The organism is Methyloversatilis universalis EHg5 (assembly GCF_000378945.1).
In the GTDB taxonomy this organism is placed as follows: domain Bacteria; phylum Pseudomonadota; class Gammaproteobacteria; order Burkholderiales; family Rhodocyclaceae; genus Methyloversatilis; species Methyloversatilis universalis_A.
In genome coordinates this window covers 1518581-1966851 of the sequence record NZ_KB900539.1, presented here as the reverse complement: position 1 = coordinate 1966851, position 448271 = coordinate 1518581, and the positions used below count along the sequence as shown (strand labels likewise).

Genomic DNA, 448271 nt, shown 5'->3' with positions numbered 1-448271 from the left:
CGGCATCGGCAAGACCTTCGGCGAACGCCGGGTGCTCAAGGGCATAGACCTCGACATCCGCCCGGGCGAGTTCGTCGCCATCGTCGGCCGCAGCGGCTGCGGCAAGAGCACGCTGCTGCGCCTGCTGGCCGGCCTCGACGCCGCCAGCGAAGGCGAGCTGACGATAGACGGCAGCGCCGACGACGTGCGCATCATGTTCCAGGACGCGCGCCTGCTGCCCTGGAAGCGGGTGATCGACAACGTGTCGCTGGGCCTCACGCCGGCGTACCGGCGCCGCGCCCGCGAAGTGCTGGAGCGGGTCGGCCTGGCCGACCGCGAACGCGACTGGCCGTCGCAGCTGTCCGGTGGCCAGCGCCAGCGCATCGCGCTGTCGCGCGCACTGGTGCACTCGCCGCGCCTGCTGCTGCTCGACGAACCGCTGGGCGCGCTCGATGCGCTCACCCGCATCGAAATGCAGCAGCTGATCGAGTCACTGTGGCAGGAACAGGGCTTCACCGCCATTCTGGTTACGCACGACGTGCAGGAGGCGGTGGCGCTGGCCGACCGCGTGCTGCTGATCGAGGACGGTGCGGTCGCGCTCGATCTCGACATCCGCCTGCTGCGGCCGCGCGAGCGCGCCAGCAACGGCTTTTCGGCCTACGAGGCGCGCATCCTGCAGCGCGTACTCGAAGCCCCTCCCATCGAACCTTCCGTGGCGTCGCACGACGCACGGACACCGGGCATCGCCCACATTTCGTTCGCCATCTGAGAAAGGAAACCATCATGGCCATCACCGCAATCAATGTACGCAACCAGTTCAAGGGCAAGATCAAGGAGATCGTCCGCGGCGACGTGGTCAGCGAGGTCGACGTCGATACGCCGGCCGGCATCGTGACCTCGGTCATCACCACCCGCTCGGTCGACGAACTCGGCCTGAAGCCGGGCGTCGAAGTGGTCGCGCTGGTGAAGTCGACCGAAGTGTCCATCGCCCGCATCGGCGGCTGACGGCCACGACGACGAAGGACGCAGGCGTCTCGCCATGAGCTCCACCGTATTGATCGTTCCCGACCTGCACGGCGCGCCGCCGGAACACTGGCTGTCATGGCTGGAACACGAACTGGCCGGCAGCCAGCGGGTCGAACAGGACGACTGGGACGAACCGGTGCTCGCGCACTGGGCCGGCCGGGTCAAGCGGGCGATCGACAAGGCCGCCGGCCCGGTCTGGATCGTCGCGCACGGTTTCGGCTGCCTGGCCGCCCTGCTCGCCGCCTGCGACCGCACCGACCGGGTGGCCGGCGCGCTGCTGGTGGCGCCGGCCGATCCGGAACGCTACAGCGCCGACGGCCTGCTGAGCGAAGGCGAAGATGGTCGCCCGCGCCATCCGTCGGTATCCGGCCTGCTGCCGCAGGTGCCGCCCGGCTTCACCACGCTGCTGGTGGCGCACGACCGCGATCCCGATCTGCGGCTGATCAGCGCCAGCCAGTGGGCCGAGCGCTGGGGCAGCCGGCTGGTGCTGAGCAGCGCGCTGGGCGACATCGATCCGGCGCTGCACGCCGGGCCCTGGCCGCAATGCCTGCGGCTGTTCAGATTGATGCATCATGCACAGCGTGACCTTCCGCTCGGTTCGCTGGCGGAAGACACCGAGCCGGCGCCCCGCCGGCACGGCTGGCTGGCAAAGCTGCGCCGCCAGTCGCGCGCGACGCTCTGACGGCCCGACGCGCGACGCGTGCGGCAGCAGCCCTGCCCGCGCCCTTACAAACCATCAGGAGGACAGAACCATGACCATCCGACTCGGCGACATCGCCCCCGATTTCGAACAGGACTCCAGCGCCGGCCGCATCCGTTTCCACGAGTGGCTGGGCGCCAGCTGGGGCGTGCTGTTCTCGCACCCGGCCGACTTCACGCCGGTGTGCACCACCGAACTGGGCCTGACCGCCAAGCTGAAGGGTGAATTCGACAAGCGCGGCGTGAAGGCCATCGCGCTGTCGGTGGATCCGGTGGATTCGCACCACAAGTGGATCGCCGACATCAACGAAACCCAGAACACCACGGTGAACTTCCCGATCATCGCCGACGGCGACCGCAAGGTGAGCGAGCTGTACGACATGATCCATCCGAACGCCAACGCCACGCTCACCGTGCGCTCGCTGTTCATCATCGATCCGAACAAGAAGGTGCGCCTCATCATCACCTACCCGGCCAGCACCGGCCGCAACTTCGACGAAGTGCTGCGCGTGATCGATTCGCTGCAGCTGACCGACAAGCACTCGGTCGCCACGCCCGGCAACTGGAAGCACGGCGACGACGTGGTCATCGTGCCGTCGCTGCAGGACCCGGACGAGATCGCCCGCCGCTTCCCGGCCGGCTACAAGGCGGTGCGCCCCTACCTGCGCCTGACGCCGCAGCCGAAGTAAGCGCAGCACAGGCATGACAGGGCCCGGTTCCGACCGGGCCTTTTTTCGTTCACCCGGCCGCTGGGCATATGCGTCAGCCGGCAAAGCTGTGCAGAAGAAGCAGCGCAGAACAATTCAGTTCCCCCGGCTGCGGGCGGCCCGTAAGGTCATGTCATCGCAATCCGGAGTGCATTAGATGGCCATCCTCGTCGTCGGCGGAGACCACCCCAACCAGTTCGCGGATTCGGCGCGTGAAGCCGGCGTCGACCGCCTGCACCACTGGAGCGGCCGCCGTGCCGCCGATCACCACCAGCCGCTGCCGCGTGACCTGCGCGGTATCGTGCTGCTGATCGACCACGTCAATCACGGCATGGCGGCCCGCGTGCGCAAGCTGGCGAGCGCAAACGGGCTGCCGGTCATCTACGCCGCACGCAGCCGCTCGCAGGTGCGCAACGCACTGGCCCAGCTTGCCGCCTGAAAACGGCATCTCCGCCGCAGGCGGAACTGCGTCACGGCGCACGACCCTCGCCACCGGCCGCCGTCACGGAAGCGGCAGCCGACGGACGCTATAGTCGGCCGGTCATCCGGTGCGCGCCCGCGTACCGGCCGTCCAGCCGAAAGGGGTCCGCGTGCGCACGCTCGTCATCATCGGTGCCGGTTTCAGCGGCACCGCCTGCGCCTGTCAGCTGCTTGCCCGCTGCGGCGATCACGCCAGCAATGACTGGCAGATCCACCTGATCAACGCGTCCGGGCCGATCGCCCGCGGGCTGGCCTACGGCACCCGTTCGCCACTGCACCTGCTGAACGTACCGGCCGGCCGTCTCGGCATGGAGCCGGCGCAGGAAGGCGATTTCGTCCGCTACCTCGAAGACAGCGGCCACCGCTACCGCGCGAGCGCCTTCGTGCCGCGCATGCTGTACGGCGAATATCTGGAAAGCCGGCTGCGCTCGGCTGCGGCCGGTCACGCGAACCGGCTGCGCATCGTCACCGCGCGGGTCGATGCCATCGACCGTCGCCCGGAAGGCGGCTTCGCGCTGACGCTGGCCGATGGCAGCACGCTGCCGGCCGATGCGGTCATCCTGGCCATGGGCCACCTCAGTCCGGTCGCACCGCTGCCGGCGCTGGAGGACATGGGCCCGGCCTACATCAACGATCCGTGGTCGCCCGGCGCGCTGGAGCGCATCGACGGCGACGAGCGCGTGCTCATCCTGGGCAGCGGGCTCACCATGCTGGACGTGGTGGTCGACCTGAAGCGCCGCGGCCACCGCGGACCGATCACCGCGCTGTCACGGCGCGGCCTGCTGCCGCGTTCGCACCGCGCGCAGGACGCGCCGCCCGCCACCATCCCGCTTGACCGCGACGCGCTGCTCGCCGCGCGCAGCGCCCGCCGGCTGCTGCGGCAATTGCGCGCGGCGGTCGCCCAGGCCGAAAAAGCCTGCATAGACTGGCGCGACGTGATCGGCTCGCTGCGCGCGATCACACCGGCGCTCTGGCAAAGCCTGGACGACACCGAAAAGCGTCGCTTCATGCGTCACCTGCGCCCGCACTGGGAGGTGCTGCGCCACCGCGCCGCACCCGAACCTTTCAACGCGATGAACGCAATGCTGGAAGACGGCCGCCTCACCGTGCGCGCCGGCCGCCTGCGCGCGGTATCGGCCGGCAACACCGGCCTGACCGCGCGCTGGGACGACGCCCGCCGCGGTCCGCAGGCACTCGAAGTCGACCGCATCGTGAACTGCACCGGCCCCGGCCACCGCATCGACGCCCAGCGCGCGCCACTGCTGCACCGCCTGATCACCGGCGGGCTGCTCACCCAGGACGCGTTGAAACTCGGCCTGATGGTCGATCCGCACTGTCGCGCGCTGGATGCTGGCGGCCAGCCGGTGGAGGGTCTCTACTACGTCGGCCCGCTGCTGCGTGCCCAATTCTGGGAAGCCACCGCGATACCTGAACTGCGGCGGCACGCGGCCACCGCGGTCAACCACCTGCTGGCTGACGCCGGCTGAGGCAGCGCGGCCGGAAGGCCGCGATCAGGCGCTCGCGGCGTCGACCTGGGCGAGCGCGATGCGCGCCGCCTTGCGCACTTCCGGGTCGGCATCGGCCAGCGCCTGCTGCAGCAGCGGGCGTGCGGCGGCGTGCCGCAGTTCGCCCAGTGCCAGCACCACTTCCTTGCGCAGATTGCTGATCGGATGCGTGATCAGCGCGGCCAGACCGGGCAGCGCCCCGACCGCCTTTAGCCGGCCGAGCGCACGCGCAGCCTGCAGGCGCACCTGCCAGTATTCGTCGCGCAAAGCCGCATCCAGCGCATCGACCGCCTCGGCCACGCGCAGCTTGCCCAGCGTGATGGCCGCCTCTTCGCGCACCTGCCAGGCACTGTCGCGCAGCGCCGCCAGCAGCGCGCCGGCCGCCGCGCCTTCGACGCCCAGGGCGCCGACCGCCGCACGGCGCACGCCGGCATCCGGATCCCGCTCGGCCAGTTCGGCCAGCCGGGGCAGCGCATGGTCCAATCGCAACCAGCCCAGCACGCCGACCGCCTCGCGCCGCACGATGGCGTCGGCATCTCGGGTCAACGTCAGTGCGGGCGTGGCCGCCTGTGGCAGACGCAGCTCGCGCAGCGCGCGCAGCACCGCACTGCGCACGAAGGGCGCCGGGTGGGTCAGACGCGCCAGCAGCACCTCAGCCGCCTCGCCCGTCTTCAGGCCGGACAGCGTCTGCGCGGCGGCCGTGCGCACCTCGGTCGCGTCGTCATCCAGCGCGTCGCACAGCGCGGCCACCACCGCATCGTCTTCCCAGCCGCCCAGCCGTTCGGCCGCCTCGCGGCGCACGGTGGGCGAGGCATCGCCGGCCAGCGCACGGGCAATCAGCGGCAGCAGCGCCGGATCTTCCTGTTCGGCCAGATCCAGCACTGCGATGCGGCGCACCGCTTCGTCCGGGTGGTCCAGACGCTGCGCCAGTTCGGCAATGTCGTCGTCGTTCAGTGTGTCCTGCAGCAGTTCGAAGCTCATGAAATTCGGTTCAGATCGCGAATCGGGTATCGGACATGGACAGCGCCGGCAGCGTGGCCGTGGCGTCGCCCAGCGGTGACAGGCGGTCCAGCGTGGGCTGGCCGCTGTCCGGGTGCAGCAGTTCGAGGCAGCGCCGCTTCAGCGTGTTGAAGGAATGCGTGGTGGTGAGCCGGGCATCGCGCGGGCGGTCGAATGGCACCCGGATGTCGTCGATGATGCGGCCCGGCCGCGCACTCATGACCAGGATGCGGTCGGCCAGGAACAGCGCCTCGTCGATGTCGTGGGTGACGAACAGCACCGTGGTGCGGATGCGCGCCCATACGTCGAGCAGCAGTTGCTGCATCTTCAGCCGGGTCTGCGCGTCGAGCGCGCCGAAGGGCTCGTCCATCAGCAGCACCCGCGGCTGGTTGATCAGCACGCGCGCGATTTCGACCCGCTGCTGCATGCCGCCCGACAGTTGCGACGGATAGTGACGCTCGAAGCCCTTCAGGCCGACCAGCTCGATCAGCTCACGCGCGCGCCAGGTGCGCTCCGGGCCCGGCACGCCCTGCATCTTCAGGCCGAAGGCCACGTTGTCGAGCACGCTCTTCCACGGGAACAGCGTGTGCTGCTGGAACACCAGACCGCGGTCCGGATGCGGGCCGTTGATGGCCTCGCCATCGAGCAGCAGGCGCCCGGCGCTCGGCACGATGTGACCGGCCAGCGCGCCCAGCACCGTCGATTTGCCGCAGCCCGAAGGGCCGAGCAGGCAGATGAATTCGCCGGTGCTGGCGGCCAGCGACACGTCGCTGACCGCCTTGAAGCGCGAGGTGCCCTGACCGAACTCGATGTCCAGATGCTGGATGTCGACCCGGCCGCGCAGATGGACGACCGTGGTCATGCCTTCTTCTCCTGCAGCCGGTACCAGGGCGTGGCGAAATGACCCAGCCAGCGCACCAGCGCGCTGCTGGCCATGCCGAAGGCGCCGATGAACAGCATGCCCACGACGATGCCGGCGTAGTTCTGCAAGGTGTAGGACTCCCAGGTGTAGTAGCCGATGCCGAACTGGCCGGAAATCATTTCCGCCGACACCAGGCAGAACCAGCAGGTCCCCATGCCGATGGACAGCCCGGTAAAGATGCCGGGTGCGGCCGACGGCAGGATGACCTCGGCGAACAGCCGCGGACCGCGCGTACCCAGGCTGCGCGCCGACGCCACCAGCCGCGGATCGACCGCCTCGACGCCGTGTATGGTGTTCAGCAGGATGGGAAAGATCGCACCGGTGAAGGTGATGAACATCATCGACACCTCGGTCGACGGAAACATCAGGATGGCAAGCGGAATCCAGGCCACCGCCGGTATCGGGCGCAGCACTTCCAGCGGCGGCAGCAGCGCGCGCGCCGCCCAGCGGAAGCGCCCGATCAGCAGCCCCAGTCCGACACCGGCCAGTGCCGCCGACAGATAGCCGGCGCCGATGCGCGCGAGGCTGTGGCCGACGTGCAGCGACAGCTTGGGCGAGCTCAGCAGTTCGATGCCGGCCTCCAGCACTTCGGACGGCGGTGGCACGTGGGCGAAGGTGATGAAGCCCAGGTGAGCGCGCGAAGTCGCCAGCGCATGCCAGAGCAGCAGGCTGGCCAGCAGCGACAGCGCGCCCAGGGCGAAAGCCGTCAGCCGCCCGGCCGGCCAGCGCGGCAGGCGCCGCGGCTGACCGGACACCGGTGCCGCCGGGCCCGCCAGCCCGGCGGCCAGCGTGTCAGGCAGAGACATGGTCGGCCGCCCTCCGCTTACTGTGCCGAAGCCAGCGTGGCGGTCTGCCCGCGCACCGCCGCGAAATCCAGCACCTTGCCCTTGTTGGCCTGTGCCCACGCGGTCGCGGCGTCCTTCAGCAGGAAGGCATTGATCTGGCCCTTCGCGTCGGTCGCGAACCAGGCCTGATTCGCCAGCAGCTTGATGCCCAGATTGCGGTCATGGGCGAACACCACGCGCACCTTCCTGCCGGCAGCCTCGATCTTCTTCACGTCGGCGAAAGCGTTTTCCGGCGATGCGTAATGACGCACCAGCGGCTCGCCCTGCACCCACACCTGTGCCACGCGCTTCGGATCGTCGATCGCCTTGCCGGTCAGCGCATCCTTCGCCTTCAGCGCCAGCTTGTCGTAATTCTTCAGCTGGGCGTCGTAGTCCAGACCGGCGGCCTTGAACGCGGCACGCACGTACTGGTCGTCGATGAAGGTGTCGGCGGTCAGGTCGGAGTCGTGACGCTTGAGCAGGCGCAGCGTGTCGATCGAAGTGGCCAGCGCCTGGCGGTATTCCGGCTTCCAGGACAGGTCGCGCGTCTGCAGGCCCAGCGGACCGTGGAACAGATAGTTCACCTCGGCTTCGATGCCGGTCACCTTGGCGATCAGTTCGCTGTACTTTTCCGGCTCGGCCGCGATCAGACGGTCCGCCTCGATGCTCGCGCGCAGATAGGCGACCACGATTTCCGGATACTTCTTCGCGTAGTCGGCATTGACCAGCGAACCGTGGAAGGTGGCGGCGTTCGACTGCGCGCCGTCATAGATCTTGCGAGCGAAGCCGCGGTAGGGGAACAGGTCGGCGAAGGGCACGAAGTTGGCGTGCGCCTCGATCTTGTTCGCCTGCAGCGCGCTGCCGGCCACTTCCGGCGCCTGGGTGACGATGGTCACGTCGCGTTCCACGTCCCAGCCCTGCGCGTTCAGCGCGCGCAGCAGCAGGCCATGCGCGGTCGACGCGAAGGGCACCGAAATCTGCTTGCCTTTCAGTTCGGCGACCGACTGCACCGCCGAGCTGCTCGGCACGACGATGCCATTGCCGCTGCCTATGGTGCTGCCCGACAGCACCGACAGGAAGATGCTCTTCTTGCCCGCCTTCAGGTGGGCCGCGCCATTCAGCGAACCCGGGAAGTCGGCCATGGCGCCGAAGTCCAGCTTGTCGGCCACCATTTCATTGGTGAGCGGCGCGCCCGACGTGAAGTTGCGCCACTGGATGTCGTACTGCACGTCCTTGTACCGGCCATCGCGCGGCAGGTATTTTTCGAGCAGCTTCAGTTCGCGCACCAGCAGGCCGCCGGTGGCGCAATTGATGGTGGTGTCCTGAGTGCCGATGGCGATGCGTATGGTTTCGGCGGCCGACGCGGCGCCGGCCGTGAATGCCAGCGCAAGGCCGGCGAGAAGCGAAGTGATCTTCATCTGTTTTTTCTCCTGCAATCGTGATGTGAATGAACGCTGACCGGACCGTCCGGCCGGCACCGGCGGACGCGATTCAGCGCAGCAGATAGGGAATCTCGACCCGCACGGCGCCGGTCGGACAGTCCTTCGCGCACGGCATGCAGTACCAGCACTCGTCGAACTTCATGTAGGCCTTGCCGGTGTCCGGGTCGATGGCGAGCAGGTCCAGCGGGCACACGTCGACGCAGACGGTGCAGCCCTTGTCGGCAATACACTTGTCGTGATCGACCGTGACCGGTGCGGCACTGCGCTGGGTGGTTTCGCGGAAGGTGAACGTCATGGTGTGTCCTCTCAGGCGAGCGCCGGCTGCGGCGTGGCGGCGACGCGCAGCCGGTCGTACGCGGTGCGCTCCTGGCTGTCGATCGGCACGATGTAGGGCTCGACCGCGCGCTTGAAACTGCTCATGCGGCCGGCGTCATCCTTTTTCAGATGGGCGTGGCAGAACCAGTCGGCGTCGTTGCGCTGCGGGTGATCGACCCGGTAGTGGTAGAGGCCCCAGCGGCTTTCGGTGCGGAACAGCGAGGCGCGTGCCGCCATTTCGGCGCAGTCGCGGATGACCGACACTTCGGCTGCGCGCATCAGTTCGTGCGGGCTGGTGGCGTGCAGCTGCTCCAGGTCGTCGCGGATGCCGTCGAAGCGGTCCAGAGCGATGTCCATCTTTCGGGTGACCTTGGGCGGCTGCAGATAGTCATTCACGAAGCGGCGCAGCTTGTATTCGACCTGGGCCGGCGCCAGCCCCTGCTCGCGCAGCAGCGGCGCGAGCACGCGCGCCCGTTCGCGCTCGACCTGGGCGCCATCGACTGCAGCAAAGGTGCGGCCGGCGATGTAGTCGGCCGCGTTGTCGCCGGCGAACCAGCCGTAGGTGAAAGCGCCCAGCATGTAGTTGTGCGGCACCGCCGCCATGTCGCCGGCCGCATACAGGCCGGGCACCGATGTTTCGGCGCGCTCGTTCACCCACACGCCGGAGGCGCTGTGGCCGCTGCAGAAACCGATTTCCGATATGTGCATCTCGACCATGTCGCGCCGGTAATCGGTGCCGCGGCCGGCGTGGAACTCGCCGCGGCTGGGCCGCTCGTTCGAGTGCAGGATGGTTTCGATGGTCTGTATGGTTTCCTCGGCCAGATGGTCGAGCTTCAGGAACACCGGGCCGTTGCCGCCCTGCAGCTCCTGCCAGAACTCCCACATCATCTGGCCGCTCCAGTAGTCACACTCGATGAAGCGCTGGCCGCGGCTGTTGGCGGTGAAGCCGCCCAGCGGCCCGGTCACGTAGGCGCAGGCCGGGCCGTTGTAGTCCTTGATCAGCGGATTGATCTGAAAGCACTCGAGATTGGCCAGTTCGGCGCCGGCGTGATACGCCATCGCGTAGCCATCGCCAGCATTGGTGGGGTTCTCGTAAGTGCCCATCAGATAGCCGGAGGCCGGCAGGCCCAGCCGGCCCGCCGCGCCGCAGGCCAGCACCACCGCCTTGGCGCGGATCACGTGGAACTCCGCGGTGCGGCAGTCGAAACCCATCACGCCAGCGATGGCGCCGTCGTCGCCCTGCAGCAGCCGGGTGGCGACGATACGGTTGGTGATGGCAACGCGGGCGCGCTTGAGCTGGCGGTACAGCACCTTCTTCACGTCGTGCCCTTCCGGCATGGGCAGCACGTAGGCGCCCATGTGGTGCACCTTCTTCACCGCGTAGTCGCCGGTCTCGTCGCGCTCGAAGCGCACGCCCCAGCGGTCCAGCTGTTCGATGGTGGCGAAGCTGTGCTTCGCGTAGGCATACACGGTCGCCTGATTGACGATGCCGTCGTTGGCGATGGTGATTTCCTTGGTGTACTGCTCGGGCGTCGCGTGGCCCGGGATGACCGCGTTGTTCAGGCCATCCATGCCCATCGAGATCGCGCCGCTGCGCTTCACGTGCGCCTTGTCCAGCAGCAGCACGCGCAGCGCCGGGTTGCGCTCCTTGGCCTTGATCGCGGCCATCGGGCCGGCGGTGCCACCACCGACCACCACCAGGTCGTATTCGTGGATGCGGGTATCAGCGGTACTCATGCGCGGCCCTCCCTGCGCGGTGCGCGATCGACGCGGAAGCGGTACTGGAAGGCGTCGCCGCGGAAATACAGATGTTCGTAATCAACCGGGCGGCCGTCGGCGGCGTGGGTCAGGCGCTCGATGTGCATCACCGGCGCGCCCTCCTCGATCTGTAGCGCCTGCATCAGGTCCTCGTCGGCCAGCACCGCGTCCATCGCGATGTCGGCATGGCCCAGCGGCACGCCGCAGTCGTTCTCCAGCATCAGGAAAATGTCGCGCGTGACCAGTTCATGCCGGTTCAGGCGCTCGCCCAGCGCGGCTGGGAGCCAGGTCAGTTCCAGCGACACCGGTTCGCGGTTGAGCAGGCGCACGCGGCGGATTTCGGTCACCGGGTCGCCTTCGGCCAGACCCAGCTTCTGCGCCACCCGGGCGTCGGCCGGCAGGTCGTGCAGGCGATCCACCCGGTTGATGATTTCGTAGCCCATGCGCGACATGGCTTCGCCGAAACCTTCGAGCGCGGTCACGTTCTGGAAGGCCTTCGGGCGCGACACGAAGGTGCCCTTGCCGTGTATGCGGAAGATGAGGCCGGCTTTCTGCAGGTCACCCAGCGCCTGACGCACGGTGATGCGGCTCACGCCGAACATCGTGCACAGTTCGCTTTCGGACGGCATGCGGCCGTGCGGCGGATAGGTGCCATCGAGGATGCGCAGCCGCAGCAGCTCGGTCAGCCGTGCATACAGCGGCGACGGCGCGTCCGGCAACAGCATCAGCGCGGGATTGCTTTTCGACATTTCGAATAACTTGTTATGACAAGTCCGCGCAGGCTATGGATGTCGCCCTCCGGAGGGAACCAAGCATTTTTCCGAAGCAAAGCGTTGCAAGTGATTTGCGATGCGCAGCACTCCGGACCGGAATGGATGCATGACCGGCGCGGCCGCGCCCGGCCGGAAAGGCAGCGGATATAGTCACCGCCGAGTGCCCTCGCCGCTGCCCTTGCCTCTGCCCTCGCTTCTGCCCACTTCCATGCCCGACACCCTTCCGCCGCCCTCGTCCGCGCGCGACTTCCACGACCGCATCTACCGCGGCGACATCGTCGAGATCGCCGGCAACGCGGCGATGGCAGACCTGGTGGCGCATGCGCGCGGGCTGGTGGAGGAGGCGCTGCGGCCGCACGACCCGCAGCGGCTGCACGAGCACCTGACGCCGGCGCAGCAGATCGACACGCTGACTGCGCTGCAGCGCGCCTTCACCGCCTCGGCCGACACCCGGCGCATCTGGCGCACGCTGCTGGAATCGCTGGGCGTGGACCCGGCGCGCATCGCCTGTGACCGGCTGCACCTGCGCTTCCAGCCGCACCGCGCGCCGGACAGCGTGTGCGCCCGCCACGCCAGCACCGCCACCGTCGCCTTCCACCGCGACACCTGGGGCTCCAATCTGTACGCGCAGACCAACTGGTGGGCGCCGATCTACCCGGTCAGCGCCGGCCGCACGATGGCGCTCTACCCGGCGCTGTGGTCGCGCCCGCTGAAGAACAGCAGCACCACCTTCGACATGCGTGCGCTGCTCGAGCGCTCGGCCGCCGGCGGACGCACCGCGGTCGGCGCCGACGAGGCGATTCCGCATCTACAGGAAGCGGTCGATGCGGCCGAGGCACAGCCGGTGCTCGTGCCACCGGGCACGCTGATCGCCTTTTCCGGTGCCCACGCCCACACCGGCGTCGGCAACCACACCGGCCTCACCCGCATTTCGTTCGAAACCCGCACCCTGTGGCTGGACGATCTTCTGGCCGGTCGTGGCGCACCGAACATCGACGGCCACGCGCCCTGGGCCGCGCCCGGCCTGTTCCGCATGCTGGGTGACGGGCGACGTCTGAATGAGGTACTGGGCTGCGCCCGCACCGAACGCTGCGACAGCTGGCCTCAGGCGACGCTTCCCTACCGGCCCGGCGGTAAGCCCGTCAAATGCTGATTTCGGTCACGGACGGGAATCGAAGGCGGTGCCGACCACCGGGCCGCATGCTTTGAGCCATTCGCCCGGCGGTTGCCCGACGACCGTCTGGAAAATGCGGGAGAACGCCGCCTGCGAGCTATAGCCGACCTCGGCCGCGACCACCTTGATCGGCACGCCCTCGCACAACAGATCCTGCGCATGCTTCATGCGCCACGCGGTGAGGTACTGGATGGGCGACACGCCCAGCACCCCGCTAAAATGCGCCGCAAAGCGCGAGCGCGACATGCCAGCCTGGGCGGCCAGTGCGTCCACACTCCACTCCTGTTCCGGCGCCTCGTGCATCGCCTGAAGCACCCGACCCAGTTTCGGATCCGTCATCGCATGCAGCAGACCGGTCGAAATCGCCCCGTCGGACACCGCTCTGCGCACCAGCAGCACGAGCAGGTACTCGAACAGCAGTTCCAGCGCACGTGCGCTACCCGGAGACGCGTGCCTGAATTCGCCTGTCAGTGTCTGCACCACCGCTTGCGCCGACGCGAGTTCGGCGATCGGGAAAATGAGCGTTTCAGTCAGCCCGAGATCGAGACGCGGTGCGCTTTCGCGGGCGAACAGGAAGGACGCGCATATCAGCTCGCTGCCGGCCGGCAAGCTCGGGCGTATGTCATAGCGGCAGGAGCTGGGACAGAACAGCACGCTCGGCGCATCGATAGCGATGCGCGGCAGGTCCGGCTGGACCAGTTCGATGCCACCGATTGGCGCAACATGGATGAAGGCCATGCCCGGCGGCTTGTCCAGCTGCAGTGTGCGCTGAACGGTACCGGCGAAAAACAGCCGTCCCCGCAGTCTTATCCGCGCGAAGAATTCGGAAAGCGTGTCCATGGCGGGACGATAGGCCAAAGCTCCGGGACTGTGGGAGAAAAGCGCGTATTCGCCTGCCTCTAGCATGGCTTTCTTCCGGGCCGGCACCCCGTCCGCCCGGTTTCCCAGGAGAACGCCATGAACCCCGTACCCGGCCGGACTGCATCGATCAGCGACCGCTATGCCGACCCGCTCGACCCCGCACTGCCTCGCCCCGCGATGAAGATCCGGCTCGACCGCGTTGCGCTGGTGGTGATCGACCCCCAGATCGACTTTCTCAGCCCGGAAGGCGTGAGTTGGCCGGTGTTCGGCCGGAGCATCACCGAACTGGATACCGTGAAGCACCTCGGCCAGCTGTTCGCCGCGGCAAAGCAGGCCGACATCACGGTGGCGGTATCGCCGCATTACTACTACCCCTGCGATCACGCCTGGCAGTTCGGCGGCCCGCTGGAACAGGTGATGCACAACATCCGGATGTTCGATCGCGCCGGACCACTCACGCTCGAAGGCTTCGAGAACTCGGGCGCGGACTTCCTGCCTGCGTTCAAGCCCTACATCCTGGATGGCCGGACCATCATTGCGTCGCCGCACAAAATCTACGGTCCGGAAAGCAACGATCTCGCGCTGCAACTGCGCAAGCGGGGCGTGTCGCAGATCATTCTGGCCGGCATGGCTGCCAATCTGTGCGTGGAATCGCACCTGCGCGAACTGCTGGAACAGGGCTTCGAGGTGGGCGTGGTGCGCGACGCCACCGCCGGCCCGTCGGTACCCGAGGGCGACGGCTATCTGGCTGCGCTGATCAATTTCCGCTTCATCGCGAACGCGCTGTGGACCACTGAAGAAGTGCTGGCTCAGTTGCAGCAGGCCCGCTGAAGCGAGTGCCGCCGCCCGGCATCGATGCAGGCGGCGGCAGACACCGCCTTACCTGCGCACCTCGCGCGGCAGCGCGTCGCTCACCCGGATCTGTTTCGGCACCAGCTTCAGTTCGAAGAACCTGTCGGCAATCGACTGCTGGGCGGCGATCACCGCCGGCGTGACCGGCTTGATGCCATAGCCCAGGCGGCCAGCGGCGGTTTCGGCGATCGGCAGATCCACGCCGATCAGCGGCGCGATGAATTTCGCCACCTCCTTCGGGTTCTGCGCGCCCCACTGGTCCACCCGGTCGATTTCCTCGATCAGGATGGTCACGATGTCCGGGTGCTTTTCCGCGAAGGCGCGCGACGCCAGGTAGTACTGGTGGTTGGCCACCGCGCCCTTGCCGTCGGCCAGCACGCGGGCGCCGAGCTGCTTTTCGGCGCTGGCGTAGAACGGGTCCCAGATCGACCAGGCGGCCACCCGGCCGCTTTCGAACGCGGCGCGCGCGTCGGCCGGCGCGAGGTAGGACACCTCGACATCGCCGTACTTGAGGCCGGCGTTCTCCAGCAGTTTCACCAGCAGGTAGTTGGCATTCGAACCCTTGGCCACCGCCACCCGTTTGCCCTTCAGTTCGGCCACGCTGCGCAGCGGCGAATCCTTCGGCACCAGCAGCGCCTCGGCCGCAGGCGCGGCCGGTTCATAGCCGATGTAGACCAGATCGGCACCGGCGGCCTGCGCGAAAATGGGCGGCGCTTCGCCCACGGTGCCTACGTCCAGACTGCCCAGATTGATCGCTTCAAGCAGCGGCGGGCCGAAGGGGAATTCGGTCCACTTCACCTCGATGCCCTTCTCCGCCAGCCGCTTTTCCAGCGTGCCGCGCGCCTTCAGGATGACCAGCGTGCCGTATTTCTGAAAGCCGATGCGCACTTCCTTCGGCGCCGACTGCGCGTTCGCCGTGCCGCTGGCCAGTAGGCCTGCGCTCAGTACCGCCAGCGCGGCGTTACGCAGCCAGCCGCGGCGGGCGCCCTTGATCCGATTCATGTGCTGCTCCCTGTCTGATGGCCGGCCGCCGGGGGTGGGGCCGTTCGGGAGCGCATGCTGAATCGGTGCGGTGCCGGTGCGAACCAATCGTTTCAGCGATGCTTATGAAGCGCCGGTTGATAAGGAATCCACTGCCTTCGCCGAAGCGCGCAAAACCCTGTTCAGCGCCCCCTGCGTTCGCCGGTCTGCAGCCGCCACAGCGAGGCGTACAGGCCGTCGAGCGTCAGCAGTTCGTCGTGGGTGCCGGATTCGGCAATGCGGCCGCCGTCGATCACGTGAATGGTGTCGGCGTGACGCACGGTGGACAGCCGGTGCGCCACGATGAGCGTGGTGCGGCCGACCACCAGACGGTCCAGCGAGCGCTGGATGGCGGCTTCGGTTTCGTTGTCCACCGCCGAGGTGGCTTCGTCCAGCACCAGGATCGGCGGGTTCTTAAGTATCGCGCGGGCCAGCGCCAGCCGCTGCCGCTGGCCGCCGGACAGGCGCAGGCCGCGCTCGCCCACCGGCGTGTCGTAGCCCTGGGGAAGTGCAACGATGAAGTCGTGCGCCTCGGCCGACTTCGCCGCCTCGATCACCGCCTCGCGGGTGGCGTCCGGCATGCCGTAGGCGATGTTCTGCGCCACCGAGGCGTCGGCGAGAAAGGTGTCCTGCGCGACATAGCCGATGGCGCGCCGCAGGTCCTGCAGGTTCAGTTCATTCACCGGCAGGCCGTCGAGCGTCACCCTGCCCTGCTGCGGCTCGTAGAAGCGCAGCAGCAGCTTGATCAGCGTGCTCTTGCCACCGCCGGTGCTGCCGACGAAAGCCGCGCTGCAGCCGGCGCCGATGCGCAGGTCCACGCCGTCCAGCGCCGGCCGCGACGTGCCTTCGTAGGCGAAGGTGATGCCTTCGAACGCCAGCTCGCCACGCACCTCGGCCTTCGGCAGCGCACGGCCGTCGTAGCGGATGTTCACCGGCGTCTGCAGCAGGTTCATCACCCGCTCGATCGACGACATCGAGCGCTGGTAGAGGTCGGTCAGGTCGGCCAGCCGGGTCAGCGGCCACAGCAGGCGCTGGGTCAGATACACCAGCACCGAATAGCTGCCGACGCCGATGTCGCCGTTCAGCGCCATGAAGCCGCCGTACAGCAGGGTCACCGTGAAGCCGGCCAGGATGGCCATGCGGATGACCGGCGTGATCGCTGCCGACAGCCGGATCGCCTCGCCGTTGCGCGCGCGGTAGTCGTCCGAGCCCTGTTCGATGTGGCCCGCTTCGTAGTCCTCGGCGGCGTAGGCCTTCACCGTGGCGATGCCCTGAATGTTGTTGTTCAGCCGCGCGGCCAGCGCGCCGGCCGCTTCGCGCACCGCGCCGTAGCGCGGCGCCAGCCGGCGCTGGAACCAGAAGGCGCCGTACAGGATGAGCGGCACCGGCACCAGCGCGAGGAAGGCCAGTTCGTGCGTGAGCACGAAGAACACGCCGCCCACCATCAGCGAACCGACGAACACCTGGATCAGATCGTTGGCGCCGCCGTTCAGGAAGCGCTCCATCTGGTTGATGTCCTCGTTCAGCACCGCCAGCAGATTGCCGCTGCGGTTGCGCTCGAAATAGGCCATGTCCAGCTTCTGCACGTGGCGGTAGGCCTCCATGCGCAGGTCGTGCTGCAGGTTCTGCGCGAGGTCGCGCCAGCGCACGTCGTACAGGTACTGGAACAGCGATTCGCCCACCCACACGAATACCGTGATGAGCGCCAGCAGCATGAGCTGGTCCTTCGGCTCGATGATGCCGAAGCGCGCGAGAAAGCTGGCTTTCTGGTTCACCACCACGTCGACCGCGACACCGATCAGCACTTCGGGCAGCACGTCGAAGAACTTGTTCAGGACCGAATAGAGGGAAGCGATGCGCACCTCGCGCCGGTAGTTGCGCGCGTGCGAGAACAGTCGTGACAGGGGATGCATGGCAGGCTCGGGGAGAAAGGCGTTCGCCGCGCATGACCTCCGGCGGCGTGCCGGCATCATGACAGAGCCGGCCGCTCGGCGTCACTTTCCGCTGTGCAGCACAGTGGCCGGGAGACTTTGTGCAGAACCGCGCAGCGCCCGCCCGGCGCCTGTTCCACCGGCATGCTGCACCGCAATCGCCCGGCCCGCCGTCATGATCGCGGCCAATGCCAGCAGCGGCGCGGGCGACCGCCGGAACGCCCGCATGTCAAGGCTGTCACACTGGTTCGGACCTGCCTAGAATCCTGCCGATTCACGTCAGGGAGGAGCCCAAACATGCAACAGATCGATCTTGTCCCGCTGACCGAAGAGGAAAAAATCGCCTGCCTGCCGGACCAGGAAATTTCCGGCGAGGTACTGGTTGAGAAGTACGCCAAGGGCGGCGAAACCTCGGTGGCCGAAGTGCGCCGCCGGGTGGCCAAGGCACTCGCCCAGGCCGAATCCGAAGACCGCCGCGCACACTGGGAAGCAAAATTCCTGGAGGCGCAGGATCGCGGCTTCGTGCCCGCCGGCCGCATCAGTTCGGCCGCCGGCACCAATCTCACCGCCACGCTGATCAACTGCTTCGTGCAGCCGGTCGGTGACTCGATCACCGAAATCGAGGACGAGCGCCCGGGCATCTACACCGCGCTCGCCCAGGCCGCCGAAACCATGCGCCGCGGTGGCGGCGTCGGTTACGACTTCTCCAGCATCCGTCCGGTCGGCGCCCGCGTGCGCGGCACGCAGTCGCGCGCCTCCGGCCCGGTCAGCTACATGCGCGTGTTCGACCGCTCGTGCGAAACGGTGGAATCCGCCGGCAGCCGCCGCGGCGCCCAGATGGGCGTGCTGCGCTGCGATCATCCGGACATCGAACAGTTCATCCACGCCAAGGACGGCGGCGACCTGACCAACTTCAACGTGTCGGTCGGCGTGACCGACGTGTTCATGAAGGCGGTCGAGGGCGACACCACGGTCGACCTGGTGCACAAGGCCGAACCGGCGTCCGACCTGAAGGCGGCCGGCGCCTACCAGCGCGAGGACGGCCTGTGGGTGTACGCCAAGCCGCGCGCCCGCGATCTGTGGGACCAGATCATGCGCTCGACCTACGACCACGCCGAGCCGGGCATCCTGTTCCTCGACCGCATCAACCGCGACAACAACCTGTATTACTGCGAGCGCATCGAGGCGACCAACCCCTGCGCCGAACAGCCGCTGCCGCCCTACGGCTGCTGCGATCTGGGCTCGATCAATCTGGTGCGCTTCGTGAAGAAGCCCTTCTCGGAAGCGGCCGAATTCGATTTCGACGGTTTCCGCGAAGTGGTGGCGATCGCCATCCGCATGCTGGACAACGTGCTCGACGTGACCCACTGGCCGCTCAAGCAGCAGCATGACGAAGCGATGGCCAAGCGCCGCGTCGGCCTCGGCTTCACCGGCCTGGGCGACACCCTCATCATGCTGCGCCAGCGCTATGACTCGCAGGAAGCGCGGCTCATGGCCTCGCGCATTTCCGAAGTCATGCGCGACGCCGCCTACCTCGCCTCGGTCGATCTGGCCAGAGAGCGCGGCAGCTTCCCGCTGTTCAACGCCGACCTGTATCTGTCGGGCGGCAACTTCGCGTCGCGCCTGCCGGCCGAGGTGAAGGAGCAGATCCGCAAGCACGGCCTGCGCAACTCGCACCTGCTGTCGATCGCGCCCACCGGCACCATTTCGCTGGCCTTCGCCGACAACGCCAGCAACGGCATCGAACCGCCCTTCTCCTGGACCTACACGCGCAAGAAGCGCATGGCCGACGGCACCTTCAAGGAATACGCGGTCGAGGACTACGCCTGGCGCCTGTACAAGCACCTGGGCGGCGACACCGAAAAGCTGCCGTCCTGGTTCGTCACCGCGCTGGAAATTTCCGCCGCCGCCCACAAGGACATGGTGGCCGCGGTCGCGCCCTACATCGACACCTCGATCTCCAAGACGGTGAACGTGCCGGCCGACTACCCCTACGCCGACTTCGAGGATCTCTACCTCGCCGCGTGGAAGGCCGGTCTCAAGGGCCTGGCCACCTACCGCCCGAACAGCGTGCTCGGCAGCGTGCTGTCGGTCGACACGCCGAAGACCGAAGAGAAGAAGCAGCCGCACGACGTTGAACTGTCGGCGGTCGGCGCCAACCAGCGCCTGTCCATCGGCGCGCTACCGGCGCCGGTGCTGGCCAGCCTGCGCTGGCCCGGCCGGCCGGACATGAGCGACGGCAACCCGAGCTGGACCTATATGCTGAAAACGCCGGGCGGCGAATTCGCGCTGTTCGTCGGCCACACCGAAAACGAAGGCCCGGACGGCCGCATCCAGCCGCTGCCGTTCGAAGTGTGGGTCAATGGCGCCAACCAGCCGCGCGGCCTGGGCGCTGTCGCCAAAACGCTGTCGATGGACATGCGCGCCAACGACCCGGGCTGGCTCAAGCTCAAGCTCGACGTGCTCGCCAAGACCGTCGGCGACGCCAGCTTCGATCTGCCGATGCCGCCGACCGGCGAACACCGCCGCATGCCCGGCGTGGTCGCCGCCTTCGCCAACGTCATCCGCTACCGCTGCGACAAGCTGGGCGCGCTCGAGCGCGAAGCGCCGACGCCGGTGCTCGACACCCTGTTCGCGGTGCAGGAGCCCAAGACCGGCACCGACGGCACGCTGAGCTGGACGGTGGACATCAGCAATCCGGCCACCAGCGAAGACTTCGTGCTCGGCCTGAAGGAAATCACCCTGCCCGGCGGCGAAACCCGGCCCTACTCGGTGTGGCTGTCCGGCAACTACCCGCGCGCGCTCGACGGCCTCACCCGCATCCTCGCACTCGACATGCGCGTGATGGACCCGGCCTGGATAGGCATGAAGCTGCGCAAGCTCATCAGCTACCCGGAACCGCTGGGCGACTTCATGGCCTTCGTGCCCGGCACCCGCCGCCAGCAGAACTGGCCCTCGACCGTCGCCTACGTCGCCCGCCTCATCATTCACCGCTACGCCATGCTGGGCATCCTCGACGAGGACGGCTACCCCACCCGCGAAATGGGCATCCTCGAAGCCCCGCGCGGCGACGACGAACCCAAGCTGATGCAGGGCGCGCTGTGCAACGAGTGCGGCAACCAGTCGGTGATACGGAAGGATGGGTGCGATTTCTGCACCGCCTGCGGGGCGGTGGGGAGTTGCGGCTGACGGCTACGCCCGCAAGGGCGCATCGCAGAAACGGAAAGGGCCTGTCAGGAGACAGGCCCTTTTTCTTTTGCGCGGCGGATGGCGCTCGAACCGATCTCACCCGCGTCGCCCGATCGGCCAAAAGGCTGATGCGGGAAAGGACACTCTTCTCGTGAGCTACTCTGCGCGGCTGCTTGCTGGGCGCATCTCCGGTTTTTTGCGTTTTTTAACGTAAAAAACCGTCCAATCGAACGGAGTGCGGTTCAATAAAAAAGCCTAGCATTCGATTTTTTCAAAATGGCAACCGTCTTATCCGAAGAAACTGTTTTCCAAATATTGCCTAGCCACCCATACCGACACACCATTTCAATTAAAACAAAATAGTGAAAGAACATGAGGAAAAATCGCTGTATTTTTATGTTTTTTTCATTCTCACTTCTGGCTGCGCTTCCTTTTCGCCCGAGGAACTGACATCTCTGGACCATGGCCCCTATCCTGACAACCACAGGGAGATAGTCCAACAGTACCTCAATACAAGGCTAAAAGACCCAGCATCAGCAATTATTGAGTACCGCGCAGACCCTAGAAAAGTCTGGCAAAATGGATCGATTGTTTCGTCAAAGGAGTACGGCTGGGGAGTATGCCTCTGGATAAATGCAAAAAATTCTTACGGGGGATACGTCGGTCGCCGACCGTACGCATTTATTATAAGAAATGGCGCAATAATACAAGCTCACGGGACAATGGAAACCAATATGTTTGATACGGCACTTGCTCAGGGATTATGCAAACAGTTGGGTGCCAGCTAGGATATATCGCTGTCGGCAATCAAATCTGTACTGACTTGTGCACAACATCGAAAAGCTCGGGCGCCACGGCTACGCAAATTAGGTAAGCTCGCGGGCAGGCCACGACGACAGCACAGGATCGTTCACTGGCAACGTCTGAAGTCAGGAGACGATGATGAAACGAAGAGCGCAGCGCTGAAATGAAGACGAACGACTTCGGACCGGCCAAGGCTGGTCACAACCATTTGCCCCGGAACAGAGTATTTCTAAAGCTTCTTTTGGCGTCGCGAACATGCTTCTGCTGCCTATCCTGAGTCTTCAAATGGGCGAGCTGGTCGCCACGGAGTGCAAGATCCACCTAGCAACTCATAACGGAGTCGAGGACCCACTGGATGTCTATCTCAGCGGTGCCTTCAACAAATGGCAACGACATCAGACCCGAAGAAACTTCGAACGCAAATTCGTAATCTCTTTGATCGCACTTCGACCATCCAACTCATGGCTATTCGCGGGCGTTCACAGTTCTGGTCCCGTCGTATCTCGCGAGGACGATACGTTTCACTATCCACTTGTTGAAAAAGACGAGTGCAAGGAGCTCAACGGTCGACTGATCGTTCACTTCAAGCGCCCTAGCAGGCAAGCCTACCTAAATGCAGAGCAATGGGCAGACTCACTTCGAGTAACGGAGCTTCGTCCTTCCCGTCTCACAATTGCACAGTTTCCTGGCTTTAAGTTGGTTCACCTCACGAAAAATCAACTCGATCTAATCGTACGAGAGCAACTGCCAGAGTGGCGAAGTGCGCTGTCTTCGGTTGCTGGCGTCTATCTCATTACGGATTCAGAAACCGGAAAGAAATACGTCGGCAGCGCCACGGGCCAAGGTGGCATCTGGAACCGGTGGTGCGCTTACTCATCTACAGGTCATGGCGGCAACGTTGAAATAAAGCAGATGATGGAAGATCTGGGGAGCGATCACGCCCGCAATCTTCGCTACAGCATCCTAGAGATCGCAGACACGCATGCAAGCTCCAGTGAGGTATTGCAGCGTGAATCTCATTGGAAAGATGTCCTGCTCACAAGGAAGCATGGTCTAAATGCAAACTAGCGCGATGCCTAACCCCTCCTATATGGACTGCCACCAAAATCCAGCCCGATCGTTGGCCTGGTTTCTCCGGATAGATCACTTGCAGCCGTACGTCCGGCATCCGTAATTGGTTCTGAGTGACCCGTGCCGACATGGAATCTGCGCGGGGCGCGCCAGTCGATACAAGCGGTACGCGTTCGGTTGCCGGAAGAGTTATCGGCGTTCGTCCCCGAGGGGGTGACCCGGTTGGCCAGAACGGGCGATCTGTCTCGTGGCAAGCGGTGGCGGGAGGTGGTGACTCTGCTCAGGCGGCCGTGGTGAACGAAGCCCGGTTGGCCTTTCTTGCCAGCCGGGGTTGCGGTTCTCCGTAGGCGGTGGCATCGCGCAGCACGCTGTAGCAGATGCGTGCGAGCCTGTTGGCCAGCGCGCACGCGGGTGGGTACGCGCCTGGATATTCACCGCCCACTGGCGTAGCGCGTCCAGGTGGTCGGCCCTGGCGGCGAGCGTGGCGGCTCTGAGGCAGGCGCGCGCGCCGTGCGAGAGCCCGAACCAGCTCGCGAAGTGGCGGGCATCCCTGAAGTGACTGACCGAGCCGCCGGTGGCCGCGACCATCGCGGTGGCAGTTAGCAGCCCGATGCCGGGAATGGTGAGCCGCCGGGTGCAGGCTGCGCTCTGCCGCGCGAGCTGAGACAGTTCCTGTTCCAGTCGCGCGATGCGTGCTTCGAGCAGACGGATCGCGTCGAGCAGCAGTTTCATCGATTCGCGGGTGAGCGCCGCCCGCTTCGCCACCTTAGAGCCGGTGTTCGGCAACCTGCGGCACAACAAGCGGCTCGCCCGCATCACCCTGCGCGGGCGTACAAAAGTGGATGGGCAATGGAAGCTGTACTGCCTGTTGCATAACATCGAAAAGCTCAGGCACCACGGATACGCAAATTAGGTAAGCTCGTGGGCATGCCACGACGGCGGCATCGCGCCGGTCACTGACAAGGGCTGAGGTCAGGAAACGAAGATCGAAAGACTGAAATGACGATGAACGACTTCGAACCGGCCCAGACCGGCAGCAACCGCTTGCCCCGAGATGGGGTATTTCTACAGCGTCGTTAGGTGCCGGGAAAGTTTAGTAGAACGGAGAGCAGAAGATGAGCAGGGATTGGGAATCTGTTTTCAGCACATGGGCGCAGGGGCCAAGCGCTACGGAGCAAGAGCGTTCGGAAAATGCCGAGCGCCAGATACGGGCTGCAATTTCGGCAAGTGAGAAACTCAAGAACAGAGACATTCGCGTATTCACGCAGGGCTCATATAGAAATCGCGTCAATGTCAGGAGAAATAGTGACGTAGATATTGGCGTATTGTGCTTTGACACCTACTTTCCTGAGTATCCAGACGACAATATTAAGGCGAATCTCTCCGAGAGTTTTGTTCCAGCCACATACACATATCAAACCTTTAAGAACGAGCTTGAAGAAGCGCTAGTGTCGAAATTTGGTCGCCCGGCAGTAACGCGAGGGAAAAAGGCTTTTGACATCAAGGCAAATACTTACAGGGTGGAGGCGGATGTTGCAGCATTCTTCGAACATCGTAGATATACATCGGTCTCAAATTATCTATCTGGAGTAGAAATGATTCCAGATGATTTTAATCCAGCACGAATACGAAACTGGCCAGAGCAACACTATGAGAATGGTGTTCAGAAAAACAACGAAACATCCAGAACGTATAAGCGAGTAGTAAGAATCCTCAAGACGCTCTCTAACGAGATGGCTGACGCAGGGGTCACGTCGGCAAAAAATACACCCAGCTTCCTCACTGAATGTTTGGCATTCAATGCGCCAAATTCCGCCTTTGGCTATTCGAGTTACAAGTCTGTCGTTAGAGAAGTCCTGGCAAATCTCTTCAATGACACAATGGATGATAAGAAATGCTCTGAATGGGGAGAGGTCAGTGAGTTGAAATATTTGTTTCGGGGCTCACAGCCATGGACAAGAGCAACGGCGCATCAATTTCTCAATGATGCATGGAACTACATAGGGTATAAATAATGCCAACTAGACTTCATATTTCCTCATTTATTGGGCTAACAATTCTTGTTTGGCTGGTTGCCTTGTGGGTGCAAGGGATGCCTGTTCTGTCGGCGGATTTTCTAAAGCCTTTTGGCTTGGTTGTTGGTGCAATATCTATCATCATTACGGTATTCAATAAATGTCTTTGGGCTCAGCCCTGGCTGCGAGGATGGTATGTAAAGCGTCCAGATTTGAGGGGAACTTGGGAGGTGGAGTTGTTAAGTAGTTGGGTCAATCCAGAGACAGGGCAGCCGATTCTCCCCATTAAGGCCTATGCCGTTATACGGCAGTCGCTCACATCACTTAGTTTTCGGCTAATGACCAAAGAGTCTAGATCTGTCCTGATTGCTCATAGCATCGAGCCACAAGAAGATGACGAGCTCTATAAGTTAGTTGGGGTTTATCGCAACGAGCCAAAAATTGAACTTCAGGGTGTTCGTAGTGAAATGCATCATGGATCATTCGCACTAGAAATTCACGGGACGCCTGTTTACGAACTGCAAGGTCACTACTGGACCGACAGAGGCACGAAGGGAAGCATGCGTCTCTTCAAGAATGATAAGAAATGCTATGACACCTATGAGCAGGCAAGTAATCAGCACGGCACCTAATAATTCGTTGGAGGCTGACGGCCCTAACGGGCCGCAGCCTCAACTCAAACGATCGACCCGCCAGGCTTCGAAGTTCTGCAGCGGTTCGCTGTTCCATTCGTAGCGCAGCACGATGCCGCAGCGCCAAACCGCAGCGCTTGACCGCGCTGACGCGCGGCTCGGCCGGCGGGCCGGCGAACCAAATGGCCATACCCGAACCGACCATCGCGAAGCAGACGTGGTCGAGAAACGCCGGCAACGGCAGCTTCATGCCTGATAATGCGGCACTTTTCACGCTCGCCTGCCGCTTGCAAGCCCACCCGGTTACGTTTTGTCGCGCCGCCTACGCTTATTGCGGCGCTTCGGGCATGCTGGCTCGCCCGGTGTGACCCGACCTGCCGCTTATCACGTGACCCGAGCCCTGCCCGACAAACTGCCCGCACCGCCTGCCTGGTGGGTGCTGCTGCTTCTGCCGCTGCTGCATTTCGCCAGCGTGAAGCTCACCTTTTCGCTCGCCATGTCGCCGGAGAACGAGGTGGTGGTGTGGCTGCCGAACGCGGTGCTGCTGGCTGCGCTGCTGCACTGGCGCGGCCAGCGCGGCGTGGCGATGGCCGCGCTCACCTTTGCGTCGGACGTGTATGCCAACCTGCCGGTGTTCCCGGTGCAGCAGGCGGTGCTGCTCAGTCTGTGCAATCTGGGCGAGGTGACGCTGGCCTGGCTGGTCATGCGCCGGCTGGCGGCGTCGCCCGAGCTTGAGCGGATACAGGATTTCGGCCGCTTCCTGCTGGCCGGTCCGCTGATCGGCGCGCTGAGCGCTTCGCTGCTGGCCGGCCTGGTGCTGTGCACGCTGGATGGCGTGCGCCCGCCCTACGCAACGCTGGTGCTTCTGTGGTGGTTCGGCGACGGCCTTGGGCTGCTGATCTACACACCACTGCTGCTGTCGCTGCTGCGCCCGGCCGAGCGCACGGCTGTCGACTGGCCGCGCGGTGCGGCCATGATGGTCGTCACCCTGGCTGCGGCCACCTTCATCTTCACCCAGGGCGATGGCGGCGATCTGCGCCCGCATGTGGCGATGACGCCGCAGTTGCTGCTGATTCCGCTTCTTTACATTGCAGCGCGCTGTTCGCTGCGCTGCACCGCGCTGGCGATCGCGCTGATTTCGCTGGGCTCGGCCTGGTCGGTCACCACCGGCCACCATCCGTTCGGCGACGCGTCGTCGCACGAAACCATATTGCGCACGCAGGAGTACATCCTGACGCTGAGCACGATAGGCATGGGGCTGGCCATTCTGCTGGGCGAGCAGCGTGCGCTGGCGTGCGAGCTTGAGGACAAGGTGCGCGAGCGCACCCGCGAGCTGGAGGCGTCGAACCGGCTGCTGGCCGAACTGAGCACCACCGACAGCCTGACCGGCATCGCCAACCGCCGCCGCTTCGATGAAGCGCTGGCGCGCGAGTGGGCACGCGCGCAGCGCAACGGCGAGCCGCTGTCACTGGGCCTGCTCGACGTCGATTACTTCAAGGCCTACAACGACCACTACGGTCATCAGGCCGGCGACGAATGCCTGCGCCGGGTGGCCCAGTTGATGAGCGAACATGTGCGCCGCGCCGGCGATCTGGTGGCGCGCTATGGCGGCGAGGAGTTCGCCTTCATCACCTCCGGCACCGACGCTGCGGCGCTTGCCCATGCGGTGTGCGCCGCGCTGCAGGCAGAGGCCCGCCCCCACCGGCGCTCGCCGCTGGGCGTATTGACCGCGAGCATGGGCGTGGCCACTCGGGTGCCAGACAAACATGACACGCCGGACACCCTGTTCCGGCTGGCCGACCAGGCGCTGTACGAAGCCAAGCACAAGGGCCGCAACCGGGTGGAACAGGCGGCCCCGCCGTCAGCCTGAACGTACCGCCGCACCGGGCGAATTCGCAGGGCTGCCGCGCACCGTTATGATGCGCAGCGACGCCCCCGACATCGCCTCGCTCCGTGCCATGAACCGCCCGCTCCCCTCGAATGACGCGCCGCTGCCCGGCTGGCGCGGTGCGCTGTACAAGGTGGTTTATCAGTCGGACACGCCGGCCGGTGTGCTGTTCGACAAGGTGCTGATCGCGCTCATTCTGGCCAGCGTGACGGTGGTGGTGATCGACAGTGTGATCGCGCCGGACAGCGGCTGGGGCACCGTGTTCGAGATCGCCGAGTGGGGTTTCACGCTGCTGTTCACGGTCGAATACGTGCTGCGCCTGCTGTGCGTGCGCCAGCCGCTGCGCTACGCGACCAGTTTTTTCGGCATCGTCGATCTGATCGCCATCCTGCCCACCTATCTGGCGCTGCTGTTCCCGGAACTGCACGCGCTGATCGACGTGCGGGTGCTGCGCCTGCTGCGGGTGTTCCGCATATTCAAGCTCACAGCCTACCTGTCGGAATATCAGGCGCTGGGCGAGGCGCTGGCAGCCAGTTCGCGCAAGATTCTGGTGTTTCTCAGCGTGGTGCTGATGATCGTGGTGGTGATGGGTTCGGTGATGTACGTGGTCGAAGGCCCGGCCAATGGCTTCACCAGCATTCCTGTCGGCATCTACTGGGCGATCACCACGATGACCACGGTGGGCTTCGGCGACATCACGCCCAGGACCGGTCTGGGCCGGCTGATTTCTTCGATGATGATGCTGCTGGGCTGGGGCACGCTGGCGGTGCCGACCGGCATCGTCACGTCTGAAATGACGCTGCGCCGCCACCGTGACGAACACCGCGACGGCAGTCCGCCCGCGTCGCGGCGTTGTGCGCGCTGCGACAGCGACGGTCATCTGCCGCAGGCCGTCTATTGCCACCACTGCGGCGTGCAGCTGGACTGAGCGCCGCCGGCACCAGCTGCCCGGCGGGCATTCTCAGCCGGCGTCGTGCGCCACCACCCGGTTGCGCCCCTGGCGCTTGGCCCGGTACAGACATTCGTCGGCCCGCGCGATGACCGGGTCCAGCGTGTCGTCCTGCAGCCGGCATTCGGCCACGCCGAAACTGGCGGTCACCTTCACCACGCCCGCGTCGCCCGCTTCGAGCACGGTGGATTCGATCTCTGCACGCAGGCGCTCGGCCTGCTGGGTCGCACTGGCGAGGTCGCAGTGCGGCATGAGCAGGATGAATTCCTCGCCGCCGTAGCGCGCGATCACGTCGCCGCGGCGACAGTGGAGCTGGCAGCGTCGCGCCACCTCGCCCAGCACCGCATCGCCCAGCGCATGGCCCCAGGTGTCATTCACCTGCTTGAAGTGATCGATGTCGAACAGCGCGATGGCCGCCGGGTAGCCGTGACGCTGCAGATTGGGCAGCTGGCGCTCGGCCAGCGTGAAGAAGCCGCGGCGATTGGGCAGACAGGTCAGGAAGTCGGTATTGGACTGGTCGCGCAGCTGTTCCACCAGCCGCTGCCGTTCGTCCTCCAGCGCGCGCCGCGCGACGCTGTTCTCGCGCAGTACGCCGATCGCCCTGAGCACGTCGGCCACCTCGTCGCGATGGCGCGGCTCGGGCACCGTGCGGTCGAGGTCGCCGCGCGCGATGGCCACGATCAGTTCGGTCGTTTCCTCCAGCGGACGCACCACCCGGTGGTGCACCACCCACAGCGTCAGCCCGAGCAGGCCCAGTGCGGCCAGCCCGCCACCGGAAATCCAGAACAGTGCGGTACGCGCTTCCACCGCGCCGACGCGGGCTTCGCTCAGCGCCTGGTCGAGCAGCACGTCGCGCAGTTCGACGATGGCATCCATGTCCGGCACGTAACGGGCGGCGAAGCCGGCGGCGTCGATGTCGTAGTTGCCGTCGCTGCGGCCGCGCACGGTCAGCGCCTCGACGAAAGGCATGGCCGAACCGAAGTAGCGGGACAGCATGACGTGGGTCGCGCCATGTATCGCGGTGCGTTCCGGTGCGGCGGCGGTGCGCTGCACCAGCAACTGGCGCAGCTGCTCGACCCGGCCACGCAGCCGTTCGATCTCTATCCGTTCGCTGTCGCGCAAGGGCTGGCGTGCCGTCAGCGCAACGGTGAACTGCGAACCGAGGCGCCCGGCCTGCTCGCGCAGTTCGGCCGCGATGCGCGCACCGCTCAATGCGTCGGATGCACGCGGATAGGCGGCCTGCGCCTCGTTCATCAGCCGCGTCAGCCCGAGCGACAGATCTTCGATCACCAGAAACATGCGACCGATGGCAGCGGTGATGTCGTCCGGCCGGCGTTCGGCCCGCGGCAGCCGGGCTATGCGGCCGATTTCGTCACGGCCGGCGGCCAGATCGCGCGCAGCCTGGCGTACCGCGGCGCTCACGTCGTCGCGACGATGGCCGGACACATCCAGGGCCTGTTCAAGCGTGTGAAATGCGGCATCAGTGCGTGCGCGAGCTTCGTTCAGCCGGGCCACGCGCTCCGGATCGCCGCCGGGCACCCTGTCGCCCATCAGGCCGTTGGAGGGCCCGCGTTCGCGCGAGGCCATTTCCGCCGCCACCAGCATGTGGCGCAGGCGCTCTATCGCCTCCAGCCCGCGGGAGGCGCGGTCGGCACGTTCCCACTCGATGGCGACGATGTGGGCGGACAGCACAAGCACGGTAACCGCGAGCAGCAGGCAGACCAGCCAGAAAAGTCGGTGAAGGCGCATGGGGCGCAGCGTCTAGGGCACGAAACGGTGCCGCACGGCCGCGTGCGAGCAGATCAAAGAGAGGCCCAAGTCTATACGGCGGGCGCCGCGCTGTCGGCCCGGCTGATCGCCGACCTTCGCCAGAAATGCGGCGACTTCACTACAATACCGAGTGCAATCAATGGCATGCCGGCCAAGGCGTACCGCAGTCGCCTGCCCGGGCAAGTGGCGACGGTACAACACCGCTGTCGAAGGCTTTCAGCGGGGCGTGCGTGCGGGGAGACGCCCTCGGCGCGCCCGCCGACCGGCCAGACCGAGCACCAGCAGTACAGCGCTGATCGCCAGGAACAGGAAGAACAGGATCTGCGCGATGCCGGCGGCACCGGCTGCAATGCCGCCATAACCGAACAGGCCGGCCACGACCGAAATCAGCGCGAACACCAGTGCCCACTCGAGCATGCGGTACTCCAGAAAGATCGGGGTACGGCCGCACTGGCCGGCCACCGGAAAGTCATGAATCCATCATGTCCCGACCGGCACGAGCGCGCCATAGGCCACAGGGCATGGATGCGCCCCGTTCTGTAAGCGCATGCTTCGCCGCCCACCCCGCACCGCGGGCTTCCGCGGCGACCGACCGTCGGTGCACACTGACGGCCTGCATCGCCGCACGGAGCATTGCCATGAACATCTACCGCGCCGCAGCACGTGACTGGGCCGCCACCGACGTGCCCGGCGTCGAACGCTGCCTGTTCCGCAATCACGAAGAAGGCGGCCGCACCTCGGTCGTGCGACTGCAGGCCGGCAGCCTGTTTCCGCGCCATCGCCACGAAGCCGGCGAGGACGTACTGGTGATCGCCGGCCGGGTGGCGATAGGCGGCGCCGAACTAGAGCCGGGCGACTACCTGTACACCGCGCCGGGGGAGGAACACGACGTGCGGGCGCTGACCGACGCGGTCATCTACGTGTCTTCATCGCGACCGACGCCACGGCTGGCATGAGGGCGCAGACCGGCGCCGTCCTCAGGAAAACACCCTGAAACAGAGGCGGCGGGCAGCGACTTGCCCGCAGGCGCCCAGGGTGTTACGGTCGCGGTTCTGGTTCATCTCCCACACTGCATCCGTGTCGTCCGCCTTCATCGCGGACGCAGCCCCCTACGCCATCGTGAACATCCGCTCCGCACATCGCCCGCGCTTCGCCCATGCCGCCCTGCGGCAGGCTGCGCCGTGCCTGTCCGGCGGACCGCGCCCGGAGATGACCGCCTGCCAGCCCCGTCACGGCGACCGTCCATCCGCACAGATACACCGGACCGTCGCCGCCTGAGCGGTGCATCGTCATCGCTCCCCGCGCACGGCCGGTATGCCGCGACTGCCCTGAAGGCAGCGCGCCCCGCCCTGCTCCCCACCCCATACATGCCTGCACGCGGCCGGACCGCGCGCAGGCCGCACAGGACATGACCATGAACAAGACGTCGACCATCAAGCCCACCATCACGCTGACCGAACTGGACACCGACCGCCTGGAGGCGCTGCTGTCCACGCTGCCCGCACGCGGCATGCCCGGCCGCGATGCGCTGGCCGCCGAACTGCTGCGCGCGGACATCGTGCCGTCGCGTGAAGTGCCACCGGACGTGGTGACCATGAATTCCACCGTCCGCTTCAGCATCGAGCCTGCGAACGAAACCCAGAGCCTCACGCTGGTGTACCCGAAAGACGTGACCGACGGCGCCGGCACGGTGTCGGTACTGGCACCGGTGGGCAGCGCACTGCTTGGCCTGAAGGAAGGGGACCGCATCGAATGGCCAGGCCCGGCCGGCGGCACGCTGGGGGTGCGGATAGACAAGGTGGTGTACCAGCCTGAGCGCGCCGGCGACTACGCGCGCTGACCCCACTCCGCACACTGAATCGGCCTTTGTGTCAGCGGCGCCCTTGCCGCGATGCCGGCCGTGAAGAAAGAGGCACGCGAGAACCGAAGCCGCATCGCGGCGGGGGCGCCACTCCCACCTCAAGGGTGATGGCTGGGGTTTTCAGGCAGCTGCCCTGTCTCGCAAGCATGAATCGGCGCGATCACCCGGCAAGCCGAGCCGGTCCTGGTGGGAGCGGCGCCCCCGCCGCGATTCCGGCCGTGAAAAAAGAGGCACGCGAAAACCGAAGCCGCATCGCGGCGGGGGNGCCGCTCCCACCGCGGAGGTGATGGCTGGGGTACGCAGGCGGCTGCCCTGCCTCGCAAGCATGAATCGGCGCGATCATCTGGCAAGCCGAGCCGGGTCCTGGTGGGAGCGGCGCCCTCGCCGCGATTTCGGCCGTGAAGAAAGAAACGTGCGAAAACCGAAGCCGCATCGCGGCGGGGGCGCCGCTCCCAACGCAAGGGTGATGGCTGGGGTTTTCAGGCGGCTGCCCTGTCTCGCAAGCATGAATCGGTGCGATCACCCGGCAAGCCGAGCCGGTCCTGGTGGGAGCGGCGCCCNCGCCGCGATNNCGGCCGTGAANAAAGANNCNNGCGAAAACCGAAGCCGCATCGCGGCGGGGGCGCCGCTCCCAACGCAAGGGTGATGGCTGGGGTTTTCAGGCGGCTGCCCTGTCTCGCAAGCATGAATCGGTGCGATCACCCGGCAAGCCGAGCCGGTCCTGGTGGGAGCGGCGCCCCCGCCGCGATGCCGGCCGTGAAAAAAGAGGCACGCGAAAACCGAAGCCGCATCGCGGCGAAACGAGTGACCGGTCAGGCGGCCTCGACCGCCGGGGCGGCTACGGTGGCGAAGAAGCGGGCCCGCAGTACCTCGACCGGCAGATTGCGGCCGATCAGCACGACGCGGCTCTGCCGGCTTTCACCCTGCTCCCACGGGCGGCCGTAATCGAAGCCAGCGATGCGATGCACGCCCTGGAAAATCAGTTTGCGCGGCTCGCCTTCAATGGACAGGATGCCCTTGTAGCGCAGCAGGTCGACCGAGTGTTCGGCGATCAGCGCATCGACGAAGGCGCCGACGCGGTCGAGGTCCAGCGGGGCATCGCATTCGAGCAGCAGCGAACCGACCGCATCGTCCCAGGACTTGCGGGCCATGCCGCCAATGCCGGAAATCGCGCGCGGCGACACCGGATGCCAGCCACGTACCGGCAGGCCGCGCTCGTCCAGCGAAAAGCCCTTGATCGAAAAGAGGTCGCGCCAGTCTTCGTCCGGACTGCCGGCAACGATGAGCGGCGCACGCGCGTTCACGCGCTGCAGCCGGGTGCACAGTTCGTAGAGGGCCTCCGGCGTCACCAGATCGGCATGCGAAATGAGCAGCCGATCGGCGAAGGCCACCTGCGAGGCGGCGACGCGCTCGCGGCGGAACTGGCCGTCGAAATGCACCGCATCGACCACGGTGACGACACCGTCGAGCCGGTAGCGCTCGCGCAGCCGGGCGTCGTTGAAGAAGGTCTGCACCACCGGCGCCGGATCGGCCAGACCGGTGGTTTCGACGATGAGGCGGTCGAAAGCCAGTTCGCCGGCATCGCGCTGCGCCAGCAGGCCGGCCAGGGCATCGCCCAGCTCGCCCTGCACGGTGCAGCAGATGCAGCCATTGGACAGTTCGGTCACCGACACCGCGGCGCGGTCGAGCAGCGCACCGTCGATGCCGGCGGCACCGAACTCGTTCTCGACCACGGCGATGCGCTGACCGTGATTCGCGGCCAGCAGGCGGTTCAGCAGCGTGGTCTTGCCAGCGCCGAGGAAACCGGTCAGCAGCGTGACCGGTACGGATTCAGTATGGGTATTCATCGGTTCTCGCTCCCCGGAAAAAAGATGCCGGGGCGGGCTTGCGCCGGCCCCGGCCAATAGGAGGAGGGTGGTACATCGGTGAAGACCGACGTCATCATGGACGCCGGTCTAGCAACATTTGCCGGAAGCGCCGCCGAAGCGCGCCTCCTGGCGTTCACGGAAAAACTCTTCATACGTCATGGGCGCCTGGTCAGGGTGCTTCATGCGCATGTGCTGAACGTAGGTATCGTAATCGGGCAGCCCCACCATGAGGCGGGCAGCTTGCCCGAGGTATTCGCCCATCCGGGCCAGGTCCTTAAACATGTCGCGCTCCCGGGGACACGCCCGGCCTGCCACAGACCCGCGGGGTCGGCAGATCTGCGGCAGGCACGGCTTGCGGCCCTTGTGGGGCGCGCAGCCAGCCGGAGTGCCCGGACGTGTTCAGATCAGCACTCCACGCGCACCGCGCGGCCCGACGGCCAGCCACAGCCCCTTCCGGGCGTTGCGAACGCAGTGAGCGTGGCGCTTTCATGTCAGGCCTTGACCGCCTCGGCATGCACGCCGTGGTGGGTTTCGCGCACGGTGGGGTGTTCGCTGCGCAGCGCCTGCAGCACCTTGCGGATGCCGAAGAAGGTGATGGACAGCACCACCAGCACGAACAGCGAAGCCAGCGCGGCATCGACGTAGTCGTTGAAGATGACCTGCTGCATCTGTTCGATGCTCTTGGCCGGTGCCAGCACCTCGCCGTTTTCGGCGGCGGCGCTGAATTTGGCAGCGTGCGCGAGGAAGCCGATCTTCGGGTTCTCGCTGAACACCTTCTGCCAGCCGGCGGTCAGCGTGCAGGCGAGCAGCCACACGGTGGGCAGCACGGTCACCCAGATGTAGCGCTGCTTCTTCATCTTCACCAGCACCACGGTGGCCAGCACCAGCGCGACAGCGGCCAGCATCTGGTTCGCGACACCGAACAGCGGCCACAGCGTGTTGATGCCGCCGAGCGGATCGACCACGCCCTGGTACAGGAAGTAGCCCCAGGCGGCGACGCACAGGCCGGTCGCGACCAGGTTGGGGATGAGGGCTTCGGTGCGCTTGAAGGCCGGCACGAAGGTGCCCATCAGATCCTGCAGCATGAAGCGACCGGCACGGGTGCCCGCATCAACCGCGGTCAGGATGAACAGCGCCTCGAACAGGATGGCGAAGTGGTACCAGAAGGCCATCATGCCCTGGCCGCCGATCACCTGATGCAGGATGTGAGCCATGCCCACCGCCAGCGTCGGCGCGCCACCGGCACGCGAAATGATGGTCGATTCGCCGACGTCGGCCGCGGTCTGCGTCAGCAGTTCGGGCGTCACCACGAAGCCCCACTGCGAAATCACGGTGGCCGCTTCCTGCGCGGTCTTGCCGATCAGCGCCGCCGGGCTGTTCATCGCGAAATACACGCCCGGATCGATGACCGAAGCCGCAACCAGCGCCATGATGGCGACGAAGGACTCCATCAGCATGCCGCCGTAGCCGATCAGCGGCGCGTCGGTTTCCTTGTCCAGCAGCTTGGGCGTGGTGCCCGACGAAATCAGCGCATGGAAGCCGGACACCGCACCGCAGGCGATGGTGATGAACAGGAAGGGGAACAGGTTGCCCGACCATACCGGACCGGTGCCGTCGATGAACTTGGTGACCGCCGGCATCTGCAGCTGCGGCGCAACGAACACGATGCCCAGCGCCAGACCGACGATGGTGCCGATCTTCAGGAAGGTCGACAGGTAGTCACGCGGGGCGAGCAGCAGCCACACCGGCAGCACCGAGGCGACGAAGCCGTAGCCGATCAGCATCCAGGTCAGCTCTTTGCCGTCGAAGGTGAACATCGGGCCCCACACCGGATCGGCCGCGACCCAGCCGCCGACCACGATGGCGGCCATCAGCAGCACGAAGCCGACCAGCGAGATTTCACCGATCTTGCCCGGACGGATGTAGCGCATATAGATGCCCATCAGGATGGCGATGGGAATCGTTGCCGCAACGGTGAAGGTGCCCCAGGGCGAGTGCGCGAGCGCCTTCACCACGATGAGCGCCAGCACCGCCAGGATGATGACCATGATCATGAAGGCGCCGAACAGCGCGATCACGCCCGGCACCGCCCCCATTTCCGACTTGATCAGGTCGCCCAGCGAGCGGCCGTCACGACGGCTGGAAATGAACAGCACCAGGAAATCCTGCACCGCACCGGCAAACACCACGCCGGCCAGAATCCACAGCATGCCCGGCAGATAGCCCATCTGCGCGGCAAGCACCGGGCCGACCAGCGGGCCGGCGCCGGCGATGGCGGCGAAGTGGTGACCGAACAGGATGTTGCGGTTGGTCGGCACATAGTCCAGACCGTCGTTCTTCGCCCAGGCGGGCGTGATGCGCGAGCCGTCGACGCCGATCACCTTGTAGGCGATGAAGCGCGCGTAGAAGCGATAGGCGATGAAATAGACCGACACCGCAGCGATGACGATCCACAGTGCGCTGATGGTTTCGCCGCGCGACAGCGCGACCACGCCGAGCGCGAATGCACCGAGCAGCGCAAGCGCGGCCCAGCCAAGTTTGGGTAGCAGTGTGTTCATGTGTCTCCTCTCGATGACGCCCGGTGTACCCGGGCTGCCCGCGACCGCCTCTTTGCGGCCTGCCCGGAGTATGGGCAGCGGGCCCGAGGGGGCGCATCGGTGCGATTACGCAGCACCGTCGAGTGAAAACACGTAGGGGTTTACCCTTGGTCTTTCAAAGGAGCGGGCGCGGTCTTGTACAAGAGCCGCGCCCGGTGGGGGAAAGAGACTGGGCGATTCCGCACTCCGCCCTGCAACCAGATGTCACCTGATCACAGGGAAAAGGCGCGATATCGCCCGTCAGGGCCGCTGGTGCGTCAGCGGTTCAGCCGCTTTTCCCAGTCCTGCACCTGGCGTTCCGCCTCTTCGCGGGCAACGCCGTAGCGCTCCTGGATGCGTCCGGCCAGCTGTTCGCGCCGCCCTTCGATCACGTCCAGTTCGTCGTCAGTGAGCTTGCCCCACTGCTCCTTCACCTTGCCTTTCAGCTGCTTCCAGTTGCCTTCGATACGGTCGCTGTTCATGACACGTCCTTTCTCGGTGGTTGGAAAAAATCGAGCGGGCGGCGATCCGCCCCGCCTGGTTCAATGCCTCGTTCAATGCCTGGTGCGATGTCTGTGGCGCTTCAGCTCAAGGCCTTGATGCCCAGCAGGCCGAGCACCAGAAAAATGAGAAACACCGCGACGCAGATGAAGAACAGGATCTTGGCGATGCCTGCGGCACCGGCCGCGATGCCGGTAAAGCCGAACAGGCCGGCCACCAGCGATATCAGTGCGAAGATGAGTGCCCACTTGAGCATGACGACCTCCTGATCGGGTGGTTGGGAATGTGTCCGCTGGCAGATCGCCGGCGATCGCTGCTGCATGGACTGAATCATGGCCGTCAGCGCCCGGCGGGCGTATCGGCGATGCGGCAGCGCGGTGTAGGCCGAGGGCGACAGCGCCCTTCGTCACCGGACAGCCCCCGCAGCGATCACGGCGCATCGTCGTCACCCCGGAAAGATGCCGGGCGGTGCGACGATTGCGGGAGCGGCGCCCCCGCCGCGATGCGGGCGCTCAATCCGGACAGCCGGTGAGTGCGGCGACCTGTCACCGGCCGGGCCCGTCGCTGCGAACACCCTTCGGGCATTCACCGGTCCGCGGCCTCCACAAGATCATCAGCAAGCCGGTCGCAGCCCTTATCATTCGGGCCCCTGCTCCCGAATCGCGCCATGCAACTGCGCCTGAAATTCGTCCTGCTTGCGGTCGTGCCGCTGCTGCTCGCCATCGCGGCGGTGGCGGCGGTGGTGAAACTGCAGTCACAGGCATTGACCGAGGCGGAACACGCCATCGTCGAGCCGGCCCTGATGGACGCCCGCCGGCACGAGCTGCAGAACTACGTGACGCTGGCGCTGGCCAGCATCGAACATCTGACCGTGCATGACGACGCCGCCTCGCGCGCCGCCGCGCTGGACGTGCTGCGCCAGCTGGAATTCGGCGATGACGGCTATTTCTTCGTCTATGACATGGACGGCCGCGCACTGATGCACCCGCGCCAGCCGGATCTGGTCGGCCGCAATCTGTGGGACGTGCGCGACGCCCAGGGCCGGCCCACGATACAGAACCTGATCACCCGCGCACGCGAGGGCGGCGGTTTCGTCGACTTCGTGTGGCTGCGCCCCTCCACCGGCCGCAGCGAGAACAAGCTGGGTTATGTGGCGGCCGTGCCGGCATGGGGCTGGATGATAGGCACCGGCCTGTACACCGACGACATCGTGGCGGCACGCGAGCGCATGGACCGCCAGGCACAGGTCGCCATACGCAACACCATGGGCGTGATCGCCGGCATCGCGGTGGTGGCCACGCTGCTGGTGGCGCTGGCCGGGCTGGCGCTCAATGTGTCGGACCGGCGCGACGCCGAACAGAAGATGCGCGAACTGGCGCGCCAGGTCGTGCGCTCGCAGGAAAAGGAGCGGGCCCGGGTAGCGCGCGAACTGCACGACGGCGTGAGCCAGAGTCTGGTATCGGTCAAGTTCCTGCTGGAATCGGCACAGGCGCGGCTCGACCAGGCGCAGCCGCTGCCCGATGCGGCAGCCACCGCGCGCGGCACGCTGGCACGCGGTCTCGCCGGCGTCGAAGAGGTGCTGGGCGACGTGCGCCGCATATCGCATGGCCTGCGCCCGACCATGCTGGACACGCTGGGTCTGGTGCCGGCCATGCGTCAGGTGCTGGACGAATTCGCCCAGCGCAGCGGCGTCGCGGTAGAGATCGAGGCGGACGACAGTCTGGTCGCGCCGGGCGATGCCGGCACCGCGCTGTTCCGGCTGCTGCAGGAAGCGCTGAACAATGTCGAACGCCACGCTCGCGCCACGCGGCTGACGCTCAGGCTGGTCGCCGAGGGCGGCGCGCTCAGGCTGGACATCCGCGACGACGGCCGCGGCTTCGATGTCGAAGCGGTGTCCGCCTCGCCGCAGCGCGGTCTGGGCCTGAGCAGCATGCGCGAGCGCATCGAGGCACTCGGCGGCCGCTTCGAGCTTTATTCCGACGGCTCGGGTACGCTGCTGTCCGCCCGCCTGCCCCTCGCGTGACCGATCGCTCCGACGCCATGACCGCCACCCTTCGCCTGCTGCTCGTCGATGACCACCCGCTGGTGCGCGACGGCCTGCGCGCACGGCTGGAAACGGTTGACCGCTACACCGTGGTGGCCGAAGCCGGCAATGCGGCCGAAGCGATGGACGCGGTGCAGCGGCACGCGCCGGACTGCGTGCTGATGGACATTTCGATGCGCGACATCCACGGCATCGAACTGACCCGGCGGCTGCACCAGCTCGCGCCCGATCTGAAGGTGATCATGCTCACCATGCACGACGAGCCGCAATATGTGGTCGAAGCCTTCCGCGCCGGCGCGCGCGGTTATGTGCTGAAGGACAGCCCATCGGCCGAAATCGTCGCCGCCATCGATGCGGTTGGCGCCGGCAGCCGCTACTTCAGCGCCCGCGTGGCCGACGCCCTGGTCAGTGCCAGCCTGCCCGAAGCCGAGCTCACGCCGCGCGAGCGCGACGTGCTCGACCTGATCGCGGACGGCCTGGGCAACAAGGAAATCGCAGCGCGGCTCGATCTGTCGGTGCGCACGGTGGAAAGCCACCGCATCAACATCAAGCGCAAGTTCGATCTCGACAGCGCCGCCGCGCTGCTGAAATTCGCGCTGCAGCGCCGCCGCGACCGCGGCTGAATCCGCTCCGCCTCAGTACGTCGTTCAGCACATCGTTCATCCACGCCGCTCACCCATGCTCCGCCGCATCGCCCGCAACCCGCTGCTGTCGCGCCAGATCCGCAACCATCACGCACTGAGCGGCTTCGGCTGTTCGCTCGGCGTGGCACTGGTCACCCTGCTCGCCTGGGCGGTGGCCGACACCCGGACCGCAATCGCGATGGCCGCCGGCGCCCTCATCGTCAGCCTGACCGACATTCCGGTGCCCCGCCGCAACAAGCTGCCGCTGCAGCTGGCCAACCTGCTGCAGATGCCGGCGGTCGCGCTCATCGTGCTCGCCACCCATCACAGCGCGCCGCTGCTCGGCGCCGCGGTGCTGCTGATCACCTTCGCGTCGGCGATGGCCACCGCCTGGGGCAAGCCAGGCCTGCCGCTGGGCTACGGCATGATGATGGTGATGGCGTTCACGCTGGCCCAGCCCGATCTGCCGCCGCGCGAACAGGCGATGCACCTCGCGCTGCAGTTCACCGGCGGGCTGTGCTATCTCGCCTATGCGGTCGGGATGGCCCGGCTGACCGACACCGCAATGCGCCGGCGGGCGCTGGTCGACGCGCTGTACGCCTTCGCCGACTACGTGCGTGGCAAGGCTGCGCTGTTCGACCCGGCGCGCGATCTGGACGAGGTGTATGCCGAACTGGTGAGACGGCAGGCGGTGTTCGGCGAACGGCTGCAGACCGCGCGCGACTTCGTGCTGGTCGACCACTGCACGCCGGAACAGCAGGCGCTGGCCAACGGCCTGCTCGCGCTGATCGACGCGCACGAGGCGGTGCTCGCCAGCCAGGGCGACTACGCGCCGCTGCGCGAAGCCTTTGGCGATCACCGCGTGCTGCGCCTGCTGGCCGCGATGACCCGCACCGCCGCCGACGATGTGCTGCGTCTGGCGCACGGCGATCTGTCCGGCCGCGACACCGTGCTCGACGACACCCCCTACCGCAACACCCGCCCCGCGCTCGACATCGAGGTGGCCGCGCTGGCCGCCGATACCGCCACCGACCGCAGCGCTGCGCTGGCGGTGCTGGAAGCCGGCCGCCGCAAACTGCTTGGCGCCATCGACGGCCTGCGCCGGGTCGACCGCGCACTGCGCGAACCGGTCGGCGTGGATGGCGCCGACATGGGCCGCTTCCTGTCCCGCTCCAGCTTCGCACCGCGCGCACTCAGCGAGGCGCTGCACGCCGATTCACCGGTGCTGCGCTACGCGCTGCGGCTGACGCTGGCGATGGCCGCCGCCTTCACGCTGTCGCAGTGGCTGCCCTGGGCCAGCCACGGCTACTGGATACTGCTCACCGTGTCGCTGGTGATGCGCGCCAGCTTCAGCCAGACGAAGCAGCGACAGACCGACCGCATGGTAGGCAATGCGCTGGGCTGTCTGTTCGTCGCCGCGGTACTGCACTGGGTGAGCGCGCCCGAAGTGCTGCTGGGCATCGTGTTCGTCTGCATCGGCATCGCGCACGCCTTCATCACGGTGCGCTACCGGGTCACGGTGACCGCCGCCTGCGTCATGTCGCTGCTGCAGCTGCACCTGATCGCGCCCGGCAGCTTCCACATTTCCGAGCGCTTCCTCGACACCGCGGTCGGCGTGGCGATCGCCTGGCTGTTCAGCCGCGTGCTGCCGACCTGGGAGCGCAATACCGTGCCGGCGCTGGCCACCCGCCTGCTCGGCGCGCTGCGCGACTACGTGAGCGTGGCACTGGTGCCGGACACCACCGACCTGAACTACCGGCTGGCCCGTCGGCAGGTGCAGGACGCACTGGCCGCGCTGTCGGACGCCGCTGCCCGCATGCGCGACGAACCGGCATCGGAACAGCTGCCGCTGGCGCCGATCAACGCGCTCACCACCCGCGGCTATCTGCTGCTCGCCCATCTGGCAGCGGCGCGCCGGCTCACCGCCCGGTCCGACCCGACCCACGCCGCCACGCAGATGGAGGGCGCACGTCGTGAGCTGAACGAACTGCTGTCGTCGGAACAGGCGGTGCTCACGCCGGACGCCCTGATCGGCCCGCTCGCCAACCGGCTCAACGCCGCCCGCGTGGATGCCCGCGCGGTGCTCGCCTCGGCGCGCGAACTGGGCATACAGGGCTGATCGCGCGCGGCGGCGCCACAGTCCACGCGCCCCGCCGTCATCTCCGGATCAGTCGCCGGCCGTCCATCCCAGCGGCAGACCGCCGCGTGTTCTGACCATTCCTGTCACGGTGAGCCGGAGCAGGCGCAGCGCGCCCGGATGGGCATCGACCAGCGGGCCATCCCATATGAGTTCGGCGATGGCGGACAGCTGCAGCAGATCGCCACGTTCGAAATCGATGAACAGCAGCCCGGCACGCGGTTCCAGCAGCAGATTGCCCAGCGTGTTGAAGAAGAAGTTGCCGGCGTAATCGGGCAGCAGTAGCCGGCCTTCGTCGTCGCAACGCACGAAGCCCGGCGCGCCGCCGCGGTGCGACACGTCTGCCTGACCGGCGTGCGCGCTGGCGATGAACAGCGTGTCGGCGGCGGCGATCAGCGCGCGTGCTTCATCGTCCAGCGTCGTACCCGCTTCGGGCGCGCCGGGCTGACCGGCGTCCGTCAGCACACGGGCTTCGCGCACGCGGATGTATTTCGGGCAGTTGCCGAAACTGTGTTCCACCGCCACCTCGAAGCCATCGTCGCCCACGGCCACCACGCGGCCGTTCATCCGGTTGCGCCGCCGGGTATGCGGCTGGATGCCGAGCAGACCGAGCGATGCACCCGCTGCCAGATGGGCCGCCAGCGCGCTGCCGGCCGGCGGCCGCGCCGCGATGCGCAGCCGCCGCGGGTCAGGCGACCGCACGAAACCCGGCGCACCGTGCAGCACCGACGCCCAGGGCTGGCCCTGCCCATCGACACTGCCCACCAACAGGAAAGGCAGCAGCGCGAAGAAATCGCGGTGCTGGTCCGGCATGTGGTCGCGGATCACGCGCGCGCCGATGTCGGCCATGCGCGCGCGCAGGCCGGCCCGCGCTTGCAGCGCGTGCTCGCCGGCGTGGAAGGGATCGGCGGTCGGGGCTTCGAGCGGGTCCATGGCGTTCAGGCGCGCAGGCCGACCTTGCTCTGCGGCATGGCGACAAAACCGGGCAGCGCCTCGATCCGCGCCAGCCAGGCGCGGACATGCGGGTAGTCGTCGAGCGACACATTGCCTTCCGGTGCGTGCGCGACGTAGGTGTAGACCGCGACGTCAGCCAGCGTCGGTGCGCTGCCGACCAGCCAGTCGCGCGCGGCCAGTTCGCCCTCCATCACCTTCAGCAGCCGGTGGGCGCGGGCGATCACCTCGGCAGGATTGAAATCGCCGTTGAACAGCGTCACCAGCCGCGCTGCGCAGGGGCCGAAAGCGACCATGCCGGAGGCGGCCGACAGCCAGCGCTGCACCCCGGCCTGCCCGGCCGGATCGGCCGGAATCCAGCGACCGGGGGCGTAGCGCTGGGCGAGATAGACCAGGATGGCGGTGGAATCGGCCACCACGGTATCGCCGTCCTCGATCACCGGCACCTGGCCGAAGGCGTTCTTCGCGAGAAAAGCCGGCGTCTTGTGTTCGCCGCCGGCCAGATCGACCTGACGGAAGGTGTAGGGCAGGCCCAGCAGTTCGAGAAACATTTCGGCACGGTGGCTGTGGCCGGACAGCTTGAAGCCGTGCAGCAGGATGGGCGCGTCCGGGCGGTGGGTGGCGGTGAGGGTCATGCGGATTCCTTTCCGGTTGAGGTCGAACGACATGCGACGGGATGCAGTATCCGCATTCCACTCAAAGCAATAAATGCACGAAACCGGATAACACTGCTCCGCACAGCGAAGTAATATCCCCGCCATGGATACCCTCAAAGCCATGCGTACTTTCGTCGCCATCGCCGAGCACGGCAGCCTGACCGCGGCCGCCCGCCTGCTCGACAGTTCGCTGCCGGCGGTGGTGCGCACGCTGGCGGCGCTGGAGGCGCATCTGGGCGTGCGGCTGATGAACCGCACCACCCGTCGCGTGGCACTGACCGACGAAGGCCGCAGCTATCTGGAAAGCTGCCGCGGCGTGCTGTCGGCGGTGCAGGACGCGGAAGAAGCGCTGAAGGAAGGCGCAACCGAGCCGTCTGGGCCGCTCACGCTCACCGCGCCGGTGCAGTTCGGCCAGATGCATGTGGCCCCGGCAGTCACCCGCTTCGCGCTGCGCTACCCGAAAGTGAAACTGCGGGTGCTGCTGCACGACCGCGTGGTGAATCTGCTGGAAGAAGGCGTGGATGTGGGCGTACGCATCGGCACGCTCGACGACTCCGGCCTGATCGCGCAGCCGCTGGGCCACATCCGCCGGGTGGTGGTGGCCAGCCCTGCGCTGCTGGCCGCACAGGGCGAACCGGCGCATCCGGACGCGCTGCGCGGCGCGCCCTGCGTGCGCTTCACCGGCGCGGCCAGCCTGTCATGGACTTTCCAGGTGAATGGCCGCGCGCTGCCGGTGCCGGTCGGCGGCAACCTCGAGTTCAACCACATCGCGCCGGCGGTCGATGCCTGCGCCGCTGGCGCCGGTTTCGGCCTTTTCCTGTGCTATCAGGTGCGGCCGCATCTGGCGAGCGGCGCGCTGCGCGTCGTGCTGCGCGACTTCGAACCGCCGCCGCGGCCGGTCAGTCTGGTCTATCCGCACGCCCGGCTGCTGCCCGGCCGCACCCGCTTGCTGGTGGAGTGGCTGAAGCGAGAAATCGTCGACGGCGGCACCGCCTTCGCGCCGGAGCCGGACTGAAGCGGACGCCCCGCTCACTCCGGTACATAGACCAGCGAGCCGTCCTCCATCCGGTAGGCGGTGCCCGCCTTCACGCCGCGGCCGGCACTGGCTTCGCCCTCGCCCTGGAAGCGACTGATGCGGTCGCCCTTCTTGACCACGATTTCCATGTCCTGCTGACCGGGGTTGCGGATGAGCGTGGCGTCGCCGGCGGCGAACGGGCTCAGCGGATGGCTGGCCACCGCGATCAGCAGCGCGGCGATGATGATCAGGAACACGTCGATCAGATTGACCACCGACAGGATGGGATCGTCGTCCTCCGTGTCATCGAGCAGGCGGGTTCTCATCGCGCGGCCTCCGGCAGCAGTTCGTACGGCAGCGCTTCATCGACCGCACGCTCGATCTGCAGCAGGTCGGCGGCGTACCAGCGGCGGCGCACCTGGGCCACCGCGTGGGTGATGGCGGATGCGATCAGCGACAGGATGACCGCCGAAAAGGCCACGCCCAGGCCGCGCGACATGTCAGCCACCTTGCCATCGCCGAGCGCGGCCAGCGCCGGGCCCATCGGAATCATGGTGGCCACCAGTCCGAGCAGCGGCGCCACCCGGGTCGCGATGCGCACGCATTCGAGCCGCTGCGCGGCCAGCACTTCGAGCTCGCCCAGGCTGATGCGCGGGTCAGCGCGCAGCGCCTGGCGCAGTTCGAAGCCGGCCGGCTGGCCGGCCCGGCGCTGCAGTGCCTGCACGATGAAGCTGCCGAGCACGTAGAAGGCGTAGAGGAAAAGTGCTGCGATCACGACCAGCACCGGCAGCATGAAGAGCTGGCTCAGGCCGTAAAGCGCGGTTTCGATCTGCGAGGTCATGCGGATTCCAGTCCTTGACGGGTGTTGAGAAGAAGGCGGGCGCTCAGGCGGCGCGGCGCAGCAGTGGCCGGCGCGGGGCATCCACCGGTCGCGCTGCGGCGGCGCGGGGCCACGGCCGCAGGCGGGCGAGCGCGCCGGCCACGAAGGCGGCCAGCATGGGCAGCAGCCACAGCGGGCTGGCCGGCGTTCCGGCAGCCGGCGCCAGAACACGTTCGACCAGATGCCGGCCGGCCGGCAGGGCCGGGCTTCCGGCCGCGTCCGGCGGCGGAACCGGCAGCGGCCGGATGGCCGTTGCATCGCCCCCGAGGCGTCGCGCGGTCATCGTCTGAGCCGACAGCGGCGGTGCAGGCGGTGCGCCGCGTGCGCCGGCGGTTTCCGATTGCAGTTCGAGCGACAGTTCGCCAGCGGCGGCATCCAGCGCCCGGTCAGCCTCGCTGCCCGGGACCGCCGTGCTGCCGGCCCCTTCGCCGGGTGCATCGCCGACGCCACGACCGGTTTCGTCGCGCACCGCGGTATGGCGGCCGGTGCGCAGGAATTCCTGCGCGGTTTCGTCACCTTCGGCCGCCGCCTCTCGGAACCAGCGCATCGCGGCCTGTTCGTCGCGCAGCACGCCGCGTCCCTGCAGCAGTGCGGTGGCGTAGTGCATCTTGCCCAGCGGGCCGTAGTACGGGTCGCCGCTGGTGGCGGCGCGGTACAGCATGTCGGCGGCCCGGGCGGCATCTTTCGGCACGCCCTGCCCGTTCTCGTACATGAGCGCCTTCCAGATCAGCGCACCGGTGTAACCGGCCGCGATGCACTTGTCGAACACCCGGTTGGCGGTTTCGTGGTCGCCGCACTTGGACAGCAGATAGCCGGCGGCGCAGCTGACCGGCCCGGCCGGCTGGCTGGCGATGTACTGCAGAGACAGTTCGCCGACCGCATTGTCGAGGTCGTCCGGCGAGGCCGGCTTCTGCGCGCCGCCGCAGAACTGATTGTCGGCAAGGGCGATCGGGCAGCCCGCCAGCAAGGGCAGGCAAAGGAGAACGGTACGCAGCATCGGAAGGCGTGCGGAATGGCGACTGCCGCAGTGTCCGGCCCCGGCACGCAGCCGTCATGCACCCTGCACCCGGCAGAGCACGGGCAAAGTCCACGACCTGCCCGGGCACCGCGCAGCCGATGGTGCCGACCGGCCCTCACCGAGTGCACGCCGTGCAGGCACAATGGCGGGCTCAAGCGCCGTCCGGGCATGCGCCGGGGCGGCGAGACGCGATCCGCCTGCCTCCGTGACGGCGCAATGAACTTGACGATGCGCGCACGCGTCAGAGCAGCGGTCGCCGCCAGGCACACGGCCGCTGCACCCATCAATGCCGGAGCACAACAACATGAACGCTCACCAGGACACCCTCTTCCCGCGTACGCCACGGCTCGACACGAGCGATGTGCAGCAGTTGCGCGCCACGCTGCGCGACTACTTCCATGCCACTTTCAGCCGTTACGAACAGCTGTTCGAAGTACTCACCTGCGACGAGGCCTGGACCCGCAAGCCGATCACGCTGCGCCATCCGCTCATTTTCTATTTCGGCCACACCGCCACCTTCTTCGTAAACAAGCTGCTGCTGGCCGGGCTGATCGGCGAGCGGCTCGACCCGCGGCTGGAGTCGATGTTCGCGGTCGGCGTCGATGAAATGAGCTGGGACGACCTGAACGATGCGAACTACGCCTGGCCGACGGTGCAGGCGGTACGCGACTACCGCAACCGGGTACGCGAGACGGTGGACCGGGTGATCCGCGAAGCACCGCTGACCGCGCCCATCCACTGGTCGCACCCGTGGTGGAGCATCGTGATGGGCATCGAGCACGAACGCATCCACCTCGAAACCTCGTCGGTGCTGATCCGCCAGAGCCGGCTCGATTTCGTGCGCACCCACCCGGCCTGGGCGCCCTGTCGCGACGCGGGTGAGCCGCCGGCCAACACGCTGGCGCCGGTGCCGGCCGGCCGCACCGTGCTCGGGCGGCGCCGCGACGACCCGGTCTATGGCTGGGACAACGAATACGAAACCCGCGAAGCTACGGTGGCCGGCTTCGAAGCCAGCCGTCTGCTGGTGAGCAACCGTGAGTACCTCGCCTTCGTCGACGACGACGGTTACCGCAACAACGCCTGGTGGGACGACGAAGGCCGCGGCTGGCGCGACTTCCGGCTGCAGACCGGCATCGACCATCCGGAATTCTGGGTGCGCAGGAGCGACGGCTGGCATCTGCGACTGATGCTGGAAGAGGTGCCGATGCCGTGGAACTGGCCGGTGGAAACCAACTGTCACGAGGCGCGTGCATTCTGTCGCTGGAAGTCGGCGCAGACCGGTCGTACGGTGCGGCTGCCGACCGAAGACGAGTGGTACCGGCTTTACGACGCGGCCGGTGTGGCCGAAGTACCCGCCCAGTCACGGGCGGACGCCAATCTGCACCTCGATCACCACGCCTCGTCCTGTCCGGTCGATCGCCACGCCCACGGCGACTTCTTCGACGTCGTCGGCAATGTGTGGCAATGGACCGAAACGCCGATCTACCCCTTCGCCGGTTTCGAGGTGCACCCGATCTACGACGATTTCTCGACGCCCACGTTCGACGCCCGCCACAACCTGATCAAGGGCGGTTCGTGGATTTCCTGCGGCAACGAAGCGACCCGCGCCTCGCGCTACGCCTTCCGCCGCCATTTCTTCCAGCATGCGGGGTTCCGATACGTGATCAGCGATGCACCGGCCACTGCGCCCAATGTCTATTACGAAAGCGACCGCCAGCTGTCCGAGTACGCCGAATTCCATTTCGGCGACGAGTACTTCGGCGTTCCCAACTTCCCGAAGGCGCTGGCCGACATCGCGATCGAAGCCATGGGTGAGCGCCCGGCGCGGCATGCGCTCGATCTGGGCTGCGCCACCGGACGTGCCAGCTTCGAACTGGCCCGCCATTTCGAACGCGTGACCGGCGTCGACTTCTCGGCCCGCTTCATCAACGCCGGCGTACATCTGGCCGAACAGGGCGAGTTCCGCTACACGCTGGTCGATGAAGGCGAACTGGTGTCGTACAAGACGCGCCGGCTGGCCGACCTCGGCCTGAGCGCGGTCCGTGACCGGGTGGCCTTCATGCAGGGCGACGCCTGCAATCTGAAGTCGGTGCTCACCGGCTACGACCTCATCCTCGCGGCCAATCTGATCGACCGGCTGTACGACCCGGCCGCCTTCCTGAAGGCGGTGCATGAAAGGCTGAACGTCGGTGGCCTGCTGATGATCGCCTCGCCCTACACCTGGCTGGAAGAGCACACACCGCGCGCGGACTGGCTGGGCGGCTACAAGAAGGACGGCGAAAGCTGGACCACGCTGGACGGCCTGAAGGCGGTGCTGGGCACGCACTTCCGCATGGTGAGCGCGCCGCGTGACGTGCCCTTCGTCATCCGCGAAACCCGCCGCAAGTTCCAGCACACGCTGTCCGAAGTGACCGTATGGGAGCGGGTGCGCTGACCATGCATTTCGATTTCGATCACCCGATCGCGCGCGCCGGTACCGCCAGCGTCAAGCACGACGGCCGTGCGACGGTGTTCGGCACCGAGGCGGTCACCCCGCTGTGGGTGGCCGACATGGACTTCGCCGCGCCGCCGGCGGTGACCGAGGCGCTGATCGAACGCGCCCGGCATCCGGTCTATGGCTACACGGTCTATCCGGACGGCGCCTTCGAGGCGCTGGAACGCTGGCTGGCCGCGCGCCACGGCTGGAACGTGGCGCGCGAGCACATCCACTTCTGCCCGGGCGTGGTGCCCACGCTGTACGCCGCAGTACAGGCCTTTACCCGGCCGGGCGACAACGTGATCGTGCAGCCGCCGGTGTATCCGCCCTTCTTTTCCGCCATCCGCGACACCGGGCGGCGCGTGGTGGAAAACCCGCTGATCGAGCGCGACGGCCGCTGGACCATGGATTTCGACCAGCTCGAAGGCTGTGCCGCGCGAGCCGGCTCGAAGCTGCTGCTGCTGTGCTCGCCGCACAATCCGGTCGGCCGGGTGTGGACGCACGAAGAGCTGGACCGCCTGCTGGACATCGCCCGCCGCCACGAACTGGTGGTGCTGGCCGACGAAATCCACGCCGATCTCACCTACCCGGGCGTGCGCCACACGCCGCTTGCCACGCTGGCGCGCAGCGGCGACCGGGTGCTCACCACGGTAGCGCCGAGCAAGACCTTCAACATTCCGGGGCTCGGACTGTCGGCGCTGATCGCCGACGAAGCCGAACGCGACGCGGTGGCGCGCGCCTTCGGCCAGCTGCACGTGAGCGCGTCCAACCCGTTCAGTCTGGCGGCGCTGGAAGCGGCCTACCGCGAAGGCGGCCCCTGGCTCGATGCGCTGATGGCCTATCTCGAAACCACGCGCGACGAAGTGATCGATCTGCTCGCGCACCGGCTGCCGCGCATTCACGCCTACGCGCCCGAAGGCACTTACCTGATGTGGCTGGACTGCCGGCCGCTGGGGCTGGACGACGCCGCGCTGCGCGATTTCTTCATCCACGAAGCCGGCCTCGGCCTGAATCCGGGCACCAGTTTCGGCACCGGCGGCAGCGGCCACATGCGGCTCAATCTTGCGTCGCCGCGCGCAGTCATCCGCGACGCGCTCGAACGGCTGGAACAGGCAGTGTCCAGACGCTGAGCGAGCACCGGCGTCGCGTCAGGGCCGGCGCAGCGTAGACAGCAGCGTCAGCCAGGCCGGCGCCTGGATGGCCGGCAGATCGCCGGCCGCAGCGGTGCGGCACAGACGCTGCAGCGTGTCCGCGAAAGGCGTGATCGGCCCGGCAAAATGGAGCGTGCGGCCATCGCCGGAGGCGATCAGCACGGTGGGGAAATTCTCGATCTCGAGATCCAGATCGTCCAGCAGGTCTTCATGGGTTTCCACGTCGGCCCACACGAAGCCGGCGTCGGGCCACTGGCCGGCGACGCCGTCGAACAGGGCGCGGAAATCACGACAGGTTCCGCACCACTCGGCGCAGAGGCAGACGACGGCAAGACTCATGGCGGACGCACGACAGGGGCTGGAACGACACCGCGTAACGATACCGCCTTTCGGCCACCCTGCTCCTCATTCGCCGCTCATGCCCTCATGCCGCCACGCCATCAGACGGGCAGTCCGGCACCCTGCCGGCGCCGGACGGCACCTCACGCCGCAGCCGATGCGCGGCGAGCCGCATCCTGCTCACGACGGGCCACCGCCTCGCGCACCGCAGGAATGATCCAGCGGCCGTAGTCGATGGCGTCGTACAGCGGGTCATAGCCGCGGTTCAGGAAGGTGGTGACACCGAGGTCGTAATAGGCGAGCAGCGATTCGACGATGGTGTCCGGCGTGCCGACCAGCGAGGTCGAGTCGGTGCCGAAACCGATGGCGCTCGACGTACCGTAGTACAGCGCCCTGTCGTGCACCTCGCCGCGTTCGGCCACGTCGACCTGGCGCTGCGCACCGCCGCTGTGACCGCGGTCGATGCGCGCCACGTTGGCGTCGTGGTTGCGTTTCAGCGTGGCCGCGATGTCTTTCGCCTTGGCCCAGGCCAGGTCTTCGGTTTCGCCGATGATGAGGCGCACCGACAGGCTGACCCGCGGCGCCGCGACACCGGCTTCGGCGGCGATCGCCTTCAGCTTGTCGATGCGTGCCTTGATGTCGACCAGCGGCTCGGCCCACAGCGCGTACAGGTCGGTGTGCTTGACCGCGACGCGGTAGGCGGCGTCGCTCGATCCGCCGAGCGAGATCGGCACATGCGGCTTCTGCAGCGGCTTCAGCGCCGAGAAGGCGCCCTTCACGCGGAAGTACTTGCCCTCGTAATCGAAGGGCGCGTCTTCTGTCCAGCTGCGGCGCACGATGTCGAGGTATTCGTCGGCCTGGGCGTAACGATCGTTCTTGTCGGTCAGCGTGTCCCCGTGTTCAGGCTCGGCGGCATGGCCGGTGATGGCGTGCAGCCGGATGCGGCCGCCGGTGACGTGGTCCAGCGTGGCGAAGGCGCGCGCGGCGACGGTGGGCGCCACCAGGCCCGGGCGATGGGCGATCATGAAGCCCAGGCGCTCGGTCTGCGAGGCGGCATAGGCCGCCAGCACCGCCGGGTCCGGCCCGCCATTGGCGATCAGCACCCGGTCGAAGCCGGCGTGTTCGTGCGCGCGCGCCAGATCGCGCAAATAGTTCAGATCCGGCTTCTGCCCGTAGGCGCCGCGCGGCGCCAGCTGGTTGCGGGGGAACAGCCCCCCGACGAATTCGACAGCCATGGTCGTGTCCTTTTCCGTGATGGGTGGTGGCGTATCAGGCGGCGCTGCGGCGCGCCTGTTCGGCTTTCTGCTGCGCGCGCCGGCGCGCTTCTTCGCGCACCGCCGGAATGATCCAGCGGCCGTAGTCCAGCGTGTCGTGCAGCGGGTCGTAGCCGCGATTCAGGAAGGTGGTGACGCCGATGTCGTGGTAATCGAGCAGCGCCTGCACGACGGTGTCCGGCGTGCCGACCAGCGCGGTCGAGTCGTGCGTGCCGCCGACTGCGCTGGCGGTGGGCATCCACAGCGCACGGTCATGACGCTCGCCGCGTTCGGCGGCGGCCAGAAGGCGCTGGGTGCCGGTGCCCTGCACCCGGCCGGGCACCGGCTGGTGGTTCTTCTTCAGCGCGCCGACGATGTCGTGCGCGCGCTGCCAGGCGATCTCTTCGGTCGGGCCGACGATGAGCCGCACCGACAGGCTGATGCGCGGCGAAGCGACGCCGGCGGCCGCGGCCGCTGCATGCAGCTTGGCCACCTGTTCCTTCGCGTCGACCAGCGGCTCGCCCCAGAAGGCGTAGAGGTCGGCGTGGCGCACCGCGATGTGATACGCGGCGTCCGACGACCCGCCGAAGGAGATCGGAATGTGCGGCGCCTGCAGCGGCTTGATCGGCGAGAAGCCGCCCTTGATGGTGAAGTACTTGCCTTCGTAGTCGAAGGGCTGGTCCGAAGTCCAGGTGCGGCGGACGATGTCGAGGTATTCGCCGGTGCGCGCGTAGCGCGCGTCCTTGTCGACCAGATAGTCGCCGTACTGCGGCTCGGCGGTGATGCCGGTGATGGCATGCAGCCGGATGCGGCCACCGGTGACGTGGTCCAGCGTGGCAAAACTGCGGGCGGCGAGTGTGGGCGCCTGCAGCGCCGGGCGGTGGGCGATCATGAAACCCAGACGCTCGGTCTGCGATGCGGCGTAGGCGGCGATCCACTGCGCGTCAATGCCGTTGGCGATGAGCACGCGGTCGAAGCCGGCGTGTTCGTGCGCGCGCGCCAGATCACGCAGGTAAGCCAGGTCGAAGCCGCTCTGCTGGCCGCCGCCGGGGCCGGCCAGCTGATTGCGGGGAAACAGCCCGCCGACGAATTCGACCTCGCCGGCGTCGTGGGCAACGGTGCCCGATTCGGATGTGCTCATGTGCGGCTCCTGTGGTGTTCTGCGCAGCCGCGCGATGCGGCCGGCCGATGGGCAGCAGTTCAGCAACCGCCGTGCCATCGGCATGCGGAAAAATGCCGCCACGCCGCAGACCGGCCACCCGCAAGGGTGGGCGGCCGCGACGCGGATGATGGCCGCGGCGAACCGGCGGCACGCTGCGTTCATCTGCGCAGCGCGCCGCCGAAAACGCAGCAGCGCCTTACCAGCGGTAGCTCAGCGTGGCGGAGTAGAAGCCACCGGCGCCGGTGATCGGCCCGTTGTTCACATAGGCCGCGCTCTGGAAGGGCAGCAGCAGTTCGCGCGGCAATTTGTTCGGCTTCTCGTTGAACAGGTTGCTGGCGCTCAGCGTGAGGTTCAGGTTGTCGTCGAAGTCATAGCCCACGCTCAGATCGGTCACCCAGATCTTGCCGATGTCGTATTCGATCTCGCGCACCGGCGGACTCACCGACGCCGAGGTGAAGGCGATGCGCTTGATTTCGCCGAACCAGGTCTGACGCAGCTGCGCCGACCAGCGCTCCTTCTTCCAGTTCACCGTGAAGATGGCTTTCTGCCGCGGCGCCAGATAGCGCAGCGTGTTCTGCGCCGCCTCGCTGAACACCGGCACGTTCAGCGCGGCGAGCACGCCCGGCGTACTGGCGATGTCGGTCACTTCTGTGCTGTTGTGGTTGTAGGCCGCCGACCAGCGGAACAGACCTGCATCCTTGAGCCGGAAACTGCCATCCAGCGTCACATCGACACCGCGGGTGCGGCTGTCGGCAGCGTTGATGAAGTAGGACACCGAATCGTTCGGATTCAGGCCGGCCGCCGCCACCAGCGCACCGGCGCCCGGGTACAGCGCTTCACGGATGGCGGTCGAGCGGGCGATGCGGTCCTTCACGTCGATCTGGTAGGCGTCGACCGCCAGGTTCACCTTGTCGGTCAGCCGCGCGGTGAAGCCCAGGCTCACGTTCACCGACGTTTCCGGCTTCAGGTCCTTGGCGCCGAGCGCGCGCGCCTCCGGCGAATCGACCTGGAAGGTGTAGCTGGTGAAGTCGTTGGTGACGCTGATGCTGCGGAAGGACTGTGCCGCCAGCGCCGGCGCGTGGAAGCCGGTGCTCAACGTGCCGCGCAGCGCGAAGGCGGGCGTCACGTCCCAGCGCGATGACAGGCGGCCGGTTTCGGTGCCGCCGAAATCCGAATAGTCCTCGACCCGGCCGGCCACATCGACCACCCAGTTCTGCGCCGGCTTCAGCGTCAGGCCGCCGTAGACCGAGCGGCTGTTGCGCGTGGCATCGACCACGTCCTCCGGACGGATGCCGGAATCCGCCTGCGAGCCGGAAAAGCCCCGCCCCAGTGCGGTGCCGGCGCGCGGACCGTCCAGCACCGACTGGCCGCCGTGGCCCCAGGACTGGAAATCGCCCGCCTTGTTCTCGAAGGTTTCGCGGCGGTATTCGGCGCCGACCGACACGTCGGCCGGCACGCCGAGCAGCCCGTCCTTCAGCGTGCGCCGCAGATCGAGGTTGGTGGTCCATGCGCCATAGCGGCGTTCGCCCAGGAAGAAGTCGGTCTGGCTCTGCAGGCCGAAGGTCGGGCTCACCGAGTTGTAGACATAGCTTTCGATCGCGCTGCGTCCGTAACCCGAACTGACATCCCAGCCCCAGCCGAACAGGTCCTCGCCGCGCAGGCCGGCAGTGACCGCGTAGTCGTTCTCCTTGATGCCTGAGAAAGGCGTGAAACCGTCCGGATAGATCGCACGCACGTTCTCGTCGCGCGACGGATGGCGGAAGTACTGCGGCGAGCGGCCGGTGCGGTGGGCGTAGGTGAACACGCCGTACAGCTCGACATCGCCGTTGATCGGCAGGCCGATATCGACCAGGCCGGAATACAGCGTGGATTCCTGTATGCCGCCGATGCCGAACACCGGATTGTTATTGCGCGTCGCTTCGCGCGGGTCGGGTGTGGCACCGGCCGGCAGCCGCGGGTTCGACGCCAGACTGCCGGCCGGCGCCACCGGCACGCCGCCCACGGTCGGGAAGTAATAGAGGAAGGACGACGGCACCGGGAAGTCGCGGAAAGCCGGCTGCTGGTCGTCGATCTGTCCGGCGATGTGCACGTGGCCGCCGTTGCCGATGGCGAAACCGGCGTCGCCGCGCAGCTGCCAGGTCGTGCCGTCGCCCTTGTAATGCTCGCCGCCGCGTATCGACAGGCTGCCGCCCTCCGGCTGCTTCTTGGTGATGATGTTGATGACGCCGGCAATGGCGTCCGAACCGTAGAGCGCGGAGGCGCCGTCGCGCAGTACCTCGATGCGCTCGACCGCACCGCTCGGAATCAGCGCCAGATCGGCACCGGCCGAAGTTGCGAAGCCGCCGGCGCCGAGCAGCGCGGTGCCGTGGCGGCGCTTGCCGTTGATCAGCACCAGCGTGTGATCCGGATTCAGGCCGCGCAGCTGCGGCCCGCGCACCAGCACACCACCGCCGAAGGTGTTCTGCACCGGCAGGTTCAGCGAAGGCAGCAGCGTGGCCAGCGTTTCCAGCAGATTGGGCTTGTTGGCCAGTTCGATGTCGGTGGTGGTGAGCACATCGATCGGCGTCGGACTGCTGTCCACCGTGCGCGTCACCCCGCGCGCACCGGTCACGATCACCGCCCCCAGCCCCGGTTCGCTGTCCTCCGCCGCAAATGCTGAAGCCATCTGTGCCGCCAGCACCCCGACCGCCGACCAGCGCAGCGCGCGCCGCCTTCTTCCTGTTTCTTGCATCTGACTTCCCCGATCCGATTGAGTTATGACGCTGTCCGCACAGCGCTTTGCGCACAAACCGACGGCCTGGCCATCCATTCGTGCGCAAATCGACAGCGCGGAATGCGGCGGCGCCGTGGCGGCATCCGCAGCGGAGCAGGCAGCGAAAGACATGCCAAACCGCTGCGCCGGCAGGCCTCATTTACATTTCAGCGGGGTTATGAAAACTCTTGAATAACAATGCACTGGGCGCGCATTGCGGACATCGGAAACGAAAGAAAAAAGCCCCGCCGGACCCGGCGGGGCTTTCGGTGCATCAGTCATTCCCCCATCTCGACGGAATGGTGATCGCAACCCGTGGTCGTTCCTGCGGAACCGGTGCTCAGCCGTTGGCGCCGCTGTGCCGCTGTTTCGGATCGAGGCCGCTGGCAAAGGCGAGCGGACGTTCGAAGCCGTCGCCGGCCGCCGCATCGTCATTGGCCGGCACGCGGGCGCCCACGCGCTCGCTGCGGAAGTGCGGAAGGATGTGTTCGCCGATGCGGTAGGCCTCTTCCAGATGCGGGTAGCCGGCGATGAAGAACAGCGAAATGCCCAGCGCCTGGAATTCGCGGATGCGCTCGACGATGGCGGCGTAATCGCCGACCAGCGCGAAGCCCGGCGGAATGCCGATGTAGCCGTAACCGGCCCACAGATTGGGCGCGATGAACAGGTCGTCGAAGTCACGCACTTCCTTGTCGTGGTACAGCTTGCGGCGCTTCTGGAAGGTGGGCGACAGCTGTTCGGTGATGGACGCGACCACATCGACCACGCCGGCCGCCACGCCCTCGTCAAAGATGCGCTTCGCCTCGGCACGCGCCTCGGCATCGGTGGCGCGCGCGATCACGTCCACCGACAGGCCGAACTGGATGTTGGTGCGGCCGTACTTCAGCGCGCGTTCGCGCACGTCGCGGATGTGCTCGGCGACGATGGCCGGGTCTTCCGCCAGCAGCAGATAGTAGTCGGCGTGCTGCGCTGCGAATTCCTTGGCCGCGTCCGACGCCCCTGCGGTGCAGATGCGCGGGATCGGCGCCTTGCGCAGCGGACCGCGCAGACCACCGCCGCTGGCGCTGTAGTACTTGCCCTGGTAGGTGAAGGATTCCGAGCCGAAATAGCCGCGCACCGCATGCACGAATTCGCCGGCCCGCTCGTAGCGCTCGTCGTGCGGCAGCTCGTCGCCGATGGCGCGCTGCGCCGCCTCCGAACTGCCCTGGATGATGTTCCACACCAGCCGTCCGCCGGTCGCGCGCTGGTAGGTGGCGGCCGCCTGCGCTGCGTTCCACGGACTGGTCGAACTCGGGTGGAAGGCGGCGACGAACTTCAGGCGCTTCGTTTCGCGCGCCAGCAGCGAAGACACGATCCACGGCTCTTCGCCGAACTGGGTATTCACCATCAGCACGCCGTCGAAACCTGCGATTTCGGCGCCGCGGGCGATCTGCGACAGGTAGTCGATATAGGTGAAGTCGTCGCCGACCGCGAAGTTCGATACTGCGCCGGTGCCCGGGCGCGACGGGTTGTTCCAGTCGCCGCGGTTGCGCGGGTCGCCCGGCAGGTGGAAGGTTTCGCCGTGCAGCGGCAGGCGGGTGAAGAATTCGATGCTCATGTCCGGGTCCGTCCATTCAGTGGATGCTGCGCCGCACTGGCGACGCACCCGGCTTCAGCAGCATCCATGCCATGCGCAAAAGCCTCGACTCGCCCTCACCCGCTCCACCGGCTGCGCAGATCGGCGCAGGCACCCGCCCGGGTGCGGCGCGGGATCGGCAGCGCCACCGGCCACTGCAGCAAAAGCGACAGCGAGCTCCCAGCACAACGGCATTCCGGTGACGAAGATCACGGATGAGCACTGGCACGCAACGTGCTGACGGCCACAGCCGTTGCCTGCGCACTGCACGCGCACCGGAACCCGCCCTCCTTCAACGACTCACAGCCGGCCTACGCCCGTACGACACCGTTCATGAACGCGCCCCAGCACCGCAGCCCTGCCCCCGAAACCCTCTGGTACGCCCGCGGCCCGGTACCGACGCCGCTGGGCATCGCCGCCCAGCAGGGCTGGCTGAACCAGGCCTTTTCCCAGTTCGGCACCGAAGCGCACGCGCTGTCCGAATCCGGCGATCCGGCGGTGCGCCAGTCCTTCTACGACCACACCCAGCCGAATTCGGTACGCCAGAGCGGCAGCATCGCCGCGCTGTGGGCGCACGCCCGTGGCAGCGACACCCGGCTGATCGGCCTGACCTGGACCGACGAATACCAGGCGGTGATCGCGCTGCCCGAATCCGGTATCCGCACGGTGAGCGACCTGCGCGGGCGGCGCATCGGCCTGCCGCGGCATGTCGAGCGCACCGTGGACATCTTCCGCATCTCCGCATTGCGTGGCTGTCTGAACGCGCTCGCCACCGAAGCGATCGCCGAGTCTGAGGTGGAGTGGGCCGACATCGATGTGCGCGCGCCCGACAGCCCGACACTGCACGAGCCCCATCCCTACACCGCCGAAGCGCGTGCGCTGCTGCGCGGCGAAGTCGATGCCATTTTCGTGAAAGGTTCGCAGGGCGCCGAAGTGAGCCACTGGCTGGCGGCGCACACGGTGATCGACATCGGCCGCCACCCGGACCCGGCGCTCCGCTGCAACAACGGCACGCCGCGCACGCTGACGGTAGACGCCGCGCTGCTGGACAACTACCCGCAGCTGGTCGAACGGGTGCTGCGCGAAGTGCAGCGCGCCGCGCAGTGGGCCGAAAACAATCCGCTGCTCACCCGCCAGTTCATCGCGCGCGAAACCCGCAGCAGCGAATACTGGGCCGCCCACGCCTATGGCGAAGACGTGCATCGCCACATGCACACCACGCTGGAGCCAGTGTATGTCGATGCGCTGCAGCGCTACGCCGATTTCCTGTCGGCGCGCGGCTTCATCGCGCGCGCGGTGGACGTGCGTGGCTGGATCAGCGACGCGCCGCTGGCCGCGCTGCGCGCATCCGCCCCGCAGGGCGCCAGCTACGCGCGCTGAGGCCGGCAGCGCGCCGGCCTTTTCAGTCAGGCGAATAATCTCAGCAGGGATTCTTCGTTCGCATCTGCTGCACCGCAAACTAGCATCCGGTGCATGAACGACATTACCCGCCCCCCGCAGTCGCCGGATGCACCGACCCTGATCGCGTTCGAAAATCCGCAGGAACTGAGCCTGTTGATCCGCGCGACCGCGGTCGTGTTCGCCGATCCGAAGTCGAAGGCCCTGCTGTCGCGCATCGAGCGCATCGCGCCCAGCGACGCCACCGTGCTCATCACCGGTGAAACCGGTACCGGCAAGGAACTGGTGGCCCGCCACGTGCATGCGCTGAGCCACCGTCGCAGCGCGCCCTTCGTCGCCATCAACTGCGGCGCCTTCTCGGAAACGCTGATCGAGAGCGAACTGTTCGGCTACGAGCGCGGTGCCTTCACCGGCGCCATGCAGAGCCGCGCCGGCTGGTTCGAGACGGCGCACGGCGGCACCCTCTTCCTGGACGAGATCGGCGACCTGCCGCTGCCGATGCAGGTGAAGCTGCTGCGCGTGCTGCAGGAGCGCGAAGTGGTGCGGGTCGGTTCGCGCAAGCCGATTCCGATCGACGTGCGGCTGATCGCCGCCACCAACGTGAAGCTGCAGCAGGCGGTGGAAGCCGGACATTTCCGCGAGGACCTGTACTACCGGCTGCAGGTGATTTCCCTGCCGCTGGTGCCGCTGCGCGACCGGCCGCTGGACATCCTGCCGCTGACCGAACACTTCATGAAGCTGTACAGCAGGCAGCTCAGGCTGCACAACGTGAAGCTGTCGGACGGCGCGCTGCAGGCGCTGCAGTCCTACCCGTGGCCGGGCAATATCCGCGAACTGGAAAACGTGGTCCATCGCGCGCTGCTGGTGTGCCACAACGGCGAAGTGCTGGAAGCCGACCTGCAGCTGCCTCAGCTGGGCCAGATGGTGCAGCTGCGCCGGAACGAAAGCCGCGTCGACGCACCGCCCGCTCCGGTCGTGGCGGCACAGCCCGCACTGGCACCCGCCGCCGGCGAGGCCACCGACAGCCCGCCCGACCCGGCCGTCGATCCGCTGGAGCGGAATTTCCGCGCGGCACTCGCCACCCTGCTGGACGCCGGCCGCCCTGACCTGCTGTCCACGCTGATGGACTGGATCGTGCGCGACGCCTACACCGTCGGCGCCGGCAACCAGATCCGCACCGCGCAGCTGCTCGGCATCAGCCGCCACGTGCTGCGCACCCACCTGCGCCGCAGCGGCCTGCTTGCCTCGCAGACCGACGGCAGTGACGAGGACGAAGGCGCCGAAGCGGGCGACGCGCTGGCGGAATCGCTCTGACGGCGCGCCTCGGAGGACGCGGCGCTCGCGCCGCGATCGATCCGCTCCCCCGCATGTCTGCTGGCTACTGAAAAGAAAGGGCCCCCCTCGGGGTGCCCTTTTCATTTCAGCCTCACTGCATGCTGTCCAGCCGGCTCACGCCGCCTTGCGTTCTCCGCGCAGCAGTTCGAGCGCGGCTTCCAGCGGGCGGCGATCGATCCACGCGTCGAAGTCGAAGTCGCGGTCGAGGAAGCCGTAGGCCAGCAGGAAGTCGCGCTGGCGGCGGAACAGCTCGACCTTCTCGTCCGACAGGTCCGGATGCAGCGACAGGTGGAAGTCGTTGCGGTAGGCCGCGGCCACGCCGTCGTCACCGGAGCGGGTTTCCGCCTTCAGGATTTCGCGCACTTCCGGCAGATGGGTGGTGGCCCAGTCGGCCGCACGCAGGGTCTGTGCGAGGAAGCGCACCACGATGTCGAAGTGCCTGTCCAGCGTGTCCTGATGCACCGTGATCGGACGCGGCGTACCGTTATTCACGCGGTGGCGGCGGTCCTCGAAGGCATCGAGATCGATGCCGACCACGACACCGGCCGCACGCGCGGCATCCACTGCCGACGCGCCCTTCACATACACCGCATCGACCTTGCCCTCGACCAGGTCGGCGATGCCTTCCCACAGCCGGCTCAGGCCACGCGACGGATCGCCGGTGGCGGTGTCACGCGCCGGCGAGCCGCCGGAACCGACCTCGACCAGCTTCACGTCGTCAAACGTGAGGCCGGCGACCGCCAGTGCGCCCTTGTAGCCGGCCAGCGACATCGCGCGGGCGATGCTGCGGCCGCGGGTGGTCGGCGTGATCGGGAATTCGGTCAGGCGCGGCAGCGCGAGGCGCTTGCCCTTCAGATCGGCCGGCGACGTGATGCCGGCATCCGGACGCACCAGAATGGCCTGGGCTTCGTCTATCCAGGTCAGGCCGATCAGGCGGGTCGGCGCGCCCTGGGCGCGGGCGGCGATGGCCAACAGATTGCCGCCCTCGCGGATCAGGCCCGGCAGTTCATGGTCGTAGTGGTGGCGCGCCAGCTCGCGGCCGGCGTTTTCCTGCAGCGTGGACACCGGCAGGTTGTCGCGCGCGAATTCCTCCTCCAGCCAGCCCAGCTTGTAGGCCAGGCCGGTGGCGGTGGGCACCGGGCAGCGGGTGAACCAGACGCGCTCGAGCGCAGTGCCCGCCTGGGCGGTTTCGGTCTGTACGGTCATCGGTCGTGCTCCTCGATATTGTTGCGTTGGGTGCAGTCAGGCGCCGGCCGGCAGACCGGCGCCCTGCAGTGCGGAATGCGGATCAGAGATCGCTCGGGCGCAGCAGGCCCAGCGAACCCGCCTTTTCGTACAGACCGGCCATCTTCCATTGCTGCTTCAGCACGCCCGGGCCGTAGTCGCGCGAACCACCGATGGCTTCGGCTTCGAGCTGGATGCGCGCGCCTTCTTCCAGCAGCAGGATGAATTCCGCGGTCTTGCGCAGGCCTTCGCGGCCCCACACGGTGGAGCCGCCGTTGGCTTCAAGGATGGCGGTGTGGTGGATGTCCTGCTTCAGCACGTCGAGGATGAAATCCACCTCCTGCTGACGGCGGTCGATATAGACCGGCAGTTCGCGGATCAGGTTGTAGCGCTGCACCGGCACGTAGCGGATGGGCAGCGTGCGGTGGGTCTGCGCCCACGCACCCAGCGCCGGCGAGTGCACGTGCGAAATGGTGGTCACGTCCGGGTGCTGCTCGAACAGCTTCTGGTAGCGCTTGGCGCCGGCGCCGCTCTTGCCCAGATAGACCGTGCCGTCGAAACCCACCACGGTGGCGCGCACCGGCTGGCCGCGGTTGAACGGGCCCGGATAGTTCACCGTCACCAGCTTGTCGCCGTCCGGCGTGCGCTCGACGAAACCCACGGTGCCATTGGCGGTGATGGTGCCGGTTTCACGGAACACCTCGAAGGCCAGCGTCGCCTCCTCCTTCACCTTCTGCACGAATTCTTCCAGTTCGCTGCTCAGGCCCACGCCTGCGTCTGCTTCTGCGACTGCCATGTGAATCTCCTGTCTGTCATCTGCACGGTGGTCGCGCCGGCCGCTGCCGGGCGCGAAGCCGTTCATGCGATGCATGCACGGCGCATCGGCCGTTTGGCAATTTCGGTGCCAGTCGCCGCAACGCGCTCGGCATCGGGCGCGCAAACCCATGAGCGGAAAGGGAAAGCGCGCCGCCGGCGGCTGCCGGAATCATGCCAACGACATAAAACGACCACCCTGAGCCGCTGCGCCGATCCGCACCGCGCGCCCGCCGTCGTGCGCAAACCCGCATGGCCTGCCGCATTCCGCGCAGCAGGCTGCAGCGGGCCGGCACGCTGTTCGCGATTCGGCAGCACTGCGGCCAGTGCCGCGCACGCTGCGCCGATTCGCGCAGCAGGAATCGTCATATCGATTGCACGCCTGCGTGAAAGCAAGGCGGATCAAGGGTTTGCGCGCACATCCACCGACAGGCACGGACATTGCACAGAGGGTGCGTAGCGACTGTGGTCGCAAGGATTTACGCATTGAAATTCACGCATCGAAGGAGAACCGCCATGAACGCATGCCACCGGCACCGGAGCACCGCATGAGCGCCGTGATACAGGCCATCGATCTCGGCCTGCCGGCCCAGGCCCGTCTGCCTGACGCCGCGCGGCGCAGCGGGCCGCCACACGCGTCGGCCCGCACCACGCAGGTCAGGCCGCTGGTGTCGGCCGCGCCCGAGGGCCGTTCGCCGCTGCCGGTGTGGCTGCTGATCAGCCTGGTGGTGGTGGGCGCACACGCGGTGGTGGTGGGCGCAAAGCTCGGTACCTCGCAGCCGGCGCCCGCGCGCAACGAAGTGCTGGTCGAACTGGTGAAGCCGGTGGTGGTGCCGCCGCAGCAGAAGCCGGAGCCGCCCAAACCGAAGCCCGAGCCGCCCAAGGTGGTGAAGAAACAGGCATCGCCGCCACCGCCCCAGCCGGCACCGGCGCTGCGCACGCCGGTGGCGAGCGAGGTGATTCCGGCCGACGCGGTGGTGATCCAGGAGAACACCACCGCCGCGCACACCACCGGTCCGGTGGTCGCCGCGCCGCCGGCACCGCCAGCCCCCGATCCGGTGAAGGAAGAGCCGGTGACCGAGCCGAATGCCTATGCGTCCTACCTGAGCAATCCGCCGCCGGAATACCCGTCGTTCGCGCTGCGCCAGGGCTGGGAAGGCAAGGTGATCCTGCGGGTGCGGGTGCTGGCCAGCGGCAAGCCGTCGGCGGTCGAGGTGAAGACCAGCAGCGGCCGCAAGTCGCTGGACGAAGCCGCGGTCGCCGCGGTGCGCGGCTGGACCTTCGTGCCCTCCAAGCGCGGCAGCACGCCGATCGACGGCTGGGCCACGGTGCCCATCGAATTCAAGCTTTCAAACTGAACACGCTTTCAACACGAGGAATACGGCATGTCACTCTTCAACTCCGATATCGAAATCCCGACCACGCTGCTGGTCGAAGCCACGCTGTGGGTGCTGGTCGCCTTCTCGGTCGCGACCTGGACCCTCATCCTGATCAAGGGCATCCAGAACTGGCGCGTGAGCCGCCAGAACCGCCAGTTCCGTACCGACTTCTGGCATGCGCCCAATCTGCAGGCAGCGTCCGAACTGGATGGCCACGACGGCCCGATCGCCCGCCTTGCCCGCGCCGGCTTCGCCTCGCTGGGCGACGCTGACCGCCACAGCGATCTCGAGCACAGCGGCGACCGTCAGGACCAGCTGGAGCGCGCGCTGCGCCAGCAGTACCAGAAAGAACGCCGCGGTCTGGAAGCCGGCCTGGCGGTGCTCGCCAGCATCGGCAGCACCGCGCCTTTCGTCGGTCTGTTCGGCACCGTGTGGGGCATCATGCAGGCGCTGGTGGACATCGGCAAAAACGGCTCGGCCAGCCTGGAAGTGGTGGCCGGCCCGATCGGCGAAGCGCTGATCGCTACCGGCGTCGGCATCGCGGTCGCGGTGCCGGCGGTGCTCGCCTACAACGTGTTCCTGCGCCGGGTGAAGGCAGTGTCAGCCGACATCGACGATTTCTCGGCCGACCTCATCAATCTGTCGCGCCGTGCCGGCTTCCGTGTCGGCCGCGGCACTTCGGACAGCGCCTCCCCTGCCCGCCCGGCCGATCCGCGTGCCGCCCACGGCGCCGACACGCCGGCCCTGCGCGAGGTGTTCGCATAATGGCCATCTCGTCCGCTGCCGATCAGGACGAGGTCCTGAGCGAAATCAACATCACCCCGCTGGTCGATGTGATGCTGGTGCTGCTGGTCGCCTTCATCGTGACCGCGCCGCTGCTGAACAACGCGGTCAAGGTGAATCTGCCCAAGACCGCCGCCACCCAGCCGCCGGAACAGAAGGCGCCGCCGGTCACGGTCAGCGTCGATGCCGCCGGCAAGGTGTACATCGACCGCGACGAGGTGGCGCAGTCGGCGCTGGAAGGCGCGCTGCGCAGTCGCGTGGCCGCCAATCCGGATCTCACGCTGCACCTCAGTTCGGACGAGGCGGTGGCCTACGGCAATGTCGCGAAGGTGATGGCGTCGATCGAACGCGCCGGCGTCACCAAGCTGGCCGTGCTCACATCGACCGGCGAGTGAACATGCACGACACGCGTCCCCCGGGCGCGGCCCGGGCGGACGCCCCGGCGCCGCAGCCGGGCAGGCCTCCGGTCGGCGACCGGTTCCTGCCCGGCTTTCTGTTTCTGACCGTGCTCGGCGGCATGACCATAGGCCTGGGCAAGGTGGCGACCACGCTGTTCGCGCTGGAACTGGGCGCCACCGGCGGCGAGATCGGCTTCATTTCGGCCGCCGAATCGCTGGGCATGATGCTGGTCACCGTACCCGCCGGCTTCATCATCGCGCGCTACGGCGCGCGCCGCGTCTACTTCACCGCCAGTATGGGGCCGGCGGTGCTGTCGCTGCTGCTGCCGTGCGCACCGCTGTGGTGGCTGCTGGCCGCCGGGCGGGGGCTGATCGGCCTGTGCATTCCGTTCCGCATCGTGTCGATGAACAGCAGCTTTCTCGAAAAGCTGCGCACGCTGGGCCCGTCCAGAACCGGCTGGTACCGCGCCACCAACTCGATCGGCATCGCGATGATCGGTCCGGCCGTGGCGCACGCACTGATCAGCCGCCACGGCCCGGTACTGGCCTTCGCCACCTGCGCACTCGCCTTCCTGCTGCTGGCGCTGCTCGGACGCGTGCTGCTGCCGGCGGCCGAAACGCTGCCGCCGTCAGCAAGCGCCGGCACCGACGCCGGGGTACTGCGGCAGATCCGTGCGCTGCTGGCCGACCGCGTGGTGCTGGAAAGCTGTCTGATCGAATACCTGAGCAGTTCGACCTCTTCGCTGCACGGCACTTTCATTCTGGTGGTGGCCATCGCCGGCCTCGGCCTGCCGCAGGGCGAGGCGGTGCAGCTGGTGATGACCCACGGCGTGGCGTCGGTCAGCGCCCTGTTCCTGCTCGGTGCGCTGCTGCACCGGCTGCCGCGTCCGCTCGCCTATGGCGCGAGCTTCACGCTCGCCTGCTGCGGCCTGCTGCTGCTCGGCACCGGCCGCGACTTCGTCACGCTGGCGGCCGGCGGCATTGCGCTGGCCAGCGGCTCGGCGCTCATCCATCTGGTGAACATGGACCAGATGAGCCGCCACCCGATCTCGAAAAGCAAGATTTCCGGGCTCTACAGCCTGGCCCAGATGAGCGGCAATTTTTCCGGCGCGCTGATCGGCGGGCTGCTCGCCCACATCGTGTCGCCGCAGCAGGTGTTCATCGCCTGGCTGCCGGCGGTGTGCGCCGGCGCACTGCTGCTGTGGCGGCGCGCCCGCCGCCCGGCCCTGCCGGACACGCTGTCCACCTCGCATTCCTGATTTCCACCGGACTCCACCATGCCCCGCATAGACGACACCTCGATCGCCCGGCTGTTCACCGACGCCCGCTCCATCCACCGCTTCGACGGCCGCGCGGTCGATGACGCCACGCTGCAGGCGCTGTACGACCTGCTCAAGCTCGGACCGACCGGCTTCAACGCCCAGCCCGGCCGCTATCTGTTCATCCGCAGCGCCGAAGCGAAGGCGCTGCTGGCCGACGGCATGTCTTCGGCCAACCGCGACAAGACGCTGGCCGCGCCGCTGAACGTGGTGGTCGCTTACGACACCCGCTTCCACGAACACCTGCCGACCCAGTTCCCGGCCTACGACGCCAAGGCCTTCTTCGACCAGTCGCCGGACTGGATAGAACCGACCGCGCGCACCAACGCGACGCTGCAGGCCGCCTATCTCATCTTCGCGGCGCGCGCGCTCGGGCTGGATGTCGGCCCGATGTCCGGCTTCAAGGCGGACAGGGTCGATGCCGCCTTTTTCCCGGACGGCCGCTACCGCTCGCTGCTGCTCGCGAACATCGGTTACGGCGTGCGCGACGGTCTGTCGCCGCGCGGCCCGCGCCTCGCCTTCGACGATGCGGTGAGCGTGCTGTGAGCGGCGACAAGACACCGTTCCGCACGCTGTTCCGGGATTCGCCGATGCTGCGCTGCCTGGCGCTGTACCGACTGATGCCCGGCCGCTTTGCACTGACTGCCGGGCTGTTCGTGCTGGTGAACATCGGCGTCGCCTTCCAGCAGTGGATGGTGGGCCGCGCGGTCAATGACGTCGAGGCCGGGCGCGCGGTCAGCCGCGCCGCCGACGGCAGCCTGGACTGGACCGTGGCGCTGCACTGGCTGCTGGCCATCGCCGGCATCGCGACGCTGCGCTCGGTGCTGCAGTACTTCGGCGGCATCATGTCGCTGGTGATCGGGCAGGACCTGCTCACCGTGCTGCGCGAGCGCATCCTGGCCCAGGTGCAGCGGCTGGATCTGGCCTACCACTGGCAGCACGGCGTGGGCGAACTGGTCACCCGCACCACGCGCGACGCCGACAAGGTGCGCGACGCGCTGATCAATTTCTGGCGCCAGGTGTTCGAAACATCGCTGGTGCTGATCGCCACCGTCGGTCTGCTCAGCTGGTACCACCCGTGGCTGGGTGTGGTGCCGCTCGCGATGACGCTGGCCGGACTGGCGCTGTTCGTGGCGCAGACCGACCGTCTGGTGTGGCTGGACCGCGCGGTCGGCGAAGCCTACGACCAGGTGAACCAGGAACTGAGCGAAGGCGTGAATGGCGTGCGCGTGATCAAGTCCTTCGGGCTGGAAGCGCAGCGCATCGACATTTTCGCCGGCCACGTCGGCCTGTTCATGAGCCAGGCGCGCGCAGCACTCGCCTACGCCGCCTCACGCATCCCGCTGCCGCAGACCGTGGTCGCGCTGAGCCATGTGTGGATACTGGCCTTCGGCGCCCATCTGGTGCAGCAGGGCCGCATCGGCATCGGCGAACTGGTGGCCTCGCTGCTGGTGGCCAACATGCTCGTGTTCCGCATCGAAGGCATCGGCCGGGTGATGCAGGTGTTCGCCGATGCCCGCTCGTCCGCCGCCCGCATCTGGGAACTGCTGGACGCCGAACCCGGCATCACCGGCGGCCCGGACCCGCTGCCGGCCGGGCCGCTGGGCCTGCGTCTGCAGCAGGTCGGCGTGCGCGCCCCCGGTGGCAGCACCCACATCCTGGACGACTGCTCGTTCGACATCGCGCCGGGCGAAATCGTGGCGGTGGTCGGCAGCACCGGCGCCGGCAAGAGCACGCTGGCCAGCCTGCTGCCCCGTCTGCTCGACGCCGAAGAAGGCCAGGTACAGGTCGGCTCGGCCGACACCGGCTGGCAGGACGTGCGCACGCTGCGGCTGGACGAACTGCGGCGCCGGGTGCACGTGGTGCCGCAGGAGAGCTTCCTGTTCTCGGACACGCTGGAAGCGAATCTGCGGGTGTCCCGTCCGCAGGCCAGCCATGTTGAACTGCTGGACGCGCTGGAACAGGCCGGCGCCGGTGAAGTGCTGGAGCGGCTGGAGCACGGCCTGCAGACCCGGCTGGGCGACCGCGGCGTCACGCTGTCCGGCGGCCAGCGCCAGCGCATCAGCCTGGCGCGCGCGCTGGTCGCGCAGCCGGACATTCTGGTGCTGGACGACGCCACCAGCGCGCTCGACGCGCTGACCGAACGGCGCGTGCTCGACAACATCCGCCGGCTCGGTCATTCAGGAAACGGTCGCCACGGCCGGCCCATCACCGTGCTGCTGATCGCCAGCAAGCTGTCGACGCTGCTGCTGGCGGACCGGGTCGCGCTGCTCGCGCGCGGCCGCATCGTCGCCGAAGGCACCCACCGTGCCCTGACCGAAACGAGCGCGGAATACCGCGATCTGCTCGGCCTCAATCCGAACTGAAGCCATGGCCAACAACGCTTTCCGCGGACAGACCGCGCTCAACGACATCGAACTTGAACAGGCGCTGGCGCAAAAGGCGCTGGACCGCAGCATGTTCTGGCGGCTGCTGCCGCTGCTCACGCCGGTACGCGGCCGCATCGCCGCCGTGGTGCTGCTGGAGCTGCTGCTGGTGGGCGCCATCTTCGTGCGCCCCTGGTTCCTGCGCGAAGTGATCGACCACGGCTTCGTGAAGACCGCCACCGGCCTGGTGCTCGATGGCGACGTGATCACCTGGATGTCGATCGGCATCGCCGCGAGCTGGGTGGTGCGCTTCGTGCTGTCCGGCCTGTCGCAGTACCTGGCCGGCTCGGCCGCCATCGCCATCCTGAACGACCTGCGCATACGGGTGTTCCGCCATGTGCAGGCGCTGTCGGTGCGCTATTTCGACCAGACCAAGGCCGGCCGCATCATTTCGCGCGCCGACCGCGACGTCGATGCGCTCGAACCGCTGCTGATCCAGGGGCCGCCGGAACTGCTGTCGGCGCTGCTGCGCTTCGTGGTCGCCGCGGTCGCGCTGTGGTGGCTGTCGCCGCTGCTGCTGGCCGCGCTCGCCAGCGTGGTGCCGGCACTGCTGTTCGGCACCTGGCTGTTCAAGCGGGTGTCGCAGCGCAATTTCGCGAAGGTGGCCGAGGCGCGCGCGCGCTTCACCGCCCATCTGGTCGAAACCGTGTCCGGCGTGCGCATCATCAAGCAGACGGTGAACGAGGACGCGAATGCACGCACCTACCGCGGCCTGCTGGACGACTTCAACGGCACGCTGGTACGCGGCTCGATACGCTCGAACTGGTTCCTGCCGCTGACCCAGGTACTCAGCGCCATCGGCATGGGCGGCCTGCTGCTGGCCGGCGGCATCGGCATCGCCGAAGGTTCGCTCACGGTCGGCCAGATGGCGCAGAGCCTGTTCTACGTTTTCCTCTTCCTCGGCCCGCTGCAGGAACTGAACGACCTGTTCGAGCGCTACGCAACCGGTGCCTCGTCGGCGCAGCGCATTTTCCTGATGCTGGACACCGAGCCGGAAATCGCCGATCCGCGCCACCCGCGCACGCCGCTGGTACGCGCCGGCGAAGTGGAGTTCGACCACGTCACCTTCAGCTATCTGCCCCGGGCCGCGCGACCGGTCATCCGCAACCTCAGCCTACACATTCCGGCCGGCCAGGTGCTGGCCATCGTCGGCCCGACCGGCCACGGCAAGAGCACGCTGGTGCAGCTGCTCACCCGCTTCTACGAGGTGAACGACGGCGCGGTGCGCATCGACGGGCAGGACGTGCGCGACTACGCGCAGCACACGCTGCGCCGCACGGTGGGCGTGGTGCTGCAGGACAATGTGCTGTTCTCCGGCAGCGTGCTCGACAACCTGCGGCTGGCCGCACCCGGTGCCCGTGACGAGACGCTGATCGCCGCCGCGCGCGAACTGGGCGCGGACGAGGTGCTGGAGCGGCTGAAGGACGGCTACCACACTCAGGTCGGCCCGCTCGGCGCCCATCTGAGCCACGGTCAGCGCCAGCTGGTATGCCTGGTGCGCGCCTATCTCGCCAACCCGTCGGTGCTGGTGCTGGACGAGGCGACCTCAGCGGTGGACATCCAGACCGAGCGGCGCATCCAGTCCGCCTTCCGCCGCCTGTGCGAAGGCCGTACCGCCATCGTGATCGCCCACCGGCTGGCCACCATACGCGATGCCGACCGCATCGCGGTGATCTGGAACGGCGAGGTGGCCGAACTGGGCGCCCACGCCGACCTGATGCAGCGCGGCGGTGCCTACTCGCGGCTGTATGCCGCGTACGAGGAAGCGTCGGTCGAGGACGCCGCAGCCAGCGACGAAGCGCCCCCGGTGCCGGCGACGGTGTGACGCGCAGCGCAGGCGGCGCGCATCGCCTGCGCACTGCTGCGTTTTCCACATCCTGCCGACACGGCATGCCGAATTTGCGGCAGGCCGGCACCCCGGGGCGCTGACCGCACGCCGCCATCGCCAGACGAAGCGCCGTCATTTCAATCACTTGCACGCGTCATCGGCCGCTGGCACGAAAGCTGCGAAACCGCAGCCAGACCCGTGCCGGAACAGCGGACACGGTCACGCCGACAACATGGACGAGGACGGGAAGATGAGCGACACGAACACGATAGACAGCCTGTGGTACACCCGCTGCCCGGTGCCGACCCCGCTGGGTCTGGCCGCACGCCAGGGCTGGTTCGATGACGAATTCCGCGCTGACGGGCTGACGCTGCGCACGCTGCAGGACACCGCGGACCCGGCACTGCGCGAATCGCATTACGACCACCGGCTGCCGGCCTCCTTCCGCCAGGGCGGCAACGTGCCGGCCATCTGGGCCCGTGCGCGCGGTGCCGATACCCGGGTGATCGGCCTGAACTGGGTGGACGAGGCCCAGCTCATCCTGGCGCGACCGGACAGCGGCCTGCGCGGCCCGGCCGATCTGGTTGGCAAGCGCATCGGCGTGCCGGTGCATGGCAACAGCATCGATCACCAGCGCGCCAGCGCACTGCGCGGCATCACGGTCGCGCTGGAAGTGGGCGGCCTGCAGGTGAAAGACGTCACGCTGATCGACCTCACCGTGCCGGAACGCCCCGCAACCACCGGCTGGAACGCCGCCGGCGGCAGTTACGCCACCGAGTTCGAGGCGCTGGAAACCGGCAAGGTCGACGTCATTTTCACCAAGGGCGCCCGCGGCCTGCAGGCGGCGGTCGAACGGGGTGCGCACATCCTGTACGACCTGCGCAGCCATCCTGACCCGCGCAAGCGTGCCAACAACGGCGCACCGCGCCCGATCACGGTCGATGCGGCGCTGATCGCCGCGCGCCCCGATCTGGTGGTGCGCTTCCTGCGCCGCATCGTCGACACCGGCGCATGGGCCAAGGCGCACGCGGAGGAAACCGTCGCTTACATCGCGCGCGAATCCGGCTCCACCGACGAATGGGTGCGCCGCGCCTACGGTGCCGACATCCACCTGCAGCAGGGCACCGACCTCGCGCCCGCCTGGGTAGAGGCACTCACCGGCTACAAGGATTTCCTGCTCGAGTGGGGCTTCATCACCGCCGACTTCGACGTCCAGGCCTGGATAGACCCGGCGCCGCTGGCCGAAGTGCGCCGCCAGCTTGAGCACGCGGCCGCCTGAAGCGCGGTTGCCCCGCACCGGCCCGCCGCGCGGGCCGGCTTTCATTCCCCGAATCAAGGTTTACAGCATGAGCCGTCTCAAAGTCGTCGTCGTCAATGGCAGCCCCACCCGCCCGTCGCGCACCCGTGCGCTGGCCGAGGCCGTGCTGGCCGAAATCCAGCGCGAGGTCGCGATCGACAGCGACATCGTCGATCTGGCCGACATCGGTACCGCGCTCGGTGCCCACCTGTTCCGCAACGCGCTGCCCGCCCCGCTTGAAGAGGCGCTGCGCAGCATCGAAGGCGCCGATCTGCTGCTGGTGGCCTCGCCGGTCTACAAGGGCAGCTACCCGGGCCTGTTCAAGCATGTGTTCGATCTGGTGGCGCCGGAAGCGCTGACCGGCAAGCCGGTGCTGCTGGTCGCTACCGGCGGCGGCGACAAGCACGCACTGGTGATCGAGCATCAGCTGCGCCCGCTGTTCGGCTTCTTCCGCGCACAGACGCTGCCAACCGGCGTCTATGGCGCGGAAGCCGACCTGAAGGACTACACGGTGAGCAGCGAGGCGCTGGCCTCACGCGTGGTCGACGCCGCGCTTGAAGCGGCGCGGGCGCTGCGTCAGCTCGGCGCGGAATCGGCCTCTGCGGCCTCTGCGGCCTCCGCGGCCACTGCCACCACCCCTGCCGCACGCGCCAGCGTGGCCGCCTGAGCGCGATGCACAAGCGCGCCGACCGCGACACGCAGTGGTGCTCGGCCGGCCGCCCGGCCCCCGCCCGCACGCCCCTGCCGCGGCGCAGGGACGATGCCGCGGCGGTCAGCGCTCGCGGCAGCACGCTCCCTAAAACGCCTCCGAACGGAATCCCGACATGAACGCACCCGACAGGGCGGCCAGCCGGCAGGACATCGACCTCGTGTCCTTCGTCGACGAAGCCCGGCGCGACGCCCAGCACGCCTTCAACTTCCTGCGCGACACCGGCACGCTGTCAGCCAGTCTCACCTTTCATGTGAGCCACCGCATTCCGGGTCACGACCGGCTGCTGACGATACGCTTTCCGTCGCCCTGGGAAACCGACCGCTCGCCGCGGATCTCGGTGTCCGCCTTCTCCGATCACCCGGAATCGGTGCTGAATGAGACCCGGCTGGATGCCGACACCGTCATCCACGCGCACACGCCGTATCTGGCCGCATGGTCGCTGGCGCACAAGCCCTTCCCCATCCTCTACGTCGCGGCCCAGCGCCATCTGCTGGCGCGGGAAATCCCGAATCATCTGGAGCGCACCCGCAGCGTGCTCGAAGTGGTGCGCGAGCGGCTGGACACGCAGCCGGAACTGGCGCCGCCGCCGGCGCTGCTGGAGTCGAATGGCGGCGCCAACTTCTGGGGCCGCGGCATCGTGAAGACCGCCCAGCTCATTCTGCTGATCGAGGAAGCGGCACGCTTCCAGGCCATCGCCGCACAGATCGGCGGCGCCCAGCCCTACACGCCGGGCGCGATCGAACTGCAGTGGTCACGCACCGGCCTGCTGGACAAGGCCCTCGCCTACAAGGGCTGAACCGCTTACTCCTCCTCGTGCGCATTGCGGGCGTTCGCGCTCCGTATCGCATCAGGTTCGCCGGGCCGCAGGGCCCGGCTTTTTTCTTCCTGCGCGCGTCCCTTTATCCACCTCACGCCACCCGAACCGCCATGACCGACACCGCACGCATCGCCGATCACGACATCGACCCGCTGTTCATCAACCGCTGGTCGCCGCGCGCCTTCACTGGCGAAACCATTCCCGAAAACGAACTGTTCCGGCTGTTCGAGGCGGCGCGCTGGGCACCTTCGGCCAACAACAGCCAGCCCTGGCGCTTCATCTATGCCCGGAGGAACGAAGGCCGCTGGACCTATCTGCTGTCGCTGCTGAACCCGGGCAATCAGGTGTGGGCGGAAAACGCGTCCGCACTGGTGGTACTGGTGAGCCGCACCCATCACCAGCGGCCGGGCGAAAGCGAAACCAGCCCGCTGCGCACCCACGCGCTCGACGCCGGTGCCGCCTGGGCCAGCCTCGCCTTCCAGGCCGAACTGTCCGGCTGGCGTACGCACGCCATCGGCGGCTTCAACCGCACCGCCGCACCGGGCGTGCTGGGCATCCCCGACGGCTACTCGGTGGACATCGTGATCGCCATCGGCCGCCAGACCGACGCGACCACGCTGTCGCCGGAACTGCAGGCACGGGAAAAACCCAATGCCCGCAAACCGCTGGCCGAACTGGTGGCTGAAGGGCGCTTCGCGTTCGACTGAACGCGGGCCGGCCCTGCAGAAAAAACGGCGAAGCGCATGTCTGCGCCTCGCCGTTTTCCTTGCTGCATTACCGCCTGCAAGCCGAACCTACACCTTGCGCTGCCCCGCCAGCCGCCGGATGACGGTGGCGAAGCGATCAACCTCTTCGCAGGTGTTGTAGAAGGCCAGCGACGGACGCACCGTGGTTTCGACGCCGAAGCGGCGCAGGATGGGCTGCGCGCAATGGTGGCCGGTGCGCACCGCGATGCCTTCCTGGTTCAGCGCACGGCCGACTTCATCCGTCGAGTAGCCCTTCAGCACGAAGGACAGCACGCTGGCCTTGTCGGCCGCGGTGCCGATCAGCCGCACGCCCGGAATGTCGCGGATCGCGTGCGTGGCATAGACCAGCAGGTCATGCTCGTAACGCGCGATGTTCTCGATGCCCACGCGGTCGACGTAATCCAGCGCCGCGCCCAGCCCCACCGCGTCGGCGATGTTGCCGGTTCCGGCTTCGAAACGCGCCGGCGGCGGATGGAACACCGTGCGCTCGAAGGTAACGTCCTGGATCATGTTGCCGCCGCCCTGCCAGGGCGGCATGTCCTCCAGCACGTCGCGCTTGCCGAACACCACACCGATGCCGGTCGGGCCGAAGATCTTGTGGCCCGAGAACACGAAGAAATCAGTATCGAGCGCACGCACATTCACCCGCATGTGCGACACCGACTGCGCGCCATCAACCAGCGTTTTCGCGCCGGCGCGATGCGCCAGATCGACGATCTCCTGCACCGGCACCACGGTGCCCAGCGCGTTCGACACCTGGGTGACCGCCACCAGCTTCGTCTTCTCGTTGAGCAGGCGCCTGTACTCCTCCAGCAGCACCTGCCCGCTGTCGTCGACCGGAATCACGCGGATCTTCGCGCCCTTCTCGGCCGCCAGCTGCTGCCAGGGCACGATGTTGGCGTGGTGTTCCAGATTGGACACGATGATTTCGTCGCCGGCGCCTATGTGCTTCGCACCCCAGCTCTTGGCCACCAGATTGATGGCTTCGGTGGCGCCGCGCACGAAAATGATTTCCTCGACCGAACCGGCGCCGATGAAGCGCGCCACCTTCTGCCGCGCCGCCTCGTAGGCATCGGTCGCGCGGGCGGCCAGTTCGTGCGCCGCGCGGTGGATGTTGGAATTTTCGTGCGCGTAGAAGTAGGCCAGCCGGTCGATCACCGCCTGCGGCTTCTGCGTGGTCGCCGCATTGTCGAACCACACCAGCGGCTTGCCATTCACGCGTTCGGCGAGGATGGGGAAATCACGCCGCACCGCGTTGACGTCGAACGGCGGATGACGGCCGGCATCGGCGTTGGGCACCCGGCCGGCGTGGCCGACGGTGGGCGCTGCCTGCGGCTGCACGAAGTAATAGTCCGACGCCGCCGGCGCCGCCGTGACCGGCAGCGCAGGCTCACGCGACGGTGCAGCCAGCAGCGCACGCAGGGCGTCGCCACCGGGCAGACCGAAAGACTGCGCGGTCACGCGATCGTCGTCCGGCACGCTGACCGCGCCCTGCGATGCACCGCCGGGCGCCGACTGCAGCGCACTCGCCTCGCCCAGAAAGTAATAGGGCGAGGACGGTGCCGAGGCGCCCCCCGCCTGCGGCGAAGCGTGCTCCACCGCCGGCAGCGCCGCCGCATAGGCTTCGGGCACGCCGTGCACGCCGCCGGCACGCGGTGCGCCGACCGGTACCGCGTCGACCGCCGCATCCGGCAGTCCGTTGCCCGCGCTCGAATGCGGCACCAGCGCCGGCGACGAGGCGCCGAGCGACAGCGCGTGCTGCGGCGCCACCGGTGCAGCGGCGAAAGCCGGGCTGGACGGCGCATCGGCCGGCAGCGGCAGCGCGGGCGCCTGCGGCGACGGCGTGGGTGCCGCGCTCAGCGGCGCGTCGAACGACGGCGGCGTCTGGCCGGGCAGCGCAGCGAACAGTTCGCTGGCCAGCCGCGACAGCAGCGATTCGTCCGGCGCCCCGGGCGGCAGCGGTGAGCTCAGGCCGCTCACGTTACTGCTTGTAGGTGTCGGGATACTCATGGTACTTGCCGATCTCCACGTCATCGAGCACAGCCAGCGCGTCTTCGGTCAGCACGGCCAGGGAGCAATACAGCGAAATCAGGTAGGACGCGATCGCGTTGCGGTTGATGCCCATGAAGCGCACCGACAGGCCCGGGCTCTGTTCGCCGGCAATGCCCGGCTGGAACAGGCCGACCACGCCCTGACGCTTTTCGCCGGTGCGCAGCAGGATGATCTTGGTCTTGCCGTCCTCGACCGGCACCTTGTCCGACGGGATCAGCGGCAGGCCGCGCCAGGTCAGGAACTGCGAACCGAACAGGCTCACGGTGGGCGGCGGCACGCCGCGGCGGGTGCATTCGCGGCCGAAAGCGGCGATCGCCAGCGGGTGGGTCAGGAAGAAGCCGGGCTCCTTCCACACCTTGCCGATCAGGTCGTCCATGTCGTCCGGGGTCGGCGCGCCGGTCAGCGTGGAGATGCGCTGGTCGTCGTGCACATTGGCCAGCAGGCCGTATTCCGGGTTGTTGATCAGTTCGCTTTCCTGCCGCTCCTTGATCGTTTCGATGGTCAGGCGCAGCTGCTCCTTGATCTGGTCGTGCGGGCTGCTGTAGAGGTCGGACACGCGGGTGTGCACGTCGAGCACCGTGGTGACCGCGTTCAGGAAGTACTCGCGCGGCTGTTCGTCGTAGTCGACGAAAATCTGCGGCAGTTCGGCTTCGTCACGCTGCGAGCACGCAACCCGCACGTCCTGCGGGTTCTTCACCCGGTTCACGCGGTAGATGCCGGCCTCGACCGGCAGCCACTGCAGCAGGTGCACCAGCCAGCGCGGCGTGATGGTGGACAGCTGCGGGACGGTCTTGGTGGCATTGGCAAGCTGGCGGGCGGCGTTGTCGCCAAGTGCCAGCTGTTCGGGGGTATCGGCCATGTGAGGCTCCTTGAGGGGATGGATTCTGGTTATGCGAAAAATTGCTAAGCAAATATCTGTTTCTTCTAAGCGCCGATCAACCGGCTATAGCCATCAATGCCGGCTGCGCGTGCTTCATGCGGACGCCTGCTCCGCCGCCGGCCAGCCGGCAGCGCGGCCGGGTTCGGCCAGCAGCGCACTGCCCGCTTCGCAGCGGGCCAGCAGATGAGAGGTGGGCAGATCGAGCGCAAAAGCGAGCTTGGCCACGGTGGCCAGCGAGGGCATGGCACCGCCACGTTCCACTTCACCGAGATAGGAGCGGTTCAGCTCTGCGCGCTCGGCCAGCGCTTCCTGTGACCAGCCGCGGGCTTCGCGCACCTCGCGCACCGCGCGGCCGAAGCGGCGGGTGAGCGCGTCCGCCACCGCCGGCGGCAGTACGACCGGACGCGGGCTCATGACGCCGCCAGCTCGGCAGGCAGCACGCTGGTGTGCTGGGAACTGGCCTGGGTGATATGGCTGCCGGCCGGTACGCTGCGGGTGAGCCACACATTGCCGCCTATGGTCGAACCGCGCCCTATCGTGACCCGGCCCAGAATGGTGGCGCCGGCGTAGATGACCACGTCGTCCTCGACCAGCGGGTGCCGCGGCAAACCCTTCTGCAGCGTGCCTTCCTCGTCGGCCGGAAAGCGCTTGGCGCCGAGCGTGACCGCCTGGTACAGCCGCACCCGTTCGCCGATCACCGCGGTTTCGCCGATCACCACACCGGTGCCGTGGTCGATGAAGAAGCCGGCGCCGATCTGCGCGCCCGGATGGATGTCGATGCCGGTGTCCGAATGCGCGGCTTCGGCGATGATGCGGGCCACCAGCGGCGCGCCCAGCGCATACAGCCGGTGCGCAATGCGGTGATGGATGACCGCGATCACGCCCGGGTAGCACAGCAGCACTTCGTCCACGCTGCGCGCGGCCGGGTCGCCCTGGTAGGCGGCCAGCACGTCGGTATCGAGCAGCGCGCGCAGTGCCGGCAGCGCCAGCGCGAATTCGGCGACGATGGTGCGCGCCAGCGCATCGACCTCGGTCTGCGGCGTATTCGCGCGGCGGGCGTCGTAGCGCAGTTCCAGCCTGACCTGATGCAGCAGGCCGTTGAGCGCGGCGTCCAGCGTGTAGCCGATGAAAAAATCCTCGCTCTCCTGATGCAGGTCGGACGGACCCAGCCGCATCGGGAACAGCGCGGCGCACAGCGCCTCGGCAATGTCGCGCAGCGCGTCGCGCGATGGGAATTCGCGCGCGCCGCATTCGGTCTGGCGCTGCTGCGCGCCACGCCAGCGCGCACGGATGTCGCGCAGCTCGGTCACGATGCGATCGAGCTGCCAGGAACCTTCGGATTCGACCGCCCTTGTGAGGCCGCCTTTCTTGAGCGTCATGCGGGATCTCCGTTGCCGGGTGATTGAAGGCAGCCGCCCGGCGGCCGCCGCGAGACCTTCAGTCCTGCTGCCAGGGCAGGCTGCGCACTACCCAGCCGCCACTGTTGCGGCGCTGGCCGTCGGCATTCAGTTCGCCCTCGAAACCTTCGAGCACATTGAACACATGGCGGAATCCGGCCTTGGCCGCCGCTTCGGCCGCGGCCGCGGAACGCTTGCCGCTGCGGCACAGCAGCAGGATGACCACGTCCTTGCCGACGCGGGTTTCCAGTTCCTTCACGAAGCGCGGGTTGCGGGTCATCGAGGTGCCGGTGGCCCAGGCCACGTGCACGCTGCCCGGCACATGGCCGACGAACTTGCGTTCTTCCGCGGTGCGCACATCGACCAGCACCGCGTCGCCGGCGCTCACCAGCGCCCAGGCCTGTTCCGGCGTGACGCCACCGGCGTAGAGCAGCGCGTCGTGTTCGGCCCGCTCACGGGCGATGGACAGCGGCGGCGCGTCGAGCACCGCCGGGCGGGTTGCGGACGCCGTTGCGCCCTGGATTGCTGCAGTCATTTTCATTCCTCCTCGACAGGACATCGCGGCCCGGGGCCTGCGGAGGAAGAGCACCTCATCGCGCCACGCCGGACCGGCACCGCGTCGCTGCGTCGGCAGCCGCTGCGGTGACGCCAATCTATCGGCCGCCACCCCGCACTCAAACCAATTGAATTTCAGATCCAATCCATGAAAAGCACTGCAGGATTTCCGCTAAGCGGCGCTGCATAAGCTCAGCAGAATTGATTGGTTGGGCGGGCCTGGCAGGCGCACTACAGTCGGCCCATGAACAGCCCGGATCTTTCACGCCCCGGTCATGCCGAGGGCAAGGACACGCCGCGACGAATCGAATCGCCGCCGGAACCGGCCCTGCCCGCTCAGCCCATTCCGCTGGTCGACAAGGTGCTGGCCGCAATCGTGTTCAGCCTGGGCATCGCACTGCTGTACAGCACCTACATCCTGATCGAATGACGGCGGACGCCGTCAGCACCCTGCGGAGGACACCATGAACACGGTCGCGACCGCCCCGTCTGCACTCGAACGCTATCTGCACGCGCTGCCGCGCACCGCCGACGGTGCGCAGGCGGTATGGATCACACCCGAAAGCCGGGTGGCCGGCCGCTTCCTGCGCAGCAGCCTGTCGTCGGTATTCCAGCCCCTGATCGATCTCGAAACCGGACGCGGCATCGGCCACGAAGCTTTCATCCGCTCCTTCGACGAAACCGGCGGCGACCTGTCGCCCTGGAACCTGTTTGCCAACGCTGCCAGCGATGAAGCGCTGATCGAACTGGACCGGCTGTGCCGCACGCTGCACGTGCTGAACTACTTCGGCAGCGCCGACAACGACGCCAGCCTGTTCCTGAACGTGCACGGCCGGCTCATGCTGGCGGTGGGCGAAGACCACGGCAGCGCCTTCGGCCGGGTGCTGTCGGCGCTGGACATCGAGCGCCGCCGCATCGTGATCGAGTCGCCGGAGGCGATGAGCAGCGATTTCTCGCTGCTCGCCTACGTGCTGCTGAACTACCGCTACAACGGTTACCGGGTGGGCGTGAATCTGGCGCGCGGCGAACAGATCGGCGAACTGGTACGTCACGTGCGGCCGGATTTCGTGAAACTGGACGGCGGCCGCGACGACACGCTGCGCGATATCGGCCGCCATGCCGATCTGTGCGCCCGCCATGGCATTCAGCTCATCGTGAAGCGGGTCGGGCAGGACGGGCTGACGCCACGGCTGCGCGACGCCGGCGTGGCCCTGGCCCAGGGCCACGCGCTGGGTCGGCCGCAGCCGGCCGTGATCACCGCCGACCGGCTTGCTTATTCAGAAGAGTAATAAGTACATCGTTTCTTGTTACTTCACGCGCTCAGCACTCGCGCCTAAGCTGCATCGCTCACCCCTTTCCGGAGTCCTCATGTCCATCCGTCGCAGAACCCTGATATCGGCCGCCCTCCTGTCGCTGCTGACCGCCGCCCTGCCGGCGCACGCCGACACCACGCTGCTCAACGTGAGCTACGACGTCGCGCGCGAGCTGTACAAGGACATCAACCCGGCGTTCATCGCGCAGTGGAAGGGCAAGACCGGCGAGACGCTGACGCTGAACCAGTCGCACGGCGGCTCGAGCAAGCAGGCCGGTGCGGTGATCGGTGGTCTGGAAGCGGACGTGATCACGATGAACCAGTCGCCGGACATCGACATCCTGGTGAAGAACAATCTGGTGTCGCCGGACTGGCGCAAGCGCCTGCCGAACGACGCCGCGCCCTACACCACGACCACGGTGTTCCTGGTGCGCAAGGGCAACCCGAAGGCGATCAAGGACTGGTCCGACCTGGTGCGGCCGGGCCTGCAGGTCATCGTGCCCAACCCGAAAACTTCGGGCAACGGCCGCTACACCTATGTCGCCGCCTGGGGCTACGCCCTGTCGAAGCACAACGACGACGCAGCCGCCGCGAAGGACTTCGTGAGCAAGCTGTTCGCCAACGTGCCGGTGCTGGATGGCGGCGGCCGCGGCGCCACCACCACCTTCACCCAGCGCGGCATCGGCGACGTGCTCATCACCTTCGAGAACGAGGCGGTGCTGCTGGACAAGGAAGTCGGCGGTGACCAGTTCGACATCGTCTATCCGTCGCTGTCGGTCGAAGCAGCCGCACCGGTGTCGCTGGTGGACAAGGTGGTGGACAAGCGCGGTACCCGCAAGCAGGCGGAAGCCTATCTGCAGTACCTGTTCTCGCCGGAAGGCCAGGACATCATCGCGAAGCACCATTTCCGCCCGCGCAACGAAGCCGTGCTGAAGAAGTACGCTGCGCAGTTCCCGGCCATCCGCACCTTCACGGTGGAAGGCAGGCTGGGCGGCTGGGATGCGGTGCAGAAAGCCCATTTCGCCGACGGCGCGCTGTACGACCAGATCGTCACCCGCCGCTGATCCGACCGAGCCGGACGCCCTGCGCGTCCGGCTGCCGCCATGACCCAGAACCTCGCCACCCTGCCCGGCCGCCGGCTCACCTTCCCCCGTCCGGGCGAGCGGTCGCTGTCGATACGCGCCTCGGCACTGGTGTTCGAGGACGCGGCTTCGCTGTCGCTGCTGGGCGACATCGAACGCATCGCCGCGCGCGACGTCACCGCGATGGTGATCGGCGAAACCGGTACCGGCAAGGAGCTGGTTGCCCGCCACATCCACGCGGTGAGCGGCCGCAGCGGCCCCTTCGTCGCGGTGAACTGCGGTGCGCTGAGCGAATCGCTGATCGACGCCGAACTGTTCGGCCATGAGGCCGGCGCCTACACCGGCGCCACCCACGCGCGCGCCGGCTGGTTCGAAGCGGCCGACGGCGGCACGCTGTTCCTCGACGAGATCGGCGACATGCCGCAGGCACTGCAGGTGAAACTGCTGCGGGTGCTGCAGGAGCGCCAGGTGGTGCGGCTCGGCGCCCGGGCACCGCTGCCGGTCGATGTGCGGCTGGTGGCCGCCACCAATGTCGACCTCTGGCGCGCGGTACAGGCCGGGCGTTTCCGCTCCGACCTCTATTACCGGCTCAATGTGGCGCCGATTTCGCTGCCGCCGCTGCGCGAGCGGCGTGGCGACATTCCGCCGCTGATCGATTACTTCATCGAACTGTACGGCCTGCGCCTGGGCATAGAGGGCGTGGGCATCACGCCACAGGCGCGCGATGCGCTGGTGGCCTACGACTGGCCGGGCAATATCCGCGAACTCGAGAACGTGGTGCACTACGCGCTCATCGTGAGCCGCAACGGCCGCATCGACCTCGAAGACCTCAGGCTGGCCGGCGCCAGCTGCGCGCCCTCCGGCCCGGCAGCCGAAGAGGCGCCGGAACAGCTGCTGGCACGCATCGAGCGCGACCTGCGCGGCCTGATGGCACGCGGCGCGCCCGCGCTGTACGACACGCTGGAAAGACTGGTGGTCACCACCGCCTTCGACGCCAGCCAGCGCAATCAGGTGCATGCCGCCGACGCGCTGTCGATCTCGCGCTACGTACTGCGCACGCTGCTCAAGCGCCACGGCCTGATCGACACCGCAGCCGCCGAGCGCTGACGCGCCCGCGCTGTGCAGCCACGCACAGCGCATTCCCTTTCACCTTCTGCCCATTCCTGGCCTGCATGCAGGCGCTGACCGCCATGTCCGCGCACCGCTGCGCGCATCGAGTCGTTGCGCGCAGACGGGCGCCCGACAGCGCGTGCGAGGCAACCCACCCTGCGCGCAGACGCCGCTTGCGCGATCCGGGCTTCGCCTCTTCCACTCATATGGCATTGCTCACGAAACAGCAGGCGGTGTGCCGATTCGCGCAGCGTCGCCCACAGCCCTGTGGCGACGGCCACAGGCATTCCGTGCATCGGTCACACCTCCATCCGGAAAGTGACGACTGCGTCACGAAATCTTCATGTCCTGCGCGTGGCACACCTCTTGCGACACCCCCCGCAATGGCGCGCCTGCCCGATGCGACCGGATCTCCGGGCGGCATTCATCCGGCATCCGTGGCGCACCGACCGATCACGACAGGACACGACACCATGACCGCACCCGACAAGGAAATCCTCTGCACCCTCGGCCCCGCCTCACTGAACGACCGCGTGCTCGCGCGGCTGGAGGAACTGGGCGTCAATCTTTTCCGCATCAACCTGTCGCACACCAAGCTGCAGGATCTGCCGCGCGTGATCGACTACATCCGCAGCCGCAGCGCGGTGCCGATCTGCCTCGACACCGAAGGCGCGCAGATCCGCACCGGCGACATGCTGAATGGCGAAATCGCGGTACGCGAGAACAGCATCGTGCATGCGCACAAGCTGCGCGTGCCGGGCGATGCGTTCAACTTCAATCTCTATCCGGACGACGTGATCGACAAGCTGGAGGTCGGTGACTTCATCAGCATCGATTTCAATTCGGTGCTGGTGCAGGTGATTTCGCGCGACGACACCGAGGTGGCGATGCGGGTGCTGCACGGCGGCGTGATCGGTCAGAACAAGGCGGTCACCGTGGAACGCGACATCGCCCTCGACACGCTGACCGCCAAGGACGTCGCCGCGCTGGAATACGGCCGCTCGGTCGGCATCCGCCACGTGGCGCTGTCCTTCGCCAATCGCGGCAGCGATGTTGATCAGGTGCGGGCGCTGGTCGGCGACGACACCTTCCTCATTTCCAAGATCGAGTGCCGCAACGGCCTGATCAATCTGGACGAGATTTCCGAAAAGTCGGACGCGCTGCTGATCGACCGCGGCGACCTGTCGCGGCAGGAGCCGATCGAGCGCATCCCGGCGCTGCAGAAGCTCATCATCGCGCGCGGCCAGGCGCACCGGCGCAAGGTGTATGTCGCCACCAACCTGCTGGAGTCGATGATCACCGCGCCGCGACCGACCCGGGCCGAAGTGAATGACGTGATCAACACCCTGCTCGACGGCGCCGACGGTCTGGTGCTGGCAGCCGAAACCGCGATCGGCAAGGACCCGGTGGGTTGCGTCGCCATGATCGTGAAGCTCATCCGCGAATTCCGCGTGCTCAATGCGCGCACCCCGGCGCCGCATCACGAAGGTCTGGCCTATGTGCCGACCGACCCGACCTCGCTGCTGATCGAGCCGCACGGCGGCGCGCTGGTGAGCCGGGTGAGTCCGGCTTCGGCCATCGCCGACCTCGACACGCTGCCGCGACTGACCGTGCGCGACACCGACCTGCTGGACGCCCACCAGATCGGCGTCGGCACCTTCTCGCCGCTGACCGGCTTCATGGACCGCGAAACGCTGACCAGCGTGCTGCATCGCAAGCGGCTGCCGGACGGTGCGGCCTGGACCGTGCCGGTGCTGCTGCAGGTGGACGCCGAACGCGCCCGCACGCTGGCCGCCGGGCAGCGCCGGGTGCTGACCGACGACGCCGGCCACGCCCATGCGGTGATCGACGTGAGCGAGGTGTATCGCCACGATCTGGACGAAATCGGCCGCCTGGCTTTCGGCACCGCCTCCACCGAGCACCCGGGGGTGGCCCGCTTGCACCGCAACGGCGATCACTTCGTCGCCGGTGCCATCACGCTGATCGAGGAGCGGCCTTCACCCTGGCGCGAATTCGAACTCACCCCGCGGCAGAGCCGTTTCATCTTCGCGCACAAGGGCTGGAGCAAGGTGGTGGCTTTCCACGGCCGCAACATCAGCCATCGCGGGCATGAACACCTGCAGCTGCAGGCGCTGGAGCGCACCAATGCCGACGGCCTGTTCATCAATCCGGTGATCGGCCCGAAGAAGCCGGGCGACTTCCTGCCGCGCCCCATCCTGCGCAGCTACCAGATGCTGATCGACTTCGGCCTGTACCCGGCCGGCAAGGTGCTGCTGGGCGCACTGGCCACCTACCCGCGCTACGCCGGTCCGCGCGAAGCGGTGTTCAACGCGATCTGCCGCAAGAACATCGGCTGCAGCCATTTCATCGTCGGCCGCAACCACGCCGGCGTCGGCGATTTCTACGACGACCGCAGCTACCGCGCACTGTTCGACGAACTGGGCGACACCGGCATCACGCCGGTGTTCTTCGACGCCATCGGCTACAACCCGACCACCGGCGCCTACGAAAGCGGCCTGCACGACGATGCGCAGGCAATCAGCGGCACCCGGGTACGCGATTCGCTGCTGCGCGGTGAGCCGCTGCCCGACTGGTATGTGCGCGGCATCGTGCAGGACATGATCAGCGCCGAACTGAAGGCGGGCCAGCCGCTGTTCCACGCATGAGCGCCGGAGACACCGCAATGGGACAGAACGCCGTGGCCCAGTTCTGGTTCAAGGTGGACAAGACCGTCCGTCACCACGCGAAGAAAACGCTCACCGACCTGCGCGGCGCCTGGTGGGACCGCACCCGGCTGCGCGCAGAGCGGCCGGTATTCGTGGTGAGCGGCAGCCGCTCGGGCACCCAGATGCTGTACAAGACGCTGACCGAATCGTCGGCCATCGGCTCGCTGAACCGGGAAATCTACGCGGTGTGGGACCGCCTGCACCACCCGGCACACAAGGACTGGGACAGCCATGTGCTGGACGCCACCGACGCCCGCGACAGCGACCGCGACCTGATCACCCGCTACTTCTACGCGCATACCGGCCGTACCCGCTTCGTCGACAAGAACAACCAGCACGGTCTGGCGGTGCCCTATCTGCACGCGCTGTTTCCGGACGCCACCTTCGTCTACATCAAGCGCAATCCGGGCGACACGCTCAATTCGATGATCGAGGGCTGGCACCGGCCTGAGCGCTTCGGCAACTGGGCGCGCGAACTGCCGGCGCAGGTCGAGGTGGACGGCGGCCGCCTGACCCGCTGGTGCCACTACCTGCCACGCGGCTGGCGCGACTATCTGAAAGCGCCGGTCGAAGAGGTATGCGCCTTCCAGTACGAAGCCATCCACCGCGACATCCTGAACGCGAAGGCCGCGATCGCACCGGACCAATGGATAGAGGTGTTCTACGAAGACATCGTTCGCAACCCGACCGACGGGCTGTTCGACATCTTCGACCGACTTGAGCTGCCCTTCGACGCCCGCATCCGCGCCCACGCCGCCTCACTGCTCGACAAGCCCTATGACCCGATGTTCGAGATCAGACTGGAGAAGTGGCGCCAGCACGCGCACGCCGGGAAGATCGAACGGGTGCTGCCTTCGCTGCAGCGGATCGCGGCCGACATGGGCTACGCCCCCGACACGCGCGGAGCGGCCGCATGACGCCGCCGTTCGCGTCCGCGGCGCTGCTGGAGGCGCTGTCCTTCGCCGCGCAGAAGCACCAGGGCCAGACCCGCAAGAGCGCAGACCGGGCGCCCTACATCCATCACCCGATCGCGGTCGCCACCATCCTGGCCAGCGAAGGCGGCGTGCAGGACACCGAAACACTGATGGCCGCACTGCTGCACGACACGCTGGAAGACACCGACACCAGCGAAGCGGAGCTGCAGCGACATTTCGGCCCGCGGGTCGCCGCCATCGTCGTCGAACTGAGCGACGACATGACCTTGCCCAAACCGGAGCGCAAGGCGATGCAGGTGCTGCTGGCGCGCGACTACAGCCCGCCGGCGCGTCTGGTACGGCTGGCCGACAAGATCGCCAACGTGCGCGACGTGATCGACAGCCCGCCGCAGGACTGGCCGCTGGAGCGGCGCGTGCGCTATCTGTCGTGGTCGGGCGAGGTGGTGGCGGCGATGCGCGGCAGCCATGCGGAACTGGAAGCGCGCTTCCACGCCGCGGTGCGCAGGGGCTTCGCGGCACTGACCGAAGCACCCGTGGCGGCAGCGCGCACCGCATATTCACCGGCGGAATAAGCTCTGCAAAGACAATGATCTAAGCAACGCATTTCTTCTTGGTTCGCATCGCCCGGGCGGCTCCCTACAGTGCAATCCATCGCATCGACTGACCCGCACACGGAGCCCCACCATGAAAACCGCCCTGCGTACCCTCGCCGCCAGCCTGCTGCTCGGCACCGCTCTCGCCGGCAGCGCCCTGGCCGCCGACATCACCCTGCTCAACGTGTCCTACGACCCGACCCGCGAGCTCTATCAGGACTTCAACGCCGCCTTCGCCAAGCACTGGAAGGCCAAGTCCGGCGACAACGTCACCATCAAGCAGTCCCACGGCGGCTCCGGCAAACAGGCCCGCTCGGTCATCGACGGCCTCGAAGCCGACGTGGTCACCCTCGCGCTGGCCTACGACGTCGATGCCCTGCACGACAACGGCAAGCTCATCCCCGCCGACTGGCAGAAGCGCCTGCCCCACAACGCCTCTCCCTACACCTCCACCATCGTGTTCCTGGTGCGCAAGGGCAACCCCAAGCACCTGAAGGACTGGAACGATCTGGTCAAGCCGGGCATCGAGGTCATCACCCCCAACCCCAAGACCTCGGGCGGCGCCCGCTGGAACTACCTCGCCGCCTGGGCCTACGCGGCCAAGCAGCCGGGCGGCTCGGACGCCACCGCGAAGGAGTTCGTGAAAAAGCTGTTCGCCAACGTGAAGGTGCTCGATTCCGGCGCCCGCGGTTCGACCACCACCTTCGTCGAGCGCGGCATCGGTGATGTGCTCATCGCCTGGGAGAACGAGGCCTATCTGGCGGTGAAGGAGCTGGGCCCGGACAAGTTCGAAATCGTCACCCCCTCGCTGTCCATCCTGGCCGAACCGCCGGTCAGCGTGGTCGACAAAGTGGTCGACAAGCGCGGCACCCGCGCCGTGGCCACCGCCTACCTGGAATACCTGTACAGCCCGGAAGGCCAGGAAATCGCGGCCCAGAACTACTACCGCCCGATCGACCCCAAGGTCGCCGCCAAGTACGCCAAGACCTTCGCCCCGGTGAAACTCTTCACCATCGACGCCGAGTTCGGCGGATGGCAGAAGGCCCAGAAGGCCCACTTCGCCGACGGCGGCGTGTTCGACCAGATCAGCGTGCGCTGAGCGGGCCGGCGTGGCGGGCAGGGTTCCCGCCACGCACGCCTCGGCAAGCGGACACGTCCGGGCACGCCTAGGGAAACGCTGATCAAAGCCACCCTTCCGGGATTTTTCGTCCGTGAGGCAGCAACTCCGAAATTCGCATCGTCATGACATCGAATTTCGGCTCTTTTTCAGCCCCGAATCATCGACCCGAGGCCCTTTCGGAGCTCATCGCTCCGATTTCTCGCCCTCAGGACGCACCTGTCCTGTAGGGCGCGCACAGACTTCTCTGCGACAGCACCAGATTCGCCATCGCGAACAGCACATGCAACTGCGCCGTGTTCTTCGCCAAACCCTTGTAGCGGCACTTGCGATGCCGGAACAGGTTCTTCACCACATGGAATGCGTGCTCGACCTTCGAGCGGATGCTCGCCTTGGCGTGCTCCGCCTTCTCGATGAGTTGGCGTCTCGGGTCCGTCTTGTCCAGCCTCTTGTAAGTCGAACGCCGGCGTGCGATCACGAATTCGGCCGGGCAGTCCTTCAGTTCGGGACGCTTGCCTGCACCCTGGTAACCAGCGTCGGCATGCACGTGCTTCTCCTCACCATGCAGCAGCTTGTGCGTCTGGCTCACGTCGGACGCGTTCGCCGCCGTGGCGGCAAGCGAATGAACGATGCCGGTGTGCGCATCCGTACCGATATGCGCTTTCATGCCGAAATACCACTGCTTGCCCTTCTTCGTCTGGTGCATGTCGGGGTCGCGCTCGCCCTCCTTGTTCTTCGTCGAGGGGGGCGCAGCGATCAAGGTGGCGTCGACGATCGTGCCTTCGCGCAGGATCAGCCCTTGCTGACCGAGCTGTTCGCGGATCAGCGCGAAGATGCGCACCGGCATCTCGTGACGTTCGAGCAGGCGGCGAAATTTCAGCAGCGTGGTGGCATCGGGTGCCTGACGCTCGATCAGGTCGATGCCCACGAAGCGACGCACCGCGATGCTGTCGACGATGGCATCTTCAATTCCTTCGTCCGACAGGCCCAGGCAGTTCTGGCACAGATACATGCGCAGCATCGTTTCCAGCCCGACCGGCGGACGACCGCGCTCGCCGCGGTAGTAGTGCGGCTCGATCAATGCCACCAGCTGCGACCACGGCACCAGACGATCCAGGTCGGTCAGAAACTTCTCCCGCCGCGTCGGCTTGCGACGCGCCGAGTACTCGAGATCGGCGAAGCTGGTTTGCTGTTTCATCTGGATGGTTGCGCCTATCGGGATGACCGGGGCATTCTACGGGGACGGGGTTAAATCAGTGTTTCCCTAGGGCCGCACGCACCGCCCCGAACAGGATGGACCGTGTCCGATTTGGCATCGGCCGTACTGCACGCATGACTTTGCATTCAAGCCCGGGACGGCCGGGTCGATAGTCACTCCGACCCGACCTGCCCCACTTGATCGGCGCGTGATCGGAACACCCCGATGTACGCGCCCCGGAGTTCTGCCCGATGTACCGAGTTCTCGACTGCATCACCGTTGATCACGACCCCTATCTGGTCGTGCTGGCCGCCATCATCTGTGCCTTCGGCGCTGCTGCGAGTTCGCTGGTGGCAACACGCATCGCCTCCAGCGGGCGGGCCGGCGCCTGGATAGCGCTGCTGGCGATCAACGCAGGATCGACCGTCTGGGCGACGCACTTTCTCGCCATGCTGGCCTTCCGGACCACGCTCCCGATGAGCTACGACCCGGGGCTCACGCTTCTGTCCTATCTCATCGGCGTCTTCATCATCGGCTTCAGCGTACGAGTGGCTCATGGCGGGCAGCGGCGCGCCCGTGGCGCAATCGCCGGTGGAGTGCTGCTCGGCAGCGGCGTCGCCGCCCTGCACTATGCGGGAATGGCCGCACTGCGCTTTCCGGGCCACCTGAGCTACGACGTCGATCTGGTGATCATCTCGGTGCTGCTGAGCATCGCCCTCGGCATCTCATCGATGTGGGTCGGACGGCGTCTGGCGGATGCGCACGCGCGCACGCTCGCCGCCGCGCTGTTCGTGGCCATGACGGTCACCCTTCATTTCACGGGCATGGGTGCGGTACGCCTGGAACTCAGCCCGCTGGCCGCGGACGCTGCCGGCATGTCACGCAGCGCACTGGCAATCGCGGTGACCGTGGCCGCACTGGTGGTTCTGCTGATCGGCATTACCGCAGCCATTGTCGACCAGCGCATCGCCAGCCGGCTGGCCAGCGAAGCCGAACGTTTCCGCACGCTGGCCGACGGAGCGCTTGAAGGTCTGCTGGTGCACCGTGACGGCCTGATCGTCGACGCGAACGCGGCCGCGCGTGCCATGTTCGGGCTGAACGGACCGGTGGCCGCCGCCACACGCCTGGATACGCTCCTGGACGCCGCAGGCATCGCGCGGATGAAGGAACCGATCGACGACGAACGCGCTTTCGAGCTCTCGCTGCTCAATGCCCAGGGCGCGTACTTTCCGGCTGAGGTATCACGGCGCCACATCAAGCTGGCAGACGGACTGCAGGGCGAACTGCTGGCCATCCGGGATCTGACTACACGAAAGAAATCCGAGGCCCGCATCGCGCACCTCGCCCTGCACGACCCCTTGACCGACCTGCCCAATCGCCGGCTGTTTCTTGAACTGGCAAACAAGGCCATGGGCCATGCGCAGCGCACCAACGAGCGTTTCGGCATCCTCGCCATCGATCTCGACGGCTTCAAGACGGTCAACGACATGCATGGCCATGCCGCCGGCGACGAACTGCTGCGCACGGTGGCACGACGCATTCAGAGCGAACTGCGGGACGCCGATGTGGTGGCCCGCTTCGGAGGTGACGAGTTCGCCATCCTGCAGAGCTTCACCACCCAGCCGCGTCAGGCCATGGCGCTGGCGGAACGCCTGCTCGAAACCCTGCAGACGCCGATCCGGCTGGCAGACGCCGAAGTCGCAATCAGCGCCTCGATCGGCGTGGCACTCTACCCGGACGATGGCGCCACCACCGAAGACCTGCTGCGCAACGCCGATACCGCGATGTATCGCGCCAAAGCTGACGGCAAGGCCACCTGCCGGTTCTTCGAGGCACAGATGGATGCCGCACTCGAATCCCGCCGTCGACTCGAGTTCCGGCTGCGTCACGCCATCACCTCGGAAACGCTGGAGATCGCCTTCCAGCCGCTGGTGGGCAGCCGTGACGGACATCCGGTCGCGTTCGAAGCGCTGGTGCGCTGGAACGATGCGGAACTGGGCTACATCTCGCCCGCGGACTTCATCCCCGTCGCGGAGGAAACCGGCCTCATCCTGCCGATCGGCGAGTTCGTGCTGCGTCGCGCCTGCATGGAGGCGGCCAGCTGGTCACAGCCGCTGAGCGTGGCGGTCAATCTGTCGGCGGTGCAGTTCCGTCGCCGCGGGCTGGTCGACATGGTGCAGCGGGCACTGACCGAAAGCGGATTGCCGGGCGAGCGCCTGGAGCTGGAAGTGACCGAATCGCTGCTGATCGACAACCGCGACGAGGTGCTGCGCACCCTCACCGCACTCAAGGAAATGGGCATACGCATCGCGATGGACGATTTCGGCACCGGCTACTCCTCGCTGAGCTATCTGCAGAGCTTCCCGTTCGACAAGATCAAGATCGATCGCTCATTCGTGACCGACCTCGAAGCCGATTCACAGAACGCGTCCATCGTGCGGGCGGTCGCGTCCATGGGGCGCAGCCTGCAGATGCAGGTGGTGGCGGAAGGGGTCGAAACACGCAGCCAGGCCGCATTGCTGAAGGACCTGGATTGCGACGAACTGCAGGGCTATCTGATCGCCCGACCGATGCCCGCGGCAGAAATCGAGGCCTTCCTGCAGGAACACCCGGCAAGGGTGTCGCCTGCAGACGCCGCACCGGCGGAGGCAGCAGCCTGAGCATCCGGTCATCACGGCGCGCGAAAAAAGCAGATATCTTCACGGCTGGCTGCGAACAAACCACCCCGCAAGCGGTCGATTGCGGGCGCAACCGCATATTTTTTGTCCAGCCCGCGCCGGAGTTTTCGCCATGAAACTGAATGCCCTTGTCGTCCTGCTGATCAGCCTTGCGCTGCCCGCCCCGGTGGCGTTGCAGGCTGCAACACCGACCGTGCCGACGCTGAAGCCGGTGGAGGCCCACGCCCTGGCGGCCCAGGCCAGCGCCGAACTGATGTCCCGTTTCCACTATCAGAACGTGCCGCTGGATGACGCGCTGTCGTCGAAAATCCTCGACCGCTATCTGAAGACGCTGGACCCGGACCGGGTGTTCTTCCTGCAGTCCGACATCGACACTTTCAATTCGGTGCGACTGCTTCTGGACGACGCCATCCGGCAGCAGAATCTGGCCGCCCCGTTCGCCATCTACACCCGCTACGCGCAGCGTCAGCAGGAGCGGCTGGGCGAAGCCCGTGCCCTGCTCGCCAAGGGCTTCGATTTCACGCAGGACGAGAACTACCAGTACGTGCGCACCGACGCGCCGTGGGCGAAGACCGGCGCCGAACTGCAGGAGCTGTGGCGCAAGCGGGTGAAGAACGACTGGCTGAGGCTGAAGCTGGCCGGCAAGGACGATGCCGCCATCCGCGACACGCTGACCAAGCGCTACGACCAGGCGCTGAGCAATTCCGCGCGCATCAAGAGCGACGACGTGTTCCAGATCTTCATGAACGCGTACGCCGAATCGATCGAGCCGCACACCAACTATCTCGGCCCGCGCGCGGCCGAAGATTTCGCGATCAACATGAAGCTGTCGCTGGTGGGCATCGGTGCGGTGCTGCAGGAACGCGACGAGTACGTGACCATCCGTGAGCTGGTGGCCGGCGGCCCGGCCGCGCGCTCGGAAAAGATCAAGATCGGTGATCGCATCGTCGGTGTGGCCAAGGACGAACAGACGCCGATGGCCGACGTGCTCGGCTGGCGCGTCGATGACGTGGTGCAGCTCATCCGTGGCACCAAGGACACGGTGGTGGCGCTGGACATCCTGCCGGCCGACGCCGGCCCCGACGTGAAGCCCACCCGGGTGAAGATGGTGCGCGACACCATCAAGCTGGAAAAGCAGGCCGCCGCCAAATCGGTGATCGAATCCGGCGGCCAGAAGGTGGGCGTGATCACGCTGCCCACCTTCTATCAGGACGTGGAGGCGAAATCCCGCGCCGACGCCGACTTCCGCAGCGCCAGCCGCGACGTCGCGAAGCTGATCACCGAACTGAAGGCGGACAAGGTCGATGCGCTGCTGATCGACCTGCGCAACAACGGCGGCGGTTCGCTGGACGAAGCGGTGCGGCTGACCGGCCTGTTCATCGACCGCGGGCCGGTGGTGCAGCAGCGCAACGGCAAGGGCCAGATCCGCATCGAGCAGGACAACGAGGCCGGCGTGGCCTGGGACGGCCCGCTCGGCGTGCTGATCAACCGCGCTTCGGCATCGGCGTCGGAAATTTTCGCGGCCGCCATCCAGGACTACGGCCGCGGTCTGGTGATCGGCGAAACCAGCTTCGGCAAGGGCACGGTGCAGACCCTGCTCGACATGGACGAAATGGCCAAGAGCGACAAGCCGACCTACGGCGAACTGAAGCTCACCATCGCCCAGTTCTTCCGCGTGAATGGTGGCACCACGCAGCTGCGCGGCGTCACGCCCGATCTGCCGCTGGCGCGCACCATGGACCACGATCGCATCGGCGAATCGAGCTACGACAATCCGCTGCCCTGGATACAGATTCCGCCCGCCGACTACCGCGCGGTCGGTCATCCGCAGGAACTGCTGCCCATGCTGACCGCCCGCCACCAGGCACGCACCACGCAGGACCGCGGCTACCGCGACCTGCTGGACGACCTGGCCGAAGCCGAAGCGATGCGCAAGCGCACCGAAATTTCGCTGAATGCCGAAGCCCGGCGCAAGGAGCGCGAAGCGCAGGAAGCGAAGCTGAAGGCGCGCAGCGAAGTGAAGGACGGCACCGAAGACGCGCCGGTGCTGCGCGACGACGGCCTGCAGGCCGGCGAACGTGGCCTGGACAGCGAACTGGCGGCCGAAAAATCGCGCAAGGCTGCCCGCGATGTGCTGCTGGACGAAGCCGCCCGCATCATGGGTGACGCCGCCGACCTGCTGAAGTCGGACACCGCACTGGCCAAGCGCAGTGCCGGCGTGGCCGCAACGAAATAAGCGATCAGAACGGACAGAGGATGGACAGCGTACTGGTGGTGCCCGGCCTGAACGGCAGCGGCCCCGAACACTGGCAGACCTGGATCGAGCCCCTGGTCGGCGCACGCCGCGTCGAACAGGCCGACTGGGCGCAGCCCGACATCGAGCTGTGGTCGACCCGCGTGGCCGAGGCGGTCGAATCGTCGACTGGCCGGGTGTGGCTGATCGCGCACAGCTTCGGCTGCCTGGCGTCGGTCGTCGCGGCGCAGCAGGTCGGTGAGCGCATTGCCGGTGCGCTGCTGGTGGCGCCGGCCAGCCCGGACAAGTTCGGCGTCACCGCGCGCATCCCGTCATCCGCCCTGCCCTTTGCCGCCGTCGTGGCGGCCAGCCGCAACGATCCGTGGATGCGCTTCCTGTCCGCGGCCACCTGGGCCGAACGCTGGGGCGCCCAGCTGGTGGATCTGGGCGAGGCCGGCCATGTAAACGTCGACTCCGGTCACGGTGCCTGGCCGGACGGCCTGGCTCTGTTCCAGCGTCTGCAGCAGAGCGCCGCGCTGATCGGCGGCACGGTCGAAAGCTGACCCGGAGCGCACGTTTCCGGCAGCAAAAAGAAAGGGCGCCCGCGAGGACGCCCTTTCTTTTTGCTGCCCCGGCTCGCCTGATCTAGGCGCTGACGGCGCTCTGCGAGCGCTGCTGCTCCGCCATCTTGACGATTTCATTGGTGGCGTTCGAGGTCTGCAGCGCGAGCTTGGCCACTTCTTCGGCCACCACCGCGAAACCGCGACCGACTTCACCGGCCCGTGCCGCCTCGATGCTGGCATTCAGCGCCAGCAGGTTGGTGCGCTTCGAAATCTCGTTGATGACACCGGAAATGGACAGGATCTGCTGCATGCTGTCTTCCATCTTCTGCTGCTGTTCGTGCTGCAGTGCCGCCGCCTGCTTTTCGTCGCTGATGTCGCGCAGCGCGCCGGCGGAATGGGTGGCACGGCCGCTGTCATCGCGCACCGTAACCGCCCGCTCGCGGAACCAGATGTAACCGCGCACGCGATGGCGCAGCCGGTATTCGCAGACATAGGGCGTGCGGCCGGTGGCATCGGTCAGATGGGCGTTGAAGGCATCGATCACCCGGTTCTTGTCCTCCGGATGCAGCACCGCCAGCCAGCTGTCCCAGCTGTCCGGGAAATCGCTGCGGCTGGCGCCGAGCAGGCCGCGCAGTTCGTCCGACCAGCGCACCACATTGTCCGGGTGGTCCGGATTGCCGTCGGTGATGGAATAGGTCCAGGTGCCTTCGGTCAGCGCGGTCTGCGCCAGATCGCGCCGTTCGAGGTCGGCGCGCAGCACATCGGCCTGTGCGCGCTCACGGGCGGCCTCGTCCTGTGCCGCCGAGCCTTCGCGCGCGACGCGCCCGACTTCGGCCTGGGCCTCATCCGCGCTCCACCGGGCCGCCGCGAGTTCGTCGCGCAGCCGGGCCACCGTGTCCGGCAGTGCGCGCAGGCTGTCCAGCTCGGCCTGCATCCGCGCTTCGCGCTCGGCCAGGCCACGCAATGCAGCCGCCAGCGGCTCGGGCAGACCACCCGGCGGGCGGGCCAGCGGGCCGGCACCGTCACGACAGGCCGCCAGCAGGCCGGACAGGGCTTCGAGGTCTTTGCGGGCACGGGTCAGTCCGAACATTGCTCAAATCCTTGGTCGAGGGGCAGATAGGTGCTTCTCGACCTGCAACGGGGATGGCTTTAGACCTTGTATTAAAAAAAGTTTCCTGACACTCAAACGCCCTCATGCAGTGCTTATGAATGCACCACAACGGTGCATTTTCCTCAGTCAAATTCAGAAATCGGCTAAGTAAATTACTTCTTATTATTTCCAGTAATTTAAGGGAGTCCTTAACCTGTCGGCTCGATCAAGATTCGGGACGACCTCCATGCACTCTCCGACGCGCCCTCGCGCACGGGAGCTCCAGCCATGAGCCGGCGCACCTTCCACGTGCTGCCCGGTTTCAACCTGACGCTGGGCTACACGCTGTTCTATCTGTGCATCATCGTGCTCATCCCGCTGTCCGCGGTGTTCCTGAAGACTTCGCAGCTCGGCCTGAGTCAGTTCTGGGACGTGGTCACCACGCCGCGCGTGATCGCCTCCTACAAGCTGTCCTTCGGCGCCTCGCTGCTGGCCGCCGCGATCAACGCGGTGTTCGGCCTGGGCCTGGCCTGGGCGCTGGTGCGCTACTCCTTCCCGGGCAAGAAGCTGGTCGATGCGCTGATCGATCTGCCGTTCGCGCTGCCGACCGCGGTGGCCGGCATCGCGCTGACCGCGCTGTACGCGCCGAATGGCTGGCTGGGTTCCGCGCTGGAACCGCTGGGCATCAAGGTGGCCTTCACGCCGCTGGGCGTGCTGGTGTCGCTGGTGTTCATCGGCCTGCCCTTCGTGGTGCGCACGGTGCAGCCCATCCTGGAAGACCTGGACACCGAACTGGAAGAGGCCGCAGCCAGTCTGGGCGCGCGCCGCTGGCAGACCTTCCGCCACGTGACACTGCCCATCCTGCTGCCGGCGCTGCTGACCGGCTTCGCGCTGGCCTTCGCCCGCGCGGTGGGTGAATACGGCTCGGTCATCTTCATCGCCGGCAACATTCCGATGGTGTCGGAAATCACGCCGCTGATGATCATCACCAAGCTCGAACAGTACGACTACACCGGCGCCACCGCGATCGCGGTCGTCATGCTGCTGTTCTCCTTCGTGCTGCTGCTGGCCATCAACGGCCTGCAGGCATGGACCGAAAAAGCCACCGGGAGGAACCGCTGATGGCCGGCGCCACGACCCTGCACGCCGGCGGCGATGTTGCCGCCCGCTTCGAGAACCGCGCCGCCACCCGCGAGCCGGCCTGGTTCAAATGGACGCTGATCACGGTGTCCCTGGCCTTCTTTACGCTGTTCCTGCTGATGCCGCTGATCGCGGTATTCGTCGAGGCGCTGCGCAAGGGCTGGGACACCTACCTCGCCGCGCTGATCGAGCCGGACGCGGTGTCGGCGATCAAGCTCACGCTGATCGCCGCGGTGATCGCAGTACCGCTGAACCTCACCTTCGGCGTGGCTGCGGCATGGGCGATCACCAAGTTCAACTTCCGCGGCAAGCACCTGCTGATCACGCTGATCGACCTGCCCTTTTCGGTGTCGCCGGTGGTGGCCGGCCTGATCTACGTGCTGGTATTCGGTGCGCAGGGCTGGTTCGGTCCCTGGCTGCAGGGGCATGACGTGAAGATCATCTTCGCGGTGCCCGGCATCGTGCTGGCCACCATTTTCGTCACCTTCCCCTTCATCGCCCGCGAACTGATTCCGCTGATGCAGGCGCAGGGCAAGGAAGAGGAAGAAGCCGCGGTGGTGCTCGGCGCCAACGGCTGGCAGACCTTCTGGTACGTGACGCTGCCCAATATCAAATGGGGCCTGCTGTACGGCGTCATCCTGTGCAATGCGCGGGCGATGGGCGAGTTCGGCGCGGTATCGGTGGTGTCCGGCCACATCCGCGGCCTCACCAACACCATGCCGCTGCATGTCGAAATTCTCTACAACGAATACCAGTTCGCAGCCGCCTTCGCCGTCGCGTCGCTGCTCGCGCTGCTGGCACTGGTCACCCTGGGCATCAAGACCTGGGTCGAACGGCAAGCTTCGAAAGTGAAGGAAGAAGAATGAGCATCCAGGTCCAGAACATCCACAAGGCCTTCGGCGATTTCGTGGCCCTCGGCGACGTGTCGCTCGACTTCCCGACCGGCGAACTGGTCGCGCTGCTCGGCCCGTCCGGCTGCGGCAAGACCACGCTGCTGCGCATCATCGCCGGCCTGGAATCGGCCGACGGCGGCCGCGTGCTGCTCGACGGCGAGGACGCCTCCGACACCCATGTGCGCGAACGCCACGTCGGCTTCGTGTTCCAGCACTACGCGCTGTTCCGCCACATGAGCGTGTTCGACAACGTGGCCTTCGGCCTGCGCATGAAGCCGCGCAGCCAGCGGCCGTCGGAAAAGGTGATCCGCACCAAGGTGCATGATCTGCTCAAGCTGGTGCAGCTGGACTGGCTGGCCGACCGCTTCCCGGCCCAGCTGTCCGGCGGCCAGCGCCAGCGCATCGCGCTGGCCCGTGCACTGGCGGTCGAACCGCGCGTGCTGCTGCTGGACGAACCGTTCGGCGCGCTCGACGCCAAGGTGCGCAAGGAACTGCGCCGCTGGCTGCGCCGGCTGCACGACGAACTGCACATCACCTCGATCTTCGTCACCCACGACCAGGAGGAAGCGCTCGAGGTGGCCGACCGCGTGGTGCTGATGGACCACGGCAAGGTGGAACAGATCGGCACGCCGGAAGAGGTGTACCGCCACCCGAGCACGCCCTTCGTCTATGGCTTTCTCGGCGCGGTAAACCACTTCAGCGGCCATGTGGATGGCCAGAGCGTGCGCGTCGGCGACGAGGTGCTGCGGCACGCCGCACCCGACCTGAAGCACGGCGACGAGGTGATCGCCTTCGCCCGTCCGCATGAACTGGACATCGTGACCGATGTGGCCGGTACCGACGGCGTACCGGCACGCGTGGCACGCGTGCTGTCCTTCGGCGTCACCGCGCGGGTCGAGCTGGATGGCCTGAATGGCGCCACCGGCCAGCATTTCGAGGTCGAACTGACGCGTGAGCGGGTCGAGGCCCTGGCCCTGCAGGAAGGCCAGACCGTGCGTCTGCACCCGCAGCGTCTGCGCGTGTTCGCGCGTTGAGCCATCGGCAAGGCCTGATGAAAAAGAAAGAAGAACGATGAATTTCCAGCAGCTGCGCATCATCCGCGAAACCGTCAGGCGGCAGTTCAACCTGACCGAAGTCGCCAACGCGCTGTTCACGTCGCAGTCCGGCGTGAGCAAGCACATCAAGGATCTGGAGGACGAACTGGGTGTCGAGCTGTTCGTCCGCAAGGGCAAGCGCCTGCTCGGCCTGACCGAGCCGGGCAGCGAACTGGTCGAGATCGTCGAGCGCATGCTGCTCGACGCCGGCAACATCAAGCGGCTGGCCGAACAGTTCGCCCGCCGCGACGAGGGCCAGCTGCGCATCGCCACCACGCATACCCAGGCGCGCTACGCGCTGCCGCGGGTGGTGACCGAATTCAAGCGGCTGTTTCCGAAAGTGCATCTGGTGCTGCTGCAGGCCAGTCCGGGCGAAATCGTGGACCTGCTGCACGACGGCGAGGCGGATATCGGCATCGCCACCGAAACGCTGGCCGAGGCGCCCGAGCTGGTCACCTTCCCCTTCCACTCCTGGCACCACTCGGTCATCGTGCCGGCCGGCCATCCGCTGGAAGCGGTCAGGCCGCTCACGCTGGAAGCGCTGGTCGAACATCCGGTGGTCACCTACCACGAAGGCTTCACCGGCCGCGCCCGCATCGATGCCACCTTCGCCCGCGCCGGCCTGCTGCCGGACATCGTCATGTCCGCACTCGATGCCGACGTGATCAAGACCTATGTCGAACTGGGCCTGGGCGCCGGCATCATCGCCTCGGTCGCCTTCGATCCGGCGCGCGACAACGCGCTGCGCCTGCTCGACAGCGAACACCTGTTCGCCGCCAACACCACGATGATCGCGCTGCGCCGCAAGCACTATCTGCGCAGCTACGCCTACCGCTTCATCGAACTGTGCGAACCCTCACTGAACGAGGTGACGGTGAAGGCGGCGCTGAAGCCGAGCGCGGAGGACTGAGGGGAAGCCCCCACGCTCACTGCGTTCGCTGCCCCCCAAGGGGGCTCCCCGCCCTTGGGCGGCCCTGCGGGCGGCGCGGCCCCCACACTCACTGCGTTCGCACAGGGCCGGCTTTGCACAGCCGGCCCGTTCGGCAGGCGCGGCGCCACGATGACCGAACTGCCGCCTGCCCTCAACGGCTCGCCGCGACCAGCGCCATCATCAGCGGCGTGGTGAGTGCCGCCAGTGCGGTGGACATGAGCAGGCTGCTGGCCACCGGCCCCTGCATCACGTGGAACTGGCGCGACATCAGATAGACGTTGGCGCCGACCGACAATGACGCCAGCAGCACCACCGCCTGGGTTTCCACCGGCGGCAGGCCGAGCAGCACCGCCAGTCCCCAAACGACCAGCGGGTGGGCAAGCAGCTTCAGCACGCTGATGCTCACGCTCTGCTGCCAGCCTTCGCGCACGCCGAATTCCGCCAGACCCATGCCAAGCGCGATCAGCGACATCGGCAGCGCTGCGTCGCCCAGCATTTTCAGTGGCTGGTCGATCAGCGATGGCAGCTGCAGCCCGGTCAGGCTGAACAGCGTGCCGGTCAGGATCGACGCCACCAGCGGATTGGTCAGCACGCCGCGCGCGGTCTTGCCGAAGCCAGCCAGCGTGGGCGCCCCCGTCTTTGCCCACTCGACCGACACGGTGACCAGGGTCCACAGCGTCAGTGCGTTGAACACCACCACCAGCGCAGCCGCCGGCATGGCGTCGTCGCCCAGCAGGATGCGGGTGAGCGGCAGGCCCAGCAGCACGTTGTTCGAGAACACGCCGCCCAGCGCAAACACCGACTGCGACACGCCATCCAGCCGGAACAGCCGGGCCGACACCAGGCGGCCGAGCACGAACACGATGAGGCAGCCGCCGAAGAAGGCGGCCAGCAGCCGCACATCGACCGGCGGCAGGCTGGCGAAACCACTCATCAGCCGGAACAGCATGGCCGGCAGCGCAATGGTGAACACGAACTTGGCGAGCGCGTCGGCAGCGGTCTTGGGCCAGCCGCCCCAATGCACGATGCCGTAGCCGACGAACACCAGCACGAACAGTGGCGCGGCGAGCAGGATCTGCTGTACGGCGGCGTTCATGCGCCCTCCTCCGGCGCGTCCAGCGCCTTCAGCGCGTCGGCTTCGGCGCGCTCGATGCGGCCGAACTGGTGGCTGATCTTGCGGCTGGACACCGCGACGTCCTGCACATCCTCGTGTGCCTGGCGGATGTGGGTAGCGAGCTTTTCCATGCGTCGGTCGAACAGGGTGAAATCCTTGGCGAGCCGGCCCAGCGCATCGCGTATCAGGTGGATCTGGCGTCGGGTCTCGACGTCCTTCAGCACCGCGCGCGCGGTGTTCAGCACCGCCATCAGCGTGGTGGGCGACACGATCCACACCCGTTTCGCCTGCGCATGGGCGATCACGTCGGCGTGGTGGGCGTGCAGTTCGGCGAACACCGCCTCGGCCGGCAGAAACATGACTGCGCCGTCCGAGGTTTCGTCGGCGATGATGTATTTGGCGGCGATGTCGTCCACGTGCCTGCGCACGTCGGCGCGGAAGGCGGTCTGCGCCTGCCGGCGGTCGGCTTCGGCCGCGTCGGCGGCGAACATGCGGTGGTAGTTCTCCAGCGGGAACTTGGCATCCACCGCCACCCGGCCGGTCGGCTCCGGCAGCCTGAGCAGGCAGTCCACCCGGACGCCGGTCGACAGCGTGGCCTGGAACTCGAAAGCGTCCGGCGGCAGCGCATTGCGCACCAGTGCCTCCAGCTGCACCTCACCGAAGGCGCCGCGCGCCTTCTTGTCGCCCAGCAGTTCGTTCAGGCTCATCACGCTGGACGACAGCCCTTCTATCTTCTTCTGCGCCTCATCGATGGTGGCCAGCCGCGCCATCACGCTGGCGAAGGTTTCATTGGTCTTGCGGAAGCCCTCTTCCAGCCGCTCGTGCACCCGGCCGCTCAGCCCTTCCAGCCGCTCGTTCACGGTACGGGTGAGCGATTCGATCGAACTGGTGAGCTGCACCGAGGCGTTCTGCAGGCCGTTCTGCAGCGCCTGCTGCTGCGCCCGGGTCTGTTCGGCCAGCGTGGCGGCGGTCTGCGCCACCAGTTCGGTGCGCAGCGCACCGATGGCGTCGCGCGCGGCGGCCAGTTCGAGCGAGGTGGTCCGGCGCAGCCGCTCATTCGCCTCGGCCTGCATGCTGACGGTGCGTTCGGTCTGGCGCTGCAGGCCCTCGTGCAGCGCCTCCAGCGTGCGGCGCTGGGTGTCCGCCGCATCGGCATCGCGTGCCGCCAGTCCGCGCAGGCGCAGCGCGAGCACGATCACCAGCACCAGAGTGGCCAGCTGGCCCAGCAGCAACAGGGCAAAAGGAAGGGAAAAGTCGCTCATGCGAAGAAAAGGACAGGAGAAACCGGGGCGGCGGAGCATGCCATGCGCCGGGAACGATGCCCATGCCATGAAAGGGTGCATCGAACGTGGGAAAGTATACCAGTGCCCCACAACTGTCCGCTTTCCCGCACCACCGCTGTGCATAAGGCTTTGCGCGATACAGGCGGGCAAAAATCCGGTTCAAGGACGGCCGAGTGTTGCCGATAGATGACCCAGACTCATTATCCGGGCGCCGCCATGGCTCACGCATCGTTATCCGTCGTCGCGGAAGCCGACACTGCCTCCGCCGACATCGTGCACAGCGCACAGGGCGTGCTGGCCCGCTATCGCGGCCTCACGCTCACCAGCCATTTCCAGCCCATTTTCAGCGTTTCGCACTGCCGCGCCATCGGCCACGAAGGCCTGCTGCGCGCAGCCGACGTCGACGCCAACCCGATCTCGCCCGCGCGCGTGATCGGCAACGCGCGCGACTACGATGACCTGCGCTATCTGGATCAGCTGTGCCGCTATCTGCATGTAAACAATCATGCGGCGCAGGACACGCACGGCGGCTGGCTGTTCCTGAACATTCACCCGGAGGTGTTCCGCCGCGGCCCGGATACCGACCTGAGCGACTTCCTGCCCGAACTGTCCGAACACCCGGACATCGATCCGCGCCACATCGTGATCGAGGTGATGGAACAGGCGGTGTCCGAGCACGCCGGCTTCGCCCGCACAGTCGAATACCTGCGCGGCCTGGGCTGCATGATCGCGCTCGACGACTTCGGCGCCGGCCACTCCAACTTCGACCGCATCTGGTCGATGCAGCCGGAAATCGTCAAGCTCGACCGCTCGTTCGCGATCAAGTCGGTGGAAAACCCGTCGGCCCGCCGGCTGCTGCCGCAGATCGTGAGCCTGATCCACGAAGCCGGCTCGCTGGTGCTGCTCGAAGGCGTCGAAACCGAGGCGCAGGCGCTGGCCGCGCTCGATGCCGACATCGACTTCGTGCAGGGCTACTATTTCGCGATGCCGCAGGCGATGCCGGTGGACACCCGCGAACAGAGCGCCCAGCTCACCACTCTGTGGGAACGTTTCAACACCACGCGCGGCAGCGGCGCCGCCCGCTACCGCGAACTGATCGCGCCCTATATCCACGCCATGGGCGGCTGCGCGGTGCTGCTGGAAGAAGGTCTGCCGATGGAAGAGGCCTGCCGCGGCTTCCTTCAGCTCGAGCGCGCCGACTGCTGCTTCATGCTGGACGAGCAGGGCCGCCAGGTCGGGCGCAATGTGCGCGCCAGCCAGCCCTTCGGCGCAGCGGACAGCCAGTACCGCACGATGTCGCAGAGCCGCCACGCCCGCTGGTCGCGCCGTCCCTACTTCCGCCGCGCGATCGAGAACGTGGGCAAGGTGCAGGTCACCCGGCCCTATCTGTCGATTTCGTCCGGCCTGCTGTGCGTCACCGTGTCCATCGCCTACCGCGGCTGGGACGACCAGCTGCGCGTGCTGTGCGGCGATCTGCACTGGCCGCAGGTGGTCTGATACCGCTCTCCGTCCGCCCGGATGAACCCGGGCGGCGCCGCAGTGTCCTCGGCATGCCCGATTGCAGGTAAGCTGCGCCCGATGAAGTTCGCCCGTCTTTCGCTCCGTCGCCTGATCGCGCTGCTCATGCTGTGCGCGGTGCCGCTGCACGCCTACGCGCTGCACTGCGCCACCCAGCGCACGCTGGCGGTCGCCGCGATGCAGGCGGACGCGGAGTCCGGCCATGGCTGCCACTGTCCGGATGAATGCACGGCTGCCGCACTGTGCGCCGCTGCTCATCTGCTGGCGCTCGAACCTTCCCTGACCCTGGATACGGCCGCTGCGCAGCATGCGACAGCGCGTCCAGCGCCGATCGATCGCGTGCCCGCCCGCGCGCTCGCACCACCCGAACGCCCGCCCCGCACCGCCTGACGCCGAAAGCCGAGGCCACAGCGGCACCCGCCGCCGGTGGTCCCTTCTTCGTCCGTTCAGGGAGCCCTTCATGACACCGCTTCAAGGCCGGTGGCGCCGCTGCGCGCTGGCGCTCGCGGCCGCACTGCCGCTGCCGGCATCGGCCGGCTTCTTCATCCCGCGCGACGTGACCATGTTCATGTTCAGCGCCTCGCCGGACAGCCAGATGGCCGATATCGCCCATGGCGTACGGGCCGACCTCGCGCTGTCCGCCGGCCAGTCGCGCTACCGCTCCGACGACCGGCGCATCGACCGCCACTACACCACGCTGCAGGGCAACTGGCTGGTGCACCGCGACTACGGCGCCGACGGCATCACCAATCTGTATCTGTTCGGCGGGCCGCTGCTGGCGCGCAGCAGCGAGTTCGTCGGAGCTGGCGCCGGCTCCGGCGACGACACGCGCGCCGGCCTGCACGGCGGATTCTGGGCGGACCACGAAACCCGGCGCATCTACGGCCGGCTATCCACCCACATCTACCTCGCCGGCGGGCGCAGCCAGACCGTCACCACCGCACAGGGGCTGTGGGCGCCCTACGCCGCCGACTACGAAGACATCGCCACCTGGCTGGGCCTGCAGCTGGAACGCCGCAGCGGCCTGACCGACGCCACCCAGGTCACCCCGCTGCTGCGCCTGTTCCAGCGCCGCTGGTGGGTGGATGTGGGCGTCAGCGTCAATCGCGAACACCGCGGCGACGCCTTCGTGAATCTCATGCTTCTGTTCTGAACCGAAAGGAATCGAAATGAAAACAGGGACGTATCAATCCATCGCCGCCGCGCTGCTGCTGGCGCTGGCCACCGGCCTGGCACAGGCTGCCACCACGATACGGATGCAGGTGGACGGTCTGGTATGCGCATTCTGCGGCTCGGCCATCGAGAAAAAGCTGCGCAGCCACGCCGCCACCGACGACGTGCTGGTCAGCCTTGAACACAAGGTGGTCGCGCTCAGCCTGAAGGACGGTCAGGACATCGCCGACGACACGCTGCGCAGCCAGATCACCGACGCCGGCTACCAGGTGAAGAAGATCGAGCGGGTATCGCAGTCGCTGGACAGCCTGCGTGCCGAACTGAAGGGCAAGGCCCATGGCGGGCGCTGAGCGCGGGCTGCGGGCCACGCTGGGGGCGAGCGGCCTGTCGCTGCTGGCCAGCAGTTCGACCCTGGTGTGCTGCGCGCTGCCGGCGCTGCTGGTGGCACTGGGCGCCGGCGCCACGCTGGTCACGCTGACCACCCGCTTTCCTCAGCTGATCTGGCTGTCGGAGCACAAGGGCGGCGTGTTCGGAGCCGCCGCACTCATGCTGGCGGCCGCCGGCGCGGCGCAGTGGCGGGCGCGCAGCCTGCCCTGCCCGGCCGACCCGGCCGCCGCGCGTGCCTGCATGCGGGCGCGGCGCCTGTCCATCGCGGTGTATGCGCTGTCGGTGCTGCTTTTCCTGACCGGAGGCTTCTTCGCCTTCGTCGCGCCCTTGCTACTGTAGGCGGGCTCAGCCGGCCCGCAGACTGGCCAGCGCCGGCGAGCGCAGCGCGCCGCGCAGGCCGAGCAGACCGGCGGCCACCACCGCGACCACGCTGAACGCGAGGCCTGCGGCCGGCAGCAGCGCCGACGGCACATAGGGCAGCTGGAAGGCCTGACGCGCCAGCGCGGTGGTGAGCGCCACCGCGCCCACCGCCGCCAGCGTGCCGGCCAGACCGCCCAGCACCGCGAATTCCGCCAGCAGCGCCGCGCGCAGCTGACGGTCGCGCGCGCCCAGCGTACGCAGCACCGCCAGTTCGAAGCGGCGCTCGTCGTGGGTGGCTTCGATCGCGGCCAGCAGCACGACCACGCCGGCCAGCAGCGCAAAGCCGAACACCACGCTGACCGCTGTGGCCAGCTGGTCCATCAGCGCGCGGAACTGCCGCACCATGGCGTCTACGTCGACCGCGGTCAGATTGGGGAAGCGCGCCACCAGCGTGTTGGTGAAGCCGGCCTTGTCCGCCGGCAGGTGGAAGGAGGTGATGTAGCTGGCAGGGAAGTCTTCGAGCACGCCGGGCGTGGCGACCACGAAGAAGTTCACGTTCATCGAATCCCATTCCAGCTCGCGCAGGCTGCCGACCACGGACTCCACCTGCCGGCCGGCGATTTCGAAACGCAGCCGGTCACCGGCGCGTACCCCCAGCGTTTTCGCCAGACCGGCCTCGACGGAAAAGGACGGTAGCGCCGCATCCCACTGTCCGCCGCTCAGCCGGTTGCCGACCTGCAGATGGTCGGACCACGACAGATTGAATTCGCGCTCGACCAGCCGCCGCGCGCGGGCATCGGTGTAATCGTCGGGCGATACCGCGCGGCCGTTGATCGCGCTCAGCCGGGCGCGCGACATCGGCAGCAGTTCGGGCGCCGGCAGGCCGGCTTCGGCGAACAGCGCGCGCACCGCATCGCGCTGATCAGGCTGTATGTTCAGGATGAAGCGGTTGGGTGCATCGACCGGCAGCCGGCCGCGCCAGGCGTCCAGCAGATCACCGCGCGCGATCACCAGCAGCAGCACCGCAGTCAGACCCAGACCAAGCGCTGCGATCTGCACGGTCGACGCCACCCGTCGCCGGGTCAGGCTGGCCAGCCCGTAGCGCCAGCCACCGGCGGTGCCGCCGCGCATGCGGGCCACCAGCGCGAGCGCCCCCCAGGCCACCGCTGCATACAGTGCGCAGGCGACGATGAAACCGCCGACCACCACCGCGCCCAGCACCGCATCGCCGGCCATCAGCACGATGAGCGCCGACAGGCAGGCCAGACCGAAGGCGTAGGCCCCCCAGGACACCACGTCGGCATCGTCCCAGTCGCGGCGCAGCACCCGCAGTGTGGACACCCGGCGCAGCTTCAGCAGTTGCGGCCACACGAAACCGAGAATGAGCACCATGCCGACCGCGAAGCCGTACACCACCGGCAGCGGTCCGGGCGGCGGCAGCGGCGCCGCCCACAGCCCGGCCAGCAGCGCCTCGACGCCGAACTGGGTCAGATAGCCGGCGACGCAGCCGATGGCACAGGCCAGTGCGCCCAGCAGCAGGAATTCGATCAGGAACAGCCGGGTGAGCCGCGCCTGGGTCGCACCCAGACAGCGCATGACCGCGCAGCCGTCGAGGTGGCGCTGCATGTAGCGGCGCGCCGCCAGCCCGACCGCGACTGCGGCGAACACCACCGCCAGCATGGCGGCCAGCCGCAGGAATTTCTGCGCCCGGTCGAGCGCGCCGCGCACCTCGGGCTGCGCCTCTTCCACGCTTTCCACCTTCTGGCCACGGGCCAGCTGCGGCTTCACCCAGGCGGCGTAACTGCGCACCGCGGCGTCGTCGCCGGCCAGATGCAGCCGGTACATGATGCGGCTGCCTTCCTGCATCAGGCCGCTGGCCGGCAGGTCGGCAGCATTCATCATGAGCCGCGGCACGATGGCGAAGAAGTTGGCGCCGCGGTCCGATTCGAAGGTGAGCACCGCCGCTACGGTGAGCCGCAGCGCGCCCAGATTGACGGTGTCGCCACTGCGCACGCCCAGCGCGGCGGTGGCCCGCTCGTCCAGCCACACGGTGCCGGGCGCGGGAATGGCGCGTATGTCGGTATCCGGCGCATTGAGCGCCGGTGCGGTGCGCACCCGGCCGCGCAGCGGATAGCCGTCGGACACCGCCTTCACGCCCACCAGCTGGGCACCATCGGCGGTCGACGCCATGCTGGTGAAGGTCCAGGTATTCACGCTGCGCAGGCCGCGCGTCTGCGCTTCGACGCTGAGCGCGGCAGGCAGCGGGCGGTCGCCGACCACCAGCAGGTCGCCGCCGAGCAGCTGGTTCGCTTCCTTCGTGACCGAGCGCGCGACCCGGTCGGTAAAGAAGGAGACCGAAGTGAGCGCGGCCACGGCCAGCACCAGCGCCAGCCCCAGCACCCGCAGTTCGCCGGCCCGGAAATCGCGCAGCGCCATGCGGGCGGCCAGCAGGAGGTCAGATTTCATCTTTGTGGTGTTCTTTCTTTCAGACGATGCACAATGCGCGCCTTGCGTTTCAGCCCGCACGTTCAGCCGGCGTTCTCAGCCCGCGTTCCCAGACTTTTCAGCTTCCATTGACAGCCGATGTCCGCAAACGATCTCGACCGCTTCGTGTCCGCGGTATCCGCCGGGGACCGCATCCCCGATCCGGCCATCATGTTCAACCCCTGGGGCGATCATGACCCGGTCCATGACCTCGTGCCTGACGCACCGCGCATCCGCGCCGACCACCTGCAGCGCTACCTCGCCGCACGGCTGGGTCGCGCCCGGGTGCTGCTGATCGCCGAGGCGCCCAGCTACAGCGGCGCCAAGTTCTCCGGCATGGCCATGACCAGCGAACGTGACGTGCTGGCCGCGCACGCTGCCGGCCGCGGTGCCGACTACTTCGAGGGCGATTTCGTCCGCACCAGCCGGCCGCTGCCGCAGCTGAAGAATACAGAAGGCATGCTGGAGCGCACCGCCAGCATCGTCTGGTCGGCGATGGCCGGCAATGGCTGGGCGCCACACGAATTCGTACTGTGGAACGCGGTCGCCTACCACCCGCACGAAGCGGGCAATCCGCTCAGCAACCGCGCACCGAACACCGCCGAGCGCCGTGCGCTGCGGCCGCTGCTCGAACAGTTCCTCGCCCTCTTCCCGGGCGTGCCGCGTCTGGCCATCGGCCGGGTGTGCCAGCAGAGCCTGGCCGACATGGGCATAGACGCCCTGCCGGCGCGGCACCCGAGCTACGGCGGCGCGCCGGAATTCCGTGCCGCGGTCGCCGATCTGCGCGCGCGGCTGTAACCGGCGCTACTGCCGGGCCAGCTTGACGAAGGTATCCGGCAGCGCTTCGAAATTGCTGCGCCACGGATTGATGTCCAGCCCGCCACGCCGGGTGTAGCAGGCGAATACCGTCAGCTTTTCCGGCCGGCACCGCTCCATCAGGTCCACCCAGATGCGCTCGACGCAGTGCTCATGGAAATCCGCGTGGTTGCGGAAGGACACGACGTAGCGCAACAGGCCGGCGCGGTCGATGCGCGGGCCGACGTAATGCACGATGAGCGAGGCCCAGTCCGGCTGCAACGTGACCGGACAGTTGGATTTCAGCAGGTCGGAGCGCAGCGTTTCCTCCACCGTGTCGCCAGCGGCGGACAGCAGCGCGGGATCCGGGTGGTAGCGCTCGCAGGCGATGTCCAGCGCGTCGATCGATTCACCCGGCAGTTGCACCGCCGGCCCGGGCAGCGCGTCCGGGCTGTGCAGTTCCACCGTCACACCGGCCTGGCAGGCGGCCGACAGATCGGTTTCGATCAGCGCGCGCACCGCCTCCAGCGAAGCCATGCGTTCGCTGTTGTAGCCGTTCAGATAGAGCTTGAGCGACTTCGATTCGATCATGAAGGGGCTGTCCGCCGGCACATCGATGCGGCCGACAGCCACTTCGGGCTTGCCCTGCGGGTTGAGCCACGACACTTCCCAGGCGTGCCAGCGGTCAGTGCCGGTGAAGGGCAGCGCATCCGCCGCCAGCCCGAGCGGCGCCCGCGACGCTTCGCGCGGCATCGGAAACAGCAGGCCGGCGTCGTAGCTGTCCGGGTAATCGGTGCCGTGGCCGAGGCCGGAGCCGGTGGCGGGATGTTCCATCACTGCCCCATCGCCGCGCGGATCATCGCCGCGGCATCGGTATTGCCGGCCTTGACCGCCCAGTCCAGCGCGCTTTCGTTGTCGCGACCGCGGATGCGGGCATCGGCGCGCGCGGCCAGCAGCACCTTGACCGACTCGGCATTGGCACGGGCGGCCAGCATGAGCGCGGTGGCGCCGTTAGGCGCTGGCGCATCGACCGGCGCGCCACGCGCGATCAGCGCCCTGAGCACCGGCGCGTGGCCCTGCATCGCGGCGTAGTGCAGTGCCGACCAGCCCTGGGTGTTGACCGGATTGGCACCGGCAGCCAGCAGCTGTTCGACCACCGCGGTATGGCCGTTGAAGGCCGCCACTGCCAGCGCGGTTTCACCGACCGCGTTCACGGCCTCCAGCTTTGCACGACGGGCGACCAGCGCTTTCACCAGATCGCCATAGCCGTTGCGGGCGGCGATGATGAGCAGCGTTTCACCGCGGGTATCGACCGAATTCACATCCAGTCCGCGATCGACATAGGACGCCACGGTTGCCGCGTCACCCATGTTGGCGGCGTTGATCAGATCGTCGTAGGCGGCGGCCGATGCGCCGCTGGCGGCGGCCAGACAGGCGCTGAGCAGCACGATGCGCAGGGATTTCATGCGGGGCACTCCTCGCGGCCGGCCAGACGGGCGGCGTCGCGGAACAGGCGGAAGAAATTGTCGCTGGTCACCCGACCGATGTCGTCCGCGCTCAGGCCGCGCACTCTGGCCAGTTCGGCGGCGACGTGCGGCACATAGGACGGCTCGTTCATCTTGCCGCGGTAGGGCACCGGCGCCAGATAGGGCGAATCGGTCTCGATCAGCATCGCGTCCAGCGGAATGGCCTGCGCCACGTCGCGCAGCTGCTGCGCGTTCTTGAAGGTGACGATGCCGGAAAAGGAAATCATGAAACCCATGTCGATGGCGGCTTTCGCCACCTCCAGCGTTTCGGTGAAGCAGTGCATGACGCCGCCGGCTTCGTGCGCACGCTCTTCGCGCATGATGGCCAGCGTGTCCTCGGCCGACGAGCGGGTGTGGATGATGAGCGGCTTGCCGCACTCGCGCGCGGCGCGGATGTGGGTGCGGAAGCGCTTGCGCTGCCACTCGAGGTCGCCAGTCAGGCGGAAGTAGTCCAGCCCGGTTTCGCCGATGGCGACCACGCGCGGATGACGGGCCATATCGACCAGCTGCGCCACGTCCGGCTCGGTCACGTCCTCGTAGTCCGGATGCACGCCGAGCGAGGCGAACACGTTGGCGTGCCGCTCGGCCATGCCGGTCACCCGCGGCCACTGTTCGATATTGACCGACACGCACAGCGCGTGACTGACCTGCTGGGCGGCCATATTGGCGATCACTTCATCCTCGCGCGCGGCGAGGTCGGGAAAATCGATGTGGCAGTGTGAATCGATGAACATTCAGGAACCGTTGCAATGCGGGAAATCTAGAGCGCTAGAGCGTGTGGGTCTGGCGCGACGAACCGAGATAGCTGCCGATCACCTGTTCTATCTTGGCGCGCGCCGATTTGCTGCTTTCGTCGTCGCCGAAACGCAGGCCGATGCCCTGCTGCTTGGCGCCCTGCGCATCGGCCGGCGTCACCCAGGCCACCGTGCCCTGGATGGGCAGCTTGGCCGGATCGTCCATCAGCTGCAGCAGCAGGAACACCTCGTCACCGAGGCGGTAGCTGCGGTTGGTCGGCAGGAAAATGCCACCGCCCTTCAGGAAGGGCATGAAGGCCGCGTACAGCACCGATTTGGAATTGACCGCCAGCGACAGCACGCTGCGGCGATTCTGCATCTGCGCATCCGACATGACAGTCTCCTTTGCAGTCCTGCTCGACCGGCGATCAGCGCGCGGCCCGGAACAGCCGGGCGTAGCGCATCAGCAGGTCTTCAAGGAACAGGCGCGCATTCAGCGGGTGATGCGCCAGCGCCCGCACCTTCAGCAATTCATTGTACCCACGCAGGACAGTGGCCACGTCGCTGCGTTCCGCCAGCTGCAAGAGCTGGGCGCGACGACCGACGAATACCCGCGGCTCGCAGTCCTGCGCCAGCAGCGCCACATCAGCCAGCCAGCGCTGCAGCCAGGTGACCAGCGTGGGCAGATCGGTCAGGCCCGGCTCGCCCTTTTTCTTTCCCTTGAGCCAGCCGTCCCAGCGGGCGGCCACCTCCAGCGGCGCGCTCAGCGCCTGCCTGGCTACATCATCGACAAACTGGCCCTGAATCTGAGCGTCGCGCGAGCCGGCGAGGTCACGCGCGTGCAGCGGCGAACCGGCGCACAGCGCCAGCGCGTCGGCCGCGTTGCGCACGCCCTGCTGCGCCAGCCAGGCCAGCGCCTCGTCGGCCGGCGGCTGCTGGAAGGACAGCACGCGGGTGCGGCTGCGTATCGTGGGCAGCAGCTTTCTCGGCTGATCGGAAATCAGCAGAAACAATGTATTAGGCGGCGGTTCTTCAAGTGATTTGAGAAGTGCATTGGCGGAATCGACATTCATCGCCTCGGCCGGATACAGCAGCACCACGCGGTAACCGCCCTGATGCGAACCGACGCCCAGCCGTTCGACCACCGCGCGGACCTGGGCGATGCGGATCTGGGTGGATTTCGCCTTGCCGTCACCTTCGTCGTCCGCCGATTCGTCGTCCGGCGACTCTTCGAGCGCCTCCGGCCGCACGGTGATCCAGTCCGGGTGGTTGTCGCCGGCAATCAGCCGGCAGGACACGCATTCGCCGCAGGCCTGCTCTTCGCCGCGGGCGCGTTCGCACAGCATGCGCGCGGCCAGCGCCTCAGCGAATTCACGCTTGCCCAGCCCGGACGGACCGGCCAGCAGCAGCGCGTGCGGCAGCCGGCTGCCGAGCGCCATCAGCTGAGACCACTGCGGCTTGCACCAGTCATAAATCATTCAGGAACAGTACCTTGAAAGAATTTCTTCAAGTTGAATAGAAACTTCTTGCGGGCTGCGCGCAGCGTCCAGCACCTGCATGCGGCCCGGGTCGGCCTGAGCGCGCGCGAGGTAGGCGGCGCGCACCCGGTTGAAGAAATCCGACTGTTCGCGCTCGAAGCGGTCCGGGTCGCCGCCGCTGGCGGCCAGACGCTGCGCCGCCACTTCACACGGCAGGTCGAACAGCAGCGTGAGGCCGGGCTGCAGGCCGCGCTGCACCCAGGCTTCAAGCGCCTCAAGCCGCGCGGTGTCGAGGCCGCGGCCGCCGCCCTGATAGGCGAAGCTGGCATCGGTGAAGCGGTCGCACAGCACCCAGTCGCCGCGTGCCAGCGCCGGTTCGATCACCTGCGCCAGATGTTCGCGCCGGGCGGCGAACATGAGCAGCGCCTCGGTATCCGGATGCATGGCTTCGTGCAGCAGCAGGCCGCGCAGCGACTCGCCGAGCGGCGTGCCGCCGGGTTCGCGGGTAAGCAGCACGGTGTGGCCGTGCGCCCGCAGCCAGTCGGCGGTACGCGCGATCTGGGTGCTCTTGCCGGCACCGTCCATGCCTTCGAAGGTGATGAAGCGGATGTTGTGCATCGAGGTCGTCAAAGTCGGTGGGCGCCGTCGATCAGCGCTGCGCGCGCGCGGGTCGGCGCTGGTAGCGGTCGACCGCGCTGTTGTGCTCGGCCAGGGTTTTCGAGAACACGCTGCTGCCGTCGCCGCGCGCGACGAAGTAATAGTACTGGGTCGGCGCCGGATTCAGCGCCGCGTCCAGCGACGCGCGTCCGGGCGCGGCAATCGGCGTGGGCGGCAGGCCGCGTCGCAGATAGGTGTTGTACGGGTTGTCCGCCTGCAGGTGGGCGCGGGTCAGATTGCCGTCAAAGCGCTCGCCCAGACCGTAGATGACCGTGGGGTCGGTCTGCAGCGGCATGTCGGTGCGCAGCCGGTTCACGAACACCGACGCCACCTTGTCGCGGTCGGCCGCGGCACCGGTTTCCTTCTCGACGATGGACGCCATGATGAGCGCGTCGCGCGGGGTGGCATAGGGCAGACCCTGCTGGCGGGCCGCCCAGGCCTGGTCGAGCTGGCGGCGCATCGCGTGATGGGCGCGCGCCAGCACCGACAGGTCACTGTCGCCGACCGCGAACAGATAGGTGTCCGGGAAGAACCAGCCTTCCGGCTGCGTACCCTCCGCACCGATGCGCGCCATCACCTCCGCATCGCTCAGCGCGGCGGCGTCCTGCCTGAGGTCCGGCTGGGCGGCCAGCGCGGCACGCATCTGCCGCCAGGTCCAGCCCTCGATGAAGCGCAGCTCGCGCATGCTCACGTCGCCGCGGGTCATCTTTTCCAGCAGCTGTATCGGGGTCAGCCCGCTGGAAAAGGCATAGCTGCCGGCCTGCAGCCGGGTGCCATCGACCGCGAAACGGCCGATCAGGCCGAGCAGCGCCCCATCCACCGGCACGCCGGCCGCCTCGATCTGGCGGGCCGCCTGGCGCAGCGCGGTACCCGGCTTCAGCGTGTATTCGATGACGCCACCGGCCCAGTTCAGCGGCTGGCGCGCATACCAGAACAGCCCGCCGGCACAGCCGAGCGCGAGCAGCAGGACGATGAGGAACAGACGGGACAGCAGACGGGTCATGCAACCGGGAGAGGAACGCGCGGCAGGCGTGCGCGGCCCCGTATGTTAACCTCTTCCCGTACTTTCCCCGACCACGGAATTCGCAACACCATGCTGCTCACAGACCTCATTCCCGCCTCTGATGCCGCCTCGACTGCCGCCGATGACGGCCAGTTTCCCGCGATGGCCGACGCCGCCGCCGAAATGCGCGCGGCGCAGACCGGCACCGTGCTGGTGCCGCTCACCCACCTGTCTCGCCTGCGCGCGGAGGGCGAGGACGCCGCCAGCTTCCTGCACAACCTGATGACCAACGACGTGCAGGGCATTCCGGCCGACGGCGTGCGCAGCGCCGGTTTCTGCTCGCCCAAGGGCCGGCTGCTGGCCGCCTTCACGCTGTGGCGCGACGGCGACGCGGTCGTGCTGCAGCTGCCGCGCGCGCTGGCCGAACCGATGCGTCGCAAGCTGTCGATGTACATCCTGCGCGCCAAGGCGAAGCTGGGCGATGCAAGCGCCGACCTGCCTGCGCTCGGTCTGGCCGGCAGCGGCGCCGAAGCCGCGCTGGCCGCCGCCGGCCTGCCGCTGCCGCCGGCGGCGATGAAACAGGCCACGGCCGAGGGTGTCAGCGTGCTGCGTCTGGCCGCTGACCGCTTCCAGATCGTCACCACGCCAGAGCGGCTGCAGGCCGTATGGCAGGCACTGGCCGCCCACGCCACGCCCGCCGGCACGCCGGCGTGGCGCTGGTTCGACATCCGCGACGGACTGGTCAGCATCTGGCCGGCCACGCAGGAAGCTTTCGTGCCGCAGATGGTCAATTTCGAACTGACCGGCGGCGTGAGCTTCAAGAAAGGCTGCTACCCGGGCCAGGAAATCGTCGCCCGCACCCAGTACCTGGGCAAGCTGAAGCGGCGCATGTACCGCGCCAGCGCCGACTGCACCCCGCCAGCGGCCGGTACGCCGGTCTATGGCAGCGACACCGGCGATCAGGCCTGCGGCGCAGTGGTCGATGCGGTGGCGCTACCGGACGGTGGCTGCGCGCTGCTGGCGGTGGTGCAGATGTCCAGCACCGAAGCCGGCCCGGTGCGGCTGGGTGCGCCTGACGGCGCCGCGCTCGACTTCGCCGCCCTGCCCTACGCGCTCGGCGAGTAACTGCGCGCATCGGCATGAGCACGCACATCGACTACTACATCTACTACCGCATCGACCCGTCAAAGGAAACCGCGCTGCGCGCCGCGCTGGCCACCATGCAGGCTTCGCTGCAGGCTGCCACCGGTGTGCCCGGCCGGGTGCGCCGGCGGCTGGACGATCCGCTGACCTGGATGGAAATCTACGAAGGCGTGAACAACCAGCGCCTGTTCGAGCTGGAACTGGGCAGTCACGTGCAGCGCCACGGCCTGCATGACTTCCTGGCTGCGGAAACCGGCCGCCATCTGGAGCGTTTCCGCTCCGCCTAGGCTGCGCCCGCCATGTGCCTCATCGTGCTGGACTGGCAGCCGGGTGGAAGCCCGTCGCTGCGGGTCGCTGCCAACCGCGACGAATTCCACCATCGGCCGACCGCGCCGCTGCAGGTGTGGCCGGATGCGCCGCAGGTGATGGCCGGCCGCGACCTCGCATCCGGCGGCACCTGGCTGGGCGTGAGCACCGACGGCCGCTTCGCCGCACTGACCAACTACCGTGACCCGGCCCGCCAGCGGCCGGACGCACGCTCGCGCGGCGCGCTGGTGGCTGATTTCCTGACCGGGCGGATGTCGGCCGCCGAACACGCCGAGGCCTGCGTGCGCGAGGCAGCACATTACAATGGCTTCAACCTGCTGCTGTGCGACGGCCGCGATCTGATCTGGGTGGGGTATGGCGGCGGACATCCGCCGCGCAGCGCCCTGCTGCCGCCCGGGGTGCACGCGCTGTCCAACCACCTGCCTGGCACGCCCTGGCCCAAGCTGGTCCGCGCGCGTGAGGCCTTCGCCCACGTGCTGTACAACCCTGAAGCTTCGTTGGAAACACAGACCGAGGCGCTGTTCGAACTGCTGCTCGATCCCACACCGGCAGCGGATGCCGACCTGCCGGATACCGGTGTCAGCCTCGAATGGGAGCGCAGGCTGTCGCCGGTCTTCATCGCCGGCGAGGACTACGGCACCCGTTCGCGCACCGTGCTCGTGCTCGGCCCGGCCGCACTGCACATCGAGGAAAGACGGCACGGCGCAGGCGGCAGCGACGCCGGACGCACGGTTCTGAATACCCGCCTCTGAGCATCCGCCACCGAATCTTCGGAACTGAGTGCCGCGCGTCGAACACGCCTTGCCCGGGCACACCGCATCAGGCGCACAATAAAGTTCATCGTACCCGTGCCGTCATTCCCGACAGCCCCCAGCAGAGCGACCCGACTTGCCGAACGCACCGCACCTTCAGGATGAGCCCGCGCGCATCGCCGCGCTGGACGCGACGCGCCTGCTCGACACACCGCCTGAACCCGCCTTCGACGACCTGACCCGCATCGCCTCGCTCATCTGCGGCACGCCGATCGCGCTGATCAGTCTGGTCGATCGCGAACGCCAGTGGTTCAAGGCCAGAGTCGGTCTGACGGCCAGTGAAACACCCCGCGACCAGGCCTTCTGCGCGCACGCCATCCTGAACCGCGATCTGATGGAAGTGCCTGACGCGTGCGACGACAGCCGCTTCAGCGACAACCCGCTGGTGACCGGCGAACCGGGCATACGTTTCTACGCCGGTGCGCCGCTCGAAGTGGCTGGCGGCCAGCGCATCGGCACGCTGTGCGTGATCGACACCGTCGCCCGCACGCTGAACGCTGCCCAGCGCGAAGCGCTGTCCGCGCTCGCCCGTCAGGTGGTGGCGCAGATCGAACTGCGCGACCGGGTGGACGCCATGCACGAGGCGCAGGACAGGCAGAACATGTTCGAGCGCCAGCTGCAGCGCTTCAACGACGAACTGTCGGCCCTGGTCGCGCTGCGCACCCGCCAGCTCGAAGCCGAACGCGATCGGGCCCGGCTCTATTTCGACACCGCCGGCAGCATGATGGTGGTGACCGACACCTCCGGTCGCGTGATACGGGCCAACCGCAAGAGCGCCGAAGTACTCGGCCGGCCCATCGACGGCCTGATCGGCCGTGACTGGTTCGACCTCTGCCTGCCTGCAGCCGAACAGGTGGATGCCCGCGTCTATTTCGCCGGGCTGGTCGATGGGTCGCAGCGCGGCGAACGCCGTTTCCGCGGACACGCGCTGAATGCAGCGGGCCAGCTGCGCGTGATCGCCTGGCATACAAGCCGGCTGGAAGATGACCGGGGCTCGGCGACCGGTCTGCTCGGGGTGGGCGAGGACATCACCGATCGCCTGCAGGCGGAAGAACAGCTGCGGCGCACGCTGAACGAACTGGAGCGCAGCAACATCGCGCTGCAGCAGTTCGTGCATGTCGCTTCGCATGATCTTCGCGAACCGATCAATTCCATCCTGAACTTCGCCCGCCTGCTCGCCCGCGAGAACCAGGACGCCCCGGACGGCCGCAGCCGGCGCTACCTCGATTTCGTGGTACGCGGCGGAGAACGGCTGCGCCAGCTGGTCGACGACCTGCTCGCCTACGTGCGGCTGGACGGCGCAGAAGCGCGCAGCGACGCGGTCAGCCTGAGCGATCTGCTGGAGGACACGCGTCAGGCGCTGGCCGACGCCATCGGCCGCAGCGGCGCCACGCTGAGACTGGCGCCGCTGCCGGTCATACGTGGTGACCGCAGCCAGCTCGCCTTGCTGATGCAGAACCTGATCGGCAACGCGATCAAGTTCCATGCACCGGACGTGGCCCCCGAAGTCACGGTCAGCGCGGCGCAGGTGCAGGACGAACTGCATGTGGTGGTCAGCGACAATGGCATCGGCATCGAACCGTCCTTCCACGAACGCATCTTCGCCGCCTTCGAGCGTCTGCACGCGCGCAGCGAATACGAAGGCACCGGACTGGGGCTGGCGCTGTGCCGGCGCATCGCGGACATGCATGGCGGACGGATGTTCGTCGAGTCGGCCGCAGGCTGCGGCGCCCGTTTCGTACTCGCATTGCCTGTCAGCCGCCTGATAGGCCGCACCCCCGAAACTTCTGCAAGGACGACCACGGCATGAGTGCCTCACTGCGCACCGTAATGCTGATCGACGACAGCGACGCCGACAATTTCTTTCACGGCCTGCTGATCGAACAGGCCGGCATCGCCGGCGACGTGATGGTGTTCGAGTGGGCGGAGAAGGCACTGAAATGGCTGACGGAAAACGCCGGCCATGCGGTCGACCTCATCCTGCTCGACATCAACATGCCGCGCATGAACGGTTTCGAATTCCTGGAGGCCTTTCACGCCTTGCCGGACATGCAGCAGGGCGACACCCGCATCTGCATGCTCAGTTCATCGGCGCTGGACAGCGAGCGCGAGCGCGCGCTCGCATTCCCGCGGGTGAGCGGCTTTCTGACCAAGCCGCTGGACGATGACGCGCTGGGTCAGCTCGGCAGTCTGCGCACCATGAGCCGGTGAGGGATGCCGGCCTCGTCGAATTCCACGCCTTCGGCGACGAAACCTGCCTGCGCGTAGAAGCCGAGTGCATGCGTCTGCGCGTGCAGCTGCAGCATGCTCAGGCCGCGCCCTGAGGCCTCGGACACCAGTGCCGCCAGCAACATTCGACCGACACCACGACCGCGGAAGACCTTGCGCACCGCCATGCGGCCGATGTGCCCGTCCGGCAGCAGGCGGCCACAGCCAACCGCCTCGCCATCGATCAGCGCCAGTGCATGGCGGCTGACCGCGTCGTACTCGTCCCACTCCAGTTCTTCCGGCACACCCTGTTCGACGATGAACACCTCGCGCCGCAGCGGCTTCAGCGCCGGCGCCTGTTCGGCCCAAGTGCCGAGCACGATGTCGATCACGGCGCGCGGTTCCGGTCGCCGTCGAGGATATTGACCGGCGTGCCGGCCGGCACCAGATCGAACAGTTCGATGATGTCGCGATTGCGCATGCGCACGCAGCCGATGGAACCGGGCACGCCCATTTCGGCGGTGTCCGGGCTGCCGTGCAGATAGACATAGCGGCGCATGGTATCGACCTCGCCCAGCCGGTTGAAACCGGGTTCGCAGCCGGACAGCCACAGGATGCGGGTCAGTATCCAGTCCCGGCCCGGATGGGCGGCCGCCAGTTCGGGCGACCACTGTTCGCCGGTCGGACGCCGCCGGATGAACACCGTATTGGCCGGAGCGCCCGCGCCGATGCGTGCGCGGATGATGTGGCGACCGCGCGGCGTGCGATAGCTGCCCCGCTGCTCACCCGCGCCGTTCTTCGCGGTCGATACCCGGTAGCGGCGGATCAGTACGCCGCCATCGTCGTACAGGTGCATCCACTGGGTGGGAATGTCGATGTCGATGCGCATCAGGCGCTTTCGGTGCGCCGGCGCCGCGCCGCGAAGAAATCGCTCAGCATGCGACCGCATTCGTCGGCCAGCACGCCGGATTCGACCTCGGCGTGGTGATTCAGCCGCGGCTCCGCGAACAGGTCGGTTACGCTGCCGCAGCAGCCGGTCTTGGGGTCGCGCGCGCCGAACACCACGCGGGCGATGCGCGCGTGCTGGATGGCGCCGCTACACATGGCACAGGGTTCCAGCGTCACGTACAGCGTGCAGCCGGGCATGCGGTAATTCGCCAGCGCCTGGCCGGCGGCACGCAGCGCCATCACCTCGGCGTGGGCGGTCGGGTCGCTGGCCATGATGGGGCGATTGAAGCCGCGGCCGACGATTTCGCCGTCCTTCACCACCACCGCGCCGACCGGCACTTCACCCAGCGCCCCGGCTTCACGCGCCAGCGCGAGCGCCTCCCGCATGAACAGCAGATCGATGTCGGAACTCATTGCGGGCCGCGCCGTTCAGGCCGTGGCGTCGGTCTGGCGCACGCCGAAACGCAGCATCGAATCGACGCCGATGATGAGAATGAGCGCGCTGATGAACAGCACCATGCCGGCAAAGCCATGCAGGAAACCCTGCCCCGCCTCGTCGCCGAAGTGGTAGGTGATCAGCGTCAGCACAATCACCCGGATCACGTTGGCGGTGAAGGAGATCGGCACGATCAGGATGGCCAGCGTCAGATTGCGGGCAAAGGAGTCGTGGCGCACCAGATTCAGGTAGAGCAGGCCCAGCGCCTCAAGCGTAAACAGCGAGTGCAGGCCGGCGCAGGCATCGGCCACCAGCAGCTGGTACTGGCCGATCACCAGGATGACGCCGGTACGCGCGATCGGGTAACCCAGCGCATACAGCAGGTGTTCCGCCGCCCACGACACCGCCATCTTCATCGGCTGGGTCACCGCATCGACCAGCACGCCGGGCAGCGGAATCATGAACAGCATGAAAAACAGCGGAAACCACAGGCCGAGCGCAGTGGCGCGGCCGAAGAACACCAGCATCAGGCCGGCCAGCATCGGAATCAGCGAACCGATCTCGAAAATCAGGATGTCCTGCGAACGCCCGACGATGTACAGCAGCAGCGCCAGCACGACGAGCGGCCAGCCCAGCGCAGGGGCCGGTTCTGGCTTCACGTTGTCGGCAATCGCGTTCCACTTGGTGTAGAGCAGCCACAGCGACACCGACAGCACGATGGGGCCGTGCGCGTTCTCGTCGGTGCTCCAGATGCCGGTAAACAGGTCGTGGAAGCTGGGGCCGTACATGGCGGCCAGACCGGCCACCACGATCCAGAACGGCGCCCACATCGGGGACAGAATCTGGGCACCCAGACGCAGTGAGTGGGGAGTAGACATGCCGGATGCGCCCGAAGAGATCGAAGACACCGCTCAGACCGCCTGCATCACGGCTCGTTCATCACCGAGCCGACGACGGTGGCGCTGGCGGTCACCAGTTCGTCGGCCAGACGACGCAGGCGCGAAGCGCGGCTTACGTTCTTGCGCGCCACCATCAGCGCGCCGCTGGCACGCACCGCAATGGTCTGCGCATCGGCGTATTCGGCACCGGCCGGCGTATCGATCAGGATGACGTCGAAATCCTTGGCCAGCTGAGCCAGCAACTGGCTGAACGCCGGGCGCGACAGCAGTTCCTGCGGATTCGGCGGCACCGCGCCGGCTGGCAGCACACACAGGTCGAGCAGCGCCGGCACCCGTTGCACCGCTTCCGGGCCACCGCGGCCGGCCAGCGTTTCCGACAGGCCGATCCGGTTGCTCACCGAGAACAGTGCGTGCTGGCGGGGATTGCGCATGTCGGCATCGATCAGCAGCGTGCGCTCGCCGAGCTGGGAAAACACCACCGCCAGATTGGCGGCGATGAAGCTGCGACCTTCGCCGCGCTCCGGGCTGACGATGGACAGCGTCTTGCGTTCCGATTCGGCATCGAACCAGCGCAGCATGAGCTGGCTGCGCAGTGCGCGCAGTTCTTCGACCTGACGGGTGAAGGGCCGGTAGGCGGCGATCACTTCGTCGCTTACCGTGCTTTCGCCCGGCTGCAGGAAGGGGTAGTCGAACTGGCGCGACAGCGCGAACTGGATGTCCGATTCCTTCAGCAGGCCAAGAGAAATGGCAGCGTCGCCAAAACGCAGGCCGCCGTCACGCTGGGCGCGCAGGATGCGCTCCGCGCCATCCGGCGTCAGCCGGCCGGCGTCGATGAGGATGGCACCGATGGCGCGACCGGATCCGGAATCGATGGAAGTGGGGGCGTTCATCTGTATGTCCTCAGGCGGTGGCCACACGGGCACGCTTGGCACCCTTGTTGAACTTGACCGACGAAATCAGGCCGAGCACCGGTACGCCGAGCAGCTGCTGCAGGTCATCGTCGCCACGCACGCGCTGGTCGAGCAGTTCGAGCAGCAGCACGGTACCGACTGCCAGCAGGGTGCCGAGGAAAATGGCGACCAGGGTGTTCAGTATCAGGTTAGGGCTGGAATGTTCGACCGGAGCGATTGCCGGCGTCAGCACCACGATATTGGTCTGCGTGGTCTGGCTTTCCAGACTGGTCTGGGTGAAACGCTGAGCCACCGCGTCATAGGCACGCTGGGCGCTTTCCACTTCACGCTGCAGCACGGCCAGATCGTCGCGCTGTTTCTTCAGTTCCAGCACGCGGTTCTTCTGTGCGTTGAGCGCGGCGCGCACTTCGGCTTCGCGCTGCACGTTCACCCGGTTGGAGGTGCCGATGGTGCTGGCCACCTTCTTCATTTCGGCATCCAGCTTGGCGCGCTGGGTATCGACTTCGCCCTGTGCCCGCTGGTATTCCGGATGGTTGCGACCGTAGCGCTGGCTCATTTCGTTCAGACGCGCCTCGCCGCGAGCGAGGTCGGCCTTCAGGCCGATGATGAGCGAGTTCTGCTGCACTTCGGGCAGGGTTTCGATCTGCGACTGGCCGACCTGGGCCTGACGCGACGAACTGTCGCTGCGCTGGGCCTGGATCGCGGTGTACTGGCTGGACAGTTCGGCCAGACGGGCGTTCTCGATGTCCAGACGCTCGTCGGTGGCGACGATGCCGCTCTCCTGCTGGAAGGCGGACAGCTTGCTCTGCGCCTTTTCCAGACCTTCGCGCAGCGCCTTGGACTGACCGGCAAACCAGCTGGCGTACTGCTTGGCCGGTTCGATCTTCAGTTCAAGGTTGGTATCGATGTAGGCCTGCGCGAAAGCATTGGCCACCGCAGCCGAAAAGGCCGGGTCCTGGCCGCTGAAACCGATGGACAGCACATTCGATTCACGCGACGGCTTCACGTCCAGCTTCTTCTTCAGCATGTCGGCGAAATAGGCTTCCATCGAACCCTTGCCTTCGGTCGCCTCGCGCCACTGTTCGACCGCCGCCGCACTTTTCTCGAAACCGAGCATGCGCACGACCCGCTGGGCTACACGGTCGGAGGTCACGATGTCCACCTGGGTCGCCATATAGCCGGGCGTGACCAGAGCAGGCAGCGTGACGCCGAGAATGGGGTCCGGCGACTTCACATCGATCAGCACCGAGGTGGCAGACGAGTACTGCTTGGGCAGCACCAGGCTGACCGCCACCGTGGTGGCCACCACGACCAGAAGCACTGCCAGGCCGACCAGCCAGCGCGCGCGAAGTATGAGCAGGAATTGCTGGAACGTCATGAGGTCGTCATCCGATCAGAAAAGGCTTTCGCGCACGTACACCACGTCGTCCGTCTGCAGCGCCTGGGCCATGTCGGGCTCGATCGCCTCCACGGAGCCGGCGGCATTGCGGCGATGCAGGCGGATGCGCTTCTCGGTACCGCGCAGCGTAACGCCGCCACCCTGGGCCAGCGCCTGCATCACGGTCATGCCGCGCTCCAGACGGTAGGAGCCCGGACGGTTGACCTCGCCATAGATGTAGAACATCGGCGCACGGTGGATGTAGAGGATGTCGCCGCCCTGCACCGGAATGTCGGCCTTGACGCCGTCCGGCTGGAACAGCGACGGAATGTCGATCTCGGTACGGAAGGGCTGACCGTTGCGGGTACCCACCAGCGTCACCAGATCGGCACCGCTGATCGTAGCGCCACCGGCGGTGGCCAGCATGTCGCTGACGCGGGTGTTGGCGATTTCGATCGGGTAGCGGCCGGGACGATTCACCTGGCCCAGCACCGATACCTGATTGCCGCGTATCTGCAGCAGCAGCACATTCACCTGCGGCTTGAGCACGAAGCCGCCGTCGCGCAGCTTGTCGGCAATCAGCTTTTCCGACGCCGGCAGCGTGAGACCGCCGACCGCAACACTGCCGATGAGCGGATAGGTGATGGAACCGCTCTCGGTCACGCGGGTTTCCACCGTGAGGTCCGGATTCTGGAATACGGTGACGCGGACAATATCGCCCGCGCCCAGCACGTATTCACGCGTGTCGGCCGCCTGGGCGCCGGCAAGCATCATCAGTCCGAAGCAGAAGGCGACAAGCTGGCGTACGAACTTCGTCATGTCGTGAAGGTTTCCCGTTGGTCAGTCTGTTCGCACCGCGCACCGGGACGGCGCGCGGTGATCCTCCGGGCATCGTTGCCCGGCAGCGTTCACTTGAGGCCGGAGAGGCCCTTGTCGACCGCGCTGCCCGCGGCATCGGCCGGTGCGGCAGCCGGAGCCGCCGTGGCGGCGGCTGGCGCAGCGGTGGCCGCTGCTGCCGGCGCGCTGAATTCGCCCATGTATTCGACCTTGGCGCTTTCACGCAGCTTCTTCACTTCGCCCTGCGCCAGTTCGCCCTTGCGCTGATTCAGCAGGAACTGCTCGATCACCGGACGAGCCGCATTCTCGTCGACCGGCATGCTGCGCGAGGCAGCCACCTCGAGCACCAGGATGCCGCTGTTGGTCCGCAGCACGCCGATCTGGCCGTCCTTGATCTGGTGCACGTTCTTCACCAGTTCGAGCGGCAGCTGCTCGGCCGGCTTGGTCACCGCGTTGGCGGTGAAGCGCACGTTCTCGCTGCGCAGCCACTCGGCGATCTGCTGCAGGTTGCGCGGCTGCGCCATGAACTGTTCGAGCTTGGGCAGGAATTCCGGGCCGGCGGCGATCGCCAGCTCGCGCAGATTGAAGATGCGGCGCTCGGAGAACAGCTCCGGGTGCTTGCCGTAGTAGTCCTTGATTTCGGTATCGGTCGGCTTGATGGCCGCGCCGGACACCTGTTCGAGATAGGCGCGGGCGAGGATTTCACGGCGCGCGGCTTCGATCGCCTGCAGCGTCTTCGGATCGCGGTCCAGCTTCTTGTCCACCGCCTGCTGCACCAGCAGCTCCTGGTCGATCAGACGTTCCAGCACCTGACGGGAGGCCGCCTTGGCCTGTTCGGGGTCGGCCACATTGGTGCGCTGCATGACCTGGTTGATCTGATGCACCGACACTTCGCCGCTGTTCACCTTCGCAGCGACCTGGGTCGCCGTCTTCTTTTCGCCGCTCTCTCCGCCGCACGCAGTCAGGATGGCTGCGGCAATGACGGTCAGAGCGATGGAGCGGCCTGCAAGTTGTGGCATGTTGTCCCCGAGAGAATGTTGCGGATTTGTGACGTATGGGCAGCTGGGCACGATAGCCCAAGAGGCGAGCCCTGAACAGTATCCGGCGCGTGTTACAGCGCGATTGCGTGAAATGTTTCCGTAACGCGGCAGGCACCGTCCGAGTGGCGCGAGAGTGCCACGGCAACGGCGCAACTGCATGGCAAGGATTGCACGGAAGACCGCCGGAAAGCCCCGCAGGCTAGAATCCTCCGCTGACCACGTTTCCGTCGCCGCCATTCCGGCTCATCGCCCCCTCCTCGCCCGTCACTCACCATGCACTGCCCGCCCGACGCCTTCGCCGAAGCACTCAGGATTTTTTCCCGTCATGAGCGCATGGACCCGCTGATGCTGCTGTGCAAGCTCACCGAGGAGTCGGGCGAACTGGCCGAGGCGGTGCTGGTCGAGCGCGGCTACAAGCCGCACAAGACGCTGCCGGAAGGCGCCACGCTGGATGAAGCGGCCGACGTGCTGCTGTGCCTGCTGCTGCTGCTCACCCGCCTGCACCCCGAGCGCACGCCGGAAACCCTGGCCGCACAGCTGGCGGAGAGCGTCGGCCGCAAGGTTGACCGTTATGTCGCCCGGCAACCCGCGCTGCCGGCGGAGGGCTGACATGCCCACGTTCGAGATCGTGTCACTGCTGCTGATCGCGGCCCTGGTGTGGTTCTGGCTCGACAGCCTGAATGCGCGCGAAGCCGGAATGGAAGCCAGTCGTGCCGCCTGCAGCGCCGAAGGCACCCAGCTGCTGGACGACACGGTGGCCATACGTTCGACCTGGCTGGCGCGCGACGACGACGGTCAGGTCCGCATCAAGCGGACCTACGGATTTGAATACAGCGACACCGGGAACAACCGGCGCAACGGTTCGGTCACGCTGCTCGGACGGCGGGTGATCGCGCTCTACATCGCGCCCCACGTAGTCTGAACACGCCCGACTGCCTGAACGACCGGTAACACGGTCGATGCACACACATGACTTTCATACTGGATTTCTCCACCCCTGAACGCCTGCCTCGGAGACTGGTGTTCGGTGACCCGATCGAAATCGTGCGGGCCGACACGCTTGATCAGGTGCGACCGGCGTTGCGCCGGGTCGCCGAAGCCTCGGCCAGCGGTCTGCATGCGGTCGGCTTCGTCGCCTATGAAGCCGCACCGGCCTTCGACCGCGCCGCGCGCGTACGCGAAGGCTGTGCTGTGCCCCTGGTGTGGTTCGGCCTGCACGAGGCGCCGCTCGATACGCCGCCCGCCGCGCCCGGCCCGCATGCGCTGTCGCCGTGGGCGCTGGACACCACGCCCGAGGACTACGCGCAGGCCATCGACGCGATTCACGCCGCAATACGCCGCGGCGACGCCTACCAGATGAATTACACCGTGCGCGCCCATGCCGGCTTCAGCGGCGACGCGCGCGCCTTCTACGAAAATCTGCGACTGGCGCAGCAGGCGGATTTCTGTGCCTATGCCGACATCGGCAGCCACCGCATCCTGTCCGCGTCGCCCGAACTGTTCTTCTCCTGGGAGAACGGCCTGCTCACGACGCGACCGATGAAAGGCACCGCCCGTCGCGGCCAGCTGCCAGAAGAGGACGCTGAATTGGCGCGCTGGCTGCGCGACTCGGAAAAGAACCGCGCCGAGAACCTGATGATCGTGGACCTGCTGCGCAACGACCTGTCGCGCCTGTCCATGCCGGGCGGCGTACAGGTGCCGCACCTGTTCTCGATCGAGAACTACCCGACCGTGCTGCAGATGACCTCCACCATCACCGCCCGTACCCGGCCGGACGTGACCCTGGACGACGTATTCACCGCCCTCTTCCCCTGCGGTTCGATCACCGGTGCGCCCAAGCTCAAGTCCATGGACATCATCGCCGAGCTCGAAACGTCGGCGCGTTCGGTCTATTGCGGCGCCATCGGCCACGTCGCGCCGGGCGGCGCCGCGCGGTTCAACGTGGCCATCCGCACGGTGACGCTGGACGTGGCGGCCGGCCGCATGGAATGCGGACTGGGTGGCGGCATCACCTGGGATTCGGTGGCCGCGGACGAATACGCCGAAGTGCAGACCAAGAGCCGCTTCCTCGCCCGCGCGGCCGCCGGCTTCGAACTGCTGGAAACACTGCTGCTGGTCGACGGCCGCTACGACCTGCTGGAGCGCCATCTGGCGCGGCTCGCGTCGTCAGTCGCGCACTTCGGCTTCACGCCGCCTCAGGACGCAGCGGGCGAACTGGCCCGCCATGCGCAGACCCACCCGCAAGGCCGCTGGCGGGTACGCCTGCTGTGCGCACCCGACGGCACGCTGCGCGTCGACGCCAGTGCGGCTGACGCACCCGACGCCAGCCCGCGCAAGGTGCGGCTGGCCGAAGTACCGGTGTCGCGCGCCGAACCTTTCCTCTATCACAAGACCACCCGGCGCTCGCTGTATGACGCCCATCTGTCGCGTGTGTCGGGCACCGCCTTCGACGTGCTGCTGTGGAACGATGCCGGCGAACTGACCGAATTCACCCGCGGCAATCTGGTGCTCGACATCGACGGCCAGCGGCTGACGCCGCCGGTGTCGTCCGGCCTGCTCGACGGCACGCTGCGCCGCGAACTGGTCGAGCGTGGCGAACTGATCGAACGGGTGCTCACCCGTGACGATCTTGCGCGCGCGCAGGCGCTGTGGTTCATCAACAGCGTGCGCGGCTGGATTCCGGTGCAGCTGGACACCCGGCCGCTGCAGTCCGCGCCGATGCCGGTACCGGCCTATGCAGATCCGTACGCGGGCGACCGCGAACAGGGCTGAGCCGCGCAGGATGCGGTCACTGCTGCCGGCGCTGCTGTTCGGCGCAACAGCCGGCCTGATGTCCGGCTGCACCGGCAGCTTTTCGCCCGGCTACTACTGGCAGGCGGCGAACGGCCAGTTCGAACTGTGGCGCCGAGCCCGACCGCTGGACGAGGTGGCGGCCGATCCGCAGACCGAGGCGGTGCTGCGCGACCGGCTCACGCTGGCCCGTGAAATCCGCGACTGGGCCTCGCACGAGCTGGCGCTGCCCGACAACGGCAGCTACCGCTACTACGCCGATCTGCAGCGCCGTTTCGTGGTGTGGAACGTGTTCGCCACCGAGCCGCTGTCGGTCAAACCGCGCCAGTCCTGCTTTCCGGTCGCCGGCTGCGTGAGCTACCGCGGCTTTTTCGCCGAAGCCGACGCGCGTGCGCACGCGGACGCACTCGCCAGCGAGGGGCTGGATGTGCACGTGAGCGGCGTGCCCGCCTATTCCACGCTGGGCTGGTTCGACGACCCGCTGCTGAACACCTTCATCCACTATCCGGAAACCGAGCTGGTGCGGCTCATCGTGCACGAACTGGCGCATCAGCTGCTCTACGTGCGGGACGACACCGAGTTCAACGAATCCTTCGCCAGTGCGGTGGAAGAGGAAGGCGTGCGCCGCTGGCTGGCCCGTCCGGGCAAGGCGGCGCTGCGCCCGGCTTTCGATCGCGCGCAGGCGATGCGACAGGATTTCGCCGAACTGGTCACCCGCTACCGCGGAGCACTGGGCGATCTCTATGCGGGCGATCAGGACGACGAAGCGAAGCGCCGTGGCAAGGCCGATCTGCTGGCAGCACTCGGGCGCGAATACATCCTCGTCCGCGACAGCCGGTGGGCCGGTTTCCGCGGCTACGATCGCTGGTTCGCGCAGGACATCAACAACGCCACGCTGGCCTCGGTCGGCCTGTACACCGCCGCCCGGCCCGCCTTCACGCGACTGATCGACAGTTCGCCCGATCTGCCGGCGGCCTGGGCCACCCTGCGCGCGCTGGCTGCGCTGCCGAAGGACGAAAGGCGCGCCCGCCTCAACCTGCCCCCTCACACGGATACGCCATGACATCAGCCACCGACATCGCCCGACTGCAGGCGCTGATCCGCACCATTCCCGACTTTCCGGAACCGGGCATACAGTTCCGCGACATCACGCCGCTGCTGGCCGACGCCGACGGACTGACACGGGCGCTGGACGCGATGGCGGAAGGTCTGGCGCCCGGCGACATCGACGCGGTGGTCGCGGTCGAGGCACGCGGCTTTCTGCTGGCCGGCGGACTGGCCCACCGGCTGCACTGCGGCGTGGTGCCGGTACGCAAGCCGGGCAAGCTGCCGGGCCCGACGCTGGGCGTTTCGTACGCGCTGGAATACGGCGAGGACAGGCTGGAAATTCACCGCGGCGCGCTGCGGCCAGGCGCCCGCATCCTGGTGGTGGATGATCTGATCGCCACCGGCGGCACCGCACTGGCCACCGGCGAACTGGTGACACAGGCCGGCGGCCATATCGTGGGTTTCCGCTTCCTGATCGATCTGCCGGCGCTGGGCGGCGCCGCAAAGCTGGCCGCACGGGGCTGGTCGCCCCGCGCACTGCTCAGCTACTGATCGGGCTGTCGGTCAGAACAGATACTGCAGCGACATCGACACGCTGCGCACCTTGTACTGATAGAACTGCACATTGGATTCGCGCTCGTCCTGGCGCACTTCGGCGTTGGCCGAAAAATTGCGCTGGATGAACCAGGTCGCGCCCAGGCTGTAGGTGGTCAGATCCTCCTGGCGGGCGACCGCGTTATTGATGCCCAGAAGCGCCTGCAGCACCGGCGGCAGCTGGGTGAAGAAGGTTTCGCCGGTGGCGTCGCGCGATATCCACTGCAGTCGCCCATCGACCCGCAGCTTGCCGGTCGGCTGCCAGGTCGGGGCCACGGTGTAGGTGGTAGTGCGGAAATAGCTGGACACCAGATCGTCCAGCGCACTGATCTGACGCTCGGCCTGGAAGTTCACCATCATCTGCCCGGTGGGCTGCCATTCCCAGCCGAGACGGCCATAGACGTCCTGATAGTCGCGCTCGGGCACGTTGGCGTGCCTGCGGTCGGACTGACCGACCGCGGCGGACAGCCTCGAATGGCCGACCGGCTGCCAGCGCACGCGCGCCTCGATGTCCTTCTGCTTGAAGGAGTTGGTCTGATTCAGGCCGGGCAGACGGTTCGGATAGTCGCCTTCGGTATCGCGACCCAGCAGTTCGAAGGCGGTGCCGCCGCGGGTAGTGTAGCGGACACCGGCCTCGAGCCGATCAACGTCCGAATCACTGCCACGCCGTATCAGCAGATTGTTGCGGGTGCTGTCCTGCGAGGCAGCGCCGAACAGCGTCCAGTACGGGTTGATGGCGTAGGCGGCGTCCAGGCGCAGCGTATCGACATCGACCAGATTCTTCGCCGGCGTGATGGTGCGGAAATCGCCGAAACCCTGCATGTAGCGCCGGTTGGTGTAGCGCAGCTGGCCGGTGAGGTCATTGCCGACCAGCCACTTCCAGGCCGCAAACGCGTTATGACCGTCGTTGTCGAGCACGCTGAGCGAGTCGTAGCGGGCGATCATGTGGGTGTAGTTGGCCGACAGCTGCTGGCGGCCGATGCGCTTGTCGAAATTCAGACCCAGGCTGGCGGTGTAGCTGCTGTCGCCACGCGGCGCACCGGGGCCGAAGAAAGTCGGTTTCTGACCGTCAGGCAGATAAAGCACGTTGTCCTGATATTGCCAGGAGGCCGCGGTCACCAGACTGAACGCGTCGTCCTCGTCCGCCCGGGCCGGACCCGCGAACGCCGCGGCCATCACCGCGCACAGCAGGGACAACCGCACTGAAATGTTATTGTTCATTTAAGAGAGTATGAATGCGGGCCGTGACGCTTTTCTTTCCAGCGAGCAATTCGCAAAAATGTGCAAACAACGCTGCGGTATTCTAGCCGCCATGTCGTTTGCAGGTTTCCAGTCCGTTGAATTCACCGGTTCCTTTTTCGATGCTCGCCAAGTTTGAGCGTAACACTTCCGTACTGCGGGCACCGTTGAGTCTTTCCGGCATGGTCGAGATGTTTCTCGACCCGCTGTCGCTCATCCTGTCCCTGATCGGCTGCGCGCTGTATTACGGCGACACCGTAGACGCGCGCTATGTCGTGCTGTCGCTGGTCGTGTTCTCGCTGTCCTTCCCCGGCTCGTCGCTGCTCAGCATGCGGCCGCGCCGGGTGGTCCGGCAGACCGTGATCGGCTGGCTGCTGATCGCCTTCATCCTGCTGTTCTTCGGCTATGCCAGTCAGTACATCGAGAACTTCCCCTATGAGGTGGTGGTGGCCTGGCTGGTCGCGGCACCGCTCACCCAGCTCACTGCGCACTTTCTGGCCCGCGGCTATCTGCAGCGTTCAGCAGCAAAGGAAGAGAACCAGACCAAGGTGATCATCGTCGGCTGCAACGACATCGGCGTGTCGCTGGCCGAGCAGTTCCGGACCCATCCCTATCTGGGCGTGCGCTGCGTCGGCTATTTCGACGACCGCTCGTCGGAGCGCATCACCCAGCTCAACGAGCTGCCATTGCTCGGCCGCCTGCGCGATCTGGCCAGCTACGTGAAGGCGAACGGCATCGACCAGATCTATCTGGCACTGCCCATGGCGAGCCAGCCACGCATCCTGTCGCTGCTGGACGACCTGAAGGACACCACGGTCAGCATCTTCTTCGCGCCGGACATCTTCCTGACCGACCTGATCCAGGGTCGCATGGACTACGTGGCCGGCGTGCCGGTGGTGGCGGTGTGCGACACCCCCTTCACCGGCATCAACGGCATGGTGAAGCGCGTGAGCGACATCGTGCTGTCACTGCTCATCCTGCTGCTCATTTCGCCTCTGCTGCTGGCGCTCGCCATCGGCGTGAAGATGAGTTCGCCCGGCCCGGCCCTGTTCCGCCAGCGTCGCTACGGTCTGGATGGCAAGGAAATCGTGGTCTACAAGTTCCGCTCGATGACCGTGCAGGAAGATGGCGGCGTGGTGAAGCAGGCCACCCGCAACGACCAGCGCATCACCCCTTTCGGCGGCTTCCTGCGCCGCACCTCGCTGGACGAACTGCCGCAATTCATCAATGTGCTGCAGGGCCGGATGAGCATCGTCGGACCGCGGCCGCATGCCGTGTCGCACAACGAAACCTACCGCAAGCTCATCAAGGGCTATATGGTGCGGCACAAGGTGAAGCCGGGCATCACCGGCTGGGCGCAGGTGAATGGCTATCGCGGCGAGACCGAAACAGTCGAGAAGATGCAGAAGCGCATCGAGTACGACCTCGAGTATCTGCGCACCTGGTCGCTCGGTCTGGATCTGTGGATCATCGTGAAGACGGTGGCGGTCGTGGTCAACGACCGCAATGCCTACTGACCAGGGCATGCAGCTCGCTTCAAAGGCGCTGCAGTGGGGCGCGGCCGTCGCCGCGCTGACCATGACGGTCAGCCTGCTCAAACTTGGTGAAACGTCGCTGGCGGTGGGCCTCATCCCCTCGCCCTGGGACAAGCTGGCGCATGCGGGCACCTTCGGCAGCATCGCCTTCCTGCTGTGGCTGGGCTGCGGCCGCCGTGCGCTCGTGGCCTGCGCCACGGCCGCCTTCGCGCTGGCTTGTTACGATGAGTGGCGCCAGCTCATGCTGCCCGGACGGGAAGCCGATATCCAGGATCTGATCGCGAACACGATCGGCATCCTGGCCGCCGCATGGGTGGCGCGTCAGCTCTCGTCCAAGGAAATCTCCTGATGCGTATGCCCGCCCTGCGTGCAGCCCTGCCCCTTGTTGCCGTACTCGCCACCGTGCAGGCTTCGGCCGGAGAAGGGGCCGACTACCGTCTGCGACTGTCCGACCACGCGAACTACCGGCTGTATCAGCCGGAAGCGCCGAAGGTGTCCGACAGCGAGCGGCGACAGGCCAGGCGCGAGGCGCTGGCCGGCCTGCCCTTCTCGGCCCAGATCGAGGCGGCGGCCGAAGCTGGCGGCATCGAACCCGAACTGCTGCACGCGGTGGTGCATGCCGAATCCGCCTACAACCCGCGCGCCGTTTCGCCCAAGGGCGCGCTCGGCCTGGCCCAGCTCATGCCGTCGACCGCGCGCCAGTACGGAGTGAATGACGCACTGAAGCCGGCTGACAATCTGCGCGCGAGCGCCCGCCACCTGCGCGATCTGATGGATCACTTCGGTGATCTGCAGCTCGTGCTGTCTGCCTACAACGCTGGCGCCGGTGCGGTGAAGAAATACGGCGGCGTGCCGCCCTACGCCGAAACCCGGGCTTACGTACCCAAGGTGGCCGGCCGCTACGAAGCCCTGAAAAAGAGCGCCGAAGTGCCGGAACCGCCGACGCCGCCCAGCCCTTACCGCCTGCGCACCGACGACGCCGCGCTGCGGCTGGTGCAGACCCCGGACTGATGCCCGCCGCGCACGCGACCGCGCAGGTCGCCATCGTCGGCGGCGGGCCGGCCGGTCTGATGGCGGCCGAGCGGCTGTCCGGACAGGGCATTGCCGTGGATCTGTATGACAGCAAGGCCTCGGTCGGCCGCAAGTTCCTGCTCGCCGGCAAGGGCGGCCTCAACCTGACCCACAGCGAGGCAAGGGTCGCCTTCGTCGGTCGCTACCGCGAACGCAGCACCGAGATCAGCCGCTGGCTGGACGAGTTCGACGCCACGGCGCTGCGCAACTGGTGCGAAGGGCTGGGTGTGGCCACCTTCGTCGGCAGTTCGGGCCGGGTATTTCCGACCGACATGAAGGCGGCGCCGCTGCTGCGCGCCTGGCTGACGCGGCTGCGCGCCGCCGGCGTACGCTTCCACATGCGCCACCGCTGGACCGGCTGGGACGAAGCCGGCAGGCTGTGTTTCGACACGCCGGAGGGGCCGGACACGGTCGCCGCCACAGCCACCCTGCTCGCGCTCGGCGGCGCCAGCTGGCCGCAGCTCGGTTCGGACGGACGCTGGGTCGATACGCTGGCAGCCCGTGGCGTAACACCGGCACCGCTGCGGGCGACCAACTGCGGTTTCGACCTCGCCTGGAGCCCGCATTTCAGCGAACGCCACGCCGGCCAGCCGCTGAAGAATGTGCGCATCGCCTTCACCGGCATCGACGGCACACGGATAGAGCGCAGCGGTGAATGTCTGGTCAGCGCGCACGGGCTGGAAGGCAGCCTGATCTACGCGCTGTCGGCGGGCCTGCGCGAGTGCATCGAACGCGACGGTCGCGTGAAGATCGACATCGACCTGCTGCCGGCACTGGATGCGCAGAAGGTGCTCGACGAAGTGTCGCGACCGCGCGGCGCGCGCTCGCTCAGTTCGCATCTGAACAGCCGGCTGGGCGTGAGCGGCGTGCGCATCGGCCTGCTGCACGAAGTGCTGGACCGGGCCGCGATGAACGACATGAAACAGCTTGCGCGCACGCTGAAGGCGCTGCCGCTCACCCTGCTGCGCACGCGGCCGGTGGAAGAAGCGATCAGCACCGCCGGCGGCGTGAGGCTGGAAGACCTTGACGCCGGCCTGATGCTGAAGGCGCTGCCCGGCGTGTTCTGCGCCGGCGAGATGCTGGACTGGGAAGCGCCGACCGGCGGCTATCTGCTGACCGCCACGATGGCCAGCGGCCGGGTGGCCGCCGACGGCATCGCGGCCTGGCTGGCCGGGCACGGCGGCTGAAGCTGCCGGCCCGCCTGCGGCCTCAGCCCTGGTGGTAGGCGGTGACCCGCTCCACCTCGTTCTTCGAACCCAGGATGACCGGCACGCGCTGGTGCAGCAGTTCCGGCTGCACATCGAGGATGCGCTGGTAGCCGGTGGTGGCCGCCCCGCCCGCCTGCTCGATGATCATGGCCATCGGATTGGCTTCGTACATCAGGCGCAGCTTGCCCGGCTTGGTCGGGTCCTTGGTGTCCTTCGGGTACATGAAGATGCCGCCGCGGGTCAGGATGCGATGCACGTCCGCCACCATGGAACCGACCCAGCGCATGTTGAAATCCTTCTCGCGCGCACCGCTCTTGCCGGCCACCAGTTCGCCGATATAGCGCTGCACCGGCGCTTCCCACCAGCGGGCGTTCGACGCGTTGATCGCGTATTCCTTGGTGTCTTCCGGCACCCGCATGCTTTCGCTGGTGAGCACGAAGCTGCCGGTTTCGCGGTCCACCGTGAAAGCCTGAACGCCATTGCCCACGGTCAGCACCAGCTGGGTGGCTGCGCCATACACCGCGTAACCGGCCACCAGCTGCTGGCTGCCGGCCTGCAGGAAGGCCTCTTCGCCGATCTCGGCCGTGGCGCTGGCCTGTTCCGGGCAGCGCAGCACCGAAAAGATGGTGCCGACCGAAATGTTCACGTCGATGTTGGACGAGCCGTCGAGCGGATCGAACAGCAGCAGGAATTCGCCCTTCGGATAGCGGTTCGGGATCTGGTGCGGCAGATCCATCTCTTCCGACGCCATCGCGGCCAGATGGCCGCCCCACTCGTTGGCTTCGAGCAGGATGTCGTTGGCGATCACGTCCAGCTTCTTCTGCACTTCGCCCTGCACATTCTCGCCGCCGGCCTCGCCCAGCGAGTTGGTCAGACCGCCCTTGCCCACCGCGTTGCCGATGGCCTTGACCGCACGGGCCACGACCTCGACCAGGAAGCGCAGCTCGGCGCAGATGCGATCCTCGCGCTGCTGCTGGATCAGGTAATGGCTCAGGGTGATGCGAGACATGTGATGCAACTCCGAAGTGACGGGAAATGCATTATCGTGCACAGCACCATCATTCGGGTCACACGATTTCACGCCGGACCGGTTTCCGGCGGCGCAGGCGTGGCGACACGGAACCCGCGGGGCCCTGGCACAGTCCCTTCCCGCGTCGAAGAACAGCAAAACCGCATGCACATCCTTGTCCTCGGTGCCGGCATCGTCGGCATCACCACCGCCTGGCATCTGCGCCAGGCCGGCCACACCGTGTCGGTCATCGACCGGCAGGCCGCTCCCGCACTGGAAACCAGCTTCGCCAACGGCGGCCAGATCTCGGTCAGTCACGCCGGCCCCTGGGCCACGCCGCAGGCGCCGCTGATCGGGCTGCGCGGATGGATGGACAGCCGCGCGCCGGTGCGCTTCTCGCCCACCGTCAATCACCGGCAATGGCGCTGGATGGCCGCTTTCCTGTACGAATGCCTGCCGGGTCGGGTGCGCCGCAACACCGATGCGCTGGCCCGGCTGGCCGCCAGCAGCCAGGCCGAACTGCGGCAGCTGCAGCGCACGCTGCAACTGCCCTACGACCAGTCGGACAGCGGCATCCTGCATGTGTTTTCCGACCGCCGGGAGCTTGAGCGCGCCCGTGCACGGGCGGCGTGGCTGGCGCCACACGGCATACGGCTCGACTATTGCGACACTGCGCGCTGCCTGGAGATCGAACCGGCACTGGCTGGCGGCCGGGCGCTGGTCGGTGGTCTGCACGCGCCGAACGACGAGGTGGGCGACGCCCATCTGTTCACGCAGGCGCTGGCCCAGGCCTGCGCCGACGCCGGCGTCACTTTCCACTTCGAAACCACGGTAGAAGCGCTGGATGTGCACGAAAACACGGTACGCGGCGTAGCGGTGCGCGACGCACGCGGCGTGCGCGGGCTGCTGCGCGGCGAACAGGTGGTGTGCACCCTCGGCACCCACACCCGGCAGCTGGTGGAACAGCACGGTCCGCGGCCGGCGCTGTACCCGATCAAGGGCTATTCGCTCACCTTCGCCGCCGGACCGGGCGCGCCGCACGTGAGCCTGACCGACGAAGAGCACCGCATCGTGCTGTCACGCCTCGGTGACCGCGTGCGGGTGGCCGGCATGGCCGAACTGGGCGGCCACACGGTGACCGTGGAGCCGGAGCGGGTGGAACTGCTGAAAAAGCTCACCCGCGCGCTGTGCCCGGACGCCGGCGACATCGATGGCGCCGAAGCCTGGGCCGGGCTGCGCCCGTGCACGCCGGGCAATGTGCCGCTGATCGGCCGCAGCCGGATCAGCGGCCTCTGGTACAACACCGGTCACGGTTCGCTGGGCTGGACCCTGTCCTGTGGCTCGGCCCGCCTGCTCACCGAACTGATGGCTGGCCGCGAACCGGCCTTCGATTTCCCGGTGCTGACCGGCCGCCGTCACTGAGCCGCAGCCTGCCGCCGACGCGCGGATTCAGTGCGGGCTGCTCTGCCTTTCCAGCACGGTCAGCAGCGCCGAGGTATCGAGCGTGCCGCCGCCCTGCGCCATCAGCGCATTGAGCTGCTGCCACACCGCCGCCGACAGCGGCATCGCCAGACCGAGCTGCACCGCCTCACCCAGCACGATGCCCATGTCCTTGTGATGCAGGCGTGACTGCACGCCGGCGCTGAAATCGCGACTGGCCATCCGGCCGCCGAACAGCTCCAGCGCTTTCGAGCCGGCCGAACCGTGCAGCATGGCTTCGCGCACCTTGCCAAAATCCACGCCGCTGGCTGCGGCCAGCCGCGCCGCTTCGGCCGCGGCTTCGATGAAGGCGCACAGGATGAGCTGGTTGCAGGCCTTGGTGACCTGACCGGCGCCGGTCGGGCCGACATGCACCAGCGTGCGGCCGACCGCCGACAGCAGCGGCTTCATGCGCTCGAATACCGCCGCGTCGCCCCCGGCCATGATGGACAGCGTGGCGTCGATCGCGCCGCGCTCGCCACCGGATACCGGCGCGTCCAGCATGTCGATGCCGCGCGCCGCCAGCGCGGCCGCGATGTCGCGCGCCACCGACGGCGGAATGGTCGAATGGTCGATCAGCACGCAGCCCGGCTGCGCCCCCTCGATCACGCCCTGCGGGCCCAGCACCACCTGGCGCACGTCGTCGCCGGTGGTGACGATGGTGCACACCGCCTCCATGCCGCGCGCGCAGTCGGCCGGGCTCGCGGCGGTGCGTGCGCCCAGGGCCTGCAGCGGCTGCATCGATTCGGCGCGGCGCGCCCACACGGTCACTTCGTGGCCGGCGCGCAGCAGATTGGCCACCATGGCGCGCCCCATCACGCCCAGGCCGATGAAGCCGATCTTCATCGGCTGCCCCTCAGCGCTCGACGCCACCGAGGTCTTCCAGCACCTTGAGTACCGCGATCGAATCTTCCTCGCCCAGACCCTGGCCCACCATCGCGTTCAGCATCTGCGCTGCCGCGGCCGCCGAGGGCAGCGCCAGACCCATGCGGTGGGCCTCGTTCATCACGATGCGCAGATCCTTCTGGTGCATCCAGGACTTGAAGCCCGGCTTGAAATTGCGGTCCAGCATGCGCTGGCCGTGGTTTTCCAGGATGCGGCTGTAGGCGAAGCCGCCGAGCAGCGCCTCGCGCACGCGGGCGGCATCGACGCCACTCTTTTCGGCGAAGGCGAAGGCTTCGGCCAGTGCCAGCACGCCAACGCCGGTCAGGATCTGGTTGCAGGCCTTGGCCACCTGGCCGGCACCGCTGTCGCCGACCCGGGTCACGTTCTTGCCCATCAGCTGGAAAAGCGGCAGCACGCGGTCGAAGGCCTCCTGCGTGCCACCGGCCATGATGGTGAGCGCGGCGTTGATGGCACCCACCTCGCCGCCGGACACCGGCGCGTCGATCATGGACACGCCCTTGGCAGCGAGCTGGCCGGCGATGGTGCGCGCCGCATCGGGCGCGATGGTGCTCATGTCGACGAACACGAGGTCGGTACGACCGGCCGCCCCTTCGGCCACGCCTTGCGGGCCGAGTGCCACATGCTCGACGTCCGGCGCATCGGCCACCATCGAGAACAGCACATCGACCTCGCGCGCCATGCTGGCGATGCTGGCGTGCACGGTGGCGCCGCTGTCCGCGAACGGTGCGAGCGATTCAGGGCGGCGCGCCCACAGATGCAGGCTGTGGCCGCCCTTGGCGACATGACCCGCCATCGGGCGCCCCATCAGTCCCAGTCCGACGAAACCGACTTTCATGTCCATCTCCTTACAGGTATGCGTTGCACGACGCGGATCTGCCCGGACCCCGCGACAGGCGCTAGGTTCCAATCCGGCCGAATCCGACTATAACGCAGCCGGACGCCCGGTCCGGCGGGGGCATAATCCTGTACCCATGGACTACACGAAACAGATCAAGGAAATCGGACGCGGCGCCAAGGGCTCGCGCTCGCTGTCGCGCGAGGACGCGCAGGCGCTGTTCGGCGACATGCTCGACGGGCGCGTGCCGCCGCTGCAACTGGGCGCCATCGTGCTGGCGATGCGGATCAAGAGCGAGTCGCTGGACGAGCTGCTCGGTTTCAAGGCCGCCCTCGACGCCCGGCTGACCCGCATCGAGGCCCCGGCTGGCGCCCGCACGGTCGTGCTGCCCACCTATAACGGCGCCCGCCGCCGCCCGAACCTGATGCCGCTGCTGGCCATGCTGCTGGCGCGCGACGGCGTACCGGTGCTCATCCACGGCCGCTTCGATTTCGACACCCGGGCCGACCCGTTCGCGCTGCTGCGCGCGCTCGACCTGCCGGAAGCGCTGGATGCGGACGCAGCGGCCGCATTGCTGGCCCGGCACCGCATCGCCTTCATCGGCGTGGACCGGCTGCTGCCCGGGCTGGACGCGCTGCTGTCACTGCGGCCGCAGCTGGGCGTGCGCAATTCCGGCCACTCGATGACCAAGATGATCGATCCGCTGCCCGGCCGCAGCGTGCGGGTGGTGCCGGTGACCCACCCCGAGTACATGGAGAAGATGACGCAGTTCCTTCGTCTGGACGGCGGCCGCTCGATGCTGATGCGCGGCACCGAGGGCGAGGCCTATGCCAATCCGGCGCGCCGGCCGCTGATCACCGGTTTCATCGATGGCATGGAGCAGATGCTGTGCGAGGCGGAAGAAGGCAGTGCGCTGACCCAGCCGGAAGACGGCATCGATGCTGAAACCAATGCGCGCCTGATCCGGGACATGCTCGCCGGCCGCCTGCCGGTGCCGCAGCCACTGCTTGACCACGCCGCCGCCTGCCGACGTCTCGCCGAAGGCTGACCCGGCGGCGCCAGCGGCCTCAGCTCGCTCGGCTCAGCTCACTCTGAACTGACCACCAGCCTCGACCAGCGACTGCGCCATCACGTTCAGTTCGGCCGCGGTGCGCTTGTCCTCGACCGCGGTCGCCGCGGTGGTATCCGCCAGCGCCGCCACCTGTTCCACACCCTCGGCGATTTCGGATGCGGCCTGGGTCTGTTCCTTCATCGAATCCGAAATGCCGACGATGATGGCCATCATCGCGCCGATTTCAGCCGATACGCCGGCAATCGATGTGCTGACCGCGGCCACCCGATCCACGCCACGCTGAGCGGTGGTGACCGTGTTGGCCACGCTGCCCAGCGCATGGTCCTTGCTGGACTGCATGCTCTCCACCGTGCGCGCGATGTCTTCGGTCGCCAGCCGCGTGCGCTCCGCCAGCTTGCGCACCTCGTCGGCCACCACCGCGAACCCCCTGCCCTGCTCGCCGGCGCGCGCCGCCTCGATCGCAGCATTGAGCGCCAGCAGATTGGTCTGATCGGCGATGTCCTTGATCAGCGCGACGATGGACTTCACGCTCTCGAACTGCGCACCGATCTGCTGCACGCTGCCTTCCACCTCGTTGATGGCCACGCCGGTCCGACGTATTTCGTCGGCCAGATCGGTCATTTCGGCCACGCCCAGATCGGCGGACTGGCCGCTGCGCCGCACCCGCTCGCTGGCATCGTCGGCATTGCTGGAAATGTGCTGGATGGACGCGGTCAGTTCCTGCACCGCGGCGGCCATGCGCTGCGTGGCTTCGCTCTGGCGGGAGGTCGAATCGGTCACGTGTTCGGCATTGGCCACCAGCTGATCGGCCACCCTCTGCGCGCTGGCCGATTCGGTGACCAGCAGCGTCACCGTCCTGGCCAGACGCACCCGCATCGATTCCATCGTCTGGAGCAGCGGCATGCCCGGCCGTGCACGGATGACCGTGGCCAGATCGCCGGCACCGATGCGCTCGGCCGCTTCGGCCACACCGGCCGCCTGCAGCGCCTCGCGTCTGAGCCCCACCGCCATGTAGGACAGCAGACCGGCTTCGGCCACGACAAAGGCCGCATGCACCGCCACCATCACCACGCTGGCACCGTTGGCGAACACGGTCACGCCCAGTCCTTCGGCCTGCATGTAGCTGAACACCAGGTGATGCACTGCGATCAGACCGGCCGCAGCAATGATGGGGCGCCAGTCGCGGTAGTACAGCAGGAAGGCCAGCGCGACAAAAATGGAGAAGTGCGCCTCGATCAGACCGCCGGTGATCTGTATGAGCAGCGCCGCCAGCACCATCAGCCCGGCGCCTGAACCCAGCCGCGACACCAGCGAGCCCGGCGCCAGCCGGAACAGCGCGAACGGTACGGCGACCGCAGGCACGCCCACCAGCAGTGACGTGGCGGCATGGCCGGCCAGCACGCCATAGAGAACGCACACGACGGCAAAGGCACCGCCGCTGGCCAGCATGACCGTGTCGGCGCGAACGTTGGCTGTGTGAAGGGAATGGTCATTCATATTGAGCGATCCGTAACGTTAAGTACTGATGTTCCCTGCCGTCAGCGCACTGCCGCGCCCCCCCGCCCGGCACAGGCCAGGCGGGTTGTCGGCCATGTGCTGGTAGAGCACGGCCGCGCTCGAAAGCACCCAGGCGGCCAGCAGGCACCACGCGACGTACCCGCGCGAACGGGCCACTGCCGATGCGTGCAAATCCATCTTTTCACCGGTTTCCATCTTCGGAATATCGGCTGACAGCCCTGCGCTCTGAAGGTGTCTGAAAATAAATCCCACAGGCAGACGCACCTCCATCGTGCTTGCACGCACCAGCCCGGATCACGCCCCCGTTCGCCCCGGCATTCGGGTGAGAACGATAAAACTCATATAAATCAGTCACCTGGAATCAATAACACCGAAAACTGAAGGCTGGCCCGATTTCTGCTGAGTGCTCAGTGCTGGTTGCAGCGCCCCGAAGGCGGGCGGCCACGCAACGATCTTTGTCAGACCCGCAGCCCTCGACCGCAACGGCAACGTCCGTCGCTGCAGTCAAATGCCGAGGCACACACGACGCAATGACGCGTCGTGCCGAGGTGGCGGCGACGTTGTGGATGAAGATCAAACAGAACCGTGCGGGCATGCAGCCCGCCGCACAAAGAGCGGATCGATCGTCCTCCGGCCGGTCCGCTGTCACACCCGGAGTCGCGCACATGCGGTGCGCGCTCCGGCCAGGCAGTCATCGGTAACGATGCCCAAAGGCGGGCACGGGCCGACAAGTTGAATCCGCCGGCCGGCGTGATCCGGCCATGTAGAGGTTTTGCCCGGATTTCCGATCTAGTGCGCCAGCGATGCTGCAGGCGCAGGACCGCGCTCGTCCCTGCTCCGTGCCCCCGGGCCGCTGCTGAACGACCGCTGACCGGGAAGAAATACGTCGGCCGCAGCTCCGCCTGCGACCGGTTTTGCAGCAATCGGCAGAAGGAACGGGGACATGGAAAAGAAGCGTCTGGTCATGATCGGCAACGGGATGGCGGGTTGCCGCACGCTGGAAGAGTTGCTCAAGATCGCGCCGGAGATGTATGACATCACGGTGTTCGGGGCGGAGCCGCATCCGAACTACAACCGCATCCTGCTGTCGCCGGTGCTGGCCGGCGAAATGACCATCCAGGACATCATCCTGAATGACTGGGACTGGTACCGCGACAACGGCATCACGCTGCATGCGGGCCGGAAGGTCACGAAGATCGACCGCATCGCACGCAAGGTGATCGCCGACGACGGCAGCGAAGCGGAGTACGACCGCCTGCTGCTGGCCACCGGCTCCAACCCCTTCATCCTGCCGGTGCCGGGCAAGGACCTGCCGGGCGTGATCGCCTATCGCGACATTGCCGACACCGACGCCATGATCGAAGCCGCCGCGACGCGCAAGCACGCGGTCGTGATCGGCGCCGGCCTGCTCGGCCTGGAAGCCGCCAACGGCCTGGCGCTGCGCGGCATGCAGGTGACCGTGGTGCACCTTGCGCCGTGGATCATGGAGCGTCAGCTCGACAAGCCCTCGGCCGACATGCTGCAGGCCTCGCTGGAGAAGAAGGGCCTCACCTTCCTGCTCGAGAAGCAGACGGAATCGCTGATCGCCGGAGCCGACGGCCGCGTGTCCGCGGTGCGCTTCAAGAGCGGCGAATCCATTCCGGCCGATCTGGTGGTGATGGCCGCCGGCATCCGCCCGAACACCACGCTGGCCGAATCGGCCGGCATTCACTGCAACCGCGGCATCGTGGTCAATGACACGCTGCAGACCTACGACCCGAAGATCTACGCGGTCGGCGAGTGCGTGAACCACCGCGGCATCGCCTACGGCCTGGTCGCGCCGCTGTTCGAACAGGCCAAGGTGTGCGCCAACCACCTCGCCCACTACGGCATCGGCACCTACAAGGGTTCGGTCACCTCGACCAAGCTCAAGGTCACCGGCATCGACGTGTTCTCGGCCGGCAACTTCATGGGTGGCCCGGGCTGCGACGACATCGTGCTGCACGACCCGTCGGGCGGGGTGTACAAGCGCCTGGTGCTCGAAGGCGAGCGCCTGGTCGGCGCCTGTCTGTACGGCGACACCGCCGATGGCAGCTGGTACTTCCAGCTGATCAAGGACGGCCAGGACATTCACGCGGTGCGCGACCACCTGATGTTCGGCCAGAACCACCTGGGCGACGTCGGCCACAAGGGCCAGACCCAGGCCGCCTCGATGCCGGACAGCGCCGAGGTGTGCGGCTGCAACGGCGTGTGCAAGGGCACCATCGTCAAGGCGATCAAGGAGAAGGGCCTGTTCTCGCTGGACGACGTGCGCAAGCACACCAAGGCGTCCAGCTCCTGCGGCTCCTGCACCGGTCTGGTCGAACAGATCCTCGCCTCCTGCGTCGGTGGCGCCTACACGCCGGCCGATTCCAGCTCGAAGCCGATGTGCGGCTGCACCGACATGAATCATGGCGACGTGCGTGCCGCCATCCGCGACCGCCACATGATCGACATCCCGACCGTGCAGCGCGAACTGAAGTGGAAGACGCCCAACGGCTGCGCCTCCTGCCGCCCGGCGCTGAACTACTACCTGATCTCGACCTGGCCGCACGAAGCCAAGGACGACGCGCAGAGCCGCTTCATCAACGAGCGCGCGCACGCCAACATTCAGAAGGACGGCACCTACTCGGTGGTGCCGCGCATGTGGGGCGGCCTGACCACGCCGGACGAACTGCGCGCCATCGCAGATGCGGCCGAGAAGTACAAGGTGCCGACGGTGAAGGTGACCGGCGGCCAGCGCATCGACCTGCTGGGCGTGAAGAAGGACGACCTGCCGGCGATGTGGGCCGATTTCGCCAAGGCCGGCATGGTGTCCGGCCACGCCTACGGCAAGAGCCTGCGCACGGTGAAAACCTGCGTCGGCGCCGAGCACTGCCGCTTCGGCACCCAGCTGTCCATGGGCCTGGGCGTGAAGCTGGAAAAGATGCTGTTCGGCATGTACAGCCCGCACAAGGTGAAGCTCGCGGTGTCCGGCTGCCCGCGCAACTGCGCCGAGGCCGGCATCAAGGACGTGGGCGTGATCGGCGTCGAATCGGGCTACGAAATCTATGTCGCCGGCAATGGCGGCATCAAGACCGAAGTGGCGCAGTTCTTCTGCAAGGTGGCCAGCGACGACGAGGTGATGGAGTACTCCGGCGCCTTCCTGCAGCTCTACCGCGAAGAAGGCTGGTACCTCGAACGCACGGTGCACTACATCGAGCGCGTCGGTCTCGACTACGTGAAGGGCAAGGTGGTCGATGACGCCGAGAACCGCAAGGCGCTGTACGAGCGCCTGCTGTTCGCGCTGCAGGACTACAAGGACCCGTGGCTGGAACGCGCCGAAGCCGACGCGAAATCCGAGCTCGGCCGCGAGTTCCGCACCATCGCCATCAAACAGGCGATGAAGGCTTGATTCAGGGATGAGGGACTAGGGGTCAGGGGCTGGCGACAAGCCCACCTCGCGCGGCAAAGCCGCGCCTGTTCCCCAGCCCCTCACCCCTAGCCCCCAGCTCCTTCAGATACCCATACAGGAACCCTCATGAGCACCGAAACCTCCACCTGGGCGCACGTCTGCGCGCTCGAAGACATCCCGCTGCTCGGCTCGCGCGTGGTGAGCGCCGAGTCCGGCGACATCGCCATCTTCCGCACCGACGGCGACCGCGTGTTCGCGGTGCACGACAAGTGCCCGCACAAGGGCGGCCCGCTGTCACAGGGCATCGTGCATGGCGACACCGTCACCTGTCCTTTGCACAGCTGGAAGATCAAGCTGGAATCGGGCGAAGCGGTCGCCCCCGACGTCGGCTGCACCCGTGGCTTCGACGTGAAAGTCGAAAACGGCCAGGTGATGCTGAAGGCCTGACGCAGTTCCCGCATGCGGCCACGGTCGCATGCGATCCGAATCACCCACTAGCCCGAGTACCGGTTGCCTGCATGGATGCGCGCACACCGGATTGATGACGGGGAGGTCATCCGCCGATGGACAGGAAAGCATTTCTCAAGGCCGGCCATACGCCCACGCTGTTTGCCGCCTTTCTCTACTTCGATCTCGCCTTCATGGTGTGGGTGCTGCTCGGCCCGCTGGGCGTGCAGATCGCCCAGGATCTTCATCTGACCCACGCGCAGAAGGGCTTCATGGTGGCGGTACCGGTACTGGCCGGCGCTTTGCTGCGCATGCTGATGGGCGTGCTGGTCGATCACCTGCAGCCGAAGAAGGCCGGCGCCATCGGCCAGGTCATCGTGATCGGCGCGCTGTTCGTCGCCTGGCAGTTCGGCATCCACAGCTACGAACAGGCGCTGCTGCTCGGCTGCTTCCTCGGCTTCGCCGGTGCCGCCTTCGCGGTGGCGCTGCCGCTGGCGTCGCGCTGGTACCCGCCGGAACACCAGGGCACCGCGCTGGGCATTGCCGGCGCCGGCAACTCCGGCACCGCACTGGCCGCGCTGTTCGCGCCCGGTCTGGCGATGGCCTTCGGCTGGACCAATGTATTCGGGCTGGCGCTCATCCCGCTGGTTGCGGTATTCATCGTCTATCTGCTGGTCGCGAAGGACGCCCCCGAATGCCCGCCGCCCAAGACCTTCGCCGAATACCTGAAGGTGCTGAAGGACCGCGACGCCTGGTGGTTCATGTTCTTCTACAGCGTTACCTTCGGCGGCTTCGTCGGCCTGGCCTCCTCGCTCACCATCTACTTCAACACCCAGTACGGGCTGGAACCGAAGATGGCCGGCTATTTCACCGCGGCCTGCGTGTTCGCCGGCTCGCTGGTGCGCCCGATCGGCGGCAATCTGGCCGACCGCATCGGCGGCATCCGCACGCTCAGCATGATGTATGTGGTCGCCGCCGCCTTCCTGTTCGGCGTGAGCTTCGGCCTGCCGCAGGCCTGGATGGCCGTGGTGGTGTTCGTCGGCGCCATGCTGGCGCTGGGCATGGGCAACGGCGCGGTGTTCCAGCTGGTGCCGCAGCGCTTCCGCCGCGAGATCGGCGTCATGACCGGTCTGGTGGGCATGGCGGGCGGTGTCGGCGGCTTCTATCTGGCCTCCTCGCTCGGCTGGTCGCGCGAAGTGACCGGCAGCTATCAGACGGGTTTCGTGGTGTTCGCGCTGCTGGCGGTCGCCGCGCTGGTCGGTCTGAGCAGCGTGAAAACCCGCTGGCGTACCACCTGGGGTGCGGCTCACCTCACGTCGGCGCGCATCTGACCGGAGCCGGGCGATGACGCTCGCGATTTCCATAGGCCAGTGCTCGATCACCGGCCCACGGCCGCGCAACGAGGACTTCGCCGGCGCGGTCACGCCGACCGGCGAGGTACTGGACGGCAAAGGCATGCTGCTGGCGGTGGCCGACGGCGTCGGCGGCCACGCCAAAGGGCGCGAGGCGGCCGAATTCACGGTGCGCGGCTTGCTGAACGACTACTACGCCACACCGGACACCTGGAGCATCGCGCAGGCGATCGACCAGGTGCTGGGCGCACTCAACCGCTGGCTGGTGGCACACGCCGCCCGCACCCGGGAAACCGCCGGCATGGCCACCACGCTGTCGGCACTGGTGCTGCGCGGCACCCGCTGGCATCTGGCGCACGTCGGCGATTCGCGCATCTATCTGTACCGCGACCGCGACCTCACCCGGCTGACCGAAGACCACACCTGGGCCCATCCCGAACTGTCCAACGTACTGCACCGGGCAGTCGGGCTCGACGCCCGGCTGGCGGTGGATCACGCAGACGGCGAGCTGGAAGCCGGCGACCTGTTCGTGCTGATGAGCGACGGCGTCTGGAACACGCTGGGTGACGGCGGCATCGCGGGCGTGCTGGCGCAGGGCGGCGACCCGGAAGCGCTGGCGGCCGCGCTGGTGATGCAGGCGGAAGCGCAGGGCGCCAACGACAACTGCACCGCACTGGTCGCCCGGGTGGACAGCCTGCCCCAGGCCGCGCTGCGCGACCGTCTGGCCGAAGCGGTCAGGCTGTCGCTGCCGCCGCGGCTGAATGTCGGCGATGAAATTGACGGTCTGCGGGTGGACGCGGTGCTGCACGAATCGCGCCTCACCCTGCTCTACCGCGTGACCGACCTCGAAAGCGGCGAAGCACGCGTACTGAAAACGCTGCACGAAGGGACCGACCCCGACGCCATCGCCGCGCTGGTGCATGAGGAATGGCTGGCGCGCCGCGTGGTGTCGCCGCAGTTTCCACAGGTGATCGCGCACCGCGCGCGCAGCCGGCTGTACTACCTGATGACCTGGCACGAGGGTGCCAGCCTGCGCGCCCGGCTCGATGCCGGCCACCACTTCGGCATCGAACAGGTGGTGAAGCTGGGTTGCGGCGTGCTGCGCGCACTCGGCACGCTGCACCGGCTGGGCATCGTCCATCGCGACATCAAGCCGGACAACCTGCATCTCGACAGCCAGGGCGTACTGCGCGTGCTCGATCTCGGCGTCGCCGCATCGGATGGCGAGGACTTCAAGGAAATCAACAATCCGGGCACGCCCAGCTATATGGCACCGGAATTGTTCGAAGGCCGCCCCGCCAGCGAATCGAGCGATCTGTTCGCGCTCGGCGTCACGCTCTACCAGCTGCTCACCCGGCACTACCCCTGGGGCGAGATCGAGCCCTTCCAGCGTCCGCGCTTCGGCGAACCGGTGCCGCCCACGCGCTACCGGCCGGACATTCCGGAATGGCTGGAAGCGGTGCTGCTGAAGGCCATCTCGCGCGAACCAGAAGCACGTTTCGAAACCGCGGAGGAATGCCTGCTCGCGCTCGAACGCGGCGCTCACCGGCCACTGGCACTGCCGCGCCGGCCTCCGCTGGTCGAGCGCATGCCGCTGCGTCTGCTGCGCGCGCTGCTGGCGCTGTCACTGCTCGCCAACGTCCTGCTGCTGTGCCTGCTGCTGCGTTGACACAGGCGCACCAGTCCCATGCATTCAGCCAGTGCAATGCCCCGCGGCGGAGCGCGACCTGGGCCCCTTACTCGCCAACCGGCGCTCATCGGCCGGTAATCGCCCCGCAATCGCCTGCAAACCCGTCGTCATCGGCGTGGCATACCCCTTGCTAAAAGTCTCCCGGAGACAGACATGAGCACGCATACACACGAAACCCGCGCGACCTGCTGCTACTGCGGAGTCGGCTGCGGCGTCATCATCGAACACGACCGCACGCAGATCACCGGCGTGCGCGGCGACCCGGAACATCCGGCCAACTTCGGCCGGCTGTGCACCAAGGGTTCGACGCTGCACCTGAGTGCGCGCCAGGAAACGCGCGCGCTGCACCCGGAACTGCGCACCGCGCGCGAGCTGCCGCGCACCCGCGTCAGCTGGGACGCCGCCCTCGAACACGCGGCCGACCGCTTCGCCGCCATCATCCGCGAGCACGGGCCTGACGCGGTGGCCTTCTACATCTCCGGCCAGCTGCTGACCGAGGACTACTACGTCTTCAACAAGCTGGCCAAGGGACTGATCGGCACCAATAACGTCGATACCAATTCGCGGCTGTGCATGAGTTCGGCGGTCACCGCCTACAAGCAGACGCTGGGCGCCGACGCGCCACCCTGTTCCTACGAGGACATCGACCACACCGACTGCCTGCTGATCGCCGGCGGCAACCCGGCCTACGCCCACCCCATCGTCTATCGCCGCATCGAGGATGCCCGCAAGGCGAATCCGGCGATGAAGATGATCGTGGTCGACCCGCGCCGGACCGACACCGCGGCTGACGCCGATCTGCACCTGCCGCTGCTGCCGGGTACCGACATCTGGCTGTACAGCGCCATGCTGCACGTACTGCTGTGGGAAGGTCTGGTCGACGAAACATTCATTTCCGCGCACACCGAAGGCTTCCCGGAACTGCGCCGCCACGTGCGCGACATCACGCCGGCCATCGCATCGGAAATCTGCGGTCTGCGCAGCGAGGACATCGTGACCGCCGCGCGCTGGTTCGGCGAATCGAAGGCGGCAATGTCGATGTGGTGCCAGGGGCTGAACCAGTCGCACCACGGCACCCACAACGGCACCGCGCTGATCGCGCTGCATCTGGCCGCCGGCCAGATCGGCCGCCCGGGTGCCGGCCCCTTCTCGCTGACCGGCCAGCCGAACGCGATGGGCGGCCGCGAGGTCGGCGGCATGGCCACGCTGCTGTCCGCGCACCGCGATCTCGCCAGCCCGGCCGACCGCGACGAGGTCGCCCGCTTCTGGGGCGTACCCGACGTGCCGGCGAAGCCCGGGCTGACCGCAGTCGAACTGTTCGACGCGGTACGCGATGGCAAGGTGAAGGCGGTGTGGATCGCCTGCACCAATCCCGCCCATTCGATGCCGGACCAGGCGCGCATCGTCGAAGCGCTGCAGGCGGCCGAATTCGTCGTCGTGCAGGACGCCAGCCGCAGCACCGAAAGCGCGGCCTTCGCCGACCTGCTGCTGCCGGCCACCACCTGGGGCGAGAAGGACGGCACGGTCACCAATTCGGAACGCCGCATCACCCATGTGCAGCCGGCGCTGTCCGCGCCGGGCGAGGCGCGCGCCGACTGGCTCATCGCCCGCGACTTCGCACGCGTGCTCGGCCCGCGTCTGGGCAAGGATGCAGCCTCCCTGTTTCCGTATGCCAGCGCGGCCGAAGTATTCGCCGAACACGCCGAAAGCACGCGCGGTCGCGATCTCGACATCAGCGGGCTGTCACATGCGCTGCTCGACCGCATCGGCCCGCAACAGTGGCCCTTCCCGGAAGGCGCACAGGCGGGCACGCCGCGCCTCTACCAGGACCTCCGCTTCGCCACGCCGGCCGGACGCGCACGTTTCGTGGTGCCGACCACCGCCACCACCGCGGAAAAGATTGACGCCCGCTATCCGCTGCATCTGAACACCGGCCGCCTGCGCGATCACTGGCACTGCATGAGCCGCACCGGTCAGGTGGCCCGTCTGTACAGCCATGTCGACGAAGCGCGGGTCGAAATGCATGCCGACGATCTGGCACGGCGCGGCCTGGCCGACGGCGATCTGGTGCAGGTGAAAAGCCGGCGCGGACAGATCGTGCTGCGCGCCCACGCAAGCGAAGCGCAGCGCCCGGGCAGCGCCTTCGTCGCCATGCACTGGGGTCGCAACATGCTGTCGAACAGCGGCGCCAATGCGCTGACCGCAGGCCGCGTCGACCCGCACTCGAAACAGCCGGAACTGAAACACGCCGCGATTCAGGTGAGCCGCGCCAACCTGCCCTATCAGGCCCTGCTGCTGCGCACCGAGGCGAGCGATGAAGCCGCACAGCAGCTCACGCTGCTGCGCATGGAAGCGCTGGCGCCACTGCTCGGCCGCTTCGCCTATGCATCGCTGTCGATGGCCGGACGCGAGCGGCCGGCGCTGGTGCTGCGCATCGCCCACGACCAGCCGCTGCCGGACGAGTGGCTGAGTGAACTGGACCGCGTGTGCGGTCTGGATGACCCGGCCTGTCTCGCCTATCGCGACGCCCGGCGCGACATCACCAAGCGCGCGCTGATCGAGGACGGCCTGCTCACCGGCATGCGCCTGACCGGCGAAACCGTGGCCGCGGCCTGGCTGCGCGAAGTGATGGTCGGCCGCCAGCCCACCGCCGACCTGCGCCGCTGGCTGTTCGCGCCGCTGGCCACGCCACCGGTGGCCGCGAAAAGCCGCGGCCGCATCGTGTGCAACTGCCTGGATGTGGCCGAACCGGACATCGCCAGCGCCATCGCCGGCGGTGCCGACCTCGATGCATTGCAGGCCACGCTGCGCTGCGGCACCTCCTGCGGTTCCTGCGTGCCTGAACTCAAGCGCATGCTGGAGACCGGACGGCAGGCCGCCTGACGCCCGACAACAACAAGGATGGAGCGCCCGATCCGATGCTGAGCCCACAGAGCCTGACCGAAATGCTGTCCGCACTCGGGCGTGGTGCGGACGATGCGCGCGACCTGGCCGAACATGAGGCGCATGGCCTGTTCGCCGACGTGCTGGACGGACGCATCCCGGCGCTTGAACTGGGCGCCCTGCTCACCAGCCTGCGCTGGAAACACGAAACCGCAGACGAACTGTGCGGTTTCGCGCGCGCGCTGAACGAGCGGGTGCCGACGCTGGAACTGCCGCCCCACCTGCCGCGCATGGTGGTCATACCGAGCTATGCACACGCCGGTCAGGCGCCCAATCTGATGCCGCTGCTGGCCATCATGCTGGCGCGGCTGGACGTGCCGGTACTGATACACGGACTGGGCGGCCGCGGCGCACCGCCGGGCAGTCTGGACGTACTGGAAAGGCTGGGTCACCTGCCCTGCGCCACGCTGCACGAAGCGCTGGACACGCTGCACGCCGGCCGCTGCGCGGTGCTGCCGACCGAGGTGCTGAACCCGGCACTGGACAGCCTGATCCGGCTGCGCGACCGCATGGGTCACCGCAACACCGCACACGTGGTGGCCAAGCTGCTCGATCCGGCGCCGCTGCACAGCCTGCGTGTCATCTGCGTGGCCGACCCGCAGCTGTTGTGCCGGCTGCAGGACACCTTCCTGCGTTCGCCCGAACAGGCGCTGCTGATGCGAGCACCCGATGACGACGGTTTCGCCGACCCGCTGCGGCGGCCGCGCATCGACCTGTTCGAACGGATGACGGCACGTACGCTGTTCGAAGCTGAAAACGGCGCACTGCCGCTGACCAACCCGCTGCCGCCGGCCAGCGATGTAGACGCCACTGCACGCTGCATACGCGAAATGCTGGACGGTCAGCGCGCAATTCCGCAGCCGGTACTGAATCAGGTCGCAGCCTGCCTGTACGGCAGCGGTGCCGCGCGCGATCTGACCCACGCCAAGGCGACGGTGTCGCTGGGACTGGCGCACGGCCCGCACTGACCTCCGGCCGTGTGCTGCGCCTGCAGGCTGCTCAGGCGCCGCCGTTGACCTTCATCCACGCCAGACAGCGTCGCCATGCATCGGCCGCGTCCGCGGCGCGATAGCTCGGACGGTAGTCGGCATGGAAGGCATGCGGCGCATCCGGATAGAGCACGATGTGCGATGCACGAGCGACCGGCGACGCAGCCGCGGCCAGCGCGGTGTTCATCGCCTCGACATCGGCATTCGGTATGCCCGCGTCCTGACCGCCGTACAGGCCCAGCACCGGCGCCTGCAGCCTTTCCGGCAGATCGAGCGGATGCGTGGGCGTCAGCGCGCTCGCGTTGCCACGCAGCCGCCCATACCACGCCACGCCCGAACGCAGTGACGGACGGTGGGCCGCGTACAGCCAGGTGATGCGCCCGCCCCAGCAGTAGCCGGTCACGTGCAGCCGTGCCACGTCGCCGCCCTCGCTCTGCGCCCAGTCTGCGCAGCGGTCTAGATCGGCCATCACCTGCGCGTCCGGTACCTTTGCGATCACCCGTTCGAGTATCTGCTGCACGTCGCTCATTGCCGACGGATCGCCCTGACGGAAGAACAGCTCGGGCGCCACCGCCAGATAGCCCGCGTGTGCGAAGCGGCGGCAGATGTCGCGCACGTGTTCGTGCACGCCGAATATTTCCGACACCACCAGCACCACCGGCGGTCGCCCGCTGCGATCCGGTCGCGCGTGGAACAGCGGCAGGGTCTGTCCGTCCATCGCCGCAATCGTCGACACCCCGGTGAGCAATCCGGCATCCGGTGTGCTGATCACCTGCTGTGCCAGCACCGGCTGCACCGCCAGCGCGAAGCCGGCTGCCCCGGCACCTCGCAGGAAGTCACGTCGCAAGGGATTGTCGGGATCGGTCACGGGCGTCTCCTGTCGGGTCGCTCAACGGTGCTCAATGAGTGCGCTGCGTGCAGCGGGATGAACTCAGCGCTTGATGAAACCCGGTTCCGGCGCCGGTGCCGAATCCGAGTAATCGTTCAGCTGGCGAGCCAGTTCGGTGCGGCCAGCCGCGGCGACCTGGGGCACGTAGTTGCGGAAGATTTCGGCCACCGCGGCACGCTCGCCACCCTTGAACTGCCCGGCCACCGGCATCATGCGCTGGATCACGTCTATGCCCTGAGGCCATTTGCCCTGCGCGGCGTAGGTGATCGACAGTTCGGCCAGCCGGCGGGCCAGCGGCAGATCCGGCGTCGCACCGGTGCGTGCCTCTTCGAGTGCCAGCGATTCGAGCAGCAGTTCTTCCGCCGCTTCCCAGTTGCCTATCATGCGCTTGAGCTGCGCGTAGTTGTAGATGCGCAGCGAACGCGCCTCGGCCGGCACGTCCTTGAAATCGGGCGCGGTCAGCGCCTTGTAGCAGAGCTCGTCGGCGGCACCGATATTGTTGTCCGCCCAGGCGGCGCGACAATCGTGGAACAGCTTGTCGGACTGGTTGTCCTGCGCCAGCGCCGGCACACAGACCGCCAGCGTTACGAGCAGCGCGGGCAGCGCACGGGACATGCGGAAGGGTTTCATCGGTGGCTTCTCCTCGGTGATGTCGTTATGTGTCTCAGTCGAGACGTCTTCTGAATATCCATTCGGTCGCGGTCGACACTTCCGGAGCCAGCGCGTAGCCATCGACCGCGAAATCGCGCAGCGCCTCGGGCCGGTCGATACGGTGTTCGGCAGCGTAGCGCGCCATCAGCCCGCGTGCGCGCTTGGCGAAGAAGCTGATCACCTTGTAACCGCTGCCCTTCCAGTCCTGGAACACCGGTTGTATCACTTCGGCCTTGAGCACCTTGCGGCGCACCGACTTGAAGTATTCGTCGCTGGCGAGGTTGACCAGCACCGGCCGCGCTTCGTTCTCGAACAGCGCGTTCAGCGTCTGCGCCGGCAGATCGTCCCAGAAGGCGTACAGATCCTTGCCGCGCGGATTGGCGAGCCGGGTGCCCATTTCCAGCCGGTAGGGCAGCATGAGGTCGAGCGGACGCAACAGGCCGTACAGGCCGGAGAGGATGCGCACATGCGACTGCAGCCAGTCGAGCGCGGCCGGGTCCAGCGTGGCGGCATTCAGCCCCTCATAGACGTCGCCATTGAACGCGAACACCGCCGGCCGGCCACGCGGCGCGTCATAGTCCGGCGTCCATTCGGCGTAGCGCGCGACGTTGAGCGCGGCCAGCGGATCGGAAATCGACATCAGGCTGGCAATGTCGGCCGGACTTCTGTCCTTGAGGACAGTGATCAGTTCGGCGGAATGCGGCAGGAAATCTGGGCGGGTGGCACGGTCGGTAGGCAGCGGAGATTCGTAATCCAGCGACTTGGCCGGAGACAGGACAATGATCATGGACGGCGGAGCGGTGGAACACAGGATGTCGATGGTAACGGAGCACGGCGCACCGTGCAGCGCCGTCGCGCGTATCATCCGCCTCCGCCGGAACAGCCGGCAGGAGGAGCCGTTCGATGGACCGTCCGGACAGAGACGAGACAGATCGGTCAGGGGCACACGCCGCACTCCGCAGCCAGGCAGAGTGGCGCGCGCGACTGACCGTTGAGCAGTACCGCATCACCCGCCGTCAGGGCACCGAACGCCCTTACAGCGGCGGCTATCTGAACTGCAGCACGCCGGGCACCTACTGCTGCGTGTGCTGCGGCGCCGCGCTGTTCCGTTCGGAAAGCAAGTTCGACTCGGGTACCGGCTGGCCGAGTTTCCGCACGCCGCTGCCGGACGCGCCGCTGGGTACCCGCGAGGAAAGACGTCTGCTGACGCGACGCACCGAGGTGCACTGCCTGCGCTGCGCCGCCCATCTCGGCCATGTATTCACCGACGGCCCGCAGCCCGACGGTCTGCGCTACTGCATCAATTCGGCCGCCCTCAGTCTGGATGCCGACCGATCCGAAAACGGTCCTGCCTGATGAGGGGGCTGAGGCACACAGGGAAGCCGGTGGCCGGCCAGAAAAACAGAAGGGCGCACCGGAACCGGTACGCCCTTCGGGCTGAGTCACGACGCATGGATCCTTCCGGGCATCGCGCTCGATCGTCGGCAGCCTCGAAGCAGGTCGCCGACGACATGAATCCTGAATTACTTCTTGTTGATCGCCTTCTTCAGCGCAGCGCCTGCGGTGAACTTGGCAGTCTTGGCTGCCGGGATCTTGATGGTGGCGCCGGTGCGCGGGTTGCGGCCGGTGCGGGCGGCGCGCTTGCCGGTTGCGAAAGTGCCGAAGCCCACGAGCGTGACCTTGCCGCCCTTCTTCAGTTCGGTGGTGACGGATTCCAGAAAGCCGTCGAGCAGTCGGCCAGCGGCGGCCTTGGAAACATCAGCTTTCTTGGCGAGGGCTTCGATCAGTTCTGCTTTGTTCATGTACGTCTCCTACTGACTGGGTTGTACGCAAGGGCGCGCGGGAAAACCTGAGCGGATAATAGTGAGGCCGCGTGCGCTTCACAAGCGGGTTTGCGGACTTTCTTCATGAATTCTCGCGCTCTCCGGAGATATTTTCTGCGGCTAGCCAGTTCCATGCCCGATTTCGCTGCAGCGCAGCGGACCGCAAACGCACAACTTTCCGGATGAGCGGGCATAATCGGCCACCATGAAATTCCTGTTCGACCTGCTGCCGGTCCTGCTTTTTTTCGCAGCCTACAAATTCGCCGGCGGATCGCCGGATGCGTCCTACGCACTGGCCACCCGGCTGCTCGGCGACGGCATCGTCGCCAGCCAGGCACCGATACTGATCGCGACTGCGGTGGCCATCGTCGCCACGCTCGGTCAGGTGCTGTGGCTGATCGCCCGCGGCCGCAAGGTGGACACCATGCTGTGGATCAGCCTGGCCATCATTGTCGTGTTCGGCGGCGCCACACTGTTCTTCCACGACGCCACCTTCATCAAGTGGAAGCCGACGGTGCTGTACTGGCTGTTCGCGCTGACGCTGGCCGGCTCCGCGCTGTTCATGAAACGCAACCTGATCCGCGCGCTGATGCAGGAACAGGTGCAGCTGCCGGAGCCCGTGTGGTCGCGGCTGAACGCATCATGGATCGCCTTCTTCGCATTCATGGGCATCCTGAATCTCTACGTGGCCTACAGTTACAGCGAGGACACCTGGGTGAGCTTCAAGCTTTACGGCGGCATGGGTCTCATGTTCCTGTTCGTGCTTGGCCAGGGCGCGATGCTGTCGCGTCACATCGAAGAAAAGAACTCCTGATCCAATCGAGGTTTGCATGTATTACGCGTTGATGGGCGAAGACATTCCGAACAGTCTTGAAAAGCGCATGGCGGCCCGCCCTGGCCATCTGGCGCGCCTGCAGGCACTGCAGGACGAAGGCCGTCTGCTGATCGCAGGCCCGCTGCCGGCGGTCGATGCGAACGATCCGGGCGCGGCCGGTTTCACCGGCAGCCTCATCGTGGCCGCATTCGAATCGCTGGAAGCTGCACGCAAGTGGGCGGACGAAGATCCGTACACGACCGAGGGCGTGTTCGCCCGGATGACGGTCAAGCCCTTCCGCAAGGTATTTCCGGCGTGAGCGATGCTGCCCGGATCGAAGCCGCGATCCGCGAACGCCTTGCCTCGCTGTCGCCGTCCGCGATCGACCTGATCGACGATTCGCATCTGCACGCCGGCCACGCCGGCGCGCGTTCGGGCGGACGGCACTATCGGCTCACCATCGTGTCCGAGCAGTTCTCCGGACGACGCACGATGGAGCGCCACCGCATCATCTATGCTGCACTGGGCGACCTGATGCAGCATGACATTCACGCCCTGTCCATCGTCGCGCGCGCGCCGGACGACGCGCCGGCCGCCTGAACGGACGGGCATACTTCAGCAGCAAGACCGGACTTCACCCGAAAGGTACATAGATGAAACACATGCTTTCCGCCCTGACCCTTGCCACCCTCACCGCCTTTGCCGCGCCGGCGATGGCGCAGCAGAAGGCCAAGGACAAGCCGGCCACGCCGGCCGCCGCTCCGGCCGAAGGCGGAGTGCTGGTGACGGTCAATGGCAAGGGCATTCCGCAGGGCCGCGCCGACGTCATGATCAAGAACCAGCTGGCCCAGGGCCAGCAGGACGGCGACCAGCTGCGTACCGCAGTGCGTGAGGAGCTGATCCGCCGCGAAGTACTGACCCAGGCGGCGACCGCCAAGGGTCTGGACAAGAACGCTTCGGTGATGAACCAGGCCGAACTGGCCAAGCAGGCGGTGCTGATCCAGGCCTATCTGCAGGACTACATGCGCACCCACTCGGTCAGCGAAGAAGCGATCAAGGCCGAGTACGAGAAGATCAAGGTCGGCCTGGGCAACAAGGAATACAAGGCGCGCCACATCCTGGTGAAGACCGAAGATAAGGCGAAGGAAATCATCGGCAAGCTGCAGGCCGGCGAGAAGTTCGAGGACCTGGCCAAGGATTCGGAAGATCCGGGTTCCAAGGACCGCGGCGGCGATCTCGGCTGGAGCGCGCCGGCGCAGTACGTGAAGCCGTTCTCCGACGCGCTGGTGAAGCTGGAAAAGGGCAAGTTCACGCCGCAGCCGATCCGCAGCGATTTCGGCTACCACGTGATCAAGCTGGAAGACGTGCGTGACCTGAAGATGCCGTCGTACGACGAAGCCAAGCCGCAGATCGCCCAGCGCCTGGAACAGCAGACCATCGCGACGCATGTGAACGACCTGCGCCAGAAGGCCGCAATCAAGTAACCGGCGACCTCGCCGGTTCTGCCCGGCGCATCGCCTCAACCCGGAATTCCATCCGGCCGTAATCAGACCATGGCTGTCGCGGCCCGCACTGCGGGTCCGCAGCCGGGGTTCATGAGCCGGATGGGTGGTGTCGGGAAGGATGCGTCATGGGCATGCAGAACATCGATCGGGAAGACGGACAGCGCGGCAGCGGACCGGCGGCGCAGCCTGAATCCATGCTGCGCCTGTGGTGGCGCTACATCTGGCCCTTCCTGTATTTCCGCGACTGCACCCGCGGCTCGTGGATGGAGCGCGCGCAGAGCTACCGCTACAACCGCGCCATGCGCCGTCACCTGCCCGGTTTCATCCTGAAATGGCTGGCGCTGACCGCGCTGTGGTTCGCCTTCGGCACGCTGTTTGACGAAGTGGCCGGAATGGTGATTCCGGCCGCCTGCTGCTTCGTCACCGGCACCTGGACAGGACTGGTGGTGGTGGTTCTGGCGATTGCCTGGACCTGGCTGGAGCGCTTCCCCGAACTGTACTGAAGCCCGGAGAAGCGTCCGTACGCGCGCTCAGCGCGCGGCCAGTCGTGCCGCCTGCTGCGCCACCCGCTCGCCGAACAGCGCGGCGGTCTTCAGATCACCGTCCACCATTTCATCGACTGACGCGTCGGACGGCGTGGCCGCCATCGCGCCGGCGAAGGACGCCACGTAGTTCACGTCCTGGCGCGTCGCCGCCTTGCTGTTGCTCGGCATCAGGCCGGTACCGGCCCACAGCATGCTGTGCTGCATCGCCAGCGTCATCAGGTAGTGCAGCGTCGAGTGCTTGTCGCCGTTCATCGAAGCCGAATTGGTGAAGCCGGCGGCCAGCTTGTCCTTCCACTGCTGGGTGAACCACGGCTTGGAAGTGGCGTCGGCGAACTTCTTGAACTGCCAGGACACGCTGCCCATATAGGTCGGGCTGCCGAACACGATGGCATCGCTGTCCAGCAACGTCTGCCAGGCAGCCTCCGGCACATTGCCTTCGGCGTCGATCTCGATGCTGTGCACCTGTGCGTGCTTCGCGGCGCCCTCGGCGACCGATTGCGCCATGCGACGGGTGTGGCCGTAGCCGCTGTGATAGACGATGGCAATTTGGGTCATGATGTTTTCCTCAAAGAGTGGCCTGCTACGAGTGACGAGCCCATCGCGCGCAGACCATGACACGATCGGGGCAGACAGCAACGAAAACTGCGGGTGCGCTACGGATGCGCGCCCAGGTCGAACAGCAGCGCATGTGCGGCGCGCCCGCCTTCCAGCACGACTTCATCTTCCGACTCGACGGTGAGCGCGTCGCCGCCCTGCAGCCGCACGCCATTGACCTCAAGTTCGCCGTCGATCAGATGCAGGTAGGCGCGGCGCCCCGCGGCCAGACGGTGGATGAGCGGTGCATCACCCGCCTCCAGCCGGGTCGCGTACAGCGCCACGTCGGAATGGATGGACAGCGCACCGGCCGCCTCGCCCACCAGCGGCAGCAGGCGACCGCGTCTGTCAGCATCGGCGAAGTGGGTCTGCGCATAGCCCGGCGCGATGCCGCGCGAACGCGGCAGCAGCCAGATCTGCAGCATGCGTACCGGCGTGCTGGCCGCGTGGTTGTATTCGCTGTGCAGCACGCCGGTACCGGCGCTCATGCGCTGCACGTCGCCGGCGCGCAGTACGCCGGTATTGCCCATCGAATCGCGATGGGTCAGTTCGCCGGCCAGCACCACGGTGACGATTTCCATGTCGCGGTGCGGGTGCGTGCCGAAACCGCCGGCCGGCTCTATCGTGTCTTCCATCAGCGCGCGCAGCGTGCCGACGCCCATGTGCGCCGGATCGTAGTAATCGGCGAACGAGAAACTGAAATGCGACTGGCCCCAGCCGTGGTCGTCGAAACCGCGTTCTGAAGATTTGCGCAGGGTGATCATGGCCGTCTCCTCTGTCGTGTCAGGCAATGACTGCATTCTGCGCAGCGGCCCGGCGGCCATGGGCGCGGCGGGCTGATATCATCATTCAAACTTTTTGAATGATCGCGCCATGACCGAACGCGAACACCCGCTGACGCCGGACGCCATACGGCTGATCGCCACCATCGCAGAGGCCGGCAGCTTTGCGGCCGCCGCGCGCGCGCTGGGCAAGGTGCCGTCGGCGCTCAGTTACAGCGTGCGCCAGCTGGAGGAGGCACTCGACGTGCTGCTGTTCGATCGCGCCAGCCGCAGTGCGGTGCTCACGCCGGCCGGCCGCGAACTGCTGAACGAAGGCAGCCGCCTGCTGCTGGAAATCGACGCGGTGGCCAGTCGCGTGAAGCGGGTGGCCAGCGGCTGGGAAGGCCAGCTCGCCATCGCCGCCAACGCGCTCATGTGCCCGCACACCCTGCTCGATCTGGTGGACGCCTTCTACGCCCAGCGCGACACCGCCCGCCTGCCGCCGCCCACCCGCATCCGACTGCGGCAGGAGGTGCTGTCCGGCACCTGGGAGGCGCTGCTGTCCGGTGCCGCCGATCTCGCGATCGGCGTCGATGCCGACGACACCCGCAACACCGGCCTGCAGGTGATGCCGCTGGGCGACATCCGCTTCGTGTTCGCAGTCGCTCCGCACCACCCGCTGGCGCGGCTGCCCGAACCGCTGGACCCGGCCATGATCCGCATGCATCGCGCGGTCGCGATCGCCGACAGCGCGCTCCGTCTGTCGCCGGTCACCCGCAACCTGCTGCCCGGGCAGGACGTGCTCACCGTCCCCACGCTGGACATGAAAATCGCCGCCCAGCTGCGCGGGCTCGGCTGCGGCTTCCTGCCGGAGGCGCGGGTGCGCCCGCATGTCGAGCGCGGCGAACTGGTGGTGAAGCGCACCGCCGAAGACAAGGTGGCGCAGTTCGCCATCGCCTGGCGCAGCGGTGCGCAGCGCGGGCGTGCATTGGACTGGTGGCTGCAGCAGCTGGACAGCCCGCGCACCCGGGCCGCGCTGCTCGAAGGCGTGGCGCCATGAGCGCGCCACGCATTCCGGTGGTGCTGCTCACCGGCTTTCTCGGCGCCGGCAAGACCACGCTGCTGAACCGTCTGCTGGCCCGGCAGGACATGGCCGATACGCTGGTCATCATCAACGAGTACGGCGACGCGGCGCTGGACCACAGGCTGGTCACCCACGCACCGGAACAGGTGGTGACCGAACTGGCGGGCGGCTGTGTGTGCTGCGCGCTGCGCGGCGACCTCGCGCAGACGCTGCGCGAAGCGCACTGGCGCTTTGCGCGCGGCGGCCACCGGCAGTTCGAGCGGGTGGTGATCGAAACCACCGGACTGGCCGATCCGGCACCGGTGCTGCGCACGCTGGCCACCGACCCGCGCATTGCCGAACGCTACCGCCTCGCCTGCACGCTCACCGTGGTCGACGCCTGCCAGGGTGAGGCGACGATCGCGGCGCAGCCGGAAGCCCTGCTGCAGATCGCCGCCGCCGACCGGCTGCTGATCGCCAAGACCGACCGGGCGGCGCCGGCGCAGGTGGCCGCGCTGCAGGCGCTGCTCGGCCGCCTGAATCCGTTCGCGCAGCAGACCGATCTGCAGGCCGAGGCACTCACCCCGGCGCTGCTGACGCCGCCGGGCACGCTCAGACTGCGCAGCCTGCCCCCGCCCGCGGCGGAGCAGGTGCATGCGGTGCGCAGCGACAGTTTCACCGTGGACACCCCGCTTGCCCCGGAGCGGGTGCAGGCCTGGCTGGACGCCTGGCCGACCGTGGCGGGCCCGGCGCTGTTGCGCATGAAGGCGGTGCTCGACATCGCCGGAGAGGCGCGTGCCCAGGTCGTGCATGGCGTGCAGCACACGCTGTATCCGCCGGACAGCCTGGATGCGCCAGCGAACGGATCGACCGTGGTGTGCATTACCCGGGGCATGGATGCGACACGGCTGACACAGTGGCTGGGCATCCTGCACACGCAATGAACCCCTGACCCGCCGCTTCGCTCACAATGCTGTCTCCTGAACCTTTACCGCAGCCGATGTCCGCAGCTCACAGACGCCTCGACGAAATCGAGTTCGACAGCCTGTTCGTGCGCAGCCTGCCTGCCGATCCGTCGACCGAAATCCGCTCGCGCCAGGTGCCGGGCGCCGCCTACAGCTTCACGCCGCCGACGCCGGTCGCCGACCCGCAGCTGCTGGGCTGGTCCGACGATCTGGGCGCACAGCTCGGCCTCGCGCGCCCGGCGCGACGCGACGCCGCGGTCGAGGCGCTGGCCGGCAACCGCATCCTGCCCGGCATGCAGCCCTATGCCGCGCGCTACGGCGGTCATCAGTTCGGCAACTGGGCCGGCCAGCTCGGCGATGGCCGCGCGATCACGCTGGGCGAAATGTTCGACACGCACGGTCAGCGGCAGGAACTGCAGCTGAAAGGCGCGGGCCCCACGCCCTACTCCCGCCGGGCCGACGGCCGGGCGGTGCTGCGTTCGTCGGTGCGCGAGTTCCTGTGCAGCGAGGCGATGTTCCACCTCGGCATTCCGACCACCCGCGCGCTCAGCCTGGTGGCCACCGGCGACAGCGTGGTGCGTGACATGTTCTATGACGGCCGGCCGGAGAACGAACCGGGCGCCATCGTGTGCCGGGTCGCGCCCAGCTTCGTGCGCTTCGGCCACTTCGAAATCCTGACTTCGCACGACGAGACCGTGCTGCTGCGTCAGCTCGCCGACTGGGTGATGACCCACCACTACCCGGGCGTCGGCTCTTACGCCGACTGGTTCGCCGAAATCTGCCGGCGCACCGCGACGCTGATGGTCGAGTGGATGCGAGTCGGCTTCGTGCACGGCGTGATGAACACCGACAACATGTCCATCCTCGGCCTCACCATCGACTACGGTCCCTACGGCTGGCTGGAGGGCGTAGACATGATGTGGACGCCAAACACCACCGACGCCCAGGGCCGCCGCTACTGCTACGGGCGTCAGCCGCAGATCGGCTACTGGAACCTCACCCGCCTCGCCGCCGCGCTCGCGCCGCTGATCGACGACCGCGACGCGATCGATGCTGCGCTCGAAGGCTACGAACAGACCTTTTCCGACGGCTGGACCGCCATGCTGGCCAACAAGCTGGGCCTGCCGTTGCCGGCGGCCGGCGACGATGCCGATGTCGACATGCGCAGCCAGCTCTTCCTGCTGCTGCAGGAAGAGGAATGCGATTTCACGATCTTCTTCCGCCAGCTGGCCGCGGTACCGCTCGCGGCCGCGAGCGCCGGCGACGCCGCCGCACTGGCCCCGCTGCACGCCGCCTTCTACAGCGGCGACGGTCCGTCCGCCGACCACGGCCGCGCGCTGCTCGGCTGGCTGCAGCAGTGGGCAGCCCGCATCGCGGCCGGTGGCGAACCGGACGCTGCGCGCATCGCGCGCATGAACGCGACCAATCCGAAATACGTCGTCCGCAACTGGCTGGCCCAGCGCGCGATCGACGATGCCACCGCCGGTGACACCGGCATGATCGAACGCCTGCTGAAAATGATGCGGCGCCCCTACGACGAACAGCCGGAATTCGACGATCTCGCCGGGCGCCGCCCGGAGTGGGCGCGACACAAGCCCGGCTGTTCCGCCCTCTCGTGCAGCTCATGAACCTGACCAGCCTCCGCACCCACGCCTACCACGGCCTCGACACCGGCCCGCGCCTGCTGGTGCTGGGCGCGGTCCATGGCAACGAAACCTGCGGCACCCAGGGCATCGCCCGCATCCTCGGCGAACTCGACCGCGGCGAACTGCGCATCCTGCGCGGCAGTGTCACCTTCGTGCCGGTCACCAATCCGCTCGCCTATCTGCGCGGGCAACGGGCCGGTGACCGCAACCTGAACCGCAACCTCGGCCCGAAGAGCGCGCCGCAGGACTACGAAGACCGCATCGCCAACGCGCTGTGCCCGCTGCTGGCCGCCCACGAAGTGCTGCTCGACCTGCACTCCTTCCACACCGGCGGCGAGCCGTTCGCCATGCTGGGCCCGGAAAACAACGGTGGCGCGCTGGAACCTTTCGCTCACGCGGCGGCGGAAGAGGCAATGGCGCTGCGACTGGGCGCACGCCGGCTGGTCGAAGGCTGGCTGGACACCTATGCCGCAGGCGTGCGGACCCGGCTGGCGCGCACCGCGCCGTCGGAGCGGGCGCACCTGCTCAGCACCGACCCGGATTACGGTGTCGGCACCACCGAATACATGCGCCGCATGGGTGGCTATGCGATCACGCTGGAATGCGGCCAGCACGAAGAGCCGGCTGCACCGGACTTCGCGTGGCGGGCCATCCGCAATACGCTGGCCCACCTCGGCCTGACCGACGAACCGGCACCGCCGGCGCGCCCGGATGTGGAACTGCTCAAGCTGACCGAAGTGATCGACCGCCTGCACGCCGGCGATACCTTCGTGCGCCCCTGGGCCAGTTTCGATCCGGTCACCGCCGGCGATCTCATCGGCACGCGCGAGGACGGCAGTGAAGTGCGTGCACCGCGCGACGGCTTCATCGTATTCCCGAATCCGGCCGCCACGCCGGGCAACGAGTGGTTCTATTTCGCCCGGCGCAGCGAACGCACCCTGCATCGCTGAACGCGTCGTGAACGAAAAAGGCCCGCCATGCGGCGAGCCTTTCGGGCGGACAGCGCTCCGCTCAGACGCGGCGGCGGCGGGCGATCGTTCCCAGTACGCCCAGCCCGGCAGCGAACATCGCGAACGCAGCGGGTTCAGGCACGGCCGTGATCTGAGTGACGAAATAGGCCGGGCCGTTATAGCCGTTCGCCCAGTCGGCGTAATAGGCCCACACCGCTTCGGCATCGCCCGAAATAGCCGGACGCGCACCCCAGATCTGCAGCGATGCGTTGGTGCCGAGGCTGACCGGCGTTTGTCCTGCCGCGCCGAAGCCGCTCTCGTTCACCGTCCAGTCGGTTGTATTGGTGAGCAGGGTCTGACCACCGTTTGAGAACCTGAAGCCGTCTCCGGTGAGGGCGAAATCGCCGACGAACATGGCCGGCCCGCTGAACACGTTGCGCGCCAGCACCAGCAGGTAGTAGTGCTGTCCCGGCGCAAGGGCGACGCCCGAAAAAGTCTGCGTACCGCCCCAGGTGGTCTGCTTGTCGCTGATGATTTCGCTGGCATCCGCCACCAGATCGGTCGACAGATAGACCGTCGCGTAATCGTCGGCGGTAAAGCTGCCAGACAGGCTGGCCGCTTGCGCCATCATCGACGTTCCCGCCAGCACCGCCGTCAGCGCGGTGCGCACTCCTGTACTCATGCGTTTCACGACATTTCTCCGGATTGAAGACCCTTTACCCCGGAAAGCAAACCATGCGCCACCGATCACCCTGACCGTTTCTTCCAGCCAGAACAATCAGTTGGCGCACAACGCAGGCACACAGCCCCGCATGGTTGTAAGAAATGCCGACGCACCCGGCCCTAGCCGTCCAGCTTGCGGCCCTTGGTCGCCCGCACGCCGCGCCACGCCATCAGTGCGTTCTCGTCGATGTTCAGCGTCTTTGCACGCCCGCGTGACCCGGCCACCGGCAGCGCCAGCTTTTCGCGGAACAGCGTGAGCAGCGCGAGCGATTCGCCCTCCGGCAGCGTCATGATCTTCACGCCCTTGCCGCCGGACAGCGTTTTCATCTCCTCCAGCGGGAAGGCCAGCAGGCGGTCGCCGCCCTGTGCCACCACCCAGCGGTCCGTAGGCAGCAGTTTTACCGGCGCCAGCGCCGTGCCGCCGTCGGTGTTCAGGAAGGCCTTGCCCGCGCGCTGGCGGCTCACCATGTCCTCGATCGCGCACACGAAGCCGTAGCCACTGTCGGACGCCACCAGGAAGCGGCTGCCCGGCTCGCCGGTGAGTGCGGCCACCAGCTTCTTGCCGGCCAGATCGGCCAGCGAGGACACCGGCACGCCGTCGCCCTTGCCGCTGGGCAGATCGGTCGGCTTGATGGTGTAGCTGCGGCCATCGCCGTCGATCAGCACCACCGGCCACACGGTGCGGCACTTCAGCACCGCCAGCGGGCCGTCGTCCGCCTTCCAGGTCAGCGCGGCTTCATCGACGTCGTGGCCGGACCGCAGCCGGCCGAAACCGCCGCGCGACACGATGACGGTCACCGCTTCATCGATCTGCGGCACTTCGCGGGTGCGCGTGGCCTGCACGTCGGCATTGATCAGCGTACGACGCTCGTCACCGAAACGTTCGACGTCGGCGCGCACCTCGTCGCGCACGAAGGTGCGCAATGCGCTGTCGCTGCCCAGCAGCTTGAGCAGACCGGTGCGCTCGGCGTCCAGCGCGTCGCGCTCACCCTGCAGCTTGATGGCCTCAAGCCGGGCCAGCTGGCGCAGCCGGATTTCCAGCACGTCCTCGGCCTGTCGCTCGGTGATGCCGAAACCGGCCATCAGGTCGGCCTTCGGGTCGTCGGCGGCGCGGATGATGGCGATCGCGCGGTCGATGTCGAGCAGGATGGCCAGCCGGCCGTCCAGGATGTGCATGCGATCGTCGATGTCGGCGATGCGCTGGGTCAGCCGTCGGGTCACCGCGCCCAGACGGTAGTCGCACCACTGGCGCAGCACCGCGGGCAGGCCGATCTGGCCCGGGCGGCGGTGGGTGTCCAGCAGCGTCAGGTTCAGGCTGGCGTTGCATTCGAGGTCGGTATAGGCGAACAGGAAAGCCAGCAGGTCTTCCTGGCTCACCGCACGCGACTTCGGCTCGATCACCAGACGCACCGGGTGACGCGCGTCGGATTCGTCGCGCACCGAATCGATCAGCGAGGTGGCCAGCGTCTTGGTGCGCGCCTGGTCGTCGCTGATCTTCTTCTTGTCGCCCTTGGGCTTCGGGTTGGCGAGGTCGTCGATGCGGCTCATCACTGCGCCGGTGCTCACGCCCGGCGGCAGCGCGCTGACCACGATCTGCCACTGGCCGCGCGCCAGCGCCTCGACCTCGTAATTGGCCCGCATGCGGAAGGAACCGCGCCCTTCCTTGTAGGCGGCGACGATGGTTTCGCGCGACGAAATGAGCGTGGCGCCGTTCGGAAAATCCGGCCCCTGGATGCAGTCGATGATATCGTCGTCCGGCATGCGCGGATCGACCAGCAGCCTGCAGGTGGCCTCGCCCAGTTCGCGCAGGTTGTGCGGCGGGATTTCACAGGCCATGCCGACCGCGATGCCGGATGCACCGTTGGCCAGCACCACTGGCAGCCGCGCCGGCAGCAGTGAAGGTTCCTGCTGCGTGCCGTCGTAATTGGGCTGGAACTCGATCACGCCGGCATTCAGCTCGGACAGCAGCACGTGGCGCGCGAACGGCGTCAGGCGGCACTCGGTGTAACGCATGGCGGCGGCGTTGTCGCCGTCCATCGACCCGAAATTGCCCTGGCCGTCGATCAGCGGATAGCGCAGCGTAAAGGGCTGGGCCAGACGCACCATCGCCTCATAGACCGACGAATCGCCGTGCGGGTGGTATTTGCCGATCACGTCACCGACCACGCGGGCGGACTTCTTGTGCGCGGCATCCGGACGGGCAAAACCGTCCATCGCGAACAGGATGCGACGCTGCACCGGCTTCATGCCGTCTTCCAGCCCCGGCAGCGCGCGCGAGGTGACCACCGACATCGCATAGGTCAGATAGGCCTGCGCCGCATGCGCATCGACCGGGATGTCAGCGATGTCGGGTTCGAACAGGTTGTCAGTCAACGGAGTGCTCCGGGTATTTCGTTGTGTGTCTGTGAAGGGGCTGGGGATGAGGGGCTAGGGACTAGGGAAGCGGTGTGGCTTCGCCACACGAACTGAACGCGACACCGCGCCGCTCATCAGCCCCTAGCCCCTGGTCCCTAGTCTCTGCCGTCAAGCGTCCGGCACCACCTTGTCGCCTTCCAGCTCCATCCAGCGGCGACGGCGCTCGGCTTCCTTCTTGCCCATCAGCATGGTGAAGGTGTTCAGCACCAGTTCCGGATCTGCGCCGGAAGTGATGCGGATGAGCCGTCGGGTTTCCGGGTTCATCGCGGTTTCCTTCAGCTCGTCCGGATTCATTTCGCCCAGACCCTTGAAGCGGCTCACCGTCAGCGCACTTTCAGCGATGCCGTCGGCGATCAGGTTGGCGAGAATGCTGTCGCGCTCGGCTTCGTCCAGCGCGTAGAGCCGGCGCGCCGGCCGCGTCTTGGTCGGCGCGATCTTCACGCAGTACAGCGGCGGCTGGCCGATGAACACGTGGCCACGCTCGATCAGCTTGGGGAAGTGGCGCAGGAAGAGCGTGAGCTGCAGCGTCTGGATGTGCGCGCCATCGACGTCGGCGTCCGACAGGATGATGATCTTGTGATAGCGCAGGCCGTCGAGTACCGCGTACGGCGCATCCGGCTTGTGCGGATCGATGCCCAGCGCCACCGCGATGTCATGCACCTCGTTGTTGGCGAAGATTTCCGACGAGTCGATCTCGAAGGTGTTCAGCACCTTGCCGCGCAGTGGCAGCACCGCCTGGAACTGGCGGTCGCGCGCCTGCTTGGCGCTGCCGCCGGCCGAGTCGCCCTCGACCAGGAAGATTTCGTTCTGTTCCGGCGAGGTGCCGGTGGCGTCGGTGAGCTTGCCCGGCAGCAGCGTGACGCCAGAGCCGGCGCGCTTTTCCACCACCTTGCCGGCGCGTGCGCGGGTCTGGGCGCTCCTGATCGCCAGGCCGCAGATGCGCTGCGCCTCGGCTGCGTTGTCGTTGAGCCAGCGGTCCAGCGTGTCCTTGATGCACTCATAGACCAGCTTCACCGCCTCGCGGTTGTTCAGCTTGTCCTTGGTCTGGCCCTGGAAGCGCGGTTCCAGCACCTTGGCGCTGAGCACGTAGCTCGCGTGCTGCGACACGTCTTCCGACTGCAGCGCGAGCTTGGCCGGCATCAGACCGTGGTGGGTGGCGTAGTCCTTCACCGATTCGAACAGCGCCTGCCGCATGCCCGATTCGTGCATGCCGCCGCCCGGCGTCGGAATCAGGTTCACGAAGGATTCGCGCACCGACGCGCCTTCCGGGAAGACAATCGCCCACTCCGCGCCCTCGCCTTCGTCATAGCCGGCGATCGCGGTACGTGCGCCGCAGAACAGCGGCACCGGCACCTCGCCCAGCTGTTCGCGCAGGTAGTCGCCCAGGCCATTGGCGTACTGCCACTCCTGTACCGCCCCGCTCTCCTCGTCCTCGAAGCGGATGCGCACACCGGGCAGCATGGCGCTGCGGGCGCGCAGCAGGTGTTCGATGTCGGCCTTGCGCACGCGGTTGCTGGCGAAATACTTCGGATCCGGCCAGGCGCGCACCCGGGTACCGGTGTGCGACTTCGGACAGCTGCCGACCTCGGTCAGCCCCTGCGAAATGCCGTGGTCGAAGGCGATCGAATGTTCGCGGCCACCGCGCTTCACCGTCGCTTCCAGCCGGGTGGACAGCGCATTGGTGACGGTGACGCCGACGCCGTGCAGACCGCCGGCGATCTTGTAGGCCTTGCCCTCGAACTTGCCACCCGAGTGCGGGATGGTAAAGATGACCTCGATCGCCGGCACCTTCTTGGTCGGATGAATATCGACCGGAATGCCGCGACCGTTGTCCTCGACCGACACCGAGCCGTCGCCATGCATCACCACCCGGATGCCGTTGGCGAAGCCGCCCTGGGCCTCGTCGCAGGCGTTGTCGATCATTTCCTGGATGATGTGGTTCGGACTGTCGGTCCGGGTGTACATGTCCGGGCGCTTCTGAATGGGCGCAATGCCCTCGAGCACCTGGATTTCTGAGGCGTTGTAGCTGCTGGGAGTGGCCATCTGGATGACAGGGATGGAAGTGCGGAACGCGACGAAGCCGCGCGGAAGGCCATAAGTGTGCCCGCAGTCCGGGGCGGCCGTCGAGATTGACAGCGAGAGCGGTCCACGGCAGCCGCGGCAGCACCCCGGCGCTCGTGTACACTCCGGGCCTTTTTTCCGGCACCGACATCATGTGGTTCAAGAATCTGCAGATCTACCGCCTCGCCGCACCGTTCGCGCTTGCCCCTGAACAGCTGGACGAAAAGCTGGCCGCCAAGGCCTTTCAGCCGGGCAGCAGCATCGAGATGCAGCGCATGGGCTGGATGTCGCCGCGCGACGACGGCAAGCTGGTCCACGCGGTCGGCGGCCAGATGCTGATCACGCTGCGCACCGAAAAGAAGCTGTTGCCGGCGACCGTGGTCAATCAGGTCACCAAGGCACGCGCACAGGAAATCGAGGAGAACCAGGGCTACAAGCCGGGCCGCCGCGAAATGCGCGAACTGAAGGATGCGGTGACCAACGAACTGCTGCCCCGCGCCTTCGCGGTGTGGCGCGATACCCGGGTGTGGATCGATCCGGTGAAGAACCGCATCGTGGTCGACGCGGCAGCAAGCGCCAAGGGTGACGAGGTGATGCAGCTGCTGAACGAATGCGTCGAGCACCTCGGTGCCCGTCCGCTGCAGACCGCGCTGTCGCCGGTGTCCGCCATGACCTCGTGGCTGGCTGCGGACGAAGCGCCCGCCGGCTTCACCATCGATCAGGACACCGAACTGCGCTCCAGCACCCAGTCCAAGGCCACCGTGCGCTACGTACGCCACGCGCTTGAAGCGGAAGACCTGCGCCGGCACATCGAAGCCGGCAAGCAGTGCACACGGCTCGCGCTGAGCTGGATGGAGCGCGTGTCCATCACGCTGACCGAAACGCTTGCGGTCAAGCGGGTGACGCCGCTGGATGTGCTGACCGAGAACGACGACGGCAGCGGCGACGAGGCCGAACGTTTCGACACCGACTTCGCGCTGATGGCGGGCGAACTGAGCCGCCTGATCGACCATCTTGAAGAGGCGCTGGGCGGCGTCGCCCAGTAAGCACCGCCACGGCCGCCCAGGCCGTTGGCAGCGCCGGCGCAGAGCGTCGCTGCGTCCACCGCACCGGCGCCCTCTGCGCCGGGCGGCGACCTGTCGCCGCCCCTGGCGTATCGGACACCGCGCGCCGCAGCCAGTACAGACGCGGCAGCGACGTCCTCACCCCGCCTTCACCGAGCGAGAGGACAGGCGACAGGCCACGTGCGTGCAGATCGGCGCACGCCGGGCTTCGCGGAGACGCCCGATGTCGCATGGCCCGCGCAGCCTCCGCCCTTTCCTTCGGGAGAACCTGACCGACGGCCTGACGTGCCGGAGAAGCGCTACGGAAAATGCGGCGCGGGATGGGGACATCTCCGGGCCCGTACGCAGGAACGGAGCACAGCGCCTCCACCACCGCTGGCGCAGAGGCATGCGCCGCTTGCCGGTTTGGTGTATTCCCCACGCATCCCCCGACATCAGACGCAGCCGGATCACGCTCGAACAGCCGTGATGCCGCTGCGCCGGAAAGGTGACCGGCCCAGCCTCAGCCGCACACGGTTGTGCCGTACTGAATGACTGTATGACGGACAGGGGCGAGCAGAAAAAACGTCTGGCTTCGGCGCTCGTGCCGAGGACGCTTTTACAACGAGGGGAAGTTGATGGGGTGGCTGATGGGACTCGAACCCACGACAACTGGAATCACAATCCAGGACTCTACCAACTGAGCTACAGCCACCACTGGAACGTCTGTCGAACGACAGATGCTTTGAAACTCTTTCAGGCTCTTGGCCTGCCCGGCAGGAATCGAACCCGCAACCTACGGCTTAGAAGGCCGTTGCTCTATCCAGTTGAGCTACGGGCAGGTACTAAGTACGGTGTTGCGAACCGACTACTGGTCGGGGTGGAGGGATTCGAACCCCCGACATCTTGCTCCCAAAGCAAGCGCGCTACCGGGCTGCGCTACACCCCGAGAGCCATAGATATTACTTTGGCTTTGGCTTGGGGTCAATGGCTGCGGGGCGTTTCCTGCAAAAAATCCCGAAAGATTCTGCCCGAAACGCCCCGCAGGTCATCAGCCCTGCTGGTCGCCGTTAGATTCCGGCGCTGCGAGCAGTGCCTTCATCGACAGACGGATGCGGCCCTTCTCATCGGTTTCCAGCACCTTCACCTTCACCTGCTGACCTTCCTTCAGGTGATCGGCGACATTGGCGATGCGCTCGTTGGCGATCTGCGAAATGTGCAGCAGACCGTCCTTGCCCGGCAGCACGCTGACGATGGCGCCGAAATCCAGCAGACGCAGCACCGTGCCTTCGTACACCTTGCCCACTTCGACTTCAGCGGTGATCGCCTCGATGCGGCGCTTGGCGTTTTCGGCGGCTTCCGAGTTCACCGATGCGATGGTGATGGTGCCGTCGTCGCCGATGTCGATCGTGGCGCCGGTTTCTTCGGTCAGCGCGCGGATGACCGCACCGCCCTTGCCGATCACGTCGCGGATCTTTTCCGGATTGATCTTCATGGTCAGCAGACGCGGAGCGTAGGTCGACACGCCTTCACGTGCGCCGCTCATCGACTGCTGCATGATGCCGAGGATGTGCTTGCGCGCTTCGTGGGCCTGAGCCAGCGCAACCTGCATGATTTCCTTGGTGATGCCCTGGATCTTGATGTCCATCTGCAGCGCGGTGATGCCGCTGTCGGTACCGGCCACCTTGAAGTCCATGTCGCCAAGGTGATCTTCGTCACCGAGGATGTCGGTCAGCACCGCGAAGCGGTTACCGTCCTTGATCAGGCCCATCGCGATGCCGGCGACATGCGCCTTCAGCGGCACCCCGGCGTCCATCAGTGCGAGCGAACCGCCGCACACCGAAGCCATCGACGACGAACCGTTCGATTCGGTGATTTCCGACACCACGCGCATCGAGTAGCTGAACTCTTCCGGCGACGGCAGCACGGCGAGCAGCGCGCGCTTGGCCAGACGGCCGTGGCCGATCTCGCGGCGCTTCGGTGCGCCGAAGCGGCCGGTTTCGCCGGTGGCGAACGGCGGCATGTTGTAGTGAAGCATGAAGCGGTCGCGGTATTCGCCGCCCAGCGCGTCGATGATCTGTTCGTCACGGCCGGTGCCCAGCGTGGCGATGACCAGCGCCTGGGTTTCACCGCGGGTGAACAGCGCCGAACCGTGGGTGCGCGGCATCACGCTGTTGCGGATGGCGATCGGACGCACGGTGCGGGTATCGCGGCCGTCGATGCGCGGCTCGCCGTTCAGGATGCGGCCACGAACGATGCCGGCTTCCAGATCAAAGAAGTAGTTCTTGATCGTGTTCACGTCCGGCGCGGAGGCGGCGTCGGCGGTCAGCGCGGCAATCACTTCGTCGCGCAGTGCATTAACGCTCTGGCTGCGCACCTGCTTCTGGGTGATGCGGTAGGCATCCTGCAGCTTGGCTTCGGCCAGTTCGGAAATGCGGCTCCACAGCGCCTGGTCACGAGCCGGCGCCTGCCAGTCCCACTCCGGCTTGCCGGCGACTTCGACCAGTTCGTTGATCGCGTTGATCGCGGCCTGCATCTGCTCGTGGCCATAGACCACAGCGCCCAGCATGACCTCTTCCGACAGTTCCATCGCTTCCGATTCAACCATCAGCACGGCGGCTTCGGTACCGGCGACGACCAGATTCAGCTTGCTGTCCTTCAGCTGCGAGGCGGTCGGGTTGACGATGTACTGGCCGTCGATGTAACCGACACGGGCAGCGCCGATCGGGCCGCTGAACGGGATGCCGGAAATCGCCAGCGCGGCCGATGCACCGATCATGGCCGGAATGTCGGCATCGACTTCCGGGTTCAGCGACAGCACCTGCACGATGACCTGGACTTCGTTGTAGAAGCCTTCCGGGAACAGCGGGCGGATCGGACGATCGATCAGACGCGAGGTGAGCGTTTCCTTCTCGGTCGGACGGCCTTCGCGCTTGAAGAAACCGCCAGGGATACGGCCGGCGGCGTAAAACTTCTCTGCGTAATCAACGGTGAGCGGGAAAAAGTCCTGGCCAGCCTTGGCCGACTTCTGGGCCACGACGGTGGCCAGCACCACGGTTTCCTCGACGTTCACGATGACGGCGCCGCTCGATTGACGCGCGATCTCGCCGGTTTCCAGCACCACCTTCTGGGTGCCGAACATGAATTCCTTGCGGGTAGCGTTAAGCAAGTCGATTCCTTTCGATTCGGTGATGGACGGGCATCATCCGCCCGCCAGAAAAAACAAACCGGCGGAGTCACGAGGACTCACGCCGGTGTGTGATGTCAAGCCACTGCGGGCCTCGACATTGCCTGCGGATGCAATTACTTGCGGAGGCCGAGGCGACCGATCAGCGCACGATAGCTGTCGGCATTGGTACGCTTCAGGTAGTCAAGCAGCTTGCGACGCTGGCTGACCATCTTGAGCAGACCACGACGCGAGTGGTGGTCCTTGACGTGTTCTTTGAAGTGACCGGTCAGGTCGTTGATGCGCGCGGTCAGCAGGGCAACCTGGACTTCGGGCGAACCGGTGTCGCCGGCCGCACGCTGGTGTTCGGCCACGATGCGGGCTTTATCGGCGGTAACGATAGCCATTGATCTGAACTCTCTCGTTTGGAAAACCAAAAATTATACGCCAAGGATGCGCAATCTCAAGCACTTTCAGGGATTTTCTGCGCTTTCGGTGTGCTGTCCTGCGGCATCAGTCGTTTCACCCGGAGGCGATTTCCCTGCGCCTCGACCAGACCGAGGAAAACCGCCCCGGCATAGGCACGCAGAATCTGGCCGCCAACAAGCGGGGAATCGCTCTCGACATCCCGCAGCGAAACCGGCTGACCGTTGATCAGCCGCTGGGCTTCGGTGTCGTTCATGCGACAGCACGGCATCTGCTGCAGCAGCACGTCGGCTGGCAGCAGCAGCGCCTCGCGCGCGGTCTCGTCGAGGTCGGCGATCTGCTCCAGCGTGAAGGCACGACCCAGATCGAGCGGCCCGGTGCGGGTACGTCGCAGTCCGGTCAGGTGCGCACCACAACCCAGCATTTCGCCGATGTCCTCGGCCAGCGTACGGATGTAAGTACCCTTGCTGCACAGCACCCGCATCGTGAACACGGGCAGCGCGACCTGCTGCAGTTCGATCGCGTGAATGCGCACATGACGCACGGCGCGCTCCACCGTCTGGCCGGCCCGGGCGTATTCGTACAGCGGCTTGCCGTCCTTCTTCAGCGCGGAATGCATGGGCGGCACCTGATCGATGTCGCCGGTATGCGCAACGAGCGCCTGACGCAGCGCCACCTCATCGACCGCCACTTCGCGGGTCTGCAGCACCTCGCCTTCCGCATCGCCGGTGGCAGTGCGGATGCCGAGACGGACTTCGGCGAGATATTCCTTGTCGGCATCCAGCATGAGGCCGGCAAAGCGCGTGGCTTCGCCGAAGCAGACCGGCAGCAGACCGGTCGCAAGCGGATCGAGCGTGCCGGTATGGCCAGCCTTCGCTGCCTGGAACAGGCGCCGCGCCTTCTGCAGTGCGTCGTTTGAACTGAGGCCGAGCGGCTTGTCGAGCAGCAGCACGCCGTGGACCGCTTTCCAGCGGGAACGGGGCTGCAACTCAGTCCTCGCCGGTGCCAGGATCGGAATGGAGCGCCTTGTCGATCAGGCGCGAAAGATGATCGGCACGTTCCATCGTCTGGTCGTGCACGAAATGAAGCTGCGGTGTGGTGTGGATGCGCACGCGGCGGCCGATCTCGCGACGCAGGAAACCTGCGGCGCGGGTCAGCCCCTCGTGGATCTGCTTCTGTGCATCGCCTTCGGCCAGCGTGCTGTAGAACACCTTGGCGTGGGCGTAGTCCGGCGTCAGTTCGACCGCGGTCAGCGAAATCATGCCGACACGCGGGTCCTTCAGCTCAGTGGCGATCAGCTGCGCAAGTTCGCGCCGGATCGCCTCCGAAACACGGTCGCTGCGTGAATAACGTTCAGCCATCGGATCAGCGCAACCGGCTTACGCCAGCTTGCGGGCCACTTCCTGGATTTCGAAGATTTCGAGCTGGTCGCCCTCTTCGATCTCGTTATAGCCGCGCAGCTGAATACCGCACTCGTAGTTTTCCTTGACTTCCTTGACGTCGTCCTTGAAGCGCTTGAGCGATTCCAGGTCGCCGGTCCACACCACCACGTTGTTGCGCAGCAGACGGGCACTGGCGCCCCGCTTGACCAGACCGGAGGTGACCATACAACCGGCGATGGTGCCGATCTTGGTGCCACGGAACACCTGGCGGATTTCCACGGTACCCAGCACCAGCTCCCGCTTTTCCGGGGCCAGCATGCCGGACAGTGCGGCCTTCACCTCGTCCACCGCCTCATAGATGATGGTGTAGTAGCGCAGATCGACGCCGTAGTTCTCGGCCAGCTTGCGCGCACCGACATCGGCCCGCACGTTGAAGCCGACCACCACCGCCTTGGACGCCTGGGCGAGGTTCACGTCGGTTTCCGAAATCGCACCCACCGCGGCGTGGATCACCTGCACCCGCACTTCGTCGGTAGACAGTTTCTGCAGCGACTGCACCAGCGCTTCCTGCGAACCCTGCACGTCAGCCTTGATGATGAGCGGCAGCACGCGGACTTCGCCCTCGCCCATCTGTTCAAACATGGATTCGAGCTTGGCGGCCTGCTGCTTGGCCAGTTTCACGTCACGGAACTTACCCTGACGGAACAGCGCGATTTCACGCGCCTTGCGTTCGTCGGCCAGCACCATCGCCTCGTCACCGGCTGCCGGCACATCCGACAGACCCTGGATTTCGACCGGAATCGACGGACCGGCTTCGGTCACCGGCTTGCCGGATTCGTCCAGCATGGCACGCACACGACCGAACACCTGGCCGCACAGCAGGATGTCGCCGCGCTTCAGCGTGCCCGACTGCACCAGCACCGAAGCGACCGGGCCCTTGCCCTTGTCGAGACGGGCTTCGATCACCAGACCCCGGGCCGGCGCGTCCTTCGGCGACTTCAGTTCCAGCACTTCGGCCTGCAGCAGCACGTTTTCCAGCAGTTCGTCGATGCCGGTACCCTTCTTGGCCGACACCGGGATGAAGGGCGAATCACCGCCGTACTCTTCCGGCACCACGCCTTCGGCCACCAGTTCCTGCTTCACGCGGTCGGGGTTGGCTTCCGGCTTGTCGATCTTGTTGATCGCCACGACCATGGGCACACCGGCCGCCTTCGCGTGGTGGATGGCTTCGCGCGTCTGCGGCATCACGCCGTCATCCGCTGCCACCACCAGGATGACCAGGTCGGTCGCCTTGGCGCCACGGGCACGCATGGCCGTGAAGGCTTCGTGACCCGGGGTGTCGAGGAAGGTGATCATGCCGCGCGGCGTATCGACGTGATAGGCGCCGATGTGCTGCGTGATGCCGCCCGCTTCGCCCGCAGCCACACGGGCGCGGCGGATGTAGTCGAGCAGCGAGGTCTTGCCGTGATCGACGTGACCCATCACGGTGACCACCGGTGCGCGCGGCAGCAGTTCGACATCCTTGTGCGCGTCGTCGGCTTCGCCGAGGAAGGCTTCCGGATCGTCCAGCTTGGCCGGCTTCGCGGTATGGCCCATTTCCTCGACCAGGATCATCGCGGTTTCCTGATCCAGCACCTGGTTGATGGTGACCATCTGGCCCAGCTTCATCAGCGCCTTGATCAGTTCGGTGGCCTTGATCGCCATCTTGTGGGCGAGATCGGCAACCGAAATCGTTTCCGGCACCAGCACCTCGCGCACCACGGCTTCCACCGGTGCGGCCTGTGCATTCTGGTCGTGATCGCGGTGATGACGTCCCTTCGGACCACCACGCCAGCCACCGGTACCGGAGTCACCGCGGGTCTTGATCTGGCGGCGCTTGGATGCGTCGTCCTTCCAGTTCGAAGTACCCGGCTTGCCCTTGCCCGGCGCGGCGGCAGGTGCCGCACCCGGTTTGGCCTTGACGCCCTTGTCATCGGCCTTGGCCGGCTTGTGCAGCGTGCCGGCCGGCGCCTTGGCGGCAGCGGCCTTGGCTTCTTCCTCGGCCTTGGCTTTCGCTTCGGCTTCGGCCTGTGCGCGCACGAGACGGGCTTCCATCTCCTGACGCATGCGTACTTCGCGTTCCTGCTTTTCCTTCAGCTCGCGCGCCTGATGAGCCAGCAGCTCCTGATGGCGTTTGGCTTCGCGCTCACGCGCGGTCATCGGGCGTTCGGCCGGCACAGGTGCGGACTCGACCTGCGGTGCAGGTTCCGGCTCTGCTTCGGGTTCCGGCGCAACAGCCTCGACCACGGGTTCGGGCTCCGGCTCGGGCTCCGGTTCCGGAGCAAGCTCGACCACCGGTTCCGGCACCACCACCGGCTCGGGTTCCGGAGCCGGCGGCGGCTCGATCTCGACCGTCGGCTCGATCTGCAGGATGGCTTGCGGTTCTGCGTCTTCGGCGGCCGCCTGGGCAGCTTCTTCTGCCAGCAGTTCCGCCGGATCGCGCTTGACCAGCACGCGCTTCTTGCGCACCTCGACCTGCACCGTGCGGGCTTGGCCGGACGGCGTGGTCGCCTTGATTTCGGTGGTCTGACGACGGGTCAGCGTGATCTTGGTCTTTCCCGCCGTATCACCGTGCTGACGACGCAAGTAGTCGAGCAGACGGGTCTTGTCCTGCTCGGTCAGCGAATCGCCTTCGCTCTTCTTGTCCACGCCGGCCTGCCGCAACTGGTCGAGCAGGGCCGACGCCGAAATCTTCAGCTCGGTTGCAAACTGGGAAACACTCATCAACGCCATACCGTCCTCAATTATTCAAACCAGTGCGCGCGCGCAGTGGTGATCAGCGATGTCGCGCGCACGGCATCGATGCCGGCTATCTCGACCAGTTCATCGACGGCCAGATCGGCCAGATCGTCGCGGGTGCGCACATTCGCGCGCGCCAGCTGGGCCGCCAGCTGCTTGTCCATGCCATCCAGCGCCAGCAGCGCGTCATCGACCTGTTCAAGCTGTTCCTCGTCCACGATGGCTTCGGTCAGCAGCACGTTGCGCGCTCGGGTGCGCAGCTCGTTCACCGTGTCCTCGTCAAACGCTTCGATCTCGAGCATTTCGGCCAGCGGCACGTAAGCCACTTCTTCCAGCGTCGAGAAACCTTCTTCGATCAGGATGTCGGCCACTTCCTCATCGACGTCCAGCTTGGCCATGAACAGCAGGCGGATGGCCGCATTCTCAGCATCCGACTTGGCGGCCGACTGTTCGACCGTCATCAGATTGATCTTCCAGCCGGTCAGCTCGGACGCCAGACGCACGTTCTGGCCGCTGCGGCCGATGGCGATCGCGAGGTTGTCCTCGTTCACCACGACATCCATGCTGTGAGCGTCCTCGTCCACCACGATGGACGCGACCTCGGCCGGCGCCAGAGCGCCGATCACGAACTGCGCCGGATCCGGCGACCACAGGATGATGTCGACGCGCTCGCCGCCCAGTTCATTGGTCACCGCCTGCACACGCGAACCGCGCATGCCGATGCAGGTGCCCTGCGGATCGACGCGGGCGTCATTGGACTTGACCGCGATCTTCGCGCGAATGCCCGGGTCGCGCGCCGCGCCCTTGATTTCGATCAGGCCGTCTTCGATCTCGGGCACTTCGAGTTCGAACAGCTTGATGATGAATTCCGGCGCAGTGCGCGACAGGATGATCTGCGGGCCACGCGCCTGGCGATCCACACGCAGCAGCACCGCCTTCACGCGGTCACCGACACGCAGATTTTCGCGGGCAATGATGTGTTCGCGCGGCAGCAGCGCTTCCAGGCGTCCCACTTCAACGATGGCGTTGCCGCGTTCGATGCGCTTGATGGTGCCAGTGACCAGATGGTCCTTGCGTTCAAGGAAGTCGTTCAGGATCTGTTCACGCTCGGCATCACGAATGCGCTGCAGGATGACCTGCTTGGCGGCCTGCGCGCCAATGCGGCCGAAATCGACAGGCTCCAGCGCCTCTTCGATGAAGTCATCAACCTGGATATCGGGAATTTGCTCGCGCGCATCGATGATGCCGATTTCGGCTTCGTCGTTCTCGACCTGATCATCCGGCAGCACGTGCCAGCGACGGAAGGCTTCGTATTCACCGGTTTCACGATTGATCGCCACGCGCACATCGGCATCGTCGTGGGTACGCTTCTTGGTGGCCGAAGCCAGCGCGGTTTCCAGCGCGCCGAACACGACCTCCCGGGCCACATTCTTCTCGCGTGCCAGTGCGTCGACCAGCAACAGAATCTCGCGACTCATCGTTTCAACTCCTGCTTGCGTTCAAAGTCCGGCACCAGGCGGGCGCGTTCAATCTGCGACAGCTCGAATTCGTAGCTTTCGCCCTTGACCTCCAGCGTGAGCCGATCGCCGGCGACGCCAGCCAGACGGCCGGTGAAGTTGCGCTGGTTGCCCACCGGCACGCGCAGGCGCAGTTGCGCCTCCTGACCGGTGAAACGGATGAAATCCGCGGTCTTGCGCAGCGGCCGGTCCAGGCCGGGCGACGACACTTCCAGACGGTCGTAATCGACGTTCTCGACCATGAACAGGCGGGTCAGGTGATTGCTCACCGTCACGCAGTCATCGACCGTGATGCCCTTGTCGGTGTCAATGAAAACCCGCAGCAGGCGGCCCCGCGGCGACGTTTCCAGATCGACGAATTCATAGCCGAGCCCGCTGACAGCCTGCTCGATCAGTTCCGCAACACTCATCCCAGCAACACACTTCCGGATGTACAAATAAAAAATGGGCTGACCGCCCATCGAAAGACACCGGCTTCGCCAGTGCAACAAGCCGACGAGTGTAACAGAGCCCGCCCATCCTCTTCAAGCTGAAAGGATGGACGTCCCCCGTTCAACAATGGTATGGCGTCAGGCCTCCCCGCCGCCTGCGGCCGGCTTGGCCCAGCCAGGACGACGACGCCGGCGCGGCGCCCGCTTGCGCGCCGGTGCCTCGCCTTCAGCCGCCTGCGGCCGCGGTGCAGCCTGCGCATTGCCGTTCTCACCGCCCGGCTTGCGCGGGCCGCGACGGCGGCTGCGCTTCGGTGCGGCCGGCGCGTCGCCCTCCGCCACCGGCGGGCGGCCACCCTTCGGCTTGCCGCCCTGCCCCTGTTCCGCCTTGCGTGGCTGCTTGTCCTTGCCGGACATCAGCGTCATCAGCCGGGTCACCTCTTCGGTCTTGAGCTCCTGCACCTTGCCGCGCGGCAGGCTCTTCGGCAGATCGAACGGGCCGTAGCGCACCCGGGTAAGCCGGCTCACGGTCAGGCCGATCGCCTCGAACATGCGGCGCACCTCGCGGTTGCGCCCCTCCGACAGCGTCACGTGGTACCAGTGGTTCACGCCCTCGCCACCGCCATCGGTCAGCGAATTGAACTTGGCCAGACCGTCTTCCAGCTCGATGCCGTCGACCAGCTGCTTCGCCTGTTCCGGCGTCAGTTCGCCCAGCAGGCGCACGGCGTATTCGCGCTCCAGCTCGTAGCTGGGGTGCATCAGCTTGTTGGCCAGTTCGCCGCTGGTGGTGAACACCAGCAGGCCGGTGGTGTTGAAATCCAGCCGGCCGACCGCGATCCAGCGGCCGCCACCCACCTTGGGCAGCTTGTCGAACACCGACGGCCGGCCATCCGGATCGTCGCGCGACACGATTTCGCCTTCCGGCTTGTGATAGATGAGCACCCGCGGCGCACGCTGGGCGAAGTGGATGTGGATGAGCTTGCCATTCACCCGCACCTTGTCTTCCGGGCCGACCCGCTGACCGACGTGGGCCGGCAGCGAATTGACGCTGATGCGGCCGGCGACAATCCAGTCTTCCAGCTCGCGCCGCGAGCCGAGGCCCATGTCGGCCAGCATCTTGTGCAGCTTCTGCGGCTCGCTGAACACCACCGGGCCGCGGCGCTTGGACTTGCTGTCCTGCGAGCGGTAGTTGGCCACATTGCCGTTCACGTCCCCGCCGGGCCTGCGTCTACCTTGCGTCATTGAATTCCATCACCTTCTGTAGTTCGGCCAGCGGCGGCAGCTCGGAGAGCGTGCGCAGGCCCAGATCGTCGAGAAAACGTCGTGTCGTCGCGTACAGCGCCGGACGGCCCGGGACTTCGCGGTAACCCACGCTGTCTATCCAGCCCCGCCCTTCGAGCGCCTTGATGATGCCCGGTGACACCGCGACACCGCGGATGTCCTCGATGTCGCCGCGGGTCACCGGCTGGCGGTACGCGATGATCGCCAGCGTTTCCAGCACTGCCCGCGAGTACTTCGCGGGCTTTTCGTTCTTCAGTCGGTCCAGATAGGGCTGCACGTCCGCCGCGGTGCGGAAGCGCCAGCCCGAAGACACCTGAACCAGTTCCACGCCCCGCCCGGCCCAGTCCTCGCGCAGTTCGTCGAGCAGGCGGCGGATCAGCACGTGGTCGAGCTCCTGCTCGAACAGTTTCTTCAGCTCTCCGGTGCTCATCGCGTCCTGCGACGCCAGCAGCGCCGCTTCGAGGATGCGCTTGACGTCAGCCGGGCTCGGCGACTGCGTCTGTTCGGGCAGTTCGGACATAGATGGTCGCAAAGGCTTCGATCTGAAGCAGTTCAATCAGGCTTTCGCGGGCCAGTTCGAGCACCGCGAGAAAATTCACCACCATGTGCGCCGCGGTAGGTTCGCTTTCGAACAGCTGTTCGAAGCGAAGATCACCTTCCTCATGCAGCCGGCGCAGGATGTTCGACATGAATTCACGCACCGACAGCGCTTCACGCGTCACCTTGTGGTGCCGCGTCATGTCTGCGCGGCGCATCAGGGCCAGCCAGGCCAGCTGCAGGTCGGTCGCACTGACGTTGGGCTGGATCTCGACCAGCCGCTCCGCCACCTGCACGCCCACCCACTCGTGCTCACGCTGTATGCGGGGAATCGCGTCCAGCGCCAGCGCAGCGGCTTTCATCTGTTCGTACTCGATCAGCCGGCGCACCAGCTCCGCCCGCGGATCTTCACCTTCGTCGCCCGCCGCCTTCGGCGGTCGCGGCAGCAGCATGCGCGATTTGATCTCGAGCAGCATGGCCGCCATCAGCAGGTATTCCGCCGCCAGTTCCAAGCGCTGTGTCCGCATCGCCTCGACGTACACGAGGTACTGCGCGGTCAGCGGCGCCATCGGAATGTCGAGAATATCGACGTTGGCCTTGCGTATCAGGTAGAGCAGCAGGTCGAGCGGCCCCTGGAAAGCATCCAGGAACACTTCGAGTGCGTCGGGCGGAATGTACAGGTCGAGCGGAAGTTTTTCCAGCGCCTCGCCGTACAGGCGTGCCGGCGGTGGCGACGCGAGGTCAGCCACCGGAGCCATCGTAGAGGCTTCGCCCGCCATCAGGCGTAGTTCAGCCCCATGGCTTCGCGCACGTCGCGCATCGTTTCCGATGCCAGCTTGCGCGCGCGCTCGCAGCCGTCGGCGACGATATTGCGAAGCAGCATCGGATCTTCCTCGTACTGTTTCGCACGCTCGTGGATCGGTGCCTGCTCCTTCAGCACGGCATCGATCACCGGCTGCTTGCATTCCAGACAGCCGATGCCGGCCGAGCGACAGCCTTCCTGCACCCACTGCTTGACCGAGTCGTCAGAGTAAATGACGTGGAACTGCCACACCGGGCACCGATCCGGGTCGCCCGGGTCAGTGCGGCGCACGCGCTGGGTGTCGGTCTTCATGCCGCGGATCTTCTTGGTGACGACCTCCGGCTCTTCGCGCAGCATGAGCGTGTTGTTGTAGGACTTGGACATCTTCTGTCCGTCCAGACCGGGCATGCGGGCCGCCTCGGTCAGCAGCGCGCCCGGCTCGGCCAGAATCATCTTGCCACTGCCTTCGAGGTAGCCGTACAGGCGCTCGCGGTCGCCCATACTGAGGCTCTGCGCCTCTTCCAGCAGCGCCTTGCCCTGGGCCAGCGCCTCGTCCTTGCCTTCCTGCTGGTACAGCGTGCGCAGTTCCTCGTACAGCTTGCCGCGCTTGCCGCCGAGCTTCTTCACCGCTTCGCGCGCCTTGTCCTCGAAACCGGGTTCGCGGCCATACAAGTGGTTGAAGCGGCGGGCCACTTCGCGGGTCAGTTCGACGTGCGGTACCTGGTCCTCGCCCACCGGCACCAGATTTGCGCGGTAGATCAGGATGTCGGCAGACTGCAGCAGCGGATAGCCGAGAAAGCCGTAGGTGGCCAGATCGCGGTCAGCGAGCTTTTCCTGCTGGTCCTTGTAGGTGGGCACGCGCTCCAGCCAGCCCAGCGGGCACATCATGGACAGCAGCAGATGCAGTTCGGCGTGCTCCGGCACCCGTGACTGGATGAACAGCGTGGCCTGACTCGGGTCGACGCCCGCCGCCAGCCAGTCGATCAGCATGTCCCACACGCTGCGCTCGATCACCTGGGTGTCCTCGTAGCTGGTGGTCAGCGCATGCCAGTCGGCGACGAAGAACAGACAGGGGTATTCGTGTTGCAGCTTCACCCAGTTCTTCAGCACGCCATGGTAGTGGCCAAGGTGCAGGCGACCGGTGGGGCGCATGCCGGAAAGAACGCGTTCTGCGTACATGTGTGGGGTCGTCCGGTTCAGAAAAGCACAGTCATCAGCAGCGCATGGGCCAGCACGAGCAGCGGCGTCAGCAGCTCGTCCAGCACATGCGTCACCAGCAGTCCGATCAGGATGAACATGCCGTAGGGCTCGATCCGCGCAAACGCCATCGACGCCCGGCGCGGCAGCAGGCTCACCATGATGCGGCCGCCATCGAGCGGCGGAATGGGCAGAAGGTTCAGCACCATCAGCACCAGATTGATCGTTATGCCGGCTTTCGCCATCAGCATCAGCGGCTCGGCGAACGTGTGGCCGGGCATGGACAGCGCCAGCTTCATCGCCAGCCCCCAGCCCACCGCCATCACCAGATTGGCCGCCGGTCCGGCGGCCGCCACCCAGAACAGATCCTGCTTGGGTCGGCGCAGCCGTCCGAAATTGACCGGAACCGGCTTGGCCCAGCCGAACAGCAGCCCGTCGTGGCCCGCCATCGAACTGACGAAATACATCAGCAGCGGCACGATCACCGTACCCAGCGGGTCGATGTGACGCAGCGGGTTGGCGGTGATCCGGCCGGCCAGATGCGCGGTCGGGTCTCCCTTCAGCAGTGCGGCGTAACCGTGGGCCGCCTCGTGCAGCGTGATCGCCAGCACGACGGGCAGCACGATGACCGCCAGTCGAGCGATGCTTTCGTCCATGAGCGCCCGGATGCTAGCAGAACACGGCCGGCACGTCAGGCCGGAGCGCCGCCACCCTCACTCCAGCCCGAAACGGGCCAGATCGCCCGCACCCGCGCGCACCAGTTCCGGCGAACCCGACGAAAGGTCGATCACAGTGGTCGGCTGAGTGCCGCAGTGGCCGCCGTCGATCACCAGATCGAGGTCGTGCTGCAGACGCTCGCGGATGTCTTCCGGATCGGCCAGCGGCAGCTCCTCACCCGGCAGCAGCAACGTGGAGCCGAGCAGCGGTTCGCCCAGCGCCTCGATCAGCGCCGACACCACCGGATGGTCCGGCACCCGCAGGCCCAGCGTCTTGCGCTTGGGGTGCAGGATGCGGCGCGGCAGTTCGCGCGTGGCTTCGAGAATGAAGGTATAGGGGCCGGGCGTGACGCTCTTCAGCAAGCGGAACTGGGCGTTGTCCACCCGCGCGAAATTGGCGATTTCCGACAGATCGCGGCACATCAGCGTGAAGTGGTGATGCACATCGACGTCGCGAATGCGACGGATGCGGTCCAGCACCTTCGCGTCGCCCATGTGGCCGACCAGCGACCACGCGCAGTCGGTCGGTATCGCGGCCAACCCGCCGCTGCGGAGGATGTCGGCGGCCTGGCGTATCAGTCGGGGTTGCGGATTGTCGGGATGAACAGTGAAAAGCTGGGCCACGGTATTCGCTAGCGGAAATTGAAGTGGAAAGGATGTCCGGCCTCTGAGGAATCAGCGGGACGGTGCACTCCGGATGGAAGTCGATCGGGGCTCGCAGGCGGTGTCACGCCGGCTGGTGCAGCCGGTGCTGCAGGCGCGGCATGAGCCAGACCGGCTGCAGACCGTCCGGCAGACGCTCGCCAGCCCCCAGGTCGACCGGGCTCTCGCCTGGTGCATGGAAGTCCGAGGCGCGCGATGCATGGAAGCCGAATTCGCGGGCCAGCCGGGCGAAGGTGCGCACCGCAGCCTCGCCATGCGAACCCGATATCACCTCGATCGCCTCGCCGCCGGCCGCGCTGAACTGTTCGAACAGCCGGTGCATCTGCTCGCCGGACATGCGGTAGCGGCCGGGATGCGCCACCACCGCCACGCCACCGGCGCCGCGTATCCAGTCGACCGCACGTTCCAGCGCGGTCCATTCGTGCTCGATATAGCCCGGCCGGCCGCGCACCAGATAGTCGCGGAACACCGCCGACACGTCCGTCGCATAGCCCTGCTCCACCAGCACCCGGGCGAAATGAGAGCGACCGACCAGCGACGGATTGCCGGCATGCCGCATCGCGCTCGCATAAGCTTCGCGCACGCCCAGCGCCTCCAGCGCCTCGGCCATGCGCAGCGCGCGTACGTCGCGCCCGCTGCGCACCGCGGCCAGCCCACGCTCGAGCTGCAGGTGAGCCGGGTCTATGCCCAGACCGACAATGTGGACGGTCGTACCTTCCCAGGTGACAGAGATTTCCACACCATCGAGAAAAGGCAGGCCCAGCGCGTCTGCCTGCGCACGCGCTTCCGCCAGACCGCCGAGATTGTCGTGGTCGGTCAGCGCCCACAGTTCGACACCGTTGGCAGCGGCGCGCGCGGCCAGTGCGGCCGGAGCGAGCACGCCGTCGGAGTGGCTGGAGTGGCAGTGAAGATCGGCATTCATAACTTCGGAATTCTAACAGGCGCTCGCAGCGAGCCTGCGGCGGCTACAATCGCGCCCGGTCAAACCAACCAGGAACAGCAATGAATCATCCAGACAATCTTCGCTACACAGACACACACGAATGGGTCCGGGTCGAACAGGATGGCACCGTGACGGTCGGCATCACCGACCACGCGCAGGATGCCCTCGGAGATGTGGTCTTTCTGCAGCTGCCCGATGTCGGCCGCACCGTCGCCCGTACCGAGGCGATGGCGGTGATCGAGTCGGTCAAGTCCGCGTCCGACATCCACGCGCCGGTTGCCGGCACCGTAACCGCGGTGAACCAGGCACTCGCCGACGCACCGGAACAGGTGAATCAGGATCCGTACGCATCCTGGATGTTCGTCATCAAGCCCGACAGCACATCCGAACTGGATGCCCTGTTGAGCGCCGACGCCTACAGCGCAACGCTGGGCTGATCGTCCGGCCCGTCATTGACGGAGCCTGACACCGGGCCGCCGCCCGGACCACGCAGGCGGCCCTGCCCCATCAGGGTGCGGAATTGGCGGCATCAATGCCGCACTTCGTCTGTTCGACCTTGCACCGCTTGCCACAGGCCAGAGCGGAATAGCCCTCCTTGCTGTCCGGCCGGCTCTCTGCCATGTTGCAGGCCGCAAGACAGTTTTCAGACTGCGCCTTGCAGGCGCCGCTGTACATCATCTGGCTTACCCTGGCGGAATCCGCCTTCGGGCCGCGGTGGGTGGACTTCGCTGGCGCCGGGTCAGCCAAACTCGACGGAGGCAAGGCCGCGCACTCCAGCTGCTGCCGGCCACAGTTGCTCATGCACGGCGCGAACTGCGGACTGTTCCGGGGGCAGGTACGCGCGCAGGCAATATGAGCTTCGTCGCACGACTGCGCGGCGAAAGCCGGCCACAGGTTGAAGGCAAGCAGCAGGAACAGAAGTGCGCGCATGGGATGGACCTTCATCGAAATTGAAGGCCCAGTCTAACGCGCGGACAGCGTCATGAGCGGCCCCGCTCCATGCGCTTTCCATGCTTGCGCAGGCTGGAAGACAGCTGATCGATGATTTCCCCCGCCGCGCCGACGATCTGGTCATTGCCGAAACCGGCCGAGCGCATTTCCCGGTAGAAGGACTTGGCCAGCATGCGTGCCACCTGTGCCGGCTGCGCCATGCCCTGGGCAAATGCGTCCGACGAGGCGGAACGCCCCTCGCCGGCCAGCGCCCGCTGGGCGAATTCCGACTTGAGCAAGAAGCCCAGTTCCGCGCTCTGCACCGACTTGCCGGCGAACAGCGCAAGACATTCAAGCAGCTGCTGTTCGATTTCGCTGAACGCCTGCTGACCACGTGCGCGCCGCACATTGATCACCCCCAGCACGCGGCCGTCCAGCGGCAGCGGCATGCAGATGAAGCTGCCCCCCTCGCCGCGCGCGCGGGTGGCGTGATGTGCCGCATCGGCGTCATCGACACGGTGCGGCTGACCGCTGGCGAACACGCGGCCGGCGATCGAGCCGCCGCTGCGCACCCGCGCGTTGAGCGCCTCTTCCAGCAGTTCGCCGCGCCAGGCGGCCACTGCCAGCACCGCCTGCTCGCCCTCACCGTCGGCCAGCATGATGGTCACCCGCTCGCAGGGCAGGCGCGACCAGCACGCTTCGGCGGCATCTTCCAGCGCCTGTTGCAGCAGACCGCGGTCAGCGCCGCCCGTGTTCCCCTCTGTCATTGTTCGCACTCCTTGTTCCGTCCTGCCGTCCTGTCCAGCCAGTCCGCCAGCCGCCCGGCCAGCGCATCAGTGGCGCGCGCAAAGGCGGAGACGCCACCGGCAGCGTCCGGTCCGGCTGTTTCGGTCAGCGAAAAGCGCATCCGGTCGATCAGGTGACGGCCGCGTGCATCGATCAGCGTGGCCCGCCCAGCCAGCAGCACTTCGGCCTGCGACGGCGAGGAAAAGACCTGGATGAATTCGTCCAGATCGATCACCAGCCGGCAGCCGCGCGGCGCGGGCGGCGTGTCCAGCGCGCCGCGCAGCGCCACCGCCAGCATGTCGGCCGGTGAGGAAGCCCAGCGGCTTTCGGCATAGCTCAGGCGTTCGGTCGCACTGCGGTAGGCCAGCCGGTACTGGATGCCGGTGCCGTCCAGCCAGCCGGCGGCATGCGCCTCGATCGATTCCAGCGGCACGCCGACCGTGCGCGCCGCGCGTGGACCGCCCAGATCGTGCTGTGCCGGGCGGGCACCCTTCTGCAGCATGCCACCGCAGCCCGCCAGCACCAGCGCGGCAACCAGCAGCGCAAGCCACGATCTTCCTGCTCTCATCGTTCCCCTCCTCCGGCTGTGAAGCCGGCTTCGCCCGGCCCGGGTGCCGGCCGCTCGCGCCCGAGCAGCAGCATCTGCGGCGACGATTCCAGTTCGCCCAGCACCCGGCGCAACTGGCGCGAGTCGCGCGCAGCTTCGTCGATCAGTGCATGCAGGCGGGGCAGCGTGTCGGCGTGCAGCCGGTCGCCCGATTGTTCGGTCAGTGCGTCGAGCCGGCCGGACAGCTGGCGCATCGACGTCAGCAGTTCGCGCAGTTCACGCGCCAACGGCGCCCCTTCGCCCGCGGTCGACTCGAGCTGGGTCAGGATGCGGCCGATGCGTTCGGTGTTGTCCGGCGACAGCAGCGCCTGGGTACGACGCAGCGTTTCGCGCAGTTCGCCGGTCACCGCCGGCATCTGCGCCAGCGTGGTGTCGAGGTGCGCGGTGGCCGACTGCAGGCTGGCCAGCGTGCCGGCGATGCGGTCCAGATTGCCCTGGTCCAGCACCGCCTGCAGCCGCAGCATGAGCTGCCGGGCCACATCCATCGTTTCGCTCGCCTTGCCGCTGAGCGAACCGAACTGCGAGCCGCGCAGCGGAATGCGCCCGGCGTCACCGGCCGGCAGCGGCCGCGGGTCGGAGCCGTCATCGGTCAGTTCGACCAGCGCCAGCCCGGTCACGCCCAGATAGCCCAGTTCGGCGCGAGTGGCCACGGTGACCGGATAGCGCGGCGGTATCGCGATGCGCACCAGGATTTCGCGCGGGTTGTCCGGGTTGATCGATATTTCCCTCACCTTGCCCACCCGCATGCCGCGGTAGCGGACCTGGGCCTGAGGGTTCAGCCCGCCGACATCGGCGGTGGTGGCGAGCAGGTATTCGGCATCCAGATCGTCGCCACTGGACAGAAACCAGATCGACAGCCCGATGCCGACGCCGAGCAGCGCGAGAAAGAGGCCTGCAGCCAGTGCATGGGCGCGGCTTTCCATGGTCAGCGTCCGCCCGCTGCCGGACGTGCGGCGCCAAAGAAGCTGCGGATGAAGGGATGATCCTGTTTCATGACATGGTCGAGTGTGCCTTCGGCCAGTATACGTCGCTCGCCCAGCACGGCGACCCGGGTGGCCAATGCCGACAGCGTATCGAGGTCATGCGTCACCAGCACGACCGACAGGCCCAGCTGATCGCGCAGCCGGCGGATCAGCGAAACGAAGGCGGCGGAGCGGTCCGGATCGAGGCCGGCGGTCGGTTCGTCCAGCAGCAGCAGTTCGGGTTCCAGTGCCAGCGCACGCGCCAGCGCCACCCGCTTCACCATGCCGCCGGACAGTTCGGCCGGCATCAGCCAGGCGTGACGGGGTTCCAGCTCGACCATGGCGAGCTTGATCATGACCAGATCGTGGATGGTTTCGCGGTCCAGCCAGCGCAGTTCGCGCAGCGGGAAGGCGATGTTCTCGAGCACGTTGAGCGCGGAAAACAGCGCGCCCTGCTGGAACAGCATGCCGAAGCGCTGGCGCAGCGCCCGGTCGGCCTGCAGGTCGCCGGAAAACAGCGGCTGGCCCAGCACCCGGATGTCTCCGCGCTGCGGCCGCATCAGGCCGATCACCTGGCGCAGCAGCGTGGTCTTGCCGCTGCCGGAACCGCCGACCAGCGCCATCACCTCGCCGGCCGGAATCGACAGATCCAGCCCTTCGTGGACAAGATGGTTGCCGAAGCGGGTGACCAGGCCGCGGATGTCGATCACCGGCGCCGTCATGTCGGCATGCCGATGTGACGGGTGGCGATGGCGAACACGGCGTCGACCAGGATGACGCAGGTGATGGCGCTCACCACCGAGCGGGTGGTGTTGGCCGACAGGCTTTCGGTATTGGGCCGCACCGTGAGCCCGAAATGGCAGGCCACCAGCGCGATCACCAGGCCGAAGGCCAGCCCCTTGCCGAAGCCGATGTAGAGGTTGGCGATCGGCACCACCCGCGGCAGCGTGTCCAGGAAGAAGCCGAAACCGATGTCCAGCTGCACCGCGGCCGCCACCATGCCGCCGAACAGCGCGGACGCCGAGGTCCACAGCACCAGCAGCGGCATCGCCGCCACCAGCGCTGCCACCTTGGGCAACACCAGTCGCAGCGTGGCCGGCACACCCATGGTGACCAGCGCGTCGATTTCCTCGGTCACCCGCATCACGCCCAGCTGCGCGGTCATGGCCGAGCCGGAGCGGCCGGCCACCAGCACCGCCACCAGTACCGGCCCCAGTTCGCGGATGATGCCGATGCCCAGAATGTTGATGATGAACACGTCGGCGCCGAAGGTTTTCAGCTGCAGCGCCGACAGGTAGGACAGCACGACGCCGATCAGGAAACCGACCAGCGCGGTGATCGGCAGCGCGGTGACACCGGTCTTGTAGAGGTTGGCCGACAGTTCGCGCAGCGGTGCGTCCTGCGGGAAACGCAGCATGCGCACCGCGTCGAACAGGATCTGGCCACTGAGCGCGATCATGCCCAGCAGCTGGGCCACCAGCGCCCCACCCAGGCGACCGAGCGCCACCAGACTGTCGCCCCGGCGCGGGCGTGCCCGCGGCGCCGGCCGGCACGGCCCCAGCACGGCCGCCGCGCGCAGCATGTCCAGCGTACGCGGATCGGCGTCCAGCCCGTCCGGCAGACGGTCGCCCCAGGCGCGCCACAGCGTGATGGCGCCGAGCGAGTCGAGCCGGGTGAGCGCGTGCAGGTCCCAGCGCACCGTGCGTGCCGCATCAGCCGACGCCAGCTGTCGCTTCAGTGCATCGAGCCGGCCGCGCAGGCCGGCCAACGTCCACTCGCCGGCCAGCACCGCTGCCGGCTGCGCCCCGGTCATTTCAAAGGAAACGGTCGGGACGCCCATGGTGCGTGTCAGAGCGCGGCTGCGCTCTTGGCGCGCTGGGCACGCACCTTGACCTCGATGCCGATGGCAGCCCACAGACGCTGTTCGTCCTGCAGGCTGGCCGCGGTCAGCGGCGAGGCGGACAGCCAGTCACCACCGGCGGACACGATGAAACCCTGACCCGCACGCTCGACGCGCACCGGCAGTTCGGCGTAGTCATCACGGCTGCGGTGCAGCAGCACCGCCAGTCGCAGACACAGGATGAGCGTCCAGTCGCGCCGGTCGACCACACTGGAATTCACCTTCTCCAGCTTGCCGCGGTGGGCGAGCACCACCCGTGCAAGACGGGCCTGGTCCATGCGCGAAAAACCGGGCATGTCGGCATTGCCGAGGATGTAGGCGCTGTGCTTGTGATAGCCGGCATGCGCCACCGAAATGCCCAGTTCGTGCAGGCGCGCCGCCCAGCTCAGCAGATGCTGGTCCGGGTGATCTTCGGCCGCCTGCGGTTCGAGCTGACGGTACAGTTCCAGCGCAGTGGCATGCACCCGCTCGGCCTGACGCTGGTCCACCTGGTAGCGGCGCACGAACTGCAGCACGGTGGCATCGCGCAGATCCTTGTGGTGGTAGCGGCCGTGCAGGTCGTACAGCACGCCCAGGCGCAGGGCGCCTTCGGAAAAACTCATGCGCTCGAGCCTGAAGGCATCGAAGATGGCGGACATGATGGCAAAACCGCCGGCCAGCACCGGCAACCGGTCCGGCTTCAGGCCGGCCACGCCCAGGCGGTTCACATCGCCCACGCGCAGCAGCAGTGCGCGCAACTTGTCCATGCCTTCGCGGGTCAGCGTACCCTGCGCCCAGCCGTTCAGTTCCATGATGTCGAGCAGCGCGCGTGCGGTGCCGCTGGAACCCACCGCTTCGTCCCAGCCGAGCGCACGGTAGTCGTGCTCGATCGCTTCCAGTTCGCGCCGCGCGGCCAGTTCGGCCTCGCGCAGCGACTTCTTGTCCATGCGGCCATCCGGGAAGTAGCGCAGGCTGAACGCCACACAGCCCATGTACAGCGATTCCAGCGCCAGCGGCTCGAAGCTGCGGCCGATGATGAATTCGGTCGAACCGCCACCGATATCCACCACCAGTTGCTGGTTCGACGGGTTGGGCAGCGTGTGCGCGACACCGACGTAGATCAGCCGCGCTTCTTCGCGCCCGGCGATCACTTCGATCGGAAAACCGAGCGCCGCCTCGGCCTGCGGCAGGAACTGCGGGGCGTTCTTGGCCACGCGCAGCGTATTGGTCGCCACCGCCCGCACCTGATCCGGTGCGAACCCGCGCAGACGTTCGTTGAAGCGAGACAGCGCCTCGATGCCGCGCAGCTGGGAAGCGCCGTCGAGCAGCTTGCCGTGGCCCAGGCCGGCGGCCAGCCGCACGGTTTCCTTCACCCCGTCGAGCGGATAGATCTGGTCATCGACTACCCGCGCCACCTGCAACCGGAAGCTGTTGGAGCCGAGGTCGACGGCGGCGAGAAGTTCGTAGCTCATGCGGCGATGCAAAAAAAGAGGTCAGCCCGGAGTTTATCAGCGCGCAGGCTGCGCACCGTCAAGCCGCTTCTCATCGGACGCTGTAATAATTCCGATGCATTCGTGTCACAAAATCCTGATCCAGATAACAACAGCCGAGACTTGCCCCCACCATGCCCGCCATCCTGCCGGTTCCGCGCTACGCACCTGACCACTTCATCAACCGCGAACTGTCGCTGATCGCCTTCAACCGCCGCGTGCTCGCCCAGGCGGCCGACGAGCGCGTGCCGCTGCTGGAGCGGCTGAAGTTCCTGTGCATCGTATCGAGCAACCTCGACGAATTCTTCGAGGTGCGCATCGGCGGCCTGCGCGAGCACATCCGGCTGGGCGCGCGCGGCGTCACCTCAGACGGCCGCTCGGCGCAGGAGGCCCTGCGCCTGATCGCAGGCGAGGCGCACCAGCTGATCGCGGAACAGTATTCGCTGCTGAACGACGTCATCCTGCCGCTGCTGGAGAAGGAAGGCATCGTATTCCTGCGCCGCGGCAACTGGACCGAAGCGCAGCGCGAATGGGTGCGCGACTATTTCATGCGCGAGCTGATGCCGGTGCTCACACCGATCGGGCTGGACCCCTCCCACCCCTTCCCGCGCGTGCTCAACAAGAGCCTGAACTTCGCGGTCGAGCTGGAGGGCCGCGACGCCTTCGGCCGCAGTTCGCGTTTCGCCATCGTGCAGGCGCCGCGCGCGCTGCCGCGCGTGATCAAGCTGCCGAAGGAACTGACCGGTGTGGACCACGGCTTCATCTTCCTGTCCTCGGCCATGCACCAGAACGTGGGCGATCTGTTCGAAGGCATGAACGTGCTTGGCTGCTACCAGTTCCGGGTCACCCGCAATTCCGACCTCTTCCTCGACGAGGAAGAGGTGAAGAACCTGCGCCAGGCGCTGCAGGGCGAACTGCCGCAGCGCCACTACGGCGACGCGGTGCGGCTTGAAGTCGCCGACAACTGCTCGGAACAGATGGCTGACTTCCTGCTGCAGCAGTTCAGCCTGACCCGCGACGACCTGTACCGCGCGCCCGGCATCGTGAATCTGGTGCGGCTGATGCAGGTGCCGGACTGGGTGGAACGTCCGGATCTGAAATACCCGCCCTTCGTGCCGCAGGTGCCGCGCACGATGGAAAAGCGCTATGACATCTTCGCGATGATCCGCAAGCAGGACCAGCTGCTGCACCACCCCTTCCAGTCCTTCAAGCCGGTGATCGACCTGGTGCAGCAGGCGGTGGACGATCCGGACGTGGTGGCGATCAAGATGACGGTCTATCGCACCGGCACCGACTCGGTGCTGATGGAAGCCCTGGTGCGCGCCGCGCAGAAGGGCAAGGAAGTGACCGTGGTGGTGGAACTGATGGCCCGCTTCGACGAGGAAGCGAACATCAACTGGGCGTCCCGGCTGGAAGATGCCGGTGCACATGTGGTGTATGGCGTGTTCGGCTACAAGACGCACGCCAAGCTGCTGATGGTGGTGCGCCGCGAACAGGTGGACGGCGTGCAGCGCTTCCGCCGCTTCGTGCACCTGGGTACCGGCAACTATCACCCGCGCACCGCGCGCTTCTACACCGACTTCGGCCTGATGACCGCCAACGAGCAGATCGGCGAGGATGTGAACGAGGTGTTCAAGCAGCTGACCGGCCTCGGTCACGCCGGCACCCTCACCCATCTGTGGCAGGCGCCCTTCACGCTGCACAGCAGCGTCATTGCCGCCATTGGCCAGGAAGCCGAGAACGCGCGTGCCGGCCGCAAGGGCCGCATCATCGCCAAGATGAATTCGCTGGTCGAGGACGAAACCATCGAGGCGCTGTATGCCGCCAGCCAGGCCGGCGTGGACATTGATCTCATCGTGCGCGGCGTGTGCGCGCTGCGCCCGGGCGTGCCCGGTCTGTCAGAGAACATCACGGTGCGTTCGGTGGTCGGCCGCTTCCTCGAACACTCGCGCATCTACCATTTCCACGCCGACGGCGAAGAAAAGCTCTATCTCGCGAGTGCGGACTGGATGGAACGCAATTTCTTCCGCCGCATCGAGGTGGCCTTCCCGGTGCTGGACCCGAAGCTGAAGCGACGGGTGATGAAGGAAGGGCTGCGGCCCTATCTGCTGGACAACAGCCAGTCCTGGGAAATGGAGCCGGACGGCCGCTACCGTCGTCGCGTGTCGCGCGCCGCACGCCACTGCGCGCAGGACACGCTGCTGGCCGAGTACTCGCGCAACGGTCTGTAACGGGCAGATGCACTGGCGGCACGCCTGGTCGTCTCAAGCGGCGGCCGGGCGTGCCGTAAACCGGAACAGATCTCCGTTTCCGGAAGTGCCTGCAAGGTGAAAACGCTCCGCCCCCTGCTGCTGATTGCCTGCGCGCTGGCGCTGGGCGCCTGTGACCGGCTGCCCATTCCCGACCCGAACAAGGTCGCCGCGCAGAAGGAACTCGATGCCAAAGCCATAGGCGGCGCCTGCCGCCATGCCGGCCGCGCGCTTGAGGACTGCTACAACCTGAATCCCAAGGCATCGAAAGCCGCCATCTTCGCCGGCTGGCGAGAGATGAACGACTACATGACGCAGAACAAGATAGAGGTGGTGCTGCCCACCGTGCCGACGCCCGCGGTCGCGACCAAGAAAGTGAAAGGGTCGAAGGCGGCCGAACACGACACCTCCGACGAGGAAGCCCCCGCCAAGGATGCCCATGGCAGCGCGCACGAGGGCCGGAATCCGGCCCTGACCGCCGGCTGAAAGAGTGAGTCCGCAAGTCAGCATCTGACTGCGCATCAAAAAGGAAGGCCCGGGATACCGGGCCTTTTTCTTTCTGCTTCCGCCAGCCGGCTGGAAATGCCGTCCGGCGCCCCGCTTCAGCGGGTGCTGATCAGTTCGCTCAGATCGCGACCATCGACGCGTACCCGGGCCAGCGTTACGTCGCCCCCCTCGTTGCCGAGCGGTTCGATGCTGACGCGGCCGGAATCCAGCAGTTGCTGCAAGCGCTGCTTGGCCATGCCGGATGCACCCGGCACGTCCAGCGCTTCCAGGCCGGCCGCACGCACGCGCACGCCATCGGCGTAGAAGGTGGAACCATCCACCGCGTAGTGGCGCTGGGCGGGCGGCTTGGGCGGGCGAAAGGCCGGCACCGCAACCGTAAGCGGCGCGGCGGCAGCCGCGAACTGGGCGCTCGGGGCCACACGCTTCTTGGAAGCGATCTTGGCCGCCGGGCGGATCGCCGACTTCACCTGCTTGCCACTGGCTGCCGTCCGTGCAGCAAGCACGTCGTCAGCCTGGAACATCGAAAATCCGAATACCACCGTCAGGGCGCACAGGCCCCAGCGTCGAAACATCATGCAGGTCTCTCCCACTGTTGGTGCGCCGGACGGTATGGATCAAATCCAGAAAAACCGTTCAACATCCAGCGCCAGTTTGTTGTTTCGGATCAATTTTTGAAATCTTAACCATTGCAGCACCATGACGCCAGCCCCGGGAAGGCCGGTGTCACCCGACGCGGTCTGCTGCGACGCGACGTACAATGCGCCCTCTCCGCTTTCCGACCTCCCGGTTTCATGCTCCGCATCTACGGCATCAAGCGCTGCGACACCATGTCGCGCGCACAGTCCTGGCTGGCCGAACACCAGATCGAATTCGCACTGCACGACTACAAGAAAGACGGCGTGCCGGCCGACCTTCTCGCCGACTGGATGCGCCGCGCCGGCTGGCAGGTACTGGTGAATACGCGCGGCACCACCTTCCGCAAGCTGCCCCCCGAACAGACCGCCGATCTGGATAACGATCGCGCGCTGGCCCTGCTGACGGCCAATCCGTCTGCCATCCGCCGTCCGCTGATCGATCTGGGCAGCGAACTGCTGGTCGGTTTCGACGAAAAACGCTGGTCCGGGGTGCGCTGGTCGGAGGTGTCCCGGTGAGCGACGACTGCATGCAGCGCTTCCTGTTCGAAGGGCTGGACATCCGCGGCGTACGGGTACGTCTGACCGGCGCCTGGCAGTCCATGCTGCGCGGCCGTGGCTACGGGCCGGTGGTGGCACGCCTGCTGGGCGAAGTGACCGTGGTGACGCTGATGGTCGGTGGCCAGCTCAAGCAGCCGGGCCGGCTGACCGCCCAGGTGCGCGGCAATGGTGCGCTCAGCCTGCTGGTGGTGGATTGCGACCAGCAGCTGCGACTGCGCGGCATGGCCGCCCCGGCTGATCTGGCCGAGGCGCCGCTGCCGGACCTGATCGGCGACGGCCATCTGGTGATCACGCTGCTGCCGGACACTGCAGCCACGCCTTATCAGAGCGTGGTGCCGCTGGAAGGCGCCAGCGTGGCCGAAGTGTTCGAGCACTTCCTGGAACAGTCTGAACAGCAGCCCACCGCGCTGTGGCTGGCGGCCGACGGCGATACCGCAAGCGGCCTCTTCCTGCAGAAACTGCCGGGTGCCGACACGCGCGATGCCGACGGCTGGGCCCGGGTCTGTCAGCTGGCCGGCACGGTGACGCCAGACGAGCTGAAGCGGCTGGATACCGAAACCCTGCTCACGCGGCTGTTCCACGAAGAGATGCAGGCCGGCGGCGTGCGTGTGTTCGACCCGGTCGAACCTTGCCACCACTGCCCGCGCGACGAAGACAAGGTGCGCCGGCTGGTCATTTCGCTCGGCCGGGCCGAGGTGGAATCCATCCTCGCCGAGAAAGGCGAGCTGCACATCCATGACGACATGTGCAACCACGACTACCGCTTCGGCCCGGACGACATCGCCCGCCTGTTCGGCGACCCGCCCGGTTCGGTGCATTGAACGACCTGCTCTTGCAGCCCATCGTGTTGCCCGACGCCCGGGCACTGAGTAGACTTTTGCCATTTCCTGCGGACTTCCCATGGCGCGCAAGCCCGATACCTCGGCCATAGAACTCAAAAGCGCCACGCTCGAAGCGATGCGGGCGCTGCTGCGCAGCGCTGACACCGCCGAACTGACCGCGGCGCTGGACGCCCGTCTGGGCAGCATGCCCGGCTTCTTCTCCGGCGAACCGGTGGTGATCGACTGCGGCGAACTGCCAGCCGGCAGCGCGCCCGATCTCGCCGCGCTGCGTGACGCGCTCGGCCGGCACGCGCTGACCGCGGTCGCGGTGCAGACCACCGACGAAGCAACCGCCGACAACGCCCGCCTGCTCGGCCTGGCGGTGCTCGCCGCCGACAGCCCTGCGCCGCGTCCGCTGCCGGCAGAGCCGGCACCGGCGCCCGTCGTCGAGCCCGAACCGGTGGTCGCGGCAGTACCACCAGCTCCCGAGCCGGTACGCGAGGCGACCCCGGCCCCGCAGCCGTCGGTCCGCCGCACCGAAATCATCGACAAACCACTGCGCTCCGGCCAGCGCGTCTATGCCCGCGGCGACCTGGTGGTGCTGGCCATGGTGAGCGCCGGCGCCGAAGTGATTGCCGACGGCCACATCCATATTTACGCGCCGCTGCGCGGCCGCGCACTGGCCGGTGCCACCGGCGATGCCGAAGCACGCATCTTCACCACCTGCTTCGAAGCGGAACTGGTGTCCATCGCCGGCGTGTACAAGACCTTCGAACATTCGGCCAGCAGCGAACTGCTGCGCCGCCCGGCGCAGGTGCGCCTGGAAGAGCATGCGGACAAACAGGTACTGACCGTCGCCGCCCTGGCGACCACCTGAAACACAAGAGGGAGAACAGAGTGACCCGTATCGTAGTCGTCACATCCGGCAAGGGCGGCGTGGGCAAGACCACGACCAGCGCCGCGTTTTCGTCCGGCCTCGCACTGCGCGGCAAGAAGACCGCGGTGATCGATTTCGACGTCGGCCTGCGCAATCTCGACCTCATCATGGGCTGCGAACGCCGCGTGGTGTATGACTTCGTGAACGTGATCCACGGCGAAGCCAACCTGACCCAGGCGCTGATCAAGGACAAGCACTGCGACAACCTGTTCGTGCTGCCGGCCTCGCAGACGCGCGACAAGGACGCGCTGACCGAAGAAGGCGTCGAGAAGGTGCTGAAGGACATGGCCGACATGGGCTTCGACTACATCGTGTGCGATTCGCCGGCCGGCATCGAGCACGGTGCGGTGATGGCGCTCACCTTCGCCGACGAAGCGGTCATCGTGACCAATCCGGAAGTGAGTTCGGTGCGTGACTCCGACCGCATCCTGGGCATCCTGCAGTCGAAATCGCGTCGCGCCCGTGAAGGCCGCGAAGCGGTGAAGGAACATCTGGTGGTCACCCGCTACTCGCCCAAGCGCGCGGCGGACGGCGAAATGCTGAGCCACGGCGACGTACAGGAAATCCTGCGCATTCCGGTGCTGGGCGTGATTCCGGAATCGGAAATCGTGCTGCAGGCCTCGAACCAGGGCACGCCGGCCATCCACATGGAAGGCAGTGACGTGGCCCAGGCCTACGAAGACGTGGTGGCCCGCTTCCTCGGCGAGGAGCGCCCGCTGCGCTTCGTCGATTACGAAAAGCCTGGCCTGCTGAAGCGCCTGTTCGGAGGGAAGTGAGCATGTCGCTGCTTTCCCTGATCTTCGGCCAGAAGCAGAAGACCGCCTCGATCGCGAAGGAACGGCTTCAGCTCATCATCGCGCGCGAACGCGGCTCCAGCTCGGCGCCCGACTTCCTGCCAGCGCTGCAGCAGGAACTGGTCGCGGTCATTTCCAAGTACGTGCGCGTGAACCCGGAAGACATCAAGGTCCAGCTCGAGAAGCAGGACAACTACGAGGTGCTGGAAGTCAACATCGTGCTGCCCGAGCAGCGTCCCTGAGCGCCAGCCTGTGGGACTGGACGCGCTGTTCGGCGGAGGCCGGGTGAAGACGCCGCGCAACTCGATCGACGTTTCCGAAGCGGCCGGCGTGCGCTACCTGCACTTCGGGTCGGAATGGGTGCAGGGCGCGATGCGGGTCGCCCGGCCGTTCGCGCTCGAACTGGAATACACCCGCGAAATGATGCTGCCGCTGCTGCTGGCCCCGGACGAGGGCTGGCCGCGGCGCGTGCTGGCCATCGGCCTCGGTGCAGGTTCGGTGGTGAAGTTCCTGCACCGCTACTGCCCGCAGTCCAGCATTACGGTGGTGGAAATCGATCCGCGCATGCCACCGATGGCAGCACTTCACTTCCGGCTGCCACGCGAAGACGAAAGGCTTGAAATCGTGATCGGTGACGGCGCGCAGTTCATCGCCGACACCGAGCACAAGTGGGATCTCATCCTGGTCGATGGCTATGACCACCGTGCCCGCGCCAACGCGCTCGACACTGCCGAGTTTCACCGCGCCTGCCGTGCGCGGCTGGCCTTCGAAGGCCGGGTCTGCCTGAACCTGTTCGGCCGCAGCCGCGGCTTCCGCGCCAGCGCGCAGCGCATCCTGGACGCCCACGACGGTCATGCACTGGTGCTGCCCTCGCTGGATGAGGGCAACGCCATCTGCGTCACCGGCACCGAACTGGGCACCCGCATCAATCTGGCCGCACTGCGTGGGCGCGCCCAGCTGCTGCGCAGCCAGACCACGCTGAACCTGCTGCCGACGCTGAGCCGGCTGGAACAGGCCGGCTACTGCCCGGGCGGCGTGCTGACGATCTGAGGCAGCCACGGTTCGTGGCCCCGAAAAGAAAAAAGCCGGCGATGCCGGCTTTTTTCATGAGGCGTACAGGACGCTTCAGCGACGGGTGACCAGCGGACCGGCCTGCGACGCGAAGTAGGCGGCCAGATCGGCCATGTCCTGGTCGCTCAGCGCACCGACCTGAGCGCCCATGATGGCGTTCTTGCGGGTGCCCTTCTTGTACTGGTGCAGTGCCTGCAGCAGGTAGTCCTCGTGCTGACCACCGATGCGCGGGAAAGACGGCGCCGGGCTGTTGCCGTCCGCACCGTGACAGGCGGCGCAGGCAGCTGACTTTTCCTTGCCCTTGGCGGCATCGCCGGCGTGGGCGGCGGACATGCCCACCAGAGCGGCGAGCGCAGCGAAAGCGATCTTCTTCATCATGACCTGCGTTCCTTATTTCTGAGCGCCGTAGTAGGCGGCGAGGTCGGCCATGTCCTGCTCGGTCAGGCTGGCGGCGATGCCGGTCATCGTCGGATGCTTGCGATCACCGTTCTTGTAGGCCTGCAGCGCAGCCTTGATGTACTCGGGGTACTGGCCGCCGATGCGGGGCACCTTGTAGGTCTTCGGGAACGCGGTCTGGTAGCCCGGAATGCCGTGACAGCCAACGCACATCGAAATCTTGTCCTTGGCGGCGTCGGCATTGCCATCGGCAGCAAAGGCGAGCGGGCTGAGGCAGACGGCTGCGACAGCAAGAAGGGTCCTGGCGCTCATCGAGTCTCTCTTCTTATGGGTTGATGTGATTTCATGCAAAAACGCGGCGCAGTTTAGCCAAGTCCTTGATGAGCGTCAAAATTAGTGCGCCGCAACAGTGCTTGTCACGGCGCCCTGCCTTCAGACTGCCGACGTATCGACCACCAGGCGGCCACGCACCCGTCCTTCAAGAAAGCGCGGCGCCACCCCGATCACGTCCTTCAGCGCCACCACTTCGGTCATGCCTTCGAGCAGTGCCATCGGCATGTCCTGCACCACCCGGCGCCAGGCTTCCTCACGCGGAGCACGCGGCACGGTCACGCTGTTGACCCCGTACAGCGTGACACCGCGCAGGATGAAGGGCGCGACCGTGGCCGGGAAATCCATGCCCTGTGCCAGTCCGCAGGCGGCCACCGCACCGTTCTCACGGGTGGCGGCACAGGCATTGACCAGCGTATGCGAGCCGACGCTGTCGACCACACCAGCCCAGCGCTCCTTGGCCAGCGGCCGGCCGGGTGCCGACAGCGTGGCGCGGTCGATCACCGATTCGGCGCCCAGAGACTTCAGATAGTCACTTTCTTCAAGGCGGCCGGTGCTGGCCACCACGCGGTAGCCGAGCTTGGCCAGCAGCGCCACCGCCACCGAGCCCACGCCGCCGCTAGCGCCGGTCACCAGCACCTCGCCGTCACCCGGCTGCAGGCCGTGCTTTTCCAGCGCCATCACGCACAGCATGGCGGTGAAACCGGCAGTACCGACCGCCATCGCCCGCTTCGCGTCCAGCTCGGCCGGCAGACCGACCAGCCAGTCGCCCTTCACCCGCGCCTTCTGCGCCAGCCCGCCCCAGTGGCCTTCGCCGACACCGAAGCCGGTCAGCACCACGTCGTCGCCGGCCTTCCAGCGCGGATCGCTGCTCTGTTCTACGGTGCCGGCAAAGTCGATGCCCGGAATCATCGGCCACTTGCGCACGATGGGGCTCTTGCCGGTGATGGCCAGCGCATCCTTGTAGTTGAGGCTGGACCAGCGCACCGCCACCTGCACCTCGCCCTCCGGCAGTGCGGCGTCGTCAATGTCCTTCAGCGTCGCCTGCGTGGCGCCGCCCTCGCCCTGCTCCAGCAAAATGGCCTTGAACATGGCTGCATTCCTCCGTGTGTTGTGATTCCTGCCGTGACAGTCCTGCGGCGGCAAGCATACTGCACCGCCCGGCCGGCTTCAGTCGGTCTGCCGCCCGGCCGCGAGGCGGATGCGCCGGCCGCAGCGGGCAGCCAGCGCCTCGTCGTGAGTGACCAGCACCAGGGTGGTGCCCTGTTCGGCATTCATTTCGAACATGAGGTCGATGATGGACGCGCCGGTCGCCGCGTCCAGATTGCCGGTCGGTTCATCGGCCAGCAGCAGCCGGGGCTGCGGCGCGAACGCGCGCGCCAGCGCCACCCGCTGCTGCTCACCGCCAGAGAGCTGGCGCGGATAGTGGGTGAGCCGGCTGCCCAGCCCCACCCGTTCGAGCAGGGCCACCGAGCGCTCGCGCACGCCGCTCGATTCGGCCAGTTCCAGCGGCAGCATCACGTTTTCCAGCGCGGTCAGCGCCGGCAGCAGCTGGAAGGACTGGAACACGAAGCCCACCTTGTCGCCGCGCAGCTGGGCTCTTTCGTCCTCGTCCAGCGCGAAGATGTCCTGGCCGTCGATGCGAACCGATCCGCTGCCCGGCAGGTCAAGACCCGCAAGCAGCCCGAGCAGCGTCGATTTGCCCGAGCCGCTGGCGCCGACGATGGCCAGCGCCTCACCGGCGGCGACCGTGAAGGCGATATCCTGAAGGATGGTGAGCGGCGCGTTGCCGCTGCTGACCTGTTTGCCCAGTTGCTCGACTTCGAGCAGCGGGCGATTGTCCGGAGTGTCTGTAGGCATGAAGAAACTGCTGTTCTCGCTCTGTATGGTGGTGTTCGCGGTGCTGCCGGTACAGGCGCAGACCGTGCTCGTGATCGGTGACAGCCTGTCCGCCGGCTACGGCCTGCGCCAGCAGGAGGCCTGGCCGGTGCTGCTGGGCGAAAGGCTGAAACAGTCCGGTTACAGCCATGTCGTGGTCAATGCCAGCACCAGCGGCGACACCTCCGCCAACGGATTGTCGCGCATCGACGCCGCACTCGCGGCAAACAGGCCGGCGGTGGTCATCCTCGCGCTGGGCGCCAACGACGGCCTGCGTGGCCTGTCACTGAAAACGCTGCGCGACAATCTGGACGCGATGACCCGCAGGTCGCAGGCGGCCGGCGCACGGGTACTGATCGCCGGCATGCAGCTGCCGCCGAACTACGGCCCGGACTACACGCAAAAGTTCGCCGCCACTTTCACCGATGTGTCGAAATCGACCGGATCGGCGCTGCTGCCCTTCCTGCTCGACGGCTTTGCCAGTGACCCGAAGAGCTTTCTGCCCGACGGCATTCATCCGGTGGCTGCGGCCCAGCCACGCATCGTGGACAATATCTGGGCGCCGCTGAGGCCGCTGCTCGGCAAACCGGTCGCGCGGCGCTGACACGCGGTCTTTCGACCCAGGACATCGCATTCATGAACGCACCCTCCGGCCAACGCAAGCCGGCCGGCCTCGCCAGCGTCGAACACCTGCACGATTTCGACGACATCATCGACACCCGTTCGCCGGCCGAATTCGCGCTCGATCACGTGCCCGGCGCCATCAACTGCCCGGCGCTGGACGACGCACAGCGGGCCGAGATCGGCACCCTGTACAAGCAGGTGTCGCCCTTCGTCGCCAAGCGCCGGGGCGCTGCGCTGGTGGCCATCAACATCGGCCGTCACCTGCTGGAGCGCTTCCAGGACAAGGGGCCGGACTGGCGTCCGCTGATCTACTGCTGGCGCGGCGGCAAGCGCAGCGGCGCCTTTGTCACCGTGTTCCGCCAGATCGGCTGGGACGCCCATCAGCTGGAAGGCGGCTACAAGGCCTACCGGCGCGAGGCGCTGGCCCGGCTGGCCGCGCTGCCCGCCCGGTTCGACTTCCGGGTGCTCAGCGGACCGACCGGCAGTGCCAAGAGCCGGGTGCTGGAGGCGCTGGCCGCGGCCGGCGAACAGGTGCTGGATCTGGAAGCGCTGGCCGCGCACAAGGGTTCTGTGCTGGGCCGCCAGCCCGGCGTGGAACAGCCGTCGCAGAAGCTGTTCGAGTCGCGGCTGCTGCGCGCGCTGGACCGGCTGGACCCGGCACGACCGGTCTATGCCGAGGCGGAAAGCCGGCGCATCGGCATGATCACCGTACCCGAGCCGCTGATCGAGCGGCTGCGTGCCGCCGCCTGCATCCGTATCGAAGCGTCAGCGCAGGCACGCACCGAATTCCTGCTGCGCGACTACGACTACATGACGCGCGATGCCGAGGGGCTGATCGAGCGGCTGGAACGGCTGATCGAGCTGCGCGGTCGCGATACGGTGGGCGCCTGGTGCGCGCTCGCTCGCGACGGCCAGTGGCCGGCGCTGGTGGCCGCATTGCTGGAACAGCATTACGACCCGCTTTACCGCCGCTCGCAGAACGGCAACTACCAGGGCCACCACGACGCACCCGTGGTGGCTGCAGACTCGCTGGACGACGCCGGCATCGTGCGGCTGGCGCAGCGCATTGCCGCCCTGAATCCCGGCTGACGGAGATTTAGGGCAAGGGCGGCAGGCCCTCGCCCCGCGTCGCACAGATGCGCTGGATCATGGCCGGTGCCGGGCGTGCGATCTCGCCCTGTTCGAATGCCAGCACGCTGCCCCAGCCGCGCGCCCAGTCCAGCAGTTCGTACGGACGCAGCAGGAAATCGGGGTTCGAAGGCTTGCCGAAGCGCTCGTTGCCCAGCATGAAGGTTTCGTAGATCAGCACGCCGCCCGGGCGCAGCAGCGCCGCCACCCGGTCCAGCCGCGGGCGGAACAGGTAGCGGGTCACCACCACCGCGTCGAACTGCGCCTCGCCCCAGGGCCAGTCGCCCTCCTCCAGGTCGGTGCACAGCGTTTGCACGCCGGGCACCGCGGCCAGTCCCGCCAGCGCCGCCGCATCGCGGTCTGCTGCCAGCACGTCCAGCCCGCGCCCGGCCAGCCAGCGCGCATGCCGTCCGCCGCCGCAGGCCAGATCGAGTACCGCCGCCCCGGCCGGCAAGCGCGCCGCGAAGCGCACCACCCAGTCCGACGGGTCCTGCATCGAAAAATGAGGATGAGATGCCATCTGCCACCCCTTATTCGGGTTTCCGTGAAGTCGGGGCGCATTATGATCGGTGGCATACCAAGGACAACAATGTTCCGCACTCCGGACCTCACGGCGCTCTCTCAGGGCGCCCGGATCTTCTTCCTGTGGCGGGCGCTGCCGCTCGCCGCGCTGGCAGGCGCGCTCGCCGCCACCGAATCACTGCCGGTCGGCCTGGCGGTGCTGGCGGCCGGGCTGGGCATCGGTGCGCTCGCGCTGCGCGAGCAGAACCGGCTGGCCCGCGAAGCCACCTACGCCCACCTTGACGCCGAACGCCTGCGCGACTTCACCGATCTGGTCACCGACTGGCACTGGGAAACCGATGCCGCGCTGAAGCTGCACTACTCGCGTGCCGAAGGTCATCTGGCCACCGCGCTGAGCCAGCGTGCAGTACAGGGCCGCCGGCTGTGGGAGATCGACGGTCTGGCGCCGGCGCACGGTGACTGGGAAGAAGCCCATCGCCAGTTCCAGAGCGGGCAGTCGCTGCAGCTGCATCTGGTGCTGCGGCGACCGGACGGCACGTCGCGCCACATCGAACTGCTGGGCCGGCCGATACGCCCGGCCGACGGCCGCTTTGCCGGTTACCGCGGCACCGGCCGCGACGAAACCGCCTTCGTGCTGTCCACCCGCGCGCTGCGCGAACTGGAAACCCGGCATCGCGAAATGGTGAACCACCTGCGCGAAGTCATTTTCCGCATCGACGCGCACGGCCGCATCACCTATCTGAACCGCGCCTGGGAAACGCTGACCGGCCAGCCGGTCAACCAGGCCATCGGCCAGCGGGTGCTGCGCTGGCTGAGCAAGGACGAGGCGCGCTACCTGCTCGCGCGCATGGAACCGATGCTGGACGGCCGGCGCAGCGCGATGCAGATCGAAGTGCGTACCGGCACCGGCAGCGCCTCCGCCCGCTGGCTGGAAATCGCCATCGGCGCCCGCTTCGACGCCCAGGGCCGGCTGGAAAGCCTGTCCGGCAGCATCGAGGACATCACCGCCCGCAAACAGGCGGAAGCCACGCTGTACGACATGAATGCCGAACTCGAGCGCCGGGTGAAACGCCGCACCGCCGAGCTGGAGGCGTCCAACCGCGAGCTGGAAGCCTTCTCCTACTCGGTGTCACACGATCTGCGCAATCCGCTGCGCGCGATCGACGGCTTCTCGCAGATCATCATGGAAGACTACGGCGACCGGCTTGACGCCACCGCCCACAGCCACCTGGGCCGCATCCGCGCAGCGTCGCAGAAGCTGTCCACGCTGATCGACGACCTGCTGGAACTGGGCCGCCTTACCCGGGCGCCGATCAGCCGCGCCGAGGTCGATCTGTCGGCGATGGCGCGCGCCATCATGCGCGAACTGCAGGCGGAATCGCCGGAGCGCAACGGCCGGCTTGCCATCGGCACCCACCTCATGGCGCGGGTGGACCCGATGCTGGCGCGGGTACTGCTCGAACACCTGCTGCGCAACGCCTGGACCTTCACTGCCGGCCGCGACATGGCGGAAATCGAATTCGACGCCCGGTTGCGCAACCGCGAGGTGGTGTTCCACCTGCGCGACAACGGCATCGGCTTCAACATGGATCACGCAGCCCAGCTGTTCAAGCCGTTCAACCGGCTGCACGACCAGTCCGACCGCTCCGGCACCGGCATCGGTCTGGCCACCGTCGCCCGCATCGTCGCCCGCCACGGCGGACGCATCTGGGCCGAAGGTTCGCCGGGCAAGGGCGCCTGTTTCTACTTCACGCTGCCTGATCCAAGCCATTGAAACATTTCGCGGGAGCCATTCCCCTTCAAGTCGCCGCCGGTTCAGCCGATATGCATCACGGATTACCCAAAAGCGGGCGCGCAGTCCATACTTCGCGCCCCGCGCCGTCCGATTCAAGGTCTGCCATGCGGGCCCCGAACACACAAACACAACTCGCCCAGGGAAACACCATGTCTTTCTGCCCCGTTCACAAGCCTCTCGCCGCCGCCACGCTGTTCGCCGTCAGCATCCTGTCCGGTGCGCTGCAACCCGTGCATGCGGCCAGCTTCGTCGCGAACGGCATCACCATCTCGTCGGACGAAGCGAGCTTCTCCCAGGCGTCGGCCAACACCTTCCATTTCTCGACTACGGCCAACGGTCTGACCACCTTCACCTTCGCCGACGGTCGGGGTTTCACCCTCACCAACAGCGAAGCCGGCACGGGTGCAAGCTCGACCAGCAACATTGCCGGCATCCAGTCGGCGAGCAGCATCAATGCGATCGCAGGACTGGGGTTCGCTTCGAACATCACGGTGAAAGACGCACGCAACGGCACCATCCTGCTTTCGGGCGCACATCGCACGCTGAACGGCAACCAGTCATGGTTCGCACCCGGATTGAACTTCAGCTACGCCGGCGGCACGCTCACCATCAATGCCATCGGTGACGTACAGCAGATCAATGCGGACGGAACGGTGAGCTACATCGGTGCGGCCGACCCAGCTGTCCTGCTCGGCAGCTTCATGCTGTTCGCCGCCGGCCCGTCGGTGGCCGACACCCAGCTTTCGCTGCGACAGTCGGCGCAGAAGGTGCGCAGCGTGTTCAACGTTGCCGCCATCGCGTCGAACTTCGCCAACATGAACACCTACGACTGCGCCCTGTTCGACGCACGCGGCGTGTGCGTGTCGGTCGGTGGCCGCTACACCTCGGCCAACAGCCCGGACACCGCCACCTCCAACGCGGTGCTGGTGCTGGGCTACAAGGTCAGCCCGCAGCTGCGCGTCGGCGCCTTCGTCGACGAAAGCTTCAACCGCAACACGCCGACCGGCATCGATCTGGACAACCGCGTGCCGCTGATGGGCCTGTTCGGCGTGTGGAACCAGAACGCCGACGGCCTGGGCTGGCAGGTCAAGCTGGCCAATGCCTATCAGTCCAAGGACGTGGACATCACCCGCGCCGTGATCGGCACCTCGGAAGCCGGCCAGGGCTCGACCAAGCTCACCAGCGAAAGCTATGTGACCGAACTGAGCTATGCCTTCAACCAGGGCAGCAACACGCTGCTGCGCCCCTACGTCGCGGCGCGTTACACCCTGATCGAACAGGACGGCTACACCGAACGCGGTGTGAGCACCCCGCTGACCGTGGCCGGGCTGAAGGACCGCTCGACCAGCATTCTGGCCGGCATCAAGGCGAATCACCGGCTCACGCCCAAGCTCACGCTGACCGGCAGCCTGGGCGTGGAACAGGATGTCGAGCACAAGGTGAGCCGTTTTGCGGCAACCGGTCTGGCAGGGCTGACCTCGGAGAGCTTCAACAGCGACATCAAGCGGACCCGCCCGGTGGCATCGGCCGGCGCCTTCTACGATGTGGCCAAGGGCCAGCGCGTGGCGCTGGACGTGTATTACCAGGAGCTGCCGTTCGAACGCACCGGCTCCGCCACCGCCTACGCGCACTACACGATAGGCTTCTGAGTCGCGCGGGCGCCCTGCCCGCACTGGCGGCGCGCCGCCGCATCCGGGATACTTCGCAGCCGGATGCGGTGCTGCGCGCCGCGGTCGTATCGCTGAAAAACGCGGGGCGGCACGCCGCGTGCCCGGCTGCAACATGTGGTTTTCCACAAGCGCAGCCTATGCTGCAATGCAATATACTGTTGTCGAACGTGCGCGGGCCTCCGCCCGCGAAGACGCGGACAGCGCCCCTCCTTCGCCGCTGCCGGTCTTCCTAGCCACGGGAGTTACACGATGCAGTACGAGCACTACCTCAAAGCCATGTTCGAGCCGCAGTCGGTCGCCATCATCGGCGCCAGCGAGCGGCCGGACTCGATCGGTGCGGTACTGGTCCGCAACATGCTGGACGCCCAGTTCAAGGGCGAGCTGCACGCGATCAACCCCAAGCACAAAGCCGTTTTCGGCGTGCCCTGCGTGGCCCGCCTTGAAGACCTGCGCAAGCGGCCGGACCTGGTCGTCATCTGTACGCCGGCCCGCACCGTACCGGGCCTGATCGACGAGTGCGGACGCGCCGGCATCAAGGCCGCCATCGTGATCAGCGCCGGTTTCGCCGAAACCGGCCCGGCCGGCGCCGAACTGCTGCGCCGCACCCGCACCGCCGCCAAGCGCGGCGGCGTGCGCATCATCGGCCCCAACTGTCTGGGCCTGATGCGGCCTTCGCTCGGCCTCAACGTCACCTTCGCGCGCTCCAGCGGCAAGGCCGGCAGCATCGGCCTGATCTCCCAGTCCGGCGCGGTGTGTACCGCGCTGCTGGACTGGGCGCAGTCCAACGGCGTCGGCTTCTCGTCCGTGGTGTCGCTGGGTGCGTCGATCGATCTCGATTTCGGTGAAATCCTCGACTACATGATCGCGGACCCGAAAACCGAAAGCATCTTCATGTACATCGAGGGCATCCGCGACGCGCGCCGCTTCATGAGCGCGGTGCGTGCGGCGGCCCGGGTGAAGCCGGTGCTGGCGATCAAGGTAGGCCGCCACCCGGCCGGCACCAAGGCGGTCGCGTCGCACACCGGCGCCATGGTGGGCGAGGACGACGTGTTCGACGCCGCGCTGCGCCGCGCCGGCGTGGTGCGTCTGGCCACGCTGGGCCAGATGTTCTCGGCCGCCAATGCGCTGTTCACCGGCTTCAAGCCGGCCGGCAAGCGGCTGGCGGTGGTGACCAATGGCGGCGGTCCGGCCGTGATGGCTGCCGACCGCGCGGCTGACCTGGGCATTCCGCTCGCGCAGCTGGCACCGGAAACGCTGGAAGTGCTGAGCCGCACGCTGCCGCCGAACTGGTCGCACGCCAATCCGGTCGATCTGATCGGCGACGCCGACGACGCCCGCTACCGCGCCGCGCTGGAAGCGGTGCTGGCCGACCCGAACGTGGATGGCGTGCTCACGCTGCTCACGCCGCAGGCCATGACCAAACCGACCGCGGTCGCCGAAGCGGTGATCGAAGTCGCGAAAACCGCCGGCAAGCCGCTGATGACCAGCTGGATGGGCTGCGAACAGGTGCGCGCCGCCCGTGCGCTGTTCGAGGCCGCGCACATCCCGACCTTTCGCTCACCGGAACCGGCGGTCGAACTGTTCCATCACATTTCGTCCTACTACCGCAACCAGCAGCTGCTGCGCCACGCGCCGGCCTCGCTGGCGCAGGACCTCGATCCGCCCTCGGTCGAATCGGCCCGGCTGGTGATCGAAACCGCCCTGTCGGAACGGCGTACCGTGCTGACCGAAATGGAATCGAAGGCGCTGCTCGCCGCCTTCCGCATTCCGATCGCGCAGACCGTGGTCGCGCGCAGCGCCACCGAAGCCATGGTGTATGCGGAAGAAATGGGCCTGCCGGTGGCGATGAAGATCGATTCGCCGGACATCACCCACAAGAGCGACGTCGGCGGCGTGCGCCTGCATGTCGACAACCTGCGCTCGGTGCGCGACTGCTGGCAGGAACTGATGGCCGAAGTCGGCCGCCGCAAGCCGGAAGCGCGGCTGCGCGGGGTGTCGATCGAGCCCATGGTGAACAAGCGCAATGCGCGCGAACTGTTCGTCGGCGTGGTGCACGACGACGTATTCGGCCCGGTCATCAGCTTCGGCCACGGCGGCACGCGGGTCGAAGTGCTGCGCGACCGCGCGGTCACGCTGCCGCCGATCAACGTCGAACTGGCACGCGACGCGATCCAGCGCACTCGGGTTTCGCAGATGCTGGGCGAGTACCGCGGCATGCCGGCCATCGACATGGAAGCGCTGGAGCGGGTACTCATCCGCGTGTCGGAAATGGTGTGCGAACTGCCGTGGATACGGGAGATGGACATCAATCCGCTGCTGGTCGACGAAAGCGGCTGCGTGGCGGTGGATGCCCGCATCATCCTGGCCGACGTGCAGCCGACCGCGACGCCGTATTCGCACATGGCCATCCACCCCTATCCGGCGCGGCTGGAACACGTGGTCACGCTGCCCAACGGCACCCGCACCATCATCCGGCCGATCCGGCCGGAAGACTCGGACCGCGAAGCGCGCTTCGTGCGCGAGCTGTCGGCCGAAACCCGCTACCTGCGCTTCATGAGCACGATCAAGGAACTGCCGCCGCAGCTGCTGGCGCGCCTGACCCAGATCGACTATGACCGCGAAATGGCGCTGGTGGCGGTGGGCGAGGAAGACGACGAACAGCTGGGTGTCTGTCGCTACGTGGTGAACCCGGATGGCGAAAGCTGCGAATTCGCCATCGTGATCGCCGACGCCTGGCAGCGCCAGGGTCTGGCCCGCATCATGATGAACCTGCTGGTCGAGGCGGCGCGCGAGCGCGGCCTGCGGGTGATGGAAGGCGTGTTTCTGGCCAACAACGAACGCATGCTGCGCTTCGTGCAGAGCCTGGGCTTCCACATCAACCGCGATCCGGAGGACAGTTCGCTGGTCAATGGCGAACTGCTGCTGCGCGCCTCATGAGCGTCGGGCCCGCACGCTGCGCGTGGTGCGGGCAGGACCCGCTCTATGTCCATTACCACGACAGCGAGTGGGGCGTACCGGTACGCGACGAGCGCGAGCTGTTCGAGCGCCTCATCCTTGAAGGAGCGCAGGCCGGCCTGGCGTGGATCACCATACTGCGCAAGCGCGACGGTTACCGGCGCGCCTTCGACGGCTTCGACGCCGAGCGCATCGCGCGCTACGGCGAGGCCGAACGCAGCCGGCTGATGGCGGACGCCGGCATCGTGCGCAACCGGCTCAAGATCGACGCCACGATAGGCAATGCCCGCGCGCTGCTGGCCATGCACGAGCGCGGCGAATCGCTGGCCGATCTGCTGTGGGACGCGGTTGATGGCCAGCCCATGGTCAATCACTGGCGGCGCATGGCCGAATGCCCGGGCAGCACCCCGCTGTCCGATGCACTGTCGAAGGAACTGGCCCGCAAGGGCTTCCGCTTCGTCGGCAGCACCATCGTCTACGCCTGGATGCAGTCGGTCGGCGTGGTGAACGACCATCTGGTGGACTGTTTCCGCCACCGCGAACTGATCCGTCCGCTGGACTGAACCCTCGCGCGCGGTCGCGCTCTGAGTCGCCAGGCAGCACTGCCCGCCCGATCCGATCGCCCATGACCGCCCCGCCCTCCGACCCGCCGGCTCCGGAAGAACCCACCCGCGAAGACATCCGCCGCGTAGTCGCGTCGTCGTCGCTGGCGCGCCAGCTGCGTGCCGCCCGGGCGCGCGCGAAACCGTCCGGCGCTGCACCCCGGCCGCGCCGGCGCGCCGCCGACGGCGTGCTGCCCGAGCTGGACAAGCTTCTGAGCCGCATCAGTGCGCTGTACGACGCCCGCGGCTGGCAGGCCTTCGCCTTCCAGCGCACCGTGTGGGCCGGTCTGGCGGCCGGCCGCTCCGGCCTGCTGCACGCCGGCACCGGCTCCGGCAAGACGCTGGCGGTGTGGCTGGGCGCACTGCAGCGGGCCGCTGCGCATCCGGCCGACGGGCTGCAGGTACTGTGGATCACGCCGATGCGGGCGCTCGCCGCCGACACCGCGCTCACGCTGCAGCACACGGTGCGTGATCTCGACATCGGCTGGGAGGTGGGCCTGCGCACCAGCGACACCGGCAGCGCCGAACGCGCCCGCCAGTCGCGCCGGCTGCCCCAGGCCCTGGTCACCACGCCGGAAAGCCTGTCGATCATGCTGTCGCACGCGGACGCGCGCGAGCGGCTGGCCGGACTGGCGGCAGTGGTGGTCGACGAATGGCACGAACTGATCGCCAGCAAGCGCGGCGTGCAGGTGCAGCTGGCGCTGGCCCGGCTGCGCGGCTGGAACGCCGGGCTGCCGGTGTGGGGGCTGTCGGCCACGCTCGGCAATCCGGATCACGCGATGCAGGTGCTGTGCGGCGACGGCGGTCTGCGGGTGGCCGGCGAGATCGAGCGGCCGGTGAAGCTGGACAGCCTGATTCCGCCGCGCATCGAGCGCTTTCCGTGGGCCGGCCACCTGGGCGTGCGACTGCTCGACGCGGTGATCGCCGAACTCGAAGCCAGCCGCTCCACGCTGCTGTTTACCAACACGCGCTCGCAGGCCGAGCTGTGGTACCAGGCGCTGCTGGAGGCGCGCCCGGACTGGGCCGGACTCATCGCGCTGCATCACGGTTCGCTGGCGCGCGAGGTGCGCGAATGGGTGGAAGCCGGCCTGAAGGACGGCCGGCTGCGCGCGGTGGTGTGCACCTCCAGTCTGGATCTGGGGGTGGATTTCCTGCCGGTCGAGCGGGTGCTGCAGCTCGGCTCGCCCAAGGGCGTGGCGCGGCTGATGCAGCGTGCCGGCCGCTCCGGTCATGCGCCTGGCCGCACGCCGCACGCCACCTGCGTGCCCGGCCACGGGCTGGAGCTGATCGACGCCGCCGGCGCCCGCCGCGCGGTGGCGGCCGGCCGGATCGAACCGCGCACCGCGCCGGAGGCGCCGGTCGACGTGCTGGCCCAGCATCTGGTGACGCTGGCGCTGGCCGGCGGCTTCGACGCCGACGCGCTGCGGGCCGAAGTGATGGGCTGCTGGAGCTACCGCGCACTCGACGACGCGACCTGGGCGTGGACGCTGGATTTCGTCACCCGCGGCGGTGCCGCGCTGCAGGCCTATCCGGACTATCGCAAGGTGGAACGCGGCGACGACGGGCTGTACCGGGTGGAACGGGCCGACATCGCGCGGCGGCACCGGATGCAGATCGGCACCATCACCGCGGATTCAACGGTGGAGGTGCGCTGGGCGAAGGGGGGCAAAGCGGGCGGCAAAGCAGGCGGAAAAACAGGAGGCGCTGCGGCGCTGGCCGGCGGCCGGCTCGGCCAGGTCGAGGAATCCTTCGTCGGCCGGCTGCGGCCGGGCGACTGCTTCCTGTTCGCCGGCCGGGTGCTCGAACTGGTGGCAGTGCGCGACATGCAGGCGCTGGTGCGCGCCGGCTCGGCGTCACGCGGCACGGTGCCGCGCTGGGCTGGCGGCCGCATGCCGCTGTCGACCGAACTGGCCGACGAAATGCGGCATCTGGTCGCCCTCGCGGCCGGCGGCGAGTATCCCGAACCCGAACTGCAGGCGCTGCGCCCGCTGCTCGAACTGCAGGCGCGCTGGTCCGCGCTGCCCGGGCAGGACGAAAGACTGGTCGAACGCATCGCATCGCGCGAAGGCCACCACCTCTTCATCTACCCCTTCGCTGGGCGGCCGGTGCACGCCGGTCTGGCCGCCCTGCTCGCCTGGCGCATCGCGCGCCGTGCGCCAGCCACCTTTTCGCTGTCCTTCAACGACTACGGTCTGGAACTGCTGTCCGCCCGACCGGTGGACTGGGTGGCCGAAGTGGCGGCCGGTCTGCTGTCGGAAGACGGTCTGAATGCCGACATCGAGCACTGCCTGAACGCCGCCCAGCTGGCCCGCCGGCGCTTCCGCGAAATCGCGCGGGTGGCCGGTCTCACCTTCCAGGGCTATCCGGGTCAGGGCAAGTCGGCCCGCCAGCTGCAGGTGAGCAGCGAACTGCTGTTCGACGTATTCACCCGGCACGATCCGGACAATCTGCTGCTGCAACAGGCGCGGCAGGAAGCGCTGTGCGACGAGCTGGACGTGGCGCGGATCGCCCGCACGCTGGCCGAACTGCGCAGCGCGACGCTGCGGCTGACCGAACCGCCGGCGATGACGCCATTCGCCTTTCCGCTGCTGGTGGCGCGGCTGCGCGAGCGGCTGTCGACCGAACAGCTGTCGGAGCGGGTGGCACGCATGGTGGCCCAGCTCGAACGCGCCTGCGACGGCGTGCGGCCATGACCGAAATCCTGATCGCCGGCGAACGCCTGGTGCTGCTGCCGGAGCGCGCGCTGTGGTGGCCGGCGCGCGCCACGCTGATGGTGGCCGACGCCCACATCGGCAAGGGCACCGCCTTCCGCGCGCTGGGCGTGCCGGTGCCGGCCGGCAGTTCGGACGACACGCTGGCCCGGCTGGCCGGCCTGCTTGAACGCCATGCGCCGCGCCGGCTCGTCTTTCTCGGCGACCTGATCCACGCCCGCAGCGCGCGCGAACCCGGCCTGATGCAGCGCTTCGCCGCGCTGCACAGCGCGGACTGCGACTGGCTGCTGGTGCGCGGCAACCACGACGCCCACGCCGGCGAGCCGCCGGAACTGGCGCTGACCGTGGTGGATGAACCGTGGGCGGACGGCCCGTTCGCGCTTTGCCATCATCCGGCGCCGCAGCCCGGCCGCTACGTGCTGGCGGGCCACGTCCATCCGGCGGTCCGGATCGAGGCCGGCGGCGACCGGCTGCGTCTGCCCTGCTTCGCCTTCGGTGAGGCGGTGGGCCTGCTGCCGGCCTTCGGCCAGTTCACCGGACACGCAGACCAGACGCCCACGCCCGGACTGCACCTCTACGCCTGCGCCGGCGAACGGGTACTGGCAGTGCCGCATTCCTCGGCACGGCGGCGCGGCCGGGCATAGAATCGCGTCTTTCCGGATCGCCCCGTCCCGCCACCGGCCTCAGCCGCGACGCACTTCCGATTTCCGCATGTCCGCCCCGAGAACGCTGAACACCGCCCCGCTCACCGCGCTGTACAACGCCGATGCACTGCGCCGCATCGAGCGCCACTACGCGCCGGACAGCACGCCGCGCCTGATGGAACGCGCCGGTGCCACCGGTGCGGCCAAGGCGATGCAGCTGGTGGGGGGCCGGCATGGCCGCATCCTGGTGCTGTGCGGCCCGGGCAACAATGGCGGCGACGGCTTCGTGCTCGCCCGCCAGCTCAAACAGACCGGCTTCGACGTGACCGTGGTGCATGACTGCGACGAACACCGCGGCGCCGACGACGCGGTAATGGCCTGGGCGTCATGGCGGTCGGTCGGCGGCCTCACGCTGCCACGCATGCCCGATACCGACTACGCGCTGGTGGTGGATGCCCTGTACGGCATCGGGCTGACCCGGCCGGTCGAGGGCGTGCACGCTGCCTGGATCGATGCGGTGAACGAGATGGACTGCCCGGTGCTGGCCATCGACGTGCCCAGCGGGCTCAACGCCGACACCGGCGCGGTGATGGGCCGCGCGATACGCGCCAGCCACACCGCCACCATGATCGCGATGAAGCCCGGCCTGCTCACGCTGGACGGCCCGGACCACTGCGGCGAATTGAGCCTGCACGACCTCGGTCTGGACTGCGCGGCAGTCACGCCGCCTTCCGGCTGGCAGGTCGGCCGCGAACTGTTCGCCCATCTGCTGCGCCCGCGTGCGCGCAACAGCCACAAGGGCACCCACGGCAACGCGATGCTGGTGGGCGGTGCCCGCGGCATGGCGGGTGCAGCACTGCTGGCCGGCCGCGCCGCGCTCAAGGTGGGCGCCGGCCGGGTATTCGTCGGCATGCTGGACCACGCCGCGCTGCCGCTGGACCCGGAACAGCCGGAACTGATGATACGGACCCCGGCCGAGGTACTTGCCGGCGACCTCGCCACCTGCGTGGCAATCGGCCCCGGCCTGGGTCAGAGCCCGGCCGCGCTCGACCTGATGCGCGACGCGGTGCGCTGTCCCGCCACGCTGGTACTGGATGCCGACGCGCTCAATCTGCTGGCCCAGCACGGCGATCTGGAACAGGCGCTGAGCCAGCGCGAAGCCGCCACGCTGCTGACGCCGCACCCGATGGAAGCCGCGCGCCTGCTGCGCAGCACGACCGCGAAGGTCCAGCAGGACCGCATCGCCTCGGCGCGCGAACTGGCGCGGCGCTTCCGCGCCTCGGTGGTGCTCAAGGGCTGTGGCAGCGTGATCGCGCTGCCGGACGGGCGCTGGTTCATCAACACCACCGGCAATCCGGGCATGGCGTCGGCCGGCATGGGCGATGTGCTGACCGGCCTGATCGCCGGTCTGCTGGCCCAGGGCTGGCAGGCCGATCTGGCGCTGCTGGGCGGCGTGCATCTGCACGGCCTGGCCGGCGACCGGCTGGTCGCACAGGGCAAGGGACCGAACGGCCTGACCGCCGGTGAAGTGATCGAATCGGCCCGCGCCGCCTTCAATGCGCTGATCGCTGGCGCCGACCCGCAGGACCCCCGTCATTCCACACGCTGAACGCAGGCATCCGCTGATCGGCGTCGGCCTCATGCTGGCCGCGCTGTTCTGCTTCGCGGTGCTGGACACCACCGGCAAGTTCCTGTCGCAGCGCTACCCGGTCGGCATGCTGGTATGGGCACGCTATCTGGTGCCGGCCATCGTGCTCGGTGCGGTACTGTGGCCGCGCATGCGGCGCAACCTGCTGGTCACGCCGCGCTGGCGGCTGCAGGTGTTCAGGGCTGCACTGCTGGCCGGCGTGTCCTTCCTGATCATGGGCGGGCTGCAGCGCATTCCGATGGCCGAAGGCACGTCGCTGTTCTTCATCACGCCGCTCATCGTGACCTTGCTGGCCGGACCGGTGCTGGGCGAGCGCATCACTGCAGCCAACTGGATGCTGGCCCTGTTCGGCTTTTCCGGCGTACTGCTGATCGCACGGCCTGACGGCAATCTGCCGCTGCTGCCGGTGTGCATGCTGCTGGGCGGATCGCTGCTGTACGCGCTCTACCAGCTGGCCACCCGCATGCTGGCGCCGACCGAACGACCACTCACCACGCTCTACTACACCGCGCTGGTCGGCGCCGCGCTGTCCACGCTGGCGCTGCCGGCCTCGGCACACGGCACGATGCCCGGCTGGCGCGACGGCCTGCTGGTGATTTCGCTGGGCGTGTCCGGCATGGCCGGCCACTTCCTGCTGATCCGCGCGATGGCGTTCGCGCCGGCGTCCGTGCTCAGCCCGCTGATTTATGTGCAGCTGGTGTGGGCGACGCTGATGGGCTGGTGGGTGTTCGGCGATCTGCCGGGCCCGAGCGCGGTGGGCGGCGCCGCGCTCATCGTGAGCTGCGGTCTGGCCAGCGCCTGGCTGGCCCACCGTCGCTGACGCCCGGTCAGCCCGCCACCAGTTCCAGCGCCGGCGCACCGTAGCCGGAATCGGCACGCAGGCGCTCGGCCAGCGCATGCACCCGGGCCGACTGTTCGGTCAGCTGATCGCCCTGCATCAGCGCCTCGATGCCGCTGGCCGGTACCGGCCGCGAGAAGTAGTAGCCCTGGATCAGGTCACAGCCGAGCGAGCGCAGCGTGATCACCTGCTCCGGCCGCTCCACGCCTTCGGCCACCACCTCCATGCGCAGCGAATGCGCCAGCCGTATCACCGCCTCGACCACATGGCGGGCTTCGGCCACGTGGTCCATGTCGATCACGAAGGTGCGGTCGATCTTGAGCTGGCGCGCCGGCAGCCGGCACAGATAGGCCAGACAGGAATAGCCGGTACCGAAATCGTCGATCGACAGCGTGACCCCCATGGTTTTCAGTTCTTCCAGTACGCGACGCACGCTGCCCGAACTTTCCATCACCACCGATTCGGTGATTTCCAGTGCCAGCAGGCCCGGGTCGATATCGAATTCGTCGATGCAGGCGCGCACCCGGTCCACCAGATCCGGCTGGCGGAACTGCTGCGGCGACAGGTTCACCGCCACCGGAATGCGCCAGCCGGCGTGCTGCCAGCTGCGTATCTGGCCGCAAGCCTCACGCAGCGTCCAGAAACCGATGGCGTTGATCAGGCCGAAGCGCTCGGCCACCGGAATGAATTCACCCGGCGACACCATGCCGCGCTCCGGGTCCTGCCAGCGGATCAGTGCCTCGACCCCGCGCAGCGCGCCGTCGAGCGCGGCCACCTTGGGCTGGTAGTGCAGCACGAATTCGTCGTTGTCGAGCGCGCGGCGGATGGCGCGCTGCAGACCGAGGATGTCCGGCCCGCCGCCGTCCATTTCGGTCGCATAGACGCGCCAGGTGTTGCGTCCGGCATGCTTGGCCGCGTACATCGCGGTGTCTGCGCACACCAGCACCCGGTTCTCGTCGCCGTCGTCCGGGAACAGCGCGACGCCGACCGAGGCCGATACCTGGATTTCGTGGGTGCCGATCAGCATGGGCTGGCTGGCCGCATCGACCAGACGCTGCGCCAGCCGCCCGGCACCTTCCTCGTCGATCGCGCCTTCGGACATCATGACGAACTCGTCGCCGCCGATGCGCGCCACCGCGTCGCCATCGCGCAGCCCGGCGCGCAGACGGCGCGCCACGCACTTGAGCACCTCGTCGCCGACGTGATGACCCAGCACGTCGTTCACCGGCTTGAAGCCGTCCAGATCGACGAACAGCACTGCCAGCCGGCCGCCCTGCGCACGCACCCGGGCCGCCGCTTCGGACAGCGCGGCATCGAAATTGACCCGGTTCGGCAGTCCGGTCAGCGGGTCATGCAGCGCGGCGTGCATCAGTTCGCTATTGGCCGCCTTGAGCCGCATCGCCAGCTGACGGGTGCGATGTTCCATGCGGGCATCGAACAGTGCCGCGACACTGCCTATCCAGGTGAAACCGATGGCGCCGACCGCGATGGTCAGGCCCAGCCAGGTCGGATCGATGTCGTGCTTGGCCAGACTGGCCGCTTCCGGCGCGAAAACCGCAGCGCTCATGCACAGGTAATGGACCGCGCACAGCCCCAGACCGACCACCACCGACATGAATGCCTTCACCAGGAAGAGCGTGCGTCCTTCCAGCGAACGCATGCGCCGCAGCGCCACGCTGGTGGCCGCAGCCACCGACGTAGCCAGCATCAGCGCGAGGAACAGCCGGTGCTCTTCGTACAGCACGCCGGGCTCGATGCGCATGGCGGACAGCGCGAGATGAAAGATGGTGACGATGCCACTGCCCACTGCCAGCGAACCGGCCACCAGCAGGGAGAGGGATCGCCGCATGCGGCGCGCGCACATCAGTGACAGCACGGCCACCAGCACCGATACGGCCCATGACTGAATGGTGATGATCAGGTCGAACCCGGTCTGCATCGGCAGCGAATAGGCCAGCATGCCGACGAAGTGCATGGACCAGATGCCGGTGCCCAGCACCAGCGCACCGGAGAAAAGCCAGATGCGGGCGGCGCGACGATCGGTACTGTGGATGCGCTGTGAAAGGTCCAGCGCCGACCAGGACGCGGTGACTGCCACCATCAGTGACAGCATGACCAGAAGCAGGTCGTACTGCCCCATCATGACGCGGACATTCCGACCGGAAAGACCGATGGCCGGCGTGCGCACGCCGGCCGCTGAATGCGGGTATTCATGATCCTCTCCCCCAAGGATTGAGTGCGACTGGGGCCGGTTCTTTTGCGGGGCCCTCGGGTCGCTGCAGCAGAGCTACGGCAGCCGGCGCACCAACTTTAAGCGGACTGGCCGGCATCGGCGGCGCAGCGTGAAGAACTTGCGCATGCGCTCGCCGCAGCGTGCGGCGGCGCGGGCGCGGGCCGCGCCGGTGCTAGAATGCGCCGCGACAAGAAATGGCGGAAAAACAATGCGGGAAAACGATCAGCTGTCCATAGAAATCCAGCGAAATGTGGCCCAGGCGCTTGCCGAAGACGTCGGCACCGGTGACCTGACCGCCCGGCTGATTCCGGCCGGCCGTGCTGCCACCGGCATGGTGACCGCACGCGAAGAGGCGGTGCTGTGCGGCCGCGAGTGGTTCGAAGCCTGCCTGCGCGCGCTCGACCCCAAGGCCAGCGTGGCCTGGCATGTGGCCGAAGGCGACTGGGTGGAACCGGACCAGCGTCTGTGCGAAATCCTGTCGGAAACCCGTGCCCTGCTGACCGCCGAACGCGCCGCACTGAATTTCGTGCAGCTGCTGTCGGCCACCGCCACCCTCACCCGCCGCTTCGTCGATGCCATCGCCGGCACCTCGGCGCGCATCGTCGATACCCGCAAGACCCTGCCCGGCCTGCGCCTGGCACAGAAATACGCGGTCACCGTCGGTGGCGGCCTGAATCACCGCATGGGCCTGTACGACGGCATCCTGATCAAGGAAAACCACATCATGGCCGCCGGCGGCATCCGCCCGGTGCTGGCGCGCGCGCGCGGCATCGCGCCGTCGAATGCCTTCATCCAGATCGAGGTGGAAACGCTGGCCCAGCTGCACGAAGCGCTCGATGCGGGCGCCACCATGGTGCTGCTGGACAATATGAGCATCGACCAGATGCGCGAGGCGGTGGCCATCAACCAGGGCCGCGCCGAGCTGGAAGCGTCCGGTGGCGTCAATCTCGACCGCGTGCGGGCGATCGCCGAAACCGGCGTGGACCGCATTTCGATCGGCGTGCTGACCAAAAACGTGCGCGCCATCGACCTGTCGCTGCGTCACATCGAACGTTGAGCGCCGCCCGCCCACACCCTTCCCTCGGAGATTCCGTCTGATGTGGTTCATCCTGTATTACGTTGTGGCGATCACAGTGCTCATCCTGCACTTCACCGGCTTTCTCGCCCGCAACAACCTGGAGTGGCTGGTGTTCGTGCTCGCGGTCACCGTGTTCCCCGCTGTGCTCTATCTCTGATCACCGGCAACAGCCCTTCGCTTCACCGGCCTCCGGGCCGCATTTCCACATCCGGGCGTCTGAGCTGACGCCCCTTCCCCGTCTTTTCCGACTGTCCTGTTCGCTGGCGTAAGCCGCGATCCGGTGCGCTTTCGCACGCCCTGTCGTGCAGTCGAAGCACTTCAAAACCTCAATTGAGATCGATTCTTGTTTTTGTTGCCATTCGTTTTCAATGTGTTTACATTGCGCGCTAACAAATCGGGGCGTCAGCGCTCATCGCACTCAGACACAGAGGGAAAGGGCAACAAGGGAATGGACATCCGAACGCGTCGTCACCACCAGAGCGTCCGCTCGCACGACGGATCGCTGCGTCCGATCGGCGCAGCCATGATGACGGCGGGGCTGTGCATGCCCGCACTGGCCGAACAGCCGGCGGCGGTCCCTGTCCTGCCCGAGGTGGTCATCCAGGGTGCCGCACCGGCGCCGTACAAGCCGGAGGTGCTGAGCAGCCCGAAAAGGCCTCAGGCGATCCAGGACATTCCGCAGACCATACAGGTCGTGTCCGAAGAGCTGATGGACGACCAGGGCACCCGGACCTTGCGCGATGCGCTGCGCAACGTGACCGGCATCAGCTTCCAGGCGGGCGAAGGCAATCCGCCGTCCGGTGACCAGCTGAAGATCCGCGGCTTTTCAGCGCGCGACGACATCCTGGTCGACGGCGTGCGTGACGCGGGCGTGTTCTTCCGCGATCCGTTCAATACCGAGCGCATCGAAGTCAGCAAAGGCCCCGCATCGGCTTTTGCGGGCCGTGGATCGACCGGTGGCACCATCAACCAGGTATCCAAGCTGCCCACGCTGAAACAGAAGCGCGAAATCGAGGCTGGCCTGGGCACCGACAGCCTGTTCCGCCTGGCCGCCGACATCAACCAGCCGATCGAGGGGCTGAATGGCGCCGCCTTCCGGCTCAACCTGATGTCTCACCAGGCCGATCAGCCCGGTCGCGACCATGTGGAGAACCGGCGCTTCGGCATCGCTCCTTCGCTGTCATTCGGTCTCGGCACACCCACCCGCATCAATCTGAGCTACCTCTATACGCGGCAGGACAACCGGCCGGATTCCGGCCTGCCCAACGCGCGAAACTTCAGCCTGCGCAATTCGGGCTTCGGCGGCGGCGTCGCGCCGGTACGCTATTCGAACTACTACGGTCATTCCACCGACTACCAGGATCTGGAAGCCCATCAGGCAAGTTTCCGCATCGAACACGACTTCAATGACCGGGTGAGCATCCGCAACCAGCTGCGTTACGGCTACACGCACAACGACGCGATCTTCTCCTCGCCCCGCTTTTCGCCCGGCAACATCACGACCATCACGCCCGCCACGCTGGCGGTCGGCAACCAGAAGCCGCGGGATCAGACCACCGACATCCTGATCAATCAGACCGATCTCACGTTCCGCTTCCAGACCGGTTCGATCCGGCACCATCTGGTGACCGGATTTGAACTGTCCCGTGAGGACAACGAGAACAGGCGTCGGCTCGATGCGAACGGCCCGGTCACCAATCTGTTCAACCCGCAACTGCGTGCGGCGGCCCGCATTCCGTACAACGGCACGCGTGCGCAGCTCGACCTGGAAACGACCGCGCTGTACCTGAGTGACATCATCACGCTGACGCCGCAGTGGGACATCAACGCCGGTGTCCGCTGGGACCGCGTGAAAACCACGGTGCGCGCACTCAATGACGGCAGCGTGCCGGCCTACAGTCAGTACCTGTCGCGCACCGACCGGGAAATGTCCGGCAACCTCGGCGTGGTCTATCGCCCGGTGCCGGCGCTGAGCCTGTATGCGGGCTACGGCAGCTCGTTCGACCCGAGTGGCCGCGCGGACATCGTGCAGCTGGCGGGCGGTAACAACAACCTGCCGGTCACCCCCGAAGCCTTCAACCTGAAACCTGAGCGCACCCGCAGCTACGAGGTCGGTGCGAAGTGGACTGCACTGGAAGATGCGCTGCTCATCCAGACCGCACTGTTCCGCACCGAGAAATTCAACGGTCGCACGCCGGGCCTGCCGGGTGAGCCGCCGGTGGTGCTGCAGGGCGTGCAGGAAGTACAGGGCTTCGAACTGTCGGCGAGCGGACGCGTAATGAACCGGCTGAACCTGTTCGCCGGCTACACGCTGCAGGACAGCGAGGTCAGCCAGTCCAACAATCCGCTCGAACGTGGACAGACGCTGGACAACACGCCGCGCCACAGCTTCAGCGGCTGGGCCACCTATCAGCTGACCGAGGCGCTGAGCGTGGGCGGCGGCGCGCAGTACGTCGATACCCGCAAAGCCATCATCCGCAGCAGCGCCACCGGTGATCTGGTCACCACGGTCGACGACTACTGGGTGTTCGACGCGGTTGCGCTGTATCAAGTGAGCAAGGATCTCAAGCTGCGCCTGAACGTGTATAACCTGCTCGACAAGAAATACATCTTCGAACTGTCCAGCGGCCAGAGCATTCCGGGTGCAGCCCGCTCGGCCGTGCTGACCGCGATTTACGCCTTCTGATGCTGATCACGATAGACGACCTGCTTGCCCGCGACGAGATCGCCACCCTCCGCCAGCTGCTCGACCGCACCGGCTGGGCCAGCGGCGGCCTCACCGCAGGCACGCAGGCCGCTGTCGTGAAAAACAACGAACAGGTGCCGGAAGGTGCACCGCTGCTGCCCGAACTGAGGCAGCGCGTGCTGGCGGCACTCAACCGGCAGCCCCTGTTCTTCAGCGCCGCGCTGCCGGCCAAGATCCTGCCGCCCTTCTTCAACCGCTATTCCGGCACCAGTAACCGCTACGGCCAGCACATCGACAACGCGATGCGCGCGATGCCGGACGGCAGCGGCTATGTACGCGCCGACCTGTCGGCCACGCTCTTCCTGTCCGAGCCGGATGAATACGAGGGCGGCGAGCTGGTAATCGAAGACACTTTCGGTCGTCACAGCGTCAAGCTGCCGGCCGGCAGCCTGGTGCTCTATCCGTCGTCGTCGGTGCATGAAGTGACGCCGGTCACCCGTGGTGCGCGCATCGCCTGTTTCATGTTCATCCAGAGCATGGTGCGCGACGCCGAACAGCGGCGCCTGCTGTTCGACCTCGACATGGAACTGCTGGCGCTGCGCCAGCAGCTTGGCGAAACCGCCTCCATGGTCAAGCTGACCGGCATCTATCACAACCTGCTGCGCCGCTGGGGTAACGCCTGAACGCCCCGGCCGCCCTGCAGCCATCGATCGTCGCCTACCGCGAACGGGCGCGCGAACTGCTGCTGCCCGAGGTCTGGCACTACCTCGACGGCGGCCGTGACACGCCGGCTGGCCGCGCAAACCGGGCTGCGCTCGATGCGCATCCGCTGCTGCCTCGGCCGCTGGCCGACGTGCGCGGCGGTCACACCCGGCTCGAACTGTTCGGCGAAACCCTGGGCCACCCGCTGCTGCTGGCCCCGATCGCCTACCACCGCCTGCAGCACCCGGACGGCGAGTCCGCCTGCGCGATGGCCGCCGCAGCGCAGGACGGCCAGATGGTGGTGAGCACGCTGGCCAGCCAGTCACTGGAACAGATCGCGCGCGCAGCCGAGAAGCCGCTGTGGTTCCAGCTTTACTGGCAAGGCAGCCGCGAACGCACTGCCCGTCTGCTGGAACGCGCGCTGGCCGCCGGCTACCGCTGCATCGTGTTTACGGTGGACGCGCCGGTCAAGCTGGCCACGTCGCCGCTGCCGGCCGACGTACGTCCGGTCAATATCGAGCCACCAGCGCAGCGCCGGCTGCAGCCGGATCAGAGCGAGGTGTTCGACGGCTGGATGGCGGAGGCGCCCGGATGGGACGATCTGGCCTGGCTGCGCGAGCGGGTGCCGGTGCCTCTGCTGATCAAAGGGGTGCTGCACGCCGGCGACGCGGCGCGCGCGGTCGATCTGGGCTGCGATGGTGTGGTGGTAAGCAACCACGGCGGCCGGGTGCTGGACAGCGCACCGGCGGCGCTGAGTCGGCTGTCATCGGTGATCGCCGCAGTCGGCGGCCGGGTACCGGTGCTGTTTGACAGTGGCATCGACAGCGGCGCCGACGCCTTCCGTGCGCTGTCGCTGGGTGCCCACGCGGTGCTGGTCGGGCGGCCCTATCTGTGGGGACTGGCGGCGGCCGGTGCGCTCGGCGTCGCCCATGTGATCCGGCTGCTGCGGGACGAACTGGAAATGTGCATGGCGCTGTGCGGCTGCGCCACGCTGGCCGACATCAGCGCAGATAGGTACGGCTGATTTCGCGGAATTCCTCGGAACCGGCTGCCCCCAGCCACTCGAACGCCACCATTTCGCGCGACACCACAATGACACCCTGCTGGCGCAGGCGCTCCAGCGCCAGCCCGCGGTTAGACGGATCGCGCGAGGCGATGCAGTCGGCTACCACGAACACCTGACGGCCCGAGGCCTGAAGATCGAGCGAGGTCTGCATGACGCAGATGTGCGATTCGATGCCGCACACGATGACCTGCGGCCGGTCGGCGTCGAGCAAGGGCTTCAGGCAGCCGTCGGCGACGCAGGAAAAATGCATCTTGGGCACGATGAATTCTGCCGGAATGAGGTCGCGCAAGGTCTGCACCGTCGGCCCCAGCCCTTTCGGATACTGTTCGCTGACCAGCACCGGCACCGACAGCCGCTGAGCGATCTTCACCATCCACACCACGTTGTCGAGCAGGCGGTCGGCGTCGTCCATCGCGGGCAGCAGCCGCTCCTGCATGTCGATCAGCAGCAGCGACGAACGGTGGCGGTCTATCAGCATCGGGCACTCCACGAAAAGGGCAGCGGCGCAGCGTATCAGGCCGGCCCTGCGGTGAAAACCGGTACAGGTCAAAGAACCAGCATGGTGGCGATCGACAGTTCGTCGAGCCGGGCCAGTTCTTCCGCCTCCTGCCAGGCGCGGTATTCCGATACACCCGCCACCACCGCGATCAGCAGCAGCGAAAAAGCCAGTCCGGCTGCCCATGGCATACGACGTACGGCGCCGTCGCGCGCCCGCGGCGCGCCGGCCGCCAGCCGCGCCTGCAGCCGCTCGGCGGACGGTGCCGGCAGGCTGCACAGCGCCCGCCTCAGATCATCGTCGGAAAACCGTTCATTCATCGTCATTCTCCCCGGACAGCAGCATCCTGAGTCGCGCCCGCGCGCGGAACAGCAACTGGTGGGCCGCATTCTCGGCAATGCCGAGCTCGCGCGCGATGGCAGCCACATCGTACTCCTGCCACGCCCACATCATCAGCGCGGCACGCTGCCGCGCCGGCAGCTGCGCCAGCGCGCGGTGCAGCGCGCCCTCGCGCGCAGCCGCCTGCCAGTGCTGTTCCGGCGTCGGCCTGTCGTCCGCCAGCGCGTCCAGCTCAGCCTCGTCCGCCTGCGGACGACTGCGGCGGAAGCGGTCCATGCACAGATTGCGCACGATGCCGAGGAACCAGGTCGACAGCTGCGCCCTGCCCTCGAATCCGTCGCCGTGCTGCCACAGCCGGCAGAACGCTTCCTGCACCACGTCGTCGCTGTCCGCCGCATGGCCGGTGAGCCGCCAGGCCAGCGCATGCGCCTGCGGCAGCAGGCGTTTGATCAGCAGATCGCTGGCGACCTTTTCGCCGGCACGCGCACGGCGCAGCAAAGCGGCATCACTGCGCCAGCTTTCAGGCCACAGGGCCAGACGCTCAGTGCTCCAGTTCACGCTTCAGGCGCCGGCGTTCTTCGGGCGACATGCGCTCCAGCATTTCCCGCCGCTCGCGCAGCAATGCGCGGCGTTCGTCCGCCGACAGCGACTGCACGTAGGCGCGGCGTTCCGCGCGCAGCCGCTCGCGGTCCTGATCATTCATCGACTTCCAGTCCTCGCGCAGACGCTCGCCGATCTCGCGCCGCTGTTCCGGCGGCAGCGAAGACATGCGCTCACGCAGACGCTCGCGGAACTGGCGCCGCTGTTCCGGCGAGGCCGATTTCAGCCGCTCACGCAGCGCACGCGCCTCAGTTTCGCGCTGGGCCGGCGGCAATGCACTCCAGACGGCCGGATCGGGCACCGGCGGCACTTCGGCTCGGGCAAGACCGGCCATCAGCAACAACAGAACGGGCAGCAGACGCAGGGAAGGCATTCGGATCATCCGGCGGGCGATGGCAGATAGACGCAGCAGAAGGCGTTCTCTTACGGAGGCGGCTGCGGTCTTACATCCGCTTACAGCGGCGTGGCGTAAGGGCGCCAGGGCAACTGCGTCTGACGGTCACAGGCGCTGCATCCCGCAGCGTCCCTCTCGTGGAGAACACGTTCATGAACACGCATTCCGCCCGCCTTTCCGCCCTGATGGTCAGCGCCCTGCTGTGCACCGGCAGCGTATGGGCACAGTCCGCCACCACCCCGTCCGAGCGCATGGAACACCGCATCGACGCGCGTCAGGCGCGACAGGAACAGCGTATCGACCGGGGCGTGCAGAGCGGCCAGCTCACCCGGCACGAGACCGCGCGGCTGGAACATCAGCAGGCGCACATCGACCGCGTCGAAGACCGCGCGCTGGCCGACGGCAGTCTGAACCGCCACGAGGCGCGTCACATGGAAAAGATGCAGGACCGGGCGAAGCGCGACATCCGCCGCCAGAAGCACGACCGCCAGCACGCGCAGTGACGGTGGCCGGCGTCAGCCGGCAACGGGTTCGCGCGGCTGGGCCAGCGCCTGGCTCACCGCGCGCTCGAACATGGTCGCATCCTCGACCACGCGGGCGTCGCCGCGCGCCAGCTGCAGCGCCAGCGCGTCCGGCGCGATCGAGGTGGCGCGCGCCGAATTCGGATTGGTGAACAGATAGATGCCGCGCTGCGGGCTGACCCAGTTCAGCCGCATGCGCACGAACTGCCCGTCCGGCTGGCGGAACTCCACCCAGTCGCCGCGCTTCAGATCAGCTACCCGGTCTGATTCAGCCAGATCGAGATGCGCCGGCAGGTTCAGCGAAATGTCCTCGAACTCGAGACCGTCCTGCTCGACGTGCTCGGTCACCACCTCGGGTGCCGGCACCGCATCGTTGGCCGAACCTTCGCCCGGCACCCACTGCGTCACCGGCGGCGGCGCAGCCGGCGCCGTACCCGGCTTGATCCACTGCGCGTGCAGGTCGAACAGACCGTTGAGCATCAACAGCTTGTCGGCGGGATGCGCCTCGGCACTGTCGAAACCCTGGTTCAGCCGGCGCAGCAGACCGGGCAGCGCCTGCACCAGCTTGCGCCGCTCTTCCGGATCGCTCTTGGGCTGCACGCTCCAGATCAGTTCGTCTGCGGTTACCAGCGCCTGCCGGTAATCCACATCGGCGTCATCACCGCGCTCGGCCAGCGCACGCAGCAGCCGGCGCCAGACACCATCGAGCAGATTCTGGACGACTGCCGGCAGCGGCGTGCGCAGACGGTCATCGAGTGCGTCGTCGGCCGCACGTCGGGCGTCGTCGCGGCGCAGGCGTTCCTGCTCCCGCTCTTCGGCCAGGCGGGCCGCACTTTCGGCGCGCAGGGTTTCTTCCGCTTCCAGGCCGGTGATGAAGGCTTCGAGGTCGGCATTGCAGGCCTCGAACAGGCTCATGTCGCGTTCGAAGTCGCGCAGGATGCGATCGACGATTTCCGCCAGTTTCAGGTACAGCGGGTCATCGTGACCGACATCGCGGCCCCAGCGCAGCATGGACTGGGAAATCAGGTCGAGCAGGCGGCGGGCCGGATGCGCCTTGCTGGAGAAGAAACTGCGGTCCAGCATGGCCACCTTGACCAGCGGAATCTGCAGTCGGCCGACCAGCGCCTTGATCGGGTCGGCGATGTTGGCGTCGTCAAAGATGAGGTCGAACAGCATCGCGACGATGTCGACCGTGATCGCATCGAACTGGCCCAGATGACGGCCAAGGTCGGAAGTACGGAAATCGCGCAGTACATTGGCCGGCACGCCGAGCGCAGGCATGACCGGCGTGAGGTCGGCTTCCGACTGCAGCGCAGTCAGCGCTTCGAACACGAAGGGTGAAGCCGGCGTCAGCGCAGCGGCACCGGCGGTCGGCGGCAACCCCTGGGCCGCCAGCTGCCCCTGCACCAGCTGGGCCAGCATCGCGTAGACATCGCCGTCACCGTCGAAACCAGCTTGCGACGCCTCGGCAAAGCCTTGATGTACCGAGCCGGTTCCGAAACCCTGGATCGCCGACACGGTACCGAAATCCGGCTGCGGCAGACCGCGTTGCTCCATGCCAACCGGCGCGACAGACGCATCTCGCGGACGCACGGCAGCCGCCGGTGAACGGCGGAAACCGCGGCGCAGGCCGGGCAGTACGTTCTGCCTGACCAGCCGGCCATTCAGTTCCTGGTACAGCCGCGACAGTTCGCCGGAAATGTGCTGTTCCAGCGATTGCAGCAGCACCAGCCGCATCTGCACGCCCGGATCGACTTCCTCGCAGGCGGCGCGCAAGGCGTTGGCAACCGCTTCGGTGCCGACCGGATTGTCGGCATCGGTGGGATCCTGCTTGCCGAGCAGGCTGCCCAGGCGCTGTTCGACGCCGTACAGGTCCTCGTCGCAATGTTCCTTCAGTTTGCGGGTGATTTCGCTGACCGCGATGTCCTGGGTCAGATCGTCTTCCTCGACCAGACTCAGTTCGTCCAGCGACTTGGGCATCGCGCCACCGGCAGCCTTCAGCGGCTCGCCGCGCACGCGCGCGTCGAAGTAACGGGTGAGATTGTCGATGAAGGCCTGTTCGATGCCCGCCCAGTTCTCGCGGGCCTTGCCGCAGGCGAACATGTAGAGATTGCGCTGGTCGCGATCGAGTTCTGCCTCGGCACGCGCGACCAGATCTTCCTCGATGCGCGACAGCATGCCGTGCAAGGACTCGCGCAGCCGGCGCAACGCGAAATCGCGGCAGTCATTGATCACCCGACCGCGGTCGGGTGACAGATTGGGAGGCGTGGGTGAAGCTGCGCTCATTATTTACCTTTGACGTCGCGCGAAGGCGACCGTTCAAGGCCGACACCGGGGCATGGTGGTCTGAGCGCGACGTGCGGCGCAGTATAGCGGCGGCCCCGCTGTCATGGGGTGTTGTCACCCGTTAGACCGGAAACTTTGCGTCGCCGTCTTTCGACGGGTTTGCCCTGGTTCAGCTGTGATCGGACTTCACCGCCTGTAACGGCCGTCCAAGCAGGAAACTTGAGGCCGGCTGCAGCGGCACTGATACGCTTGATCAGACCTGCAGCGTGGCGATGATGGAATCGATCTCTTCCTGCGACTCCGCCACCACCGCCTGCAGTGTTTCGTTGTCAATTTCCGCAGTCACGGTTTCGGTGATCACCGCCTCGTTCTCCGGAGAAGTGACGCTGAACGGATTCGGGAAGGCCGCCATGCTTTCGGCCAGGAAGATGACGTCAGCCAGCGTGCGTGGCGGCACCACCGGGCCTTCGATCGACGGATCGTCGACTGCGTCGACGATCTGCGCCGGCACCTTCAGCGACTCCAGCACGGCACGCCCGACGCTGCGGCTGAAACTGAACATGAGGCCGCTCAGTTCCTGCTCGCGCTGCAGCAAGGCGGGGAAGGCGGCAGCACGGGCCAGCAGATAGAACTGGCCGATTTCATGCACCACGCCGGCAAACATCGCTGCGTCGGCATTCAGTCGTGACAGCCGGCGCGCGATGACGTAGCTGAGCGCGGACACATGGATGGTGTGCTGCCACAGATCATGGGTCAGCACGCGCAACCGCTCGTCGGCACGCGCATCGACCATCTGGCGCACGATGAGCGACATGGTGAGCATGCGGATCGGCTCGGTGCCGACCCGGTTCACCGCGGTGCGCACATCGGTGATTTCGTTGCCGCTGCGGTTGTAAGCCACCGAATTCGCCAGCCGCAGCGCCTTCGCACTCAGCACCGGCTCGGCACCGACGAGGCGTGACACCTCGTTGATGTTGATGTCCGGATTTTCGAGCGCCTGACGGATGCGCAACGAAACATCGATGCTGGTCGGGAAGACGATATCCCCCGACTCCAGTTCGGCCGACAGCCTTTGCAGAGCTTCTAGCGATGCATTCACCGGCTCACCCATTCTTGATCTCACAGGTCGACAATTCGGATGTCCGGTTAACGGCAGACAGGAGGCCGCCTTGAGCGGCGGCCTCGGCTCAGTCCGCGTGCCGCGCGATGAAGGCCTTCATCGCGGCCACATCGGCATCCATCACTTCGAAACGCTGCGGCAGCGCTTCCAGGCTTTCCATGCCGGCCGGGCGCACCGGTTCACGTCCCAGCGCCTCCACCACGGTTTCCGAGAACTTGGCCGGCAGCGCGGTTTCGAGCACGATCATCGGCACACCGGCTTCGCGCCGCTCCAGCGCCACCTTCAGGCCGTCGGCGGTATGGGTGTCGATCGCCCGGCCCCAACGCTGCTGCGCCAGCCGCATGGTGTCGACACGATGGGCGTGACTGCTGGCCCCGGACTGGAAACCGTAGTCGGACGCCACCTTGCCGAACAGCCCGGTATCCGACAGATCGAACGAACGGCCGCGGTCCACCTCACCCCACAGCGCGCGCACCCGGTCGGCGTCGCGGCCGGTCAGGTCGTAGATGAAGCGCTCAAAGTTGCTCGCCTTCGAAATGTCCATCGACGGGCTGGTGGTGTGCAGCGTTTCAGCGGTCGCGCGCGGGCGGTACACGCCGGTGCGGAAGAACTCGTCCAGCACGTCGTTCTCATTGGTGGCCACCACGAGATGACGGATCGGCAGGCCCATCATGCGGGCGATGTGGCCAGCGCAGACGTTGCCGAAATTGCCGGACGGCACGGTAAAGCTCACCTGCTCGTCATTGCTCTTCGTAGCCGCGAAGTAGCCCTTGAAGTAGTACACGACCTGGGCCGACACGCGCGCCCAGTTGATCGAATTGACCGTGCCGATGCGGTACTTGGCCTTGAAGTCGAGATCATTCGACACCGCCTTCACCATGTCCTGGCAGTCGTCGAACACGCCGCGCACCGCGATGTTGAAAATGTTCGGATCCTGCAGGCTGAACATCTGCGCGGTCTGGAAGCGGCTCATCTTCTGGTGCGGACTCAGCATGAACACGCGGATGCCGCGCTTGCCACGCATCGCGTACTCCGCGCTGGAACCGGTGTCGCCCGAGGTGGCGCCGAAAATGTTCAGCTCGGCGCCGGTCTTGGCCAGCGCGTACTCGAACAGATTGCCGAGCAGCTGCATCGCCATGTCCTTGAACGCCAGCGTCGGGCCGTTGGACAGTTCCAGCAGGTGCAGATCGGATTCCAGCGTGTACAGCGGCGTGATGTCGCGCGCGTCCGAGCCGGATACGGTGTTGCGATACACCTCCGGCGTGTAGGTGCGGTCGATCAGCGCCTTCAGATCGTCAGCCGGAATATCGTCGGCGAAGCGCGACAGGACGGCGAACGCGAGCTGGCGATAGTCCATGCCGCGCATCGCATCGAGGTCGGCGCGCGAGAAGATCGGGTACTGCACCGGCATGGCCAGGCCGCCATCTTCCATCAGGCCGCCCAGCAGGATTTCGGTGAAGCGCTTCTGCGGCGCCTGGCCGCGGGTCGAGAGGTAGTGCATCGCGTCGTGCTTTGGAGCTGTTCGTTCAGGGATGGACGGCGCCCGGCCGTCGTGCAGGGGCAACAATTTAGCACAGCGCCCATCCGGACCCGTCGCCGGCGGTCCGGTGGTTATGTCGGCATGTGCGCACCGCGACGGTGCGTGTGACTAAACTGCGGAGTTTTGCTCTCCCCTGCCCAATGACCGGTCTGCCTGAACTGTTGCGGCGCCACCTGGTGTCCGATGCGCCGCCGCTGTCGCGCGCCGAACGCTGGCGCAGCACGCTGGCGGGCTTTCTCGGCCTGCTGCTGTTCGAAGGCGTGCTGTTCGTGCTGCCGCTGGGGCCGGAGGAAAAGCGCATCCTGGCACCGCTGGGCGCCACCTCGGTCATCCTGTTCGCCCTGCCTCACAGCCCGCTGGCCCAGCCCTGGTCGGTGATCGGCGGTCTGATGCTGGCCGCCCCGCTGGGCTACGCCTGCGGCCTGTGGCTGCCGGCCGGCCCCTGGGTGATGGCGGCAGCGCTCGCAGCGTCGATCTGGCTGACCGCCTGGGCGCGCTGCATCCACCCGCCGGCCGGCGCGATGGCGCTGACGATGGCGATGGCAGCCGCGCAGGGCGCGCCCTTCGGCCCGGCCATGTGGGCGGTGTTCGCCAACACGCTGGCCATCATGGTCGCGGTGATGGTGGTGAACAACATGATTCCCGGCCGTCACTATCCGCAGGGCACGCCGCCCGCGGTACAGAAGCAGCGCGCGCATGTGGTGCCGCCGGCACTGACCCACAAGGACATGTCAGCCGCGCTGCACGAGATCGACGGCTTTCTCGACGTGCGCGAGGACGATCTGGTCGATCTGTACGAACGCACGCTGCGCCATGCTTTCAAGCGCATGCACCGGTTGCGCTGCGCCGACGTGCTGGATACTTCGCAGCCGGCCCCGGCGCTTGAGTTCGCCACGCCGCTCAGCGACGCCTGGCTGCTGATGCGTCGCCTGCGGGTGGACGCGCTGCCGGTCATCGACCGCAGCCGGCGGGTGATCGGCCTGCTGGCGCTGGAGGATTTCCTGCACGCGGTGTCACCCGAAGCCGGACGCAGTCTGGGCGAATCGGTGAAGCAATTGCTGACGCGCTCGCCGGACACGCATTCCGAACGGGCCGAGGTGGTGGGACAGATGATGCGCGAAGCGCGCGCCGGCCTGAAAGTGGCCCGGCTGCACGACAGTCTGGCCGAAGTGGCGGAGGCGTTGAGCGCCGGTCATCAGCCTGCGGTGCCGGTGGTCAATGGCGCACACCGGCTGGTGGGCATGCTGGACCGCGGCGACATGGTCGCCGCGCTCTACCACCGGATGCAGATCGAGGATGCGATGCGGGCCGGCTGACGCCAGCCCGTTGCCGGCCGATCAGCCGTTCAGTTCTTCCAGACGCAGGCGGGTGACCGCACCCACGGTGCTGTCCAGCCCCTCGATGCGGGCGATCGCCGCATCGACCTGCTTTTCGCGGGTGACGTGGGTCAGCATGATGATGTTGGCCTGCTGCTCGCCTTCCGACGGTTCCTTCTGCAGCATGGCGTCGATGCTGATGCCCTGGTCGGCCAGGATGCGCGTGATGTCGGCCAGCACGCCCGGCCTGTCCTGCACGCGCAGGCGCAGGTAGTAGGCGCTCTCGACTTCGCTGATCGGCAGGATGGGCGTGTCCGACAGCTGATCGGCGCGGAACGCGAGATGCGGCACGCGGTGTTCCGGGTCGGCGGTGTGCAGGCGGGTCACGTCGACCAGGTCGGCGATGACCGCGCTGGCGGTCGGTTCTGCACCGGCGCCACGGCCGTAGTACAGCGTGGCACCCACTGCATCGCCCTTCACCACCACCGCGTTCATCACGCCTTCGACGTTGGCGATCAGGCGCTTGGACGGGATCAGCGTCGGGTGCACGCGCAGTTCGAAACCGTCGGCCTTGCGCTTGGTGATACCCAGCAGCTTGATGCGGTAGCCCAGTTCCTCGGCGTAACGGATGTCATCCGCCGTCAGCTTGGTGATGCCTTCGATGTGAGCGCGATCGAACTGCACCGGAATACCGAAGGCCAGCGCCGACAGCAGCGTGATCTTGTGCGCGGCATCCACGCCTTCGATGTCGAAGGTGGGGTCGGCTTCGGCATAGCCCAGGCGCTGGGCGTCGGCCAGGGCGTCGGCAAAGGTGAGGCCCTTGTCGCGCATTTCCGACAGGATGTAATTGGTGGTGCCGTTGATGATGCCGGCGATCCAGTCGATGCGGTTGGCGGTCAGGCCTTCGCGCACCGCCTTGATGATGGGAATGCCACCGGCGACGGCGGCTTCGAACGCCACCATGACGCCCTTGGCCTGCGCCGCGGCGAAGATTTCCTGGCCATGCACCGCGAGCAGCGCCTTGTTGGCGGTCACCACGTGCTTGCCGTTGGCGATCGCTTCCAGCACCAGTTGCTTGGCCACGGTGTAGCCGCCGATCAGTTCGACCACGATGTCGATGCTGGGGTCGCGCACCACTTCGAAGGCGTCACCGGTCACCTTGACCGCACCGCCGGTCAGCGACGTCGCGCGCTCGGTGTCGCGGTCGGCAACGGCGGTGATCTGGATCGGGCGGCCGGCACGGCGGGTAATCTCTTCCTGGTTGCGGGTGAGCACCGTCCAGGTGCCGCCGCCGACGGTGCCGATGCCGAGCAGGCCTACGTTGATGGGTTTCATGCTGTCCCTCGTTCTTTGATGGGTGGGGCCGGCCGCTCAGGCCAGATCCCGCGAAAAATGAAAACAGGCGATGTGCATGCCTTCGCGATGGTAGAAGCGGTGCGCATCGATGCGGTGGGTGCCGGAATCCAGCCGCAGCCGGGTCGCGCCACGCGCCTTCGCTTCGGCGGCCAGCCAGTCCAGCAGCGTCTTGCCGACGCCGAGCGAACGGGCAGCCGGCGCGGTCACCAGGTCATCCACATAGAAGAACACGCCGCAGGCGGTGTTGCGATAGCTGCGGAATACGGTGATGCCCAGCACTTCGTCGCCCGCGGCGGCCACCGCGATTTCGCCGCCGTCCGCCACGATGCCCTGCATGGTGGCCGCGTAGTCGGCGGGCAGGTCCGGACGCAGCGCGCGATGCACCGCCTCGGCCTTCGCCAGCCAGCCTGCTTCGATCACCGCGCGGCCGGTGGCCACGCGATGCACGGTGAGCGCCGGACGATCAGGTGCCATGACGCTTGCGGTAGCCGTCGAGGAAGCGCGCAACACGGCCGATGGCGTCGCGCAGATCGTCCTCGTGCGGCAGGAACACGACGCGGAAGTGGTCCGGGCGCGGCCAGTTGAAGCCGGTGCCCTGTACCAGCAGCACGCGCTGCTCTTCCAGCAGTTCGAGAATGAAGCGCTGGTCGTCCTCGATCGGGTAGATCTTGGGGTCGAGCCTGGGGAACAGGTAGAGCGAGGCGCGCGGCTTGACGCAGCTCACGCCCGGAATGTCGGTCAGCAGTTCCCACGCCACGTCGCGCTGGCGGGCCAGGCGGCCGCCCGGCTTCACCAGGTCGTTGATGGTCTGGTAGCCGCCCAGCGCGGTCTGGATCGCGAACTGGCCCGGCACGTTGGAGCACAGACGCATCGACGCCAGCATGTTCAGGCCGTCGATGTAGTCGCGCGCATGCCGCTTGTCGCCGGACACCACCATCCAGCCGGCACGGTAGCCGCAGGCACGGTAGTTCTTCGACAGGCCGTTGAAGGTGACGAACAGCAGATCGTCGGCCAGCGAGGCGATCGAGGTGTGGGTTGCGCCGTCGTACAGGGTCTTGTCGTAGATTTCGTCGGCGAACACGATGAGCTTGTGCTCGCGGGCGATCTGCACCAGATCGCGCAGCAGGTCGTCCGAATACAGCGCGCCGGTCGGGTTGTTCGGGTTGATGATGACAATGGCGCGGGTGGCCGGCGTGATCTTGGCGCGGATGTCGGCCAGATCCGGCATCCAGTCGGCGCCTTCGTCACAGATGTAGTGGCGCGCCGTACCGCCGGCCAGCGTGACCGCGGCGGTCCACAGCGGGTAATCGGGCGCCGGCACCAGCACTTCGTCGCCGGTGTTGAGCAGGCCCTGCATCGCCATCACGATGAGTTCGGACGCACCGTTGCCGATGAAGATGTCGTCCACGCCCACGCCCTGTATGCGCTTCTCCTGGCAGTACTGCATGATGGCCTTGCGCGGCGCGAACAGGCCGCGCGAATCGGTATAGCCGGCAGCATCGGGCAGATTGCGGATCACGTCCTGCACGATCTCTTCCGGCGCGTCGAAGCCGAAAGGCGCCAGATTGCCGATGTTGAGCTTGATGATGCGGTGGCCGTCCTCTTCCATCTGGCGGGCGCGCGCGAGCACGGGGCCGCGGATGTCGTAACAGACGTTGGCGAGCTTGGAGGACTTGGTGACCGGCGGATGCACGATGGCGGACTCTGAAGACACGTTGGATGCGGTGCGGGACATGAGCGCTTTCTGAAGTCCCGGCGACGGCACCGGATACGCGCCGCCACCCGGGCAGCCTTGCCCGCGGACGAAAAAGGTATGATTGTATGCGACCGCCGGAGGCAGGGCAAAACCGTAGCCGCCGGTGTACCCAACCACCTCCGGACACACCGGCCTGCCGCCGGCGCCCGACACTGCCAACGCCCCCTGTGAAGCTGCATCAGACGCCCCGCCCGACCATTCCCCTGATCACCGGTTTCGGTGATGGCTACCTGCAGATCGGCGAGCGCCGCGTCACCCGCAGCGTGTTCATCGCGCCCGGCATCCTGCGCGAAGACTGGGGGCGCAGCGCGCTGGCCCAGCTCACCGCCGACGATTTCGCCGAGATCGCGGCCCTGCAGGTGCAGATCCTGCTGCTGGGCACCGGCCCGACCCAGCAGTTTCCGCATCCATCACTGCTGCGTCCGCTGATCGATGCCGGCATCGGTGTCGAGGTGATGGACACGCGGGCCGCCGCCCGCACCTACAACATTCTTGTCGCGGAAGGCCGCGCGGTCGCGGCCGCCCTGCTCCTTCCCGACGCGGCGCCCTGACCGACCGTCCGGACGCCGTCCCCCACGCATCGAGCACGGAGACACCCGATGAGCGACACCCGGATCGAAGACTTCACCCTGCCTTCCACCGGCGGCGACTTCACGCTGTCGGCCGCCACCCGGCCGCTGGTGATCTACTTCTACCCGAAGGACAGCACCCCCGGCTGCACCACCGAAAGCGCCGCCTTCCGCGATCTGAACGCCGAGTTCACGGCAGCCGGCGCCACCGTGGTCGGCATTTCGCGCGACAGCCTCAAGTCACACCAGAACTTCAAGGCCAAGCTCGAACTGCCTTTCGAACTGCTGTCGGACCCGGACGAAACCGCGTGCGCGCTGTTCGGCGTCATGAAAATGAAGAATATGTACGGCAAACAGGTGCGCGGTGTGGAACGTAGCACTTTCGTCATAGGTGCCGACAACCGTATCCTGCGCGAATGGCGCGGCGTGAAGGTGCCGGGCCATGCGGAAGAAGTGCTTGCCTTCATCCGCACGCTCTGACTTTCCAACGGCGAATCCAACCCAGATTTCACGACACATGGCCACCCGACGCCCCGCCGCAGCACCCGCCCGCCGCTCCCGCAAGTCCGCCCCGCCCACCAAGCTGTTCGTGCTCGACACCAATGTGCTGATGCACGACCCGACGTCGCTGTTCCGCTTCGAGGAGCACGACATCTTCGTGCCCATCATGACGCTCGAGGAACTGGACAACAACAAGAAGGGCATGACCGAGGTGGCGCGCAACGCGCGCCAGGCCAGCCGCCTGCTGGACGAGATCGTCAGTGGCGACGAGGAGCGCATCGCTGAGGGCATTCCGCTGGCGGCTGCGTCCAGCGATCTGGCCAGCGGCCACCTGCTGCTGCAGACCGAGGCGATCAACGGCACGCTGCCGACCGCGCTGCCCACCGCCAAGGCGGACAACCAGATCATCGCGGTGGTGATGCACCTGAGCCAGCGCCATCCGGGCCGGCAGGTCATCCTGGTGTCGAAGGACATCAATATGCGCATCAAGGCCCGCGCGCTCGGGCTGCACGCGCAGGACTACTTCAACGACAAGGTGCTGGAAGACACCGACATGCTCTACACCGGCACGCGCGAGCTGCCGGACGGCTTCTGGGAAGAGCATGGCGGCAACCTCGAATCGTGGAAGGAGAACGGCCGCACGCTGTACCGGGTCAAGGGCCCGCTGTGCCCCGACCTGCTGATCAACGAATTCGTGTTCAAGGAAGCCGGCCCGAAACAGGACAAGGCCTTCCACGCCTGGGTGCGCGAACGCAACGGCAAGACTGCGGTGCTGGAAACGCTGATCGATTTCAGCCACCACAAGAATTCGGTCTGGGGCATCACCGCGCGCAATCGCGAACAGAATTTCGCGCTGAACCTGCTGATGAATCCGGAGGTGGATTTCGTCACCCTGCTCGGCCAGGCCGGCACCGGCAAGACGCTGCTGACGCTGGCGGCGGGCCTCACCCAGGTGCTGGAAACCAAGCTCTACAGCGAAATCATCATGACCCGGGTGACCGTGCCGGTGGGCGAGGACATCGGCTTCCTGCCGGGCACCGAAGAAGAAAAGATGACACCCTGGATGGGCGCACTGGAAGACAACCTGGACGTGCTGAACAAGACCGATGACCCGAACGGCTCCGGCGAATGGGGCCGCGCCGCGACGCTGGACCTCATCCGCAGCCGGATCAAGGTGAAGTCGCTCAATTTCATGCGCGGCCGTACCTTCCTGAACAAGTTCCTCATCATCGACGAGGCGCAGAACCTGACGCCCAAGCAGATGAAGACGCTGATCACCCGCGCCGGCCCCGGCACCAAGGTGGTCTGTCTCGGTAACATCGCGCAGATCGACACGCCCTACCTGACCGAAGGCAGCTCGGGTCTGACCTACGTGGTCGACCGCTTCAAGGGCTGGCCGCACAGCGGGCATGTCACGCTGCAACGCGGCGAACGTTCGCGTCTGGCCGACCACGCGGCCGAAGTGCTCTGACTATAAACGGGGGATATCCGGATGACCTTCATCGACCCGATGCTGCTGGACCAGCAGCTGTGTTTCGCGCTGTACGCCGCGTCACACGCGATCACGCGCTGTTACGCGCACGGACTGAAGTCGATCGGGCTCACTTATCCGCAGTATCTGGTGATGCTGGTGCTATGGCAGGAAGACAATCTTTCGCTGAAGGCGCTGGCCGAGCGGCTGGATCTGGATTCGCCCACCCTCACCCCGCTGCTCAAGCGCCTGGAAGCCAGCGGCTATCTGACCCGTTCCCGCAACCGCATGGACGAGAGGGCGCTGGAAATACGGCTCACCGATGCCGGCCGGGCACTGCGCGAGCGGGCGGAGGAAGTGCACGCCGAAGTGGCCCGACAGTCGGGGCTGCCGGCAGACGCGGTGGCCCGCATGCGGGCCGAGCTGCAGAAACTCAGTTCCCAGCTGAAAACCGGCCCGCTGGACGTGCTGAAACAGGGCTGAGCCGGATTCCGGATTCGGACGCTCCCTGCTGATTGCCGGACGTTCGCTCAGTCACCGAACAGCCGGCCCACCGCCTCGCCCACACCTTTCACCGCCGATGCGCCGGCACTGCCTACACCGCGCACCAGCCCGCCCAGACTGACACCCAGCGATTCGGCGACACCGCTGGCCATGCGCGTCGCCAAGCCCTCGTTCAGCGAGAACGACGGGTCGTCGAGCCGGCCTTCCAGCGTGAAATCGGCGCTGATGCGGCCATCGCGGTCCTTCATCAGACCGACCACCGCCGCCCGTGGCATGCCCATGAAGGTGTTGCCGGAGGCCAGCTCCAGCCCGGTCAGCGTGAGCCGGCCCGGCGCATGCAGACGCCCGTCCTTCACCACCGGGCTCAGATCGAGATCCATCATGCCGCGCTTCACCCCGGTTTCCGCCGCCTGTATCAGGTAGGGCTGGAACGCGACCAGATCTGCGCCGCGCAGCGCGAACTTCAATTTCATGTCGCGGGTGGACGGTTGCAGCGAGCCCTCCAGTGAAAAGCGGCCGTTCTCGCGTGGCCCTCTCACCGTGCCCTCGACCTGCAGCTGCGCCTCGCTGGCCAGCGCCGGCAGGTCCAGCGGCCCCAGATCCGCGCTCACCGCCTCGAACGCCAGGCGATGCGGCGTGCGGCGCACGCTGGCATCAAAAAAATCGAGCGCCGCGTCACGCAATTCGATCTGCTCGATATGGATGTCGGGCAAGGGGGTGGTGGCCTCGTCGGCCGGCCGGCCGATCAGCGCCGGCAGCACCTGCAGCGCCCCCTGTCGGGTACGCAGCATGGACAGATAGCCGCCTTCGACCGTGATGCGCGCGATGCGCACCCGGGCGGACAGCAGATCGCGCAGCTGCGGCACCACCACCACCCGCTCCGCCCGCAGCTCGTCCTCGGCCGGCCAGGCCGACGGACCTTCACGCTCGGCGCGTATGCGCAGGCCGTGCAGCACCACCGCGTCCAGCCCGACTTCGATCTGCCCGACTTCGCCACGCGGTCCGAGCGCCGCCTGCACCTGATCGCTCAGCAGATGCAGGCCATACTGGAAGGCCCCGGCCAGTACTGCCGCAAGCACGATCAGCATGACGGCCAGACGGGGCAGCCAGCGCTTCACGGTGACCTCAGTAGGAGCCGGGACGGGCGGCGTTCACGAACTTGGTGTGTTCGCCCTGGAAGCCGAGCACCACGGTACCGGTCGGGCCGTTACGGTGCTTGCCGATGATGATTTCGGCCAGCCCCTTGTCCTGGGTGTCCGGGTTGTACACCTCGTCGCGGTAGATGAACATGATGATGTCCGCATCCTGTTCGATGGCGCCGGATTCGCGCAGGTCACTCATGACCGGGCGCTTGTTCGGTCTCTGCTCCAGCGCGCGATTCAGCTGCGACAACGCGATGATGGGCACGTGCAGCTCCTTGGCCAGCGATTTGATGGAGCGGGAAATTTCCGAAATTTCCGAAGTGCGGTTCTCGCCTTCGCGCGTGCCCGACATCAGCTGCAGATAGTCGATCACGATCAGGCCGAGCTTGCCGCACTGTCGGTACAGCCGGCGCGCGCGGGCGCGCAGGTCGGTCGGATTGATGCCACCGGTTTCGTCGATGTGAATGGGCGCCTCGTGCAGCTTGCCCAGCGCCATGGTGAGCCGCCCCCAGTCATCGTCGGTCAGACGGCCGGTACGCAGCCGCCCCTGGTCGATACGCGCCACCGAGGACACGAAACGCATGGCCAGCTGGGTGGCCGGCATTTCCAGCGAAAAGATGGCGACCGGCAGGCCCAGCTCGACCGCGACGTTCTCGGCGATGTTCAGCGCGAAGGTGGTCTTGCCCATGGCTGGACGGCCGGCCACGATGATCATGTCACCGCCCTGCAGGCCAGCGGTCTTTGCGTCGAGATCGGCGTAGCCGGACGGCACGCCGGTCACGTCCGACGGATCATCGCGGTCGTACAGTTCCTGAATACGGTTCACCACCTCGACCAGCACAGGCTGGATGGCGACGAAGCCGCTGGAGCCGGACGAGCCGGCTTCGGCAATCTCGAAAATCTTGGACTCGGCCTCGTCCAGCAGCACCTTGGCGTCGCGGCCACGCGGGCTGAGCGCGCTGGCGGCGATCTCGTCACCGACGCTCACCAGCTTGCGCAGGATGGCCCGCTCACGAATGATTTCCGCGTAACGGCGGATGTTCGCGGCCGACGGCGTGTTGTTGGCGATTTCGCCCAGATAGGCCAGACCGCCGGTGTGCTCGGCTTCGTCCGCCCGTTCTATCGATTCATAGACGGTGACCACGTCGGCCGGCTTGCCGGTTTCGATCAGCCGGGCGATATGGCGAAAGATGCGGCGATGGTCGTCGCGATAGAAATCGGCTTCGTTCACCTGGTCGCCAACGCGGTCCCAGGTGCTGTTGTCCAGCAGCAGGCCGCCGATCAGCGACTGTTCCGCCTCGATCGAATGCGGCGGCAGCTTCAGCGCCGCGATCTGGCGATCGGGTGCGGGCGCGGCATCCTGCCCGCCGGGTGGGTTACGCACGGTACTCATGGTGTCCTGTTCATGCCGGCTGGGCGCCGGAAGCAATCCTGCAATCTAGCCGCCCGTCCGCTGCGGGACAACTGGACAAGCTGTGGAAAAGCTGTGGGATTCCTGTGGGTGGATGACCGGATGGCTCCCGCCCGGGCACATCACCGGCCGTCAACGAAAAAGGCCACCCGAAGGTGGCCTTCCGATCGTTGCCCGAAGGCCGCCGATCAATGCTCGCCGATCACCGAAACGGTGACGTTGGCGATCACGTCCGAGTGCAGCGCGATCTCGAACTGGGCATCGCCCACCGCCTTCAGCGGGCCGTCCGGCATGCGGACCATGGCCTTGTCCACCGCGAAACCCTGAGCAACCAGCGCTTCAGCGATGTCGGCGGTCGACACCGAGCCAAACAGGCGGCCATCAACACCCGACTTGCGGGTGATCTGGGCGGTGAAGCCTTCCAGCTTCTCGGCGACCGTCTTGGCAGCGGCCAGACGTTCGGCGGCAGCCTTTTCCAGTTCGGCGCGGCGGGCTTCGAAAACCGCCAGATTTTCCGGGGTGACGCGCTTGGCGCGGCCGGTCGGGATCAGGAAGTTGCGGGCGTAACCGTCACGCACCTTCACCACATCGCCCAGATCGCCGAGCTTGGCGACCTTGTCCATCAGGATTACTTGCATGGTCGTCTCCCTCGATTACTGGTGCAGGTCGGTGTAAGGCATCAGGGCCAGGAAGCGAGCGCGCTTGATGGCGGTCGACAGCTGACGCTGGTAGCCGGCGCGGGTGCCGGTCAGGCGGGCCGGCATGATCTTGCCGTTTTCGGAGATGAAGTCCTTCAGGATTTCAACGTCCTTGTAATCGATCTCTTCGATCTTCTCGGCGCTGAAGCGGCAGAACTTGCGGCGCTTGAACATGCTGCGCGAGCCGCGATCGTCCTTCTTCTTGCCATTCTTCGGTCTGAAAGCCATGGTGGTTTCCTTCCACTGTTGCGACGCCGGGCTCAGCTGCCCGAGGTCACGAATTCGATACTGTTTATGTGCATGACGCCCTGCCTGCTTTTCGCACTGCGGGCGGCCATGAATCCTTGCGCGATCAACGACGTTCCGAGCGGGGCCTGTGCGAGCAGCCTTGCCAGATCTCCCAGCAGCACGAAATCGGTTTCAAACCTGACTTCGCGTGGCGCACCGTTTTCGATCTGCTGCGAGAAGTGCTCAAGGCATCCACGCAGAATCGGCACGCCGGCCGGGGTCTGTCTCAGTGCATCGCGCTCGATCAGCGTGGCGGCCAGCGTGAAGCTGTTGGTCGCCGGGCTGGTCGCGCCCTGCCCTTCGGTCAAGCTGCCGGCTGTTCCGCGGCCGGGGCAGCGGCTTCAGCAGCCGGTGCCAGCAGCGAACGCGACTTCTCTTCCTTCATCATCGGCGACGGCGTGACGACAGCCTTGCGCATCTTGATGGTGAGGTGGCGGAGAACGGCGTCATTGAACTTGAAGGCGTGCTCGAGTTCGGCCAGCGTTTCGCCGTCGCACTCGATGTTCATCAGCACGTAGTGAGCCTTGTGCACCTTCTGGATCGGGTAGGCCAGCTGACGGCGACCCCAGTCTTCCAGACGGTGGATGCTGCCGTTACGGCCGGTGACCAGCGTACGGTAGCGCTCGACCATGGCGGGCACTTGCTCGCTCTGGTCCGGATGGACGATGAAAACCACTTCGTAATGTCGCATGTAATCTCCTTGCGGTTCAGTGCCGGACAAACACGAGCCTGTCCGGCGGTTACACCTCCCGGCATGCGAATCCGGTGAGGCAAGGTAAGCTCACGAGTATAGCGTGCGGGCCCTGGTTCTTACAAGCCGTGCTCAGCCCGCCCGTGCGGTGCGCTGCCGCCGTGCCTCGAACAGGCAGACGCCGCTGGCCACCGACACGTTCAGGCTTTCGACCGTGCCGTGCATCGGGATGGACGCCAGCACATCGACGGTTTCGCGCGTGAGCCGGCGCATGCCGTCACCTTCGGCGCCCAGCACCCAGGCCACCGCGCCGGACTGATCCAGCGCATACATGGACTGGTCGGCCTCGCCGGCGGCACCGACGGTGAGGATGTCGCGCTCCTTCATCTCGCGCAGGCTGCGCGCCAGATTGGTCACCGTGACATAGGGCACGGTGTCGGCCGCACCGCTGGCCACCTTGATCGCGGTCGCGTTCAGGCCGACCGCACGGTCGCGCGGCGCCACCACCGCGTGCGCACCGGCGGCGTCCGCCACCCGCAGGCAGGCGCCAAGGTTGTGCGGATCCTGAATGCCGTCAAGCACCAGCAGCAGCGGCGGCTCGGACAGCGTATCGAGCACGTCGTCCAGCGACCGGTAGGGAATCTGCGCCAGCACGCGCGCCACGACGCCCTGGTGACGGGCGGCGCCGCCAGCCAGACCGTCGAGCCGGGCCGGCTCCATCTGCACCCACTTGACGCCCGCCGCCTCGACCGCGCGTATCAGGTCGCGCATGCGACCGTCCTGACGCGCGGTGGAAATGAACACTTCCTTCACCGCGTCCGGCGCGTGACGCACCTTGGCGGTCACCGCGTGAAAACCGAAGATGTAGCGGGTATCGCTCATTCGCGGATTCTCCGCTTCGGAGCGGCGGTCTTCGCGCTGCGCGAGGGGGTCGGTTTGGCGGTCGTTTTCTTCGCCGGCGCTTTTTTCACTGCAGTCTTCTTTCCTGTGCTCTTGCCCGGCGCGCTTTTCTTCGCGGCGGTCTTTCCGGCTGCACCCTTCCCGGCCAGGATCTTCGTGGCCGGAGCGGTCTTCGCAGCCCCGTTGTTCGCGACCTCGCTCTTCGCTGCGCCACTCGTGGCCGGACTTTTCTTGCCCGCACCCTTTGCGTTCGCAGCCTTCTTTGAAGACGTCTTTTTCGCGGCCGCCTTCTTTGCCTTCACCGGGGCGGGCGCCGAAGCCTTACCGCCGGTCCGGCCAGCGGAGGCCTTACCTCGGCTGCGGGGCGCCGCATCACCGTCATCCGCCCGGTCCGCCTTGCGGCCTGAGGTCGATGCAGCCTGATCCGGCGCAGCCGCCTTCTTCGCGGGGCGCGCATTGTCTTCGAAAGACGAGGTGCGCGCAGCCTCCGCCGTCACGCGACGGCGGGAGGCAGGCCCGGTCGGCCCTGCCTTGGGCTTGAGCAGCGCAGCCTGCGGGATGCGGCCGAAATCGCGTTCGCCACCGCCAGCGAGACGGAAGTCGATGCGCGTGTTGTCCAGATCGACCCGCACCACCTGGATGCGGATGCGATCGGCCAGACGGTAGATGCGGCCACTGCGCTCGCCGACCAGCCGGTGCTTGCCTTCGTCGTGGTGGAAATAGTCGGCACCCAGATCCGATATGTGCACCAGACCTTCGATGAACACGTCATCGAGCGCAACGAACAGCCCGAACGGCACCACTGCCGACACGCTGCCTTCGAATTCCTCGCCGACGCGGTCCTGCATGAAGTAGCACTTCAGCCAGCTGGTGACGTCACGGCTGGCCTCGTCAGCACGCCGCTCGGTGGTCGAGCAGTGCAGGCCGATGTCCGACCAGTCGCCCGGTTCGTACTTCTTCTTCGCCAGCACCGCCTTGATCGCGCGATGCACCAGCAGGTCGGGGTAGCGGCGGATCGGTGACGTGAAGTGGGTGTAGGCCTCATACGCCAGACCGAAGTGGCCGACGTTGTCCGGACTGTAGATGGCCTGGCGCAGCGAGCGCAGCATGACGGTCTGCAGCAGCTGGCGGTCCGGCCGGTCGCCGATGAGCTCAAGCAGCGCGGCGTAATCCTTGGCGTGCGGTTTGTCGCCACCGCCGAGCTGGAAGCCGAACTCGCCGAGGAAGGCACGCAGCTTCTGCAGGCGGTCCTCGCTCGGGCCTTCATGCACCCGGTACAGCGTGGGCTGGCCGTTCTCCTCCAGGAAGCGCGACGCGCAGACGTTGGCCGCCAGCATGCATTCCTCGATCAGCCGGTGCGCGTCATTGCGCGCATACGGCACGATGCGCTCGATCTTGCCGGCGTCGTTGAACAGCATCTGCGTCTCGACCGTTTCGAAGTCGATCGCACCGCGCTTGGCCCGTGCCTTGGCGAAGGCGCGGAACACCGCGTCCAGCGCCTCCAGACGCGGCAGCAGCGGCTTGAGCCGCTTGCGCGCGTCGGCGTCCTTGTCGTAAATCGCCGCGGCGACTTCGGTGTAGGTCAGACGCGCCTTCGAGTTCATCACCGCGGCGTAGAAGCGGTAGCGCTGGATCACGCCGGCCGCCGACACGTCCATGTCGCACACCATGCACAGGCGATCGACTTCCGGGTTCAGCGAACACAGGCCGTTGGACAGCTTTTCCGGCAGCATCGGGATCACCCGGCGCGGGAAGTACACCGAGTTGCCGCGCTCGAAGGCCTCCTCATCCAGCGCGGTGCCCGGCTTCACGTAGTGACTGACGTCGGCGATCGCCACCACCAGCCGGAAACCCCTGCCCTGCTTCTCGCAATACACCGCGTCGTCGAAATCCTTCGCGGTTTCGCCGTCGATGGTGACCAGCGGCAGTTCGCGCAGATCGACGCGGCCGGCGTGGTCCTTCTCGCGCACTTCGTCCGGCAGCCGCTTGGTGGCGGCCAAGACCCTGGGCGAGAACTCGTGCGGCATGTCGTGCTTGCGCAGCGCGATCTCGATCTCCATGCCGGAGTCGCCGTAGTTGCCCAGCACCTCGACCACGCGGCCGATGGGCGGCGTATAGCGGGTCGGCTGTTCGATCAGTTCCACCTCGACCACCGCACCGGCGGTGGCCTTGGGCGCCCGCTTCCCCTTCTCGGGCGCGGCCAGCACGATCTGCTGGCGGATGCGGCGGTTCTCGGCGATGCAGAACTGCACGCCGTGCTCCTCGACAACGCGCGCGATCAGCCGGGTATTGGCGCGCTCGGTCACCTCCACCACCTTGCCTTCAGGACGGCCGCGGCGATCAGTGCCGCTGATGCGCACCAGCACGCGGTCGCCGTGCAGCACGCTGCGCATTTCCTGCGCGCTCAGAAAGATGTCCTTGCGATCGGCCTTGGCACCTGGCGGCGTCCTGTCGTCACCGACGATGACGAAGCCGAAGCCGTCCGGGTGACCATCGACCCGGCCCGCGATCAGGTCGGCCTTGTCGGGAATGATGTAGGCGTCGCGCCGGTTGCGCATCAGCTGCGCCTCGCGCTCCATCGCGGCCAGACGGCGCACGAAGTAGTCGCGCTCGTGCGGCTCGATGTCGAGCGCATGAACCAGCTCGTCCGCAGTCATCGGAACCGCTGCCTGTTCAAGCACTTGCACGATGTACTCGCGGCTCGGCAGCGGGTTTTCATAGCGTGCGGTTTCACGCTCAAAGAAGGGATCCGCACGGCGAATCTTGCTCGGTTTCACTTTTTTCTCGTTTTCTCTTGACAATCGTAGAGCCTAGTATAAAATGCGCAGCCTCTAGCCCAGGTGGCGAAATTGGTAGACGCGCTAGTTTCAGGTACTAGTGCCGCAAGGTGTGGAGGTTCGAGTCCTCTCCTGGGCACCAAACAAGCCAGCAGAAAAGCCGACAGAAATGTCGGCTTTTTTGTTTTCTGCTGCCGCCAGAACAAATAAAACCGCGCGCCCCTTGCAGGGCGCGCGGCACGTGTGAAGCGCAACGCTCACGCGAACGGATGGCGCAGCACGATGGTTTCTTCACGATCGGGACCGGTGGAAATCATGTCCACCGGCACTTCGCACAGTGCCTCGATGCGTGCGATGTAGGCACGTGCATTCGCCGGCAGATCATCCACCCGCTTCGCACCCACCGTGGTTTCGCTCCAGCCGGGCATCGTTTCGTAGATCGGCTCGCAGGCACCGACGCGCTCGGAACCCAGCGGCAGCAGATCGGATACTTCGCCATTGACGCGGTAGCCGGTGCAGATCTGCAGTTCGTCGATGCCGTCCAGCACGTCGAGCTTGGTCAGGCACAGGCCGGTCACGCCATTGATCTGGATCGAGCGACGCAGCGCGGCGGCATCAAACCAGCCGCAGCGACGGACACGACCGGTCACCGTGCCACGCTCGTGGCCCACGGTAGACAGGTGGTAACCCACCGAACCTTCTTCCTCGATCGGCAGCTCGCTCGGGAACGGGCCTGAACCGACCCGGGTCGTGTAGGCCTTGGTGATGCCCAGCACGTAGTGCAGCATGCCGGGCCCGACACCGGCGCCCGCGCTGGCCGCACCGGCCACGCAGTTGCTCGACGTGACGTACGGATAGGTGCCGTGATCGACGTCCAGCAGCGTGCCCTGCGCACCTTCGAACAGCAGGTTGTCGCCGCGCTTGTGGGCCGCATGCAGCAGCGCCGACACGTCGGCCACCATGGGCTTGAGCTTCGGCGCCAGCGCCAGCGCTTCGTCCAGGGTCTGCTGGTAGTCTACCGGCTTGGCGCCGAGCTGCTTTTCCAGCATGAAGTTGTGGAAATCCATCACCTCGCGCAGCTTGTCGGCAAAGCGCTCCGGCTGGAACAGGTCGAACACGCGCAGCGCACGGCGCGCCACCTTGTCTTCGTAGGCCGGGCCGATGCCCTTGCCGGTGGTGCCGATCTTGGCGCCGCCGCGCGCTTCCTCGCGCGCCAGGTCGACCGCACTGTGGATCGGCAGGATGAGCGGACAGCCTTCGCTCACCTTCAGGCGCGACCGCACTTCGATGCCACCCGCTTCCAGCTTGTCGATTTCCGACAGCAGATGGGACGCCGACAGCACCACGCCATTGCCGATGTAGCAGGCCACGCCGTCGCGCATGATGCCGGACGGGATCAGGTTAAGCGCGTACTTCTGCCCCTTGATCACCAGCGTGTGACCGGCGTTGTGACCGCCCTGGAAACGGACGACGCCTTGCGCGTGATCGGTCAGCCAATCGACGACCTTGCCCTTGCCCTCGTCGCCCCACTGGCTGCCGATGACCACCACGTTCTTTGCCATGCTCAAACCTTTCTTTCGAGCGGCTTCACCTGCCACTCACCTTCAACGAATACCAGCTGGCGACTGCATGCCAGTTCCTGCATATCTTCATCGTGGCCAGGCAGCGCCGTAATCACGATTTCGCCTTCGGCACGCAGTGCAGCAACCCGCGCGCGCAAGACCGCATCACAGTTCGATGGCGCGAGGATGCCGGTGCGCGACTCGAGCGCCGGTGCAAGCTGTGCCAGCTGGCGCAGATCCAGACTGAAACCGGTGGCCGGGCGGGCACGGCCGAAAGCCTGCCCCACTTCGTCATAGCGACCGCCGAAGGCGATGGCCTGTGCCTGACCGGCGCAATAGGCGGCAAAGCTCACGCCGCTGTGATAATGGTAGCCGCGCAGATCGGCCAGATCGAAACCGGCCACCGCCGGATCGACCGCCGCGGCGATGTGCTCCAGCGCATCAAGTGCGGCGCGCACTTCCGGCAGATCCGGCAGCATGGCGCGGGCGCGCGACAGCACATCCGAAGTGCCATACAGCCCGGGCAGCGCCAGGAAGGCATCGCGCACCTCGGCCGGCTCATTCGCAAGCAGCTCACGCAGAGACGGCAGATCCTTGGTCTGCAGCGCGACGAACAGATCCTGCTGACCGTCCTCGCCACGCAGCGCGGGCGACTGGAGGCGCGCCGCAAGTGCGCGGAAAACGCCGACATGGCCGAAGTCGATGCGCGCCGGCTGCACGCCAGCCGCCTCGAGCGCGCGCAACAGGAGCTGCACCATTTCCAGGTCCGCCTCGATGCCGGCGTGCCCGTACAGTTCGGCGCCAAGCTGTATCGGCTCGCGGGTAGCGTTGAAGCCAGCCGGCAGCGCATGCACCACCGAACCGCAGTAGCACAGGCGCACCACGCCGTTGCGGTTGAGCAGGTGCGAATCGATGCGCGCGACCTGCGGCGTAATGTCGGCCCGCAGCCCCATGGTGCGACCCGACAGCTGATCCACCAGCTTGAAGGTGCGCAGGTCCATGTCGCGTCCACTGCCGGTGAGCAGCGACTCGATGTATTCGACCAGCGGCGGCGCCACCAGCTCGTAGCCATGCAGCGCGAACTCGTCCAGCAGTCCGCGGCGCAGATGTTCGACCTGGCGTGCCTCGGCGGGCAGCAGATCTTCGATGGATTCAGGAAGCAGCCAGCGACGCATTACTTGAACAGCGCGATCAGCGCGATACCGATGATCATTGAAGTCAGGCCGACGAAACGCAACTGGCCATCAGCCAGTTCGGTCGCCCGCCGGAAGGTGTCGCGCCACAGTCTGGGCGCGACAAAGGGGAGCACACCCTCGATCACGAGCATGAGCCCCACCGCTACGAGCAGTATTGATTCCATCAACAAAAAAGCACAGCCCGCAGAGCGGGCTGTTGCCTTCAATACGGTTCCCGAAGGAACAACCCGTGGACTATACCGCACGTCCGCGGGCCGTGCCCCGATGACTTACTTGGCTGCCGGCCGCGGCCCGCCCTTCATGTAGCGGAAGAAGTCGGCATTCGGTTCCAGCACCAGCACATCACCCTTGCTGCGGAAGCTCTTCTGGTACGCGTCCATGCTGCGGTAAAAGGCATAGAACTCGGGGTTGGCGCCGAAAGCGTCGCCATAGATGGCAGCCGCACGCCCATCGCCTTCACCCTTGATCTTCTGCGCCTCGCGATAGGCTTCGGCCACGATGACCTCACGCTGGCGGTCGGCGTCGGCACGGATCTTCTCCGCCTCGGCGGCACCCAGCGAGCGCAGTTCGTTGGCCACCCGCTTGCGCTCGGCTTCCATGCGGCGATAGACCGATTCCGACACTTCGCTCGGCAGATCGACCCGCTTCAGTCGCACGTCGACGATCTCGACGCCGATCTTGACCGCATCGACATTGGCCTTGCTGCGCATGTCTTCCATGATCTTGTCGCGCTCGCCGGACACCACTTCATGCACGGTGCGGCGGCCGAATTCCTCGCGCAGGCCGGCATTCACCGTCTGCAGCAGGCGGGTTTCGGCCAGACGTTCGTTGCCGCCCACCGACACGTAGTACTGCTTCACGTCGGTGATGCGCCATTTCACGAACAGATCGACCAGCACGTTCTTCTTTTCCGACGTGATGAAGCGCTCGGGATCGGCACTGTCCAGCGTCAGGATGCGGCGGTCGAACATGCGCACGTTCTGCACCAGCGGCCACTTGAAGTGCAGGCCCGGATCCTCGATCACCTTGCGCACTTCACCGAGCTGGAAAACGATGGCGTACTGGCGCTGATCGACCGTGAACAGCGAGGTCGAGGCGATTATCGCGGCCAGAATGAGGCCGCCCAGAATCAGCGGAAGCTTTTCCTTCATCAACGTTCTCCCCGATCGCGCGAACGCAGACCGTCACGGCCACGCGTATCGGACACCGGTGCTTCGTTCAGCGGCGGCAGGGTGACCGGCTCGGCCGGACGTGCGGCCGCAGCATCTGCCGGCCCGCCTGCGTGCTGCATCAGTTTGTCCAGCGGCAGATAGAGCAGATTGCCACTGCCCTTGGTGTCCACCATCACCTTGCTGGTGTTGGTCAGGATCTGCTGCATGGTGTCGATGTACATGCGCTGGCGCGTCACTTCCGGTGCCTTCACGTATTCGCTCAGCACCTGCTTGAAGCGGCTGGCATCACCTTCCGCGCTGGCGATGATGCGCTGCTTGTAGCCATTCGCCTCTTCGAGCAGTCGGGAAGCCGTACCCTGGGCCTTGGGCAGCACGTCGTTCTTGTACGCCTCACCTTCGTTTTTCTGACGCTCCAGATCCTGACCGGCCTTCACTGCATCGTCGAAGGCGGCCTGCACTTGCTCGGGCGGCTGTGCGTTCTGCAGCACCAGCTTGCTGATCTGTATGCCGGTCTGATAGCGGTCAAGGATCTGCTGCATGATGCGCTGTGCATCAACCGCGATCTGCTCGCGACCTTCGTACAGCACGAAGTCCATCTTGCTCTTGCCGACCACCTCGCGCATCGCGGTTTCCGCCGCGTGCACGACGGTTTCTTCCGGCAGCCGGTTCTGGAACAGATAGGGCACCGGATCGCGCAGGATGTACTGCACCGCGAACTGGATGTTGATGATGTTTTCGTCATCGGTGAGCATCAGCGCTTCGTTCAGCACCTTGTTGCGCTCGCTGCCCCGATAGCCCACCTCGACCGTGCGCACACCGGTCAGATTGACCAGCTCGTGCGAATCGATCGGATACGGCAGGCGCCACTGCAGGCCGGGCTCGGTGGTTTCGTGCAGCTTGCCGAAGCGCAGCACCACGCCGCGCTGGCTGGCATCCACGATGTAGAGGCCGCTGGCCAGCCAGACGATGAGCACCAGACCGAGAATGACGCCGATGCCGCCGCCGAACTGGCGCGCACCGACCGGCGGGCGGTTGTCACCGCCGCCGTCACCGGAGGACTTGCCGCCGAACAGCGCGGACAGTCGACGGTTGAAATCACGCCAGAGATCTTCGAGATCGGGCGGTCCCTGGTTACCGCCTTTGTTGCCATTGCCGCCCTGATTGCCCCAGCGGGGATCGTTCAGCGACATCAAGATCGCATTGAGCACGTTCAGACTGGATAGGTAAGGATGGAAGGATCATGCGGCACCTCGTCGGCGCCGGATGCACCGGCGTCGTCCGCTTCCGGTGTCGCGATGGCTCTGAGTGCGCTATCGGCCGAGGGTTCCAGCTGCAGGCCACGCGGATCGTCATTCGGCGGTCTGCGCAGCGCGGCAGCGGCTTTTTCGTCGACCAGCCGTTGCGCGACCGCCGCACGCAATCCGGCCAGACCCGCGCCGGTACGGGCACTCACGCGAGCGGTCTGGATCGTATCACAGCCCCCCGCATCGGCTCCGGGCGCCAGCGCCGGCATCAGATCTATCTTGTTCAGCACGCGTATCTGCGGCACAGCATCGGCGCCGACTTCCGCCAGCACGCGATCGACTGCCTCGATCTGCGCGTCGCGGTCGGGCGCCGAAGCATCGATCACGTGCAGCAGCAGATCGGCGCCGGCAGTTTCTTCCAGCGTGGCATGGAAGGCGGCCACCAGCGTGTGGGGCAGATCGCGAATGAAACCCACGGTGTCCGACAGCACGACCTGACCGAACTCGCCCAGATAGAGCTGGCGGGACGTCGTGTCCAGCGTGGCGAACAACTGGTCGGCCGCGTAAGTGCCGGCCTTGGTCAGCGCATTGAACAGCGTGGACTTGCCCGCATTGGTATAGCCCACCAGCGCCACCACCGGCGTGGCACGACGCTCACGCGACTTGCGGCGTACGCCGCGCTGCCGCTCGACCTTGGCCAGACGCTCCTTGAGCGCCTTCACGCGCACGCCGAGCAGCCGGCGGTCGGTTTCGAGCTGGGTTTCACCCGGGCCACGCAGACCGATGCCGCCCTTCTGCCGCTCAAGGTGAGTCCAACCACGCACCAGCCGGGTGGACAGATGTTCGAGCTGGGCCAGTTCGACCTGCAGCTTGCCTTCGTGACTGCGTGCCCTCAGCGCAAAGATGTCGAGGATGAGTGCATTGCGGTCGACCACCCGGCGCTGCAGCGCGCGTTCGAGATTGCGCTGCTGAGCCGGCGACAGTTCATGGTTGAACAGCACGATGTCGGCCTCGCCGGCATTCGCCAGATCGAGAATTTCGGCCACCTTGCCCTTGCCGGCAAAAGTGGCTGGATCCGGCGACTGCCTGCGGCCACCGACCCGTGCAACCGGTTCAGCGCCCGCGCTGCGCACCAGCAACGTGAATTCGTCGAGACGATTCTCGTAGTCGCCCGCACCCAGATCGAGCTGGACGATGACCGCGCGTTCCCCGCCCGACGGACGATCAAACATCCGCGGGGGCTTTCATGACGGAAGACCGGCGCAGGCTCAACTGCCCTCGCCCTGCTCGTGCTGGATGTTGACCGGGCGGGCCGGCACGACGGTCGAGATGGCGTGCTTGTACACCATCTGGGTCACGGTGTTCTTCAGCAGCACGACGTACTGGTCGAACGATTCGATCTGGCCCTGGAGCTTGATGCCGTTGACGAGATAGATGGCAACCGGAACGTGTTCGCGGCGCAGGGTGTTGAGGAAGGGGTCTTGTAGCATTTGCCCTTTGTTGCTCATGGGAACACCTCTTGTTTATTTGAAATTTAACTGTACTGGATTTTCTGATGCACCGCAGCTTCGGACACGGCGCGCCATGCTTTCGATCCCGTGCATGCGGACCTATTTGTCGCGCGCCGCGAACGGATTGTGCGCGGTACGGAATTGCACTCTCAGGGGCGTACCCTGAAGTTTGAATGTTTCCAGGAAGTGGCGTTCCAGGAAGCGACGGTAACTGTCTGAAACATGTTCCAGCGCAGTGCCGTGAATCACGATGACCGGCGGGTTCATGCCACCCTGGTGGGCGTAGCGCATCTTGGGCCGGAACAGGCCGTGCTTGGGGGGCGCCTGCTTCTCGACCGCCGCCTGCAGCGCGCGCGTCAGACGCGGCGTTGGCAGCTTGATCATGGCTGCGGCGTAGGCGCCATCAACCGCGCCGAAAATGCCGCTGACGCCCTGCCCTTCCAGCGCCGAAATGTAGAGCTGACGGGCAAAACCGAGGAAGCTCAGCTTGCGCGCCACTTCGCGCTTGAAGATTTCCCGGCGGTAGCTGTCGACCGCGTCCCACTTGTTGATCACCAGCACCAGCGCACGGCCGCTCTCGACGATGAAACCGCCGATGTGTGCGTCCTGATCCGACACCTCCTGGGTGGCATCCAGCACCAGAATGCAGATGTTGGACTGCTCGATCGCCTGCACCGTCTTGATGACCGAAAACTTCTCGATCGATTCGAACACCCTGCCCTTGCGGCGCAGGCCGGCGGTGTCGATCAGCGTGTATTCCTTGCCGCCGCGCTCGAACGGAATGCTGATCGCGTCGCGGGTGGTGCCGGCCTGATCAAAGGCGATCACGCGCTCTTCACCGAGCAGCGCGTTGATGAGCGTGGACTTGCCGACGTTCGGCCGGCCGGCCACCGCGATCTTCGGGCCGCGCAGATCTTCCTCGTCCTCCGGATCGAGCGGGAAGGGTGCCAGGCACTCTTCGACCAGATTGCGCACACCTTCGCCGTGGGCCGACGAAATGACGTGAATGTCACCCAGACCGAGTTCGTGGAACTCGGCGGCAACGATTTCGCGCCGCATGCCTTCGGCCTTATTGACCGCCAGCACCAGCGGCTTGCCGGCACGGCGCAGCCGGGCCGCGATTTCGCGGTCGTGCGCGGTCAGACCGGCGCGACCATCGACGATGAACACCAGCACGTCGGCTTCGGCGATCGCCTGTTCCGCCTGCTGCGCCATTTCCACCATGATGCCGTCGCGTGCGGTCGGCTCGAAGCCACCGGTATCGACCACCAGGAAAGGCCGGTCGCCCAGACGGCCGTTGCCGTAGTGACGGTCGCGCGTGAGGCCGGGGAAATCGGCCACCAGCGCATCACGCGTCTTGGTCAGACGGTTGAACAGGGTGGACTTGCCCACATTGGGGCGTCCGACGAGTACCAGAACAGGCTTCAAGAGTAATCCTCAGCGGGCGGACAGCGCGCGCACGCCGCCGGCCCGGGTCTGGGCGATGAAAGCACGGCCATAGGCCTGCATCGCCGCATCGATGCTGCTGCCGTCGCCATTCAGGCGGGCGGCGAAAGCGCCATTCTCACGCTGCAGAAGGTGCACGATACCTTCCACATCGCTCACTGCAATATAGGCGCCCACGGCCAGCGGGCGCCCGGGGCCGCGACGGCCCAGCTTGTCCTGCTTCCACAGGCTGGCTCCGGTGGCACGATCCAGCGCGTGCACCGCGCCCTTGTCGTCGCTGATGTACAGATTCTGGGTATCGACGTCGATGCCGGCGCCGCTCGAAATGTCACGCGACCACACCACGTTGCCACTGCTCAGTTCAAAGCAGGCCACCCGGCCCTGAAAGGCTGCGGCGCACACTTCGCGCCCGGCCAGCACCGGCGGACTGGTCACGTCGGCAATCCGCTCGAGTTCGGTCGCGCCTTTGGGCAGCGCGACATTCGATTCCCACATGGTCGAGCCGTTGCTGCGGTTGATCGCCACCAGCTTGCCGCCCGGGAAGCCGGCAATCACCAGCGACGGCGTGCTGATCAGGCCGGCGTGGGTGCGCAGCGTGAGCGCCGGGTTCGCGCGCTGGTAATTCCACTTGCGGGCGCCGTCGGCCGCCGCAAAAGCCTGGATGCGGCTGTCGGCGCTGCGCACGAACACCATGTCGTCCGACACTTCCGGCGGCGCCAGCACTTCGGACGTCACCGTGGCCTGCCACAAGGGCTTGCCGTCGGTGCCGAAAGCCAGCACTTCGCCCTTCTCGGTGCCGACCGCCAGCAGCTTGTCGCTGGCGCCCACGCCGCCGGACAGGCTCTTGCCGGCGTTGATCTTCCAGATCAGGCGGCCGTCGTCCAGACGTGCGATCACGCCGTCACGCGAAGCCGCGTACACGGTGCCGCCGACCACCGCCGGCACGAACACGAAGTTCTCCGACTGACCCACCCCGTAGCGCCACACGTCGGCCAGCTGGGCCGTCGGCTTGATGACGCCCAGCGGCGGCACCTTGGCCTTGCTCGAGCCGCTGAACGGATTCAGGCTGTCGAGCGAAAGCGAGGAGCAGCCCGAGCTCAGAGCGGCAACCAGAATCAGGGCCGGAAATCTTTTCACTGCTTGCCTCCGACCGCGTCGAGCTTGATTTCGACCACGCTGCGGATGCCCTGCTGGGCGATGCGAGCGGCGTCGCCGCCGGCCTTGACCGACTCATCGATCCGGGTCAATGCAGCCTGGTAGGCGGCACGCGCCTCGTCGCGCTGGTCGCGCATCAGGTGCAGGTCACCGCGCGCCTCCAGGAAGCGGGCTTCCAGCGACGCTTCGGCCTTGCCGTCGAGCAGCTTGGCGGCGTCATCGAACTTCTGTTCCTCGATCAGCACATAGGCCAGCCGCAGCCGGGCCAGATCGCGCACCACGTCTTCGGCCGCCTTGTCCTTCACCCATTCGAGCTGGGCGCGGGCGGTCTGGGTGTCGTTGTTCTCGGCGTGAATCTTGGCCGACAGCAGCGCGCCGAGCGCCGCGTACTGGGTACCCGGGAAATGTTCGGTCAGTTCGGCCGCCGCTTCGCGGGTCTTTTTCAGATCGCCGCCCAGCGCCGCCTCCTGCAGCACGTCATAGATCGCGCTGGCCTTGACCGACTGATCACGCTGGTACCAGTTCCAGCCCTGCTGGCCGATGATGACCGCAGACACCGCGATCACCAGCCAGGTGATGGCATTGCCCCACTGGTTCCACCAGGACTTGATGGCGGAAAGCTGTTCCTGTTCTTCCAGATCGAGTGCTGCCATGTTCTTGGCTCCTGCCGGTTTGACCGGTTATTGAAAGTCGGTTTGTTGAAGGGTGTCGTCTTCGTCGCTGCCGTAGCCACCGAGCAGCATGGCCGCCAGATGCTCGCCCACGTCGTCGGCACTGATGCGCATCTGCTCACCGCCACGCAGCGGCTTGAAAGTGACCTCACCCGCAGCCACCTCATCCTCACCCAGGATGAGCGCCACCATGGCACCGGAAGCGTCGGCGCGCTTCATCTGCGACTTGAAGCTGCCGCCACCGCAGTGCATCAGCGTCGCGAAGCCGCCGTCGCGCAGACGCTCGGCCAGCGCGAAGGCGGCCGCCTGTGCGCCAGTGCCCGAATGCACGATGTAGGCCTCCACCCGCTCGACCAGCGCATCGGCTTCACCCGCGTCCCACAGCGCCATCAGCCGTTCGATGCCCATTGCGAAACCGGCGGCCGGTGCAGGCTTGCCACCCAGCTGGGCGATCAGGCCGTCGTAGCGACCGCCGGCGCACACCGTGCCCTGTGCGCCAAGCTGGTCGGTCACCCACTCGAACACGGTGAGGTTGTAGTAGTCCAGCCCGCGCACCAGGCGCGGGTTGATGCGGAAGGCGATGTTGGCCGCGCGCAGCGTGTCCTGGATGGCGTTGAAGTGCGCCAGCGATTCCTCGCCCAGATAATCGGACAGCTTCGGCGCCGCTTCGACCAGCGCCTGCATGGCCGGGTTCTTGGTATCGAGAATGCGCAACGGATTGCTGTGCAGACGGCGCTTCGCGTCTTCGTCCAGCTGGTCCTGGTGCGCCTCGAAATAGGCGATCAGTTCGGCGCGGTGCTTGAGCCGCTCTTCCGGCGAACCGAGCGAATTGATTTCGAGCCGGATGCCCATCAGGCCGAGGTCGTCCCACAGGCGCTGGCACATGATGATGAGCTCGGCGTCGATGTCCGGCCCGGCATAGCCCAGCGCTTCCACGCCGACCTGATGGAACTGGCGGTAGCGGCCCTTCTGCGGACGCTCGTGGCGGAACATCGGTCCCATGTACCAGAGCTTGCGCGGGCTGTCGTACAGCAGATTGTGTTCGGTCACCGCGCGCACGCAGGAGGCGGTGCCTTCCGGGCGCAGCGTCAGGTTCTCGCCATTGAGCGCGTCTTCGAAGGAATACATTTCCTTCTCGACGATGTCGGTCACTTCACCGATCGCGCGCTTGAACAGCGGCGTGTGCTCCAGCAGTGGCATGCGGATCGGCCGGTAGCCGTAGCCGCGCAGCCAGTCGCGCACGATGGTTTCGAATGCTTCCCAGCGCTCCGCCTCGTCCGGCAGGATGTCGTTCATGCCGCGAACGGCTTGCAGTTTGCTCATTGTTCTTCGTTCAGACGCCGGTGCTGCCGGCGATTTTCTTGGTGTAGGTGCGGGCCACGTAGGCGTCGACGATGCCGCGGAACTCGGCGGCAATGTTGTCACCCTTCAGCGTGACGGTCTTCTCGCCGTCCTCGAACACCGGTGCCACAGGTGTCTCGCCGGTGCCCGGCAGCGAAATGCCGATGTTGGCGTGCTTGCTTTCGCCCGGGCCATTCACGACACAGCCCATTACGGCCAGCGTCATGCGCTCGACGCCGTCGTAATGCGTCTTCCACTCCGGCATCTTGTCGCGCACATAGGTCTGGATGTCGGCGGCCAGTTCCTGGAAGAAGGTCGAGGTGGTGCGACCGCACCCCGGGCAGGCGGCAACCATGGGCGTGAAAGCGCGCAGACCCATGGTCTGCAGCATTTCCTGGGCAACGATTACTTCTTTCGTGCGGTCGCCGTTCGGCTCCGGCGTCAGCGACACGCGGATGGTGTCGCCGATGCCCTGCTGCAGCAGCACCGACATCGCCGCGGTCGACGCCACGATACCCTTCGAACCCATGCCGGCTTCGGTCAGACCCAGGTGCAGCGGGTAATCACAGCGCTTGGCCAGTTCGGCGTAGATGGCGATCAGATCCTGCACGCCGCTCACCTTGCACGACAGGATGATCTTCTCCGGCGACAGGCCCCATTCAACCGCCTGCGCAGCACTTTCCAGCGCAGAGGTGACCATCGCTTCGCGCATCACCTCGATCGCGTCCTTGGGCTGCGCCCGGCGCGCGTTCTCGTCCATCACGCGGGCGAGCAGCGCCTGATCCAGACTGCCCCAGTTCACGCCGATGCGCACCGGCTTGTCGTAACGGCAGGCGGTTTCGATCAGCGCGGCGTACTGTTCGTCACGCTTGCTGCCCTTGCCCACATTGCCCGGATTGATGCGCAGTTTATCCAGCGCCTCGGCGCAGGCCGGATGCTCGCGCAGCAGCTTGTGACCGTTGAAATGGAAATCGCCGACCAGCGGCACATCCACATTCATTTTCAGCAGCTGCTCGCGCACCCTGGGCACGGCCGCCGCTGCTTCCATCGTATTGACCGTGATGCGCACGATTTCCGAGCCGGCCCGGGCCAGCTGCGCCACCTGGATGGCGGTGGAAATGTGGTCCTCGGTGTCGGTATTGGTCATCGACTGCACCACCACCGGCGCGGCCGAGCCGATCACCACATCGCCCACCCGCACGGTGCGGGTCAGGCGACGGACGATGGCGGAAGACGGTTCGCTCATCATTCAAGCCTCAAGCGGGCCACTTCGACCTTGATCGAAGGGGCAAGATCGTAGGGTGCGCCGTCGATGTCCATGCTCACCGACTTGGCATTGCCGATCACCAGCGACACCGGAAAAGCGGTGCTCAGGCTGCGGGTGCTGCCCGTGCGATTAAGCTCGGACAGCACGATGCGTCCCTGCGCATCGCGCATTTCAATCCATGAATCTCCGGTGAAGCGGAAAGTCAGCTGACGCTGACCGGGCACGGAGGGCGCCGCGGGAGCGGCAGGCGCGGAGACCGGCTGCGCAGCAGCAAGCGCTGCCGCATCCGGAGCCGCAGCCACCGTCTGCGCGTCGGCCGGCACGGCAACGGCCTGCGGATCAACCGGCGGCACAGGCTCGGCAGCCACCGGAGCTTCGGGCGCAGGTTCAACCGGAGGCGCCTCGACAACGACAGCCGTCGACTCGGCAGCAGAAGACTGCCTGTCTTCCGGCCAGAACTCGAACCACACATACAGTGCGACCGCAGCCAGTGCCGGCACGCTGAGCGCAAGCACCGGCAGCATCCACTTGCGGCGGGCCGACTGGCTGGGCATGGCCACACCGACATTGGCCTGTTCCACCAGCTGCGGACGCGCCCGCACTTCATGGCGATCGAGCTGAGTCAGCAGAGACTGGGCATCCAGCCCCATCAGCGATGCGTAGTTGCGGATGAAACCGCGCGCATAGGTGGCGCTGGTGAGGCGGGCATAATCATCCGCCTCGATCGCTTCGACCTGACGGGCTGTCAGCTTGATTGCGGCGCCCACCCCCTCGACCGTCATGCCGCGCGCCTCGCGCGCACGGCGCAGCTGCAGCCCGACCGACTGTTCGGCCGCGAGGTCCGCCTGTTGCGATACCGCGTTATCGCCGCTCATCAGTCGTATTTCCCCTGCATCAGGGCCTGGTGTTCCGGCGTGCCGGCGAAGCGGCGGCGCAGCTGTCCGGCGAAGCCGGCTTCCGACACCTTGTCGCCGAGCTTGCGTTCGATGCGCACCGCCAGCCACAGGCTTTCGGCCACCGGATCGCGCTGCGCATGGAAATCGCTCAGATACTTGCGCGCCTCGTAATAATTGCTCCTGCGATAGAACAGCAGTGCAATGTTGTAGAGCGCCTGCACATTGTTTGCATCGGCATTGATCGCGCGCAGGAAATTGACCTCGGCGGTCTGCAGGTCACCGCTCTGCATCGCGCACAGGCCGGCGTTGGTATACGGGCGGGTGGGTGTGGCGTACAGCGGGTTCTTGATTGCGTTGTTGAACAGCTGCATCGCGCGGGCGCTGTCGCCGTCCTGACACAGGAACCAGCCGTAATTGTTGTTGATGTCCGGATCGCTGGGCGCCAGCCGCAGCGCCTTCTCGAAATTCTCACGCGCCTGCGGACGTTCCTGCAGATAAAGGTGAGCCAGACCCATCAGGTTGTAGGCCGGGCCGTAGCTGCTGTCATCACGCACCGCCATGCGGGCCTCTTCCAGCGCGACCGCCACGTTGCCGGCTTCGAGGTAGGCCAGCCCGAGTTCGGTGTGCGATTTGGCGCGGGTGCGGGACGAACCGGTGGTGATGGTTTCCACCGGCTTGTATTCGGACACCGGCGTACTGGGCTGCTGGTTCTGTACCGCAACGCCCGGCGCGGCGGTCGGGTTGCCTGCGCACCCGCTCAGCAGCCAGGCAGCCGACAGAGCCGCCAGCGCACACGAAAACAGTCTTTTCACCGAGCGGGAACCTCCTGGAGGGGAATGGTCTTGCGGGTGCGCCGGGTCTTGTCCAGCACCTGGCCGGCAAGCTGGCCGCAGGCGGCATCGACGTCGTCGCCGCGCGTCTTGCGCGTGGTGGTGACGATGCCGGCTTCGATCAGGATTTCGGAGAAGCGGCGAATGCGCTCCTTCGACGAACGCCCGAAAGGCGCCTGCGGGAAGGGATTGAACGGAATCAGGTTGTACTTGCACGGCACCTGGCGGGCGATATCGATCAGCTGGCGCGCGTGCTCGTCGCTGTCATTCACGCCGTCGAGCATGACGTACTCGAAGGTGATGAAGTCACGCGGCGCACGGTCGAGATAGCGAACGCAGGCCGCCAGCAGTTCGCGCAACGGATACTTCTTGTTGATCGGCACCAGTTCGTCGCGCAGCGCATCGTTCGGCGCGTGCAGCGACACCGCCAGCGCCACCGGGCAGGCGTCGCGCAGGCGATCCATCGCCGGCACGATGCCCGAGGTCGACACCGTCACACGACGACGCGACAGGCCGTAGGCGTTGTCGTCCAGCATCAGCCTGAGCGCAGCCACCGTGGCGTCGAAATTGGCCAGCGGCTCACCCATGCCCATCATGACGACGTTGGAAATCACCCGTTCGCCGTCGTTCTCGCCGCCGCGTACCGCGCCGAGTGCGCGGTTGGCAAGCCAGAGCTGGCCGATGATTTCCGATACTTCGAGATTGCGGTTGAAACCCTGCTTGCCGGTCGAGCAGAAGGCGCAGTCCAGCGCACAGCCGGCCTGCGTCGAAATGCACAGCGTGCCGCGACGCTCTTCCGGAATGAACACGGTTTCCACCGCATTGCCGGCACCGACGTCGATCAGCCACTTGCGCGTACCGTCGGTGCTGGTGCTGTCACGCACCGGCACCGGGGCCTCGACGCAGGCGATCTCGACCAGCTTGGCACGCAAGGACTTGGCGACGTCGCTCATCGCGTCGAAATCGCCTTCGCCATTGCGGTGTATCCACCGCATCACCTGCCGCGCGCGGAAGGGCTTCTCGCCCAGACCCGTAAAGAAGTCGGCGAAGCCTTCAGCGTCGAACTGCAGCAGGTTGGTGCGGGTCACGCGTGTGCTCTCAGCGCGAGTAGACGTTCAGCGCCGGGAAGTAGTAGGCGATTTCGACCGCCGCAGTTTCCGGTGCGTCGGAGCCGTGCACGGCGTTGGCGTCGATCGAGTCGGCGAAGTCGGCGCGGATGGTGCCCGGAGCGGCCTTCTTCGGATCGGTGGCGCCCATCAGGTCGCGGTTCTTCAGGATGGCGCCTTCGCCTTCCAGCACCTGGATCATGACCGGGCCGGAAATCATGAAGTCGACCAGATCCTTGAAGAAGGGACGCTCGCGGTGCACGGCGTAGAAGCCCTCGGCTTCGGCACGCGACAGCTGGGTCATGCGCGAGGCGACGATCTTCAGGCCGGCGTCTTCGAAACGCTGGTAGATCTTGCCAATCACGTTCTTGGCGACGGCGTCGGGCTTGATGATCGAAAGGGTACGTTCAGCGGCCATGAAACTCTCCGAATTGATGACTGAGTGAGGAAACGGAAGGACAACCTGAGATTGTACCAATAGCGGAGCACCCCGTCAGCCCGGATGCTGCGGCGCGCAAGTACGCCACTGGCCACGCCGTTGCAGAAAATCCTGTGTTTTCCGAATTTTCAGTATTTTCTGAAATTTGATTTATATTAAGCCCTGTTCAAATACTTCTTGAAAAGGACGGGACTTCGATCATGACCCCGCTGGTACACGCCTTCGTGGCGCACTTCGGCGAAATGGGCAGTCGCTGGGGCATCAATCGCACGGTAGGCCAGATCTACGCGCTCATCTTCGTATCCCCGCGCCCGCTGTGTGCCGACGAGATTGCCGAAACCCTCTCCTATTCACGCTCCAACGTGAGCATGGGGCTCAAGGAACTGCAGTCCTGGCGGCTGGTGAAGCTGCGTCACATGCCCGGCGACCGCCGTGAGTATTTCGACGCGCCGACCGACGCCTGGGAGATTTTCCGCACGCTGGCGGAAGAACGCCGCCGGCGCGAGATGGAGCCCACGCTGTCCATGCTGCGCAGCGCGCTGCTTGAAACCCCGAGCAGCGATGAAGACCGCGTGGCGCAGGAACGCATGAAAGGCATGCACGACCTGATCGAACTGATGAGCAACTGGTTCGACGACGTACAGAGACTCGACGCCCAGACATTGGCCAAGCTGATGCGCATGGGCGCAAGAGTCCAGAAACTGCTGGAGCTGACCGGCCAGCTGAAACCCGGCACCAAGGAGTGAGACCGCATCATGGATTTTGATCCCGTCCTGCTGGCGCGCATGCAGTTCGCCGCCAACATCACCTTCCACATCCTGTTTCCGACCATTTCGATCTCGCTCGGCTGGATGCTGCTGTTCATGCGCTGGCGCTGGCTGAAGACGAATCACCGGCCCTGGCTCACCGCCTACCGCTTCTGGACCAAGGTGTTCGCACTGACTTTCGCACTGGGCGTGGTGAGCGGCATCACCATGAGCTTCCAGTTCGGCACCAACTGGCCGGGCTTCATGGAAAAGGTGGGCAATATTGCAGGCCCGCTGCTCGGCTTCGAGGTGCTGACCGCCTTCTTCCTCGAAGCCACCTTCCTCGGCGTCATGCTGTTTGGCCACGGCCGGGTGAGCGAGCGGGTGCACCTGCTGGCCACCTTTCTGGTCGCCTTCGGCACTACGATGAGCGCGTTCTGGATTCTGGTACTCAATTCCTGGATGCAGACGCCGGTGGGCTACGAAATCATCAACGGCGAGTTCCACGTGAAGAGCTGGCTGGAAATCATTTTCAATCCGTCATTCCCCTACCGCTTCACCCACATGCTGCTCGCGTCGCTGCTCACCATGGCTTTCCTGGTCGCTGGCGTGTCCGCCTGGCAGGTGCTGCGCGGCAAGGCGAACGCCTCGACGCCGCTCGCGCTGCGCGCCGGCCTCACGCTGGCGGCGCTGCTGATTCCGGTGCAGATATTCGTGGGCGACATGCACGGCCTGAACACCCTGCACCATCAGCCGCAGAAGATCGCGGCGATCGAAGGCGTGTGGCACACCGAACGCGGCGCCCCGCTGCTGCTGTTCGCGCTGCCCAACGAAGCGGAAAAGCGGAATGATCTCGCCATCGGCATCCCGAAAATGGCATCGCTCATCCTGACCCACGAATGGGACGGCGAGCTGAAGGGGCTCAACGAATTCGAGGCACATCCGCCGGTGAAACCGCTGTTCTTCAGCTTCCGCATCATGGTGGCGATCGGTTCGCTGATGCTGCTGGTGAGCTGGGTGGGCTGGTGGCTGCTGCAGCGCCGGGGCTGGCAGCCGGACCGCGCGCCGCGCTGGCTGATCGGCTCGATCGCCGCAATGACCTTTTCCGGCTGGATCGCCACCGTCGCCGGCTGGTACGTGACCGAAATCGGCCGCCAGCCCTGGATCGTGCAGGGCCTGATCAGGACCGCCGACGTGGCCTCGACCACCCCCGCACCGTACATCGCACTGACGCTGACCGGCTATCTGATCACCTATGTACTGCTGATCATCGCCTACGTGAGCGTGCTGCGCTACATGGCCGAAAAACCGTCGGACAGCTATGACCCGGTTACCAGCGGCGGTGCGCACGCGCCTCTTCCCACACAGTTTGCGAACAAGGAGACCGCAGCATGAGCTGGGCCGAATTCCTGCCTGTCATCTTCATGGGCCTGATGGGGCTCGCCATGTTCCTCTACGTCGTGCTGGACGGTTTCGACCTGGGCGTCGGCATGCTGCTGCATCGCGCGGAAGACAGCCAGAAAGACATGATGATCGCGTCGATCGGTCCATTCTGGGACGCCAACGAAACCTGGCTGGTGCTCGGTGTCGGCATCCTGCTGATCGCCTTCCCGAAAGCGCACGGCGTGGTGATGACCGCGCTCTATCTGCCGATCGCGGTCATGCTGATCGGCCTCATACTGCGCGGCGTCGCCTTCGACTTCCGGGTCAAGGCGCAGGACACGCACAAGCCGCTGTGGAATTTCGTGTTCTTCGCTGGCTCGACCGTCACGTCCATCGCCCAGGGCTGGATGCTCGGCCGCTTCATCACGGGCTTTGCCGACGGTTTCGCCTATTCGCTGTTCGCACTGGCCATCGCCCTCGCCCTGCCCTGCGCCTATGTACTGATGGGCGCCGCCTGGCTGGTGCTGAAAACCGAAGGCGACCTGCAGCAGCGCGCCGCACACTGGGGCCGTGCAGCCCTGGTGCCGGTGGTGGTCGGCATGAGCCTCATTTCCATCGCCACGCCGTGGGTGAGCGAAACCGTGGCCGGACGCTGGTTCAGCCTGCCGCAGTTCATCGGCCTGCTGCCCATCCCGTTCGCCACCTTCGCCTGTTTCGTCGCGCTGCGCTGGACACTGAGCGGCCAGCGCGCACTGGGCACGCTGTGCTGGCTGCCCTTCATACTGACCGTGGGCGTGTTCCTGATGGGCGGTCTGGGTCTGGCCTACAGCCTCTACCCCTATGTCGTGATGGACCGCATCACCATCTGGCAGGCAGCCAGCGCCACCGAGGCGCTGAACCTCATTCTCGCCGGCTGCATCATCACGGTGCCCGCCATCCTGGCCTACACGCTGTTCGCGCATCGCGTGTTCTGGGGCAAGGCAACCGAACTGCGCTACGGCTGAAAGAAAAACGCCCCGCCGTTGCAGGCGGGGCGTTTTCTGTAGGACGTGGGGATGTCACGCTGGCATTCAGTACGCCGGAAACACCCAGACCTCTTCACCGTAGTCGAACATCAGCACCACTTCCGCCTCGGCGCAGCGCTCCGCCACCGTAAGCACCTCCCTCCAGCCGACAAACCTGCGCGCGCCGTCAACCGAAGCGCACCAGAGCCAGCCCTCCGACTTCTGCGCCACATCGCACTCACCCAGAAAGAAATCCCCTCCCGATTTCTGTATGCCGAAGCCCAGATAGATCGCGTGCGCCGGCACGCCCAGTTTCATCTTCAACCAGTCCACCGGACGGATGGACAGCTCCTCTTCCTGCGCCTCCTCTCGTGGAAGCTCTTCTTTTCTGACCACTGTTTCCTCCCTGACAGAAGCCGCGCCGTCATCGTGTAACGACTTTGTCATACTACAGAGATCAAGGGATTCAGCGAAGCACCGCGGCTGCACAGGCCTGGAGGCCGCGCAAAGCGGTGCGCGCCCTGGCGCTTTGCCTCTGCAAGCCGGTGATTCACGCACCATGGTTCAGGCTTGTTGCAACAAAGAGCTGGAAACCTTCTTTCGGAGCGGAAAGCAGGCGGGTATCCGGCCACTCACGCCGAGCACCGGCACCCACCATTGACCCCGCCGAATGCCGCGGCCGGCGCCCGAGAATCCGGCACGCCCCTCGTGACATATGCACCTGCCATCAATCCACCGCACAGGCATCCGGTCCGTCACGATGCAAGCTCGCGGGCGCTCGGGGCTCCGCTTCAGGGACGACGGCATCCACATCCAGCAACACGAGAAGTCGAAGACGACAGGCAAGCGAACGATCTGCGAATGGACGCCAGACCTGTGCACCGTGGAGAAGGAAGCGGTCGAGACGCGGCCAGCGCACACTCCCGACCACGTGTTTGCAGCCAGCTTGGCTGCAGCCCACTTCGACGAGGAATCCGGTGAGGCCCACGAACGGGACTTCATGCGGCAGCGCTTCATGGAACACGCACTCGCCGAACCACGCGTGCGAAGTGCGTATCGCGCGCTGCCAGCCTGGAGCATGCCCATGCGGTGCCCTCGCACGTCGATTCATGCACGACGAACGCGATCTACCGCCGGAAGTCGGGGACGGCAAAAGCGCTGGATGGAGTGGGTTTAGGCGAAGGGGAATAACACAGCGGTGCTTGAATGGCACCGGAAAAGAAAAAGGCCAGTCGGATGACTGGCCTATCTCTTTGTTTCTCTGCGATGATTTGGCGCGCCCGGAGCGATTCGAACGCCCGACCCCTTGGTTCGTAGCCAAGTACTCTATCCAGCTGAGCTACGGGCGCGCTGCAGAGAGGCAAAACTATAGCACACTTTTTCAACACTGCAACCATTTTTTAATACATGGTTGCTTTGGCGGAGAAGGAGGGATTCGAACCCTCGATACAGGTTTTGGCCCGTATGCTCCCTTAGCAGGGGAGTGCCTTCGACCTCTCGGCCACCTCTCCGTTTACCGCGTGCTGCAAAAGCGCGCGAACTATACCGGTAAGCCCCGCTCCGGTCAAATCCGCGTGCAACTTATTCCAGCCGATTACTGCGCCGGCTGGTCCAGTTCGAATGCGCGGTGCAGCACACGCACGGCCAGTTCGAGATACTTCTCGTCCAGCACCACCGACACCTTGATTTCGGAGGTCGAAATCATCTGGATATTGATGCCCTCTTCCGCCAGCGTGCGGAACATCTTGCTGGCCACGCCCGGGTGCGAGCGCATGCCGACACCGACCGCGGACACCTTGCAGATCTTGTTGTCGCCGGTGATCTCGCGGGCGCCGATGTGCTGGCGCACGCTTTCCAGGATACCCATCGCCTTGGCGAACTCGCCGCGATTCACGGTGAAGGAGAAATCGGTCGAACCGTCGTGGCCGACGTTCTGGATGATCATGTCGACATCGATGTTGGCGTCGGCGATCGGGCCCAGGATCTGGTAAGCGATGCCCGGACGGTCGGGCACGCCCAGCACGGTCAGTTTGGCTTCGTCGCGGTTGAAGGCGATGCCGGAGATGATGGGTTGTTCCATATTGACGTCTTCCTCGACAGTAATCAGCGTACCCGGGCCTTCATGACCCTCGTCCTCGAAACTGGACAGCACGCGCAGCTTGACCTTGTACTTGCCTGCAAATTCGACCGAACGGATCTGCAGCACCTTGGAACCGAGGCTGGCCATTTCCAGCATTTCCTCGAAGGTGATGCGGTCCAGACGGCGCGCCTCGGGCACGATGCGCGGGTCGGTGGTGTACACACCATCGACGTCGGTATAGATCTGGCACTCATCGGCGCCCAGCGCGGCGGCGAGTGCGACACCCGTGGTGTCCGAGCCGCCGCGGCCCAGCGTGGTGATGTTGCCGTTCTCGTCCACGCCCTGGAAACCGGCCACCACGATCACGTGGCCTTCATCCAGATCGCGCTTGATGTTCTGTTCGTCGATCGACAGGATGCGCGCCTTGGTGTGCGCGTCATCGGTCAGGATGCGCACCTGGCCGCCGGTGTAGCTGCGCGCCTTCAGGCCGAGATCCTTGAGCGCCATGGCCAGCAGGCCGATGGTGACCTGCTCGCCGGTCGAGGCGATCACGTCGAGTTCGCGCGGATCGGGCGTCGGCGAAATTTCCTTCGCCAGGCCCAGCAGGCGATTGGTTTCGCCGCTCATGGCCGACACGACGATGACCATCTTGTGGCCGCGCGCGACATAGCCGGCGACCCGGCGGGCAACGCTCTTGATGCGGTCAGGCTTGCCGACCGAGGTGCCGCCGTATTTCTGGACGATGAGTGCCATCTGTACTTCCGGGACGTTGTACGAAAACCCGTAATTGTATCCGATCCGTCCGCAGTGAAAATTCCCCTGCGGAAACAGCAACCGGACGAGCCGGGATCAACCGTGGAACCGATGCATTCAACCCCGCCTCTTCACCCTATGATCATGCTTGCAAACATATGCAAACCTGTTTTGAACAGGACGTTGTGATCATTTATACTGGGTTTTGTCTATAACTTAAGTTATAGGCACGGGAGTACGCAGAGATGCGGACTTGACGCAGCCGGCAACCGGATTTCAAAGGCCCGGCGCGGTCGTCCGGTATTCAACTCATCAAGGACAACGAGCATGAAAGCAAGCGACAACATCGATGCACGCGAAATTCGCAAGAAGCTGGGCATGAACCAGTCGCAGTTCTGGTCGCGCCTCGGCGTGACGCAGAGCGGCGGTTCCCGCTACGAAAGCGGCCGCAACATGCCCAAGCCGGTTCAGGCCCTGCTGCGCCTGGTGCACGTCGAACAGATCGACATCAGCAAGATCCGCCGCGAGGACATGGAAGTGATCGAGTACCTGCGTGCGACCGATCCCGACGCGTTCAAGCGCCTGAAAAAGGAAGCTCGCGCGCACCGCAAGGCCGGCTGATTGCCGCTTTCCGGAGCGCCCGCGAAAGAAGGGGGAAGGCATTGCCTTCCCCTTTTGCTTTTCACGCCGAGCGTTTCACACCGGACATTCCAGGCGCTGCAGAACCGGCGACGAGGCCGATACTGCGGCCTGCCCATCGCAACGCCCTGATCAGGGGCCCTTCACCACGATATCGACCGGCGACGGTGCGTTGACCTGCAGCGGATTGCCGTCGGAGGCCACCGCCACCACATTGCCCACCTGTATGCCGGTGGCGCCCGCCGGTGCACTCGGCAGCGCACGGAAGCGCAGTTCCGCCCGCGCCTCCTGCCCAGAACCGGTCAAGGTCAATGCCACCCGTCCGGGCGCGCTCACATTGCCCTGCGGTGTCAGCACATTCGGATCGTAAGCCAGCTCCACCACCGCGCTGCGCACGCCTCCGGCCGCGGAGAGCGACACGATGACGCCCGCTTCACCGCCCGGCGCCACTTCGCCGGAGGACTGCATGCGCAGTTCGGCTGCGCCCTCCTCCTCGACCTGCATCGCGTCCGGCACCGGCACTGCTTCCGGCTGCGGTGCGCGCGACGGCGCAACCGGCATGGCCGCCGCGCCAGATGCTGCGCCGCCCCCGCTGCTCAGGCGCATGCCCTGATCCTTGCCGGTCGGACGCACCGACAGTGATGCGGCGCCCACTGCCGCCTCGGTACCTGCGGGCAGCGCCGGCGCGATATGGGCCGGACGGCTCAGATTGCGCACGATGCGCGGCGTAATCAGCAGCACGATTTCGGTCTTGTTGTTGCTGCCGCGCTCGCTGGAGAAGAGCTTGCCGATCAGCGGCAGATGGCCCAGACCGGGCAGACGCGACGCACTGGTGCGCTCCTCGTCCGAAATCAGGCCGGCGAGAATCTGCGTTTCGCCGTCTTTCAGCCGCAGCGCGGTCGCGGTCGAGCGGGTGCCGACCTGGTAGGCGAGCGAGCTCTGCGGGCCGGTCACTTCCTTGACGATGCTGGACACTTCCATCGACATCTTGATGTCGACGTCGTCCTCCGGATGGATCAGCGGCTCGACGTCAAGCTTCAGGCCCACATCGAGATAGGTGACCGATGCCGACACGCCGACATTGGCGGTGGACGTGGTGGTGAACACCGGCAGCTTCTCGCCGATATGCACCTTGGCCTTCTCCTTGTTCTTGACCCGGATGCGCGGATTGGCCAGCAGGTTGGCCGCACCGTCGGTCGCCTTCAGATTCAGGATGAGGCCCGGATTGCTGACATAGGGCACGACCAGACCATTGGTGTTCTTCAGGTTGATATTGCCTGAAGCCAGCGTCCCCCCCAGCGTTGTCGAATTCGTCGTGCTGGTAGCGGTCGTCACGCTGTTCGTGATGGTCGGCGTCAGAATGCCGTAACCGATCTGGTCCGGGAAATCGATGCCCAGTTCCTTCATCTTGTTGCTGCTGACTTCCAGCACCTCGACTTCCAGCATCACTTCCGGCTCAGCCACGTCGACCGACTCCACCAGCTGCTCGGCCAGTTTCACCGCGTCGGCGGTGTCTTTCATCACGATCAGGTTCAGGCGCTCGTCGATGTAGATGTCCTTGGTCTTCACCACGGTCTTGATCAGGTTCTGCACCTGCTTCGCCTCGGCATTGACCAGGAAGAAGGTGCGGGTGATCAGTTCCTTGTATTCGCGCACCTTGGCCGCGGTGTTCGGGTAGATGAGCACGGTGTTTTCCGACAGCACGCTGCGCTCGAGCTGGTTGGTGATCAGGATGAGTCGCATCACCTCGGCCACTGTGGTGTTGCGTACGAACAGCGTCACCTTGATGTCGGAACGCACGTCCTTGTCGAACACGAAGTTGATGCCGGTCGAGCGCGCAATTGCCTCGAACACGTTGCGCATCGAGGTTTCGCGGAATTCCAGCGTCACCGTCTTCTGGAACATGTCGCCGAGCGCTGCCGGCGCCTGCTGCTTCGGCCGCGCCTCATCGATCTGGCGCAGCAGTTCGCGCGCACCTGCGTGGCTTCCGTCCTGCGCCAGCACATTGCGCACCCGCGCTTCGGCGCCGGACACGTCCTTGCGGGTGAACATCGTGCGCGCGTCCGCCACCATCGCGTCGTGCTTCACGCCGCGTATCAGCTGGTCACGCATGGCCAGTGCCCGCGGGTGACGCGGGTCGATCGACAGCGCGCGCTCGAGTGCCGCGCCGGCCGCCTCACGGTTACCGGCCAGGCGTGCCGCATCCGCCTGGGCCAGCCCGCGCGCCACCGCCAGTTCGCGCTGCCGCATCAGCGTGGCGCGGATTTCCGCGTTGTCCGGCGACTGCTTCGCAGCCTGTTCGAACAGGCCGAGCGCCCTGTCCTGCTCGCCGGCCATCAGGGCCTGCCGGCCATCCTCGAAGGCCTTGTTGGTGGCACAGCCGCCCAGCATCAGCAGCAAAAGAGCAAAGGTCACCGCCTGCAGGCGGCGGAAAGGAGATGCGCTCATAAGGGATGCGCTCATTTTGCGTTTCCGGTGGACAGTGTCTGCCGCTGCTTGAGCGGCTCGAACAGAAAGGTAATGGCAGTCGGGCCGACCGACTCGACCCGGTACTGGTTGTTCAGCAGATCGCCCTGACGCGCCACCAGCACACGCTCGCCGTGGGTCAGGAACACCACGGTGGCGCTGCCTTCGGTCATGCGCCCCTGATAGCGGAAAGGCAGCGGCGGCGCCATCGGCGGAGGCGGCGGTGCCGGTCGGGTACTGGCCGGCGGCGGGGGCGGCTGGAAGCTGTGCGGCGCAAACAGGTCGCGACCGACTTCGGCCGCAGCCCGCGCCGGTGCCACGGCCAGCGCAACATCGGCTGCCGCCGGCGCCGCAGCGCGCGCACCGGCAGCGCCGGGGTTACGAGCCGCGCGCGGTGCCACCGGTGCGTCGTCGCTGGCGGCCTCGTCCTGCTGCGACACGTACGCCACCGCCAACAGCGTGATCGCCAGTGCGGCAAGCAATCCGCGGTTCATGACGCATCCTTCATGACGATGGATACCCGTACCGTGGCTTCGACCGCATCGCGCCCGACGTCCTCGCGACGCAGGTTCACGTCCTCGACCAGCACCGACGGAGACAGTCGCTGGATGTCGGCCAGCCAGGTGCGCAGCGCCGGATAGCTGCCGCGCAACGGGAACAGATACTCCTGCCGTGCATAACCCGAGCCAAGCGGCTGTGACTCACGGCTTTCCACCCGCGCCAGCGACAGCCTGCCGGCGGTCGCCAGCCGGGACAGATTGGCAAGCAGCGACGGCAGCCGGCTGCGCTCGACCAGCGCGGCGTCAAAACGCTCGACCTGTTCGCGCGGCGACTCCACTGTCACGCCCTGCGCCACCTTGTGCGCCAGCGCATCGCGCTCGATTTCCAGCGTGTGGCGTTCGGCCTGCAGCGGAGCGTCCGCACCCAGATGCAGTGCCAGCGCAAACGCCAGCAGTCCGGCGCCCAGTGCGCCGGCCCAGCCGGCGCGTGTCAGCGCATGGATCAGGTGGACCTGCAGCGCCGCCATGCCCGTTCCACCCACGGCCCTCATGCCCGCCTCCAGTTCAGACGCAGCGAAAAGGCCACCACCTGCACCCCTTCGCGCTGCTTGAATTCGAACACCTCGATGCGCGGCGCCGCCAGCACGTCGGCTGCGCCGAAGGATTCGGCGTAGGCGAACAGCGCATCGAGATCCTTGGCCTCGCCGGTCAGCCGCAACTGGCCGCGGGTCGCGTCGGGCTCGATCGACAGCAGCGCGACCTGGGCGTGTTCGGCGGCACGCGCCTCCAGCGCGGCAAACAGCGGCTGCCAGTCGCGCGCCATCTGCTGCGACAGCTTGCGCGCCACCTCGTAGCGGGCGCGCAGGGCCGGGTCTTCCTGTTCGCGCCGGGCCAGCACGCGCGCCTGCTCGGCCGCACGGGCGGCACGGCGGTTGTCCAGTCGCAGCGCCTCGACTTCTTCGGTCAGCGCCTGATGCCGTTCGAATACCCACAGCCCGGCGGCCACGCCGAGCACCAGCACCAGCCAGCCCAGCCAGCCGGGCGCACGGCGGCGGACGACGAAATCCAGTTCGGGCAGCGGCGGACGACGGCTCATCGGGCCGCTCCCGCCACGCATTGCCAGCCTCTGGGCAGGCTCACTGCCGGCATGCCGCGCAGAAACAGCCGGCCACCCTGCAGCTCACCATCGAAAGCCGCGAGCCGGCGTTCGAGTACGGTGGACAGCCCGGCCGGGTCGCTCATCGCCTCGCCACGCACATGCAGCCAGCGGCCACCCGACCACAGGCCGAGGCAGAGCCAGCCGTGGCTCAGTTCGGCATAGCCGCCCAGCACCGCGTCGCCGCGCAGTGCCGCATAACCGCGCAGCCAGGCCGGCTGCACGCTCGCCAGTTTCAGGCCACGCGCGACGGCCCAGGCCTGCAGCCGCTGCAGCAGGCCGGCGTCCAGCGCGCAGGCCAGCACGGTCGATGCCGGCCGGTCGTCCCAGGCCACTGCCCAGCCCTGGGCCGCGCTGCCGAACACCTCAGCCATGCGCGCGCGTACCAGCGCCGCGCGTTCATCACGCCCGGAAACGGCGGGCGGAATGTCGATCACCTGCCAGCGCACCCAGGCGTTGTCGATGCCGACCGACAGCGCGGCACGCCGGGGCGTGACGGCCTCCGGCAGCGCATCGAGGGCGGCGGGCAGCGCGTCCAGCGCGAGCACCTGGGCGGACGCGTGCACCACCTCACCGGCGCGGGCGAGCTGCAGGCCGTGCGGGCCGAGATCGAGCTGCAGCGCCCTAGACGACAAAAGTGACACGGTTCAATTCCGCCAGACTGGTTTCGCCGCTGGCCACCAGGGCCAGACCGGCTTCGCGCAGGGTGCGCGTGCCGCGCGCACGCGCGGCGTCCTTCAACTGTCGCATCGGTGCGCGGGTAACGATGAGTTCGCGCAGTTCGTCGTCCAGCACCAGCAGTTCGGCAATCGCGCGCCGGCCCTTGTAGCCGGTGCCACGGCAGTGGCCGCAACCGGCGCCGGCACGGAAGTCGAACCCGGGCATGCCGACCAGACCGGATTCGGCGAGCAGCGCATCGTCCGGCACCTGCGGCACCGCGCAGTGGCGGCAATTCAGCCGCAGAAGGCGCTGGGCGACGATGCCATTCAGCGCCGACACCAGGTTGTACGGATCGACGCCCATGTGCAGGAAGCGGCCGATCACGTCGAACACGTTGTTGGCGTGCACCGTGGTCAGCACCAGGTGACCGGTCAGCGCGGCCTGCACCGCGATCTCGGCGGTTTCGCCGTCGCGGATCTCGCCCACCATGATCTTGTCCGGATCGTGCCGCAGCACCGAACGCAGGCCGCGCGCGAAGGTGAGGCCCTTCTTCTCGTTCACCGGAATCTGCAGCACGCCCGGCAGCTGGTACTCGACCGGGTCTTCGATGGTGATGATCTTGTCGAGGCCGTGGTTGATTTCACCGATGGTGGCGTACAGCGAGGTGGTCTTGCCGGAACCGGTCGGGCCGGTCACCAGCAGCATGCCGTAGGGCTCGGCCGCCAGCTTGCGCATGGCGGCACGCGCGATGTCGTCAAAGCCCAGACTTTCCAGTGTGAGCGCCTGCAGTTCTTCGGTCAGATGTTCCTTGTCCAGCACCCGCAGCACCGCGTCCTCGCCGTGCACGCTGGGCATGACCGACACCCGCAGATCGATGTCGCGGCCGGCATAAGCCACCTTGAAGCGGCCGTCCTGCGGCACGCGACGCTCGGCGATATCCAGTTCAGCCAGCACCTTGATGCGCGACACCACCTGCTCGGCGGTATCGGCGCCAGCAATCTGCCCCACGCGCACCATCACGCCATCGACCCGGTACTTCACCTGCATGCCGGCCGGCACTGATTCCAGATGGATGTCAGATGCGCCCTGCTTCAGTGCGTCGTACAGCGTTGAATTGACCACCCGCACCACCGGGCTCGCGTCGTCGGCGATGCGCGCCAGCGACAGCACCTCGGCTGCGCTGCTGCCGGCCTGCGCGTTCTCGTCGAGCAGTCCGGCGGAGGCGCGCTGACTGTCCTCGAAGCGTGCAAGCGCCGCGGTGATGTCGTCGCGGGTGGCCAGACACAGTTCGAAGCGGTCGTGCAGCGTAGCGGCCAGCCAGTCCTGCAGCGCCAGATCGTAGGGATCGGCCACCACCGCGATGCGCAGACCGGCAGCGTCCTCGGCCACCACCACCGAGCGCGACAGTGCCTCGGAGAAGCGGATGCCGCCCAGATTCATGGCCAGTGCATTGAGGTCGGCGCTGCGCAGCGCCGACAGACCGAGTCGGGCCGCCACGCGGTCGCGCATGTCTTCCGGCGACGCGGCGGAAAGTTCGATCAGCGCCTGCATGACCGAACCCCGACCGGCGCGGGCACGGGCGCGCGCCAGCAGGTCCGGCGACAGTTCGGCCACCGGGGTTGAAGGCGGAGTGAGGGGCTGCGCGCTCATTGCAGGCTTTCCGCAAGCTGGAAGATGGGCAGGTACATGAGCACCACGACGCCGCCGATGGCCAGACCGATCACCAGCATGAGCAGCGGCCCGAACAGCCGGGTCGCGCGATCCAGCCAGCGGGTCATTTCCTCGTCATGGAAGGCGGCGATGCGTTCCATCATGTCGCCCAGATTGCCGGCCCGCTCGCCCACGCGCAGCATGCGCGAAGCGACCGCGGTGCTCAGGTCGTTGTCGGTGAAGGCGTCGGACGCCGCCCTGCCCTCGCGGATGGCCAGCAGCGCACGGGTGAGGTTCTGCTGCATCGGCAGCGGCAACAGTTCGCGCACCAGTTCGAGCGACTGCACCACCGGAATGCCGCCGCGCAACAGCATGCCGACGGTGCGGAAAAAACGGGCCAGCCGGAACACCCGCATCCGGCTGCCGATGCCCGGCATGCGCTCGAACTGCGCCAGCAGCCCCTGGCGCACCGCCGGCTGGCCGAAGGTCCAGGCCAGTGCGGCGACAACAGCCACCAGACCCAGTCCGAGCGCGGCTGAATGCGCCTTCACGAAATGCCCCCAGGCCAGCAGCCACTGCGAGGCCAGCGGCAGTTCGGTCGAAATGTCTTCATACACCTTGGAAAATTCGGGCACCACGAACACCAGCAGGAACAGCACCACCAGCACGCCCACCACCAGCAGGATGGCCGGATAGGTGGCGGCGGCGACCAGCTTGCCGCGCAGGCTGTCCAGCTGTTCGCTGTAGGCGACGTAGCGCTCAAGCGCCTGGTCGAGATCGCTGGTGCGTTCGGACGCGCGCACCATGGCCACCAGCAGGTCCGGGAAGATGGCGTTCTGCGCCGACATGGCCAGCGACAGCGTCTTGCCCTGGCGCAGCGCATCGATCAGCGCGGTCAGTACGGTGCGCGACAGCGTGCGCCCTTCCTTCTCGGCCATCACCTCCAGGCCTTCGACCAGCGACAGGCCGGAGCGCAGCAGCGCCAGCAGTTCCTGGCAGAACAGCAGCACCGGAAAGCGCTGCCGCCCGGGCGCCCAGCTCAGCGTCCGCGCACGCGCGACCGACAGCACGACCAGGCCGTCGGCCTGCGCCTGGGCGCGCGCCGACATTTCGTCGGCCGCGTCGATCTGCAGCTGGGTGATGCGCTGGGTGACGTCGAGCGCGCGGATGCGGAACAGCATTGTCACCAGTTCGTGATGTCGGCCGCTTCGTCGCTGCCGCCCGGCTGACCATCCTTGCCAAGAGAGCTCAGGTCATACTCGCCGTGTTCGCCCGGTGCCTTGTATACATAGGGGCGGTCCCACGGATCCTGCGGCACCGCCTTCTTCAGATACGGGCCGGACCACTTTGTCGCGGTGGACGGCCGCTCGCTCAATGCCTTCAGACCCTCTTCCGTGGTCGGGTAGCGGCCGTTATCCAGACGGTACTGATCAAGCGCCTTTTCAAGCGCATCGACCTGCGCCCGCGCCGCCTTCACTTCCGACTTGCCGATCTGGCTGAAGAAGCGCGGGCCGACGTATCCGGCCAGCAAACCGATGATGACCATCACCACCAGCAGTTCGAGCAGCGTGAAACCGGAATGACGGGAATTCTTTTGCATGAGTCGGATCCTGTGCGTACGGGAGAAATCGCGTCATGATGGTGCAGCCCGAAGCCTGCACTCTGAACGCCATGTGACAACGCGACTGTAAGCATTCGGACGCAGAATTGAAACGTTGCGGATTCTAGACCTGCTGTATTGCCCCCAGATGAATAAACCTTCAACCGCCAGCCTGATGATCGCCGCACTGCTCCTCTCTGCCATGGCCAGAGCGGATGTCTATGTGCGCGAAGACACCGGCGGCACGCTGCACCTGACCGATGCGCCGCAGGAAACCGGCTTCGAACTGCTGATCGACGTACCGGACGCCGGCCTGCCACCGCTGACCCCGAGCGTCATCTATCCGGATAGCATAGCGCGCGCCGCCCGTGCATCGGGCGTGGACCCGCACCTGCTGCACGCCGTCATTTCAGTCGAATCCGGCCACAACCCCAGGGCCGTATCGCCCAAGGGTGCTGCCGGTCTGATGCAGCTGATGCCCGACACCGCACGCCGCTATGGCGTGGCCGACCGTTTCGATCCGGACCAGAACGTAATGGGCGGCGCGCTCTACCTGCGCGACCTGATGCTGCGCTTCGACAACCGCCTGGAACTGGTGCTGGCCGCTTACAACGCAGGCGAAGGCGCGGTCGAACGCCACGGCCGCGTCATTCCGCCCTATGCAGAAACCCGCCGCTACGTGCCCCGGGTGATCGAACGCTACCGGCGCAGGATGTGACCCGCACGCCGCTCGGCAACCGTCATCGCGGAGCGGCACACTTCGGGGCTTTCTGATATAGTCGCGCGCTTTCGCGGAGAGGTGGATGAGTGGTTTAAGTCGCACGCCTGGAAAGCGTGTTTAGGTGAAAACCTAACGCGGGTTCGAATCCCGCCCTCTCCGCCACCCCACTGTAAAGCCCGTAGCCCTCTCTGATCAGGCGCTCACGGGCTTTTTCATTTGAGGCCCCGCCTCACGGCGCCTCCCCTGACACCCACTGCATGAAGCACAAGGCCCGCTTTTGGCGGGCCTTGTCCGTTGCGTCTGCCGGCTTGGCGCGGGTTGCGGCGCCGGTCTGTCGTATGGCGGGGTGTTGCCTTCAGTGGTGATCGACTCCGCCGCCTCGCGGCAGCGTACGGGGCGATTCGCCCAGATTGGGATAGCGGACGTACTGCACCAGCGCGCGGGTGTCCTCGTCCGGCGCGCGCGTCATCAGGCTCACCACGATGAGCACCGCGAAGCCGAGCGGAATGCCGAAGATGCCGCAGGAAATCGGCTCGATGCCGAACCACGCATTCGCGATGTCGCCGCCGAAGAAGGGGTGAGTCGTGGCCGCGTAGTAAATGCACATGCCCAGGCCGGCCATCATGCCGGCGACCGCACCGGGCTTGTTCGCACGCGCCCAGAACACGCCGCACACGAGCGCCGGGAAGAAGGCGGAGGCGGCGATCGAGAAGGCCAGCCCCACCATCAGCAGGATGTTGTCCGGCTTCAGCGACGCGGTGTAGGCGGCCACCAGCGCCACCACCAGCAGCAGCGCCTTCGATATGACCAGCCGGCGCTGGGTGGAAGCGTCCGGGTCGATCACCTTGTAGTACATGTCGTGCGACATCGCGTTGGCGATCGTGAGCAGCAGGCCGTCCGCGGTCGACAGCGCCGCAGCCAGGCCGCCGGCCGCCACCAGACCGGAGATCACATAGGGCAGACCGGCGATTTCCGGCGTGGCGAGCACGATCACGTCGGTATTCAGCGTCAGTTCGGCCAGCTGCAGGATGCCATCGGCGTTGATGTCGTCGATCTTGACCAGCCCGACCTTGCCCCAGGACGCGACCCAGCCAGGCAGCGTCGATATGGTGGAGCCGACCAGATTGGTATAGACCTCCCACTTCGCGAACACCGCGTAGGCGGGCGCGGTCACGTACAGCAGGAAGATGAAGAACAGCGACCAGAACACCGAGTCGCGCGCTTCCTTGACGCTGGGCGTGGTGTAGTAGCGCATCAGGATGTGCGGCAGCGAAGCGGTGCCCACCATGAGTACGATGACCAGCGCGATGAAGTTCAGCCGCTTGACCGACGCATCCGCCTCGTCGCGCCCGGCGTGGGCGGCGGTGTGCGGCAGCGGCGGCTTGGCCTTGCTTTCCGCCAGCCGGCGCGCCTCGCCCCACTTGCGACGCGCGTCCGCCTCGGTCTTGGGCATGTTGCGCAGGGCCATTTCGGCGGCGGCAATCTGCTTGGCCGGTGCGTTGGCCGCCTTCAGCGCGTCGAGCTTGGCGGTGAGCTGAGCACGCTCGGCGTCGAGCGAAGCCGGCAGTCCGCGGATTTTCTCTTCGTAGTCATGGGCGCGTGCCTTGAACAGCGCATTCGCCTCCAGTTCCTTGGGCGACGCGAACAGTTCGCTTTCCTTGGCCGACAGCTTCTGCAGCACCTGGCCGTACATCGCCTGCGGCACTGGCACGCCGGTCACCTTGGTGGACAGGATGACCACCGGCAGCAGGTAGGCAATGATGAGAATGATGTACTGCGCCACCTGGGTCCAGGTCACCGCCCGCATGCCGCCGAGGAAGGAGCACACCAGGATGCCGGCCAGCCCGACGAACACGCCCACCTCGAATTCGAGGCCGACGAAGCGGCTGGTGATCAGCCCGACACCGTAGATCTGTGCGACGACGTAGGTGAAGGAGGCGAGGATGGCAGCGATCACGCCTATCATCCGCGCGAGGTTGCCGCCATAGCGCGCGCCGAGGAAATCCGGAATCGTGAATTCGCCGAACTTGCGCAGATACGGCGCGAGGAAAAGCGCGACCAGGCAGTAGCCGCCGGTCCAGCCCATGACGAAGGCCAGACCCTGGTAGCCGCTGAAATACAGTGTGCCCGCCATGCCGATGAAGGAGGCGGCGGACATCCAGTCCGCACCGGTGGCCATGCCATTGAACAGCGCAGGTACCCGCCGGCCGGCCACGTAGTACTCGGCCACGTCGGCGGTGCGGCTCATGACGCCGATGGCCGCGTACAGCGCAATCGAGGCGAACAGGAAGGTATAGCCGATCCACTGCGACGACATGCCCAGCTGTTCGCCCACCGCCAGCAATGCGACGAACACGACGAAACCGCCGGTGTACCAGCCATACATCTTCTTCAGCTGCTGGCGGAACGCACCCTGTGAATGCGGCATGGTCAGACGTCCTCGTTCACGCCGTACTCGTGATCGAGGCGGTTCATCGCCCAGGCGTAGTAGCCGATCAGCAGCACATAGACGATGAGCGAACCCTGCGCGCCCATGTAGAAAGCCAGCGGCCAGCCGAAGAACGAAATGTCGTTCAGTTCGCGCGCGAAATAGATGGGCAGGAAAGTGACCGCAAACCAGATGACGAGCAAGGTCGCGGTCATGCGCAGGTTACGGCGCCAGTAGGCCCGGTGCCGTTCGGACAGCTGCATTCAGGTTCTCCTCCTGTGGCGTATGCCGGGCCGGGTCATTGCCCGGCCTTGTTGTTGTCATGCGGCAGCGGGCACAGGGCGCACGATGTCTGCATGACGTGACGCACATCATGCAGTCCAATCTTACGAGCCCCTTACAGCGCGAAAACTTCCGCGCCGCAACATGCCATCAGCCTATCTGCCAGTCGAGGCGTATGCGTGTCTGCAGCTGGCGGGCGCGCTTCAGCGCGTGGCGCAGCAGCACACGGTCGATGTCGGCCAGCGACGACGGATCCATGCGGTTGGCAAGACCAGCAGGCAGCGCGCGCCCCTCACCCGCCTGCTTCTGCAGGCGCAGACGCTGGATGAAGAAGAAGGCGCGCACTGCGCCTGGCAGATCATCGCTGGCAAAGCGGCTGCTGCGGGCCAGCGCGCGCAGCCGGCCGGCGGTCGAGTGCTCGTGCAGGCCCTCGCTCAGCGCATACAGGCGGGCAGCATCGGCGAACACGCGGGCGGCACCGGTTTTCAGATCCAGCGTGTGCGGCGCACCATCGACATGGTCGAGCCGCCAGCGGCCGAAAAGACCCAGAGGCGGCCGCGCCTGCAACGCGCTTTCGGCCAGCAGGCGAAGGAAGGCGCGGTCTGCCCTGGCCTGGGTCAGCACCTGCCGGCGCAGTGCGTCGGCCAGCGCGCCGTCGCCGTGCAGCGGCCTCAGATCGAAGAAAATGGCGGCCGACATCAGCGCCTCGGGGTGCGGCGTGGCAATCCAGCGGCTGAAGGCCTGCGCCCATTCGTCGAAGGACAGACAGCAGCGCGCCTCACCGGCCATGATGCCGCCGTCGCAGGCGGGAAAGCCCAGCCGCACCAGCAGCCGGTTTATCTCGGCGGCAAACCGCATCAGTGCCGGCCGCACCGCCTCAGCGGTCAGGCCCGGTGGCGGCTCGAACAGCAGGCCGTTGTCCTGGTCGGTGGCGAAGGTCTGTTCCATGCGCCCTTCAGAGCCGAAAGCCAGCCAGCACCAGCGCAGGCGATCCAGCACGCCGGCGTCCGGATGCGTCGCCCTCACCAGATCGATGGCCCGTGCCGCCAGCGCATCGTTGAGCGAGGACAGGTGCAGCATCAGTGCCTCGGCCGAGGTGCCGTCCTGCAGCAGTTGACGGGCGAAACGGCGCACTGCGGCCGCCACCTCGACCAGCGCGTCGGCGTCCGCTGCATCGCGGATGCGGGCACCCAGCGTATGCACGTCCTGCCGCAGCCGCGCATAGAGGTCGCTCTGAGAGATGACACCCAGCAGCCGGCCGTCGGCGCCGGTCACGACGACGTGGCGCACCTCGTGCCGGGCCATCAGCCGGGCCGCGTCCTCGCCGCTGTGTTCCGCACCCAGCGTATGCAGGCGGGTCTGCATCAGCGCGCGTACCGGCGTATCGAGCGGCTGACCGGCCAGCAATACCTGACCCGGCAGATCGGGCAGCGTGAGCATGCCGACCGCGCGATCATCGACCGTCACCAGCACCGAACCAACGCGTTCGGCGGTCATGCGCTCCAGCGCTTCGCGCAGCGGCGCATCGGGCGCCACGCACACCGGCGGCCGACGGATGAGGCTTTGCAGTGGGAGATGAAGTCCCGGGCCGGAAAGACCGGACTGAGCAGAGGGGTGGGATGCGGCGTCGGAGGTATTCATCGACGCCGCATCCGGGTCATGCGCCCGCGGCGCTGGCGCGCCGCGGGGTCCGATCAGAGGGTTTGCGCCAGCTGATCGAGGATGGCCGGATTTTCCAGCGTCGAGGTGTCCTGCGTGATCTGCTCGCCCTTGGCGATCGAGCGCAGCAGACGGCGCATGATCTTGCCCGAGCGGGTCTTCGGCAGGTTGTCACCGAAACGCAGGTCCTTCGGCTTGGCGATCGGACCGATCTCCTTGCCCACCCAGTTGCGCAGCTCGTTGGCGATCTGCTTGGCTTCGTCGCCGGTCGGGCGCGAACGCTTCAGCACCACGAAGGCGCAGATGGCTTCGCCGGTCAGGTCATCCGGGCGACCCACCACGGCGGCTTCGGCCACCAGCGGGTGTGCAACCAGCGCCGACTCGATTTCCATCGTGCCCATGCGGTGACCCGACACGTTCAGCACGTCATCGATGCGGCCGGTGATGGTGAAGTAGCCGGTCTTCGCGTCACGAATCGCACCGTCGCCCGCCAAGTAGTAACGACCCTGGAAGTCGGCCGGGTAGTAGCTCTTCACGAAGCGGTCCGGATCACCGTAGATGGTGCGGATCATCGACGGCCACGGTTTCTTGACCACCAGAATGCCGCCCTGGCCCCAGGGCACGTCATTGCCGGTTTCGTCGACGATGGCGGCCTGGATGCCCGGGAAGGGCAGCGTGCACGAACCCGGCACCATCGGCGTGGCGCCCGGCATCGGCGTGATCATGTGGCCGCCGGTTTCGGTCTGCCAGAAGGTATCGACGATCGGGCAGCGGCTGCCGCCGACATTCTTGTAATACCACTCCCAGGCAGCCGGGTTGATCGGCTCGCCGACCGAACCGAGGATGCGCAGCGACGACAGGTCGTAGCTCTTCGGATGCACGGCGTCGTTCGCATCGGCCGCCTTGATCAGCGAGCGGATGGCGGTCGGCGCGGTGTAGAACACGCTCACCTTGTGGTCCTGGATCATCTTCCAGAAGCGGCCGGCGTCCGGGTAGGTCGGCACGCCTTCGAACACGATTTCGGTCGAACCGCAGGCCAGCGGGCCGTAGGTGATGTAGGTGTGGCCGGTGACCCAGCCGATGTCAGCGGTACACCAGAAAACATCGGACGGCTTGATGTCGAAGGTCCACTTCATCGTCAGGATGGCGTGCAGCAGGTAGCCGCCGGACGAATGCTGGACGCCCTTCGGCTTGCCGGTCGAACCCGAGGTATAGAGCAGGAACAGCGGGTGTTCCGCCTCGACCCATTCCGGTTCGCAGGTGTCGGCCTGACCTTCGAGCACGTCGTGCAGCCACACGTCGCGGCCGGCAACCATGTTGCAGGCACCGCCGGTGCGCTTGTAGACGATGACGGTGCTGCAGGACTCGCAGCCACCCATGCCGAAGGCTTCATCGACGATGGGCTTGAGCGGGATGTTCTTGCCACCGCGGCACTGTTCGTCCGAAGTGATCAGCATGACCGCGCCGGCGTCGCTGATGCGGTCGCGCAGCGACTGGGCGGAGAAGCCGCCGAACACCACCGAGTGGGTGGCGCCGATGCGGGCGCAGGCCTGCATTGCGACGATGCCTTCGATCGACATCGGCAGGTAGATGACGACGCGGTCGCCCTTCTTGACGCCCTTCGAACGCAGCGCATTCGCCAGGCGGCTCACGCGAACCAGCAGGTCGCTGTAGGAGACGCGGGTGACGGTGCCGTCATCCGCTTCGAAAATGATGGCGGTCTTGTCGCCGAGACCTGCCTGGATGTTGCGATCCAGACAGTTGTAGGACACGTTCAGCTTGCCGTCCTCGAACCACTTGAAGAACGGGCGATTGTCCTCATTCAGGGTACGCGTGAACGGCGTTTGCCAGGTCACATGCTCGCGAGCCAGACGAGCCCAGTACCCCTCATAGTCGCGCTCCGCCTCGGCGCACAGAGCCTTGTAGGCATCCATGCCGGACACGGCCGCATTGCGCACCAGTTCCGCCGACGGCTCGTAAACGCGAACTTCCGTAGCTTCAGACATACAACCTCCTCCGTCATTTCAAATCTGCTCGCAGGCGGATGGAAACCGCCGTGCACCGTGCAGCCTTGTGGGCTGCCGACAGGCGCGATGTCGATCGCGCTTTTTTCTACCAACGATTACAGCCGCCATGCCTTACAGACCGCTTACGGCCTGCAGCGACCGGGCTGCAACAGGTGGATGGTAATATCGGCGCGGTCTTTTGTCTTATATTTGATCGCGCATGACTAATCTTGGACGTGTTCTAAAAAGCTGCATCTTCGCCAGCCGCTGGTTGCAGGCTCCGCTGTATTTCGGACTGATCGTCGCCCAGGCGGTGTACGTCTATCTGTTCATGGTCGAGCTGTCGCATCTGGTACACCGGATCGGCAATCTGACCGAGACCGACATCATGCTCATCGTGCTGGGCCTGATCGACGTGGTGATGATTGCCAACCTGCTCATCATGGTCATCGTCGGCGGCTACGAAACCTTCGTATCTCGGCTCAATCTCGAGGACCATCCGGACCAGCCGGAATGGCTTTCGCACGTCAACGCCGGCGTGCTGAAGGTGAAGCTGGCCACCGCGCTGATCGGCATTTCCGCCATCCACCTGCTGAAAACCTTCATCAATGCCGGCCAGCTCGAGGACCGCGTGGTGATGTGGCAGGTCGCCATCCACATGGTGTTCGTCGTGTCGGCGATGGCCATGGCCTACACCGACAAGCTGATGACCCAGACACTGGTGCTGAACAAGCAGCATCACTGAACCGCACGAAAGGCCGACACCCGCGGCCTTTCGTGCATGCCGCCACAAGCGGCCTTCATTCCCACCAGAGGACACTTCCATGAGCCAGCCCATCCGCCAGGACGATTTCATCCAGTCCGTCGCCGACGCGTTCCAGTTCATTTCCTGTTATCACCCGCTGGATTTCATCCAGGCGCTGGGTGCGGCCTACGAGCGCGAACAGTCGCCGGCCGCGCGTGACGCGATCGCGCAGATCCTGACCAACTCGCGCATGTGCGCCGAGGGCAAGCGCCCGATCTGTCAGGACACCGGCATCGCGGTGGTCTTCCTGAAAGTGGGCATGAACGTGCGCTGGGACGCCACCATGAGCGTGACCGACATGGTCAATGAAGGCGTGCGCCGTGCCTATCTGCACCCGGACAACACGCTGCGCGCCTCGGTGCTGCTGGACCCGGCCGGTGCCCGCAAGAACTCGAAGGACAACACGCCGGCGGTCATCCACTACGAAATCGTGCCGGGCGACCACGTCGAGGTGATCTGCGCAGCCAAGGGCGGCGGCTCGGAAAACAAGTCCAAGATGGTGATGTTGAATCCGTCCGACTCCATCGTTGACTGGGTGCTTAAGACAGTGCCGACCATGGGTGCCGGCTGGTGCCCGCCGGGCATGCTGGGCATCGGCATCGGCGGCACGCCGGAAAAGGCCATGCTGCTGGCCAAGGAATCGCTGATGGAGCCGGTGAACATCCAGGTCGTGGCCGACAAGGCCGCGCGTGGCGAAAAGCTCACCCGGGTCGAGGAACTGCGGCTGGAGCTGATGGAGAAGGTGAACGCGCTGGGCATCGGCGCACAGGGTTTGGGCGGCCTGTCCACCGTGCTCGACGTGAAGATTCTCGACTACCCGACGCATGCCGCCTCGCTGCCGGTGGCCATGATTCCGAACTGCGCGGCCACCCGCCACGTGCATTTCCACCTCGACGGCTCCGGCCCGGCGAAGCTGGAAGCGCCGCGTCTGGAAGACTGGCCGGCGGTGACCTGGCAGGCTGACACCCAGACCTCGAAGCGGGTGGACCTGAACACCCTGACCCGCGAAGAAGTGGCGTCGTGGAAGCCGGGCCAGACCCTGCTGCTGAACGGCAAGATGCTCACCGGCCGCGACGCCGCACACAAGCGCATCGCCGACATGCTGGCGAAGGGCGAAAAGCTGCCGGTCGATTTCACCAACCGCGTCATCTACTACGTCGGCCCGGTCGATCCGGTACGCGACGAAGTGGTCGGCCCGGCCGGTCCGACCACCGCCACCCGCATGGACAAGTTCACCGAAATGATGCTGGCCCAGACCGGCCTCATTTCGATGGTCGGCAAGTCCGAGCGCGGCCCGACGGCGATCGAGGCCATCCGCAAGCACAAGAGCGCCTACCTGATGGCGGTGGGCGGCGCGGCCTATCTCGTGTCGAAGGCGATCAAGGCGGCGAAGGTGGTCGGCTTCGAGGATCTGGGCATGGAAGCGATCTACGAATTCGACGTGGTCGACATGCCGGTGACGGTGGCGGTCGATGCCGGCGGCACCTCGGTGCACAACACCGGCCCGAAGGAATGGCAGGCAAAGATCGGCAAGATTCCTGTCGCCACCGCGTGATACGCTGCATTCATCTCTGACGCCGGCATTGCCCGGCATCTGCAGTCGGGCCGGCAACGGCCGGCCTGACCACCGCAGACCCGCAGCACCTTGCAACAAGAGGCCGCATCCCCAGCGGCCCATGCATATCCGAAGTCCATCCGCCGTCGTGCCGCGCAGGGCACGGCGCCTGTTTTTCCGCGCGCGCAGTAGCGCACAGAACGGAGGCGACGATGCTCTTTGAAGCAGGACGCATGTTTTCCCTGGTCGGCTGGCCGGCGGTGCTGCTGGCCGCGTGGCTGGCCGGCGAAATCGCTCACCGCGGCCTTCGCGTGCCGCGCGTGTGCGCCTATTCGCTGGCTGGCATCGTCTATGGTCACTGGGGCGGGCTGCCGCATGACGCAGACACCCGGGCCGCGTTCACCTTTCTGGCCAATTTTTCCCTCGGCCTCTTCCTGTTCGAACTGGGCCATCGCATCAATCTGCGCTGGCTGGTGACCAATCCGTGGATCACCCTGAGCGGCATCGCCGAATCCCTGCTCACCTTCGTCGTCGTGCGCGCGATCGCGGTCGCCATGGGTCAGCCGGCGGACATCGCGATGGTGATCGCCGCGCTGTCGGTCGCCACCTCGCCGGCCGCGCTGGTACGCGTGGTCAACGACCTGCGCGGCTCCGGTCAGGTGACCGAACGGGCGCTGCACCTGTGTGCGATCAACTGCCTGATTTCGGTGCTGCTGATGAAGGGGGCCATCGGTTACTGGCAGCTGCTGGCATCCGGCAGTCTGGTCAGCGCGGTATGGAACAGCGCAGCCATCCTCGCGGTATCAGTCGGTTGCGGCATGCTGGTCGGCGTGCCCCTGCCCTGGCTGCTGAGACGGCTGCGGGCGGACGAACGCGGCGTCACCATCGTGTTCGCACTGGCGGTCATGCTGGTGACCGTGCTCACCCAGGGCGTCAATGTATCGCCGCTGCTGGCTGCGCTGACGCTGGGCGTGCTGATGCGGCGCAACCGGCTGGTACTGACCGCGGCACAGCGCAACTTCGGCGTGCTGGGCGATCTGCTCACCGTGTTCCTGTTCGTCTATGTGGCCGGCATGGCGGTGTGGCCCACCAGCGCGGTCGGCCTGGCGCTCGCGGTGCTGCTGTCGCTCGGCCGGGTGGCCGCGAAAATGACCGCCACCGCCGCCTTTGCTCACGTGAGCGGCACCAGCACGCGCAAGGGCGCGCTGAGCGGGCTGGCGCTGGCACCGCTGTCCACCTTCGCGCTGCTGCTGCTGGAGTACAGCCGCGCCGCCGGCTTCGGTCTGGCCGATGGTGCGCTGGCGGCCATCGCAGGCATGGTGATCGTGATGGAATTCATCGGCCCGGTATTCGCCCAGTGGGCGCTGGTGCTGGCCGGAGAGACGCAACAGACGGAGGACGCCTGATGCCGCTGGAAACCTTTCACCCCTCCGCTGCGCTCAGCCTGGGCGTCGAGCTGGAACTGCAGCTGGTGGGCGAACACGACCGCGACCTCGCGTCGGCGGCCGACGACCTGCTCGAACTGGCGCAGCGACGCGAATTTCCGGGCGACATCAAGCCGGAAATGACCGACTGCATGATCGAGGTCGCCACCGGCATCCACACGGCCTATGCGCCCCTGCGCGCGCAACTCGTGCGCATGCGCGACGCGCTGGTGGCCGACGCCACGCGGCTCAATGTGTCGCTGTGCGGTGGCGGCACCCACCCCTTCCAGCAATGGAACGAACGGCGCATCTTCTCGGCGCCGCGCTTCCAGCAGCTGTCCGGCCTGTACGGCTATCTGGCCAAGCAGTTCACAATCTTCGGCCAGCATGTGCACGTCGGCATGCCCGACCCGGACAGCGCACTGCGCGTGCTGCACGCACTCGGTCGCTATGTACCGCATTTCATCGCGCTGTCGGCTTCGTCGCCCTTCTCCCAGGGCAGCGACACGCAGTTCGATTCGGCCCGGCTCAATTCGGTATTCGCCTTTCCGCTCAGCGGCCGCGCCCCTTTCGTGCTGGACTGGTCGCGCTTCGAGCGCGACTACTTCGTGCGCATGGAAGACACCGGCATCGTGCGCAGCATGAAGGACTTCTACTGGGACATCCGGCCCAAGCCGGAGTACGGCACCATCGAACTGCGGGTATGCGACACGCCGCTCACGGTGGATCGCGCAGCGCAGATCGCGGTCTATCTGCAGGCGCTGTGCCGGCTCATCCTGGCAGGCGAAGATCCCGAACCGATCGAGGACGACTATCTCGTGTACACCTACAACCGCTTCCAGGCCTGCCGCTTCGGCCTCGAAGGCCTGATCGTGCATCCGCGCAGCCACGCCACACACCTGCTGCGCGACGACATCCGCGACACGCTGGACCGGCTGGCGCCGCATGCCGATGCGCTCGACTGCGCCGACGCACTGGCGACCCTGCGTGAGCTCGTGTGCGGCGGCGGCAACGATGCCGCCGGGCTGCGCGAGGTACATGGCCGCACCGGCACCCTGCTCGCGGTGGTCGATCACGCAGTCGGCGCCTTTGCCCGATGAGCGGCGTCGATCTGCTGCTGTACGCTCTGGCCGGCCTGCTGGTGCTGGTCGGGCTGGCCGGCGTGGTGCTGCCCGCGCTGCCCGGCGTGCCCTTCATGTTCGGCGGCTTCCTGTTGCTGGCCTGGCTGGACGATTTCACCCGCATCGGCCCGACAACGCTGGTCGTGCTCGGAGCACTGACCGCGCTGACCATTGCGGTGGATTTCGCCGCCAGCGTGGTCGGCGCCCAGCGCGTGGGCGCCAGCACGCTGGCACTGGCGGGCGCGGCAATCGGCACCGTGCTGGGTCTGTTCGGCGGCCTGATCGGCCTGCTGTTCATGCCGCTGGTGGGTGCCGCGGTCGGCGAATTCATCGCCCGGCGCGACGCGGTTCAGGCGGCGCGGGTCGGTGTCGCCACCTGGCTGGGCATGGTGATCGGTGCGGTCGCCAAGGTGGCGATCGCCTTCATGATGCTGGGCGTGGCGCTGGCTGCCTGGCTGGTCTGACCGCGCTCAGTCCGCGCCGCGCGAGATCGGCGGCAGAGTGAGGTCGCCCGCCGGCACGCCGCCTGCGCCAGGCGTCGCCTGCGCAGGCGCAGGCGGTGCTCCGTTGGCGCCTGCATCGCCGGTCGGCGTGGTTGCCACCGGCACGAACAGCCAATCGGCATGACGGATGTCGCCAGGCAGGCTGGCACGCGGAAGCTGGGCCGGGGTCACGGTACGCACGGCAGTCTGCCCGAGGGCAGTCGGAGCCGGCCGCGGCGCCGCGCTATCGCTACGGTTGCCAGCATCGACCCAGGGCGGCAGTACCTGGATGCGCGCCACCTTTTCTGACCGGCTGTGCACCGCCCGGATCTGGCCACCCACCACCACGGTCACCCAGTCTGCCCGGCGGGTGAAGGGGTCGACGTAGAGCTTGCGCAGGTGACGCACCGGCACTGGATGGCGCTTGTCTTCAAGCAGGTCTTCAAGGCGCGACGGATAGGCCCTGGGTTCGGCCGGCGAGGCGTCGTAGTAGCGCTGCAGCGCGCGTGCGAATTCTCCGCCGATGAACAGCAGTTCGCGCTCGCGCTCGGTCTGCGACAGCGTGCTCCACATCACCGAACTGCCGGCCGCAGCGATGCCCAGTGCGGCCACCGCGAACAGCAGCAGCAGATAGGAAAAACCGCCCTGCCCCGCACGCATGCCGCTCATCCGCTCAGAAATCGGCGTAGGACACGCCGTCACGCGACTGTCCTTCGGCGCCGCTCTTCAGGTCGGCGACACCGCTTTCGGTGGCTGCATCCTTGGGCGGCACCAGTATCCATGTTTCGCTGCTGTCGGTGACCGGGTCGAACGGCGCCTTGCGCAGATACTGGCGATCCACCAGCTCCTGCAGGCTCTGCGGCCAGACACCGCGATCGCCACGGAACTTGTCGATGGCGTCACGGGTGACCGACAGTGTCTGCTTCAGCGTGGCTTCCTTCGAACGGTCCAGATGTTCGAAATAGCGCGGCGCGGCAATGGTGAGCAGCACCGCGATGATGGCCATCACGACCAGCAGTTCGATCAGCGTAAAACCACGTGCGCGTGAAAGTCGGGACATCACCAGTTCCGGTAGGGCACGCCATTCAGGCCGGTCCGGCCGGACAGCGAATACACATCGAACACGTCGGCCCCCGGCGCGGGTTCGTCCGGCGGACTGGCGTAGCTGCGCAGCCCCCAGGTCTGTTCCGGCGGCACGCTCATGTCGGTATTGAAAGGATCGCGCGGCACGCGGCGCAGGAAGTAGATTCTGGCCTCGTTCGGCTGCTTGACGTCGCGCACGCCATTGACCAGCACATCCAGACTGGGCGGATAACCGCTGGCACCGGTCTTTTTCTCTATCCTGCCCTCGTCCCAGGCCTTCCTGTAGTCATCGAGCGCAGTGCGTATCTGGCGCAACGCGGTGCGCAGCTCCGCCTCGTTGGCGCGCACGCGCGCCAGTTCCACCATGGGCATGGCCATGGTGGCGAGAATGCCGACGATGGCCACCACCACCATCAGCTCGATCAGCGTGAAACCGCGGGAAAGTCGGTAAAGGCGCGACATGCGGCGCAGGCTAACACAGCCCCGTCACCGCTCCGTGACAGGACGGCAATCAGCCGGCGTGACTGCGCCAGGCGCTCTCAACCGGGTGTTCGCGCAGCCACACATAGCGCTGCGAACGCCATTCGCGCAGTGCGTTCAGCGCCAGATCGAAATCGGCATAGGGCAGCTGGTAGAGCAGCTGAAGGTCGAAGGACGTGTCGTGCTCAAGCGCGTCGAGCAGCTGGCGGAATATCTGCGCGCTGTGTTCGGCGTTCGGCACATGGGCTTTGTCGAACATGACTTGCAGGTGCATGGACATCCTCCCGGGCAAGATCTGAACACGGCGCAGGCGCTGATGTAACACGAAGCGGCCGCCCGCATCTACCGCGGCGCACTGGAGCACTCCACCCGGCCGGACGGAAGCCGCGTCAGGCGTAGCCTTGCGGGTTGCCGCTCTGCCAGGTCCACGCATCGGCGCACATCTGCGCAAGATCGCGCGTCGCTTTCCAGCCCAGCAGCCGGTTTGCGTGCTCCGGGTCGGCATAGCACTGCGCGATGTCGCCGGGCCTGCGGTCGACGATGCGATAAGGCACGGAGCAACCGCTGGCCACTTCAAAGGCGCGCACCACATCGAGCACGCTGTAGCCGCGGCCGGTACCCAGATTCACCGTCAGCAGGCCCGGATGCTCCAAAAGGTAGTCGATGGCCTTCACATGACCTTGAGCCAGATCAAGCACATGGATGTAGTCGCGCACGCCGGTACCGTCCGGCGTCGGCCAGTCGCCACCGAACACGCGCAGTTCCTGCAGCTTGCCGACCGCCACCTGGCTCACGAAGGGCATCAGGTTGTTCGGCAGGCCGTTCGGGTCTTCGCCGATCAGACCGGACTCATGTGCGCCGACCGGATTGAAATAGCGCAGCAGCGCAATGCGCCAGGACGGATCGGCCACGACCAGATCGCGCAGCACGTGTTCGACCATCCACTTCGAGCGACCGTAGGGATTGGTCGGCCCGGTCGGAAAATCCTCCCGGATCGGCACCGTAGCCGGATCGCCGTACACGGTTGCCGACGACGAGAAGGCCAGCGCCTTCACGCCCGCCTCGGCCATCACTTCGCACAGCGCCACCGTGCCGCTGACATTGTTGTCGTAGTACTCGAGCGGCTTGGCGACGGATTCGCCGACCGCCTTCAGGCCGGCAAAATGGATCACCGCATCGATCGCATGCGCGGCGAACACCGCGCGCATCGCCGCCCGGTCACGAATGTCGGCCTGCACGAAAGCGGCCAACGGCCGGCCGGCAATGCGTTCGACCCGCACCAGCGACTCGCGCTTGCTGTTGCACAGGTTGTCGACAACGACCACTTCGTGGCCTGCCGCCATCAGTTCGATGCAGGTGTGCGAGCCGATATAGCCCGCGCCACCGGTGACCAGCACGCGCGACATGGATGCTCCGCAGGTGAATGAGGTACAGGAGTGGGGGTGCGGCAGACGCGGCCCGAAGGGCGCGATGGGTCAGCTGCCGGCTGTCATTTTCCGACAGCCGGGGCAGCGTATCAGTCTCAGTGGTGGTGGCCGTGCTCGCCGTGCACGTGACCGTGAGAAAGTTCTTCCGCGGATGCGGCACGCACCGCAGCCACCGAGCACGAGAACACCAGGGCGGTGCCGGCCAGCGGATGGTTGCCGTCGATCACGACGCGGTCTTCGGCGATGTCGGTCACCGTATACAGGCCCTCTTCCTCGCCATCCTCACTGACGCGCTCGAACTGCATGCCCACTTCGATGTTGTCCGGGAAGTTGGCACGCGACTCGATCTCGACCAGGTCTTCGTCGTATTCGCCGAATGCATCTTCCGGCTGCAGCTTCACGACCACCTCGTCACCCACCTGCTTGCCTTCCAGCGCTTCCTCGATCGGCTGGAAAATACCGCCGTAGCCGCCGTGCAGATAAGCCAGCGGCGCCTCACCCGGATCGACCATGTTGCCGTCCGGATCGGTCACGCTGTACTTGAGGGTGACGACCGAGTTCTTGCTGATGAGCATTCCTGATTCCTTTCGTATGCAGTGCGCGCACGCGCTCCAGTATTTCTCCCGCGTGCCCGCGCGGATTCACGCCATATTCGGCGTGTCGTATGACACCTTTCCGATCGATGATGAACGTCGACCGGGTCATGCAGAAACGCAGCTTTCCGTCGATGTCGCGCTCGCGCCAGACACCGTAGCGCCGGCTGACCTCGCCTTCGAGATCAGACAGCAGGCGGACGGTCAGGCCGTGCTTGTCGCGGAAATCTGCGTGGGTAAAGCATTCGTCCCGGCTCACGCCGAGCACGGAACAGTCGCAGCGCCTGAATTCCTCGTCCAGATCGCTGAATTCGATGGCCTGGGCAGTGCAGCCCGGCGTGTCGTCCTTGGCGTAGAAGTACAGCACCATCAGGTGCCGGCCCAGGGCGTCGAGCAGGTTGAACAGTTCCAGATCGGCATCCGGCAGTTCGAACAGCGGAGCGGGTTGTCCTGCACCGAGCATGAGCACCTCCCATCCCCCGGCAAACAACCGGAATCCGGCGATCCGGAGACGCCCGGATTCTATCAGCGGCGTTCACCGCACTGTAAAAAAAGCCGGCGCCGCATTGCACAAATCTGTGCGCATTGCACCAGATAGTCAGCGGACACTGACAGATGCCACCAAGGACCGAAAGATAAAATTCACTTCGGATTCAAATGTCTGAAGAAATACCTTCAGAACGGATCTGACGCAGACATATCTGGCCTGCATCTTGCATGACAGCATGTCCAGAACCAGAGGCCACCTGCCGGACATCGTCTGACCGCTTACTTGTCGTTTCAAATGAGCGACGGGCTGAAGATTGTAGGTGACTGATGTTCTTGCAAAAATCGAGGCTCCACTTTGTCACTTTTTGTGAAAGGACGGAATATGAAGAAAACCATGCTGGCTGTGGCATTTGGCGGGCTGTTTGCCGTCAGCGGTGCCCAGGCCGCCAGCGTCACCCTGAGTGGCTCGTTTTTCGATGTCACTTACGATGATGCGCTGACCGGCCTGTTCGGCACGCCTGTGCTGATCGGCAACACCCTGAGCTGGGCTCCTTCGGGCAGTCCGGGTTTCTCGGCTTCCAGCTACGGCCAAGGCATCAAGGTCACGAACTCGACCTTCGCTCTGACCGTGACTGCGAAGGACAACTACCTCATCAACGGCGCTTCGCTGCTTGAAGGTGGTGATTACTTCTTCTTCGGCGACAGCTCCGGTGTCAGCGCAACCGGTCAGCTGCGCGGCCGCAGCCTTGACACTGCAGGCGCGCCGACCAGCGTGTCGTCCATCGTCGCAGGTGCATTCACTGCAAATGCCTCCTTTGATTTCTCGACCACGGACTGGAGCGCCACTGCTCTGGTTACTCTGGACGAAGCTTCGAAGTCGGCCACCTTCACGATTCAGAACATTCTCGCGGCCTACAATCCGCCGGGTTCGTTCCCGACCGCTGCCTTCATCGAGAAGAAGAGCGTCGATCTGGCGGTTGCCGTTACGACCGTTCCGGAAGCCGACACCTATATGATGATGCTCGCAGGCCTCGGCATGCTGGGCCTGATGGCCAAGCGTCGCATGAGCTGAGCTTCACCCGCCTCACAACAAAAAAGCACCTTCGGGTGCTTTTTTGTTGTCTGCTCGACCTCTCACACCCCTCTCTGTAAATTCGTCCGACACGCCCCGACTCAGACCAAAGTCGTAGGACATCGATGGTGCGGCGCGACAAAACCCTGCAGTTTCATGAAGCTGGCGATTACTGCACGTAGGCCGTTCGGCTCATGCGGACCATGCCCTGCCCCGGCTGATGTAACAATTCTCGACAATCTGCACGCATGGCACTTGCCGCGCCCTCGATAACTGTATAAAAATACAGTCACCGATACACGCACGCCTTGGCGCCATGCCGATCGAAAACCTGACCCCCCGCCAGCAGGAAATCCTGCAACTGATCCGCGACGCCGTCAGCGAGCGCGGCAGCCCGCCAACCCGCGCTGAAATCGCCCAGGCATTTGGCTTCCGTTCGCCCAATGCTGCGGAAACCCATCTGCGGGCACTGGCACGCAAGGGTGCCATCAGTCTCGATGAAGGGCGGGCGCGCGGCATACGTCTGACCGAAGCGCCAGGCATTCCGCTGGTGGGTCGGGTCGCCGCAGGCAACCCCATACTTGCCGATGCTCATCTTCAGGGTCGCTATCAGGTCGATCCGTCGATGTTCTCGCCCCGCGCCGACTACCTGCTGCGGGTGCGCGGGCTGAGCATGCGGGACGCCGGCATCCTGGATGGCGACCTGCTCGCGGTGCACGCCACGCCGGAAGCACGCAACGGGCAGATCATCGTCGCCCGGCTGCACGATGAGGTAACGGTCAAGCGCTTCAAGCGCACCGGCAGCCAGGTCGAACTGCTGCCGGAAAATCCGGACTTCAGCCCCATCGTGGTCGATACCCGGCGCGAGTCACTGGTGATCGAAGGCGTCATGGTGGGCCTGATCCGCAACGGCGGTACGGCATGAAACACCGCAACGCCGCGCTTGCACCGGTGTTGCAGCAGCGCACCGACATCTGGGCCGCGAACGACCTGCCGGATGCCGCGCAACCGGGCATTCCGAGCGGCCACCCTGCGCTCGACGCCGAACTGCCTGGTGGTGGCTGGCCGGTGGGTGAACTGACCGAGGTGCTGAGCGATTGCCACGGTCATGGCGAAATGTCGCTGCTGCTGCCGTGGATGGCCGCCGCCAGCCGGCGCGAAGGCTGGCTGGTATGGGTCACCCCGCCGGCGCGCCCCCACCTGCCGGCGCTCGCCGCAGCCGGCCTGCACACCTCCCGCCTGCTGGTGATCGATGCCGATCGCCCGGCCGAACGTGTGTGGGCCTTGCGCCAGGCGCTGGAATCCGGGGCCTGCACCGGACTGGCAGGTTGGCTGAACAAGGCAGACACCGCGATGCTGCGCCGGCTGCAGCTGGCGGCACGTGCCACTACCCTGCCGCTGGTGCTGTTCCGGCCCCTCGATGACCGACACCTGCCGTCACCGGCAGGTCTGCGGCTGCTGCTTTCACCCGGCCCGGAACACGCACTGCGCGTGGACATCCTGAAGCGGCGTGGCCGGCCAGCCAGCGAGCCGCTGCACCTGCGTACCCGCGCCATCCATCCGCCGGCAACGCCACTGCCGCCGGTCGCAATCCGGTCGCCCCGCCGGCCGGCATTGACGCTGATCGCCTGACCGGACAACACGATGACGACTGCACGCACGACATGCTCTGGCTGGCTCTGGTCTTTCCCGAATGGCCTCTTCAGGCCCGCTTCCGCACCCGCGACGGCACGCAGGCCCTTGCGGTCTCGCAGGGGCAGCGCGTTATCGCGCTGGATGCGCATGCGCTGGCTCAAGGCGTGCGCGTCGGCCAGCGCCTGGCCGACGCACTGGCACTAGCACCGGACCTGATCATCCGCAGCCGCGCCCCGGCGGCGGAGACGGCTGCACTGAAGGATGCAGCGGGCTGCGCACTTCACTTCACCCCCCGGGTATCGCTGGATCACGATGCCCTGCTGCTGGAACTGTCCGGCAGCCTGAAACTGTTCGGTGGCCTGGACAGACTTCAGCGCACACTGCAGCGCACACTGGCTGCGGCCGGTTTCGAATCGCTCACCGCCTGTGCCCCGACGCCCCGTGCCGCGCGCTGGCTCGCCCTCGGCAAGCCAGGGCAGCGTGTGCGACACCTCGCCGGACTGCCCGACGCGCTCGCACCGCTTCCGCTGGAGGTGACCGGCACGGGTGACGCCGCCCTGCTCCCTTTGCGCGACGCCGGCCTGCGCACACTGGGTGAAGTGATGGCCCTGCCGCGCCGCGCGCTGACACTGCGCGATGCCGGCCCACTGCTCACCCTGCTCGATCAGGCGCTGGGGCGGCAGCCCGATCTGCGGATCGATCACAGCGCGCCGCACCGGCTCGACAGCCGGGTCGAACTGCCAGTGCCTCGGCAGGACAGTGACGTGCTGCTGTTCGCCGCCAGCCGGCTGTTCAATGCCGCCTGCGCCCGGCTGGCCGCCGCCCAGTCCGGCATCGGCGAGTGCGCACTCGAACTGGAACATGAAAGACAGCCGCCCACCGTACTGACCCTGCGTACCGGTCAGCCCACGCGAGACCCACGGATGCTCGCCAGTCTGACCCGCGAACATCTCGCTCGCATCGCGCTGCCAGCGCCAGTAGCCGCACTGCGACTGCAGGCGACGGACTGGCTGCTGATGCCCGGACGCAGCCGCGACCTGTTCGGCGCCCAGGCGCCCTCGCTGCCGGAAACCCGCGCCGCCGCATCACTGCTGGTCGAACGCCTGCGCGCCCGGCTCGGTCATGACGCGGTGCATGCGCTGTCCGGCAGCGCAGATCCGCGCCCCGAAAGCGCGCAGCGGCCGGTCGAGCCGGGCACGGCACGGCCCGGGCAGGCCCGGCCAAGACGGCCGCTGTGGCTGCTGACCGAACCGGAAGCGCTGGCCGAACGCGACGGCCAGCCCTGGCGTCACGGGCCGCTGCGCTGCCTGGAAGACAGCGAGCGCATCGAAGCCGGCTGGTGGGACGGGCTCGACACTCCCAGCGCGGACGAGGCGCTGCGCGATTACCGCATCGCCATCGGTCCGCGGCAGGAAGTGCTGTGGATCTACCGCGATCACCGCCCACCCCATAGGTGGTATCTACACGGGGTGTTCGGCTGAAGTAGCATCCGCACACCGGCAACCACAGAGCTTACGGATGGATACCCTGCAGTCCCTCACCGCCACCTTCGCGCACCCCGGACGGGTGGAATGGATAGGCGTGCGCCCGGTGCGCGTACAGCCGCTGCGCGCGCTCGAACGCGTACAGGCCGTCGAGGAAGTCGGCCTGGAAGGCGACCGCTACGCCAGCCCGGGCGGCAAGCGCCAGGTCACGCTGATACAGGCCGAACACCTGCAGACCGTGGCCGATCTGCTGGGCATGGGCACGCTGGACCCCGGTCTGGTTCGCCGGAACATCGTGGTCAGCGGGCTGAATCTGCTTGCGCTCAAGGGCAAGCGCTTCCGCGTCGGCGATGCACTGCTGGAATACACCGGGCCCTGCGATCCCTGCTCGCGCATGGAAAGCAATCTGGGCAAGGGCGGCTACAACGTGATGCGCGGCCACGGCGGCATCACCGCACGGGTGATTTCCGGCGGCCTGATCCGGCTCGGTGACGCGGTCAGCCCGGACGAAGCCTCCGCCGCGTGACATCCGCAGCGTCCGGCGCACAAAGCGTCTGCAGGCAGCCCTTTGCCGGGCGATAATCCGCCGCATCACAGACGGAGAACGGATGATGGACCGACGACGCATGCTCACCACCCTGCTGGCCGGCGGTGCGGCCACGCCCTTTGCCTTCGAGGCACTGGTGCGCGACGCGCTGGCACGCGACAGCCGCACCGGGCTGCGCGGTTTCCGCGGTGACGTGAGCATCAACGGCGCACCGGCCGGCTTCAATATGGAAATACGGCCGGGCGACACGATACGCACCGGCCCCGGTTCGGAAGCCATCTACGTGCTGGGGCGCGACGCCTTCCTGCAGCGCGGCGAATCGCAGGTGGTGTTCGGCAGTGGTGCAGCGGCCAGCCTGATGCGGGTCATCACCGGCAAGCTGCTGTCGGTGTTCGACAAGGGGCAGCGGCGCATCGCCACCCCGGCCGCCACGATAGGCATACGCGGTACCGGCTGCTATATCGAGGCGGCGGAAGAACGCACCTATTTCTGCCTGTGCTACGGCGAGGCGGAACTGGCCCGCAACAGCGCTCCGGACCAGCGAGAAATCATCCGCACCCAGCACCACGACAAGCCGCTGTGGCTCAGCGACAAGGCCGGTGTCGACATGATGTCGGCCGCCCGGGTGATCAATCACACCGACGCCGAGCTGACCCTGCTGGAAGGTCTGGTCGGCCGTAAGCCGCCCTTCGCCGGTGCGGGCTGGCCGCCGGGCAACGGCTACTGAGCGCGCACGCCGGCTCAGGCCGGCGGCGCCACCTTCATCACTTCCTCCAGCGTGGTGAGGCCCTGGGCAATCTTCAGCGCGCCCGACACCCGCAGCGGATACATGCCTTCGCGGTAAGCCTGATCGCGCAGCGCCGCGATGTCGGCGCTGGCACCGATCAGGTTGCGGATGTCCGGTGACATGAGCAGGATTTCGTAGATGCCGATACGGCCGGAATAGCCGGTCATGCGGCACTCCAGACAGCCGGCGGCCTGCATGAAGCGCTCGGGGCGGCTGGCTTTCCACGGCGCCACCATGTCGTCCCAGGCCTGCGGATCGCTCGTTTGCGGTTCGGCCGGCTTGCGGCAGTGCGGACACAGCGTACGCACGAGGCGCTGCGCCATCACGCCGAGTACGGTGGCGTTCAGCAGATAGCTGGGCACACCGAGGTCGAGCAGACGGGTGATGGCCGACGGCGCGTCATTGGTGTGCAGTGTGGACAGCACGAGGTGACCGGTCAGCGCCGCCTGGATCGCCATTTCCGCGGTTTCCAGATCGCGGATTTCGCCCACCATGATGATGTCCGGATCCTGCCGCATCAGCGAACGGATGCCGGCCGAGAAGGTGACGCCGATGTCCGTCGACACCTGTACCTGGTTGAACGCCGGCTCGATCATTTCGATCGGGTCCTCCAGCGTGCAGACGTTCACCTCGGGTGTGGCCAGGTTCTTCAGCGTCGAATACAGCGTGGTGGTCTTGCCCGAGCCGGTCGGGCCGGTCACCAGCACGATGCCGTTCGGCTGCGTGGTCATCTGCTTCCAGCGCCGCGCATCCTCGTCGGAAAAGCCGAGGTCGCGGAAGTCGCGTACCAGCACTTCAGGGTCGAACACGCGCATCACCAGCTTTTCACCGAAGGCGGTGGGCAGCGTGGACAGCCGCAGTTCGATTTCCTGGCCGTCCGGCGCGCGGGTCTTGATCCGGCCGTCCTGCGGGCGGCGCTTTTCCACCACATCCATGCGACCCAGTATCTTGATGCGCGAGGTCATTGCACCCAGCACCGGCATCGGAATCTGATAGACCTGATGCAGCACGCCGTCGATGCGAAAGCGCACGATGCCGAAATCACGGCGCGGCTCGATGTGGATGTCGCTCGCCCGCTGCTCGAAGGCGTACTGCCACAGCCAGTCGACGATGGTGACGATGTGCTGGTCATTGGCGTCGAGCGGGCGATTGCTGCGACCCAGTTCGACCAGCTGTTCGAAGTTCGACGCACCGGCGCCACTGACGTCACCCCGCTTGGCGGCGCCCCGCACCGACTTGGCCAGGCTGTAGAACTCGACCACATAGCGCGCGATGTCGTCCGGATTGGCGATCACGCGACGGATCGGCCGGCGCAGGATGGGCGCCAGCTCCTTCTCCCACTCGGTCATGAAGGGCTCGGCGGTGGCGATCACCACCTCGCGCGCCGACGCCTGTACCGGCAGGATGCGGAAGCGGTTGGCGTAGGCGCTGGACACCACTTCGGTCACCGCGGCGAAATCCACCTTCAGCGGATCGATGTGAAAATAGTCGTGGCCACTCCAGCCGGCCATCCACTCGGTCAGCGCATCCAGGCTGAGCGCGCGATGCGGCGGGTGCAGCGAACGCCACTTCTGCCCGGCCAGCAGCACCAGCGGATGATCGCCGCCGCGCCAGTAGCGGCGCTCATGCAGGAAATCCCGCGCCACCGTCTCACCGAGCAGGCCGTCGGCCACCATCCCGTCCACCAGTTCCTGCAGGGTGACCTTGTGTTCCCTTGCGTCCTTGCCGGACGGAAGCTGTTTCATCCGATTCTCCATGACGCGGCGCAGCACGCCTCTGCGGGCCACCGCACCCCGTTTTCCAGCCGACTATAGCCGAGCGGACACCAGACTCCCGGGTGCAATCAAATTTTCAAGCAAAACCGTTCCGCCTTGTCGTAACATGCGCTTACAGGGTCAGACTCTGTCCGGATTCGTGCACCGGACAGCAGGAAAAAAAGGCAGAAAACTGCCTCTCCAGTTCGCCTGAAAAGGCGATTGTTTTCAGCATGCTTAAAGTCGGATATGCCGACGGAGGCTGAAATGGATCAGTTGACCCCGTGCCATGGAGCAGAAGGGCGCCCTGCGCCGTCTATCTGCCGGAAGAGTTGCGACATTGCCGCCGCGCCTGCCCGCGATGAAATTCATCAGGAGGCATGCCATGCAGATCATTGATCGCAACCGAGCCCATCTGCATACCGTGCCCTTGCCGGGCATGGCGGCTCATGCCCCCCGATTGCTATCGACCCCGCTGCTGACCTCGCGCTACGAGACCGACACGCGTGCGCTCTGGATGTACGCGCACCCGACCGGCCGGCCCTGCTTCACGCCCGAGCTGCTGGCCGACGTGCTGGCCCAGCAGCAGCAGGTCGAACTGGCACCGGGCACGGTGGACTTCTTCCTGAACTGCTCAGGCGTGTCCGGCGTCTATAACCTCGGCGGCGATCTCGACCTGTTCCAGAAACTGGTCGAAGCCGGTGACGAAGACGGGCTGATGCGCTACGCCGAAGCCTGCATCCGCGCGATCAACAACAACGTCGCCGGCCTGCACGCCGACGCGGTGTCGATGGCGGTGGTCCAGGGCGACGCACTGGGCGGCGGCTTCGAAGCGGCCCTGTCCTGCCATGTGGTGATCGCCGAACGCGGCGCCAAGATGGGCTTCCCGGAAATGCTGTTCAACCTGTTTCCGGGCATGGGGGCCTACAGCCTGGTGGCGCGCAAGGCCGGTCCGCGCGTGGCCGAGGACCTGATCCTGAACGCCCGCGTGCTGCCGGCCGAAAAGATGCACGAACTCGGTCTGGTCGACCATCTGGCCGAACCCGGCCGTGGCGAATGGGTGGCGCGTGACGTGATGCGCCAGATGTCTACCCAGCTCAAGGGCTTCCGCGCTTTCCAGCGCGCCAAGATGCACGCCTATGTGCGTCTGACCTATCAGGAACTGGAAGACGTGACCCGCGAATGGGTACGCGGTGCGATGAAGCTCGATCGCAAGGATCTGCGCACGATGGAACGTCTGGTCAAGGCGCAGAACCGCATGCACGCGGCCAACCACCCCGGAACCGGCAGCGTCAGCGCCTGACCTGCACCACCCCGACGGCCGGCGCCCTGCGCCGGCCGCTTGTGTCCCGTCCGTCAGTTCGCGTCTGTCAGTTCGCGTCTGTCAGTTCGCGTATTTCACCGAACAGCCATAGGGTCGCGTCTGCGCCTTGGCCACCGGCCTGCCGGCCAGCACCGCATCGATGGCCAGCCGCGCCAGCGGTTCGGCTTTCGCAATGTCGCTCACGTCGGCCGAGGCAATGCTGTCGATACCGCCGGCGTAGGCCAGCCGCCCGTCGGGGGCGATCACGTACATGTGCGGCGTAACCTGAGCACCGTAGGCGCGGCCGACCCGTCCTTCCGGATCCAGCAGATAGTGGGTGGGCGCCGCCCCCTGTTCCTTCATCATGCTGTTGGCGGTCGGACCGTCGACATGGCCCTGCGTGCCCGGTGCCGAACTGAGCACAGTGAGCCACACCGCGCCCTTGCCGGTCGACGCCTTCTGCAGCGCCTGCATGCCGCCCTGATACCACTTCTGCACATAGGGGCAGCCGTGGTTGGTCCATTCCAGCACCACGGTGCGGCCGGCGAAGTCCGCGAGCTTCACGCTGCGGCCGTTCGAATCGACCGCCGAAAACGCCGGCGCCGGCTCGCCCACCTTCGGTGCGGCCTGGGCAAGCGCCGCGCCCAGCCCCAGCACAAGCGCCAGCAGCGCGGATCGATGTGTGATCGCTGTCGTCATGTCGGATCTCCTCGGTGATCGTTCGAACGGGTGCCGCTCACGGCTGGGGTTCGAGATGCGCAAGCACCACGCCCGGCGTCAGGATCTGCGGCAGCAGCACCGGCTGTCCGCCCGCCGGGTAAAAGACGTAGAGCGGCACGCCGTCCCGGCCGTGCGACTGCAGGAAGGCGGTGATGTCCGGGTCGGCCCGGGTCCAGTCGCCCTTCAGGTAGACGATGCCGCGCGCGGCAAATGCGGCCTGTACTTCTGCGGTCGACAGCGCCACCTTTTCATTCATCAGGCAGGTGACGCACCAGGCGGCGGTCATGTTCACGAACACCGGCTTGCCGGAGGCGCGCAGGTCGGCCAGCCGCTGCGGCGAGTAGGTGCCGTCGGCCGAGGCCGCAACGACAGGCTGCGGCGCAGGCGTGCGCCCCACCGCCAGCGCCGCGATCACCAGGGTCAGCACCGCCGCGGCCCGCCACAGGCAGGGGCGCGGCGCACCGCGCTGGGCGCTGCCAGCCAGCCATGCGGCCAGCGCCACCAGCAGCAGCGCCACCAGCGCGTGCAGCACGCCATCCGCTCCGCTCTGCTGGCTGAGCACCCACACCAGCCAGGCCGCCGCGCCATACATCGGGAAAGCCAGCGCCTGCTTAAACCGCTCCATCCAGGCGCCGGGCTTGGGCATGCGCCGGGCCAGCGCCGGGAAGAAGGCCAGCAGCAGATAGGGCAGCGCCATGCCCAGACCCAGTGCGACGAAGATGCCCACGGTCACGACGGCCGGCGCGGTCAGCGCGGCGGCGATCGCTCCGCCCATGAAGGGCGCGGTGCACGGCGTGGCCACCACCACCGCCAGCACGCCGGTGAAGAAGCTGCCGGCCAGTCCGCCCCGCTCCGCCAGGCCACTGCCCGCCGACGCCAGACGCCCGCCCACGTCGAACACGCCGGACAGGTTCAGGCCGATGGCGAACAGCAGCGTGGCCATGGCCGCGACGAACACCGGCGACTGGAACTGGAAACCCCAGCCGGCCTGGCTTCCAGCCGCTCGCAGCGCGAGCAGCAGGCCAGCCAGCGCGACGAAACTGAGCACCACGCCGGCGCAGTAGGCCAGCGACAGCTGCCTGACCCGGGCGGATTCACTGCCACCGGCACGGGCGAAGGACAGCGCCTTGATCGCCAGCACCGGGAATACGCAGGGCATCAGGTTAAGCAGCAGGCCGCCGGCAAAGGCGAACAGCAACGGCCACAGCCCCCCGGTTTCGTCGGCGGCCGGTGACTGCGCCGATTGCGCAGGCGCCCCGGGCGGCGGCGGCTCATCACCTGCGGCCAGCGTCACCACCGGCGGGCGCGTCACAGGCTGATCGGCAGTGCTCAGCCACAGCGCCCGTTCCACACCGTCGGCACCGGTGGCGCGCAGCACGCCTTCCAGCGGCCTGGCGGCATCGAATTCGGCGCCGGGCACCAGCGCGATGCGGGCGACATCGCCCTCAACTGTCAGGGTCTGCGCGGCGCCATGTTCGATCCGGCCCCAGTCAGCCGGGAAGAAATCGGCCGATCTGAGTGCGCCGGCGCCAGCGCCGCGCAGCGTGAGCTGGCCGGTGGCATCGACCGACACCTGCCAGTCTGTGCGCACCGGCGCGGCCGCCCGCGCAGCCTCGAACAGCGGCGCGTCGGCGCCGGGCACGGCCGCCCCAGCTGGCAGTTCGAGCCGGAACACGCCTTCGTCCGGAATGCAGATGTCCTTGCACACCAGCCAGCTGGCCTTCACCGACAGCACGGTGGTGGCGGACAGCGACGCCGGCAGCGTCAGCGCAAAAGGCAGCAGCACATCGCCCTGATGGACGAAGGTGGTGATCGGCCCGTCGACATGGCGTTCCGGCGCCGGCCAGCGCAGGTCGCCCACCGTGCTGCCAGCCGGCGCGAACACCTCGATGCGCGGCGCCTGACCGGCGTCGCCCGGATTCATCCAGTAGATGTGCCAGCCGGGCTGGAAGCGGAAATGCAGGCCCAGCTCGACCGTCTGTCCGGGCGCCAGCGCATCGCTGGCCGAAAGCAGCGACACGGTGGCGCGCGGGGTGGTGGACGGCGCGCTCTCGGCGGCTGGCGCCAGAGACGGCAGCAGGCTCAGCAGGGTGACCAGCAGCGGACGGAAGAATGCAGTGATAGGAGGCATGTTCGCAGGGAGTGTGGCGGGCGCGGCAAGTTCCGCCTAGCAGCGGGGTGATTGCGGAATACAGGACTCAGCGGAATGAAGGATTCAGCACCGGCCCGAGCCGGCGGGCGCCGGAGCACCCTGCCGACTCATGCCGTGCCGCCGCATGGTCAGTGCGCCGCCGCGCCGAAGGCGCCGCTGCGCAGCTTGAACAGCCGGTCGCGGGCGTCGGCCGCCTTCTCGAATTCCAGGTTTTTTGCGTGCTCGACCATTTCCTTCTCGAGCTTCTTGATTTCCCTGGCCAGATCCTTCTCGCTCATGGCCTCGAAGCGCGCGTGCTCCTCGGCCACCTTCAGTTCGCGGGCAACCTCTTCCTGATCGTAAACACCATCGATGATGTCCTTGATGCGCTTGACCACGCCCTTGGGCGTGATGCCGTGCTCCGCGTTGTGCGCGATCTGCTTGGCCCGGCGGCGCTCGGTTTCGGCGATGGCGCGCTTCATCGACTCGGTCATGTTGTCGGCGTACAGGATGGCGGTGCCATTCAGGTGACGCGCCGCACGGCCTATGGTCTGGATCAGGCTGCGCTCGGAGCGCAGGAAGCCTTCCTTGTCGGCATCGAGAATGGCGACCAGCGACACTTCGGGAATGTCCAGACCTTCGCGCAGCAGGTTGATGCCCACCAGCACATCGAATTCGCCCAGCCGCAGGTCGCGGATGATTTCCACCCGTTCGACCGTGTCGATGTCCGAGTGCAGATAGCGCACCCGCACGCCGTTCTCGCTGAAGTAGTCGGTCAGGTCCTCGGCCAGCCGCTTGGTGAGCACGGTCACCAGCACCCGTTCGCCGGCCTCGACCCGCTTGCGGATTTCGCCCAGCAGGTCGTCCACCTGGGTCGAGGCGGGGCGGATGTCGACCACCGGGTCGACCAGGCCGGTCGGCCGCACCACCTGTTCCACCACCTGGCCCTGATTGGCCGCCTCGTAGGCGGCCGGCGTGGCCGACACGAATACGGTCTGCGGCATCAGCTTCTCGAATTCGTCGAACTTGAGCGGCCGGTTGTCCAGCGCCGACGGCAGCCGGAAGCCGAAATCGACCAGATTGCTCTTGCGCGCCATGTCGCCCTTGAACATGCCGCCGATCTGCGGAATGGTCACGTGCGATTCGTCGATGAACATCAGCGCGTCCGGCGGCAGGTAATCAATCAGCGTCGGCGGCGCTTCGCCCGGCTGACGGCCGGACATGTGGCGCGAATAGTTCTCGATGCCCTTGCAGAAGCCCAGTTCGTTCAGCATTTCGAGGTCGAAACGGGTGCGCTGCTCGATGCGCTGCGCCTCGACCAGCTTGTGCTGGCTGACGAATTCCTTCGAGCGCAGTTCCAGTTCAACCTTGATCGCGTCAATCGCGCGCAGCACGGTGGCGCGCGGCGTCACATAGTGGCTGGACGGATAGACGGTGAAGCGGCCGATGCGGCTGCGCACCTGACCGGTCAGCGGATCGAACAGCGACAGTTCCTCGATCTGGTCGTCGAACAGCGACACGCGCAGCGCGTTCTCCGCGTGTTCGGCCGGGAAGATGTCGATCACGTCGCCGCGCACCCGGAAGGTGCCGCGCTTGAAGTCGGTGTCGTTGCGCTGGTACTGCATCTGCACCAGCCGGGCGATGATGTCGCGCTGGTGCAGCGTGCCGCCTTCGCGCAGATGCAGGATCATCGCGTGGTAATCGACTGGGTCGCCGATGCCATAGATCGACGACACGCTGGCGACGATGATCACGTCGCGCCGCTCCATCAGGCTCTTGGTGGCCGACAGCCGCATCTGTTCGATGTGCTCGTTGATGGCGCTGTCCTTCTCGATGAACAGGTCCTTCGACGGCACATAGGCTTCCGGCTGGTAGTAGTCGTAGTAGCTCACGAAGTACTCGATCGCGTTCTCCGGAAAGAATTCGCGGAATTCCGAGTACAGCTGGGCGGCCAGCGTCTTGTTCGGCGCCATCACGATGGCCGGGCGCCCGGTGCGGGCGATCACGTTGGCCATGGTGTAGGTCTTGCCGGAACCGGTCACGCCGAGCAGGGTCTGGAACATGAGCCCGTCGTCGATGCCCTCGACCAGTTTGTCGATGGCGCCCGGCTGGTCGCCGGCCGGCGGGAAGGGCTGGTGCAGCCGGTAAGGACTGTTGTCAAAGGTTAACAGGGCGGGTGTGGCGACAGTTTCCGACATGGTAGAATTTTGCGTTGCACAAATCTGAATCACACTGCTTTTGCAGCCTGATGACCGCGAGACTTCGACGGCGTTCGGGCAAAGGCAGACATTAGCGCGATTGTTGTCGTTTTTTCGACCTATCTTTAATAGCACGACGCACCGCCCGACCCGGGCACACCAACCCTGCACACCGGAGCACGCATGAACCCGTCCGTCTTCTCGACCGTCGAGATGGCCCCGCGCGACCCCATCCTGGGCCTGACCGAAGCCTTCAACGCTGATACCCGCACCACTAAGGTGAACCTGGGCGTGGGCGTGTACTACGACGACGCGGGCAAGCTGCCGCTGCTGCGTGCGGTGCGTGCCGCGGAAGAGACGCGCATGAAGAATGCGCCGCCGCGCGGCTACCAGCCGATCGAAGGTGCGCCGGCCTACAACAAGGCGGTGCAGGATCTGCTGTTCGGCCAGGGCGCCGCCCTGACCGCCGACGGCCGCGTGGTCACCGCCCAGGCCCTGGGCGGCACCGGTGCGCTGAAGATCGGCGCCGACTTCCTGAAGCGCCTGCTGCCGCAGGCCAAGGTGTACATCAGCGACCCGAGCTGGGAGAACCACCGTGCGCTGTTCGAAGCCGCCGGCTTCGAAGTCGATGTCTACCCGTATTTCGACGCTGACACCCGCGGTGTGCGCTTCGACGCGATGATCGCCCACCTGCAGGCGCTGCCGGCCAACCAGATCGTGCTGCTGCACGCCTGCTGCCACAACCCGACCGGCGCCGACCTGACCGACGCCCAGTGGGCCGAAGTGGTCGACGTGTGCAAGGCGCGCAACCTGGTGCCCTTCCTCGACATGGCCTACCAGGGCTTCGCCGACGGCATCGACCAGGACGCCGTGGCGGTGCGCCAGTTCGTGCAGTCCGGCCTGAGCTTCGTCATTTCCAGCTCGTTCTCGAAGTCCTTCTCGCTTTACGGCGAGCGCGTCGGCGCGCTGTCCATCGTGACCGCGTCCAAGGACGAATCGGCCCGCGTGCTGAGCCAGTTGAAGCGCACCATCCGCACCAACTACTCCAACCCGCCGACCCACGGCGGCGCTGTGGTGGCATCGGTGCTGGCGACGCCCGAACTGCGTTCGATGTGGGAAGAGGAACTGGGTGAAATGCGCGAGCGCATCCGCGCCATGCGCACCGGCCTGGTTGACAAGCTGTCGTCCCGCGGCGTCGCCCGTGACTTCTCCTTCGTCGTGCGCCAGCGCGGCATGTTCAGCTACACCGGCCTGACCGTCGCCCAGGTCGACCGCCTGCGCGACGAATTCGGCATCTACGCGGTCAGCACCGGCCGCATCTGCCTGGCTGCGCTGAATTCGAAGAACATCGATTACGTGGCTGACTCGCTCGCGACCATCCTGAAGTAATCGAAGCGCCGCTCCAGCAAAAAGCCCGCTCCGAGGAGTGGGCTTTTTGTTTCCGGGTCGTCGCCGGAAAAGCGTTTCCGCCCCGGCCACGCCCGCACGGCTCGGGCAGCCGGGGCTGCACGGCGATCAGATCACGCCCTGCCCCAGCATCGCTTCGGCCACCTTCACGAAGCCGGCCACGTTGGCGCCATCGACATAGCTCAGGCGGCCATCCTTGCGCTTGCCGTACTGCAGGCAGGCGGCGTGGATGCCCTGCATGATGTGCAGCAGGCGGGTATCGACCTCGTCGCGCGTCCAGTTCATGCGGATCGCGTTCTGGCTCATTTCCAGACCCGAGGTCGCCACGCCACCGGCGTTCGATGCCTTGCCCGGCGCGTACAGCACGCCAGCCGCTTCGAAGGCCTTCGCGGCTTCGATGGTCGAGGGCATGTTGGCGCCTTCGGCCACGCATTTCACGCCATTGCCGATCAGCGTGCGCGCGTCCTTCTCGTCCAGCTCGTTCTGGGTGGCGCAGGGCAGCGCCACGTCGACCGGCACATGCCAGGGCCGCACGTTCTCCTCGAAGCGCGCACCGACCTGCTTCGCGTAGTCGCTCGCCCGACCGTACTGGCGGTTCTTCACATCCATCAGGATGGCCAGCTTTTCGGTGGTGAAGCCGTCTTCATCGATCACGGTGCCACCGGAATCGGACACGGTCACCACCTTGGCACCGAGCGCCATCGCCTTTTCCACCGCGTACTGGGCCACGTTGCCGGAACCGGACACCGACACCCGCAGGCCGGCCATCGAATGGCCGGCGTGGCACAGCATTTCCTCGGCGAAATAGACGGTGCCGTAGCCGGTCGCTTCCGGACGGATGAGCGAACCGCCGAAGGACAGGCCCTTGCCGGTGAACACGCAGTCGGCGCGGTTGCTGAGCTTCTTCATCATGCCCGCCATGTAACCGACTTCACGACCGCCGACACCGATGTCACCGGCCGGCACGTCGGTATCCGAACCGACGTGCCTGAACAGCTCGGACACGAAGGCCTGACAGAAGCGCATCACTTCGCCCTGGCTGCGTCCCTTGGGGTCGAAGTCCGAGCCGCCCTTGCCGCCGCCCATGGGCAGCGTAGTGAGCGCGTTCTTGAAAGTCTGTTCGAAGGCCAGGAATTTCAGGATGGACAGATTCACCGACGGATGGAAGCGGATGCCGCCCTTGTACGGCCCGATCGAAGAGCTGTGCTGGATGCGGTAGCCGCGATTCACCTGCACCTCGCCGCGGTCATCGACCCAGCTGACGCGGAACATGATCACCCGCTCCGGCTCGACCAGCCGCTCCAGCAGCGCCTGTTCGGCATAGCGCGGATTCGCCTCGATGAAAGGCCACAGGCTTTCCATCACCTCGGTCACCGCCTGGATGAACTCGGGCTGACCCGGATTGCGTGCCTCGACCCGACCTACGAAATCTCCGAAATTGCCGTACTTCAATATTGTCTCCTCACAGCCTTCAGGCTTTTTTGCACCAAAACCGGGCATTTTGATTGAACTCGTTTCATTGCGCACAATTTTTGTGCGCACGAGGCTTCAGCGCCCCACGAATGTGCGGGCCCGATCGCCTGGACGGTTCACACCAGCGTCATCAAAATCGGGGCCGGCGCCACGTTGCGCCCCATTTCCGTGCCACGCGACGAATGCCTGCCGTCTGCTGGTGCATCTTTTGCTATCTGCACCGTGATCGTGATTACCGGAGTTTTCATGGACAGTTTCAAGACATCGGCCGACGTGTTGTTCATCCTGCTCGGCGCCATCATGGTGCTGGCGATGCACGCCGGCTTCGCCTTCCTCGAAGTGGGCACCGTACGCCGCAAGAACCAGGTCAATGCACTGGTCAAGATTCTGGTCGATTTCGCAGTATCGACCCTGGTGTACTTCTTCATTGGCTACGGCATCGCCTATGGCGTTCATTTCCTCGGCAGCGCAGCCAGCCTGACCCAGGCCGGCGGCTACGATCTGGTGAAGTTCTTCTTCCTGCTCACCTTCGCCGCCGCCATCCCGGCCATCGTGTCGGGCGGCATCGCCGAACGCGCGCGCTTCTGGCCGCAGGTGAGCGCCACCGCACTCATCGTCGGCCTGCTCTATCCGCTGTTCGAAGGCATGATCTGGAACGGCAACTTCGGCTTCCAGGCCTGGCTTGAAAGCACTTTCGGCGCGCCATTCCACGACTTCGCCGGCTCGGTGGTGGTGCATGCCTTCGGCGGCTGGATCGCGCTGGCCGCGGTACTGCTGCTGGGCGCCCGACGCGGCCGCTACTCGCGCGACGGCGGCATCGCCGCGCATCCGCCGTCGAGCATTCCCTTCCTCGCACTCGGCGCCTGGATACTGACCGTGGGCTGGTTCGGCTTCAACGTGATGAGCGCGCAGAAGCTGGAAGCGGTCAACGGTCTGGTGGCGGTCAATTCGCTGATGGCCATGGTCGGTGGCACGCTGGTGGCACTGGTGGCCGGGCGCAATGACCCGGGCTTCGTGCATAACGGCCCGCTGGCCGGTCTGGTCGCGGTCTGCGCTGGCTCCGACCTCATGCACCCGCTCGGTGCGCTGCTCACCGGCGGCCTCGCGGGCGGCCTGTTCGTGCTCATGTTCACGCTGACCCAGAACCGCTGGAAGATCGACGACGTGCTCGGCGTGTGGCCGCTGCACGGCCTGTGCGGCGCCTGGGGCGGCATCGCCGCCGGCATTTTCGGACTCGAGGCTCTGGGCGGCCTGGGCAAGGTGAGCTTCATGACCCAGCTGGTCGGCACCGTGGCCGGTGTCGCACTGGCGCTGGCCGGCGGCGCGGTCATCTACGGCTCCATCAAGGCCTTCACCGGCCTGCGTCTGGACCCGGAGCAGGAATTCGAGGGCGCCGATCTGGCCATCCACCGCATCAGCGCCTCGCCGGAGCGGGAAACGCTCTGGTAGGACACCACCGGCGGGCAGTCGGCTCAGGCTGACAGCCCGCCGCACCACGCAGCAGGCAGAATCGGGGGCATCCTTCAAGGAGCCCTACATGAACCGCCTGCCCCTGCGCCTGCCCGGCACGCTCTTAGCCCTGCTGCTGGCCGCCCCGGCCCATGCTGACCTGCTGCTCGCCAGCCGCCAGACCCTGGTCGAACCGGGTCTGCCGCTCGCACTCACCGTGGTATCGACCGCCGGAGAAACACTTCCGGAAGAACTGAAGGCGCGCGTCATCGTCGGCCCCCGTGCCGCCGATCTGGCGCTGCACGCCGCCACCCCGGCCCGTGACGGGCGGCGCGACTATGCGGCGGTGTTCCCGACCGATCTCGAAGGCACCGGCCGGCTGGAACTGACCTCAGCCGCATCCAGCGTGCTGCTGGTGCAGCTGAAGCCGGCACCGCTGGCCGCCGGCGCGGTTGCGGTGGTGTCGCCCGCCTCGGTGCGGGCGGCCGCCACCGAAACGACCGGGGCCGAACCTGCTGGCGTAGTGAATCTGGGCCGCAACCGCATCGGCCTCGGCACCCACGAACCGGTCTATTTCGTCGCCGGTTCGCGCGGCGACACGACGGCCCGCTTCCAGATCTCGTTCAAGTACCGCATCTTCGATCCGGAAGGCTGGGCCACCGAACTGCCGCTGGGCGATCTGCTCACCGGCCTGCACTTCGGCTACACCCAGACCTCGATCTGGGACTGGAGCGGCGATTCCAAACCTTTCCGCGACACCACCTACAAACCGAGCTTCTTCTACGAATTCGGCCCCTACCGGCAGATCGGTTCACGCCATACCGTCAGCGCCCAGGCCGGCTACGAGCACCAGTCCAACGGCCGCGACGGCGCCGACTCGCGTTCGATCGACACCCTGTTCGTGAAGCCCTCCTGGCGCTGGGACGTGGACCACAACACCCATGTCGGCGCCTCGGTGAAGCTGTTCGACTACACCGACCGCGATCCGACCAACCGCGACATTGCGAAGTACCGCGGCTACGCGCTGCTCGGCCTGGAAGTGGGCAATGACGACGGCTGGCTGCTGAAGGCCGAGGGGTATCCGGGCGATCAGGGCTCTCTGCAGCTCGACCTGTCCTATCGCCTGAAGCGCCGGCTGCTGGCCGACGCCGGCGCCGGTGGCTTCCTGCACTTCCAGTATTTCAACGGCTATGGCGAAAGCCTGCTCGATTACAACCGGGGCGGCCCGGCACAGATACGGGTCGGCTTCTCCATCGTGCGCTGAGGCGGACGCAGGACCTAGGCGTGCGCCGGGCCTTCCGCCGCGCGGAACTGCGGCTCGGCCAGCAGCAGCACACTGAAACAGGTGCCCTCGCCCGGCGTGCTGGCGACCGTGATGGTGCCGCCATAGCGCTCGATCAGGCCGAGCGACACCGACAGGCCCAGACCGGTGCCTTCGGAACGCTTGGTGGTGAAAAAGGGATCGAACACCCGGCCCAGGTGTTCCGGCGCGATGCCGTGGCCGGTATCGCGCACCTCCAGCCGCACGCCGGCCGGGTCGGACACGTCTGCGGTACTCAGGGTGAGCGTGCCGCCGCCGGGCATGGCGTGCAGCGCATTCACGATGAGGTTCACCAGTACCTGCTGCAGCTCTTCGCGGTTGATGCGCACCCGCGTGCGCGCGCCCGGTGCAAGCACGATGTCCACGCCGTTCTTGCGCGCCTGGTGCTGCACCAGCGGCAGCGTGTCCTGCAGCAGCGCGCCAGTGTCCAATTCGGACACGTAGCCGGCGAATTCGCCCGGCCGCGCGTACTGCAGCAGCTTGGTCACGATGACGCGGATGCGGTTGATCTGTTCGTCCAGCAGCCGGATTTCGGTGCTCACGCCATCGGCGGACGGGCCCAGCAGTTCGCGCATCAGGTCCAGATTGCCCTGCATCACCGCCACCGGATTATTGATTTCATGGGCCACACCGGCGGTGAGCTGGCCGATGGCCGCCAGCTTTTCCGAGAGCACCAGCTGGCGCTGCGCCTCGCGCAGTTCGGCGGTGCGCTCGACCACCTTCTGGTCCAGTTCGGCGTTGAGCTGCTTCAGCTCCGCCTCGCGCGCGGCCACGGTATCCAGCAGGGTGTCGAGGTGGCCCGCCAGGCGTGCGATTTCCTCGCCACCTTCGACGCTGCCGGTGCGGGCCGCCGCGTCCCCCTTCTCGACCGCGCCGATGGTGGCGTCCATGCGCTCGATCGGCCGGAAGATGCTGCGCGCGCCGCGCAGCGACAGCACCACGCCGGCCGCCATGATGAGCGCGAACAGGCCGATCAGCGCCGCCAGGATGTTCTGCTTCACTTCGCGGAAAGGCGCTTCGAGAAAACCGACATAGAGCATGCCGATGCGCCGGCCCTCGCCATCAACCACCGGTTCGTAGCCCGACACGTACCAGTCGTTCACGACGAAGGCGCGGTCCAGCCAGCGCTCGCCATTGTCGAGCACGCGGTGGCGCACTGCGGCCGACACCCGGGTGCCGAGTGCGCGGTCGCCGCCGAACATGCGCACATTGGTGGCGATGCGCACGTCGTCGAGGAAGAGCGTGGCGGTGCCGCGCGAACCCAGCGGCAGCGCGCCGTCGTTGTAGACCAGGTCGTTGATGGTGTCGACGAAATCGAGGTTGCGGTTCAGCAGCCGGCCGCCTTCGAGCACCCCGATCTGCTCGCCCTGGGCGTCGAGGATGGGCACCGCAACATGGATCATCATGCCGCGCTCCTCTTCGTGCCGCGGATCGGGCGTCGCATTGGCAGTCGGCACGATGGCCAGCCGTGCGCGCTCGACCAGCGGCGGGCCGATGGCCGCCAGTCGGGCGGCGTCGAACACCGACAGCGCGATACGCGACTCGCCCTCCAGCGCGGCCCGCACCACCGGCCAGTCGGTGCGCGATTCCCTCAGCGCCTCGCCTGACCGCGTGTGGGTGGACGCCGCCCGTACCCTGCCCTCGCCATCGAGCACGTACAGGTAGTCGAACTGCTGCGCCTCGGCCTGTGCCTTCAGCAGGGCGGCCAGCGAGGCCGGCGCGCCCAGCACGCTGCGCAGCTTGCCGGACGCCGCAATCGCCGAGACGGTCTGACGCTGGCTGTCGAGCACCCGGTCGAAATACTGACGGGCGATGGTCAGTTCGGCATTCACCTTGTAGATGAGCAGCTGGTCGTAGGCGGAATTGCCCCAGTGCACCACCAACGCGATCAGCAGCGGCAGCATCAGCAGCGGCGGTGCCAGCACCAGCAACACCAGCCGGGTGCGCACCGAACCGCGTCGCAGGGAATGGATGAATCGCATCCGCCGATGCTACTTCAGGCCCCGGATTTGCGCTGAGCGCCGCTACACTCGCGCCTTTCGTCTTCCTCTCCCCGTCCATGCACGTCGATGTGATCGTGATCGGCGCCGGCGCCGCCGGCCTGATGTGCGCCGCCACCGCAGGCAGCCGCGGCCGCAGCGTGCTGGTGATCGACCACTGTCCCAAGCTGGCCGAGAAGATCCGCATTTCCGGCGGCGGCCGCTGCAATTTCACCAACCGCGACCTGAGGCCCGATTGCTTCCTGTCGCAGAACCCGCATTTCTGCCGCTCGGCGCTGTCGCGCTATACGCCGCGCGATTTCATCGCGCTGGTCGAGCGGCACCGCATCCGCTACCACGAAAAAACGCTGGGCCAGCTGTTCTGCGACGACAGTTCGCAGCAGATCATCGACCTGCTGAAGGCGGAGTGCGATGCCGGTGGCGTGCGCTGGCAGCGGCCGTCGGCGGTGAGCGGCGTGTCGCGCGAAGGCGACCTGTTCCGGGTCGATACCGACCAGGGCGCACGCTTCGCCGCCTCGCTGGTGATCGCCACCGGCGGCCTCACCGTGCCCAAGATCGGGGCGACACCTTTCGGCTACCGGGTGGCGGAGCAGTTCGGCCTGAAAGTGGTGGCGCCGAAACCGGCCCTGGTGCCGCTGGCGCTGGACCCGGACTGGCTGGCGCGCTTCGGCGAACTGTCCGGCGCCTCCTTCGATTCGATCGCCTGGTGCGAAGGCCCGGAGTTCCGCGAACAGACCCTGCTCACCCATCGCGGCCTGTCCGGTCCGGCCATCCTGCAGGCGTCGAGTTACTGGCAGCAGGCCGGCGGCCGCGAAGCGCTGCACATCGATCTGCTGCCGGAGGTGGCCGATGCCGAAAGCTGGCTGCAGGCCGCGCGCGGCGGCCGGCAGACGCTGGCCACGCTGCTCGCCGACCACCTGCCGAAGCGCTTCGCGCAGCAGTGGGTGGATTTCGAGGGCGCAGGCCGCTGGAATGTCGCGCTCGCCGAACTGCCGCGGGCCGCGCTGGCCGACATCGCCGCGAAGCTCAAGGGCTGGCCGCTGCACCCGTCGGGCACGCTGGGCTACAACAAGGCGGAAGTGACGCTGGGCGGCGTGGACACGCGCGACCTCGACCAGAAGACGATGGCGGCCCGCCGCGTGCCCGGCCTGTTCTTCGTCGGCGAGGTGGTGGACGTGACCGGCTGGCTGGGCGGCTACAACTTCCAGTGGGCCTGGTCCTCCGGCTGGAGCGCAGGCCAGACGGCCTGACCCGGCGCCGGGTCAGCGGGTGAACGGGAAGAACACCGGCACCAGCAGCAGCACCGTGGCGCCATAGGCGATCGACACCGGCAGGCCGACGCGGACGAAATCCATCATCCGGTAGCGGCCGGGCGAATACACCATCAGGTGAGTCTGGTAGCCGAAGGGGATCAGGAAGCCGGCGCTGGCGCCATACAGCACCGCCATCATGAAGGGCATCGGATCGGCGTCGAAAGCGCGCGCGGTCGACAGCGCGATCGGGAAGGCCAGTGCGGCAGCTGCGTTGTTGGTGACCAGTTCGGTCAGCAGCACGGTGAGCAGGTAGATGCCGACGAAGGCGCCGAGCACACCGTGGCCGTCATACAGCGCGCGCAGGCCGCCTGCCATCAGCTCAGCCGCCCCGCTGTTCTCGAGCACGCTGGCAATCGCCAGCGACGAGCCTATGGTCAGCACCAGATCGAACGGAAAGCGGCGGCGCATCTCCCCCAGCGTGAGCAGCCCGCTCGCCACCAGCGCGATCATGAGCAGCAGCAGGCCGGTGAACAGCGGCACGATCTCGAAACCGGACAGCGCGATCACCGCGGCGAAGCCACCCAGCGTGAACCGGCTCTGCACCGGCGTCAGCCGCGGCCGCACCGTGCCGCCCACCAGATGGAAATTGCGCTCGATGTTGCGGTGGTGTGCGAAATCGGGCCCCACCGCCAGCAGCAGGCTGTCGCCCACATGCAGCGGCACCCGGCCGAGCTGGCCGGTGAGCCGCTTGTCGCCGCGCCGTATGCCGACCACACCGGCATCGAACATGGTGCGGAAATCGACCTCGCGCAGCGTCCTGTTCGCCAGTTCGGACTGACTGGAAATGACCACTTCGAGCAGATTTGAACGCAGCAGCGCGTTCGCTTCCATGCCGAACACCTGCAGCCCGTCGAAGCGCTGCAGCGCCTGCACCTTGTCGATTTCGCCGGTAAAGATGAGCACGTCACCGGCCTCGATCACTTCGGTCGGAGCCACCGGCGAAATGAGCCGGCCCTCGCGCATGATTTCCAGCAGGAACAGGCCTTCCAGATTGCGCAGCCGGTTCTGTTCGATGCTGCGGCCGATCAGCTTTGACGCCGCCTCGACCCGTGCTTCCAGGAAATAGGCCTGCTGCAGTTCGCGGTCGTTTGCCTCGTGCCGCGGCAGCAGCCGGACGCTCAGCGCCAGCACCGCCACGCACACCAGCGCCACCGGCACGCCGACCCAGCTCGGGTCGAACATGCCCAGCGGCGGCAGCCCCGCGTTCACCATCAGCGAACTGACCACCAGATTGGTCGAGGTGCCGACCAGCGTGGTGATGCCGCCGACAATGGCGGCGAAAGACAGCGGGATGAGCAGCAGCGAAGCCGGGTGATGGCGCTGCCTGGTCACCACGCCGAGCAGCGCGCCGACCACCGCGGTGTTGTTCAGGAAGGCGGAAAACAGCGTGGTGACCGAGGTGAAGCGCACCACCGCCCAGCCGGGCGAGCCGCGCAGCAGGCGGTCCGACACCCGCTCCAGCACCGGCGCCCGTTCGATCACCAGCGACACCAGCAGCAGCAGCACCAGCATGGCCAGCGCCGGATTGGTGTAGCTGGTGAGCCAGGTTTTCTGGTCCAGCAGGCCGGCGAAGTAGTAGCAGGTGGCGAGCCCGGTAAACAGCGGCGCGGGTGCCACCCGGCCGTGCACCAGCAGCGCAAGCAGCACGCCGATCGAAGCAAGTACCAGCCAGGCGGTCATCGCTGCATTCAGGCGCCCAGACCCCAGGCGGCAAAGTGCGGGTTCGCGAAATCCGGCTTGCCATAGGTGAAGGGCGCACCCTCCACCTGCTCGATGCGGCCGCCCGCGGCGGCCAGCACCGCGTGTCCGGCGGCGATGTCCCATTCCATCGTGCGTCCGAGACGCGGATAGACGTCGGCCTCGCCGGCCGCCACCAGACAGATCTTCAGCGACGAACCCGCGTTGCGCAGATCGGCCACCTTGCGGCCGGCCAGATAGGCGTCCAGCGCGACCGCATCGCCGTGCGAGCGGCTGGCCACCACGGTCAGCCCTGCGGCCGGCGGTACCCGGCAGCGGATTTCGCGCCGCCCGCCCTTATCCTCAAGCCAGGCGCCCTCGCCCACGATGCCTGAGAACAACCGCCCCAGCGCAGGGGCCAGCACCACGCCCAGCACCGGCCGGCCGTTCTCGATCAGCGCGATGTTCACCGTGAACTCGCCGTTGCGATTGATGAACTCTTTCGTGCCGTCGAGCGGATCGACCAGCCAGAACGGTGCGCCGTCTGCCGGGCGCTGACCGGCTTCGGTCGACTCTTCCGACACGATGAAAATGTCCGGCGTCAGCGTCTTCAGGCGAGCGACGATGAGCTCGTCCGCCTTGCGATCGGCCAGCGTGACCGGCGACGCGTCCGCCTTGTCCGCCACCTCGAAATCGGTCGCATAGACCGCCATCACGCATTCGCCGGCATCGCGCACGATGTCCAGCAGCGCCGCGTGCAGCGCCTTCAGTTCGGCTCGAGCCGTCATCCACCATCCCCGGCAGCCGTCACCGGCCGCCTCAGTCGTGGCCTGCAGGAACGCCGGCCGGCGCACAGTCTGAACCGGCTGCGGCGCGAAGTCCGTGACGAATGGCGCCGCGCCCGGCGACTATCGACCGCGCGGCGTGACGCCGTCGAACGCGGGCGACCGCGCGCTCCGCCATCATCCGGCCATCCTTGCGAGAGCGACCATGGCACATACGGCTGCGAACATCCCTGAAATCGATCCCGACACCCTGACCCACCTGCAGCGGCTGGAAGCCGAGAGCATCCACATCCTGCGCGAGGTGGTGGCCGAGGCTGAAAACCCGGTCATGCTGTACTCCATCGGCAAGGACAGTGCGGTCATGCTGCACCTGGCGATGAAGGCCTTCTACCCGGCGGTGCCACCCTTCCCGCTGCTGCATGTGGACACCACCTGGAAGTTCAAGGCGATGTACCAGTTCCGCGACGAGATGGCGAAGAAGCTCGGCATGGACCTCATCGTGCACATCAACGAGGACGGCGTCGCCAAGGGTATCAACCCGTTCACGCACGGCTCGGCCATCCACACCGACATCATGAAGACCGAGGGCCTGAAGCAGGCGCTCGACAAGTACGGTTTTGACGTGGCCTTCGGCGGTGCCCGCCGCGACGAGGAAAAGTCGCGCGCCAAGGAGCGCATCTTCTCCTTCCGCACCGCGCAGCACCGCTGGGACCCGAAGAATCAGCGCCCGGAGCTGTGGAACCTGTACAACGCGCGCAAGCACAAGGGCGAGTCGATACGCGTGTTTCCGATCTCGAACTGGACCGAGCTCGACATCTGGCAGTACATCTACCTGCAGAACATTCCCATCGTGCCGCTGTACTTCTCGGCCCCGCGCCCGGTGGTCGAGCGCGACGGCACGCTCATCATGGTCGACGACGACCGGATGCCGCTGCGTGCCGGCGAAGTGCCGCAGATGCGCAACGTGCGCTTCCGCACGCTGGGCTGCTATCCGCTGACCGGCGCGGTCGAGTCGAACGCGTCCTCGCTGACCGAAATCATCCAGGAAATGCTGCTCACGAAGACGTCGGAGCGTCAGGGTCGCGTGATCGACCACGATTCGGCCGGCTCGATGGAAAAGAAAAAGCAGGAGGGGTATTTCTGATGCGCCCCCACACTCACATTCGTTCGCTGCCCCCCGAGGGGGCTCAGGCCGTCTTTGGGGCGGCCCTGCAGGAGGCCTGCTGATGGCACACGTTTCCGACCTCATCGCGCAGGACATCGGCGCCTACCTGAAGCAGCACGAGCACAAGAGCCTGCTGCGCTTCATCACCTGCGGCAGCGTGGACGACGGCAAGAGCACGCTGATCGGCCGCCTGCTGTACGAATCGAAAATGCTGTTCGAGGACCAGCTGGCAGCGCTCGAAGCTGACTCGAAGAAGGTGGGCACACAGGGCGGTGACCTCGACTTCGCGCTGCTGGTCGACGGCCTGGCCGCCGAGCGCGAACAGGGCATCACCATCGACGTGGCCTACCGCTTCTTCTCGACCGACCGGCGCAAGTTCATCGTTGCCGACACGCCGGGCCACGAGCAGTACACCCGCAACATGGTGACCGGCGCTTCGACCGCCGATCTGGCCATCATCCTGGTCGATGCGCGCCACGGCGTGCAGACCCAGACTCGCCGCCACAGCTATCTGGTGTCGCTGATCGGCATCAAGCGCGTCGTGGTCGCCATCAACAAGATGGATCTGGTCGGCCATTCCGAAGCCACCTACCAGCGCATCCTCGACGACTACCGCGCCTTCGCCGCCCAGCTCGGGCTGGAGGACATCGTCGCCATTCCGATGTCGGCGCTCAGGGGCGACAACATCACCGCGCCCAGTGAACAGATGGGCTGGTACCACGGCCCCACGCTGATGGGCTATCTGGAAACGGTCGAGGTCGACCAGAAACGCCGCCTGCAGGGCCCCTTCCGGCTGCCGGTGCAATGGGTTAACCGGCCCAATCTCGATTTCCGCGGCTTCGCCGGCACCATTGCCAGCGGCGTGATCGAGCCGGGCGCACCGGTGCGCGTCCAGCCCTCAGGCCGCACCAGCACGGTGAAGCGCATCGTCACCGCCGACGGCGACCTGCAGCGGGCGATCGCCGGTCAGTCGGTCACGCTGGTGCTGGAGGACGAGGTCGACATTTCGCGCGGCGACGTCATTTCGCACAAGGACGCGCCAGCCGAGGTGGCCGACCAGTTCGAAGCCACACTGGTGTGGATGCAGGACGAGCCGATGATGCCTGGCCGCGCCTATCTGCTGAAGACCGGCACGCGCACGGTGACCGCCACGGTGACCGAAATCCGGCACAAGGTGAATGTGAATACGCTGGAACACCTGGCCGCCAAGCAGCTCGCGCTGAACGAGATCGCGCAGGTGAAGCTGAGCCTGGATCGCCCGATCGCCTTCGACCCCTACGAGTCGGTGCGCGAAACCGGTGGCTTCATCCTGATCGACCGGCTGAGCAACGCCACCATCGGTGCCGGCATGCTGCGCTTCGCGCTGCGCCGCTCGCACAACATCCACATGCAGCACGTCGATGTGGACAAGGTGGCGCGCGGCGCGATGAAGGGCCAGAAGCCCTGCGTGCTGTGGTTCACCGGCCTGTCCGGCGCCGGCAAATCGACGCTGGCCAACCAGATCGAGAAAAGACTGTCCGCGCAGGGCCGCCACACCTATCTGCTGGATGGCGACAACGTGCGGCACGGCCTGAACAAGGATCTCGGCTTCACCGAAGCCGACCGCGTCGAGAACATCCGCCGGGTGGCCGAGGTAGCCAAGCTCATGGTCGATGCCGGCCTCATCGTGCTGACCGCCTTCATTTCTCCGTTCCGGGCCGAACGCCGGATGGCGCGCAGCCTGATGGAAGACGGTGAATTCATCGAAATCTTCGTCGACACGCCGATCGCGGTAACCGAAGAGCGCGATCCGAAGGGCCTGTACAAGAAGGCGCGCCGCGGCGAAATCAAGAACTTCACCGGCATCGATTCGCCGTACGAGGCGCCGGAGAATGCGGAAATCCGCATCGACACCAGCCGAGGCAGCATTGACCAGTGCGTCGATGAACTGATGCAGCAACTGCGCGAACGGGGCGTGCTGCTGGCGGACTGACGCGCCGGCGCTATCGGTCGCTCAGCGCGCGGCGACGGGCCGCGCGCTGCAGTGCCTCGATGCGCACGCCCAGGTCGTCGCGTGCCACACGCAGCTTCACCGCCGCCGCCTGCGCCGCAGCCCGGTCACCGCGCGCACTGCTGTCTGCAATGCGCACCGCCAGTTCGTGCAGCGCGCGGTGCGAACGATCGACCGCGCGGTATTCCTCGAAGTCGCCATAGCGTTGCTGGCCGCCGTCGTGGAACCACTGGCCAAAGCGGCAGCGCGTCGGATCGCGTATTTCCTCATCTGCCAGTCTTGCCGGCCGGCCTTCGGCCAGACCCAGCACCTGTTCAGTCCAGCGGTTGAAGTCGCGCACCGCGGAGAACAGCTGCAGGTCGTCGCTGCCATTGCCCGCATCGCGCCACTCGGCCCAGCGCGGGTCCGGCCGCCAGTCGGCCAGCCAGCGCATCAGCGCGTCCGCCGGCAGCGGGCGGGCGATGCCATAGCCCTGGATCTGGCTGCAGCCCAGACGCTGCAACATGAGGCCATGCTCGGCGGTTTCCACGCCCTCGGCCACCACCTCGCGCCGCAGCGCGTGGGCGAGCGCGATCACCGCCTGCACCACTTCGAAATCATCCTCGTCGTCCAGCATGTCGAGCACGAAGGACTTGTCGATCTTCACCACATCGACCGGCAGCCGGCGCAGATAGCCCAGCGAGGCATAGCCGACGCCGAAATCGTCGATCGCCACCCGCACACCGAGGCGCCGGATGTCGCTCACCACCGCGGCGGCGCGTTCGATGTCGTCCAGCGCGACCGACTCGACCACCTCGATCTCCAGCGCCTGACGCGGCAACTGGGGCTGTTCGGCCAGCAGTTCCGACAGCCGGGTGACGAAGCCCGGCGACAGCAGATGCGGCGCCGAAATATTGACCGACACGCCGAAACGGCCACCTTCGGCGCGCCAGGCAGCCAGCTGGGCCAGTGCGGTACGCACCACCCATTCGCCCAGCCGGTGTATTTCCGGGTCGTGCTCGATCAGCGGCAGGAAGCTGTCGGGGGCGAGCAAGCCTTCGTCCGGGTGCTGCCAGCGCACCAGCGCCTCGACGCCCATCATGCGTCCTTCCCGCATGTCCACCCGCGGCTGGTAGTACAGACGCATTTCTCCCCGGGTGATCGCTTCGCCGATACGCTCGCGGCGGCGCAGGCGCTCGACCGACACCTGGCTGTTCAGGAAATCGAACAGGCGATAGCAGCGGCCGCCGGCCTGCTTGGCCTCGTACATGGCCTGATCGGCATGACGCAGCAGCGCATCGGCGTCGCTGTCGTTCAGCGGATACAGCGTCACGCCTATGCTGGCCGGCGTGACCACGCTCGAACCGGCCACGCGCACCGGTTCGGCCAGCGCATCGAGCATGCGCTGCAGACAGGTTTCCATCTCGGCGACATCGCTGAGCGCGCCCAGCAGCACGACGAATTCGTCACCGCCCAGTCGCGCCACGGTATCGTCCGCACGCACCGAGTGGCCCAGCCTGCGCGCAATCTCCTGCAACAGTGCGTCGCCAGCCTCATGGCCCAGATGGTCGTTGACCGCCTTGAAATCATCGAGATCGAGCACGCATACCGCGAGCAGCCTGTCCTGCCGCCGCGCGCGCGCCATCGCCTGGGTCAGCCGGTCTTCCAGCAGCACGCGGTTGGCCAGACCGGTCAGCGGATCATGGGTGGCCTGCCAGCGCAGACGCTCCTGCATGCGATAGCGGTCGGTGGTGTCGTGCAGCACCACCACCGCACCGCTGACACCGCCGAGGGCGTCGCGGATCGGTGCGGCGGAGTGTTCGACCACCTTTTCGTCACCGCCGCGTGCCAGCACCAGCGATTCATCGGTGACCCGCCCCAGGCCCTCTTCCAGGGCATGCGCCACCGGATCGGGCCGCTCCCGCCTCAGCACAGGGTCGATCAGCCGCAACACCTCGCCCAGCGGGCGCCGGGCAGCCTGGTCGTTGTGCCAGCCGGTCAGCTGTTCGGCCGCCGGATTCAGAAAATCGATATGACCCGACGCATCGGTGGAAATGACCGCATCGGCAATCGCCAGCAGGGTCACCCGCAGACGTTCCTTCTCGGCCGCCAGACTGTGCTCCAGCCGCATGCGTGATGAAATGTCGCGGAAGGTCCACAGCACACCCTGCCTCACCTCTCCGACCCGGATCGGCAGGCAGTCCCGCTCGATCAGACGGCCGTCGGTCAGATCGACGCGTTCGCCGATTACCGGTTCGCCGCGCAGCATGATGTCGTCGATGCGCCGCATCGCCTCGTCACCCCCGGCGAACAGGTCACGCACTTCGGCGAACACCTCGTCACGCCGGCGCCCGACCAGCTCGGACGGATTTTCGACCAGCGGAAACAGCTCGCAGAAAGCGCGATTGCACACCGCGATCCGCCCTTCTGCGTCCTCCATGATGACGCCGGTGTACATCTGGGCCAACAGGCCGTAAAGCCGCGACCGTTCGAGCGCAAGCCCGGCCTCGGCCTGCTTCAGTGCGGTGACGTCGGTATGAGCGCCACTCATCCGACGTGCCCGGCCATCGCGCCCCCTGACCGCCGACCCGCGGGTCAGTATCCAGCGCCAGTCGCCGTCGCGATGGCGTGCCCGGATGATGAGCTCGAACACCGGTATGCGGCCTTCCAGATAGTCGTTGATGCGATCCAGGATGACCGGCAGATCATCCGGATGCACCCGGTCTAGAAAGGCGTCCGGACGGCTCACCAGTTCGTCGTCCTCGTAACCCAGCATCTGCTTCCAGCGCGGCGAGTAATAGACCTCGTTGCTGATCAGATCCCAGTCCCAGATACCGTCGTTGGAGCCCTTGACTGCCAGTTCCAGCCGCTCCTGGGTGCGCTGCAGGATGCCTTCGTTGCGCGCCAGCGCATCCAGCGTGTCATTGATGCCATCCAGCAGGTCACCCAGTTCGTCGGCGCGACGATGGGCCAGACGCGGCGTCAGATCGCCCTCGCGCACCCGCTCGAACAGCTGCTGGGCACGTCGCAGATCGGACGTGAGACCGCGAGCGAGCACGGTTGCCAGCGCGGTGCTGACCAGCAGTGCGGTCAGCGCGTACAGCACGCCGTCGCGTACCGCGGCAGAGATCGCCAGCGCTTCGGCATCGTGATTTCGGGCCACCCTGACCCAGCCTATCAGCCGCTCGCCCTGGCGGATGGGCGCCAGCGCGTCGCTCAGCGCCCGGGTGCGCTGTATCAGGCGGGGGCCGGCCACCGTGTCGTCGGCCAGCGCGCTCAGGCTGAGCGGATCGACCAGGCGCTGGCCCGCACGCCGTGGTTCGGAATGCACCAGCACCTGGCCCGAGGTATCGAGATACATGGCGTACTCGAGACCGGGCGCCCCACGCACCGGCGCCAGCAGTTCCTCCAGCCCAGCGACATCGCTGGAGAGCACCCATTCGCGGCCGCTGCGCGACAACAGTTCGACCTCGGACAGCAGCGATGAGCGCGCCTGTTCCAGCAGCACCTCGTTTTCACGACGCAGCTGATCGACCACGAATCCTGCGATCAGCACCGCGTGCAGCACCGCGATCGCGAACACCAGCCGTCGCGTCAGCGAACCGGCAAACAGTGCGTACAGGCGGCGCATCGGCATCAGCGGACGTCTCCGATGGCATCGCGATAGCGGTCGAGCATGACGCCCACCGGCGCATAGGTGAGCGCGTTTGCCGGCTCGAAACCCGCAATCTCGGCCCGATCGAGCAGGCGGCGTCCGGAGGCGCTGGCCGACAGCGCAAACAGCGCCTGTGCCACCCGTCCGACCAGCGCATCGTCGATGTCGCGACGCGCCATCAGGCTGTTGTTGGGCAGCGTGTCGGTTTGCCACAGCACTTCCAGCTGGGCAGCCAGATCCGGATAGTCTTTCTGGAAGGCGCGCCAGGGCGGCGGCCAGGTGGCCCCCGCGGCCACCCTCCCCTGCACCACGTTCAGGATGCTGGATTCCTGCGACCCCACCTCGCGCACCTCCAGTTCATGAGCCACGTCCAGCCCCTGCTGATGCAGCCAGAGCAGCGGCAGCATGCAGGCCGCCACCGCGGTACGGGCCGGGCAGCTGAAAGCGGCGCCGCGCAGGTCGGCCGGCTGGCTCACCGTGCTGTCGCGACGGCGGATGATGAGGCCGCGAAAATCCTCGTCGCGGGCCACCTTCCCGAACACCCTGTACTGCGCTGCCGCGACCACCACGGTCTGGTAGGGGTTGGGCAGCGCGAAGTCGAAACGCCCCTCGCGCAGCTTGCGCTCGTATTCGGCGTAATCGCGCGAGGCCTCGATGCGCAGCTTCACGCCGGGCACCGCGGCGCTGACCGCCGCCACCAGCGGGCCGTACATGGCATCCAGCCGCCCCGGGTTGTGCAGCGGATGTATGCCGAGCACCAGCACGTGCACCGGCTCGGCCGACGCCGGCGTGGCGTATTCGGGACGCGTCGCGTGCGGCCCGCCGTCCGAACAACCGGTCATCGCAAGCACGGCGAGCAGCAACACACCGCCCAGCACGGTGAATGGATGCCGGTGTGCCCCACGAGTGAACATCGATCGGATCAAGACGTCATTTCCCGAAATCCGCAAGGCCTTTCCGGCGAGCCGGAGGCACGCCACAGCCCGTTTCCGCCGCACGCCCGCAGGCCCGGCGAACGGACAGTTTCTGTAACGTCAGGCCGGCGCCGGAGCTGAAGTCCACCCCGATGCGCAAATACCGTTTGCGTCGCGCGCACTATTCCCGTATAAGCACGGCTGTAGGTGATTTCAAGCATGAACGTGTTGTGCGTCGGTTCTCGATTTTCAAGTCAGTACTCCGCTTGCCATATTCCCCTTGAGGTTTCCCTGCGCTACGGTCATTGCATGATGCGATGACTTGTTCACAACTCAGTTTCAAAGGAAATACACAGATGGCAACTGGTACCGTCAAGTGGTTCAACGACGCCAAGGGCTTCGGCTTCATCTCCCCGGACGACGGCGGTGAAGACCTGTTCGCTCACTTCTCCGCGATCCAGGGCAACGGCTTCCGTTCGCTGCAGGAAAACCAGAAGGTGTCGTTCGAAGTGACTCGCGGCCCGAAGGGTCTGCAGGCTTCGGAAATCAAGCCGCTCTGATTTTCGGGTGGCTTGAGGCTGCCTCCGGGCAGCCCGCCAAATAAAAAGCGCACCGTATGGTGCGCTTTTTTTTCGCCGCTTTTCCCGCGAGGCCCTGCTCCGACCAGCATTCATGCCCGCCGGCGGGCACGCGGCGCACACCCTGCCATCGCAGGGCGCGCGCCGCAGTGCTTCAGCCCTGCTTTTCCTTGCCGTGGGCAGCGAACTTCAGCCAGGTATCCACAACGGTGTCCGGATTCAGCGACACGCTCTGGATGCCTTCGTCCATCAGCCACAGCGCGAAATCAGCGTGGTCCGACGGGCCCTGGCCGCAGATGCCCACGTACTTGCCCAGCCGGTTGGCGGTGCGGATTGCCATCGACAGCAGCTGCTTCACCGCCGGGTCGCGCTCGTCAAATGCACCGGCGACCAGACCGGAATCGCGGTCCAGGCCCAGCGTGAGCTGGGTCAGGTCGTTGGAGCCGATCGAGAAGCCGTCGAAGTGCTCAAGGAACTGTTCGGCCAGCAGCGCGTTGGACGGGATTTCGCACATCATGATGAGCTTGAGCCCGTTCTCGCCGCGCTTCAGGCCGTGCTCGGACAGCAGCTTCACCACTTCCGCCGCTTCGCCGGTGTTGCGCACGAAGGGCACCATCAGTTCGACGTTGGTCAGGCCCAGTTCGTCGCGCACGCGACGCATGGCGCGGCATTCCAGCTCGAAGCAATCACGGAAGCTGTGCGCGATGTAGCGCGACGCACCGCGGAAGCCCAGCATCGGGTTCTCTTCGTCCGGCTCGTAGATGTCGCCGCCGAGCAGCTTCTTGTACTCGTTGGACTTGAAGTCCGACAGGCGCACGATGACCGGCTTGGGCCAGAAGGCGGCGGCGATGGTGGCCACGCCTTCCACCAGCTTGTCCACGAAGAAGGCTTCCGGGTTCGCGTAGCCGCGGGCGCGGCGGCGGATTTCCTCGCGCAGACGGGCCGGTGCCTGGTCGATTTCCAGAATCGCCTTCGGGTGGATGCCGATGGTGTTGTTGATGACGAATTCCAGGCGGGCCAGACCCACGCCGGCATTCGGCAGCTGGGCGAAATCGAAGGCCAGTTCCGGATTGCCGACGTTCATCATCACCTTGAGCGGCAGATCGGGCAGGCTGGACAGGTCAGACGTGACCACTTCGAAATCCAGACGGCCGCGATAGATGTTGCCGGTGTCGCCTTCGGCACAGCTGGCGGTGACTTCTTCGCCTTCGGTCAGGGTTTCGGTCGCGTCACCGCAGCCAACGATGGCCGGAATGCCCAGTTCGCGCGCAATGATGGCCGCGTGGCAGGTACGGCCGCCGCGGTTGGTCACGATGGCGGCCGCTTTCTTCATGACCGGTTCCCAGTTCGGGTCGGTCATGTCGGTGACGAGCACGTCGCCGGCCTGCACCTTGTCCATCTGCGACGCGTCATCGACGATGCGCACCGGGCCGGCGCCGATCTTCTGGCCGATGGCGCGGCCACTGGCCAGCACCTTGCCGTACTGCTTCAGACGGAACTTCTGCTGCGTCATGCCGACTTCGTTCGACTTCACCGTTTCCGGGCGCGCCTGCAGGATGTAGAGCTGGTTGTCGACGCCATCCAGGCCCCACTCAATATCCATCGGGCGGCCGTAGTGAGCTTCGATGGTCATCGCGTAGCGCGACAGTTCCAGCACCTGTTCGTCGCTCAGCGAGAAGCGGTGACGGTCGGCTTCGGCCACGTCCACGGTCTGCACGCTGCGGCCCGCGGCGGCGGTCGCGGCGAACTCCATCTTGATCATCTTGCTGCCGAGATTGCGGCGGATCACCGCCGGGCGGTTCTGGGCCAGCATAGGCTTGTGCACGTAGAACTCGTCCGGATTCACCGCGCCCTGCACCACGGTTTCGCCGAGGCCGTAGCTGGCGGTCACGAACACCACGTCACGGAAGCCGGATTCGGTGTCCAGCGTGAACATGACGCCGGCCGCACCCTTGTCCGAGCGCACCATGCGCTGCACGCCGGCCGACAGCGCAACGCCCGCGTGCATGAAGCCCTTGTGCGCGCGGTAGCTGATCGCACGGTCGTTGTAGAGCGAGGCGAACACTTCGCGGATCGCGTGCAGCACGTTGTCGATGCCGGAAATGTTCAGGAAGGTTTCCTGCTGGCCGGCGAACGAGGCGTCCGGCAGATCTTCGGCGGTGGCCGAGCTGCGCACCGCGAACGAGCCGTTGCCGGCGGCGTCCAGCTGCGCGTAGAAGCTGCGGATTTCGGCTTCGAGCTGGGCCGGGAACGGGGTGTCCATCATCCACTGACGGATCTGCGCGCCGGTACGGACCAGCGCATTGACGTCATCGACATCCAGCGCGTCGAGCGCGGCATGGATGCGACCAGCCAGGCCGTCCTGTGCCAGGAATTCGCGGAAGGCTTCGGCCGTGGTGGCAAAACCTCCGGGAACGCGCACAGACTTGGGGAGCTGGCTGATCATTTCGCCCAGCGACGCATTCTTGCCACCGACGCTTTCGACGTCGGTCATGCGCAGCTGTTCGAACGGGATGACGTAGCGAGACATGGGTATCCTCTCTTGAACATGGGGCGATCGCTTGTTGCGGCGACCGTGTACGTTCCTGTGCACCGGGTGGGTGCGCGGGAAGCCGGCATTCTAGTTAAAGTCGCTGCTGCGCTGCGGAAATTTTTGGGCGCAACGTGATGTTTATGTTCAGATTCCTGATCGGACCCGCATGAGAACCGTCTTCTTCATATCGGACAGCACCGGCATTACCGCCGAAACCCTGGGACGCAGCCTGCTTTCTCAGTTCGAAGGCGTGAAGTTCCGCCAGACCCGGGTGCCCTTCGTCGATTCGGTCGATAACGCACTGGACTGCGTCGAACGCATGACCGAAGCCAAGATGCGCGACGGCGTCCGGCCCATCGTGGTCACCTCCATCGTCAACGCCGAGGTCGCCCGCACCGTGCGTCAGGCCGACGCGCTCTTCCTCGACATGTTCGAGCACTTCGTCGGGCCGATGGAGGAAGAACTGGGCCAGCCGTCCAACCACAGCGTCGGGCGCGCCAAGGGCATGGACGACAGCGACGACTACCAGAGGCGCATCGAGGCGATCAATTTTTCGCTCGCCCACGATGACGGGATGTCGCACAAGGAACTGGAGCTGGCGGATGTGATCCTGGTCGGTGTTTCGCGGTCGGGCAAGACGCCGACAAGCCTGTACATGGCCATGCAGTTCGGCGTGAAGGTGGCCAACTATCCGCTGATCCCCGAGGATTTCGAGCGCGGCAAGCTGCCGACCGAACTGGTGAAGTACCGCCCCAAGCTGTTCGGCCTCACGATCGCGCCGGAGCGGCTGTCACAGATCCGCGAGGAACGCCGCCGCAACAGCCACTACGCCTCGATCGAGAATTGCCGCTTCGAGGTCGATGCTGCGCAGAAGCTGATGCGAATGGAAGGCATACGCTGGCTGGATTCCACCCACAAATCGATCGAGGAAATCGCCGCCATCGTGCTGCAGGCGGTGAAGATCGACGAAAGCTACTGACGCCAGAGGCTGCCAGCCCGACGCTTTCAGGCGTGCAGCGCGATCCACTCGCCGGGCAGCGAGCCGGTGGCCCAGCGCTCCATCCGGCCCGGATCCGCCCGGCCGTTCGAAAGCAGCCGGGCGCAGCGCAGTGCGGCGGCCAGCGGATCGAAGTCGCGCCTCAGGTCGTCCTGCGCCTCGCGCACCAGACGTTCTGTCTGTTCCGGCGAGGTAAACAGTTCGCACAGGCAGGCCGCCCCCGGTTCACCGTCGTGGATCAGCCAGCCGCTGATGCGGTCGCGTACCACCTCGCGCGCCGGCTCGCGATCGGGTGCGACCACCGCACAACCGGCCGCCATCGCGTCAAGCATGGGCTGACTGCGCGCGCCGGCATGCAGTGACACGGTCGCGCGCGAAAGTGCATCGCGGTGAGTGATGGTCAGCAGCGGCGAAAACGGTGCGAGCAGATCGAGCAGCGCCGGCACCGGACGGCCGGATACGATCAAACGGACCGGCGAACAGCCCAGTCCGGCCAGCAGTCGTGCCAGCCCGTCAAGTTCAGCGCTGCCCTGCCATTCGTCGGCCCGCAGCGCCAGGCCGTAAGGATCCCGCCCGCCGGGCACAGCTTCGTCCAGTACCGGCACGCCCGGATGGATGACCTCGGTCCGCGCCCGCAGAGGCTCCGGATAACGGGCGCGCTGCCACCAGTGGGCGCAGACCGCGGCATCGAAACCGGCCGCAGCGGCCGGATCGGTGTTTTCGTCCAGCCAGAGCACCTGACGTGCTTCCGGAAACTGGCGCAGCAGCCGCGCGGCTTCAGCCGAAGCAACATCCGCCAGCACCGCGTCGGGCCGGTAGCCGCTGCGGCCGCAGCAGGCTTCGGGCACACCGCGGACGTGCTCGACCTGCCAGCCGGCCAGATCAGCCCAGTGCGCAGCCAGCGCGCCGAGCGGCCGGCCTTCGCCGCCGTCCACCAGCAGCAGTCGGAAGCAACCCGCCGGCGCCCAGTCAGGTTCCGGATGACTGACCACAGGATTGTCCACCGCAGGATTGTCCATAGGGCGCTCCATATGCCACCTCCGTTTCCGGATGCGCGGCCGGCGTCCTGCCTGCTGCGCACAGAACAGCACCTTAGGGCGACGGTCGCGCAAAAGGAATAATTCATATGTCCTAGTACACGCGGCGCATGGCGGTCAAGGTGGGCATGCGGGGACGGCTGTGTTGCAATACGCGCTCCGCGCACCCTTTCTGCCTTCACATGTACAACCCCACCCGCGACCAGGCGCGCCAGTTCTTCCTCGACACCTGGGCCAAGCGCAACGGTCCGCAGCCGCTGACCCAGATGGAAGTGCTCGCACTCACCATCATCAGCCGCCATCCGGAATACCAGGCCCTGCTGGATCAGGGCGAACGCGCGCTCACCCGCGAATACCCGCCGGAACTGGGCGAAACCAACCCCTTCCTGCACATGTCGCTGCATCTGGCGATAGAGGAGCAGCTGGCGATCGACCAGCCGCCGGGCATACGGGCCGCCTTCGAAGCCCAGCGCGCGAAGCTGGGCGACGAGCACGCAGCGCTGCACCGGGTGCTCGACTGTCTGGGCGAAACCATCTGGCGCGCGCAGCGCGATCGCCAGCCGCCGGATGGCGCCGCCTACGTGGCCTGCGTGCGCCAGGGTCTGGACGCCTGAACGCGGCTAGAATCCGCCGCCTTTCTCCCGATTTCTGCCGCCAATGACCTCCGCCTCCGTCCTGAACACCGACTTCCACGGCCAGCCCGCGCTGGAACTGACCGCGCCCGATGGCGCGCGCTGCCTGATCAGCCTGTTCGGCGGACAGCCGCTGTCCTGGATACCGGCGGGCGGCAGCGAGCGGCTCTATCTGTCACCGGACGCGCGATTCGACGGTCGCAGCGCGCTGCGCGGCGGCATCCCGGTCATTTTTCCGCAGTTCGCCGAACGCGGTGACGGGCCGCGCCACGGCTTCGCCCGGACGCGCACCTGGCAGGTGGATGAAAGCCGGGTATCGAAGGATTTCGCCACCGCAACCCTCAGGCTGGTGGCCGACGACGCGACCCGTGCGCTGTGGCCGCACGACTTCGCGCTGGAACTGACCGTGGTGGTCAGTGGCAACCGGCTGGATCTGGAACTGGATGTCGAAAACACCGGCGACGCCGCCTTCGATTTCGCCGCCGCACTGCACAGCTATCTGCGGGTGAAGGAGGTCGAGAACTGCCGGCTCGAAGGCCTGCGCAATACCCGCTATCTCGACGCGACCGCTGGCGACACGGTGAAGGATGACCGGCTGGACGCCCTCATCGTCGAGGACGAGGTGGACCGCCTGTACCGCAATGTGCCGGACACCGTGGTGCTGCATGACAGCGGTCGCGCGTTCGGTTTCCAGAGCCACGGCTTCCCTGATCTGGTGGTCTGGAATCCGTGGGAACACAAGTGCAAGGCGCTGGGCGACATGCCGAATCTGGACTTCCGGCGCATGCTGTGTGTCGAGCCGGCCATCGCGGAAAAGACGATGACGCTGGCGCCTGGCGAACACTGGTCAGGCCAGCACACGATACTGGCGGCCTGAGCGGCGCAGCGCAGCAATGAAAAAGGCACCCCACGGGGTGCCTTTTTCATGACCGAAGTACGGCGTCAGCCCAGCGCAGCGCGCACCTGGTCCAGCGTGGTCGGGTCGTCCAGCGTGGTCAGGTCGCCCGGATCACGGCCTTCGGCGATCGCCTGTATGGAGCGCCGCAGCATCTTGCCGGAACGGGTCTTGGGCAGGCCGTTGACGAACATGACCCGGCCCGGACGCGCGATCGCACCCAGCAGGCCATCCACGGTCTGCATCACTTCCTTCTCCAGCTTCGCGCGGTCTTCCGCCGTAGCGGTGCGGGCAGGATCCTTCACCACCGCGAACGCCAGCGGCATCTGACCTTTGAGCTGGTCGGCCACGCCGACCACCGCCACTTCGGCGATGGCCGAGTGCGCCTGGATGGCTTCCTCGATCTCGCGCGTGCCCAGACGGTGGCCGGCCACGTTGATCACGTCGTCGGTGCGACCCAGGATCTTGTGATAGCCGGCTTCGTCGCGGATGCCCCAGTCGAAGGACGAGTACACCAGCGGCGACTTGAACAGCGAGAAGTAGGTGCGCACGAAACGGTCGTCGTCGCCCCAAACGGTCGACAGGCAGCCGGGCGGCAGCGGCGGCACGATGCCGACAATGCCCTTCTCGTTCGGCGCGCACTCGCTGCCGTCTTCGCGGAAGATGCGCAGGTCGTAGCCGTAGGCCGGGCGGCCGGGCGAACCCAGCTGCACCGGCGTTTTCTCTACGCCCGGCAGTTCGCACAGGATGGGCCAGCCGGTTTCGGTCTGCCAGTAGTTGTCGATCACCGGCTTGTCGAGCGCGGTCATCAGCCACTCGTGGGTCGGCTCGTCCAGCGGTTCGCCGGCCAGGAAGATCTGGCGCAGTGAAGACAGATCGTATTTCTTCAGATAGGCCGGGTCCTGCTTCTTCAGCACGCGGGCGGCGGTCGGCGCCGAGAACATCACCGACACCCTGTACTTCTCGACCAGGCTCCACCAGATGCCCGGATCCGGACGCAGCGGCGTGCCTTCGTACATCAGCGTGGCCATGCCGGCGATCAGCGGGCCGTAGATGATGTAGGAGTGGCCGACCACCCAGCCGATGTCCGATGTCGTGAACATCGTTTCGCCCGGATTGCCGCAGTAGATGTGCTTCATCGAGGCGGCCAGCGCCACGCAGTAGCCGCCGGTATCACGCTGCACGCCCTTGGGCTTGCCGGTGGTGCCGGAGGTATACAGGATGTAGGACGGCTCACTGGCTTCCAGCCAGACGCAGGGCACTTTCGCGTCCATGTGCTGCGCGCGCAGCGTCGCGTAGTCGACGTCGCGGCCTTCGGTGCGCGGGAAATCCTTCTCCAGCCCGCGATCGACCATGAGCACCTTTTCCGGCGGGAACTGGGCCAGCGCGCAGGCTTCGTCCAGCAGGTGCTTGTAGGGCACCACCTTGCCGCCACGCATGCCGGCTTCGGCCGACACGATGACCTTGGGCTTGGCGTCATCGATGCGGGTGGCCAGCGAACCGGACGCGAAACCGCCGAACACCACCGAGTGGATGGCGCCGATACGGGTGCAGGCGAGCATCGCGAACGCCGCCTCGGCAATCATCGGCATGTAGATGAGCACGCGGTCGCCGCGGCCCACGCCCAGTGACTGCAGGATGGCCGCGGTGCGCTCGACCTCACGCTGCAGCTCGGCGAATGAATAGGTCTTTTCGCTGTCGGTTTCGGTCGATACGAAAATGAGCGCCGGTGCATCCGGGCGCTCGGCGGCATGCCTGTCCACCGCGTTGTGGCACAGGTTCGTGGTGCCGCCGACAAACCATTTGGCAAACGGCGGGCGGGAAAAATCGCAGATCTGCTGCGGCTTCGCCTGCCAGGCGATCAGTTCGGCCTGCTCTGCCCAGAATGCATCACGCTGGGCGATGGAACGGGCGCGAAACTCCTTGCTTGCTGACATTCACTTCCTCCAACCCCCGCACATCCATTGAATTGATGTGGTTGTTCTTGTTATACGGCTATTTGCCGAGCAGCGAAGTATCGGCCTCGGCGGCCAGCGCGCGCAAGCGTTCCAGCGGCAAGTCGCACTCGTGCTTGACGTCGATCAATTCGAGCAGCGGCAGCAATCGGTAGATCAGCGCCGGCAGTTGCGGCTCGATTTCCGCCTGCGCACCGGACTTGATCAGCAGCAGCGCACGCTCGATGCTGACGATGCCGGCGGTCCAGGCGAACTTCTGCGGTTCGCCGCCGGTGCTGCGCACCGTGTTGCCACCCTCGCGGTGCGCGATGTCGGCCCGCGCAACCGCCAGCCCCAGCATCTGCGACACCGATTCAGCACCGTCGGCCACGCTGTTCGCAACGCCGATATTGAGGCTGATGCGCAGCGTCTGGCCGCGGTACTGCATCGCGGTCGCGGCGATCACGCTACGCATGCGGTTGGCGAACTGTTCGGCGCTCTGCAGGCTGATGTCCGGCGTGATGATGGCGAACTGGCCGTCGCCGATCTGCGAGAAGGTGTCTTCCTTGCGCACCTTGGTGGCCAGTACCTTGGCCAGCTTGCGCATGATGAGGTCGGTCACGTGGCGACCGAAATTGCGCACGATGTCGGCAAAATTGTCGATGCCGACGATGAGCACGCTGACCTGACCGTGATAGCGCGCGGCGGCGGACAGCAACTGTTCGCCGTGGATCTGCATGTACTGCGGCGAGGCCATGCCGGAATCGGGATCGATCGGCGACGCGGCCGCCAGAGCTTCCCGACTGTCGGCAAGCTGGCGGCTGGCCTTGCTCAGCATGCAGGCCGATTCGATGCGGGCCAGCAGTTCGACCGTGCCGATGCCCTTGGTGATGAAGTCGTTGGCGCCCAGCCCGCTGGCGCGCTCGCGCGCCGTGTCGTCCTCATCACCGGAAATCATGATGACCGGGATTTCCGCAATGCGCGGAATGGTGGATGCACGGATGCGCTCGAGCAGGCCGTAGCCGTCCAGGTGCGGCATGCTCAGATCGGACAGCACCACCTGGATGCTGTCATCGACCAGCAGCGCCGCCCAGCCGGCTTCGCCATCCGCTTCTTCACGGCACTCGAAACGGTCGCGGATGCGCTTGATGATGGACGCCCGGACCATGCGCGAATCGTCCACGACAAGCACCTTGGCGTGCATCACATCATCGCTGGGCTGCGGATCGCTCATGAAACGCGGACTGGCCGTGAAGTCGTCGGAGTGCGGATTGTAAGGGCGAAGCGGGCCCGATGGCGGGCAACAAATGCTCGGGCAGGCGGCCGGCGCTGCCCGGCGCATGAAGGAGATGTCGAAATCCGGTCAGTGTCGGAAAACTTGGCAGTCCGGGATCGCGTCGGTATAGTCCGCCCCCATGATCCGAATTCCCCTTCTCCGCATGTGGTTGTGCGCGGCAGTGGCCGGTATTGCCCTGGCCGCCGCACCGGCACACGCCGAACCGGTCCCTGCACCGGCCGCGGCCACGGAATCCGGCAAGTTCTCCTTCTCCCAGTATCTGCCCGCCGACCGCATCGCCGAACACGCCGCCGCTGCCGCGGATGCCGTGACTGATCTGGTGGACAGCGGCCTTTCTCTGCTCGGCGTGCGTTACCGCTTCGGCGGCAACACGCCGCAGAGCGGCTTCGACTGCAGCGGCTTCGTGCGCCACGTGTTCTCGGACGCGCTGGGTGTACTGCTGCCGCGCACCGCGGTCGAAATGGCGCGCGTGGGCGAGACCGTACCGAAGGACGAACTGCAGCCGGGCGACCTGGTGTTCTTCAACACGCTGCGCCGCTCCTTTTCCCATGTCGGCATCTATCTGGGTGACAACAAGTTCATGCACGCCAACTCCCGTGGTGGTGGCGTGCGGGTAGATGACATGACCGGCCGCTACTGGGCCAAGCGCTTCAATGGCGCGCGCCGCATCGAGGTGGACGACGCCTCGGGCATGTCGCTGCGCTGATCACCCCTTGCTGCGCGGGCACTCCGCGCAGCGCACCGCTCCGCATCCTTCCAGCGCCGATTTCAGCGCGCACACCGAACGGCGGCAGGCCACCACCGGCACGCCGCTTTCGCGTGCTGCCTCGCGGAACGCCTTCATCACGTTGTGACCGAGAAAATCGGTAAACAGGATCACCACGTCGGTGCCCCCCGGCAGGCGCTGCGCCTGCCGCTGGTGCTTGGGATCGCGGCCGGTGATGTGATGCCGGATCTTCAGGCCGAATTCAGCCAGTACATCGGGAATATTGCCGAGGCGATCGGCCCCGACCAGCACTGCGTCCATGCGAACATCCTTTATGAGAACGATTCGCATTCACAATAATGCAATTGCGAATGGTTTGCAATTACGAAATGCTTCTGATAATTTCCGCCCGCGTCGGCATCGGCCGCCCTCCTGCGCGCCTGCCCGCAATGAACCGCTCATCTCCGGAGTTCTCATGAAAGCCCGCATGATCCGCATCGCCACCGCCGTGGCCGCCGCACTGGCGCTGTCCCCGGCCATCGCCCAGGAAAAGGTGCTCAATCTCTACTCCGCACGTCATTACCAGACCGACGAGGCGCTGTACTCGAACTTCACCCGCCAGACCGGCATCAAGATCAACCGCATCGAAGGCAAGGAAGAAGAGCTGGTCGAGCGCATCCGCAACGAGGGCGCGAACAGCCCGGCCGACGTGTTCATCACGGTGGATGCCGCGCGTCTGGCGCAGGCCGACGCCATGGGCCTGTTCGCGCCGGTCAAGTCCGCGGTGCTGGAAGAACGCATCCCGGCCCACCTGCGCGACCCGGACAACGGCTGGTTCGCGTTCTCGACGCGCGCCCGCGTCATCATCTACAACAAGCTCAAGCTGAAATCTTCGGACGTGGCCAATTACGAAGACCTGGCCAAGCCGGCACTGAAGGGCAAGCTGTGCTCGCGCTCGGGCGCCCACCCGTACAACGTGTCGCTTGGCGCCGCGCTGATCCAGCACTGGGGCGAAGCGAAGACTGAAGAATGGGCACGTGGCGTGGTCGCCAATTTCGCCCGCGCACCCAAGGGCGGCGACACCGATCAGATCAAGGCGGTGGCGGCCGGCGAATGCGATGTCGCGGTGTCCAACACCTACTATCTGGTGCGTGTGCTGCGTTCGACCAAGTCGGAAGACCGCGCGATGATGGAAAAGGTGGGCGTGGTGTGGCCCAACCAGTCCAGCTTCGGCACCCACATCAACATTTCCGGTGGCGGCATGCTGAAGACCGCGCCGAACAAGGAGGCCGCGGTCAAGTTCCTGGAATACCTGGCGTCGGACGAAGCCCAGGCCTATTTCGCCAACGGCAACAATGAATGGCCGGTGGTGAAGTCGGCGATCGTGTCCAATCCGGAACTGAAGTCGCTCGGCAATTTCAAGGCCGACACGCTCAACGTCGGCGATCTGGCCCGCACCACCGCCCAGGCCCAGAAAGTGTTCGACCGCGCCGGCTATCGCTGATCGCCGCACGCGCCGGTTTCGGCCGCAAGCCCCGGTTCCGCAAGGACCGGGGCTTTTTCATGTTGGCGTTCAGCGCTGTACGGATACGCCTGCAATCGATTTGAACGGTATCGTCAGTGCGCCTGTGCTGCAGGCGCCCGCATGCTGATTACACTGAGCCGGTCTATTGCGGCGCGACATGCGCCATACTTACGGCCCTCGCCCGCCCGCACCGATGCGGTGCGGGCCACCGAACGAAAAGCTGTCGATGAGCACCCCAACCAGTGACAAGAAGTACCGCGCCATCGGCCACCTGCCGGATGGCGACACCGCCGGCCGGCATCCGGCCGATGCCCTGCCACAGGCCGGCGCGCCGTCCGAAGTCGTGTGCCGCCTGCCCACCCGCTGGGCCGATTTCACGCTGCACGGCTATCAGGACCCGTCCACCGGCCTCGAACACGTGGCGCTGACGCTGGGCGATTTCAGCGACGGTGTGCCGGTCATGCTGCGCCTGCATTCGGAATGCCTGACCGGTGACACGCTGTTCAGCCTGCGCTGCGACTGCGGACCGCAGCTCGAAGCCTCGCTGCGCGCGATCGCGGCGGAAGGCCGCGGCGCACTGGTCTATCTGCGGCAGGAAGGCCGCGGCATCGGGCTGATCAACAAGATCCGCGCCTATGCGCTGCAGGACACCGGCGCCGACACCGTGGACGCCAACCGCATGCTGGGTTTCGAGGACGACGCGCGCGACTACCGCTACGCCGCCCACATCGTGCGCAGCCTCGGCATCCGTCAGGCCCGCCTGCTCACCAACAACCCGCTCAAGGTGCGTGCGCTGGAGCACGAAGGCGTCGAAGTGGTCGAGCGCATTCCGCTACATGCCGGCGCCAACCCGATGAACCATCGCTATCTGGCCACCAAGGCCCAGCGCATGGGCCACATCCAGGACTGAACCTGGCCGCCGGGGACACACTCGATGAGCTTCGCTGACGCACAGGATTTCTGGTCCGACCGTTACCGCGCGGCCGGTGAGGCCTATCTGTTCGGCACCGCGCCCAACCGCTATCTGGCGGCCCAGGCCGCCCTGCTCGCCCCCGGCATGCGCGCGCTCAGCGTGGCCGACGGCGAAGGCCGCAACGCGGTGTGGCTGGCGGAACAGGGGCTGGACGTGACCGCCACCGAACTGTCGCCGGTGGCCATCGAGAAGGCCGAAGCGCTGGCCGCCTCGCGCGGCGTGAAGGTGGATTTCGCGCTGGCCGATGCGCTGAACTGGATCTATCCGGACGAAACCTTCGATCTGGTGGTGGCGGTATTCATACAGTTCGCCGGCCCGGAGGAGCGCGCGGCGCTGTTCGAGCGGCTGCAGCGTACGCTGCGCCCGGGTGGCCGCATCGTGCTGCAGGGCTATACGCCGAAACAGCTGGAATACCGCACCGGCGGGCCGTCCGCGGTCGAGAACCTGTATACCGCCGCGCTGCTGCGCGAAGCCTTTGCCGGGCTGGAGATCGAACACCTGGACGAGTACGAGGACGTGCTCGATGAAGGCAGCGCCCATTGCGGACGCTCTGCACTGATCGGCATGGTGGCCAGAAAGCCGGCCTGACCTGCGTCTGCGTGACCCAGCCGGATCGTCCGGCTGGTGCCCAGGAGAGGACTCGAACCTCCACACCTTGCGGCGCCAGAACCTAAATCTGGTGCGTCTACCAATTTCGCCACCTGGGCACGCGGCGCGGATTGTACACCCGCCCCCGGTATACTCGGCGCCCCATGTCGGTCGATCACTACGAAAACTTCCCGGTCGCGTCCGTGCTGATGCCGCCCGCGCTGCGCGAGCCGGTGTCGGCCCTCTACTGGTTCGCCCGCAATGCGGACGACATCGCCGACGAAGGTGATGCCGCGCCCGAAGCCCGTCTGGCCGCGCTCGAACTGTGCCGCGCCCAGCTGCGCGTCATCGAAGGTGGCGGCATGCCGGACGACCCGATACACGCCCGCCTCGCCCGCGCGGTGCGCGCCTGGTCGCTGCCGCTGCCGCTGCTGCACGACCTGCTCGACGCCTTCGCGCAGGACGTGGTGAAAACCCGCTACGCCGATGACGCCGAACTGCGCGACTACTGCCGCCGCTCGGCCGACCCGATCGGCCGGCTGCTGCTCTGTCTGTACAAGGTCGATGACGCGCCCAGCCTCGCGCAGTCGGACGCGATCTGCAGCGCGCTGCAGGTGATCAACCACTGGCAGGACGTGGCGATCGATCTGAAGAAGAATCCGGACGGCAACCCGCCCGGCCGCATCTACATTCCACTGGACACGCTGGCGCGCTTCGGCGTGACCGAGTCGCAGCTGCGCGAAGCGCGCTGTGACGACGCCTTCCGCGCCATGATGAAACACCTGATCGATGAGGCCCGCGCGCTGATGCGCTCGGGCCTGCCGCTCACCCGCCGCCTGCCCGGACGGCTGGGCTGGGAACTGCGCCTGATCGTGCAGGGCGGGCTGCGCATTTTGCAGCGCATTGAACAGGTCGATTACGATGTCTTCCGCCATCGCCCGAAACTGGGCCGAACCGACTGGCCGCTGATCCTGTTCAGGGCCCTGACCGACCGATGACCCCCGACGAATACTGTCAGGACAAGGCCGCCAAGAGCGGCTCGTCCTTCTACTACAGCTTCCTGTTCCTGCCGCCGCCGCGCCGCCGCGCAATCACCGCGCTGTACGCCTTCTGCCGCGAGGTGGATGACGTGGTCGACGAAACCGACGACGCCGGCATCGCCCGCACCCAGCTCGCCTGGTGGCGCGCCCAGATCCATGCCTGCTTCGACGGCACGCCGGAGCATCCGGTCTGTCTGGCACTGCTGCCGGCCATCCGCGACTACGGCCTGCCGCGCGAACAGCTGCTCGAAATCATCGACGGCATGGAAATGGATCTCGACCAGTCGCGCTATCTCGACTTCAAGGGCCTGCAGCTCTACTGCTACCGGGTCGCCTCGGTGGTCGGGCTGCTGGCGTCGCAGATCTTCGGCTCCACTCACCGCGACACGCAGAAATACGCGCACGACCTGGGCATCGCCTTCCAGCTCACCAACATCATCCGCGACGTGGGCGAGGACGCGCGGCGCGGCCGCATCTACCTGCCGGTGGAAGAACTGCAGCGCTTCAACGTGCGCGCGGCCGACATCCTGAACGCGCGCTACAGCGACGAATTCCGGCAGCTGATGGAATTCCAGATCGCGCGTGCGCGCCAGTACTACGACCAGGCGATGGCTGCGCTGCCGGCGCAGGACCGCTCGGCCCAGCGCCCGGGGCTGGTGATGGCCGCCATCTACCGCACCCTGCTCGACGAGATCGAGCGCGACGGCTGCCGCGTGCTCGACCGGCGCATCGCGCTCACGCCGCTGCGCAAGCTGTGGCTGGCGTGGAAAACCTGGCTGAAGAACTGAGCGCTCCGGTGCCGGGCACTTCAATCGCCATCATCGGCGCCGGCTGGGCCGGGCTCGCCTGTGCGGTCGACTGCGTGCGCCGCGGGCTGCAGCCCACGCTGTTCGAGGCCGCGCCACAGCCCGGCGGTCGTGCGCGCACCGTGCGCATGGACGGCCTGCCGCTGGACAACGGCCAGCACATCCTGATCGGGGCCTACAGCGAAACGCTGGCACTGATGCGCACCGTCGGTGCCGACCCGGACACGCTGTTCGACCGCCTGCCGCTGGCACTCGAGTTCGACGACGGCTTTGCGCTGCGCGCGCGCGGCTCATCGCGGCTTGCGCTGGCGCTGGCCTTCATCGGCGCGCGCGGCCTGGGCTGGCGTGACCGCCTGGCCGCACTGCGCCTGATGGGCGCGATCCGCCGGCCGCCGCCTGCGGACGAAAGCGTCGCCGCCCTGCTCGCCCGCACCAGCCAGACCGAAAGCTGCATACGCCACCTGTGGGCGCCGCTGTGCGTGGCAGCACTGAATACCGGCATCGACGACGCCAGCGCCCGGGTATTCGCACGCGTGCTGGCCGACAGCCTGATGGGCGGCCCCGGTGCGGCCGACCTGCTGCTGCCGCGTGCCGACCTCGGCACCCTGCTGCCGGAGCCGGCGCTGTTCTGGCTGCGAGCGCGCGGCGTGGCGGTGCATTGCGGCACCCGGGTGCGCAGCGTGCGCGAAACGGCGGACGGCTTCGAACTGGACTGCGGCGAACAGCTTCACAGCGCGGAGCGGGTGGTTTTCGCCACCAGCCCGCATCAGCTGCCGGCGCTGCTCGACGGCCTGCCGGCGCTGGACCCGATCTCGCGCGCGGTGCACGCGCTGGAGTACGAAGCCATCAGCACCGTCTATGTGGCCTGCGATGCCCAAACCCGCCTGCCGTCCGCCATGACTGGCTTCGTCGACGGCGAACCGCACTGGGTGTTCGACCGCGGTGCGCTCGGCGGCCCGCCCGGTCTGCTGGCCTGCGTGGTGTCCGCCGCCCGCGGCAGCCGCGAAGAGGTCGAAAGCCGCGTGCTGGCCGCGCTGAAGCGGCAGTTCCTGGCGCTGCCGGAACCGCTGTGGGTACGCACCATCAGCGAACGCCGCGCCACCTTCCGCTGCACGCCCGGCCGGGCTGCCATCGAGCTGCCAACCGACCCGCGCATCGCGCTGGCCGGCGACTACCTCATTCCCGACTACCCGGCCACGCTGGAGGCGGCGGTGCGCAGCGGCTTCGCCGCCGCACGCAGGCTGTCCCGCTAAGCGTGGCGGCCGCTCAGGCCGCAGCGCGCACCTTGACCCGCACGCCGTCGCACTCCACCACCTGACCGGCGCGTATCTTGGCGGTGCGGCGCGATTCCGGCTGGCCATCCACCCTCACGCCGCCCGCGTCGACGCGGGCCTTGCCCTCGCCACCACTGGTGACCACACCGGCAATCTTCAGCAGATCGCACAGGGCCACATACTCGCCCCGCAGTTCGAAATCGACGTTTTCCATCATCACTTTCAGTAAGCGCACAGGCGCTCGCACGCCTGTTCAATGAGCGCTTCGCTCTTGGCGAAGCAGAAACGGATGAGCTTCGCGTCGAAGCCATCGTGGTGGAAGGCGGACACCGGTATGGTAGCCACGCCGGCTTCGCGCATCAGCCGGCGCACGAATGCGGCGTCCGGCTCGTCGCTGATCGCGTCGTAGCGGGCGAGCTGGAAATAGGTGCCTGCGCAGTCCAGCAGTTCGAAGCGCGCCCCGGCCATGCGGGCACGGAAGTCGTCGCGCTTCTTCTGATAGAAGGCGCCGAGATCGAGATAGCGCGAGGCGTCCGCCATGTAATCCGCCAGCCCGAGCTGGCAGGGCGTGTTCACCGCGAACACGTTGAACTGATGCACGCGGCGGAATTCGGCGGTCAGCGACGGCGGCGCACAGACGAAGCCCACTTTCCAGCCGGTCACGTGAAAGGTCTTGCCGAAGCTGGACACCAGCAGCGTGCGCGCCGCCAGTTCCGGTACGCGGCAGGCGCTGGCGTGCTCGCGGCCGTCGAACATGATGTGTTCGTACACCTCGTCCGAAATGACCAGGATGTCGCGGCCGTCGCACAGCGCGGCCAGCCGGCGCTGGTCATCGAGCGACCAGGTGGCGCCGGTCGGATTGTGCGGCGTGTTGGTGATAATGAGCCGGGTGCGCGGCGTGATGGCACGCGCCACCGCGTCCCAGTCGGGCAGGAAGTGCGGCGCTTCCAGCCGGATGAATACCGGCGTCGCACCCGCCAGCCGGATGCCCGGCAGATAGCTGTCGAAGGCCGGCTCGAAAATGATCACTTCGTCGCCCGCACCGGCCAGCGCGGTGATCGCGGTATAGACGGCCTGGGTGGCGCCGGCGGTAATGGTGATCTCGCTTTCCGGGTCGTACTGCGCGCCATACACCGCTGCCATCTTGGCCGACACCGCGGCGCGCAGCGCCGGCTGGCCGGCCATCGGCGAATACTGGTTGTGGCCGGCGTGCATGTGGCGCGCCACCGCGTCGAACAGTTCCGGCCCGGCAGTGAAGTCGGGAAAACCCTGCGACAGGTTGAGCGCGCCCAGTTCGGCGGCTTCACGCGAAATGACGGTGAAGATCGTGGTGCCCACATCGGGCAGCTTGGACGGCACGCGGCCGCTGTAATCCTGCATGGCAGACATCGTTTTGCTGGGAGCCCGGATTATGCTTCAGGCCCCGACGCAATACGGCTCACCTCACGCGCTCCATGAACGACACGCCCAGTCCGCTGCGCATCGCTGACGATGTGCTCCACATTCTCGACCAGACCCGCCTGCCCTTCGCCGAGCACGAACTGCGCGTCGACACCGCCGCGCAGGCGGCGCACGCGATCGCCACCATGCAGGTGCGCGGCGCGCCGCTGATCGGTGCCATCGGCGCCTTCGGTCTGGCGCTGGCGCTGCGCGAGGCAGCCGACGATGCGGCGCTCGACGCCGCACGACGCATGCTGGCCGCGACCCGGCCGACCGCGGTGAATCTGGCCTGGGCGCTGGACCGGGTCAGTCGCGCGGTGCAGCCGCTGGCCCCGTCGGCCCGCGCCGATGCCGCGTGGCATGAAGCACTGACGATCTGCGACGAGGACCGCGCCGCCAACCGCGCCATCGGCGAACATACGCTGACGCTGATCCGCGCACTGCCGGCGACCGGCCGCATCGACCTGATGACCCACTGCAACGCCGGCTGGCTGGCCACCACCGGCTGGGGCACCGCGCTGTCCGGCATCTATCTCGCACGGCAGGCCGGGCTGGACATCCACGTGTGGGTGTCGGAAACCCGGCCGCGCAACCAGGGTCTGCTCACCTCGTGGGAACTGGCCCGCGCCGGCGTGCCGCACACGGTGATCGCCGACAACGCCGCCGGTCAGCTGATGCGCGAAGGCAAGGTCGACGCGGTGGTGATCGGCGCCGACCGCATCGCCGCCAATGGCGACACCGCGAACAAGGTGGGCAGCTATCTGAAGGCGCTGGCGGCACGCGCGCACGCGCGGCCCTTCTGGGTGGCCGCACCGTGGTCGACCATAGACCTGGCCTGCGCCGACGGCGACGCAATCCCGATCGAGGAACGCAGCGGCGACGAGGTGCGGATCGTGCGCGGCGCCGAAGGCGGCGTCAGCGTGCTCGACGGCAGCCGGCAGGTCGCCAATCCGGCCTTTGACGTGACCCCGGCCGCGCTGGTGAGCGCCATCGTGACCGAGCGCGGCGTAATCGACACGGCCGCCGGACAGGCCCCCTCATCCACAGAACTTAAAGTGTTTTCGAGATAAACCGCTTTGTTGCCGGGCAAGGGTTTGCGCCCGACGATACGCAGCCAAAGCCGAAACTTCGTCAACATTTCATGCTGACACGCTTGTAATCCGCGGCGTTGTAAGGATAATCAGCCGCACTCCACAATACAGGGGCACACCCTGATGTCTGAGGTCAGCGGCGCCGAGGTGCTCAATGCGGCTCGCCGGTTGGAAACGTGCGGGCTCAACCGCGGTGCGGCTGGCAATGTCAGCGCGCGCCGCGGTTCCGCATTTCTGATCACGCCGAGCGGCATGGAACCGGACGACTGCAGCGCCGGCGACATGGTCGAGGTCGACCTCGAAGGCCGCTGGAGCGGCCGGCTGAAGCCGTCGTCTGAATGGCGCATCCATCGCGACATCTATGTCGCCCGGCAGGACGCCGGCGCCATCGTGCATACCCATTCGCCCTTCGCCACCTCGCTGGCCTGTCTGGGCATCGAAATCCCGCCCTTCCACTACATGATCGCCCGCTTCGGCGGCAGCACCGTACGTTGCGCGCGCTACGCCACCTTTGGCGAACAGGCGCTGTCGGATGCGGTGCTGGAGGCGCTGGACAGCCGCAGCGCCTGTCTGATGGCCAATCACGGCATGCTTGTTTTCGGCCGCGACCTGAAGCAGGCGGTGGCACTGGCGGTCGAATTCGAATCGCTGTGCGAACAGTACTGGCGGGCACTCCAGATCGGCACGCCGCGCCTGCTCGACACCGACGAAATGGCCCGGGTGCTGGCCAAGTTCGGGAGCTACGGCCAATGAACGCACCGGTTTGCCGCGGCGCTGCGGCTAAAGAAAGCCACGCGCTCGTCGTGAACCGGACATCACCTTCCAGAGCGGGCCTCACGGTCCGGACGCGATCGACCTGAGCAGCGCCATGCCCACGTCCCTCCTCACACACGGCAGCACGCCGCGCAACGAAGGTACGGAACGCCAGGTCGAGGCGGAACTGGTCGCGCTTGCCTATCGCCTCACGCCGTTCACGCTGCTGATGGCCATCGTGCTGTCCGGCCTGATCTGGGGCGTGCTGCACAAGGTGGTCGACACCCGAGGCCTGTCGCTGTGGGTGGCCGCCATGGTGGTGGTGAACGTTGGGCGCTACGGTCTCATCCTGGCCTGGCGTCATGTGTCGCCAGGCATCAATGAAACGCTGATCTGGAAGTGGCTGTTCATGCTGGGCGTGCTGACCGCCGGCTGCACCTGGGGTGCGCTGGGCGTGACACTGATGCCGCCGCCCGGCCACCCTTACGAAATGGTGGTGCCGCTGTGTCTGGTCGCGGTGTCCGCAGTCGGCCTGTTCTCGCTGACCGGCATGTGGAAGGCCTATGTCTGCATGGCGCTGCCCACGCTGCTGCCGACCGCCTTCTTCTACCTGTCCTCACTCGAACCGGAGCGCGAGGTACTGGGCGGTTTCATCCTGCTCTTCCTGCTGATCGCGGTGGTCAACGCCCGCCGCTTCCAGCGCAATACCGCCGAATTCATCCGCCTGCGCCTGCACCACGCCCAGGTCGCGCAAGAGAACGAAGAAGCCAAGGAAGCCGCCGAACAGGCCAACCAGGCCAAGAGCCAGTTCCTGGCCAATATGAGCCACGAAATCCGCACGCCGATGAATGGCGTGCTCGGCATGGCCCAGCTGCTGCTGCGCAGCGAGCTGAACGGCGAACAGCGGCGCTATCTGGAAACCCTGTACCGCTCGGGCGAAAACCTGCTCGATCTGCTGAACGACATTCTCGATCTGTCCAAGATCGAAGCCGGCCGCTTCGATCTGGTGCGCAGCGAATTCGATCCGCGCCGCACGCTGCGCGAAGTGACTGAACTGCTCAGCGCCCAGGCGCGCGAAAAGGGCCTGACGCTGGCGCTGGACGTCGATGACGCGATCCCGGCCCGCATCGAAGGTGATCCGGGTCGTCTGCGCCAGATCGCGGTGAACCTGATCGGCAACGCGATCAAGTTCACCGAACACGGTGGCGTGTTCATCGCGCTGCGCGCCCACTCCACTGACGACGACCTGCTGCTGAAGGAACGCCCGACCAACGGTTCGATCCGCATGGTGATGGCGGTACGCGACACCGGCATCGGCATCGCCGACGGCGATCACGGACGGGTGTTCGACGCATTTGCACAGGCCGACAACACCGCTTCGCGCCGTTTCGGCGGCACCGGTCTGGGGCTGGCGATCTCCCGCCAGCTGGCCGAAATGCTGGGCGGCTCGATCGCGTTGCGCAGTGCCCAGGGCATCGGTTCGACCTTCACGCTGACCCTGCCGTGCAAGGTGGTGAACACCACGCTGGACGACAGCCACAACGGCCTCTCTCTGCCCAAGCTGCCGCGTCTGGCCGGCAGCGTGCTGCTGGTCGAAGACAGCGCGGTCAATGCCGAAGTCGCCAGCCACATGCTGGAAGCGTTCGGCCTGCGGGTGACCCAGGCCCACGACGGACGCCAGGCCCTGCAGCAGCTGGAGCACGCCCGCTTCGACCTGGTGCTGATGGACTGCCAGATGCCGGGCATGGACGGTTTCGAAGCCAGCAAGCGCATCCGCGACCGCGAACAACTGGTCGGCCTGCCGGCCACGCCACTGATCGCGCTGACCGCCGGCGCCAACGACGGCGACCGCGAGAACTGCATCGCCGCCGGCATGGACGATTACCTCGCCAAGCCCTTCCGCGAGGACGACCTGTACGCCATCGTGCGCAAGTGGCTGCCGGACGGCATGGTATCCGGCACCTCGTCGATCTCGATCGACAGCATCGGCGAATCCGACCGTGCGCGCTTTGCCGCGCTGTACGAAAAGGAATCGCAACGCAACGTGCTGTCGCTGCAGGAAGCGCTGCGCGAACGCGACGAAAGCACGCTGCGCCGCGCCGCTCACACGCTGAAGTCGCTGGCGGTACACGCCCAGGCCTTCGATCTGCACGACACCATGCGCCGGCTCGAAGCCGCCGCAATGGAAAAGGACTGGGCGCTGGCCACCACGCTGGTGCCGATTGCCAGCCGCATGCAGCTGGAATCCGCCCGCCGGGTGGTCGAATGCAGTCTCGATGGCGCCGGCGGCAACGCCGAACTGCCGGATGCGCTGGACATTCTCATCGTCGACGACGACGAGGCCGAACGTTTCCTGATGCGCCGTTCGCTGGAGCGCGCAGGCTGCTCCCGCATCCGCGAAGCCGAAAGCGGCGAGGAAGCCCTGCTGCTGGTCGGCCAGCAGTGTCCGCACGTACTGCTGCTCGACGGCCTGATGCAGGGCATGGATGGCATCGCCACCTGTCGCGCGCTGCGCGAGCACTACACGCCGGACCAGCTGGTGATCGTGCTGCTGTCCGGCATCGAGGATCCGGCCTGGCAGCGCGCTGCCCACGAAGCCGGTGCCAGCTGTTTCGTGTCGAAATCGGTGTCGCGCGAGGCGCTGATGGACACGCTGACCACCCGTCTGAACGAACTCGACCGCCCGCTGCGCAGTCGACTGCGTGGCAAGCCGCGCCTCAGCGTGGCCTGAAATCGCCGGTCGCCCTGCCCGGGCACTCGGCCAGGAAGCGGAGGACGCTCCGATGAAATCCGTTCTGCCCCTGCTGGTGCTGTGCGCCAGCCTCTCCGCTGCCGCGGTCGAACCGGAGGTGGTCGGCCAGAATCGCCGCACCGTACTCGAACGTTATCTGACCGCTGCCGAAGCGCACCGCCTGGTCGACGCCAACCCTTCAGGCACGCTGTTCATCGACGTACGCACGCCGGCCGAAGTGAGCTATGTCGGCGTACCGGCCGGCATGGACGCCAACATTCCCTATCTGCTGATCGATTTCGACCACTTCGACCCGAAGACGCGCAGCTACACGCTGCACAGGAATCCGGACTTCGTGCGGGCGATCGAAGCCCGGCTCAAGGCCAAGGGTCTGGAGCACGGCGCCGACATCGTGCTCATCTGCCGCTCCGGCGACCGCACCACCGCCGCGGTAAACGTGCTGGCGGCCGCCGGCTTCAGCCGGGTATGGAATGTGGTGGATGGTTTCGAGGGCGATCTGGTCGACGGCCGGCGCACTGCCAATGGCTGGAAGAACGCCGGCCTGCCCTGGAGTTACCGGCTGGAACCGGCCCAGGCCTGGGTGCCGCCCGGCGCGCGCTGAACGCGTACCGAGCGCAGACGTTCAGTCGCGCCTGCCCGGCCACATGCGGGCCAGCGTACCGTCGCGATCGATGAAGTGGTGCTTGAGCGCCGCCGCAACATGGCCCGCCACCACGGCCATGAACAGCCAGTTCAGCACGCGATGCACCCACAGCAGCACATCGCCCAGCGCCGCGTCCTTGGCCAGCAGATCGGGCAGCGGCAGCACGCCGAACCATACGGTCTGAAAGCCCTTGGCCGAACTCATGAGCCAGCCGGACAGCGGCACGATCACCATCAGAAGGTAGAGCAGATGATGGCCGGCCTTGGCCGCCTTCACCTGCCAGCCGGGCATGCTGGACGGCAGCTCCGGCGGCCGGTGGGTGATGCGCCACACCAGTCTGAGCAGCACCAGCAGGAACACCGTGACACCGGCCCACTTGTGATACGAGTAGTACTTCAGCTTCTGCGGCGACAGCGGCAGTTCGACCATGTAGAGGCCGAAGGCGAACAGGCCGATGATCATCAGTGCGATGAGCCAGTGCAGCGACATCGCGGTGCGGGTGTAGCGCATTCTTGTTTTCCTGTGCGGGGACGATGGTCTGCGGGCGCCCGTGGGCAGCCCGAAGGTTCGGCATTGTCGATGCGCGGCAGTTCCTGCGGAAGGCATGACGCGACGGACCGGGCAAATTTCCCGGCGCCGCCACCCCGCGTCAGAGGCTGATCTGGGTGCCCAGTTCCACCACCTGGTTGGGCGGCAGGTGGAAGTAGTTCGCCGGGCCTTCGGACTGGCGCATCATCCAGCCGAACAGCGCGCGCCGCCAGGCGCGCAGATCATTGCCCTCGCCTTCGACCACGGTCGCGCGGGCAACGAAATAAGTGGTGCTCATCGGCTCCAGCACCAGCCCGAGATCGGCCAGTGCGGCCAGCGCCTCCGGAATGTTCGGTTCCTCGCGAAAGCCGTAGCGCACCTCGACCGTGTAATTGCCGCCGCCCAGTTCGTGCACCTCGATATGGTCGATGTCCGGCACCCGCGGTACGTCCTCGATCGACACGTGCAGGAAGAACACCCGCTCGTGCAGCACCTTGAAGTGCTTCAGGTTGTGGAACAGCGCGCTCGGCACGGTTTCGGTGTCCGAGGTCAGGTAGATGGCGGTACCCGGCACCCGAGGCACGTCCAGCGGTGGACCGCCGAAGAAATCCTTCATCGGAATGTTGATGCGCCGGCGCTCACGGGTGATCAGGCTGCTGCCGCGCTTCCAGGTGGTGAGCATCGTAAACAGCGCACCGCCCAGCAGCATGGGCAGCCAGCCACCGGCCATGAACTTGGTCAGATTGGATGCGAAGAACAGCACCTCCACCACCAGGAAAGCGCCCAGCACCCCCAGCAGCACGGTCTTGAGCCGGCGCTGCGACATGGTGGTGATGAACAGCATGAGCAGCGTGGTGATGATCATGTCGCCGGACACCGCGATGCCGTAGGCGGCGGCCAGGTCGCTGGAGGTGTCGAATTCCAGCACCAGCACCACCACCGCCACCAGCATCATCCAGTTCACTGCCGGGATATAGACCTGCCCGCGCTCGGTGTCCGAGGTGTGCAGCTGGCGCAGACGCGGCAGATAGCCGAGCCGGGTGGCCTGGGCGGTGATCGAGAAGGCGCCGGAAATGGTGGCCTGCGACGCGATCACGGTAGCCATGGTGGCCAGCGCGACCAGCGCGAAGCGCCACTCTTCCGGCGCCAGCATGAAGAAAGGATTGCTCACCGCCTCGGACGAACGCAGCACCAGTGCGCCCTGGCCGAAATAGTTGATCAGCAGTGCCGGCGACACGATCAGATACCAGGCCAGACGCACCGGCCGGGCGCCGAAGTGGCCCATGTCCGCATACAGCGCCTCGCCGCCGGTCAGCGCCAGGAAAATGGCGCCCAGCAGCAGGAAGGACTGGCCCGGCTTTTCGGCTACGAAGCTGGCCGCATACATCGGATTGAGCGCCCGCAGCACCTCCGGCGTCTGCGCGATGCTCCAGGCGCCCAGCAGCGCCAGCACCGCGAACCAGATCACCGTGACCGGCCCGAAGAAGCGGCCGACCACCGCGGTGCCCGAACGCTGCACACAGAACAGGATGACCAGGATGAAGATGGTGATCGGCTCGATCCAGTGCTCCAGCGTCGGTGCGACCACCGCGATGCCTTCGACCGCAGACAGCACCGAAATGGCCGGCGTGATCACCGCGTCGCCGTAGAACATCGCCGCCGCGAACACGCCGGCCGCGGTGACCGCGGCCACCCGGCGCTGCACGCCGACCCGGGCCGAGCGCTGCGCCAGCGACGCCAGCGCCAGCGAACCGCCCTCGCCCTCGTTGTCGAAGCGCAGCACGATAAACACGTACTTGAACGAAATGATGAGCGTGACCGCCCAGAACAGCGCCGACAGCGTGGCCAGCACATTCGCTTCCGACAGCGGCAGGCCATGGGTGCCGGCAAACGCCTCCTTGAAGGCGTACAGCGGACTGGTGCCGATATCGCCGAAAACCACGCCCAGCGCCGCAATCATCAGCGGCGCCAATGCCTTGGATTCGTGCTTGGCCTGGGTCATCGAGTGTCGGAAGGGAAGAGAGGCTGCCGATACTGCGCCGCACCATTGGCAAGATCAAGTCTTGACGGCGACGCGGAGGGGCAGTTTTGCAACAATCGCACACCTGCCACAACTCGACACAGACCATGCCGCACGACGCCGACACCGCCCGCCTGGACCGCCTGCGCGATCTCGTCCGCCAGTTCGTCGATGAGCGCGACTGGGCGCAGTTCCACACGCCCAAGAACCTGGCGATGGCGATGAGCATCGAGGCAGCCGAGGTGATGGAACATTTCCAGTGGCTGCCCACCGGCCGCGAACTGGCCGACGACAAGCGCACCGCGGTTGGTCACGAACTGGCTGACGTGCTGGTCTATCTGGTGCGCCTGGCCGACGTGCTGGACATCGACCTGCCGGCCGCGGTGGCCGAGAAGATGCAGCTGAACCGCGAAAAGTACCCGGCGGACCGGGTGCGCGGCGACGCACGCAAGTACGACGAGTACGAATGAGCGCCTGCCGGGCGCAGCAGGGCGACCGTTTCCGCGATAATCCCGCCTCTGCCGTCACCGGCGGCGCCTGAACTTTCCGGCGCCCCACTGCTCTGCCCGCTCATGACTTCATCGCCTTCCCTGTTGTCCCGCCTTCCCCGGCCGCGCGCCGGCGGCCGTACCGACTGGCCGAAACTGCCCGGCGGTGCCCAGGCCCTCGCACTGGGCCAGCTCGCCCGCGACCTCGGTGCCCCGCTGGTCATCGTCGCCGCCCGGCCGATGGATGCCCAGCGCCTGCTCGACGAAATCCGCTGGTTCGCCCCCGCGCTGCGCGCCTTCCAGCTGCCGGACTGGGAAACCCTGCCCTACGACCAGTTTTCGCCGCACGCCGATCTGGTGTCGGAGCGGCTGGAAACGCTGTACGCGCTGATGCGCGGCGAACTGGACGTGCTGGTGGTGCCGGCCTCGACCGCGCTGTACCGGGTCGCGCCGCGGGAATACCTGGCCGCCCACACCTTCTTCGTGCAGCAGGGGTCGAAGCTGGACGTCGAAGGCCTGCGCCTGCAGCTCACGGTGGCCGGCTACAGCGCGGTCACCCAGGTGGTGGCGCCGGGCGAATACAGCGTGCGCGGCGGTCTGGTCGACCTTTACCCGACCGGCTCCGCCCTGCCCTACCGCATCGACCTGTTCGACGACGAAGTCGAAAGCATCCGCACCTTCGACGTCGATACCCAGCGCACCGTGTTCCCGACAAAGGAAATCCGCCTGCTGCCGGCGCGCGAATTCCCGATGGACGACAAGGCGCGCGCCGCCTTCCGCTCGCGGTTCCGCGAAACCTTCGAGGGCGACCCGACCAAGTCCACCATCTACAAGGACGTATCCAACGGCGTGCCCAGCGCCGGTATCGAGTACTACATCCCGCTGTTCTTCGAGCGCACCGACACGCTGTTCGACTATCTGCCGGCCAATGCGGTGGTGGCGCTCGATTTCGAGGTGAATGACGCGATCGCCGACTTCTGGCGCGACACGAAAAGCCGCCATGACCTGATGAAGGGCGAGCGCGCCCGGCCCATCCTGCCGCCGTCCGACCTGTTCCTGTCGGAGGAGCAGTTCCACGTATCGCTGGCCAACCGGCCCATCGTGCGCCTGGGCCGCGGCGACGAGGTGGCCGATGTCGCGGCGCTTCCGGACGTGGCGGTCGAGCGCAAGTCGGACGACCCGCTGTTCAGGCTGCGTGCCCTGATCGCGGCCCAGCGCGTGCTGGTGGTGGCCGAATCGGCCGGCCGGCGTGAAACGCTGACCGACTATTTCAACGAGTACGGTCTGCCCGGCAGCGCGGTCGACGGCTTCGACGCGGCGCTTGGCAGCGACGCGAAGCTCGCCATTGCGGTCGGCCCGCTGACCGAGGGCTTCGCGCTCACCGCCCCGCCGATGGCGCTGGTGACCGAAAGCGAGCTCTACCCGTCGCAGGCCCGTTCGCGCAGCAAGCGTGACGGCCGCAAGGTGACCGCCGAGAACTTCCTGCGCGACCTCACCGAACTGAAGGTGGGCGACCCGGTGGTGCATCTGCAGCACGGCATCGGCCGCTACGTCGGTCTGATGCACATGGACCTCGGCGAAGGCGAAACCGAATTCCTGCATCTGGAATACGCCGACGGCGACAAGCTCTACGTGCCGGTGTCGCAGCTGCACCAGATCAGCCGCTACAGCGGCGCACCGGGCGACCAGGTGCATCTGCACAAGCTCGGCTCCGGCCAGTGGGAAAAGGCCAAGAAAAAGGCGGCCGCCCAGGTGCGCGACACCGCCGCCGAACTGCTGGCGCTGTACGCGCAGCGCTCGGCACGCAAGGGCCACACCTTCGGCTTCAAGCAACACGACATGGACGCCTTCGCCGAAGGCTTCGGTTTCGAGGAAACGCCGGACCAGATCAATGCCATCAATGCGGTGGTCGGCGACATGACCTCCGGCCGGCCGATGGACCGGCTGGTGTGCGGCGACGTGGGCTTCGGCAAGACCGAGGTCGCGCTGCGCGCCGCCTTCGTCGCGGTGGCCGACGGCAAGCAGGTGGCAGTGCTGGCGCCGACCACGCTGCTGGCCGAACAGCACTACCAGACCTTCACCGACCGCTTCGCCCAGGTGGCGCACGAGTGGCCGGCGCGCATCGCCGAAATTTCGCGTTTCAAGAGCGCGAAGGAACAGACGCAGGCGCTGAAGGAAACGGCCGAGGGCAAGATCGACGTGCTGATCGGCACCCACCGGCTGCTGCAGAAGGATGTGAAGTTCGCCCGCCTCGGTCTGGTCATCATCGACGAGGAACACCGCTTCGGCGTGCGCCAGAAAGAGGCGCTGAAGGCGCTGCGCGCCGAGGTGGATGTGCTCACGCTGACCGCGACGCCGATTCCGCGCACGCTGGCGATGTCGCTCGAAGGCATCCGCGACTTTTCGGTCATCGCCACCGCGCCGCAGAAGCGGTTGGCGATCAAGACCTTCGTCAGCCCGTGGTCGCGCGGGCTCATCCGCGAGGCGGTGCTGCGCGAATTCAAGCGCGGCGGCCAGGTGTACTTCCTGCACAACGAGGTCGACACCATCGAAGAGATGAAGACGCGACTGGCCGACCTGCTGCCGGAGGCGCGCATCGTGGTCGGCCACGGCCAGCTGCCGGAGCGCGAGCTGGAGCGGGTGATGCGCGAATTCACGCAGCGCAGGCACAACGTGCTGCTGTGTACCACCATCATCGAAACCGGCATCGACAACCCGAACGCCAACACCATCATCATCAACCGCGCCGACCGCTTCGGCCTGGCCCAGCTGCACCAGCTGCGTGGCCGGGTCGGCCGCAGCCACCATCAGGCCTACGCCTACCTGCTGACCGACGCGCACGCCAAGCCGACCGAACAGGGCCGCCGCCGCCTCGAAGCCATCCAGATGATGGAAGAGCTGGGCTCCGGCTTCTTCCTCGCCATGCACGATCTGGAAATCCGTGGCGCCGGCGAAGTGCTGGGCGATTCGCAGTCCGGCGAAATGCAGGAGGTCGGTTTCAACCTCTACACCGAAATGCTCAAGAGCGCGGTGAAGGCGCTGCAGAAGGGCGAACAGGCCGGCGACCTGACCCAGCCGCTGGATATCGTGTCGGAAATCAATCTGCACATGCCGGCGCTGCTGCCCACCGACTACTGCCCGGACGTACACGAGCGGCTCACGCTGTACAAGCGTCTGGCCAACTGCGAGAAGGACGACGAACTGGGCGAACTGCGCGAAGAGCTGGTGGACCGCTTCGGCCAGATGCCGGACCAGACCCGCGCGCTGCTTGAAACCCATCGCCTGCGCATCGCCGCGAAGCCGCTGGGCATCGTCAAGATCGACGCGCACGACACGCAGATCCTGTTCACCTTCGTGCCGAATCCGCCGATCGAGCCGATACGCATCATCCAGCTGGTGCAGAAGGACCGGAACTTCAAGCTCGCAGGTCAGGACCGGCTGTCGTGGAAGAAGGCCAGCCCGGATCTGGACAGCCGGGTGGCCGCGGTGCGCGAACTGATGAAGAAGCTGGCCGGCTGATCCCGCCCGTCCGGAATGTATCGCTGCGCACGCCGGCACAGTGCGCCGGGCCGGTGCTCCGCTAATGCGCCACCGGCTTATGCTGGACCGTTCCTCACCGACGGAGACCGAACCATGCGGATACTGATACTGGGTGCCGGCGGCATCGGCGGCTATTTCGGCGCGCGGCTGCAGGCCGGCGGCAGCGACGTCACCTTTCTCGTGCGGCCGGCCCGCGCCGCCGCCTTGCAGACCACCGGCCTGAAGGTGCACAGCCCGCTGGGCGACGTGGCGGTGACACCGCGGCTGCTGGGCGCGGTCGACAGCCCGGTCGACCTGGTGCTGCTGTCGTGCAAGGCCTATGACCTCGATTCCGCACTGAACGCGATCGCGCCGGCGGTCGGGCCGGACACCGTGCTACTGCCGCTGCTCAATGGCGTGGCCCACCTCGACCGGCTGGACGCCCGCTTCGGCCGGGCACGGGTGGCCGGTGGCGTGGCCCATCTGGCGCTCACGCTGGACGCAGACGGCGGCATCCGCCACCTGAACGCCACCGAAAAACTGATCGTCGGCGCGCGCGACCCGGCGCAGCAGCCGGTGATCGCCGCGCTGGGCGACCGGCTGGCGGCACTGTCGCCGGACTACACGCTGTCCGCCGACATCGAACAGGCCATGTGGGACAAGCTGGTATTCATCGCCACGCTGGCCGGTGCCACCTGCCTGATGCGCGCGCCCATCGGCGACATCCTGGACAGCTGTGCCGGCCCGGCACTGATCGCCGGCCTGCTCGACGAGGCGGCTGCGGTGGCCACCGCCTGCGGTCATCCACCCACGCCCGCCCACATGGACGGCTACCGCGCAGTGCTGACCCAGCGCGGCTCCACGCTCACCGCCTCCATGCTGCGCGACCTTCAGCGCGGCGCGCAGACCGAAGCCGAACACATCTTCGGCGACCTGCGGGAACGTGCCGCCCGACACGCACTCGCCACCCCCTGGCTCGATCTGGCGCATGCCCACCTGCAGGCCGCCGACGCACAGCGGCGCCGCGTGTCGGAATCCGCTGGCTGATCGCCGCGGGCCGGCGGCGTAGGCTGCGAAGCCATCTTCCCGACTACGGATACCGATGCCCGCAACCCGCCCACCCGCCGACGCCCCGCTGTTCATCGTGCTCAACGCCGGCTCGGGCAGTCAGGACGCCGGACGCACACGCGAGGTGATCGAAGGTCTGCTCACGGCGGCCGGCCGCCGCCATCGGGTGCTGCCGGTGCAGGACGGCCGACGCCTGCCCGCGGTCGCCTGGCAGGCGGTGCAGGAAGCGCGCATGCAGCACGGCATCGTGGTGGCGGCCGGCGGTGACGGCACCATCAACGCGGTGGCGCAGGCGGTCGCCGGCACCGGCCTGCCCTTCGGTGTGCTGCCGCAGGGCACCTTCAACTACTTCTCGCGCGAATACGGCATTCCTGCCGATACCGAATCCGCGGTCCGGCTGCTGCTGAACGGGCGGTTGCGCAGCGTGCAGGTCGGCCGCGTGAACGACCGCATTTTCCTGGTCAACGCCAGTCTGGGTCTGTATCCGGTGCTGCTGGAAAACCGAGAGGAATGGAAGCGCCAGTTCGGCCGCAGCCGTCTGGTGGCGCTGTGGGCCGGTCTGGTCACGCTGCTGCGCGGCCATCGCCGCATGACGCTTGAAATGGAGCACGGCGGGCGGCTGCGCACCGTGCACACGCCTACGCTGTTCGTCGGCAACAACCGGCTGCAACTGGAACAGATCGGTCTGGCCGAAGCGTCCGCGCTCGACGGCGGCCGGCTGGCCGCGCTGGCGCTGCGCCCGACCGGACGGCTGTCCATGCTCTGGCTGCTGGCGCGTGGCGTGTTCGGCCGGCTGGGCGAGGCGGATGAGGTACAGTCCTTCAGCTTCGCGTCGCTGCGCCTGAGCGTGCTGCGGCGCGGACGCCGGCGCAGCCGCATCAAGGTGGCCACCGACGGCGAAGTGAGCTGGATGCGCGCGCCGCTGGAATTCCGCGTGCTGCCGGACGCGCTGTCGCTGATCGTGCCCGACGACGAAACCGCCTGACCCCTGCATCGTGCCCGCATTGTGATTCCCTTGCTGCTGCAGCTGTCCGACCCGCACTTCGGTACCGAAAGACCCGAGGTGTGCGCCGCGCTGCGCCGGCTGGCGCAGACTGAACGGCCGCGGCTGCTGCTGCTGAGCGGCGATCTCACGCAGCGCGCCCGACCGGCGCAGTTCGCCGCCGCCCGCGCCTTTGCCGACAGCCTGGGCATTGCGCGCCAGGTGGTGCTGCCCGGCAATCACGATCTGCCGCTGTTCCACCTGCCGCTGCGCCTGTTCGCGCCCTATGCCCGTTACCACCGCGCCTTCGGCACGGCCCACGACAGCCTGACCGACCTCGACGGGTTGCGGCTGATCGGGCTGGATTCGACCCGCCGCTGGCGCCACTCAGATGGCGAACTTTCGGCCGCACAGATCGCACAGACCGCCCGGCATCTGCAGGACGCACCACCTGGCGCGCTCAGGGTGGTGGCGCTGCATCACCCGCTGGCGGTCAATCGGGCGACCGAAAAGCACAACCGGGTGCGCGGTCACCGCGAAGCCATCGTCCGCTGGCGCGAAGCCGGCGCCGATCTGGTGCTCGGTGGGCATATCCATCTGCCTTCGGTACGCCGGCTGACGGATCGGGGCCGCACGCTGTGGGCGGTGCAGGCCGGTACCGCGGTGTCACACCGCACACGGCGCGACGCCGGCAATTCGGTCAACCTGATCCGCGCCGGCCGTCAGCACGGCGTGCGCATCGCCTCGGTCGAGCGCTGGGACTACCGCCCGGCCGATGACCGCTTCGAACTGGCTGCACTGAGCGCCTTGCCCCTGAACGACTGAATCATGCCGCCCCTCCCGTCTTCGCCCGAACAGCTGGCCGCACTGATCGCCGGCCAGCTGCCAATGCTGCACGCCGCCCTGCTGGCGAGTGCGCTGCTGCTGGTCACCGCGCTGCAGTTCGCCAACGGCCGCCTGCATGCCAACGCCGCCGCCAGCCGCCGGCGGGTGGCGCAGATCGGCATCCTGGTCATGCTGTACGGCGCCGCCTGTTTCACCGCACTGGCGCTGGCAGTAAATGGCGGCAGCACACTGGTGCATTTCGACGATGCGCTGGCGAGCGCGCTGCGCAGCACGCTGGACGCCCCTACCCTGAATCTGTTTGCCCGCCTCACCCACTTCGGCGACACCGAAACGCTGACTGCGCTCGGGTTGATCGGTACCCTCCTGCTGCTGTGGCGACGGCAGCATCTGCTGGCCGCCACCTGGGTAGCGGCCATCGCTGGCAATTCGCTGCTGAACGTGGGCCTGAAAGCGGTGTTCCAGCGGGTTCGGCCGGTACACGAACACGGCTACGCGGCCGAAACCAGCTGGAGCTTCCCGAGTGGCCACGCTTCGGGCACGCTGGTGGCCTACGGTGTGCTCGCCTGGGTGGCGCTGCGCCTGCTGCCGGCGCGCTGGCACCTGCCGGTGCTGTGGATCGCGGTCACGATCGCGCTCACCACCGGCCTCAGCCGCATCGTGCTGCAGGTGCATTTCGCCAGCGACGTGCTGGCCGGGCTGTGTTCGGGCAGCGCCTGGCTGGCGCTGTGCATCACGGTCGCCGAATGGCTGCGCAGACGCACACCGGTACAACCGAACGGAACGCCCTGATGATTGATCCCGCACGCTTCGACGCCGCCTGGTGGGGTGGCTTCATCGCCGACGCGCTGTCCATGCCGGTGCACTGGTACTACACACGCGAACGCATTCCTGAAGACTACGGCGACATTACCGGCTACCTGCCGCCGCACAACCCGCACCCGGACAGCTTCCTGTGGCGCAGCCAGTACGCCAGCACCGGGCCGATCGACGACATCCTGCACGAACAGAAACGCTGGTGGGGCGGACCGCGCGACATCCACTACCACCAGTTCCTGCACGCCGGCGAGAACACGCTGAACATGCAGCTGGCCCGGTTGCTGGCCGAATCATTGCTGGAGTGCGGCCGCTACGACCGCGACGACTACGCACGACGCTATGTCGATTTCATGCTCACCCCGGGCAGCCACGGCGACACCTATGTCGAGGAATGCCACCGCGCCTTCTTCCGTCACTACGGTCAGGGGCTGGAGGTGGAGGACTGCGGCGTCGAGGACATCCACATCGGCGGGCTGGCCACGCTGGCGCCGCTCATCCTGTTTCACGCGCAGGACCGCGACGCGCTGCATGCGGCGGTGACCGATCATGTGGCGCTGACCCATAAGGGCGAAGAAATGGCCGCCGCCGCGACGCTGTACGCGGACCTCGCCTTCCATCTGCTGCACGGCCTGACTATGGACGACGCGCTGGCCGCCGCCGGCGACCATCCGGCGCTGCACCATCCTTACCGCGCCTGGGCCGAGCAGCGACCGGACGACGAGGTGATCGGCAGCCAGTTCAGCCCGGCCTGCTATCTGAAGGATGCACTGCCAGCCACGCTGCACCTGGCGGTGAAGTACGCCGGGGCCCCGCGCGACGGCCTGCTCGCCAACGTGCGGCTGGGCGGCGACAACTGCCATCGCGGTGCGGTGCTGGGAACGCTGCTGGGTGCCGCCGGCGCGGTCTGGCCGGCGGAGTGGATCAAGGGCCTGTACGGCCAGCGCGAACTTCGCGTACTGCTGGAACGGCTGCGCGAACGCGTGCCCGGCTGAGTTTCAGCTGAGCACTGCGCGATTGCGGCCGGCGGCCTTGGCCGCGTACAGCCGCTCGTCGGCGGTGCGGAACACGTGCATCAGTTCGTCATTGGCAGCCGACACGAAAGCGCCGCCGACCGACGTGGTCACCACGCCCCAGTCTGCGTTGCGCTCGTGCCGTATGCCCAGCCCGCGCACCGCCTCGATCACGCCATGAGCAACCCGCTCGTAAGCCTGGGCGCTGGCCTGCGGCATCAGCACCGCGAATTCCTCGCCGCCGTAACGCGCGGCGAAAGCGCCGTCGGTCAGGCGCTCGCTGTTGCAGCGTTCGACCACGCCGGCCAGTGTCTGCGCGACCGCGCGCAGACAGTCGTCACCGGCCAGATGACCGTAGTAGTCGTTGTACTTCTTGAAATGGTCGATATCGAGCATCAACAGCGCGAACGTCGCGCCGCTGCTGCGCGCCTCGCTCCAGGCCAGATCCAGCGTCAGGTCCATGTGGCGACGGTTGCACAGCCCGGTCAGTCCGTCACGGCTGGCCTGCTCCTTCAGCAGCCGATTCGCGACCGACAGCCGCTTGCGCAACGCGGCAATGCGCGCCATCGCCTTCATCTTGGCCTGCAGCACCGCTTCCGCCACTGATTTAACGATGAAATCATCGCCACCGGCCTCGATCGCGGTAATCAGGTTTTCCTGGGTGTCGGACGCGGTCAGGAACAGAATGGGTGTCCATGCCCAGTCCTGCGTTGCTTCGAGCGCGCGGATCCGGGCGGTGGCCTCGAAGCCGTTCATGACCGGCATTTCGATGTCCATCAGCACCAGATCGGGCACCACCTCGGCAAAACGGGCGACCGCCACTTCTCCGTTCTCGGCCACGCTCACCTCGTACCCGAAGGATGCGAGACGCACCGACATGACGGCAGCCATGGCGCGGCTGTCCTCGACCAGCAGAATCTTCATCGTTTCACCACTGCGTACAAAGGTCGGCCGGCGCGGAGCGTGCTTCCCCCGAAACACGGGCATCCGGCGATGTCCGGGCTATCGGCCAAAAGTCGTGGAACTGAAGAGCTCAGAAACGGGGCGCCTGCCGACGCCTGAGTGTCCGCTCCGCTGCGAGCCATCCTGATTGTTCCGGTGACGGCCACCATCCCGCTCAGCGGTATCGGGGGAAGAAACGCGCGGAACAAAAACAAAGGGCCGGCGTGCGCCGGCCCTGTTGCTGCAACCACTCGCCCGGGCAATCGGCCGCGCCGATGGAGGCTCAGGCAGCGAGGCGCCGGCGAACAACGGTACCCATCAGGCCCAGGCCGGCAAGGAACAGTGCGTAGCTTTCGGGTTCCGGAACCGGAGCAGCGATGACGTCAAAGCTCAGGGTCGGAAGTGCCTGTGCCTGGCCACCCGTGAAGATGATCATTCCGAGCGTATCGCTGGTGCCCATGAGGTACAGCGAGATGGCCTTGTCGCCTGTAGCGCTGGCCGAAAGGATGTCCTGGACAAAGCTCTGTTGCTTGGACAGGGAGTAGCTGAGGGCGACATACCCGGTGGTGCTGGCACGGGTGAAGGTTTCGGAGCCCAGCAGCGCAGAGGAGCCCGCCCAGACGTCGAGATCCGTCTGGCTGGATGCATAGATCGGATTGAGTTGCCTGTCGGTTGGCGTGCCGGCGGATTGCCGCCAGTTGTCGTTCTCGACCCACAGGATGTCGAAAGTGCCTGAGCCTACGCCGAAGCGCGAGTTGTTCTGCGTGGCATACGACGAGTTGAACGACAGGGTGACGTTGTCAACCGTCCAGTTGCCCGCACCGTAGCTTGCGTTCAGCGAATCGACAGCACTGCCAATATCGAAGTGGAAGACTTCGTTGGCCGGCGTGGCGTTGCCACCGGTATTGGTGATGGCCCGGCTTCCCTGGACGCCGCCGGCGCCACCGGCCCAGCCCCAGCCGTCCTGTGCGGTGGTGTAGACCGGAAAGACCATGTCGCTCCAGTAGTTGCCAGCACCGCCAAGTCCGCCACTGCTACCGATGGCGGAGCTGACGTGAGTCAGTACGGTGGCGCCGGCATGTGCTGCGAAAGGAAACAGGAGTGCGCCCAACGCTGCTGAAACGATCTTGAGTCTGTTCTTCATTTGCTTGTCCTCATCGATGAAAAGTGCTGTCGGCCCATGGCCCTGGTCAACACGCTCGCTTGCCTGTCATTTCTGGCGAGCAATATGCATGAACACATATAACGAAAAGCGGAAAACCGGCAATCCGGATCGGGCGACGGATAAGCGGTGATCTTGTTCCATAGACGATCTGGAGATCACCCGCAGGCATTCGGTTTGCATATTCACGCACCAACCCGATGTCCTCGCACCTCTCGTCGTATACTGTAAGATATAGCGATATATTTGTCGACGGTCCGACAGAATCGAAATCCCATGAGACATCTTCAGGTCGAATATATGAATTTCCGTTCCACAATCCACGCTCAGCAGGAACGGTTTTTTTCGTGGGTGGCATCTGTCGGGAGTGTTCATTGAATCGGATGGCATACCGTTCAGATTTTCACGGTAAAGCGGGAACGGAGCTTGGGTCGCGGTCGCATCAACGGGCAGGCAGTGTGCGCCCGCTGTCTGGACACCAGGCGCCCAATGCGTGTGCCCCCATCCTTGGGTCACACCGGGCGTCGCCACCCGGATATTCCTTTGCGGTGAATATCACTGCGAATCAACCCGAAGCAGCCCGAATCAGACGGCGCAGTGCTGACCGGAATTACAGGTTGCGGAAAGAGGTGGCACAGCGGGAGACAACGATTCATGCCGTCCAACCCGCATGGCATGCTGTGGCGTATGGGTGCTTCTTTAGCCTTCGCTGAGTCGAGTACTGAATAGCGCTGAGCAGCACCTTACAGAAATTTTTTAAATCAGCTTAAACCTGCGGATCGACCCGATTTTCTTCCACCCTAGACCGATAAATACTCGGCAATCGTTATATACAAAAATATATTTCGAAAAACCTTTCGGACTGACACATTTTCAAAAAATGGGGCTTCGATGAATTTCAACAGGAATCTCCCGGTTACGTGCCGGAAGGCACTTGCCATCCTGCTGGCAATTTGCTCGACGGTATGCGAGGCGCAGGGCGCGGCTGACGAGGCACGGGTAAGAGTGTCCGTCGTGGGTGGTCTGGTGCTTTCGGGTGTCTGGCCTGCTCTCGTCGGGCGTGCCAGCAAGGCGACCGGCCTCAGGATCGAAACCGTTGCCGCAGCGCCCAAAGAGGGCGTGGTACCCGTCTTTCGCAACGGCGAGGCCGATCTGCTGCTGATTCATGGCAGCGACGAAACCTATGGACTGCTGGCAGCCGGTCTGGCGGCGCCGCTGCGGGCCTGGGCCATGAATGAGCATGTGATCGTCGGGCCCAAGGAGGACCCAGCCGGAATAGCCGGCGCCCCGGGGATCACCGAGGCCCTGCGCCGCATCGTCGCCGCCGACGCACCCCTGATCGGCTTCCGTGACGCAGGCAGCTTCGCCATCGTTCACGGCGCCTTCCGCGCCCTCGGCCAGCGGCCCGGACCGCGCCAGCAGCTGTACGACGACGCCGAGTCGCCCCAGCAGGTGCTGCGTTCGGCCGCTGACAAGCGGGGATATGCAGTGGTCGGCCACATACCGGTGGCCTTCGGCAAGATGCCGAGTGCGGGCATGGCGGTGCTGCTCAAGGGTGATCCAGCCATGCGCCGAGTCTATGTGGTGGTGGAGCCAGGCCCCCGCCACCCGGCCAATCAGCGCCAGCGCGAACTTGCCCGGCAGCTCACGGATTACCTCGTCAGTCCCGCGGGTCAGGCCGATCTGGCAGCTGCCGACAAGGAAGCCGGCGGTCCCTGGGTGTTTCCGCTGCAGGCGCGGCCGTGAGTCCCGTTGCCGGTTTCCGCTGGCACTGCGTGGCAGCCAGAGCCCGTGCTGCAACGGAGGGCTCGTACGCGGGACATACGCGAACAACGCGGGCACAACACCACCCGGAAGAAGCCGATGCCGGAACCGGGCATCCATGACGACCGGCAGATCTCCCGCGAACGCGAGGCCACCGCCAGGGGCACAAGGCCCGGATTCTGCGCCGGCCGCTGACACGCTGGCTTCATGACCACACCCGAACAAGGCCGCCACTGCGCTTGGAAAGCACTTTCGTGAAACGCTCAAGACTCTCTTTCAATCCGGCCTTGCTGGCTTCCGCTTTTGCCTTACCCGCCGCCGCCGCCGCCGCAGAAAGTAACGTAGCTGCTGATCACGTGACGCTTCGCGAAGTCGTCATCACAGGCGAGCGAATCAACCCCCTCAAGATTCCCGTGAAAATGACAGTTGTCACGGAAGATGAGATCAATGCCAAAGGGGCAAGAACGGTAGATGAAGCCGTGAAGGATGTGGCAGGGCTGTACGTGACCGGCAGCAATGTGAAGGGCCGGAAGGTGGCGCAGATTCGCGGCAGTGATGCCAATAGCACCAAGGTCATCATCGACGGAGTGATGATCAACGGGGGTGGCGATGCCAGAATCGATCTGTCGATAATCCCGACCGACAACATTGAGAAGATAGAGATATTCAAAGGACCTTCGCCCGTCATTTTCGGAAGCAACGCACCTGGCGGCGTGATATTCATTACAACGAAAAACTCCAGCGGCAGGCTTTCCGGATCAGTGGGGCTGGCCAAGGGAAGCTGGGGTTCAGAAACATATTCGGCCTCACTCGCCGGAAGCACCGAAAATATCAGCTACTACCTTGGAGCAAAGAAGAGCAGCACCGACGGCCACAACGACAATCCGAACAACATCGGAGGATTTGAAAGCCATACGGCCGAAGACTCGCAATACCTCAACGGGAAGCTGAAATGGGATATCAGCCCGGAGACATCGCTGACCGTATTCGGCTCGACTTCTGACACAACAAGGCAACTGCCAAACCGGTATAACGCAACGGCTCGCGTTGGGTATCCGGGTGGCGGCAGCACGCTGACGATGCAGAACAACTATTTCGGCGGTGGCGCCATCGGTGGCGGCCCCACTTACAACTGGGGATACGACCCCATCAAGGAGTCATACCTTGGTTCCATATACAACAGGAGGCTGAACGAGAACAACGACATCAGCCTGAGACTCTATCGATCCGAATTGAAAAGCCTGCTGACGACCTCGGGTTTCCAGCGCATCGACTGGAATGGCGATACGAATGGCTATGAACTGCAGCACACGATCAGGGCAGGCAGGACCAATACGCTCACCTGGGGATATTCGGAGGAAAAGCGGAGTTTTCTCGAGCAGACACCGCTGCCGCCGGGCACTCCGCCGATCACCTACGCCCGTGGCGACTACCGTTACACCGGCAGAAGCCTCTATATGCAAATCGTTTCCAACCTGACCAGCCGACTCGATGTGAGCGTGGGCTACAGGCTCAATGCGGTTGAAGATCACGTGGCCGTGAAGAACGTAAGGTGGACGGCTCCCGCCCGTAAGGAGCAAACCGGCACTTATTCATCGAACGATCCGGTTCTTGCCCTGAACTTCAGGCCAATCGAAGGTATTGCATTGCGCGCATCAATCGGCAAGAGCTTCAGGGCCCCCACTGCGATGGAAAGGTCTGCACCCGCACAGGTTCCGATGAACAGCGGAGGCACGATGATTCCCTACTTCGGCGCCACTGTCTTGCCGGAAGAAGGTCTCAACCGTGAATTCGGCCTGGAGGCTTCGACAGGCTACGGATTCAACTTCGGCGTCACCGGATTCAACAGACACATTACGAACATGATCAAAGGCACTGGCGGCGGTGGCGGGCACACCCAGTACTTCAACATACCCGAAGTTGAAATGCGCGGCTTCGATGTGGAATTCAGCCAGACTATTGGCAATAGCATCAGGGCATTCGCAAACTACTCTTACACGAACGCCTATGACAAGATGATGAATCTGCAGGTAACGGATATTCCACTGCACAAATCATCGTACGGATTGAATTACACCGGAAGCGGCCTCACCGCCAATCTGAGCGTCAATTATGTCGGGCCAGTGAGAAGCATGTATAGCCAGGGCAGCGGCAACGCCAGCAGCGACGGGAATTACACCAACGTGGTCAAGGGTGTCGCCGGTTATTTTGGGACCCAGAACCTGCCGGACTACCGGGTGGTTGATTTGAAGATCAACAAGACCCTGGGAGACAACGACTACTACATCAAGATCCTGAATCTGCTCGACCATCAGTATTACTCGGCTTCATTCCTTGCCGCGCCGGGACGGTACGCGGAGGTTGGCGTCACGGTCAGGTTCTAGATGTGCCGCTCCCCATCAGGATCCACATCAGCGCGCATGTCGGCATCCTGAACATCGGCGGTCCGCGGGCCGACCGGCCGAAGACGGCTATCAGGGCGCTGTTCGCCGCCATGAAGCCCGGGCTGCAGAGCCAGATGCAGGCAATTGACTCTGCCGATGGCGTCATCACCTCCGTACGGCCATGGCGGCTCGAAGGGCTTTCTTTTCGGTTGACCAGAAAGCGCTTTCATTCGACGCGCTCATTGCTCCCGGCCCGACGGCTGGCGGCACGTCTTCTGCAGTCGTGAAACGAAAAGGGCCCGCTTGCGCAGGCCCTTTCGTCTGTGTGCGAGGGCTCAGCCCACCCACACCCGCGCATTTCTGAACATGCGCATCCACGGGCTGTCTTCGCCCCAGTGCGACGGGTGCCAGCTCATCTGCACGGTACGGAAGATGCGCTCAGGGTGCGGCATCAGGATGGTGACCCGACCGTCGTCGCTGGTGACCGAAGTGATGCCGGCCGGCGAACCGTTGGGGTTGCGCGGGTAGCGGCTGGCCACGGTGCCGTCGTGGTCGATATAGCGCATGGCGACGCGGGCCAGCGTCTGCGCCTGTTCGTCAGCGAATACCGCGCGGCCCTCGCCGTGCGACACCACGATGGGCAGCTTGGAGCCGGCCATGCCGCGGAACAGGATGGACGGCGATTCGACGATTTCGACCTGGGCGAAGCGCGCCTCGAACTGCTCCGAGCGGTTGCGCTCGAAGCGCGGCCAGTGCGCAGCACCCGGAATGATGTCGGCCAGCTGGCTCATCATCTGGCAGCCGTTGCACACGCCCAGCGCGAAGGTGTCCGGTCGGGCGAAGTACTCGGCGAAGGCATCCCGCAGTGCCGGATGGAACAGGATGGACTTGGCCCAGCCCGAACCGGCGCCCAGCACGTCACCGTAGGAAAAGCCGCCGCAGGCTGCCAGACCCTTGAAGTCGGCCAGTTTCACGCGGCCGGCCATCAGGTCGGACATGTGCACGTCCTGCGCGTCGAAACCGGCGCGGTCGAAGGCGGCCGCCATTTCGACCTGGCCGTTCACGCCCTGCTCGCGCAGGATGGCGATGCGCGGACGCACGCCCTTCGCGATGTAAGGTGCGGCGATATCCTGCTGCGGCTCGAAGGTAAGCGCGGCAAACAGGCCCGTGTCCGACTTGTCGTCCAGCAGCGCGAATTCCTCGCGCGCGCAGTCGGCGTCGTCGCGCAGCAGCGCGATGCGGTGGCTGGTTTCGGTCCATGCCTTCTGCAGGTCGACGCGCGACTCGCTGAAGATGACCTTGGCGTTGTGCCAGAAGCGGATTTCGTCGCGATCGTTCGGATTGCCGAGGCCGTGGGTAACGCCCGACAGACCGGCTTCGCGCAGGATGTCCATCACCTGCGAACGCTGATCGACGCGGATCTGGATCACCGCGCCCAGCTCTTCAGCGAACAGCGCCGAGAAGGTGCGGTCGTTGAAGCGGCCGCGCACCGCATCCGGTTTCTTGGCCAGCGAATCGACGTCGACCAGCAGCGGGTCGTAGGCCAGCGTGTCGAGATTGATCGACAGGCCGACATGCGACGCGAACGCCATTTCGCACAGCGTGGCGAACAGGCCGCCATCGGAGCGGTCGTGGTAGGCCAGCACCAGGCCGGCGTCACGCAGACGGCTGATCGCCGGCAGCAGGCGGCCGAGCAGCGTAGCGTCGGCATCCGGCGCGTGTTCGCCGACCACGCCGAAAGCCTGGGCGAAGGCCGAACCGCCGAGGCGGTTCTTCATCTGGCCGAGATCGATCAGCAGCAGTTCGGTCTCGATTTCCGGGTCGATCAGCAGCTGCGGCGTGAGCGTGCGGCGCACGTCCTCGACGCCGGCGAAGGCGGTGATGACCAGTGACAGCGGCGCCACCACTTCCTTCTGCGTATCGCCGTCCGACCAGCGGGTCTTCATCGACAGACTGTCCTTGCCGACCGGAATCGCCAGGCCCAGCGCCGGACAGAAGTCCAGCGCCACCGCCTTCACCGTATCGAACAGTGCCGCGTCCTCGCCCTTGTGACCGGCGGCCGCCATCCAGTTCGCCGACAGCTTGATGCGCTCGAAGCTGCGCACGTCGGCGGCGATCAGGTTGGTGATCGCTTCGCCGATCGCCATGCGGCCGGAGGCCGGGCCGTCCAGCAGCGCCACCGGCGTGCGTTCGCCCATCGCGAATGCCTCGCCGCGATAGCCGGAAAAGCTTTCGCAGGTCACCGCGACGTCGGCCACCGGCACCTGCCACGGGCCGACGAACTGGTCACGCGCGGTAAGGCCGCCGACCGAGCGGTCGCCGATGGTGATCAGGAAGGACTTGCTGGCCACCGCCGGCATGCGCAGCACGCGGTAGGCGGCGTCCTTCAGGTCGTAGCCGGCCACGTCCATCGGCGGCGCATAGGCCGGGCGGCGCGACACGGTGCGGTGCATCTTGGGCGGCTTGCCGAGCAGCACGTCCATCGGCATGTCGACCGGCTTCGTATTGAACAGCGGATCGGCCACCGTGAGCTGACCGTCGGCGGTCGCCTCGCCCAAAACCGCATACGGGCAGCGCTCGCGCGCGCACAGCGCCTCGAATTCGGCGATGCGCTCAGGGCCGATCGCGAGCACGTAGCGCTCCTGCGATTCGTTGCACCACAGTTCGGCGGGGCTCATGCCCGACTCTTCGCTGTTGATCGCGCGCAGGTCGAACCAGGCGCCATGACCGGCGCCATAGGCCAGTTCCGGCAGCGCGTTAGACAGGCCGCCGGCGCCGACGTCGTGCACCGCGAGAATGGGGTTGTCGTCCTGCATCTGCCAGCAGCGGTCGATCACTTCCTGCGCCCGGCGCTCGATTTCCGGGTTGCCGCGCTGCACCGACGCGAAGTCGAGATCGGCGGTATTGGTGCCGGTGGTCATGCTCGACGCAGCACCGCCGCCCAGACCGATCAGCATGGCCGGGCCGCCCAGCACGACCAGCCTGGTGCCGGCCGGGAATTCGATCTTCAGCGCGTCGCGTGCGGCAATGTTGCCGATGCCGCCGGCGATCATGATGGGCTTGTGATAGCCGCGCATTTCGCCCATGAAGGGCAGTTCGAAGGTGCGGAAGTAGCCGGCGAGGTTCGGCCGGCCGAATTCGTTGTTGAACGCCGCGGCACCCAGCGGACCGTCGATCATGATCTGCAGCGCCGAGGCGATGCGCTCGGGCTTGCCGTACAGCTCGCCATCCACGCGTTCCCAAGGCTGTTCGAAGCCTGGAATGTTCAGGTTGGACACCGAGAAGCCGGCCAGACCGGCTTTCGGCTTCGCGCCGCGACCGGTCGCGCCCTCGTCGCGGATTTCGCCGCCGGCGCCGGTGGCCGCGCCCGGGAAGGGCGAAATCGCGGTCGGGTGGTTGTGCGTCTCGACCTTGGCCAGGAAGTGCATGGACTCTTCGTGCCAGCCCCAGCGGCCGTTGCGGTCCGGGTAGAAGCGGGCCACCGGCTCGGTGGTCGCGCCCTCGATCACCGCCGCGTTGTCCGAATAGGCCACCACGGTGTGCTGCGGCGTGGCCTTGTGGGTTTCGCGGATCATGCCGAACAGGCTCATGTCCTGCGGCTGGTAGTCAATGGTCCAGCTGGCGTTGAAAATCTTGTGCCGGCAGTGCTCGGAGTTCGCCTGGGCGAACATCATCAGTTCGACGTCGGTCGGATCGCGGCCCAGCTTCGTGTAGGCGTCGAGCAGATAGTCGATTTCGTCGTCGGACAGCGCCAGGCCCAGTTCGGTGTTCGCGCGCTCCAGCGAGGCGCGCCCTTCCGCGAGCGACACGCTCACCAGCGGACGCGGCGGCACGTGGCTGAACAGCGCCTCCGCGTCAGCGAGGCTGCCGAACACCGATTCGGTCATGCGGTCGTGCAGCAGGCCGGCCAGCGCCACGCGCTCCGCGTCGTCCAGCGCGCCGCCGCCCAGCAGGCCACGCGACAGCGTCAGCTCGTACAGCACGCCGCGCTCAATGCGCTGCACGCTGGCCAGACCGCAGTTGCGAGCGATGTCGCTGGCCTTGGACGACCACGGCGAAATCGTGCCCAGGCGCGGCGTCACCAGCAGCGCCGGCCCGTCGACCGCCTCCGCCGACTGCGCGGCGAGCAGCGCGCACAGACGCGCACGCTCTTCGGCCGACGGCTCGGCCGCACATTCGACGAAGAAATACTGGGTGGCCGTCAGGTCGCGCAGCTTGGGCGCGGCCGTGCGGCAGGCGTCGGCCAGACGCGAAAGACGAGCGGCGGAAAGGGCGGGCGTGCCGCGGAGCTTGAGGATGTGGGCCATGAACGAAGCGGAGGGATGGTCGGCGGGCACCGGCGACGGTGCGGCCAAAAGCGCAATTATAAAGGCTATGGCACGGCCGCCCTAGGGGCTGTTGCGCTGCGCAAGCAGGCTGCCCTGCCCGGCGCGGCCTCCGGGCCTTGTACCATTGCATCCGCACGCGGCGGATGGCTGCGCGTGCCGAACCGGTTTCCAGAAGGAGTGAACATGTCCGCAGACGCCCCGGCCAGCCCCGGCGCCGACGTGATCGAGGTCAATCTGACCAATTTCCAGCGCGACGTGATCGACGCATCGCACACCCTGCCGGTGCTGGTCGATTTCTGGGCGCCCTGGTGCCAGCCCTGCCGCGCGCTCACGCCGCGGCTGGAGGCGCTGGCGGCCGACTACGCCGGCCGGGTGCGGCTGGCCAAGATCAATTCGGACGACAACCCGGAACTGGCGCGCCGCTTCGGCGTACGCGGCATCCCGAACGTGAAGGCCTTCGTCGGCGGCGTGGTGGTCGATGAATTCACCGGCGTACTGCCTGACCGCGAACTGCACGCCTTCATGGACGCACTGCTGCCCTCGCCTGCGCTGTCGGCATTCGAAGCCGCACAGGGTGCGCTGGCTCGCGGCGATTCGACCGCGGCACTCGGTCTGTTTCAGGGTGCACTGGCCATCGACCCGGGCTTCGAACCGGCGGTGCTCGGCCGGGTGGAGGCGCTGATCGCGCTCGGCCGGCTGGACGAGGCGCAGGCCATGCTCGACGCCCTGCCCTACGAACAGGAGGACCGCGCGCGCATCGGTACCCTGTACGCGCGCATCGCCATCGCCCGCCGCCAGCCGTCGGGGGACGACACCGACTACGTCGGCCGCATCGCCCGCAATCCGGGTGACCTCGCTGCGCGGCTGGCCCTGGCTTCGGCGCTGGCTGCCGACGAACGATGGGAAAAGGCGATGGAACAGGCGCTGGAAGTGGTGAGCCGCGACCGCGGCTTCGAAGACGACGCCGGCCGCCGCTTTCTGCTGGACCTGTTCGCGGCGCTCGGTTCGGAACACGCACTGGTCCGCCACTACCGGCGCGAACTGGCCACGGTGCTCAACCGCTGACGCCGACCCATGGCCGACACCCCGCCGCGACTGCGCAGCTTTCCACCGGTGGCCGATCCGGCCACCGCGCACACCCTCATCCTCGGCTCCATGCCCGGCGTCGCCTCGCTGGCCGCCGGCCGCTACTACGCGCATCCGCGCAACCAGTTCTGGCCCATCATGGGCGCGCTGTTCGGTGCCGGCCCGGAGCAGCCTTACGACGCCCGGCTGCAGGCACTGATGCGCGCCGGCATCGCGCTGTGGGACGTGCTGGAGAGCTGCGAGCGCCCGGGCAGCCTGGATGCCGACATCGATCTGCGCAGCGCCCAGGCCAACGATTTCGCCGATTTCTTCGCCACTCACCCGCGCATCACCCGGGTGGCTTTCAACGGCGGCACCGCCGAACGCCTGTTCCGACGCGACATTGCGCCACAGCTCCGGCCGCTCGAACTGATACGCCTGCCCTCGACCAGCCCGGCCCACGCCGGGCTGCCGGCCGGGCACAAGCTGGCCGCGTGGCAGGCGGCGCTGTGCGACCACTGACCTGTCCCGATCGCCTGTTTCTCAGGCCCGGTGCGATGTGCAGGTGAAAGATCGGGCAACATCAGCCGATAATGCAGAGGTCGTAGCGACCAACCCGCAGCGACCGGAACGCCCCGGCCGGCGACCACCAGGCAACCGACCGCCCATGAACGCATCAGCCCTCCTCCACACGCTGCCCCGCCTGCCGGCGGCTCATCGCACATGAAGGGCCGGGCGCACACCCCCACCTCGATCGCGGCACTGCTCATCGTGCTCATCGTGGTCACGGTTTCGGTGCTGCTGGGCGCGGCTGGAGCGCTGGCCTATCGCAGCTACAGCCAGGGAGAGCGCGCCAAGTTCACCCGCGCACTGCAACTGGCCACCGAACAGCTTTCGATCAGTCTGGCTCCGGCGGCCTGGAATCTCGAATACGAACAGGTGCGCAAGCTGATGGAAAGCCGCATGCGCGAGCCGTCGGTACATGGTCTGACCGTACAGCTGGACACCGCCCGCTTCACGCTTGAGCGTGGTCGCGACGGCGAAGCGCGCTGGGCCGACGGCGACATCGACGTCCAGGGCCTGTCGGTCAGCGAACTGCCGATCCGCTTCGAGGACCAGATCATCGGTCAGGTCCGCCAGTTCGGTACCGAGCGCTTCGTAGACCAGGAACTGCGCAGTGCATTGATCACCCTGGTACTGCTCATTCTGCTGCTCGACGCGGTGCTGTCGCTGGCGCTCTATGTCGGCCTGCAGCGCATGGTGCTGCAGCCGCTGCGGCTGGTCGAACGCCATGCCAACGATGTGGCGCGCGGCGAAAACTCGGAGACCGTGCTGGGCGAACTGCATTTCGTCGGCGAACTGCAGCGGCTCACCCAGTCGATCGACGCCATGGTGCGCCAGCTCGGCCTGCGCAACGCCGAGCTGTCGCGTTCGACCGAACGCTTCGAGCGGGTGATCCGGCTGCTGCCATTTCCGATCAGCCTGTTCGATCGCGAAGGTCGCATCGTGTTCGTGAACGACCGCTTCGTTGACACTTTCGGCTACACGCTGAAGGACATTCCGGACGCCCACACCTGGTTCCAGCTCGCCTACCCGGACCCGGCCTACCGCAGCGAAGTGCTGAACGGCTGGGCGCAGGAGCTGGAAGCATCGCGTCAAACCTCCGGCCTGGTACGCGCCCGCCCCTACCGGGTGACCTGCCGCGACGGCAGCGTCAAGATCGTGGAAATCGGCGGCATGATGACCGAAGACCCGAACATCACGGTGCTGAACGACATCACCGACCGCACGCTGGCCGAAGAAGAGCTGGCGCGCCACCGCAACCGGCTGGAGGAGCTGGTGTCGAGCCGCACCGCGGAACTGGAAGCCGCCAACCGGCAGCTGGAAGAAACCCAGTTCGCGCTCGACCACGCCGGCGTTGCCATCCAGTGGATAGACGCGGAAACCGGCTGCTTCAACGCGGTGAACGATCAGGCCTGCACGCTGTTCGGACGGCCCCGCGAACGCATCATCGGCCTGCCTGCCAGCGCCGTGCTGGCCGATTTCTCGCGCGACGGCATGAAAACGATGGAACAGCGCCTGCGCGCCGAAGGCAGCCTGCGCCTTGAAGGCAGCGCGCTGCGCGGTGACGGCAGCCAGGTTCCGATAGAGATCGGCGTGTTCTTCGATCCGCCGCCGGACGGCAGCGCCGGACACTACATCGTCTTCGCCATCGACATCACGCCGCGCAAGGAAGCCGAACAGGCGCTTATACGCGCCAAGCTGGCCGCCGAAAGCGCCGCTCAGGCCCGCAGCGAATTCCTGGCCAACATGAGCCATGAAATCCGTACCCCGATGAATGCGGTGATCGGCATGACACGGCTGGCGCTGCAGACCGAACTGACGCCGAAACAGCGCAATTTCGTCAGCAAGGCCAACGGTTCGGCGGTGGCACTGCTGGGCATCCTGAACGACATCCTGGATTTTTCGAAAGTGGAAGCCGGCCGCATCGATCTGGAACAGGTCGATTTCCGGCTCGAGCGGGTATTCGATTCGCTGGGCACGGTGATCGCGCTGAGGGCGGACGAAAAGGGGCTGGACCTGCTGTTCGACGTCGCCCCCGACACGCCGGACGTGATCGTCGGCGACCCGCTGCGGCTGGGCCAGATCCTCACGAACCTTGCCGGCAACGCGGTCAAGTTCACCGACCGCGGCGAGGTGATCGTGTCCTGCCGTCCGGTGGCACGCGACGACGATGGCGTAACGCTGGAATTCGGCGTGCGCGACACCGGCATCGGCATGAGCGCGGAACAGATCAGCGAACTGTTCCAGCCCTTCCGCCAGGGCGACAGCACCATTTCCCGACGCTTCGGCGGTACCGGTCTGGGTCTGGCGATCAGCAAGCGCCTGGCCGACCTGATGCACGCCACGCTGCAGGTGCGCAGCGTGCCGGACCAGGGCAGTCATTTCACGCTCACCGCCCGCTTCCCGCTCGGACGCGATGCCGGCAGCACAGGCACCCCTCATCTGCCGGCCGAACTGAACGGCCGGAAGGTGCTCGTGGTGGACGACAACCCGGATGCGCTCGACATCCTGTGCCGCGACCTCGCCCACCTCGGTCTGTTGCCCGAACGCGCGACCTCGGCCGCCGCGGCACTGGAAGTGATCGCCGGACGGCCGCCGTTCGATCTGCTGGTGAGCGACTGGCGCATGCCGGGCATGGACGGTATCGAACTGGCCCGGCAGATCCAGTCCATGCAGGGCCCGGCCCGGCCGCCCACGGTCATCATGGTGAGCGTGCACGACGCCGAGGAGGTGCGTTCCGCCGGCCGAGACCTGGCGCTGGCCGGCGTGCTGAGCAAGCCAGTCAGTCTGTCTGCGCTGCATGACGCGCTGATCGCAGCCTTCGGCCGCGCGCCCTTGCCGAGCGGCGCCCCTGGCGTCGCCGGCAGTTTCGGCCGCAGTGACGCAGCCGCCCTGCGCGGACGCAGCGTGCTGCTGGTCGAGGACAACGAAATCAACCAGGAACTGGGCATCGAACTGCTGCGCAATCTCGGCATGCAGGTAAGCGTGGCCGACAACGGCCGCGAAGCGCTGGATCAGCTGGATCGCCAGCGCTTCGACTGCGTGCTGATGGACGTGCAGATGCCGGTAATGGATGGACTGGCCGCCACGCTGGCCATTCGCAAGCGCCCCGGGCTGGAGGATCTGCCGGTGATCGCGATGACCGCCGGTGCGATGGAATACGAAAGAGCGCAGACACGTGCGGCCGGCATGAACGACCACGTGACCAAGCCGGTGGATGTGGACGCCCTGATCGACGCGCTGCTGCGCGCCCTGTCGGGACGGCCGCCGGTCGATACCGACACGTCGACGGCAGGTTCGCCGTCGCCCGACGACGGTGCACTGCTGGACCCCGGCACTGCGCTGCACGCCCTGCGCGGCAAGGAAAGCACCTATCTGCGGATACTCGGGCTCTTCCTCGACAGTGCCGACCCGACGCTGGACGAACTGCGAAGCAGCCGGGCCGACATGAATATCGAGCGCCTGCGGCAGCTGGCCCACCGGCTGCGCGGCAGCTGCGGCTCACTTGGTGCGCACGCGCTGCATGCGCTGTCGGACCGGCTCGAACAGGCCTGCCGCGCCAACGAAACGGAACAGGCGGCCGAGCTGGCCGAATGTGTGGCAACGACACTCAGCGCTACGCGCGACGCGGTCCGCCACTATCTGGACCGTCACGGCAAGCCGATGGACCCTGCGCTCATGCAAGCAGAACTGAGCCGCCTCAGGACACTGCTGACCAGCAACGACAGCGATGCACTGGACGTGATAGACAGCCTGCTGGCCGGGCCTGTGCCACCGCAGTTGCATGGCCGGCTGAAAGACATCGCCCGGGCCACCCACCGCTACGATTTCGACGCCGCGCTGGCCCATCTGCAGACTCTGCCGCTCCCCCGGTCGGACGCCGGCACCTGACGCGCGGCGCCGGTCAGGGCCGTATGTAGCCGGAATCTCTCATCAGCCGGGTCACATCGGCCTGCGACTTGCGCAGTGCGCTGTCGACATCGAGCTCGCCTCCGAGCACGCGTGCGATCTCGGCGCCGAAGGCATGGCCGATGGCCGGGAACTCAGGAATGCCCACCCACTGCACGCCGCGGTAATGGCGGCCGGGCAGCTGGTTGTTCGAACTCCGCACCGCCTCATGCACGAAGCGTGCGAACGGTGCCGCGGCTGCGTAGGCAGGCTGACCGTAGGTCGACTGCCGCGTGCCCGGCGGGACCGCCACCCAGCCCTCCCGTGCGGCCACCAGCCGTATGTAGTCAGCAGACGTGGCCCATTGCACGAAGCGCCTGGCCAGTGCCTTGTTCGGTGAAGTGTCCGGCACCGCAAGCGCCCACACCCACAGCCAGTTCGCGCCTTCGCGCGCACGGGCGACCGGCGCCGCCGCATAGCCGAGCTGGCCGGCCACTTTCGAGGTCTTCGGGTTGTACAGCATGCCGGCCGCCACGGTCGCATCCACCCACAGCGCACACTTGCCGCGCGCAAACAGTTCCAGCGATTCGTTGAAGCCGTTCAGATGCGCATCCGGAGGGCCGTAGCGACGCAGCAGATCGACATACAGCCGCACCGCCTCGCGCCACGGCTCGCTGTCGAGTTCAGGCTTCCAGTTCTCGTCGAACCAGCGGCCGCCAAAGCTGTTGGCCATGGTAGTGAGCAAGGTCACGTTCTCGCCCCAGCCGGGCCGCCCGCGCAGGCAAATGCCATACACGCCGGCCGCCGGGTCGTGCAGTGCCGCGGCGAAGCGCTGGATGTCAGCCCAACCCGGCTGCGCCGGCATGGTCAGCCCGGCGCGCGCAAACAGGTCACGCCGGTAATAGGTCATCGAGCTTTCCGCATAGAAGGGCAGTGCGTACAGCCGGTCGCGATGGGTCAGACTTTCGCGCACCGGTGGCAGCAGGTCGTCGACGCCATAGGCCGGCGGCAGGTCGTCGAACGGCGTGAGCCAGCCGCGCGCCGCCCACATCGGCGCCTCGTAGGACCCGATGGTCATCACGTCAAACTGCCCGTCGGCGGTGGCCAGATCGGTCATCAGCCGGGTGCGCAGCGAGTTCTCGTCCAGCACACGCCACTCGATGCGCACACCCGGGTTCTGGCGCACGAATTCCTCCGACAGCTTGCGCATCAGCAGCATGTCCGGATTGTTCACCGTAGCGATCGTGAGCACTTCGCGACCCGAAACCACCGGCTTGCGCACGCTCAGCCCATGACGGAGCAGGATGTCGTCTATCCGCCCTTCTGCAACCAGAGCCGACAGGCCGCGGTTGAAATCGGCCAGCAGGCGATCATGGTTCGGCGCCTTGCGTGAGAACGCAATGTGGAAGTCGCTGCGAAACAGCGGCGGATTCAGGAATTCCAGCTGACCGATGAGGTGCGGGCGGTGCAGGATCATCAGATCGCTGGCGCGGAATTTATCGACCACCATCAGATCGATGCGACCCAGCGCCAGCTTGTCCAGATTCTGCAGGTCGCGGTCCACGTAGTCCCGTTTCAGGAAATCAGCCTGATCGAACGCCTGCGATACCGAAGCGCCGCGCACCGCACCGAAGCGCAGCCCGGACAGCGCGCGCAGCGTATCGAGCGGCTTGCCGGGCGCATCTGCCGGGTAAGACAGCTTCAGCGTGCGCTTCTTCAGCAAACCGCCGCTGGCGCCCGGGAAAGGCGCCGACAGCACGAAATCGTCCTCCAGCGAGCGGCTGTCGGACACCGGCAACAGGCCGTCCGCCTGACCGGCCGCTGCCATGCTGCGCGCCCGCGCGAGCGGATAGAAACGCAGTTCCACCCGGTAGCCGGCACGCTCGAACGCGGCGCGCACCAGCTCCGCCACATAGCCCTCGCGCGCGTGGGTCGGACCGATGTAGGGCGACATTTCGGCGGCCACCAGCCGCACGGTGCCGCCCGCCAGCACCCAGCCGGGCAACATGAAAAGCGCAAGCGCGCACGCCATGACGAGCGGCCGCACACGGACACCGTTCGCTGCAGTTGATGAGAGGATGCGCCGCACCGGATTGTCCACCCGCTGACAGAAGGTCGTACGCCGTGCGGCGCACATGCCGCACGGCCCAGAATCAGGCATGCATCATAAGCTGCCCCGGCCGGGCGGACACGACGAGCTTCAGGCGGGATGATCTGCGCAGGCCTGAAAACACCCGGACCGGCAGCGCAAAGAAAAACGGGGAAGCTTGCGCTTCCCCGTTCAGGGTGTTGGAGCGGGAAACGAGGCTCGAACTCGCGACCTCAACCTTGGCAAGGTTGCGCTCTACCAACTGAGCTATTCCCGCGTATCGGCACGTGAGTACCGATCAAATTGTCCTGGAGGCGAGGGTCGGAATCGAACCGGCGTCCACGGCTTTGCAGGCCGCTGCATAACCACTCTGCCACCTCGCCTGAGGCGCAGCCGGCGAACCGGCTGTGAAGCAAAATGGGGAAGCTAGGCTTCCCCATTTCTGTATCTTGGAGCGGGAAACGAGGCTCGAACTCGCGACCTCAACCTTGGCAAGGTTGCGCTCTACCAACTGAGCTATTCCCGCAAGACAGGCGCGCATTATAGGCCTGCCAGAGAAGCTGTCAACACTGACAGCGCACTTTTTTGAAGAAGCTTCACACCGCCTTGCGCGCGCGCAGTTCCGGCCATGCCTTTCGCATGTAGTACACCATGGACCACACGGTGAGCACCGCAGCCACCCAGATGAGCTTGCCGCCGATGGCCGCCACATCGACGCCGAACAGCGGGTCGAAGTACAGCAGCATGGGAATGGCAATCATCTGCGCGGTGGTCTTGATCTTGCCGATCATGGACACCGCCACGCTGCGCGACGCGCCCACCTTGGCCATCCACTCGCGCAGTGCCGAGATGGTGATTTCACGGCCGATGATGATGAGCGCGATGACGGTGCTGGTGCGGTCGAGTTCGACCAGCATGATGAGCGCCGCCGCCACCATGAGCTTGTCGGCCACCGGATCAAGAAAGGCACCGAAGGCCGAGGTCTGGTTCAGCGTGCGCGCGAGGTAACCGTCCAGCCAGTCGGTCAGCGCGGCCACGACGAACACCACGGTGGCGATCAGGTTCTTCTCGTGGAAGGTCAGGGCATGCGCCGGCAGGAAGAACACGCCGACGAACAGCGGAATGAGCAGGATGCGCGCCCAGGTGAGCGCGGTAGGCAAGGTAAACATGAAGCCTAGTTTAACTGCCGGTGTATCTGTTCGGCGAGCGTACGGCTGATGCCGTCCACCCGGCACAGATCCTCGACCGTGGCGTTGCGCACGCCAGCCAGTCCGCCAAAGGTGGTGAGCAGGCGCTTGCGACGTGCCGGGCCGATGCCCGGAATGTCTTCCAGCGTCGAGGTGAGCCGCTTCTTCGCGCGCTTGGCGCGGTGGCCTGCGATCGCGAAACGGTGCGCCTCGTCGCGGATTTCCGCGATCAGGTGCAGGGCCGGGTGTTCCGGGCCGAGCACCAGCGCCTGGTCGATGCCGGGGCGTATCAGCTCTTCTGCCCCCATCTTGCGTTCTTCGCCCTTGGCCACACCGACCAGCGGCAGGTCCAGACCGAGTTCAGCCATCACCTCGATGGCGATGCCCAGCTGGCCGCGGCCACCGTCGATCAGCACCAGATCGGGCCGGGCGCCCTCGCCGCTCGCTACCTTCTCGTAACGGCGGGTGAGCACCTGGCGCATCGCGGCGTAGTCGTCGCCCGGCGTGATGCCGTCAATGTTGTAGCGGCGGTATTCGCTGTTGCGCATGGCGCCGCCCATCCACACCACGCAGGAGGCCACGGTGGCTTCGCCCATCGTGTGGCTGATGTCGAAGCACTCGATACGCTCCGGCGCCACATCCAGTTCCAGCGCCTCGACCAGCGCGCGCACCCGGTGCGAAGCACGGGCGCCTGCGTCCAGCTTCACGCCGAGCGCGATCTCGGCGTTCTTCAGCGCCATGTCGGTCCACGCGCGCTCGCGTTCGTTGCGGGCCAGCGCCAGCGTAGAGCCGGGCAGCGGCGCCTCGCCTTCGTCCGCCTCGGGCAGCGCATTGACCACGATGCGCTTCGGCGCATTGCCGGCCGCGTAGTGCTGGGTGACGAAGGCGAGCAGCATGTCGGCCGCACTGCCCTGCCCCGCGGCCGGAAAATGCGCGTGGTCGCCAAGGTGGCGACCGCCGCGGACCATGGCGTGATTGACGCAGGCCGAGCCGTCGCGCTCGATGGCGACCACGATGTCGAGGTCTTCGTCACGGGCGCTGTCGGCGTACTGCTTGTGCAGCACCTTGGACAGCGCGCGGATCTGGTCGCGGATCTGCGCCGCCTTCTCGAAAGCCAGCGCCTCGGCGGCGGCATTCATCTGTTCCGACAGCCGGTCGATCACCTCACCGTGCCGGCCGTTCAGGAACAGCGTGGCCATGCGCACGTCCTCGTCGTAGTCTTCCTTGGACACGAGGTCGACGCAGGGCGCCGAACAGCGATGGATCTGGTGCAGCAGGCAGGGCCGCGAGCGGTTCGAGAACACGCTGTTCTCGCAGGTGCGCAGCAGGAACACCCGCTGCACCAGCTGTATCGTTTCACGCACCGCCCAGGCGTTGGGCAGCGGACCGAAGTAGCGCGCGTCGCGGCCGACCGTGCCACGGAAAAAGCCGATGCGCGCGAAGCGGTCGTTGCTGAGCCTGATGTAGGGGTAGGACTTGTCGTCCCGAAACAGGATGTTGTACTTCGGCCGCAGGCTCTTGATCAGATTGTTTTCGAGGATGAGCGCCTCGGCTTCCGACCTGACCACGGTGAGGTCCACCCGCACCACCTGCGACACCATCATGCCGATGCGCGGGCTCGACGGCGTGCGCTGGAAGTACGAGGACACCCGCCGGCGCAGGTTCTTCGCCTTGCCGACGTAGAGCACCTCGTCCTCACTGCCTATCATCCGGTACACGCCCGGATCTTCGGTCACCGTCGGCAGGAAAGCCTTCGCGTCGAAGCTCATGCCCCAGACATTCCGTCAGCCGATCAGGCGCTGCACCGCACCGAGCGCGTCGCGGTAGCGCACATCCTGCGCCAGCACTGTGCGGTCGCCGTAAGGCTGCTTGGGCATCAGCGATTCGACGCGTGCGCTGCGCACGCTGTCGAATGCCGGGCGCCAGCCGTCGATCAGCTTCACCGCCTGGTCGCGTGCATTGCACACCAGCACCATGTCGCAGCCAGCCTCCCACGCAGCCTCTGCGCGTGCCACCACGTCGCCCGCAACCGACGCGCCTTCCATCGACAGGTCGTCGCTGAACACCACACCGTCGAAAGCGAGCTTCTCGCGCAGGATGCCCTGCACCCAGGCGCGCGAAAAACCGGCCGGCATGCGATCGACCGCCGGATAGATCACGTGCGCCGGCATCACCGCGTCGATCTGTCTGCCGAGATCGATGTAGGGGCGGATGTCGTCGGCCCAGATGGTGTCGAAATCGCGCTCGTCGACCGGAATCGCCACATGCGAATCCGCCTCGACGAAGCCGTGGCCGGGGAAGTGCTTGCCGACCGACTTCATGCCTGCGGCACGCAGCCCCTCCGCCAGCGCGCCGGCCAGCGGCGCGACGATGGAAGGGTCGCGGTGGAAGGCGCGGTCGCCGATCACGCCGCTGCGGCCGAAATCGAGATCGAGCACCGGCGTGAAGGACAGATCCACGCCGAGCGCGCGCAGCTCGGCCGCCAGCACGTAGCCGGCGGCGCGGGCGTCGGCCAGCGCACCCTGCGCATCCGCCTCGTAGCGCGTACCCAGCGTGCGCATCGACGGAAGGTGAGTGAAGCCGTCGGTCCTGAAACGCTGCACCCGGCCGCCTTCGTGATCGACCGCGATCAGCAGCGGCGGCCGGCGCAGCGCGTGAATGGCCTCGGTCAGCGCGGCGAGCTGCTTCGCGTCGTGGAAGTTGCGCGCGAACAGGATGAGCCCGCCCACCGACGGGTGGGCCAGCAGTTCGCGGTCTTCGGCGTCCAGTTCGAAGCCGGCCACGTCGATCATGACCGGTCCGGGCGGGGTGGTTCTCATGCAGTGTTCTCCGTGCGCTCGACCACGACGAAGGCGAGCGCGTGTTCGGTTTCGTCAGACAGCGACAGATGGGCGCGCAGGCCGCGCGCACTCATCCACGCGGTCAGCGTGTCATCGAAGGCGAAGGCGGGTTTGCCCAGATCGTCGTGGGTCACCGCGATCGAGCGCAGCAGTACCGGCGCGCGGATGCCGGTGCCCAGTGCCTTGCCCAGCGCCTCCTTGGCGGCGAAGCGCTTGGCCAGAAAGTGCGCCGGCTGCTTCACACGCGCGAATTCATCCAGTTCGGACGCGGCGAGAATGCGCCGCGCGATGCCGTCACCGTCCTCGGCCAGCATGCGCTCGAAACGCGCGATACCGCACAGATCGGTGCCGACACCGAAAATCACGCAGCCCTCCCGGCCGCCTCGCGCATCAGCGCCTTCATTTCGCGCACCGCCTCGCGCAGGCCGACAAACACAGAGCGGCTCACGATGGCGTGGCCGATGTGCAGTTCGCGCACGCCCGGCAGTTCGGCCACCGGCTGCACGTTGGCGTAGTTCAGCGCGTGGCCGGCGTTGAAGCGCATGCCGAGGTCGCGGATGAGCTTGCCGCCGGCGCGCACCTTGTCGAGCTCGACCACCACCGCCTGCGATTCGCGGTCGCGACCGAGGCCGTGGAAGGCGTGCGCGTACGGCCCGGTGTGCACCTCGCACACCTGGGCGCCGATGCGCGCGGCCGCCTCGATCTGTGCCGGCTCGGCGTCGATGAACACGCTGGTGACGATGCCGGCATCGCGCAGGCGACCGATCACGCCCTTCAGCCGCGCTTCCTGCGACACGATGTCCAGACCGCCTTCAGTGGTCACCTCGTGCCGGCCTTCCGGCACCAGCATGGCCATTTCCGGCTTCAGCGCGCAGGCGATGCCCACCATTTCATCGGTGGCCGCCATTTCGAGATTGAGCTTGATGTGCACCAGATCGCGCAGCCGGCGCACGTCGTCGTCCTGGATGTGGCGACGGTCTTCGCGCAGATGGACGGTGATGCCGTCCGCGCCGCCCAGGTGGGCCTCGACCGCCGCCCACACCGGATCCGGTTCGTAGGTGCGGCGCGCCTGCCGTATCGTGGCCACGTGGTCGATGTTGACGCCCAGTTCGATCATGTTCAGAGATCCTGTAGTTCGATGAATACCCGCCGCGTGCGCAGCTCCTGTCCCTGCAGATAATGCGCGATCAGCACACGCATCAGTGTCTTGGCCAGACGCGCCACCTGCGCGTCGGCGTAATCGTCCTCGTGCAGCGCAAGCGCCTGCGCGCCGGTCATGCTCACGTCGTCGCCACTGCCCTCGCCTTCCAGCAGGCCCAGCTCGGGCTTGTAGACGTAGCGCGCCTGCGGGTCGAGCGCATCGCCGTTGGTGTCGTGGTCCAGCGTCAGGCCATAGCCCAGTTCGCGCAGCAGGGCCTTTTCGAAGCCGCGCAGCAGCGCTTCGTGGCGCACGGTTTCGGCCGGCGCCAGCGCCAGTTTCTGCACCGCCTCGGCATAGAGGTCAAACAGCGCGGGATGTGCGTCGTCGCGCACCATCAGGCGCTGCAGCAGCTCGTTCAGATAGTAGCCCAGCAGCAGTCGCGGGCCGGACAGCATGGGCCAGGCGCGCTGCCACTCGGCGCGCGCCAGCGTGCGCAGTTCGCCCGCACCGAACCAGCCCAGATCCAGCGGCTGGAACTCGACCAGCACGCCGCGCAGCTGTGAGCGCGGGCGCTTGGCGCCGCGCGCGACCAGGCCGATGCGGCCGAAGTCGCGGCTGAACACGTCGACCACCAGGCTGGTTTCGCGGTAGGGATGGGCCTGCAGCAGGAAGGCGGGCTGGCCGTCCACCCGCTGCTTGCCGGAGGTCACGCCACCGTCCTCCGGCGCGCAGGCTGTGCGGTGCTCATGGTTCGAAGCCCAGACTCTTCAGCGCGCGCTCGTCGTCGGCCCAGCCGCTGCGGACCTTCACGTGCAGCTCAAGAAAAACCTTGGAGCCGAACACCTTCTCCATATCGCTGCGCGCGGCCGAACCGACTGACTTGAGCACCTCACCGCCCTGCCCGATCACGATGCCCTTGTGCGCCTCGCGGCTCACGATGACGCAGGCAGCGATGCGGCGCAGCGCGCCTTCGGCCTCGAAGCGCTCGATCTCGACCGCGAGGCCGTAGGGCAGCTCGTCACCCAGTTGCCTGAACAGTTTTTCGCGGATGTACTCGGCGGCGAGGAAGCGTTCGCTGCGGTCGGTGAAGTCATCGACATCGAACATGGCCTGCCCCTCGGGCAGCAGTTCGCCGGCCACCTTCAGCAGCGCATCGAGGCCGTCGCCGCGCTGGGCGCTGACCGGCATGATGGCGTGGAAGTCGTGCAGCTTCGCGATGCGTTCGACGAAGGGCAGCAGCTTGGCGCGGTCGCCGGTCTTGTCGGTCTTGTTCAGCAGCAGCAGCACCGGCCTGTCCTTGGGCAGCAGCGCGATCACCTCTTCGTCAGCTTCGGTCAGGCGACCGGCTTCGATCACGAACAGGATCACGTCCACATCAGCCAGTGCCTGCGTGACCGCACGGTTCATCACGCGGTTCAGCGCATTGCGGTGCTTGGTCTGAAAACCGGGCGTATCGACGAACACGAACTGGTGGGCATCGCGGGTGAATACGCCGTGTATGCGGTGGCGGGTGGTCTGCGCCTTGGCCGACGTGATGCTCACCTTCTGGCCGATCAGCCGGTTCATCAAGGTCGATTTGCCGACGTTGGGCCGGCCGACGATGGCGATGAAGCCGCAATGGGTGACCGGCGATGCGGCGGCATCGTCCGCCTTCATGTCTTGCTGAGGAATGTCGGTCATGCCGCCCCCTGAAGTTGTTCGAGCGCGCACGCGGCAGCGGCCTGTTCGGCATGACGCCGGCTGCGGCCCTCGCCTTCGGTGCGCAGGCCGAGCGTGTCGATCACGCAGGCGGCACGGAATACCGGCGCGTGGGCGGGACCGGTGGTGGACACGATTTCGTAGCGCGGCGGCTGCTTGGCCCGCGCGTGCAGCCACTCCTGCAGCGCGGTCTTGGGGTCGCGTGCGTCGCGCTCCGGGTTCAGCGCCACCAGCCGGGATTCGAGCAGACGGGCCACGACGGCGTGTGCGGCGTCGTAACCGGCTTCGAGGAATACCGCGCCGATCAGCGCTTCGAGCGCGTTGGCCAGCAGTGCCGGCCGGCCGCGACCGCCGGTCTTCTGCTCGCCCGCACTCAGGCGCAGTGCATCGCCCAGCGCAATGGCGGCGGCGATTTCAGCCAGCGTGTCTTCCTTGACCAGCGAAGCGCGCAGCCGCGACAGCAGACCTTCGGGCGTGTCCGGGAAGCGGCGGAACAGCAGGTCGGTGGCGGCGCAATCGAGCACCGCATCACCGAGCAGTTCAAGCCGTTCGTTGTGAGAGGAGGAAAAACTGCTGTGCGTCAGCGCCTGCGCCAGCAATGCGCGCGAGGCAAAGACGTGGCCGAGCGCCTGCTCGACCCTTGCATCCGGTGCATTCAAGACTTCAGTTCGACCCCGAGGCCGATCCTTCGAAATCGAACAGCAGGCTGACCGGGCCGAACAACGGCACCTTGCGCTGGTAGGAGAAGGAAATCTCGACGCCGGTCGAATCCTTCACGATGTCCAGGTCGGCCGGCGTGACGCTGGACATTTCGTCCATGACTGACCGCTTGCTGAAGGCGTTGCGGTAGTCGGCGACCGTACCGCCGCGCAGTTCGCTGCTCTTGGCGATCGCCTTCACGTTCTTCAGGATGGTGTAGTACTCGATCACCGCCGGCACCGATTTCATGCCGAGGATGACGATGATCGCGATGAAGCTCGCGACGACGAGAAAACCGATCATGCTCAGACCGGACTGCTTGCGCTGCATCGCTGCCTCCCTGTTGACTGTTCTGTGCAGAAGCGGAACGCCTTACCGGAAACTGCCGATGCGGCCGAAATCGATGCCTTTCGGCGGCACGATGGCGTCGGCGTGGAACCACACGAAGAAGGCCTTGCCGACGATGTTCGCATCCGGCACGAAGCCCCACACCCGGCTGTCCGCACTCTGATCGCGGTTGTCACCGAGCATGAAGTAGTGGCCGGCCGGCACTTCGCAGCGCACCCCTTCGTGATTGTAGACACAGTTCTCGCGACCCGGAAAATCCAGTGCCATCGGCACGTCGGCGCGCGCGTCACGGTCGTTCAGAATGGAATGCTCGACCTCGCCCAGCGTTTCCTGGAAACGCTTCGAGTAGTAGGCGCGGTCCTTGTGCAGATAGTCGTCCTGCGCCTTGAGCGGCACTTCGACGCCATTGATGGTGAGCCGCTTGTTCTGATAGACGATCTTGTCGCCCGGCAGGCCGACCACGCGCTTGATGTAATCGACCGACGGATCGGCCGGGTAGCGGAACACCATCACGTCACCGCGCTTGGGGTCGTTCATGTCGACCACCTTGGTGTTGAGCACCGGCAGGCGGATGCCATAGGTGAACTTGTTCACCAGGATGAAGTCGCCCACCAGCAGGGTCGGAATCATCGAGCCGGACGGAATGCGGAAGGGCTCGACCACGAAGCTGCGCAGCGTAAACACCACGATGATGACCGGAAAGAAGCTGGCGCCATACTCGACCCACCACGGATCGGGTGCGCCGGCCGGCCGCCGCTTGGCGAATACCGCCTTATCGAGTCCCCACAGAATGCCCGTGGCCACGCACAGCACGAAAAGAATCAGTGCAAAGTTCAAGATCGGAATCCAGTCCTGTAATCGTTCGGAGAGGCAGGCTGCGCGACGCGCTTACTTGTCGTCGACCCGCAGTACGGCGAGGAAGGCTTCCTGCGGAATTTCCACGTTGCCCACCTGCTTCATGCGCTTCTTGCCGGCCTTCTGCTTTTCCAGCAGCTTCTTCTTCCGCGAGATGTCGCCGCCGTAGCACTTGGCGAGCACGTTCTTGCGCAGCGCCTTGATCGTTTCGCGCGCGATGATGTGGGCGCCGATCGCCGCCTGCACCGGCACGTCGAACATCTGGCGCGGAATCAGCTCGCGCATCTTGGCCGCCACCTCGCGGCCGCGGAACTGTGCGTTGGCGCGATGCACGATGACCGACAGCGCATCGACCTTCTCGCCGGCCACCATCAGGTCGAGCTTCACCACGTCGGCGGCGCGGTATTCCTTGAACTCGTAGTCAAGCGAGGCATAGCCGCGCGACACCGACTTCAGCTTGTCGAAGAAGTCGAACACCACTTCAGCCATCGGCAGGTCATAGGTCAGCTGCACCTGACGGCCGTGGTAGAGCATGTTCACCTGCTGGCCGCGCTTCTGTTCGCACAGGGTGATCACCGCGCCCAGGTAATCCTGCGGCATGAAGATGACCGCCTTGATGATGGGCTCGCGGATTTCCGCAACCTTGGACGTATCCGGCAGCTTGGACGGGTTCTCGACCATCACCACCGTGTTGTCGTTCATCAGCACCTCGTACACCACGGTCGGCGCCGTGGTGATGAGGTCCATGTCGAACTCGCGTTCCAGACGCTCCTGCACGATTTCCATGTGCAGCATGCCGAGGAAGCCGCAACGGAAACCGAAGCCCAGCGCCTGCGACACTTCCGGCTCGTACTGCAGCGAAGCGTCGTTCAGCTTGAGCTTTTCCAGCGACTCGCGCAGCTGGTCATATTCGCTGGCTTCGACCGGGTACAGACCGGCGAACACCTGCGGCTTGATTTCCTTGAAGCCGGGCAGCGCTGCATCAGCGCGGCGGTCGGCCAGGGTGATGGTGTCACCCACCTTGGCGGCCTGCAGTTCCTTGATGCCGGAAATGATGAAACCCACCTCGCCGGCCGACAGCGCGGTTTTCTGCACCGACTTCGGCGTGAACACGCCGACCTGGTCGCACTGGTACTGGGCACCGGTCGACATGAGCAGCATGCGGTCCTTGGGCTTGAGCGCGCCATCGACCACGCGCACCAGCATGACCACGCCGACGTAGTTGTCGAACCACGAATCGATGATGAGCGCCTTCAGCGGCGCATCCGGATCACCCTTGGGCGCGGGGATGCGCGCGATCACCGCTTCCAGGATGTCGTCGATGCCCAGGCCGGTCTTGGCCGAACACGGAATGGCGTCGGTCGCGTCGATGCCGATCACGTCCTCGACTTCCTGCTTCGCGTTGTCCGGATCGGCCTGCGGCAGGTCCATCTTGTTCAGCACCGGCACCACTTCGACGCCGAGGTCGAGCGCGGTGTAGCAGTTGGCCACCGTCTGCGCCTCGACGCCCTGAGAGGCGTCGACCACCAGCAGCGCGCCTTCGCAGGCGGACAGCGAGCGGCTCACCTCGTAGGAAAAATCGACGTGGCCCGGGGTGTCGATCAGGTTCAGGTTATAGACCTGACCGTCCTTGGCCTTGTACGACAGCGCGGCGGTCTGCGCCTTGATGGTGATGCCGCGCTCGCGCTCCAGATCCATCGAGTCGAGCACCTGCGCCTCCATCTCGCGGTCGGACAGGCCGCCGCAGCGCTGGATCAGCCGGTCCGCCAGCGTGGACTTGCCGTGATCGATGTGGGCGATGATGGAAAAGTTTCGGATGTGCTGCATCGGTCGGATCAGATCGGAAAATGCTCAAGGGCCCGGAACGGGTCGGGAACGGCGGTCGCGCCGCGGGCCCGGCAACAAAAAGGGGCGCCCTTTCGGCAGCCCCCGTGATCGGCCGGACCTCTGTTCAAGCGCGCGATTCTAGCAGATAGGCCCTGACCGCCCGCTCGTCCAGTCGATGCCGGCACAGTTCGCGCTCTCCGGCACACAGCACCGGAATATGCTCGCCGTAGGCATCCTCGTACTCTTCGTGTTCGTCGATGTCGATTTCACGCACCTCGACGTTCTGGCCGGCAATCAGCGGTTCAAGCGCTGCCAGCAGGTCGTCGCACAGATGGCACCAGCGTCGCAGATAGAGCGTCAGTTCGCGCGGCCCGCCGCTCACCGCTCGTCACCGCGCTGTGCATCGGGCGCTCGCAGCGTCAGGAAAGTCTGGCTGTCACCCCTGCGCACCAGCACCGTCAGGCCGACCTTGGGCTCGATGCCGGACAGGATGCGGTTGAACTGGTCCAGCGTGCTGACCGGCGTCTGCCTGCCGCGCGCGATCACCGCCAGGATGACATCGCCGGCACGCAGATCGGAGCGCTGGCTGCCCGACACCTGCTCCACCCTCAGCCCGCCCTCAACCTTCAGTTCCCGCTTCTGCTGCGCATTCAGTTCCGACAGCACCAGCCCGAGCCGGTTGGGCGCGGGCCCGGCCTCCGGCGCAGCGCTGCGGCGACCCTTGCGCGGATCGATGCGGTCATCGTTCAGTTCGGCCACCGTGACACGGACGTCGCGCGCCGCCCCGTTGCGCCACACCTGCAGCAGCGAAGCTGCCCCGGGCTTGGTCCCGCCGACCAGACGTGGCAGGTCGCCGGATTTCTCGATCGGCTTGCCATCGAAACGCAGGATGACATCGCCCGGCTCGACGCCGGCCTTTTCCGCAGGACCGCGCGGCTCGACCGAACTGACCAGCGCGCCTTCCGGCTTTTGCAGACCGAAGGAATCGGCCAGTTCCTTGGTCACCTCCTGGATCACCACACCGATGCGCCCGCGCTGCACCCGGCCGCTCACACGCAACTGTGACTGCACGTCCATCGCCACATCGATCGGAATCGCGAACGACAGGCCCATGTAGCCACCATTGCGGCTGTAGATCTGGGAATTGATGCCCACCACCTCACCGCGCAGATTGAACAGCGGGCCGCCTGAATTGCCCGGATTGATGGCCACGTCGGTCTGGATGAAGGGCACGAAGTTTTCCTGCGGCAGCGCCCGCCCCTTCGCCGATACGATGCCGGCAGTCACCGAGCTCTCGAAGCCGAAGGGCGAACCGATGGCGACCACCCATTCGCCCACTTTCAGGCGATTCGCGTCGCCGAAGCGCACAACCGGCAGGCCGCTGGCGTCAATCTTGAGCAGCGCGATATCGGTGCGCCGGTCGGCACCGATCAGTTTCGCCCTGAATTCGCGCTTGTCGGACAGTCGCACCGTGATTTCGTCGGCATCCTCGACCACGTGGGCATTGGTCAGCAGATGACCGTCGGCGGAAATGATGAAACCGGAGCCGAGCGATCGCGCGTCCTGCGAGCCGGGTGTGCCCGGCTGCTGCGGAATGAAGCGGCGGAAGAAATCGAACATCGGATCGTCTTCGTCCACGCCGGGCGGCATCTGCGGCATCGCGCGCGCACTCACCTTCTGGGTGGTGCTGATATTCACCACCGCCCGCCCCTGCTGCTCAACCAGCTGGGAAAAATCGGGCAGTTCGCGCTGGGCGGCTGCGGCGTGCGGCAGGCTCAGGGCGGTCAGCAGGCCGAACAGAGCGGCCCGGATGAAGGCAGTCATGATTTTCCGGCAGGGAATGAAGCGGATACGGAGGTGGACAGCGGATCGGGAAGAATACGGACCGCTGGCAGCAGGCTGCGGTAACGTCGGCTCAGTTGCAACCAGCCAGCCGCCGCGACAAGGCCGGCAAGTACGCCGGCCGCCACCACCGGATCGGACAGTCCGCCGATCAGCACCGCGACGGATACGCCCGCGAACAGTGCCACCAGCGCCACACCGTAAGACAGCAGCGCCGCGGTCAGCGGCCCGCCCTCACCGACTGCCAGATCGACCCGGGCGCCTGGCAGCAGCGCGACATCGACCGGCACGATATAGGTTGATGAGGAAGATGCAGTTTCGCAGCGGCGGCCACAGCCGCCGTTCTCCGCGCAGCGGCCGCAACCGCTCTGGCGCTCTACATCGACCCACGCGTAGCCGTCAGCCACGCGGCGGACAACGCCAGGGCGCACGTTCATCAGCGCTTCGGCCCTACCGCCTCGGCCATGCGCTGCACGCTGTGTGCAGGCACCTCGCCCAGCGCGGTCACGACGAAACCGGCCACCCGACGCTTGAATACATTGACCGCGCCGTGCTTCATCGGGCCAATCTGGCTGCCGTCATCCTTGCGGTAGGGTTCGATGAACACCGAAATCGCGGCCAGACCGTCGGAAAACACCATGTGTACCATGTCCTGCCGGTCCGGCCCGAGCGATCGCCGCATGCCGGCAATCTGCCTGAAGCCGGGCACATCGGCATTCACCGTCCAGCCGAGATCGGCATTCTGGGCCTGGGTGGAATTGGCCGCATGCACCTTCCAGCCGGTGGCGCTGGCCGCCAGCCTGGACTGCACATCGTCGCGGGTCAGCGCCGGACCGATCTGCAGCTGGGCGAAGGCGAACTGCTCTATCGGCTCACCCTTCTCGTTCACCATGCGTGCCTTCAGCAGCAGACCGGACTGGGATTCGATCCAGAACATGTGGCCATAACGGAAACCGTCCTTCGGTTCCAGCACCACGGTCTGAGTGTCGAAACCGGCGACCCGACCTGGCGCCACCTTGCGCACGGTGTAGAAATCACCGAGCGCGGCAACCGCCTCCGGCAGCAGGGACGGAAAGGTTTTCCGTGCGCCGCGGCGGTCTTCGATGATCATCTTTTCCTTCGGCAGATAGCAGCGCACGTCGTCATTGACGCGTATCACCTCGCGCGGACTGCCATCCAGCACCTCCAGCCGCTCGATCGAATTGCCTTCGGTATCGACGTAGTGGGCGATGCGTGAGGTTTCGACGCTGGCACCGCTCTGGTAGACGAAAGTGCCAACGTAGGAGGTTTTCTGCGAGGCGCTGACCGCCCGCCCGAGCAGGGACAGCGCTTCCGGCTGCCCCTGGGCCAGCGCGACCTGCCCGACCAGCAGGCCCGCCAGCAGCCATGCTGCACGAAGAATCATCGACGTTCGTCGGTCTGCAGATCCGAAACGCCGCGCGCGTACAGGGCCACACCCTGCATGCTGCCGGCCGGGGAGTAAGCCTGGTGCGCCACCAGATAGGCGCGCAGAGGAGATTCAGTCTGGGCAATCTGGACGACAGCAGGCGCTGCCACCGGTACTACCGCGAGCTGTTCAGTCGGGGCGGACATCAGATCAAGCCCCAGCCAGGACACCAGCGCAACACCCGCCACTGCAGCCGCGGCCGGCATCCAGAGACGTTTGGCTTCAGGCTGAACGCGAATGGCGACCGGTGCAAGAACCGTGGGCTCGTCTTCGAGGCGGTTCATGACCGAAGCCGTAAAACCGTCGTCGAAATGCTGCTGCTCACCGCGCAGCAGGTCGCCGATCAATACCTGCAGCGCAAATTCGTCACGCAGATCACCGTCGGCATGCAGGCGGTCCAGCACCTGCTGCGACGTGCGCTCATCGAGCTCGTTGTCGATGAAGGCGCTCAGATTCTCTTTCATGCGTGTTACCACCTCTTGTCGGGTGCCGTATCGAGCAGCGGGCGCAGCTTTTCGGCGATCGCCTCACGGGCACGGAAGATGCGCGAACGCACCGTGCCGATCGGACAATCCATCACCATTGCGATCTCCTCGTAGGCCATGCCTTCGAGTTCGCGCAGCATGATGGCCGTGCGCAGTTCTTCAGGCAGCGCTTCCATCGCGGAAGTCACCGTCTCGCCGATCTGCTTGGTCAGCAGCAGCCGTTCGGGCGTATTGATGTCCCGCAGGTTGTCGCTGTCGTCAAAGTTCTCCGCCTCTTCGGAATCGAACTCCGTGCTCGTCGGGGCACGCCGGCCCTGCGACACGAGGTAGTTCTTCGCGGTGTTTACGCCGATGCGGTAGAGCCAGGTGTAGAACGCACTTTCGCCGCGGAACGAGGGCAGCGCACGGTAGGCCTTGATGAAGGCTTCCTGTGCGACGTCCTCGACCTCGGCAGGGTCGCGTATCAGGCGCGACAGCAGCCGCCCGAGCTTGCGCTGGTACTTGCTGACCAGCAGCCCGAAGGCCTGCTTGTCGCCGCGCTGCGCGCGCTCGACAAGTCGCTGGTCAAGCTCTCGCTCAGTCATCTGGGCTGATGTGGTGCCACCCGGATCTTTCGCCGGTGCAGGTTTTGAACTGGCGCGCAGTATATCCGAGCGCACAGGCCTGGGCATTACTTGGAGGGGGTTCAGGGTCGCGTCCATGCCCCTATTGACTGAGGGGTTTCGGCAAAGTTCATCCATTGCGTAACTCGGCGTTTCCGGGCGTGTGTTGCGTTGCACTGCGATATAGTGCAGCCCTTCTCGTGAAACGCGAAAAACCGTGCAGACATTCGACGTGCTGGTACTGGGAAGCGGCCTGGCCGGACAGGCGCTTTCGCTGCGTCTGGCCGAGGCCGGGCGCCAGGTTGCACTGATCACCAAGCTCAAGCTGGAAGATTCGGCTTCGAGCTGGGCTCAGGGTGGCGTGGCGGCGGTACTGGACGACGAGGACTCGATCGAAGCCCACCTGCGCGACACCCTGGTGGCCGGCGCCGGCCTGTGCGATACGGACGCCAGCCGCTTCGTGGTCGAGAACGGCCGGCGCGCGATCGAATGGCTGATCGCCCGCGGCGTGCCCTTCACCCGCGACGAAGGCAGCGCACTCGGCTATCACCTGACCCGCGAAGGCGGCCACAGCCACCGCCGCATCGTGCATGCGGCCGACGCCACCGGCTCCGCCATCCAGATGACGCTGACGCAACAGGTCAAGGCGCACCCGAACATCCACATCTTCGAACGCCATCTGGCGGTGGATCTCATCGTCGGCTGGAAGATAGGCCGCCCGGATCTGGGTTGCGCCGGCGCCTACGTACTGGATCTCGACGATGAGCGGGTAGACACCTTTTCGGCACCGGTGGTCGCGCTGGCCACCGGCGGTGCGGGCAAGGTCTATCTGTATACGACCAATCCGGACACGGCGACCGGCGACGGCATCGCGATGGCCTGGCGCGCAGGTTGCCGGGTCGGCAATATGGAATTCATCCAGTTCCACCCGACCTGCCTGTACCACCCGCACGCCAAATCCTTCCTGATCACCGAAGCGATGCGCGGAGAAGGCGGTCTGCTGCGACTGCCGGACGGCGAACGCTTCATGCCGGAACACGACGAGCGCGCCGAACTGGCGCCGCGCGACGTGGTAGCACGGGCAATCGACTACGAAATGAAGAAGCGCGGCCTGGACTGCGTGTATCTGGACGTGTCGCACAAGCCGGCCGACTTCCTGATCAGCCATTTCCCGAACATCCACGCCCGCTGCCTGGAACTGGGCATAGACATCACCCGCCAGCCGATCCCGGTGGTGCCGGCGGCCCACTACACCTGCGGCGGCGTACGGGTCGATCACCGCGCCCGTACCGATGTCGACGGCCTGTATGCGCTGGGTGAAACCAGCTACACCGGTCTGCACGGCGCCAACCGTCTGGCCAGCAATTCGCTGCTGGAATGTCTGGTCTATGCCGAGGCGGCCGCTCAGGACATTCTCGCCCGCGGCCCGCAGGCGCAGCCGGCACTGCCGGCCTGGGACGAAAGCCGGGTGACCGACGCCGACGAAGAGGTGGTGATCGCTCACAACTGGGACGAACTGCGCCGCTTCATGTGGGACTACGTCGGCATCGTACGCACCAACAAACGGCTCGAGCGCGCGCTGCACCGCATCCGCCTGCTTGAGCGCGAGATCGACGAGTACTACGCCAACTTCCGCATCAGCAACGATCTGATCGAACTGCGCAATCTGGTGCTCACCGCCCACCTCATCGTGCGCAGCGCGATGCAGCGGCACGAGAGCCGCGGCCTGCATTTCAGCCGCGACTATCCGGAAACCAGCGCGACCGCCATGCCGACCATCCTGCGGCCGCGCCGGACGCGTCAGCCCGAAGACCTTCACGCACCGCTCGCCGCAGACGTCTGAAGTCGTCCGGCCGCACGAAGCGGTCGGCCGTCAGCAGCAGCCGTCGCCAACCACGCCCGGCGCCTTCCAGTTCAAGCGAAAGCGTGTGCCGGCTCATCCGTGCATGCGCCAGCCGCAGATGCAGTGTCGTGCCGTCAGCCCGGTACAGCACCACCTCGCGCCCGTCCTCCAGTGACAGCGCCTGCAGGCATCCGTCCCGATGGCGCAGCCATACCGCGCCGCACAGCGCCGGCAACAGGGTACACGCTGCAGCCGGGTGCAGCGACGCCGCCAGCACGGCTACGAGCGCGCAAACAAAAAGGGCCACGTCGAGACGACGTGACCCTTTCAGCTGAATCGGCGCGGCGACTTCCATCCTTGCGGACGTCCGGCGCCGCCCGCGTCAGAGGCGACGGAACACCAGCGTCGCGTTGGTGCCCCCGAAACCGAAGGCATTCGACATCGCGGCACGGATTTTCAGTTCGCGCGGGACCAACGGCACGTAGTCCAGATCGCAGGCCGGATCCTGATCGTGCAGGTTGGCGGTCGGCGGAGCGATCTGGTGGTGGAGAGCAAGAATGCTCACCACTGCCTCGATGCCCGACGCGGCACCCAGCGCGTGGCCGGTCATGGACTTGGTCGAACTGACGCACAGCTTTTTGGCGTGCTCGCCGAAGCAGCGCTTGACCGCCACCGTTTCGGCAATGTCACCCAGCGGCGTGGATGTGCCGTGGGCGTTGATGTAGTCGACTTCGTCCAGCGCGACACCGCCATTGCGCAGCGCGTTGTTCATGCTGCGCGATGCGCCTTCACCATCCTCGCACGGAGCGGTGATGTGATGAGCGTCTGCGCTCATGCCGTAGCCCGCCAGCTCGCAGTAGATGCGTGCGCCGCGCGCCTTGGCGTGTTCGTACTCCTCGAGCACCAGCACGCCGGCACCTTCGCCCAGCACGAAGCCGTCACGGCCGGTGTCCCACGGACGGCTGGCCGTTTCCGGATCGTCGTTGCGAGTAGACAGTGCCTTGGCAGCGGCAAAACCGCCCACCGCGAGACTGCAGATGGTCGATTCGGCACCGCCGGCAATCATCACGTCGGCATCACCGTACTCGATCAGGCGCATGGCTTCGCCGATCGAATGATTGGCGGTCGCGCAGGCGCTCACCGTCGCGAAATTCGGGCCCTTGAAGCCGTAGTTGATCGCGACGATGCCGGAGATCATGTTGATGATCGAGCCGGGAATGAAGAACGGGGATACCTTGCGCACACCACCGGACATCATGGCGGTATGCGTGTCCTCGATCATCGGCAGACCGCCGATGCCGGAGCCGACACAGACGCCGATGCGCTCGGCGTTGGCCGGGTGAGCCTCGAGACCGGCATCACGCACCGCATCCATCGAGGCAGCGATGCCGTAATGGATGAAGGTGTCGTAACGGCGGGCCTCTTTCGGAGACAGGTAGTTGGCGACGTCGAAATCGCGTACTTCGCCTGCGATCTGGACCGGCATTTCCGAAGCATCGAAGCGCGTGATGCGACGGATGCCCGACTTTGCCGCCAGGATGTTTTCCCAGGCTTGTCCGACGGTATTGCCGACCGGGGAAATGATGCCCAGGCCGGTGACGACTATTCTCTTACGTGCCAAAACGTGCTCCGCGGAATGAAACGATCAGGCCTTGCTGGCGAGGTGGCCATTCACGTAGTCGATGGCCTGCTGCACCGAGGTGATCTTCTCGGCTTCTTCGTCCGGGATTTCGCACTCGAATTCCTCTTCGAGGGCCATCACCAGTTCGACCGTATCGAGCGAGTCGGCACCCAGATCATCCACGAAGGACGATTCGTTCTTGATTTCGGCTTCGTTGACGCCCAGTTGTTCAGCGACGATCTTCTTGACGCGTTGTTCGATGTTTTCCATTGCGGTACTCCTTCCCTGTTAGGCCCTGACGAGAGCGTGAGGACGCGAAAAAAAAGTGGCGCGAGTGTATCAGAAAGCCTGCTCCACTTCGCTTCCGGGCGCCAACCGGCGGAAATCCGCCCACCGGCGCCCGACAAAAATCAATGCATGAACATGCCGCCGTTGACGTGAAGCGTGCTGCCGGTCACGTAAGCGGCGCCCGGCGAAGCAAGAAACACCACTGCGGCGGCCACTTCGTCGGCATTGCCCAGACGCCCCAGCGGAATCTGGCCCAGCAGCGCATCGCGCGCCGCATCGCCCAGCGCCTCGGTCATGTCGGTGGCGATGAAGCCGGGGGCGACACAGTTCACCGTGATGTTGCGCGAACCCAGCTCACGCGCCAGCGCCATGCTCATGCCGGCCACGCCGGCCTTGGCGGCCGCGTAGTTGGCCTGCCCCGGATTGCCGGTTTCGCCGACCACCGAGGTGATGTTGATGATGCGGCCACTGCGTGCCTTCATCATGCCTTTCATCACTGCACGCGACATCGTGAACACCGCCTTCAGATTGGTGTCGATCACCGCCTGCCACTCGTCGTCCTTCATCCGCATCGCGAGGTTGTCGCGCGTGATGCCGGCGTTGTTCACCAGAACCGAAACGGTGCCGAAATCCTTCTCGATCGCGCCGATCACGGCGGGAATGGCCGCTGCATCGGTCACGTCCAGCACCAGGCCACGTCCCTTGATGCCGGCAGCTTCAAAAGCCTGCTGGATGCCGGCCGCACCGGATTCCGAGGTGGCGGTGCCGACCACGGTAGCCCCCGCCTGGCCCAGCGCCAGCGCAATCGAGCGGCCGATGCCGCGGCTCGCGCCGGTCACCAGCGCAATCTGTCCGTCAAGTACGCCCATCAATTCACTCCGATCTGTTGAACCAGCTGGTCGAGTGCGGCCGCATCGGCCAGCGCCACGCCAGTGAGATTGCGGTCGATGCGCTTGGTGAGACCGGCCAGTACCTTGCCCGGACCGCATTCCGCCACGGTAGTGACGCCCAGCGCAGCCATCCGCTGGATCACCTCAACCCAGCGCACCGGCGCTGCAGCCTGACGCACCAGCGCATCGCGGATGGCGTCCGGCTCATCCGGCGTCGCCACATCGACGTTGTTTACCAGCGCGATCTGCGGACGGGCGAAGGCGATGCCCGGCAGCACGGCCGCCAGGCGGTCGGCCGCCGGCTGCATCAGGCTGCAGTGGAAAGGCGCGCTGACCGGCAGCGCAACGGTGCGCTTGGCGCCGCGCTCCGACAGCAGGGCCATCGCCCGCTGCACCGCGGCGGCATGGCCGGCGATCACGGTCTGTTCCGGCGAATTGAAATTCACCGCAGCCACCACCTCACCCTGCGCTGCATCCACGCAGGCAGTCCTGACCACGTCGGCATCCAGACCGAGCACCGCAGCCATGGCACCGGTACCCGCAGGCACGGCTTCCTGCATGGCCTGTGCGCGCAGGCGCACCAGCGGCACCGCATCCTTCAGCGCGAGCACGCCGGCCGCCACCAGCGCCGCGTACTCGCCGAGACTGTGTCCGGCGACCACGTCCGGCTGACGGCCGGTACGCTTGATCCAGCTGCGGTACACCGCCACGCCGGCGGTCAGCATCAGCGGCTGGGTGTTGGTGGTGAGCGACAGGCGCTCGGCCGGGCCTTCGGCCGCCATCGCCCACAGATCCTCGCCCAGCGCCTGCGACGCTTCGTCGAAGGTGGCGCGGATATCGGCGTCGTCGCCATAGGCGGCCATCATGCCGACCGACTGCGAGCCCTGGCCGGGAAATACGAAAGCAAGTTTCTGCATGGTGTGTCCGGAATCAGATGTCCAGCGATGCAGGGCGCCCGCCCGGAGCGCCCCTGCGGATCAGTAGCGCAGCAGCACGCCGCCCCAGGTGAAGCCGCCGCCCACGCCTTCGAGCATCACGTGGTCGCCGCGCTTGATGCGGCCGTCGCGCACCGCCACGTCCAGCGCCAGCGGCACCGAAGCGGCCGAGGTGTTGCCGTGATCGGCCACCGTGGTCACCACGTGTTCCATCGGCAGATCGAGCCGCTTGGCGGTCGACTGCAGGATGCGGATATTGGCCTGGTGCGGCACCAGCCAGTTCAGCGCATCGAGCGGAAGACCGGCCGCCGCCATCAGTTCGACCGCGGTATCACCCAGCACGCGCACTGCGAACTTGAATACCGCCTGGCCATCCATCTGGAGCAGTGGCGTGCCGGACACGGCGCCATTGCACACCTGACCAGGCACCGACAGGATGTCATGGTAATGGCCGTCGGCATGCAGCGCAGAGGCCAGGATGCCCGGCTCGTCCGACGCTTCAAGCACCACCGCGCCGGCACCGTCGCCAAACAGCACGCAGGTGCCACGATCGTTCCAGTCCAGGATGCGGGAGAACACTTCCGCACCGATGACGAGAGCGCACTTGTGCGAGCCCGAGCGGATGAACTTCTCCGCCACCGTCAACGCATAGACGAAGCCGGAACACACCGCCTGCACGTCGAAGGCGGTGGCGGCGCGATTGCCCAGCTTGTGCTGGAGGATGCAGGCGGTACTCGGGAAAACCTGGTCCGGCGTCGAGGTCGCGACGATGATCAGGTCTACGTCGGCAGCACTGCGACCGGCCGCTTCCAGCGCCTTCCGGCTCGCATGCAGGGCGAGATCGCTGGAATGTTCTGCCTCCGCCGCGAAGTGGCGGAAGCGGATGCCGGTGCGTTCGCTGACCCACTCGTCAGACGTTTCGATCCCCCGGGCAACCAGGTCATGGTTCGACACCGGGGCACCGGGCAGATAGCCACCGGTACCGGTAATGCGGCAGAAAGTCATGCAGCTACCTCGGTACGTTTCATGCATTGGGTGATGCGGGCAATCAGATCGTTGCGCACCGCGTCGGCGGCACGCGCCACCGCCTGCTCGAAGCCGTAGGCGTCGCTGGAGCCGTGGCTCTTCACCACAACGCCTCGCAGGCCCAGCAGGCTGGCGCCATTGTAACGACGATGATCGACCCGATTGCGGAAGGCCGCGATGACCGGGCGAGCCACGATGTACATCAGCTTGCGCAGCGGTCCGCGGCTGAATTCCTCGCGCAGGAAGGTGCCGATCATCTGAGCCAGCCCTTCCGAAGTCTTCAGCGCGACATTGCCGACAAAACCGTCGCACACGACGACATCGGTCGTGCCCTTGTAGATATCGTTGCCTTCCACATTGCCGTAGAAGTTGAGGTCACTGGCCCGCAGCAGTTCTGCAGCGCCCTTGACCACCTCGTTACCCTTGATCTCTTCTTCGCCGATATTGAGCAGACCGACGCTGGGGCGTTCACGCGATTCGAGCGCAGACACCAGCATCGCGCCCATCAGGCCGAACTGGCAGAGATGTTCAGACGTGCAATCGACATTGGCGCCAAGGTCGAGCACATAGGTGTGACCCTTCACCGTGGGCAGAATGGATGCGATGGCCGGCCGGTCGATGCCCGGAAGCATCTTCAGCACGAACTTGGAAATGGCCATCAGCGCGCCGGTATTGCCGGCCGACACCGCGGCCTGGGCACGCCCTTCCTTGACCAGGTCGATTGCAACCCGCATCGAGGAATCCTTCTTGCCTCTCAGCGCCTGCGCCGGCGGTTCATCCATACCGACCACCTCGGACGCGTGGACGACAGAAAGCCGCGGCTCGCGATCCGCGCCGAGCCGCTTCAGTTCCGCATCGAGGACATCCTGCAGACCTACCAGAAGGAGGTTGCAGTCCGGATCCCTGCGCAGATAGGCCAGGGAAGCCGGAAGGGTGACGGACGGACCATGATCCCCGCCCATGCAATCGATGGCCAGGGTATAGCTCATGCCACGCACCCGATCAATTCACGTTTGCCCGGTTCGGCCGCACGGATGCGGCGGGCCGGAAACAACGGAAAGGCGATGATCACTCGCCCTTGGTCTTGAGCACCTTCTTGCCGCGGTAGAAACCGCTCGGCGAGATGTGATGACGCAGGTGGGTTTCGCCCGTGGTCGACTCGACGGCGGTCGCCGGCGCGGTCAGGAAATCGTGGGCACGATGCATGCCGCGCTTCGACGGCGACTTCTTGTTTTGCTGGACAGCCATGAAACAACTCCCCCGGATAACCGGATAAAAAACTCGACGTACCAACCCGCCAGCACCTGCCGGCGAGCATGAATCAATTCCGTTTCAACTTTTCGAGCACCGCGAACGGCGAGGGCCGCTTTTCAACGACCGGCTCAACCTGTTCACCGGCTTTCGCCGGCATGGCGCACTGCGTGTGCGTCGGCACGGTCGGCAGCGCCAGCAGCACCTCGTCTTCGACCAGGGTCGCCAGATCCAGCGGCCCATCGATTTCGAGTGCCTCGAAACTATCGTCTTCGAGATCCTCGTCGCCCCACTCTTCGCCCGCGAACACAAGACGGAAGCGCGACACCCCGTGAGCCTCGACCACCACACTGCCCAGGCAACGCTGGCACTGCATGGGCACGTCTGCCGTCACATCGAGCGACAGCCAGCACACGCCCTCTGCATCAACCGACCCCTGGAGCGCCCAACGCACCGCGCGCGCTCCGATCTCTTCACTGTCGCATTCAGCGCTCAGCCGCTCGAAAGCGGCCATTCCGACCTCACCCGCTAGGGTGTGTCCGGCACGCGCAAACTGCTGTGCATCGATGCGCACCTGCAATTCGTCGCCCGACAGCGTGTTTCCGGTCTGTTCAGCCATGCCTGTGGCGCCACGACATCTCGCGAGGCGGGAGAAACAAACCGTAAATGATACTATCCGCGGCCTGTGTATGTCAAAGCGCGCTGCGCCCGAATGGCTCAGACCGCCCTGCTTTCCGCCCGCACCATGCCCCTGCCCGAACTCGTCCTTGGCTCGTCCTCGCGCTACCGGCGCGAACTGCTGTCGCGTCTGCGCATTCCCTTCATAACCGCATCGCCGGACATCGACGAAAGCCCGACCTCCGGCGAAACACCGCGCGCGCTCGCTGCCCGACTGGCGCGGCAGAAGGCGGAAGCCATCGCCACCCGCCTGCCCGGCCATACCGTGATCGGCTCCGACCAGGTGGCCTCATGTGGCAACCGTCAGTATGGCAAGCCCGGTACGCGCGACGCCGCCATCGCCCAGCTGGCCGAACTGAGCGGACAGACCGTGGTGTTCGACACCGCACTGTGCGTGATCGACGGCCGCAGCGGCCAGACGTACGAGACGGTCGTGCCGACCGAAGTCGTGTTCCGCCCGCTGTCGCAAGCCGAAATCGAACGCTACATCGATCTCGACGATCCGCTGGACTGCGCCGGCGCAGCCAAATCGGAATCCCTGGGCATTGCACTGCTGGAACGGCTCAGCGGCGACGATCCGACTGCGCTGGTCGGCCTGCCGCTGATACGACTCAGCGCCATCCTGCGCGAACTGGGCTATCCACTGCCATGAGCGACGCACATCGCGCACCGGGCACGCTCTACATGCTGCCCAGCCCGCTGGACGCCGCCACCGGCAGCGCCCTCGACACCCCCGCCGCAGTACGCGAGCGCGCACACGAGCTGGATTACTTCCTGGTCGAAAGCGCCAAATCGGCGCGCGCCACGCTGAAGCGCCTGGAACACCCGACCCCGCTGCGCGAACTGGACATCGTCGAACTGCCCCCGGAAAAAGACGGGCGCCTGCTGCGCGAGCTGCTGGCGCCGGTGCTCGCCGGTCGCAGCGCCGGGGTCATTTCGGACGCCGGCTGCCCAGGTGTGGCGGACCCGGGCGCACTGGCCGCACGCACTGCCCACGCGATGGGCATTCCGGTCGCGCCACTGGTCGGACCCTCGTCCATCCTGCTCGCACTGATGGCTTCAGGACTGAACGGGCAATCCTTCGCCTTCCACGGCTACCTGCCGGTCGACGACGCCGCGCGGAGCAAGGCGCTGACCGAACTGGAAAAGCAGTCGATGCGGCTGCGCCAGACCCAGCTGTTCATCGAAACGCCGTATCGCAATCTGCGGATGTTCGACGCGATACGCGCGCACTGCCGCGGCGACACCCTGCTGTGCATCGCCGCCGCGCTGACCGCACCCGACCAGTTCATACGGACCCGGCCGGTCGCACAATGGACCGCCGACGAGATCGGCCGCATCGACCGCCGTCCGGCCCTTTTCCTGCTGCTGGCCGGCTGAAGCCAGCCGCAGAGGTCAGCGCATGCCGACCTGACCCAGCGCACCCGCCACGCTTTCACCCAGATTGGCCCCGAACTTCTTGGCGAAGCGCTCGGCAATGTTCTGACGCTGGGTGAAATCGACGATGTCGGCCGCTTTCACCACATCGCGCGCTACGAACTCCACGCTGCCGAGATCATCAGCCAGGCCAAGTTCGATGCTGCGCGAGCCGCTCCACATCAGACCGGAAAACATGTCCGGCGACTCCTTGAGGCGATCACCCCGACCCTTGCGCACCACCTCGATGAACTGCTGGTGTACGTCGCCCAGCAGCACGCGGGCGTGGGCTTTCTGCTTCTCGTCCTGCGGAGAGAACGGATCCAGGAAGCCCTTGTTCTCCCCTGCAGTCAGCAGGCGGCGCTCCACCCCCACCTTGTCCATCAGGCCGGTGAAGCCGAAACCGTCCATCAGCACGCCGATCGAGCCGACGATGCTGGCCTTGTCTACATAGATGCGATCGGCCGCCACCGCGACGTAGTAACCACCGGATGCGCAGATGTCCTCGACCACCGCGTACAGCGGCGTATCCGGATAGAGCGCGCGCAGACGCTGGATTTCGTCGTTGATGATGCCGCTCTGCACCGGACTGCCGCCCGGGCTGTTGATTTTCAGGATGACGCCCTGGGTGTTCTTGTCGTCGAAGGCGGACTGCAGCGACGAAATGATGCGGTCGGCACTGGCCTCGCCATTGGGCGCAATCACGCCGCTCAGCTCCACCAGTGCAGTGTGCTTGCGGTGTTCGGCCTGATTGAACAGCGCGCTCCAGTCGATCAGCGCGAAGGCCAGCACGCCCAGATAGGCGAAGCCGACCAGGCGGAAGAAGATGCTCCAGCGCCGGCGACGACGCTGTTCGACGACGGATTCAAGAGCCAGTCGCTCTATCAGCTTGCGCTCCCACGTTGCATCGGTGCGCTGTTCGGACTGACGATCGTATTCGGACATGATGTTTCAGTTACTCGCTGCGTGCTTCGGACAGCCACACCTGTCCTTCGGATTCTTCGAGCCCCAGCGCTTCGAGCCGCTTGCCGCGACAGGGACCGCCCACGCACAGGCCGGTATCGGGTGCGTACAGCGCACCGTGCGTGGAGCAGATCAAGTATAGCTTTGAAGTATCGAAGAACTCGCCATGGTTCCAGTCCAGTTCGATCGGTACATGGCGGCAACTGTTGACATATCCATACACCTTGCCCCGGAAGCGGATCGCAAACGCCTGCACCGGCACACCGGCGCGCTCGATCTCGAAGCGCACGCCGACCCCGCCTTCGTCGAGTTCCCCCGCCGCGCACACCTTCATGCGTGACACCGCAGCCACTCCGCCAGTTCGTCCACGCTGGCCACATGGCCACGCGGCCCGGCCGCCAGCAGTTCGTCCAGCGGATGCGCGCCATAGCTCACCGCCACCGCGGCACAGCCGGCGTGACGGGCCATCAGCAGGTCGTGCGTGGTGTCGCCGATCACCAGCGTGCGTTCCGGCGCATGGCCCAGCTCTTCCATCAGTTCCAGCACCATGTCCGGCGCTGGCTTGGACACCGACTCGTCGGCGCAACGGGTGGCGGCGAACTTCGGCCCCAGCCCGGTATGCCCCAGCGCCCGGTTCAGGCCTGCGCGACTCTTGCCGGTAGCCACCGCCAGCGTATGCCCTCGCCCGGCCAGGTCGTCCAGCAGCTCCGGAACGCCGCCGAACAGCGTCAGTTCATGGTCGCGCGCCAGATAGCGATAGCGGTAGCGGCCGGCCAGCTCCTGATGGCGCGACACCGGCAGCGAAGGCACGGCACGGGCCAGCGCGTCGATCAGGCCAAGGCCGATGACCGAACGCGCGGTCGCGTCGTCCGGCGGCGGAACGCCGATATCGACGCAGGCGTGCTGGATGGCATGGACGATGGCTGCTGCGGAATCGAGCAGCGTGCCATCCCAGTCAAAAACGATGAGGTCGAACTGTGCGGGCATGGGGAATCAGGGCTGTGTGCGGGCCGCACGGTCGAATTCGCGCGGATGCTGCTGGTCGAGCCGGCGCACGAAGCCGGCCAGGTCGTCGGGCAGCGCCGCCTCGATCTGCAGGCGTTCGCCGGTGAGCGGGTGGTTCAGCGACAGGCTGTGCGCGTGCAGGAACATGCGTGGCAACCCCTCCTTGCGCAGCGCCTTGTTCAGCGGGAAATCGCCGTACTTCTCGTCGCCGGCGATCGGAAACCCGCTGGCCGACAGATGAACCCGGATCTGGTGGGTGCGGCCGGTCTTGATGCGCACGCCGAGCAGGCTGTAGCCGGGCCAGCGCGCCTCCAGCTCGACGATGGAATGGGCGGTCTTGCCATCCGGATCCACCGACACTCGACGCTCGCCGGATTCGGTCAGGTATTTGGTCAGCGCCAGCCTGATGTGCTGGACCGGATTCAGCCAGCGCCCCTTCACCAGCGCGAAATAGCGCTTGTCCATCGCGCCGTCGCGGAAAGCGTCGTGCAGCGCGGTCAGTGCCGAGCGCTTCTTGGCAATCAGCAGGATGCCGGAGGTTTCGCGATCCAGCCGGTGCGCCAGTTCCAGCAGCCGGGCCTGTGGCCGCGCCCGGCGCAGGCTTTCGATCACGCCGAAACTGACGCCCGAGCCGCCGTGAACCGCGATGCCGGCCGGCTTGTTGATCGCCAGAAAGGCCTCGTCCTCGTACAGGATGTCGAATTCGAGCGCCGGCACCGCGGCCGGCGCCCCGGGCGCGGCCAGACGGATCGGCGGAATGCGTACCTCGTCGTGCTCGGCCAGCCGGTAGGTCTGGTCGACCCGCTTGCTGTTAACACGCACCTCGCCGGAACGCAGGATGCGATAGACGTGGCTTTTCGGCACGCCCTTGCATACCCGCAGCAGGAAGTTGTCGATGCGCTGGCCCGCGTCCTCCGCGTCCACCACATGCCGCACCACCTTCGGAGCTTCTTTACCCAACTCCTTCATTTCAAATATACTGCGGCGGGTTTTTGTTCTGATTTCAATACAGACGCAGCGTGAAGCGCATCCAGCTCGAAGTGGCGGACGCCGGGTGACATTAAGACGGTGAAGTGCTTCCTCATGCAGTCCTTCTTGAACAGGCCAGAACCGGATCACGGGTTAATCCCGCTCACCCAAAGTAGCGAGTGTACTGAGTAGCGCGAGTACCGTACAGGCAGAATCCCCCAGGCAGTCGCACAGTGCGGCTGCATTGAGAGTTGGCAGACCCCTCCACGTCCCCCGTCCGTTCCCATCGAAAAAACCCGATTGCAGCCGACAAGATAGACGTTATTAATTGACGAGCGGTTTGTCCTGCCCGTGTGCGGTGCGCGCGGGAGAAGTTGATGAAACGAATGCTCTTCAACGCGACGCAGGCCGAAGAGCTGCGCGTCGCGATTGTCGACGGTCAGAAGCTGGTCGACCTCGACATAGAGTCATCCAGCAAGGAGCAGCGCAAGAGCAATATCTACAAGGCAGTCATTACCCGCATCGAGCCCAGTCTCGAAGCCTGCTTTGTCGACTACGGTGCAGACCGTCACGGCTTCCTGCCGTTCAAGGAAGTCTCCCGCTCCTATTTCAAGCCCGACCTCGAGCCGGGCCGCGCCCGCATCCAGGATGCGCTGAGCGTCGGCCAGGAACTGATCGTCCAGATCGACAAGGACGAACGCGGCAACAAGGGCGCCGCACTGACCACCTTCATTTCGCTGGCCGGCCGCTATCTGGTGCTGATGCCGAACAACCCGCGTGGTGGCGGTGTTTCGCGCCGGGTCGAAGGTGATGATCGCGCCGAACTGCGCGAAACCATGGACCAGCTCGAAGTGCCGGGCGGCATGAGCCTGATCGCCCGCACCGCCGGCATCGGCCGCAACGCCGAAGAGCTGCAGTGGGATCTGAACTACCTGCTGCAGCTGTGGACCGCGATCGAAGGTGCGGCCCAGTCGCAGACCGGCGCTTTCCTGATCTACCAGGAAGGCAGCCTGGTCATCCGCGCCATCCGCGACTACTTCCAGCCGGACATCGGTGAAATCCTGATCGACACCGACGAGGTGTTCGACCAGGCCTACACCTTCATGGAACACGTGATGCCGGGCAACGTTGCCCGGGTCAAGCGCTACCGTGATGACGTGCCGCTGTTCTCGCGCTTCCAGATCGAGCACCAGATCGAGTCGGCCTACTCCCGCCAGGTGAATCTGCCGTCCGGCGGTGCCATCGTGATCGACCACACCGAAGCGCTGGTGGCGGTGGACGTGAACTCGGGCCGCTCGACCAAGGGCAGCGACATCGAGGAAACCGCGCTGCGCACCAACTGCGAGGCTGCCGACGAAATCGCCCGCCAGCTGCGCCTGCGCGACCTCGGCGGCCTGATCGTCATCGACTTCATTGACATGGAAAACCCGCGCGCCCAGCGCGAGGTGGAAACCCGGCTGCGCGACGCGCTGCATCACGACCGCGCCCGCGTGCAGATGGGCAAGATCAGCCGCTTCGGCCTGCTCGAACTGTCGCGCCAGCGCCTGCGTCCGGCGCTGGCCGAAACCAGCTACATCCCGTGCCCGCGCTGCAGCGGCACCGGCCACATCCGGTCGACCGAATCGGCCGCGCTGCACATCCTGCGCATCCTCGAAGAGGAAGCGATGAAGGAGAACACGGGTGCGGTGCATACCCAGGTGCCGGTCGATGTCGCCACCTTCCTGCTGAACGAGAAGCGGGCCGACATCAACGCAATCGAACTGCGCCACAAGGTCAACATCGTCCTCATCCCGAACAAGCACCTCGAAACGCCGGCGCACGAAATCATCCGCCTGCGCCACGATCAGCTGAATCAGGAAGGCACGACGCCGCCGTCCTACCAGATGGCGATCAACCCGTCCTCCGAAGGCTATCAGCCGCCGTCCGCCATTCCGGCCGACGAGCGTCCGAAGCGCATGGAAGCGGCAATCAAGCACATCACGCCGGATCAGCCGGCACCTGTGGTGGCCGAACCTGCCGCAACCGCTCCGGTTGCCGCCGCCACGGCGCCCGCGCCGGCTGCCAAGGGCGGCTTCTTCGGCTGGATCGCCTCGCTGTTCGGTGGCAGCCAGTCCGCCCCGGCGCCCGCACCGGCGCCGGCCTCTGAAGCCAAGCCGGCGCAGACGCGCGAGCGCAGCCCGCGCGGTGACGGCGAACGCGGTCGCAACCGCAACCGCCGTGACAACCGTGAGGGCCGTGAAGGTCGCGAACAGCGCGAGGGCCGCGAGCCGCGTGAAGGTCGTGACAACCGCGAAGGCCGCGAGGCACGCGCCGAACAGCCGAACAAGGGTGAAGGCCGCGGCGAAGGTCGTAACGAGGGACGCAATGAAGGCCGTGGCGATGGCCAGCCGCGCAAGCAGCGTGAACCGCGTGAGCCGCGCGAACCGCGCGCCGACCAGGAAGCCGGCGCTGTCCGCGAGCCGCGTGAACCGCGTCCGCCGCGCGAGCCCCGCGAACCGCGTGCCCCGCGCGAACGGGCGGCCAATGACGGTCGCGAACAGGCGGTCGCCCAGGCGGCACAGACTGATCTGCCGCTGGCCGCGGCCACTGGCGCTGACGTACCGGCACCGGCCGAAGGCGAGGAAGGCGCAGCCGCGCCGCGTCGTCGCCGTCGCGGCGGTCGTCGTGAACGGGGCGAGCGCCGTCCGGATGCCGCCACCGAGGGGCTGAACGGCGCCGAAGGCGTGGCTGAAGAGGCCGTCGAGGCCGATCTGACGGTCGCCGCAGCAGGCAACGAAGCGACGGGCACCGGCGCTGTCGAAGCCGCTGCGCCGGTCAGTACGCCGGTGGCCGATACCCCGGCTGTCGAATTGCCTGCTGCCGCTGCCCCCGCTGCTGCACAGGCCAGCCTGCCGCTCGAAACCCCGGCTGCCGTCACGTCGGTCGATGCCAGCGCAGCCGTTGCGGCTGTACAGGAAGAAGCCCGGAGCGAACAGCCCGCGGCCGACCACTCCGTCGCCGCAACGGTCGACAGCGCACCGGAAACGGCCGCCGTCACCGTGAGCGAAGCGGTCGAGGCGGTGGTCGAACCGGCGGTGGTCGCAGCGGTCGTGGAAGCAGCGCCGGCGGCGCCGCAGACCGACAGCAGCGAATCCACCCTGGTACGTGCGATGGAAAGCCTGGGCAGCTTCGCCCCGGCAGCCCCCGCGCCGATCCCGGCCCCCGATCTGAAGAGTTCGCTGTCGGACAGCGGTCTGGTCATGGTCGAAACGTCGGCTGCGGCCGGCGTCGAACCGGTCGAGGTCGAACAGACCCCGCTCGGCCGCCGCCGCCGCCCGGCCGCGGTGATCAGCGCCGAACCGATGCAGCAGGTGGAAACGCGCGGCGAATAAGCGCGTTCCGTCGTCCCGCATCGTGCAGAAGGGCCCGACATCGTTCGGGCCCTTTTGCATGGGGGTCCGCAGGCAAATTTCCCGGACACGGGATGTACGTTTTAACCGACACTGCGCCCCGCACTTTCAATCACAACAAACGAGGAGAACACCCATGCGTCTTTTTGCAGCCCTGCTTGCCATCGTCGCCAGCACCACTGTGTTCGCGCACGGCCCGTCACGCCTGAAAGCGAATGAATCCATCACGCTGAAAGCCAGTCCGGATGCGGTGTGGGCCAAAGTGAAGGACTTCACCCAGCTGCAGTCCTGGCATCCGGCGGTCGAAAGCAGCACCGCCACCGCCGGCAGCGAGGTCGGTTCGGTGCGTACGCTGAAAATCAAGGGTGGTGGCGAAGTGATCGAAAAGCTGGAAGCGATTTCGGACGCTGACCGCAGCTTCACCTACACCGCGCAGGACGGCAGTGCGCTGCCGGTCAGCAAGTACAAATCCACGCTGACCGTGAAGCCGGCCGACGGTGGCGGTTCGGTGGTGGAATGGAAGGGCGTGTTCTTCCGCGCCGACGCCAGCGAACACCCGGCCGCAGGCAAGGACGATGAAACGGCGACCGGCACGATGAAGGCGGTCTACACCGACGGCCTGAAGAACCTCAAGGCGCTGCTGGACAAGTAGTCGCCCGCTGACGGGCAGAAGACGACGGGCGGCCCTGGCCGCCCGTTTTCATTTCAGCCGCTGCTGCAGATCGCGCACCAGACCGTCGGCGGCGTTCTCGATCAGGTCGAGCACCCGCTCGAAGCCGGCCGGCCCGCCGTAATAGGGGTCGGGCACTTCGTCTTCGTCGAAGGCATCGGCGTGCTGCAGGAACAGCGCCAGCTTGTGGCGCAGCGGGTCGGGGCAGTTGCGCTCGAGATTGCGCAGGTTGTCTCGGTCCATCGCGTAGATGAGATCGAAACGGTCGAAATCGACCTCCTCGACCCTGCGCGCCCGGATGCCGCCCAGATCCACGCCGCGCGACGCTGCCGCCGCAATGGCCCGGGGATCCGGGCGACCGCCCGCGTGGTAACCGTGAGTACCGGCCGAATCGACCTCCACCCGTCCGCTCAGACCGGCCGTTTCCAGCCGGGCCCGGACCACCCCTTCGGCGGTCGGCGAACGGCAGATGTTACCCATGCAGCAGAACAGGATTTTCATGTCGGGATCCGGCACGGCACGCAGCGGCCTGCGCATCCAGCGTTCAAGCACAGCCGCCACCCGCGGCGACGTTCAGACGGACCGGTATGCCCCCCACCGCATCGTCCTCCACCCATGAGCGCGCCGGCAGTTCCGGCGGATCGAAGGCGGTGTCGCCCTCCTCCACCACGCTGCCCGGCTTCAGTCCGGCGAAATCGAACAGCTTCGGGTCGGCGAGATGCGAAGGCACGACATTGCGCATCGAAGTGGCCATCGATTCGATACGGCCCGGGTAGAGCCTCGCCCACTCCTGCAGCATGGCCTTCACCTGCTTGCGCTGCGCGTTCTCCTGCGAGCCGCACAGATTGCACGGAATGATGGGGTAGTCCATCGCCCGAGCGAAGCGCTCGATATCGCGTTCGGTGCAGTAGGCCAGCGGCCGGATCACGATGTGGCGGCCATCGTCGCTGACCAGCTTGGGCGGCATGGACTTGATCTTGCCGCCGAAGAACATGTTCAGGAACAGCGTTTCCAGCAGATCGTCACGGTGATGACCCAGCGCGATCTTGGTCGCCCCCAGTTCGGACGCCACGCGGTAGATGATGCCGCGACGCAGCCGCGAACACAGGCCGCAGGTGGTCTTGCCTTCGGGAATCTTGTCCTTGACGATGGAATAGGTGTCTTCGGTCTCGATCCGGTACTCGACGCCGATCGATTCGAAGTAGGCAGGCAGGATGTGGTCCGGGAAGCCCGGCTGCTTCTGGTCAAGATTGAAGGCGATCAGCCGGAAGCGCACCGGCGCCCGCTGCTGGAGGCCACGCAGCAGTTCCAGCATCGTGTAGGAATCCTTGCCGCCGGACATGCACACCATGATCACGTCGCCGTCCTCGATCATCGAGTAATCGGCAATGGCCTGCCCGGCCGCGCGTTCGAGCCGCTTGCGGAACTTCAGGAAGGTGTTCGACGGGGTGCCCTGCTCGGGCAGCGGGGCGATGGCAGACTGCATACGGACTCCGGACATGCGGCTGACACATCGATCCAGGCAATCCGGAAGCGGACTGCGGCACGCAGTACATAGCGTGCAGACGATGCATCACAGGAAACCCCGATTATACCGGGCCGCGATCTACGACACGCCGCCCGCCGCAAGCAGGACAGCCCGGACCGGGAAAACCCAATAACATGACGCGCGAGACCTCGTTCCGCCCCCGTGCTTCTCAATGAGCGTACGCCCCCATCTCTGGTCCCTGCGCAGCCGGACAAGAAGCCTGCTGCGCACGATGGACAACCGCCTGAAACCGCTCTACTGCCCATGGCAGCAGCGCGCGAACGGCGCAGTCCTGGCGGTGGACATCGATGCCTGGGTCGGCCTGTTCGCCCAGCTGACCTGGGTGGTCTATCTGCTGCAGTACTGCGAAGAACGCGGAATGGTGCCGCGCATACGGCTGACCGGCCCGCTCTATGCGCGCGCGCCCGGTCTCGACTGGCTGGGCGATCTGTTCGCACTGCGGCACCGGCGCGAGGACAATCACGGCCCTCCGATCGGCGTCCTCCGGATCAGCCGCATTTCCGAATTTGCCCAGCTGGGCCTCGCCCGCGACATTCCGGCACGGATATCGGTGCAGCAGGCCGCCCGGCTGATACGCGAACAGCTGCGCGTTCGCCCGGACATACAGGCCCATGTCGATCGCTTTGCCGCGCAGCACTTCGACCGGCGTCGGGTGATCGGCCTGCACTTCCGCGGTACCGATAAAGTCACCGAAGCGCACCGGGTATCCTGGGAAGACTGCGCAGCCACGGTCGACAACTACCGCCGCGCCCACCCGGACACACAGGCGCTGTTCGTGTCGAGCGACGAAGCGGCCTTCATCGACTGGATACGCGGCCGCATCGCCGGCATCGAAGTGATCGCCCACGACGACCAGGAACGCAGCCGGGACGGCAAGCCCATCCACACCCAGGCTGCCCGCGGCGACAACGGGCAGAAGGCACGCGAAGCGCTGATCAACACGCTTCTGCTGTCACGCTGCGACGTACTGATACGCTCGTCCTCCTTCATGTCCGCCTGGTCCAGCCTGTTCCGGCCTGAGCTGCCCATCATCATGCTGAACGCACCGTTCGATGCGAAATGCTGGTTTCCGGATGCAGAGCTGATGACCCGCTCGATGAAACAGTATCTGCCGGAGGCGCTGCGGGACGTATCTGCGCCCGTCCCGCATTCCTGAGCGAAGAGCGACTGCAAGCCCCTCGCGTCACGGACAGCCTGGAGCTGCGTACGCGTTGAATTCGGGGGTCCCGCCAGCGAGGCGTGACGGCTTGCCCCTTCCGCCATCCGCCACACCCCGCCAACGGGATCGATGTGCCACGACGATCAGCGTCGTCGCAGCGCCGGCGCATGGCCGGTGTGATGGGTACGCGCCGCGCTCCAGGCGGCGTGCATGAGTCTGTCCAGCCCGACCGCATCGCCGGCGAGTGCGCGGAACACGATGCCGGCGCCATTCGGCAGCAGGCTGGCGCCCGCCAGTTCGCCGGCGGGTACCGGCAGCGCGCGCAGCGTCTGCAGCAGTTCGCCCTCTGCCGGGCTGCCCAGCAGCCACAGCGAACCGTGCATGCGCAGACCGGCGTTCGCGCCGGCACCGCCGGCCAGCCAGCCAGCGCCGTCGATGCGCATGCACTCACGTGCGAGCAATTGCCCCTGCGCATCGCGGATGGTCATCGCCGATTCGATGCGCGCGAAACAGCCCTGCCCGCCCTTCGGGTCGTGCGGCAGGAAGCTGTCCGCCACCACCACCAGCGCGCCTTCGGCCAGCGTCACCTCGGTATCGCTCACCATATGACTGCCGGGAAACAGGATGAGCGGCGCCGGCATGTATTCCAGCAGCGCGCCCGGCTGCGCCACGAGCCGCATGCGCTGCACCGCGGACCCGCCCTGCATCGCATGCACGATGGTGGAGGCCGGCGTTGCGACATGGGCGCGCGCGCCCTGCCCCACCTCGATCCGGCCGGCCAGCCGCTCGTGCTCGAACAGGCCGCCGGACACCGACTGCAGGTACACCACGCACAGATCGGGCGCCGAACCATCGACATGTAACGCCCGCCCGACATGCACCGGGTAGCCGACGTACTGACGGCCCAGATAGGTGCGCCCGGCGGCGTCGCGCGCGAACGCGAGATCGACGCAGGGTCGCCCGCCCATGTCGGGCGCCGCCCGGTGTGCCGCGTCAGCCAGTGCCGGTTCAGCGATCAAACAGCACCTCCTGCGCGATGCGCTCGACCACGGCATCGACGCCATCGCCACGGGCACAGTTGGTGAGCAGGGTCGTGCGCCCGGCGCGCACCTCATGCGCCTCGCGCACCATGCGGTCCAGATTCACGTTCACGTGCGGTGCCAGATCCACCTTGTTGATCACCAGCAGATCGCTCTGCAGCACGCCCAGCCCACGCTTGCGCGGAATGTCATCGCCGCCGGCGACGTCAATCACGAACAACCAGTAGTCGACCAGATCGAGCGAGAAAGACGACGCGAGGTTATCGCCGCCGCTCTCGATCAGGATGAGCTCCAGGCCGGGGTAGGCGCGGTCCAGTTCGTCGGCTGCGGCGAGGTTGAGCGTCGGATCTTCGCGGATCGCGGTGTGCGGGCAGGCGCCGGTTTCCACCGCCAGCACGCGCTCTGGCGCGATCAGGCCGCTGCGGCGCACGCGCTCGGCGTCTTCGGCGGTGACCAGATCGTTGGTGATTACGGCGATATCGGTGCCGCGCGCGATGAAGCGCGGAATGAGCTGTTCCAGCAGCGCGGTCTTGCCGGAGCCGACCGGGCCGCCGATGCCGACCCGCGCTGCACCGCGCGGCCGGGTCTTTGAAGAAGGAGAGAGCTGGGCGGACATGGCATCACCTCATCATGTAAAGACGGTTGAGCGGCACGCGGTCGACCGGCGGGCAGCTGATGACGCGGCCGTCGACGCTCACCTCGAAGGTCTGCGGATTGACCGTGATGTTCGGGCAGGCGGCGTTGCGCACCATGTCGGCCTTCTGCAGCGTGCGTGTGCCCTTGCACGGCAGCAGCGCCTTGCGGATGTCGAGCCGGCCGTTGAGGTCGCTGTCCAGCGAGGCGGCGCAGACGAAATTGGCCGACAGACCCTGCGGCGCGCGACCGAAGGCGCCCCACTGCGGCCGCATGATGAGCGGCTCGCAGGTCATCAGCGACGCCGCCGAATCGCCCATCGCGCCGTAGGCGATGAAGCCGCCCTTCACCACGATTTCCGGCTTGATGCCGAAGAAGGCCGGGCGCCACAGCACGATGTCGGCGAGCTTGCCCGGCTCCAGCGAACCGACGTGGTGATCGACGCCGAACGATCGCGCGGCATTGATCGTGTACTTGGCGATGTAGCGCAGGATGCGTTCGTTGTCGGCGCTGCGCGTGGTTTCTTCCGGCAGGCGGCCGAACTGGTCCTTCATCTTGCTGGCCAGCTGCCAGGTGCGGCAGATCACTTCGTTGATGCGCCCCATCCCCTGGCTGTCCGAGCCCAGCATCGAGATCGCGCCCATGTCGTGCAGCACGTCTTCGGCGGCGATGGTCTGCGCGCGGATGCGGCTCTCGGCGAAGGCCACGTCCTCGGGCACGGCAGGATTCAGGTGGTGACACACCATGATCATGTCCAGGTGCTCGTCGAAGGTATTCACCGTGTAGGGATTCGTCGGATTGGTCGACGACGGCAGGCAGTGCTGCAGCCCGGCCACGCAGATCACGTCCGGCGCGTGGCCGCCGCCCGCACCTTCGGTGTGATACATGTGGATGGTGCGACCCTTCGTCGCGGCCAGCGTGTCTTCGAGAAAGCCGGATTCGTTCAGCGTGTCGGTGTGCAGCTGAACCTGGAAGTCCATCTCGTCGGCGACCGACAGGCAGGTGTCTATGGTGGCCGGCGTGGCGCCCCAGTCCTCGTGGATCTTCAGGCCGATGCAGCCGGCCTTCATCTGTTCGACCAGCGATTCCGGGCGCGACGAGTTGCCGCGGCCGAGAAAGCCGAAATTCATCGGCCACTGTTCGGAGGCCTGCAGCATGCGGCCGACGTTCCATGCGCCGCCGCAGTCAATGCCCACCGTGATCGGGCCGAGCGAACCGCCGAACATCGTGGTGATGCCGGAGGCGAGCGCGTGCTCGACCAGCTGTGCGGAATCGAAGTGCACATGCACGTCCAGCCCGCCGGCGGTGGCGATCAGCCCTTCGCCGTCGCGCACCGTGGTGGCGTTGCCCACCAGCAGTTGCGGATGCACGCCATCCATCACGTGCGGGTTGCCGGCCTTGCCGATGGCGACGATGCGTCCGTCCTTGATGCCGATGTCGCCTTTCACGATGCCAGCCACCGCGTCGATCACCACGACGTTGCTGATCAGCATGTCGAGCGCGCCCTGTTCCGAAGTGAGCCCGCCCATCATGCCGAGGCCGTCGCGCAGCGTCTTGCCGCCGCCATGCAGGCACTCATCACCCGGCGTGGTGTAGTCGTGCTCGATCTCGGCCAGCAGCGAGGTGTCGCCCAGGCGCACCATGTCGCCCTTCGTGGGTCCGTACATCGCCGCGTAGTCGCGGCGGGAGAGCGATGTCATGTGGTTCTCCGTGATCTGTCGGTCAGGCGCCGCGGAATCCGGCGGCGCGCGCGCGGGTCAATGCGTCGGGCAGGCCGGCGCCGTCGGCGGTCGATCCTTCGGCCAGCCGGTTCAGGCCGAACACCTCGCCGCTGCCGCCGAAGGCGACCAGCGTCACTTCCTTGTCCTCGCCCGGTTCGAAGCGCACCGCGGTGCCGGCGGCAATGTCCAGGTGCATGCCCCAGGCCAGCGCGCGGTCGAATTCGAGCGCGCGGTTCACCTCGAAGAAGTGGAAGTGGCTGCCCACCTGTATCGGCCGGTCGCCGGTGTTGAGCGCCCGCAGCGTGGCGCGTCGGCGCCCGGGGCTCAGTTCGATGCGGCCCTCGGCCGGAATGATTTCGCCCGGTATGCGGTCCGGCACCGGCGCGTTCGCGGCGTCGGGCCCGGGTCGTATCGGGTCATGCACGGTCACCAGCTTGGTGCCGTCGGGAAAGCTCGCCTCGACCTGGATCATCGGCATCAGCGCCGCAACGCCGGGCAGCACGTCGTCGCTGGTGAGGATCTGCGAGCCGTAGCCGATCAGTTCGGCCACGGTGCGGCCGTCGCGGGCACCTTCGAGGATGTCGTCGACGATGATCGCGATCGCCTCCGGGCAGTTCAGCTTCAGGCCGCGCGCACGGCGGCGGCGCGCCAGTTCGGCGGCATTAAATATCGTCAGTCTTTCGAGTTCGGTCGGTGTGAGCAGCATGTGTGCGTACTCCAGTCAGTTGGCGAACAGCCGGGCGCTGCGCGGCTCGTGGCGCATGGCGGCGAGGTCGAGCACCGGTGCGCCGCTCCACAGCGCGTCGACCGGGCATGGCGGCGCCGCCATGACGCGGGCGATCAGCGGACGCGTACGGGTGAGCAGTCGCTGGCCTTCGGTATGACCGATCAGCCCCAGTCGCAGGGCCGCACCGACCACCGTGGTGCACAGGCCGCTGGACGCCATCGCATCGCAGCCGGAGGCCGACAGTCCGTACGCTCCCCACACCAGGCCCTGCACCACCGGCAGATGGCCGGGCAGACACGACGCACGCACCTGGTCCAGATAGACCTGGGCGATGCCCTGCCCCAGATCGGCATGCACCCGGAGCTGGGTGAAGCCGAGCCGGCGGCTGGCGTCACGCCAGCTGCGCGTCAGGTTCATCGCTTCGCACAGGCGATCCAGTTCGATCGCATCACTGAGCGCGGCGGCGCCGCGCTGCACCCAGGCTTCACGGGCCGCGTGCATCAGCGGCCGGTCGAAGCCGGCCCAGCGCTGTTCGATATGGGCGCACAGCACCTCGAACACCTGTTCCGCATTGCTCACCCGGGCGTCGTGCCGGAGCGATTCCAGCCCCCAGGAGAACGAGGTGGCGCCGCTGGGGAAGAAGCTGTCGGCGAACTGCAGCATGGTGAGCATGTCCAGCGCACCGCCGTCGTCGGCCGGCAGGCCGAGGGCGGGATCGGCGTGATTCATGTCAGTGCGCATGCGGAACCGCCAGATAGCGCACCCCGCCCGCCGGTACGGCCGGGGCGTCGATGATTTCGGCATCGCCACGGGCGATCAGATGCGCGAGGCGTTTCACATAGCCTTCGCGCGGACCTTCGAGCGGCACCCACAGGCAGCTGCCCTCGAAGCGCACCTTCCAGTGCATGTTGCCGGCGAAGTAACCCAGCTCCAGCGCGCCGGCGGCGTGCGGTGCGCGCAGCACCAGCCATTCGGGCTCGTCGAGCACCACGACGACCGCGCGGGCCGGTTCGAGCAGCAGCACCGAGCCGTTGTCGAGCGCCGATGCGCGGTCCAGCATCAAAGCCACCTCGTTGCCGCGGTCGGTCAGCACGCGCTGACGGCGTCGCTGAAGGTCGGTGCGCGACAGGTGGATGCGCTCCACCACGCCGTCGTGTGCCATCTGGTGCAGGCGCTCGGCCAGTTCGGGGTCGGACGCGTGGCCGACGATTTCAGTCAGTCTGAGCATGGTTCGATCTCGAATCTTTCGGTACAGGAGCCCGGCGCTGCGACGGTCGCGGCGCCGGCCGTGCCGCTGCGGTCCCGCTGTCGCGGGACCGCATGCGCTTACAGCGTCGGATACGGATTCGGTTCGATCAGCGGCGATTCGTAGATCAGCTTGACCTGACCGTCCGCCATGAAGGAACCGATGCGCGCCTGCTTCCACAGATGGTGATTGGTGGCGTGGAACTTCACCTTGCCTTCCGGTCCTTCGAACTCGAGGTTGGCCGAGGCCGCCACCACCTTGTCGACGTCGAAGCTCTTGGCCTTCTCGACCGCCTGCTTCCACAGATAGACCGCTGTGTAGGCGCTGGCGAGCGTGTCGCCGGTGACGCGCTTGTCGCCGTACTTGGCCTTGAAGGCGGCGACGAATTTCTTGTTGGCCGGGTTATCGAGGCTCTGCAGATAGCTCATGCAGGTGAGCACGTCCTGCACGTTCTCCTTGCCAATGCCGGACACTTCCTCTTCCGACACCGCGAGCGCCATCACCGTGGTCTTGCTGAAGTTCACGCCGGCCGCCTTCAGCTGCTTGTAGAAGGCCACATTGGAGCCACCGACCACGGTGCTCAGGATGATGTCCGGCTTGGTCGCCTTGATCTTGTTGATGGTGGAGCCGAAATTGGTGCTGCCCAGCGGCAGGTATTCCTCGCCCAGCACCTTGCCGCCACCCTTCACGATGGTCGGGCGCGCGATCTTGTTGGTGACCCGCGGCCAGATGTAGTCCGAGCCGATCAGATAGACGCTCTTGCCGCGGTTGGCCAGCAGCCAGTTGCAGGCCTGGATGCACTGCTGGGTCGCTTCGTGCGCGGTGTACAGGATGTTGGGCGACTGTTCCTGGCCTTCGTAGTAGGTCGGGTAGTACAGCAGACCCTTCTGCTGTTCGAACACCGGCAGCACCGCCTTGCGCGACGCCGAGGTGTAGCAGCCGAACACCGCCGCGACCTTGTCGCGGTCCAGCAGCTTGCGCGCCTTTTCGGCGAAGGTCGGCCAGTCGCTGGCGCCGTCCTCGACCACCGGCACGATCTTCTTGCCGAGCACGCCGCCGGCCGCATTGATTTCGTCGATGGCCAGCTTTTCCGCGTCGACCACCGACGCTTCGGCCAGCGCGATGGTGCCGGTCAGCGAATGCAGGATGCCCACCTTGACCGTGTCTTCGGCCATGGCGTTGCGCACCATCCACGGACCGGCGACTGCCGCGAGGGCCAGCCCCTTGACGATGTCGCGCCTGGATTGATTCTTCATGTTGAACCTCGATTGAAGTGATGAAAGAAAGTGGCTTGCGATCGCACCGTCGTCGTTGCCGGGGCGGAATTACGTGTCGTGAAGGCGAAAAAAAAGGGCCTGCCCGGATCCGGAGATCCAGGGCAGGCCCTTTTGCCTTGTTCCGCGCCGGCAATGCTGGCGACGCGGAAAGTTGAATCGATGATAGGAAGGCTGCTGCGGTGCGTCAAGCGTCGACAGCGGCTTTTTTTCAAATTCTTTTCGACGGTCTGAACGCACGCAGGCGAGCGATTTCAGGCGGTCAGCACATCAGCATTCCGGTACTCGCGGGCAGACGCACATGACGCCATGCGCGCACGGTCGCGGCACCGCAACAGGCGGCGATGCGTGACCGAAGGCACTGCCGCGGTCAGAGGTCCGCTCCTGCAGTATCGCGGCCGCTACCCCTCCATGGCGGTGGATCGTCGGTACATGAATACGCAACGCCCCCCCGCGGCCGCGTTCGACGCGCGCGCCGGGTGCAGCCGATAGCGGCCGGTCATGAAGTCGACCACGGTGCGCGCGGCATTCACCGACAGCGCCGGCTTCCACAGCCAGATGTCGCGCTCCGGGTCGACGCCGCACAGGCCGAACAGCGCGTGTTCCGGGTCGTCCGCCATGCCGATGGACCACTCGTCCATGCGCGCACCGAACTCCTTGATATAGGTGAGGCACTCGAACTTGATCTGCTGCACGCTGTAGCTCATCGCATCACCCCGGAACCGGAATCAGCCGTGCCGGCGACGACACCGCTGCGGTGCGGCTGCGCCACTGGTCGAACAGCGCAGCCCCCTTCTGTTTCTCTTCGGCCGACATCTGGCCGATCATGCCCTCAAGCGCATTGAGCGCGCTGCCCACGCCGTGCTGCGCGGCCAGCGACAGCCAGGCGAAGGCCTGCGCCCTGTCCTTGTCCACGCCCAGCCCGTTGGCGTACATGAAACCCAGCCGCGCCTGAGAGGGAAAGTGCCCCTGCCCGGCCGCCTGCCGGTACCAGTGCGCCGCCTGCGCTTCGTCCTGCGTCGTGCCCTGGCCCTTGAAGTACAGCGTGGCCAGATTGCTCTGCGCCATCGCGTCGCCTGCTTCGGCCGCGGTGCGCAGCCAGTGCAGGCCGCGCTCGGGATCAGTCGGCGTGCCGTTGCCCATCATGAGCATGGCGCCGACATTGGTCTGCGCCGGCACGTGGCCGCCCTCTGCGGCGCGCAGATACCAGCGGAAAGCCTGCGCCAGATCAGCCGGCACGCCTTCACCATTCGCGTACAGCGCGCCGGTCCAGGCCTGCGCCTCCGCTTCGCCTTCTTCGGCCAGCGCCTCGAACAATCTCGCCGCAGTCGGCAGATCGCCATCGCGGTAGGCGGCCACCGCGTCTTCGAGTGACAGCGCCGTTTCCATCAGTGCGTCCATATATACAGATCTCCTGGTTTGCCCGATCAGCGCGCAGCGATGCGCGCCATCACCTGCGTTTCGATCCATCGTCCGCCGGCATCCAGCTGGCCGGCCGGCTCACAGCCGCGTCCGCCTATGCCGCCGCCTTCGATCGCCGCCTGCGCCTGCGCGGCGGCGGCAAGCCGGGTGTGCAGCAACATCTCCCAAGCGAGCGGGCTGTCGTCTGGCCCGAACTGCGCGACCCGGCACAGCGTGCGGGTGAGCGACACCGGCTGCAGCACGACGGCACAGGTGCCAAGCGGTGACGACAGCAGCACGAGATTGGGGAACAGCAGCGCCGCCCGTCCTTCGGCATCGGCACGGCACAACGCGACCTCACCGGATGAGAGCGTGGTCGACGCCGCCAGCAGGTGCTGGGCGACCAGCTTCCAGTTGGCGTCGCAGTCCATCCAGCGGATGCGGTGGCGGTCCGCGGGCTCGCCGCGCCAGGCCGGCAGTGCCGCCGTCAGCGCGCGGGCGATCGGCTCGAACGAGGTCCCGTGCGGATCGAGGCTCACGAACAGCAGCGGCCCCCAGGTCGCGGCGCGCACCGGCAGCAGGCGCTCCGGTCGCAGGCCGAGATACTGGTACATCTGCGGCGTACCCTCGCCCAGCTCGCCGGCAGCGATGGCCGGGCGGTCGAGACTGTGGCCGCAGGAGGTGAAGGAACACGGCGTCTTCGCGCCCTGCTGGCACTGCAGCGGCACCACGCGGCAGCCGCCGTGCTGCGCCTTGTTGAAGCGGCCAGCGAATCCGCCATCCGGCAGGCGCTGAACGTGGATGGCGTGATCGCCGACGGTGAAAGGCAGCAGGTCGCCGGCGGCCGGAATGTCGAGCGGGCTGCCCACGCACACCCATTCGCGCGTCCAGATCGCGTCGTCCTCGGCGCGGGCGAAATCCAGCCCGCGGAAGGCGGCGACGTCGAATGCCTCGCCCGCCCTGCCCGGTCGGCGGTGCAGGTGAACCGGATGTTCGGTCATGCATTCCATCTGACGAATCCTCAGTCTGATTCCATCTGCGCAGGGTTCGCCCGCATGGCGAGCGAACCCTGCGTGCACCTCACATCAGCTCTTCGACGCCAGCGCCGGCGACTCGTAATCCGCGCGACCGCGGTGTTTGATCGCTTCCTTCGGCGCGGCCGGCAGCGGGCCGTCCTGCATGAAGCGGTCAAGCACGTTCCTGGTCAGACGCGAAATGTTGTTGTCGCAGTTGTTCCACGGCAGCGAACCGCAGTAGGCAATGGAGCTGAAGGCAAAGCAGCCGCCGCCGTTGGGCGTTTCGTGGAAGGTGATGTCGGCGCGCACGCGCGGATGCACGGTGCCGTCCAGACCTTGCTGGTTGAAGCCGAAATCCTCCATCACCAGCAGGTAGGCCTCGGTGTGACGACCGGCCGAGGTGGCGACGGTGAGGATGTGCGGCGGCGAACCCAGCATGGTGTCGACGATGTCCAGCTCCAGACCGGCCGCACCGCCGCCGACCAGACCGAAGTTGCCGAGGTTCTCTTCGTAGCCGATGCCGTCGAAGGCCCAACTGACGCGCGGATCCAGACTTTCCGGCGTACGCGAGTAGTAGGACGAAATGTCGAAACCTTCGGACGACATGCCGGTGCCGGCCACCGAGTGCAGGTAGCGGCCACGGTAGCGCCACATCCCGCCCAGTTCGCCGGTGCCCTGGTGGTAGTACTCGCCCGGATCGGCGCGCCAGGTGCGGATGCCGGATTCGCAGCGGCGCATTTCGGTGACGATGCCGCGGCCCAGACCGTCGTAGGCCGGATGGAAGGAATGCACCCAGTACCAGGCGTCGGCGCCCATATACATCAGGCGGCCGCCGCGCTGCGTGTAGTTGTGCAGCGCGTCGAGCTGGGTGCCCGAGTTGTGCTCGGGGTGCGAACCGGTGATGATGACGTTGTAGTTCTCCAGCCGGGCCAGACCGTCATAGGTCACGTCCTCGTCAGTGAACACGTCGTACTCGTAGCCCATCTGTTCCAGCCAGCAGATCAGGTGCAGGTCGGCCGGGTACTGCCACGGCGCCTGCGCCAGGAAGTGGTCGTACTTCGGCCGGATGCTCAGGATGGGCCGCAGTCGGGACGACAGGCAGATGCCGCTGCCGTCGGTGTGGGTGTCGTAGATCGAGCCGCCGTACTCGCGGTGTTCGGCGAGGAACATGTTCTGCTGCTGCATGATGGGCACGCGATAGACGAACAGTTCGGCGCCACCCGCATTGCACGCAACGTGCTCGTTCGCGTAGGCCATGTAGCTGATGGTGGGCACCATCACGGCGATCTTCGACTGTTCCTTACCGATCTTCGGCACGATCCAGAACGGGATGTAGTCCTCGTCACCTTCCGGCGTGGTGAGCTTGGCGGCGTAGAAGCGGCTCTTGATGTCCGCCGGCACGGTCCACTCGAAGCTCACTTCCCAGCGCGCGTTGTCGAGGTCGTCGTCGTGGAAGTGGATGGCGCCGTATTCCTTCGGCGCCACCTTCCAGTCGAAGGTCTGGCCGGCCCAGTTGTAGCCGGTCAGCGCGCGCGTCGGGCAGTTAACAAGCGTGGCGTCGAAGCGGTAGGGGCCGGCATCCTTCGCCACCAGCGTGTCGATGCCGTCGGAAAAGTCCCAGGCGGCGACGATGGCTTCCGACAGCACGCCGGTCGGGCCGGCGTTGCGGCGCTCGGTCAGGCCCGGCTGCGCGCCGCCCTTCATCATTTCGATCTCGAAGCGCGACAGCGCACGGCTGCACAGGCGCGGGCTGTCGATCTTGCCGTTGTACTGGCCGCCGACGATGACGCCCTGCGGCAGCGAGGACAGGCCCAGCGGCCCCGGCTCGACATGATCAACGTAGCCTGCGATCACCAGCGGCAGGTCGGTGTGTTCGACCTTGCCCTTGAAGCTCGCCTTGACCGGCGGAATTTCGGGGTCGAGTGCATAGACCACCTGCGGCTCGTGATACAGCACCACCTCTCCGGTCTTCGCGTCGAAGCTCGCCGCGATGAAGTGCCAGGCGTGGTCACGCAGCGGCGCGCCGGTCGAGTAGGTTTCACCGTTGATGCGCAGCTCGACACAGCCGTCGGTATTGATGAACAGGCCATAGCCCTTGCCGCCGGACCACTTGGTCACCAGGCCCTGGGCGCCGTGCTTCCAGTAGCGCTTGTCGGTCTTGGGCGTGGTCGGCCAGATCCAGCACTGCAGCGTGAAGCTGTCCGGCTTCAGCTGCGGCGCGTCCGCCACGAAACCGTAGGAGCCGCCGTAGACGACCTGCTTGATGCCGTCGTAGTCGCCCTCGCAGTCGGCCTTCACCGCCTTCTCGATGAAGCCAGGGCCGCGCGGGTTGGTGTCGCCATTGATCATCTGCACGATGGACGCGCTGTACTGCTTCGGTCCGTCGCAATTGACGTAGAACTTGATCTTGTCGCCGGGATGGACGCTGAACTTGTCGGCGTATCCGGTCAGTCGCATTGCACACATGGTCGTTTCTCCAGGCCGAGCGCCGCCCTCCGGGGGCTCGGATGCATTTACGGGGATGGGGTGAAAACGGTGCGGCCGCAGCCGCGCACGTCAGGACACAGCGGTGATCAGGTCACCGGCCAGTTGTCGTCGCGCCGCTTGTAGCCTTCGTGGTAGTGCTCAGGCATGCCATCGGTCTCGTCCATTTCGTCGAGACGCATCAGGAAGATGGCGTGCTGGATGTCCTGCTCGCTGGTGTAGACGGTGTCGTCGACGAATACCGGCGGCACGCCGCGGATGCCCGACAGACGCCCGATGCGCCATTCAGCGTCGATCTTGGTGCAGATGACGATGAGCTTGCCTTTGGGCGAGGCGCCGCGCATGCGCAGCAGCACGCGGCGCAGCAGATAGTCTTCATGCACACCGCCGCTGATTTCGGTGGTGTCGCCCGGCGTCGCGCACTTGAGCACTGAAAAGCCGGCCACGCCGGCCATCGACTTCACGCACTCGAGGTGTTCCTGGATCAGCCGGTCGCGTTCCGGCGTGCCTTTCCTGGGTATCGGAATCACTGCACTCTCCTTCAAGGGTTGAACATCTGGAAGCTCCTGTCGCGACCGGCCGGCACTGGCCAATGCGAAAAATCTCGAAAAACTGCGAAAACTCGAAAGCGAAAAACCAAAACAAAAAGGCCTGCCGGATCCGGAGATCCGTGCAGGCCTTTTTGCCCGTCTTCGCGCCCGGCAGTGTTGGCGGGGCGAAGCGTTGAGTGAATCTTAGTGAGCCTCTTTCGCGCGGTCAAGCTCTGTTAGTATCAATCACGTTTTTTGTCACCCGGCCGCAAACCCGTGTCCACAAACGATCCCATCAAGGTCGGTGTTCTGTTCTCGCGTGAGGGCGTGACATCGCGCATCGAAAATACGATGCTGGCCGGCACGCTTTTCGCGATCCGCGAGATCAATGATGCCGGCGGCATCCACGGCCGGGAGCTGGTTCCGGTCTACTACGATCCGCAGTCGAATCCGCAGCTTTTCCGCTCGCTCGCGACCCGTCTGGTCCAGGACGACAAGGTCAATGTCATCTTCGGCTGCTACATGTCGAGCACGCGCAAGGCGGTGCTGCCGGTGGTCGAAAGATGGAACCGCCTGCTGTTCTGCCCGACCATGTACGAGGGCTTCGAGTTCTCGAACAACATCATCTACACCGGTGGTGCGCCGAACCAGAACAGCGCCCTGCTCGCCGACTACATGTCGACCCGTTTCGGCGCGCGGGTGTATCTGATCGGCAGCGACTACATCTTCCCCTACGAGTCGAACCGCATCATGAGCGACTTCGTGCACCACCGTCAGGGCGGAGCCAAGGTGGGCGAACGCTATGTGCACCTCGACGCGAAGGAAAGCGCCTTCACGCCCATCATGAAGGACATCAAGGCCAAGCAGCCGGACTTCATCTTCTCGACCATGGTCGGCAAGACCACCCGCATGCTCTACCAGGCCTATGCGGACGCCGGTTTCGATCCGAAGAGGATGCCGATCGCCAGCCTGTGCACCAGCGAGGAGGAAGTATCCGAAATGGGTATCCGTCTGGCCGAGGGCCACTACACCGGCGGCACCTATTTCCAGTCGATCGGCACACCGCGCAACCGCGACTGCGTCGCGCTGTTCCGCAAGCTGTTCGGCAACGATGTGCAGCCCAATATGAGCTGGGAGTCGTCCTACTACCAGGTGCATGTGTTCGCCGACGCCTTCCGCGAAGCGGGCAGCGATGACCATGACATCCTGCTGCCGCACATTCTCGGACGCGAGTTCGAGGCACCGCAGGGACGCATCCGCATCCTGCCGCACAACCACCACGCCCGCCTCTATCCGCGCATCGGCCGGGTAAACAGCGAAGGCCAGTTCACGATACTGGCCGAGACACCGGGCGGCGTGGAGGCCGATCCCTATCTCGTCAGCCACTCCTTCGACGACTGGAGCACGCGGCTGCGCGTCAATGCGAACGAAGAGGAATCAACGTGAGCAGTCCGCCGCGCACAGGCGTACGCAGCAAGCGCATCACGCCTGAATTCCTGACCCAGCTGCGCAATCTGCGCATCGTCGTGCTGCATCCGCGTGATGCCGACGGCGAGGTGCTGATCCAGCAGCTACAGCGCATCGGCTGTCAGGTGCAGACCTTCTGGCCTCCGGTGCAGGATCTGCCGGACAAGGTCGATGTCGTGTATTACGCGATCCAGTCGAACGAAATGCACGCGCCGCTGAATTTCAGCAACTTCGAACAGCCGCCGGCGGTGATCGCCGTCGTCGGCTACGAAAACCCGACCATTTTCGAGGTCATGCTGCGCATGGGCGCAACCGGTGTGCTGAGCGCCCCGCTGCGTTCGACCGGCGTGCTCGCCTCACTGGTGCTCACCGTCGGCCTGACGCAGGAAATGCGCGGCTACAAGAAGAGGGTGCAGCGGCTGGAGCAGAAGCTGCTCAGCGTGAACCAGATCAACGACGCCAAGGCCATCCTGATGCGCACCCGTGGGGTCAGTGACGCCGAGGCCTACAGAATCATCCGCGAACAGGCGATGAGCAAGCGCATCCCGACCGAGGAAATCGCGCGTGCCATCATCCATGCTGACGAGATTCTTTCTGGATAGCCGCATGCCGGGAGGGGTGATTTCCCCTCCCTTCATCGTCTTGTTGGAGCGTTGAATGCCGTGGCCACCACACGGCCATGTCCGCAAGTATCCGATCTGATTGCGTTCGGCGAATTTCACATTTACCGACGTCATAATCCTGACCATCTCCTGTTAATCTCACACGCCCGGCTGTCATGCTCGCAATCATGGCAGCTCACCGCTTGAGTATGAGATGAAGGAACTCTGATGTCCGGATCACGAATCACGTCACTTCTTGCAGGCCTCGCATCAGTTCTGTTGCTGGCTGGTTGTGCAGTAACCCGTCAGGAACCCTTGGCATTCAAGGCGACAGCAATCCAATCTCCTGCGCGCATCGGTGTGGCCATGACCCCGCTGCCCGCAGTCGACACCTGGTTCCCGGGGGCGAGTTGCCTCCTCTGCCTCGCTGCCGCGTCAGCCAGCAACTCGGAGCTGACCGACCATGCGCGAACCCTTCCCCGCGACGACCTGAGCGGATTGAAGGTCGAACTGGTCCAGCGCTTAGCCGCGAAGGGAATCGATGCTCAAATCATTGAATCCGACCTTGACGTAAAGGCACTGCCGGACGCTCCCAACAAGGGGCCAAATCTCGCAGACAAGGATTTCAGAGCCTTGCAGGGCAAGTACGGCGTCGACAAGATTGTCGTGATCTCGGTCAGCAACATCGGATTCGAGCGGACCTATTCCGCCTACTTCCCGACAGCTGAACCCAAGGGGGCCATACAGGGCGTGGCTTACATGGTTGATCTGGGCAGCAATGCCTACGAGTGGTATCAGCCGCTGAGTGTAAGGAAGGCTGCCGATGGTCATTGGGACGAAGCACCCAAATTCCCGGGCCTGACCAATGCATATTTCCAGGCGATAGAGCTCAGCAAGGACGAAGTGCTGCAGCCGTTCTCACGATGAGACGCCTTAATCGTTCCGGACTGAGCACCGGCCTCCTGTGTCTTGCCGCGCTCTGCACACCGGCAAGCGCCAGTAACGATGCTGCCGGAAAGATTCCAGCTCTCGGCAGCAGCACTTGGGCACTGCGCGTTCCCGATGCCAATGGCGTCAGCTTTCAGGGGCAGGCCAATCGGGACGGAGCCGGTGGCGGAACCGCGCAGATCATGTATCCGGCGCCAAACATGGCTGGCTTCATCGCGGCGCTCGTCACGCACGGATTGATCAACGAGAGCAGCAAGACTGCCGAGCGGCAGCGCATCCAGGAACAGGCCAACCGCATTCTCGAACCCTACGCGGATGTTCTTTCAGTGCTGTCGTATCGAACGCTGATCGAACATGCATCCGGAAAGATCGATAGTGCTTCTTCGCCTGAGCTGATCGGTTCCGCGGAGGCGTCGTCGCGGATGTGGATCATGGAAGTCACTCCACTCTATGTAATGACGCCGGATCAACGAGCCATCGTTCTCGACAATACCGTGCGCGTCTTTGCCAATGGAAGCAAGAATCCGGTCTATTCCCGCGTCATTCGAGTAGTTTCTTTTCCACTCGAGGACATGGACGAGACAGCGATCATCAAGGCCTGGAGAGACGGTGACGGCGCCCTCATTCGAAGCGCCAGCAGCGATCTGCTGGCCGAATCGCTGAAGATCGCCCTGCTCGACGCGCGCTCGGTCCAGGCGGCAGAAGAGCGGCATCGAACCTTCCGATACCGCGAGGGCGGTTTCGAGCGCATTGAACGCGCGCAGCTGGTAAGCGAGGAATGTCATCGACAAGTCCTTCGAACACTGCGCGGCTGGTTGCTTTCGATTCCTTCTTCGCGCCATACAACGTGCAGCGTCTCCGCCCATGAGGTCGAAATCGCCGCCAGCAACAAACCGGAGAACACCCCCAACCCCGGCAGCGACGAGTGAGGCGCTGCTTCGTCGTCTGTTGCAGTTTTCACTCCATCGTCGAGCAGTGCTGAACTCCGACCATTGCAATGAAAAAGGCCGCCCTCGGGCGGCCTTTTTCATTGCTGCGAAAGAACGGTCAGAACAGACCCGACACCTTTCCATGCTCGTCGATGTCGATCTTTTCCGACGCCGGCACCTTGGGCAGGCCCGGCATGGTCATCATGTCGCCGCAGATGGCGACCACGAAACCCGCACCGTTCGCCAGGCGCACTTCGCGCACGTTGAGCGTGTGGCCGCTCGGCGCACCGCGGGCCGCCGGGTCTGCGGAGAAGGACATCTGGGTCTTCGCCATGCAGACCGGGAAGCGGCCGTAGTCCTTGTTCCAGTCGTCCAGCTGCTTGCGCGCGGCGTCGGAGAAGGTGACCGCACCGGCGCCGTAGATCTTGGTGGCGATGGCGGTGATCTTGTCCTGCAGCGGAGCGTTCTCGTCGTACACGAATTTGTGCTGACCCGGCGCGTTGTCGCAGATGTCAGCCACCATGCGCGCCAGTTCTTCCGCACCGGCGCCGCCGCTCGCCCAGTGGCGGGCGATCACGAACTTGCCGCCGAGCGCTTCGATGCGGCCCTTCAGCAGCGCGATTTCGGCGTCGGTGTCGAAGGTGAAGTGATTCACTGACACGACGCAGGGCAGGCCGTAGTGCTCGGTGATGTTCTTCAGGTGACGCTCGATGTTCACGATGCCCTTGGACAGCGCGTCGAGGTTCTCCTGGTTCAGGTCTTCCTTCTTCACGCCGCCGTGGAACTTCAGCGCACGGATGGTGGCGACCAGCACCACGGCGGACGGCTTCAGACCCGCCATGCGGCACTTGATGTCGATGAACTTCTCGGCGCCGAGATCGGCGCCGAAACCGGCTTCGGTCACCACGTAGTCAGCCATCTTCAGGCCGGCCTTGGTGGCCGACACCGAGTTGCAGCCGTGCGCGATGTTGGCGAACGGGCCGCCGTGGATGATGGCCGGATTGTTTTCCAGCGTCTGCACGATGTTCGGCTTGATCGCGTCCTTCAGCAGCGTGGCCATGGCGCCCTGCGCCTTCAGGTCGCTCGCATAGACCGGCTTCTTGTCGCCCAGCGTGTAGCCGATGATGATGCGGCCGAGGCGTTCCTTCAGGTCCATCAGCGAACTGGCCAGACACAGAATGGCCATCACTTCCGAAGCCACCACGATGTCGTAGCCGTCTTCGCGCACGAAGCCGTTGGCGGTACCGCCGAGACCGATGGTGATCTTGCGCAGCGCGCGGTCATTCATGTCGACCACGCGCTTCCACTGGATCAGCCGCGGATCGATGCGCAGTTCGTTGCCGTGGTTGATGTGGTTGTCGATCAGCGCCGACAGCAGGTTGTGCGCGGCACCGATGGCGTGGAAATCGCCGGTGAAGTGCAGGTTGATGTCTTCCATCGGCACGATCTGGGCGTAGCCGCCGCCCGCCGCCCCGCCCTTCACGCCGAACACCGGCCCGAGCGAGGGCTCGCGCAGACAGATCATGGTCTTCTTGCCGATGCGGTTCAGCGCATCGCCCAGACCCACCGTGGTCGTGGTCTTGCCCTCGCCGGCCGGCGTCGGGCTGATCGCGGTGACCAGGATGAGCTTGCCGTCCGGACGGTCCTTCAGGCTGTTCAGGTATTCGAGGGACACCTTGGCCTTGTAGTGGCCATAGGGTTCGATCGCGTCTTCCGGGATGCCCAGCTTGGACACCACCTGGCTGATGCGCTGCATTTTCGCCTGCTGGGCGATTTCGATGTCGGATGCCATATTGGTTTTTTCCGTTCAGTCGTCTATCGGTTGTGGAGCGGCGGGCCTCACTACCCGCCGTTGCTGCATGTGTCTGCTGTCTGCGTCCTCTTTGATCTGTGGATGTAGCGCACATGGCCGGGCACCTCCCCGGCCATTCCTTCACGCCGACCGTGGGGTCAGCGTGCTGCAGCGATCGTGTCGGCCTTGGCGATCAGCGCTTCGGCCATGCGGATGCTGGCGATGTCGATCAGGCGACCGTCGAGCGACACCGCACCGCGGCCTTCCTTCGCGGCCTGGGCCATCGCTTCGAGAATGCGGCGTGCCTTGGTCACTTCAGCGTCCGACGGCGTGTAGACCTTGTTGGCCAGTTCGATCTGCGACGGGTGGATGGCCCACTTGCCTTCGTAACCCAACACGGCAGCGCGGTTCGCTGCGGAAATATAGCCGTCCGGATCATTGAAGTCACCAAACGGGCCGTCGATCGGACGCAGGCCGTAAGCGCGGCAGGCGACCATCATGCGGGTCTGCGCGGCGTGCCACGGATCGGTCCAGAAGGACTGGCGATTGCCCTGCTCGTCCTTGTCGGTCAGCACCACGCTGTCCTTGTTCACGCCACCGATCACGGTGGTGCGGGCGCGGGTCGACGCGGCGTAGTCGGCGACGCCGAAGCTCATCGCTTCCAGGCGCTTCGACGACTGGGCGATCGCCTCGACGTTGGCCATGCCGAGCGCGGTCTCGATCAGCACTTCGAAACCGATGCGCTTGGTGCGCTTCTTGGCCGCCTCGATCTGGGTAACCATCATGTCGACCGCGTACACGTCGGCGGCGGTGCCGGCCTTCGGGATCAGGATCATGTCCAGGCGCGGGCAGGCTTCGACGATGTCCACTACGTCGCGGTACATGTAGTGGGTGTCCAGACCATTGATGCGCACCATCATGGTCTTGTTGCCCCAGTCGACGTCGTTCAGACCTTCGATGATGTTCTTGCGGGCCTGCTCCTTGTCGTCCGGCGCGACCGCGTCCTCGCAGTCCAGGAAGATGATGTCGGCAGCGGACTTTGCGGCCTTCTCGAACATGCCGGGGTTGGAACCCGGAACGGCCAGTTCGGAGCGGTGCAGGCGGGGCGTGGCTTGTTCGATGATCGTGAAGCTCATGTGAAACTCCTCGGTTGGAATGGTGCGAATCGGTTCGGCGTTGGTAAGGCAGTCAGCCTGTCGCGCCGAAGCCGGCGGACACGCAGTTGATCGACAGCAGCAGGGTCTTGCGGAATTCCTCCTTGCGCAGCGCGTCCTCGGTCATCCGGAAGGCGCGCAGCAGAGACACCTGCTGGCGGCTCACCTGATTGACCACCGGCAGCCGGTGATCCAGCTTCTGGCGGTATTCCGGGAAGCGCTCGGCCAGACCGCGGGTGCCGGACAGGCGCAGGATCTGCGCTCGGGTGATGTCGTATTCGCGGGCGATCATGCCGAACACCTGTTCGCGCACGCCGGCATCGGCCACCAGCTGGCTGTATTCACGGGCGATGTCCAGATCGACCACCGCCAGCGTCTTTTCCACCTCATCGACGATGAGGCGGAACAGCGGCGATTCGTCGAACATGCGGGCCAGCAGCGCTTCGCCGCGGCTGCCGCGCACCTCGATGAAATTGGCCAGACTGGAACCGACGCCGTACCAGCCGGTGACGATGTGGCGGTTCTGCGACCAGGCGAACACCCACGGAATCGCGCGCAGTTCAGCCAGCGACTTGGCGCCGAAACGGCGGGCCGGACGCGAGCCGATGTTGAGCAGCGAAATTTCCTCCAGCGGGCTGGCTTCCTGGAAATAGGCGACCAGGGCCGGATTCGAGATCAGGTTCTGATAGGCCGCGTGGGCCGCGCCCGACAGCGCTTCCAGCGCGTCGTCGAATTCCGGGTTGGACGACGTGCCCGCCGCGGCCTGCGACTTCAGCGCGTGATCGAACACGCTGGCCGCCAGCAGTTCCAGATTGAAGGCGGCGGTGCCCTTGTTCGCGTACTTGCTGGAAATGACCTCGCCCTGTTCGGTCAGCCGGAACAGGCCCTGGATGGAGCCGCGCGGCTGAGCGCCGATGGCCCGGCCGGCCGGCACGCCGCCGCGGCTCACCGAACCGCCGCGGCCGTGGAAGAAGGCGATCTTCACCCCTGCTTCGCCGCCCACCGCGGTCAGCTTCTGCTGCGCCTTGAACAGTTCCCAGTTCGACGACAGGAAGCCACCGTCCTTGTTCGAATCGGAATAGCCGATCATCACTTCCTGCACGCCACCCAGCGCGCGCACCGAGCGCTTCACCAGCGGCAGCGCCAGCAGTTCGCGCATGATGGCCGGCGCGCGGCGCAAGTCCTCGATGGTTTCGAACAGCGGCATGATGGGCAGCGAACAGCGCTCCACACCGGCCGGATCGGCGTACAGGCCGGCTTCCTTCGCCAGCAGATACACGCCCAGCACGTCGGACGCGTTGCGCGTCATGCTCAGGATGAAGCTGCCGAAGGCTTCGCGGCCGACCTTGGGCCGCATGTCGGCGATCAGCCGGAACAGGCCCAGCGTTTCGGTGGCCACTGCCGGCAGTCCGGACAGGTCGCGCATGCCGGTGCGCGGGGCGGCCAGTTCGGCCAGCAGCCAGGTCTGCCACTCCTTGCCGTCCTGCGCCGGTGCGGCCACATCGTCCGGCTCGCCACGGCTGGCGCGCCACAGCGCTTCCAGCGTCTGGGTGACCCGGGTGGAGTTTTCGCGCACGTCCAGCCGCACGGTGCTGAAGCGGAACAGATCGACCTGGCGGCGCAGCGGCACCACTTCGGTATCGGCCAGACGGCCCAGACGCGAATCGCGCAGTCCGGCTTCCAGCGTGCGCAGATCGCTCACCAGCCGGTCGGCGGATTCGTAGCCGCGACGGCAGGCAGCGCCCTCTTCCGCTTCGGTACAGGCGATGGTGTCGTCCAGCTTGTTCAGCACGCACACCAGAAACTGGCGGAAGGGCTCACCCGGATTGCGGGCAGCGATCGCATTGCCCTCGCCGCTCTCTTCCAGCGCCAGCGTCAGCGCGTCGCGGAAGTCGCCGGACAGGATGAGCGACGCCTCGGTCACCGACAGCCCGCGCAGCAGCTCCAGCACCGACTGACGGTGGCGGCGCAGCGCGGCCAGCCGGCACTCGACCAGTGCACCGCGCGTGATCGCATTGGTGACGAAAGGATTACCGTCGCGGTCGCCGCCTATCCAGGAACCGAATTCCAGGAAGCCGGGCAGGTTCGCCTCGCCGAAATGCTGCGCCATCGCCTCATCGGCGCGCGCCAGCACGTCGGGGCCGACCTCGAACAGCGTTTCATTGAAGAAGTGCAGGCCCCAGGCGATTTCCTGCGACACATTCGGCTTTTCCAGCCGCAGTTCGCCGGTCAGCCACAGCAGTTCGATCTCGTTGCGCAGCGTGTCTTCGAGATCGTGGCGCTCGCGCGGCGTCCAGCGCGGCGATTCCAGCTCGATCAGCATGCGGTAGATGCGGCGGTGACGCTCCAGCACGGTCACCCGCTTGGCTTCGGTCGGGTGCGCGGTCAGCACCGGACGCACCTTGAGACCGGCGAAGGCTTCGCGCACGCGCTCGGCCGACAGGCCGGCCTTCTTCGCCGATGCAAGCACGTTGGCGAAGGAGCCGGGCAGCGCCTCGCGGCCCTGCAGTCGCTCGACTTCGCGGCGCTTGCGCATGCCGCCATTCTGTTCGGCGATGGACAGCAGCTGGAACAGGATGCCCTGCGCCTGGATGGCACGGCCCAGCATCTGCGGGGACAGCGTGTTGCCGGATTCGCCGGCCAGTACGGGCAGCAGTTCCGGATGGTGACGTTCGACCACTTCGCGCAGCAGCGAAAACAGCAGGTCGATCGCCTTTTCCGAGAACGCCGCCCCGGTCGCGTCGGCCGACGCAGGGACGGAAATGGGATCACTCACCACGGTGGGAGTCTCGCAGGCTGGTGGCGGGCGTCCGCCCCACCGGGGCGGACGGAAAGCAGGGCGCGCTCCGCACGCCCCGTGCTGCTCTGCTCTTACAGCTTGGCCAGAACGGAAGCCACGGTGCTGCCCAGCTCGCCGGCGCTCGGCGCGACGGTCAGGCCGAAGGAACGCATGATTTCCGACTTCTCGGCAGCCGAATCACCGGCGGCCGAGATGATGGCGCCCGCGTGGCCCATGCGGCGGCCCTTCGGTGCGGTCAGACCGGCGACGTAACCTATCACCGGCTTCTTCATGTTTTCCTTCACCCAGGCCGACGCTTCGGCTTCCTGCGGGCCACCGATTTCGCCGATCATCACGACGGCGTGGGTGTCCGGGTCTTCCTGGAACTTCATCAGGTGGTCGAGGAAGGACGAGCCGTTGATCGGGTCGCCGCCGATGCCGACCGAGGTCGACACGCCAATGCCCAGCTGCTTCATCTGCGCGGCCGCTTCGTAGCCCAGCGTGCCCGAACGCGACACGATGCCGATGTTGCCCTGCTTGTAGATGTGGCCCGGCATGATGCCCAGCATGGCCTTGCCCGGGCTGATGATGCCGGCGCAGTTCGGGCCGACCATCAGCGTGCGACGCTCTTTCGGGTAGCGCATGAAGTAGCGCTTGACGCGCATCATGTCCTGCGCCGGGATGCCGTCGGTAATCGAGCACACCAGCTGGATGCCGGCGTCGGCCGCTTCCATGATGGCGTCGGCGCAGAAGGCCGGCGCGACGAAAGTGATCGATGCTTCGGCGCCGGTCGCGGCCACCGCATCGGCAACCGTGTTGAACACCGGCTTGCCGAGGTGGGTGGTGCCGCCCTTGCCCGGGGTCACGCCACCGACGACGTTGGTGCCGTACTCGATCATTTCCTTGGCGTGGAAGGTACCTTTGTCGCCGGTGAAGCCCTGGACGATGATCTTGGTCTTTTCGTTGATCAGAATGCTCATGTCTAAATCCTCGTGTGCATCGGTTATCCGCCGCGCACCGCCCGCCGGGCCGCCCCAAGGGCGGGCGCAGCCCCCTCGGGGGGCAGCGAACGGAGTGCGCGTGGGGGTCTGTTCACTCAGCTGGCGGCGTGGGCGCGGGCGGCATCGACTGCCTTCTGCGCGGCTTCGGTCAGCGAATCGGCGCTGATGATGGGCAGACCGCTGTCGCGGATGATGCGGCGACCCTCTTCCTCGTTCGTACCGGCCAGGCGGACGATCAGCGGCACCGTGATATCGATGTCGTTGCAGGCCTGAACCACGCCCTGGGCAACCCAGTCGCAGCGGTTGATACCGGCGAAGATGTTCACCAGGATGGCCTTCACGTTCTTGTCCGACAGCACCAGGCGGAAGGAATTGGCCACGCGCTCGGGCGAGGCGCCGCCGCCGACGTCCAGGAAGTTGGCGGGTGCGCCACCGGCGTACTTGATGGTGTCCATGGTGGCCATGGCCAGACCGGCACCATTGATGATGCAGCCGATGTCACCGTCGAGGCCGACGTAGTTCAGGTTGTGCTCGGCAGCCTGCACTTCGCGCGGATCCTCCTGCGAAGGGTCGCGCATGTCGGCCACGGCACGCTGGCGGAACATCGCGTTGTCGTCGAAGGACATCTTGGCGTCGAGCGCCAGCACGCGGTCGTCCTTGGTGACGACCAGCGGGTTGATTTCGACCATGGTGGCGTCGAGATCGCGGAAGGCGCGGTAGGCACCCATGATCGCGGTCACCGCACGGGACACCTGCTTGATCGACAGGCCCAGACCGAAGGCGATCTGGCGGGCCTGGAAAGCCTGCAGGCCGACCGCCGGTTCGACCACGACCTGCATGATCTTTTCCGGAGCACTGTGTGCCAATTCTTCAATTTCCATCCCACCTTCGGCAGAGGCGATGACGCGTACGCGCTCGGCTTTGCGATCCAGCACGATGCCCAGATAGAGTTCGCGTTCAAAGGGTTCGGCGACCTCGACATAGACGCGCTGCACCGGCTTGCCTTCGGGGCCGGTCTGGATGGTCACGAGACGCTTGCCCAGCAGTTCGCGGGCGGCGGCATCGACCTCATGGTAGGTCTTGCACAGCTTGATGCCGCCCGCCTTGCCGCGAGCTCCGGAGTGCACCTGGGCCTTCACCGCCCAGTGCCAGCCGCCCAGTTCGGTCGCCGTATACACGGCCTGATCCGGGCTGTAGGCCACGCTGCCGCGCGGCACCGGCACTCCGAAGCCCGCCAGGAGCTCTTTCGCTTGGTACTCGTGAATGTCCATGATTCACCTTCTGTCGTGAGGAAGATAAGGGTGGTCCATCGCTGAACCGCGAGGCGCCCGAGCAGGGTCGAGCACCGGTAATCGTTGGAAAGAATTATGGATGACCTGTTTTCAATTAAGCTTCACTTATACTTATCTCGGCGATAAGAAAGTCCGATACGAGGCCGCGGATGCATCAGATATAGTCCGATCGCCTTGCATTACTTCATAAGGTCTTGCGGAGACGCAGACCGAAAGCTCACATCAGAAAGGTAATCCGAATGTTCGACCCGAAAATGACCATTGCCCAGTCCGATCCCGAACTGTGGGCGGCGATCGAGGCGGAGTACGCCCGCCAGGAGCACCACATCGAGCTGATCGCGTCGGAAAACTACGCCAGCCCGGCGGTCATGGAAGCGCAGGGTTCGGTACTGACGAACAAGTATGCCGAGGGTTACCCGGGCAAGCGCTACTACGGTGGCTGTGAGCATGTCGACGTCGCCGAACAGCTGGCGATCGACCGTCTGAAGGCCCTGTTCGGCGCCGAGTATGCCAACGTGCAGCCGCATTCGGGCTCGCAGGCGAACGCCGGTGTCTACATGGCGATGCTGCAGCCGGGCGACACCATCCTGGGCATGTCGCTGGCCCACGGCGGTCACCTGACCCATGGCGCCTCGGTGAACTTCTCCGGCAAGATCTACAAGTCGGTCGCCTACGGCCTGAATCCGGAAACCGAAGCGCTGGACTACGACGAAGTCGAACGTCTGGCCAAGGAACACAAGCCGAAGATGATCGTGGCCGGCGCATCGGCCTACGCACTGCACATCGATTTCAAGCGCTTCCGCGAAATCGCTGACTCGGTCGGTGCCTACCTGTTCGTGGACATGGCCCACTACTCCGGCCTGATCGCCGCCGGCCTGTACCCGAGCCCGATCGGCATCGCCGACTTCGTCACCTCGACCACGCACAAGACCCTGCGCGGCCCGCGCGGCGGCGTGATCATGGCCAAGGCGGAGTTCGAAAAGCCGCTGAACTCGATGATTTTCCCGGGCATTCAGGGTGGCCCGCTGATGCACGTGATCGCCGCCAAGGCGACCGCGTTCAAGGAAGCCGCCTCGCCCGAATTCAAGACTTACCAGCAGCAGGTGCTGAAGAACGCCCAGGCGATGGCCGAAACGCTCGTCGAGCGTGGCGTGCGCATCGTGTCGGGCCGTACTCAGTCCCACCTGTTCCTCGTCGATCTGCGTGCCAAAAACATCACTGGCAAGGACGCAGAAGCAGCGCTGGGCCGTGCACACATCACGGTCAACAAGAATTCCATCCCGAACGACCCGCAAAAGCCGTTCGTGACCAGTGGCATTCGCATCGGCAGCCCTGCTATGACGACCCGCGGCTTTAAGGAAGCCGAGGCGAAGAAGATTGCAAACCTGATCGTGGACGTGCTTGACGCGCCGAACGACGAGGCGGTGATCGCCCGCGTCGTGGCCGATGTCAGCCGCCTGTGCGCCGATTTCCCGGTGTACGGCCGCAAGTAAGCACGCCTGTCAGCCACCCCGAATCCATCAAGCAATTAATAAGGAGTTTCGCCATGTCTAGAATCGCTGGCCGCAATCACCTCTACGTGCCGGGCCCCACCAACACGCCGGAGCGCATCCTGCGCGCCATGGTCGTGCCCCAGGAAGACCACCGCTCGCCCAAGTTCCCGGAACTGACCAAGTCGGTTCTGGCCGATCTGAAGAAGGTGTTCAAGACCACCGAAGGCACGGTCCTGACCTTCCCGGCATCGGGCACCGGCATGTGGGAAACCGCACTGACCAACACCCTGTCGCCGGGCGACAAGATCCTGTGCTCGCGCTTCGGCCAGTTCAGCCACCTGTGGGCCGACATGGCGCAGCGTCTGGGCTTCGAAGTCCAGATCCTGGACGTCGAGTGGGGCACCGGTGTGCCGTACGACCAGTACGAAGAAGTGCTGCGTGCCGACAAGGAACACAAGATCAAGGCCGTGCTGGCCTGCCAGAACGAAACCGCCACCGGCGTGACCAGCGACATCGGCCGCGTCCGCAAGGCGATCAACAACGCCAATCACCCGGCGCTGCTGATGGTCGATACCGTGTCCTCGCTGGTGTCGATCGATTTCCGCATGGACGAATGGGGCGTCGACTGCGCCGTGTCCGGTTCGCAGAAGGGCTTCATGCTGCCGGCCGGCATGGGCATCCTGGGCATGAGCCCGAAGGCCCTGAAGGCGATCGATACCTCGACCTCGCGTCGCTGCTACTTCGACATCAAGGACATGCTGAACGCCAACGCGACCGGCTACTTCCCCTACACCCCGTCGATCCCGATGCTGTACGGCATGCGTGAAGCGCTGGACACCATCTTCGAAGAAGGCCTGGAAACCATCTTCGCCCGCCACGAATACCTGGCCAACGGCGTGCGCGCCGCCGTCCAGGAAGGCTGGAAGCTGAACCTGTGCGCCAAGGCACCGGAGTGGTACTCGAACACGGTCAGCGCCATCGTCGTGCCGGAAGGCTTCGACGCCGCCAAGGTGATCAGCAACGCCTACGCCAAGTACAACCTGTCGCTGGGCGCAGGCCTGTCCAAGGTTGCCGGCAAGGTGTTCCGCATCGGCCACCTGGGCGACCTGAACGCCCTGTCGCTGATGAGCGCGATCGCCGGTGCCGAAATGTCCATGCTGGACAACGGCATCAACGTCACCCCGGGTTCGGGCGTGGCCGCGGCGTCGACCTACTGGCGCACCCACACTCCGCAGGCCAAGTAATATGCGGCGGCCCGCTTCGTGCGGGCTCGCGTGTCTGCTCGGCCGGGTTCGCCCGGCCTTTTACATCCAATACGCACAAGGGAAGAGAACATGTCGCATCACGTCGTGTTTCTGGACCGCTCCACGCTCAAGGCCAACGTCCGCCGTCCGTCCTTCGACCACACCTGGGAAGAGTACGACACCACGTCGCCCGAGCAGGTCGTCGAACGTCTGAAGAACGCCACCGTCGCCTTCACCAACAAGGTGCCGCTGCGCGGCGACGTGCTGGCCCAGCTGCCGAACCTGAAGTACATCGGCGTCGCCGCCACCGGCTACGACGTGATCGACGTGCCGGCCTGCCGCGAACGCGGCATCGTGGTCGCCAACATCCGCAACTACGCGGTGCACACGGTGCCGGAACACGCGTTCGCGCTCATCCTGGCCCTGCGTCGCAGCATCATCGCCTACCGTCAGGACGTCGAACGCGGCCGCTGGCAGGAAGTGGATCAGTTCTGCTTCTTCGATCACGCCATCTACGACCTGTTCGACAGCACCATCGGCATTTTCGGCGAAGGCGTGCTCGGTCAGGGTACGGCCAAGATCGCGCGCGGCTTCGGCATGAAGGTGCTGTTCGCCGACCACCCGGGCCCGAAGGCACCGGGTGTGGAATTCACGCCGGTCGAAGAAGTGCTGGCCCAGTCCGACATCATTTCGCTGCACTGCCCGCTGACTGCCGACAGCCGCAACCTGTTCGGCATGGAACAGTTCCGCAAGATGAAGCGCAGCGCCATCCTGATCAACACCGCCCGCGGCGGTCTGGTCAATGAAGAGGATCTGGTGACCGCGCTGAAGGAAGGCGTGATCGCCGGCGCCGGCTTCGACGTGCTGACCAAGGAACCGCCGAAGGAAGGCAACCCGCTGCTCGACCTGCGCCTGCCCAACTTCATCCTGACGCCGCACGTGGCCTGGGCCTCGGACGGCGCCATGCAGTTCCTGGCCGACCAGCTGGTCGATAACGCCGAAGCCTTCATCAAGGGCAGCCCGGTCAACACGGTGACCTGACAGCCGCGACACGCATCAAGGTTCGCCGGCTGTGCGGCCGGCGGACTTCCCTCTTCCCGACATCCGAGACATCACAATGAAAAAGCTTCTTTACCAATTCGATACCGATGAACATCCGTCGGTGTTCGACAGCGTCGTGTGTCACGACGGCGGCGCGGACCACGTGATCGGCTACGGCGGCGTGCATCCGCACAACGTCGGCGCCATGGTCGACGGTGCGATCTTCACCCGCGCACCGAAGGACAAGAAGAACACCGCCATCTTCATCGGCGGCAGCAACATGGCCGAAGGCGAAACCCTGTTCAAGGCGGTCAAGAAGAAGTTCTTCTCGAACTTCCGCGTGTCCGTCATGCTGGATTCGAACGGTTCGAACACCACGGCAGCGGCCTGCGTCGCCTGGCTGGCGCACAGCGGTTCGCTGAAGGGCAAGAAAGCAGTCATCCTCGGCGGCACCGGCCCGGTCGGTACGCGCGCAGCGGTGATGCTGGCCAGCGAAGGCGTCTCGGTCACGCTGGTGTCGCGCAAGATCGCCACCGCGGAAGAAGCGGCCAAGCAGCTCAAGGCCAACTTCAACCTCGAAGTCGGCGTTGCCGAAGCGGCTGACAACGAAGGCCGCGCCCGTGCCATCGAAGGCGCGAACGTGGTGATCGCCACCGGCGCCGGCGGCATCCAGCTGCTGGAAGAGCGGCACTGGAAGGACAACCCGACGCTGGAAATGATTGCCGACGCCAACGCCACCCCGCCGCTGGGCATCGAAGGCGTGGACATGATGGACAAGGGTGTGGTCAAGCACGGCAAGATCGTGTTCGGCGCCATCGGCTTCGGCGCACTGAAGATCGCGCTGCAGCGCGCCTGCGTGGCCAAGCTGTTCGAAAGCAACGACATTTCGCTCGACGCGTCGGAAATCTACGCGATGGCGAAAACCATGGTGGGCTGAGCGATGAGCCAGATCAAGGACAAGCCGGTCACCGCCTTCCTCGACGAGCTCGCTTCCAGCGCGGCCACGCCGGGCGGCGGCAGCGCAGCGGCCATCATGGGCGGCATGGGCGCCGCGCTGGTGAGCATGGTGTGCAACCTCACCATCGGCAAGAAAGCCTATGTCGAGGTCGAAGGCGAAATGAAGTATCTGCTGGCGAAGGCGGAAACGCTGCGCGCCACGCTGACCGACTTCATCCGCGCCGACGTCGAGGCGTTCGACGGCCTGATGGCGGCCTACGGCCTGCCGAAGGACACCGACGAACAGAAGGCCGCCCGCTCGGCCGCGATCCAGGACGGTCTGAAGAAGGCCACCGACGCACCGCTGGCCTGCGCCCGCGCCTGCGCCGACGTGATCGCGCTGTCGCTGATCGCCGCCGAGAAGGGCAACACCAATGTGGTGTCCGACGCCGGCGTCGCCGCGCTGGCCGCGGTCGCCGCGCTGCGCTCGGCTGCGCTGAACGTCGATATCAACGTCCCGAGCATCAAGGACGCCGATTTCGCCGCATCGCGCCGCGCGGAAACCGATGCACTGCTGGCCAAGTGGGTGGCGGAAGCCGACCGCGTGGTCGAGGTGGTCAAGAGCAAGCTCTGACCACCGGCTGTAACTGATCGGGTTCGGGGCGCCTTCGGGCGCCCTTTTTTATTGCCGGCTCCGACCGGCTTTACTGCTGCTGGGCCTGAATCTGCGCCTGCACCCGGTTCAGCCATTCGCGCATGGTCGCCAGCAGTTCGCTCTGGCTGAAGGAACAGCTTTCGCCGGAAAACAGCCGGGCCGACTCAAGCCGCATCAGCAGACCATCGAGCACCTCGCGCCATTTCGCCGGCAGCGCCGTGTCGTTCACGCCGTGGCGGCGCCAGGTGGCAACCAGCGCATCCATGTCGATGCGTCCTGCCTCGAAATCGGCCAGCGAGCGGCCGAGCGCTTCGTTCATGTCATCCATCCTTTCGAAAGGCCGCCCTGCCCCGCTTGCGCGGCCTGCGCTGCATGCGCTGCATGCGCGTACAATCGCGACCCTGGTTGCATTGCACAAAATGTTCGCCGGACCGTCATGGTGCGGCCACCGGGATACCGCATGAGCCTCTACGCCCTCGACGGTCAGGCGCCCGTCGTCCATCCGAGCACCTGGATCGCGCCCAACGCCACCATCATCGGCGACGCCGAACTGAAAGCCGATACCAGCGTGTGGTTCGGCGCGGTCATCCGCGCCGACAACGACCACATCTCGATCGGCGAGCGCTCGAATGTACAGGATGGCGCGGTCCTGCACATCGATGACGGCGTACCGCTCACCATAGGCAGTGATGTGACCATCGGTCACCACGCCATGCTGCACGGCTGCACCGTGGGTGATGGCTCGCTGGTCGGCATCCACGCGGTCATCCTGAACCGGGTGGTGATCGGCCGGCACTGCCTGATCGGCGCCAATGCGCTGATCCCGGAAGGCCGGGTCATCCCGGACCGTTCGCTGGTGCTGGGTTCGCCCGGTCGCGTGGTGCGCCAGCTCAGCGACGAGGAAGTCGCCGGCCTGATGCGCAGCGCCGCCGGCTATGTCGAAAAATCAAGGATCTACCGCGACAGCATGGTCGAAGTGAAGCGCGGCTGACGGCTTCGCACTCTGTTTCGCATCGTCACCAGGGCTCAAGCCCGCCCCCTGCACGGTCGTTAATCCGGAAGATATCTTCATCCGGATGACCGCCATGAGCCAGCGCACCCAGTTCTTCTTCACCGGCGCCCACGTGCTGCCCGCCGTCATGCTCGCCGCCAATGGCGAAGCGGCCGGCGCCGCGGTACTCAGCTATCTGGCCCTGCTCGGCATGGCGCTGCTGTCGGCAGTTGCGGACGAACCCGCCCGCGTGCCGGTGCGCATCAAGGCGGACGAGGAGCGCGACATCCGTCGCCGGCGCTGAGCGCCGACACGTGCGGAAACATCTGCAGCCGCGCCATCCGCGGATACGCCTCATTCCACCCGGCTATACTTCCGCGGTCATCACGACGGCGGGAGCCCCATGAAACATCTTCCCTGGCTGCTGCTCGCAGCCTGCATCAGCACGGCCCAAGCGGCCGACACGCCGGCGCCCCGACGCGAGGGCATCGTGGTCGATCTCAACGCCGACGCCTCACGCTTCGCACCGAACGACCTCGCACGCGCGACCGCCTTCATCGAATTAAACGACGCCACGCCCGGTGCGCTGGCAAAGAAGGTGAATGCGGTCATCCAGTCTTCACTGGCCACCGCCAAGCCCTATTCCACCGTCAAGGTACGCAGCGGCAATACCTCGACCTATCCGGTCTATGGCAAGAACGGGCGCACCATCGAAAGCTGGCGCATGCGCTCTGAACTGCTGCTCGAATCCAAGGACCAGGCCGCGCTGTCGGAGCTGCTGGGCAAGCTGCAGGCGCAGATGGCAGTCGGCCAGCTCACGCTGGAACCGAGCGAAGACGCCGCGCGCGACGCCGAAAACGCCGCCATCACCGATGCCATCGCCGCCTTCAATGCACGCGCGAAAATCGTCGCCGCCTCGCTCGGCGGCAGCTGGCGGGTGGTGCACATGAATGTGAACAACACCTCGGGCATGCCGCCGCCGCGGCCGATGATGCGGGCCAAGGTGGCCATGGCCGAAGCGGCGATGGCCGACATGCCGGTCGAAGCCGGCGAGTCGCGGGTGAGCGTGAACATCAGCGGGCAGATCGAGATTGACCGCAGGTAAGTCCTGGCTTCCGGTACGCGCGCTCGCGCTGGGCACCGGCCTGCTGCTGACCGGCTGCAGCACGCTGCCGCCGCCGGCCGCCACGCCGGAGCCACCGGTGGCCAGGCCGGAACCGGCGCCCGTCCCCCCACCGTCCGGGTCACTGCCGAACGCAGCCGCGCTGCAACTGGCCGACGACACCCATGCGCAGGACGCGGTCATCTACGCACTGGGCCTGATCGGCAACCACTACCGCTTCGGCGGGCGCAATCCGGACAGCGGTCTGGACTGCAGCGGCATGGTGAGCTGGATCTTCGAACAGGTGGCCGGCCTGAAACTGCCGCATAACGCGGCCCGCATCGCCAGCCTGTCACGTCCAGTGGAACGTTCCGCACTGCAGCCGGGTGATCTGGTGTTCTTCAACACCAACGGCAGACACTATTCCCACATGGGCATCTACGCTGGCGAGGGGCGCTTCATCCATGCCCCGAGTACGCGCGGAAAGTATGTGCGTACCGACGCGCTGGACAGCGGCTGGTTCGCATCGCGCATCAGCGGTCTGCGCACGCTGCGGCGTGAGGTCTGAAATGTAGCTGGAGAAGGCGACCTGACGGACGTCAGGCGCCGAAACGGCCCGTGCGTGCAGGCGGAATCAGGGTTTGCTGCTGCGCGGTACCTGCACGAAGGCTTCGCCTGGCTTGACCAGACCCAGTTCGATGCGGGCACGCTCCTCGACCGCGTCGAAGCCGGTCTTGAGGTCTTTCACATCGGCTTCCAGCGCGACGTTGCGCGCCTCCAGCCGGGTGTTGAGCGTGCGCTGGGCTTCCAGCGCGCGCTCCGCTTCCCATGCCTGCAGCCACCCGCCCTTGCCAAGCCAGAGCGGGTACTGCAGTGCGGCGATCAGCGTCACCAGCAACAGCGTGGGCCAGTGACGCACCATGATCGCCGTGCCTGCCGCTTACTTGCGCAGGTTGTAGAACGCCGAAGCGCCCGGGTACCACGCGGTATCACCGAGGTCTTCTTCGATGCGCAGCAGCTGGTTGTACTTGGCGATGCGGTCGGAGCGGCTGAGCGAACCGGTCTTGATCTGCATCGCGTTCAGGCCCACCGCGATGTCAGCGATGGTGCTGTCCTCGGTTTCGCCCGAACGGTGCGAAATCACGGCGGTGTAGCTCGCGCGCTTGGCCATTTCGACCGCGGCAAAGGTTTCGGTCAGCGTGCCGATCTGGTTGATCTTGATCAGGATGGAGTTGGCGATGCCGCGGGCGATGCCTTCCTTCAGGATCTTGGTGTTGGTCACGAACAGGTCGTCGCCGACGATCTGCACGCGGCTGCCCAGACGTTCGGTCAGCAGCTTCCAGCCGTCCCAGTCGTTCTCGGCCATGCCGTCCTCGATGCTCACGATCGGGAACTTGTCGGCCAGCGTGGCGAGGTAATCGACCAGCTGGGCCGATTCCATGGTCAGGCCGGCGCCTTCCAGCACGTACTTGCCGTCCTTGTAGAACTCGGACGCGGCGCAGTCCAGCGCCAGCACCAGATCACGTCCCGGCTCATAGCCGGCGGCCGAGGCGGCGTCGAGAATCATGTTCAGCGCTTCTTCGGCGCTGCCAACGTTGGGGGCGAAACCG

419 protein-coding genes, 11 tRNA genes, 1 pseudogene and 1 riboswitch (2 of these 432 running past the window's edge) are annotated in these 448271 nt (G+C 66.4%); of the genes and pseudogenes, 193 read left to right on the top strand and 238 right to left on the bottom strand.

The annotated features are described in order from the left end of the window. The 6 genes from METUNV2_RS0109170 to METUNV2_RS0109145 form a co-directional block, all read left to right on the top strand. Positions 1-748 carry the 3' portion of an ATP-binding cassette domain-containing protein gene (locus METUNV2_RS0109170; RefSeq protein ID WP_018229170.1) on the top strand. The gene continues 77 nt to the left of window position 1, outside the view, so 748 of the gene's 825 nt are visible here — the last part of the coding sequence; its start codon lies off the left edge, out of view; it ends in the stop codon at positions 746-748. Between the two features lie 14 nt (positions 749-762). After that, positions 763-984, top strand: a complete 222-nt coding sequence (locus tag METUNV2_RS0109165) for a TOBE domain-containing protein (RefSeq protein WP_008059602.1) — start codon at positions 763-765, stop codon at positions 982-984. 34 nt (positions 985-1018) lie between these two features. Beyond that, a complete protein-coding gene (locus tag METUNV2_RS0109160; protein ID WP_026188020.1) occupies positions 1019-1687 on the top strand; it encodes an RBBP9/YdeN family alpha/beta hydrolase in 669 nt (222 codons plus the stop codon). A 70-nt stretch (positions 1688-1757) separates the two neighbouring features. Further along, positions 1758-2393: a peroxiredoxin gene (locus METUNV2_RS0109155; protein ID WP_018229168.1), complete on the top strand. Its 636-nt coding sequence runs from the start codon at positions 1758-1760 to the stop codon at positions 2391-2393. Positions 2394-2568: 175 nt separating this feature from the next. Then, positions 2569-2850, top strand: a complete 282-nt coding sequence (locus METUNV2_RS0109150; RefSeq protein ID WP_008059598.1) for a DUF2325 domain-containing protein — start codon at positions 2569-2571, stop codon at positions 2848-2850. Positions 2851-3001: 151 nt separating this feature from the next. After that, a complete protein-coding gene (locus tag METUNV2_RS0109145; protein WP_026188019.1) occupies positions 3002-4378 on the top strand; it encodes an FAD/NAD(P)-binding protein in 1377 nt (458 codons plus the stop codon). A gap of 24 nt (positions 4379-4402) precedes the next feature. Here the strand turns inward: METUNV2_RS0109145 and METUNV2_RS0109140 are convergent, their stop codons facing one another. The 7 genes from METUNV2_RS0109140 to METUNV2_RS0109110 all read right to left on the bottom strand — a co-directional run bounded on the left by METUNV2_RS0109140 (position 4403) and on the right by METUNV2_RS0109110 (position 11405). After that, on the bottom strand, positions 4403-5377 hold the full coding sequence (locus METUNV2_RS0109140) for a HEAT repeat domain-containing protein (RefSeq protein WP_018229166.1): 975 nt from the start codon (positions 5375-5377) through the stop codon (positions 4403-4405). 10 nt (positions 5378-5387) lie between these two features. Then, positions 5388-6257 carry an ABC transporter ATP-binding protein gene (locus METUNV2_RS0109135; protein WP_018229165.1) on the bottom strand — a complete coding sequence of 290 codons (870 nt, stop codon included), beginning with the start codon at positions 6255-6257 and terminating at the stop codon, positions 5388-5390. Then, positions 6254-7123, bottom strand: coding sequence for an ABC transporter permease (locus METUNV2_RS0109130; RefSeq protein WP_008059594.1), 870 nt, complete (start codon positions 7121-7123; stop codon positions 6254-6256). Before METUNV2_RS0109130 ends, METUNV2_RS0109135 begins: the two co-directional genes overlap by 4 nt. Positions 7124-7140: 17 nt before the next feature. Further along, a complete protein-coding gene (locus METUNV2_RS0109125) occupies positions 7141-8559 on the bottom strand; it encodes an ABC transporter substrate-binding protein (RefSeq protein WP_018229164.1) in 1419 nt (472 codons plus the stop codon). A 73-nt stretch (positions 8560-8632) separates the two neighbouring features. Beyond that, positions 8633-8878 (bottom strand): 4Fe-4S dicluster domain-containing protein, encoded by a 246-nt coding sequence (locus METUNV2_RS0109120; RefSeq protein ID WP_008059591.1) that lies wholly within the window; start codon positions 8876-8878, stop codon positions 8633-8635. An 11-nt stretch (positions 8879-8889) separates the two neighbouring features. Further along, on the bottom strand, positions 8890-10635 hold the full coding sequence (locus METUNV2_RS0109115; protein ID WP_018229163.1) for a fumarate reductase/succinate dehydrogenase flavoprotein subunit: 1746 nt from the start codon (positions 10633-10635) through the stop codon (positions 8890-8892). Continuing rightward, on the bottom strand, positions 10632-11405 hold the full coding sequence (locus METUNV2_RS0109110; protein ID WP_018229162.1) for a GntR family transcriptional regulator: 774 nt from the start codon (positions 11403-11405) through the stop codon (positions 10632-10634). The genes METUNV2_RS0109115 and METUNV2_RS0109110 overlap by 4 nt, the downstream gene beginning before the upstream one ends. A 232-nt stretch (positions 11406-11637) precedes the next feature. Between METUNV2_RS0109110 and METUNV2_RS0109105 the strand changes: the two genes are divergently transcribed. Then, on the top strand, positions 11638-12582 hold the full coding sequence (locus METUNV2_RS0109105) for a hypothetical protein (protein ID WP_018229161.1): 945 nt from the start codon (positions 11638-11640) through the stop codon (positions 12580-12582). Between the two features lie 6 nt (positions 12583-12588). Here the strand turns inward: METUNV2_RS0109105 and METUNV2_RS0109100 are convergent, their stop codons facing one another. Further along, positions 12589-13509: a helix-turn-helix transcriptional regulator gene (locus METUNV2_RS0109100; RefSeq protein ID WP_198288853.1), complete on the bottom strand. Its 921-nt coding sequence runs from the start codon at positions 13507-13509 to the stop codon at positions 12589-12591. Between the two features lie 51 nt (positions 13510-13560). Between METUNV2_RS0109100 and METUNV2_RS0109095 the strand changes: the two genes are divergently transcribed. Then, positions 13561-14295 (top strand): cysteine hydrolase family protein, encoded by a 735-nt coding sequence (locus METUNV2_RS0109095; protein WP_018229159.1) that lies wholly within the window; start codon positions 13561-13563, stop codon positions 14293-14295. 48 nt (positions 14296-14343) lie between these two features. On the opposite strand, the gene METUNV2_RS0109090 is transcribed toward METUNV2_RS0109095, so the two are convergent. Next, on the bottom strand, positions 14344-15318 hold the full coding sequence (locus tag METUNV2_RS0109090) for a sulfonate ABC transporter substrate-binding protein (protein ID WP_018229158.1): 975 nt from the start codon (positions 15316-15318) through the stop codon (positions 14344-14346). 161 nt (positions 15319-15479) lie between these two features. After that, positions 15480-17249 (bottom strand): ABC transporter ATP-binding protein, encoded by a 1770-nt coding sequence (locus tag METUNV2_RS0109085; RefSeq protein ID WP_018229157.1) that lies wholly within the window; start codon positions 17247-17249, stop codon positions 15480-15482. Positions 17250-17564: 315 nt separating this feature from the next. Here METUNV2_RS0109085 and METUNV2_RS0109080 point away from each other — a divergent pair, with 315 nt between their 5' ends. Together METUNV2_RS0109080 and METUNV2_RS19590 are read left to right on the top strand one after the other, a co-directional pair. Next, positions 17565-20456, top strand: coding sequence for an adenosylcobalamin-dependent ribonucleoside-diphosphate reductase (locus METUNV2_RS0109080; RefSeq protein ID WP_018229156.1), 2892 nt, complete (start codon positions 17565-17567; stop codon positions 20454-20456). Between the two features lie 1089 nt (positions 20457-21545). Next, complete coding sequence (locus METUNV2_RS19590; RefSeq protein WP_198288852.1) at positions 21546-22328, top strand: GIY-YIG nuclease family protein; 783 nt, start codon at positions 21546-21548, stop codon at positions 22326-22328. Between the two features lie 192 nt (positions 22329-22520). Here METUNV2_RS19590 and METUNV2_RS19035 read toward each other — a convergent pair whose 3' ends face one another. Continuing rightward, complete coding sequence (locus METUNV2_RS19035; protein ID WP_232415649.1) at positions 22521-23063, bottom strand: transposase; 543 nt, start codon at positions 23061-23063, stop codon at positions 22521-22523. 7 nt (positions 23064-23070) lie between these two features. Here METUNV2_RS19035 and METUNV2_RS20120 point away from each other — a divergent pair. The 6 genes and pseudogenes from METUNV2_RS20120 to METUNV2_RS0109065 all read left to right on the top strand — a co-directional run. Then, positions 23071-23244 (top strand): annotated as a pseudogene (locus METUNV2_RS20120) (transposase); the annotation flags it as partial. Between the two features lie 202 nt (positions 23245-23446). Beyond that, positions 23447-24346 carry a nucleotidyltransferase domain-containing protein gene (locus METUNV2_RS19580; RefSeq protein ID WP_081618524.1) on the top strand — a complete coding sequence of 300 codons (900 nt, stop codon included), beginning with the start codon at positions 23447-23449 and terminating at the stop codon, positions 24344-24346. Continuing rightward, on the top strand, positions 24346-24978 hold the full coding sequence (locus METUNV2_RS19575) for a hypothetical protein (protein WP_081618523.1): 633 nt from the start codon (positions 24346-24348) through the stop codon (positions 24976-24978). The genes METUNV2_RS19580 and METUNV2_RS19575 overlap by 1 nt, the downstream gene beginning before the upstream one ends. Before the next feature lie 182 nt (positions 24979-25160). Then, entirely contained in the window at positions 25161-25346 is a 186-nt protein-coding gene (locus METUNV2_RS19835; protein ID WP_198288850.1) for a hypothetical protein, read from the top strand. Positions 25347-25366: 20 nt separating this feature from the next. After that, positions 25367-26848 (top strand): GGDEF domain-containing protein, encoded by a 1482-nt coding sequence (locus METUNV2_RS0109070; RefSeq protein WP_232415648.1) that lies wholly within the window; start codon positions 25367-25369, stop codon positions 26846-26848. Positions 26849-26936: 88 nt separating this feature from the next. Continuing rightward, positions 26937-27794: an ion transporter gene (locus METUNV2_RS0109065; RefSeq protein WP_026188014.1), complete on the top strand. Its 858-nt coding sequence runs from the start codon at positions 26937-26939 to the stop codon at positions 27792-27794. 33 nt (positions 27795-27827) lie between these two features. Here the strand turns inward: METUNV2_RS0109065 and METUNV2_RS0109060 are convergent, their stop codons facing one another. Both METUNV2_RS0109060 and METUNV2_RS0109055 read right to left on the bottom strand, forming a co-directional pair. Continuing rightward, entirely contained in the window at positions 27828-29564 is a 1737-nt protein-coding gene (locus METUNV2_RS0109060; protein WP_018229153.1) for a GGDEF domain-containing protein, read from the bottom strand. A gap of 237 nt (positions 29565-29801) precedes the next feature. Next, positions 29802-30002, bottom strand: a complete 201-nt coding sequence (locus tag METUNV2_RS0109055; protein WP_026188013.1) for a DUF1328 family protein — start codon at positions 30000-30002, stop codon at positions 29802-29804. Between the two features lie 221 nt (positions 30003-30223). On the opposite strand from METUNV2_RS0109055, the gene METUNV2_RS0109050 reads away from it, so the two are divergent. Together METUNV2_RS0109050 and rnk are read left to right on the top strand one after the other, a co-directional pair. Then, a complete protein-coding gene (locus tag METUNV2_RS0109050; RefSeq protein ID WP_018229151.1) occupies positions 30224-30541 on the top strand; it encodes a cupin domain-containing protein in 318 nt (105 codons plus the stop codon). 458 nt (positions 30542-30999) lie between these two features. After that, on the top strand, positions 31000-31425 hold the full coding sequence (gene rnk, locus METUNV2_RS0109040; protein ID WP_018229149.1) for a nucleoside diphosphate kinase regulator: 426 nt from the start codon (positions 31000-31002) through the stop codon (positions 31423-31425). Between the two features lie 833 nt (positions 31426-32258). Here rnk and METUNV2_RS0109035 read toward each other — a convergent pair. The 5 genes from METUNV2_RS0109035 to METUNV2_RS19570 all read right to left on the bottom strand — a co-directional run bounded on the left by METUNV2_RS0109035 (position 32259) and on the right by METUNV2_RS19570 (position 36647). After that, positions 32259-33293: a CobW family GTP-binding protein gene (locus METUNV2_RS0109035; RefSeq protein WP_018229148.1), complete on the bottom strand. Its 1035-nt coding sequence runs from the start codon at positions 33291-33293 to the stop codon at positions 32259-32261. A 108-nt stretch (positions 33294-33401) separates the two neighbouring features. After that, the gene (locus METUNV2_RS0109030) at positions 33402-33596 is read right to left on the bottom strand and encodes a YbdD/YjiX family protein (protein ID WP_008059558.1); all 195 of its coding nucleotides are present in this window, start codon (positions 33594-33596) and stop codon (positions 33402-33404) included. A 209-nt stretch (positions 33597-33805) separates the two neighbouring features. Continuing rightward, complete coding sequence (locus METUNV2_RS0109025) at positions 33806-35872, bottom strand: carbon starvation CstA family protein (RefSeq protein ID WP_018229147.1); 2067 nt, start codon at positions 35870-35872, stop codon at positions 33806-33808. Positions 35873-36168: 296 nt separating this feature from the next. Continuing rightward, positions 36169-36372 carry a CsbD family protein gene (locus METUNV2_RS0109020; RefSeq protein ID WP_018229146.1) on the bottom strand — a complete coding sequence of 68 codons (204 nt, stop codon included), beginning with the start codon at positions 36370-36372 and terminating at the stop codon, positions 36169-36171. Positions 36373-36473: 101 nt separating this feature from the next. Then, complete coding sequence (locus METUNV2_RS19570; RefSeq protein WP_018229145.1) at positions 36474-36647, bottom strand: DUF1328 domain-containing protein; 174 nt, start codon at positions 36645-36647, stop codon at positions 36474-36476. Between the two features lie 411 nt (positions 36648-37058). Between METUNV2_RS19570 and METUNV2_RS0109010 the strand changes: the two genes are divergently transcribed. From METUNV2_RS0109010 to METUNV2_RS0109000, 3 genes are read left to right on the top strand one after another with little or no spacing between them, the layout of a single operon-like run. Continuing rightward, entirely contained in the window at positions 37059-38414 is a 1356-nt protein-coding gene (locus METUNV2_RS0109010; protein ID WP_018229144.1) for a cache domain-containing protein, read from the top strand. Positions 38415-38431: 17 nt separating this feature from the next. Beyond that, complete coding sequence (locus tag METUNV2_RS0109005; protein ID WP_026188011.1) at positions 38432-39058, top strand: response regulator; 627 nt, start codon at positions 38432-38434, stop codon at positions 39056-39058. A 55-nt stretch (positions 39059-39113) separates the two neighbouring features. After that, complete coding sequence (locus METUNV2_RS0109000; protein WP_018229142.1) at positions 39114-41177, top strand: FUSC family protein; 2064 nt, start codon at positions 39114-39116, stop codon at positions 41175-41177. Positions 41178-41225: 48 nt separating this feature from the next. On the opposite strand, the gene METUNV2_RS0108995 is transcribed toward METUNV2_RS0109000, so the two are convergent. Both METUNV2_RS0108995 and METUNV2_RS0108990 read right to left on the bottom strand, forming a co-directional pair. After that, complete coding sequence (locus METUNV2_RS0108995) at positions 41226-42128, bottom strand: pyridoxamine 5'-phosphate oxidase family protein (protein WP_018229141.1); 903 nt, start codon at positions 42126-42128, stop codon at positions 41226-41228. A gap of 5 nt (positions 42129-42133) precedes the next feature. Then, on the bottom strand, positions 42134-42781 hold the full coding sequence (locus METUNV2_RS0108990; RefSeq protein WP_018229140.1) for a glutathione S-transferase family protein: 648 nt from the start codon (positions 42779-42781) through the stop codon (positions 42134-42136). Between the two features lie 124 nt (positions 42782-42905). Between METUNV2_RS0108990 and METUNV2_RS0108985 the strand changes: the two genes are divergently transcribed. After that, the gene (locus tag METUNV2_RS0108985) at positions 42906-43817 is read left to right on the top strand and encodes a LysR family transcriptional regulator (RefSeq protein WP_018229139.1); all 912 of its coding nucleotides are present in this window, start codon (positions 42906-42908) and stop codon (positions 43815-43817) included. 14 nt (positions 43818-43831) lie between these two features. Here the strand turns inward: METUNV2_RS0108985 and METUNV2_RS0108980 are convergent, their stop codons facing one another. Genes METUNV2_RS0108980 through METUNV2_RS19030 form a run of 3 tightly spaced genes read right to left on the bottom strand, consistent with a single transcriptional unit; the run spans position 43832 to position 45694 of the window. Further along, a complete protein-coding gene (locus tag METUNV2_RS0108980) occupies positions 43832-44143 on the bottom strand; it encodes a DUF2149 domain-containing protein (protein WP_018229138.1) in 312 nt (103 codons plus the stop codon). Next, positions 44140-44658 carry a MotA/TolQ/ExbB proton channel family protein gene (locus METUNV2_RS0108975; RefSeq protein ID WP_018229137.1) on the bottom strand — a complete coding sequence of 173 codons (519 nt, stop codon included), beginning with the start codon at positions 44656-44658 and terminating at the stop codon, positions 44140-44142. The genes METUNV2_RS0108980 and METUNV2_RS0108975 overlap by 4 nt, the downstream gene beginning before the upstream one ends. A gap of 43 nt (positions 44659-44701) precedes the next feature. Beyond that, positions 44702-45694: an SEL1-like repeat protein gene (locus METUNV2_RS19030; protein WP_018229136.1), complete on the bottom strand. Its 993-nt coding sequence runs from the start codon at positions 45692-45694 to the stop codon at positions 44702-44704. 325 nt (positions 45695-46019) lie between these two features. Here METUNV2_RS19030 and ovoA point away from each other — a divergent pair, with 325 nt between their 5' ends. Together ovoA and METUNV2_RS0108960 are read left to right on the top strand one after the other, a co-directional pair. Next, positions 46020-48149 (top strand): 5-histidylcysteine sulfoxide synthase, encoded by a 2130-nt coding sequence (ovoA, locus tag METUNV2_RS0108965; RefSeq protein ID WP_026188010.1) that lies wholly within the window; start codon positions 46020-46022, stop codon positions 48147-48149. Further along, positions 48131-49321, top strand: a complete 1191-nt coding sequence (locus METUNV2_RS0108960; RefSeq protein ID WP_018229134.1) for a MalY/PatB family protein — start codon at positions 48131-48133, stop codon at positions 49319-49321. Before ovoA ends, METUNV2_RS0108960 begins: the two co-directional genes overlap by 19 nt. Positions 49322-49339: 18 nt before the next feature. Here METUNV2_RS0108960 and METUNV2_RS0108955 read toward each other — a convergent pair whose 3' ends face one another. The 5 genes from METUNV2_RS0108955 to METUNV2_RS0108935 all read right to left on the bottom strand — a co-directional run bounded on the left by METUNV2_RS0108955 (position 49340) and on the right by METUNV2_RS0108935 (position 56445). Then, positions 49340-49681 carry a thioredoxin family protein gene (locus METUNV2_RS0108955; protein WP_018229133.1) on the bottom strand — a complete coding sequence of 114 codons (342 nt, stop codon included), beginning with the start codon at positions 49679-49681 and terminating at the stop codon, positions 49340-49342. A gap of 143 nt (positions 49682-49824) precedes the next feature. After that, positions 49825-50916, bottom strand: coding sequence for an LLM class flavin-dependent oxidoreductase (locus METUNV2_RS0108950; protein ID WP_018229132.1), 1092 nt, complete (start codon positions 50914-50916; stop codon positions 49825-49827). Between the two features lie 34 nt (positions 50917-50950). Next, complete coding sequence (locus METUNV2_RS0108945) at positions 50951-52075, bottom strand: LLM class flavin-dependent oxidoreductase (protein ID WP_018229131.1); 1125 nt, start codon at positions 52073-52075, stop codon at positions 50951-50953. Between the two features lie 217 nt (positions 52076-52292). After that, entirely contained in the window at positions 52293-54761 is a 2469-nt protein-coding gene (locus tag METUNV2_RS19025; protein WP_198288849.1) for a TonB-dependent receptor plug domain-containing protein, read from the bottom strand. 427 nt (positions 54762-55188) lie between these two features. Continuing rightward, complete coding sequence (locus tag METUNV2_RS0108935; RefSeq protein ID WP_018229129.1) at positions 55189-56445, bottom strand: LLM class flavin-dependent oxidoreductase; 1257 nt, start codon at positions 56443-56445, stop codon at positions 55189-55191. Between the two features lie 351 nt (positions 56446-56796). On the opposite strand from METUNV2_RS0108935, the gene METUNV2_RS0108930 reads away from it, so the two are divergent. After that, on the top strand, positions 56797-57843 hold the full coding sequence (locus METUNV2_RS0108930; RefSeq protein ID WP_026188008.1) for an ABC transporter substrate-binding protein: 1047 nt from the start codon (positions 56797-56799) through the stop codon (positions 57841-57843). Between the two features lie 93 nt (positions 57844-57936). Next, the gene (locus tag METUNV2_RS19020; RefSeq protein ID WP_018229127.1) at positions 57937-59175 is read left to right on the top strand and encodes a sigma-54 interaction domain-containing protein; all 1239 of its coding nucleotides are present in this window, start codon (positions 57937-57939) and stop codon (positions 59173-59175) included. A 135-nt stretch (positions 59176-59310) separates the two neighbouring features. Here METUNV2_RS19020 and METUNV2_RS0108920 read toward each other — a convergent pair whose 3' ends face one another. Continuing rightward, on the bottom strand, positions 59311-60402 hold the full coding sequence (locus tag METUNV2_RS0108920) for an ABC transporter substrate-binding protein (protein WP_018229126.1): 1092 nt from the start codon (positions 60400-60402) through the stop codon (positions 59311-59313). An 82-nt stretch (positions 60403-60484) separates the two neighbouring features. Further along, positions 60485-61216: a class II aldolase/adducin family protein gene (locus METUNV2_RS0108915; protein ID WP_026188007.1), complete on the bottom strand. Its 732-nt coding sequence runs from the start codon at positions 61214-61216 to the stop codon at positions 60485-60487. Between the two features lie 565 nt (positions 61217-61781). Between METUNV2_RS0108915 and METUNV2_RS0108910 the strand changes: the two genes are divergently transcribed. The 11 genes from METUNV2_RS0108910 to METUNV2_RS0108860 all read left to right on the top strand — a co-directional run bounded on the left by METUNV2_RS0108910 (position 61782) and on the right by METUNV2_RS0108860 (position 72899). Then, the gene (locus tag METUNV2_RS0108910) at positions 61782-62591 is read left to right on the top strand and encodes an energy transducer TonB (RefSeq protein WP_018229124.1); all 810 of its coding nucleotides are present in this window, start codon (positions 61782-61784) and stop codon (positions 62589-62591) included. A gap of 27 nt (positions 62592-62618) precedes the next feature. Next, positions 62619-63377 carry a MotA/TolQ/ExbB proton channel family protein gene (locus METUNV2_RS0108905; RefSeq protein ID WP_018229123.1) on the top strand — a complete coding sequence of 253 codons (759 nt, stop codon included), beginning with the start codon at positions 62619-62621 and terminating at the stop codon, positions 63375-63377. Further along, a complete protein-coding gene (locus tag METUNV2_RS0108900; protein WP_008059347.1) occupies positions 63377-63790 on the top strand; it encodes an ExbD/TolR family protein in 414 nt (137 codons plus the stop codon). The genes METUNV2_RS0108905 and METUNV2_RS0108900 overlap by 1 nt, the downstream gene beginning before the upstream one ends. Positions 63791-63792: 2 nt before the next feature. Continuing rightward, positions 63793-65052, top strand: a complete 1260-nt coding sequence (locus METUNV2_RS0108895) for an MFS transporter (protein WP_018229122.1) — start codon at positions 63793-63795, stop codon at positions 65050-65052. Positions 65053-65070: 18 nt separating this feature from the next. Next, complete coding sequence (locus METUNV2_RS0108890; RefSeq protein ID WP_018229121.1) at positions 65071-65658, top strand: malonic semialdehyde reductase; 588 nt, start codon at positions 65071-65073, stop codon at positions 65656-65658. A gap of 44 nt (positions 65659-65702) precedes the next feature. Next, positions 65703-67478 carry an ABC transporter ATP-binding protein gene (locus METUNV2_RS0108885; RefSeq protein ID WP_026188006.1) on the top strand — a complete coding sequence of 592 codons (1776 nt, stop codon included), beginning with the start codon at positions 65703-65705 and terminating at the stop codon, positions 67476-67478. 4 nt (positions 67479-67482) lie between these two features. Beyond that, positions 67483-69363, top strand: a complete 1881-nt coding sequence (locus METUNV2_RS0108880) for an ABC transporter ATP-binding protein (RefSeq protein WP_018229119.1) — start codon at positions 67483-67485, stop codon at positions 69361-69363. Between the two features lie 253 nt (positions 69364-69616). Next, a complete protein-coding gene (locus METUNV2_RS0108875; RefSeq protein WP_026188005.1) occupies positions 69617-70645 on the top strand; it encodes an ABC transporter substrate-binding protein in 1029 nt (342 codons plus the stop codon). Positions 70646-70712: 67 nt separating this feature from the next. Further along, the gene (gene msuE, locus METUNV2_RS0108870) at positions 70713-71330 is read left to right on the top strand and encodes an FMN reductase (protein ID WP_018229117.1); all 618 of its coding nucleotides are present in this window, start codon (positions 70713-70715) and stop codon (positions 71328-71330) included. Positions 71331-71487: 157 nt separating this feature from the next. Further along, entirely contained in the window at positions 71488-72171 is a 684-nt protein-coding gene (locus METUNV2_RS0108865) for a class II aldolase/adducin family protein (protein ID WP_018229116.1), read from the top strand. A 131-nt stretch (positions 72172-72302) separates the two neighbouring features. Then, positions 72303-72899 carry a nitroreductase family protein gene (locus METUNV2_RS0108860; protein ID WP_018229115.1) on the top strand — a complete coding sequence of 199 codons (597 nt, stop codon included), beginning with the start codon at positions 72303-72305 and terminating at the stop codon, positions 72897-72899. Between the two features lie 87 nt (positions 72900-72986). On the opposite strand, the gene METUNV2_RS0108855 is transcribed toward METUNV2_RS0108860, so the two are convergent. From METUNV2_RS0108855 to METUNV2_RS0108835, 5 genes are all read right to left on the bottom strand, one after another. Further along, the gene (locus METUNV2_RS0108855) at positions 72987-74918 is read right to left on the bottom strand and encodes a family 2A encapsulin nanocompartment cargo protein cysteine desulfurase (protein ID WP_018229114.1); all 1932 of its coding nucleotides are present in this window, start codon (positions 74916-74918) and stop codon (positions 72987-72989) included. 1 nt (position 74919) lies between these two features. After that, positions 74920-75849 carry a family 2A encapsulin nanocompartment shell protein gene (locus tag METUNV2_RS0108850; RefSeq protein ID WP_018229113.1) on the bottom strand — a complete coding sequence of 310 codons (930 nt, stop codon included), beginning with the start codon at positions 75847-75849 and terminating at the stop codon, positions 74920-74922. Between the two features lie 114 nt (positions 75850-75963). Beyond that, positions 75964-76284: a helix-turn-helix domain-containing protein gene (locus METUNV2_RS0108845; RefSeq protein WP_018229112.1), complete on the bottom strand. Its 321-nt coding sequence runs from the start codon at positions 76282-76284 to the stop codon at positions 75964-75966. Continuing rightward, positions 76281-77249, bottom strand: coding sequence for a serine O-acetyltransferase EpsC (gene epsC, locus METUNV2_RS0108840; RefSeq protein ID WP_018229111.1), 969 nt, complete (start codon positions 77247-77249; stop codon positions 76281-76283). Before epsC ends, METUNV2_RS0108845 begins: the two co-directional genes overlap by 4 nt. A 58-nt stretch (positions 77250-77307) precedes the next feature. Then, the gene (locus METUNV2_RS0108835; RefSeq protein WP_018229110.1) at positions 77308-77802 is read right to left on the bottom strand and encodes a rhodanese-like domain-containing protein; all 495 of its coding nucleotides are present in this window, start codon (positions 77800-77802) and stop codon (positions 77308-77310) included. A gap of 264 nt (positions 77803-78066) precedes the next feature. On the opposite strand from METUNV2_RS0108835, the gene METUNV2_RS0108830 reads away from it, so the two are divergent. From METUNV2_RS0108830 to METUNV2_RS0108795, 8 genes are all read left to right on the top strand, one after another. Beyond that, the gene (locus METUNV2_RS0108830) at positions 78067-78252 is read left to right on the top strand and encodes a hypothetical protein (RefSeq protein WP_018229109.1); all 186 of its coding nucleotides are present in this window, start codon (positions 78067-78069) and stop codon (positions 78250-78252) included. 34 nt (positions 78253-78286) lie between these two features. After that, the gene (locus METUNV2_RS0108825; RefSeq protein ID WP_018229108.1) at positions 78287-79111 is read left to right on the top strand and encodes an EAL domain-containing protein; all 825 of its coding nucleotides are present in this window, start codon (positions 78287-78289) and stop codon (positions 79109-79111) included. Between the two features lie 79 nt (positions 79112-79190). Next, entirely contained in the window at positions 79191-80198 is a 1008-nt protein-coding gene (locus METUNV2_RS0108820) for a sulfate ABC transporter substrate-binding protein (protein WP_018229107.1), read from the top strand. Positions 80199-80237: 39 nt separating this feature from the next. Continuing rightward, entirely contained in the window at positions 80238-81323 is a 1086-nt protein-coding gene (locus tag METUNV2_RS0108815; protein ID WP_018229106.1) for a sigma-54 interaction domain-containing protein, read from the top strand. A 476-nt stretch (positions 81324-81799) separates the two neighbouring features. Beyond that, entirely contained in the window at positions 81800-83992 is a 2193-nt protein-coding gene (locus METUNV2_RS19360) for a pyruvate kinase (protein ID WP_018229105.1), read from the top strand. 17 nt (positions 83993-84009) lie between these two features. Next, positions 84010-84969, top strand: coding sequence for a sulfotransferase family protein (locus METUNV2_RS0108805; protein ID WP_018229104.1), 960 nt, complete (start codon positions 84010-84012; stop codon positions 84967-84969). Continuing rightward, a complete protein-coding gene (locus METUNV2_RS0108800) occupies positions 84966-85559 on the top strand; it encodes an HD domain-containing protein (RefSeq protein ID WP_018229103.1) in 594 nt (197 codons plus the stop codon). Before METUNV2_RS0108805 ends, METUNV2_RS0108800 begins: the two co-directional genes overlap by 4 nt. 112 nt (positions 85560-85671) lie before the next feature. Continuing rightward, positions 85672-86679, top strand: coding sequence for a sulfate ABC transporter substrate-binding protein (locus METUNV2_RS0108795; protein WP_018229102.1), 1008 nt, complete (start codon positions 85672-85674; stop codon positions 86677-86679). A gap of 226 nt (positions 86680-86905) precedes the next feature. On the opposite strand, the gene METUNV2_RS0108790 is transcribed toward METUNV2_RS0108795, so the two are convergent. Then, positions 86906-87895 carry an IS5 family transposase gene (locus tag METUNV2_RS0108790; RefSeq protein WP_018227468.1) on the bottom strand — a complete coding sequence of 330 codons (990 nt, stop codon included), beginning with the start codon at positions 87893-87895 and terminating at the stop codon, positions 86906-86908. A 251-nt stretch (positions 87896-88146) separates the two neighbouring features. On the opposite strand from METUNV2_RS0108790, the gene METUNV2_RS0108785 reads away from it, so the two are divergent. The 3 genes from METUNV2_RS0108785 (at position 88147) to METUNV2_RS0108775 (ending at position 93369) form a co-directional block, all read left to right on the top strand. Beyond that, positions 88147-90555, top strand: a complete 2409-nt coding sequence (locus METUNV2_RS0108785) for a bifunctional diguanylate cyclase/phosphodiesterase (RefSeq protein ID WP_018229101.1) — start codon at positions 88147-88149, stop codon at positions 90553-90555. 130 nt (positions 90556-90685) lie between these two features. Then, positions 90686-92809 carry a carboxy terminal-processing peptidase gene (locus tag METUNV2_RS0108780; RefSeq protein WP_018229100.1) on the top strand — a complete coding sequence of 708 codons (2124 nt, stop codon included), beginning with the start codon at positions 90686-90688 and terminating at the stop codon, positions 92807-92809. A 20-nt stretch (positions 92810-92829) separates the two neighbouring features. Then, a complete protein-coding gene (locus METUNV2_RS0108775) occupies positions 92830-93369 on the top strand; it encodes an RBBP9/YdeN family alpha/beta hydrolase (protein ID WP_018229099.1) in 540 nt (179 codons plus the stop codon). Positions 93370-93451: 82 nt separating this feature from the next. Here the strand turns inward: METUNV2_RS0108775 and METUNV2_RS20220 are convergent, their stop codons facing one another. Beyond that, a complete protein-coding gene (locus tag METUNV2_RS20220) occupies positions 93452-94459 on the bottom strand; it encodes a methyl-accepting chemotaxis protein (RefSeq protein WP_018229098.1) in 1008 nt (335 codons plus the stop codon). A gap of 288 nt (positions 94460-94747) precedes the next feature. Between METUNV2_RS20220 and cysT the strand changes: the two genes are divergently transcribed. From cysT to METUNV2_RS0108750, 4 genes are read left to right on the top strand one after another with little or no spacing between them, the layout of a single operon-like run. Then, on the top strand, positions 94748-95581 hold the full coding sequence (gene cysT, locus METUNV2_RS0108765; RefSeq protein ID WP_018229097.1) for a sulfate ABC transporter permease subunit CysT: 834 nt from the start codon (positions 94748-94750) through the stop codon (positions 95579-95581). Continuing rightward, complete coding sequence (gene cysW, locus METUNV2_RS0108760; protein ID WP_018229096.1) at positions 95581-96465, top strand: sulfate ABC transporter permease subunit CysW; 885 nt, start codon at positions 95581-95583, stop codon at positions 96463-96465. The genes cysT and cysW overlap by 1 nt, the downstream gene beginning before the upstream one ends. Further along, a complete protein-coding gene (locus tag METUNV2_RS0108755; protein WP_018229095.1) occupies positions 96462-97526 on the top strand; it encodes a sulfate/molybdate ABC transporter ATP-binding protein in 1065 nt (354 codons plus the stop codon). Before cysW ends, METUNV2_RS0108755 begins: the two co-directional genes overlap by 4 nt. A gap of 37 nt (positions 97527-97563) precedes the next feature. Further along, complete coding sequence (locus METUNV2_RS0108750; RefSeq protein WP_018229094.1) at positions 97564-98496, top strand: CysB family HTH-type transcriptional regulator; 933 nt, start codon at positions 97564-97566, stop codon at positions 98494-98496. A 172-nt stretch (positions 98497-98668) separates the two neighbouring features. Here METUNV2_RS0108750 and METUNV2_RS0108745 read toward each other — a convergent pair whose 3' ends face one another. After that, a complete protein-coding gene (locus tag METUNV2_RS0108745; RefSeq protein ID WP_018229093.1) occupies positions 98669-99613 on the bottom strand; it encodes an AEC family transporter in 945 nt (314 codons plus the stop codon). Beyond that, on the bottom strand, positions 99610-100893 hold the full coding sequence (locus tag METUNV2_RS0108740; protein ID WP_026188003.1) for a DNA recombination protein RmuC: 1284 nt from the start codon (positions 100891-100893) through the stop codon (positions 99610-99612). Before METUNV2_RS0108740 ends, METUNV2_RS0108745 begins: the two co-directional genes overlap by 4 nt. Before the next feature lie 207 nt (positions 100894-101100). Here METUNV2_RS0108740 and METUNV2_RS0108735 point away from each other — a divergent pair, with 207 nt between their 5' ends. The 5 genes from METUNV2_RS0108735 to METUNV2_RS0108715 all read left to right on the top strand — a co-directional run bounded on the left by METUNV2_RS0108735 (position 101101) and on the right by METUNV2_RS0108715 (position 104331). Further along, positions 101101-102411 (top strand): sensor domain-containing phosphodiesterase, encoded by a 1311-nt coding sequence (locus tag METUNV2_RS0108735; protein WP_018229091.1) that lies wholly within the window; start codon positions 101101-101103, stop codon positions 102409-102411. Between the two features lie 81 nt (positions 102412-102492). Beyond that, the gene (locus tag METUNV2_RS0108730; RefSeq protein WP_026188001.1) at positions 102493-102822 is read left to right on the top strand and encodes a hypothetical protein; all 330 of its coding nucleotides are present in this window, start codon (positions 102493-102495) and stop codon (positions 102820-102822) included. A gap of 70 nt (positions 102823-102892) precedes the next feature. Continuing rightward, the gene (locus tag METUNV2_RS0108725; RefSeq protein ID WP_018229089.1) at positions 102893-103585 is read left to right on the top strand and encodes a hypothetical protein; all 693 of its coding nucleotides are present in this window, start codon (positions 102893-102895) and stop codon (positions 103583-103585) included. A 16-nt stretch (positions 103586-103601) separates the two neighbouring features. Beyond that, positions 103602-103955 (top strand): heavy-metal-associated domain-containing protein, encoded by a 354-nt coding sequence (locus METUNV2_RS0108720; protein WP_018229088.1) that lies wholly within the window; start codon positions 103602-103604, stop codon positions 103953-103955. Further along, positions 103942-104331, top strand: coding sequence for a hypothetical protein (locus METUNV2_RS0108715; protein WP_018229087.1), 390 nt, complete (start codon positions 103942-103944; stop codon positions 104329-104331). Before METUNV2_RS0108720 ends, METUNV2_RS0108715 begins: the two co-directional genes overlap by 14 nt. Before the next feature lie 6 nt (positions 104332-104337). On the opposite strand, the gene METUNV2_RS0108710 is transcribed toward METUNV2_RS0108715, so the two are convergent. Continuing rightward, complete coding sequence (locus METUNV2_RS0108710) at positions 104338-106818, bottom strand: ABC transporter permease (protein WP_018229086.1); 2481 nt, start codon at positions 106816-106818, stop codon at positions 104338-104340. 117 nt (positions 106819-106935) lie between these two features. Between METUNV2_RS0108710 and METUNV2_RS0108705 the strand changes: the two genes are divergently transcribed. Next, positions 106936-107634: a uracil-DNA glycosylase gene (locus tag METUNV2_RS0108705; protein WP_018229085.1), complete on the top strand. Its 699-nt coding sequence runs from the start codon at positions 106936-106938 to the stop codon at positions 107632-107634. A 6-nt stretch (positions 107635-107640) separates the two neighbouring features. On the opposite strand, the gene queF is transcribed toward METUNV2_RS0108705, so the two are convergent. From queF to mltG, 7 genes are read right to left on the bottom strand one after another with little or no spacing between them, the layout of a single operon-like run. Further along, positions 107641-108465, bottom strand: coding sequence for an NADPH-dependent 7-cyano-7-deazaguanine reductase QueF (gene queF / locus METUNV2_RS0108700; RefSeq protein ID WP_018229084.1), 825 nt, complete (start codon positions 108463-108465; stop codon positions 107641-107643). Then, the gene (locus METUNV2_RS0108695; protein ID WP_018229083.1) at positions 108465-109097 is read right to left on the bottom strand and encodes an ankyrin repeat domain-containing protein; all 633 of its coding nucleotides are present in this window, start codon (positions 109095-109097) and stop codon (positions 108465-108467) included. Before METUNV2_RS0108695 ends, queF begins: the two co-directional genes overlap by 1 nt. Continuing rightward, positions 109094-109891 (bottom strand): TatD family hydrolase, encoded by a 798-nt coding sequence (locus tag METUNV2_RS0108690; RefSeq protein ID WP_018229082.1) that lies wholly within the window; start codon positions 109889-109891, stop codon positions 109094-109096. Before METUNV2_RS0108690 ends, METUNV2_RS0108695 begins: the two co-directional genes overlap by 4 nt. 34 nt (positions 109892-109925) lie before the next feature. After that, positions 109926-110285, bottom strand: a complete 360-nt coding sequence (locus tag METUNV2_RS0108685; protein WP_018229081.1) for a PilZ domain-containing protein — start codon at positions 110283-110285, stop codon at positions 109926-109928. A 34-nt stretch (positions 110286-110319) separates the two neighbouring features. Further along, entirely contained in the window at positions 110320-111369 is a 1050-nt protein-coding gene (holB, locus tag METUNV2_RS0108680; protein ID WP_018229080.1) for a DNA polymerase III subunit delta', read from the bottom strand. After that, entirely contained in the window at positions 111370-111987 is a 618-nt protein-coding gene (gene tmk / locus METUNV2_RS0108675; RefSeq protein ID WP_018229079.1) for a dTMP kinase, read from the bottom strand. Between the two features lie 31 nt (positions 111988-112018). Continuing rightward, a complete protein-coding gene (mltG, locus tag METUNV2_RS0108670; RefSeq protein WP_018229078.1) occupies positions 112019-113029 on the bottom strand; it encodes an endolytic transglycosylase MltG in 1011 nt (336 codons plus the stop codon). Between the two features lie 90 nt (positions 113030-113119). Between mltG and ygfZ the strand changes: the two genes are divergently transcribed. The 5 genes from ygfZ to METUNV2_RS0108645 all read left to right on the top strand — a co-directional run bounded on the left by ygfZ (position 113120) and on the right by METUNV2_RS0108645 (position 117522). Further along, positions 113120-114154 (top strand): CAF17-like 4Fe-4S cluster assembly/insertion protein YgfZ, encoded by a 1035-nt coding sequence (ygfZ, locus tag METUNV2_RS0108665; RefSeq protein ID WP_018229077.1) that lies wholly within the window; start codon positions 113120-113122, stop codon positions 114152-114154. Between the two features lie 14 nt (positions 114155-114168). Further along, positions 114169-114459 (top strand): DUF4936 family protein, encoded by a 291-nt coding sequence (locus tag METUNV2_RS0108660; protein ID WP_018229076.1) that lies wholly within the window; start codon positions 114169-114171, stop codon positions 114457-114459. A gap of 12 nt (positions 114460-114471) precedes the next feature. Then, positions 114472-115251 (top strand): NRDE family protein, encoded by a 780-nt coding sequence (locus METUNV2_RS0108655; protein ID WP_018229075.1) that lies wholly within the window; start codon positions 114472-114474, stop codon positions 115249-115251. A 136-nt stretch (positions 115252-115387) separates the two neighbouring features. Beyond that, on the top strand, positions 115388-117121 hold the full coding sequence (locus tag METUNV2_RS20215) for a sensor histidine kinase (RefSeq protein ID WP_018229074.1): 1734 nt from the start codon (positions 115388-115390) through the stop codon (positions 117119-117121). Continuing rightward, positions 117118-117522 carry a response regulator gene (locus tag METUNV2_RS0108645; RefSeq protein WP_018229073.1) on the top strand — a complete coding sequence of 135 codons (405 nt, stop codon included), beginning with the start codon at positions 117118-117120 and terminating at the stop codon, positions 117520-117522. The genes METUNV2_RS20215 and METUNV2_RS0108645 overlap by 4 nt, the downstream gene beginning before the upstream one ends. On the opposite strand, the gene METUNV2_RS0108640 is transcribed toward METUNV2_RS0108645, so the two are convergent. From METUNV2_RS0108640 to METUNV2_RS0108605, 8 genes are all read right to left on the bottom strand, one after another. After that, positions 117489-117911, bottom strand: a complete 423-nt coding sequence (locus METUNV2_RS0108640; protein WP_018229072.1) for a GNAT family N-acetyltransferase — start codon at positions 117909-117911, stop codon at positions 117489-117491. The genes METUNV2_RS0108645 and METUNV2_RS0108640 overlap by 34 nt on opposite strands. Continuing rightward, positions 117908-118408, bottom strand: a complete 501-nt coding sequence (locus tag METUNV2_RS0108635) for a L,D-transpeptidase (protein ID WP_018229071.1) — start codon at positions 118406-118408, stop codon at positions 117908-117910. Before METUNV2_RS0108635 ends, METUNV2_RS0108640 begins: the two co-directional genes overlap by 4 nt. Beyond that, positions 118408-118881 carry a tRNA adenosine(34) deaminase TadA gene (gene tadA, locus METUNV2_RS0108630; RefSeq protein WP_018229070.1) on the bottom strand — a complete coding sequence of 158 codons (474 nt, stop codon included), beginning with the start codon at positions 118879-118881 and terminating at the stop codon, positions 118408-118410. Before tadA ends, METUNV2_RS0108635 begins: the two co-directional genes overlap by 1 nt. A 15-nt stretch (positions 118882-118896) precedes the next feature. Beyond that, positions 118897-119781, bottom strand: a complete 885-nt coding sequence (gene xrtB / locus METUNV2_RS0108625; protein ID WP_026188000.1) for an exosortase B — start codon at positions 119779-119781, stop codon at positions 118897-118899. Between the two features lie 47 nt (positions 119782-119828). Beyond that, positions 119829-120692, bottom strand: coding sequence for a chain length determinant protein tyrosine kinase EpsG (gene epsG / locus METUNV2_RS0108620; protein ID WP_018229068.1), 864 nt, complete (start codon positions 120690-120692; stop codon positions 119829-119831). A 10-nt stretch (positions 120693-120702) separates the two neighbouring features. Further along, a complete protein-coding gene (epsF, locus tag METUNV2_RS0108615) occupies positions 120703-122091 on the bottom strand; it encodes a chain length determinant protein EpsF (RefSeq protein WP_018229067.1) in 1389 nt (462 codons plus the stop codon). Between the two features lie 15 nt (positions 122092-122106). Then, the gene (epsE, locus tag METUNV2_RS0108610) at positions 122107-122910 is read right to left on the bottom strand and encodes a polysaccharide export protein EpsE (RefSeq protein ID WP_018229066.1); all 804 of its coding nucleotides are present in this window, start codon (positions 122908-122910) and stop codon (positions 122107-122109) included. A gap of 89 nt (positions 122911-122999) precedes the next feature. After that, on the bottom strand, positions 123000-123947 hold the full coding sequence (locus METUNV2_RS0108605) for an EpsD family peptidyl-prolyl cis-trans isomerase (RefSeq protein ID WP_018229065.1): 948 nt from the start codon (positions 123945-123947) through the stop codon (positions 123000-123002). A gap of 294 nt (positions 123948-124241) precedes the next feature. Here METUNV2_RS0108605 and METUNV2_RS0108600 point away from each other — a divergent pair, with 294 nt between their 5' ends. Genes METUNV2_RS0108600 through METUNV2_RS0108580 form a run of 5 tightly spaced genes read left to right on the top strand, consistent with a single transcriptional unit; the run spans position 124242 to position 128357 of the window. Beyond that, positions 124242-124577, top strand: coding sequence for a hypothetical protein (locus tag METUNV2_RS0108600; RefSeq protein ID WP_232415647.1), 336 nt, complete (start codon positions 124242-124244; stop codon positions 124575-124577). Position 124578: 1 nt separating this feature from the next. Continuing rightward, positions 124579-124890 (top strand): DUF3301 domain-containing protein, encoded by a 312-nt coding sequence (locus METUNV2_RS0108595; protein WP_018229063.1) that lies wholly within the window; start codon positions 124579-124581, stop codon positions 124888-124890. 47 nt (positions 124891-124937) lie between these two features. Further along, the gene (pabB, locus tag METUNV2_RS0108590) at positions 124938-126740 is read left to right on the top strand and encodes an aminodeoxychorismate synthase component I (protein WP_018229062.1); all 1803 of its coding nucleotides are present in this window, start codon (positions 124938-124940) and stop codon (positions 126738-126740) included. Between the two features lie 10 nt (positions 126741-126750). Then, positions 126751-127821 carry an aminopeptidase gene (locus tag METUNV2_RS0108585; protein ID WP_018229061.1) on the top strand — a complete coding sequence of 357 codons (1071 nt, stop codon included), beginning with the start codon at positions 126751-126753 and terminating at the stop codon, positions 127819-127821. Continuing rightward, a complete protein-coding gene (locus tag METUNV2_RS0108580) occupies positions 127818-128357 on the top strand; it encodes an adenine phosphoribosyltransferase (RefSeq protein WP_018229060.1) in 540 nt (179 codons plus the stop codon). Before METUNV2_RS0108585 ends, METUNV2_RS0108580 begins: the two co-directional genes overlap by 4 nt. A gap of 12 nt (positions 128358-128369) precedes the next feature. On the opposite strand, the gene epsL is transcribed toward METUNV2_RS0108580, so the two are convergent. Continuing rightward, positions 128370-129620 (bottom strand): XrtB/PEP-CTERM-associated polysaccharide biosynthesis outer membrane protein EpsL, encoded by a 1251-nt coding sequence (gene epsL, locus METUNV2_RS0108575; protein WP_051081903.1) that lies wholly within the window; start codon positions 129618-129620, stop codon positions 128370-128372. A gap of 200 nt (positions 129621-129820) precedes the next feature. Between epsL and METUNV2_RS0108570 the strand changes: the two genes are divergently transcribed. Genes METUNV2_RS0108570 through METUNV2_RS0108555 form a run of 4 tightly spaced genes read left to right on the top strand, consistent with a single transcriptional unit; the run spans position 129821 to position 133431 of the window. Beyond that, entirely contained in the window at positions 129821-131155 is a 1335-nt protein-coding gene (locus METUNV2_RS0108570; protein WP_018229058.1) for an undecaprenyl-phosphate glucose phosphotransferase, read from the top strand. Between the two features lie 7 nt (positions 131156-131162). Then, positions 131163-131522, top strand: coding sequence for a VanZ family protein (locus METUNV2_RS0108565; protein ID WP_018229057.1), 360 nt, complete (start codon positions 131163-131165; stop codon positions 131520-131522). Further along, positions 131522-132184 carry a lytic transglycosylase domain-containing protein gene (locus tag METUNV2_RS0108560; RefSeq protein WP_018229056.1) on the top strand — a complete coding sequence of 221 codons (663 nt, stop codon included), beginning with the start codon at positions 131522-131524 and terminating at the stop codon, positions 132182-132184. The genes METUNV2_RS0108565 and METUNV2_RS0108560 overlap by 1 nt, the downstream gene beginning before the upstream one ends. Continuing rightward, on the top strand, positions 132184-133431 hold the full coding sequence (locus tag METUNV2_RS0108555; protein ID WP_018229055.1) for a TIGR03862 family flavoprotein: 1248 nt from the start codon (positions 132184-132186) through the stop codon (positions 133429-133431). Before METUNV2_RS0108560 ends, METUNV2_RS0108555 begins: the two co-directional genes overlap by 1 nt. Before the next feature lie 22 nt (positions 133432-133453). On the opposite strand, the gene METUNV2_RS0108550 is transcribed toward METUNV2_RS0108555, so the two are convergent. Beyond that, complete coding sequence (locus METUNV2_RS0108550; RefSeq protein ID WP_018229054.1) at positions 133454-134461, bottom strand: class 1 fructose-bisphosphatase; 1008 nt, start codon at positions 134459-134461, stop codon at positions 133454-133456. A 165-nt stretch (positions 134462-134626) separates the two neighbouring features. On the opposite strand from METUNV2_RS0108550, the gene METUNV2_RS0108545 reads away from it, so the two are divergent. After that, on the top strand, positions 134627-135883 hold the full coding sequence (locus tag METUNV2_RS0108545) for a D-amino acid dehydrogenase (RefSeq protein WP_018229053.1): 1257 nt from the start codon (positions 134627-134629) through the stop codon (positions 135881-135883). 27 nt (positions 135884-135910) lie between these two features. Here the strand turns inward: METUNV2_RS0108545 and METUNV2_RS0108540 are convergent, their stop codons facing one another. Both METUNV2_RS0108540 and METUNV2_RS0108535 read right to left on the bottom strand, forming a co-directional pair. Then, positions 135911-136786 (bottom strand): NAD(P)-dependent oxidoreductase, encoded by an 876-nt coding sequence (locus tag METUNV2_RS0108540; protein ID WP_018229052.1) that lies wholly within the window; start codon positions 136784-136786, stop codon positions 135911-135913. A 10-nt stretch (positions 136787-136796) separates the two neighbouring features. Beyond that, entirely contained in the window at positions 136797-137681 is an 885-nt protein-coding gene (locus METUNV2_RS0108535) for an NAD(P)-dependent oxidoreductase (protein WP_026187999.1), read from the bottom strand. A gap of 136 nt (positions 137682-137817) precedes the next feature. Between METUNV2_RS0108535 and ybiB (METUNV2_RS0108530) the strand changes: the two genes are divergently transcribed. Beyond that, positions 137818-138729 (top strand): DNA-binding protein YbiB, encoded by a 912-nt coding sequence (gene ybiB / locus METUNV2_RS0108530; RefSeq protein ID WP_018229050.1) that lies wholly within the window; start codon positions 137818-137820, stop codon positions 138727-138729. A 33-nt stretch (positions 138730-138762) separates the two neighbouring features. Here ybiB (METUNV2_RS0108530) and METUNV2_RS0108525 read toward each other — a convergent pair whose 3' ends face one another. Further along, positions 138763-140250, bottom strand: a complete 1488-nt coding sequence (locus tag METUNV2_RS0108525) for a methyl-accepting chemotaxis protein (protein WP_018229049.1) — start codon at positions 140248-140250, stop codon at positions 138763-138765. An 18-nt stretch (positions 140251-140268) separates the two neighbouring features. Continuing rightward, entirely contained in the window at positions 140269-140541 is a 273-nt protein-coding gene (locus METUNV2_RS0108520; RefSeq protein WP_018229048.1) for a hypothetical protein, read from the bottom strand. 673 nt (positions 140542-141214) lie between these two features. On the opposite strand from METUNV2_RS0108520, the gene nirB reads away from it, so the two are divergent. From nirB to ybiB (METUNV2_RS0108490), 6 genes are all read left to right on the top strand, one after another. Then, positions 141215-143683: a nitrite reductase large subunit NirB gene (nirB, locus tag METUNV2_RS0108515; protein WP_018229047.1), complete on the top strand. Its 2469-nt coding sequence runs from the start codon at positions 141215-141217 to the stop codon at positions 143681-143683. A 126-nt stretch (positions 143684-143809) separates the two neighbouring features. Beyond that, positions 143810-144130 (top strand): nitrite reductase small subunit NirD, encoded by a 321-nt coding sequence (nirD, locus tag METUNV2_RS0108510; RefSeq protein WP_018229046.1) that lies wholly within the window; start codon positions 143810-143812, stop codon positions 144128-144130. Positions 144131-144246: 116 nt separating this feature from the next. Further along, positions 144247-145461, top strand: coding sequence for a nitrate/nitrite transporter (locus METUNV2_RS0108505; RefSeq protein WP_018229045.1), 1215 nt, complete (start codon positions 144247-144249; stop codon positions 145459-145461). A 13-nt stretch (positions 145462-145474) separates the two neighbouring features. Further along, a complete protein-coding gene (locus tag METUNV2_RS0108500) occupies positions 145475-147151 on the top strand; it encodes a bifunctional protein-serine/threonine kinase/phosphatase (RefSeq protein WP_018229044.1) in 1677 nt (558 codons plus the stop codon). A gap of 174 nt (positions 147152-147325) precedes the next feature. Further along, a complete protein-coding gene (locus METUNV2_RS0108495; protein ID WP_018229043.1) occupies positions 147326-150055 on the top strand; it encodes a nitrate reductase in 2730 nt (909 codons plus the stop codon). A 35-nt stretch (positions 150056-150090) separates the two neighbouring features. Continuing rightward, positions 150091-151083 carry a DNA-binding protein YbiB gene (gene ybiB, locus METUNV2_RS0108490; protein WP_018229042.1) on the top strand — a complete coding sequence of 331 codons (993 nt, stop codon included), beginning with the start codon at positions 150091-150093 and terminating at the stop codon, positions 151081-151083. Between the two features lie 31 nt (positions 151084-151114). Here ybiB (METUNV2_RS0108490) and METUNV2_RS0108485 read toward each other — a convergent pair whose 3' ends face one another. The 3 genes from METUNV2_RS0108485 to yaaA all read right to left on the bottom strand — a co-directional run bounded on the left by METUNV2_RS0108485 (position 151115) and on the right by yaaA (position 153431). Beyond that, a complete protein-coding gene (locus tag METUNV2_RS0108485) occupies positions 151115-151972 on the bottom strand; it encodes a dienelactone hydrolase family protein (RefSeq protein WP_018229041.1) in 858 nt (285 codons plus the stop codon). Between the two features lie 63 nt (positions 151973-152035). Next, positions 152036-152623, bottom strand: a complete 588-nt coding sequence (locus METUNV2_RS0108480; RefSeq protein ID WP_018229040.1) for a hypothetical protein — start codon at positions 152621-152623, stop codon at positions 152036-152038. A 34-nt stretch (positions 152624-152657) separates the two neighbouring features. Beyond that, entirely contained in the window at positions 152658-153431 is a 774-nt protein-coding gene (gene yaaA / locus METUNV2_RS0108475) for a peroxide stress protein YaaA (RefSeq protein WP_026187998.1), read from the bottom strand. Between the two features lie 116 nt (positions 153432-153547). Between yaaA and msrB the strand changes: the two genes are divergently transcribed. After that, positions 153548-154000 carry a peptide-methionine (R)-S-oxide reductase MsrB gene (msrB, locus tag METUNV2_RS0108470; RefSeq protein WP_018229038.1) on the top strand — a complete coding sequence of 151 codons (453 nt, stop codon included), beginning with the start codon at positions 153548-153550 and terminating at the stop codon, positions 153998-154000. A 167-nt stretch (positions 154001-154167) separates the two neighbouring features. On the opposite strand, the gene METUNV2_RS0108465 is transcribed toward msrB, so the two are convergent. After that, positions 154168-154446, bottom strand: coding sequence for an HU family DNA-binding protein (locus METUNV2_RS0108465; protein WP_008059173.1), 279 nt, complete (start codon positions 154444-154446; stop codon positions 154168-154170). 226 nt (positions 154447-154672) lie between these two features. Between METUNV2_RS0108465 and METUNV2_RS0108460 the strand changes: the two genes are divergently transcribed. From METUNV2_RS0108460 to METUNV2_RS0108440, 5 genes are all read left to right on the top strand, one after another. Further along, positions 154673-155281 (top strand): septation protein A, encoded by a 609-nt coding sequence (locus METUNV2_RS0108460; RefSeq protein WP_018229037.1) that lies wholly within the window; start codon positions 154673-154675, stop codon positions 155279-155281. Positions 155282-155297: 16 nt separating this feature from the next. Further along, complete coding sequence (locus METUNV2_RS0108455) at positions 155298-155600, top strand: YciI family protein (RefSeq protein WP_026187997.1); 303 nt, start codon at positions 155298-155300, stop codon at positions 155598-155600. After that, on the top strand, positions 155597-155881 hold the full coding sequence (locus METUNV2_RS0108450) for a BolA family protein (protein WP_018229035.1): 285 nt from the start codon (positions 155597-155599) through the stop codon (positions 155879-155881). Before METUNV2_RS0108455 ends, METUNV2_RS0108450 begins: the two co-directional genes overlap by 4 nt. 53 nt (positions 155882-155934) lie before the next feature. Continuing rightward, on the top strand, positions 155935-156765 hold the full coding sequence (locus tag METUNV2_RS0108445; protein WP_018229034.1) for a peptidylprolyl isomerase: 831 nt from the start codon (positions 155935-155937) through the stop codon (positions 156763-156765). A 152-nt stretch (positions 156766-156917) separates the two neighbouring features. After that, entirely contained in the window at positions 156918-157289 is a 372-nt protein-coding gene (locus tag METUNV2_RS0108440; protein ID WP_157281346.1) for a hypothetical protein, read from the top strand. A 27-nt stretch (positions 157290-157316) separates the two neighbouring features. On the opposite strand, the gene METUNV2_RS0108435 is transcribed toward METUNV2_RS0108440, so the two are convergent. Further along, complete coding sequence (locus METUNV2_RS0108435; RefSeq protein WP_018229032.1) at positions 157317-157886, bottom strand: flavodoxin family protein; 570 nt, start codon at positions 157884-157886, stop codon at positions 157317-157319. 98 nt (positions 157887-157984) lie between these two features. Continuing rightward, on the bottom strand, positions 157985-158689 hold the full coding sequence (locus METUNV2_RS0108430; protein WP_018229031.1) for a pirin family protein: 705 nt from the start codon (positions 158687-158689) through the stop codon (positions 157985-157987). 109 nt (positions 158690-158798) lie between these two features. Between METUNV2_RS0108430 and METUNV2_RS0108425 the strand changes: the two genes are divergently transcribed. The 4 genes from METUNV2_RS0108425 to METUNV2_RS0108410 are packed head-to-tail and all read left to right on the top strand — an operon-like array spanning position 158799 to position 163310. Beyond that, positions 158799-159746 (top strand): LysR family transcriptional regulator, encoded by a 948-nt coding sequence (locus tag METUNV2_RS0108425; protein ID WP_018229030.1) that lies wholly within the window; start codon positions 158799-158801, stop codon positions 159744-159746. Next, positions 159743-160693, top strand: a complete 951-nt coding sequence (locus tag METUNV2_RS0108420; RefSeq protein WP_018229029.1) for a CobW family GTP-binding protein — start codon at positions 159743-159745, stop codon at positions 160691-160693. Before METUNV2_RS0108425 ends, METUNV2_RS0108420 begins: the two co-directional genes overlap by 4 nt. Positions 160694-160749: 56 nt before the next feature. Further along, positions 160750-162342, top strand: coding sequence for a protein adenylyltransferase SelO (locus tag METUNV2_RS0108415; protein ID WP_018229028.1), 1593 nt, complete (start codon positions 160750-160752; stop codon positions 162340-162342). Beyond that, the gene (locus METUNV2_RS0108410; RefSeq protein WP_018229027.1) at positions 162339-163310 is read left to right on the top strand and encodes a succinylglutamate desuccinylase/aspartoacylase family protein; all 972 of its coding nucleotides are present in this window, start codon (positions 162339-162341) and stop codon (positions 163308-163310) included. The genes METUNV2_RS0108415 and METUNV2_RS0108410 overlap by 4 nt, the downstream gene beginning before the upstream one ends. 61 nt (positions 163311-163371) lie before the next feature. Here the strand turns inward: METUNV2_RS0108410 and METUNV2_RS0108405 are convergent, their stop codons facing one another. From METUNV2_RS0108405 to METUNV2_RS0108395, 3 genes are all read right to left on the bottom strand, one after another. Continuing rightward, a complete protein-coding gene (locus METUNV2_RS0108405; protein WP_232415738.1) occupies positions 163372-163992 on the bottom strand; it encodes a PEP-CTERM sorting domain-containing protein in 621 nt (206 codons plus the stop codon). Between the two features lie 161 nt (positions 163993-164153). Next, positions 164154-166406, bottom strand: a complete 2253-nt coding sequence (gene parC / locus METUNV2_RS0108400) for a DNA topoisomerase IV subunit A (protein WP_018229025.1) — start codon at positions 166404-166406, stop codon at positions 164154-164156. 150 nt (positions 166407-166556) lie between these two features. Continuing rightward, positions 166557-168491 (bottom strand): DNA topoisomerase IV subunit B, encoded by a 1935-nt coding sequence (locus METUNV2_RS0108395; protein ID WP_018229024.1) that lies wholly within the window; start codon positions 168489-168491, stop codon positions 166557-166559. A 170-nt stretch (positions 168492-168661) separates the two neighbouring features. On the opposite strand from METUNV2_RS0108395, the gene METUNV2_RS0108390 reads away from it, so the two are divergent. Further along, the gene (locus tag METUNV2_RS0108390) at positions 168662-169555 is read left to right on the top strand and encodes a recombination-associated protein RdgC (RefSeq protein ID WP_026187996.1); all 894 of its coding nucleotides are present in this window, start codon (positions 168662-168664) and stop codon (positions 169553-169555) included. A gap of 636 nt (positions 169556-170191) precedes the next feature. Here the strand turns inward: METUNV2_RS0108390 and METUNV2_RS0108385 are convergent. The 17 genes from METUNV2_RS0108385 to METUNV2_RS0108305 all read right to left on the bottom strand — a co-directional run bounded on the left by METUNV2_RS0108385 (position 170192) and on the right by METUNV2_RS0108305 (position 185367). Then, positions 170192-170267, bottom strand: a tRNA-His gene (locus tag METUNV2_RS0108385). A 50-nt stretch (positions 170268-170317) separates the two neighbouring features. Continuing rightward, positions 170318-170394: transfer RNA gene (locus tag METUNV2_RS0108380), tRNA-Arg, on the bottom strand. Positions 170395-170424: 30 nt separating this feature from the next. Continuing rightward, positions 170425-170501: transfer RNA gene (locus tag METUNV2_RS0108375), tRNA-Pro, on the bottom strand. 102 nt (positions 170502-170603) lie between these two features. Then, positions 170604-172694, bottom strand: coding sequence for a polyribonucleotide nucleotidyltransferase (gene pnp / locus METUNV2_RS0108370; protein ID WP_018229022.1), 2091 nt, complete (start codon positions 172692-172694; stop codon positions 170604-170606). Between the two features lie 161 nt (positions 172695-172855). Continuing rightward, entirely contained in the window at positions 172856-173125 is a 270-nt protein-coding gene (gene rpsO / locus METUNV2_RS0108365) for a 30S ribosomal protein S15 (RefSeq protein WP_018229021.1), read from the bottom strand. Between the two features lie 56 nt (positions 173126-173181). Then, positions 173182-174132, bottom strand: coding sequence for a tRNA pseudouridine(55) synthase TruB (truB, locus tag METUNV2_RS19010; RefSeq protein ID WP_036271190.1), 951 nt, complete (start codon positions 174130-174132; stop codon positions 173182-173184). A gap of 1 nt (position 174133) precedes the next feature. Next, positions 174134-174505, bottom strand: a complete 372-nt coding sequence (gene rbfA, locus METUNV2_RS0108355) for a 30S ribosome-binding factor RbfA (RefSeq protein WP_008059125.1) — start codon at positions 174503-174505, stop codon at positions 174134-174136. Positions 174506-174523: 18 nt separating this feature from the next. Next, a complete protein-coding gene (gene infB / locus METUNV2_RS0108350; protein ID WP_018229019.1) occupies positions 174524-177298 on the bottom strand; it encodes a translation initiation factor IF-2 in 2775 nt (924 codons plus the stop codon). Positions 177299-177309: 11 nt separating this feature from the next. Next, positions 177310-178782, bottom strand: a complete 1473-nt coding sequence (nusA, locus tag METUNV2_RS0108345; protein WP_018229018.1) for a transcription termination factor NusA — start codon at positions 178780-178782, stop codon at positions 177310-177312. Beyond that, positions 178779-179231: a ribosome maturation factor RimP gene (rimP, locus tag METUNV2_RS0108340; protein ID WP_018229017.1), complete on the bottom strand. Its 453-nt coding sequence runs from the start codon at positions 179229-179231 to the stop codon at positions 178779-178781. The genes nusA and rimP overlap by 4 nt, the downstream gene beginning before the upstream one ends. Before the next feature lie 159 nt (positions 179232-179390). Beyond that, on the bottom strand, positions 179391-180491 hold the full coding sequence (rluB, locus tag METUNV2_RS0108335; RefSeq protein ID WP_026187994.1) for a 23S rRNA pseudouridine(2605) synthase RluB: 1101 nt from the start codon (positions 180489-180491) through the stop codon (positions 179391-179393). Next, the gene (scpB, locus tag METUNV2_RS0108330) at positions 180478-181050 is read right to left on the bottom strand and encodes an SMC-Scp complex subunit ScpB (protein ID WP_018229015.1); all 573 of its coding nucleotides are present in this window, start codon (positions 181048-181050) and stop codon (positions 180478-180480) included. Before scpB ends, rluB begins: the two co-directional genes overlap by 14 nt. After that, positions 181007-181846 (bottom strand): segregation and condensation protein A, encoded by an 840-nt coding sequence (locus METUNV2_RS0108325; RefSeq protein WP_018229014.1) that lies wholly within the window; start codon positions 181844-181846, stop codon positions 181007-181009. The genes scpB and METUNV2_RS0108325 overlap by 44 nt, the downstream gene beginning before the upstream one ends. After that, on the bottom strand, positions 181846-183048 hold the full coding sequence (locus METUNV2_RS0108320) for a tryptophan--tRNA ligase (RefSeq protein WP_018229013.1): 1203 nt from the start codon (positions 183046-183048) through the stop codon (positions 181846-181848). Before METUNV2_RS0108320 ends, METUNV2_RS0108325 begins: the two co-directional genes overlap by 1 nt. A gap of 17 nt (positions 183049-183065) precedes the next feature. Then, positions 183066-183722, bottom strand: coding sequence for a site-2 protease family protein (locus METUNV2_RS0108315; protein WP_018229012.1), 657 nt, complete (start codon positions 183720-183722; stop codon positions 183066-183068). Positions 183723-183779: 57 nt separating this feature from the next. Further along, entirely contained in the window at positions 183780-184406 is a 627-nt protein-coding gene (locus METUNV2_RS0108310; protein WP_026187992.1) for an L-threonylcarbamoyladenylate synthase, read from the bottom strand. A gap of 103 nt (positions 184407-184509) precedes the next feature. Further along, entirely contained in the window at positions 184510-185367 is an 858-nt protein-coding gene (locus tag METUNV2_RS0108305) for a 3',5'-nucleoside bisphosphate phosphatase (protein WP_018229010.1), read from the bottom strand. Positions 185368-185447: 80 nt separating this feature from the next. Here METUNV2_RS0108305 and gcvH point away from each other — a divergent pair, with 80 nt between their 5' ends. Next, the gene (gene gcvH, locus METUNV2_RS0108300) at positions 185448-185825 is read left to right on the top strand and encodes a glycine cleavage system protein GcvH (protein WP_018229009.1); all 378 of its coding nucleotides are present in this window, start codon (positions 185448-185450) and stop codon (positions 185823-185825) included. 70 nt (positions 185826-185895) lie between these two features. Here gcvH and METUNV2_RS0108295 read toward each other — a convergent pair whose 3' ends face one another. The 7 genes from METUNV2_RS0108295 to ppx are packed head-to-tail and all read right to left on the bottom strand — an operon-like array spanning position 185896 to position 192024. Then, on the bottom strand, positions 185896-186318 hold the full coding sequence (locus tag METUNV2_RS0108295) for a hypothetical protein (protein ID WP_018229008.1): 423 nt from the start codon (positions 186316-186318) through the stop codon (positions 185896-185898). Positions 186319-186368: 50 nt separating this feature from the next. Further along, entirely contained in the window at positions 186369-187085 is a 717-nt protein-coding gene (locus METUNV2_RS0108290; protein WP_018229007.1) for a GAF domain-containing protein, read from the bottom strand. After that, on the bottom strand, positions 187082-187672 hold the full coding sequence (locus METUNV2_RS19355) for an ABC-type transport auxiliary lipoprotein family protein (protein ID WP_018229006.1): 591 nt from the start codon (positions 187670-187672) through the stop codon (positions 187082-187084). Before METUNV2_RS19355 ends, METUNV2_RS0108290 begins: the two co-directional genes overlap by 4 nt. Then, positions 187669-188634, bottom strand: coding sequence for an MlaD family protein (locus tag METUNV2_RS0108280; protein WP_018229005.1), 966 nt, complete (start codon positions 188632-188634; stop codon positions 187669-187671). Before METUNV2_RS0108280 ends, METUNV2_RS19355 begins: the two co-directional genes overlap by 4 nt. A gap of 2 nt (positions 188635-188636) precedes the next feature. Continuing rightward, the gene (locus tag METUNV2_RS0108275; RefSeq protein WP_018229004.1) at positions 188637-189395 is read right to left on the bottom strand and encodes an ABC transporter ATP-binding protein; all 759 of its coding nucleotides are present in this window, start codon (positions 189393-189395) and stop codon (positions 188637-188639) included. Then, a complete protein-coding gene (locus METUNV2_RS0108270) occupies positions 189392-190513 on the bottom strand; it encodes an MlaE family ABC transporter permease (protein WP_232415646.1) in 1122 nt (373 codons plus the stop codon). The genes METUNV2_RS0108275 and METUNV2_RS0108270 overlap by 4 nt, the downstream gene beginning before the upstream one ends. 8 nt (positions 190514-190521) lie before the next feature. After that, positions 190522-192024 (bottom strand): exopolyphosphatase, encoded by a 1503-nt coding sequence (gene ppx, locus METUNV2_RS0108265; RefSeq protein WP_018229002.1) that lies wholly within the window; start codon positions 192022-192024, stop codon positions 190522-190524. Between the two features lie 152 nt (positions 192025-192176). On the opposite strand from ppx, the gene ppk1 reads away from it, so the two are divergent. Continuing rightward, positions 192177-194273 (top strand): polyphosphate kinase 1, encoded by a 2097-nt coding sequence (gene ppk1 / locus METUNV2_RS0108260; RefSeq protein ID WP_018229001.1) that lies wholly within the window; start codon positions 192177-192179, stop codon positions 194271-194273. A gap of 96 nt (positions 194274-194369) precedes the next feature. Beyond that, complete coding sequence (locus METUNV2_RS0108255; RefSeq protein ID WP_018229000.1) at positions 194370-194777, top strand: hypothetical protein; 408 nt, start codon at positions 194370-194372, stop codon at positions 194775-194777. A 116-nt stretch (positions 194778-194893) separates the two neighbouring features. Here the strand turns inward: METUNV2_RS0108255 and METUNV2_RS0108250 are convergent, their stop codons facing one another. After that, positions 194894-195373, bottom strand: a complete 480-nt coding sequence (locus METUNV2_RS0108250; RefSeq protein WP_018228999.1) for a hypothetical protein — start codon at positions 195371-195373, stop codon at positions 194894-194896. A gap of 216 nt (positions 195374-195589) precedes the next feature. On the opposite strand from METUNV2_RS0108250, the gene METUNV2_RS0108245 reads away from it, so the two are divergent. The 6 genes from METUNV2_RS0108245 to METUNV2_RS0108220 all read left to right on the top strand — a co-directional run bounded on the left by METUNV2_RS0108245 (position 195590) and on the right by METUNV2_RS0108220 (position 199593). Continuing rightward, positions 195590-195949, top strand: a complete 360-nt coding sequence (locus tag METUNV2_RS0108245; RefSeq protein WP_018228998.1) for a Spx/MgsR family RNA polymerase-binding regulatory protein — start codon at positions 195590-195592, stop codon at positions 195947-195949. After that, entirely contained in the window at positions 195946-196812 is an 867-nt protein-coding gene (gene hslO / locus METUNV2_RS0108240; protein WP_018228997.1) for an Hsp33 family molecular chaperone HslO, read from the top strand. Before METUNV2_RS0108245 ends, hslO begins: the two co-directional genes overlap by 4 nt. Positions 196813-196891: 79 nt before the next feature. Then, a complete protein-coding gene (gene minC / locus METUNV2_RS0108235) occupies positions 196892-197689 on the top strand; it encodes a septum site-determining protein MinC (protein WP_018228996.1) in 798 nt (265 codons plus the stop codon). Between the two features lie 20 nt (positions 197690-197709). Then, positions 197710-198525 carry a septum site-determining protein MinD gene (minD, locus tag METUNV2_RS0108230; RefSeq protein ID WP_081618521.1) on the top strand — a complete coding sequence of 272 codons (816 nt, stop codon included), beginning with the start codon at positions 197710-197712 and terminating at the stop codon, positions 198523-198525. Positions 198526-198527: 2 nt separating this feature from the next. Beyond that, complete coding sequence (minE, locus tag METUNV2_RS0108225; RefSeq protein WP_008059077.1) at positions 198528-198785, top strand: cell division topological specificity factor MinE; 258 nt, start codon at positions 198528-198530, stop codon at positions 198783-198785. Positions 198786-198795: 10 nt separating this feature from the next. After that, a complete protein-coding gene (locus tag METUNV2_RS0108220) occupies positions 198796-199593 on the top strand; it encodes a fused MFS/spermidine synthase (RefSeq protein WP_018228994.1) in 798 nt (265 codons plus the stop codon). 75 nt (positions 199594-199668) lie between these two features. On the opposite strand, the gene METUNV2_RS0108215 is transcribed toward METUNV2_RS0108220, so the two are convergent. The 4 genes from METUNV2_RS0108215 to METUNV2_RS0108200 form a co-directional block, all read right to left on the bottom strand. Continuing rightward, a complete protein-coding gene (locus tag METUNV2_RS0108215; RefSeq protein WP_018228993.1) occupies positions 199669-199992 on the bottom strand; it encodes a c-type cytochrome in 324 nt (107 codons plus the stop codon). Positions 199993-200004: 12 nt separating this feature from the next. Further along, complete coding sequence (locus tag METUNV2_RS0108210; protein WP_008059064.1) at positions 200005-200322, bottom strand: c-type cytochrome; 318 nt, start codon at positions 200320-200322, stop codon at positions 200005-200007. Between the two features lie 120 nt (positions 200323-200442). Then, positions 200443-201432 carry an acrylyl-CoA reductase (NADPH) gene (acuI, locus tag METUNV2_RS0108205; RefSeq protein WP_018228992.1) on the bottom strand — a complete coding sequence of 330 codons (990 nt, stop codon included), beginning with the start codon at positions 201430-201432 and terminating at the stop codon, positions 200443-200445. A gap of 78 nt (positions 201433-201510) precedes the next feature. Continuing rightward, positions 201511-202200 carry an ABC transporter ATP-binding protein gene (locus tag METUNV2_RS0108200; protein WP_018228991.1) on the bottom strand — a complete coding sequence of 230 codons (690 nt, stop codon included), beginning with the start codon at positions 202198-202200 and terminating at the stop codon, positions 201511-201513. Between METUNV2_RS0108200 and METUNV2_RS0108195 the strand changes: the two genes are divergently transcribed. Next, on the top strand, positions 202199-202822 hold the full coding sequence (locus METUNV2_RS0108195; RefSeq protein ID WP_018228990.1) for an arylesterase: 624 nt from the start codon (positions 202199-202201) through the stop codon (positions 202820-202822). The genes METUNV2_RS0108200 and METUNV2_RS0108195 overlap by 2 nt on opposite strands. A gap of 32 nt (positions 202823-202854) precedes the next feature. Then, the gene (gene mnmH, locus METUNV2_RS0108190; protein ID WP_018228989.1) at positions 202855-203931 is read left to right on the top strand and encodes a tRNA 2-selenouridine(34) synthase MnmH; all 1077 of its coding nucleotides are present in this window, start codon (positions 202855-202857) and stop codon (positions 203929-203931) included. 7 nt (positions 203932-203938) lie between these two features. Here mnmH and METUNV2_RS0108185 read toward each other — a convergent pair whose 3' ends face one another. Next, on the bottom strand, positions 203939-204466 hold the full coding sequence (locus METUNV2_RS0108185) for a class I SAM-dependent methyltransferase (RefSeq protein ID WP_018228988.1): 528 nt from the start codon (positions 204464-204466) through the stop codon (positions 203939-203941). A 93-nt stretch (positions 204467-204559) separates the two neighbouring features. Here METUNV2_RS0108185 and METUNV2_RS19350 point away from each other — a divergent pair, with 93 nt between their 5' ends. The 8 genes from METUNV2_RS19350 (at position 204560) to METUNV2_RS0108145 (ending at position 217337) form a co-directional block, all read left to right on the top strand. Further along, positions 204560-206266, top strand: coding sequence for a sensor histidine kinase (locus tag METUNV2_RS19350; protein WP_018228987.1), 1707 nt, complete (start codon positions 204560-204562; stop codon positions 206264-206266). A 170-nt stretch (positions 206267-206436) separates the two neighbouring features. Beyond that, the gene (locus tag METUNV2_RS0108175) at positions 206437-207936 is read left to right on the top strand and encodes an autotransporter outer membrane beta-barrel domain-containing protein (protein WP_018228986.1); all 1500 of its coding nucleotides are present in this window, start codon (positions 206437-206439) and stop codon (positions 207934-207936) included. Positions 207937-208206: 270 nt separating this feature from the next. Further along, a complete protein-coding gene (locus METUNV2_RS0108170) occupies positions 208207-210894 on the top strand; it encodes a bifunctional acetate--CoA ligase family protein/GNAT family N-acetyltransferase (protein ID WP_018228985.1) in 2688 nt (895 codons plus the stop codon). Beyond that, the gene (locus tag METUNV2_RS0108165) at positions 210891-211475 is read left to right on the top strand and encodes a DNA-3-methyladenine glycosylase I (RefSeq protein ID WP_018228984.1); all 585 of its coding nucleotides are present in this window, start codon (positions 210891-210893) and stop codon (positions 211473-211475) included. Before METUNV2_RS0108170 ends, METUNV2_RS0108165 begins: the two co-directional genes overlap by 4 nt. Before the next feature lie 62 nt (positions 211476-211537). Next, a complete protein-coding gene (locus tag METUNV2_RS0108160) occupies positions 211538-214207 on the top strand; it encodes a ligase-associated DNA damage response DEXH box helicase (protein WP_018228983.1) in 2670 nt (889 codons plus the stop codon). Further along, on the top strand, positions 214204-214869 hold the full coding sequence (gene pdeM, locus METUNV2_RS0108155; protein ID WP_018228982.1) for a ligase-associated DNA damage response endonuclease PdeM: 666 nt from the start codon (positions 214204-214206) through the stop codon (positions 214867-214869). Before METUNV2_RS0108160 ends, pdeM begins: the two co-directional genes overlap by 4 nt. 67 nt (positions 214870-214936) lie before the next feature. After that, entirely contained in the window at positions 214937-216478 is a 1542-nt protein-coding gene (locus METUNV2_RS0108150; protein WP_018228981.1) for a bifunctional ADP-dependent NAD(P)H-hydrate dehydratase/NAD(P)H-hydrate epimerase, read from the top strand. Further along, positions 216438-217337 carry a DMT family transporter gene (locus tag METUNV2_RS0108145; RefSeq protein WP_332309789.1) on the top strand — a complete coding sequence of 300 codons (900 nt, stop codon included), beginning with the start codon at positions 216438-216440 and terminating at the stop codon, positions 217335-217337. Before METUNV2_RS0108150 ends, METUNV2_RS0108145 begins: the two co-directional genes overlap by 41 nt. Positions 217338-217344: 7 nt before the next feature. On the opposite strand, the gene METUNV2_RS0108140 is transcribed toward METUNV2_RS0108145, so the two are convergent. Beyond that, complete coding sequence (locus METUNV2_RS0108140; protein WP_026187985.1) at positions 217345-219498, bottom strand: putative bifunctional diguanylate cyclase/phosphodiesterase; 2154 nt, start codon at positions 219496-219498, stop codon at positions 217345-217347. Between the two features lie 298 nt (positions 219499-219796). Between METUNV2_RS0108140 and nadC the strand changes: the two genes are divergently transcribed. The 5 genes from nadC to METUNV2_RS0108110 all read left to right on the top strand — a co-directional run bounded on the left by nadC (position 219797) and on the right by METUNV2_RS0108110 (position 225078). After that, positions 219797-220645 (top strand): carboxylating nicotinate-nucleotide diphosphorylase, encoded by an 849-nt coding sequence (nadC, locus tag METUNV2_RS0108135; RefSeq protein WP_018228978.1) that lies wholly within the window; start codon positions 219797-219799, stop codon positions 220643-220645. 40 nt (positions 220646-220685) lie between these two features. Beyond that, the gene (locus METUNV2_RS19995) at positions 220686-220823 is read left to right on the top strand and encodes a hypothetical protein (protein ID WP_008059032.1); all 138 of its coding nucleotides are present in this window, start codon (positions 220686-220688) and stop codon (positions 220821-220823) included. A 291-nt stretch (positions 220824-221114) separates the two neighbouring features. Beyond that, on the top strand, positions 221115-223352 hold the full coding sequence (locus METUNV2_RS0108125) for a TonB-dependent receptor (RefSeq protein WP_018228977.1): 2238 nt from the start codon (positions 221115-221117) through the stop codon (positions 223350-223352). Beyond that, positions 223352-224035, top strand: coding sequence for a Fe2+-dependent dioxygenase (locus METUNV2_RS0108120; protein ID WP_018228976.1), 684 nt, complete (start codon positions 223352-223354; stop codon positions 224033-224035). The genes METUNV2_RS0108125 and METUNV2_RS0108120 overlap by 1 nt, the downstream gene beginning before the upstream one ends. 14 nt (positions 224036-224049) lie before the next feature. Next, the gene (locus METUNV2_RS0108110) at positions 224050-225078 is read left to right on the top strand and encodes an alpha-hydroxy acid oxidase (RefSeq protein ID WP_036271189.1); all 1029 of its coding nucleotides are present in this window, start codon (positions 224050-224052) and stop codon (positions 225076-225078) included. Here METUNV2_RS0108110 and METUNV2_RS0108105 read toward each other — a convergent pair. From METUNV2_RS0108105 to METUNV2_RS0108090, 4 genes are all read right to left on the bottom strand, one after another. Then, the gene (locus METUNV2_RS0108105; protein WP_018228974.1) at positions 225056-225598 is read right to left on the bottom strand and encodes a hydrolase; all 543 of its coding nucleotides are present in this window, start codon (positions 225596-225598) and stop codon (positions 225056-225058) included. The two genes, METUNV2_RS0108110 and METUNV2_RS0108105, sit on opposite strands and share 23 nt — an antisense overlap. Positions 225599-225666: 68 nt before the next feature. Continuing rightward, positions 225667-225936: a hypothetical protein gene (locus METUNV2_RS0108100; protein ID WP_018228973.1), complete on the bottom strand. Its 270-nt coding sequence runs from the start codon at positions 225934-225936 to the stop codon at positions 225667-225669. Continuing rightward, entirely contained in the window at positions 225929-226513 is a 585-nt protein-coding gene (locus METUNV2_RS0108095; protein WP_026187983.1) for an RNA polymerase sigma factor, read from the bottom strand. The genes METUNV2_RS0108100 and METUNV2_RS0108095 overlap by 8 nt, the downstream gene beginning before the upstream one ends. After that, positions 226497-226928: a DUF3106 domain-containing protein gene (locus METUNV2_RS0108090; RefSeq protein WP_018228971.1), complete on the bottom strand. Its 432-nt coding sequence runs from the start codon at positions 226926-226928 to the stop codon at positions 226497-226499. Before METUNV2_RS0108090 ends, METUNV2_RS0108095 begins: the two co-directional genes overlap by 17 nt. Positions 226929-227101: 173 nt before the next feature. Between METUNV2_RS0108090 and METUNV2_RS0108085 the strand changes: the two genes are divergently transcribed. Continuing rightward, on the top strand, positions 227102-227452 hold the full coding sequence (locus METUNV2_RS0108085; RefSeq protein WP_026187982.1) for a hypothetical protein: 351 nt from the start codon (positions 227102-227104) through the stop codon (positions 227450-227452). A 12-nt stretch (positions 227453-227464) separates the two neighbouring features. Here the strand turns inward: METUNV2_RS0108085 and METUNV2_RS0108080 are convergent, their stop codons facing one another. From METUNV2_RS0108080 to thrC, 3 genes are all read right to left on the bottom strand, one after another. Then, a complete protein-coding gene (locus METUNV2_RS0108080) occupies positions 227465-229756 on the bottom strand; it encodes a DUF1631 family protein (RefSeq protein ID WP_051081901.1) in 2292 nt (763 codons plus the stop codon). 85 nt (positions 229757-229841) lie between these two features. Next, positions 229842-229930, bottom strand: a riboswitch (cyclic di-GMP riboswitch). 79 nt (positions 229931-230009) lie between these two features. Continuing rightward, on the bottom strand, positions 230010-230855 hold the full coding sequence (locus METUNV2_RS0108075; RefSeq protein ID WP_232415645.1) for an HDOD domain-containing protein: 846 nt from the start codon (positions 230853-230855) through the stop codon (positions 230010-230012). 88 nt (positions 230856-230943) lie between these two features. Continuing rightward, on the bottom strand, positions 230944-232377 hold the full coding sequence (gene thrC, locus METUNV2_RS0108070) for a threonine synthase (RefSeq protein WP_018228967.1): 1434 nt from the start codon (positions 232375-232377) through the stop codon (positions 230944-230946). A 179-nt stretch (positions 232378-232556) separates the two neighbouring features. Here thrC and METUNV2_RS0108065 point away from each other — a divergent pair, with 179 nt between their 5' ends. Further along, positions 232557-233732, top strand: coding sequence for an HPP family protein (locus tag METUNV2_RS0108065; protein WP_018228966.1), 1176 nt, complete (start codon positions 232557-232559; stop codon positions 233730-233732). A 21-nt stretch (positions 233733-233753) separates the two neighbouring features. Here the strand turns inward: METUNV2_RS0108065 and METUNV2_RS0108060 are convergent, their stop codons facing one another. Genes METUNV2_RS0108060 through METUNV2_RS0108050 form a run of 3 tightly spaced genes read right to left on the bottom strand, consistent with a single transcriptional unit; the run spans position 233754 to position 236823 of the window. Continuing rightward, on the bottom strand, positions 233754-235067 hold the full coding sequence (locus METUNV2_RS0108060) for a homoserine dehydrogenase (RefSeq protein WP_018228965.1): 1314 nt from the start codon (positions 235065-235067) through the stop codon (positions 233754-233756). Positions 235068-235103: 36 nt separating this feature from the next. Beyond that, positions 235104-235562 (bottom strand): GNAT family N-acetyltransferase, encoded by a 459-nt coding sequence (locus METUNV2_RS0108055; RefSeq protein WP_018228964.1) that lies wholly within the window; start codon positions 235560-235562, stop codon positions 235104-235106. Further along, a complete protein-coding gene (locus METUNV2_RS0108050) occupies positions 235552-236823 on the bottom strand; it encodes a pyridoxal phosphate-dependent aminotransferase (RefSeq protein ID WP_018228963.1) in 1272 nt (423 codons plus the stop codon). The genes METUNV2_RS0108055 and METUNV2_RS0108050 overlap by 11 nt, the downstream gene beginning before the upstream one ends. Before the next feature lie 188 nt (positions 236824-237011). Here METUNV2_RS0108050 and METUNV2_RS0108045 point away from each other — a divergent pair, with 188 nt between their 5' ends. Genes METUNV2_RS0108045 through METUNV2_RS0108030 form a run of 4 tightly spaced genes read left to right on the top strand, consistent with a single transcriptional unit; the run spans position 237012 to position 239868 of the window. After that, on the top strand, positions 237012-237395 hold the full coding sequence (locus METUNV2_RS0108045; protein ID WP_018228962.1) for an Mth938-like domain-containing protein: 384 nt from the start codon (positions 237012-237014) through the stop codon (positions 237393-237395). 48 nt (positions 237396-237443) lie between these two features. Then, positions 237444-237893 (top strand): peroxiredoxin, encoded by a 450-nt coding sequence (locus tag METUNV2_RS0108040; RefSeq protein WP_018228961.1) that lies wholly within the window; start codon positions 237444-237446, stop codon positions 237891-237893. 37 nt (positions 237894-237930) lie between these two features. After that, positions 237931-239385, top strand: a complete 1455-nt coding sequence (locus METUNV2_RS0108035) for a PhoH family protein (RefSeq protein WP_018228960.1) — start codon at positions 237931-237933, stop codon at positions 239383-239385. Between the two features lie 21 nt (positions 239386-239406). Next, on the top strand, positions 239407-239868 hold the full coding sequence (locus tag METUNV2_RS0108030) for a MarR family winged helix-turn-helix transcriptional regulator (RefSeq protein WP_018228959.1): 462 nt from the start codon (positions 239407-239409) through the stop codon (positions 239866-239868). Between the two features lie 47 nt (positions 239869-239915). Here the strand turns inward: METUNV2_RS0108030 and METUNV2_RS0108025 are convergent, their stop codons facing one another. The 8 genes from METUNV2_RS0108025 to rnr form a co-directional block, all read right to left on the bottom strand. Further along, positions 239916-241007: a DUF748 domain-containing protein gene (locus METUNV2_RS0108025; RefSeq protein ID WP_018228958.1), complete on the bottom strand. Its 1092-nt coding sequence runs from the start codon at positions 241005-241007 to the stop codon at positions 239916-239918. 7 nt (positions 241008-241014) lie between these two features. Then, positions 241015-242424, bottom strand: coding sequence for a replicative DNA helicase (dnaB, locus tag METUNV2_RS0108020; RefSeq protein WP_018228957.1), 1410 nt, complete (start codon positions 242422-242424; stop codon positions 241015-241017). A 206-nt stretch (positions 242425-242630) separates the two neighbouring features. Further along, entirely contained in the window at positions 242631-243080 is a 450-nt protein-coding gene (gene rplI, locus METUNV2_RS0108015; RefSeq protein WP_026187980.1) for a 50S ribosomal protein L9, read from the bottom strand. 15 nt (positions 243081-243095) lie between these two features. Next, positions 243096-243368: a 30S ribosomal protein S18 gene (gene rpsR / locus METUNV2_RS0108010; protein ID WP_008058994.1), complete on the bottom strand. Its 273-nt coding sequence runs from the start codon at positions 243366-243368 to the stop codon at positions 243096-243098. Between the two features lie 32 nt (positions 243369-243400). Next, complete coding sequence (gene priB / locus METUNV2_RS0108005) at positions 243401-243736, bottom strand: primosomal replication protein N (RefSeq protein WP_018228955.1); 336 nt, start codon at positions 243734-243736, stop codon at positions 243401-243403. After that, positions 243733-244119, bottom strand: coding sequence for a 30S ribosomal protein S6 (gene rpsF, locus METUNV2_RS0108000; protein WP_008058992.1), 387 nt, complete (start codon positions 244117-244119; stop codon positions 243733-243735). Before rpsF ends, priB begins: the two co-directional genes overlap by 4 nt. A 132-nt stretch (positions 244120-244251) precedes the next feature. Continuing rightward, a complete protein-coding gene (rlmB, locus tag METUNV2_RS0107995; RefSeq protein ID WP_018228954.1) occupies positions 244252-245001 on the bottom strand; it encodes a 23S rRNA (guanosine(2251)-2'-O)-methyltransferase RlmB in 750 nt (249 codons plus the stop codon). Next, positions 244998-247796, bottom strand: coding sequence for a ribonuclease R (gene rnr / locus METUNV2_RS0107990; RefSeq protein WP_018228953.1), 2799 nt, complete (start codon positions 247794-247796; stop codon positions 244998-245000). The genes rlmB and rnr overlap by 4 nt, the downstream gene beginning before the upstream one ends. A gap of 57 nt (positions 247797-247853) precedes the next feature. Here rnr and METUNV2_RS0107985 point away from each other — a divergent pair. Continuing rightward, positions 247854-247938: transfer RNA gene (locus METUNV2_RS0107985), tRNA-Leu, on the top strand. Positions 247939-248053: 115 nt separating this feature from the next. On the opposite strand, the gene METUNV2_RS0107980 is transcribed toward METUNV2_RS0107985, so the two are convergent. The 16 genes from METUNV2_RS0107980 to ndk form a co-directional block, all read right to left on the bottom strand. Next, positions 248054-249358, bottom strand: coding sequence for an adenylosuccinate synthase (locus METUNV2_RS0107980; protein ID WP_018228952.1), 1305 nt, complete (start codon positions 249356-249358; stop codon positions 248054-248056). Positions 249359-249360: 2 nt separating this feature from the next. After that, positions 249361-250533: an ATP phosphoribosyltransferase regulatory subunit gene (locus tag METUNV2_RS0107975; RefSeq protein WP_018228951.1), complete on the bottom strand. Its 1173-nt coding sequence runs from the start codon at positions 250531-250533 to the stop codon at positions 249361-249363. After that, the gene (locus tag METUNV2_RS0107970) at positions 250533-250718 is read right to left on the bottom strand and encodes a DUF2065 domain-containing protein (RefSeq protein ID WP_008058985.1); all 186 of its coding nucleotides are present in this window, start codon (positions 250716-250718) and stop codon (positions 250533-250535) included. The genes METUNV2_RS0107975 and METUNV2_RS0107970 overlap by 1 nt, the downstream gene beginning before the upstream one ends. Before the next feature lie 105 nt (positions 250719-250823). After that, positions 250824-251705 carry a protease modulator HflC gene (gene hflC / locus METUNV2_RS0107965; RefSeq protein WP_018228949.1) on the bottom strand — a complete coding sequence of 294 codons (882 nt, stop codon included), beginning with the start codon at positions 251703-251705 and terminating at the stop codon, positions 250824-250826. Beyond that, positions 251705-252916 carry an FtsH protease activity modulator HflK gene (hflK, locus tag METUNV2_RS0107960; RefSeq protein ID WP_018228948.1) on the bottom strand — a complete coding sequence of 404 codons (1212 nt, stop codon included), beginning with the start codon at positions 252914-252916 and terminating at the stop codon, positions 251705-251707. The genes hflC and hflK overlap by 1 nt, the downstream gene beginning before the upstream one ends. 20 nt (positions 252917-252936) lie before the next feature. Next, positions 252937-254202: a GTPase HflX gene (gene hflX, locus METUNV2_RS0107955; protein ID WP_018228947.1), complete on the bottom strand. Its 1266-nt coding sequence runs from the start codon at positions 254200-254202 to the stop codon at positions 252937-252939. 36 nt (positions 254203-254238) lie between these two features. Beyond that, positions 254239-254478, bottom strand: a complete 240-nt coding sequence (gene hfq, locus METUNV2_RS0107950) for an RNA chaperone Hfq (protein WP_008058977.1) — start codon at positions 254476-254478, stop codon at positions 254239-254241. A 102-nt stretch (positions 254479-254580) separates the two neighbouring features. Continuing rightward, the gene (der, locus tag METUNV2_RS0107945; RefSeq protein WP_026187979.1) at positions 254581-255909 is read right to left on the bottom strand and encodes a ribosome biogenesis GTPase Der; all 1329 of its coding nucleotides are present in this window, start codon (positions 255907-255909) and stop codon (positions 254581-254583) included. A gap of 9 nt (positions 255910-255918) precedes the next feature. After that, positions 255919-257064 carry an outer membrane protein assembly factor BamB gene (gene bamB / locus METUNV2_RS0107940; RefSeq protein ID WP_018228944.1) on the bottom strand — a complete coding sequence of 382 codons (1146 nt, stop codon included), beginning with the start codon at positions 257062-257064 and terminating at the stop codon, positions 255919-255921. After that, the gene (locus METUNV2_RS0107935; RefSeq protein ID WP_018228943.1) at positions 257061-257735 is read right to left on the bottom strand and encodes a YfgM family protein; all 675 of its coding nucleotides are present in this window, start codon (positions 257733-257735) and stop codon (positions 257061-257063) included. The genes bamB and METUNV2_RS0107935 overlap by 4 nt, the downstream gene beginning before the upstream one ends. Positions 257736-257762: 27 nt before the next feature. Then, entirely contained in the window at positions 257763-259076 is a 1314-nt protein-coding gene (hisS, locus tag METUNV2_RS0107930) for a histidine--tRNA ligase (protein WP_026187978.1), read from the bottom strand. Positions 259077-259086: 10 nt separating this feature from the next. After that, the gene (gene ispG, locus METUNV2_RS0107925; RefSeq protein WP_026187977.1) at positions 259087-260340 is read right to left on the bottom strand and encodes a flavodoxin-dependent (E)-4-hydroxy-3-methylbut-2-enyl-diphosphate synthase; all 1254 of its coding nucleotides are present in this window, start codon (positions 260338-260340) and stop codon (positions 259087-259089) included. Beyond that, positions 260340-261236, bottom strand: coding sequence for a RodZ domain-containing protein (locus METUNV2_RS0107920; RefSeq protein ID WP_018228940.1), 897 nt, complete (start codon positions 261234-261236; stop codon positions 260340-260342). The genes ispG and METUNV2_RS0107920 overlap by 1 nt, the downstream gene beginning before the upstream one ends. Continuing rightward, positions 261236-262069 carry a type IV pilus biogenesis/stability protein PilW gene (gene pilW / locus METUNV2_RS0107915; RefSeq protein ID WP_018228939.1) on the bottom strand — a complete coding sequence of 278 codons (834 nt, stop codon included), beginning with the start codon at positions 262067-262069 and terminating at the stop codon, positions 261236-261238. The genes METUNV2_RS0107920 and pilW overlap by 1 nt, the downstream gene beginning before the upstream one ends. Next, positions 262066-263175, bottom strand: coding sequence for a 23S rRNA (adenine(2503)-C(2))-methyltransferase RlmN (rlmN, locus tag METUNV2_RS0107910; RefSeq protein WP_018228938.1), 1110 nt, complete (start codon positions 263173-263175; stop codon positions 262066-262068). Before rlmN ends, pilW begins: the two co-directional genes overlap by 4 nt. A gap of 10 nt (positions 263176-263185) precedes the next feature. After that, on the bottom strand, positions 263186-263611 hold the full coding sequence (gene ndk, locus METUNV2_RS0107905) for a nucleoside-diphosphate kinase (RefSeq protein WP_018228937.1): 426 nt from the start codon (positions 263609-263611) through the stop codon (positions 263186-263188). 221 nt (positions 263612-263832) lie between these two features. Between ndk and METUNV2_RS0107900 the strand changes: the two genes are divergently transcribed. Genes METUNV2_RS0107900 through METUNV2_RS0107890 form a run of 3 tightly spaced genes read left to right on the top strand, consistent with a single transcriptional unit; the run spans position 263833 to position 266765 of the window. Continuing rightward, complete coding sequence (locus tag METUNV2_RS0107900; RefSeq protein ID WP_018228936.1) at positions 263833-264378, top strand: GbsR/MarR family transcriptional regulator; 546 nt, start codon at positions 263833-263835, stop codon at positions 264376-264378. A gap of 9 nt (positions 264379-264387) precedes the next feature. After that, positions 264388-265773 (top strand): cytochrome ubiquinol oxidase subunit I, encoded by a 1386-nt coding sequence (locus METUNV2_RS0107895; RefSeq protein ID WP_018228935.1) that lies wholly within the window; start codon positions 264388-264390, stop codon positions 265771-265773. Further along, a complete protein-coding gene (locus METUNV2_RS0107890) occupies positions 265770-266765 on the top strand; it encodes a cytochrome d ubiquinol oxidase subunit II (protein WP_018228934.1) in 996 nt (331 codons plus the stop codon). Before METUNV2_RS0107895 ends, METUNV2_RS0107890 begins: the two co-directional genes overlap by 4 nt. A 66-nt stretch (positions 266766-266831) precedes the next feature. Here METUNV2_RS0107890 and METUNV2_RS18995 read toward each other — a convergent pair whose 3' ends face one another. The 4 genes from METUNV2_RS18995 to METUNV2_RS0107865 all read right to left on the bottom strand — a co-directional run bounded on the left by METUNV2_RS18995 (position 266832) and on the right by METUNV2_RS0107865 (position 269598). Next, positions 266832-267212, bottom strand: coding sequence for a hypothetical protein (locus tag METUNV2_RS18995; protein ID WP_018228933.1), 381 nt, complete (start codon positions 267210-267212; stop codon positions 266832-266834). A gap of 825 nt (positions 267213-268037) precedes the next feature. Next, positions 268038-268114: transfer RNA gene (locus METUNV2_RS0107875), tRNA-Arg, on the bottom strand. 68 nt (positions 268115-268182) lie between these two features. Beyond that, a tRNA-Ser gene (locus tag METUNV2_RS0107870) sits at positions 268183-268276 on the bottom strand. A gap of 83 nt (positions 268277-268359) precedes the next feature. Continuing rightward, on the bottom strand, positions 268360-269598 hold the full coding sequence (locus METUNV2_RS0107865) for an aspartate kinase (protein WP_018228932.1): 1239 nt from the start codon (positions 269596-269598) through the stop codon (positions 268360-268362). A gap of 327 nt (positions 269599-269925) precedes the next feature. Here METUNV2_RS0107865 and METUNV2_RS0107860 point away from each other — a divergent pair, with 327 nt between their 5' ends. Then, entirely contained in the window at positions 269926-270219 is a 294-nt protein-coding gene (locus tag METUNV2_RS0107860; protein ID WP_008058942.1) for a helix-turn-helix domain-containing protein, read from the top strand. A gap of 150 nt (positions 270220-270369) precedes the next feature. Here METUNV2_RS0107860 and METUNV2_RS0107855 read toward each other — a convergent pair whose 3' ends face one another. The 8 genes from METUNV2_RS0107855 to gspG are packed head-to-tail and all read right to left on the bottom strand — an operon-like array spanning position 270370 to position 278269. Continuing rightward, positions 270370-272700: a secretin N-terminal domain-containing protein gene (locus tag METUNV2_RS0107855; protein ID WP_232415644.1), complete on the bottom strand. Its 2331-nt coding sequence runs from the start codon at positions 272698-272700 to the stop codon at positions 270370-270372. Continuing rightward, entirely contained in the window at positions 272697-273197 is a 501-nt protein-coding gene (locus METUNV2_RS0107850; RefSeq protein WP_018228930.1) for a hypothetical protein, read from the bottom strand. The genes METUNV2_RS0107855 and METUNV2_RS0107850 overlap by 4 nt, the downstream gene beginning before the upstream one ends. Then, positions 273194-273730 (bottom strand): GspMb/PilO family protein, encoded by a 537-nt coding sequence (locus tag METUNV2_RS0107845; RefSeq protein ID WP_018228929.1) that lies wholly within the window; start codon positions 273728-273730, stop codon positions 273194-273196. The genes METUNV2_RS0107850 and METUNV2_RS0107845 overlap by 4 nt, the downstream gene beginning before the upstream one ends. Positions 273731-273750: 20 nt before the next feature. Continuing rightward, entirely contained in the window at positions 273751-274299 is a 549-nt protein-coding gene (locus METUNV2_RS0107840) for a hypothetical protein (protein WP_018228928.1), read from the bottom strand. Beyond that, positions 274296-275003 (bottom strand): hypothetical protein, encoded by a 708-nt coding sequence (locus METUNV2_RS0107835; protein WP_232415643.1) that lies wholly within the window; start codon positions 275001-275003, stop codon positions 274296-274298. Before METUNV2_RS0107835 ends, METUNV2_RS0107840 begins: the two co-directional genes overlap by 4 nt. Beyond that, entirely contained in the window at positions 274984-276669 is a 1686-nt protein-coding gene (locus tag METUNV2_RS0107830; RefSeq protein ID WP_026187974.1) for a GspE/PulE family protein, read from the bottom strand. Before METUNV2_RS0107830 ends, METUNV2_RS0107835 begins: the two co-directional genes overlap by 20 nt. Beyond that, a complete protein-coding gene (locus METUNV2_RS0107825; protein ID WP_018228925.1) occupies positions 276666-277850 on the bottom strand; it encodes a type II secretion system F family protein in 1185 nt (394 codons plus the stop codon). Before METUNV2_RS0107825 ends, METUNV2_RS0107830 begins: the two co-directional genes overlap by 4 nt. Before the next feature lie 2 nt (positions 277851-277852). Then, the gene (gspG, locus tag METUNV2_RS0107820) at positions 277853-278269 is read right to left on the bottom strand and encodes a type II secretion system major pseudopilin GspG (RefSeq protein WP_018228924.1); all 417 of its coding nucleotides are present in this window, start codon (positions 278267-278269) and stop codon (positions 277853-277855) included. A gap of 148 nt (positions 278270-278417) precedes the next feature. Between gspG and METUNV2_RS0107815 the strand changes: the two genes are divergently transcribed. Together METUNV2_RS0107815 and METUNV2_RS0107810 are read left to right on the top strand one after the other, a co-directional pair. Continuing rightward, complete coding sequence (locus METUNV2_RS0107815; RefSeq protein ID WP_026187973.1) at positions 278418-278987, top strand: lytic transglycosylase domain-containing protein; 570 nt, start codon at positions 278418-278420, stop codon at positions 278985-278987. 75 nt (positions 278988-279062) lie between these two features. Continuing rightward, positions 279063-279152: transfer RNA gene (locus METUNV2_RS0107810), tRNA-Ser, on the top strand. Between the two features lie 193 nt (positions 279153-279345). On the opposite strand, the gene METUNV2_RS0107805 is transcribed toward METUNV2_RS0107810, so the two are convergent. The 4 genes from METUNV2_RS0107805 to acs all read right to left on the bottom strand — a co-directional run bounded on the left by METUNV2_RS0107805 (position 279346) and on the right by acs (position 285365). After that, positions 279346-281418 carry a cation acetate symporter gene (locus METUNV2_RS0107805; RefSeq protein ID WP_018228922.1) on the bottom strand — a complete coding sequence of 691 codons (2073 nt, stop codon included), beginning with the start codon at positions 281416-281418 and terminating at the stop codon, positions 279346-279348. A gap of 2 nt (positions 281419-281420) precedes the next feature. Continuing rightward, a complete protein-coding gene (locus tag METUNV2_RS0107800) occupies positions 281421-281681 on the bottom strand; it encodes a DUF4212 domain-containing protein (RefSeq protein WP_018228921.1) in 261 nt (86 codons plus the stop codon). Between the two features lie 169 nt (positions 281682-281850). After that, a complete protein-coding gene (locus tag METUNV2_RS0107795; protein ID WP_026187972.1) occupies positions 281851-283341 on the bottom strand; it encodes a DUF294 nucleotidyltransferase-like domain-containing protein in 1491 nt (496 codons plus the stop codon). A 53-nt stretch (positions 283342-283394) separates the two neighbouring features. Further along, positions 283395-285365, bottom strand: coding sequence for an acetate--CoA ligase (gene acs, locus METUNV2_RS0107790; protein ID WP_018228919.1), 1971 nt, complete (start codon positions 285363-285365; stop codon positions 283395-283397). A gap of 220 nt (positions 285366-285585) precedes the next feature. Between acs and METUNV2_RS0107785 the strand changes: the two genes are divergently transcribed. The 5 genes from METUNV2_RS0107785 (at position 285586) to METUNV2_RS0107765 (ending at position 290734) form a co-directional block, all read left to right on the top strand. Next, positions 285586-286110, top strand: coding sequence for a TIGR00645 family protein (locus tag METUNV2_RS0107785; protein ID WP_026187971.1), 525 nt, complete (start codon positions 285586-285588; stop codon positions 286108-286110). 79 nt (positions 286111-286189) lie between these two features. Beyond that, positions 286190-287725 (top strand): fumarate hydratase, encoded by a 1536-nt coding sequence (locus tag METUNV2_RS0107780; protein WP_018228917.1) that lies wholly within the window; start codon positions 286190-286192, stop codon positions 287723-287725. Positions 287726-287937: 212 nt separating this feature from the next. Further along, on the top strand, positions 287938-289131 hold the full coding sequence (locus tag METUNV2_RS0107775; protein ID WP_018228916.1) for a cation:proton antiporter: 1194 nt from the start codon (positions 287938-287940) through the stop codon (positions 289129-289131). After that, positions 289131-290249, top strand: coding sequence for a YbdK family carboxylate-amine ligase (locus tag METUNV2_RS0107770; protein ID WP_018228915.1), 1119 nt, complete (start codon positions 289131-289133; stop codon positions 290247-290249). The genes METUNV2_RS0107775 and METUNV2_RS0107770 overlap by 1 nt, the downstream gene beginning before the upstream one ends. Further along, positions 290246-290734: a DUF456 domain-containing protein gene (locus METUNV2_RS0107765; RefSeq protein ID WP_018228914.1), complete on the top strand. Its 489-nt coding sequence runs from the start codon at positions 290246-290248 to the stop codon at positions 290732-290734. The genes METUNV2_RS0107770 and METUNV2_RS0107765 overlap by 4 nt, the downstream gene beginning before the upstream one ends. 6 nt (positions 290735-290740) lie before the next feature. On the opposite strand, the gene METUNV2_RS0107760 is transcribed toward METUNV2_RS0107765, so the two are convergent. The 7 genes from METUNV2_RS0107760 to METUNV2_RS0107730 all read right to left on the bottom strand — a co-directional run bounded on the left by METUNV2_RS0107760 (position 290741) and on the right by METUNV2_RS0107730 (position 294798). Further along, positions 290741-291412, bottom strand: a complete 672-nt coding sequence (locus tag METUNV2_RS0107760) for a general secretion pathway protein (RefSeq protein WP_232415641.1) — start codon at positions 291410-291412, stop codon at positions 290741-290743. 13 nt (positions 291413-291425) lie between these two features. Then, positions 291426-291812: a type II secretion system protein gene (locus METUNV2_RS0107755; protein ID WP_018228912.1), complete on the bottom strand. Its 387-nt coding sequence runs from the start codon at positions 291810-291812 to the stop codon at positions 291426-291428. Next, positions 291812-292297 carry a type II secretion system protein gene (locus tag METUNV2_RS0107750; RefSeq protein ID WP_018228911.1) on the bottom strand — a complete coding sequence of 162 codons (486 nt, stop codon included), beginning with the start codon at positions 292295-292297 and terminating at the stop codon, positions 291812-291814. Before METUNV2_RS0107750 ends, METUNV2_RS0107755 begins: the two co-directional genes overlap by 1 nt. A 49-nt stretch (positions 292298-292346) precedes the next feature. Then, a complete protein-coding gene (locus METUNV2_RS0107745; RefSeq protein WP_026187970.1) occupies positions 292347-292589 on the bottom strand; it encodes a hypothetical protein in 243 nt (80 codons plus the stop codon). Positions 292590-292704: 115 nt separating this feature from the next. Further along, complete coding sequence (gene galE, locus METUNV2_RS0107740; RefSeq protein ID WP_018228909.1) at positions 292705-293721, bottom strand: UDP-glucose 4-epimerase GalE; 1017 nt, start codon at positions 293719-293721, stop codon at positions 292705-292707. 116 nt (positions 293722-293837) lie between these two features. Further along, positions 293838-294317, bottom strand: coding sequence for an FKBP-type peptidyl-prolyl cis-trans isomerase (locus METUNV2_RS0107735; protein ID WP_008058883.1), 480 nt, complete (start codon positions 294315-294317; stop codon positions 293838-293840). Further along, positions 294238-294798 (bottom strand): peroxiredoxin, encoded by a 561-nt coding sequence (locus tag METUNV2_RS0107730; RefSeq protein WP_018228907.1) that lies wholly within the window; start codon positions 294796-294798, stop codon positions 294238-294240. Before METUNV2_RS0107730 ends, METUNV2_RS0107735 begins: the two co-directional genes overlap by 80 nt. A 408-nt stretch (positions 294799-295206) precedes the next feature. Here METUNV2_RS0107730 and METUNV2_RS20095 point away from each other — a divergent pair, with 408 nt between their 5' ends. The 6 genes from METUNV2_RS20095 to METUNV2_RS0107700 all read left to right on the top strand — a co-directional run bounded on the left by METUNV2_RS20095 (position 295207) and on the right by METUNV2_RS0107700 (position 300289). Further along, on the top strand, positions 295207-295896 hold the full coding sequence (locus METUNV2_RS20095) for a PEP-CTERM sorting domain-containing protein (protein WP_018228906.1): 690 nt from the start codon (positions 295207-295209) through the stop codon (positions 295894-295896). Positions 295897-296212: 316 nt separating this feature from the next. Continuing rightward, positions 296213-296821, top strand: coding sequence for a transcriptional repressor LexA (gene lexA / locus METUNV2_RS0107720; protein WP_018228905.1), 609 nt, complete (start codon positions 296213-296215; stop codon positions 296819-296821). Beyond that, the gene (gene imuA / locus METUNV2_RS0107715) at positions 296818-297528 is read left to right on the top strand and encodes a translesion DNA synthesis-associated protein ImuA (RefSeq protein ID WP_018228904.1); all 711 of its coding nucleotides are present in this window, start codon (positions 296818-296820) and stop codon (positions 297526-297528) included. The genes lexA and imuA overlap by 4 nt, the downstream gene beginning before the upstream one ends. Before the next feature lie 32 nt (positions 297529-297560). Beyond that, positions 297561-299012 carry a Y-family DNA polymerase gene (locus tag METUNV2_RS0107710; RefSeq protein ID WP_018228903.1) on the top strand — a complete coding sequence of 484 codons (1452 nt, stop codon included), beginning with the start codon at positions 297561-297563 and terminating at the stop codon, positions 299010-299012. A gap of 37 nt (positions 299013-299049) precedes the next feature. Further along, positions 299050-299541, top strand: coding sequence for an MOSC domain-containing protein (locus METUNV2_RS0107705; protein WP_018228902.1), 492 nt, complete (start codon positions 299050-299052; stop codon positions 299539-299541). 85 nt (positions 299542-299626) lie between these two features. Next, a complete protein-coding gene (locus tag METUNV2_RS0107700; RefSeq protein ID WP_026187969.1) occupies positions 299627-300289 on the top strand; it encodes a hypothetical protein in 663 nt (220 codons plus the stop codon). Between the two features lie 14 nt (positions 300290-300303). Here METUNV2_RS0107700 and METUNV2_RS0107695 read toward each other — a convergent pair whose 3' ends face one another. After that, entirely contained in the window at positions 300304-302094 is a 1791-nt protein-coding gene (locus METUNV2_RS0107695; RefSeq protein WP_018228900.1) for a GspE/PulE family protein, read from the bottom strand. A 394-nt stretch (positions 302095-302488) separates the two neighbouring features. On the opposite strand from METUNV2_RS0107695, the gene METUNV2_RS0107690 reads away from it, so the two are divergent. Beyond that, positions 302489-303406 carry a crotonase/enoyl-CoA hydratase family protein gene (locus METUNV2_RS0107690; RefSeq protein ID WP_018228899.1) on the top strand — a complete coding sequence of 306 codons (918 nt, stop codon included), beginning with the start codon at positions 302489-302491 and terminating at the stop codon, positions 303404-303406. Between the two features lie 81 nt (positions 303407-303487). On the opposite strand, the gene METUNV2_RS0107685 is transcribed toward METUNV2_RS0107690, so the two are convergent. The 3 genes from METUNV2_RS0107685 to uvrB form a co-directional block, all read right to left on the bottom strand. Further along, entirely contained in the window at positions 303488-304105 is a 618-nt protein-coding gene (locus METUNV2_RS0107685; protein ID WP_018228898.1) for a redoxin domain-containing protein, read from the bottom strand. A gap of 37 nt (positions 304106-304142) precedes the next feature. Beyond that, entirely contained in the window at positions 304143-306257 is a 2115-nt protein-coding gene (locus METUNV2_RS0107680; RefSeq protein WP_018228897.1) for a protein-disulfide reductase DsbD family protein, read from the bottom strand. 149 nt (positions 306258-306406) lie between these two features. Next, positions 306407-308455, bottom strand: coding sequence for an excinuclease ABC subunit UvrB (uvrB, locus tag METUNV2_RS0107675; protein ID WP_018228896.1), 2049 nt, complete (start codon positions 308453-308455; stop codon positions 306407-306409). Between the two features lie 183 nt (positions 308456-308638). Here uvrB and METUNV2_RS0107670 point away from each other — a divergent pair, with 183 nt between their 5' ends. After that, on the top strand, positions 308639-309844 hold the full coding sequence (locus tag METUNV2_RS0107670) for an amino acid aminotransferase (RefSeq protein WP_018228895.1): 1206 nt from the start codon (positions 308639-308641) through the stop codon (positions 309842-309844). A gap of 126 nt (positions 309845-309970) precedes the next feature. On the opposite strand, the gene gdhA is transcribed toward METUNV2_RS0107670, so the two are convergent. Continuing rightward, a complete protein-coding gene (gene gdhA / locus METUNV2_RS0107665; protein WP_018228894.1) occupies positions 309971-311314 on the bottom strand; it encodes an NADP-specific glutamate dehydrogenase in 1344 nt (447 codons plus the stop codon). A 137-nt stretch (positions 311315-311451) separates the two neighbouring features. After that, positions 311452-311583, bottom strand: a complete 132-nt coding sequence (locus METUNV2_RS20210; protein WP_269745068.1) for a hypothetical protein — start codon at positions 311581-311583, stop codon at positions 311452-311454. Here METUNV2_RS20210 and METUNV2_RS0107660 point away from each other — a divergent pair. Both METUNV2_RS0107660 and METUNV2_RS0107655 read left to right on the top strand, forming a co-directional pair. Beyond that, positions 311582-312784 (top strand): ammonium transporter, encoded by a 1203-nt coding sequence (locus METUNV2_RS0107660; protein WP_018228893.1) that lies wholly within the window; start codon positions 311582-311584, stop codon positions 312782-312784. The genes METUNV2_RS20210 and METUNV2_RS0107660 overlap by 2 nt on opposite strands. Before the next feature lie 88 nt (positions 312785-312872). Next, complete coding sequence (locus METUNV2_RS0107655; protein WP_018228892.1) at positions 312873-314048, top strand: phospholipase A; 1176 nt, start codon at positions 312873-312875, stop codon at positions 314046-314048. A 14-nt stretch (positions 314049-314062) separates the two neighbouring features. On the opposite strand, the gene METUNV2_RS0107650 is transcribed toward METUNV2_RS0107655, so the two are convergent. Beyond that, positions 314063-316087 (bottom strand): cache domain-containing protein, encoded by a 2025-nt coding sequence (locus METUNV2_RS0107650; protein WP_018228891.1) that lies wholly within the window; start codon positions 316085-316087, stop codon positions 314063-314065. A gap of 77 nt (positions 316088-316164) precedes the next feature. Between METUNV2_RS0107650 and METUNV2_RS0107645 the strand changes: the two genes are divergently transcribed. After that, entirely contained in the window at positions 316165-317355 is a 1191-nt protein-coding gene (locus METUNV2_RS0107645) for an NAD(P)/FAD-dependent oxidoreductase (protein WP_026187968.1), read from the top strand. A gap of 12 nt (positions 317356-317367) precedes the next feature. Here METUNV2_RS0107645 and METUNV2_RS0107640 read toward each other — a convergent pair whose 3' ends face one another. Both METUNV2_RS0107640 and cysQ read right to left on the bottom strand, forming a co-directional pair. Next, positions 317368-319098, bottom strand: coding sequence for an SLC13 family permease (locus METUNV2_RS0107640; protein ID WP_018228889.1), 1731 nt, complete (start codon positions 319096-319098; stop codon positions 317368-317370). An 8-nt stretch (positions 319099-319106) separates the two neighbouring features. After that, positions 319107-319883 carry a 3'(2'),5'-bisphosphate nucleotidase CysQ gene (cysQ, locus tag METUNV2_RS0107635; protein ID WP_018228888.1) on the bottom strand — a complete coding sequence of 259 codons (777 nt, stop codon included), beginning with the start codon at positions 319881-319883 and terminating at the stop codon, positions 319107-319109. Between the two features lie 202 nt (positions 319884-320085). Between cysQ and cysD the strand changes: the two genes are divergently transcribed. Both cysD and cysN read left to right on the top strand, forming a co-directional pair. Next, positions 320086-321024 carry a sulfate adenylyltransferase subunit CysD gene (gene cysD, locus METUNV2_RS0107630; RefSeq protein WP_051081897.1) on the top strand — a complete coding sequence of 313 codons (939 nt, stop codon included), beginning with the start codon at positions 320086-320088 and terminating at the stop codon, positions 321022-321024. Between the two features lie 82 nt (positions 321025-321106). Further along, the gene (gene cysN / locus METUNV2_RS0107625; RefSeq protein WP_018228886.1) at positions 321107-323017 is read left to right on the top strand and encodes a sulfate adenylyltransferase subunit CysN; all 1911 of its coding nucleotides are present in this window, start codon (positions 321107-321109) and stop codon (positions 323015-323017) included. Between the two features lie 10 nt (positions 323018-323027). On the opposite strand, the gene METUNV2_RS0107620 is transcribed toward cysN, so the two are convergent. Then, positions 323028-326651, bottom strand: coding sequence for an EAL domain-containing protein (locus METUNV2_RS0107620; protein WP_018228885.1), 3624 nt, complete (start codon positions 326649-326651; stop codon positions 323028-323030). Then, complete coding sequence (locus METUNV2_RS0107615) at positions 326651-327583, bottom strand: phosphate/phosphite/phosphonate ABC transporter substrate-binding protein (protein ID WP_051081895.1); 933 nt, start codon at positions 327581-327583, stop codon at positions 326651-326653. Before METUNV2_RS0107615 ends, METUNV2_RS0107620 begins: the two co-directional genes overlap by 1 nt. Before the next feature lie 356 nt (positions 327584-327939). Here METUNV2_RS0107615 and METUNV2_RS0107610 point away from each other — a divergent pair, with 356 nt between their 5' ends. Then, positions 327940-328143, top strand: coding sequence for a cold-shock protein (locus METUNV2_RS0107610; protein ID WP_008058826.1), 204 nt, complete (start codon positions 327940-327942; stop codon positions 328141-328143). 172 nt (positions 328144-328315) lie between these two features. Here METUNV2_RS0107610 and ppsA read toward each other — a convergent pair whose 3' ends face one another. Continuing rightward, positions 328316-330691, bottom strand: a complete 2376-nt coding sequence (gene ppsA, locus METUNV2_RS0107605; RefSeq protein ID WP_018228883.1) for a phosphoenolpyruvate synthase — start codon at positions 330689-330691, stop codon at positions 328316-328318. A 169-nt stretch (positions 330692-330860) separates the two neighbouring features. On the opposite strand from ppsA, the gene ppsR reads away from it, so the two are divergent. Beyond that, positions 330861-331673, top strand: a complete 813-nt coding sequence (ppsR, locus tag METUNV2_RS0107600; protein WP_018228882.1) for a posphoenolpyruvate synthetase regulatory kinase/phosphorylase PpsR — start codon at positions 330861-330863, stop codon at positions 331671-331673. A 26-nt stretch (positions 331674-331699) separates the two neighbouring features. On the opposite strand, the gene METUNV2_RS0107595 is transcribed toward ppsR, so the two are convergent. After that, positions 331700-332710: a hypothetical protein gene (locus METUNV2_RS0107595; protein WP_018228881.1), complete on the bottom strand. Its 1011-nt coding sequence runs from the start codon at positions 332708-332710 to the stop codon at positions 331700-331702. A 200-nt stretch (positions 332711-332910) separates the two neighbouring features. On the opposite strand from METUNV2_RS0107595, the gene METUNV2_RS0107590 reads away from it, so the two are divergent. Both METUNV2_RS0107590 and METUNV2_RS0107585 read left to right on the top strand, forming a co-directional pair. Next, positions 332911-333342, top strand: coding sequence for a DUF1841 family protein (locus tag METUNV2_RS0107590; RefSeq protein WP_026187965.1), 432 nt, complete (start codon positions 332911-332913; stop codon positions 333340-333342). Between the two features lie 43 nt (positions 333343-333385). Then, positions 333386-334237: a D-hexose-6-phosphate mutarotase gene (locus METUNV2_RS0107585; protein ID WP_018228879.1), complete on the top strand. Its 852-nt coding sequence runs from the start codon at positions 333386-333388 to the stop codon at positions 334235-334237. Between the two features lie 65 nt (positions 334238-334302). On the opposite strand, the gene METUNV2_RS0107580 is transcribed toward METUNV2_RS0107585, so the two are convergent. After that, positions 334303-336192, bottom strand: coding sequence for a propionate--CoA ligase (locus tag METUNV2_RS0107580; protein ID WP_018228878.1), 1890 nt, complete (start codon positions 336190-336192; stop codon positions 334303-334305). 58 nt (positions 336193-336250) lie between these two features. Further along, entirely contained in the window at positions 336251-337423 is a 1173-nt protein-coding gene (locus METUNV2_RS0107575; RefSeq protein WP_018228877.1) for a GGDEF domain-containing protein, read from the bottom strand. Positions 337424-337628: 205 nt separating this feature from the next. Here METUNV2_RS0107575 and METUNV2_RS0107570 point away from each other — a divergent pair, with 205 nt between their 5' ends. Further along, positions 337629-338192 carry a C40 family peptidase gene (locus tag METUNV2_RS0107570; protein ID WP_018228876.1) on the top strand — a complete coding sequence of 188 codons (564 nt, stop codon included), beginning with the start codon at positions 337629-337631 and terminating at the stop codon, positions 338190-338192. Here the strand turns inward: METUNV2_RS0107570 and METUNV2_RS0107565 are convergent, their stop codons facing one another. Beyond that, positions 338193-338513, bottom strand: a complete 321-nt coding sequence (locus METUNV2_RS0107565) for a DUF2325 domain-containing protein (RefSeq protein ID WP_018228875.1) — start codon at positions 338511-338513, stop codon at positions 338193-338195. A 154-nt stretch (positions 338514-338667) separates the two neighbouring features. On the opposite strand from METUNV2_RS0107565, the gene METUNV2_RS0107560 reads away from it, so the two are divergent. The 3 genes from METUNV2_RS0107560 to METUNV2_RS0107550 all read left to right on the top strand — a co-directional run bounded on the left by METUNV2_RS0107560 (position 338668) and on the right by METUNV2_RS0107550 (position 341278). Continuing rightward, positions 338668-339696, top strand: a complete 1029-nt coding sequence (locus METUNV2_RS0107560; RefSeq protein ID WP_018228874.1) for a Fe(3+) ABC transporter substrate-binding protein — start codon at positions 338668-338670, stop codon at positions 339694-339696. A 247-nt stretch (positions 339697-339943) separates the two neighbouring features. Beyond that, positions 339944-340627 (top strand): GTP cyclohydrolase II, encoded by a 684-nt coding sequence (gene ribA / locus METUNV2_RS0107555; protein ID WP_081618519.1) that lies wholly within the window; start codon positions 339944-339946, stop codon positions 340625-340627. Between the two features lie 24 nt (positions 340628-340651). Further along, positions 340652-341278 (top strand): SAM-dependent methyltransferase, encoded by a 627-nt coding sequence (locus METUNV2_RS0107550; RefSeq protein WP_018228872.1) that lies wholly within the window; start codon positions 340652-340654, stop codon positions 341276-341278. A gap of 34 nt (positions 341279-341312) precedes the next feature. On the opposite strand, the gene METUNV2_RS0107545 is transcribed toward METUNV2_RS0107550, so the two are convergent. Next, a tRNA-Leu gene (locus METUNV2_RS0107545) sits at positions 341313-341397 on the bottom strand. 45 nt (positions 341398-341442) lie between these two features. Between METUNV2_RS0107545 and hpnC the strand changes: the two genes are divergently transcribed. Genes hpnC through hpnE form a run of 3 tightly spaced genes read left to right on the top strand, consistent with a single transcriptional unit; the run spans position 341443 to position 344377 of the window. Continuing rightward, entirely contained in the window at positions 341443-342276 is an 834-nt protein-coding gene (gene hpnC, locus METUNV2_RS0107540) for a squalene synthase HpnC (RefSeq protein ID WP_018228871.1), read from the top strand. Beyond that, positions 342273-343106 (top strand): presqualene diphosphate synthase HpnD, encoded by an 834-nt coding sequence (gene hpnD / locus METUNV2_RS0107535; RefSeq protein WP_018228870.1) that lies wholly within the window; start codon positions 342273-342275, stop codon positions 343104-343106. The genes hpnC and hpnD overlap by 4 nt, the downstream gene beginning before the upstream one ends. Beyond that, complete coding sequence (gene hpnE, locus METUNV2_RS0107530; protein WP_232415637.1) at positions 343082-344377, top strand: hydroxysqualene dehydroxylase HpnE; 1296 nt, start codon at positions 343082-343084, stop codon at positions 344375-344377. The genes hpnD and hpnE overlap by 25 nt, the downstream gene beginning before the upstream one ends. Before the next feature lie 13 nt (positions 344378-344390). On the opposite strand, the gene METUNV2_RS0107525 is transcribed toward hpnE, so the two are convergent. Next, the gene (locus tag METUNV2_RS0107525; protein ID WP_018228868.1) at positions 344391-344612 is read right to left on the bottom strand and encodes an RNA-binding S4 domain-containing protein; all 222 of its coding nucleotides are present in this window, start codon (positions 344610-344612) and stop codon (positions 344391-344393) included. Between the two features lie 8 nt (positions 344613-344620). Then, positions 344621-345787 (bottom strand): methionine aminotransferase, encoded by a 1167-nt coding sequence (locus METUNV2_RS0107520; protein ID WP_018228867.1) that lies wholly within the window; start codon positions 345785-345787, stop codon positions 344621-344623. 65 nt (positions 345788-345852) lie between these two features. Between METUNV2_RS0107520 and mtnA the strand changes: the two genes are divergently transcribed. The 4 genes from mtnA (at position 345853) to METUNV2_RS0107500 (ending at position 351035) form a co-directional block, all read left to right on the top strand. Beyond that, positions 345853-346908 carry an S-methyl-5-thioribose-1-phosphate isomerase gene (gene mtnA / locus METUNV2_RS0107515; protein WP_018228866.1) on the top strand — a complete coding sequence of 352 codons (1056 nt, stop codon included), beginning with the start codon at positions 345853-345855 and terminating at the stop codon, positions 346906-346908. A 144-nt stretch (positions 346909-347052) separates the two neighbouring features. Beyond that, positions 347053-347682 (top strand): class II aldolase/adducin family protein, encoded by a 630-nt coding sequence (locus METUNV2_RS0107510; RefSeq protein ID WP_018228865.1) that lies wholly within the window; start codon positions 347053-347055, stop codon positions 347680-347682. A gap of 115 nt (positions 347683-347797) precedes the next feature. After that, on the top strand, positions 347798-350413 hold the full coding sequence (locus tag METUNV2_RS0107505; RefSeq protein WP_018228864.1) for a response regulator: 2616 nt from the start codon (positions 347798-347800) through the stop codon (positions 350411-350413). Positions 350414-350465: 52 nt separating this feature from the next. Then, positions 350466-351035 (top strand): rhodanese-like domain-containing protein, encoded by a 570-nt coding sequence (locus tag METUNV2_RS0107500; protein ID WP_018228863.1) that lies wholly within the window; start codon positions 350466-350468, stop codon positions 351033-351035. A gap of 21 nt (positions 351036-351056) precedes the next feature. Here the strand turns inward: METUNV2_RS0107500 and METUNV2_RS0107495 are convergent, their stop codons facing one another. Together METUNV2_RS0107495 and METUNV2_RS0107490 are read right to left on the bottom strand one after the other, a co-directional pair. After that, complete coding sequence (locus METUNV2_RS0107495) at positions 351057-351587, bottom strand: cytochrome b (RefSeq protein ID WP_018228862.1); 531 nt, start codon at positions 351585-351587, stop codon at positions 351057-351059. A 139-nt stretch (positions 351588-351726) separates the two neighbouring features. Next, on the bottom strand, positions 351727-353607 hold the full coding sequence (locus tag METUNV2_RS0107490; protein WP_018228861.1) for a potassium transporter Kup: 1881 nt from the start codon (positions 353605-353607) through the stop codon (positions 351727-351729). Positions 353608-353732: 125 nt separating this feature from the next. On the opposite strand from METUNV2_RS0107490, the gene METUNV2_RS0107485 reads away from it, so the two are divergent. The 7 genes from METUNV2_RS0107485 to METUNV2_RS0107455 all read left to right on the top strand — a co-directional run bounded on the left by METUNV2_RS0107485 (position 353733) and on the right by METUNV2_RS0107455 (position 362336). After that, positions 353733-354095: a nucleotide pyrophosphohydrolase gene (locus METUNV2_RS0107485; protein ID WP_008058782.1), complete on the top strand. Its 363-nt coding sequence runs from the start codon at positions 353733-353735 to the stop codon at positions 354093-354095. A gap of 102 nt (positions 354096-354197) precedes the next feature. Further along, complete coding sequence (gene mfd, locus METUNV2_RS0107480) at positions 354198-357632, top strand: transcription-repair coupling factor (RefSeq protein ID WP_018228860.1); 3435 nt, start codon at positions 354198-354200, stop codon at positions 357630-357632. Positions 357633-357746: 114 nt separating this feature from the next. Continuing rightward, positions 357747-358679, top strand: a complete 933-nt coding sequence (locus METUNV2_RS0107475; protein ID WP_018228859.1) for a ketopantoate reductase family protein — start codon at positions 357747-357749, stop codon at positions 358677-358679. Between the two features lie 55 nt (positions 358680-358734). After that, positions 358735-359685, top strand: coding sequence for a diacylglycerol/lipid kinase family protein (locus METUNV2_RS0107470; protein WP_018228858.1), 951 nt, complete (start codon positions 358735-358737; stop codon positions 359683-359685). Between the two features lie 30 nt (positions 359686-359715). Next, positions 359716-360507 carry a metallophosphoesterase family protein gene (locus tag METUNV2_RS0107465; RefSeq protein ID WP_018228857.1) on the top strand — a complete coding sequence of 264 codons (792 nt, stop codon included), beginning with the start codon at positions 359716-359718 and terminating at the stop codon, positions 360505-360507. Between the two features lie 3 nt (positions 360508-360510). After that, positions 360511-361317, top strand: coding sequence for a phosphatase PAP2 family protein (locus METUNV2_RS0107460; RefSeq protein ID WP_018228856.1), 807 nt, complete (start codon positions 360511-360513; stop codon positions 361315-361317). Further along, positions 361317-362336: an ADP-ribosylglycohydrolase family protein gene (locus tag METUNV2_RS0107455; protein WP_018228855.1), complete on the top strand. Its 1020-nt coding sequence runs from the start codon at positions 361317-361319 to the stop codon at positions 362334-362336. The genes METUNV2_RS0107460 and METUNV2_RS0107455 overlap by 1 nt, the downstream gene beginning before the upstream one ends. Before the next feature lie 3 nt (positions 362337-362339). Here the strand turns inward: METUNV2_RS0107455 and METUNV2_RS0107450 are convergent, their stop codons facing one another. Both METUNV2_RS0107450 and METUNV2_RS0107445 read right to left on the bottom strand, forming a co-directional pair. Next, entirely contained in the window at positions 362340-363278 is a 939-nt protein-coding gene (locus METUNV2_RS0107450) for a GGDEF domain-containing response regulator (RefSeq protein WP_018228854.1), read from the bottom strand. Positions 363279-363579: 301 nt separating this feature from the next. After that, the gene (locus METUNV2_RS0107445; protein WP_157281337.1) at positions 363580-364440 is read right to left on the bottom strand and encodes a PEP-CTERM sorting domain-containing protein; all 861 of its coding nucleotides are present in this window, start codon (positions 364438-364440) and stop codon (positions 363580-363582) included. Positions 364441-365349: 909 nt separating this feature from the next. On the opposite strand from METUNV2_RS0107445, the gene METUNV2_RS0107440 reads away from it, so the two are divergent. The 3 genes from METUNV2_RS0107440 (at position 365350) to METUNV2_RS0107430 (ending at position 368893) form a co-directional block, all read left to right on the top strand. Next, positions 365350-366204 (top strand): substrate-binding domain-containing protein, encoded by an 855-nt coding sequence (locus tag METUNV2_RS0107440; RefSeq protein ID WP_026187962.1) that lies wholly within the window; start codon positions 365350-365352, stop codon positions 366202-366204. A 272-nt stretch (positions 366205-366476) separates the two neighbouring features. Next, positions 366477-368606, top strand: a complete 2130-nt coding sequence (locus tag METUNV2_RS0107435) for a TonB-dependent receptor (RefSeq protein ID WP_026187961.1) — start codon at positions 366477-366479, stop codon at positions 368604-368606. A gap of 2 nt (positions 368607-368608) precedes the next feature. Then, positions 368609-368893: a hypothetical protein gene (locus METUNV2_RS0107430; protein ID WP_018228850.1), complete on the top strand. Its 285-nt coding sequence runs from the start codon at positions 368609-368611 to the stop codon at positions 368891-368893. Between the two features lie 48 nt (positions 368894-368941). Here the strand turns inward: METUNV2_RS0107430 and purL are convergent, their stop codons facing one another. After that, positions 368942-372913 carry a phosphoribosylformylglycinamidine synthase gene (purL, locus tag METUNV2_RS0107425; RefSeq protein ID WP_018228849.1) on the bottom strand — a complete coding sequence of 1324 codons (3972 nt, stop codon included), beginning with the start codon at positions 372911-372913 and terminating at the stop codon, positions 368942-368944. A gap of 204 nt (positions 372914-373117) precedes the next feature. Between purL and METUNV2_RS0107420 the strand changes: the two genes are divergently transcribed. The 3 genes from METUNV2_RS0107420 to METUNV2_RS0107410 all read left to right on the top strand — a co-directional run bounded on the left by METUNV2_RS0107420 (position 373118) and on the right by METUNV2_RS0107410 (position 378454). Next, a complete protein-coding gene (locus tag METUNV2_RS0107420; protein ID WP_018228848.1) occupies positions 373118-373999 on the top strand; it encodes a tetratricopeptide repeat protein in 882 nt (293 codons plus the stop codon). 9 nt (positions 374000-374008) lie between these two features. Continuing rightward, positions 374009-374521 carry a DNA-deoxyinosine glycosylase gene (locus tag METUNV2_RS0107415; protein ID WP_018228847.1) on the top strand — a complete coding sequence of 171 codons (513 nt, stop codon included), beginning with the start codon at positions 374009-374011 and terminating at the stop codon, positions 374519-374521. A gap of 201 nt (positions 374522-374722) precedes the next feature. Next, positions 374723-378454 carry a PAS domain-containing hybrid sensor histidine kinase/response regulator gene (locus tag METUNV2_RS0107410; protein ID WP_018228846.1) on the top strand — a complete coding sequence of 1244 codons (3732 nt, stop codon included), beginning with the start codon at positions 374723-374725 and terminating at the stop codon, positions 378452-378454. A 13-nt stretch (positions 378455-378467) separates the two neighbouring features. Here the strand turns inward: METUNV2_RS0107410 and METUNV2_RS0107405 are convergent, their stop codons facing one another. The 21 genes from METUNV2_RS0107405 to rpoE all read right to left on the bottom strand — a co-directional run bounded on the left by METUNV2_RS0107405 (position 378468) and on the right by rpoE (position 395493). Further along, positions 378468-380483 carry an extracellular solute-binding protein gene (locus tag METUNV2_RS0107405; protein ID WP_018228845.1) on the bottom strand — a complete coding sequence of 672 codons (2016 nt, stop codon included), beginning with the start codon at positions 380481-380483 and terminating at the stop codon, positions 378468-378470. Between the two features lie 258 nt (positions 380484-380741). Continuing rightward, positions 380742-380817 (bottom strand) — tRNA-Gly (locus METUNV2_RS0107400). Between the two features lie 32 nt (positions 380818-380849). After that, a tRNA-Cys gene (locus METUNV2_RS0107395) sits at positions 380850-380923 on the bottom strand. 67 nt (positions 380924-380990) lie between these two features. Next, positions 380991-381066: transfer RNA gene (locus tag METUNV2_RS0107390), tRNA-Gly, on the bottom strand. Between the two features lie 70 nt (positions 381067-381136). Next, on the bottom strand, positions 381137-381709 hold the full coding sequence (gene pgsA, locus METUNV2_RS0107385; RefSeq protein ID WP_018228844.1) for a CDP-diacylglycerol--glycerol-3-phosphate 3-phosphatidyltransferase: 573 nt from the start codon (positions 381707-381709) through the stop codon (positions 381137-381139). 5 nt (positions 381710-381714) lie between these two features. Then, positions 381715-383496 carry an excinuclease ABC subunit UvrC gene (gene uvrC / locus METUNV2_RS0107380; RefSeq protein WP_018228843.1) on the bottom strand — a complete coding sequence of 594 codons (1782 nt, stop codon included), beginning with the start codon at positions 383494-383496 and terminating at the stop codon, positions 381715-381717. 15 nt (positions 383497-383511) lie between these two features. Beyond that, the gene (gene nagZ / locus METUNV2_RS0107375) at positions 383512-384546 is read right to left on the bottom strand and encodes a beta-N-acetylhexosaminidase (protein ID WP_026187959.1); all 1035 of its coding nucleotides are present in this window, start codon (positions 384544-384546) and stop codon (positions 383512-383514) included. Beyond that, positions 384543-384932, bottom strand: a complete 390-nt coding sequence (acpS, locus tag METUNV2_RS0107370) for a holo-ACP synthase (RefSeq protein WP_018228841.1) — start codon at positions 384930-384932, stop codon at positions 384543-384545. The genes nagZ and acpS overlap by 4 nt, the downstream gene beginning before the upstream one ends. After that, a complete protein-coding gene (locus METUNV2_RS0107365) occupies positions 384929-385684 on the bottom strand; it encodes a pyridoxine 5'-phosphate synthase (RefSeq protein WP_018228840.1) in 756 nt (251 codons plus the stop codon). Before METUNV2_RS0107365 ends, acpS begins: the two co-directional genes overlap by 4 nt. 2 nt (positions 385685-385686) lie before the next feature. After that, positions 385687-386418, bottom strand: coding sequence for a DNA repair protein RecO (recO, locus tag METUNV2_RS0107360; RefSeq protein WP_018228839.1), 732 nt, complete (start codon positions 386416-386418; stop codon positions 385687-385689). Positions 386419-386452: 34 nt separating this feature from the next. Then, positions 386453-387364: a GTPase Era gene (era, locus tag METUNV2_RS0107355; RefSeq protein WP_018228838.1), complete on the bottom strand. Its 912-nt coding sequence runs from the start codon at positions 387362-387364 to the stop codon at positions 386453-386455. A 20-nt stretch (positions 387365-387384) separates the two neighbouring features. After that, positions 387385-388065, bottom strand: a complete 681-nt coding sequence (rnc, locus tag METUNV2_RS0107350) for a ribonuclease III (protein WP_018228837.1) — start codon at positions 388063-388065, stop codon at positions 387385-387387. Positions 388066-388069: 4 nt separating this feature from the next. Next, positions 388070-388435, bottom strand: coding sequence for a DUF4845 domain-containing protein (locus METUNV2_RS0107345; protein ID WP_018228836.1), 366 nt, complete (start codon positions 388433-388435; stop codon positions 388070-388072). Positions 388436-388477: 42 nt separating this feature from the next. After that, positions 388478-389290: a signal peptidase I gene (gene lepB / locus METUNV2_RS0107340; protein WP_018228835.1), complete on the bottom strand. Its 813-nt coding sequence runs from the start codon at positions 389288-389290 to the stop codon at positions 388478-388480. A 51-nt stretch (positions 389291-389341) separates the two neighbouring features. Then, a complete protein-coding gene (gene lepA / locus METUNV2_RS0107335; protein WP_018228834.1) occupies positions 389342-391135 on the bottom strand; it encodes a translation elongation factor 4 in 1794 nt (597 codons plus the stop codon). A 124-nt stretch (positions 391136-391259) separates the two neighbouring features. Next, positions 391260-391517, bottom strand: coding sequence for a glutaredoxin family protein (locus METUNV2_RS0107330; protein WP_018228833.1), 258 nt, complete (start codon positions 391515-391517; stop codon positions 391260-391262). Further along, positions 391514-392959 (bottom strand): DegQ family serine endoprotease, encoded by a 1446-nt coding sequence (locus tag METUNV2_RS0107325; protein WP_018228832.1) that lies wholly within the window; start codon positions 392957-392959, stop codon positions 391514-391516. The genes METUNV2_RS0107330 and METUNV2_RS0107325 overlap by 4 nt, the downstream gene beginning before the upstream one ends. Further along, the gene (locus tag METUNV2_RS0107320) at positions 392956-393414 is read right to left on the bottom strand and encodes a SoxR reducing system RseC family protein (protein ID WP_026187958.1); all 459 of its coding nucleotides are present in this window, start codon (positions 393412-393414) and stop codon (positions 392956-392958) included. Before METUNV2_RS0107320 ends, METUNV2_RS0107325 begins: the two co-directional genes overlap by 4 nt. Next, positions 393414-394382: a MucB/RseB C-terminal domain-containing protein gene (locus tag METUNV2_RS0107315; protein ID WP_018228830.1), complete on the bottom strand. Its 969-nt coding sequence runs from the start codon at positions 394380-394382 to the stop codon at positions 393414-393416. Before METUNV2_RS0107315 ends, METUNV2_RS0107320 begins: the two co-directional genes overlap by 1 nt. Next, a complete protein-coding gene (locus METUNV2_RS0107310) occupies positions 394379-394888 on the bottom strand; it encodes a sigma-E factor negative regulatory protein (RefSeq protein ID WP_018228829.1) in 510 nt (169 codons plus the stop codon). The genes METUNV2_RS0107315 and METUNV2_RS0107310 overlap by 4 nt, the downstream gene beginning before the upstream one ends. 5 nt (positions 394889-394893) lie before the next feature. Further along, on the bottom strand, positions 394894-395493 hold the full coding sequence (gene rpoE / locus METUNV2_RS0107305) for an RNA polymerase sigma factor RpoE (protein WP_018228828.1): 600 nt from the start codon (positions 395491-395493) through the stop codon (positions 394894-394896). A gap of 235 nt (positions 395494-395728) precedes the next feature. Here rpoE and nadB point away from each other — a divergent pair, with 235 nt between their 5' ends. After that, on the top strand, positions 395729-397354 hold the full coding sequence (nadB, locus tag METUNV2_RS0107300) for an L-aspartate oxidase (RefSeq protein ID WP_018228827.1): 1626 nt from the start codon (positions 395729-395731) through the stop codon (positions 397352-397354). On the opposite strand, the gene METUNV2_RS19825 is transcribed toward nadB, so the two are convergent. From METUNV2_RS19825 to METUNV2_RS0107260, 9 genes are all read right to left on the bottom strand, one after another. After that, positions 397245-397709, bottom strand: a complete 465-nt coding sequence (locus METUNV2_RS19825) for a hypothetical protein (protein ID WP_157281334.1) — start codon at positions 397707-397709, stop codon at positions 397245-397247. The two genes, nadB and METUNV2_RS19825, sit on opposite strands and share 110 nt — an antisense overlap. Before the next feature lie 27 nt (positions 397710-397736). Next, positions 397737-398975, bottom strand: coding sequence for a beta-ketoacyl-ACP synthase II (fabF, locus tag METUNV2_RS0107295; protein WP_018228826.1), 1239 nt, complete (start codon positions 398973-398975; stop codon positions 397737-397739). Positions 398976-398999: 24 nt separating this feature from the next. Further along, the gene (gene acpP / locus METUNV2_RS0107290; RefSeq protein ID WP_018228825.1) at positions 399000-399245 is read right to left on the bottom strand and encodes an acyl carrier protein; all 246 of its coding nucleotides are present in this window, start codon (positions 399243-399245) and stop codon (positions 399000-399002) included. Between the two features lie 140 nt (positions 399246-399385). Then, positions 399386-400132 (bottom strand): 3-oxoacyl-ACP reductase FabG, encoded by a 747-nt coding sequence (gene fabG, locus METUNV2_RS0107285; protein WP_018228824.1) that lies wholly within the window; start codon positions 400130-400132, stop codon positions 399386-399388. Further along, a complete protein-coding gene (gene fabD, locus METUNV2_RS0107280) occupies positions 400132-401070 on the bottom strand; it encodes an ACP S-malonyltransferase (RefSeq protein ID WP_018228823.1) in 939 nt (312 codons plus the stop codon). The genes fabG and fabD overlap by 1 nt, the downstream gene beginning before the upstream one ends. A 60-nt stretch (positions 401071-401130) precedes the next feature. Continuing rightward, a complete protein-coding gene (locus METUNV2_RS0107275; RefSeq protein WP_018228822.1) occupies positions 401131-402093 on the bottom strand; it encodes a beta-ketoacyl-ACP synthase III in 963 nt (320 codons plus the stop codon). Then, positions 402090-403103: a phosphate acyltransferase PlsX gene (gene plsX, locus METUNV2_RS0107270; RefSeq protein ID WP_018228821.1), complete on the bottom strand. Its 1014-nt coding sequence runs from the start codon at positions 403101-403103 to the stop codon at positions 402090-402092. The genes METUNV2_RS0107275 and plsX overlap by 4 nt, the downstream gene beginning before the upstream one ends. A gap of 79 nt (positions 403104-403182) precedes the next feature. Further along, positions 403183-403362, bottom strand: coding sequence for a 50S ribosomal protein L32 (gene rpmF, locus METUNV2_RS0107265; RefSeq protein ID WP_008058713.1), 180 nt, complete (start codon positions 403360-403362; stop codon positions 403183-403185). 73 nt (positions 403363-403435) lie between these two features. Beyond that, positions 403436-403984 (bottom strand): YceD family protein, encoded by a 549-nt coding sequence (locus tag METUNV2_RS0107260; RefSeq protein WP_018228820.1) that lies wholly within the window; start codon positions 403982-403984, stop codon positions 403436-403438. A gap of 93 nt (positions 403985-404077) precedes the next feature. Here METUNV2_RS0107260 and METUNV2_RS0107255 point away from each other — a divergent pair, with 93 nt between their 5' ends. Both METUNV2_RS0107255 and METUNV2_RS0107250 read left to right on the top strand, forming a co-directional pair. After that, a complete protein-coding gene (locus METUNV2_RS0107255; RefSeq protein ID WP_018228819.1) occupies positions 404078-404695 on the top strand; it encodes a Maf family protein in 618 nt (205 codons plus the stop codon). Next, positions 404692-405423, top strand: coding sequence for an SAM-dependent methyltransferase (locus METUNV2_RS0107250; protein WP_018228818.1), 732 nt, complete (start codon positions 404692-404694; stop codon positions 405421-405423). Before METUNV2_RS0107255 ends, METUNV2_RS0107250 begins: the two co-directional genes overlap by 4 nt. 15 nt (positions 405424-405438) lie before the next feature. On the opposite strand, the gene METUNV2_RS0107245 is transcribed toward METUNV2_RS0107250, so the two are convergent. The 4 genes from METUNV2_RS0107245 to METUNV2_RS0107230 are packed head-to-tail and all read right to left on the bottom strand — an operon-like array spanning position 405439 to position 408396. Further along, positions 405439-406404, bottom strand: coding sequence for a S49 family peptidase (locus tag METUNV2_RS0107245; RefSeq protein ID WP_018228817.1), 966 nt, complete (start codon positions 406402-406404; stop codon positions 405439-405441). Positions 406405-406414: 10 nt separating this feature from the next. Further along, positions 406415-406756 carry a Rieske (2Fe-2S) protein gene (locus tag METUNV2_RS0107240; RefSeq protein ID WP_018228816.1) on the bottom strand — a complete coding sequence of 114 codons (342 nt, stop codon included), beginning with the start codon at positions 406754-406756 and terminating at the stop codon, positions 406415-406417. Next, entirely contained in the window at positions 406753-407409 is a 657-nt protein-coding gene (locus tag METUNV2_RS0107235; RefSeq protein ID WP_018228815.1) for an HAD family hydrolase, read from the bottom strand. Before METUNV2_RS0107235 ends, METUNV2_RS0107240 begins: the two co-directional genes overlap by 4 nt. A gap of 6 nt (positions 407410-407415) precedes the next feature. Further along, complete coding sequence (locus METUNV2_RS0107230) at positions 407416-408396, bottom strand: RluA family pseudouridine synthase (protein ID WP_026187955.1); 981 nt, start codon at positions 408394-408396, stop codon at positions 407416-407418. Positions 408397-408773: 377 nt separating this feature from the next. On the opposite strand from METUNV2_RS0107230, the gene METUNV2_RS0107225 reads away from it, so the two are divergent. Together METUNV2_RS0107225 and METUNV2_RS0107220 are read left to right on the top strand one after the other, a co-directional pair. Beyond that, complete coding sequence (locus METUNV2_RS0107225) at positions 408774-411767, top strand: Rne/Rng family ribonuclease (protein WP_026187954.1); 2994 nt, start codon at positions 408774-408776, stop codon at positions 411765-411767. Positions 411768-411921: 154 nt separating this feature from the next. Then, positions 411922-412437 carry an SRPBCC family protein gene (locus METUNV2_RS0107220; RefSeq protein ID WP_018228812.1) on the top strand — a complete coding sequence of 172 codons (516 nt, stop codon included), beginning with the start codon at positions 411922-411924 and terminating at the stop codon, positions 412435-412437. Positions 412438-412485: 48 nt separating this feature from the next. On the opposite strand, the gene METUNV2_RS0107215 is transcribed toward METUNV2_RS0107220, so the two are convergent. After that, positions 412486-412992: a low molecular weight protein-tyrosine-phosphatase gene (locus tag METUNV2_RS0107215; RefSeq protein WP_018228811.1), complete on the bottom strand. Its 507-nt coding sequence runs from the start codon at positions 412990-412992 to the stop codon at positions 412486-412488. Between the two features lie 7 nt (positions 412993-412999). Further along, positions 413000-413941, bottom strand: a complete 942-nt coding sequence (gene ttcA, locus METUNV2_RS0107210) for a tRNA 2-thiocytidine(32) synthetase TtcA (RefSeq protein ID WP_018228810.1) — start codon at positions 413939-413941, stop codon at positions 413000-413002. A 214-nt stretch (positions 413942-414155) separates the two neighbouring features. Between ttcA and METUNV2_RS0107205 the strand changes: the two genes are divergently transcribed. Continuing rightward, on the top strand, positions 414156-415160 hold the full coding sequence (locus tag METUNV2_RS0107205) for a nodulation protein NodZ (protein WP_036271187.1): 1005 nt from the start codon (positions 414156-414158) through the stop codon (positions 415158-415160). Positions 415161-415306: 146 nt separating this feature from the next. On the opposite strand, the gene METUNV2_RS0107200 is transcribed toward METUNV2_RS0107205, so the two are convergent. The 12 genes from METUNV2_RS0107200 to METUNV2_RS0107145 all read right to left on the bottom strand — a co-directional run bounded on the left by METUNV2_RS0107200 (position 415307) and on the right by METUNV2_RS0107145 (position 427235). After that, a complete protein-coding gene (locus METUNV2_RS0107200; RefSeq protein ID WP_018228808.1) occupies positions 415307-416182 on the bottom strand; it encodes an urease accessory protein UreD in 876 nt (291 codons plus the stop codon). Further along, positions 416172-416819, bottom strand: coding sequence for an urease accessory protein UreG (gene ureG / locus METUNV2_RS0107195; protein ID WP_018228807.1), 648 nt, complete (start codon positions 416817-416819; stop codon positions 416172-416174). Before ureG ends, METUNV2_RS0107200 begins: the two co-directional genes overlap by 11 nt. Before the next feature lie 4 nt (positions 416820-416823). Continuing rightward, positions 416824-418536: an urease subunit alpha gene (gene ureC / locus METUNV2_RS0107190; RefSeq protein ID WP_018228806.1), complete on the bottom strand. Its 1713-nt coding sequence runs from the start codon at positions 418534-418536 to the stop codon at positions 416824-416826. A gap of 22 nt (positions 418537-418558) precedes the next feature. Continuing rightward, positions 418559-419263: an urease subunit beta gene (locus METUNV2_RS0107185; RefSeq protein ID WP_018228805.1), complete on the bottom strand. Its 705-nt coding sequence runs from the start codon at positions 419261-419263 to the stop codon at positions 418559-418561. Positions 419264-419278: 15 nt separating this feature from the next. Next, a complete protein-coding gene (locus METUNV2_RS0107180; RefSeq protein WP_232415635.1) occupies positions 419279-420013 on the bottom strand; it encodes an urease accessory protein UreF in 735 nt (244 codons plus the stop codon). A gap of 1 nt (position 420014) precedes the next feature. Next, a complete protein-coding gene (ureE, locus tag METUNV2_RS0107175) occupies positions 420015-420512 on the bottom strand; it encodes an urease accessory protein UreE (protein ID WP_018228803.1) in 498 nt (165 codons plus the stop codon). A 98-nt stretch (positions 420513-420610) separates the two neighbouring features. After that, complete coding sequence (urtA, locus tag METUNV2_RS0107170) at positions 420611-421786, bottom strand: urea ABC transporter substrate-binding protein (RefSeq protein WP_008058669.1); 1176 nt, start codon at positions 421784-421786, stop codon at positions 420611-420613. Between the two features lie 419 nt (positions 421787-422205). Then, positions 422206-422511 carry a hypothetical protein gene (locus METUNV2_RS0107165; protein ID WP_018228802.1) on the bottom strand — a complete coding sequence of 102 codons (306 nt, stop codon included), beginning with the start codon at positions 422509-422511 and terminating at the stop codon, positions 422206-422208. Positions 422512-422515: 4 nt separating this feature from the next. Further along, entirely contained in the window at positions 422516-423205 is a 690-nt protein-coding gene (locus METUNV2_RS0107160; protein ID WP_018228801.1) for a tetratricopeptide repeat protein, read from the bottom strand. A gap of 26 nt (positions 423206-423231) precedes the next feature. Then, positions 423232-424215 carry a hypothetical protein gene (locus METUNV2_RS0107155; protein WP_026187951.1) on the bottom strand — a complete coding sequence of 328 codons (984 nt, stop codon included), beginning with the start codon at positions 424213-424215 and terminating at the stop codon, positions 423232-423234. Positions 424216-424290: 75 nt separating this feature from the next. Beyond that, entirely contained in the window at positions 424291-426687 is a 2397-nt protein-coding gene (locus tag METUNV2_RS0107150; RefSeq protein WP_026187950.1) for a N,N-dimethylformamidase large subunit, read from the bottom strand. Between the two features lie 107 nt (positions 426688-426794). Beyond that, positions 426795-427235: a hypothetical protein gene (locus METUNV2_RS0107145; protein WP_018228799.1), complete on the bottom strand. Its 441-nt coding sequence runs from the start codon at positions 427233-427235 to the stop codon at positions 426795-426797. A gap of 276 nt (positions 427236-427511) precedes the next feature. Here METUNV2_RS0107145 and METUNV2_RS0107140 point away from each other — a divergent pair, with 276 nt between their 5' ends. The 4 genes from METUNV2_RS0107140 to METUNV2_RS18990 all read left to right on the top strand — a co-directional run bounded on the left by METUNV2_RS0107140 (position 427512) and on the right by METUNV2_RS18990 (position 431181). After that, the gene (locus tag METUNV2_RS0107140; protein WP_018228798.1) at positions 427512-428681 is read left to right on the top strand and encodes a transporter substrate-binding domain-containing protein; all 1170 of its coding nucleotides are present in this window, start codon (positions 427512-427514) and stop codon (positions 428679-428681) included. Continuing rightward, a complete protein-coding gene (locus METUNV2_RS0107135) occupies positions 428678-429304 on the top strand; it encodes an ANTAR domain-containing response regulator (RefSeq protein ID WP_018228797.1) in 627 nt (208 codons plus the stop codon). Before METUNV2_RS0107140 ends, METUNV2_RS0107135 begins: the two co-directional genes overlap by 4 nt. Before the next feature lie 366 nt (positions 429305-429670). After that, complete coding sequence (locus tag METUNV2_RS0107130) at positions 429671-430231, top strand: hypothetical protein (protein ID WP_018228796.1); 561 nt, start codon at positions 429671-429673, stop codon at positions 430229-430231. Further along, positions 430228-431181 carry a hypothetical protein gene (locus METUNV2_RS18990; protein ID WP_036271186.1) on the top strand — a complete coding sequence of 318 codons (954 nt, stop codon included), beginning with the start codon at positions 430228-430230 and terminating at the stop codon, positions 431179-431181. The genes METUNV2_RS0107130 and METUNV2_RS18990 overlap by 4 nt, the downstream gene beginning before the upstream one ends. A gap of 118 nt (positions 431182-431299) precedes the next feature. Here the strand turns inward: METUNV2_RS18990 and METUNV2_RS0107120 are convergent, their stop codons facing one another. The 5 genes from METUNV2_RS0107120 to METUNV2_RS0107100 all read right to left on the bottom strand — a co-directional run bounded on the left by METUNV2_RS0107120 (position 431300) and on the right by METUNV2_RS0107100 (position 439178). Then, positions 431300-432973 carry a formate--tetrahydrofolate ligase gene (locus tag METUNV2_RS0107120; RefSeq protein WP_018228794.1) on the bottom strand — a complete coding sequence of 558 codons (1674 nt, stop codon included), beginning with the start codon at positions 432971-432973 and terminating at the stop codon, positions 431300-431302. 158 nt (positions 432974-433131) lie between these two features. Further along, a complete protein-coding gene (locus tag METUNV2_RS0107115) occupies positions 433132-434109 on the bottom strand; it encodes an HpcH/HpaI aldolase/citrate lyase family protein (protein WP_018228793.1) in 978 nt (325 codons plus the stop codon). Positions 434110-434161: 52 nt separating this feature from the next. Continuing rightward, positions 434162-436903, bottom strand: a complete 2742-nt coding sequence (locus tag METUNV2_RS0107110) for a phosphoenolpyruvate carboxylase (RefSeq protein WP_018228792.1) — start codon at positions 436901-436903, stop codon at positions 434162-434164. 95 nt (positions 436904-436998) lie between these two features. Next, positions 436999-437886: a succinate--CoA ligase subunit alpha gene (gene sucD / locus METUNV2_RS0107105; RefSeq protein ID WP_018228791.1), complete on the bottom strand. Its 888-nt coding sequence runs from the start codon at positions 437884-437886 to the stop codon at positions 436999-437001. A gap of 116 nt (positions 437887-438002) precedes the next feature. Then, the gene (locus tag METUNV2_RS0107100) at positions 438003-439178 is read right to left on the bottom strand and encodes a malate--CoA ligase subunit beta (protein ID WP_018228790.1); all 1176 of its coding nucleotides are present in this window, start codon (positions 439176-439178) and stop codon (positions 438003-438005) included. A gap of 260 nt (positions 439179-439438) precedes the next feature. Here METUNV2_RS0107100 and glyA point away from each other — a divergent pair, with 260 nt between their 5' ends. The 5 genes from glyA (at position 439439) to fchA (ending at position 444547) form a co-directional block, all read left to right on the top strand. Next, positions 439439-440692, top strand: a complete 1254-nt coding sequence (gene glyA / locus METUNV2_RS0107095) for a serine hydroxymethyltransferase (RefSeq protein ID WP_018228789.1) — start codon at positions 439439-439441, stop codon at positions 440690-440692. Between the two features lie 53 nt (positions 440693-440745). Then, a complete protein-coding gene (locus METUNV2_RS0107090; protein WP_036271184.1) occupies positions 440746-441936 on the top strand; it encodes an aminotransferase class V-fold PLP-dependent enzyme in 1191 nt (396 codons plus the stop codon). Between the two features lie 90 nt (positions 441937-442026). After that, a complete protein-coding gene (locus METUNV2_RS0107085; protein WP_018228787.1) occupies positions 442027-442977 on the top strand; it encodes a D-2-hydroxyacid dehydrogenase in 951 nt (316 codons plus the stop codon). A gap of 76 nt (positions 442978-443053) precedes the next feature. After that, entirely contained in the window at positions 443054-443914 is an 861-nt protein-coding gene (locus METUNV2_RS0107080) for an NADP-dependent methylenetetrahydromethanopterin/methylenetetrahydrofolate dehydrogenase (protein WP_018228786.1), read from the top strand. A gap of 3 nt (positions 443915-443917) precedes the next feature. After that, positions 443918-444547: a methenyltetrahydrofolate cyclohydrolase gene (fchA, locus tag METUNV2_RS0107075; RefSeq protein ID WP_018228785.1), complete on the top strand. Its 630-nt coding sequence runs from the start codon at positions 443918-443920 to the stop codon at positions 444545-444547. A gap of 70 nt (positions 444548-444617) precedes the next feature. On the opposite strand, the gene METUNV2_RS0107070 is transcribed toward fchA, so the two are convergent. Continuing rightward, complete coding sequence (locus METUNV2_RS0107070; RefSeq protein ID WP_018228784.1) at positions 444618-444887, bottom strand: hypothetical protein; 270 nt, start codon at positions 444885-444887, stop codon at positions 444618-444620. 141 nt (positions 444888-445028) lie between these two features. On the opposite strand from METUNV2_RS0107070, the gene METUNV2_RS0107065 reads away from it, so the two are divergent. The 4 genes from METUNV2_RS0107065 to METUNV2_RS0107050 all read left to right on the top strand — a co-directional run bounded on the left by METUNV2_RS0107065 (position 445029) and on the right by METUNV2_RS0107050 (position 447229). Continuing rightward, positions 445029-445559: a gamma carbonic anhydrase family protein gene (locus METUNV2_RS0107065; protein ID WP_018228783.1), complete on the top strand. Its 531-nt coding sequence runs from the start codon at positions 445029-445031 to the stop codon at positions 445557-445559. A 94-nt stretch (positions 445560-445653) separates the two neighbouring features. Beyond that, positions 445654-445863: a hypothetical protein gene (locus METUNV2_RS0107060; RefSeq protein WP_008058620.1), complete on the top strand. Its 210-nt coding sequence runs from the start codon at positions 445654-445656 to the stop codon at positions 445861-445863. A 99-nt stretch (positions 445864-445962) separates the two neighbouring features. After that, positions 445963-446664, top strand: coding sequence for an SIMPL domain-containing protein (locus tag METUNV2_RS0107055; protein WP_018228781.1), 702 nt, complete (start codon positions 445963-445965; stop codon positions 446662-446664). Further along, entirely contained in the window at positions 446651-447229 is a 579-nt protein-coding gene (locus METUNV2_RS0107050) for a C40 family peptidase (protein WP_018228780.1), read from the top strand. The genes METUNV2_RS0107055 and METUNV2_RS0107050 overlap by 14 nt, the downstream gene beginning before the upstream one ends. 66 nt (positions 447230-447295) lie before the next feature. Here the strand turns inward: METUNV2_RS0107050 and ftsB are convergent, their stop codons facing one another. Both ftsB and eno read right to left on the bottom strand, forming a co-directional pair. Continuing rightward, entirely contained in the window at positions 447296-447583 is a 288-nt protein-coding gene (gene ftsB, locus METUNV2_RS0107045) for a cell division protein FtsB (RefSeq protein WP_018228779.1), read from the bottom strand. An 18-nt stretch (positions 447584-447601) separates the two neighbouring features. After that, positions 447602-448271 carry the 3' portion of a phosphopyruvate hydratase gene (gene eno / locus METUNV2_RS0107040; RefSeq protein WP_008058612.1) on the bottom strand. It continues 617 nt past the right edge of the window, so the window shows 670 of its 1287 coding nt (coding positions 618-1287); the start codon falls outside the window, past its right edge; it ends in the stop codon at positions 447602-447604.

Bases quoted from the DNA above. Each gene is read 5' to 3' on its own strand.
- METUNV2_RS0109165 (WP_008059602.1), top strand. From the start codon at position 763: ATGGCCATCACCGCAATCAATGTACGCAACCAGTTCAAGGGCAAGATC.
- METUNV2_RS0109160 (WP_026188020.1), top strand. From the start codon at position 1,019: ATGAGCTCCACCGTATTGATCGTTCCCGACCTGCACGGCGCGCCGCCG.
- METUNV2_RS0109155 (WP_018229168.1), top strand. From the start codon at position 1,758: ATGACCATCCGACTCGGCGACATCGCCCCCGATTTCGAACAGGACTCC.
- METUNV2_RS0109150 (WP_008059598.1), top strand. From the start codon at position 2,569: ATGGCCATCCTCGTCGTCGGCGGAGACCACCCCAACCAGTTCGCGGAT.
- METUNV2_RS0109140 (WP_018229166.1), bottom strand. From the start codon at position 5,377: ATGAGCTTCGAACTGCTGCAGGACACACTGAACGACGACGACATTGCC.
- METUNV2_RS0109135 (WP_018229165.1), bottom strand. From the start codon at position 6,257: ATGACCACGGTCGTCCATCTGCGCGGCCGGGTCGACATCCAGCATCTG.
- METUNV2_RS0109130 (WP_008059594.1), bottom strand. From the start codon at position 7,123: ATGTCTCTGCCTGACACGCTGGCCGCCGGGCTGGCGGGCCCGGCGGCA.
- METUNV2_RS0109125 (WP_018229164.1), bottom strand. From the start codon at position 8,559: ATGAAGATCACTTCGCTTCTCGCCGGCCTTGCGCTGGCATTCACGGCC.
- METUNV2_RS0109120 (WP_008059591.1), bottom strand. From the start codon at position 8,878: ATGACGTTCACCTTCCGCGAAACCACCCAGCGCAGTGCCGCACCGGTC.
- METUNV2_RS0109115 (WP_018229163.1), bottom strand. From the start codon at position 10,635: ATGAGTACCGCTGATACCCGCATCCACGAATACGACCTGGTGGTGGTC.
- METUNV2_RS0109110 (WP_018229162.1), bottom strand. From the start codon at position 11,405: ATGTCGAAAAGCAATCCCGCGCTGATGCTGTTGCCGGACGCGCCGTCG.
- METUNV2_RS0109105 (WP_018229161.1), top strand. From the start codon at position 11,638: ATGCCCGACACCCTTCCGCCGCCCTCGTCCGCGCGCGACTTCCACGAC.
- METUNV2_RS0109100 (WP_198288853.1), bottom strand. From the start codon at position 13,509: ATGCTAGAGGCAGGCGAATACGCGCTTTTCTCCCACAGTCCCGGAGCT.
- METUNV2_RS0109095 (WP_018229159.1), top strand. From the start codon at position 13,561: ATGAACCCCGTACCCGGCCGGACTGCATCGATCAGCGACCGCTATGCC.
- METUNV2_RS0109090 (WP_018229158.1), bottom strand. From the start codon at position 15,318: ATGAATCGGATCAAGGGCGCCCGCCGCGGCTGGCTGCGTAACGCCGCG.
- METUNV2_RS0109085 (WP_018229157.1), bottom strand. From the start codon at position 17,249: ATGCATCCCCTGTCACGACTGTTCTCGCACGCGCGCAACTACCGGCGC.
- METUNV2_RS0109080 (WP_018229156.1), top strand. From the start codon at position 17,565: ATGCAACAGATCGATCTTGTCCCGCTGACCGAAGAGGAAAAAATCGCC.
- METUNV2_RS19590 (WP_198288852.1), top strand. From the start codon at position 21,546: ATGGGCGAGCTGGTCGCCACGGAGTGCAAGATCCACCTAGCAACTCAT.
- METUNV2_RS19035 (WP_232415649.1), bottom strand. From the start codon at position 23,063: ATGAAACTGCTGCTCGACGCGATCCGTCTGCTCGAAGCACGCATCGCG.
- METUNV2_RS19580 (WP_081618524.1), top strand. From the start codon at position 23,447: ATGAGCAGGGATTGGGAATCTGTTTTCAGCACATGGGCGCAGGGGCCA.
- METUNV2_RS19575 (WP_081618523.1), top strand. From the start codon at position 24,346: ATGCCAACTAGACTTCATATTTCCTCATTTATTGGGCTAACAATTCTT.
- METUNV2_RS19835 (WP_198288850.1), top strand. From the start codon at position 25,161: ATGGCCATACCCGAACCGACCATCGCGAAGCAGACGTGGTCGAGAAAC.
- METUNV2_RS0109065 (WP_026188014.1), top strand. From the start codon at position 26,937: ATGAACCGCCCGCTCCCCTCGAATGACGCGCCGCTGCCCGGCTGGCGC.
- METUNV2_RS0109060 (WP_018229153.1), bottom strand. From the start codon at position 29,564: ATGCGCCTTCACCGACTTTTCTGGCTGGTCTGCCTGCTGCTCGCGGTT.
- METUNV2_RS0109055 (WP_026188013.1), bottom strand. From the start codon at position 30,002: ATGCTCGAGTGGGCACTGGTGTTCGCGCTGATTTCGGTCGTGGCCGGC.
- METUNV2_RS0109050 (WP_018229151.1), top strand. From the start codon at position 30,224: ATGAACATCTACCGCGCCGCAGCACGTGACTGGGCCGCCACCGACGTG.
- rnk (WP_018229149.1), top strand. From the start codon at position 31,000: ATGAACAAGACGTCGACCATCAAGCCCACCATCACGCTGACCGAACTG.
- METUNV2_RS0109035 (WP_018229148.1), bottom strand. From the start codon at position 33,293: ATGAATACCCATACTGAATCCGTACCGGTCACGCTGCTGACCGGTTTC.
- METUNV2_RS0109030 (WP_008059558.1), bottom strand. From the start codon at position 33,596: ATGTTTAAGGACCTGGCCCGGATGGGCGAATACCTCGGGCAAGCTGCC.
- METUNV2_RS0109025 (WP_018229147.1), bottom strand. From the start codon at position 35,872: ATGAACACACTGCTACCCAAACTTGGCTGGGCCGCGCTTGCGCTGCTC.
- METUNV2_RS0109020 (WP_018229146.1), bottom strand. From the start codon at position 36,372: ATGAACAGCGACCGTATCGAAGGCAACTGGAAGCAGCTGAAAGGCAAG.
- METUNV2_RS19570 (WP_018229145.1), bottom strand. From the start codon at position 36,647: ATGCTCAAGTGGGCACTCATCTTCGCACTGATATCGCTGGTGGCCGGC.
- METUNV2_RS0109010 (WP_018229144.1), top strand. From the start codon at position 37,059: ATGCAACTGCGCCTGAAATTCGTCCTGCTTGCGGTCGTGCCGCTGCTG.
- METUNV2_RS0109005 (WP_026188011.1), top strand. From the start codon at position 38,432: ATGACCGCCACCCTTCGCCTGCTGCTCGTCGATGACCACCCGCTGGTG.
- METUNV2_RS0109000 (WP_018229142.1), top strand. From the start codon at position 39,114: ATGCTCCGCCGCATCGCCCGCAACCCGCTGCTGTCGCGCCAGATCCGC.
- METUNV2_RS0108995 (WP_018229141.1), bottom strand. From the start codon at position 42,128: ATGGACCCGCTCGAAGCCCCGACCGCCGATCCCTTCCACGCCGGCGAG.
- METUNV2_RS0108990 (WP_018229140.1), bottom strand. From the start codon at position 42,781: ATGACCCTCACCGCCACCCACCGCCCGGACGCGCCCATCCTGCTGCAC.
- METUNV2_RS0108985 (WP_018229139.1), top strand. From the start codon at position 42,906: ATGGATACCCTCAAAGCCATGCGTACTTTCGTCGCCATCGCCGAGCAC.
- METUNV2_RS0108980 (WP_018229138.1), bottom strand. From the start codon at position 44,143: ATGAGAACCCGCCTGCTCGATGACACGGAGGACGACGATCCCATCCTG.
- METUNV2_RS0108975 (WP_018229137.1), bottom strand. From the start codon at position 44,658: ATGACCTCGCAGATCGAAACCGCGCTTTACGGCCTGAGCCAGCTCTTC.
- METUNV2_RS19030 (WP_018229136.1), bottom strand. From the start codon at position 45,694: ATGCTGCGTACCGTTCTCCTTTGCCTGCCCTTGCTGGCGGGCTGCCCG.
- ovoA (WP_026188010.1), top strand. From the start codon at position 46,020: ATGAACGCTCACCAGGACACCCTCTTCCCGCGTACGCCACGGCTCGAC.
- METUNV2_RS0108960 (WP_018229134.1), top strand. From the start codon at position 48,131: ATGGGAGCGGGTGCGCTGACCATGCATTTCGATTTCGATCACCCGATC.
- METUNV2_RS0108955 (WP_018229133.1), bottom strand. From the start codon at position 49,681: ATGAGTCTTGCCGTCGTCTGCCTCTGCGCCGAGTGGTGCGGAACCTGT.
- METUNV2_RS0108950 (WP_018229132.1), bottom strand. From the start codon at position 50,916: ATGGCTGTCGAATTCGTCGGGGGGCTGTTCCCCCGCAACCAGCTGGCG.
- METUNV2_RS0108945 (WP_018229131.1), bottom strand. From the start codon at position 52,075: ATGAGCACATCCGAATCGGGCACCGTTGCCCACGACGCCGGCGAGGTC.
- METUNV2_RS19025 (WP_198288849.1), bottom strand. From the start codon at position 54,761: ATGGCTTCAGCATTTGCGGCGGAGGACAGCGAACCGGGGCTGGGGGCG.
- METUNV2_RS0108935 (WP_018229129.1), bottom strand. From the start codon at position 56,445: ATGAGCATCGAATTCTTCACCCGCCTGCCGCTGCACGGCGAAACCTTC.
- METUNV2_RS0108930 (WP_026188008.1), top strand. From the start codon at position 56,797: ATGAACGCGCCCCAGCACCGCAGCCCTGCCCCCGAAACCCTCTGGTAC.
- METUNV2_RS19020 (WP_018229127.1), top strand. From the start codon at position 57,937: ATGAACGACATTACCCGCCCCCCGCAGTCGCCGGATGCACCGACCCTG.
- METUNV2_RS0108920 (WP_018229126.1), bottom strand. From the start codon at position 60,402: ATGACCGTACAGACCGAAACCGCCCAGGCGGGCACTGCGCTCGAGCGC.
- METUNV2_RS0108915 (WP_026188007.1), bottom strand. From the start codon at position 61,216: ATGGCAGTCGCAGAAGCAGACGCAGGCGTGGGCCTGAGCAGCGAACTG.
- METUNV2_RS0108910 (WP_018229124.1), top strand. From the start codon at position 61,782: ATGAGCGCCGTGATACAGGCCATCGATCTCGGCCTGCCGGCCCAGGCC.
- METUNV2_RS0108905 (WP_018229123.1), top strand. From the start codon at position 62,619: ATGTCACTCTTCAACTCCGATATCGAAATCCCGACCACGCTGCTGGTC.
- METUNV2_RS0108900 (WP_008059347.1), top strand. From the start codon at position 63,377: ATGGCCATCTCGTCCGCTGCCGATCAGGACGAGGTCCTGAGCGAAATC.
- METUNV2_RS0108895 (WP_018229122.1), top strand. From the start codon at position 63,793: ATGCACGACACGCGTCCCCCGGGCGCGGCCCGGGCGGACGCCCCGGCG.
- METUNV2_RS0108890 (WP_018229121.1), top strand. From the start codon at position 65,071: ATGCCCCGCATAGACGACACCTCGATCGCCCGGCTGTTCACCGACGCC.
- METUNV2_RS0108885 (WP_026188006.1), top strand. From the start codon at position 65,703: ATGCTGCGCTGCCTGGCGCTGTACCGACTGATGCCCGGCCGCTTTGCA.
- METUNV2_RS0108880 (WP_018229119.1), top strand. From the start codon at position 67,483: ATGGCCAACAACGCTTTCCGCGGACAGACCGCGCTCAACGACATCGAA.
- METUNV2_RS0108875 (WP_026188005.1), top strand. From the start codon at position 69,617: ATGAGCGACACGAACACGATAGACAGCCTGTGGTACACCCGCTGCCCG.
- msuE (WP_018229117.1), top strand. From the start codon at position 70,713: ATGAGCCGTCTCAAAGTCGTCGTCGTCAATGGCAGCCCCACCCGCCCG.
- METUNV2_RS0108865 (WP_018229116.1), top strand. From the start codon at position 71,488: ATGAACGCACCCGACAGGGCGGCCAGCCGGCAGGACATCGACCTCGTG.
- METUNV2_RS0108860 (WP_018229115.1), top strand. From the start codon at position 72,303: ATGACCGACACCGCACGCATCGCCGATCACGACATCGACCCGCTGTTC.
- METUNV2_RS0108850 (WP_018229113.1), bottom strand. From the start codon at position 75,849: ATGGCCGATACCCCCGAACAGCTGGCACTTGGCGACAACGCCGCCCGC.
- METUNV2_RS0108845 (WP_018229112.1), bottom strand. From the start codon at position 76,284: ATGAGCCCGCGTCCGGTCGTACTGCCGCCGGCGGTGGCGGACGCGCTC.
- epsC (WP_018229111.1), bottom strand. From the start codon at position 77,249: ATGACGCTCAAGAAAGGCGGCCTCACAAGGGCGGTCGAATCCGAAGGT.
- METUNV2_RS0108835 (WP_018229110.1), bottom strand. From the start codon at position 77,802: ATGACTGCAGCAATCCAGGGCGCAACGGCGTCCGCAACCCGCCCGGCG.
- METUNV2_RS0108830 (WP_018229109.1), top strand. From the start codon at position 78,067: ATGAACAGCCCGGATCTTTCACGCCCCGGTCATGCCGAGGGCAAGGAC.
- METUNV2_RS0108825 (WP_018229108.1), top strand. From the start codon at position 78,287: ATGAACACGGTCGCGACCGCCCCGTCTGCACTCGAACGCTATCTGCAC.
- METUNV2_RS0108820 (WP_018229107.1), top strand. From the start codon at position 79,191: ATGTCCATCCGTCGCAGAACCCTGATATCGGCCGCCCTCCTGTCGCTG.
- METUNV2_RS0108815 (WP_018229106.1), top strand. From the start codon at position 80,238: ATGACCCAGAACCTCGCCACCCTGCCCGGCCGCCGGCTCACCTTCCCC.
- METUNV2_RS19360 (WP_018229105.1), top strand. From the start codon at position 81,800: ATGACCGCACCCGACAAGGAAATCCTCTGCACCCTCGGCCCCGCCTCA.
- METUNV2_RS0108805 (WP_018229104.1), top strand. From the start codon at position 84,010: ATGGGACAGAACGCCGTGGCCCAGTTCTGGTTCAAGGTGGACAAGACC.
- METUNV2_RS0108800 (WP_018229103.1), top strand. From the start codon at position 84,966: ATGACGCCGCCGTTCGCGTCCGCGGCGCTGCTGGAGGCGCTGTCCTTC.
- METUNV2_RS0108795 (WP_018229102.1), top strand. From the start codon at position 85,672: ATGAAAACCGCCCTGCGTACCCTCGCCGCCAGCCTGCTGCTCGGCACC.
- METUNV2_RS0108790 (WP_018227468.1), bottom strand. From the start codon at position 87,895: ATGAAACAGCAAACCAGCTTCGCCGATCTCGAGTACTCGGCGCGTCGC.
- METUNV2_RS0108785 (WP_018229101.1), top strand. From the start codon at position 88,147: ATGTACCGAGTTCTCGACTGCATCACCGTTGATCACGACCCCTATCTG.
- METUNV2_RS0108780 (WP_018229100.1), top strand. From the start codon at position 90,686: ATGAAACTGAATGCCCTTGTCGTCCTGCTGATCAGCCTTGCGCTGCCC.
- METUNV2_RS0108775 (WP_018229099.1), top strand. From the start codon at position 92,830: ATGGACAGCGTACTGGTGGTGCCCGGCCTGAACGGCAGCGGCCCCGAA.
- METUNV2_RS20220 (WP_018229098.1), bottom strand. From the start codon at position 94,459: ATGTTCGGACTGACCCGTGCCCGCAAAGACCTCGAAGCCCTGTCCGGC.
- cysT (WP_018229097.1), top strand. From the start codon at position 94,748: ATGAGCCGGCGCACCTTCCACGTGCTGCCCGGTTTCAACCTGACGCTG.
- cysW (WP_018229096.1), top strand. From the start codon at position 95,581: ATGGCCGGCGCCACGACCCTGCACGCCGGCGGCGATGTTGCCGCCCGC.
- METUNV2_RS0108755 (WP_018229095.1), top strand. From the start codon at position 96,462: ATGAGCATCCAGGTCCAGAACATCCACAAGGCCTTCGGCGATTTCGTG.
- METUNV2_RS0108750 (WP_018229094.1), top strand. From the start codon at position 97,564: ATGAATTTCCAGCAGCTGCGCATCATCCGCGAAACCGTCAGGCGGCAG.
- METUNV2_RS0108745 (WP_018229093.1), bottom strand. From the start codon at position 99,613: ATGAACGCCGCCGTACAGCAGATCCTGCTCGCCGCGCCACTGTTCGTG.
- METUNV2_RS0108740 (WP_026188003.1), bottom strand. From the start codon at position 100,893: ATGAGCGACTTTTCCCTTCCTTTTGCCCTGTTGCTGCTGGGCCAGCTG.
- METUNV2_RS0108735 (WP_018229091.1), top strand. From the start codon at position 101,101: ATGACCCAGACTCATTATCCGGGCGCCGCCATGGCTCACGCATCGTTA.
- METUNV2_RS0108730 (WP_026188001.1), top strand. From the start codon at position 102,493: ATGAAGTTCGCCCGTCTTTCGCTCCGTCGCCTGATCGCGCTGCTCATG.
- METUNV2_RS0108725 (WP_018229089.1), top strand. From the start codon at position 102,893: ATGACACCGCTTCAAGGCCGGTGGCGCCGCTGCGCGCTGGCGCTCGCG.
- METUNV2_RS0108720 (WP_018229088.1), top strand. From the start codon at position 103,602: ATGAAAACAGGGACGTATCAATCCATCGCCGCCGCGCTGCTGCTGGCG.
- METUNV2_RS0108715 (WP_018229087.1), top strand. From the start codon at position 103,942: ATGGCGGGCGCTGAGCGCGGGCTGCGGGCCACGCTGGGGGCGAGCGGC.
- METUNV2_RS0108710 (WP_018229086.1), bottom strand. From the start codon at position 106,818: ATGAAATCTGACCTCCTGCTGGCCGCCCGCATGGCGCTGCGCGATTTC.
- METUNV2_RS0108705 (WP_018229085.1), top strand. From the start codon at position 106,936: ATGTCCGCAAACGATCTCGACCGCTTCGTGTCCGCGGTATCCGCCGGG.
- queF (WP_018229084.1), bottom strand. From the start codon at position 108,465: ATGGAACATCCCGCCACCGGCTCCGGCCTCGGCCACGGCACCGATTAC.
- METUNV2_RS0108695 (WP_018229083.1), bottom strand. From the start codon at position 109,097: ATGAAATCCCTGCGCATCGTGCTGCTCAGCGCCTGTCTGGCCGCCGCC.
- METUNV2_RS0108690 (WP_018229082.1), bottom strand. From the start codon at position 109,891: ATGTTCATCGATTCACACTGCCACATCGATTTTCCCGACCTCGCCGCG.
- METUNV2_RS0108685 (WP_018229081.1), bottom strand. From the start codon at position 110,285: ATGTCGGATGCGCAGATGCAGAATCGCCGCAGCGTGCTGTCGCTGGCG.
- holB (WP_018229080.1), bottom strand. From the start codon at position 111,369: ATGATTTATGACTGGTGCAAGCCGCAGTGGTCTCAGCTGATGGCGCTC.
- tmk (WP_018229079.1), bottom strand. From the start codon at position 111,987: ATGCACAACATCCGCTTCATCACCTTCGAAGGCATGGACGGTGCCGGC.
- mltG (WP_018229078.1), bottom strand. From the start codon at position 113,029: ATGACCCGTCTGCTGTCCCGTCTGTTCCTCATCGTCCTGCTGCTCGCG.
- ygfZ (WP_018229077.1), top strand. From the start codon at position 113,120: ATGCTGCTCACAGACCTCATTCCCGCCTCTGATGCCGCCTCGACTGCC.
- METUNV2_RS0108660 (WP_018229076.1), top strand. From the start codon at position 114,169: ATGAGCACGCACATCGACTACTACATCTACTACCGCATCGACCCGTCA.
- METUNV2_RS0108655 (WP_018229075.1), top strand. From the start codon at position 114,472: ATGTGCCTCATCGTGCTGGACTGGCAGCCGGGTGGAAGCCCGTCGCTG.
- METUNV2_RS0108645 (WP_018229073.1), top strand. From the start codon at position 117,118: ATGAGTGCCTCACTGCGCACCGTAATGCTGATCGACGACAGCGACGCC.
- METUNV2_RS0108635 (WP_018229071.1), bottom strand. From the start codon at position 118,408: ATGCGCATCGACATCGACATTCCCACCCAGTGGATGCACCTGTACGAC.
- tadA (WP_018229070.1), bottom strand. From the start codon at position 118,881: ATGAGTTCCGACATCGATCTGCTGTTCATGCGGGAGGCGCTCGCGCTG.
- xrtB (WP_026188000.1), bottom strand. From the start codon at position 119,781: ATGTCTACTCCCCACTCACTGCGTCTGGGTGCCCAGATTCTGTCCCCG.
- epsG (WP_018229068.1), bottom strand. From the start codon at position 120,692: ATGAACGCCCCCACTTCCATCGATTCCGGATCCGGTCGCGCCATCGGT.
- epsF (WP_018229067.1), bottom strand. From the start codon at position 122,091: ATGACGTTCCAGCAATTCCTGCTCATACTTCGCGCGCGCTGGCTGGTC.
- epsE (WP_018229066.1), bottom strand. From the start codon at position 122,910: ATGACGAAGTTCGTACGCCAGCTTGTCGCCTTCTGCTTCGGACTGATG.
- METUNV2_RS0108605 (WP_018229065.1), bottom strand. From the start codon at position 123,947: ATGCCACAACTTGCAGGCCGCTCCATCGCTCTGACCGTCATTGCCGCA.
- METUNV2_RS0108600 (WP_232415647.1), top strand. From the start codon at position 124,242: ATGCACTGCCCGCCCGACGCCTTCGCCGAAGCACTCAGGATTTTTTCC.
- METUNV2_RS0108595 (WP_018229063.1), top strand. From the start codon at position 124,579: ATGCCCACGTTCGAGATCGTGTCACTGCTGCTGATCGCGGCCCTGGTG.
- pabB (WP_018229062.1), top strand. From the start codon at position 124,938: ATGACTTTCATACTGGATTTCTCCACCCCTGAACGCCTGCCTCGGAGA.
- METUNV2_RS0108585 (WP_018229061.1), top strand. From the start codon at position 126,751: ATGCGGTCACTGCTGCCGGCGCTGCTGTTCGGCGCAACAGCCGGCCTG.
- METUNV2_RS0108580 (WP_018229060.1), top strand. From the start codon at position 127,818: ATGACATCAGCCACCGACATCGCCCGACTGCAGGCGCTGATCCGCACC.
- epsL (WP_051081903.1), bottom strand. From the start codon at position 129,620: ATGAACAATAACATTTCAGTGCGGTTGTCCCTGCTGTGCGCGGTGATG.
- METUNV2_RS0108570 (WP_018229058.1), top strand. From the start codon at position 129,821: ATGGTCGAGATGTTTCTCGACCCGCTGTCGCTCATCCTGTCCCTGATC.
- METUNV2_RS0108565 (WP_018229057.1), top strand. From the start codon at position 131,163: ATGCAGCTCGCTTCAAAGGCGCTGCAGTGGGGCGCGGCCGTCGCCGCG.
- METUNV2_RS0108560 (WP_018229056.1), top strand. From the start codon at position 131,522: ATGCGTATGCCCGCCCTGCGTGCAGCCCTGCCCCTTGTTGCCGTACTC.
- METUNV2_RS0108555 (WP_018229055.1), top strand. From the start codon at position 132,184: ATGCCCGCCGCGCACGCGACCGCGCAGGTCGCCATCGTCGGCGGCGGG.
- METUNV2_RS0108550 (WP_018229054.1), bottom strand. From the start codon at position 134,461: ATGTCTCGCATCACCCTGAGCCATTACCTGATCCAGCAGCAGCGCGAG.
- METUNV2_RS0108545 (WP_018229053.1), top strand. From the start codon at position 134,627: ATGCACATCCTTGTCCTCGGTGCCGGCATCGTCGGCATCACCACCGCC.
- METUNV2_RS0108540 (WP_018229052.1), bottom strand. From the start codon at position 136,786: ATGAAGATCGGCTTCATCGGCCTGGGCGTGATGGGGCGCGCCATGGTG.
- METUNV2_RS0108535 (WP_026187999.1), bottom strand. From the start codon at position 137,681: ATGAAAGTCGGTTTCGTCGGACTGGGACTGATGGGGCGCCCGATGGCG.
- ybiB (WP_018229050.1), top strand. From the start codon at position 137,818: ATGGACTACACGAAACAGATCAAGGAAATCGGACGCGGCGCCAAGGGC.
- METUNV2_RS0108525 (WP_018229049.1), bottom strand. From the start codon at position 140,250: ATGAATGACCATTCCCTTCACACAGCCAACGTTCGCGCCGACACGGTC.
- METUNV2_RS0108520 (WP_018229048.1), bottom strand. From the start codon at position 140,541: ATGGAGGTGCGTCTGCCTGTGGGATTTATTTTCAGACACCTTCAGAGC.
- nirB (WP_018229047.1), top strand. From the start codon at position 141,215: ATGGAAAAGAAGCGTCTGGTCATGATCGGCAACGGGATGGCGGGTTGC.
- nirD (WP_018229046.1), top strand. From the start codon at position 143,810: ATGAGCACCGAAACCTCCACCTGGGCGCACGTCTGCGCGCTCGAAGAC.
- METUNV2_RS0108505 (WP_018229045.1), top strand. From the start codon at position 144,247: ATGGACAGGAAAGCATTTCTCAAGGCCGGCCATACGCCCACGCTGTTT.
- METUNV2_RS0108500 (WP_018229044.1), top strand. From the start codon at position 145,475: ATGACGCTCGCGATTTCCATAGGCCAGTGCTCGATCACCGGCCCACGG.
- METUNV2_RS0108495 (WP_018229043.1), top strand. From the start codon at position 147,326: ATGAGCACGCATACACACGAAACCCGCGCGACCTGCTGCTACTGCGGA.
- ybiB (WP_018229042.1), top strand. From the start codon at position 150,091: ATGCTGAGCCCACAGAGCCTGACCGAAATGCTGTCCGCACTCGGGCGT.
- METUNV2_RS0108480 (WP_018229040.1), bottom strand. From the start codon at position 152,623: ATGAAACCCTTCCGCATGTCCCGTGCGCTGCCCGCGCTGCTCGTAACG.
- yaaA (WP_026187998.1), bottom strand. From the start codon at position 153,431: ATGATCATTGTCCTGTCTCCGGCCAAGTCGCTGGATTACGAATCTCCG.
- msrB (WP_018229038.1), top strand. From the start codon at position 153,548: ATGGACCGTCCGGACAGAGACGAGACAGATCGGTCAGGGGCACACGCC.
- METUNV2_RS0108465 (WP_008059173.1), bottom strand. From the start codon at position 154,446: ATGAACAAAGCAGAACTGATCGAAGCCCTCGCCAAGAAAGCTGATGTT.
- METUNV2_RS0108460 (WP_018229037.1), top strand. From the start codon at position 154,673: ATGAAATTCCTGTTCGACCTGCTGCCGGTCCTGCTTTTTTTCGCAGCC.
- METUNV2_RS0108455 (WP_026187997.1), top strand. From the start codon at position 155,298: ATGTATTACGCGTTGATGGGCGAAGACATTCCGAACAGTCTTGAAAAG.
- METUNV2_RS0108445 (WP_018229034.1), top strand. From the start codon at position 155,935: ATGAAACACATGCTTTCCGCCCTGACCCTTGCCACCCTCACCGCCTTT.
- METUNV2_RS0108440 (WP_157281346.1), top strand. From the start codon at position 156,918: ATGCAGAACATCGATCGGGAAGACGGACAGCGCGGCAGCGGACCGGCG.
- METUNV2_RS0108435 (WP_018229032.1), bottom strand. From the start codon at position 157,886: ATGACCCAAATTGCCATCGTCTATCACAGCGGCTACGGCCACACCCGT.
- METUNV2_RS0108430 (WP_018229031.1), bottom strand. From the start codon at position 158,689: ATGATCACCCTGCGCAAATCTTCAGAACGCGGTTTCGACGACCACGGC.
- METUNV2_RS0108425 (WP_018229030.1), top strand. From the start codon at position 158,799: ATGACCGAACGCGAACACCCGCTGACGCCGGACGCCATACGGCTGATC.
- METUNV2_RS0108420 (WP_018229029.1), top strand. From the start codon at position 159,743: ATGAGCGCGCCACGCATTCCGGTGGTGCTGCTCACCGGCTTTCTCGGC.
- METUNV2_RS0108415 (WP_018229028.1), top strand. From the start codon at position 160,750: ATGTCCGCAGCTCACAGACGCCTCGACGAAATCGAGTTCGACAGCCTG.
- METUNV2_RS0108410 (WP_018229027.1), top strand. From the start codon at position 162,339: ATGAACCTGACCAGCCTCCGCACCCACGCCTACCACGGCCTCGACACC.
- METUNV2_RS0108405 (WP_232415738.1), bottom strand. From the start codon at position 163,992: ATGAGTACAGGAGTGCGCACCGCGCTGACGGCGGTGCTGGCGGGAACG.
- METUNV2_RS0108395 (WP_018229024.1), bottom strand. From the start codon at position 168,491: ATGGCCACTCCCAGCAGCTACAACGCCTCAGAAATCCAGGTGCTCGAG.
- METUNV2_RS0108390 (WP_026187996.1), top strand. From the start codon at position 168,662: ATGTGGTTCAAGAATCTGCAGATCTACCGCCTCGCCGCACCGTTCGCG.
- pnp (WP_018229022.1), bottom strand. From the start codon at position 172,694: ATGTTCGGCACCCAGAAGGTGGTGCTGGAAACCGGCGAGATCGCGCGT.
- rpsO (WP_018229021.1), bottom strand. From the start codon at position 173,125: ATGGCTATCGTTACCGCCGATAAAGCCCGCATCGTGGCCGAACACCAG.
- rbfA (WP_008059125.1), bottom strand. From the start codon at position 174,505: ATGGCTGAACGTTATTCACGCAGCGACCGTGTTTCGGAGGCGATCCGG.
- infB (WP_018229019.1), bottom strand. From the start codon at position 177,298: ATGGCGTTGATGAGTGTTTCCCAGTTTGCAACCGAGCTGAAGATTTCG.
- nusA (WP_018229018.1), bottom strand. From the start codon at position 178,782: ATGAGTCGCGAGATTCTGTTGCTGGTCGACGCACTGGCACGCGAGAAG.
- rimP (WP_018229017.1), bottom strand. From the start codon at position 179,231: ATGAGTGTTGCGGAACTGATCGAGCAGGCTGTCAGCGGGCTCGGCTAT.
- rluB (WP_026187994.1), bottom strand. From the start codon at position 180,491: ATGACGCAAGGTAGACGCAGGCCCGGCGGGGACGTGAACGGCAATGTG.
- scpB (WP_018229015.1), bottom strand. From the start codon at position 181,050: ATGTCCGAACTGCCCGAACAGACGCAGTCGCCGAGCCCGGCTGACGTC.
- METUNV2_RS0108325 (WP_018229014.1), bottom strand. From the start codon at position 181,846: ATGGCGGGCGAAGCCTCTACGATGGCTCCGGTGGCTGACCTCGCGTCG.
- METUNV2_RS0108320 (WP_018229013.1), bottom strand. From the start codon at position 183,048: ATGTACGCAGAACGCGTTCTTTCCGGCATGCGCCCCACCGGTCGCCTG.
- METUNV2_RS0108315 (WP_018229012.1), bottom strand. From the start codon at position 183,722: ATGGACGAAAGCATCGCTCGACTGGCGGTCATCGTGCTGCCCGTCGTG.
- METUNV2_RS0108305 (WP_018229010.1), bottom strand. From the start codon at position 185,367: ATGAATGCCGATCTTCACTGCCACTCCAGCCACTCCGACGGCGTGCTC.
- gcvH (WP_018229009.1), top strand. From the start codon at position 185,448: ATGAATCATCCAGACAATCTTCGCTACACAGACACACACGAATGGGTC.
- METUNV2_RS0108295 (WP_018229008.1), bottom strand. From the start codon at position 186,318: ATGCGCGCACTTCTGTTCCTGCTGCTTGCCTTCAACCTGTGGCCGGCT.
- METUNV2_RS0108290 (WP_018229007.1), bottom strand. From the start codon at position 187,085: ATGACAGAGGGGAACACGGGCGGCGCTGACCGCGGTCTGCTGCAACAG.
- METUNV2_RS19355 (WP_018229006.1), bottom strand. From the start codon at position 187,672: ATGAGAGCAGGAAGATCGTGGCTTGCGCTGCTGGTTGCCGCGCTGGTG.
- METUNV2_RS0108280 (WP_018229005.1), bottom strand. From the start codon at position 188,634: ATGGAAAGCCGCGCCCATGCACTGGCTGCAGGCCTCTTTCTCGCGCTG.
- METUNV2_RS0108275 (WP_018229004.1), bottom strand. From the start codon at position 189,395: ATGACGGCGCCGGTGATCGACATCCGCGGCCTGGTCACCCGCTTCGGC.
- METUNV2_RS0108270 (WP_232415646.1), bottom strand. From the start codon at position 190,513: ATGGGCGTCCCGACCGTTTCCTTTGAAATGACCGGGGCGCAGCCGGCA.
- ppx (WP_018229002.1), bottom strand. From the start codon at position 192,024: ATGAGCTACGAACTTCTCGCCGCCGTCGACCTCGGCTCCAACAGCTTC.
- ppk1 (WP_018229001.1), top strand. From the start codon at position 192,177: ATGCCCGCCATCCTGCCGGTTCCGCGCTACGCACCTGACCACTTCATC.
- METUNV2_RS0108250 (WP_018228999.1), bottom strand. From the start codon at position 195,373: ATGATGTTTCGACGCTGGGGCCTGTGCGCCCTGACGGTGGTATTCGGA.
- METUNV2_RS0108245 (WP_018228998.1), top strand. From the start codon at position 195,590: ATGCTCCGCATCTACGGCATCAAGCGCTGCGACACCATGTCGCGCGCA.
- minC (WP_018228996.1), top strand. From the start codon at position 196,892: ATGGCGCGCAAGCCCGATACCTCGGCCATAGAACTCAAAAGCGCCACG.
- minE (WP_008059077.1), top strand. From the start codon at position 198,528: ATGTCGCTGCTTTCCCTGATCTTCGGCCAGAAGCAGAAGACCGCCTCG.
- METUNV2_RS0108215 (WP_018228993.1), bottom strand. From the start codon at position 199,992: ATGATGAAGAAGATCGCTTTCGCTGCGCTCGCCGCTCTGGTGGGCATG.
- METUNV2_RS0108210 (WP_008059064.1), bottom strand. From the start codon at position 200,322: ATGAGCGCCAGGACCCTTCTTGCTGTCGCAGCCGTCTGCCTCAGCCCG.
- acuI (WP_018228992.1), bottom strand. From the start codon at position 201,432: ATGTTCAAGGCCATTTTGCTGGAGCAGGGCGAGGGCGGCGCCACGCAG.
- METUNV2_RS0108195 (WP_018228990.1), top strand. From the start codon at position 202,199: ATGAAGAAACTGCTGTTCTCGCTCTGTATGGTGGTGTTCGCGGTGCTG.
- METUNV2_RS0108200 (WP_018228991.1), bottom strand. From the start codon at position 202,200: ATGCCTACAGACACTCCGGACAATCGCCCGCTGCTCGAAGTCGAGCAA.
- mnmH (WP_018228989.1), top strand. From the start codon at position 202,855: ATGAACGCACCCTCCGGCCAACGCAAGCCGGCCGGCCTCGCCAGCGTC.
- METUNV2_RS0108185 (WP_018228988.1), bottom strand. From the start codon at position 204,466: ATGCAGGACCCGTCGGACTGGGTGGTGCGCTTCGCGGCGCGCTTGCCG.
- METUNV2_RS19350 (WP_018228987.1), top strand. From the start codon at position 204,560: ATGTTCCGCACTCCGGACCTCACGGCGCTCTCTCAGGGCGCCCGGATC.
- METUNV2_RS0108175 (WP_018228986.1), top strand. From the start codon at position 206,437: ATGTCTTTCTGCCCCGTTCACAAGCCTCTCGCCGCCGCCACGCTGTTC.
- METUNV2_RS0108170 (WP_018228985.1), top strand. From the start codon at position 208,207: ATGCAGTACGAGCACTACCTCAAAGCCATGTTCGAGCCGCAGTCGGTC.
- METUNV2_RS0108165 (WP_018228984.1), top strand. From the start codon at position 210,891: ATGAGCGTCGGGCCCGCACGCTGCGCGTGGTGCGGGCAGGACCCGCTC.
- METUNV2_RS0108160 (WP_018228983.1), top strand. From the start codon at position 211,538: ATGACCGCCCCGCCCTCCGACCCGCCGGCTCCGGAAGAACCCACCCGC.
- pdeM (WP_018228982.1), top strand. From the start codon at position 214,204: ATGACCGAAATCCTGATCGCCGGCGAACGCCTGGTGCTGCTGCCGGAG.
- METUNV2_RS0108150 (WP_018228981.1), top strand. From the start codon at position 214,937: ATGTCCGCCCCGAGAACGCTGAACACCGCCCCGCTCACCGCGCTGTAC.
- METUNV2_RS0108140 (WP_026187985.1), bottom strand. From the start codon at position 219,498: ATGATGGGGCAGTACGACCTGCTTCTGGTCATGCTGTCACTGATGGTG.
- nadC (WP_018228978.1), top strand. From the start codon at position 219,797: ATGCGGGAAAACGATCAGCTGTCCATAGAAATCCAGCGAAATGTGGCC.
- METUNV2_RS19995 (WP_008059032.1), top strand. From the start codon at position 220,686: ATGTGGTTCATCCTGTATTACGTTGTGGCGATCACAGTGCTCATCCTG.
- METUNV2_RS0108125 (WP_018228977.1), top strand. From the start codon at position 221,115: ATGGACATCCGAACGCGTCGTCACCACCAGAGCGTCCGCTCGCACGAC.
- METUNV2_RS0108120 (WP_018228976.1), top strand. From the start codon at position 223,352: ATGCTGATCACGATAGACGACCTGCTTGCCCGCGACGAGATCGCCACC.
- METUNV2_RS0108105 (WP_018228974.1), bottom strand. From the start codon at position 225,598: ATGCTGATAGACCGCCACCGTTCGTCGCTGCTGCTGATCGACATGCAG.
- METUNV2_RS0108100 (WP_018228973.1), bottom strand. From the start codon at position 225,936: ATGAATGAACGGTTTTCCGACGATGATCTGAGGCGGGCGCTGTGCAGC.
- METUNV2_RS0108090 (WP_018228971.1), bottom strand. From the start codon at position 226,928: ATGCCTTCCCTGCGTCTGCTGCCCGTTCTGTTGTTGCTGATGGCCGGT.
- METUNV2_RS0108085 (WP_026187982.1), top strand. From the start codon at position 227,102: ATGAACACGCATTCCGCCCGCCTTTCCGCCCTGATGGTCAGCGCCCTG.
- METUNV2_RS0108080 (WP_051081901.1), bottom strand. From the start codon at position 229,756: ATGAGCGCAGCTTCACCCACGCCTCCCAATCTGTCACCCGACCGCGGT.
- thrC (WP_018228967.1), bottom strand. From the start codon at position 232,377: ATGCACTACCTCTCGACCCGCGGCCAGGCGCCGCAGAAGCGCTTCACC.
- METUNV2_RS0108065 (WP_018228966.1), top strand. From the start codon at position 232,557: ATGACCGGTCTGCCTGAACTGTTGCGGCGCCACCTGGTGTCCGATGCG.
- METUNV2_RS0108060 (WP_018228965.1), bottom strand. From the start codon at position 235,067: ATGAAACCCATCAACGTAGGCCTGCTCGGCATCGGCACCGTCGGCGGC.
- METUNV2_RS0108055 (WP_018228964.1), bottom strand. From the start codon at position 235,562: ATGGCACCTGATCGTCCGGCGCTCACCGTGCATCGCGTGGCCACCGGC.
- METUNV2_RS0108050 (WP_018228963.1), bottom strand. From the start codon at position 236,823: ATGTCCCGCACCGCATCCAACGTGTCTTCAGAGTCCGCCATCGTGCAT.
- METUNV2_RS0108040 (WP_018228961.1), top strand. From the start codon at position 237,444: ATGAGCGACACCCGGATCGAAGACTTCACCCTGCCTTCCACCGGCGGC.
- METUNV2_RS0108035 (WP_018228960.1), top strand. From the start codon at position 237,931: ATGGCCACCCGACGCCCCGCCGCAGCACCCGCCCGCCGCTCCCGCAAG.
- METUNV2_RS0108030 (WP_018228959.1), top strand. From the start codon at position 239,407: ATGACCTTCATCGACCCGATGCTGCTGGACCAGCAGCTGTGTTTCGCG.
- dnaB (WP_018228957.1), bottom strand. From the start codon at position 242,424: ATGAGTACCGTGCGTAACCCACCCGGCGGGCAGGATGCCGCGCCCGCA.
- rplI (WP_026187980.1), bottom strand. From the start codon at position 243,080: ATGCAAGTAATCCTGATGGACAAGGTCGCCAAGCTCGGCGATCTGGGC.
- rpsR (WP_008058994.1), bottom strand. From the start codon at position 243,368: ATGGCTTTCAGACCGAAGAATGGCAAGAAGAAGGACGATCGCGGCTCG.
- rpsF (WP_008058992.1), bottom strand. From the start codon at position 244,119: ATGCGACATTACGAAGTGGTTTTCATCGTCCATCCGGACCAGAGCGAG.
- rlmB (WP_018228954.1), bottom strand. From the start codon at position 245,001: ATGAGCGATACCCGCTACATCTTCGGTTTTCACGCGGTGACCGCCAAG.
- METUNV2_RS0107980 (WP_018228952.1), bottom strand. From the start codon at position 249,358: ATGGCAAAGAACGTGGTGGTCATCGGCAGCCAGTGGGGCGACGAGGGC.
- METUNV2_RS0107975 (WP_018228951.1), bottom strand. From the start codon at position 250,533: ATGCGTCGCTGGCTGCTTCCTGAATCCATCGAAGATCTGCTGCCCGCC.
- METUNV2_RS0107970 (WP_008058985.1), bottom strand. From the start codon at position 250,718: ATGGAATCAATACTGCTCGTAGCGGTGGGGCTCATGCTCGTGATCGAG.
- hflC (WP_018228949.1), bottom strand. From the start codon at position 251,705: ATGAAGGAAAAGCTTCCGCTGATTCTGGGCGGCCTCATTCTGGCCGCG.
- hflK (WP_018228948.1), bottom strand. From the start codon at position 252,916: ATGTCGCTGAACGATCCCCGCTGGGGCAATCAGGGCGGCAATGGCAAC.
- hflX (WP_018228947.1), bottom strand. From the start codon at position 254,202: ATGTTTGATCGTCCGTCGGGCGGGGAACGCGCGGTCATCGTCCAGCTC.
- hfq (WP_008058977.1), bottom strand. From the start codon at position 254,478: ATGAGCAACAAAGGGCAAATGCTACAAGACCCCTTCCTCAACACCCTG.
- METUNV2_RS0107935 (WP_018228943.1), bottom strand. From the start codon at position 257,735: ATGGCAGCACTCGATCTGGAAGAACAGGAACAGCTTTCCGCCATCAAG.
- hisS (WP_026187978.1), bottom strand. From the start codon at position 259,076: ATGAGCAAACTGCAAGCCGTTCGCGGCATGAACGACATCCTGCCGGAC.
- ispG (WP_026187977.1), bottom strand. From the start codon at position 260,340: ATGAGCGAACCGTCTTCCGCCATCGTCCGTCGCCTGACCCGCACCGTG.
- METUNV2_RS0107920 (WP_018228940.1), bottom strand. From the start codon at position 261,236: ATGAGCGGCGATAACGCGGTATCGCAACAGGCGGACCTCGCGGCCGAA.
- ndk (WP_018228937.1), bottom strand. From the start codon at position 263,611: ATGGCCGCTGAACGTACCCTTTCGATCATCAAGCCCGACGCCGTCGCC.
- METUNV2_RS0107900 (WP_018228936.1), top strand. From the start codon at position 263,833: ATGACCCCGCTGGTACACGCCTTCGTGGCGCACTTCGGCGAAATGGGC.
- METUNV2_RS0107895 (WP_018228935.1), top strand. From the start codon at position 264,388: ATGGATTTTGATCCCGTCCTGCTGGCGCGCATGCAGTTCGCCGCCAAC.
- METUNV2_RS0107890 (WP_018228934.1), top strand. From the start codon at position 265,770: ATGAGCTGGGCCGAATTCCTGCCTGTCATCTTCATGGGCCTGATGGGG.
- METUNV2_RS18995 (WP_018228933.1), bottom strand. From the start codon at position 267,212: ATGACAAAGTCGTTACACGATGACGGCGCGGCTTCTGTCAGGGAGGAA.
- METUNV2_RS0107865 (WP_018228932.1), bottom strand. From the start codon at position 269,598: ATGGCACTCATCGTCCAGAAATACGGCGGCACCTCGGTCGGCAAGCCT.
- METUNV2_RS0107860 (WP_008058942.1), top strand. From the start codon at position 269,926: ATGAAAGCAAGCGACAACATCGATGCACGCGAAATTCGCAAGAAGCTG.
- METUNV2_RS0107855 (WP_232415644.1), bottom strand. From the start codon at position 272,700: ATGAGCGCATCCCTTATGAGCGCATCTCCTTTCCGCCGCCTGCAGGCG.
- METUNV2_RS0107850 (WP_018228930.1), bottom strand. From the start codon at position 273,197: ATGAACCGCGGATTGCTTGCCGCACTGGCGATCACGCTGTTGGCGGTG.
- METUNV2_RS0107845 (WP_018228929.1), bottom strand. From the start codon at position 273,730: ATGGCGGCGCTGCAGGTCCACCTGATCCATGCGCTGACACGCGCCGGC.
- METUNV2_RS0107840 (WP_018228928.1), bottom strand. From the start codon at position 274,299: ATGAGCCGTCGTCCGCCGCTGCCCGAACTGGATTTCGTCGTCCGCCGC.
- METUNV2_RS0107830 (WP_026187974.1), bottom strand. From the start codon at position 276,669: ATGAGCGCGCAGCCCCTCACTCCGCCTTCAACCCCGGTGGCCGAACTG.
- METUNV2_RS0107825 (WP_018228925.1), bottom strand. From the start codon at position 277,850: ATGCTGTTCCGCATCCGCGCGCTCGACGTCACCCAGCGCATCACCCAG.
- gspG (WP_018228924.1), bottom strand. From the start codon at position 278,269: ATGCAAAAGAATTCCCGTCATTCCGGTTTCACGCTGCTCGAACTGCTG.
- METUNV2_RS0107815 (WP_026187973.1), top strand. From the start codon at position 278,418: ATGAATAAACCTTCAACCGCCAGCCTGATGATCGCCGCACTGCTCCTC.
- METUNV2_RS0107805 (WP_018228922.1), bottom strand. From the start codon at position 281,418: ATGCCGCATTCACAGGGTGCGTTCCGCCAGCAGCTGAAGAAGATGTAT.
- METUNV2_RS0107800 (WP_018228921.1), bottom strand. From the start codon at position 281,681: ATGCAGCTGTCCGAACGGCACCGGGCCTACTGGCGCCGTAACCTGCGC.
- METUNV2_RS0107795 (WP_026187972.1), bottom strand. From the start codon at position 283,341: ATGAATACCTCCGACGCCGCATCCCACCCCTCTGCTCAGTCCGGTCTT.
- acs (WP_018228919.1), bottom strand. From the start codon at position 285,365: ATGTCTGAAGCTACGGAAGTTCGCGTTTACGAGCCGTCGGCGGAACTG.
- METUNV2_RS0107785 (WP_026187971.1), top strand. From the start codon at position 285,586: ATGACTAATCTTGGACGTGTTCTAAAAAGCTGCATCTTCGCCAGCCGC.
- METUNV2_RS0107780 (WP_018228917.1), top strand. From the start codon at position 286,190: ATGAGCCAGCCCATCCGCCAGGACGATTTCATCCAGTCCGTCGCCGAC.
- METUNV2_RS0107775 (WP_018228916.1), top strand. From the start codon at position 287,938: ATGCTCTTTGAAGCAGGACGCATGTTTTCCCTGGTCGGCTGGCCGGCG.
- METUNV2_RS0107770 (WP_018228915.1), top strand. From the start codon at position 289,131: ATGCCGCTGGAAACCTTTCACCCCTCCGCTGCGCTCAGCCTGGGCGTC.
- METUNV2_RS0107765 (WP_018228914.1), top strand. From the start codon at position 290,246: ATGAGCGGCGTCGATCTGCTGCTGTACGCTCTGGCCGGCCTGCTGGTG.
- METUNV2_RS0107760 (WP_232415641.1), bottom strand. From the start codon at position 291,412: ATGCGTGCGGGGCAGGGCGGTTTTTCCTATCTGCTGCTGCTGTTCGCG.
- METUNV2_RS0107755 (WP_018228912.1), bottom strand. From the start codon at position 291,812: ATGTCCCGACTTTCACGCGCACGTGGTTTTACGCTGATCGAACTGCTG.
- METUNV2_RS0107750 (WP_018228911.1), bottom strand. From the start codon at position 292,297: ATGTCGCGCCTTTACCGACTTTCCCGCGGTTTCACGCTGATCGAGCTG.
- METUNV2_RS0107745 (WP_026187970.1), bottom strand. From the start codon at position 292,589: ATGCACCTGCAAGTCATGTTCGACAAAGCCCATGTGCCGAACGCCGAA.
- galE (WP_018228909.1), bottom strand. From the start codon at position 293,721: ATGTCGCGCGTGCTGGTCACCGGTGGCGCGGGCTATATCGGCTCGCAC.
- METUNV2_RS0107735 (WP_008058883.1), bottom strand. From the start codon at position 294,317: ATGCTCATCAGCAAGAACTCGGTCGTCACCCTCAAGTACAGCGTGACC.
- METUNV2_RS0107730 (WP_018228907.1), bottom strand. From the start codon at position 294,798: ATGCTCGGTGCAGGACAACCCGCTCCGCTGTTCGAACTGCCGGATGCC.
- METUNV2_RS20095 (WP_018228906.1), top strand. From the start codon at position 295,207: ATGAAGAAAACCATGCTGGCTGTGGCATTTGGCGGGCTGTTTGCCGTC.
- lexA (WP_018228905.1), top strand. From the start codon at position 296,213: ATGCCGATCGAAAACCTGACCCCCCGCCAGCAGGAAATCCTGCAACTG.
- imuA (WP_018228904.1), top strand. From the start codon at position 296,818: ATGAAACACCGCAACGCCGCGCTTGCACCGGTGTTGCAGCAGCGCACC.
- METUNV2_RS0107710 (WP_018228903.1), top strand. From the start codon at position 297,561: ATGCTCTGGCTGGCTCTGGTCTTTCCCGAATGGCCTCTTCAGGCCCGC.
- METUNV2_RS0107705 (WP_018228902.1), top strand. From the start codon at position 299,050: ATGGATACCCTGCAGTCCCTCACCGCCACCTTCGCGCACCCCGGACGG.
- METUNV2_RS0107700 (WP_026187969.1), top strand. From the start codon at position 299,627: ATGGACCGACGACGCATGCTCACCACCCTGCTGGCCGGCGGTGCGGCC.
- METUNV2_RS0107695 (WP_018228900.1), bottom strand. From the start codon at position 302,094: ATGAAACAGCTTCCGTCCGGCAAGGACGCAAGGGAACACAAGGTCACC.
- METUNV2_RS0107690 (WP_018228899.1), top strand. From the start codon at position 302,489: ATGCAGATCATTGATCGCAACCGAGCCCATCTGCATACCGTGCCCTTG.
- METUNV2_RS0107685 (WP_018228898.1), bottom strand. From the start codon at position 304,105: ATGACGACAGCGATCACACATCGATCCGCGCTGCTGGCGCTTGTGCTG.
- METUNV2_RS0107680 (WP_018228897.1), bottom strand. From the start codon at position 306,257: ATGCCTCCTATCACTGCATTCTTCCGTCCGCTGCTGGTCACCCTGCTG.
- uvrB (WP_018228896.1), bottom strand. From the start codon at position 308,455: ATGTCGGAAACTGTCGCCACACCCGCCCTGTTAACCTTTGACAACAGT.
- METUNV2_RS0107670 (WP_018228895.1), top strand. From the start codon at position 308,639: ATGAACCCGTCCGTCTTCTCGACCGTCGAGATGGCCCCGCGCGACCCC.
- METUNV2_RS0107660 (WP_018228893.1), top strand. From the start codon at position 311,582: ATGGACAGTTTCAAGACATCGGCCGACGTGTTGTTCATCCTGCTCGGC.
- METUNV2_RS20210 (WP_269745068.1), bottom strand. From the start codon at position 311,583: ATGAAAACTCCGGTAATCACGATCACGGTGCAGATAGCAAAAGATGCA.
- METUNV2_RS0107655 (WP_018228892.1), top strand. From the start codon at position 312,873: ATGAACCGCCTGCCCCTGCGCCTGCCCGGCACGCTCTTAGCCCTGCTG.
- METUNV2_RS0107650 (WP_018228891.1), bottom strand. From the start codon at position 316,087: ATGCGATTCATCCATTCCCTGCGACGCGGTTCGGTGCGCACCCGGCTG.
- METUNV2_RS0107645 (WP_026187968.1), top strand. From the start codon at position 316,165: ATGCACGTCGATGTGATCGTGATCGGCGCCGGCGCCGCCGGCCTGATG.
- METUNV2_RS0107640 (WP_018228889.1), bottom strand. From the start codon at position 319,098: ATGACCGCCTGGCTGGTACTTGCTTCGATCGGCGTGCTGCTTGCGCTG.
- cysQ (WP_018228888.1), bottom strand. From the start codon at position 319,883: ATGACGGCTCGAGCCGAACTGAAGGCGCTGCACGCGGCGCTGCTGGAC.
- cysD (WP_051081897.1), top strand. From the start codon at position 320,086: ATGGCACATACGGCTGCGAACATCCCTGAAATCGATCCCGACACCCTG.
- cysN (WP_018228886.1), top strand. From the start codon at position 321,107: ATGGCACACGTTTCCGACCTCATCGCGCAGGACATCGGCGCCTACCTG.
- METUNV2_RS0107620 (WP_018228885.1), bottom strand. From the start codon at position 326,651: ATGCCGATGCGCCGCCTGTACGCACTGTTTGCCGGTTCGCTGACGCGA.
- METUNV2_RS0107615 (WP_051081895.1), bottom strand. From the start codon at position 327,583: ATGTTCACTCGTGGGGCACACCGGCATCCATTCACCGTGCTGGGCGGT.
- METUNV2_RS0107610 (WP_008058826.1), top strand. From the start codon at position 327,940: ATGGCAACTGGTACCGTCAAGTGGTTCAACGACGCCAAGGGCTTCGGC.
- ppsA (WP_018228883.1), bottom strand. From the start codon at position 330,691: ATGTCTCGCTACGTCATCCCGTTCGAACAGCTGCGCATGACCGACGTC.
- ppsR (WP_018228882.1), top strand. From the start codon at position 330,861: ATGAGAACCGTCTTCTTCATATCGGACAGCACCGGCATTACCGCCGAA.
- METUNV2_RS0107595 (WP_018228881.1), bottom strand. From the start codon at position 332,710: ATGGACAATCCTGCGGTGGACAATCCTGTGGTCAGTCATCCGGAACCT.
- METUNV2_RS0107590 (WP_026187965.1), top strand. From the start codon at position 332,911: ATGTACAACCCCACCCGCGACCAGGCGCGCCAGTTCTTCCTCGACACC.
- METUNV2_RS0107585 (WP_018228879.1), top strand. From the start codon at position 333,386: ATGACCTCCGCCTCCGTCCTGAACACCGACTTCCACGGCCAGCCCGCG.
- METUNV2_RS0107580 (WP_018228878.1), bottom strand. From the start codon at position 336,192: ATGTCAGCAAGCAAGGAGTTTCGCGCCCGTTCCATCGCCCAGCGTGAT.
- METUNV2_RS0107575 (WP_018228877.1), bottom strand. From the start codon at position 337,423: ATGAGCGATCCGCAGCCCAGCGATGATGTGATGCACGCCAAGGTGCTT.
- METUNV2_RS0107570 (WP_018228876.1), top strand. From the start codon at position 337,629: ATGTGGTTGTGCGCGGCAGTGGCCGGTATTGCCCTGGCCGCCGCACCG.
- METUNV2_RS0107565 (WP_018228875.1), bottom strand. From the start codon at position 338,513: ATGGACGCAGTGCTGGTCGGGGCCGATCGCCTCGGCAATATTCCCGAT.
- METUNV2_RS0107560 (WP_018228874.1), top strand. From the start codon at position 338,668: ATGAAAGCCCGCATGATCCGCATCGCCACCGCCGTGGCCGCCGCACTG.
- ribA (WP_081618519.1), top strand. From the start codon at position 339,944: ATGAGCACCCCAACCAGTGACAAGAAGTACCGCGCCATCGGCCACCTG.
- METUNV2_RS0107550 (WP_018228872.1), top strand. From the start codon at position 340,652: ATGAGCTTCGCTGACGCACAGGATTTCTGGTCCGACCGTTACCGCGCG.
- hpnC (WP_018228871.1), top strand. From the start codon at position 341,443: ATGTCGGTCGATCACTACGAAAACTTCCCGGTCGCGTCCGTGCTGATG.
- hpnD (WP_018228870.1), top strand. From the start codon at position 342,273: ATGACCCCCGACGAATACTGTCAGGACAAGGCCGCCAAGAGCGGCTCG.
- METUNV2_RS0107525 (WP_018228868.1), bottom strand. From the start codon at position 344,612: ATGGAAAACGTCGATTTCGAACTGCGGGGCGAGTATGTGGCCCTGTGC.
- METUNV2_RS0107520 (WP_018228867.1), bottom strand. From the start codon at position 345,787: ATGTCTGCCATGCAGGATTACAGCGGCCGCGTGCCGTCCAAGCTGCCC.
- mtnA (WP_018228866.1), top strand. From the start codon at position 345,853: ATGAACGACACGCCCAGTCCGCTGCGCATCGCTGACGATGTGCTCCAC.
- METUNV2_RS0107510 (WP_018228865.1), top strand. From the start codon at position 347,053: ATGTCTGAGGTCAGCGGCGCCGAGGTGCTCAATGCGGCTCGCCGGTTG.
- METUNV2_RS0107505 (WP_018228864.1), top strand. From the start codon at position 347,798: ATGCCCACGTCCCTCCTCACACACGGCAGCACGCCGCGCAACGAAGGT.
- METUNV2_RS0107500 (WP_018228863.1), top strand. From the start codon at position 350,466: ATGAAATCCGTTCTGCCCCTGCTGGTGCTGTGCGCCAGCCTCTCCGCT.
- METUNV2_RS0107495 (WP_018228862.1), bottom strand. From the start codon at position 351,587: ATGCGCTACACCCGCACCGCGATGTCGCTGCACTGGCTCATCGCACTG.
- METUNV2_RS0107490 (WP_018228861.1), bottom strand. From the start codon at position 353,607: ATGACCCAGGCCAAGCACGAATCCAAGGCATTGGCGCCGCTGATGATT.
- METUNV2_RS0107485 (WP_008058782.1), top strand. From the start codon at position 353,733: ATGCCGCACGACGCCGACACCGCCCGCCTGGACCGCCTGCGCGATCTC.
- mfd (WP_018228860.1), top strand. From the start codon at position 354,198: ATGACTTCATCGCCTTCCCTGTTGTCCCGCCTTCCCCGGCCGCGCGCC.
- METUNV2_RS0107475 (WP_018228859.1), top strand. From the start codon at position 357,747: ATGCGGATACTGATACTGGGTGCCGGCGGCATCGGCGGCTATTTCGGC.
- METUNV2_RS0107470 (WP_018228858.1), top strand. From the start codon at position 358,735: ATGCCCGCAACCCGCCCACCCGCCGACGCCCCGCTGTTCATCGTGCTC.
- METUNV2_RS0107460 (WP_018228856.1), top strand. From the start codon at position 360,511: ATGCCGCCCCTCCCGTCTTCGCCCGAACAGCTGGCCGCACTGATCGCC.
- METUNV2_RS0107455 (WP_018228855.1), top strand. From the start codon at position 361,317: ATGATTGATCCCGCACGCTTCGACGCCGCCTGGTGGGGTGGCTTCATC.
- METUNV2_RS0107450 (WP_018228854.1), bottom strand. From the start codon at position 363,278: ATGAAGATTCTGCTGGTCGAGGACAGCCGCGCCATGGCTGCCGTCATG.
- METUNV2_RS0107445 (WP_157281337.1), bottom strand. From the start codon at position 364,440: ATGAAGAACAGACTCAAGATCGTTTCAGCAGCGTTGGGCGCACTCCTG.
- METUNV2_RS0107440 (WP_026187962.1), top strand. From the start codon at position 365,350: ATGAATTTCAACAGGAATCTCCCGGTTACGTGCCGGAAGGCACTTGCC.
- purL (WP_018228849.1), bottom strand. From the start codon at position 372,913: ATGGCCCACATCCTCAAGCTCCGCGGCACGCCCGCCCTTTCCGCCGCT.
- METUNV2_RS0107420 (WP_018228848.1), top strand. From the start codon at position 373,118: ATGTCCGCAGACGCCCCGGCCAGCCCCGGCGCCGACGTGATCGAGGTC.
- METUNV2_RS0107415 (WP_018228847.1), top strand. From the start codon at position 374,009: ATGGCCGACACCCCGCCGCGACTGCGCAGCTTTCCACCGGTGGCCGAT.
- METUNV2_RS0107410 (WP_018228846.1), top strand. From the start codon at position 374,723: ATGAAGGGCCGGGCGCACACCCCCACCTCGATCGCGGCACTGCTCATC.
- METUNV2_RS0107405 (WP_018228845.1), bottom strand. From the start codon at position 380,483: ATGGCGTGCGCGCTTGCGCTTTTCATGTTGCCCGGCTGGGTGCTGGCG.
- pgsA (WP_018228844.1), bottom strand. From the start codon at position 381,709: ATGTTTACCTTGCCTACCGCGCTCACCTGGGCGCGCATCCTGCTCATT.
- uvrC (WP_018228843.1), bottom strand. From the start codon at position 383,496: ATGAGCTTCGACGCGAAGGCTTTCCTGCCGACGGTGACCGAAGATCCG.
- nagZ (WP_026187959.1), bottom strand. From the start codon at position 384,546: ATGAGAACCACCCCGCCCGGACCGGTCATGATCGACGTGGCCGGCTTC.
- METUNV2_RS0107365 (WP_018228840.1), bottom strand. From the start codon at position 385,684: ATGATCGAACTGGGCGTCAACATCGACCACGTGGCCACGATACGGCAG.
- era (WP_018228838.1), bottom strand. From the start codon at position 387,364: ATGAAGGCGGACGATGCCGCCGCATCGCCGGTCACCCATTGCGGCTTC.
- METUNV2_RS0107345 (WP_018228836.1), bottom strand. From the start codon at position 388,435: ATGCAGCGCAAGCAGTCCGGTCTGAGCATGATCGGTTTTCTCGTCGTC.
- lepA (WP_018228834.1), bottom strand. From the start codon at position 391,135: ATGCAGCACATCCGAAACTTTTCCATCATCGCCCACATCGATCACGGC.
- METUNV2_RS0107325 (WP_018228832.1), bottom strand. From the start codon at position 392,959: ATGACTGCCTTCATCCGGGCCGCTCTGTTCGGCCTGCTGACCGCCCTG.
- METUNV2_RS0107320 (WP_026187958.1), bottom strand. From the start codon at position 393,414: ATGAACGTGCGCCCTGGCGTTGTCCGCCGCGTGGCTGACGGCTACGCG.
- METUNV2_RS0107315 (WP_018228830.1), bottom strand. From the start codon at position 394,382: ATGATTCTTCGTGCAGCATGGCTGCTGGCGGGCCTGCTGGTCGGGCAG.
- METUNV2_RS0107310 (WP_018228829.1), bottom strand. From the start codon at position 394,888: ATGAAAGAGAATCTGAGCGCCTTCATCGACAACGAGCTCGATGAGCGC.
- rpoE (WP_018228828.1), bottom strand. From the start codon at position 395,493: ATGACTGAGCGAGAGCTTGACCAGCGACTTGTCGAGCGCGCGCAGCGC.
- METUNV2_RS19825 (WP_157281334.1), bottom strand. From the start codon at position 397,709: ATGGAAGTCGCCGCGCCGATTCAGCTGAAAGGGTCACGTCGTCTCGAC.
- acpP (WP_018228825.1), bottom strand. From the start codon at position 399,245: ATGGAAAACATCGAACAACGCGTCAAGAAGATCGTCGCTGAACAACTG.
- fabG (WP_018228824.1), bottom strand. From the start codon at position 400,132: ATGGGCGTACTTGACGGACAGATTGCGCTGGTGACCGGCGCGAGCCGC.
- fabD (WP_018228823.1), bottom strand. From the start codon at position 401,070: ATGCAGAAACTTGCTTTCGTATTTCCCGGCCAGGGCTCGCAGTCGGTC.
- METUNV2_RS0107275 (WP_018228822.1), bottom strand. From the start codon at position 402,093: ATGACTTTCTGCCGCATTACCGGTACCGGTGGCTATCTGCCCGGTGCC.
- plsX (WP_018228821.1), bottom strand. From the start codon at position 403,103: ATGAGCTATACCCTGGCCATCGATTGCATGGGCGGGGATCATGGTCCG.
- rpmF (WP_008058713.1), bottom strand. From the start codon at position 403,362: ATGGCTGTCCAGCAAAACAAGAAGTCGCCGTCGAAGCGCGGCATGCAT.
- METUNV2_RS0107260 (WP_018228820.1), bottom strand. From the start codon at position 403,984: ATGGCTGAACAGACCGGAAACACGCTGTCGGGCGACGAATTGCAGGTG.
- METUNV2_RS0107255 (WP_018228819.1), top strand. From the start codon at position 404,078: ATGGCTCAGACCGCCCTGCTTTCCGCCCGCACCATGCCCCTGCCCGAA.
- METUNV2_RS0107250 (WP_018228818.1), top strand. From the start codon at position 404,692: ATGAGCGACGCACATCGCGCACCGGGCACGCTCTACATGCTGCCCAGC.
- METUNV2_RS0107245 (WP_018228817.1), bottom strand. From the start codon at position 406,404: ATGTCCGAATACGATCGTCAGTCCGAACAGCGCACCGATGCAACGTGG.
- METUNV2_RS0107240 (WP_018228816.1), bottom strand. From the start codon at position 406,756: ATGAAGGTGTGCGCGGCGGGGGAACTCGACGAAGGCGGGGTCGGCGTG.
- METUNV2_RS0107235 (WP_018228815.1), bottom strand. From the start codon at position 407,409: ATGCCCGCACAGTTCGACCTCATCGTTTTTGACTGGGATGGCACGCTG.
- METUNV2_RS0107230 (WP_026187955.1), bottom strand. From the start codon at position 408,396: ATGAAGGAGTTGGGTAAAGAAGCTCCGAAGGTGGTGCGGCATGTGGTG.
- METUNV2_RS0107225 (WP_026187954.1), top strand. From the start codon at position 408,774: ATGAAACGAATGCTCTTCAACGCGACGCAGGCCGAAGAGCTGCGCGTC.
- METUNV2_RS0107220 (WP_018228812.1), top strand. From the start codon at position 411,922: ATGCGTCTTTTTGCAGCCCTGCTTGCCATCGTCGCCAGCACCACTGTG.
- METUNV2_RS0107215 (WP_018228811.1), bottom strand. From the start codon at position 412,992: ATGCGCAGGCCGCTGCGTGCCGTGCCGGATCCCGACATGAAAATCCTG.
- ttcA (WP_018228810.1), bottom strand. From the start codon at position 413,941: ATGCAGTCTGCCATCGCCCCGCTGCCCGAGCAGGGCACCCCGTCGAAC.
- METUNV2_RS0107205 (WP_036271187.1), top strand. From the start codon at position 414,156: ATGAGCGTACGCCCCCATCTCTGGTCCCTGCGCAGCCGGACAAGAAGC.
- ureG (WP_018228807.1), bottom strand. From the start codon at position 416,819: ATGTCCGCCCAGCTCTCTCCTTCTTCAAAGACCCGGCCGCGCGGTGCA.
- ureC (WP_018228806.1), bottom strand. From the start codon at position 418,536: ATGACATCGCTCTCCCGCCGCGACTACGCGGCGATGTACGGACCCACG.
- METUNV2_RS0107185 (WP_018228805.1), bottom strand. From the start codon at position 419,263: ATGCTGCTCACACCGACCGAACTCGAAAGACTGACGATATTTAATGCC.
- METUNV2_RS0107180 (WP_232415635.1), bottom strand. From the start codon at position 420,013: ATGAATCACGCCGATCCCGCCCTCGGCCTGCCGGCCGACGACGGCGGT.
- ureE (WP_018228803.1), bottom strand. From the start codon at position 420,512: ATGCTCAGACTGACTGAAATCGTCGGCCACGCGTCCGACCCCGAACTG.
- urtA (WP_008058669.1), bottom strand. From the start codon at position 421,786: ATGAAGAATCAATCCAGGCGCGACATCGTCAAGGGGCTGGCCCTCGCG.
- METUNV2_RS0107165 (WP_018228802.1), bottom strand. From the start codon at position 422,511: ATGAGCTACAGCGTGCAGCAGATCAAGTTCGAGTGCCTCACCTATATC.
- METUNV2_RS0107160 (WP_018228801.1), bottom strand. From the start codon at position 423,205: ATGGACGCACTGATGGAAACGGCGCTGTCACTCGAAGACGCGGTGGCC.
- METUNV2_RS0107155 (WP_026187951.1), bottom strand. From the start codon at position 424,215: ATGGAATGCATGACCGAACATCCGGTTCACCTGCACCGCCGACCGGGC.
- METUNV2_RS0107150 (WP_026187950.1), bottom strand. From the start codon at position 426,687: ATGTGTGCAATGCGACTGACCGGATACGCCGACAAGTTCAGCGTCCAT.
- METUNV2_RS0107130 (WP_018228796.1), top strand. From the start codon at position 429,671: ATGACCCCGCTGCCCGCAGTCGACACCTGGTTCCCGGGGGCGAGTTGC.
- METUNV2_RS18990 (WP_036271186.1), top strand. From the start codon at position 430,228: ATGAGACGCCTTAATCGTTCCGGACTGAGCACCGGCCTCCTGTGTCTT.
- METUNV2_RS0107120 (WP_018228794.1), bottom strand. From the start codon at position 432,973: ATGGCATCCGACATCGAAATCGCCCAGCAGGCGAAAATGCAGCGCATC.
- METUNV2_RS0107115 (WP_018228793.1), bottom strand. From the start codon at position 434,109: ATGAGCTTCACGATCATCGAACAAGCCACGCCCCGCCTGCACCGCTCC.
- sucD (WP_018228791.1), bottom strand. From the start codon at position 437,886: ATGAGCATTCTGATCAACGAAAAGACCAAGATCATCGTCCAGGGCTTC.
- METUNV2_RS0107100 (WP_018228790.1), bottom strand. From the start codon at position 439,178: ATGGACATTCACGAGTACCAAGCGAAAGAGCTCCTGGCGGGCTTCGGA.
- glyA (WP_018228789.1), top strand. From the start codon at position 439,439: ATGTTCGACCCGAAAATGACCATTGCCCAGTCCGATCCCGAACTGTGG.
- METUNV2_RS0107090 (WP_036271184.1), top strand. From the start codon at position 440,746: ATGTCTAGAATCGCTGGCCGCAATCACCTCTACGTGCCGGGCCCCACC.
- METUNV2_RS0107085 (WP_018228787.1), top strand. From the start codon at position 442,027: ATGTCGCATCACGTCGTGTTTCTGGACCGCTCCACGCTCAAGGCCAAC.
- METUNV2_RS0107080 (WP_018228786.1), top strand. From the start codon at position 443,054: ATGAAAAAGCTTCTTTACCAATTCGATACCGATGAACATCCGTCGGTG.
- fchA (WP_018228785.1), top strand. From the start codon at position 443,918: ATGAGCCAGATCAAGGACAAGCCGGTCACCGCCTTCCTCGACGAGCTC.
- METUNV2_RS0107070 (WP_018228784.1), bottom strand. From the start codon at position 444,887: ATGAACGAAGCGCTCGGCCGCTCGCTGGCCGATTTCGAGGCAGGACGC.
- METUNV2_RS0107065 (WP_018228783.1), top strand. From the start codon at position 445,029: ATGAGCCTCTACGCCCTCGACGGTCAGGCGCCCGTCGTCCATCCGAGC.
- METUNV2_RS0107060 (WP_008058620.1), top strand. From the start codon at position 445,654: ATGAGCCAGCGCACCCAGTTCTTCTTCACCGGCGCCCACGTGCTGCCC.
- METUNV2_RS0107055 (WP_018228781.1), top strand. From the start codon at position 445,963: ATGAAACATCTTCCCTGGCTGCTGCTCGCAGCCTGCATCAGCACGGCC.
- ftsB (WP_018228779.1), bottom strand. From the start codon at position 447,583: ATGGTGCGTCACTGGCCCACGCTGTTGCTGGTGACGCTGATCGCCGCA.